At 57.6% G+C, this 451842-nt stretch carries 461 protein-coding genes, 3 tRNA genes, 3 pseudogenes and 1 riboswitch (2 of these 468 running past the window's edge); of the genes and pseudogenes, 203 read left to right on the top strand and 264 right to left on the bottom strand.

Annotation, left to right across the window (positions count from 1 at the left end; genetic code table 11):
• From ACR0JX_RS07090 to ACR0JX_RS07080, 3 genes are all read right to left on the bottom strand, one after another.
• Positions 1-394 carry the 5' portion of a phage holin family protein gene (locus tag ACR0JX_RS07090; protein ID WP_480542612.1) on the bottom strand. Its footprint begins 68 nt before the window's first position, so 394 of the gene's 462 nt are visible here — the first part of the coding sequence; its start codon is at positions 392-394; the stop codon falls past the left edge of the window.
• A gap of 10 nt (positions 395-404) precedes the next feature.
• Complete coding sequence (locus tag ACR0JX_RS07085; protein WP_480542610.1) at positions 405-695, bottom strand: hypothetical protein; 291 nt, start codon at positions 693-695, stop codon at positions 405-407.
• Between the two features lie 80 nt (positions 696-775).
• A complete protein-coding gene (locus ACR0JX_RS07080; RefSeq protein WP_480542999.1) occupies positions 776-1849 on the bottom strand; it encodes an anhydro-N-acetylmuramic acid kinase in 1074 nt (357 codons plus the stop codon).
• Positions 1850-2109: 260 nt separating this feature from the next.
• Here ACR0JX_RS07080 and ACR0JX_RS07075 point away from each other — a divergent pair, with 260 nt between their 5' ends.
• Both ACR0JX_RS07075 and tyrS read left to right on the top strand, forming a co-directional pair.
• Positions 2110-3402, top strand: a complete 1293-nt coding sequence (locus tag ACR0JX_RS07075; protein WP_480542608.1) for an MFS transporter — start codon at positions 2110-2112, stop codon at positions 3400-3402.
• Positions 3403-3489: 87 nt separating this feature from the next.
• Positions 3490-4734 (top strand): tyrosine--tRNA ligase, encoded by a 1245-nt coding sequence (gene tyrS, locus ACR0JX_RS07070; protein ID WP_480542606.1) that lies wholly within the window; start codon positions 3490-3492, stop codon positions 4732-4734.
• Between the two features lie 83 nt (positions 4735-4817).
• On the opposite strand, the gene ACR0JX_RS07065 is transcribed toward tyrS, so the two are convergent.
• Positions 4818-5519: a hypothetical protein gene (locus ACR0JX_RS07065; RefSeq protein WP_480542604.1), complete on the bottom strand. Its 702-nt coding sequence runs from the start codon at positions 5517-5519 to the stop codon at positions 4818-4820.
• A 220-nt stretch (positions 5520-5739) separates the two neighbouring features.
• Here ACR0JX_RS07065 and ACR0JX_RS07060 point away from each other — a divergent pair, with 220 nt between their 5' ends.
• Positions 5740-6495, top strand: coding sequence for a 3-hydroxyacyl-CoA dehydrogenase (locus ACR0JX_RS07060; RefSeq protein WP_480542602.1), 756 nt, complete (start codon positions 5740-5742; stop codon positions 6493-6495).
• Positions 6496-6504: 9 nt separating this feature from the next.
• Positions 6505-7047, top strand: a complete 543-nt coding sequence (locus tag ACR0JX_RS07055) for a sugar O-acetyltransferase (protein ID WP_480542600.1) — start codon at positions 6505-6507, stop codon at positions 7045-7047.
• Between the two features lie 6 nt (positions 7048-7053).
• Here the strand turns inward: ACR0JX_RS07055 and ACR0JX_RS07050 are convergent, their stop codons facing one another.
• Positions 7054-7383, bottom strand: coding sequence for a winged helix-turn-helix transcriptional regulator (locus ACR0JX_RS07050; RefSeq protein WP_480542598.1), 330 nt, complete (start codon positions 7381-7383; stop codon positions 7054-7056).
• Between the two features lie 123 nt (positions 7384-7506).
• Here ACR0JX_RS07050 and ACR0JX_RS07045 point away from each other — a divergent pair, with 123 nt between their 5' ends.
• Positions 7507-7794: a putative quinol monooxygenase gene (locus ACR0JX_RS07045; protein ID WP_480542596.1), complete on the top strand. Its 288-nt coding sequence runs from the start codon at positions 7507-7509 to the stop codon at positions 7792-7794.
• 75 nt (positions 7795-7869) lie between these two features.
• On the opposite strand, the gene ACR0JX_RS07040 is transcribed toward ACR0JX_RS07045, so the two are convergent.
• The 3 genes from ACR0JX_RS07040 to ACR0JX_RS07030 form a co-directional block, all read right to left on the bottom strand.
• Positions 7870-9678 (bottom strand): ABC-F family ATP-binding cassette domain-containing protein, encoded by a 1809-nt coding sequence (locus ACR0JX_RS07040; protein ID WP_480542594.1) that lies wholly within the window; start codon positions 9676-9678, stop codon positions 7870-7872.
• A gap of 67 nt (positions 9679-9745) precedes the next feature.
• On the bottom strand, positions 9746-10486 hold the full coding sequence (locus ACR0JX_RS07035; RefSeq protein WP_480542592.1) for a GNAT family N-acetyltransferase: 741 nt from the start codon (positions 10484-10486) through the stop codon (positions 9746-9748).
• A gap of 100 nt (positions 10487-10586) precedes the next feature.
• The gene (locus ACR0JX_RS07030; RefSeq protein ID WP_480542590.1) at positions 10587-11057 is read right to left on the bottom strand and encodes an outer membrane protein assembly factor BamE; all 471 of its coding nucleotides are present in this window, start codon (positions 11055-11057) and stop codon (positions 10587-10589) included.
• A 92-nt stretch (positions 11058-11149) separates the two neighbouring features.
• Here ACR0JX_RS07030 and ACR0JX_RS07025 point away from each other — a divergent pair, with 92 nt between their 5' ends.
• From ACR0JX_RS07025 to ACR0JX_RS06990, 8 genes are all read left to right on the top strand, one after another.
• Positions 11150-11686: a YceD family protein gene (locus ACR0JX_RS07025; RefSeq protein WP_480542588.1), complete on the top strand. Its 537-nt coding sequence runs from the start codon at positions 11150-11152 to the stop codon at positions 11684-11686.
• 206 nt (positions 11687-11892) lie between these two features.
• Positions 11893-12099: a 50S ribosomal protein L32 gene (gene rpmF / locus ACR0JX_RS07020; RefSeq protein ID WP_480542586.1), complete on the top strand. Its 207-nt coding sequence runs from the start codon at positions 11893-11895 to the stop codon at positions 12097-12099.
• A gap of 24 nt (positions 12100-12123) precedes the next feature.
• Positions 12124-13212, top strand: coding sequence for a phosphate acyltransferase PlsX (plsX, locus tag ACR0JX_RS07015; RefSeq protein ID WP_480542584.1), 1089 nt, complete (start codon positions 12124-12126; stop codon positions 13210-13212).
• Between the two features lie 21 nt (positions 13213-13233).
• Positions 13234-14205, top strand: a complete 972-nt coding sequence (locus ACR0JX_RS07010; protein WP_353006724.1) for a beta-ketoacyl-ACP synthase III — start codon at positions 13234-13236, stop codon at positions 14203-14205.
• A 96-nt stretch (positions 14206-14301) separates the two neighbouring features.
• Positions 14302-14604 carry an integration host factor subunit alpha gene (ihfA, locus tag ACR0JX_RS07005; protein ID WP_008755922.1) on the top strand — a complete coding sequence of 101 codons (303 nt, stop codon included), beginning with the start codon at positions 14302-14304 and terminating at the stop codon, positions 14602-14604.
• A gap of 18 nt (positions 14605-14622) precedes the next feature.
• On the top strand, positions 14623-15207 hold the full coding sequence (locus tag ACR0JX_RS07000) for a MerR family transcriptional regulator (protein ID WP_480542582.1): 585 nt from the start codon (positions 14623-14625) through the stop codon (positions 15205-15207).
• Between the two features lie 60 nt (positions 15208-15267).
• Positions 15268-15344: transfer RNA gene (locus ACR0JX_RS06995), tRNA-Pro, on the top strand.
• A 61-nt stretch (positions 15345-15405) separates the two neighbouring features.
• Positions 15406-16485 (top strand): 2'-deoxycytidine 5'-triphosphate deaminase, encoded by a 1080-nt coding sequence (locus ACR0JX_RS06990; RefSeq protein ID WP_480542580.1) that lies wholly within the window; start codon positions 15406-15408, stop codon positions 16483-16485.
• A gap of 3 nt (positions 16486-16488) precedes the next feature.
• On the opposite strand, the gene ACR0JX_RS06985 is transcribed toward ACR0JX_RS06990, so the two are convergent.
• From ACR0JX_RS06985 to argS, 6 genes are all read right to left on the bottom strand, one after another.
• Complete coding sequence (locus tag ACR0JX_RS06985; RefSeq protein ID WP_480542578.1) at positions 16489-16716, bottom strand: hypothetical protein; 228 nt, start codon at positions 16714-16716, stop codon at positions 16489-16491.
• Positions 16717-16780: 64 nt separating this feature from the next.
• Entirely contained in the window at positions 16781-17431 is a 651-nt protein-coding gene (gene scpB / locus ACR0JX_RS06980; RefSeq protein WP_170530509.1) for an SMC-Scp complex subunit ScpB, read from the bottom strand.
• A complete protein-coding gene (locus ACR0JX_RS06975; RefSeq protein WP_480542576.1) occupies positions 17424-18218 on the bottom strand; it encodes a segregation and condensation protein A in 795 nt (264 codons plus the stop codon). The genes scpB and ACR0JX_RS06975 overlap by 8 nt, the downstream gene beginning before the upstream one ends.
• Positions 18208-19215, bottom strand: a complete 1008-nt coding sequence (gene nagZ, locus ACR0JX_RS06970; protein ID WP_480542574.1) for a beta-N-acetylhexosaminidase — start codon at positions 19213-19215, stop codon at positions 18208-18210. The genes ACR0JX_RS06975 and nagZ overlap by 11 nt, the downstream gene beginning before the upstream one ends.
• Entirely contained in the window at positions 19212-20243 is a 1032-nt protein-coding gene (locus tag ACR0JX_RS06965) for an SPOR domain-containing protein (protein ID WP_480542572.1), read from the bottom strand. Before ACR0JX_RS06965 ends, nagZ begins: the two co-directional genes overlap by 4 nt.
• Positions 20244-20329: 86 nt before the next feature.
• On the bottom strand, positions 20330-22075 hold the full coding sequence (gene argS / locus ACR0JX_RS06960; protein ID WP_480542570.1) for an arginine--tRNA ligase: 1746 nt from the start codon (positions 22073-22075) through the stop codon (positions 20330-20332).
• A 133-nt stretch (positions 22076-22208) separates the two neighbouring features.
• Here argS and ACR0JX_RS06955 point away from each other — a divergent pair, with 133 nt between their 5' ends.
• Positions 22209-22760 (top strand): putative pterin-binding protein, encoded by a 552-nt coding sequence (locus ACR0JX_RS06955; RefSeq protein ID WP_480542568.1) that lies wholly within the window; start codon positions 22209-22211, stop codon positions 22758-22760.
• On the opposite strand, the gene ACR0JX_RS06950 is transcribed toward ACR0JX_RS06955, so the two are convergent.
• Entirely contained in the window at positions 22761-23903 is a 1143-nt protein-coding gene (locus ACR0JX_RS06950; RefSeq protein WP_480542566.1) for a deoxyguanosinetriphosphate triphosphohydrolase, read from the bottom strand. It abuts the gene before it with no gap.
• A gap of 76 nt (positions 23904-23979) precedes the next feature.
• Here ACR0JX_RS06950 and ACR0JX_RS06945 point away from each other — a divergent pair, with 76 nt between their 5' ends.
• Both ACR0JX_RS06945 and xth read left to right on the top strand, forming a co-directional pair.
• Positions 23980-24303: a HesB/IscA family protein gene (locus tag ACR0JX_RS06945; RefSeq protein ID WP_170530516.1), complete on the top strand. Its 324-nt coding sequence runs from the start codon at positions 23980-23982 to the stop codon at positions 24301-24303.
• A 206-nt stretch (positions 24304-24509) separates the two neighbouring features.
• Complete coding sequence (gene xth, locus ACR0JX_RS06940) at positions 24510-25289, top strand: exodeoxyribonuclease III (protein ID WP_480542564.1); 780 nt, start codon at positions 24510-24512, stop codon at positions 25287-25289.
• 4 nt (positions 25290-25293) lie between these two features.
• On the opposite strand, the gene ACR0JX_RS06935 is transcribed toward xth, so the two are convergent.
• The gene (locus ACR0JX_RS06935; RefSeq protein ID WP_480542562.1) at positions 25294-26445 is read right to left on the bottom strand and encodes an FAD-dependent oxidoreductase; all 1152 of its coding nucleotides are present in this window, start codon (positions 26443-26445) and stop codon (positions 25294-25296) included.
• 71 nt (positions 26446-26516) lie between these two features.
• Positions 26517-26939, bottom strand: a complete 423-nt coding sequence (dksA, locus tag ACR0JX_RS06930) for an RNA polymerase-binding protein DksA (RefSeq protein ID WP_170450050.1) — start codon at positions 26937-26939, stop codon at positions 26517-26519.
• 378 nt (positions 26940-27317) lie between these two features.
• Between dksA and ACR0JX_RS06925 the strand changes: the two genes are divergently transcribed.
• From ACR0JX_RS06925 to ACR0JX_RS06905, 5 genes are all read left to right on the top strand, one after another.
• On the top strand, positions 27318-28163 hold the full coding sequence (locus ACR0JX_RS06925) for an AAA family ATPase (protein ID WP_480542560.1): 846 nt from the start codon (positions 27318-27320) through the stop codon (positions 28161-28163).
• Positions 28164-28321: 158 nt separating this feature from the next.
• Positions 28322-28711 carry an N-acetyltransferase family protein gene (locus ACR0JX_RS06920; RefSeq protein WP_480542997.1) on the top strand — a complete coding sequence of 130 codons (390 nt, stop codon included), beginning with the start codon at positions 28322-28324 and terminating at the stop codon, positions 28709-28711.
• Positions 28711-30075, top strand: a complete 1365-nt coding sequence (locus tag ACR0JX_RS06915; protein WP_480542995.1) for a DUF2927 domain-containing protein — start codon at positions 28711-28713, stop codon at positions 30073-30075. Before ACR0JX_RS06920 ends, ACR0JX_RS06915 begins: the two co-directional genes overlap by 1 nt.
• A 7-nt stretch (positions 30076-30082) precedes the next feature.
• Positions 30083-30253 carry a hypothetical protein gene (locus ACR0JX_RS06910; RefSeq protein WP_480497662.1) on the top strand — a complete coding sequence of 57 codons (171 nt, stop codon included), beginning with the start codon at positions 30083-30085 and terminating at the stop codon, positions 30251-30253.
• A gap of 3 nt (positions 30254-30256) precedes the next feature.
• Positions 30257-31441 carry a vWA domain-containing protein gene (locus ACR0JX_RS06905; RefSeq protein ID WP_480542558.1) on the top strand — a complete coding sequence of 395 codons (1185 nt, stop codon included), beginning with the start codon at positions 30257-30259 and terminating at the stop codon, positions 31439-31441.
• 86 nt (positions 31442-31527) lie between these two features.
• Here the strand turns inward: ACR0JX_RS06905 and ACR0JX_RS06900 are convergent, their stop codons facing one another.
• Entirely contained in the window at positions 31528-32658 is a 1131-nt protein-coding gene (locus ACR0JX_RS06900) for a tetratricopeptide repeat protein (protein ID WP_480542556.1), read from the bottom strand.
• A gap of 420 nt (positions 32659-33078) precedes the next feature.
• Between ACR0JX_RS06900 and ACR0JX_RS06895 the strand changes: the two are divergent.
• The 3 genes and pseudogenes from ACR0JX_RS06895 to ACR0JX_RS06885 all read left to right on the top strand — a co-directional run.
• A pseudogene (locus ACR0JX_RS06895) lies at positions 33079-33243 on the top strand (VWA domain-containing protein); the annotation flags it as partial.
• 165 nt (positions 33244-33408) lie between these two features.
• Positions 33409-34122: an FkbM family methyltransferase gene (locus ACR0JX_RS06890; protein ID WP_480542554.1), complete on the top strand. Its 714-nt coding sequence runs from the start codon at positions 33409-33411 to the stop codon at positions 34120-34122.
• 103 nt (positions 34123-34225) lie between these two features.
• Positions 34226-34921: a M48 family metallopeptidase gene (locus ACR0JX_RS06885; protein ID WP_480542552.1), complete on the top strand. Its 696-nt coding sequence runs from the start codon at positions 34226-34228 to the stop codon at positions 34919-34921.
• Positions 34922-34984: 63 nt separating this feature from the next.
• Here the strand turns inward: ACR0JX_RS06885 and ACR0JX_RS06880 are convergent, their stop codons facing one another.
• From ACR0JX_RS06880 to ACR0JX_RS06860, 5 genes are read right to left on the bottom strand one after another with little or no spacing between them, the layout of a single operon-like run.
• The gene (locus ACR0JX_RS06880) at positions 34985-35527 is read right to left on the bottom strand and encodes an RSP_2648 family PIN domain-containing protein (RefSeq protein ID WP_480542550.1); all 543 of its coding nucleotides are present in this window, start codon (positions 35525-35527) and stop codon (positions 34985-34987) included.
• Positions 35524-36726 carry an RSP_2647 family RNA methyltransferase gene (locus ACR0JX_RS06875; RefSeq protein WP_480542548.1) on the bottom strand — a complete coding sequence of 401 codons (1203 nt, stop codon included), beginning with the start codon at positions 36724-36726 and terminating at the stop codon, positions 35524-35526. The genes ACR0JX_RS06880 and ACR0JX_RS06875 overlap by 4 nt, the downstream gene beginning before the upstream one ends.
• A 38-nt stretch (positions 36727-36764) precedes the next feature.
• Positions 36765-37037, bottom strand: coding sequence for a hypothetical protein (locus ACR0JX_RS06870; RefSeq protein ID WP_480542546.1), 273 nt, complete (start codon positions 37035-37037; stop codon positions 36765-36767).
• On the bottom strand, positions 37021-39816 hold the full coding sequence (locus ACR0JX_RS06865) for a [protein-PII] uridylyltransferase family protein (RefSeq protein ID WP_480542544.1): 2796 nt from the start codon (positions 39814-39816) through the stop codon (positions 37021-37023). Before ACR0JX_RS06865 ends, ACR0JX_RS06870 begins: the two co-directional genes overlap by 17 nt.
• Positions 39817-39865: 49 nt before the next feature.
• Positions 39866-40249: a DUF4440 domain-containing protein gene (locus ACR0JX_RS06860; protein ID WP_480542542.1), complete on the bottom strand. Its 384-nt coding sequence runs from the start codon at positions 40247-40249 to the stop codon at positions 39866-39868.
• A gap of 188 nt (positions 40250-40437) precedes the next feature.
• Here ACR0JX_RS06860 and ACR0JX_RS06855 point away from each other — a divergent pair, with 188 nt between their 5' ends.
• The 5 genes from ACR0JX_RS06855 to ACR0JX_RS06835 all read left to right on the top strand — a co-directional run bounded on the left by ACR0JX_RS06855 (position 40438) and on the right by ACR0JX_RS06835 (position 43566).
• Entirely contained in the window at positions 40438-41115 is a 678-nt protein-coding gene (locus ACR0JX_RS06855; RefSeq protein ID WP_480542540.1) for an SOS response-associated peptidase, read from the top strand.
• A gap of 235 nt (positions 41116-41350) precedes the next feature.
• Entirely contained in the window at positions 41351-41773 is a 423-nt protein-coding gene (locus ACR0JX_RS06850) for a DUF2852 domain-containing protein (protein ID WP_170530529.1), read from the top strand.
• 65 nt (positions 41774-41838) lie between these two features.
• A complete protein-coding gene (locus ACR0JX_RS06845) occupies positions 41839-42270 on the top strand; it encodes an RDD family protein (protein ID WP_480542538.1) in 432 nt (143 codons plus the stop codon).
• A gap of 75 nt (positions 42271-42345) precedes the next feature.
• Positions 42346-43170, top strand: coding sequence for an arginyltransferase (locus ACR0JX_RS06840; protein WP_480542536.1), 825 nt, complete (start codon positions 42346-42348; stop codon positions 43168-43170).
• Positions 43171-43176: 6 nt separating this feature from the next.
• Positions 43177-43566 (top strand): VOC family protein, encoded by a 390-nt coding sequence (locus ACR0JX_RS06835; protein WP_480542534.1) that lies wholly within the window; start codon positions 43177-43179, stop codon positions 43564-43566.
• 138 nt (positions 43567-43704) lie between these two features.
• Here the strand turns inward: ACR0JX_RS06835 and ACR0JX_RS06830 are convergent, their stop codons facing one another.
• From ACR0JX_RS06830 to ACR0JX_RS06820, 3 genes are all read right to left on the bottom strand, one after another.
• On the bottom strand, positions 43705-46059 hold the full coding sequence (locus ACR0JX_RS06830) for a TRAP transporter large permease (RefSeq protein ID WP_480542532.1): 2355 nt from the start codon (positions 46057-46059) through the stop codon (positions 43705-43707).
• Positions 46060-46076: 17 nt separating this feature from the next.
• Positions 46077-47003: a TRAP transporter small permease subunit gene (locus ACR0JX_RS06825; protein WP_480542530.1), complete on the bottom strand. Its 927-nt coding sequence runs from the start codon at positions 47001-47003 to the stop codon at positions 46077-46079.
• Between the two features lie 120 nt (positions 47004-47123).
• Entirely contained in the window at positions 47124-48206 is a 1083-nt protein-coding gene (locus ACR0JX_RS06820) for a TRAP transporter substrate-binding protein (RefSeq protein WP_480497632.1), read from the bottom strand.
• A gap of 250 nt (positions 48207-48456) precedes the next feature.
• Between ACR0JX_RS06820 and ACR0JX_RS06815 the strand changes: the two genes are divergently transcribed.
• Positions 48457-49890 carry a cache domain-containing protein gene (locus tag ACR0JX_RS06815; RefSeq protein ID WP_480542528.1) on the top strand — a complete coding sequence of 478 codons (1434 nt, stop codon included), beginning with the start codon at positions 48457-48459 and terminating at the stop codon, positions 49888-49890.
• Entirely contained in the window at positions 49887-50525 is a 639-nt protein-coding gene (locus ACR0JX_RS06810) for a response regulator transcription factor (RefSeq protein ID WP_170530537.1), read from the top strand. Before ACR0JX_RS06815 ends, ACR0JX_RS06810 begins: the two co-directional genes overlap by 4 nt.
• Before the next feature lie 80 nt (positions 50526-50605).
• Here ACR0JX_RS06810 and ACR0JX_RS06805 read toward each other — a convergent pair whose 3' ends face one another.
• Both ACR0JX_RS06805 and ACR0JX_RS06800 read right to left on the bottom strand, forming a co-directional pair.
• Positions 50606-50989, bottom strand: coding sequence for a bleomycin resistance protein (locus ACR0JX_RS06805; protein WP_170530538.1), 384 nt, complete (start codon positions 50987-50989; stop codon positions 50606-50608).
• Between the two features lie 46 nt (positions 50990-51035).
• Positions 51036-51881 (bottom strand): HalD/BesD family halogenase, encoded by an 846-nt coding sequence (locus ACR0JX_RS06800; RefSeq protein WP_480542526.1) that lies wholly within the window; start codon positions 51879-51881, stop codon positions 51036-51038.
• 420 nt (positions 51882-52301) lie between these two features.
• On the opposite strand from ACR0JX_RS06800, the gene ACR0JX_RS06795 reads away from it, so the two are divergent.
• The 4 genes from ACR0JX_RS06795 to ACR0JX_RS06780 all read left to right on the top strand — a co-directional run bounded on the left by ACR0JX_RS06795 (position 52302) and on the right by ACR0JX_RS06780 (position 55699).
• Positions 52302-54053, top strand: a complete 1752-nt coding sequence (locus ACR0JX_RS06795; RefSeq protein ID WP_170530540.1) for an acetolactate synthase 3 large subunit — start codon at positions 52302-52304, stop codon at positions 54051-54053.
• 66 nt (positions 54054-54119) lie between these two features.
• Entirely contained in the window at positions 54120-54680 is a 561-nt protein-coding gene (ilvN, locus tag ACR0JX_RS06790; protein ID WP_170530541.1) for an acetolactate synthase small subunit, read from the top strand.
• 72 nt (positions 54681-54752) lie between these two features.
• Positions 54753-55049, top strand: a complete 297-nt coding sequence (locus ACR0JX_RS06785; RefSeq protein WP_480542524.1) for a hypothetical protein — start codon at positions 54753-54755, stop codon at positions 55047-55049.
• Complete coding sequence (locus ACR0JX_RS06780; protein WP_480542522.1) at positions 54992-55699, top strand: helix-turn-helix domain-containing protein; 708 nt, start codon at positions 54992-54994, stop codon at positions 55697-55699. The genes ACR0JX_RS06785 and ACR0JX_RS06780 overlap by 58 nt, the downstream gene beginning before the upstream one ends.
• A gap of 31 nt (positions 55700-55730) precedes the next feature.
• Here the strand turns inward: ACR0JX_RS06780 and ACR0JX_RS06775 are convergent, their stop codons facing one another.
• From ACR0JX_RS06775 to prfB, 3 genes are all read right to left on the bottom strand, one after another.
• Positions 55731-56507 carry a DUF2189 domain-containing protein gene (locus ACR0JX_RS06775; RefSeq protein ID WP_480542520.1) on the bottom strand — a complete coding sequence of 259 codons (777 nt, stop codon included), beginning with the start codon at positions 56505-56507 and terminating at the stop codon, positions 55731-55733.
• Between the two features lie 25 nt (positions 56508-56532).
• Positions 56533-57933: an amidase gene (locus tag ACR0JX_RS06770; protein WP_480542519.1), complete on the bottom strand. Its 1401-nt coding sequence runs from the start codon at positions 57931-57933 to the stop codon at positions 56533-56535.
• Between the two features lie 187 nt (positions 57934-58120).
• Positions 58121-59245, bottom strand: a complete 1125-nt coding sequence (prfB, locus tag ACR0JX_RS06765) for a peptide chain release factor 2 (RefSeq protein ID WP_480542517.1) — start codon at positions 59243-59245, stop codon at positions 58121-58123.
• Between the two features lie 77 nt (positions 59246-59322).
• Between prfB and ACR0JX_RS06760 the strand changes: the two genes are divergently transcribed.
• Positions 59323-60156 carry an aminoglycoside phosphotransferase family protein gene (locus ACR0JX_RS06760; protein ID WP_480542515.1) on the top strand — a complete coding sequence of 278 codons (834 nt, stop codon included), beginning with the start codon at positions 59323-59325 and terminating at the stop codon, positions 60154-60156.
• On the opposite strand, the gene ACR0JX_RS06755 is transcribed toward ACR0JX_RS06760, so the two are convergent.
• The 3 genes from ACR0JX_RS06755 to ACR0JX_RS06745 form a co-directional block, all read right to left on the bottom strand.
• Positions 60150-62639: a penicillin-binding protein 1A gene (locus ACR0JX_RS06755; protein WP_480542513.1), complete on the bottom strand. Its 2490-nt coding sequence runs from the start codon at positions 62637-62639 to the stop codon at positions 60150-60152. The genes ACR0JX_RS06760 and ACR0JX_RS06755 overlap by 7 nt on opposite strands.
• Before the next feature lie 94 nt (positions 62640-62733).
• Positions 62734-63954: an N-acetylmuramoyl-L-alanine amidase gene (locus ACR0JX_RS06750; protein WP_480542511.1), complete on the bottom strand. Its 1221-nt coding sequence runs from the start codon at positions 63952-63954 to the stop codon at positions 62734-62736.
• 66 nt (positions 63955-64020) lie between these two features.
• Positions 64021-65184, bottom strand: a complete 1164-nt coding sequence (locus ACR0JX_RS06745; protein ID WP_480542509.1) for a pyridoxal phosphate-dependent aminotransferase — start codon at positions 65182-65184, stop codon at positions 64021-64023.
• On the opposite strand from ACR0JX_RS06745, the gene ACR0JX_RS06740 reads away from it, so the two are divergent.
• Both ACR0JX_RS06740 and ACR0JX_RS06735 read left to right on the top strand, forming a co-directional pair.
• Positions 65183-66568, top strand: coding sequence for a M48 family metalloprotease (locus ACR0JX_RS06740; RefSeq protein ID WP_480542507.1), 1386 nt, complete (start codon positions 65183-65185; stop codon positions 66566-66568). The two genes, ACR0JX_RS06745 and ACR0JX_RS06740, sit on opposite strands and share 2 nt — an antisense overlap.
• On the top strand, positions 66565-67323 hold the full coding sequence (locus ACR0JX_RS06735; RefSeq protein WP_480542505.1) for a DsbA family protein: 759 nt from the start codon (positions 66565-66567) through the stop codon (positions 67321-67323). The genes ACR0JX_RS06740 and ACR0JX_RS06735 overlap by 4 nt, the downstream gene beginning before the upstream one ends.
• Positions 67324-67378: 55 nt before the next feature.
• On the opposite strand, the gene ACR0JX_RS06730 is transcribed toward ACR0JX_RS06735, so the two are convergent.
• The 4 genes from ACR0JX_RS06730 to hemA all read right to left on the bottom strand — a co-directional run bounded on the left by ACR0JX_RS06730 (position 67379) and on the right by hemA (position 72010).
• Positions 67379-68224 (bottom strand): SDR family NAD(P)-dependent oxidoreductase, encoded by an 846-nt coding sequence (locus ACR0JX_RS06730; RefSeq protein WP_480542503.1) that lies wholly within the window; start codon positions 68222-68224, stop codon positions 67379-67381.
• Between the two features lie 32 nt (positions 68225-68256).
• A complete protein-coding gene (gene ispG, locus ACR0JX_RS06725) occupies positions 68257-69378 on the bottom strand; it encodes a flavodoxin-dependent (E)-4-hydroxy-3-methylbut-2-enyl-diphosphate synthase (RefSeq protein ID WP_480542501.1) in 1122 nt (373 codons plus the stop codon).
• Positions 69379-69449: 71 nt separating this feature from the next.
• Positions 69450-70655 (bottom strand): helix-turn-helix domain-containing protein, encoded by a 1206-nt coding sequence (locus ACR0JX_RS06720; RefSeq protein WP_480542499.1) that lies wholly within the window; start codon positions 70653-70655, stop codon positions 69450-69452.
• 131 nt (positions 70656-70786) lie between these two features.
• Positions 70787-72010, bottom strand: coding sequence for a 5-aminolevulinate synthase (gene hemA / locus ACR0JX_RS06715; protein WP_170531660.1), 1224 nt, complete (start codon positions 72008-72010; stop codon positions 70787-70789).
• Positions 72011-72341: 331 nt separating this feature from the next.
• Here hemA and ACR0JX_RS06710 point away from each other — a divergent pair, with 331 nt between their 5' ends.
• Entirely contained in the window at positions 72342-73727 is a 1386-nt protein-coding gene (locus ACR0JX_RS06710) for a dipeptidase (protein WP_480542497.1), read from the top strand.
• A gap of 133 nt (positions 73728-73860) precedes the next feature.
• Here the strand turns inward: ACR0JX_RS06710 and lpdA are convergent, their stop codons facing one another.
• A complete protein-coding gene (lpdA, locus tag ACR0JX_RS06705) occupies positions 73861-75255 on the bottom strand; it encodes a dihydrolipoyl dehydrogenase (protein WP_480542495.1) in 1395 nt (464 codons plus the stop codon).
• 215 nt (positions 75256-75470) lie between these two features.
• On the opposite strand from lpdA, the gene ACR0JX_RS06700 reads away from it, so the two are divergent.
• Complete coding sequence (locus ACR0JX_RS06700) at positions 75471-75905, top strand: hypothetical protein (protein ID WP_480542493.1); 435 nt, start codon at positions 75471-75473, stop codon at positions 75903-75905.
• Here ACR0JX_RS06700 and ACR0JX_RS06695 read toward each other — a convergent pair.
• From ACR0JX_RS06695 to ACR0JX_RS06680, 4 genes are all read right to left on the bottom strand, one after another.
• The gene (locus ACR0JX_RS06695) at positions 75902-76477 is read right to left on the bottom strand and encodes a DUF924 family protein (protein ID WP_480542491.1); all 576 of its coding nucleotides are present in this window, start codon (positions 76475-76477) and stop codon (positions 75902-75904) included. The two genes, ACR0JX_RS06700 and ACR0JX_RS06695, sit on opposite strands and share 4 nt — an antisense overlap.
• A 109-nt stretch (positions 76478-76586) precedes the next feature.
• Positions 76587-77858 (bottom strand): MFS transporter, encoded by a 1272-nt coding sequence (locus ACR0JX_RS06690; protein ID WP_480542489.1) that lies wholly within the window; start codon positions 77856-77858, stop codon positions 76587-76589.
• Positions 77859-77971: 113 nt separating this feature from the next.
• Positions 77972-79018, bottom strand: coding sequence for a tRNA preQ1(34) S-adenosylmethionine ribosyltransferase-isomerase QueA (gene queA, locus ACR0JX_RS06685; protein WP_480542487.1), 1047 nt, complete (start codon positions 79016-79018; stop codon positions 77972-77974).
• Between the two features lie 44 nt (positions 79019-79062).
• Positions 79063-82449, bottom strand: coding sequence for a YhdP family protein (locus ACR0JX_RS06680; protein WP_480542485.1), 3387 nt, complete (start codon positions 82447-82449; stop codon positions 79063-79065).
• Between the two features lie 68 nt (positions 82450-82517).
• Between ACR0JX_RS06680 and ACR0JX_RS06675 the strand changes: the two genes are divergently transcribed.
• From ACR0JX_RS06675 to ACR0JX_RS06645, 7 genes are all read left to right on the top strand, one after another.
• A complete protein-coding gene (locus tag ACR0JX_RS06675) occupies positions 82518-82979 on the top strand; it encodes a peroxiredoxin (protein ID WP_353006573.1) in 462 nt (153 codons plus the stop codon).
• An 87-nt stretch (positions 82980-83066) separates the two neighbouring features.
• On the top strand, positions 83067-83885 hold the full coding sequence (locus ACR0JX_RS06670) for a ferritin-like domain-containing protein (RefSeq protein ID WP_480542993.1): 819 nt from the start codon (positions 83067-83069) through the stop codon (positions 83883-83885).
• Between the two features lie 175 nt (positions 83886-84060).
• A complete protein-coding gene (locus ACR0JX_RS06665; RefSeq protein WP_480542483.1) occupies positions 84061-85389 on the top strand; it encodes a DUF5930 domain-containing protein in 1329 nt (442 codons plus the stop codon).
• The gene (locus ACR0JX_RS06660; RefSeq protein WP_170530561.1) at positions 85379-85879 is read left to right on the top strand and encodes a bactofilin family protein; all 501 of its coding nucleotides are present in this window, start codon (positions 85379-85381) and stop codon (positions 85877-85879) included. Before ACR0JX_RS06665 ends, ACR0JX_RS06660 begins: the two co-directional genes overlap by 11 nt.
• Positions 85880-85989: 110 nt before the next feature.
• Positions 85990-86799, top strand: a complete 810-nt coding sequence (locus tag ACR0JX_RS06655; protein ID WP_480542480.1) for a M90 family metallopeptidase — start codon at positions 85990-85992, stop codon at positions 86797-86799.
• Positions 86800-86913: 114 nt separating this feature from the next.
• Positions 86914-87603, top strand: coding sequence for an aquaporin Z (gene aqpZ / locus ACR0JX_RS06650; RefSeq protein WP_170530563.1), 690 nt, complete (start codon positions 86914-86916; stop codon positions 87601-87603).
• A gap of 148 nt (positions 87604-87751) precedes the next feature.
• Positions 87752-89041, top strand: coding sequence for a hypothetical protein (locus ACR0JX_RS06645; protein WP_480542478.1), 1290 nt, complete (start codon positions 87752-87754; stop codon positions 89039-89041).
• Between the two features lie 36 nt (positions 89042-89077).
• Here the strand turns inward: ACR0JX_RS06645 and ACR0JX_RS06640 are convergent, their stop codons facing one another.
• Together ACR0JX_RS06640 and ACR0JX_RS06635 are read right to left on the bottom strand one after the other, a co-directional pair.
• Complete coding sequence (locus tag ACR0JX_RS06640) at positions 89078-89635, bottom strand: peptidylprolyl isomerase (RefSeq protein WP_480542476.1); 558 nt, start codon at positions 89633-89635, stop codon at positions 89078-89080.
• On the bottom strand, positions 89628-90134 hold the full coding sequence (locus ACR0JX_RS06635; protein ID WP_480542474.1) for a peptidylprolyl isomerase: 507 nt from the start codon (positions 90132-90134) through the stop codon (positions 89628-89630). Before ACR0JX_RS06635 ends, ACR0JX_RS06640 begins: the two co-directional genes overlap by 8 nt.
• A 135-nt stretch (positions 90135-90269) precedes the next feature.
• Between ACR0JX_RS06635 and ACR0JX_RS06630 the strand changes: the two genes are divergently transcribed.
• The 6 genes from ACR0JX_RS06630 to ACR0JX_RS06605 all read left to right on the top strand — a co-directional run bounded on the left by ACR0JX_RS06630 (position 90270) and on the right by ACR0JX_RS06605 (position 96269).
• Positions 90270-91460, top strand: coding sequence for a phosphoglycerate kinase (locus tag ACR0JX_RS06630; RefSeq protein WP_480542991.1), 1191 nt, complete (start codon positions 90270-90272; stop codon positions 91458-91460).
• 149 nt (positions 91461-91609) lie between these two features.
• Positions 91610-91909: a septum formation initiator family protein gene (locus ACR0JX_RS06625; protein ID WP_170530568.1), complete on the top strand. Its 300-nt coding sequence runs from the start codon at positions 91610-91612 to the stop codon at positions 91907-91909.
• Between the two features lie 176 nt (positions 91910-92085).
• Entirely contained in the window at positions 92086-93075 is a 990-nt protein-coding gene (gene pdhA / locus ACR0JX_RS06620; protein ID WP_480542472.1) for a pyruvate dehydrogenase (acetyl-transferring) E1 component subunit alpha, read from the top strand.
• A 15-nt stretch (positions 93076-93090) separates the two neighbouring features.
• A complete protein-coding gene (locus ACR0JX_RS06615; RefSeq protein WP_480542470.1) occupies positions 93091-94464 on the top strand; it encodes a pyruvate dehydrogenase complex E1 component subunit beta in 1374 nt (457 codons plus the stop codon).
• Positions 94465-94467: 3 nt separating this feature from the next.
• Positions 94468-94953: a hypothetical protein gene (locus tag ACR0JX_RS06610; RefSeq protein ID WP_480542468.1), complete on the top strand. Its 486-nt coding sequence runs from the start codon at positions 94468-94470 to the stop codon at positions 94951-94953.
• A gap of 14 nt (positions 94954-94967) precedes the next feature.
• On the top strand, positions 94968-96269 hold the full coding sequence (locus tag ACR0JX_RS06605; RefSeq protein ID WP_480542466.1) for a pyruvate dehydrogenase complex dihydrolipoamide acetyltransferase: 1302 nt from the start codon (positions 94968-94970) through the stop codon (positions 96267-96269).
• Between the two features lie 70 nt (positions 96270-96339).
• Here ACR0JX_RS06605 and cysE read toward each other — a convergent pair whose 3' ends face one another.
• The gene (gene cysE, locus ACR0JX_RS06600; protein WP_480542464.1) at positions 96340-97149 is read right to left on the bottom strand and encodes a serine O-acetyltransferase; all 810 of its coding nucleotides are present in this window, start codon (positions 97147-97149) and stop codon (positions 96340-96342) included.
• Positions 97150-97233: 84 nt separating this feature from the next.
• On the opposite strand from cysE, the gene ACR0JX_RS06595 reads away from it, so the two are divergent.
• Positions 97234-97572 (top strand): TraR/DksA family transcriptional regulator, encoded by a 339-nt coding sequence (locus ACR0JX_RS06595; protein ID WP_480542462.1) that lies wholly within the window; start codon positions 97234-97236, stop codon positions 97570-97572.
• Here the strand turns inward: ACR0JX_RS06595 and ACR0JX_RS06590 are convergent.
• The 20 genes from ACR0JX_RS06590 to ACR0JX_RS06495 all read right to left on the bottom strand — a co-directional run bounded on the left by ACR0JX_RS06590 (position 97553) and on the right by ACR0JX_RS06495 (position 113485).
• Positions 97553-97849, bottom strand: coding sequence for a DUF7742 family protein (locus ACR0JX_RS06590; protein WP_480542460.1), 297 nt, complete (start codon positions 97847-97849; stop codon positions 97553-97555). The two genes, ACR0JX_RS06595 and ACR0JX_RS06590, sit on opposite strands and share 20 nt — an antisense overlap.
• 9 nt (positions 97850-97858) lie before the next feature.
• Complete coding sequence (locus ACR0JX_RS06585; protein ID WP_480542458.1) at positions 97859-101803, bottom strand: baseplate multidomain protein megatron; 3945 nt, start codon at positions 101801-101803, stop codon at positions 97859-97861.
• Positions 101803-102246 (bottom strand): NlpC/P60 family protein, encoded by a 444-nt coding sequence (locus ACR0JX_RS06580; RefSeq protein ID WP_480542456.1) that lies wholly within the window; start codon positions 102244-102246, stop codon positions 101803-101805. Before ACR0JX_RS06580 ends, ACR0JX_RS06585 begins: the two co-directional genes overlap by 1 nt.
• The gene (locus tag ACR0JX_RS06575) at positions 102246-103133 is read right to left on the bottom strand and encodes a DUF2163 domain-containing protein (RefSeq protein WP_480542454.1); all 888 of its coding nucleotides are present in this window, start codon (positions 103131-103133) and stop codon (positions 102246-102248) included. Before ACR0JX_RS06575 ends, ACR0JX_RS06580 begins: the two co-directional genes overlap by 1 nt.
• On the bottom strand, positions 103133-103765 hold the full coding sequence (locus tag ACR0JX_RS06570; protein WP_480542452.1) for a phage distal tail protein, Rcc01695 family: 633 nt from the start codon (positions 103763-103765) through the stop codon (positions 103133-103135). Before ACR0JX_RS06570 ends, ACR0JX_RS06575 begins: the two co-directional genes overlap by 1 nt.
• 15 nt (positions 103766-103780) lie before the next feature.
• The gene (locus ACR0JX_RS06565; RefSeq protein WP_480542450.1) at positions 103781-104443 is read right to left on the bottom strand and encodes a phage tail tape measure protein; all 663 of its coding nucleotides are present in this window, start codon (positions 104441-104443) and stop codon (positions 103781-103783) included.
• On the bottom strand, positions 104430-104639 hold the full coding sequence (locus ACR0JX_RS06560) for a rcc01693 family protein (protein WP_480542448.1): 210 nt from the start codon (positions 104637-104639) through the stop codon (positions 104430-104432). The genes ACR0JX_RS06565 and ACR0JX_RS06560 overlap by 14 nt, the downstream gene beginning before the upstream one ends.
• Positions 104636-104956 carry a gene transfer agent family protein gene (locus tag ACR0JX_RS06555; RefSeq protein ID WP_480542446.1) on the bottom strand — a complete coding sequence of 107 codons (321 nt, stop codon included), beginning with the start codon at positions 104954-104956 and terminating at the stop codon, positions 104636-104638. Before ACR0JX_RS06555 ends, ACR0JX_RS06560 begins: the two co-directional genes overlap by 4 nt.
• Positions 104957-104960: 4 nt before the next feature.
• On the bottom strand, positions 104961-105374 hold the full coding sequence (locus tag ACR0JX_RS06550; RefSeq protein WP_170530581.1) for a phage major tail protein, TP901-1 family: 414 nt from the start codon (positions 105372-105374) through the stop codon (positions 104961-104963).
• A 20-nt stretch (positions 105375-105394) separates the two neighbouring features.
• Positions 105395-105808, bottom strand: a complete 414-nt coding sequence (locus ACR0JX_RS06545; RefSeq protein WP_480542444.1) for a DUF3168 domain-containing protein — start codon at positions 105806-105808, stop codon at positions 105395-105397.
• Positions 105805-106143: a phage head closure protein gene (locus ACR0JX_RS06540; RefSeq protein ID WP_480542442.1), complete on the bottom strand. Its 339-nt coding sequence runs from the start codon at positions 106141-106143 to the stop codon at positions 105805-105807. Before ACR0JX_RS06540 ends, ACR0JX_RS06545 begins: the two co-directional genes overlap by 4 nt.
• Complete coding sequence (locus tag ACR0JX_RS06535) at positions 106140-106739, bottom strand: head-tail connector protein (RefSeq protein WP_480542440.1); 600 nt, start codon at positions 106737-106739, stop codon at positions 106140-106142. The genes ACR0JX_RS06540 and ACR0JX_RS06535 overlap by 4 nt, the downstream gene beginning before the upstream one ends.
• Before the next feature lie 175 nt (positions 106740-106914).
• Positions 106915-108093 (bottom strand): phage major capsid protein, encoded by a 1179-nt coding sequence (locus ACR0JX_RS06530; RefSeq protein WP_480542438.1) that lies wholly within the window; start codon positions 108091-108093, stop codon positions 106915-106917.
• A gap of 33 nt (positions 108094-108126) precedes the next feature.
• The gene (locus tag ACR0JX_RS06525; protein ID WP_480542989.1) at positions 108127-108672 is read right to left on the bottom strand and encodes an HK97 family phage prohead protease; all 546 of its coding nucleotides are present in this window, start codon (positions 108670-108672) and stop codon (positions 108127-108129) included.
• Positions 108673-108698: 26 nt separating this feature from the next.
• Positions 108699-108917, bottom strand: a complete 219-nt coding sequence (locus ACR0JX_RS06520) for a GTA head formation protein, RCAP_rcc01685 family (RefSeq protein ID WP_480542436.1) — start codon at positions 108915-108917, stop codon at positions 108699-108701.
• The gene (locus tag ACR0JX_RS06515; RefSeq protein WP_480542434.1) at positions 108910-110070 is read right to left on the bottom strand and encodes a phage portal protein; all 1161 of its coding nucleotides are present in this window, start codon (positions 110068-110070) and stop codon (positions 108910-108912) included. The genes ACR0JX_RS06520 and ACR0JX_RS06515 overlap by 8 nt, the downstream gene beginning before the upstream one ends.
• A 103-nt stretch (positions 110071-110173) precedes the next feature.
• Positions 110174-110524, bottom strand: coding sequence for an immunity protein Imm33 domain-containing protein (locus tag ACR0JX_RS06510; RefSeq protein WP_480542432.1), 351 nt, complete (start codon positions 110522-110524; stop codon positions 110174-110176).
• Positions 110525-110560: 36 nt separating this feature from the next.
• Positions 110561-111103 carry an Imm26 family immunity protein gene (locus ACR0JX_RS06505; protein ID WP_480542430.1) on the bottom strand — a complete coding sequence of 181 codons (543 nt, stop codon included), beginning with the start codon at positions 111101-111103 and terminating at the stop codon, positions 110561-110563.
• 92 nt (positions 111104-111195) lie between these two features.
• On the bottom strand, positions 111196-112482 hold the full coding sequence (locus tag ACR0JX_RS06500) for a DNA-packaging protein (protein ID WP_480542987.1): 1287 nt from the start codon (positions 112480-112482) through the stop codon (positions 111196-111198).
• A 535-nt stretch (positions 112483-113017) separates the two neighbouring features.
• The gene (locus ACR0JX_RS06495) at positions 113018-113485 is read right to left on the bottom strand and encodes an Lrp/AsnC family transcriptional regulator (RefSeq protein ID WP_480542428.1); all 468 of its coding nucleotides are present in this window, start codon (positions 113483-113485) and stop codon (positions 113018-113020) included.
• 109 nt (positions 113486-113594) lie between these two features.
• Between ACR0JX_RS06495 and phhA the strand changes: the two genes are divergently transcribed.
• Together phhA and ACR0JX_RS06485 are read left to right on the top strand one after the other, a co-directional pair.
• Complete coding sequence (phhA, locus tag ACR0JX_RS06490) at positions 113595-114395, top strand: phenylalanine 4-monooxygenase (RefSeq protein WP_480542426.1); 801 nt, start codon at positions 113595-113597, stop codon at positions 114393-114395.
• A 329-nt stretch (positions 114396-114724) separates the two neighbouring features.
• Entirely contained in the window at positions 114725-115987 is a 1263-nt protein-coding gene (locus ACR0JX_RS06485) for a DEAD/DEAH box helicase (RefSeq protein ID WP_480542424.1), read from the top strand.
• Positions 115988-116036: 49 nt separating this feature from the next.
• On the opposite strand, the gene mltG is transcribed toward ACR0JX_RS06485, so the two are convergent.
• From mltG to fabD, 7 genes are all read right to left on the bottom strand, one after another.
• A complete protein-coding gene (gene mltG, locus ACR0JX_RS06480) occupies positions 116037-117194 on the bottom strand; it encodes an endolytic transglycosylase MltG (RefSeq protein WP_480542422.1) in 1158 nt (385 codons plus the stop codon).
• Positions 117195-118460 (bottom strand): beta-ketoacyl-ACP synthase II, encoded by a 1266-nt coding sequence (gene fabF, locus ACR0JX_RS06475; RefSeq protein ID WP_480542420.1) that lies wholly within the window; start codon positions 118458-118460, stop codon positions 117195-117197.
• Positions 118461-118583: 123 nt separating this feature from the next.
• On the bottom strand, positions 118584-119327 hold the full coding sequence (locus ACR0JX_RS06470; RefSeq protein WP_480542418.1) for a 1-(5-phosphoribosyl)-5-[(5-phosphoribosylamino)methylideneamino]imidazole-4-carboxamide isomerase: 744 nt from the start codon (positions 119325-119327) through the stop codon (positions 118584-118586).
• Positions 119328-119448: 121 nt separating this feature from the next.
• Positions 119449-119988, bottom strand: a complete 540-nt coding sequence (locus ACR0JX_RS06465) for a GNAT family N-acetyltransferase (protein ID WP_480542417.1) — start codon at positions 119986-119988, stop codon at positions 119449-119451.
• Between the two features lie 139 nt (positions 119989-120127).
• Entirely contained in the window at positions 120128-120361 is a 234-nt protein-coding gene (locus ACR0JX_RS06460; protein ID WP_008756330.1) for an acyl carrier protein, read from the bottom strand.
• Positions 120362-120571: 210 nt separating this feature from the next.
• On the bottom strand, positions 120572-121309 hold the full coding sequence (gene fabG, locus ACR0JX_RS06455; RefSeq protein WP_480542415.1) for a 3-oxoacyl-[acyl-carrier-protein] reductase: 738 nt from the start codon (positions 121307-121309) through the stop codon (positions 120572-120574).
• Positions 121310-121351: 42 nt separating this feature from the next.
• Positions 121352-122290 (bottom strand): ACP S-malonyltransferase, encoded by a 939-nt coding sequence (fabD, locus tag ACR0JX_RS06450; protein WP_480542413.1) that lies wholly within the window; start codon positions 122288-122290, stop codon positions 121352-121354.
• Positions 122291-122456: 166 nt separating this feature from the next.
• On the opposite strand from fabD, the gene ACR0JX_RS06445 reads away from it, so the two are divergent.
• On the top strand, positions 122457-123683 hold the full coding sequence (locus ACR0JX_RS06445; protein WP_480542411.1) for a cytochrome b/b6 domain-containing protein: 1227 nt from the start codon (positions 122457-122459) through the stop codon (positions 123681-123683).
• A 62-nt stretch (positions 123684-123745) separates the two neighbouring features.
• On the opposite strand, the gene ACR0JX_RS06440 is transcribed toward ACR0JX_RS06445, so the two are convergent.
• Both ACR0JX_RS06440 and ACR0JX_RS06435 read right to left on the bottom strand, forming a co-directional pair.
• Entirely contained in the window at positions 123746-124318 is a 573-nt protein-coding gene (locus ACR0JX_RS06440) for a YceI family protein (RefSeq protein WP_480542409.1), read from the bottom strand.
• A 129-nt stretch (positions 124319-124447) separates the two neighbouring features.
• Positions 124448-124966 (bottom strand): hypothetical protein, encoded by a 519-nt coding sequence (locus tag ACR0JX_RS06435; RefSeq protein ID WP_353006459.1) that lies wholly within the window; start codon positions 124964-124966, stop codon positions 124448-124450.
• A 282-nt stretch (positions 124967-125248) separates the two neighbouring features.
• Here ACR0JX_RS06435 and rpsF point away from each other — a divergent pair, with 282 nt between their 5' ends.
• The 6 genes from rpsF to ACR0JX_RS06405 all read left to right on the top strand — a co-directional run bounded on the left by rpsF (position 125249) and on the right by ACR0JX_RS06405 (position 129030).
• Positions 125249-125602: a 30S ribosomal protein S6 gene (rpsF, locus tag ACR0JX_RS06430; protein ID WP_142633142.1), complete on the top strand. Its 354-nt coding sequence runs from the start codon at positions 125249-125251 to the stop codon at positions 125600-125602.
• Between the two features lie 27 nt (positions 125603-125629).
• Positions 125630-125857 (top strand): 30S ribosomal protein S18, encoded by a 228-nt coding sequence (gene rpsR / locus ACR0JX_RS06425; protein WP_005608650.1) that lies wholly within the window; start codon positions 125630-125632, stop codon positions 125855-125857.
• A 12-nt stretch (positions 125858-125869) separates the two neighbouring features.
• Complete coding sequence (gene rplI, locus ACR0JX_RS06420; protein ID WP_480542406.1) at positions 125870-126493, top strand: 50S ribosomal protein L9; 624 nt, start codon at positions 125870-125872, stop codon at positions 126491-126493.
• A 150-nt stretch (positions 126494-126643) separates the two neighbouring features.
• Positions 126644-127129 carry a transglycosylase SLT domain-containing protein gene (locus tag ACR0JX_RS06415; protein ID WP_480542404.1) on the top strand — a complete coding sequence of 162 codons (486 nt, stop codon included), beginning with the start codon at positions 126644-126646 and terminating at the stop codon, positions 127127-127129.
• A gap of 237 nt (positions 127130-127366) precedes the next feature.
• The gene (locus tag ACR0JX_RS06410; RefSeq protein WP_480542402.1) at positions 127367-128068 is read left to right on the top strand and encodes a LuxR family transcriptional regulator; all 702 of its coding nucleotides are present in this window, start codon (positions 127367-127369) and stop codon (positions 128066-128068) included.
• A gap of 107 nt (positions 128069-128175) precedes the next feature.
• Positions 128176-129030 carry an acyl-homoserine-lactone synthase gene (locus ACR0JX_RS06405; RefSeq protein WP_480542400.1) on the top strand — a complete coding sequence of 285 codons (855 nt, stop codon included), beginning with the start codon at positions 128176-128178 and terminating at the stop codon, positions 129028-129030.
• Between the two features lie 97 nt (positions 129031-129127).
• Here ACR0JX_RS06405 and tig read toward each other — a convergent pair whose 3' ends face one another.
• The 3 genes from tig to ACR0JX_RS06390 form a co-directional block, all read right to left on the bottom strand.
• Positions 129128-130459 carry a trigger factor gene (gene tig, locus ACR0JX_RS06400; RefSeq protein ID WP_480542399.1) on the bottom strand — a complete coding sequence of 444 codons (1332 nt, stop codon included), beginning with the start codon at positions 130457-130459 and terminating at the stop codon, positions 129128-129130.
• A gap of 185 nt (positions 130460-130644) precedes the next feature.
• Entirely contained in the window at positions 130645-131769 is a 1125-nt protein-coding gene (locus tag ACR0JX_RS06395) for a porin (protein ID WP_480542397.1), read from the bottom strand.
• 297 nt (positions 131770-132066) lie between these two features.
• Entirely contained in the window at positions 132067-133719 is a 1653-nt protein-coding gene (locus tag ACR0JX_RS06390) for an NAD(P)H-hydrate dehydratase (protein WP_480542395.1), read from the bottom strand.
• A gap of 169 nt (positions 133720-133888) precedes the next feature.
• Here ACR0JX_RS06390 and ACR0JX_RS06385 point away from each other — a divergent pair, with 169 nt between their 5' ends.
• The 5 genes from ACR0JX_RS06385 to ACR0JX_RS06365 all read left to right on the top strand — a co-directional run bounded on the left by ACR0JX_RS06385 (position 133889) and on the right by ACR0JX_RS06365 (position 138392).
• Positions 133889-134227, top strand: coding sequence for a P-II family nitrogen regulator (locus ACR0JX_RS06385; protein ID WP_050602105.1), 339 nt, complete (start codon positions 133889-133891; stop codon positions 134225-134227).
• A 33-nt stretch (positions 134228-134260) separates the two neighbouring features.
• Positions 134261-135667: a type I glutamate--ammonia ligase gene (glnA, locus tag ACR0JX_RS06380; RefSeq protein WP_170530610.1), complete on the top strand. Its 1407-nt coding sequence runs from the start codon at positions 134261-134263 to the stop codon at positions 135665-135667.
• A gap of 102 nt (positions 135668-135769) precedes the next feature.
• On the top strand, positions 135770-136414 hold the full coding sequence (locus ACR0JX_RS06375; RefSeq protein WP_480542393.1) for an MSMEG_1061 family FMN-dependent PPOX-type flavoprotein: 645 nt from the start codon (positions 135770-135772) through the stop codon (positions 136412-136414).
• A 63-nt stretch (positions 136415-136477) separates the two neighbouring features.
• Entirely contained in the window at positions 136478-137269 is a 792-nt protein-coding gene (locus tag ACR0JX_RS06370) for a lytic murein transglycosylase (RefSeq protein ID WP_480542391.1), read from the top strand.
• Between the two features lie 199 nt (positions 137270-137468).
• Positions 137469-138392, top strand: a complete 924-nt coding sequence (locus ACR0JX_RS06365) for a hypothetical protein (protein WP_480542389.1) — start codon at positions 137469-137471, stop codon at positions 138390-138392.
• Positions 138393-138428: 36 nt separating this feature from the next.
• On the opposite strand, the gene ACR0JX_RS06360 is transcribed toward ACR0JX_RS06365, so the two are convergent.
• The gene (locus ACR0JX_RS06360; RefSeq protein WP_480542387.1) at positions 138429-139172 is read right to left on the bottom strand and encodes a heme-dependent oxidative N-demethylase family protein; all 744 of its coding nucleotides are present in this window, start codon (positions 139170-139172) and stop codon (positions 138429-138431) included.
• Between the two features lie 123 nt (positions 139173-139295).
• On the opposite strand from ACR0JX_RS06360, the gene dddP reads away from it, so the two are divergent.
• On the top strand, positions 139296-140636 hold the full coding sequence (gene dddP, locus ACR0JX_RS06355; RefSeq protein WP_480542385.1) for a dimethylsulfonioproprionate lyase DddP: 1341 nt from the start codon (positions 139296-139298) through the stop codon (positions 140634-140636).
• Between the two features lie 8 nt (positions 140637-140644).
• Here the strand turns inward: dddP and ACR0JX_RS06350 are convergent, their stop codons facing one another.
• Positions 140645-140839, bottom strand: a complete 195-nt coding sequence (locus ACR0JX_RS06350; protein WP_480542383.1) for a hypothetical protein — start codon at positions 140837-140839, stop codon at positions 140645-140647.
• Positions 140840-141089: 250 nt separating this feature from the next.
• On the opposite strand from ACR0JX_RS06350, the gene ACR0JX_RS06345 reads away from it, so the two are divergent.
• Together ACR0JX_RS06345 and ACR0JX_RS06340 are read left to right on the top strand one after the other, a co-directional pair.
• Positions 141090-142307 (top strand): bifunctional alpha/beta hydrolase/OsmC family protein, encoded by a 1218-nt coding sequence (locus ACR0JX_RS06345; protein WP_480542381.1) that lies wholly within the window; start codon positions 141090-141092, stop codon positions 142305-142307.
• A gap of 50 nt (positions 142308-142357) precedes the next feature.
• Positions 142358-143167: a glycosyl transferase gene (locus ACR0JX_RS06340; protein ID WP_480542379.1), complete on the top strand. Its 810-nt coding sequence runs from the start codon at positions 142358-142360 to the stop codon at positions 143165-143167.
• Positions 143168-143268: 101 nt separating this feature from the next.
• Here ACR0JX_RS06340 and ACR0JX_RS06335 read toward each other — a convergent pair whose 3' ends face one another.
• From ACR0JX_RS06335 to ACR0JX_RS06325, 3 genes are all read right to left on the bottom strand, one after another.
• Positions 143269-143856 carry a biotin transporter BioY gene (locus ACR0JX_RS06335; protein WP_480542377.1) on the bottom strand — a complete coding sequence of 196 codons (588 nt, stop codon included), beginning with the start codon at positions 143854-143856 and terminating at the stop codon, positions 143269-143271.
• Positions 143857-143931: 75 nt separating this feature from the next.
• On the bottom strand, positions 143932-144354 hold the full coding sequence (locus tag ACR0JX_RS06330) for a DUF6314 family protein (protein ID WP_480542375.1): 423 nt from the start codon (positions 144352-144354) through the stop codon (positions 143932-143934).
• The gene (locus tag ACR0JX_RS06325) at positions 144351-144683 is read right to left on the bottom strand and encodes a hypothetical protein (protein ID WP_480542373.1); all 333 of its coding nucleotides are present in this window, start codon (positions 144681-144683) and stop codon (positions 144351-144353) included. Before ACR0JX_RS06325 ends, ACR0JX_RS06330 begins: the two co-directional genes overlap by 4 nt.
• 89 nt (positions 144684-144772) lie before the next feature.
• Between ACR0JX_RS06325 and purB the strand changes: the two genes are divergently transcribed.
• The 4 genes from purB to ACR0JX_RS06305 all read left to right on the top strand — a co-directional run bounded on the left by purB (position 144773) and on the right by ACR0JX_RS06305 (position 149288).
• Positions 144773-146077: an adenylosuccinate lyase gene (purB, locus tag ACR0JX_RS06320; RefSeq protein WP_480542371.1), complete on the top strand. Its 1305-nt coding sequence runs from the start codon at positions 144773-144775 to the stop codon at positions 146075-146077.
• A 370-nt stretch (positions 146078-146447) separates the two neighbouring features.
• Positions 146448-146987: a tetratricopeptide repeat protein gene (locus ACR0JX_RS06315; protein ID WP_353006402.1), complete on the top strand. Its 540-nt coding sequence runs from the start codon at positions 146448-146450 to the stop codon at positions 146985-146987.
• 156 nt (positions 146988-147143) lie between these two features.
• Positions 147144-148235 carry a flagellar motor switch protein FliG gene (locus tag ACR0JX_RS06310; RefSeq protein ID WP_480542369.1) on the top strand — a complete coding sequence of 364 codons (1092 nt, stop codon included), beginning with the start codon at positions 147144-147146 and terminating at the stop codon, positions 148233-148235.
• Between the two features lie 129 nt (positions 148236-148364).
• Positions 148365-149288, top strand: a complete 924-nt coding sequence (locus tag ACR0JX_RS06305; RefSeq protein ID WP_480542367.1) for a lysophospholipid acyltransferase family protein — start codon at positions 148365-148367, stop codon at positions 149286-149288.
• On the opposite strand, the gene ACR0JX_RS06300 is transcribed toward ACR0JX_RS06305, so the two are convergent.
• Entirely contained in the window at positions 149289-149990 is a 702-nt protein-coding gene (locus ACR0JX_RS06300) for a DUF1223 domain-containing protein (protein ID WP_480542365.1), read from the bottom strand. It abuts the gene before it with no gap.
• Positions 149991-150216: 226 nt separating this feature from the next.
• Between ACR0JX_RS06300 and acnA the strand changes: the two genes are divergently transcribed.
• On the top strand, positions 150217-152907 hold the full coding sequence (gene acnA / locus ACR0JX_RS06295) for an aconitate hydratase AcnA (protein WP_480542363.1): 2691 nt from the start codon (positions 150217-150219) through the stop codon (positions 152905-152907).
• Between the two features lie 150 nt (positions 152908-153057).
• Positions 153058-153750 carry an SDR family NAD(P)-dependent oxidoreductase gene (locus ACR0JX_RS06290; protein ID WP_480542361.1) on the top strand — a complete coding sequence of 231 codons (693 nt, stop codon included), beginning with the start codon at positions 153058-153060 and terminating at the stop codon, positions 153748-153750.
• Here the strand turns inward: ACR0JX_RS06290 and ACR0JX_RS06285 are convergent.
• The 10 genes from ACR0JX_RS06285 to yajC all read right to left on the bottom strand — a co-directional run bounded on the left by ACR0JX_RS06285 (position 153745) and on the right by yajC (position 160738).
• A complete protein-coding gene (locus ACR0JX_RS06285) occupies positions 153745-154287 on the bottom strand; it encodes a DsbE family thiol:disulfide interchange protein (RefSeq protein ID WP_480542359.1) in 543 nt (180 codons plus the stop codon). The genes ACR0JX_RS06290 and ACR0JX_RS06285 overlap by 6 nt on opposite strands.
• The gene (ccmD, locus tag ACR0JX_RS06280; protein ID WP_480542357.1) at positions 154280-154438 is read right to left on the bottom strand and encodes a heme exporter protein CcmD; all 159 of its coding nucleotides are present in this window, start codon (positions 154436-154438) and stop codon (positions 154280-154282) included. The genes ACR0JX_RS06285 and ccmD overlap by 8 nt, the downstream gene beginning before the upstream one ends.
• Positions 154435-155208 (bottom strand): heme ABC transporter permease, encoded by a 774-nt coding sequence (locus ACR0JX_RS06275; RefSeq protein WP_480542355.1) that lies wholly within the window; start codon positions 155206-155208, stop codon positions 154435-154437. The genes ccmD and ACR0JX_RS06275 overlap by 4 nt, the downstream gene beginning before the upstream one ends.
• Before the next feature lie 61 nt (positions 155209-155269).
• Positions 155270-155926 (bottom strand): heme exporter protein CcmB, encoded by a 657-nt coding sequence (gene ccmB / locus ACR0JX_RS06270; RefSeq protein ID WP_480542353.1) that lies wholly within the window; start codon positions 155924-155926, stop codon positions 155270-155272.
• Positions 155923-156537, bottom strand: a complete 615-nt coding sequence (gene ccmA / locus ACR0JX_RS06265) for a heme ABC exporter ATP-binding protein CcmA (RefSeq protein ID WP_480542985.1) — start codon at positions 156535-156537, stop codon at positions 155923-155925. The genes ccmB and ccmA overlap by 4 nt, the downstream gene beginning before the upstream one ends.
• Positions 156538-156683: 146 nt before the next feature.
• A complete protein-coding gene (locus ACR0JX_RS06260) occupies positions 156684-157037 on the bottom strand; it encodes an Mth938-like domain-containing protein (RefSeq protein ID WP_480542351.1) in 354 nt (117 codons plus the stop codon).
• A 9-nt stretch (positions 157038-157046) separates the two neighbouring features.
• A complete protein-coding gene (locus ACR0JX_RS06255; protein WP_480542349.1) occupies positions 157047-157793 on the bottom strand; it encodes a TSUP family transporter in 747 nt (248 codons plus the stop codon).
• Positions 157786-158754 carry a protein translocase subunit SecF gene (gene secF / locus ACR0JX_RS06250; protein WP_480542348.1) on the bottom strand — a complete coding sequence of 323 codons (969 nt, stop codon included), beginning with the start codon at positions 158752-158754 and terminating at the stop codon, positions 157786-157788. The genes ACR0JX_RS06255 and secF overlap by 8 nt, the downstream gene beginning before the upstream one ends.
• Position 158755: 1 nt before the next feature.
• Positions 158756-160417 (bottom strand): protein translocase subunit SecD, encoded by a 1662-nt coding sequence (gene secD / locus ACR0JX_RS06245; RefSeq protein WP_480542346.1) that lies wholly within the window; start codon positions 160415-160417, stop codon positions 158756-158758.
• Between the two features lie 33 nt (positions 160418-160450).
• Positions 160451-160738, bottom strand: a complete 288-nt coding sequence (yajC, locus tag ACR0JX_RS06240) for a preprotein translocase subunit YajC (RefSeq protein ID WP_170449793.1) — start codon at positions 160736-160738, stop codon at positions 160451-160453.
• A 200-nt stretch (positions 160739-160938) separates the two neighbouring features.
• On the opposite strand from yajC, the gene ACR0JX_RS06235 reads away from it, so the two are divergent.
• Both ACR0JX_RS06235 and serS read left to right on the top strand, forming a co-directional pair.
• Positions 160939-162600 (top strand): mechanosensitive ion channel family protein, encoded by a 1662-nt coding sequence (locus ACR0JX_RS06235; protein ID WP_480542344.1) that lies wholly within the window; start codon positions 160939-160941, stop codon positions 162598-162600.
• A gap of 86 nt (positions 162601-162686) precedes the next feature.
• Positions 162687-163979: a serine--tRNA ligase gene (gene serS / locus ACR0JX_RS06230; protein WP_480542342.1), complete on the top strand. Its 1293-nt coding sequence runs from the start codon at positions 162687-162689 to the stop codon at positions 163977-163979.
• A 51-nt stretch (positions 163980-164030) separates the two neighbouring features.
• On the opposite strand, the gene ACR0JX_RS06225 is transcribed toward serS, so the two are convergent.
• The 5 genes from ACR0JX_RS06225 to ACR0JX_RS06205 all read right to left on the bottom strand — a co-directional run bounded on the left by ACR0JX_RS06225 (position 164031) and on the right by ACR0JX_RS06205 (position 169411).
• On the bottom strand, positions 164031-164630 hold the full coding sequence (locus ACR0JX_RS06225) for a helix-hairpin-helix domain-containing protein (protein WP_480542340.1): 600 nt from the start codon (positions 164628-164630) through the stop codon (positions 164031-164033).
• Between the two features lie 86 nt (positions 164631-164716).
• A complete protein-coding gene (locus ACR0JX_RS06220; RefSeq protein ID WP_480542338.1) occupies positions 164717-165703 on the bottom strand; it encodes a fatty acid desaturase in 987 nt (328 codons plus the stop codon).
• Between the two features lie 162 nt (positions 165704-165865).
• A complete protein-coding gene (der, locus tag ACR0JX_RS06215) occupies positions 165866-167329 on the bottom strand; it encodes a ribosome biogenesis GTPase Der (protein WP_480542336.1) in 1464 nt (487 codons plus the stop codon).
• A gap of 48 nt (positions 167330-167377) precedes the next feature.
• Complete coding sequence (locus ACR0JX_RS06210; RefSeq protein ID WP_480542334.1) at positions 167378-168700, bottom strand: PQQ-like beta-propeller repeat protein; 1323 nt, start codon at positions 168698-168700, stop codon at positions 167378-167380.
• Between the two features lie 39 nt (positions 168701-168739).
• On the bottom strand, positions 168740-169411 hold the full coding sequence (locus ACR0JX_RS06205; protein ID WP_480542332.1) for a hypothetical protein: 672 nt from the start codon (positions 169409-169411) through the stop codon (positions 168740-168742).
• A gap of 226 nt (positions 169412-169637) precedes the next feature.
• Here ACR0JX_RS06205 and ACR0JX_RS06200 point away from each other — a divergent pair, with 226 nt between their 5' ends.
• Together ACR0JX_RS06200 and ACR0JX_RS06195 are read left to right on the top strand one after the other, a co-directional pair.
• Positions 169638-170864: an efflux RND transporter periplasmic adaptor subunit gene (locus ACR0JX_RS06200; RefSeq protein ID WP_480542330.1), complete on the top strand. Its 1227-nt coding sequence runs from the start codon at positions 169638-169640 to the stop codon at positions 170862-170864.
• Entirely contained in the window at positions 170861-174628 is a 3768-nt protein-coding gene (locus tag ACR0JX_RS06195) for an efflux RND transporter permease subunit (RefSeq protein WP_480542328.1), read from the top strand. Before ACR0JX_RS06200 ends, ACR0JX_RS06195 begins: the two co-directional genes overlap by 4 nt.
• A gap of 66 nt (positions 174629-174694) precedes the next feature.
• Here ACR0JX_RS06195 and ACR0JX_RS06190 read toward each other — a convergent pair whose 3' ends face one another.
• Positions 174695-176500 carry an ABCB family ABC transporter ATP-binding protein/permease gene (locus tag ACR0JX_RS06190; protein ID WP_480542326.1) on the bottom strand — a complete coding sequence of 602 codons (1806 nt, stop codon included), beginning with the start codon at positions 176498-176500 and terminating at the stop codon, positions 174695-174697.
• Positions 176501-176574: 74 nt separating this feature from the next.
• Positions 176575-177891: a LysM peptidoglycan-binding domain-containing protein gene (locus tag ACR0JX_RS06185; protein ID WP_480542324.1), complete on the bottom strand. Its 1317-nt coding sequence runs from the start codon at positions 177889-177891 to the stop codon at positions 176575-176577.
• Between the two features lie 127 nt (positions 177892-178018).
• Here ACR0JX_RS06185 and ACR0JX_RS06180 point away from each other — a divergent pair, with 127 nt between their 5' ends.
• Positions 178019-178567: an LOG family protein gene (locus tag ACR0JX_RS06180; protein WP_480542322.1), complete on the top strand. Its 549-nt coding sequence runs from the start codon at positions 178019-178021 to the stop codon at positions 178565-178567.
• 43 nt (positions 178568-178610) lie between these two features.
• On the opposite strand, the gene ACR0JX_RS06175 is transcribed toward ACR0JX_RS06180, so the two are convergent.
• Entirely contained in the window at positions 178611-179072 is a 462-nt protein-coding gene (locus ACR0JX_RS06175) for a baeRF12 domain-containing protein (RefSeq protein ID WP_480542321.1), read from the bottom strand.
• Between the two features lie 269 nt (positions 179073-179341).
• Positions 179342-179941 carry a superoxide dismutase gene (locus ACR0JX_RS06170; RefSeq protein WP_170530688.1) on the bottom strand — a complete coding sequence of 200 codons (600 nt, stop codon included), beginning with the start codon at positions 179939-179941 and terminating at the stop codon, positions 179342-179344.
• A gap of 101 nt (positions 179942-180042) precedes the next feature.
• Here ACR0JX_RS06170 and ACR0JX_RS06165 point away from each other — a divergent pair, with 101 nt between their 5' ends.
• Positions 180043-180804: an FkbM family methyltransferase gene (locus ACR0JX_RS06165; RefSeq protein WP_480542318.1), complete on the top strand. Its 762-nt coding sequence runs from the start codon at positions 180043-180045 to the stop codon at positions 180802-180804.
• A 99-nt stretch (positions 180805-180903) separates the two neighbouring features.
• Complete coding sequence (locus ACR0JX_RS06160; RefSeq protein ID WP_480542316.1) at positions 180904-181296, top strand: hypothetical protein; 393 nt, start codon at positions 180904-180906, stop codon at positions 181294-181296.
• Positions 181297-181338: 42 nt separating this feature from the next.
• Here ACR0JX_RS06160 and ACR0JX_RS06155 read toward each other — a convergent pair whose 3' ends face one another.
• The 4 genes from ACR0JX_RS06155 to ACR0JX_RS06140 all read right to left on the bottom strand — a co-directional run bounded on the left by ACR0JX_RS06155 (position 181339) and on the right by ACR0JX_RS06140 (position 186615).
• Positions 181339-181905 carry a sarcosine oxidase subunit gamma gene (locus ACR0JX_RS06155; RefSeq protein ID WP_480542314.1) on the bottom strand — a complete coding sequence of 189 codons (567 nt, stop codon included), beginning with the start codon at positions 181903-181905 and terminating at the stop codon, positions 181339-181341.
• Positions 181898-184912, bottom strand: coding sequence for a sarcosine oxidase subunit alpha family protein (locus ACR0JX_RS06150; protein WP_480542312.1), 3015 nt, complete (start codon positions 184910-184912; stop codon positions 181898-181900). Before ACR0JX_RS06150 ends, ACR0JX_RS06155 begins: the two co-directional genes overlap by 8 nt.
• Before the next feature lie 67 nt (positions 184913-184979).
• On the bottom strand, positions 184980-185309 hold the full coding sequence (locus ACR0JX_RS06145) for a sarcosine oxidase subunit delta (RefSeq protein ID WP_480542310.1): 330 nt from the start codon (positions 185307-185309) through the stop codon (positions 184980-184982).
• Positions 185310-185370: 61 nt separating this feature from the next.
• Positions 185371-186615: a sarcosine oxidase subunit beta family protein gene (locus ACR0JX_RS06140; protein WP_480542309.1), complete on the bottom strand. Its 1245-nt coding sequence runs from the start codon at positions 186613-186615 to the stop codon at positions 185371-185373.
• A 176-nt stretch (positions 186616-186791) separates the two neighbouring features.
• Between ACR0JX_RS06140 and ccmI the strand changes: the two genes are divergently transcribed.
• Genes ccmI through ACR0JX_RS06125 form a run of 3 tightly spaced genes read left to right on the top strand, consistent with a single transcriptional unit; the run spans position 186792 to position 188733 of the window.
• A complete protein-coding gene (gene ccmI / locus ACR0JX_RS06135) occupies positions 186792-188021 on the top strand; it encodes a c-type cytochrome biogenesis protein CcmI (protein WP_480542307.1) in 1230 nt (409 codons plus the stop codon).
• The gene (gene ruvX, locus ACR0JX_RS06130; protein ID WP_480542305.1) at positions 188018-188482 is read left to right on the top strand and encodes a Holliday junction resolvase RuvX; all 465 of its coding nucleotides are present in this window, start codon (positions 188018-188020) and stop codon (positions 188480-188482) included. The genes ccmI and ruvX overlap by 4 nt, the downstream gene beginning before the upstream one ends.
• Positions 188483-188499: 17 nt before the next feature.
• A complete protein-coding gene (locus tag ACR0JX_RS06125) occupies positions 188500-188733 on the top strand; it encodes a DUF1289 domain-containing protein (RefSeq protein WP_480542303.1) in 234 nt (77 codons plus the stop codon).
• A gap of 4 nt (positions 188734-188737) precedes the next feature.
• Here ACR0JX_RS06125 and ACR0JX_RS06120 read toward each other — a convergent pair whose 3' ends face one another.
• The 6 genes from ACR0JX_RS06120 to ACR0JX_RS06095 form a co-directional block, all read right to left on the bottom strand.
• Positions 188738-188959, bottom strand: a complete 222-nt coding sequence (locus tag ACR0JX_RS06120) for a hypothetical protein (protein ID WP_480542301.1) — start codon at positions 188957-188959, stop codon at positions 188738-188740.
• A 302-nt stretch (positions 188960-189261) separates the two neighbouring features.
• Positions 189262-189990: a SpoIIAA family protein gene (locus tag ACR0JX_RS06115; RefSeq protein WP_480542299.1), complete on the bottom strand. Its 729-nt coding sequence runs from the start codon at positions 189988-189990 to the stop codon at positions 189262-189264.
• 35 nt (positions 189991-190025) lie between these two features.
• Complete coding sequence (locus ACR0JX_RS06110; RefSeq protein ID WP_480542297.1) at positions 190026-190811, bottom strand: hypothetical protein; 786 nt, start codon at positions 190809-190811, stop codon at positions 190026-190028.
• Positions 190805-191629 carry a sulfite exporter TauE/SafE family protein gene (locus ACR0JX_RS06105; protein ID WP_480542295.1) on the bottom strand — a complete coding sequence of 275 codons (825 nt, stop codon included), beginning with the start codon at positions 191627-191629 and terminating at the stop codon, positions 190805-190807. The genes ACR0JX_RS06110 and ACR0JX_RS06105 overlap by 7 nt, the downstream gene beginning before the upstream one ends.
• Positions 191630-191666: 37 nt before the next feature.
• A complete protein-coding gene (gene dusA / locus ACR0JX_RS06100; RefSeq protein ID WP_480542293.1) occupies positions 191667-192764 on the bottom strand; it encodes a tRNA dihydrouridine(20/20a) synthase DusA in 1098 nt (365 codons plus the stop codon).
• A 20-nt stretch (positions 192765-192784) separates the two neighbouring features.
• Positions 192785-193393, bottom strand: a complete 609-nt coding sequence (locus ACR0JX_RS06095; protein WP_480542291.1) for a TetR/AcrR family transcriptional regulator — start codon at positions 193391-193393, stop codon at positions 192785-192787.
• A gap of 136 nt (positions 193394-193529) precedes the next feature.
• Here ACR0JX_RS06095 and ACR0JX_RS06090 point away from each other — a divergent pair, with 136 nt between their 5' ends.
• The 7 genes from ACR0JX_RS06090 (at position 193530) to ACR0JX_RS06060 (ending at position 202408) form a co-directional block, all read left to right on the top strand.
• Positions 193530-193994 (top strand): (2Fe-2S)-binding protein, encoded by a 465-nt coding sequence (locus ACR0JX_RS06090; RefSeq protein ID WP_170530716.1) that lies wholly within the window; start codon positions 193530-193532, stop codon positions 193992-193994.
• Positions 193995-193996: 2 nt separating this feature from the next.
• Positions 193997-196183 carry a xanthine dehydrogenase family protein molybdopterin-binding subunit gene (locus tag ACR0JX_RS06085; RefSeq protein ID WP_480542289.1) on the top strand — a complete coding sequence of 729 codons (2187 nt, stop codon included), beginning with the start codon at positions 193997-193999 and terminating at the stop codon, positions 196181-196183.
• 150 nt (positions 196184-196333) lie between these two features.
• Positions 196334-197653, top strand: a complete 1320-nt coding sequence (locus tag ACR0JX_RS06080) for a glutamine synthetase family protein (protein WP_480542287.1) — start codon at positions 196334-196336, stop codon at positions 197651-197653.
• Between the two features lie 60 nt (positions 197654-197713).
• A complete protein-coding gene (locus tag ACR0JX_RS06075) occupies positions 197714-198394 on the top strand; it encodes a type 1 glutamine amidotransferase (protein WP_480542285.1) in 681 nt (226 codons plus the stop codon).
• Positions 198394-199752 (top strand): glutamine synthetase family protein, encoded by a 1359-nt coding sequence (locus ACR0JX_RS06070; protein WP_480542283.1) that lies wholly within the window; start codon positions 198394-198396, stop codon positions 199750-199752. The genes ACR0JX_RS06075 and ACR0JX_RS06070 overlap by 1 nt, the downstream gene beginning before the upstream one ends.
• A gap of 19 nt (positions 199753-199771) precedes the next feature.
• Positions 199772-201076, top strand: a complete 1305-nt coding sequence (locus tag ACR0JX_RS06065) for an NAD(P)/FAD-dependent oxidoreductase (protein WP_480542281.1) — start codon at positions 199772-199774, stop codon at positions 201074-201076.
• 117 nt (positions 201077-201193) lie between these two features.
• The gene (locus tag ACR0JX_RS06060) at positions 201194-202408 is read left to right on the top strand and encodes a DegT/DnrJ/EryC1/StrS family aminotransferase (RefSeq protein ID WP_480542280.1); all 1215 of its coding nucleotides are present in this window, start codon (positions 201194-201196) and stop codon (positions 202406-202408) included.
• Between the two features lie 48 nt (positions 202409-202456).
• On the opposite strand, the gene phaR is transcribed toward ACR0JX_RS06060, so the two are convergent.
• From phaR to ACR0JX_RS06045, 3 genes are all read right to left on the bottom strand, one after another.
• Positions 202457-203008, bottom strand: a complete 552-nt coding sequence (gene phaR / locus ACR0JX_RS06055; protein WP_170530730.1) for a polyhydroxyalkanoate synthesis repressor PhaR — start codon at positions 203006-203008, stop codon at positions 202457-202459.
• A 136-nt stretch (positions 203009-203144) separates the two neighbouring features.
• On the bottom strand, positions 203145-203591 hold the full coding sequence (locus ACR0JX_RS06050) for a phasin family protein (protein ID WP_170530732.1): 447 nt from the start codon (positions 203589-203591) through the stop codon (positions 203145-203147).
• A gap of 130 nt (positions 203592-203721) precedes the next feature.
• Positions 203722-205524 (bottom strand): PHA/PHB synthase family protein, encoded by a 1803-nt coding sequence (locus ACR0JX_RS06045; RefSeq protein WP_480542277.1) that lies wholly within the window; start codon positions 205522-205524, stop codon positions 203722-203724.
• Between the two features lie 112 nt (positions 205525-205636).
• Between ACR0JX_RS06045 and phaZ the strand changes: the two genes are divergently transcribed.
• On the top strand, positions 205637-206908 hold the full coding sequence (gene phaZ, locus ACR0JX_RS06040) for a polyhydroxyalkanoate depolymerase (protein WP_480542275.1): 1272 nt from the start codon (positions 205637-205639) through the stop codon (positions 206906-206908).
• A complete protein-coding gene (locus tag ACR0JX_RS06035; RefSeq protein WP_480542273.1) occupies positions 206853-207497 on the top strand; it encodes a DUF6151 family protein in 645 nt (214 codons plus the stop codon). The genes phaZ and ACR0JX_RS06035 overlap by 56 nt, the downstream gene beginning before the upstream one ends.
• Here the strand turns inward: ACR0JX_RS06035 and ACR0JX_RS06030 are convergent.
• From ACR0JX_RS06030 to ACR0JX_RS06010, 5 genes are all read right to left on the bottom strand, one after another.
• On the bottom strand, positions 207488-208204 hold the full coding sequence (locus ACR0JX_RS06030; protein WP_480542271.1) for an alpha/beta fold hydrolase: 717 nt from the start codon (positions 208202-208204) through the stop codon (positions 207488-207490). The two genes, ACR0JX_RS06035 and ACR0JX_RS06030, sit on opposite strands and share 10 nt — an antisense overlap.
• An 85-nt stretch (positions 208205-208289) precedes the next feature.
• Positions 208290-208904, bottom strand: coding sequence for a hypothetical protein (locus ACR0JX_RS06025; protein ID WP_480542984.1), 615 nt, complete (start codon positions 208902-208904; stop codon positions 208290-208292).
• Positions 208905-208924: 20 nt separating this feature from the next.
• A complete protein-coding gene (locus tag ACR0JX_RS06020) occupies positions 208925-209350 on the bottom strand; it encodes a VOC family protein (RefSeq protein ID WP_480542269.1) in 426 nt (141 codons plus the stop codon).
• Positions 209350-210342, bottom strand: coding sequence for an alpha/beta hydrolase (locus tag ACR0JX_RS06015; RefSeq protein ID WP_480542267.1), 993 nt, complete (start codon positions 210340-210342; stop codon positions 209350-209352). The genes ACR0JX_RS06020 and ACR0JX_RS06015 overlap by 1 nt, the downstream gene beginning before the upstream one ends.
• Positions 210342-211085 (bottom strand): alpha/beta hydrolase, encoded by a 744-nt coding sequence (locus ACR0JX_RS06010; protein WP_480542265.1) that lies wholly within the window; start codon positions 211083-211085, stop codon positions 210342-210344. Before ACR0JX_RS06010 ends, ACR0JX_RS06015 begins: the two co-directional genes overlap by 1 nt.
• A 125-nt stretch (positions 211086-211210) precedes the next feature.
• Here ACR0JX_RS06010 and ACR0JX_RS06005 point away from each other — a divergent pair, with 125 nt between their 5' ends.
• The 7 genes from ACR0JX_RS06005 to ACR0JX_RS05975 all read left to right on the top strand — a co-directional run bounded on the left by ACR0JX_RS06005 (position 211211) and on the right by ACR0JX_RS05975 (position 217209).
• Positions 211211-211954, top strand: a complete 744-nt coding sequence (locus ACR0JX_RS06005) for an ArsR/SmtB family transcription factor (protein ID WP_480542263.1) — start codon at positions 211211-211213, stop codon at positions 211952-211954.
• Positions 211954-212364, top strand: coding sequence for an MAPEG family protein (locus ACR0JX_RS06000; RefSeq protein WP_480542261.1), 411 nt, complete (start codon positions 211954-211956; stop codon positions 212362-212364). The genes ACR0JX_RS06005 and ACR0JX_RS06000 overlap by 1 nt, the downstream gene beginning before the upstream one ends.
• A 160-nt stretch (positions 212365-212524) precedes the next feature.
• Positions 212525-214483, top strand: coding sequence for a threonine--tRNA ligase (gene thrS / locus ACR0JX_RS05995; protein ID WP_480542260.1), 1959 nt, complete (start codon positions 212525-212527; stop codon positions 214481-214483).
• A gap of 221 nt (positions 214484-214704) precedes the next feature.
• Entirely contained in the window at positions 214705-215007 is a 303-nt protein-coding gene (locus ACR0JX_RS05990; RefSeq protein ID WP_480542258.1) for a BufA1 family periplasmic bufferin-type metallophore, read from the top strand.
• Between the two features lie 71 nt (positions 215008-215078).
• Positions 215079-215936: an MNIO family bufferin maturase gene (bufB, locus tag ACR0JX_RS05985; protein ID WP_480542256.1), complete on the top strand. Its 858-nt coding sequence runs from the start codon at positions 215079-215081 to the stop codon at positions 215934-215936.
• Positions 215933-216694, top strand: coding sequence for an HvfC/BufC family peptide modification chaperone (locus tag ACR0JX_RS05980; RefSeq protein WP_480542254.1), 762 nt, complete (start codon positions 215933-215935; stop codon positions 216692-216694). The genes bufB and ACR0JX_RS05980 overlap by 4 nt, the downstream gene beginning before the upstream one ends.
• Positions 216691-217209: a DoxX family protein gene (locus ACR0JX_RS05975; RefSeq protein WP_480542252.1), complete on the top strand. Its 519-nt coding sequence runs from the start codon at positions 216691-216693 to the stop codon at positions 217207-217209. The genes ACR0JX_RS05980 and ACR0JX_RS05975 overlap by 4 nt, the downstream gene beginning before the upstream one ends.
• A gap of 1 nt (position 217210) precedes the next feature.
• Here the strand turns inward: ACR0JX_RS05975 and ACR0JX_RS05970 are convergent, their stop codons facing one another.
• Together ACR0JX_RS05970 and ACR0JX_RS05965 are read right to left on the bottom strand one after the other, a co-directional pair.
• Positions 217211-217579, bottom strand: a complete 369-nt coding sequence (locus tag ACR0JX_RS05970) for a hypothetical protein (RefSeq protein ID WP_480542250.1) — start codon at positions 217577-217579, stop codon at positions 217211-217213.
• Positions 217580-217620: 41 nt separating this feature from the next.
• On the bottom strand, positions 217621-217938 hold the full coding sequence (locus ACR0JX_RS05965) for an ArsC/Spx/MgsR family protein (protein WP_480542248.1): 318 nt from the start codon (positions 217936-217938) through the stop codon (positions 217621-217623).
• Positions 217939-218152: 214 nt separating this feature from the next.
• Between ACR0JX_RS05965 and ACR0JX_RS05960 the strand changes: the two genes are divergently transcribed.
• Positions 218153-218359, top strand: a complete 207-nt coding sequence (locus tag ACR0JX_RS05960; RefSeq protein ID WP_008758035.1) for a cold-shock protein — start codon at positions 218153-218155, stop codon at positions 218357-218359.
• Positions 218360-218444: 85 nt separating this feature from the next.
• On the opposite strand, the gene ACR0JX_RS05955 is transcribed toward ACR0JX_RS05960, so the two are convergent.
• Positions 218445-218753, bottom strand: coding sequence for a hypothetical protein (locus tag ACR0JX_RS05955; RefSeq protein ID WP_480542246.1), 309 nt, complete (start codon positions 218751-218753; stop codon positions 218445-218447).
• A 56-nt stretch (positions 218754-218809) separates the two neighbouring features.
• Positions 218810-219721 (bottom strand): FAD-dependent thymidylate synthase, encoded by a 912-nt coding sequence (thyX, locus tag ACR0JX_RS05950; protein WP_480542244.1) that lies wholly within the window; start codon positions 219719-219721, stop codon positions 218810-218812.
• A gap of 176 nt (positions 219722-219897) precedes the next feature.
• Here thyX and ACR0JX_RS05945 point away from each other — a divergent pair, with 176 nt between their 5' ends.
• Positions 219898-220326, top strand: a complete 429-nt coding sequence (locus ACR0JX_RS05945; RefSeq protein ID WP_480542242.1) for a VOC family protein — start codon at positions 219898-219900, stop codon at positions 220324-220326.
• Complete coding sequence (locus tag ACR0JX_RS05940) at positions 220323-221126, top strand: DUF1194 domain-containing protein (protein WP_480542241.1); 804 nt, start codon at positions 220323-220325, stop codon at positions 221124-221126. Before ACR0JX_RS05945 ends, ACR0JX_RS05940 begins: the two co-directional genes overlap by 4 nt.
• Here the strand turns inward: ACR0JX_RS05940 and ACR0JX_RS05935 are convergent.
• From ACR0JX_RS05935 to ACR0JX_RS05925, 3 genes are all read right to left on the bottom strand, one after another.
• On the bottom strand, positions 221065-221562 hold the full coding sequence (locus ACR0JX_RS05935; protein WP_480542239.1) for a MarR family winged helix-turn-helix transcriptional regulator: 498 nt from the start codon (positions 221560-221562) through the stop codon (positions 221065-221067). The genes ACR0JX_RS05940 and ACR0JX_RS05935 overlap by 62 nt on opposite strands.
• 78 nt (positions 221563-221640) lie before the next feature.
• Positions 221641-221898: a succinate dehydrogenase assembly factor 2 gene (locus ACR0JX_RS05930; RefSeq protein ID WP_480542237.1), complete on the bottom strand. Its 258-nt coding sequence runs from the start codon at positions 221896-221898 to the stop codon at positions 221641-221643.
• Positions 221895-222287, bottom strand: a complete 393-nt coding sequence (locus tag ACR0JX_RS05925; protein ID WP_480542235.1) for a helix-turn-helix domain-containing protein — start codon at positions 222285-222287, stop codon at positions 221895-221897. Before ACR0JX_RS05925 ends, ACR0JX_RS05930 begins: the two co-directional genes overlap by 4 nt.
• A 90-nt stretch (positions 222288-222377) precedes the next feature.
• Between ACR0JX_RS05925 and ACR0JX_RS05920 the strand changes: the two genes are divergently transcribed.
• On the top strand, positions 222378-223580 hold the full coding sequence (locus ACR0JX_RS05920; protein ID WP_480542982.1) for a pyridoxal phosphate-dependent aminotransferase: 1203 nt from the start codon (positions 222378-222380) through the stop codon (positions 223578-223580).
• A 12-nt stretch (positions 223581-223592) separates the two neighbouring features.
• A complete protein-coding gene (locus ACR0JX_RS05915; RefSeq protein ID WP_480542233.1) occupies positions 223593-223994 on the top strand; it encodes a hypothetical protein in 402 nt (133 codons plus the stop codon).
• A 3-nt stretch (positions 223995-223997) separates the two neighbouring features.
• On the opposite strand, the gene ACR0JX_RS05910 is transcribed toward ACR0JX_RS05915, so the two are convergent.
• The gene (locus tag ACR0JX_RS05910) at positions 223998-225362 is read right to left on the bottom strand and encodes an MATE family efflux transporter (protein WP_480542980.1); all 1365 of its coding nucleotides are present in this window, start codon (positions 225360-225362) and stop codon (positions 223998-224000) included.
• Positions 225363-225484: 122 nt separating this feature from the next.
• Complete coding sequence (ppk2, locus tag ACR0JX_RS05905) at positions 225485-226405, bottom strand: polyphosphate kinase 2 (RefSeq protein WP_480542231.1); 921 nt, start codon at positions 226403-226405, stop codon at positions 225485-225487.
• A 123-nt stretch (positions 226406-226528) separates the two neighbouring features.
• On the opposite strand from ppk2, the gene ACR0JX_RS05900 reads away from it, so the two are divergent.
• On the top strand, positions 226529-227404 hold the full coding sequence (locus tag ACR0JX_RS05900) for an alpha/beta fold hydrolase (RefSeq protein WP_480542229.1): 876 nt from the start codon (positions 226529-226531) through the stop codon (positions 227402-227404).
• Positions 227405-227408: 4 nt separating this feature from the next.
• On the opposite strand, the gene ACR0JX_RS05895 is transcribed toward ACR0JX_RS05900, so the two are convergent.
• Positions 227409-228017, bottom strand: coding sequence for a carboxymuconolactone decarboxylase family protein (locus tag ACR0JX_RS05895; RefSeq protein ID WP_480542227.1), 609 nt, complete (start codon positions 228015-228017; stop codon positions 227409-227411).
• A 168-nt stretch (positions 228018-228185) separates the two neighbouring features.
• On the opposite strand from ACR0JX_RS05895, the gene ACR0JX_RS05890 reads away from it, so the two are divergent.
• The 4 genes from ACR0JX_RS05890 to ACR0JX_RS05875 all read left to right on the top strand — a co-directional run bounded on the left by ACR0JX_RS05890 (position 228186) and on the right by ACR0JX_RS05875 (position 232240).
• The gene (locus ACR0JX_RS05890) at positions 228186-229178 is read left to right on the top strand and encodes a Hint domain-containing protein (RefSeq protein ID WP_480542225.1); all 993 of its coding nucleotides are present in this window, start codon (positions 228186-228188) and stop codon (positions 229176-229178) included.
• A 160-nt stretch (positions 229179-229338) separates the two neighbouring features.
• Entirely contained in the window at positions 229339-231297 is a 1959-nt protein-coding gene (gene parE / locus ACR0JX_RS05885; RefSeq protein WP_480542223.1) for a DNA topoisomerase IV subunit B, read from the top strand.
• An 8-nt stretch (positions 231298-231305) separates the two neighbouring features.
• Positions 231306-231821: a hypothetical protein gene (locus tag ACR0JX_RS05880; protein ID WP_480542221.1), complete on the top strand. Its 516-nt coding sequence runs from the start codon at positions 231306-231308 to the stop codon at positions 231819-231821.
• Entirely contained in the window at positions 231818-232240 is a 423-nt protein-coding gene (locus tag ACR0JX_RS05875) for a hypothetical protein (protein WP_480542219.1), read from the top strand. The genes ACR0JX_RS05880 and ACR0JX_RS05875 overlap by 4 nt, the downstream gene beginning before the upstream one ends.
• A 155-nt stretch (positions 232241-232395) precedes the next feature.
• Here ACR0JX_RS05875 and ACR0JX_RS05870 read toward each other — a convergent pair whose 3' ends face one another.
• Complete coding sequence (locus ACR0JX_RS05870; RefSeq protein ID WP_480542217.1) at positions 232396-233235, bottom strand: EamA family transporter; 840 nt, start codon at positions 233233-233235, stop codon at positions 232396-232398.
• 187 nt (positions 233236-233422) lie between these two features.
• On the opposite strand from ACR0JX_RS05870, the pseudogene ACR0JX_RS05865 reads away from it, so the two are divergent.
• Positions 233423-234169, top strand: a pseudogene (locus tag ACR0JX_RS05865) (hypothetical protein); the annotation flags it as partial.
• Between the two features lie 7 nt (positions 234170-234176).
• Here the strand turns inward: ACR0JX_RS05865 and ACR0JX_RS05860 are convergent.
• A complete protein-coding gene (locus tag ACR0JX_RS05860) occupies positions 234177-234851 on the bottom strand; it encodes a TIGR04283 family arsenosugar biosynthesis glycosyltransferase (protein WP_480542215.1) in 675 nt (224 codons plus the stop codon).
• 73 nt (positions 234852-234924) lie between these two features.
• Between ACR0JX_RS05860 and ygfZ the strand changes: the two genes are divergently transcribed.
• The gene (gene ygfZ, locus ACR0JX_RS05855) at positions 234925-235662 is read left to right on the top strand and encodes a CAF17-like 4Fe-4S cluster assembly/insertion protein YgfZ (RefSeq protein ID WP_480542213.1); all 738 of its coding nucleotides are present in this window, start codon (positions 234925-234927) and stop codon (positions 235660-235662) included.
• A gap of 111 nt (positions 235663-235773) precedes the next feature.
• Positions 235774-236715: an ABC transporter transmembrane domain-containing protein gene (locus tag ACR0JX_RS05850; protein WP_480542211.1), complete on the top strand. Its 942-nt coding sequence runs from the start codon at positions 235774-235776 to the stop codon at positions 236713-236715.
• A gap of 62 nt (positions 236716-236777) precedes the next feature.
• Here the strand turns inward: ACR0JX_RS05850 and efp are convergent, their stop codons facing one another.
• Positions 236778-237341: an elongation factor P gene (gene efp, locus ACR0JX_RS05845; protein ID WP_480542209.1), complete on the bottom strand. Its 564-nt coding sequence runs from the start codon at positions 237339-237341 to the stop codon at positions 236778-236780.
• A 218-nt stretch (positions 237342-237559) separates the two neighbouring features.
• Here efp and ACR0JX_RS05840 point away from each other — a divergent pair, with 218 nt between their 5' ends.
• Positions 237560-237880 carry a DUF6280 family protein gene (locus ACR0JX_RS05840; RefSeq protein WP_008757056.1) on the top strand — a complete coding sequence of 107 codons (321 nt, stop codon included), beginning with the start codon at positions 237560-237562 and terminating at the stop codon, positions 237878-237880.
• A gap of 78 nt (positions 237881-237958) precedes the next feature.
• Here the strand turns inward: ACR0JX_RS05840 and ACR0JX_RS05835 are convergent, their stop codons facing one another.
• A complete protein-coding gene (locus ACR0JX_RS05835) occupies positions 237959-238528 on the bottom strand; it encodes a cobalamin biosynthesis protein CobQ (RefSeq protein WP_480542207.1) in 570 nt (189 codons plus the stop codon).
• A 59-nt stretch (positions 238529-238587) separates the two neighbouring features.
• On the opposite strand from ACR0JX_RS05835, the gene ACR0JX_RS05830 reads away from it, so the two are divergent.
• Complete coding sequence (locus tag ACR0JX_RS05830; RefSeq protein ID WP_480542205.1) at positions 238588-240045, top strand: cobyric acid synthase; 1458 nt, start codon at positions 238588-238590, stop codon at positions 240043-240045.
• Between the two features lie 4 nt (positions 240046-240049).
• Here the strand turns inward: ACR0JX_RS05830 and ACR0JX_RS05825 are convergent, their stop codons facing one another.
• From ACR0JX_RS05825 to ACR0JX_RS05815, 3 genes are all read right to left on the bottom strand, one after another.
• Complete coding sequence (locus tag ACR0JX_RS05825; protein ID WP_480542203.1) at positions 240050-240886, bottom strand: hypothetical protein; 837 nt, start codon at positions 240884-240886, stop codon at positions 240050-240052.
• Between the two features lie 74 nt (positions 240887-240960).
• Positions 240961-242379: a TolC family outer membrane protein gene (locus ACR0JX_RS05820; protein ID WP_480542201.1), complete on the bottom strand. Its 1419-nt coding sequence runs from the start codon at positions 242377-242379 to the stop codon at positions 240961-240963.
• A 95-nt stretch (positions 242380-242474) separates the two neighbouring features.
• Positions 242475-243128, bottom strand: a complete 654-nt coding sequence (locus tag ACR0JX_RS05815) for a protein-L-isoaspartate O-methyltransferase family protein (protein ID WP_480542199.1) — start codon at positions 243126-243128, stop codon at positions 242475-242477.
• A 228-nt stretch (positions 243129-243356) separates the two neighbouring features.
• Here ACR0JX_RS05815 and ACR0JX_RS05810 point away from each other — a divergent pair.
• Positions 243357-243430 (top strand) — tRNA-Cys (locus ACR0JX_RS05810).
• 493 nt (positions 243431-243923) lie between these two features.
• Complete coding sequence (locus ACR0JX_RS05805; RefSeq protein ID WP_480542197.1) at positions 243924-244133, top strand: hypothetical protein; 210 nt, start codon at positions 243924-243926, stop codon at positions 244131-244133.
• Positions 244134-244302: 169 nt separating this feature from the next.
• Here ACR0JX_RS05805 and ACR0JX_RS05800 read toward each other — a convergent pair.
• A tRNA-Thr gene (locus ACR0JX_RS05800) sits at positions 244303-244378 on the bottom strand.
• Positions 244379-244553: 175 nt separating this feature from the next.
• Between ACR0JX_RS05800 and ACR0JX_RS05795 the strand changes: the two genes are divergently transcribed.
• Positions 244554-245432, top strand: coding sequence for a hypothetical protein (locus tag ACR0JX_RS05795; protein WP_480542195.1), 879 nt, complete (start codon positions 244554-244556; stop codon positions 245430-245432).
• A 14-nt stretch (positions 245433-245446) separates the two neighbouring features.
• Here ACR0JX_RS05795 and ACR0JX_RS05790 read toward each other — a convergent pair whose 3' ends face one another.
• Positions 245447-245713, bottom strand: a complete 267-nt coding sequence (locus tag ACR0JX_RS05790) for a DUF2312 domain-containing protein (protein WP_170530827.1) — start codon at positions 245711-245713, stop codon at positions 245447-245449.
• A gap of 173 nt (positions 245714-245886) precedes the next feature.
• Here ACR0JX_RS05790 and ACR0JX_RS05785 point away from each other — a divergent pair, with 173 nt between their 5' ends.
• Entirely contained in the window at positions 245887-246105 is a 219-nt protein-coding gene (locus ACR0JX_RS05785) for a hypothetical protein (RefSeq protein WP_170530829.1), read from the top strand.
• Between the two features lie 10 nt (positions 246106-246115).
• On the opposite strand, the gene ACR0JX_RS05780 is transcribed toward ACR0JX_RS05785, so the two are convergent.
• Positions 246116-246331 (bottom strand): hypothetical protein, encoded by a 216-nt coding sequence (locus ACR0JX_RS05780; RefSeq protein WP_170530831.1) that lies wholly within the window; start codon positions 246329-246331, stop codon positions 246116-246118.
• Between the two features lie 244 nt (positions 246332-246575).
• On the opposite strand from ACR0JX_RS05780, the gene ACR0JX_RS05775 reads away from it, so the two are divergent.
• The 4 genes from ACR0JX_RS05775 to ACR0JX_RS05760 are packed head-to-tail and all read left to right on the top strand — an operon-like array spanning position 246576 to position 248773.
• A complete protein-coding gene (locus ACR0JX_RS05775) occupies positions 246576-247439 on the top strand; it encodes an MBL fold metallo-hydrolase (protein ID WP_480542193.1) in 864 nt (287 codons plus the stop codon).
• Between the two features lie 33 nt (positions 247440-247472).
• The gene (locus ACR0JX_RS05770) at positions 247473-247901 is read left to right on the top strand and encodes a YeeE/YedE family protein (RefSeq protein ID WP_480542191.1); all 429 of its coding nucleotides are present in this window, start codon (positions 247473-247475) and stop codon (positions 247899-247901) included.
• Positions 247901-248332, top strand: coding sequence for a DUF6691 family protein (locus ACR0JX_RS05765; RefSeq protein ID WP_480542189.1), 432 nt, complete (start codon positions 247901-247903; stop codon positions 248330-248332). The genes ACR0JX_RS05770 and ACR0JX_RS05765 overlap by 1 nt, the downstream gene beginning before the upstream one ends.
• A 9-nt stretch (positions 248333-248341) precedes the next feature.
• Positions 248342-248773: a protein tyrosine phosphatase family protein gene (locus ACR0JX_RS05760; protein WP_480542187.1), complete on the top strand. Its 432-nt coding sequence runs from the start codon at positions 248342-248344 to the stop codon at positions 248771-248773.
• A gap of 20 nt (positions 248774-248793) precedes the next feature.
• Here ACR0JX_RS05760 and ACR0JX_RS05755 read toward each other — a convergent pair whose 3' ends face one another.
• The 5 genes from ACR0JX_RS05755 to ACR0JX_RS05735 all read right to left on the bottom strand — a co-directional run bounded on the left by ACR0JX_RS05755 (position 248794) and on the right by ACR0JX_RS05735 (position 254701).
• A complete protein-coding gene (locus ACR0JX_RS05755) occupies positions 248794-249891 on the bottom strand; it encodes a FliM/FliN family flagellar motor C-terminal domain-containing protein (RefSeq protein ID WP_480542185.1) in 1098 nt (365 codons plus the stop codon).
• A gap of 78 nt (positions 249892-249969) precedes the next feature.
• Positions 249970-252648 carry an ATP-binding protein gene (locus ACR0JX_RS05750; RefSeq protein WP_480542184.1) on the bottom strand — a complete coding sequence of 893 codons (2679 nt, stop codon included), beginning with the start codon at positions 252646-252648 and terminating at the stop codon, positions 249970-249972.
• Positions 252648-252956 carry a hypothetical protein gene (locus ACR0JX_RS05745; protein WP_480542182.1) on the bottom strand — a complete coding sequence of 103 codons (309 nt, stop codon included), beginning with the start codon at positions 252954-252956 and terminating at the stop codon, positions 252648-252650. The genes ACR0JX_RS05750 and ACR0JX_RS05745 overlap by 1 nt, the downstream gene beginning before the upstream one ends.
• Positions 252953-253333 carry a response regulator gene (locus tag ACR0JX_RS05740; protein ID WP_170530845.1) on the bottom strand — a complete coding sequence of 127 codons (381 nt, stop codon included), beginning with the start codon at positions 253331-253333 and terminating at the stop codon, positions 252953-252955. Before ACR0JX_RS05740 ends, ACR0JX_RS05745 begins: the two co-directional genes overlap by 4 nt.
• 78 nt (positions 253334-253411) lie before the next feature.
• On the bottom strand, positions 253412-254701 hold the full coding sequence (locus tag ACR0JX_RS05735; RefSeq protein ID WP_480542180.1) for a helix-turn-helix domain-containing protein: 1290 nt from the start codon (positions 254699-254701) through the stop codon (positions 253412-253414).
• 198 nt (positions 254702-254899) lie between these two features.
• On the opposite strand from ACR0JX_RS05735, the gene ACR0JX_RS05730 reads away from it, so the two are divergent.
• From ACR0JX_RS05730 to aat, 4 genes are all read left to right on the top strand, one after another.
• Complete coding sequence (locus tag ACR0JX_RS05730; RefSeq protein ID WP_353006179.1) at positions 254900-255436, top strand: LuxR C-terminal-related transcriptional regulator; 537 nt, start codon at positions 254900-254902, stop codon at positions 255434-255436.
• Between the two features lie 142 nt (positions 255437-255578).
• Positions 255579-256082 (top strand): acetyl-CoA carboxylase biotin carboxyl carrier protein, encoded by a 504-nt coding sequence (gene accB / locus ACR0JX_RS05725; RefSeq protein ID WP_480542178.1) that lies wholly within the window; start codon positions 255579-255581, stop codon positions 256080-256082.
• 9 nt (positions 256083-256091) lie between these two features.
• Positions 256092-257441, top strand: coding sequence for an acetyl-CoA carboxylase biotin carboxylase subunit (gene accC, locus ACR0JX_RS05720; RefSeq protein WP_480542176.1), 1350 nt, complete (start codon positions 256092-256094; stop codon positions 257439-257441).
• Between the two features lie 51 nt (positions 257442-257492).
• On the top strand, positions 257493-258125 hold the full coding sequence (gene aat / locus ACR0JX_RS05715; RefSeq protein WP_353006173.1) for a leucyl/phenylalanyl-tRNA--protein transferase: 633 nt from the start codon (positions 257493-257495) through the stop codon (positions 258123-258125).
• Here aat and ACR0JX_RS05710 read toward each other — a convergent pair.
• The 6 genes from ACR0JX_RS05710 to ACR0JX_RS05685 all read right to left on the bottom strand — a co-directional run bounded on the left by ACR0JX_RS05710 (position 258080) and on the right by ACR0JX_RS05685 (position 261930).
• Positions 258080-258448, bottom strand: coding sequence for a DUF2155 domain-containing protein (locus tag ACR0JX_RS05710; RefSeq protein ID WP_480542174.1), 369 nt, complete (start codon positions 258446-258448; stop codon positions 258080-258082). The two genes, aat and ACR0JX_RS05710, sit on opposite strands and share 46 nt — an antisense overlap.
• On the bottom strand, positions 258445-258897 hold the full coding sequence (gene mlaD / locus ACR0JX_RS05705) for an outer membrane lipid asymmetry maintenance protein MlaD (RefSeq protein WP_480542172.1): 453 nt from the start codon (positions 258895-258897) through the stop codon (positions 258445-258447). The genes ACR0JX_RS05710 and mlaD overlap by 4 nt, the downstream gene beginning before the upstream one ends.
• Before the next feature lie 12 nt (positions 258898-258909).
• Positions 258910-259293, bottom strand: a complete 384-nt coding sequence (locus ACR0JX_RS05700) for an NADH:ubiquinone oxidoreductase subunit NDUFA12 (RefSeq protein WP_170530861.1) — start codon at positions 259291-259293, stop codon at positions 258910-258912.
• Positions 259294-259371: 78 nt separating this feature from the next.
• Positions 259372-259728, bottom strand: a complete 357-nt coding sequence (locus ACR0JX_RS05695; protein WP_480542170.1) for a RidA family protein — start codon at positions 259726-259728, stop codon at positions 259372-259374.
• A gap of 169 nt (positions 259729-259897) precedes the next feature.
• A complete protein-coding gene (gene clpX, locus ACR0JX_RS05690) occupies positions 259898-261163 on the bottom strand; it encodes an ATP-dependent Clp protease ATP-binding subunit ClpX (protein ID WP_480542168.1) in 1266 nt (421 codons plus the stop codon).
• A 134-nt stretch (positions 261164-261297) separates the two neighbouring features.
• Positions 261298-261930, bottom strand: a complete 633-nt coding sequence (locus ACR0JX_RS05685) for an ATP-dependent Clp protease proteolytic subunit (RefSeq protein ID WP_480497281.1) — start codon at positions 261928-261930, stop codon at positions 261298-261300.
• Positions 261931-262184: 254 nt separating this feature from the next.
• Between ACR0JX_RS05685 and ACR0JX_RS05680 the strand changes: the two genes are divergently transcribed.
• Positions 262185-262322: an entericidin A/B family lipoprotein gene (locus ACR0JX_RS05680; RefSeq protein ID WP_353006163.1), complete on the top strand. Its 138-nt coding sequence runs from the start codon at positions 262185-262187 to the stop codon at positions 262320-262322.
• Between the two features lie 908 nt (positions 262323-263230).
• On the opposite strand, the gene ACR0JX_RS05675 is transcribed toward ACR0JX_RS05680, so the two are convergent.
• The 6 genes and pseudogenes from ACR0JX_RS05675 to ACR0JX_RS05650 form a co-directional block, all read right to left on the bottom strand.
• Positions 263231-263683 (bottom strand): hypothetical protein, encoded by a 453-nt coding sequence (locus ACR0JX_RS05675; RefSeq protein WP_353006161.1) that lies wholly within the window; start codon positions 263681-263683, stop codon positions 263231-263233.
• Positions 263684-263813: 130 nt separating this feature from the next.
• The gene (locus ACR0JX_RS05670) at positions 263814-264134 is read right to left on the bottom strand and encodes a hypothetical protein (protein WP_480542166.1); all 321 of its coding nucleotides are present in this window, start codon (positions 264132-264134) and stop codon (positions 263814-263816) included.
• A gap of 189 nt (positions 264135-264323) precedes the next feature.
• Positions 264324-264707 carry a C2 domain-containing protein gene (locus ACR0JX_RS05665; RefSeq protein WP_480542164.1) on the bottom strand — a complete coding sequence of 128 codons (384 nt, stop codon included), beginning with the start codon at positions 264705-264707 and terminating at the stop codon, positions 264324-264326.
• Complete coding sequence (locus ACR0JX_RS05660) at positions 264704-265822, bottom strand: hypothetical protein (RefSeq protein WP_480542162.1); 1119 nt, start codon at positions 265820-265822, stop codon at positions 264704-264706. Before ACR0JX_RS05660 ends, ACR0JX_RS05665 begins: the two co-directional genes overlap by 4 nt.
• Before the next feature lie 5 nt (positions 265823-265827).
• Entirely contained in the window at positions 265828-267627 is a 1800-nt protein-coding gene (gene lepA / locus ACR0JX_RS05655; protein WP_480542160.1) for a translation elongation factor 4, read from the bottom strand.
• An 87-nt stretch (positions 267628-267714) separates the two neighbouring features.
• Positions 267715-268269: pseudogene (locus ACR0JX_RS05650) on the bottom strand (RNA ligase family protein).
• A gap of 245 nt (positions 268270-268514) precedes the next feature.
• Here ACR0JX_RS05650 and ACR0JX_RS05645 point away from each other — a divergent pair.
• Both ACR0JX_RS05645 and ACR0JX_RS05640 read left to right on the top strand, forming a co-directional pair.
• On the top strand, positions 268515-268823 hold the full coding sequence (locus tag ACR0JX_RS05645; protein WP_480542158.1) for a hypothetical protein: 309 nt from the start codon (positions 268515-268517) through the stop codon (positions 268821-268823).
• 65 nt (positions 268824-268888) lie between these two features.
• Positions 268889-269851 carry a LysR family transcriptional regulator gene (locus tag ACR0JX_RS05640; RefSeq protein WP_353013613.1) on the top strand — a complete coding sequence of 321 codons (963 nt, stop codon included), beginning with the start codon at positions 268889-268891 and terminating at the stop codon, positions 269849-269851.
• On the opposite strand, the gene ACR0JX_RS05635 is transcribed toward ACR0JX_RS05640, so the two are convergent.
• Positions 269818-270279 (bottom strand): low molecular weight protein-tyrosine-phosphatase, encoded by a 462-nt coding sequence (locus ACR0JX_RS05635; protein WP_480542156.1) that lies wholly within the window; start codon positions 270277-270279, stop codon positions 269818-269820. The genes ACR0JX_RS05640 and ACR0JX_RS05635 overlap by 34 nt on opposite strands.
• A gap of 28 nt (positions 270280-270307) precedes the next feature.
• Here ACR0JX_RS05635 and ACR0JX_RS05630 point away from each other — a divergent pair, with 28 nt between their 5' ends.
• Together ACR0JX_RS05630 and ACR0JX_RS05625 are read left to right on the top strand one after the other, a co-directional pair.
• Positions 270308-271000 (top strand): NAD-dependent deacylase, encoded by a 693-nt coding sequence (locus ACR0JX_RS05630; RefSeq protein ID WP_480542154.1) that lies wholly within the window; start codon positions 270308-270310, stop codon positions 270998-271000.
• Between the two features lie 60 nt (positions 271001-271060).
• Positions 271061-271669, top strand: a complete 609-nt coding sequence (locus tag ACR0JX_RS05625) for an HdeD family acid-resistance protein (protein WP_480542152.1) — start codon at positions 271061-271063, stop codon at positions 271667-271669.
• 94 nt (positions 271670-271763) lie between these two features.
• Here the strand turns inward: ACR0JX_RS05625 and ACR0JX_RS05620 are convergent, their stop codons facing one another.
• From ACR0JX_RS05620 to meaB, 5 genes are all read right to left on the bottom strand, one after another.
• Positions 271764-272243: a copper chaperone PCu(A)C gene (locus tag ACR0JX_RS05620; RefSeq protein ID WP_480542150.1), complete on the bottom strand. Its 480-nt coding sequence runs from the start codon at positions 272241-272243 to the stop codon at positions 271764-271766.
• Between the two features lie 47 nt (positions 272244-272290).
• The gene (locus ACR0JX_RS05615) at positions 272291-272641 is read right to left on the bottom strand and encodes a hypothetical protein (RefSeq protein WP_480542148.1); all 351 of its coding nucleotides are present in this window, start codon (positions 272639-272641) and stop codon (positions 272291-272293) included.
• Positions 272642-273039: 398 nt separating this feature from the next.
• Positions 273040-273327, bottom strand: a complete 288-nt coding sequence (rpmB, locus tag ACR0JX_RS05610) for a 50S ribosomal protein L28 (protein ID WP_039532366.1) — start codon at positions 273325-273327, stop codon at positions 273040-273042.
• A 119-nt stretch (positions 273328-273446) separates the two neighbouring features.
• Positions 273447-274637 carry a Hint domain-containing protein gene (locus ACR0JX_RS05605; protein ID WP_480542146.1) on the bottom strand — a complete coding sequence of 397 codons (1191 nt, stop codon included), beginning with the start codon at positions 274635-274637 and terminating at the stop codon, positions 273447-273449.
• A 144-nt stretch (positions 274638-274781) separates the two neighbouring features.
• A complete protein-coding gene (gene meaB, locus ACR0JX_RS05600; RefSeq protein ID WP_480542144.1) occupies positions 274782-275759 on the bottom strand; it encodes a methylmalonyl Co-A mutase-associated GTPase MeaB in 978 nt (325 codons plus the stop codon).
• A gap of 122 nt (positions 275760-275881) precedes the next feature.
• Between meaB and hrpB the strand changes: the two genes are divergently transcribed.
• Together hrpB and ACR0JX_RS05590 are read left to right on the top strand one after the other, a co-directional pair.
• Complete coding sequence (hrpB, locus tag ACR0JX_RS05595; RefSeq protein WP_480542142.1) at positions 275882-278332, top strand: ATP-dependent helicase HrpB; 2451 nt, start codon at positions 275882-275884, stop codon at positions 278330-278332.
• Between the two features lie 161 nt (positions 278333-278493).
• Positions 278494-278955 carry an NUDIX hydrolase gene (locus tag ACR0JX_RS05590; RefSeq protein WP_480542140.1) on the top strand — a complete coding sequence of 154 codons (462 nt, stop codon included), beginning with the start codon at positions 278494-278496 and terminating at the stop codon, positions 278953-278955.
• A gap of 281 nt (positions 278956-279236) precedes the next feature.
• On the opposite strand, the gene ACR0JX_RS05585 is transcribed toward ACR0JX_RS05590, so the two are convergent.
• A complete protein-coding gene (locus ACR0JX_RS05585) occupies positions 279237-280235 on the bottom strand; it encodes a 2-dehydropantoate 2-reductase (protein ID WP_480542138.1) in 999 nt (332 codons plus the stop codon).
• Positions 280236-280309: 74 nt separating this feature from the next.
• Positions 280310-281272 carry a pirin family protein gene (locus tag ACR0JX_RS05580; RefSeq protein ID WP_480542136.1) on the bottom strand — a complete coding sequence of 321 codons (963 nt, stop codon included), beginning with the start codon at positions 281270-281272 and terminating at the stop codon, positions 280310-280312.
• Between the two features lie 271 nt (positions 281273-281543).
• Here ACR0JX_RS05580 and ACR0JX_RS05575 point away from each other — a divergent pair, with 271 nt between their 5' ends.
• Complete coding sequence (locus ACR0JX_RS05575) at positions 281544-282020, top strand: twin-arginine translocation pathway signal (protein WP_480542134.1); 477 nt, start codon at positions 281544-281546, stop codon at positions 282018-282020.
• 8 nt (positions 282021-282028) lie between these two features.
• Positions 282029-282625 (top strand): ferric reductase-like transmembrane domain-containing protein, encoded by a 597-nt coding sequence (locus tag ACR0JX_RS05570; protein ID WP_480542978.1) that lies wholly within the window; start codon positions 282029-282031, stop codon positions 282623-282625.
• On the opposite strand, the gene argF is transcribed toward ACR0JX_RS05570, so the two are convergent.
• Together argF and ACR0JX_RS05560 are read right to left on the bottom strand one after the other, a co-directional pair.
• Positions 282622-283548 (bottom strand): ornithine carbamoyltransferase, encoded by a 927-nt coding sequence (argF, locus tag ACR0JX_RS05565; protein WP_480542132.1) that lies wholly within the window; start codon positions 283546-283548, stop codon positions 282622-282624. The two genes, ACR0JX_RS05570 and argF, sit on opposite strands and share 4 nt — an antisense overlap.
• A 76-nt stretch (positions 283549-283624) precedes the next feature.
• Positions 283625-284812 carry an acetylornithine transaminase gene (locus ACR0JX_RS05560; protein WP_480542130.1) on the bottom strand — a complete coding sequence of 396 codons (1188 nt, stop codon included), beginning with the start codon at positions 284810-284812 and terminating at the stop codon, positions 283625-283627.
• A gap of 302 nt (positions 284813-285114) precedes the next feature.
• On the opposite strand from ACR0JX_RS05560, the gene ACR0JX_RS05555 reads away from it, so the two are divergent.
• Complete coding sequence (locus tag ACR0JX_RS05555) at positions 285115-286008, top strand: DMT family transporter (protein ID WP_480542128.1); 894 nt, start codon at positions 285115-285117, stop codon at positions 286006-286008.
• On the opposite strand, the gene ACR0JX_RS05550 is transcribed toward ACR0JX_RS05555, so the two are convergent.
• Positions 285990-286793 (bottom strand): ABC transporter permease, encoded by an 804-nt coding sequence (locus tag ACR0JX_RS05550; protein ID WP_480542126.1) that lies wholly within the window; start codon positions 286791-286793, stop codon positions 285990-285992. The two genes, ACR0JX_RS05555 and ACR0JX_RS05550, sit on opposite strands and share 19 nt — an antisense overlap.
• A gap of 125 nt (positions 286794-286918) precedes the next feature.
• On the opposite strand from ACR0JX_RS05550, the gene ACR0JX_RS05545 reads away from it, so the two are divergent.
• Complete coding sequence (locus tag ACR0JX_RS05545; RefSeq protein WP_170531686.1) at positions 286919-287494, top strand: GcrA family cell cycle regulator; 576 nt, start codon at positions 286919-286921, stop codon at positions 287492-287494.
• Between the two features lie 139 nt (positions 287495-287633).
• Positions 287634-288377, top strand: a complete 744-nt coding sequence (locus ACR0JX_RS05540; protein ID WP_480542124.1) for a hypothetical protein — start codon at positions 287634-287636, stop codon at positions 288375-288377.
• Positions 288378-288381: 4 nt separating this feature from the next.
• Here the strand turns inward: ACR0JX_RS05540 and ACR0JX_RS05535 are convergent, their stop codons facing one another.
• On the bottom strand, positions 288382-289458 hold the full coding sequence (locus ACR0JX_RS05535; RefSeq protein WP_480542122.1) for a DUF2235 domain-containing protein: 1077 nt from the start codon (positions 289456-289458) through the stop codon (positions 288382-288384).
• 156 nt (positions 289459-289614) lie between these two features.
• Between ACR0JX_RS05535 and ACR0JX_RS05530 the strand changes: the two genes are divergently transcribed.
• The 4 genes from ACR0JX_RS05530 (at position 289615) to ACR0JX_RS05515 (ending at position 294832) form a co-directional block, all read left to right on the top strand.
• Complete coding sequence (locus tag ACR0JX_RS05530) at positions 289615-289764, top strand: hypothetical protein (protein ID WP_480542120.1); 150 nt, start codon at positions 289615-289617, stop codon at positions 289762-289764.
• Between the two features lie 290 nt (positions 289765-290054).
• Positions 290055-293156, top strand: a complete 3102-nt coding sequence (locus ACR0JX_RS05525) for a valine--tRNA ligase (RefSeq protein ID WP_480542118.1) — start codon at positions 290055-290057, stop codon at positions 293154-293156.
• A gap of 140 nt (positions 293157-293296) precedes the next feature.
• Positions 293297-294460: a benzoate/H(+) symporter BenE family transporter gene (locus ACR0JX_RS05520; protein ID WP_480542116.1), complete on the top strand. Its 1164-nt coding sequence runs from the start codon at positions 293297-293299 to the stop codon at positions 294458-294460.
• Between the two features lie 39 nt (positions 294461-294499).
• Entirely contained in the window at positions 294500-294832 is a 333-nt protein-coding gene (locus ACR0JX_RS05515) for a DnaJ family domain-containing protein (protein WP_480542114.1), read from the top strand.
• Here ACR0JX_RS05515 and ACR0JX_RS05510 read toward each other — a convergent pair.
• Both ACR0JX_RS05510 and ACR0JX_RS05505 read right to left on the bottom strand, forming a co-directional pair.
• Complete coding sequence (locus ACR0JX_RS05510; protein WP_480542112.1) at positions 294829-295200, bottom strand: VOC family protein; 372 nt, start codon at positions 295198-295200, stop codon at positions 294829-294831. The two genes, ACR0JX_RS05515 and ACR0JX_RS05510, sit on opposite strands and share 4 nt — an antisense overlap.
• Positions 295197-295979 (bottom strand): crotonase/enoyl-CoA hydratase family protein, encoded by a 783-nt coding sequence (locus ACR0JX_RS05505; RefSeq protein ID WP_480542110.1) that lies wholly within the window; start codon positions 295977-295979, stop codon positions 295197-295199. The genes ACR0JX_RS05510 and ACR0JX_RS05505 overlap by 4 nt, the downstream gene beginning before the upstream one ends.
• A 117-nt stretch (positions 295980-296096) precedes the next feature.
• Between ACR0JX_RS05505 and ACR0JX_RS05500 the strand changes: the two genes are divergently transcribed.
• A complete protein-coding gene (locus tag ACR0JX_RS05500) occupies positions 296097-297218 on the top strand; it encodes a pyridoxal phosphate-dependent aminotransferase (protein ID WP_480542108.1) in 1122 nt (373 codons plus the stop codon).
• A 69-nt stretch (positions 297219-297287) separates the two neighbouring features.
• Here the strand turns inward: ACR0JX_RS05500 and ACR0JX_RS05495 are convergent, their stop codons facing one another.
• From ACR0JX_RS05495 to ACR0JX_RS05470, 6 genes are all read right to left on the bottom strand, one after another.
• Positions 297288-298484, bottom strand: a complete 1197-nt coding sequence (locus tag ACR0JX_RS05495) for a pyridoxal-phosphate-dependent aminotransferase family protein (protein WP_480542106.1) — start codon at positions 298482-298484, stop codon at positions 297288-297290.
• A gap of 51 nt (positions 298485-298535) precedes the next feature.
• Positions 298536-299168, bottom strand: coding sequence for a bifunctional 4-hydroxy-2-oxoglutarate aldolase/2-dehydro-3-deoxy-phosphogluconate aldolase (locus ACR0JX_RS05490; RefSeq protein ID WP_480542104.1), 633 nt, complete (start codon positions 299166-299168; stop codon positions 298536-298538).
• 3 nt (positions 299169-299171) lie between these two features.
• The gene (gene edd, locus ACR0JX_RS05485; protein ID WP_480542102.1) at positions 299172-300977 is read right to left on the bottom strand and encodes a phosphogluconate dehydratase; all 1806 of its coding nucleotides are present in this window, start codon (positions 300975-300977) and stop codon (positions 299172-299174) included.
• A 2-nt stretch (positions 300978-300979) separates the two neighbouring features.
• Positions 300980-302425 carry a glucose-6-phosphate dehydrogenase gene (gene zwf, locus ACR0JX_RS05480; RefSeq protein WP_480542100.1) on the bottom strand — a complete coding sequence of 482 codons (1446 nt, stop codon included), beginning with the start codon at positions 302423-302425 and terminating at the stop codon, positions 300980-300982.
• A 164-nt stretch (positions 302426-302589) separates the two neighbouring features.
• Positions 302590-304833 (bottom strand): phosphoenolpyruvate--protein phosphotransferase, encoded by a 2244-nt coding sequence (gene ptsP, locus ACR0JX_RS05475; protein WP_170530932.1) that lies wholly within the window; start codon positions 304831-304833, stop codon positions 302590-302592.
• 46 nt (positions 304834-304879) lie between these two features.
• Positions 304880-306118: an aspartate kinase gene (locus tag ACR0JX_RS05470; protein WP_480542098.1), complete on the bottom strand. Its 1239-nt coding sequence runs from the start codon at positions 306116-306118 to the stop codon at positions 304880-304882.
• A 165-nt stretch (positions 306119-306283) separates the two neighbouring features.
• Between ACR0JX_RS05470 and ACR0JX_RS05465 the strand changes: the two genes are divergently transcribed.
• Positions 306284-306640: a hypothetical protein gene (locus ACR0JX_RS05465; RefSeq protein WP_480542096.1), complete on the top strand. Its 357-nt coding sequence runs from the start codon at positions 306284-306286 to the stop codon at positions 306638-306640.
• Here the strand turns inward: ACR0JX_RS05465 and ACR0JX_RS05460 are convergent.
• From ACR0JX_RS05460 to ACR0JX_RS05440, 5 genes are all read right to left on the bottom strand, one after another.
• On the bottom strand, positions 306634-307272 hold the full coding sequence (locus ACR0JX_RS05460; protein ID WP_480542094.1) for an SDR family NAD(P)-dependent oxidoreductase: 639 nt from the start codon (positions 307270-307272) through the stop codon (positions 306634-306636). The two genes, ACR0JX_RS05465 and ACR0JX_RS05460, sit on opposite strands and share 7 nt — an antisense overlap.
• A gap of 3 nt (positions 307273-307275) precedes the next feature.
• Entirely contained in the window at positions 307276-307734 is a 459-nt protein-coding gene (locus tag ACR0JX_RS05455) for a DUF1178 family protein (RefSeq protein WP_480542092.1), read from the bottom strand.
• Positions 307735-307806: 72 nt separating this feature from the next.
• The gene (locus ACR0JX_RS05450) at positions 307807-308364 is read right to left on the bottom strand and encodes an NUDIX hydrolase (protein WP_480542976.1); all 558 of its coding nucleotides are present in this window, start codon (positions 308362-308364) and stop codon (positions 307807-307809) included.
• A 30-nt stretch (positions 308365-308394) separates the two neighbouring features.
• Positions 308395-309138, bottom strand: coding sequence for an EcsC family protein (locus ACR0JX_RS05445; RefSeq protein ID WP_480542090.1), 744 nt, complete (start codon positions 309136-309138; stop codon positions 308395-308397).
• Between the two features lie 54 nt (positions 309139-309192).
• Positions 309193-309687, bottom strand: a complete 495-nt coding sequence (locus ACR0JX_RS05440; protein WP_480542088.1) for a GNAT family N-acetyltransferase — start codon at positions 309685-309687, stop codon at positions 309193-309195.
• A gap of 72 nt (positions 309688-309759) precedes the next feature.
• Here ACR0JX_RS05440 and ACR0JX_RS05435 point away from each other — a divergent pair, with 72 nt between their 5' ends.
• Both ACR0JX_RS05435 and ACR0JX_RS05430 read left to right on the top strand, forming a co-directional pair.
• Positions 309760-310365 (top strand): flavin reductase family protein, encoded by a 606-nt coding sequence (locus ACR0JX_RS05435; RefSeq protein WP_480542086.1) that lies wholly within the window; start codon positions 309760-309762, stop codon positions 310363-310365.
• Positions 310365-311003, top strand: a complete 639-nt coding sequence (locus ACR0JX_RS05430) for a CatB-related O-acetyltransferase (protein ID WP_480542084.1) — start codon at positions 310365-310367, stop codon at positions 311001-311003. Before ACR0JX_RS05435 ends, ACR0JX_RS05430 begins: the two co-directional genes overlap by 1 nt.
• A gap of 33 nt (positions 311004-311036) precedes the next feature.
• Here ACR0JX_RS05430 and ACR0JX_RS05425 read toward each other — a convergent pair whose 3' ends face one another.
• On the bottom strand, positions 311037-312671 hold the full coding sequence (locus tag ACR0JX_RS05425; RefSeq protein WP_480542082.1) for a SulP family inorganic anion transporter: 1635 nt from the start codon (positions 312669-312671) through the stop codon (positions 311037-311039).
• A 214-nt stretch (positions 312672-312885) separates the two neighbouring features.
• Between ACR0JX_RS05425 and ACR0JX_RS05420 the strand changes: the two genes are divergently transcribed.
• A complete protein-coding gene (locus tag ACR0JX_RS05420; RefSeq protein WP_480542080.1) occupies positions 312886-313758 on the top strand; it encodes an S-methyl-5'-thioadenosine phosphorylase in 873 nt (290 codons plus the stop codon).
• Between the two features lie 34 nt (positions 313759-313792).
• Here ACR0JX_RS05420 and ACR0JX_RS05415 read toward each other — a convergent pair whose 3' ends face one another.
• A complete protein-coding gene (locus tag ACR0JX_RS05415; RefSeq protein ID WP_480542078.1) occupies positions 313793-314479 on the bottom strand; it encodes a hypothetical protein in 687 nt (228 codons plus the stop codon).
• Positions 314480-314764: 285 nt separating this feature from the next.
• Between ACR0JX_RS05415 and ACR0JX_RS05410 the strand changes: the two genes are divergently transcribed.
• Positions 314765-315394 (top strand): LysE family translocator, encoded by a 630-nt coding sequence (locus ACR0JX_RS05410; RefSeq protein WP_480542076.1) that lies wholly within the window; start codon positions 314765-314767, stop codon positions 315392-315394.
• A 1-nt stretch (position 315395) separates the two neighbouring features.
• Here the strand turns inward: ACR0JX_RS05410 and ACR0JX_RS05405 are convergent, their stop codons facing one another.
• Positions 315396-315569: a hypothetical protein gene (locus ACR0JX_RS05405; RefSeq protein WP_170354960.1), complete on the bottom strand. Its 174-nt coding sequence runs from the start codon at positions 315567-315569 to the stop codon at positions 315396-315398.
• 325 nt (positions 315570-315894) lie between these two features.
• Here ACR0JX_RS05405 and ACR0JX_RS05400 point away from each other — a divergent pair, with 325 nt between their 5' ends.
• Together ACR0JX_RS05400 and ACR0JX_RS05395 are read left to right on the top strand one after the other, a co-directional pair.
• Positions 315895-316434 (top strand): adenine phosphoribosyltransferase, encoded by a 540-nt coding sequence (locus ACR0JX_RS05400; RefSeq protein ID WP_480542074.1) that lies wholly within the window; start codon positions 315895-315897, stop codon positions 316432-316434.
• 169 nt (positions 316435-316603) lie between these two features.
• Positions 316604-317086: a fasciclin domain-containing protein gene (locus ACR0JX_RS05395; RefSeq protein ID WP_480542072.1), complete on the top strand. Its 483-nt coding sequence runs from the start codon at positions 316604-316606 to the stop codon at positions 317084-317086.
• Between the two features lie 39 nt (positions 317087-317125).
• Here ACR0JX_RS05395 and ACR0JX_RS05390 read toward each other — a convergent pair whose 3' ends face one another.
• The 11 genes from ACR0JX_RS05390 to coxB form a co-directional block, all read right to left on the bottom strand.
• Entirely contained in the window at positions 317126-318541 is a 1416-nt protein-coding gene (locus tag ACR0JX_RS05390; protein ID WP_480542070.1) for an FAD-binding oxidoreductase, read from the bottom strand.
• A 38-nt stretch (positions 318542-318579) separates the two neighbouring features.
• Complete coding sequence (locus tag ACR0JX_RS05385) at positions 318580-319398, bottom strand: MBL fold metallo-hydrolase (RefSeq protein WP_480542069.1); 819 nt, start codon at positions 319396-319398, stop codon at positions 318580-318582.
• A gap of 157 nt (positions 319399-319555) precedes the next feature.
• Positions 319556-320140, bottom strand: coding sequence for a GNAT family N-acetyltransferase (locus ACR0JX_RS05380; protein WP_353013698.1), 585 nt, complete (start codon positions 320138-320140; stop codon positions 319556-319558).
• The gene (locus ACR0JX_RS05375) at positions 320140-321402 is read right to left on the bottom strand and encodes a M16 family metallopeptidase (RefSeq protein ID WP_480542067.1); all 1263 of its coding nucleotides are present in this window, start codon (positions 321400-321402) and stop codon (positions 320140-320142) included. Before ACR0JX_RS05375 ends, ACR0JX_RS05380 begins: the two co-directional genes overlap by 1 nt.
• On the bottom strand, positions 321399-322787 hold the full coding sequence (thrC, locus tag ACR0JX_RS05370; RefSeq protein WP_480542065.1) for a threonine synthase: 1389 nt from the start codon (positions 322785-322787) through the stop codon (positions 321399-321401). The genes ACR0JX_RS05375 and thrC overlap by 4 nt, the downstream gene beginning before the upstream one ends.
• A complete protein-coding gene (locus ACR0JX_RS05365) occupies positions 322784-323461 on the bottom strand; it encodes an SURF1 family protein (protein WP_480542063.1) in 678 nt (225 codons plus the stop codon). Before ACR0JX_RS05365 ends, thrC begins: the two co-directional genes overlap by 4 nt.
• Positions 323462-323616: 155 nt before the next feature.
• Positions 323617-324432 (bottom strand): cytochrome c oxidase subunit 3, encoded by an 816-nt coding sequence (locus ACR0JX_RS05360; protein ID WP_170530976.1) that lies wholly within the window; start codon positions 324430-324432, stop codon positions 323617-323619.
• 22 nt (positions 324433-324454) lie between these two features.
• Entirely contained in the window at positions 324455-325030 is a 576-nt protein-coding gene (locus ACR0JX_RS05355; RefSeq protein ID WP_480542061.1) for a cytochrome c oxidase assembly protein, read from the bottom strand.
• Complete coding sequence (locus tag ACR0JX_RS05350; RefSeq protein ID WP_170530980.1) at positions 325030-325191, bottom strand: hypothetical protein; 162 nt, start codon at positions 325189-325191, stop codon at positions 325030-325032. Before ACR0JX_RS05350 ends, ACR0JX_RS05355 begins: the two co-directional genes overlap by 1 nt.
• A complete protein-coding gene (cyoE, locus tag ACR0JX_RS05345) occupies positions 325188-326138 on the bottom strand; it encodes a heme o synthase (protein WP_480542059.1) in 951 nt (316 codons plus the stop codon). Before cyoE ends, ACR0JX_RS05350 begins: the two co-directional genes overlap by 4 nt.
• A gap of 86 nt (positions 326139-326224) precedes the next feature.
• On the bottom strand, positions 326225-327136 hold the full coding sequence (coxB, locus tag ACR0JX_RS05340; RefSeq protein WP_353013711.1) for a cytochrome c oxidase subunit II: 912 nt from the start codon (positions 327134-327136) through the stop codon (positions 326225-326227).
• 176 nt (positions 327137-327312) lie between these two features.
• On the opposite strand from coxB, the gene tldD reads away from it, so the two are divergent.
• From tldD to ACR0JX_RS05315, 5 genes are all read left to right on the top strand, one after another.
• The gene (gene tldD / locus ACR0JX_RS05335) at positions 327313-328734 is read left to right on the top strand and encodes a metalloprotease TldD (RefSeq protein WP_480542057.1); all 1422 of its coding nucleotides are present in this window, start codon (positions 327313-327315) and stop codon (positions 328732-328734) included.
• Positions 328735-328970: 236 nt separating this feature from the next.
• The gene (dprA, locus tag ACR0JX_RS05330; protein ID WP_480542055.1) at positions 328971-330104 is read left to right on the top strand and encodes a DNA-processing protein DprA; all 1134 of its coding nucleotides are present in this window, start codon (positions 328971-328973) and stop codon (positions 330102-330104) included.
• Positions 330105-330256: 152 nt separating this feature from the next.
• Positions 330257-332875 (top strand): type I DNA topoisomerase, encoded by a 2619-nt coding sequence (gene topA / locus ACR0JX_RS05325; protein ID WP_480542053.1) that lies wholly within the window; start codon positions 330257-330259, stop codon positions 332873-332875.
• Between the two features lie 91 nt (positions 332876-332966).
• Positions 332967-333671: a CoA transferase subunit A gene (locus ACR0JX_RS05320; protein WP_353013719.1), complete on the top strand. Its 705-nt coding sequence runs from the start codon at positions 332967-332969 to the stop codon at positions 333669-333671.
• Positions 333671-334297, top strand: coding sequence for a 3-oxoacid CoA-transferase subunit B (locus ACR0JX_RS05315; protein ID WP_480542051.1), 627 nt, complete (start codon positions 333671-333673; stop codon positions 334295-334297). The genes ACR0JX_RS05320 and ACR0JX_RS05315 overlap by 1 nt, the downstream gene beginning before the upstream one ends.
• A 44-nt stretch (positions 334298-334341) precedes the next feature.
• Here the strand turns inward: ACR0JX_RS05315 and ACR0JX_RS05310 are convergent, their stop codons facing one another.
• On the bottom strand, positions 334342-335208 hold the full coding sequence (locus ACR0JX_RS05310) for a lytic transglycosylase domain-containing protein (RefSeq protein WP_480542049.1): 867 nt from the start codon (positions 335206-335208) through the stop codon (positions 334342-334344).
• Positions 335209-335561: 353 nt separating this feature from the next.
• Between ACR0JX_RS05310 and ACR0JX_RS05305 the strand changes: the two genes are divergently transcribed.
• The 14 genes from ACR0JX_RS05305 (at position 335562) to pdeM (ending at position 351251) form a co-directional block, all read left to right on the top strand.
• Positions 335562-335789, top strand: coding sequence for a Flp family type IVb pilin (locus ACR0JX_RS05305; protein ID WP_480542047.1), 228 nt, complete (start codon positions 335562-335564; stop codon positions 335787-335789).
• Positions 335790-336696: 907 nt separating this feature from the next.
• Entirely contained in the window at positions 336697-337575 is an 879-nt protein-coding gene (cpaB, locus tag ACR0JX_RS05300; RefSeq protein ID WP_480542045.1) for a Flp pilus assembly protein CpaB, read from the top strand.
• A gap of 192 nt (positions 337576-337767) precedes the next feature.
• Positions 337768-339141, top strand: coding sequence for a type II and III secretion system protein family protein (locus ACR0JX_RS05295; RefSeq protein WP_480542043.1), 1374 nt, complete (start codon positions 337768-337770; stop codon positions 339139-339141).
• A gap of 16 nt (positions 339142-339157) precedes the next feature.
• Complete coding sequence (locus tag ACR0JX_RS05290; RefSeq protein WP_480542041.1) at positions 339158-339781, top strand: OmpA family protein; 624 nt, start codon at positions 339158-339160, stop codon at positions 339779-339781.
• A gap of 202 nt (positions 339782-339983) precedes the next feature.
• On the top strand, positions 339984-341219 hold the full coding sequence (locus ACR0JX_RS05285) for a CpaE/TadZ family protein (RefSeq protein WP_480542039.1): 1236 nt from the start codon (positions 339984-339986) through the stop codon (positions 341217-341219).
• A gap of 24 nt (positions 341220-341243) precedes the next feature.
• Positions 341244-342680 (top strand): TadA family conjugal transfer-associated ATPase, encoded by a 1437-nt coding sequence (locus tag ACR0JX_RS05280; RefSeq protein ID WP_480542037.1) that lies wholly within the window; start codon positions 341244-341246, stop codon positions 342678-342680.
• Positions 342681-342691: 11 nt separating this feature from the next.
• Positions 342692-343660 carry a type II secretion system F family protein gene (locus ACR0JX_RS05275; protein ID WP_170531007.1) on the top strand — a complete coding sequence of 323 codons (969 nt, stop codon included), beginning with the start codon at positions 342692-342694 and terminating at the stop codon, positions 343658-343660.
• A gap of 10 nt (positions 343661-343670) precedes the next feature.
• Positions 343671-344648: a type II secretion system F family protein gene (locus ACR0JX_RS05270; RefSeq protein ID WP_480542035.1), complete on the top strand. Its 978-nt coding sequence runs from the start codon at positions 343671-343673 to the stop codon at positions 344646-344648.
• 7 nt (positions 344649-344655) lie between these two features.
• On the top strand, positions 344656-345237 hold the full coding sequence (locus ACR0JX_RS05265) for a tetratricopeptide repeat protein (RefSeq protein ID WP_480542974.1): 582 nt from the start codon (positions 344656-344658) through the stop codon (positions 345235-345237).
• Positions 345238-345266: 29 nt separating this feature from the next.
• A complete protein-coding gene (locus tag ACR0JX_RS05260; protein WP_170531013.1) occupies positions 345267-346121 on the top strand; it encodes a tetratricopeptide repeat protein in 855 nt (284 codons plus the stop codon).
• Entirely contained in the window at positions 346122-346667 is a 546-nt protein-coding gene (locus tag ACR0JX_RS05255) for a prepilin peptidase (protein ID WP_480542033.1), read from the top strand.
• 116 nt (positions 346668-346783) lie between these two features.
• The gene (locus ACR0JX_RS05250; protein ID WP_170531017.1) at positions 346784-348091 is read left to right on the top strand and encodes an ATPase; all 1308 of its coding nucleotides are present in this window, start codon (positions 346784-346786) and stop codon (positions 348089-348091) included.
• Between the two features lie 40 nt (positions 348092-348131).
• Positions 348132-350543 (top strand): ligase-associated DNA damage response DEXH box helicase, encoded by a 2412-nt coding sequence (locus ACR0JX_RS05245; RefSeq protein ID WP_480542031.1) that lies wholly within the window; start codon positions 348132-348134, stop codon positions 350541-350543.
• Positions 350544-350582: 39 nt separating this feature from the next.
• Positions 350583-351251 (top strand): ligase-associated DNA damage response endonuclease PdeM, encoded by a 669-nt coding sequence (gene pdeM / locus ACR0JX_RS05240; protein WP_480542029.1) that lies wholly within the window; start codon positions 350583-350585, stop codon positions 351249-351251.
• Here the strand turns inward: pdeM and ACR0JX_RS05235 are convergent.
• The 18 genes from ACR0JX_RS05235 to ruvC form a co-directional block, all read right to left on the bottom strand.
• Positions 351248-351994: a LytTR family DNA-binding domain-containing protein gene (locus ACR0JX_RS05235; protein ID WP_480542026.1), complete on the bottom strand. Its 747-nt coding sequence runs from the start codon at positions 351992-351994 to the stop codon at positions 351248-351250. The genes pdeM and ACR0JX_RS05235 overlap by 4 nt on opposite strands.
• A gap of 206 nt (positions 351995-352200) precedes the next feature.
• Positions 352201-353091 (bottom strand): bifunctional methylenetetrahydrofolate dehydrogenase/methenyltetrahydrofolate cyclohydrolase FolD, encoded by an 891-nt coding sequence (gene folD, locus ACR0JX_RS05230; protein ID WP_480542024.1) that lies wholly within the window; start codon positions 353089-353091, stop codon positions 352201-352203.
• A 51-nt stretch (positions 353092-353142) separates the two neighbouring features.
• Positions 353143-353448, bottom strand: coding sequence for a chorismate mutase (locus ACR0JX_RS05225; protein WP_480542022.1), 306 nt, complete (start codon positions 353446-353448; stop codon positions 353143-353145).
• Between the two features lie 58 nt (positions 353449-353506).
• Entirely contained in the window at positions 353507-355183 is a 1677-nt protein-coding gene (locus tag ACR0JX_RS05220; RefSeq protein WP_170531029.1) for a formate--tetrahydrofolate ligase, read from the bottom strand.
• 165 nt (positions 355184-355348) lie between these two features.
• Positions 355349-355924, bottom strand: coding sequence for an MOSC domain-containing protein (locus ACR0JX_RS05215; protein WP_480542020.1), 576 nt, complete (start codon positions 355922-355924; stop codon positions 355349-355351).
• 92 nt (positions 355925-356016) lie between these two features.
• Positions 356017-357933 (bottom strand): ATP-dependent zinc metalloprotease FtsH, encoded by a 1917-nt coding sequence (ftsH, locus tag ACR0JX_RS05210; RefSeq protein ID WP_353012480.1) that lies wholly within the window; start codon positions 357931-357933, stop codon positions 356017-356019.
• Between the two features lie 76 nt (positions 357934-358009).
• On the bottom strand, positions 358010-359263 hold the full coding sequence (gene tilS, locus ACR0JX_RS05205) for a tRNA lysidine(34) synthetase TilS (protein ID WP_480542018.1): 1254 nt from the start codon (positions 359261-359263) through the stop codon (positions 358010-358012).
• Entirely contained in the window at positions 359260-360084 is an 825-nt protein-coding gene (ybgF, locus tag ACR0JX_RS05200; protein ID WP_480542016.1) for a tol-pal system protein YbgF, read from the bottom strand. The genes tilS and ybgF overlap by 4 nt, the downstream gene beginning before the upstream one ends.
• A gap of 4 nt (positions 360085-360088) precedes the next feature.
• A complete protein-coding gene (gene pal, locus ACR0JX_RS05195) occupies positions 360089-360595 on the bottom strand; it encodes a peptidoglycan-associated lipoprotein Pal (RefSeq protein ID WP_170531039.1) in 507 nt (168 codons plus the stop codon).
• Between the two features lie 84 nt (positions 360596-360679).
• Positions 360680-361999: a Tol-Pal system beta propeller repeat protein TolB gene (tolB, locus tag ACR0JX_RS05190; protein WP_480542014.1), complete on the bottom strand. Its 1320-nt coding sequence runs from the start codon at positions 361997-361999 to the stop codon at positions 360680-360682.
• Complete coding sequence (locus ACR0JX_RS05185) at positions 361996-363093, bottom strand: energy transducer TonB (RefSeq protein WP_480542012.1); 1098 nt, start codon at positions 363091-363093, stop codon at positions 361996-361998. The genes tolB and ACR0JX_RS05185 overlap by 4 nt, the downstream gene beginning before the upstream one ends.
• A gap of 15 nt (positions 363094-363108) precedes the next feature.
• On the bottom strand, positions 363109-363579 hold the full coding sequence (gene tolR / locus ACR0JX_RS05180; protein WP_170531045.1) for a protein TolR: 471 nt from the start codon (positions 363577-363579) through the stop codon (positions 363109-363111).
• A 3-nt stretch (positions 363580-363582) separates the two neighbouring features.
• Complete coding sequence (gene tolQ / locus ACR0JX_RS05175; RefSeq protein WP_353012465.1) at positions 363583-364278, bottom strand: protein TolQ; 696 nt, start codon at positions 364276-364278, stop codon at positions 363583-363585.
• A gap of 111 nt (positions 364279-364389) precedes the next feature.
• Entirely contained in the window at positions 364390-364773 is a 384-nt protein-coding gene (ybgC, locus tag ACR0JX_RS05170) for a tol-pal system-associated acyl-CoA thioesterase (RefSeq protein WP_170531048.1), read from the bottom strand.
• Positions 364770-365393 carry a hypothetical protein gene (locus ACR0JX_RS05165; RefSeq protein ID WP_480542010.1) on the bottom strand — a complete coding sequence of 208 codons (624 nt, stop codon included), beginning with the start codon at positions 365391-365393 and terminating at the stop codon, positions 364770-364772. Before ACR0JX_RS05165 ends, ybgC begins: the two co-directional genes overlap by 4 nt.
• A gap of 65 nt (positions 365394-365458) precedes the next feature.
• Positions 365459-366478, bottom strand: coding sequence for a Holliday junction branch migration DNA helicase RuvB (gene ruvB / locus ACR0JX_RS05160; protein ID WP_480542008.1), 1020 nt, complete (start codon positions 366476-366478; stop codon positions 365459-365461).
• 4 nt (positions 366479-366482) lie between these two features.
• Positions 366483-367160, bottom strand: a complete 678-nt coding sequence (gene ruvA, locus ACR0JX_RS05155; protein ID WP_480542006.1) for a Holliday junction branch migration protein RuvA — start codon at positions 367158-367160, stop codon at positions 366483-366485.
• Positions 367157-367654 (bottom strand): crossover junction endodeoxyribonuclease RuvC, encoded by a 498-nt coding sequence (gene ruvC / locus ACR0JX_RS05150; RefSeq protein WP_480542004.1) that lies wholly within the window; start codon positions 367652-367654, stop codon positions 367157-367159. The genes ruvA and ruvC overlap by 4 nt, the downstream gene beginning before the upstream one ends.
• A gap of 343 nt (positions 367655-367997) precedes the next feature.
• Here ruvC and ACR0JX_RS05145 point away from each other — a divergent pair, with 343 nt between their 5' ends.
• Positions 367998-368213: a DUF1127 domain-containing protein gene (locus ACR0JX_RS05145; protein ID WP_480542002.1), complete on the top strand. Its 216-nt coding sequence runs from the start codon at positions 367998-368000 to the stop codon at positions 368211-368213.
• A gap of 111 nt (positions 368214-368324) precedes the next feature.
• Here the strand turns inward: ACR0JX_RS05145 and ACR0JX_RS05140 are convergent, their stop codons facing one another.
• From ACR0JX_RS05140 to ACR0JX_RS05125, 4 genes are all read right to left on the bottom strand, one after another.
• The gene (locus tag ACR0JX_RS05140) at positions 368325-368669 is read right to left on the bottom strand and encodes a hypothetical protein (protein ID WP_170531059.1); all 345 of its coding nucleotides are present in this window, start codon (positions 368667-368669) and stop codon (positions 368325-368327) included.
• 102 nt (positions 368670-368771) lie between these two features.
• Positions 368772-369650 carry a 50S ribosomal protein L11 methyltransferase gene (locus ACR0JX_RS05135; protein WP_480542000.1) on the bottom strand — a complete coding sequence of 293 codons (879 nt, stop codon included), beginning with the start codon at positions 369648-369650 and terminating at the stop codon, positions 368772-368774.
• Positions 369651-369716: 66 nt separating this feature from the next.
• Complete coding sequence (locus ACR0JX_RS05130) at positions 369717-370949, bottom strand: MFS transporter (RefSeq protein ID WP_480541998.1); 1233 nt, start codon at positions 370947-370949, stop codon at positions 369717-369719.
• 80 nt (positions 370950-371029) lie between these two features.
• Positions 371030-373225, bottom strand: coding sequence for a primosomal protein N' (locus ACR0JX_RS05125; protein WP_480541996.1), 2196 nt, complete (start codon positions 373223-373225; stop codon positions 371030-371032).
• Between the two features lie 88 nt (positions 373226-373313).
• On the opposite strand from ACR0JX_RS05125, the gene fsa reads away from it, so the two are divergent.
• From fsa to ACR0JX_RS05105, 4 genes are all read left to right on the top strand, one after another.
• Positions 373314-373967 carry a fructose-6-phosphate aldolase gene (fsa, locus tag ACR0JX_RS05120; RefSeq protein WP_480541994.1) on the top strand — a complete coding sequence of 218 codons (654 nt, stop codon included), beginning with the start codon at positions 373314-373316 and terminating at the stop codon, positions 373965-373967.
• A gap of 199 nt (positions 373968-374166) precedes the next feature.
• Positions 374167-374874, top strand: a complete 708-nt coding sequence (locus ACR0JX_RS05115) for a DUF484 family protein (protein WP_480541992.1) — start codon at positions 374167-374169, stop codon at positions 374872-374874.
• Complete coding sequence (locus tag ACR0JX_RS05110) at positions 374871-375791, top strand: tyrosine recombinase XerC (protein ID WP_480541990.1); 921 nt, start codon at positions 374871-374873, stop codon at positions 375789-375791. The genes ACR0JX_RS05115 and ACR0JX_RS05110 overlap by 4 nt, the downstream gene beginning before the upstream one ends.
• An 87-nt stretch (positions 375792-375878) precedes the next feature.
• The gene (locus tag ACR0JX_RS05105; protein ID WP_480541988.1) at positions 375879-376577 is read left to right on the top strand and encodes a CDP-alcohol phosphatidyltransferase family protein; all 699 of its coding nucleotides are present in this window, start codon (positions 375879-375881) and stop codon (positions 376575-376577) included.
• Here the strand turns inward: ACR0JX_RS05105 and ACR0JX_RS05100 are convergent.
• Positions 376570-377034 carry a hypothetical protein gene (locus ACR0JX_RS05100; protein ID WP_480541986.1) on the bottom strand — a complete coding sequence of 155 codons (465 nt, stop codon included), beginning with the start codon at positions 377032-377034 and terminating at the stop codon, positions 376570-376572. The two genes, ACR0JX_RS05105 and ACR0JX_RS05100, sit on opposite strands and share 8 nt — an antisense overlap.
• A 75-nt stretch (positions 377035-377109) precedes the next feature.
• A complete protein-coding gene (locus ACR0JX_RS05095; protein WP_480541984.1) occupies positions 377110-377565 on the bottom strand; it encodes a methylated-DNA--[protein]-cysteine S-methyltransferase in 456 nt (151 codons plus the stop codon).
• A 118-nt stretch (positions 377566-377683) separates the two neighbouring features.
• On the opposite strand from ACR0JX_RS05095, the gene ACR0JX_RS05090 reads away from it, so the two are divergent.
• Positions 377684-379678, top strand: a complete 1995-nt coding sequence (locus ACR0JX_RS05090) for a hypothetical protein (RefSeq protein WP_480541982.1) — start codon at positions 377684-377686, stop codon at positions 379676-379678.
• Between the two features lie 40 nt (positions 379679-379718).
• Here the strand turns inward: ACR0JX_RS05090 and ileS are convergent, their stop codons facing one another.
• From ileS to ACR0JX_RS05060, 6 genes are all read right to left on the bottom strand, one after another.
• Positions 379719-382679, bottom strand: a complete 2961-nt coding sequence (gene ileS / locus ACR0JX_RS05085; protein WP_480541980.1) for an isoleucine--tRNA ligase — start codon at positions 382677-382679, stop codon at positions 379719-379721.
• A gap of 164 nt (positions 382680-382843) precedes the next feature.
• Positions 382844-385534 (bottom strand): DUF2339 domain-containing protein, encoded by a 2691-nt coding sequence (locus ACR0JX_RS05080; protein ID WP_480541978.1) that lies wholly within the window; start codon positions 385532-385534, stop codon positions 382844-382846.
• A gap of 80 nt (positions 385535-385614) precedes the next feature.
• Entirely contained in the window at positions 385615-386325 is a 711-nt protein-coding gene (locus tag ACR0JX_RS05075) for a VIT1/CCC1 transporter family protein (protein ID WP_480541976.1), read from the bottom strand.
• A 59-nt stretch (positions 386326-386384) separates the two neighbouring features.
• Complete coding sequence (locus ACR0JX_RS05070; protein ID WP_480541974.1) at positions 386385-387374, bottom strand: YcjF family protein; 990 nt, start codon at positions 387372-387374, stop codon at positions 386385-386387.
• Entirely contained in the window at positions 387367-387819 is a 453-nt protein-coding gene (locus ACR0JX_RS05065; protein ID WP_480542972.1) for an N-acetyltransferase family protein, read from the bottom strand. Before ACR0JX_RS05065 ends, ACR0JX_RS05070 begins: the two co-directional genes overlap by 8 nt.
• Positions 387819-389234, bottom strand: coding sequence for a YcjX family GTP-binding protein (locus tag ACR0JX_RS05060; protein WP_480541972.1), 1416 nt, complete (start codon positions 389232-389234; stop codon positions 387819-387821). Before ACR0JX_RS05060 ends, ACR0JX_RS05065 begins: the two co-directional genes overlap by 1 nt.
• A 107-nt stretch (positions 389235-389341) precedes the next feature.
• Between ACR0JX_RS05060 and truA the strand changes: the two genes are divergently transcribed.
• Positions 389342-390106, top strand: a complete 765-nt coding sequence (truA, locus tag ACR0JX_RS05055) for a tRNA pseudouridine(38-40) synthase TruA (protein ID WP_480541970.1) — start codon at positions 389342-389344, stop codon at positions 390104-390106.
• On the opposite strand, the gene ACR0JX_RS05050 is transcribed toward truA, so the two are convergent.
• The 4 genes from ACR0JX_RS05050 to ACR0JX_RS05035 all read right to left on the bottom strand — a co-directional run bounded on the left by ACR0JX_RS05050 (position 390103) and on the right by ACR0JX_RS05035 (position 393817).
• Positions 390103-391062 carry a nickel/cobalt transporter gene (locus tag ACR0JX_RS05050; RefSeq protein ID WP_480541968.1) on the bottom strand — a complete coding sequence of 320 codons (960 nt, stop codon included), beginning with the start codon at positions 391060-391062 and terminating at the stop codon, positions 390103-390105. The two genes, truA and ACR0JX_RS05050, sit on opposite strands and share 4 nt — an antisense overlap.
• Positions 391047-391694: a DUF1007 family protein gene (locus ACR0JX_RS05045; RefSeq protein ID WP_480541966.1), complete on the bottom strand. Its 648-nt coding sequence runs from the start codon at positions 391692-391694 to the stop codon at positions 391047-391049. Before ACR0JX_RS05045 ends, ACR0JX_RS05050 begins: the two co-directional genes overlap by 16 nt.
• A gap of 74 nt (positions 391695-391768) precedes the next feature.
• On the bottom strand, positions 391769-392575 hold the full coding sequence (locus ACR0JX_RS05040; RefSeq protein ID WP_480541964.1) for a thioesterase family protein: 807 nt from the start codon (positions 392573-392575) through the stop codon (positions 391769-391771).
• 6 nt (positions 392576-392581) lie between these two features.
• A complete protein-coding gene (locus ACR0JX_RS05035; protein WP_480541962.1) occupies positions 392582-393817 on the bottom strand; it encodes an acyl-CoA dehydrogenase family protein in 1236 nt (411 codons plus the stop codon).
• 124 nt (positions 393818-393941) lie between these two features.
• On the opposite strand from ACR0JX_RS05035, the gene ACR0JX_RS05030 reads away from it, so the two are divergent.
• Complete coding sequence (locus ACR0JX_RS05030; RefSeq protein ID WP_480541960.1) at positions 393942-394877, top strand: 2-hydroxyacid dehydrogenase; 936 nt, start codon at positions 393942-393944, stop codon at positions 394875-394877.
• Positions 394878-394882: 5 nt separating this feature from the next.
• On the opposite strand, the gene ACR0JX_RS05025 is transcribed toward ACR0JX_RS05030, so the two are convergent.
• On the bottom strand, positions 394883-395239 hold the full coding sequence (locus ACR0JX_RS05025) for a hypothetical protein (RefSeq protein WP_480541958.1): 357 nt from the start codon (positions 395237-395239) through the stop codon (positions 394883-394885).
• Between the two features lie 175 nt (positions 395240-395414).
• Between ACR0JX_RS05025 and ACR0JX_RS05020 the strand changes: the two genes are divergently transcribed.
• The 3 genes from ACR0JX_RS05020 (at position 395415) to ACR0JX_RS05010 (ending at position 397711) form a co-directional block, all read left to right on the top strand.
• Complete coding sequence (locus ACR0JX_RS05020; protein ID WP_480541956.1) at positions 395415-396245, top strand: bifunctional allantoicase/(S)-ureidoglycine aminohydrolase; 831 nt, start codon at positions 395415-395417, stop codon at positions 396243-396245.
• 101 nt (positions 396246-396346) lie between these two features.
• A complete protein-coding gene (locus tag ACR0JX_RS05015) occupies positions 396347-396670 on the top strand; it encodes a hypothetical protein (protein WP_480541954.1) in 324 nt (107 codons plus the stop codon).
• Between the two features lie 54 nt (positions 396671-396724).
• A complete protein-coding gene (locus tag ACR0JX_RS05010) occupies positions 396725-397711 on the top strand; it encodes a type I glyceraldehyde-3-phosphate dehydrogenase (protein ID WP_480541952.1) in 987 nt (328 codons plus the stop codon).
• Positions 397712-397812: 101 nt separating this feature from the next.
• Here ACR0JX_RS05010 and ACR0JX_RS05005 read toward each other — a convergent pair whose 3' ends face one another.
• Both ACR0JX_RS05005 and puuE read right to left on the bottom strand, forming a co-directional pair.
• Positions 397813-398301: an ureidoglycolate lyase gene (locus ACR0JX_RS05005; RefSeq protein ID WP_480541950.1), complete on the bottom strand. Its 489-nt coding sequence runs from the start codon at positions 398299-398301 to the stop codon at positions 397813-397815.
• Positions 398298-399716, bottom strand: a complete 1419-nt coding sequence (puuE, locus tag ACR0JX_RS05000; protein ID WP_480541948.1) for an allantoinase PuuE — start codon at positions 399714-399716, stop codon at positions 398298-398300. Before puuE ends, ACR0JX_RS05005 begins: the two co-directional genes overlap by 4 nt.
• Positions 399717-399881: 165 nt before the next feature.
• Here puuE and uraH point away from each other — a divergent pair, with 165 nt between their 5' ends.
• Positions 399882-400238: a hydroxyisourate hydrolase gene (gene uraH, locus ACR0JX_RS04995; protein ID WP_480541946.1), complete on the top strand. Its 357-nt coding sequence runs from the start codon at positions 399882-399884 to the stop codon at positions 400236-400238.
• A 4-nt stretch (positions 400239-400242) separates the two neighbouring features.
• Here uraH and ACR0JX_RS04990 read toward each other — a convergent pair whose 3' ends face one another.
• The gene (locus ACR0JX_RS04990; protein WP_480541944.1) at positions 400243-401157 is read right to left on the bottom strand and encodes a LysR family transcriptional regulator; all 915 of its coding nucleotides are present in this window, start codon (positions 401155-401157) and stop codon (positions 400243-400245) included.
• A 97-nt stretch (positions 401158-401254) separates the two neighbouring features.
• Here ACR0JX_RS04990 and ACR0JX_RS04985 point away from each other — a divergent pair, with 97 nt between their 5' ends.
• The 3 genes from ACR0JX_RS04985 to ACR0JX_RS04975 all read left to right on the top strand — a co-directional run bounded on the left by ACR0JX_RS04985 (position 401255) and on the right by ACR0JX_RS04975 (position 408504).
• Complete coding sequence (locus ACR0JX_RS04985) at positions 401255-402478, top strand: urate hydroxylase PuuD (protein ID WP_480541943.1); 1224 nt, start codon at positions 401255-401257, stop codon at positions 402476-402478.
• A 135-nt stretch (positions 402479-402613) separates the two neighbouring features.
• Positions 402614-404419 (top strand): autotransporter assembly complex protein TamA, encoded by a 1806-nt coding sequence (locus ACR0JX_RS04980; protein WP_480541941.1) that lies wholly within the window; start codon positions 402614-402616, stop codon positions 404417-404419.
• Entirely contained in the window at positions 404419-408504 is a 4086-nt protein-coding gene (locus ACR0JX_RS04975; RefSeq protein WP_480541939.1) for a translocation/assembly module TamB domain-containing protein, read from the top strand. The genes ACR0JX_RS04980 and ACR0JX_RS04975 overlap by 1 nt, the downstream gene beginning before the upstream one ends.
• Positions 408505-408583: 79 nt before the next feature.
• Here ACR0JX_RS04975 and ACR0JX_RS04970 read toward each other — a convergent pair whose 3' ends face one another.
• The 5 genes from ACR0JX_RS04970 to ACR0JX_RS04950 all read right to left on the bottom strand — a co-directional run bounded on the left by ACR0JX_RS04970 (position 408584) and on the right by ACR0JX_RS04950 (position 417298).
• Positions 408584-409546, bottom strand: a complete 963-nt coding sequence (locus tag ACR0JX_RS04970) for a porin (protein WP_480541937.1) — start codon at positions 409544-409546, stop codon at positions 408584-408586.
• A gap of 1126 nt (positions 409547-410672) precedes the next feature.
• Complete coding sequence (locus ACR0JX_RS04965; protein ID WP_480541935.1) at positions 410673-411569, bottom strand: LytTR family DNA-binding domain-containing protein; 897 nt, start codon at positions 411567-411569, stop codon at positions 410673-410675.
• 260 nt (positions 411570-411829) lie between these two features.
• A complete protein-coding gene (gene fdhF / locus ACR0JX_RS04960; RefSeq protein WP_480541933.1) occupies positions 411830-414613 on the bottom strand; it encodes a formate dehydrogenase subunit alpha in 2784 nt (927 codons plus the stop codon).
• Positions 414614-414627: 14 nt separating this feature from the next.
• A complete protein-coding gene (locus ACR0JX_RS04955; protein WP_480541931.1) occupies positions 414628-416331 on the bottom strand; it encodes an NAD(P)H-dependent oxidoreductase subunit E in 1704 nt (567 codons plus the stop codon).
• 85 nt (positions 416332-416416) lie between these two features.
• Positions 416417-417298, bottom strand: a complete 882-nt coding sequence (locus tag ACR0JX_RS04950) for a LysR family transcriptional regulator (RefSeq protein WP_480541929.1) — start codon at positions 417296-417298, stop codon at positions 416417-416419.
• 195 nt (positions 417299-417493) lie between these two features.
• On the opposite strand from ACR0JX_RS04950, the gene ACR0JX_RS04945 reads away from it, so the two are divergent.
• From ACR0JX_RS04945 to ACR0JX_RS04935, 3 genes are read left to right on the top strand one after another with little or no spacing between them, the layout of a single operon-like run.
• Positions 417494-418312 (top strand): ABC transporter substrate-binding protein, encoded by an 819-nt coding sequence (locus ACR0JX_RS04945; RefSeq protein WP_480541927.1) that lies wholly within the window; start codon positions 417494-417496, stop codon positions 418310-418312.
• Positions 418313-419170 (top strand): amino acid ABC transporter permease, encoded by an 858-nt coding sequence (locus ACR0JX_RS04940; protein WP_480541925.1) that lies wholly within the window; start codon positions 418313-418315, stop codon positions 419168-419170.
• Positions 419167-419898 carry an amino acid ABC transporter ATP-binding protein gene (locus ACR0JX_RS04935; RefSeq protein WP_480541923.1) on the top strand — a complete coding sequence of 244 codons (732 nt, stop codon included), beginning with the start codon at positions 419167-419169 and terminating at the stop codon, positions 419896-419898. Before ACR0JX_RS04940 ends, ACR0JX_RS04935 begins: the two co-directional genes overlap by 4 nt.
• 61 nt (positions 419899-419959) lie before the next feature.
• On the opposite strand, the gene ychF is transcribed toward ACR0JX_RS04935, so the two are convergent.
• Positions 419960-421057 carry a redox-regulated ATPase YchF gene (gene ychF / locus ACR0JX_RS04930; protein ID WP_480541921.1) on the bottom strand — a complete coding sequence of 366 codons (1098 nt, stop codon included), beginning with the start codon at positions 421055-421057 and terminating at the stop codon, positions 419960-419962.
• Between the two features lie 201 nt (positions 421058-421258).
• Here ychF and ACR0JX_RS04925 point away from each other — a divergent pair, with 201 nt between their 5' ends.
• The 7 genes from ACR0JX_RS04925 to ACR0JX_RS04895 all read left to right on the top strand — a co-directional run bounded on the left by ACR0JX_RS04925 (position 421259) and on the right by ACR0JX_RS04895 (position 427276).
• Positions 421259-421747: an acyloxyacyl hydrolase gene (locus tag ACR0JX_RS04925; protein ID WP_480541919.1), complete on the top strand. Its 489-nt coding sequence runs from the start codon at positions 421259-421261 to the stop codon at positions 421745-421747.
• Between the two features lie 79 nt (positions 421748-421826).
• Positions 421827-422618: a tryptophan synthase subunit alpha gene (gene trpA, locus ACR0JX_RS04920; RefSeq protein ID WP_480541917.1), complete on the top strand. Its 792-nt coding sequence runs from the start codon at positions 421827-421829 to the stop codon at positions 422616-422618.
• A 156-nt stretch (positions 422619-422774) separates the two neighbouring features.
• Positions 422775-423941, top strand: a complete 1167-nt coding sequence (locus tag ACR0JX_RS04915) for an alpha-hydroxy acid oxidase (protein ID WP_480541915.1) — start codon at positions 422775-422777, stop codon at positions 423939-423941.
• A 246-nt stretch (positions 423942-424187) separates the two neighbouring features.
• Complete coding sequence (locus ACR0JX_RS04910) at positions 424188-424844, top strand: 50S ribosomal protein L25/general stress protein Ctc (RefSeq protein ID WP_170531146.1); 657 nt, start codon at positions 424188-424190, stop codon at positions 424842-424844.
• 122 nt (positions 424845-424966) lie between these two features.
• Complete coding sequence (gene pth, locus ACR0JX_RS04905; protein WP_480541913.1) at positions 424967-425650, top strand: aminoacyl-tRNA hydrolase; 684 nt, start codon at positions 424967-424969, stop codon at positions 425648-425650.
• A gap of 81 nt (positions 425651-425731) precedes the next feature.
• The gene (locus ACR0JX_RS04900; RefSeq protein ID WP_480541911.1) at positions 425732-426895 is read left to right on the top strand and encodes a serine hydrolase domain-containing protein; all 1164 of its coding nucleotides are present in this window, start codon (positions 425732-425734) and stop codon (positions 426893-426895) included.
• A gap of 9 nt (positions 426896-426904) precedes the next feature.
• Positions 426905-427276 (top strand): DUF2237 family protein, encoded by a 372-nt coding sequence (locus tag ACR0JX_RS04895; protein ID WP_480541909.1) that lies wholly within the window; start codon positions 426905-426907, stop codon positions 427274-427276.
• 5 nt (positions 427277-427281) lie between these two features.
• Here the strand turns inward: ACR0JX_RS04895 and ACR0JX_RS04890 are convergent, their stop codons facing one another.
• From ACR0JX_RS04890 to ACR0JX_RS04845, 10 genes are all read right to left on the bottom strand, one after another.
• Positions 427282-427914: a class I SAM-dependent methyltransferase gene (locus ACR0JX_RS04890; protein WP_480541907.1), complete on the bottom strand. Its 633-nt coding sequence runs from the start codon at positions 427912-427914 to the stop codon at positions 427282-427284.
• A gap of 44 nt (positions 427915-427958) precedes the next feature.
• Positions 427959-429206, bottom strand: a complete 1248-nt coding sequence (gene trpB, locus ACR0JX_RS04885; protein ID WP_480541905.1) for a tryptophan synthase subunit beta — start codon at positions 429204-429206, stop codon at positions 427959-427961.
• Between the two features lie 69 nt (positions 429207-429275).
• Complete coding sequence (locus ACR0JX_RS04880) at positions 429276-429611, bottom strand: hypothetical protein (RefSeq protein ID WP_480541903.1); 336 nt, start codon at positions 429609-429611, stop codon at positions 429276-429278.
• 46 nt (positions 429612-429657) lie between these two features.
• Complete coding sequence (locus ACR0JX_RS04875) at positions 429658-430299, bottom strand: phosphoribosylanthranilate isomerase (protein WP_480541901.1); 642 nt, start codon at positions 430297-430299, stop codon at positions 429658-429660.
• Positions 430300-430308: 9 nt separating this feature from the next.
• Positions 430309-430659 (bottom strand): lipopolysaccharide assembly protein LapA domain-containing protein, encoded by a 351-nt coding sequence (locus tag ACR0JX_RS04870; protein ID WP_480542970.1) that lies wholly within the window; start codon positions 430657-430659, stop codon positions 430309-430311.
• 7 nt (positions 430660-430666) lie between these two features.
• A complete protein-coding gene (gene ihfB, locus ACR0JX_RS04865; RefSeq protein WP_480541899.1) occupies positions 430667-430951 on the bottom strand; it encodes an integration host factor subunit beta in 285 nt (94 codons plus the stop codon).
• Between the two features lie 271 nt (positions 430952-431222).
• The gene (rpsA, locus tag ACR0JX_RS04860; protein WP_170354861.1) at positions 431223-432899 is read right to left on the bottom strand and encodes a 30S ribosomal protein S1; all 1677 of its coding nucleotides are present in this window, start codon (positions 432897-432899) and stop codon (positions 431223-431225) included.
• A gap of 266 nt (positions 432900-433165) precedes the next feature.
• On the bottom strand, positions 433166-433453 hold the full coding sequence (locus ACR0JX_RS04855) for a DUF6525 family protein (RefSeq protein ID WP_480541897.1): 288 nt from the start codon (positions 433451-433453) through the stop codon (positions 433166-433168).
• A 133-nt stretch (positions 433454-433586) separates the two neighbouring features.
• The gene (locus tag ACR0JX_RS04850; RefSeq protein WP_480541895.1) at positions 433587-435269 is read right to left on the bottom strand and encodes a tryptophan halogenase family protein; all 1683 of its coding nucleotides are present in this window, start codon (positions 435267-435269) and stop codon (positions 433587-433589) included.
• A gap of 168 nt (positions 435270-435437) precedes the next feature.
• Positions 435438-435974, bottom strand: a complete 537-nt coding sequence (locus ACR0JX_RS04845; protein WP_170531161.1) for a hypothetical protein — start codon at positions 435972-435974, stop codon at positions 435438-435440.
• A 218-nt stretch (positions 435975-436192) separates the two neighbouring features.
• Between ACR0JX_RS04845 and ACR0JX_RS04840 the strand changes: the two genes are divergently transcribed.
• On the top strand, positions 436193-436669 hold the full coding sequence (locus ACR0JX_RS04840; protein WP_480541894.1) for a YHS domain-containing (seleno)protein: 477 nt from the start codon (positions 436193-436195) through the stop codon (positions 436667-436669).
• A 23-nt stretch (positions 436670-436692) separates the two neighbouring features.
• Here ACR0JX_RS04840 and cmk read toward each other — a convergent pair whose 3' ends face one another.
• Positions 436693-437316, bottom strand: coding sequence for a (d)CMP kinase (gene cmk, locus ACR0JX_RS04835; protein WP_480541892.1), 624 nt, complete (start codon positions 437314-437316; stop codon positions 436693-436695).
• A gap of 8 nt (positions 437317-437324) precedes the next feature.
• A complete protein-coding gene (aroA, locus tag ACR0JX_RS04830) occupies positions 437325-438677 on the bottom strand; it encodes a 3-phosphoshikimate 1-carboxyvinyltransferase (protein ID WP_480541890.1) in 1353 nt (450 codons plus the stop codon).
• A 184-nt stretch (positions 438678-438861) separates the two neighbouring features.
• Between aroA and ACR0JX_RS04825 the strand changes: the two genes are divergently transcribed.
• Entirely contained in the window at positions 438862-439665 is an 804-nt protein-coding gene (locus ACR0JX_RS04825) for a hypothetical protein (protein WP_480541888.1), read from the top strand.
• Here the strand turns inward: ACR0JX_RS04825 and trmB are convergent.
• From trmB to miaB, 8 genes are all read right to left on the bottom strand, one after another.
• Positions 439662-440372, bottom strand: a complete 711-nt coding sequence (trmB, locus tag ACR0JX_RS04820; protein ID WP_480541886.1) for a tRNA (guanine(46)-N(7))-methyltransferase TrmB — start codon at positions 440370-440372, stop codon at positions 439662-439664. The genes ACR0JX_RS04825 and trmB overlap by 4 nt on opposite strands.
• A 138-nt stretch (positions 440373-440510) precedes the next feature.
• On the bottom strand, positions 440511-441692 hold the full coding sequence (gene metK / locus ACR0JX_RS04815) for a methionine adenosyltransferase (protein ID WP_480541884.1): 1182 nt from the start codon (positions 441690-441692) through the stop codon (positions 440511-440513).
• 5 nt (positions 441693-441697) lie between these two features.
• Positions 441698-441746: riboswitch (SAM-SAH riboswitch) on the bottom strand.
• A 21-nt stretch (positions 441747-441767) separates the two neighbouring features.
• Entirely contained in the window at positions 441768-443285 is a 1518-nt protein-coding gene (gene lnt / locus ACR0JX_RS04810) for an apolipoprotein N-acyltransferase (protein ID WP_480541882.1), read from the bottom strand.
• Positions 443282-444169 (bottom strand): hemolysin family protein, encoded by an 888-nt coding sequence (locus ACR0JX_RS04805; RefSeq protein WP_480541880.1) that lies wholly within the window; start codon positions 444167-444169, stop codon positions 443282-443284. Before ACR0JX_RS04805 ends, lnt begins: the two co-directional genes overlap by 4 nt.
• A 36-nt stretch (positions 444170-444205) precedes the next feature.
• Complete coding sequence (gene ybeY / locus ACR0JX_RS04800; RefSeq protein WP_480541878.1) at positions 444206-444700, bottom strand: rRNA maturation RNase YbeY; 495 nt, start codon at positions 444698-444700, stop codon at positions 444206-444208.
• Between the two features lie 35 nt (positions 444701-444735).
• On the bottom strand, positions 444736-445758 hold the full coding sequence (locus ACR0JX_RS04795; protein ID WP_353012261.1) for a PhoH family protein: 1023 nt from the start codon (positions 445756-445758) through the stop codon (positions 444736-444738).
• A gap of 134 nt (positions 445759-445892) precedes the next feature.
• Positions 445893-446657: an outer membrane protein gene (locus ACR0JX_RS04790; protein ID WP_480541876.1), complete on the bottom strand. Its 765-nt coding sequence runs from the start codon at positions 446655-446657 to the stop codon at positions 445893-445895.
• A 172-nt stretch (positions 446658-446829) separates the two neighbouring features.
• Positions 446830-448161, bottom strand: coding sequence for a tRNA (N6-isopentenyl adenosine(37)-C2)-methylthiotransferase MiaB (gene miaB / locus ACR0JX_RS04785; protein WP_480541874.1), 1332 nt, complete (start codon positions 448159-448161; stop codon positions 446830-446832).
• 120 nt (positions 448162-448281) lie between these two features.
• Here miaB and ACR0JX_RS04780 point away from each other — a divergent pair, with 120 nt between their 5' ends.
• Complete coding sequence (locus tag ACR0JX_RS04780) at positions 448282-449145, top strand: glycosyltransferase family protein (RefSeq protein ID WP_480541872.1); 864 nt, start codon at positions 448282-448284, stop codon at positions 449143-449145.
• A gap of 2 nt (positions 449146-449147) precedes the next feature.
• Here ACR0JX_RS04780 and ACR0JX_RS04775 read toward each other — a convergent pair whose 3' ends face one another.
• Entirely contained in the window at positions 449148-449945 is a 798-nt protein-coding gene (locus tag ACR0JX_RS04775; protein ID WP_480541870.1) for a phytanoyl-CoA dioxygenase family protein, read from the bottom strand.
• Positions 449946-450038: 93 nt separating this feature from the next.
• On the opposite strand from ACR0JX_RS04775, the gene ACR0JX_RS04770 reads away from it, so the two are divergent.
• A complete protein-coding gene (locus ACR0JX_RS04770; RefSeq protein WP_480541869.1) occupies positions 450039-450935 on the top strand; it encodes a LysR family transcriptional regulator in 897 nt (298 codons plus the stop codon).
• 1 nt (position 450936) lies between these two features.
• Here ACR0JX_RS04770 and irrA read toward each other — a convergent pair whose 3' ends face one another.
• The gene (irrA, locus tag ACR0JX_RS04765; RefSeq protein ID WP_170531195.1) at positions 450937-451359 is read right to left on the bottom strand and encodes an iron response transcriptional regulator IrrA; all 423 of its coding nucleotides are present in this window, start codon (positions 451357-451359) and stop codon (positions 450937-450939) included.
• A 185-nt stretch (positions 451360-451544) separates the two neighbouring features.
• On the opposite strand from irrA, the gene fabA reads away from it, so the two are divergent.
• Positions 451545-451842, top strand: the 5' portion of a protein-coding gene (gene fabA, locus ACR0JX_RS04760; RefSeq protein WP_170531196.1) for a bifunctional 3-hydroxydecanoyl-ACP dehydratase/trans-2-decenoyl-ACP isomerase. Its footprint extends 212 nt past the window's final position; the window shows 298 of its 510 coding nt (coding positions 1-298); the start codon lies at positions 451545-451547; its stop codon lies off the right edge, out of view.

The raw sequence follows: 451842 nt of genomic DNA, 5'->3' as shown, positions 1-451842 counted from the left end.
GAGGATTCGCACCGATGCCTTTGACCGCACGCGCAACATCGCGCGCCTCGGTCGCCAGTTCCTCCAGTTCATCTTCAATATCTGCTATCGCCATATCCCGAACTTCTACTGCCGGCGCGACCTCGTCTTCGACATTCGATCGCCGCGCAATCAGAACAAGCAATCCAGCCAGAGCAAGATTGCCGAACGACAGTACCGCAGCCGCCCCTGCGGGCGACATCACGTCTTTCAGGGCCAGAAACAGAGCAACATCCAATAAAACGAGGGCAGACAAGGCCGATATTCCCGCCAGCACCATCAAAATGGTCTGTTGACGCATAACAGCCAAACGGCGACGCGCGATCAGATGTTCGGTTCGGTAAATCGTCACCAGATTTCTGCTCAATCTGCTCATCGCGCCCCTCCTAACCCTGTGCCCGTCCGACCACGTAGCCAAGCGAAAAGGCAATCACGAGCGCGGTGAGCGGATAGTCTTTCTGCAAGCGGCCGAACTCCTCGACCACATCCTCGCCCAGCGATTGCGCCTTGCTCAGATCAATCCCGTGATCGGTCAGTAGTTTTCGGATTTCATCCGACGTTTTGACCGGTTCGCTCTGATCTTCGGGTTCTGGGTCTGATCCGGTCTTTGCCTCCAACTCGGCATTGCGTTTTCGCAGCGTATCCAGTTCGGCTTCAAGCTCGGCTTTTGTGGCCATTCTACCTTGCCTCTATTGCATGGGTCCCACCCAACCGTCGCACAATGAGTTGTTTTTTTGAACTGTTTTCCGGTCGCGCTTCAGCCCGTGCTTCGCGCCGAGACCGTGCTGACAACGCCGCCGCCCACCAAAACCGGAACCCCCGTGGTTCCCGGGCATGAGGTCGGCAAACCGCGCGCCACCCGCACAGCGAGATAGGCGAAGGCCTGCGCCTCTAACATATCGCCATCCAGACCCACCGCTTCGACCGGTTCGACCGGGCAATCCAGCGCAACCCGCAACATCTCCATCAAGACCGGATTGTGCCGCCCACCCCCGGTGACCAGCAGCCGTGTCGGTGGCTTGGGGCAATGATCCATCCCCTGCACCACCCCGGCGGCGCACATACCTGTCAGGGTTGCTACTGCGTCAGCGTCGCTGAGTTCCTGAACCAGTCCGATCATCTCGGCAAAGTCATTCCGATCCAGCGATTTCGGCGGCATTTTGCTAAAAAACGGCTCCTCCAGAAACAACTCCAGTGCGCCATTTTCAACAATACCCTCTCGTGCTAGTGCCCCGTCTCGATCCATCGCCAGGCCAAGTCGAGCCTGCATCAGATCATCAACTGGGGCGTTTGCAGGCCCGGTATCAAAGGCCAGCAAAGCGCCCGGCATCTCTGGACCGTCGAAGTTGGGGTCGACATAGGTCAAATTGCCCACACCCCCCAAATTGAGGAAACACAGGGGCGCATCCGCGCCGATCCATTTGGCACAGGCAAAGTGATAGAATGGGGCAAGTGGCGCCCCCTCACCCCCCATCGACACGTCATCACTGCGGAAGTCCCAGACCACCGGAACGCCCAGCGCCTGCGCCAACCCAAGCCCATCGCCCACCTGAAGCGTGCCACGTCCGCGCGGTTCATGCGCTAGGGTCTGACCGTGCACACCGATCAGATCAATCTCATCGAACTCAGACAACGCCTCGGCATGGGCCACTGTTACCAGCTCCGCCGCTGCATCAACCTCGGGGCCATGCCACTTGCCCAGTGCGGCGCGCAACACCGCGCGCTCCGCCTCAGAATAAGCGCGATAGCCGCTTTCACCGAACCCAAAGATTCTGTGCCCATCCGTTTCGACGACCGCCGTATCCACCCCGTCCAGCGAGGTGCCCGACATCGCACCCAGCGCGCGGATCGGTTCGTTTGTTCTTATGGTTCGGCGCACCTGCTGCTCTCCTGCCCAAGGGTTAGATGCTGCCGCGACACTGCCCGCTTTTCGAATCCCAAGGCAAGGCGAATACCCGTGCGGTTTGTGTTTTTTGCCATGCGCGACCCAGGATCAACACCCAAGATTAATGTGGTGGTTGAGCAATTTTCAGTTTCACGTCAGCATAGTATCTTCGCAAAGTACCGACTCTTTCGATCGACACGCAGCATATGGCACAGCAACCAACACCCAAGGACGTCGACGCGGTTGAAAGCCGCAATTACCAACTGATCTTCTGGTCCGGGTCTCTGGCCACGATTGGCGGCCAGTTGGTGAACCCGCGCCTTGTTCTGCCCTTTCTTTACCTGGCTTTGGGTGCGCCAGCCTTTGTTGCAGGGTTGCTGCTGCCGTTCGTCACCGGCGCACGGTTGATCGCTGAAATCTTTGTTTCGCCACTGATTAACCGCATCACCCGTGCAAAGGTTGCGGTCTATATCCCAAACCTGCTAACCGGAGCGATCCTGGCCCTCGTCGCCCTATTTGCGACCAACCTGCCGCAAACGATGGTCATTTTATTGTTCCTGCTGACGGCGATCATCATGGGCCTGTGTCAAGGCATCACCAGCCTTGGGACGAGCCAGATCTATGGCACCTCGGTCCCCGAGGCGAAACGCAACCGAATGGTCTTTGCCCAGGCGACCATATCGGGTGTGCTGGCGATCATCGTGGTGTGGGCGACCAAGGATCTGTTGTCCTCAGACCAGCCGATGCAACGGCATATCGTGGTCATGTGGTGCGGCGTGATTGCCATGTTTGCAGCCGGGATCAGCTTTGCCGGTGTGCAGCTGTTTGAGGATGAAATCGAACACCCGCCAAAACCGGTAAAAAAACCAAAGCCGCTGAAAGAACTGGCAACCGGTTTTGAAACCGGAATGGCCATGCCCTGGTATCGCAAATTCCTGATTGCGCGGCTGCTGTTCGTCTCGGTCGAACTGGCCATGCCATTCTATACGATCCACGCCGCAACCTACCATATCGGCACCAAACACTCGCTCAGCTATTTCGTGATCGGCGCCAGCGCCGGTGTGGTCATCGGCTCGCTTCTATGGGGTTGGCTGAGTGGTCGCGTTTCGGTCAAACATGTGATGTGGCTGGGCTGCCTGACATCGGCAATCTCGGCTATCGCAGCGCTTGGGTTCACGATGATGGGCTATGCGTCCAATGTCTGGATCTACACCTTTGTCATTCTACTTTTATCACTGGGTGGCAACGGCGTGATCTATGGCCGCTACCTGTATCTGATCGAAATGACCGGCGAGAAAGAGCGCCCCTATCTGGTCGCGTTGGGCGATGTGACGGCGGGCCTGTTCGGGATTGCCTTTGCGGCAGGCCTTGGAGCGGTGGCACACCTGCACGACCCGGTAACGCCTATCATCGCATTAGCCATTTTGAACGTCTGCGCAATGCTCTATGCATTTACACTGCCCACCACCCCGGCCAAAGGCATGGCACCGACTCAATAGGCCGCCATTTCTTGCGAATTGGTGCCTTTCCCTTACCCCATCTGCCGCCTATACAGTGCCCCGCAACATAAACCCAAAGGGCAAAGCATGACCTACCACCCCAAATCGGATTTCATCGCCACGATGATCGAGCGCGGCTTTCTGGCTGACTGCACCGATTATCAGGGCCTTGACGACGCGCTGATCTCTGGGGTGCAGACGGCTTATATCGGCTATGACGCTACAGCACAGTCGCTGCATGTTGGTCACCTGATGAACATCATGGTGCTGCGCTGGCTACAAAAGACCGGACACAAGCCCATCACTTTGATGGGTGGCGGCACCACCAAGGTTGGCGACCCCTCGTTCCGGTCGGACGAACGCCCGCTGCTTGGTCCCGAACAGATCGACGCGAATATCGCGGGTATGAAGCAGGTGTTCTCGAAGTACCTGTCCTATGACGACAGCGAGACCGGCGCGCTGATGCTGAACAACGCCGAATGGCTGGACGGCCTGAACTACCTCGATTTCCTGCGCGATATCGGGCGGCATTTTTCGGTCAACCGGATGCTTAGCTTTGAGTCGGTGAAATCGCGGCTGGATCGTGAGCAAAGCCTCAGCTTCCTCGAATTCAATTACATGATCCTGCAGGCCTATGACTTCCTCGAACTGAACCGCCGCTATGACTGCGTTCTGCAGATGGGCGGTTCGGACCAGTGGGGCAACATCGTCAATGGTATCGACCTGACCCGCCGCGTGCTGGATCATGAAATTTATGGTTTGACCACCCCCCTGCTGACCACCAGCGACGGGCGCAAGATGGGCAAATCGCAGGGCGGTGCCGTCTGGCTGAACGGCGATATGCTGTCGGCCTATGAATTCTGGCAGTTCTGGCGCAACACGACCGATGCCGATGTGGGCCGGTTCCTGAAAATCTTCACCGAACTGCCTGTGGACGAATGCGACCGGATGGCCGCGCTGCAAGGGTCCGAGATCAACGAGGCAAAAATCCGTCTCGCCAACGAGGTCACGACGCTGCTGCACGGGTCTGAGGCCGCCGCAACTGCCGAGGCCACCGCGCGCGCGGTGTTCGAAAAAGGCGGCGTTGGTGATGATCTGCCGACCCTGACCCTGTCGAGCGATGATCTGCCGGTTTCGATTGTGCAACTGATCGTCAAATCCGGCCTTGCCAAATCCGGCAAAGAGGCCAAACGCCTGATCGCCGAAAGCGGTGCAAAGTTGGATGACGCGCCGCTGACTGATGCCGGTTTGATGATCGATTCAGTTGCTCTGTCCTCACCCATCAAGCTCAGCGCGGGCAAGAAGCGGCATGCGCTGGTGCAACTGGGATAAAGTGACACCTGCGAGATCGCGAAGACAAACGGCCACCATTTGGTGGCCGTTTTTTTTCTTGTGCCATTGCGAAGCAAGATGGTTTAGCGCTTTCCTTTACCGCCACCTTTGCCACCGCCCTTGCCGGGACCGTCGCCGCCTTTGCCGCCACCCTTACCAGGGCCATCACCCCCTTTGCCGGGGCCTTCACCGCCCCCGTCTCCGGGGTTATCACCACCGCCATCACCGGGGCCGCCGCCACCATCGCCAGGACCGTCACCGCCGCCATCACCGGGATCGCCTCCGCCGTCACCGGGACCATCACCGCCACCGTTGCCGGGATCGCCGCCCCCATCTCCGGGGCCGTCTCCACCGCCATTGCCAGGATCGTCTCCGCCGCCATTACCCGGCCCTTGACCTCCGCCACCGGTATCACCACCATCGCCGTTTTCACCCGCACCCGGTGCGCGTTGTGATGGGCCATCCGAGCTGCGATCTTCGCCGCGATTGCTGTTCGGGTCGGAAATCGACGCCGTTGGCAAATCTGTCAACAAGGCAGCAAGACCCGGGCACATGGCGCCGGTATTCTGCAAGGTCGTCTCAAAATCCGCGCGCCTTTGCAGTTGCTTCAGAAAACTTGGCGTGACCTGCGAACAGGCGCAGAGTGCGGCGTAATCTCCGTTATTCGCCGCCGTGCGGGCGGTTTTCCAGTTACAGACTTCTGTTGCGGCAGCCGCGCTGCCTGCCATCAGAATTCCAACAAATGGCGCAATTGCAAATGCGCCCAGTTTACCTTTGGTACTCATTAACATTTTCAGATCCTCCTGACCTAGAAACACCCGAAGATGTCAGGTTATTCGATCAGCAGATGGTGGTGGTGCGTAAAAACTGGATGAGCGCAAGCTGAAGATTTCTTAACGTTAGGTCACGTGGCACCATAGTTCAGAGAGGCAGAGTCAATTGTCTGGACAGATCCCGCCTCACCCCGTTATTGAACAAATGTTCAGAAAAAATTGGAGGGCCGCCATGAATCTGTCAAACACCGCTGCCATCGTCACCGGGGGCGCCTCGGGGCTGGGAGAAGCGACCGCTCGCCATTTTGCTGATCAAGGCGCACAGGTCACTATTCTGGACCGGGATCAGGATCGCGGCGCACAGGTCGCCCGCGAGATCGGAGGTCATTTTGCACAGACCGATGTGACCGAGGAAAGCTCGGTCTCGGCCGCCATCGCCACCGCAATGGAAAAAATGGGTCGGATAAATGCTGCGGTGAATTGCGCGGGCATCGCCTACGGTATCAAAACAGTGGGCCGGGATGGTCCGCATCCGCTGGGCGCCTTCCAGCGTACCATCGACATCAATCTGGTCGGCACCTTCAACGTCTCGCGTCTTGCCGCTGCTGAAATGGCAAGAAATGAGCCCGAACCGGATGGCGCGCGCGGCGTGATCATCAACACAGCGTCGATTGCGGCCTTTGACGGGCAGAAGGGTCAGGCGGCCTACGCCGCGTCCAAGGGCGGTGTGGTCGGGATGACTCTGCCGATGGCGCGCGATCTGGCCTCAACCGGTATCCGGGTTATGGCCATCGCACCGGGTATCTTCATGACACCGATGCTGGCGGGCCTGCCCGAAGAAGTGCAGCAACAACTGGCCGCTGACGTGCCCAACCCGCCGCGTCTGGGCGATCCGAAGGAATACGCCCGACTGGCCGGTTTCATCGTCGAGATGGGGTATCTGAACGGCGAGGTCATTCGCATCGACGGCGCGCTGCGGATGCGGTAAGTCTGCCCCATGACCGAACGCGAGAAAATGCAGGCTGGTGCGTGGTATTGCTGCCTCGACCCCGAGCTCGACGCCCTACGCGCCACAGCCCGGCGCGCGGTTCACGCACATAACTCGTGCGATCCTGATACGCGCGGCAACATGGACCCGGCGCTGCATGCGCTGCTGGGTGATCCGGGTTCCGATTGCTATGTCGAGGCACCGTTTCACTGCGCCTATGGCCTCAATATCCACCTGGGCAAACGGGTCTATTTCAATGCGGGCTGCGTGGTTCTGGATACGGCACAGGTGCAGATCGGCGATGACACGATGTTCGGGCCTCAGGCGCAAATCTATTGCGCGCAACACGCCAAAGACCCGGCAGAGCGCGCCCGCGGGCTGGAAATCGCGTTGCCGGTGACAATCGGTAGCAACGTCTGGGTCGGCGGCAGCGCCCTTATCCTGCCTGGAGTTACAATCGGCGATAACGCCATCGTCGGCGCGGGTGCTGTGGTCACAAAGGATGTGGCCGCCGGAGAAACCGTAGTCGGAAACCCTGCACGCCCTCTCTGACAATGCTCAGATCAAAACGCGGTTTTGTCCCCAATCGGCGAGTGCCTCAATCACAGGGCCCAATGCTTGCCCCTTGGGTGTAAGGCTGTATTCGACCTTGGGCGGTACCTCCGGATAGACTTCGCGATGCACGATTCCATCAGCCTCCAACTCACGCAGTTGTTTGGTCAGGCTGCGCTGGGTCACCGTTCCCAAAGCGCGTGACAACGCACTAAATCGCATGGTTCCACCCAGCAGATGGTAGATCACCAAGCCCTTCCATTTGCCCGATATTTGTTCCAGACCCGCCTCAACCGGGCAACCACCGCTGCAATCATATCGTTCGAACCGATCCATATTTGGCCTCTTGTTCTTATAGTATACAAATAGTGCCTACCTGCACATACTGTGCGTTCTTGCGCAGATGACGTGTATGTCACATATCCCAGGTCATCGCAAAAATCACCCATAGGATACATCATGGCCTTGACTGTTCTCGCCCAGATCACCGCCCATCCCGGCGAAGAAGACCTTGTGCGCGCCGAGTTGGAAAAGTTGATCCCGATCACGCGCGGTGAAGAGGGTTGCATTCAATACGACCTGCATATCGACACAACCAATCCCGGTTTCTTTGTCTTTTACGAAAACTGGGAATCTCGCGAGCTATGGCAGACCCACATGAATGCTCCGCACCTCTCCGCCTATATGGAGGCGACTGAGGGCAGTGTTGCTGATTTCGTCCTGAACGAGATGACGCGGATTGGTTAACTGCTCAAAAGAAAAAGCCCGAGGTCACAGAACCTCGGGCTGCGCGCGAACAGGGTAGATGCGTTCGCTAAGCGGCTAACCCGCTTCGGCCTTTTCTTCCAGCGTCAGCCACTCTTCCTCAGCCGAGGCGAGCTTTTCCTGCCGTTGCACCAAAGCGTCGGTTGCCTTCTGAAACTTGACCGGCTCGCGGGTGAACAGTTCGGGATCGGACATCAATTCTTCGAGCTTCGAAATCTCGGCCTCAAGCCGTGCAATCTCGGCTGGCAGTTTCTCAAGCCGGTGTTTTTCTGAGAATGACAGGCCTGTTTTCGGGTTTGCCTCTTGCTTTACCTTTGGCTTTGAAGCTTTTGCTTTTTCTTCCTTTTTCCCAGGCACGTCGCCACGCTGCGCGATGTAGTCTGACCATCCCCCGGCATAAACCGTGGCCCGCCCGTCGCCTTCCATGGCAATGGTTGTCGTCGCGATGCGATCCAGAAAATCCCGGTCGTGGCTGACCAGCAGAACAGTGCCGTCATACTCGTCCAGCAGCTCTTGCAGCAAATCCAGTGTTTCCACGTCCAGATCGTTGGTTGGTTCGTCCAACACCAAAAGGTTCGAGGATTTGGCCATTAGTTTGGCCAGCAGCAACCGCGCTTTCTCGCCCCCGGACAGAGATTTAACGGCGGCGCGGGCCTGTTGTTCGTCGAACAGGAAATCCTTCAGGTACCCCACCACATGTTTGGGCTGCCCGCCCACCATCACCTGATCGGCCTTGCCAGAGACCCGCATTTCGGGATCGCCGGTCAGGCTGTCCCACAGGGTCATCTCCGGGTCCAATTGCGCGCGGGCTTGGTCGAATACGGCCACCTCAAGATTTGTGCCCAAGGCGACAGAGCCCTCATCCGTTGGTTCCTGCCCCAATAGCATTTTCAGCAGGGTGGTCTTGCCCACACCGTTGGGGCCCACAAACGCGACGCGGTCGCCGCGTTGCACCAGCAGATCAAAGTTTCGCACAATCTTCTGAGTGCCAAAAGACTTGGCCAACACCTTGGCTTCAACCACCTTTCGGCCGGATTTTGGCCCAGCCTCAAGCGTCATCGCAGCAGAGCCCTGGCGCTTGATCTGCGCTGCCTTTTCGGCCCGCAAGGCCTGCAGTGCCCGCACCCGGCCCTGATTGCGCTTACGCCGAGCGCTGATCCCTTCGACGGCCCATTTGGCCTCGGATTTGATCAAACGGTTCAGCTTGTGGCGCTGCTGATCCTCTTCTTCCCAGATCTTGTCGCGCCAGGCTTCAAACGCCTCAAAACCCTGCTCCTGTCGCCGCACGGCACCGCGATCGATCCACAGTGTCGCCTTGGTCAAAGCGCGCAAAAACGCGCGGTCATGCGAGATCAGCACAAAAGCTGCACGAGTTGACCCCAATTCGCGTTCCAGCCAGGCGATGGCTTCGATATCCAGATGGTTGGTCGGCTCGTCCAATAACATCAAATCCGGTGCTTCGGCCATCAGCTTGGCCAAGGCTGCCCGCCGCCGCTCACCGCCCGAGGCGGTTTCGACGGCGCGGTCGGGATCGAACTTCAGCCCCTCGCCCGCACGTTCCACCTTGTACAGCTCGCCGGGCTCCAACCCGCTGCAGGCATAATCGCCCAGCGTGGCAAACCCCTCCATTCCGGGGTCCTGTTCCATATACCCAACGGATTTTCCGGGCGGCACGGTGATTTCGCCCTGATCCGCCTCAACCAGACCGGCCATCACTTTCATCAATGTGGATTTACCCGACCCATTCCGCCCCACAAGCGCGACGCGGTCGCCGGGCTGAACCACCAGATCAAGCTCGGAAAATACCGGATCACCCCCGAAGGTCAGGGAAATGTCGGACATCTGCAACAAAGGAATTCTCGCCATGACCGCCAGCTAAACCGGCAGGCACAAGGCGTCAACGCCCCGCTTCACCTTTTCGGAAATACGCGACCTACCCGGCCACCGCGCGCAGCAGACGTTTCCGCGCCGGAGGGATCGACCCAATTTCCAGCCCAGTGAACACGTGCAACGTGTTCATATGCCGGTCGACCACCGCATGATCGCTGACCCAGCCGCCCATCATCAGGTAAGTGCGCAACAAGGGCGGCATCCGCAGCATCGCCTTTTTGGCATCAGGCTTACGCCGCAAACGCGAGGCAAAGCGAAAAACATCCGGAGCCTTGACCCGCGGCAACCAGCGTTTCGGGGCCAGATGGCGATGTTTCAGCATCGCAAACGCATCCAGATAATGCGCGGTCTCGGTTCCGGCGAATGAGGAACAGCCAAACAGCATCTCGACCTGATTCTGGTCGACAAAGGTGGTCATGGCCCCCCACGCGACGCGCAGAATATCCGGATCGGTCCAGTCCGGATGGATACAGAACCGCCCCATCTCGACCATGCGGCCATCGAAATCTTCGAGGCTGGAGAGATCATAGAACTGGGCAGAATAGCTGCGCCCGATATCCGCACCATTTGCCATGGTCAGCATCCTAAAACAGCAAACCAACTGCCCATCGGCCCGCAAATCCTCGACCAGAACATGGGCGCAGGCGGCATCAAACGCGTCCGTATCGATCCGATCCGTTTCAAAGGCCAGGGTCCTCAGGCGCTGCGCTGCTTTCAGATCATTGGCACTTTGCGCCAGTCGCGCTTGATAGCGTCCCTTGCTTAACAAGACGGCATTGGTCATCGTCGCTTCCTCCGCGCTTGCGGACCGGATTTCTGAACTACGCTCCCGTTACCACAGAAGATGTGACCGTCATGTGAAGCAGACAAGACGGTCAGCGATATTATTCGGACGCACCCGGAATGTTCGCCGGGTTGAAGTTGCCGATATTGCCAAGCAGCTGACGCAGGAAGCCTGTGTCGCTGACGCTGGATTCGGTCACACGGCGTTCCAGCGGGATCACAAGCCCGTCTTCAAGCCCGAATCTTTCGATATTCCGGACCACGCCGCGCTGATCAAAGCTGATCGCGACCAGCTCTCGCGAAACGACCTCGGGCCGTTTGGGGCCGTAATGGCGCACGCGAGAGCGCACATAATAGAAGCCAGAATCATTCACGACACCGGAAATGCCCGGGGCGCCGATGGCCTCGGTCACGCTATCGCGTGTGTCTGTGCCGACCTTAATTTCGGCCAGTTCATCCGCAGGCGGCACATAACCGTGATTCCTAAAAATCGGCGTACAAGCGGTAATCGCAGTAAGGCAGGCAAGGAACGCACCTGTTCGCATCGCCGTTTTCGACCTGTTTCCAACCATCAACTTGCTCACCCTCTTGCCTTGGCCTCTTGCGGCTTCTATCCGATTACAGAAACCGCAGCCACGGTTCAACACATAGAAAGGCTCAGGACATGGGCAACGTTACATCCCTGCGGGTGGCCGACCTGCCACAAAACACACCAACCTCGTTTGAGCTGCGCCCGGAAAAGGAAACGCTGGAGGCAATCAAACAGGATTTGGGCCTACTTGGGCTGCGCAAACTTAGCTTTGCGGGGCAAGTGCGCGCCGATGGTAAGCGCGACTGGGTCCTGACCGGCACATTGGGTGCAACGGTGATTCAGCCCTGCGTCGTGACGCTGGAACCAGTGACAACCCGGATCGATCTGCCTGTTTCACGCCTGTATGTGGCCGATTGGTCCGATCCGGACGAACCGGAATACGAAATCCCGGAAGGCGACGAGACCGAGCCGCTTGGGGCCGAGATCGACCCCGAGATCGTGATGATCGAAGCACTATCGCTGGCCCTGCCTCAATACCCTCGAAAGGACGGGGCCCAGATGGGTCAGGCTGACTATACAGAACCCGGCAAACAGGCGATGACAGATGAAGATGCCAAACCCTTTGCTGGGTTGGCCGAACTGCGGGATGCACTGAAAAAAGACGAGTGACAGAGCCTTGATTTCCTGTCATAGCAGGCGGTCAGAAAAATCGCTTGATCATGACGAGAATCGCAGTATTTTCGCGCGCTCATCGGATTTTAGGTTGGACAACGTGGGGCATGTACCCTAAACGCGCGTCAAACCACGATAAAACGAAATATGAAACCCGGTCGGCAGCGAATCTGCTGGCCCACAGTCAGACAAAGGTTGAGACCATGGCCGTCCAACAGAACAAAGTTTCCAAGTCGCGTCGCAACAACCGCCGCGCACACGACGCTCTGGTTGCTGCAAACCCGAACGAATGCCCGAACTGTGGCGAACTTCGTCGCCCACACCACGTCTGTGGCGCATGTGGCCATTATGATGACCGTGAGGTGATCGCACAGGCCGACGAAATCGACCTGGACGAAGACGCGGCCTAAGCCTGATTGAACGCTGGCCCGGGAATGACTGAACAGCCCACGCACGCCGAACGGATCACCATCTCGGTTGACGCTATGGGGGGGGACGCAGGTCCCGCAGTTGTTGTTGCAGGCCTTGCGCGATCAGCAAAGAAGAACCCCAATATCGGGTTTCTGCTGCATGGTCCCGAAGACACGCTGCGCAAGCTCGTAGCGAAACGGCGCGTCCTGGATGGGCGCGTCGATTTTCGTGATTGCCCCGACGTGGTCACAATGGAAGATAAGCCCAGCCAGGTTGTGCGCAACGGCAAACAGACGTCGATGTGGTCGACACTGGAAGCCGTGCGCCAGGGTGAAGCACACGGGGCGGTTTCATGCGGCAACACCGGTGCCCTGATGGCGCTGTCGATGATGCGCCTGCGCAAATTGCCGGGCGTAAACCGTCCGGCAATTGCGATCCTTTGGCCTTCGCGCAATCCTCAGGGCTTCAACGTGATGCTGGATGTGGGCGCCGATGTCCGAGCCGATGCCAAGGACCTGCTGCAATATGCGCTGATGGGGGCCTCTTACGCCCGCAACGGGATGGCGCTGAACCGTCCCCGGATCGGCCTGCTGAACGTGGGCACCGAGGAACATAAAGGCCGGGCCGAGTTGAAAGAGGCGCATTCCCTGATCGCCGATTTTGCCGATCCCGCAAACTTCGATTTTGTGGGCTTTGTCGAAGGCAGCGATATCCCCGGTGACAAGGCAGATGTGATCATAACCGACGGGTTTACCGGTAATGTCGCCATCAAGACAGGTGAAGGCACCGCCAGCCTGATCGGTGATCTGCTGCGGCAGGCGTTCAAATATACGCCTCTTTCACGTCTTGCATCGGTTTTGGCAATTACTTCGTTGCGGCGTTTGAAGAAGCGTATCGATCCTCGACAAGTTAACGGCGGGGTGTTCCTTGGCCTGAATGGCACAGTCGTGAAATCGCATGGAGGTGCGGACGCAACCGGTGTTTCGGCAGCAGTCAAACTGGCCTTTACACTAGCCGAGTCGGGATTTGCCGAAAAATTGGCCGCACGGGTTGCATCAACAGCCCAGCTTGCACAAGATGCCGCCCATGCCGCGCCGCAGGCGGAAGAATAACAAAGAAGGCAGTACCCAAGAATGGCAGGCCGTTCAGTCGTTGTAGGTGTGGGGCATTATTTGCCCGAACGTATCGTCCCGAATTCCGAGTTCGAACGAACCTTGGATACGTCGGACGAATGGATCCGAACGCGCTCCGGTATCGAACGCCGCCACTTTGCAGCCGAAGGGGAAACGACCTCGGATATGGCCACCAAAGCTGCCGAGGCCGCCCTGGCCGATGCGGGTCTATCGGTTGATGATATCGATGCCATCGTGCTTGCAACCTCAACCGCTGATCTGACCTTTCCGTCTGCTGCCACGATGGTGCAGTCTCGCTTGGGCATGACGAGAGGATTTGCCTTTGACGTACAGGCGGTCTGTGCCGGATTCGTCTATGCGATGACCAATGCCAATGCGCTGATCCTGTCGGATCAGGCAAAACGGGTTCTGGTGATCGGGGCCGAGACATTCTCTCGAATCATGGACTGGTCGGACCGGTCAACCTGTGTGCTTTTTGGCGATGGCGCAGGTGCGTTGATCCTGGAACGGCAGGACGGCAATGGCACCTCCGACGATCGCGGGATTCTGGCCACCGATCTGAACTCGGACGGGCGCTACAAGGATCTGCTCTATGTCGATGGTGGGGTGTCGACCCAGACCACCGGGTATCTGCGAATGAAGGGCAACCAATTGTTCCGACAAGCGGTTGAGCGTTTGACCTCAACCGCCGAAACCTGTTTGGAAAAAGTTGGGCTGAAACATGAAGATGTGGATTGGATCGTGCCGCATCAGGCCAATATCCGCATCATTCAGGGCACCGCCAAGAAACTGGGTGTGCCAATGGATCACGTTGTTGTCACCCTACAGGATCACGGCAACACTTCGGCGGCCTCGATTCCCTTGGCCATGTCCGTGGCCAAGCAGCGTGGGCAGTTCAAACCGGGCGATTTGCTGGTGACAGAGGCGATCGGTGGCGGTTTGGCCTGGGGATCGGTCCTTTTGCGCTGGTAACAAGCGCATTCCGGCTTACACAGCCGCACGCAATTCATTGATATTGACAGTGAATTTGCCCTGACCCTATGGTTTGGTAGCAACAGGGGAAAAAACATGGGCGACAAAACACTGACCCGAATGGATCTGAGCGAGGCCGTCTTTCGCGAGGTTGGCTTGTCACGCAATGAAAGCGCACAGCTGGTCGAAAGCGTTCTGAACCACATGTCCGATGCGCTTGTGCGTGGCGAACAGGTCAAGATTTCGTCTTTTGGCACCTTCAGCGTTCGGGACAAAACCGCCCGTATCGGTCGCAACCCTAAAACCGGCGAAGAGGTTCCTATTCAACCCCGCCGCGTTCTTACCTTCCGCCCGTCGCATCTGATGAAGGATCGCGTCGCCGCCGGGAATCGCAAATAACGCCGGAGCTCTGCGGACATGAGCAAATCCCCCGACGCATTTCGCACGATCTCTGAAGTTGCGGATTGGCTCGGTGTACAGGCCCATGTTCTGCGATTCTGGGAAAGTCGGTTTACTCAGGTCAAACCCGTCAAACGCGCCGGAGGTCGGCGTTATTATCGCCCGAACGATATGCTATTGCTGGGCGGCATCAAGAAACTGTTGCATGAAGATGGGGTGACGATCAAAGGTGTTCAGCGGATTTTGCGCGAACGCGGCGTTGCCCATGTCATCGGGCTGTCCCATGGGCTGGACGAAACACCCGTGGATGAACCCCAAACTTCTGACGACACTGTCGTCCCCTTCTCAGCTGCGCCTGCATCTGAACAAATCGATATGGACCTTGATGCGCCAGCTGCCCCCCCTGAGGGCGCACCCGCAGAACCGCTGCCCGCTCCCGAGCCGCAAGAACCGGTGCTCGATACGGCACCTCTTACAGGTGGCCTGACGTCATTGGTCTGGAATCGTACCGAATTTGACGCCGATCTTCTGAACAAAATCGCACCCATCGCACGGGACCTGCGCAGCTGGCTGGACCGGGTCGAAGCCAACACGGCGGGATAGGAAAAAGGCATTGTTTTCCTCTTGCCCCTGCCGGGAATTTCTTTATGAACACTCCAACGTCGGGCTATGGCGCAGCCTGGTAGCGCGTCCGTCTGGGGGACGGAAGGTCGCAGGTTCGAGTCCTGCTAGCCCGACCATATCACACCGACGTTTATGGCACATTGGCCAGATCCCGCTCTGGCATCAGGGGGGATCGGAATGACAGGTGTATGCCCAAACCAGCAGATCGAGGCGATGATCGCGCGCGGTGAGATCACTGCCACACCGGATGTCGTCCCTGCTCAGGTGCAGCCGGCCAGCCTTGATCTACGTTTGGGAACAGTGGCTTACCGGGTTCGCGCATCCTTTTTAGCTGGTGAAACCCGATCCGTCGCTGACCGTCTGACCGAGTTCGAGATGCATCGGATCGACATCACCAACGGGGCCGTTCTGGAAAAAGGCTGCGTCTATCTGGTGCCGCTGATGGAATCACTGGACCTGCCCGGCCATACCAGCGCCGTGGCCAATGCCAAAAGCTCGACCGGGCGGCTGGACCTGCTAACCCGCACCATCACCGATGGCGGGACCGAGTTTGACCGTATTCCGGCAGGTTATACCGGGCCACTTTATGCCGAGATTTGCCCTCGTTCCTTCTCGGTCCTGGTCCGGCCAGGCATGCGTCTGAACCAGATCCGATTTCGTCAGGGTCAAGCGGTTCTAACCGACGCCGAACTGAACGATCTGCATGCTGAATCGCCGCTGGTCGATGGCCCTGCTGTCATCCAAGATGGGCTGGGTTTCTCGGTTGATCTGCAACTGCCGGATGCTGATCTGGTCGGCTATCGTGCCAAGCCGCATACGGGCGTTATCGATCTGGACCGGATCGGCGAATACGACCCGCAGGAATACTGGGAAGAGGTGCGCACAAAGGATGGGCGCATCATTCTGGATCCCGGTGCCTTTTACATCCTTGTCAGCCGCGAAGCGGTGCATATCCCACCGATGTACGCCGCCGAGATGGCCCCCTATCTTGCCATGGTCGGAGAGTTCCGTGTGCATTATGCAGGCTTCTTCGATCCCGGTTTCGGCCATGCTGAGGCTGGCGGCGCCGGATCACGCGGTGTGCTTGAGGTTCGCTGCCACGAGGCACCTTTCGTGCTGGAACACGGGCAGGTCGTCGGGCGATTGGTCTATGAGAAAATGGCCGAGATGCCCACGCAACTATACGGCGCTGGCATCGCATCGAATTATCAGGGACAAGGCCTGAAACTGTCCAAGCATTTCAAGGCGATAAGCTAGACTTCAGAACTTCATGAACCGGCGCATCTGGCGCGTTACCCGATGTGCTTGCCTTAGGTTCTTCGCGTGACGCGGCGCACTGGCATTCTTCGGCGCGCCCGTATTCGAGGGTGCCTGATCCGGGTTCCCGCCACGACGACTGGCCATATCGATGCCCTTGTCGATTCCTTTGTTCACTAGGCGCCGCATGACCTGTCGCACGATCATGTCGATGATCCGATTGGCGTTCATTGCTCAACTCCGTTTCCTATGCCTCAAGATAGCGTTCATCTGCGGCAACAAAAGGGCCGCTTGATCACTCTTCCTCGAACAGCTCAGTCTGATCCTCGTCCTCTGCCTCGTCCTGCCCCTCGCCCAGCGGCATGGCTCCTGGTGGCGGGCGGTTTTCAAGCAGCCCGGCAGCGCGCAATTCCTTGAGCCCCGGCAGATCACGGGCGTTTTCGAGACCGAAATGATCCAGAAACTCTGGCGTCACCACAAAGGTCACCGGACGACCTGGTGTCATACGGCGACGGCCCAGTCGAATCCACTCCATTTCCAGCAGCTGGTCAATCGTCCCGCGCGACACGGAAACCCCCCGGATTTCCTCGATCTCGGCCCGGGTGCAGGGCTGGTGATAGGCCACGATGGCCAGCGTCTCAATCGCTGCGCGGCTCAGCTTGCGGGTTTCAACCGTTTCCTTCTGCATCAAAAATCCGAGGTCGGGAGCGGTGCGGATCGCCCAGGCCTCACCCACCTTGACCACGCGCACGCCGCGCCCTTCGTACCGTTTCTGAAGCAGTTCAACCGCCTGCGCCGCATCGCTGCCATGCGGCATCCGCGCCTCAAGATCGGCAACCGTCACTGGCGCAGCGCTGGCGAACAGCACCGCTTCGACCATGCGTTCCTGCTCGGCCAGCGGGGGCGCTTCAAACAGGGTGCCGGTCTCTTCGGGTGTGTCAGTCACGTGTTTCGGTCCTCTTGCGCAATTGGATCGGAGCAAAGGTCTCGCTTTGCTTCATCTCCATATGTCCTTCTTTCACCAACTCCAGAGAGGCCGCAAAGGTTGCGGCTGTGGCCGAGCGTCTGCGAACTGGATCAGCCTCCCACCCCTCCGGCAGGTAGGTCTCCATATCGGTCCAAGCTCCGGCAAATCCGATCAGCGGGCGCATCCGTTCCAAGGCTTGTTCCATGGTAAACACGGCATCACGGTCCATTACAAATGGCCGGAACTCGTCCCGTGTGCGGATCCGGGCATAGCCTTGCATCAGGTCCAGCAGCGTCGCGGAATAGGTCACCGTGCGGATGCGGGTGACATCCTCGCCCTGCCCGCGCTTGAAGAAATCACGCCCCAATTGGTCTCGCGCCATCAGACGTGCAGCAGCATCTCGCATGGCTTGCAAGCGTTCCAACTGGAACGCCAGATGCGCGGCCAGTTCCTCGCCCGAGGGGCCTTCGTCATCCGGGTCCGGTGGCAGCAACAAGCGGGATTTCAGGAAGGCCAACCATGCGGCCATGACCAGATAATCCGCCGCAAGTTCGATCCGCAGCGCGCGGGCCTTTTCCACGAAGGCAAGATATTGCTGCGCCAGTGCCAGAACCGAGATTTTCCGCAGATCCACCTTCTGGGTGCGCGACAAGGTCAACAGCACGTCCAGCGGGCCTTCGAACCCGTCGACATCAACGATCAACGCCTCGGCTGCCAGTCGATCGGCGACCGAGACCGTGTCTTCGCTGAAAAGGTTATCGTTCATATACCTGCCCGCCCATTAGGGCAGATAGTTCCGCTTCGGTGGCCTCGATGTCAAGTTCCTGCGGGGGTTTGCGCATCGCCAATGCCCGATCGGCACGGGCCTGAGCAAGATCGGTCATCTGGCCGGCGGCCTTAAGCACCTCGGCGCGTTCCATCAAGCTGGCATTGCAGTGCAGAACCACGTCGCACCCGGCCTCTATCGCCTGACGCGACAGCTCAGCCGCCGAGCCGCTCAGCGCCTTCATCGAGATATCGTCGGTCATGATCAGACCATCAAAACCAATAACGTCTCGGATCACCGTCATCATTTCGGGCGAGATGGTCGCCGGGAGCGGGTCAATCTGCCCGAAAACCAAATGCGCGGTCATGCCAATCGGCAGATCGTTCAACGCGCGAAACGGTGCGAAATCAGTATCTTTCAGCTCCTCCAAAGGCAGATCGACCAAAGGCAACTCAAAATGAGTATCCAGCGTTGCACGTCCGTGACCGGGCATATGTTTGACCACAGGCAGAACACCGCCATCCAGATGGGCCTGCGCCACGGCACGTCCGATGTTGCCGATGGTGTCCGCATCTTCGCCGTAACACCGGTTGCGCAGAAACGCATGAGTCTCAGCCCGGGCCAGATCCAATGTGGGTGCGCAGTTGCTATCGATCCCGAGCTCGAACAGCTCATGCGCGATCAGGCGATAGCGCAAATACATGGCCCGATCAGCCTGTTCTCCGGCCCGCTCTGCATGATCCAGCGGAGGCATCCACTCGCGGGCCAGAGGCGCGCGCAGGCGCTGAACGCGCCCGCCTTCCTGATCTATGGTGATCGGACAATTACGTCCGACCGCCTCGCGGAAATCATCGCATAAAGCCCGGACCTGATCGGCGCTGTCGATGTTACGGGTAAACAGGATGAACCCAAACGGGTTCATCTCGCGGAACAAGGCCCGTTCGTCGTCGGTTAGCCGCAGTCCCTCAGCATCGGTGATCGCAGCGCCAAATGTCACCGGACGGCGACCGGGATGCAGTCAGCACCTTGTGCAACGAGTGCGGCACAGAACTGACGAGAATCGCTCAGATCCTCGAACCCCAGAACGCGCAGCCGATAGAAGGTGCGTCCTCCGCTTGAGGTTTTCTGGATAACACGCTGTTTTCCATCCATATACTCACCAAATTGGCCGCTCAGACGCCCCCATTCGGCTTTTGCCACATCCGGGCTTTCAAAGGCGCCCAACTGGGCCAGACGGGTTCCTTTGCTCAGCGTATCGGGGTCGATATCCAGACCAACAGCCGCCTTCACAGCCGCATTGATCGAGGCCTCAGAGCTATCGGCAGCAGGCGCACGACGCGCCGGGCGCGTATGCGGACGCAGTGACCGGCGCACGCCGGGCAGTTCCGCAATCGCCGGGTCTGGCAGTGCTGCAGCCAGATCGGCCGGGTCGATGGCGGGTTCTTCCTCGGGCGCGACAAGGGATGCAACCTGCACACCCGGTGCGGCCTCTTGATCGGCTCGCGCCGCCTCGCCTGCCAGTTCTGCCACCAGGGCATCAACCGCGTTTTGCCGCAGCGCCGCGGCTTCCTGGTTCGAGATCGGTTCTTCCACCACATGCAACGCCGGAGTGGGCTGTAATTCGCCTGCTGGCAGGTCTTCGTCGGTCAACGAGACCGGACGCGGTGCAAGGATCAGACGATCCGCAGGGGCCGCAGCCGTACCTTCGGCAGCCACAGCGTTCACCGCCAGCCCCTGATGATCGGCAGGTCGTCCGCCGGGATTTTCAGGCTGGATACGCATCGGACCTTCGGCAGCGCGCACAACTGGTACACCGCTGACATCGCGCATCACCAGCTTGTAGCTCCAGACACCAACACCGGCGACCAATGCCAACGAAGCCACCGCCCCCAGAACATTCACCATCCGCGCGAGCCCAAACGCACCGCGTGGTTCATCCTCGGGATAGACATCCTGAGCCTGTGATTGATTCGTATAATGCATCTGATCGGGGTCGTGATGCCCCGAGTAATCGTAACTCGCCATGTTGCCTCACCGCCCGACTGCGCCTGAAATCAAAGCGCGCGGGTCATTTCTTGTCTGCCTCAGACCGGCGGTTCGGGCGGTATTGGTTACCGCATCTCCTGCGCCGGAGTAACGCCAAGAATACCCAAGCCTGCTGAAATCACAACAGAAACGGCACGCGCCAATGCGATTTTCGACTGGCTTGTGGCAACATCGCCATCCTGAATGAAACGCAGCTGGGTTTCTTCGTTGCCCTTGTTCCACAGAGCATGAAAATCCCCTGCCAATTCATACAGATAGAAGGCAACCCGGTGCGGTTCATTGGTCCGCGCAGCAATCTCGACCAGCCGTGGCCATTCCGCCAATTTCTTGGCAACCGTCAGTTCGGATGCGTGATCGTTTTTGCTAAGATCCGCGTTCGACAGTGCCGCATCATCAGCAGCAATCTCGGCCTCGGCAGCGCGACGCAGCACGCTCATGACGCGGGCATGGGCGTATTGCACGTAGAACACGGGGTTCTCACGGCTCTGCTCCAGCACCTTGTCGAAATCGAAATCCAGAGGCGCGTCGTTCTTGCGGGTCAGCATCACGAACCGGGTCACATCCGGTCCGACCTGATCGACCACATCGCGCAGGGTTACAAAGTTCCCGGCCCGTTTGGACATCTTGAACGGCTCGCCATTTTTCCACAGCTTCACCAGCTGGGTCAGCTTGATATCCAGCGGCACTTTACCGTCAGACAGAGCCGAGACGGCTGCTTTCATCCGCTTGACATAGCCACCGTGGTCCGCACCAAACACGTCGATCAGCGCGTCAAAACCACGGCTGACCTTGTCGTAGTGATAGGCGATATCCGGGGCGAAATAGGTCCAGGCGCCATCCGATTTCTTGACCGGGCGATCGACGTCATCGCCATGCTCGGTCGATTTGAACAGGGTCTGCTCGCGCGGCTCCCAATCCTCGGGCTTCTTGCCTTTGGGCGGCTCCAGCACGCCTTCATAGATCAGACCCTTGTCGGTAAGCGACTGCAGTGCGGCCTCGATCCGGCCTGTGCCATAGAGGGATTTCTCCGAGAAGAACACGTCCATCTCAACGCCCAGCGCCTTCAGGTCCGCGCGGATCAGGTCCATCATCGCGTCGGTCGAAAACTCGCGCAGATCTTCCAGCCATTCGCTCTCGGGCTTGTCGATCAGGCCATCGCCGTATTTCTCTTTCAGCGCTTCGCCGATGGGGATCAGGTAATCACCGGGGTAAAGCCCCTCGGCAATCTCGGGGCTCAGACCATTGGCTTCGCGGTAGCGCTCGTAGGCCGAACGCGCCAGCACATCTACCTGCGCGCCACCATCGTTGATATAGTACTCACGCGTCACGTCATGACCCGAATAGGCCAGCAGGCTCGCCAGAGCATCGCCGAACACCGCCCCCCGCGTGTGGCCCACATGCAGCGGACCGGTCGGGTTGGCCGAAACATACTCGACGTTGACCTTCTGCCCCCGCCCCATGGTCGAGCGGCCATAATCGGTGCCCATCTCCAAAACGCGCGCAAGCACACCCTGCCAGACACTCGCAGCAAGACGCAGGTTTAGGAACCCCGGCCCCGCAACTTCGGCGCTGGTGATCCGGTCATCGGCGGCCAGCTTGACCGCCAAAGCATCCGCAATGTCACGCGGCTTCATCTTGGCGGGCTTCGCCAGCACCATCGCCGCGTTGGTCGCCATATCGCCATGCGCCGCATCGCGCGGCGGCTCGACCGCCACGTTGTCAAAGCTCAGCCCTTCGGGCAGCGCGCCTTCGGACTGCATCTGCGTCAACGCGTCCAATACCAGGGCGCGGATCTCGGAAAACAGGTTCATTACGGATGTCCTTTTGCTTGCCGGGCGGTTTACCACGCAAGACGTGAACGTCAATGGATCGCACAAGTTTGCGCTTGGCTTCAATCCATAGCCCGCTAGTCTCGATAGGGCCTGATCAACCGGAGACTACCTTATGCGCCTTGCCTTGCCCCTTGCCCTGCTGCTGACAACCTCGCTTCCTGTGTTGGCTGAGATGCCCAGCCCCACCGGTCACGTCCTACTGACACTTGGTGGCGCGGTGACCGAAACCAATCTGCCACCCCGTGGCGAGAATGACGGCGGTCTACTGGGCTTTCTAGATGTTCAGCACGATGGCGCCGCCGGGTTCGACGCAGTGGCACTGGACGGCATAAAGCAAGTCGAGATCACAATCCCTTATGGCCCCGAAGGCAATCAGAGAGAGATCGCTTTTTCCGGACCTCTTTTGGCAGATGTTATGACATTGGCAGGCGCTGTCGGCAAAACCGCAAAACCCCTGGCCATGGACGGCTATCAATCGGAGATTTCTTGGGACAGCATCACGTCACATCAACCCATCTTGGCCACGCATGCTGACGGGTCCCCGATGGGGATCGGTGGCTATGGCCCAACGATGATCGTGTTCCCTCCGACAGATGATGAAGAGCTGGCGCAAGAACAAGCCGGGCAACAGGTCTGGGCGCTGGCTTACATCGAGGTTGAATAGTCAACGCCCGGTCAGCCGAGCGTGATCCTGCAGCGCGAACCGATCCGTCATCCCAGCGATATAGTCAGACACGATCCGGGCCAGAGCAGTTTCATCCTGCGCAGCCTCGATATCCCCGTGCCAGCGCACGGGCATCTGTTTGGGATCATTGAGGTAGATCGGAAACAGTTCCTCAACAACCGCGCTGACCTCGGCCCGAACCTGCATCACGCTGGGCGCGCGGTACATGCGTGCAAACAGCAAGGCGCGGATCTCTTTCAGTTGCGCCCAAAGAGCAGCTGAAAACTGGACCACCGGATGGCCGAGATGGCGGATATCCTCGACCGTCTGCGCCCCAGACTTAGCGATCAGGTCCCGCGAGGTATCGATAACATCCGAGACCATCACCCCAAACACCCGCCGCAACGCCTCGTGCCTGCGGCGATATGGGTCCAGACCCGGATACTTGCGATCCACCTCAGCATAGCAATCCCCCACGATGGGCAATTGCTGAATGTCCTCATCCGTGAACAGATCAGCACGTAAGCCATCCAGAAGATCATGATTGTTATAGGCAATGTCGTCTGACAATGCAGCAACCTGCGCCTCGGCGCTCGCATGAGTGTACAGTTCCAGATCGAAACCGGCATTGCACTCTGCCAAGGCCCAAGGAAGCTCTCCGACAACCGGCCCGTTGTGTTTGGCAATGCCTTCCAGACATTCCCAGGTCAGGTTACAGCCGTCAAATTCGGCGTAGTGACGTTCCAGTCGGGTCACGATCCGAATGGCCTGTGCGTTGTGGTCAAAACCGCCATAGGGCTGCATCAATGCGTGCAGGGCGTCTTCACCGGTATGCCCAAACGGGGTATGGCCCAGATCATGCGCCAGCGCCACCGCCTCGGTCAGTTCCGGGTTGAGGCAAAGCGCGCCGGCAATCGTACGCGCCACCTGAGCGACCTCGATGGAATGCGTCAACCGGGTGCGATAGCTGTCACCTTCATGTTCGACAAAGACCTGCGTCTTGTGTTTCAGCCGCCGAAAGGCGCTGGCATGAATGATCCTGTCCCGATCCCGCTGAAAGCATGATCGGAAACTGCTTTCTTCCTCTGGCACCAGCCGCCCCCTGGCGCGGCCTGGATCCGAGGCAAAACCCGCTCTGTCCAAAGGTCTTGTCCTTGTCGCCCGTCCTTTGGTTGCATATATTGCAGCGCGAGAAGGAAATAAACCTTTGGAGTCTGGCATGAATCTGCCCCCAACAGTTACTGAACGCGCCTTTGAGCGCCTCGCCGAAATCGGCGCGGCGGATCAGGGGCAAGCATTGCGCGTTGCAGTGGAAGGCGGCGGATGTTCCGGTTTTCAATACGAAATTGCGCTGGACCAACCCAAAGAGGACGATCTGGTGCTGGAAGGCAAAGGGCAAAAGGTGATCGTAGACTCGATCTCTCTGCCGTTTTTGGAAAACGCTGTCATCGATTTCACCCAGGAACTGATTGGCGCGCGGTTTGTGATCGAAAACCCAAACGCAACCTCCTCTTGCGGATGCGGCACTTCGTTTTCGATGTAACGTAACACCAGGGGGCTCTGCCCCCGCCGCGGCAAGCCGCGCCTCCCCCGAGGTATTTTCAAACAGAAGAAGCACGAGAAACCGCCCACCTTCTTCTGTTCCCAAATACCTCGGAGCGCGAGGCAGAGCCTCGCAACCCTACCCTCCATCTTGCCGTTGGGCCGGTTCTGCGCGATAGGTTGCCCTGAGGCATCGGAGGACCGCGTATGAAAATCGCCACGTTCAACATCAACGGCATCAAAGCGCGGGCCGAAGCCCTGCCCCGTTGGCTAGATGACGCGCAGCCCGATGTGGTTCTGTTGCAGGAAATCAAATCCGTCGATGAAAACTTCCCGCGCGAGATGTTTGAAGACCGAGGGTACAACGTCGAAACCCATGGCCAAAAAAGCTTTAATGGCGTCGCCATTCTGTCCAAACTTCCGCTCGAGGACGTCTCGCGCGGCTTGCCCGGCAATGACGAGGACGAACAGGCGCGCTGGATCGAGGCCACCGTTGTTGGCAAGCAGGCGATCCGGATTTGTGGGCTCTACCTGCCGAATGGAAATCCGGTGCCCGGGCCCAAATACGACTATAAGCTGGCCTGGATGGAGCGTCTCTATGCGCGCGCCAAAGACCTTATGGCAAGCGAGGAGCCCGCATTGATGGCGGGCGACTACAATATCATCCCGCAGGACGAGGACGCCAAACGCCCCGACGCGTGGCGCGAGGATGCGCTGTTTCGTCCAGAAAGCCGCGCGGCGTTTCGCAAAATTCTAAATCTTGGATTTACCGAAGCCTTTCGCGCCCGCACCCAAGGTCCCGGGCATTATTCATTTTGGGACTATCAGGCCGGTGCTTGGAATCGAAATGACGGCATTCGGATTGATCATTTCCTGCTCACCCCGCAAGCGGCTGATCTAATGCGCGATTGCCAGATCGATGCCGATATACGCGGGCAGAAAAAACCATCAGATCATGTTCCAGTTTGGGTGGATCTGGACATCTGACCGCTCAGGTCGTCACGTCGTGGCTGTAAATCCACTCGTATCGGCGCGACAGGTGCGGGCCGATGACCGAAAGAGCAAGCTGCGCCGCGAGCCTCTTGGGACCTTTCAGGTGGAAATTGTGGGCGTTTGCAGCAGCGGTTGCAACGACACGCCCGGCGCGCGACAAACGCGCCGCCTCATAAGCTGCCAGAGCGCTGCTCATCTCTGAGTGATCATCAAAGCAACGGGCCAAAACCCATGCGTCTTCAAGCGCGAGGCACGCCCCTTGCGCCATCAAGGGCAGCGTTGGATGCGCGGCATCGCCCAACAGAGCCATGCGGCCATCCTGCCATGTGCTTGCAACCGGTCGCAGGAAAAGCGCCCAAAGATGCGCCTCTGTCACGTCGGCGAGTATGTCGCGCACCGGCCCTCCAAAATCCGCGAAACGGGCCCGCAGATCATCTGGATCACCTTGCCTGCGCCAACCTTCTTCTTGCCAGTCTGATCGCTCTTCGATGGCAACAATATTCATCAGGCTCTGGTCGCGCAGCGGATACGTCACCACATGGCGGCCTGGGCCCATCGTGAGTGTGGCGCGCGGTTGGGCCTCGGCCCCCTTCCATGGAACTATCGCGCGCCAAGCAATCTGATGAGTGAATACGGGTGTCTCTGGCCCGTTCAAGCTGGGCCGGAGCGTACTGCGCCCGCCATCGGCGGCGATGACGCAATCGGCGCGCAGATGCGCGCCGCTTTCAAATACAAGTTCGACCTCGGTCGGGTTTTTGCGCAACTCAGCGACACATGAGCCCAAACGGATATCGACCCCGGCGGTTTGGACAGCTTGAAGTAGCAGCCCCAAAAGATCGGCGCGATGATAGTAAAAGGTTGGCCCGGCCTTCGGACCCGGCAAACGGCTGATCACTCGACCCTTGCGGTAGTCGCGAAGCACGGTTCCGTAGGACCTTTGGCCCAAGGGCGGAATATCGGACACGACACCCAATGCGCGAAGTACGCACATCCCATTTGGGCTGATCTGCAAACCCGCGCCCACTTCGGTCAGGGCGGCAGCCTGCTCGAGTACGGTCACCCGCGCCCCGCGTTGCTGCAAGGCAAGCGCGGCGGCCAGACCACCTATGCCACCGCCCACAACGCAGAATTTCAGCCCGTCGAGTTTCATCCCTAGGGCTTAACGCAAAAACGCCGAGGCGACAGGCCCCGGCGTTCCGATTTTTTTGCGATTTTCAGCGATCAATCGTCGCGGTGAACTTTTTCACGACGCTCGTGACGCTCTTGCGCTTCCAGTGTCATGGTCGCGATGGGTCGCGCATCCAGACGCTTCAACGAAATCGGATCACCGGTCTTTTCGCAATACCCATACTCACCCTCGTCGATACGGCGCAGGGCCGAGTCTATCTTGGCGACCAGCTTGCGCTGGCGATCCCGTGTGCGCAGTTCCAGCGCGCGGTCGGTTTCTTCGCTTGCGCGATCAGCGACATCGGGAATGTTTCGGGTATTGTCCTGCAGCCCTTCGATCGTGTCGCGGCTGCCTGCAAGTAACTCTGTCTTCCAATCCAGCAGCTTGCGTCGAAAATACTCAAGCTGACGATCATTCATGAAAGGCTCATCTTCGGCCGGGCGGTAATCATCCGGCAGAAAAACTTCCTGCTTCATATCTGCTCCCTCGGTATGGCCAGAAACGTCGGTCGCGGTTGTATCACCTGACATTTGGCACCCCCTTCTGCGCAGCGTTTATCCGACGGGCACGGGATTGTCACTACACAAACTTAGGTCAGGTACGCCCAACGCCTGACTGGTCTAAATGTGATACTTGAAACGGAAAAAACGCGTTTTTTGGTGAACTTCTGTTGGTGATTTTGTGGCAGTTCACAATCAGTGAAGCAGAAAAATCACCGCGAATCGCGTTAGGCGATAGCGTTTGCACAGCAAATTGCGGTTGAGTCGACGCAGCGACCCGGGTTGTCAAAATCACTGGCTCTCTGTAACCGGGATTGCACCACGCGCAGCCGCGCGCAAGAGCTTGAGGGGCCCATGACTGCACGTTTCCAAGGCACAGCCGAATATGTTGCCACCGACGACCTGACCATCGCTGTAAACGCGGCCGTGACGCTGGAACGCCCCTTGCTGGTCAAAGGTGAACCCGGCACCGGCAAGACCGAGCTGGCCAAACAGGTGGCAGGTGCTTTGGGCCTGAAGATGATCGAGTGGAATGTGAAATCCACCACCCGCGCACAGCAGGGCCTGTACGAATATGACGCCGTCAGCCGACTGCGCGACAGTCAGTTGGGCGATGAGCGTGTGCATGATGTGTCGAACTATATCCGCAAGGGCAAGCTTTGGCAGGCCTTTGACGCCGATGAAAAGGTCGTGCTGCTGATCGATGAGATCGACAAGGCCGATATCGAGTTTCCCAACGACCTTTTGCAGGAACTCGATAAGATGGAGTTCCACGTCTACGAAACCGGTGAAACGATCCGGGCCAAGCATCGCCCGATCGTCATCATCACGTCGAACAACGAAAAGGAACTGCCCGACGCCTTCCTGCGCCGCTGTTTCTTTCACTATATCCGCTTCCCGGACGAGGCGACGATGCGCCGGATCGTCGAAGTTCATCATCCCGGGATTAAGGACGCTCTGCTGACCACGGCTCTGACCCAATTCTACGAAATCCGCGAGACCCAAGGCTTGAAAAAGAAGCCCTCGACCTCAGAGGTGTTGGATTGGCTGAAATTGCTATTGGCCGAGGATCTGACACCCGAGGATCTGAAGCGCGACGGGGCAAATGCGTTGCCCAAGCTTCATGGGGCGTTGCTGAAGAACGAGCAGGACGTCCATCTGTTCGAGCGGCTGGCCTTTATGGCGCGCAGCAAACGTTAGCCTGCTGTCGAATAGGTTGTGAACGCGGCTTGCGTTGGGCCGGACCGGATGTCAGCATCGGGCAACCGGGGCTCAGTTTATCAATAGGGACGTATCGCTTGGCCAATGCACCAGAAATTCTCCCCTTGCGGGCCGCGGACAAAGATCAATGGGCCGAAATGTGGCAGGCCTATCTGGCCTTCTATGAAACGACTCTGCCTGATGAGATTTATGAATCGACGTTTGCACGTTTGCTTGGGGACGATCCGCAGGATTTTTCCTGTTTCGTTGCCGAACAGGACGGCGTGTTAGTCGGACTCACGCACTACTTGTTCCACCGCCATGCCTGGAAGGTGGAAAGAGTCTGTTACCTGCAAGACCTCTATGCCCGCCCCGAGGCGCGCGGGACCGGTGTAGGGCGCGCATTGATCCAGGCGGTGTATGACGAGGCCGACCGGCAGGGTGCGCCAACGGTCTATTGGCTGACACAGGAATATAACCAGACAGCACGCCAGCTCTATGACCGGATCGGCACGCTGACGCCTTTTATCAAGTACAACCGCTCATGATGCGATGGGGCGCCCTTGCCGCGGTATGTCTCCTCTCGGCCTGCGCATCGGTTGAGCGGATTGAACTGCCGGGCAATGTGACAACCATAGAACAGGCCCTGCCCCCGGCCAACAGCTTTACGACGTCTCGGCCGACCCCTCCGGCCAGGTCCAACACGAACATAGCAGCAGATTTCCTCGATCTGCACTTTGCCCTGGAAAGTGGCACACAGCTGCCCATTTTCACCCGTTTTGAAACCCCGGTCACGGTGCGGCTGACGGGAAAACCCACTCCCAGCATGCAGAGCGATCTCGCCCGATTGCTGACCCGTTTGCGGCGCGAAGCGGGGATCGATATCCGGCAAGTTTCCGAAGGTCAGGCCAATATCACCATCGAGGCCGTCAGTCAGCGTGATATTCACCGTATCTTGCCGAATGCTGCGTGCTTTGTGGTGCCTAATTCCTCCAGCCTGGAAGAATACCGCCGGGATCGTCGCAAGGCAAAAAGCAGCTGGACCGAACTGCGACAGCGGGAACGCCTGGGCATATTCATCCCCTATGATGTCAGCCCACAAGAAATGCGCGATTGCCTGCACGAGGAACTGGCGCAGGCGCTGGGACCGCTGAACGACCTGTATCACCTGCCCGATTCCGTATTTAACGACGACAATATCCATACCGTCCTGACCGGCTTTGACATGTTGATCCTGCGGACGGCCTATGCGCCCGAGTTAAAAACAGGCATGACGCGCGAACAGGTTGAAGCCGCCCTTCCCGCAGTTCTGAGCCGCCTGAACCCGCGTGGAGACAGGTTGCCAGTTCAACCCTTCACGACAACACCGCGCGCGTGGATTGACGCGATCAACAAAACGCTTGGCCCCGGCCCCGGATCACCCCGACAATTCCGCTTTGCGCAGAAGGCTGCCGAAATTGGCCAGCAACAGGGTTGGACCGACCACCGCCGTGCCTATCCGCACTATCTGATGGGGCGCATGATCCAGTTCCGCGATCCCGCAGCAGCCCTCCAGCAGTATCAGATCGCCCTACAATTCCTGAATGCAACGCCGGGAACCGAGGTACATCGCGCCCATGTCACGGCACAAACCGCCTCATTCGCGCTGGCTCAGGATCAAGGCCCCAACGTGTTGCCTGATCTGGATAAGGCCATAGATGTGATGACGCGAGCCGAAAACGCGTCGCTTCTAGCAACGCTCCTCTTGTTGAAATCCGAAGCACTAATGCAGGCCGGGCAGGTTCAGCAGGCACGCGCCGTCAGACTGGACAGTCTTGGGTGGGCGCGATACGGGTTTGGCGCAGATGTGGTGGTGAAATCCCTGGCAGAAAGCCGCGCGACCAGATCAGCCGGTAACAATATAGGCGGATGACAAATACATGCTGGTAGTCCTGGGAATGGCTGTTTTGGGTGCGATACTAGGCGCTTGGAACGCGCGCAAACGCAACGGGAACGGCGCCGATATCGCTCAGTATGCAGCAGTTTATGGTATTGCTTTTGCCTTGCTGGGACTTGTGATTTCGCTGATCCTGGTTCGACTGGTGATCTGACCGATGTTCCTGCCCTTTTATGAGAACCTCCGCAAGGCTGGCATACCCGTTTCTCTGCGGGAGTATCTGACCTTTCTGGAGGGGATGAAAAAGGGTCTGGCCACCTATGATGTCGAGGCGTTCTATTACCTCGCCCGTGTGTCGATGGTGAAGGATGAGCGCAATATCGACAAGTTCGACCGTGCCTTTGCCGCCAGTTTCGAAGGGTTGGGTGAGATCAGCTTTGAACAGGTTCTGGAAGCGGTCGACATTCCCGCCGACTGGCTTGAGAAAATGGCCGAAAAGCACCTGTCGGCCGAAGAAAAAGCCGAAATCGAAGCGCTTGGCGGGTTTGACAAGTTGATGGAGACTCTGCGCGAGCGTCTGAAGGAACAGCAGGGTCGCCATCAGGGCGGCAATAAATGGATCGGCACGGCCGGAACCTCCCCGTTTGGGGCCTACGGTTACAACCCCGAAGGGGTGCGGATCGGCCAGAAGGAAAGCCGCCATCAGCGCGCTGTGAAAGTCTGGGACAAGCGCGAATTCAAGAACTTAGACGACACTGTTGAACTAGGGACTCGAAACATCAAGGTCGCCCTGAAACGCCTGCGCCGTTGGGCGCGCGAGGGCGCTACCGAAGAACTTGATCTCGACGGCACGATCCGCGCCACGGCGGAACATGGCTATCTGGACGTCAAGACCCGGCCCGAACGTCACAACGCGGTCAAGGTTCTGCTGTTTCTGGACGTTGGCGGGTCAATGGACCCACATATCAAAGTGGTCGAGGAACTGTTTTCCGCCGCGCGGACCGAGTTCAAGCATCTGGAGTACTACTACTTCCACAATTGCCTCTATGAGGGCGTGTGGCGCGACAATCGCCGCCGCTGGGACCAGCAGACGCCCACACATGAAGTGTTGCGCACCTACGGCCCCGACTACAAATGCATCTTCGTCGGCGACGCCTCGATGAGCCCTTACGAGATCGCCTATCCTGGCGGGGCCAATGAGCATTGGAATCAAGAGGCGGGTCAGGTTTGGTTGCAACGCGCACGCGAACAATGGGCGTCAAACCTGTGGATCAACCCGGTGCCCGAGAAATACTGGGAATATACCCATTCCATCGGCATGATCCGCGAGATTTTCGAGGACCGCATGGTGCCGATGACTTTGTCCGGCCTGGAACAGGGCATGCGGGAACTGACTCGGTAGACCGCAAGATTTGCTTAGAGGTAAAAGCCACCGCCATCGGCATGCATTGCGGTAGAACGAGATTTCCTAGCCGGCGTTTTTTGTGTTCAATCCAAACACTCATGGTCTGACGCGCATTTTGACAGCCCATCCAGCAACACATCACTGATTTCACCATCTGGCCCGCCCGCATAGTGACCAGCGGATTGAAGGCGAAGCTGCCAGAGCGAAATGTCTACTGAACTTGCGCTTTCCAAACCTCGGCGCCATGCGGCAAGCGCAGCTTGCGGGTCCCCAAGACGATGGTGAGAAAAGCCGAGTCTCGTGTATTGTCGATCAATCACCTCGTCCGAGATTTCATTGCCCTCTTCCCGTTTCGATGCAACTTCAAAGAAATCATTAAGTGAGCTGATTGCCGCTTCGTCGTTGCCGAGATCATAATAGACATCTGCTTTCCCGGCGTGTGCAAAGGCATTGTCCGGTAGCTTCGCAAGAACCGTGTCGAATTCGGCAAGCGCGCGCTCTGGCTCATCAAGATCTGCAAAGCTTCGAGCCAGCAGTGTACCAAAAGAAGGCCCAGCAATCTCGCGAGCAGCGGGTGTACTCAGCCTTTCGCTCCTTGCTATTGCTTCGTCAGTTTCCCGTACAAACCGCTCTGCAGTACGGAGCGCGAAGTCGTATTCCGGTTTGATTGCCAAAGCACGTTCAATCGCCGTCTCAGATTCTGCGTATCGACCAAGTCGCAGCAGGACATCACCAAGGACGGCCCATGCAACGTGGTCATTTGGGTATAGAGCCAAAACATGATTCAGGTCGACTTCTGCGTGATACGGCAGTTCAAGATGCTGGTAGTATAGCCAGGCGCGATCCAGTCGCACTAGAGCGTAGTTGGTGTCGAGCAAAACGGTTCTGGAGTATGCCTCAAGCGCCGCATCATAATCCTCAAGCTTATCCAGAATTCGCCCTTCGCGATGCTGATTTAACACTGAGTTCGGAACGGACGCGAGAACAAACCTCGTATCTGCCAACGCTTCCGAATACCGCTTCATTTCATAGTATGTGCTCGCCCGACTGCTGTGGCCAAAATCAGATGCCGGGTCAACCTCCAGAAGATGATTGAACAACGACAAGGCTTTATCATACTCATCCCTTTTCAAGTAGATCAGACCCAGATTGTGTAGAGGCGCTGTCCAATCTGGCGTGATTTCAAGAGCTGCAAGATAGTCGACCTCGGCCAAACCGGGATCTTGTTTTGCCAGAAACAGAGCGCGGTGAAACAGGGCCTGCGATCGAGTGTGTTCTGGAATATCGTCATAGGACAGAAGCGATGTGCAACCAGCGATGCGCTGCGCATCGGATTTGCCTTTCGAGAAGCATTTCTTGGCTTGCGCTTCAACGCCAAAAGGCGCGGAAACCACTAGAACAACGGCGGCCAGAGCGATACCGACAGCGGCCTGTCGAATTTTGTTCATGAGAGACTTTCAAAATATCGGATGCGGTAGAATAACCTTTTAGAGTTACATACATTCTCAGTATCGCGCGTCAATCACGAGAGGCAACCTGCGTTACTTCATGCGTCCCTAAACAAGGGACCTTGCAGTGCCTAACAATCAGAGCAGCCGTTTGTTGCCTCCGTAGCCTTCTCTTTTCAGGAGTGCAAAACACACCAACAATGGGCGTCAAACCTGTGGATCAACCCGGTGCCCGAGAAATACTGGGAATACACCCATTCCATCGGCATGATCCGCGAGATTTTCGAGGATCGAATGGTGCCGATGACCTTGTCCGGCCTGGAACAGGGCATGCGGGAACTGACTCGGTAGGAGATGCTCCTTGAGGTCATCGCTCTGATGGTTCGAGGGCAAAAGGCCGTTGATCTTTAAGGTTTTACAACCCGGCCACTCCGACTAATGTGCATCCGGAAAAGTGGAACTTGCGCCTGCGATTGTGGGCGTTCGATGCTCCCATGCCAGATCTGAGGTTGATTGATGTCAGAAGAGTTCTTTGAAGACGATGGCTCGGTGTCTTATCGCGGGGTCAGAATTCAAAAGACGCCCGGATTGTTCACACGTAGAATTTTGAAGTCCATGAGATTGGGGCGGTACGAAACCGCAGAACTGCGCCATGCCGAGCGGTGCATCGAACAAGGCGAGCGTGTTCTGGATATCGGGGCTGGAGTTGGTTTCTTGTCGACCAAGATCGCGCAGATCGAAAAGGTGGATAAAGTTGTATCAGTCGAAGCAAACCCCGCATTGATTGACGTAATACGCACGACGTTTGAAGGAAACGGGGTTTCCCAAAAGGCCGAGTGTCTTCATGGCATTCTGGGGCAATCCTCAGATGGCGACACAGTCGATTTCTATATTAGAAAGAACTTCTGGGCGTCGTCCCTGAATGGCGACGAACGTGCCTACATTGACAAAGTCGAGGTACCGATTTTGGATTTCGACGCGTTAATTGCAAGGTTTGCCCCGACGATGATCATTTGCGACATCGAAGGTGGTGAGTTGGAGCTTTTCCAGAAATGTGACCTCCGCTCTGTACCTCGCCTTGTGATTGAAGTTCATCCGGGAATTTACGGTCAAACCGGACTGGCCAAGGTGTTTCAGGCCGTGATGGATCAAGGGTTTGTTCTGGATATCCGTGCTCCTCGTGCCGGTGATGTACTCACCTTTCTAAATATGGATCACTTGGAGAAGTGAAGCCGAGGGATCCGGGTGATGGGCCTGTGTATCTGTTTCCCAGGCATTCGATCTGCTGAAGAATTATGTTGCCCTGCTGCCGCGGCGCCCCCATATCTGAGCCATGTTGCGTTTCACCCCGATCCTGCTGGCCATTGCGTATGGCCTTGTGATGTACCGGATTTCCGTCTGGCGCACCCATCGTGAGCTGGATCAGAAATCAACCGAACTGGCCGATCCGGTATTGAAGAGGATGACCGACCGGTTGGCCGCCGCTTTGGATATCGCGCGGGTTCCGGTTTATATCTATGAGATCGATCCTGTGAATGGTTTAGCCGCGCCCGATGGGCGCATTTTCATCACCCGCGGGTTTTATCGCAAGTTTCGCAATGGAGAAGTTTCGGCCGAGGAAATGGCCAGCGTGATCGCGCATGAGCTGGGGCATGTGGCATTGGGTCATGCCAAGCGGCGAATGATTGATTTTTCCGGTCAGAACGCCATGCGGACAGCGCTGATTATGGTACTAAACCGGTTCATTCCCTTTATCGGCGCGATGATCGCCAATGCGCTAACCTCATTGCTGGCCTCGCGCCTGTCGCGCCAGGATGAATATGAGGCCGATGAATACGCCGCCGCCTTGCTGACCAAGGCCGGGATCGGGATCGAACCGCAAAAGTCCTTGTTTCACAAGCTGGAGGACCTGACCCAGCAAAGGGCTGGAATGGTGCCAGCCTGGTTGATGAGCCATCCGAAGACACGAGAGCGGATTGCAGCGCTGGAAGCACTAGAGCAGCGTTGGAGTGCGGGCGGCCAGGCTTAGGCAGCGAGGGGCCAGCCCCTCGCGCTCCCCGGGATATTTGTAGCCAGGTGAAGGGGATCGCGCCTATTGGGAAAGGGCTTTGCCCAGGCGTGGGAGGCGCGCCTTTTTCATCAACGCGCGCAGGGTCCATTGGTCGCCAGAGAGGCGGTTGGCTTCATCAAGAACGCGGTTGGCGATGGTGGCCATACCGTTGGGGTCCGAGAGCCAGAAACCGTGCAGCAAGCCATCGGGATCACGGCGGTCGAGCCCCTCTTCTGCCAGGATATTTTTCGGGAAATCCTTTGCGTTGACCGTCACGATAATGTCGGCTGAAGCGGCTATCGCGGTTGCCAGAACGTGGATATCTGCAGCATCAGGCAGCCAAAGGCGGTTTTCGAGCCCTTGCGCGGTCGCGCGTTCGGCTTGTGGCCAGTGCGCCTGCGTCAGCGCGATTTCAGCGCGGGCTTGCGCCTCACCCTCGGGACCCAGCTTGCGGGCGGCGCGGGCCCATTCTTCGAGAATACGGGCGGACCAGATCGGGGTGAAATGACCCAGGCTGGCTGCGCCCAGCAGCATCTCTCGCATCACTGTCGGGTAGATGACGCAGGTATCGAGAACCGCCCTCACAGACGGTAGAACACGGCTTTGAGGTAACCGCTTTCTGCCAGCTGTGGCAGTTGTGGGTGATCGGGACCTGCGAAACCAGTGTGGATCAGCTGTGCCTGCCGGCCAGCGCGGCCAATCCCGCGTGAAGACGCATCGCGAAACCGGCCCAGATCGGCAGCGTGTGAGCAGGAGCAGAGGCCCAGATAACCACCGGGTTTGACCAGCGGGGCCGCCAGACGTGCGATACGTTCATAGGCGCGAAGGCCTGCATCTAATGCTTGTTTTGAGGGTGCAAAGGCGGGCGGGTCGCAGATGACCACATCGAATAGGGCGCCCTCATCGCCCAGTTCGGTCAGCACGTCGAACGCGTCGCCTTGGCGGGTCTGGAAACGATCCGCGCAGCCTGTGGCTTTGGCCCCTTTGCTTGCCAAATCCAAAGCGGCGGCAGAGCCATCGACGCAGGTTGCTTGTGCAGCCCCACCGGCCAACATGGCAAGACCAAAGCCGCCCACATGGCTGAACACATCCAGCACTTGCGCGTCTGGATGGACCAGACGGGCCGCAAAAGCGTGGTTGGGGCGTTGGTCATAGAACAGGCCGGTTTTCTGGCCGCCGGTCAGATCGGCCATATAGCTCGCACCATTCATCGGCACCGGCAGCGGCGCGTCCGGCGCTGTTCCGCGCAGGGTTTGGTTCACGTCATCCAGCCCCTCCAGCCCGCGGGTGCGACCTGAGGCGTTTTTGAGGACAGTCGCTACTCCGGTAACGCTGACCAAAGCGTCGGTGAGCGCGTCCAAATGCGCTTCTGCCCAGGCGGCGTTGGGCTGGATCACGCAGGCATCGCCGAAACGGTCGATGATCACGCCGGGAAAGCCATCGGCCTCGGCATGGATCAGGCGGTAATATGGCGCCTCGAACAGGCGCTCGCGCATCTCAAGCGCGCGTTGCAAACGGGTTTCGAACCAATCGGCGTTCAGATCGGCATCAATGTCGCGATCCAATACGCGACACATGATTTTTGAGTCGGGGTTCACAGCGACCAAAGCGATAGGTGCGCGCTTTTCATCCTCAAGCACGGCCAACGCTCCGGCCGGGATTTTTCGAGTGCGGCGGTCGGTGACGATGTCATTCGCATAGACCCAGGGAAACCCATGTCGCAGGCCGCGCGCATTGGCTTTGGGTTTCAGACGGATACGTGGGTGATCAGTGGTATTGGTCATTGCCCCCTATTAGTGATGCACGCGCCGGGGGAAAAGCCCTAACGCGGGCGCGAGCGCCAACCGCCACGTCGTTTTGGTGCTTCTGAAGCTCGCAGCCCCTCGGCCATGACCTGTGTCATCGGGTGGTCGGCATCCTGCGCAGCATAGGTGGCATGCAGGGTGGTCAACGCCTGCTTCTGATCCTGCCCCTCCGGCAGGCTGAGCGCCCAATCGAGGAAGATGCTGCGGCATTCCGGCAAAGCGATGCCTTCGATGTTATAGGCTTCGCGGATCAGGCCCTTGGGGTCATTGGGATCAGTGCTGCGTGCCATCTTCGCCCTCTTTGATGACGCTGCCGATGATTTCGGCAGCGGTCGTGTAAGTGTCTTGTAGCGCGGATTGCAGTTGCTCCACCTGTTCGAACCCAGTGGCCCTGCACAGGAACGCCGCACCACCCTCACCAATCTTGTCAGCCTCGATTACTTTGCCCGAAAGCAGCCGCGCTGCGCATTGCACGTACCAGCATAGATCGTAGGTGTCTTTCAGAGTTTGTGCCTGCGCGACATCCAGCAACCCGGCAGCGACGGCGCCATCTAGGCCGGAGGGCACATCACGATCCGCGAGACCTGCCATCAACGCGCCGGTTTGCGCCATCAGTTCGATATCCATCAAGCGGCCGGGACCATTTTTGGCATCCCAAACTCCGGCAGGGGCTTTTGCAGCGGCAAGCCGCGTGCGCATTTCGGCCACTTCGTGCAAAACCTTCTTCATTTCGCGCGGACGCGACAGGAAATCAGCCCTGAAAGCTTCGATATCCATGGCCAGCCCCACCTCACCCGCCACCACATGCGCGCGTGTCAGGGCAAGGTGTTCCCAAACCCAGGCTTCGTTCTGCTGGTAATTGGTGAAGCTGGCCCAACTGGTCGCCACCGGCCCCTGATTGCCTGACGGGCGCAAACGCATGTCGACTTCATAGAGCCGCCCCTGAGACATCGGGGCCGAAAGCGCCGTGATCAGTGCTTGCGTGAACCGCGCATAGTAGGTGCGGGTGGCCAGTGGGCGCGGACCTTCGGACATCTCCTGATCCAACGGGTCGTAGATCACGATCATATCCAAATCGGATTGCGAATTGATCTGCCCTGCCCCAAGCGATCCCATACCCAGAATGGCGGCCCCACGCCCCGGAGCAGCGCCATGCTTGCGGGCGAAATTCTCGGTCACATGAGGCAGGATCGAAGCGATAACAGCCTGCGCCAGTTCTGCGTATTGACGACCCGCTTGTGCGCCGTCGATCAGCCCGCGCAAATGATGCACCCCCACCCTGAAATGCCATTCCTTGCACCAGCGCCGCGCCAGATCAAGCTGAGTTTCATAATCCGCCTCTGCCGCCAAAGCCTGTTCCAGCTCGGCCTGCAGATCTTGCTGCCCGGGCCAGTCAGCAAAGAAACTGCCGCCTATGACCGCATCAAAGACCGAGGCATTGCGGGACAGATGCGAGGCCAGCGCGTGGGACGTGCCCACGATATCAATCAACAAATCGATCAGCTGCGGATTGGCCTCGAACAGGGAAAACAGCTGCACCCCGGCGGGCAGCCCGGCCAGAAACCCGTCAAGCGCCACCAAGGCCTCTTCCGGTTGTGCTGTCTTGGCGAGGCGCGACAGGAGTTCAGGTTTGAGCCGGTCAAAGATGCGCCTGCCCCGTTGCGAACGCAGCGCCGGGTAAGAGGCCCAGCGGGCCAGGATGCTTTTGTCGAACGTAACCTCTTGCTCGGGCGTCGGGGTCGCACCAGGACCGGGGGCAAAGAACCCCTCGGTCAAGTCATGCACCTCGGTCAATCGGCGGGTCAGGTCGGTCGTCAGCTCGGTACTACTGATCCCCATCAGGCAGGCCACACGTTCGATACCGTCCTGGGATTGCGGCACTTTGTGGGTCTGAGCATCATGGATCATCTGAATCCGATGTTCGACCTCACGATGCGCGCGATAGTGGTCGGTTAGCTTTTGTGCGACCTCTTTGGGCACCCAGCCTTTTGCAGCCAAAGCAGCCAAACCGGGAACCGTTCCGCGCACGCGTAGGTCCGGGTCGCGCCCCCCTGCGATCAGTTGTCGGGTTTGGGTGAAGAATTCAATCTCACGAATACCGCCCTGTCCCAGTTTCATATCATGGCCAGGAATCGAGAGGCTGCCACCTGTCCCTTTATTCTCGCGAATGCGCAGGCGCATATCATGGGCGTCCTGAATGGCGGCAAAATCCAGATGCCGACGCCAAACAAAGGGACGCAGAGTTTCCAGAAACCGCTCTCCGGCAGCGATATCGCCCGCACAGGCGCGCGCCTTGATATAAGCGGCGCGTTCCCATGTTCGGCCAAGGCTTTCATAGTACCGCTCAGCCGCCTCCATCGCCATGCAAACCGGTGTCACCGCCGGATCAGGGCGCAGGCGCAAATCAGTGCGAAAGACATAGCCGTCAGCGGTTTTGTCGCTGAGCGTGGCGCAGAAGTTGCGTGTGGCGCGGACCATCCCATGCCGCGCATCGTAGAAATCGACCGGGTCATGACGTGTTTCATCGAACAGTACGATCAGGTCGATATCCGAGCTGTAATTCAGCTCATGCGCGCCCATCTTGCCCATCGCCAAAATGACCATCCCAGCAGCGGTTTCGACGTCATCTTCGGTCATTCCGGGCAGTTTCTTGCGCCGGATCAGGGCGGCGATCTCGGCCTTGGCCGCGACATCTGCCGCCAACGCTCCGAAATCAGTCAGCGCAGCGGTCACTTTTTCCAAAGGCCACGCACCCGAGATATCGGCCAGCGCAGTCAGCAGCGCCATCCGGCGCTTGGCAAGCCTCAGACCCGACTTCAGCTGATCTGGGGCCAAAGCCCGCGCCGCATCCATAAGCTCAACCATGGCCTGATCCGGCCCGGACAGCGCTTGCGGCAGCCAGTCTCTCTCGCGCTCAATCAACCCTTTCAGATAGGGGCTGGACCCGGCGGTTCCGGCGATCAACTCCCCTTGTTCAGGTGTCAAATCCGCCAGCAAATCACGTGTTTCATCGCCCAAAGACGGGTCGAACGCGCGTGGCAAACGGGTGATGGCCAGACTGTCACTCATATCGCGACCCTGCGCATTGCCTCACCCTAAGGTCAATGGGTCAAACGCATCACGCGTTCTGAACCGGTGTGTCCTGACTGAAACTGTTGACCCACTTGTCATGCCGACGCTCCCACAACGAGGAAATCAGCATCGCCTCCCACCTGGCTGCACCAGGCCGCACGTAGTCTGCGCGATAGGACAGCAAGACGATGTCCGCAGTTAGAACCCGTAGCTTTTCCTCGCTCAGCCTGAATTCAGCCATCGTCGGCGCATCGGCAAATTGACCAACGTGATCGTCCCGATTGGCAAAGCCTGACGGGTAGACACCCAGAAAGTCGGCGCTCAAAAGCGCGCGATCCGCGCTGGCATCCCCGACAACCAGCGCAGTCCAAACCTGCTTTTCCAGATCCAGTATTTCGGCAATCGAAGGGGCGGTGTTGTTTTCGTCCATAGTCATAATCGTTTGTTACGCTAATCTGCGGCTGCACGAAAGAAGGCGGATGTGCAGCTACGAACAGCGATCAAAGATATTTTTCAGGCAACATGTCAAAGGTCACAAGCCTGAAGAACGAACAACAAAGCCCGATGCGGCATACGCTCAACCTTGCCTCGGTTTTTGAACCAAAATAGGCTCATTCCATGTGTGGTAAGTTTGCAGCCGGTCACCTAACGCAGAAACAGATGCTCGCGACTCTGGAGTACTTTCTTTATGGAAAGGTCTCTCCCGATCTACCCAAGCCGCTGCCCTCTGGGGGCTATAATGTCTCACCGACCGATCAGGTCAATATGATCCGCTGGGATGGCGACACTGCCGAACTCACGTCCGCCCGCTGGCAGCTAAAGGATCCGCGCAGTCAAAAGCCCATGATCAATTCCAAAATCGAGAATGTCGCGTTCTGGCAGGACTATTGGAACAACGGCCGGTGTCTTATCCCGGCGCTTGGATACTATGAATGGCAAAAGGATCAGGGGCATGGCTGTCCGACCTATGTCACAGTCAAACGTAATGAACCGCTTATGTTCTTTGCCGGGTTCTATCGAACGCAAGATGGGCGGCACAGCTGCACCATCATGACACGTAAACCAAGCCCCCAGATAGCGCACATCCATAATCGGATGCCGGTCATTCTGACCCCTTCAGAGATCGAGACTTGGTTAAACGGCATCACAACACCACAAGAGGCGCAAGAGACGCTTGGTACGGGATATGAGGGGCGATTTGAATATCATACTGTGAAGCCGATCAAACGCGCATCCGACGGCGAAGACCTAATCGAACCCTACACGCCCCCGATCCAGAGCAAGTTCGACTTCTGAAAACGATAGAACGCGCACGCTGCTCAGCCCTGTTCTGTCGACGCTGCAAACATCCGTTCAATAAATTGAATAAAACACTGGCGCACTACAATAGCTGCGTTCTGTGAGGGTACAGGTTCTCAGTCATCCGACTCGAAAAAATGTAAATCTTTTTCACATCGCCCCTTGCAACCATCTGTAGGCTTCCCATCTAGACAATGTGAAAGGAATTTACATCAACCCCTGGAGAGACCAAATGACCGCATTGTCCGAACCTACCGTCCCTGCAAACCCGGGATGGCTGCACCGCGCCGAGGCCTGGATGGACGACAAAGGCAAAGGTGCCTGGATCGCCGCCATGGTCCTTGGTTTCATCTTCTTCTGGCCCGTGGGCCTGGCCCTTCTGGCCTATATGATCTGGAGCAAACGCATGTTCAGCAAATCTTGCAGCCGCCGCAAATCCTGGCACAGCCACATGAGCGCAATGAAACCTTCGGGCAACACAGCATTCGACGCCTACAAGGCCGACACGCTGGCGCGCTTGGAACGTGAGCAGCAAGATTTCGAAGCCTTCCTGCATCGCCTGCGCGAAGCCAAAGACAAGGCCGAGTTCGACCAGTTCATGGATGAACGCGCCCGCGACAACCACGAAGAGGACGGTAAAGGCGAACCTGCCTGATCCCCCTTGCCCTGTCCCGGTCTTCGGGACAGGGTAATACGACCTTCATTTTCGGAAATCTGTTTATGACCCACCTGCCCAACCCTGACACACAACCCGAGTTTTATCAGTCCGTCACATCCAAGCGCTTTGTCGCCTGGCTGTTCGATATCGCGCTGATCTCGCTGCTGTGTATTGTTCCCGTCTTTTTGACCTTTGGCGCAGGGCTGTTTTTCCTGCCCCTGATCTATGCGGTCATAAGCTTTGTCTATCGGGTCATCACCATCTCAAACGGCTCGGCCACGCTGGGCATGCGCTTCATGGGGATCGAATTGCGCGATGCATTTGGCGAACGTATGGATATGGGCAAAGCGCTTGCGCATACCGCCGGATATTTCATCAGCATGGCGTTTTTCGTAGTCCAGATCATCTCGATCATCATGATGCTGACCAGCGCGCGCTGTCAGGGTCTGACAGACGCCTTCCTTGGCACCGTCATGATCAATCAACGGGCCTGACCACACATCGCGTGAATCACTTGGCGGCGCCAAAAACCGTTGCTATCATCAGGTCCGAGGCTACATGGGACCTTCATGCGACATACGCTGCCAATTGCGCCACAATTCTATGTGACGGCCCCCCAACCCTGCCCCTATCTCGAGGGCAGGCTGGAGCGTAAGCTGTTCACCGCACTGCAAGGCGAAGGCGCAGACCAGCTGAACAATTCCCTGTCCCAACAAGGGTTTCGCCGGTCTCAAAACGTACTCTATCGCCCGTCCTGCACTGATTGCGCGGCCTGCCTGTCCGCTCGGATCGATGTTGCTGCCTTCCGCCCAACCAAAAGCCAGAAACGCGCCGCAAAACGGAATTCCTACCTGCAGCGGCGTGCCACATCGCCCTGGGCTACGGACGAGCAGTACGAGCTGTTCCGCCGCTACCTCGACACGCGCCACGCCGATGGCGGCATGGCCGATATGGATGTGTTCGAATTTGCCGCGATGATCGAGGAAACCCCCATCCGCAGCCGCGTGGTGGAATATCTGGACCCCGAAACCGGTGACCTGATCGCCGTCAGCCTGACCGATGTGCTCGATGACGGGCTCAGCATGGTCTATTCCTTCTACGACCCGCAGCAACCGCAGAACTCTCTGGGCACCTATATGATCCTGGATCACATCGACATCGCGCGCGAGGCGGGCCTGCCTTATATCTACCTGGGCTACTGGGTGCCCGGCAGCCCGAAGATGGGGTACAAGGCCAAATTCTCAGGCCTCGAAGCCTATGTTCAAGGGCAATGGCAAAAGGTTCAGGACCCTGCAACGTTCTCTGATGAGTCGCATCATCCGCTCTCTGCGGCCCCTATCGCGGAACAGGTTGCCAATATTCAGTTGCCCGACCGCCACCCCACCAAGGGTTGATCTGATATGAAACAAAGCCTGCATGCCGTCACTCTTGTGGTGCCGGATTATGACGCGGCGATCGCCTTCTACACCGAAACGCTCAGCTTCACGCTGGAGCAAGATATCGATCTGGGCGGAGGCAAACGCTGGGTGCGGGTGGTCCCACCCCGCAGCGATGGCGCCTCGCTTCTGTTGGCCAAAGCCGTTGGTCCTGATCAAAACGCCGCCATCGGCAACCAGACCGGAGGCCGCGTCGGCTTCTTCCTGCAAACCGATGACTTCCAGCGCGACCATGCCGCGATGCGCGCAAACGGTGTGCACTTCGAAGAAGAACCTCGCACCGAACCCTATGGAATTGTCGCCGTCTGGCGCGACCCGTTCGGCAATCGATGGGATCTGATCCAGTTCACCTGATCCACTCTTCATCTGGCCAGAAAATATCCCGGGGATGAATTGGCCGCAGGCCAAGAAGGGGCTGGCCCCTTACCCCCCAACATAAAAAGCAAAAGGGGGCCATCAGGCCCCCTTTTTCAATTTGATTACTCAATCCGATCAATTCGGAATCAAATCCGGGACAATGGTTACAATCGCCGGGAAGAACCACAGGATTGCGATCCCAACTACCTGGATGACCACAAAAGGTGCAACCCCTCGGTAGATATGTCCGGTCGTCACCTCTTTTGGCGCGACACCCCGCAGATAGAACAGCGCAAACCCAAAGGGCGGCGTCAGGAACGAGGTCTGAAGGTTCACCGCCACCATGATCGTCACCCATTTCGGATCAAACGACCCGCCATAGATCACCGGGCCCACAATCGGGATCACAATGTAGATGATCTCGAGGAAATCCAGCACAAAGCCCAGAATGAACAGCACCAGCATCACGATCAGGAAGACCGTGAACTCGTTGTCAAAGCTTTTTAGGAATTGCTGGATATAGTGCTCACCCCCGAACGAGATCACCACCAGGTTCAGCAACTGCGATCCGATCAGGATGGTGAACACCATCGAGGTCACCTTGGCCGTTTCCCGCACCACAGGGGTCAAAACTCCGCTCGAAAACAGCACCCAGCAGCCATAAAGTAGACCAAACAGCGCATAGAGATAAGCTGAATAAGCCAGACCAAAGGCGATCCAGGTTTCGGCGTTTGCTCCGCTCTGGTTCACCCGCAGGTCAAAGTTCACACCCAGCAACAGGCAGATGATGACGGCGAAGGTCGACCAGATGATCACACCGCCTGACTGGCCCTGCTCACGCAATTTACGATAAGCAGCCAGCATGATTGCCCCACCTGCACCAAGCGCGGCGGCCGGTGTCGGGTTGGTGATCCCGCCAAGGATCGAGCCAAGAACGGCAATGATCAGAACCAGCGGAGGAAAGACCACGCGGATCAGATCATTGGTCGCGCAACGCGCAGCTGCTTCCTTGCAGCCATAAATCGCAATAGCAAACGGGATGGCCAAGAGCAGGAAAGTGCCGCCGGACGAGGTGATCGGTGAGATCAACAGGATATCAACCAGCAACATCAGCAACAGGCCAATCGCCCCAACGATCAAGGGCTGAGGGGAACGCGATGGTGCAATGCCGCGCCCCAGAACCAGGGTCAGGGCCAGCAGCACAACGATGATCGTGACACCGGTCCCAATCGGCGCAGCATCGGCAATCTTGGTCTCACGCGCCGCGGCGATTTCTTCCTCGCTCAGACGTTCGGCATTGGCAATTCCACCGGCGGCATCAATCTCCTGCTGCTCGACCACGGCCTGATCCCAGGCCGCCTGACCATGCAGATCGATCATCGAGGCTTTGCATTCCTCCGATACATTGGTCCGAAGTGATGCATCCTGCCCCACATCCGAGAAAGCCGAGACCGAGATATTCTGGCTGCCAATGATCCCGGCACTGCCCAGAAGCATTGCGCCAACGATGATTGCAACCGGCGCGCCCAGCAGCCATGTCAGCCCTTCGGATCGTGTGATCGTCTCGCCTGACCCGCCCGACAGTTCGACGGCAGGTGCCTTGTCCGGATTCAACAGCGCATAGCCAAAGGCGTAAAGCGCATAAAGAAGTGCCAACATGATCCCCGGCAGCAGCGCGGCCTGGAACAATGTCCCCACCGAGACCACCGCTGGCTCACCCAGATAGGTCAACGCATCGGTACATCCCGCTGCCACAGCTCGACTTTCTTGCGCCGTGGAATACAGATCTCCTGCCAGTGTCCCCAAAAGGACAATCACAATCGAGGGCGGTATGATCTGCCCCAAAGTACCCGACGCAGCAATCACACCGGTCGCAAGCTCTGGCGAATAGTTGTTTCGCAACATGGTCGGTAGTGCCAACAATCCCATGGTCACCACGGTCGCGCCAACAATCCCGGTGGAGGCCGCCAGGAACGCGCCAACAACCACAATCGAAACCGCCAAACCGCCCGGCAACGGGCCAAAGACACGCGCCATCGTGGTCAGCAGATCATTGGCAATCTTCGAGCGCTCCAGCGTGATGCCCATCAGAACAAACATCAACACGGCCAGCAGTGTCTCGATCGATTGGCCCGCCAGAACACGCTCGTTCATACGATTGACGATAAACGAAACATTGCGGTCCAGTGCAGTTTCCCATCCCGAGGGGAAGACCGGCTCGCCGATCCTTGGCAAATCCGGGTATCGGAACACAGAAACTGAATCGGGTTTCACCCCCGTCGCAACCAGATCCCGGTACATTTGCGAACTGGTATCGATTGCCTGATGGATCAATAGCCCGGCACTGTCCAGCGCGGCAATGATCCCGAAGGATATGACCCCGGCCCCACCAATGGCAAAGGCCACCGGGAAACCAGAGAGGATGCCTCCGAAAAGGCAGAAAAATACGATAATGAGGCCTATCTCGACGCCATCAAGTCCGAATAGCATTGTCTGGGTCTCCGTCCCTAATGTGCGCCTTCATAGGCTTCTTCACCTGCGCCAAGGCTGTCCTTGTCGAGGTATTTTCCGGCGTTCTCGGGCCCTTCCACATATTCCAGATACGATCGGTAAAGGAACGCAATCGCATGCAGGAACACCATGCCTGCAAATAGGACAAGCAGGATTTTAAACAGGAAATATGCGTTGAAACCGTTGGGGCTGAAGCCGATGGTTTCCACATTCCACCGCAGCGCGCGTGATTTGGCAACCAACCGGTCCAGAGTATCACTGGCCGATGGTTTCGGCACGATCAGATGCCGCCACATGAAATACCAGCCATACATCCAAGTCAGCACCGCCATCGGCATCATGAACAATAGCGCACCGCACATGTCGACCACACGCTTGGCGCGGTGGCTTATGCCTGCGTAGATCAGGTCAACCCGCACATGTCCGCCTTGCACAAATGTGTAGGTACAGCATAGGCAGACCACCATGGCGTTATATAGTTTAAGTTCTTCTGCGAACCAACTGATATCCTTTTGAAAAGGAATACCAAACCCGAACGCCATATCCGCGCGCGTAAAGACACGCTGCATGAAAACGATGATGATCTGCTGAAGCACCATCAGCAAACCGGCCCAGGCAAAGAACCGCCCGGTGATGTTTGCGAACCCTTCCAGCCCGCGAACCATGCCCCACATGAAATTCCGGTAGTAGAGGCCAATGGCCGTCAGCACCAGAAACAGGGCAAAAATCACAAAGAAGAACTCGACCGACCCGCCATAGTAGACAAAGCGCATCACAGCTTCATTGTCCGACCAGTTCAGCCACAGTTGCGGATGCGTGATCGCATATCCAAAATTATAGAAGGCTTCGGCAATGCTCTGAATGAACCAGATCAGTCCATTCCACAGGGCGCCGAAGAACGAGATACCGTTTTCGTCCTGCATGTTGTCCCCAGGTCGCGTCGGTTGCACTGCCTATTGGTGCGGCATGATGGGTCCGCGCATGTGCAACAGGAAAGGTTTCCCCGCGCCTGCGGGGAAACCGTTTGGTCTGATGATCAGGGCTTAGCCGCGCACGCGGTCGCGCTGAGCGGTGTAAGCACCAGACGACAGGTTCAGCCAGGCCGAGGACGATGCCATCGACGCCATCGCGCTGTCGTGGATCTTCTTGAACAGCTCGTCGCCCATGTTCTCGTCCAGAACTTCTTGGCTGGCCTGACCGAAGGCATCCCAAACGCTGTCCGGGAATTCCATGACCTTGACGCCACCCGACTGCAGACGCTGCAGGGCTGCACCGTTGTTGGCCAGGAATTGCGCCAGGTTCCACTGGTGCGCTTCGGCAGCTGCGATCTCGATGATCTTCTGCTGGGCAGGTGTCAGCTCTTCGAACACATCGCGGTTGGTCGCCAGCGACAGACCTGCGCCCGGCTCGTGGAAGCCCGCAGTGTAGTAGGTCTTAGTGATTTCCTGGAAACCAGCTTTTTCGTCCGCCCAGGGTCCGATCCACTCGGTGCCGTCAATCGCACCCGAGGACAGCGCCTGATACACTTCCGAACCCGGAATGTTCTGAACCGATGCGCCCAGTTTACCCAGCGCCTGACCACCCAGACCCGGCATACGGAACTTCAGACCCTGGAAATCCTCGGGGCCGTTGATCTCTTTCGAGTACCAGCCACCTGCCTGCGCACCGGTGTTACCGGCCAGGAAGGATTTAAGGCCGAAGATCGAGCCCAGCTCGTCATGCAGCTCCATACCACCGTCGTGGTAGTACCAGTTCACCAGTTCCTGAGCGGTCATGCCGAACGGAACAGCGGTGAAGAAGGCATAGCCTGGGTGCTGACCCACAAAGTAGTAGTCTGCCGCGTGGTACATATCGGCCTGACCCGAAGATACAGCGTCAAACACTTCAAACGCGCCAACCAGCTCGCCTGCGGCCTTGATGTCGACATTCAGGCTGCCATCGGACATCGCGTTGATGCTGTCGGCGCAGCGCTGTGCACTGTCAAACACACCGGCCAGACCACGACCCCACGAGGTCACCATGGTCAGGGTACGCTGACCCTGCGCATAGGCCGGTGCGGCCAGTGCGGTTGCCGCGGCAGCCGAGCCGCCCAGAGCAGATTTCTTTAGAAATGAACGACGATCCATATGAGTGTTCCTCCCCTTACATAGTCGTAACCCGGAAACACTCCGGGCCTGTCGCATTCAGTAGGCCGCAGGGTAATGCCGAAGATGTGAAAAGGAATACCTAGTACTGCGTAGAAACGCAGGTTTCTGACGGGTTTTTATAGGAAAATAACTAGCAAATACGGCTCGAACCCCGGATTTTCGGTCGTTCTGGTCCTTAAGATGTCCATTCTTTTTGCATTTCTGCCGCCTGTTGCGTATCGATTCGACAATGCAGAGATTAAGAAATCTGGTTTCGCTGACCTATGCGCAGAAGCTGTCCCTTGTCGCCGCGATCCCCTTGGTTGTGGCCGTGGCAGCCATTGCCGTGCTGGTAGCCTACGAAGCGCGTGCAACAGCCGAACGCGAAATCGAAGCGTTGGAGCGCAGCCTGATCGAGGCCAAGAAAGAAGAGCTGCGCAACTACGTCACGCAAGCCCGCAACGGGTTTGCTTACATCTATGGTCGGGCGACACCTGATGACGAGGTGGCCAAGAACCTCGTGTCTCAGATCCTGTCGGCTATGATCTACGGGCAGGACGGGTTCTTCTTTGTCTATGACTATGACGGCAACAACCTTGTCAGCCCCCGGCAGACCGAATTCATCAACCGAAACTGGGAGGGCCTGACCGATAGCGATGGCACGCCCGTTGTGAATGAGTTTATCCGCCTCGCCCGTCAAGGCGCAGGGTGGCACAGTTTCATGTGGCAAAAACCGTCTACCGGAGAAGAGGCGCAGATGATCGCCTATGTGGTCGGGCTACAGGATTGGCGCTGGGTGGTCGGTACGGGCGTGTTCATCGACGACATCGTTGCCGCTGTTGCGAATGCACGCGCCGAGGTCGAAGCCCGTGTGCAGCGCACCTTTATGTATATCGGCGCCATTGTTGTGGCGGCTGTCCTGATCGTGTTTGCCTCGGGCATGTTACTGAACATCCGCGAACGGCGGCTGGCTGACGCAAAGCTGAAAGAGCTGACACAGCGTGTATTTGATGCACAGGAAGAAGAACGCGGACGAGTTGCGCGAGAATTACATGATGGGATCAGCCAGATATTGGTCGGCGTCCGCTATGCGCTGGACACCGCTCGGCGGCGGGTATCTCGTGGAGATATCTCAAATGCAGAGGACCCGTTGGACAAAGGGATCGAACACTTGGGCACCGCCATAACCGAAGTGCGCCGTATCAGCCGCGACCTTCGCCCTGGTGTGCTGGATGATCTGGGTTTGGGCCCTGCCCTTAAATCGCTGACGGATGATTTTCGGGACCGCACCGGGATCGAGACCGAGTTCTCGACCGTTGTATTCCGCAACCGGCTGGATCAGGACAGCAAGATCGCGCTCTATCGAATTGCGCAAGAAGCGCTGACCAATATCGAACGTCATGCCGATGCGTCGCATGTTACCATCGATCTGCGTGGCCACAAGAAAGGTGCGACGATGCGGATCACCGACAATGGGCGCGGGTTGCGAAACGAACCGGGCCGAGTGGCCACCGGGATCGGGCTGCGCAACATGCAGGAGCGCATCGAACAGCTTGACGGGGCGCTGCGTATTCTGTCATCACGCGGCCCGCATGGCGGCACGGTGATCGAAGCCAGCTTGCCGCTGAGCCACCTGCTCCCACCGCAGGAAGACGCAACACCAAAGCGAAAGGCCGGGACATGACCATCCGAGTCCTTATTGTCGACGATCACCCGATGGTGGCCGAGGGCATCCAGTCGATCCTTGAAAGCTATGACGAGATCGAGGTGGTCGGTACGCTCAGCAGCGGTCAGTCTGCTGTGGATCAGGCCGCAAGCCTATCCCCCGATGTGATCCTGATGGATCTGAACATGCCGGGCCTGGGGGGCCTGAGCGCAACGGAAATGATCCTTGAACGTTTGCCTCAAACGCGCATCCTGATCCTGTCGATGCATGACAGCCCAGAATACATCTCAACCGCGCTCAGCCATGGGGCCAAAGGGTATCTGCTCAAGGACGTCCCAACAGACGAAATCAAACAGGCCATTGATGCGGTCATGGCAGACGAGCAATATCTGTGCACTGGAGCAAGCGGGTCGCTGAAACCCAAAGGCGACAGTACCCGAGAGGCCCTGACCGGTCGGGAACAGACGATCCTTCTCGAACTGGCGCAGGGAAAATCCAACAAAGAAGTCGCCCTGGCCTTGGATATCTCGGTTCGCACGGTCGAAACCCACCGCAAGAACATCAAGCGTAAACTGGGCATATCCTCCACCGCTGGGCTCACCCGCTATGCGCTGGAACATGGGGTTTTACAGGGCACTGGTGTGGGGTTCTGATCCAGACGCGGCGCGGCACGCGCCGCCCGGCCCAACCAGAGAAGACGCGCCAAAGGCGCGTTGCCGAGGGGCGGGGGGCTTTAATTTCGAGGGCGAATATCTTCCCCGAAAAAGATCAAGGTCCCGTCCTCATCCAGGACGTGAAACTCGCGCTGTAGGTAGGGCTGATCAAAAGGTGGCCGCACGCGTCCCTCGGGCAGGTCGCTCAAACCATCTTTCAAACTGTCATAGAGCGCATCAATACCTTTCACATCGATGTAAAAGGACTGGTTATCACCCAAAGGTTTGCCATCGGTGCGTGGCGGGCATTCCAGCAACCGGACAGCAACTGACCCCCGCGACAGAAAGGCATAGTTATCCTGCTTGAATCCGCACTCAAACCCCAAACGTCGGCAATAGAAATCAATCTGCGCCTCCAGTGACGCGCAGAGAACAAACGGCGTAATCTGTAGCACTTCGGGCATTGGAACCTCCGGCCTGCTTCAGGATCATGCTACATGTTCTGCTGGCTCAATCCAGCAATTGATCCTGCCGTGTGCCTTCACGCTCATAATGATGCGGCAGGACGCGACCGTATAGCTGCCGGGTGCGCTCGACCCCGCCGCACATTCCTTCGGTTTCCACAAAGGAAAAGATGCCGACATATCTTTGGCGGGTCCCAAAAACCGGCGCGACCCGGTGCAGGGAATACCGCCCCTTGAAGATTTGCAGATCGCCTGGCTGCAGTTCCAACCGGCGCACGCGCGACATGTCGCCATCCAGAACGGCAGAGACTGCACCGAAATTCTCATCCTCCGAAGTCCGCAGGTTCGGCGCATATTCGAACGCACCCCCGTCTTCACCATTTTGAATGGCCAGAGTCACCGTGAAGTTGTTTGTGTCGAAATGCCAGGGAAAGCCCTGCCCCGCTTCCACGACATTGATGATCACATCCGCCAGCGGGTCGTCATAGCGAAAGAACCGATCCGCAGGCTCCTCCAGCGCGGTCCGGATGAAGGGCATGAACCCGTCAAACTCATAAATCCGTCGCAAGGGTCCGGATTTAGGGAAATTGTCCGCCGGGACAAAAGCATTCGAACGTTCATAGAAGCGGCGGATGGGATGGCCGATTCCGAACCGCGGGTCATCTTTAGTGAAATAGGCGTTCGTTCGGTTGAAGGAGCGATGGGCTTGCGGCGACACCGCGTCGGCCTCTTTCACCAACAGCTCCAGCCCGCCGGGATGCACAAAACCCGGCAATACCGCACAGCCATCTTCGCTCAGTTCGCGCTGAACATCATCAATCATCCGGTCATAAGCCTGTGAACCTGGCCGGTCGATGGGATAGCGGCCCAAATCCACCAGATCATGCAGCATGACATACCTCCCTCGTAGTCCCGTCTCTGTCAGCGTGACTCAGTTAAACCGCCCGATCATGCCCATTTTGGACATTTGCTTGACGCATTCAGACTGGCGAATATCCATCCCAACCGGCGCCCAAGACATCATTTTTCGCTAAAATTCCCAACCTGCGGCAATCTGCGCAATAAAATGTCGCAAAATAACTTCTTGAAGATAGAAAATTGGTGCAATTGCCTGTTGACGCCCTTGCGCGCCGCTCATAATGTCCCTGCACGCAAAAAGGAGCCTCTGGCGATGAGAACGCTAGTCGTAATCGTGGGAAACAAGCGCATGGGCCGGTAACGGTAAACCATAATCGAACCCATGCGCCTCCGAAAACATCGGGGGCTTTTTTTTGTCAAACGCAAGACACATGTCGCGAACGGAGCAAAGCAGATGACACGTGAGATGACCGGCGCAAAGATGGTGGTTCAGGCCCTCAAGGATCAGGGCGTGGACACGGTATTCGGATACCCCGGCGGCGCCGTGCTACCGATCTATGATGAGATCTTTCTGCAAAACGACATTCGCCACATTCTCGTACGCCACGAACAGGGAGCCGTGCACGCCGCTGAAGGCTATGCGCGGTCGACCGGCAAACCCGGCGTTGCGTTGGTGACATCAGGACCAGGCGCGACAAACGCGGTAACTGGCTTGACCGACGCGTTACTGGATTCGATCCCGATCGTTGTTCTGACCGGCCAGGTTCCGACTTTCATGATCGGCTCCGACGCGTTTCAAGAGGCCGACACGGTTGGCATCACCCGTCCCTGCACGAAACACAACTGGTTGGTGAAAGACACGGACTCATTGGCCGAGACCATGCACGAAGCCTTCCACGTCGCCACCTCGGGCCGCCCCGGCCCCGTATTGATCGACATTCCCAAGGACGTGCAGTTTGCCTCGGGCGAGTACGCTTCGCCCAAATCCTCAACCTCGCACTATCAACCCATCCTGAAAGGCGATCTGGAAGAGATCACCGAATTGGTTGCGGCGATAGAGACGGCGAAAAAACCGGTGTTCTATACGGGTGGTGGCGTCATCAACTCGGGTCCTGCGGCCAGCCAGCTGCTGCGTGAGTTGGTCGATGCGACTGGCTTTCCGATCACCTCGACTCTGATGGGTCTTGGTGCCTATCCGGCTTCGGGCAAAAACTGGCTGGGCATGCTTGGGATGCATGGTCTCTATGAGGCCAATATGGCGATGCATGATTGCGATCTGATGATCAATATCGGCGCGCGGTTTGACGACCGGATCACAGGCCGGATTGATGCGTTTTCGCCCAATTCGAAAAAAGCGCATATCGATATCGACCCATCCTCTATCAACAAGGTGATCCGCGTGGATATCCCGATTGTGGGCGATGTGGCCCATGTGCTTGAGGATATCCTGAAGATCTGGAAAGCGCGGGGCCGCAAGACGGACGCGGCGAATGTCAAGCAATGGCAGGCGCAGATTGCGGATTGGCGCAAGGTGAACTGTTTGGCCTTTACCGCCAGCGAAAAGACCATCAAACCACAGCACGCCCTGCAACGGCTTGAGGAACTGACCAAAAAGCATGACCGCTACATCACCACCGAAGTGGGTCAGCACCAGATGTGGGCGGCACAGTATCTGGGCTTTGAAGACCCCAACCGCTGGATGACATCCGGTGGCCTGGGCACGATGGGCTACGGCTTCCCCGCGTCGATTGGCGTTCAAATGGCCCACCCAGATGCGTTGGTGATCAACGTTGCCGGCGAAGCCTCATGGCTGATGAATATGCAGGAAATGGGCACCGCCGTTCAGTATCGCCTGCCGGTGAAGCAGTTCATCCTGAACAATGAACGCCTCGGCATGGTGCGCCAGTGGCAGGAGCTGCTGCATGGCGAGCGCTATTCGCATTCCTGGTCCGAGGCCCTGCCCGATTTCGTCAAACTCGCCGAGGCCTTCGGGGCCAAGGGTATCCTGTGTTCCGACCCCGCCGATCTGGATGACGCGATCATGGAGATGATCAACTACGACGGCCCGGTGATCTTTGACTGCCTTGTTGAAAAGCACGAGAACTGCTTCCCCATGATCCCGTCGGGCAAAGCCCATAACGAGATGTTGCTGGGCGAGGCCGAAACGCAGGGCGTGATCGATTCCAAAGGTTCGGTTCTGGTTTAACAACATTCGTCGGAATTGATCGGGCGCCCGACGCCCGGTTTTCGCAAGGTGATGAAAGGGACATAAATGTCTGCCCTACATATCAAAAAAGGCTCTACCCGCCATTCGGCCTATAACCTACGGCCCACATTTTCGGACGTGCAGGAACGGCACACAATCGCGGTACTGGTCGAGAACGAGCCGGGCGTACTGGCCCGCGTGATCGGCTTGTTTTCGGGCCGTGGATACAACATCGAAAGCCTGACCGTGGCCGAGGTCGACCACACCGGCCACCTAAGCCGCATCACCATCGTCACCACCGGCACCCCGCAGGTGATCGAACAGATCAAGACACAATTGGGCCGGATCGTGCCGGTTCATGATGTTCATGATCTGACGGTCGAGGGCCCCTCGGTCGAGCGCGAACTCGCGATCATCAAAGTGGTCGGAGAAGGTGACAAACGGGTCGAGGCGCTGCGTCTTGCCGATATCTTCCGCGCCAATGTGGTCGACAGCACGCTGAATTCGTTCATTTTTGAGATCACCGGCGCACCCGACAAGATCGACGCCTTTGCCGATCTGATGCGCCCGCTGGGACTGATTGAAATTGCCCGCACCGGTGTTGCCGCCCTGCTGCGTGGCGATTGATTTTTCTTAAGCCCCGACCCTGCCTCCGAAAACTTCGGGCGGGGTCGATCTGAAATTGGTCGATTTCCACAGATGCTGGCAATCGAGTGGCTTTATGTGCGTTATTTTTACCATAACGCCCCTTCTCCTGAGAAAAACCTCAAACAAATTAAGATAAAGCCTATTGCTTTTGGCTTACGGCGCGTTAGCTTCGGCCCGCAACGCGATTTGGGGATGCGTTGTTTTGGTGATTTTTGTGATTTCTCAGTGCCTGCGGTGATCCGTAAGCCTGAACTTTTAACACGTGAAGCAATAAAGCGCCGGGGAAAAACATGGCCGATGACATTCGCAGCCCTGCTGAGCTTCGGGCTATGTTCGGCTCGAACCTAAGGCACCTTGCGCGCGACTACCCATCTGTCTCGGCCTTGTGCCGGAAGCTCGGCATCAATCGGACGCAGTTCAATCGCTACCTCGCAGGCGAGAGCTTCCCGCGCCCGGATGTTTTGGATCGGATTTGTCGGTTTTTTGATGTTGATGCAAGGATTGTCCTAAGCCCCTTAGGTGAAATTCCCGCTGTGACAGAACATCCTGCGAGTTCAATCCTGACACAGTTTCTGGGGTCCGGGTCTGAAGTTCGAGGACCAAAGACTTTTGCATCCGGTTTCTATGCGGTCGCCGAAAGCCAGCCCTCGGCACCACAAGTGACCTTGCTTTACGCCAAACGGCGACCTCAATGCACCTTGATACGGGGTTATACCCCCCGAGCCCATATGCCCGGCACATCACCACAAGCGCGCGAAATTCAAGGGATTGCAGCGACCACTGGCGATCATGTCTACATTCTGACCTCACAACGCGGTGGCCATAACAGTAAGATATACTTGCTGAATCAGGATGCCGAATTTTGGCGCGGAACGGTTATCAAACCCTCTGAACCGCATCAGCCACAGCCGGTTGTTCTGCGCCATCTCAAACAGAACGCTGAAACCGTGTTCCAAGCCGCGCGACGATCTGCAAAAACCGGTGGACCATCAGTCTAACCCTCGCGAAACGGCGCCTATGGCAGATCGATCAATCTGGTGCGTCGTCACTGCAAATTCCTCGGTACAAATGCCAACTTGCATGACCCAACAAAGGCAGCACGATCAACAGGCCCAAAAACCAGGGAAGCATCGCAACAAAGGTCAAAACCGCGATAAACAGCCCCCAAGCCAGCATCACGACTTTATTTTGTGAGACATATGTAAAGCTGGCGATCATGGCGGTGACAAAATCCAGCTCTCGATCCAGCAGCATCGGGATCGACAGAACCGAAATCATATAAAGCAGCGTTGCAAAAACCGCACCAACAGCCGTGCCGACAGCCAACATCATCACCCCGTTGGGGGTCAGAAAAACCTCCAACGAACTGGATATGTTCGTCATCGTCGAGAGCCCCATGAAAAGTGCAAATATCATGTGGCCCAAAAAGAACCAGAACAAAAACACCACAACGATGATGGCGCAGATCGAGGGCAATTGGCGGCGGCTTTGCTGCAGCACCACGCCAAACACGGCAGGCATATCAAGGGGTTCCCCCTGTTCTAACCGACGAGAGACCTCGTAGAGGCCGACAGCCGCAAACGGCCCGATCAGCGGAAAGCCGATCGCGGCCAGAACCAGCCAGAAACTTGTACCAGTTTGCACGGTGATCCAGGCCATGGCCCAACCGGCCAGAACATAAACCCCCGCGAAGATCAGACCGAACACCGGCGCGCGGCGCAGATCAGCCCAGGCCTGATGCAGTGCCTGCCGTATCATCACGCGGTTCACCGGGCGCAGGTTCGGTACACCAAAGGGTCTATCCATCTCAACTCCTCCTCGCCATGAGGCGTTACTGCAAGGCGGGCCGCCTTTGGGGCCACTCTGTTGCCGCATGATAGGCCGCGCCAATGGACAACAGGCGGGCATCCGACCCACGCGGCCCGAACAGTTGCAGCCCCATCGGCAATCCTTGCGCCCCAAAACCAGCTGGAACCGCCAGGCAGGGCAGACCGATCAGGCTGACGGGCACGGTCACATGCATCCAGCGGTGATACGTATCCATGGCCCGCCCAGAGATTTCGGTCGGATATGGCAGGTTGACATCAAAAGGCCAGACCTGCGCCGCCGGCAGGATCAGGGCATCGTAGTGGTCAAAAACCTCGACTGCCTTTCGGAACCAATCGGACCGTACCACGCTCGCCTGATGCACTTGCAACGCCGACAGTGCCAGACCCCGATCCAGCTCCCACTGCGCGCTGTCTTTTAGGGCATCGCGGTTCTGGGACAACGGCTCCAGACCCGACGCAACAGACCAAGATCGCAACGTGATCCAACTGTCCCACATGGCTTCCGCATCAAAAGGCGGCGGTATACGCTCGATATGGGCCCCCAACTGCCCGAACACACCCAAAGCCGTTTCGCAAAGGTCCAGGACCCCCGCGTCCATCGGAAAGGCGCCTCCCCAATCCGCCAGCCAGCCAATACGCATCCCCGTCAAATCCAGGGGCTCAACCGGCGACACAGACCTATGGGGCGCGTTCAAGGGCAATCGCGGATCAGACCCCGCGATCACATCCAGCAACAGGCCAATATCCTCGGGGCTGCGCGCCATTGGTCCAAGGGTTGACAGTTGGTGCAGAAAGCTATCCCCAACCGGGTCCGACGGCACCAGGCCCCAACTGGGCCGAAACCCGTAGACGTTATTCCAGGCTGCCGGATTGCGCAAACTGCCCATCATGTCCGACCCATCGGCCAGCGTCAGCATCCCGGTCGCCAAGGCCACCGCCGCACCGCCCGAAGATCCACCGCAGGTTCGCGCGGCATTGTAAGGATTGCGCGTCGCCCCGTAGACCGGGTTGAACGTATGTGATCCCAACCCAAACTCGGGCGTGTTGGTCTTGCCAATCAGGATCGCGCCTGCTGCCCGCATCCGCGCTGCGATCAGATCATCTGTTTCGGGCACGAAGCCGTTAAACAGCGGTGATCCCTGCGATGAGGCAACACCCGCCACATTCACCAGATCCTTTACCGCCACGGGCACCCCATGTAGTGCCCCGCGTATTGGCCCGGCATCCATCGCACGGGCCTCCGCCAACAACGCCTCTTCATCCCGTAACGCCACGATGGCGTTCACCGCGCCGTTGACCTGCCCGATCCGCTCCAGCGTTGCGCGCATCACGTCCTCCGCCGACACCCGCCGCTCCGATAAGTCCGCGATCAGCATCTGCGCAGAATATTCTGTGATGTCCATTTAGGCTCCAACGGCAGGGGTCGTGAATGTCACATCCAGCCTAGCCGCGCCACCAGATCATTAAAACCCACTGTTTCAATACATCTTTTCGGCCCGCGGACACGCACACCGTATCCACTTCATCTGGCCAAAAAATATCCCGGGGGAGCCGCGGCCCGCCGCGGCGGGGGCAGAGCCCCCTGCCGACTTACTCGCCTTGCGCTTCGGACCGGCTCTTGCCCGCCACGTTCAACGCCAGCGTCGCCGCCATGAACCCATCCAGATCCCCGTCCAGCACCCCTTTGGTGTCCGAGGTTTCATAGTTTGTCCGCAGGTCTTTCACCATCTGATAGGGCTGCAACACATAAGATCGGATCTGGTTGCCCCAGCCCGCATCACCTTTCGCCTCATGCGCGGCGTTGATGTCAGCGTTCCGGCGATCCAGCTCTTGCTGATAGAGCCGCGATTTCAGCGCCTTCATGGCTATGTCGCGGTTCTGGTGCTGGGATTTCTCGGACGAGGTCACAACAATCCCGGTGGGAATATGCGTGATCCGTACCGCCGAGTCCGTGGTGTTCACGTGCTGACCACCCGCACCGGACGACCTGTAAGTATCGATCCGAATATCCGACGGATTAACCTCAATCTCGATATTGTCATCCACGACCGGATAGACCCAGACCGAACTGAAAGACGTATGCCGTTTTGCCGCCGAATCGAACGGAGAAATTCGCACCAGTCGGTGCACGCCGCTTTCAGATTTCAGCCAACCGTAAGCATTGTGACCGGTGATTTTATATGCTGCAGACTTAATCCCAGCCTCTTCACCGGCCGTCTCCGATTGCAGCTCGACCGTATAGCCCTTTTTCTCTGCCCAGCGCACATACATACGCGCCAGCATCGAGGCCCAGTCGCAGCTTTCCGTGCCACCCGCACCTGAATTGATCTCAAGAAAAGTGTCGTTGCCGTCAGCCTCGCCATCCAACAGCGCTTCAAGCTCTTTCTTGGCAGCCTTCGAGCCCAGCTTGGCGATGGCTTCTTCGGCGTCCTGAACAACCTCGTCATCCTCTTCCATCTCGCCAAGTTCGATCAGCTCAATATTGTCGCTAAGGTCAGTTTTGATGGATTCGTATGTCTCAATGGCGTCGACCAGCATCTGCCGCTCGCGCATCAGTTTCTGCGCGTTTTCAGGGCTGTCCCACAGGTTGGGGTCTTCGACCCGCGCATTGAACTCCTCAAGCCGGTGAGGCGCGGTTTCATAGTCCATGCGCTGCGCCAGCAGCTCCAGCGACTTTTCAATCTCCGCCACGATATTTTGGGTTTCGGCGCGCATGGTGTTGTCCCAACTTGCTCAATCAGGCCTGCGTGATAGCAAGAGGTGGAGGCCACCACAAGACAGGCGCATCGGGAATGCAGAACCCACCACAAGAGATTCTGGATCAATGGCAGCTGACTTTGATCACGCCGGTTGCGGAAACCGGCGCGGCCCGTGTTTGGAAGGTTCTGGATCCTGATGATACAGCGGCTGCGCTCAAACTCTATCACCGCCCGGATCGCGGCAACGAAGCAGCGGGAACCGAAATCCTGAGCGCCTGGCAAGACCGGGGAGCCGTCAGGATTCTCAAAGAGACCGGAACAGCGATCCTGATGGAATGGCTCGAAGGCCCCACGCTTGGGGACATCGCGCGGCGGGGAGAGTATGGTCAGGCCCTAGTCACTTTGGCAGAGACCGCCAAGCGCCTGCACGCCAAGCCCACCCCTCAGATTTCGGGGTTGCGCCCGCTGACCCAGGTGTTCCACCCCCTTTTCGAATGCCAATTCGCCCCCTCCTGTCCCGTCGATCTGGTTCGGGATATGCAACAGGCCATTGGGTTGGCGCGAAGCCTATTGGACAGTCAGACAGCGATGACCCCGCTGCACGGCGATCTGCACCCCGACAATGTCATCCTCAGCAGCGCGGGTCCACGTGTCATCGACGCCAAAGGCTATCTGGGCGATCTTGCCTTTGAATTGGCCAACACAATCCGGCATCCCAAGGGTATGCCAGAGCTCGTGCGCCAACCGGATCACATGAACAAATGTCTTTCGCTCTACGCAGATACTCTTGGCGTTGACCGAAAGCGCCTGGCCCAATGGGCCGCCGCCAAATGCGCGTTGTCGATCTACTGGAGGGCAAAAGGCTCCCTTGCACAAGACAAAGAGGCCGATTTGTTGCGCTTGCTGCTTAACGCAGCAAATCAGTAAAGACCGCCCGTGCTCAAATCGCCTTGCGAGGCTTTTGGGCCGACGGTGACCGTTTCACCTGTTGAAGTTTGCACCTGTACACCTGCGCGCTGAACCTCTTCGAACAGCGGCAAATCTGATCCGATGGCAAAGCCGCCATCATAAATCCGGTCGATAAAGCCATCGACACCATCGCGGAAGTATTCAGCCACGACATAATCGCCAGTCGCCTCTGCGGGCAGACGCGCGCCGCTGAACCGGTCAATCTTGATAAAGTGACCACCGGGCGGCACGTCGAACGGGCCCCCGCCATATTTCTCAACCGCTTTTTCCATGAAGCTCTGGAACACCGGGCCGCACATGGTGCCACCATAGGCCCCCCGGCCCATCGGGCGCGGACGGTCATAGCCGATATAGCAGCCCGCCACGATGTTCGAGGTAAAGCCGATGAACCAGGCGTCTTTCGAGTCGTTGGTCGTTCCGGTCTTACCCGCGGTCGGCACCGGCAGGTTAACGAAACGCGAAGCGGTGCCCCTGTCCACAACGCCCTTCATCATCGAGGTTAGCTGATACGCCGTAATCGCATCCATCACCTGCGAGCGGTTGGTCTCAATCGTGGGCGATTCATCCGGCTCCAGCCAGCTGGAGTTACAATCCAGACATTGCCGATCATCATGGCGATAGATCGTCTTGCCGAACCGGTCCTGAATGCGGTCAACCAGCGTGGGCTCTACCCGTTCACCGCCATTTGCGAACATCGCGTAAGCCGCAACCATCTTGTAGAGCGTCGTCTCTTCGGACCCCAGCGAGCTGGCAAGGAAAGCGCCCATGCGGTCATAGACGCCGAAACGCTCGGCGTAACCGGCAACGACGGGCATCGTCACCTCTTGCGCCAAACGGATGGTCATCAGATTTCGGGATTGTTCGATCCCGGTGCGCAGCGGCGTCGGGCCATAGAACTTGTTGGACGAGTTCTTGGGCCGCCACAGACCCTGCGGCGTGTTCACCTCAATCGGCGCGTCCACAACGATGGTTGCTGGGCTATAGCCGCTGTCCAATGCGGCGGCATAGACGAACGGTTTGAAGCTTGATCCCGGCTGGCGCTGCGCCTGCGTCGCGCGGTTGAACACTGTGTCCTGATACGAGAACCCACCCTGCATCGCCAGAACGCGGCCTGAATTCACGTCCATCGCAACAAAGCCGCCCTGCACTTCTGGCACCTGACGGGCGGACCACTGCCCCTCTTCCCCGGCCATCACAAGGATCACGTCACCGCGTTTGAAATTGTCGAAGAAATTGCCCTGCATCCACTTGATGTCAGAACGCGGGATGATGCCATCGGATGGTCCGTCCTCGATCCCGACGGTCAATTGCTGCTCGGCCACGTCCAGCACCACAGCCGGATACCATTGGGTCGGCAGCACCACATCGCGCGGGATTTCCATCAGAGACAGCGCATCGCGCCATTGTGCCTCATCCGCCAGCGCGTCCTCGGCAATCACCTCACCGGTTCCGCGCCACTTGCCACGAGACAGGTCATATTTCTGCAATGCGGTGCGCAGGGCTTTGGCGGCCTCGACCTGCATTTCCTCATCAACCGAGGCACGGACGGTGAAACCACCGGTAAAGAATTCACCCTCACCAAAATCTTCGCTCAACTGACGGCGGATTTCATCGGTGAAATAGTCGCGCGGTGGCAGCGCGGTGCGAAAGCTTTCGAAATCGCCGTTCTGCACCGACCGCAGCGGCATCTCGACTTCGGTCTCATAAGTCGCCTGATCGATATAGCCGTTCTGGTTCATCTCACGCAGCACGTAGTTGCGGCGGGCAAGCAGGCGTTCCTTTTGCCGAACCGGGTGATAATCGGATGGCGCCTTGGGCATCGAGGCCAATGTCGCGGCTTCGTGCGGGGCCAGTTCCTGCAAGGTCTTGTTAAAGTAGGTCTGGGCGGCAGCGGTTACACCATAAGAGTTCTGACCCAGGAAAATCTCGTTCATATAGAGTTCGAGGATTTGTTCTTTGTCCAAGGTATCCTCAAGCCGGGTGGCGAGAATGATCTCTTTGATCTTTCGCTCGGCCCGGCGGTCGCCCGACAACAGGAAGTTCTTCATCACCTGCTGCGTAATGGTCGAGGCCCCGCGCACGGTTTCACCCTTTGACCGGATTGCCTCAACGCCCGCTGCGATGATCCCACGCGGGTCATAGCCCTGATGGCTGTAGAAATTCTTGTCCTCGGCCGAGATAAAGGCCTGTTTCACCAGATCGGGGATTTCCTCGGACGGGGTGAACAGACGACGTTCCTGTGCGAATTCGTCGATCAGCTGACCCTTGCCCGAATAGATGCGGCTGATCGTTGGCGGTTTGTATTGGGCCAGCGATTCATGGCTGGGCAGATCGCGGCCATACATCCAGAACACGGCACCGATTACCAGCGCCGCCATAAAGATACCCAAAGTCACGAGGCTGAAAATCGCCCCGAAAATCGAAAGAACAAACCGGATCACGTTACTGCCTTTTTCTCGCGCTGCCGCCTATATAGGGGCGCACCGCCCAAGGGTCAAAACCACAGGCGTATTCTAGCCGTTTTGCGGCCTCAGGTCACTGTCCAATCAGGGACCGCCTGATCACATCCTGCTGGTTCCAGTCCTCAAGCCCCTGATAAATCCCAAAGGCCATCTTGGCGCGCCAATCGGGGTTCTTGATGTTTTCCAGGTCTCGGGGGCTGGACAGAAACCCCAATTCAACCAGAACCGACGGTATGTCCGCCGCCTTGAGCACCGAAAAGGACGCGGTACGCAACGGCTTGCGATTCATCGGCCCGCCCTGCTGCGCCATACCATTGACCAAGGCCTGCGCCAGCGCGTCTGTGCGGGGCTCTGTCTCTTGCCGAGCCAGATCCAGCAGGACGTCCGTGACCTCATCATCCGCACCTTTAAGATCGACGCCCGCCAGCAAATCCGCGCGATCGTGACGTTCGGCCAGCTTTGCACTGGCCACGTCCGAAGCCTCATCCGACAGGGTATAAACCGCCGCGCCATGCGCCTGCCCCTCGGACAGCGAATCCGCATGCAGCGAGATGAACACATCTGCGCCCGCCCGATGGGCCAGCGCGATGCGACGTTCCAGCGAAACAAACTGATCGTCAACGCGGGTCATCACCACCTCATACCCGCCTGAACGCAAAAGCATTTCCCGTAGTTCGCGCGCAAAGGTCAGCATCATGTTCTTCTCGGTGATCCCCCCAACCTCGGCCCCCGGATCGATACCGCCATGACCGGGGTCCAGCATCACGCGCAAGGGACCATCGGACTTGCGAGGAGTCGCCTGACCGGTCAGCGAAGGCTCGGGAAGATCCCAACCGGGATTCTTGGGCTCACCTGCCGAGGCGTTGAACACGTCGAAATCAACGCCCTTGAGGTTTAGCGTCAGCAAGGCCGTGCCAGCATTCGGATTGATCTGCATCTCGGCGGTGTCCACAGCCATCGGTGCGCCAAGTTCCAGCACCAATCGAGACCAGCCAGGAACATAAGCGCCAAACCGAACGCCGCTGATCAGCTCGGATTGCAGGAAGTCTGAACTGTTCAGGCCACTCCAGTCGACCTCTTGGAAATCCATCACCATCCGGTAGGGATCGCGCAGGGTGAAGATGCGGTACGGCACCCCCTGGCTAAGGCCAAGATCGACCTGCACACCGGTGCGTCCCGTGTCGACAATGCGGCTTTGATCTGGCTGAATGCGTGCAAGGGCGCTGAAATCCTGCGCGACAGCAGCACAAGACAGCGCCCAGATCAGCGCGATGCAATAGAAAATCCTGCTCATGGCCTCAAGTTATCCCGAGATCGTTTGGCGGGCAGCCTATACCAATCCGCAGCTTTTGTGAACGGGTCAGCCCTGTCGCACCAACGCGCCGCGTTCGGACATGAATGCCTGTAGTCGCGCCAGTCCCTCTTGGATATCAGCAGTGGCGCGCGCGTAAGAGAACCGCAGGGTCGTGTGCCCACGCACTGGGTCGAAATCCAGCCCCGGCGTGACTGCAACGCCCGCTTTATCCAGAATCTCGGCCGCAAAGGCGCGACTGTCATCGGTCAGATCCGAGACATCGGCATAGACGTAAAACGCCCCATCAGGCGGGGCGATATTGGTGAAGCCAGCCCTGGGCAGCCCGTCCAGCATCAACGCGCGGTTCTGGCGATAGACATCCAGATTGGCTTGCAGCTCATCCTCGCATTCCATCGCAGCCAAGGCTGCCACCTGACTGGCATGGGGCGCGCAGATGAACATGTTCTGGGCAATGCGTTCGACCACGCGCACCTGATCTTCGGGCACCACCATCCAACCAACCCGCCAGCCGGTCATCGAGAAATACTTGGAAAATGAGTTGATCACATAGCATTCATCCGTCAGTTCCAATGCGGTGACGGCTTTGGCCTCATATTCCAGCCCGTGGTAGATTTCATCGCTGATGAAGGACGCGCCCTGCCCGCGCGCTGCATCGATCAGCGCGCCCATGGCTGCGCGATTCAACATGGTACCGGTCGGATTGGCGGGTGAAGCCACCATCAGACCCTGCAGGTCCAGCCCTGCGAAATCGGATGGCACAGGCTGCAATCGGTTCTCGGGCGCGGTTGGCAGATCAACGGGAACCAAGCCCAGCGCTTTCAGAATCTGTCGGTAAGACGGATAGCCCGGCGCACCGATACCCACACGATCGCCGCTGTCGAACAGCGCCGTGAAAGCCAGCAGAAACCCGCCCGACGACCCAGGCGTAATCACCACCCGTTCAGGGTTCAGATCGACATTGTACCAATCGCCATACATCTGCGCGATGCGCTGGCGCAGCGCGGGCAGGCCCAAAGCCACCGTATAGCCCAACGGGCCCTGCTGCATCGCGTGAGCCAAAGCCTCGGTCGCGCCTTTCGGAGCGCCGGTTCCGGGCTGGCCGACTTCCATATGAATGATGTGACGTCCGGCCTCTTCCGCCCGACGCGCGGCTTCCATCACGTCCATCACAATAAAAGGATCGACCCCGGATCGGGTTGAGTTTCTCATGCCCATCTCCCATGTTGCAGCCATGGCTTTTGAACGCGTATCCCGGCTGGCGTCAATCCCGGCCCTGATACTGGCGGCTGTCCTGTGGCTGACGGCGGCGGTGCAGAGCCATGCGCAAAGCCTGATCCGCGACCCCGATATCGAATACGGCCTGCGAGAACTGGCCTTTCCCGTGCTCCGCGCAGCCGGGCTGAACACCAACCGGGTTCGAATCCTGGTGGTCAATGACAGCACGTTTAACGCCTTTGTGATCGACTATAACGCGATCTACTTGAACTATGGCCTGATCCTGGGCGTCGACAGCCCCGAAATGCTGCAGGCGGTGATCGCACACGAAGCCGCGCATATCGCCAACGGGCATCTGGCGCGGCGTTCAGAGAATCTGCGTGCGGCGAACCGCAATGCAGGCCTTGGCACCGCATTGGCGCTGATTGCAGCTGCGGCGGGCGGCGGAGAAGCCGCCGCCGGGATTGCCGCGGGTGTACAGGGCTCTGCGCTGCGTAGCTTTCTGGGGCATACGCGGGCCGAAGAGGCCTCCGCCGACCGCAGCGCAGCCAGCTACTTGCGATGGGCCGGTATCTCTCCCAGCGGGATGGTCACGCTTCACCGCAAATTCGCTGGGCAAGAACTGCTGAGCACGGTAAATCAGGACCCCTATATGCGGTCGCATCCGACCAGCCGCGAACGCCTGCGCGCCGCCGAAGCGTTTCTGGAGGAATTCGGCGACAGGGCCCAGCCTAACGCAAATGCCGACTACTGGTTTGCGCGTGTCAAAGGCAAGCTGTCGGCCTTTTTGCGCACCCCGTCCTGGACCCTGCGCCGCGCCAAAGAAGAGACCGATCGCGACATCCGCATGATGCGAGAAGCCTCGGCCCACCACCAAAACCGCAATCTGGCCAGTGCGCGCGCCGCGATTGACGAGGCGCTGGCCATCCGCCCGGACGATCCGTTCTACTATGAGCTCAAAGGTCAAATCCTGTTGGAAAACAGACAACTGGCTGAGGCAGTTCAAGCATATGGTCAAGCGGTTGAAATGGCACCGAATGACTCGTTGATCCTGGCAGGCTATGGGCGTGCCCTTTTGGCGCAAGGCAAAACCAAAGACGCCCTGCACGTGCTTGAGAAGGCACGCGCCCGCGATTTTCGCAATGCCCGCCTGATGCGGGATTTGGGACTGGCCTACGCACAGGTCGGCAACAATGGGATGGCCTCGGCCGTCACCGCTGAACGATATGCCCTACAAGGCCGGCTGGCAGATGCAGGGATCCACGCAAGGCGCGCAGTCGGGCAATTGCCCGAAGGATCTCCGGGTTGGCAAAGGGCACAGGATGTGTTGATTGCGTCGGAACGCGCAAAGAAGAACTCAAAAAGGAAACGGAAATGATCCTCAGACATGCAGCCCCCGCCCTTCTGGGGCTTTCCCTGATTGCAGGCCCAGTACAAGCACTGGACCTGAACGCCATGAGCGATGCGGAACGCGCCGAATTTGGTGCGCAGGTGCGCGAATACCTTCTGGAAAACCCCGAGGTTATTCTGGAAGCGATCAATATTCTGGAACAGCGCAACGCCGCGGCCGAAGCCGCCGCAGACAAGGATCTGGTCGCCGCAAACGTGGATGAGCTGTTCGATGACGGCTACAGCTGGGTCGGCGGCAACCCGGATGGCGATATCACCCTAGTCGAATTCATGGACTATCGCTGTGGCTATTGCCGCCGCGCGGTGCCTGAGGTCGCGCAATTGCTGGAAGCCGACGGAAACATCCGTTTGGTGATCAAGGAATTCCCGATCCTTGGCGATGCCTCGGTACTATCGTCGCGCTTTGCAGTGGCCACCAAACATGTGGCCGGGGATGATGCGTATAAGCAGGTGCATGACGCCCTGCTGGAGTTCACCGGAGAACCCAGCGAAGTCACCCTGCGCCGCATCTCGGACGGTCTGGGCCTTGACAGCGACGCCATCATCGCCGCGATGGAAAGCGAGCAGGTCACCGATGAGATTACCCGCACTCGCGCGCTGGCGCAACGGATGCAGATCTCGGGCACACCGTCTTTTGTTCTGGGCACCGAGATGCTGCGCGGCTTCCTGCCTGCGGATCAGATGCAGCAGATTGCGGACGGGGTACGCGCGGATCGGGGCTAAACCTCGGGCGTGATCATCAGACACGAAAAAGGCCGCATTTGCGGCCTTTTTTGGTCTATTTGCCGGTCTTCTCAAAAATGGCAAACTTCGCTTCATAGTCCGGATGCCAGCGAGAAAGCGGAGGCCGATTTTCTATCAGATCAACTGCATTCCACTCGATCCGTCGGTTGTCGCGCGTGCTATCCACGTCATTGTCAGGACAAAGAATATAGAACTCACCCTTCGACATGCGATCAACGAAATGGTCAACTGTCTGTTCGCTCGTCCAAGCAGCTGCAGGCTTCTCGGGAAAGAACGAAGCAGTCATACCAGTGTAGGTGAAGCCGGGAACGAACAGGTGAACCGAGATTGGAGCCTCCGCCTGCCGCAGTTCATGGGCCAATTGTTCACTGAGTACGCGCACCGCTGCTTTGCTGACGTTGTAACCCGGATTACCAGGCGGTGTAGTGATGCCCTGTTTGGAACCTGTATTGATCACCACAGCAGGGCGATCTGCCTTTATCATGCGTGGTACAAACGCTTGAACGCCGCGGAGAACACCGAGCAAATTGACGTCTAGTATTTTTTGCCAATTCTCCCATTCAGACCAAGTATTGGTCGGCAGGCTGATCCCAGCATTGTTCATAAGAGCGGCGACAGGCCCTGCTGTGAATGCCTTGTCTGCCAACGCATGGATATCTTCCTGTTTAGTGACATCGGTAGGAACGCCAAAGACTTCAGCACCGCCTTTTGCTTGAGCCCGAACCTCTTCAATTGCTTCTTCCAAAGCAATACCGTCAAGATCGGCAAGAACAACGCTCAGTCCCGCCTGTGCAAACCGGTTCGCCGCCACGCGACCTACGCCGCTGGCAGCTCCGGTGACAACGGCGACACCGCCTTGTTCGATTGCCTTGAGATACATGCCGAGCCTCCCCAAGTAGGTTTAGTGTGGTATTACTCCGCTGCCTCAGCCGCGGCGTCCAGTTCCGCCGCTTTCTTTTCGACCTCTTCCACGATGTGATCGATCATCTGGTCGTTCGACATCTTGTGGCTGGCCTTACCAGCCAGATACACCATGCCGGACCCGGCCCCACCGCCGGTAAAGCCCACATCGGTCATCAGCGCCTCACCCGGGCCGTTGACCACGCAACCGATGATCGACAGGGACATCGGTGTCTTGATATGTTCCAGCCGCTGTTCCAGCGCCTCAACCGTCTTGATCACGTCAAAGCCCTGACGCGCACAAGACGGGCACGAGATGATGTTCACGCCGCGATGGCGCAGGCCCAGAGATTTCAGGATCTCGTAGCCCACCTTGACCTCTTCCACCGGATCAGCTGACAGGCTGACGCGGATCGTGTCGCCGATCCCCATCCATAGCAGGTTGCCCAGACCAATGGCGGATTTGATGGTGCCGCTGACCAGCCCTCCGGCCTCGGTGATGCCCAGATGGATCGGCGCGTCGGTGGCCTCGGCAATGCCCTGATAAGCCGCCGCCGACAGGAACACGTCGCTGGCCTTCACACTGATCTTGAAATTGTGAAAGTCATTGTCTTGCAGAATACGGATATGCTCCAACCCGCTTTCGACCATCGCCTCGGGGCAGGGTTCGGCATATTTCTCAAGCAGGTGCTTTTCCAGACTACCCGCATTCACGCCGATCCGGATGGAGCACTCGTGGTCGCGCGCGGCCTGGATCACCTCTTTTACGCGCTCTTCACTACCGATATTGCCCGGGTTGATGCGCAGGCAGGCGGCACCTGCCTCTGCTGCCTCGATCCCGCGACGGTAGTGAAAGTGGATGTCGGCCACGATCGGCACCGGGCTTTCGCGCACGATCTCTTTCAGAGCTTTTGACGATGCCTCATCCGGCACCGACACGCGCACAATATCCGCCCCTGCCTCAGCCGCCGCCTGAACCTGCGCCACCGTCGCCGCCACATCCGTGGTCAACGTGTTGGTCATTGTTTGAACTGCAATAGGGGCATCGCCACCGACCGGTACGTTCCCCACCATGATCTGACGAGACTTACGACGATAGATGTTCCGCCAAGGGCGTACATGATTGAGGGACATAGGGACCCGTCCGCATCTGCCTGAGTTGCGTCTCTAGATAGTCCGCCAACAGGGGTACCGCAATGCCTAGATCACTCAGAGGGCTGTTCTGCCACGTCTGTCTGCAGCTCAGCGACCAACTGCTTAAGGGCGCTGTTCTGTTCCGCCTCAAGATCGGCCACGGCATAGGCTTCTGACACGGCATCCTTGGACAGAACGACCCCCTTGGCGACGGTGCCAGGGGCACCTGCCGGGCCAAAATGCTGACCGTTCATCGAGAAATAGACCGAACCAGACGCCCCTGCCCGCAGCTGCGGCGGTTCTTCAGTCAATGGAACCTCGAACACGTTTCCCTGTTCGACTGTGCCCAGCGTGCCTTCGAAGATCACGCTGCCATCGGCGGCGGTGACGCGCATCCAAGCTGGATCAACCGCCACGATTTTCAGAGTTGTGTCGATCTGTTCAACAACCTGCGGCAAGCTTGGGCGTTCAACGGTATGAATGTCTGCCACAACAACTTCAGGCAACTCCGGTGGACGGAAGGTTCCCACATCACGCGGGTCGAGCGTTGATATAGGCGCATCGCGCGCAACCAGAACAGGGACATCCAAAGCCTGTGGGCGATACAAACGGTCCAGCGCTTCGGTGTTGGCCGCCGCCGTTTCAATCTCGGCTGTATTGGTCCGGGCCGCATCCAGAGGATCCAGATCTGACAGAACGACCGGTGCCTGTTCAACCGGGCTGACCTGGACCTGTTGAATCTTGTTCAAAACAGACCAGCCGCCATAGCCGATGCCGGCAATCACAGCCAACAGCACCAAAGACGAGCCAATCGCGCGCGGTTCAATCTGGCTGACCAGAGATTCCTTGCCCGGAATATAAGGGGTGTTTGGCGAAATGAACGGGTCGCGTCCCATCGGACCGCGCGACAGCACATCACCAGAAGGCTTGCGTACAACTGAGGCCTCAGCCGACATCCCATGCGCGACTTCAAAACCGCTTTCTTCGCAGAAGCTGGCAAAAGTCTCATCCGGGTTCATGCCAAGATAGCGAGCGTAGGAACGCACATACCCGGCGATGAAGCCGGGTGTATCAAACGCGTCAGGATCGGCGTTTTCGATAGCAGCGATGTAATTGGCCTTGATCCGCAGCTCTCGCTGCACATCTAGAAGCGACTTGCCCATGGTGGCGCGCTCACCGCGCATCTGGTCGCCCAGACGCACTTCGTAGTCGTCAAAACCCTTTGGTCTGAACTCCACGCCTTCTTCAGATTCGCGCTGTGATCTGCGCCCAATCATGCCTGCCGCCCCATTCTGCCTGTCACGCGTTTTGCGCTAACGCCGAATCGTCCCCCATAGACGATTCGTCCGCTTCTTTTGTTAGCGTAAGCTTAACACGTGGCAAATAAGTTGCACACTTTAGCGTAAGGTTATCCGGCAAGTTCGGCGCGATTTAGCGCACAATGTGACCAAAGTTCGTCCATCGCCTGAACCAAGCGGTTCATTTCGCCCGGTCCATGCACCGGAGACGGCGTAAACCGCAAACGCTCAGTTCCGCGCGGAACGGTCGGGAAGTTGATCGGTTGCACATAAATGCCATAGTCATCCAGCAACCGGTCGCTCAGAATTTTCGTATGGACCGGGTTGCCCACGATCACGGGCACAATATGGCTGCCATGATCAATCAGCGGCAGCCCCATCCCCTTCAGACGCAGTTTGAGAATCTTGGCCTGGGTCTGATGCTGCTCGCGCAGCTCGGGCGCCGTTTTCAGATAGGCCACCGAGGCAGCGGCCCCCGCGGCAACTGCTGGCGGTAGTGACGTGGTAAAGATGAAGCCCGGCGCATAAGAGCGTACCGCGTCACACATCTTTTCGCTAGCGGCGATATAGCCGCCCATCACGCCATAGGCCTTGGCCAGTGTGCCGTTGATGATGTCGATGCGATGAGCCAGACGATCCCGCTCGGTAACGCCACCGCCACGTGGGCCATACATGCCAACCGCATGCACCTCATCAATGTAAGTGAGCGCGCCAAATTCATCGGCCAGATCGCAAATCTGTTCGATGGGTCCAAAATCTCCATCCATGGAATAGACCGATTCAAACGCGATCAGTTTGGGTGCCTTGGGATCGTCGGCTTCCAACAGCTCACGCAAATGTTCCACATCATTGTGGCGGAAAATGCGCTTAGACCCACCGTTGCGGCGTACGCCTTCGATCATCGAGGCATGGTTCAGCGCGTCGGAATAGATAATGAGGCCCGGGAAAAGCTTTGGCAAAGTGCTGAGCGTTGCGTCATTCGCAATATAGGCACTGGTGAACAGCAGAGCCGCTTCTTTGCCATGCAAATCGGCAAGCTCGGCCTCAAGCCGCTTGTGATACACCGTGGTGCCCGAGATATTGCGGGTGCCACCTGAACCTGCGCCAGCAGCATCGACGGCTTCGTGCATCGCATCCAAAACCACCGCATTCTGCCCCATGCCGAGATAGTCATTGCCACACCACACAGTGATATCCTGCGTTGACCCATCGGGACGCGTCCGCACCGCATGGGGGAAGTGTCCCTTGCGACGTTCGATGTCGATGAAAGTCCGGTAACGTCCTTCGTCATGCAGCCTGGCAATCGCTGTATCGAGCTGAGCAGTATAGTCCAAAGGACCCTCCTTGGCCGCCCGGCAAACGGTCTGGGAACCGGGCTATTCTTTCCAGCGTCACAGCTTTCACTGTTTAAGACGCGTATGCATTCACCTGTCATCCGGCCTATCGCCAACGGGTAAACCCAACTTTGATTTGCATCAAATACAGCCTTGTTCCCGCCCCGACAAGTAAAGTTGCGGATATCTGGCGCGAGGAAACGACGCAGGCGAAAGTCGATGTTTTAAATAAGTTCCAATACAATACTCAGTTTACTAACTCCGCCGACTGGACCTTAGCGATAACGCTGATAGGTTTCGGCCAACACAGTCTACCACAAAGGAATCCTTCATGTCTTTAGACCCTGTCCTCAGTCGGATTGACGATGACCTGAAAAGCGCGATCGACCGTTTGATGGAGCTGCTGCGCATCCCGTCGATCTCAACCGATCCTGCCTACAAGGAACAGGTTGATCAGGCTGCCGATTGGTTGGTCGGGGATTTGCAAAGCATTGGTATTCAGGCCAAAAAACGCGAAACACCGGGCCATCCGATGGTTGTGGGCCATGTGGGCGAAGGCCAAGACGGGCCTCATGTTTTGTTCTATGGCCACTACGATGTGCAGCCTGTCGATCCGCTGAACCTGTGGAATCGTGATCCGTTTGATCCGGCAATCGAGGATACCGAGCATGGGCAGGTCATTCGCGGGCGCGGGTCCTCGGACGACAAGGGCCAGTTGATGACATTTGTAGAGGCCTGCCGCGCCTGGAAAGCGGTTCACGGCACCCTGCCTTGCCGCATCACGTTTTTCTTCGAGGGTGAAGAGGAATCCGGCTCGCCCTCTCTGGTGCCGTTTCTGGAGGCCAACAAAGAGGAATTGCAGGCCGATCTGGCGCTGGTCTGCGATACGTCGATGGTATCGCGGGGGGTACCGTCGATTGCTTCGCAGTTGCGCGGTATGCTCAAGGATGAGTTCACCATCGTCGGGCCGCGCATCGACTTGCATTCAGGCCACTATGGCGGCCCAGGCCTGAACCCTCTGCGTGAGCTTTCGAAAATTGTGGATTCATTCTACGACGATGAAACCGGCCGCGTTGCCGTGGAAGGCTTCTACGAAGGCGTCCACGAAGTGCCTGCCGAGCAGTTGCGCCAATGGCAAAATTGCGGGTTTGACGAAGCCGAGTATCTGAATTCGGTCGGCTACAGCCAGCCGCATGGGGAAAAGGGCTATTCCACACTTGAACAGCAATGGGCCCGGCCAACGCTCGAGGTGAACGGGCTCTGGGGTGGCTACAATGGTGCAGGGTCGAAAACGGTCATCCCATCCGAGGCGCATTGCAAGATAACCTGTCGCCTGGTTGGCGACATGGACCCGGACGCGCTGCGTGACAAAATCCGCAAACATGTGGAAGATCGCCTGTCACCAGATGCCAAAGTCGTATGGGACAACGACCTAGAAGGATCGCCAGCCTCGGTCATGAATCTGAACCGACCTGAATTCGAAGCAGCGCGCGGTGCGCTATCTGACGAATGGGGCCGCGAGGCGGTGTTTACCGGCATGGGCGGCTCTATCCCCGTTGTCGGTTACTTCAACACCGTGCTTGGGCTGGATTCCATGCTGGTGGGTTACGCCAATGACGATGACGCCATCCACTCGCCCAACGAAAAGTATGACGTCAAAAGCTTCCACAAGGGCATCCGTTCTTGGGCCCGCATTCTAGACGCTTTGAATAAGTAAGTCTTTTGCGAGGCTCTGCCTCGCGCTCCGAGGTATTTGGGAACAGAAGAAGTTCGGATGCCCTGCTTCTTCTGTTTGAAAATACCTCGGGGGGGGTCGCGGCTTGCCGCGACGGGGGCAGGGCCCCCTACCCTTACATGTGGATTACGCGCCCATAAGCATCCAGCACGGCTTCGTGCATCATCTCTGACAGGGTCGGATGCGGGAAGACGGTGTTCATCAGGTCCTCTTCGGTGGTCTCCAACTGGCGGCCAACCACATAGCCCTGAATCAGTTCTGTCACTTCCGCACCAATCATGTGCGCACCCAACAGCTCTCCGGTCTTGGCGTCAAAGACGGTTTTGATCAGACCTTCAGGCTCGCCCAGCGCGATGGCCTTGCCATTGCCGATGAAGGGGAAGCGACCGACCTTGATGTCATAGCCAAGTTCCTTTGCCTTGGCTTCGCTGTACCCGACCGAGGCGACCTGCGGTTGGCAATACGTACATCCTGCGATGCTTTCGGGCTTGACCGGGTGCGCGTGTTTCCCGGCAATCAGGTCCGCGACCATAACGCCTTCGTGGCTTGCCTTATGCGCCAGCCAGGGGGCGCCTGCGATATCACCAATGGCATAGAGCCCATCGACGCCGGTACGGCAATATTCATCCGTGACTACATGGGTCCGGTCGATTTTCACGCCCAAAGCCTCAAGCCCCAGGTTTTCGACATTGCCGACGATGCCGACAGCGGAGATCACGGTATCGAAATCGTGTTTTTCGATTTTGCCCTTCACCTCGATATGTGCCGTAACCTTGCCTTTGGCGCGGTCCAGTTGTTTGACCATCGCCTTTTCCATGATGGTCATGCCTTGTTTGGTAAAGGCCTTTTTGGCAAACGCACTGATCTCGGCGTCTTCGACGGGCAGTACGCGGTCCATGACTTCGACAACGGTCGTATCCGCGCCCAGCGTGTTATAGAAACTGGCGAATTCGATCCCGATGGCACCCGAGCCGATGACGAGCAGCTTCTTCGGCATCCGCGGCGGTTGCAGCGCGTGTTTATATGTCCAAACCAGATCGCCGTCAGCTTCCAGCCCCGGCAATTCACGTGCCCGCGCGCCGGTGGCCAGAACGATATTCTTGGCGGTCAGTTCTTCGGTGCCTTTGTCTGTTTTGACCGAAACCTTGCCTTTGGCCGGGATTGTCGCCTCGCCCATCACCACGGTCACTTTGTTCTTCTTCAGCAGGTGTCCGATGCCACCCGAAAGCTGCCCTGCTACACCGCGTGAGCGTTTGACGACCGCGTCCAGATCATATCCGACCTTGTCCGCCTTCAGGCCGAAATCCTTGGCGCGCTCCATCAGGTGGAACACCTCGGAAGAGCGCAGCAGTGCCTTGGTTGGGATACAGCCCCAATTCAGGCAGATCCCGCCCAGATGCTCTCGTTCAACCACACAGGTTTTTAACCCCAATTGCGCGGCGCGGATTGCAGCGACATAGCCCCCCGGACCAGCCCCGATAACGATCAGATCAAAAGATTGTGCAGCCATGTGTCCCTCTCGGCGCAGGTCGAACGAAATTTAGTTTACCATTAAACTACTTTTCAGAGCGCATCAACACAGCACATCCGCGACAAAAGCGACGCGAGGAACCAGCAGCGAAAAGGCGCTGTTTTCAGCCTATACCCGGGACTGCCCAAAGGCTAGAACAGAAGAGCCTTAGGCGATTTCATAGTCTCAACCCCAGTTTATTCGAAAGGCTTACCATGGCCAAAACATTGAAAGATCTTTTGCTTGCGCTGCTCAATGCCACCCTGATCCTGGTGGCCCTTTGCCTATTACTTGGCTGGAAACTAGCGTCGAGTGTGGAGAGTATCTCGGCTAATTTTACGGATGTCATTCAAGTCGTTGCCCCCCTGCGCGACGAAGCCAAGGGCATTCGCGGAGAGCTGACCGCCCTGCGCAGCGAACTGGCAGCGCTGCCAACCGATGGTAGCGCTTTGGATACGGCCACCGTGCAGCGTATTTCCACGACGTTGAAACGTTTGGACGCGATTGAAGACAGTTTGAAATCTGCTCAGACCCGGTTCTCCGACCTGGCAGAAGAACCTGATGTGTTGGTGGAGACGGCCATCACCACCGCTGGCGATGTGATCGCCGAGAAGGTTCTGGCCATTCGCGGATGCGTGCCCGAGGTTTAACCCCCAGCCTGTAATTCCCGCACTGTCGAGCCATAGCCGCCCATGCTGACATACGCCATTTCATGTTCGGTGGAATGGCGTGACAAAGCCTCATTCCGGTAGGGGAACCGGCCGAATTTGCGGATCACCTCACGGTGGGCGCGTGCATGTAGCAGGTTGCTAGGCTCGCTGCTGAGGTTTTGGCAAATCAACCGAACACAGCGTTCCTGATCGCACAGGTTTTCTGAATGCATCATCGGCAGATAGAAGAACTGCCGCGCCGGTTCATCGATCTTAAGGTCCCAGCCTTTGTCGACCGCACATTTAGCTGCGGCCAGCGCAGCCCGGTCAGTTGAGAATGCCCGCGCACTGCCCCGGAACATGTTGCGTGGAAATTGGTCGGTCATAATGATGTATGCCAAGGCACCGCTGGGATATGTCAACCAAAGCGAGAACTTGCCTTCGGTCGATGCTTCCCAAGTTTTCAGAAAACGATCACGGATTTTTGCGTCCAAGGCATCATCCTGCAGATACCAACCGTCTGGACCAACTTCATCCAACCAAAAACTCAGTACGTCTTCAGGCCCTACCATTGCCCTAAACTCCGTCTTGTGCCCTCCCCAGGGACGTAACGTCATTTATTGCCATTTTACAGATTTGTTACAGTAAAATATTGCAACAATATCGACATATTTTCGTGTCTTAAGCCGTTTCCTGCGCATCCTGCTCGGCTTCGGCCGCCTCGATAGCAACTTCCTGCGCCACCTCAAACGCCACAGGCGAGGCTGTGGGGTAAAGCGGCGACATCGTACCGGTCTCGTCAACAGGAACCGTCGGACGCTGCGTGGTCCGATACAGCGCATAAATCGCAGTCATGAACAACAATGCGGCGAGGAACAGGAAAAAGCCCTGCGGGCCAAAGACCTCATCGCCCATTAACCAACCCGTGATCAGTGGACCCGCAATGGCGCCCAAGCCGTTGATGAACACCAATCCGCCTGAAGCTGCAGCCATATCCTCGTGATCAAGAAAGTCGTTCGCATGCGCAATCAGCAATGAATAAAGCGGGTTCGACAGACCTCCGATGACAAAAGCTGATCCCAATAGAACAGGATAGGTCACGCCATAGATCATCCCGACCACGGCACCAACGCCACCTGCGACCGAGACCAGCGTGATCAGCAGGCGGCGGTCCATTCGGTCCGAGAACCAACCCAGCGGATATTGAAAGACAACCGCTCCGATATAAAACGCGGCCACAAAGGTCGAAATCTCGAACAGCGACAACCCGGCCCGGGCGCCGTAAACCGCCGACATGCCGAACTGAGCCGAGAACACACCGCCCAGAAAGAACATACCAACGCAAGCCAAGGGCGATTTATCCAGCAACTCGCGCAAAGTCATCGGCTTGGTTGAATCGAATGCAGGGGTTGGCGAGATGGACAGCAAAATCGGCGCGAATGAGATCGAAACCAAAATTGAGGCTATAACAAAGGTCTGATAGCCAGCCGGGTCCCCGAGCAGAACCAAGCCCTGCGCGCTGATGATGCCGGTCATCTGAACGATCATGTAAAGCGATAGAGCCTGGCCGCGGTTTTCATTGCTGGCTGCGTTATTCAGCCAGCTTTCTGCGGTCACGTACACGCCCGAGAAACAGAACCCAATCACAACACGACCGAGGACCCAGGCTATCGGGTCGGTCAGCATCGGATACATGATCATGACAGCCGAGATGAACGAAGCCAGCGCCGCAAAGACGCGCACATGGCCAACGCGGCGGATCATCTCGGGCGCCAAACGTGATCCGCCCAGAAAACCGACGAAATAGGCAGACATCACAAAGGACATCTCAAGCGTCGAGAACCCTTCGATTTCACCACGCACACCCAGGATAGTGCCCTGCAGGCCGTTGCCGACCATCAACAGCCCCATTCCCAGCAACAACGCCCACGCGCTGGACAGAACCTGAATCATTGGGGCCTCCGGTGAAATGCCGATCAGAATACGGATTCGTTGGTGCGATCAAAAACCGCCTCGGTCGCGCTTGTCTACGACATTCCTGTCGTTCGCCGCCTGAAACGCGGCCCTCACGGGATCAAAAGCGACGAATCTCCATATGAGAAGAAACGATATTTTTGAGCGATTGCATGATCATAGAGCTGCCGCATCCGGTCCTGCCCCATCAGGGCGGACACCAGCATCAACAAGGTGGATTTGGGCAGGTGGAAATTGGTCATCAGCGCATCGGTTACATGGAACTGAAAGCCGGGGTAGATGAAGATATCAGTTTCACCTTCCCAGGCCTCGATCTGCCCCGCGTGCGCAGCGCTTTCGATCAGGCGCAGTGCTGTGGTGCCAACCGGGATGACGCGTCCGCCTGCGGCTTTGGTCGCCCTGATCTCAGCAGCGGCTTCCGCGCTGACCCGGCCCCATTCGGCATGCATCTTGTGGGTGGTCACATCCTCGACCTTCACCGGCAGAAACGTGCCTGCGCCCACATGTAATGTCACATGGCTGAAAGTGATGCCCCGTGTGGCCAAGGCCTGCATCAGCGCGTCGTCAAAATGCAGCGACGCCGTTGGTGCGGCCACAGCACCTGCGTTTTGGGCCCAGATGGTCTGGTAGTCGGTCTTGTCCCGCTCATCCGCCGGGCGTTTGGCGGCGATGTAGGGCGGCAAAGGCATAGCACCCGCCTGTTCCAGCGCCGCGTCAAAATCATCACCCGTCAGGTTGAAGCGCAGAAAAGCCTGACCGTCCTCGACCCGATCCAACACTGCTGACAGATCATCTGAGAAGACAATATCCTCCCCTGGCTTCACCTTTTTCAAAGGTTTGACCAACGCGGTCCAGCAGCCATCTGACTGCGGCTCTAGCAAGGTTGCTTCGATCGCGGCAGAGACTGGGCCCTGCGCGCTGTTACGGTGTCTGCGTCCGCTCAACCGTGCTGGGATCACCCGTGTGTCGTTCAACACAAGGCGGTCACCGGGTCGCAACCAATCGGGTAGATCGAAAACGTTGCTGTCGGTGACCCGATCCCCGTGCGCGACCAGTAAACGCGCCGAGGATCGCGGATTGGCGGGCCGCGTGGCAATCAAGTCTTCGGGCAGATGGAAATCAAAATCGCTGAGTTTCATGGCCGCGCCTTACAAGGCCAAGACAGATTCGGCCATATCCCGGTTCAATTGTCCCGAGGCGGTGATCCAAAGGTCCGCTTTGGCTCATCCGGTTTCTGGCGCTGCGCATTCGGACCGTCCGAGACGGTGGGTGCCGGTGGGCGCAACAGATTGCGCAGGAACAACGGGGCCAATCCGGACAAAGGGTTCACCGACACTTTTGGTGCGCTTAGTGGGCCAGTAAGAGAATAGTTAAAGCCGATGATCCCCTCACCCTTGCGGGTCAGCACGCTGCCGATGGCATTCACCAGGTAGATTGGCGAGATCGCACCACGTAAATTCAGCCTGCCGTTCACCGTATCAATAATGCCGTCGAAAGACAGACCCATCGAAGGGCCAACGGCGCTGCCGCTTAGCACTTTGATTTCGGTCGGTGTGAGCCTCATGCGGCTGTCGATGGATGAGAAAAAGATCCCCTGCCCAGCCATCTCATCCAGTAGACCCACAAGGCTGATGGCATTTAACAACGCCGCCATGGCCGGAGCGTCGGTAATGCGGGTATTTATGATCTTGAGGATCACGTCATAGCTGTCGGGCGCGGTTACTGGCTCAAGTTGCAAATCCAGATCGCCCCCTTTTGCCTGTGTCAGCACCCCGGCAGCGCGCAAAACCGCCCCTGCGTCGCCAGAGGTCAGGCTCACAGCGCTGCGATTGCCACGCGGCGTCACCTGACCCTGAACCGCGGCCTCCCCATTCACGCGCGCCCGAAAACTTCCATTGACCCCACCCGTGGTTTGAAAAACCCCCTGAAATCCCGTTAACGCCACGGTTTCGGTGACCTGCAACCGATCCAGCGTCACGTCCACCTGCGATCCTTGGCCCGAGCCGCCTGCGCCCCCGTCGCCCTCGCCAAATTGCGCGCGGCCCAGGTTCAGAACACCCCCCAACACGCGAATATCGGGCGGTCCCGACTCGCGCCCAATCAATACTGCCGGGACGGCCAGCCAATCGCCCAGATCAAATGAGCTAAAGCTGACGCGATCAAACGCCCCGTCTTCGCGGAAGGAAATCGCACCTTTGGCCCGCAATCCCGCCGCGTTCAACTGCAAGCTATCGACACTGATCTGATCTCCCAATGTGGCTTCGGCACTCAGCGTTCCGGTGCTGCCCGTAGCTTTGCGCCAGCTGAGTTCCGGGATAGCCAGCGCAACCCCCCGCAAATCAGACCTGGTTGACAGTTTCGGCGGTTCCCCCGCTCCGATGCCAAGTGTGATATCGGCTGTGCCTTTCCCCGTCAGCATCCCGCGCGGTAGACCCGCCTTCAGCGTTTCCATCAGCTTGGGGGATAGTTCAATCTGACCGGTCAGCTCGCTGCGCTGCGCCGTTTCGCCATCGATGGGTTGCCGCCAACTGGCCTCGATGGGCACATCACCGAAAAGGCCCCGCCCTGCGATCTGCACGCCGGTTTGATCGCCGCTCAAGCGCAGGGTGTCAGCGGTAACGGAAAATCCGGGAACCAGCCTGTCGCTGCTTAGGTTGTCTAGATCGCCATCGAAATGGAACTGGGTCTCCTGAAACTTCAGCTTTTTCTTTAACGGCAAAGAAAGCGTACCGCTTAGCGAAACGGTACCATCAGCCAGATCAACTGGCAGATTGGCTTTGCTGAGCAAGGATAGCGGTGGTCGATCCAGCAACGACAGCGCGGCTGTCACACTGCCTGATGCCTTGATCCGGGCAATGGCGGGGGCGGATTTCTTGATATCCGTATCCGGGATAATGAAGGACGTCCCCGACGCGTCCACCGGACCGCCAGCATCTGCAACTACAATCCCGTTCTGCGCCGTTGCCGTGAACCTGTTGTTGATCAGGCTGGCCTGACCTTGCGCGTTTTCAATCGGGGGCAGCGTTTTGACAAACCGGATCGTTGCATCTTCGAACCCGAAATCCAGATAAAGATCGGGTTTCGATCCGGGCCGCAGGCGCAATGCGAAATCCATATCCGAGAGCTTGCCTTGGTAGAGGTTCTTAGTGACCCAGTCGCGTGGCTTCGGGGCCAGACGTTCAGGCCAATAGCCAAGCACCTGATCTGAGGTCATGCGATCCAGATGGGCATCCAAATCGACGGACCAACCGTCTTCTAACCCGAGCAACTCACCCGATGCGCGTACGCGATGTTCGCCGTCTTCGACGGTTATCTGCCCAAGGCGCAGCTTGAACGGAGCAAAGGTCATTTTGAAATCAAGATCCGCCTGCCGCAGCTTCAAAGCCTCGGGGAACAACCCCGCCGGATTGGCATCGATACCGGTGAGTCGAAGCTGCGCATCAAGGCTGTCCAGCGTTCCATTTTCGACGCCCTGCAAATAGGCTTTACCTGACGCCTGCACTGACCCCCAAGCCGAGACAACCGATACTTCGTTAAAATCGATCTCCTGACGTGTGGGCTCATAGGTGAAATAGGTCCGAGCCGAATCAAACGGCACCGGGCGCGTCTCGGGCGTCGGCTGCACCACACCGGCCCCCAGATTGAGCGTTGCAAACAGCGGACCGACCGCGCCTTCGCCATCGATGCTGCTCCGCAACGCGCCAGAGATTGGCGTACGCAGAACTTGCAGCCATGCCAACGCAGGGCTTTGGCCGTAGACATCCTCGGCAGGTAAATCCGTGATCGTGACCCCGAACCGCGCCTCGGGCGTGCCCAGAACGCTGGTGTAATTGGCCTCGATCCCGCTGACAAAATCGCGCCCCGAGAGGACCGAGAAGCCGGTTGCCAGTCGCATTTCGTTGTCGTTGCGTGTGATCTGGATATGCCCGCCATCCATGATCCATGACCGACCCAGTCGCAGATCGCGGTAGTCCAGCGTGATCGCGTCCAGCCGGACGGATGTCAGCGCCGAGAGCATCGGAGACAAAAAGATATCATCCGAGGTTTCGATCAGCTGCGCCAGGTTGGGGGCCTGTTGAACCGGCGAACTGTCGGTGCCGACTGTGAGGGTCAGCGCTCCATCCAGGCCTCGGGTCAACGAAATCTGGGCACCGCTAAGCAGGATACGCTTGGGTCGTACATTGCCGCGCAGCAAGGGGCGCATCGCAAGGCTCGCTCGCATGTCCGACACCTGCGCGATTTGCTGGCCCGCAGCATCCGCGATGCTGACATCTGTCAAACGCAAGCGTGGGCGCCAGCCTTCATTGATGATAAAACTGACATCGCCAAACCGAACCTGTAGCCCGCCAAGGCTCTGTTCCAGCCGCGCCTCGACCCGATCCCGCACCCAGGCCGGGGCATGCATGCGCTGGCCGATCAGCATGAAACCCGCAATCAGCGCCAGCACTACCAGCAACACGGCCCCGCGCATGGCCCAGAGCCCTGCAACCCGGCGGCGCGAGCGGCGACGCGGGGCAGGTTCCGGCGGATCGCCCCCTTGCTGTTCCTGCTGCGCCAATTTGCTGTCCACGCCTTTTAACCCGCTGATATCGCCCTATGATGTCGGGCAGCCCTTAAAACCCTATTGCGGAGTATCCAATGCCCGACATTTCAGACATGGCCCCCGATTTCACCCTGCCTCGTGACGGAGGTGGCGAAGTCACCCTATCGGACCTGCGTGGCACAACCGTCGTTTTGTTTTTCTATCCCCGCGATGATACGCCGGGCTGTACCAAGGAATCCATCGGTTTCTCGGAACAACTTCAGGCCTTTGCCGATGCGGGCGCTCAAGTTTTCGGCATCTCGCGCGACAGCGTTGCCAAACATGACAAGTTTGTCGCCAAGCACGGGCTGACCACGCCACTTTTGTCCGACGAAAACTCGACCGTGTGCGAAGACTACGGTGTCTGGGTCGAAAAGAACATGTATGGCCGCAAGTCGATGGGAATCGAACGGTCCACTTTCATCATCGACGGCGAAGGCCGCATCGCGCAGCTTTGGCGCAAGGTCAAGGTGCCAGGCCATGTTGATGCGGTATTGGATGCAGTGAAGGCAATGTAAGCCTCTCGACCCCGGCGGCCATCCGGTTTATGCCGCAGCATTGCATTCAACCGGCGGAGCGTATCTGTGCCCAAAACACTGACCCAGATGGCCACCGAGGTTCTGACAACAGCGGATGGGCGGGAAAAAACCGCCCTTTCGAAACGGCACGCCGCCGCATGGTTTGCCGCCCGCAAAGGTGAGGCCGAGACGATCGAGATCGGCACCGCGACGCCCCCCTTGCAACCCGCGCGCCCGGACAAACCCGAGCTGCTGTCGCCGCGCGAAGTGCCCAAGCGCAAACCGGGAACCGAGGCCGGGCGGATCGCTCTGCTGCACGCCGTTGCCCATATCGAGCTTAATGCGGTCGACCTGCATTGGGACATCATAGCCCGGTTTGGGCATGTCCCCATGCCCATCGGATTCTATGACGACTGGGTGAAATGCGCCGAGGAAGAGTCGCGCCATTTTGAGATGGTCTGCGACTGCCTGGAACAGATGGGCAGCTCTTACGGTGCCCTGCCCGCCCACGCAGGTATGTGGCGTGCGGCCGAAGACACGGCAGAGGACTTGATGGGGCGTCTGGCCGTCGTGCCCATGGTACTGGAAGCCCGCGGGTTGGACGTCACACCCGGCATGATCAACATTTTTCGGAAGGCCAAGGCCGATCAGGCCATTGCGGCGCTGGAAGTCATCTACGCAGAAGAGGTCGGGCACGTGGCCTACGGGTCCAAATGGTTCCATTTCCTGTGCGGACGCGAGAATGCCGATCCCAAGGATGTATTCCACGACTTGGTGCGGCGCTATTTCCATGGCGTCCTGAAACCGCCCTTTAACGAAGAGAAACGCGCCGAGGCCGGATTGCCGCCAGATTTCTACTGGCCCCTCACCGAAGACCTACCACAGCCCGGCACCGTCTCAGATTGATCCAAATAGGTTAATTTAGGCGAATTCCTGCCGATGACACAGGGTAATTTCGCAAGCTTCGCGTCAAATTGGTCAGCAAACTTGCCCGATGTCCCGGTCCGCTTTATGAAATCCCCCCAAGGGACGGAGATTGCACCACGACCGGTCCCGATCTTGGGGATGAGAGGTAAGACGCGTGAGAACACGTCTGGCAATAAAGTTTCACTCATGGCTTGAACGCCGTTTCCCGGAACGCCGGGTTTTTCTTAAATCAGATCAGGACACCCGGTTCATCCGGCTCAGCTCCGAGACGCAAGTGGTCGCTGTTGCCGGTGTCGCGGTGATTGTCGGCTGGACCGCGCTTTCGACCGCGATCCTGCTGATGGACAGCATTGGGTCAGGCAACTTCCGGGAACAGGCGAAACGCGATCAGGCGACCTATCAGGAACGGCTGAACATATTGTCCGCTGAACGGGACGCCCGCGCGCAGGAAGCGCTGGCCGCACAGGATCGGTTCAATGCAGCCCTTGCGCAGATTTCGGCAATGCAGTCGGAACTGCTGGCCTCGGAAAACCGCCGCCGCGAGTTGGAAACCGGGATCGAGGTGATTCAGACGACCTTGCGCACAACCATGAAACAGCGCGAAGAGGTCCGCACCGAACTGACCGAACTGAAGCAGGACAGCGACGGATCAGGGATGTATCTGGCGTCGGTCGGCGACACGGCGCAGATGGAGTTCATGACCGGCGCATTGGCGCGCACCGCCGAAGAACGCGACCAGATCGCCGCCGATGCGCAGACCGCGCTGGATCAGCGCGACGAGTTAGAGCTTGAAATCCGCCTGATGCAGGAACGCAGCGACGAGATCTTTCGCCAATTGGAAGAGGCGATGGTTATCTCGGTCGAGCCATTGGACAAAATGTTCCGTCAGGCAGGTATGCCAACAGATCGTATCATCGAAGAGGTCCGGCGCGGATATAGCGGTATGGGCGGTCCGCTGACCCCTTTATCCTTCAGCAGCCGCGGCGATGAAGAGCTGACGGCTGACGAAATCAGGGCCAACAATCTGCTGCAACAGATGGATCAGTTGAACCTGTACCGTCTGGCTGCCGAAAAAGCACCCTTTGCCAATCCTGTGCATTCCGCCGTGCGTTTTACCAGCGGCTTCGGCTCGCGTCGCGACCCAAAAACCGGCGGCCGCCGGATGCATAACGGCGTCGATTTTGCGGGTCCGCAAGGCACCGATATCTTTGCAACTGCCGATGGTGTGGTCAGCCATGCCGGGTGGCAATCCGGCTTTGGTCGCCTTGTGAAGATCAAACATGCATTCGGGATTGAGACACTTTATGCTCATAACACCAAGATCAACGTAAAGGTCGGCCAAAGGGTCTCGCGCGGGGATCATATTGCTGATATGGGTAGCACCGGACGGTCCACCGGCACGCATTTGCACTATGAGGTACGCGTGAACGGGAAACCTGTAAACCCAATGACTTACATCAAGGCTGCGAGAAATGTTTTCTAAGAGCAAAATGAACGAGCCCGGATCCAAGGAAACTGAAGCGGCGAAACCTGCTGCTCCGGCGACCCCGGCGGCCCCTGCCCCATCCGAGACCAAGGCCAGCACCGCGCCCAAGCCAAAGCCGCCCGCATCGGTTCTGTCTTCGGACTTGCACATCACCGGCAATATCAAGACCACTGGCGATATTCAGGTTGAAGGCACTGTCGAAGGCGACATCCGCGCGCATTTGCTGACCATCGGCGAAACCGCGACGATCAAGGGCGAAGTCACCGCCGATGACGTTGTGGTCAATGGCCGCATCGTGGGTCGTGTGCGTGGCCTGAAGGTGCGCCTGACCTCGACCGCACGTGTCGAAGGCGACATCATTCACAAGACAATCGCCATCGAAAGCGGTGCCCATTTCGAAGGCTCGGTCCAACGTCAGGACGATCCGCTGAACCCAGGTCGCAGCGGTAAATCCGGCGGCAACCCTGCGGCGGACGTCAAGCAGTAAGCCAAACGCGAAGCAGATTTCTGAAACGCCGCAGGGCAATCCTGCGGCGTTTTTCTTTCGACACTCGATTTGCGTTTCCCGCCAGGCAGGAACTGGCATAGGGTCGGATCATGTTGATATTCCTCAGCCTTGTCGCCCCGATCGCCTGTGCCATCGCCTACTACCTGTGGTCGCGCCGTCGGGCCCGCGCTCGGTTGCTGGCCACCACGCTAACAGCTTCGGAACGACAGCTGGTCGAGACTATGGTGCCGATCGTTCGGCGGTTGCCACCCGATTTGCGCAGCAAGTTGGACGGTAAGATGACCCTGTTTCAGGATCAGGTCCGCTTCTTTGGCTGTGATGGGCTTGAGGTCACAGAAGAGATGCGCCTTTCGATCTCGGCTCAGGCCTGCCTTCTGGTTGTGAACACCGACATGTGGTTCGACAATCTGACGACCATTCTGATCTACCCAAATGCGTTCAAATCCCGCCAACAAAGGCGCAGCGGCTACGTCGTTACGGAGAAAGAAATCATCCGCACCGGAGAAAGCTGGAACCGAGGCCCGGTGATCCTATCCTGGGCGCATAGTCGGCAAGGGGCCCTGAACGACCATGACGGGCACAATGTTGTCTTTCATGAGTTTGCGCATCAGATCGATGATCTGTCTGGCGGCACGGATGGCGTACCCGTCCTAAGCCGAGGGCAGAGCTATGCTGATTGGGAGCGCGTTTTTATCGCCGCTTACGATGCCCATGTCCACGCAGTTGAAACTGGTAGACCCACTGTCATCGATCCCTACGGCGCCGAAGGACATGAAGAGTTTTTCGCGGTCTCGGTCGAGGTGTTCTTTGAACGCCCAAACGCGCTTAAAGACAGTGTGCCCGAAGTTTATGAACAGCTCTCACTGCTGTTTCAACTGGACCCGGTCAGCTGGGCTTAGCGCATTACGCGTTGTCTGTGACACGTCCCACGAAAAACTCCCCGTGCCTGCAAATTTAACAAAAGGCATCTTCTGAACTAAACTCAAACCCATTGGTTTATCGGAGGAGTTTTCATGTCATCAAAACTTATGGCCGAGTTTTTCGGCACATTCTGGCTGGTTCTGGGCGGATGCGGCAGTGCGGTTCTGGCCGCTGGTGTGGCAGATGTGGGCATCGGATGGCTGGGTGTATCCTTCGCCTTTGGCCTGACTGTCCTGACCATGGCTTATACGGTTGGCCATATCTCGGGCGGGCATTTCAACCCGGCGGTCAGCCTGGGGCTGATGATCGGCGGGCGGTTTCCAGCCAAAGACCTGTTGCCCTATTGGGTCGCTCAGGTCATCGGCGCCATCGCGGCAGCCGTGGTCCTTTATCTGATCGTCAGCGGAGCGCCCGGCTTTGAGGGCGTCGGTGGATTTGCCTCAAACGGATATGGCGACGCCTCACCTGAGGGATACTCGCTGATGTCCGCTTTGGTGATCGAAATCGTGCTGACCGCGTTCTTCCTGCTGGTCATCCTGGGTGCGACCTCAAGCGGCGCCCCGGCCGGGTTTGCCCCGATTGCGATCGGTCTGTGCCTGACGCTGATCCACCTGATCTCGATCCCGGTGACTAACACATCGGTGAATCCGGCACGGTCGACCGGTGTTGCGCTGTTTGCCGATGGCCCGGCTCTTGCTCAATTGTGGCTGTTTTGGGTGGCGCCTCTTATCGGTGCTGCAATTGGTGCACTGATCTGGAAAGTGATGTCGCCCGACGATTAACCTGAACAATACGGCGCAGCCAAAGGGTTGCGCCGCTTGATCCGATACAAGACACACATTCCGTCGGAATTCCCGCCCTGATAACTGCCAGGTTGAATTCCGCCCGAAAGCCGCGAATATCGCTGCGCATGTGTAAGAGATTTTGTTCATGACCTCGCGAACCGGCTTTAAGCGCCCCGCATCGGCCATCCCGGCCTCAACCGGGCTGGTCGCGATCTTCAGCATCCCGATCCTGCACTACCTGTGGCCCGCGATGCCCGGCGTTTCAGACCGCGATCAAACCGTGCTGTTCGCCCTGACCGTATTTGGTTTGATGGTCGCGTCAGAATTCGCCTTTGCCAAGCTGCACCGCATGCCCGGCAGCGGGCTGGTTTTCAAGGCGCAGAACTTTCGTGATGCCTCCTATATTCAAGATTTTCAGGTCAAGCTGGTTGGGTTGGTCGCAAGTGCAGGTCTACTTGCGCTGTTCTACTGGTCGGCAGACCTCTATCGCGGGGATTGGTATTCACCCTTCTTTTCGCTGCTCGCCGACTACTGGTGGCTGATACTGGCCGTCGTTCTGGCGGTTGTCACTTCGGTGCATTTCATGATGCGGCATCCGCGGGATGGGATGTGGCATCTGGGGCGCGTGGTTCTGACGCTTGGGCAGCACTCCACCCGCGCGCGCGGCCTAAAAGTCTATCTGCTGGGTCTGCTGGTCAAAGGCTACTTTCTGCCCCTGATGTTTTGCTATCTGGTCTATGACTGGACGTTCTTTCAGTCGCGATCTTTGTGGGAGATGACAAGCTTCCCGCAGGTCTATGAATACCTGTTCCGCTTCTCCTTCTTCCTTGATCTGACGGTTGTTGTCATCGGCTACGCAACGGCCACCCGGCTGCTGATGTCCCATATCCGTTGGACAGAAACCACCGTCAGCGGCTGGCTGGTCTGCCTGGCCTGTTACGCGCCGTTCTGGCAGGTGCTGTCGCGGGACTACTTCAACTACACCCAAGAGGGCTTCGCCTGGGGCGCCTGGCTGTGGGATTATCCGGTTCTCTACACGATCTGGGGCTGCACGATCCTGTTTTTCCTTGGGATATACTGCCTAACAGCCGCCCGTATGGGGTTAAGGTTTTCGAACCTCACCTATCGCGGGTTGGCCTGTGATTTCCCCTATAATCTAAGCAAACACCCCTCGTACATCAGCAAGAACATCAGCTGGTGGCTTGTCTCGATCCCGTTCATCGCGGTGGATTTCTGGACCGGTGTGGCCAATTGCATGGCCCTGCTGGGGGTGAACTTCATCTATTTCATGCGCGCCTGGCATGAAGAACGGTGCCTGTCGCAGTCGCCATCCTACAGGGCCTATCAACAGCATATCAGGGAAAATGGGTTGCTGGCCCGGATCAGGCGCGCGATGTTCCCAACAGCGCAGCGGGCGTCAGAAAAGCTGAACTAGGATAGACCCGGCGCTTTGGCGCGCCGGGCGAAACGTTTATTCGGTTACAGTGACGGTTTTCATCACATCCGGTTGGCCGGAAACAGCACCCGATTCAGGATGACCACGCTTGATCGCATCAACCACATCCATGCCTTCGGTGACCTGACCGACAACCGTGTACTGGCCATTTAGAAACGGCCCCGGTTCGAACATGATGAAGAATTGCGAGTTTGCGCTGTTGGGGTCCTGCGACCGTGCCATGCCGACGACACCACGATCAAAGCTGACATCCGAGAACTCTGCCGGTACGTCCGGGCGATCCGACCCGCCACGGCCCGCATAGCGCATGTCAAACGCCTCATCGCTTTGATCGCCATATTGCACATCGCCGGTTTGGGCCATGAATCCATCGATCACGCGGTGAAACACCACACCGTCATATTGGCCTTCGCTGGCCAGAGCGGTGATCTGTTCAACATGTTGCGGTGCGACGTCTTCGAACAGGTCGACAAGAATGGTGCCGTTGGCCCCTTCCCCTTCGACCTCGATCTGCAGGCCTGTTGCCAAGGCCGGGCTGGCCAGCAAAGTGAGAGCGACTGCCAGCTTACGCATCTGCGGCCACTTTCACGCTGATCATGCGATCGGGCTGCATCGGCGGCTCACCCCGCACGATGGCGTCCACATGCTCCATACCTTCGATGACACGGCCATAAACAGTGTACTGGCCGTTCAGGAAGTGGTTGTCCTTGAAGTTGATGAAGAACTGTGAGTTGGCCGAGTCCGGGTTCTGCGACCGCGCCGCACCCAGAGTACCCCGGTCATGCGGCAGCTTCGAAAACTCTGCCGGAACGTTCGGCAGCGACGAACCGCCGGTGCCCGCCATACGCAAGTTGAACCCGTCCTCCATATCACCATGCTGCACATCGCCGGTTTGTGCCATGAAGCCGTCGATCACGCGGTGGAAGGCCACGTTGTCATACTCACCACCACGGGCCAGTTCCTTCATCCGTGCACTGTGTTGCGGGGCGACGTCGGGCAGCAATTCGATGACGACGTCGCCGTCTTTCAGCTCGATGATGATGGTGTTTTCGGGATCCTTGATTTCGGCCATCTGGCCCTCCTGTCGTTTTGTCTTGCGCAAATACCTATGCGCAGGGCGCGTGAAAGCCAAGTGACGCATTGACCTGAGGGCAAAATGAAGGAAAGAACCGCCTAAATCGGTAACAAACGCATGAAGGAATACACGATGGGCTGGAAAACGCTGGACGATATGGACCTGAACGGCAAACGCGTTCTGGTGCGCGTGGACATCAACGTGCCCGTCGTGGACGGTGTCGTGACGGACGCCACCCGCATTGAGCGGATCGTGCCAACCGTGCGCGATATTCTGGCTGCGGGTGGCAAGCCGATCCTGCTGGCGCATTTCGGGCGTCCGGGCGGCGAGCGGCGCGAGAACCTGTCGCTGAAACAACTGGTGCCAACACTGGAAAGCGCCTTTGGGACATCGGTTCTGTTTGCCGCTGATTGCGTCGGCACCGAGGCCGAACTGGCCGCAGAGGCCCTGCAACCGGGTCAGGTTCTTTTGTTGGAAAACACTCGCTTTCACGCAGCAGAGACAAAGAATGACGCCAATCTGGCCGCGGGTATGGCCAAGCTGGGCGACATCTATTGCAACGACGCGTTCTCGGCCGCACACCGCGCCCATAGCTCGACCGAAGCGCTGGCCCGCCTTCTGCCCGCCTGCGCAGGCCGCTTGATGCAAGCTGAACTGCAAGCACTGGAAGGTGCGTTGGGTGCCCCAAAACGCCCTGTGACGGCAGTTGTCGGTGGCGCGAAAGTGTCGACCAAGTTGGAACTGCTGGGCAACCTGATTGACAAGGTCGATTATCTGGTAATCGGTGGCGGCATGGCCAACACCTTCCTCGTCGCGCAAGGGGTCAATGTCGGTAAATCGCTGGCCGAACGCGATATGAAAGACACCGCGGCTGAGATATTGGCAAAGGCCGAAACCTCGGGCTGCACCATCGTGCTGCCCACCGATATCGTCGTTGCCGAGAATTTTGCCGCCCATGCGCCGCATCAGGTGCTGCCCGCCGATCAATGCACCGAAGACGGCATGATCCTGGATGCGGGTCCCGAAAGCGTTGCGGCAATTTCCGAAATCTTCGCCAAAAGCCAAACCTTAATCTGGAACGGCCCCCTTGGTGCGTTTGAACTTGAACCGTTTGATATGGCTACAAACGCAGCGGCACTGAAAGCGGCCGCGCTAACACGCGCAGGGCAGTTGGTGTCGGTTGCAGGCGGGGGCGATACGGTCGCTGCGCTCAACGCCTCGGGCGCTGCCGCAGATTTCTCGTATATCTCGACAGCAGGCGGCGCGTTTCTGGAATGGATGGAAGGCAAAACCCTGCCTGGTGTTGCCGCGCTGGAGCAATAACGCGGTTTGCCGGCAGTCGAATAATCTAGCCCGTCCGCAAGATTTTGCGAATCAGGGGATTCACAAGCCGAATCACCTGTGACATAGTGCTGCCAGAGGTTCGCAAAGGACCCTTTATTGAGGCAAGTTTTCATACGGCGGTAAACAGAGTGTCCCGTTCCAATCGCCCCGGTTTGGGCTCAGTTGCTTTCTTCTCGGTGGCTTTTATGCTGGGTGTCTATTTCACCTTTGCCGCCGTGCAAGGCGACTATGGCCTGTTTCGACGGGTCGAGATTGCAGCGGAACGGGACGCTCTGTCACGCGACCTGGCCAAGCTTGAAACCGAGATCGTCGAGATGGAAAACCTGACGCGTCGCCTGTCAGATACCTATCTGGATCTTGATCTGCTGGATCAACAGGCACGGTCAATCCTGGGCATGATCCGCGCAGATGAGATTGTCATCCGCTAAGGCGGACCAAGCTATCGTCAAATTCCCTGTCTTTCTCCGCAAACAAACCGGTTACGCCCTAGCCGGTCGCTACGCCGTGCGACGCTGCGTCAGATTTCCCCTCGCCAGAAAGCCCGAAATGCTTTATGAGATAGTTTAACGCTAAACTATCTGTCCGAAAGGGAGAGGTCGCCAAGATGGCTGCGCGAAAAACCACAAAGAAACCAAATGTTTCTGCGGAAGAACTCAAGACTTACTACCGCGAGATGCTTCTGATCCGCCGATTCGAAGAAAAGGCTGGTCAGCTTTATGGAATGGGTCTGATCGGTGGGTTCTGCCACCTCTATATCGGACAGGAAGCGGTTGTTGTCGGTCTGGAAGCAGCGGCCAAGGAAGGTGACAAGCGGATCACCTCGTACCGCGATCACGGTCACATGCTGGCCTGTGGCATGGAACCGGGCGGCGTGATGGCCGAACTGACCGGGCGCGAGGGCGGCTTGTCCAAGGGCAAAGGCGGCTCGATGCATATGTTCTCGAAAGAGAAGCATTTCTACGGCGGCCACGGCATCGTCGGCGCGCAGGTGCCGCTGGGTGCGGGTCTAGCTTTCGCAGATAAGTACAAGGAAAACGGCGGCGTCACCTTCACCTATTTCGGAGACGGTGCCGCGAACCAAGGTCAGGTTTACGAAACCTTCAACATGGCGGCCCTTTGGGACTTGCCTGTCGTATTCGTGATCGAAAACAACCAATACGCCATGGGTACCGCGCAGGCGCGCTCGACCTCGTCGGCGGATATCTACCACCGCGGTCAGGCCTTTGGCATCCCCGGTGAGATGGTCAACGGTATGGATGTGCTGGCAGTTAAAGAGGCAGGCGAAAAGGCTGTCGCCCACTGCCGCGCTGGCAAGGGGCCTTACATCCTCGAGGTCAAAACCTACCGCTATCGCGGCCATTCAATGTCTGACCCGGCCAAGTACCGCACCCGCGAAGAAGTTCAGAAGGTCCGCGAACAAAGCGACCCGATCGAACATGTGCGCGAGCTGCTGCTGACCGGCAAACACGCGACCGAGGATGACCTGAAAGCGATCGACAAAGAGATCAAAGAGGTCGTCAACCAAGCCGCTGAATTCTCGAAAGAAAGCCCCGAGCCTTCCGTCGAAGAGCTCTGGACCGACATTTACGCCTGAGAGGACGAATAAGACATGGCAACCGAAATTCTCATGCCCGCCCTTTCGCCCACGATGGAAGAGGGCACGCTGGCCAAGTGGCTGGTCAAAGAAGGCGATACCGTATCCTCGGGCGACATTATGGCCGAGATCGAAACCGATAAGGCGACGATGGAGTTTGAGGCCGTTGACGAAGGTATCGTTGGCAAAATCCTGATCGCGGAAGGCACCGAGGGGGTCAAGGTCAACACCCCCATCGCGGTGCTGGTGGAAGAGGGCGAAGACGCCTCCTCCCTGCCCGCGGCTGCGCCCGCAGCCGCAGCGGTGGCAGAGGCCGCCCCTGCGGCGGTTGAAGCCCCCGTTCCCGCAGCTGCCGCCCCGGCCGCTCCGGTTGTGGACCTGTCGCCCGATTGGCCAGCCGACGCGGAAATGAAAACCGAGACTGTCCGCGAAGCCCTCCGCGATGCGATGGCCGAGGAAATGCGCGGTGACGCAGACGTTTACCTTATGGGCGAAGAAGTCGCCGAATATCAGGGCGCATATAAAATCAGCCAAGGGCTGCTGGATGAGTTTGGCCCAAAACGCGTGATCGACACCCCAATCACTGAACATGGCTTTGCAGGTATCGCGGTTGGTTCAGCCTTTGGCGGCCTGAAGCCCATCGTCGAGTTCATGACCTTCAACTTCGCCATGCAGGCGATTGACCAGATCATCAACTCCGCCGCCAAGACGCTCTATATGTCTGGCGGTCAGATGGGCTGCCCAATCGTGTTCCGTGGCCCCAACGGTGCCGCCGCCCGCGTGGCCGCGCAGCACTCGCAAGACTACGCGGCATGGTACATGCAGATACCGGGCCTCAAGGTCGTCATGCCCTATTCGGCGACCGACGCCAAAGGCCTGCTGAAATCGGCAATCCGAGACCCCAACCCGGTGATCTTCCTGGAAAACGAAATCCTCTACGGCCGGTCCTTCGACATGCCGCAGGTGGATGACCTGACCATCCCACTGGGCAAGGCCCGCATCTGGCGCGAAGGCTCGGATGTGACCATCGTCAGCTTCGGCATCGGCATGCAATATGCACTCGAAGCCGCCGACAAACTGGCGGAAGAGGGCATCAACGCCGAGGTCATCGACCTACGCACCATCCGACCGATGGACACAGGCGCGATCATCAACTCGGTGATGAAGACCAACCGTCTCGTGACCGTCGAAGAAGGCTGGCCACAGGGGTCAGTCGGCAGCTACATCAGCTCGGTCGTGATGCAAGAAGCGTTCGACTATCTCGACGCCCCTGTCATCAACTGCACAGGCAAGGATGTTCCGATGCCCTATGCCGCGAACCTTGAAAAGCTGGCCCTGATCACCACCGATGAGGTGATCGCGGCGGTCAAACAAGTGACCTACCGATAGGCAATGACCCCCGGGAACGTACATAATCCTGCGGGCGTGGACTGGCTTTTCGAAAGCTTGGTCTCTGCGCGCAAGGATAACAACCGCAACCTGCTTTATGTCTGTGCGGCGTTCTTGGTGGTTTCCTTTGTCAGCATCGCGTTCAATCTGGAGGCCTTCGACCAGATCTCGTTCGATCTGTTATCGGTCGAAGGCAGCCTGACAAGTGCCTGGCCCATCCGAGCCATGCTGTGTGTAGCCTGCATCGTCTCATACGCCTCGGTCATTTACATCGTACTCGAGCAGCAACGCCTGCAATTGGGTATGGATTATCTGGCCGCAGTGGAACACAGCGATGCCGCTGCCCTGGGCCAGTTCACCGAGTGGCTTGAAAAGAACCATCCGCGTGTCTCAAAGGCGCGCTCTGTGGTCGTGGGGGTGTTCGTCACCTTTTGCGCGGCCATCCTCCTGATCGATATCGCAACGCTGATTTACTCATTTTCGAAGTAAGAGGACATGAAGACATGCCCACCGAAATCCTGATGCCCGCCCTTTCGCCAACCATGGAGGAAGGCACCCTTGCCAAATGGCTGGTCAAGGAAGGCGACACCGTGTCGTCCGGCGATCTGCTGGCCGAGATCGAAACCGACAAAGCCACGATGGAGTTCGAAGCCGTTGACGAAGGCACCATCGGCAAGATCCTGATCCCCGAAGGCTCCGAAGGGGTCAAGGTCAACACTGCCATCGCCGTTCTGCTGGAAGATGGCGAAAGCGCGGATGATATCGCCGCTGCGCCTGCCAAGGCCCCTGAGGCGGCCCCAGCCGCCGCGGGCAACGAGGCTGCCGCGCCAGCGGCATCCGAGGCGCCCGCCCCTGCCCCGGCAGCACCGATGAAGGCCGACGGCGGTCGTATCTTCGCTTCGCCCTTAGCCCGTCGGATCGCTGCACAAAAAGGTCTGGATCTGGCGCAAATCGCTGGCTCGGGCCCGCATGGCCGCATCGTCAAGGCGGACGTGGAAGGTGCTACCGCGACGGCTCCGGCTGCTGCACCTGCGCCTACGGCCCCTGCAGCCCCAGCTACTGCTGCTCCGACCGGCCCATCCGCCGATATGGTTGCGCGGATGTACGAAGGGCGCGAATACGAAGAAATCAGCCTCGACGGAATGCGCAAAACCATCGCCGCGCGCCTGTCCGAAGCCAAACAGACCATCCCGCATTTCTACCTGCGCCGCGATATCAAACTGGATGCACTCCTCAAGTTCCGCAGCCAGTTGAACAAGCAGTTGGAAGGCCGAGGCGTCAAGCTCAGCGTCAATGACTTCATCATCAAAGCCGTCGCCAACTCACTGCAACAGGTTCCGGCTTGTAATGCGGTCTGGGCAGGTGATCGTGTGCTGCAGTTGAAACCCTCGGATGTGGCCGTTGCGGTTGCCATCGAAGGCGGTCTGTTCACACCCGTCCTGCAGGACGCCGACACCAAGTCGCTGTCAGCGCTGTCGACCGAGATGAAAGACCTCGCCGGTCGCGCTCGAGAACGCAAGCTGGCACCGCATGAATATCAGGGCGGAACTTTCGCGGTTTCTAATCTTGGCATGTTCGGCATCGATAATTTCGACGCCATCGTGAACCCGCCGCATGCTGGTATTCTGGCCGTCGGTTCGGGCGTCAAGAAACCAGTTGTTGGTGAGGACGGAGAGCTAGCGGTTGCCACCGTCATGTCGGTAACCATGTCTGTCGATCACCGGGTCATCGATGGGGCGCTTGGGGCAGAGCTGTTGCAAGCTATCGTCGACAATCTGGAAAATCCGATGGTCATGCTGGCTTAAATACAGCCAACCACAAAAACAAAGGCCGCCTCTGTAACCGAGGCGGCCTTTTGCGTTTATCTATATCCAACTACTGATCTTTGCCGAGCATGTGATCCATCGAGATCGAAGGTTGATCACAACCAGCCTCGCCTACGATCTTGGCAGGTATGCCAGCAACGGTTTTGCAGGATGGAACAGGCTGCAGAACCACAGACCCGGCAGCAATGCGGCTGCAATGTCCGACCTCGATATTACCCAGAACCTTGGCCCCGGCACCGATCAGAACGCCATCACCAATCTTGGGATGGCGCTGCTCCTCTTCCTTGCCGGTCCCGCCCAGCGTCACCGAATGCAGCATCGAGACGTTGTCGCCAACAATCGCAGTCTCACCAATGACGATCGAATGGGCATGATCGATCATGATCCCTTTGCCGATTTTGGCGGCCGGATGAATATCGATCCCGAATATCTCGGATGACCGCATCTGGAAGAAATACGCCAGATCATGCCGCCCTTTCCGCCACAGCCAATGCGCCACGCGATAGGCCTGCATTGCCTGATAGCCTTTGAAATACAAGATCGGCTGCAACAAGCGGTGGCAGGCCGGATCACGTTCATAAACCGCCATCAGGTCGGCCCGCGCGGCCTCAAGCAGAGACGGATCATCGGCATAAGCCTCATCCACGATCTCGCGCAGCACCATCATCGACATCTCGTTCGAACACAGTTTGGCCGAGATACGATAGGACAAAGCCCGCTCAAGACTGCGGTGATGCAACACACAAGCATGGACGAGCCCGCCCATCAGCGGCTCTTTTTCCACGGCCTCGGTCGCCTCTGAGGTGATGCGGGTCCAAACCGGATCGACCGGCGTTACATGGCTGCGCTTTTCAAACATGGCTTTTGATCCTCTGCTGCGCCTAGAATGCCATTTAGTGACAAAAACACCAAACGCAAACCCGTGATCGGGTCATCAACAAAAATGAATGAAACAGAACGAAGCGATTTCGACACCCTGATCCGCGCCCGTTTAGAGGAGCTTACGGCGCTATCTGCCTCCGCTGAGCAGTCGCAGGCTGTGGTCGAATTAGATCAACAGGCCGTGGGACGCCTCAGCCGCATGGATGCCTTGCAAAATCAGGCGATGGCCAAAGCGCAGCAAACGAACCGGAATATCGAAACGCACCGTCTCAAAGCGGCGTTGCAACGTTTAGAAGACGGTGAATACGGGTATTGCGAGGATTGCGGCGACCGAATTCCGGATGGCCGTCTAAAACTGGACCTGGCGGCCAGCAAATGCGTCAGCTGCGCCTCTGGCTAAGGTGAAAGCGGACCAGTTGACGCAGAACCAATTCAAAACACTGGCAATAGCTCACGTCGTCAAAGCCGGGCTCGTCCACCAGCTTTCGGTTCCGCGCGGCCGCAATCAGCGAGCCATTGCCATACAGCGGATGCAAGCGACCGGAGGCTCTGACATGCGCGTCGGCCAGTTCCGCTTCGGCGATCATCTTCAAACACAGGCTCTTTCGCTGAGACTGCGGCACCGCCAACAAGGCGCGTGCCGCAGCGCTAAGGTCCCCATGAAACAAAGATCGCATCGGAACGGCCTACCCGACCATCACACGGGCCGAAGCACCCGGTCCGTAGATGGCGGAAACCTGAGCGACTTCTACGTCAAACGGACCGGATACGCCATCTGCCGCCTGCATCGCCGCTGTGTAGGCCCAGTTAGGTTGGGTCACCACCTCTTCGCGCAGAACCGTTGTGCCAGACAATGCCCGCACCAGATACGCTTCGGTTTCTTCACCTAGCGGTACATCCAGACCGGACCAGTCATCGCCGTCCACACGGGTCCGACGCACCCAGTTGATCGCATGACCATCGGTTACAGCCCTTGCCGTCAGATGCGCCGGCGCATACGGTCGAAGCCCATTGCCCTCAAATGCCTGCACCAGATGCGTATAAGATGGATCGTCATACCCTCGGGTCGCGGGTCCGATGCGATAGTGCTTGTCTATCCGCCGCTCAGTCCGCAGCAGGTTGATCTGCGAGACACTGGCGTTCAGCAGCACAAAAACCGATCCGTCTGGCCAGGCATCGGGCATCAGGGCATCCGTCCCTAACTGCCCGCGCAGTCGCCCTGACAGCGCGTAGACACCGGGGCTTTCCAGCATCGCATTCGAAAACTGAAACACTTCCCAATTGCCGGTTGTTCCATCGCCAATGGCCGCAAGGTTCAACCCGTTCAACAGCGCCTCGCGCGGTTGCGATTCCAGCTGACCCTCAATCAACCTGACCCGAAGGATCGGGCCATCGTCCCAAAGCCCAGTGCTGGCGCGCAGCAGTGGCGTTTCGGTTCGGCCAATGGTCGCAGGTGCGGTGATCACATCGCTGAGCGTATAGCCCTGATCCGTCGTCGAACTATAGACCACCGCGTTGCCCGGCCATGGATCAGCCGAAACAGCCAGATAAGGCGCATGCGGCACCTCCGCCCCTGTGATCAACGGCAAATCCATAAAGACCGGCAGTACCGGAACAGGCGCTAGATAGGGCTTTACCGAGATAGGATCTTCTTCGATATCCGACAGTTTATAGACCCCAGGCTCAACCCGAATTGCGTCTGCAAGTTGCAGTTCTGCCGTCTCCATCCGGTCAATCCGATAGAGCGCACCTTTGGCCTCACCCGACAGGCGCACGACATCCCCGGCCCCCAGATGCAGCATAGACGGGGGCAGCGCAAACCGGGTGCTGTCGCGCGACACGCGCGCCTCGCTGAGCCAGCGTTCTGCTGTTTGCCTTCCCTCACCGCGCGTCATCGACAGGGGCATCTCATTGACCGAAACGGAATGGGTACTGACATCGGGCAACACAGCCTCTTCGGCGACGAAGTCGTGGTCTGCATCGGACTGGACAAAGCGCAGGCGCACGCGCCCGGTCATCTCGGCTTCGGCCTCACGACGGTATTCGACAGTGCCGTCCAGATCGGGGCTGACCGCCAGACGATCCGGGTTCAGATCAACAGCGCCATAGCCATCCCGCATCTGAAACCGCAACACACCGTCACGTTCGATGGCGTCGAACCCGTAGCGCAGCATCAGTGGTTGCAAGGCGGACCGCGCATTGGTGACGTCTTCGATGACATAGCCGCGTACAACGCCATATAGGCCCGATACGTCGATATCAGTCACCCCGGCGCCATAGCAGATTTCAGTCACGACCGAGGCCAGCGTGCGTGCGCCTGATCGCCCGTTCAGCCAGTGACCGCGCGCATAGTTACCTCCATCACTCCATTTAACGCCCTGGTTCGGGAACGCCGGAAACGGCCGCGCATCCCAGGCCCAGACATAGGCGTTGGACATATCCAACATCGGACCGCCGTAGACTGTTGAGGTCGGGTTGATCTGCGGATCACCCCAATAGCTCAGCATCGCCCTAAGATACTGAACCTGAATGAAATCATCACGCATGCCGTTGGAATAGGCAGGCAGCTGGGACTCAGACGATTTGGGATCCAGAAACTTGTTTGGCTGATTGGTGCCCTTGTCGATGGCCGCACAGCCCAGTTCGGTGAACCAGATCGGCTTGGACCCGGGTATCCAATCCGTCGGATTGGCCTGCCGCACGCCGCCTATCCGATCGTGATGGGTGTTCAACCACCAATTCCGCAGGTCTTTGTAGCGCCAGATCCAAGGCTCGTCATAAGCGCCATCTTCTATCGGAGCACGGATCTGCGCCTCTGCTTCCTCAGGTGAGGCGTAATACCAGTCATACCCTTCACCGCCTTCGATGTTGCTGCGCAAATAGTCCAGATCATAGATCGAAGGTGCGCCCGCGGCGGCATCCAGATGATCCTCGCCATCGCGCCAATCGGACAGGGGCATGTAATTGTCGATACCGATAAAATCGATGTTACCATCTGCCCATAGTGGATCGAGGTGGAACAGCCGGTCATTGGTACCGGGCGGTTGATAGCCGAAGTATTCGCTCCAATCCGCTGCATAACCGATTTTGGTATCGGGCCCCAAAATGCTGCGCACCTCAGCCGCCAGCGCCCGCAGACGTGCAACAGCCGGGAAACCGTTCGCACCGCGTATTTGCGTCAACCCGCGCATCTCGGATGCGATACAAAACGAGCTGACCCCACCCGCAGCCTTGCACAAGGCGGCATAATGCAGAATGAACCGGTTCAACCCCCATTCTTGCGGGCCCGTATAGCTGACAGTGCCATTGCCGATCACAAAGTCACTGGCCTTTGCAGTCCCAAAAAACGCAGTAACCTGCGTGTCGGCATCCGCAGTGCCATCGGGGGAACCCGTGCGCCCGGGGGCCTCACTCAACGTGATCCGTCCACGCCAGGGCAGATGCGGCTGATCGGCTGCATCAGACCAAGGGTCAGGCAACCCGTTGCCAGCCAATTGCTCCATCAGGATGAACGGGTAAAACATGACCCGCTTGCCCCATAGCTTCAGATGCCGGATCGCCTCGACTACCGAGGCATCCGTGGGCGTCCCGCCATAGACCGGGCGATCATCCTCTCGCGCTACCAGCTGCGCCTGACTGCGCGACAGCCCGGACACGTTCCAAGGCATCCCCTGTCCATCCGCGTCGCGGCGTTCAACCTTGGGGCGGATATCACAGGACCCGCAGCGCAGATCATCGCCGAACCATGACACGATCAACGAGGTTGCATCGCAGTGCGGCAACTCCCAAGACAACGCGCGGGTCGAGGTCACCAGATCCGTCCAGCCCGAGGCTGAGCTGGCATTGGCCGGAGCGCTTTTGCCATAGCCAAGCGCATAGTTCACCTGTGAGCTGGCCAAGGCGTATTCACCTGATCCCGGCATAATGGCGACGCCCCGCACCAATTCCTGGACCGAAGTTTCGCGATCGGGCAGGTCTTTTTGCGGTGGGCGCACGACTTCGAAGGAAAACTGCGGAACGCGATTTCCGAAGTTCCCAAGCTGGAAGTCTTCGATTACCACGTAGGCCGTACCACGATAGCCTGGCACCTGACCCGCACCTTCGATGGATTCGATCAGAGGGTCCGGCAATTGATCATCCGATCCATGATAGATGCGCATGTTCAGGCTGCTCAGTTCCTGTTCTTCCCCATCGGCCCAGACGCGGCCAACATCCGCGATCTGACCCGAGCCAACGGCAATCGCCAGCGAGATGGAGTAGCTGTAGGTAACAGTCGTCACCTTGGGAGTCTTCGGCTTGCCTTTGCCGCCTCCGCCTTCGGTGGTCTCACTGCGCGTTTCCAGGAAGTCCGAGGCCCAGATCACCTGACCCCCGACCCGCATTCGCCCAAACACCGTTGAAACCGGCGCGCCTTCACCCGTCTCGGTCAGACGGAACCGGTCCATCCGCCCGGTTTCGACAACGTCACTGCCGCCGCCCATCACGGATTGGCTGAGAAGACGCTGGTCAATTACCCGCCCGATGGTCGCACCCACCGCGCGACCGATAATGGCGGTCGACAGGCCAGCAATCGTGCCACCGATTGATCCACCCAGTGCAGCACCGGCTGCAGAAAGAACTATCGTCGCCATCAGCGGTCCTCCATCGGGAATTCAAAACAGGCCACAATCCGGCGGCGCCACGGCTCGCTCAGGGCGTTTTCGACAACGCCGTGCCCGTTATAGGCATGCACAAAACGCGGGACTGCGCCGGTGCTGGTCATAATCCCCAAATGCTTGGCGATGCCGCTGTCGCGCATGCGAAATAAAACGACATCACCCGCCGAAAGCTCTGTGCTTGGCTTTTCGATCAAATGGCGCTGCGCAGCCGCCCACATCCGCTCCTCGCCCTGGGGTTCGGACCAATCCATTGTGTAAATAGGCACCTCTTCAGGCTCATGACCGATTTGCGCGCGCCAAACGCCGCGTAGCAGACCCAGACAATCTGTGCCTGCCCCTTTTGTCGAAGCCTGATGGACGTAAGGGGTGCCAAGCCAACTGCGCGCCTCGTCCACGATATCCTGTCTGCGTGGCATCACCGTCTGCTCCCCCCGTTGTTCGGATTGGTTTTCTTAGGCACCGCCATCATCCAATCTTCACCCGGAAGATCGGGAAAGCCTTGGAAATTCAGAAGATTGTTGAACTTTGACCGGCAGGTCGACATGCGCTTGTCGCAGCCCGCGGTCAGCCGGACCTGGTCGCCAACAGACAACCCTCCGCCAATACCGGACCACAAGGTGACCTCGCGCCCGCTATCGACCCTCTGATCCGCTTTGATCGAAGACCAAAGTCCGCTGGCCGAGCCCGATAGTACATCCAGACGCCCCCGTTCAAACCAAGCAGCAGCCGCGTTTTCACCACCGTTCAAACGGATCAATGTACCACCGTCAAACCCCACGATCTCAGCCTCGACCGAGAACCCTTCGGCATTTGTATCGAACCGGCACACCTTGTCGCCCAGAACCGCAGTACAGGGTTTCTGATAGATACGCCCAAGCGGACGGTTCAGCAGATCGGTCAGCCCGCGCAGCTCGGCGTGAAACGCCCCGCCCGAGCGGCGCAGCTCTCCAATCGATCCCCGAAACTGCAGGATACGCTGATCCAGATCGGCCCAGTTGACCAACCAAGCCCGCACCTTTGCGCCATCGAACCGGCCCGATTCGATATCTTCCTCGCGCACGGCGGCATCAGACAGCGCGCCCATTGCTTCGGTGTTATCAATCGACAGCCCGGTGGCCTGTTCAATCGCCGCAGCGGTCAGGCCGGTACTCGCCTTGAAGGTCACGCCTTCGAATTCCAGTTCCCGGTCGTGATCCGTAAAGCCATATTCCTGCCCATCCGTGCGCGTGATCGCCCAACAACGGCATACAGTGGTCAGACCGGTCTGAAGATGGGCGTGCAGCCCCTGAACATCCCCGGCCATCAGAAACGCACCTCGACCACAGGAACATTTGGCGCGTCACCGGCCTGAAAGCTGGCAACACTGGTCTGAATCTTGTCGGTATCGAACCGCACCGGCACGTCGAACTCGTACCCGGCTGTAATCTCGACACCTTCAGGCGGCGGATCCGCGAACACGACTGCGCCCGTGGTCAGATCAATCTCAAAATCTACGCCTTCTCGGATTTCATCCTGATCTAGCCCCAAGACCACCGTGCCCAACGCTGGCTTGGTAATCGGGCGCACATAGCTGACACCGCCCGATGTGTAGGTCTTGACCAACTGAAATTCAGTGCGCACACCATCGCCCAGCGCTATGACCTGATCCCCACGTTCCACATCGGCCGAAGCCAGACCCGATTTGAAATCAGACCAATCCTTCCAGCGGAAACCGAACATCTGCCCCTGCCGCGCCTCGAAGAATGAAATCAGCGTCTCAATATCGTCCAGCGACCGCATCCCGAGCCCCGCGTCATAGCGACGGCGCGAATGGGCCCAAGGGGTGTTGCGTTCTTCGAACCCGTTGGCCAGCGTCACGATATCTGTGCGCCGCTCGGGGCCGCCGACCGAGCCAAAGCTCAGGCTGGCCGGAAATCTGACCTCGTGAAAATTCATGACCTGCTCCCGGTTTTATCTGTTGCGATTGCCGCGCCCCAGAGCGCGGCTCATCTGTGCTGCGATCTGGCCCTGGCTGCGGCGGAACCCTTGAACATCGGGTGTTGAGATATTCATGACGACGTTGACCGCACCCCCGCCGCCCGAGCTGCGAACCCCCAGTTTGCCATCCGCGCCGCGCGCCAATGGCATGATGGCCTCAGGACCCGCCTCGCCCATCAGGCCGGTGCCACCACGCATCGGAAAGGTTGTGGGGCCGCTGATCACACCGCCATTGGCAAAGGGCATCACCCGCCCCTGGCTGAAACTGCCGCCATCGGCAAACGGCAGAAGACCCTGCACAAGACCACCAACCGTACCGGACAACAGCCCACCAAAGTGATCCGTTACCGGCTTGATCGCAGCCGAATAGGCCGTCTGGATCAGAGAATTCTTAAGCACATCCAGCGCATCAGACAGGCTCTTCCCATCCAGAACCACACCATCAAACGCTTTGCGCAGCCCGCTGGACATCCCCCGCTCCAGCGTCGCGGCATCCTTGCCCGTTTCCTCAAACGCAGCGCCGATCCGCTTCATCTGACTGTCAAAAGCCGCTGCCATGCTGGCCGCATCACTTAACGAGTCGCCCAGCGCCTCGCCCCGCTCCTGCAGGTCGTCAAACCCATCACGATCCGTCATCACGCTCTCCTTGTTCTGTGTCCGGATATGCTGCCAACAGCGCATCCATCCCGGCCCGGTTCATCGCCGGCATTCCGGCACCCTGCCCCAGCAGCAGCCGCAACTCGGCCGGGGTCAGACGCCAGAACTGATCCGGCGTTAGGCGCAGCCCGAGGAACCCGGCCCGCATCAAAGCGGGCCAGTCGAACCCGCTCATGCGCCACCCGGCACCATAAAGGCCCGCGCCAGCAGCTCAGCCGCGGCCCTGGCTCCGGCCAAGGGCCCACCTTCTACCTCGGCATGCATCACGTCAGCACGGGTCACATCTGAACCGCCCCCGCGCAGCCCCGCCACGATCAGCGCCAGCACATCGTTGCTGGAATAAGCGCCGCCTTCGAACCGTTGGACCAGCTCAACCAATGACCCGGTGTCCAGTTCCTGTTCCAACTCCGCCAAAGCACCCAGCGTCAGCTTGAGTACCCGCTGCTCCCCATCGATGGTCAATGCCACCTCGCCCGTCCACGGATTAGCCATAGGATTACAGGCCTGTAAAGGTCAGCGCGCCGGCGCTTGCCAGGCTCATCTCATAAGTCGCCTCGCCGTTATGTGAGCCTGCATATTCAATGCCGGTCACCTGAAACGGCCCTTCGACGATGCCGAAATCGGGGATGATCACCTGAAATCCCGGCGTCTCGCCATCAAAGAACAGCTGACGCGCGCGCTCGTCGGTGCCTTCGTCCTTGAATACGCCCGAGCCCGAGATCGCGGCCGATTTGACTCCTGCCCCTGATAGCAGCTCGCGCCAGCCTCCCTGGCTCTCCAGGGTGGTCACATCCACGCTTTCGGCGTTGAAACTGATCCGCGTGGCGCGCAGGCCCGCGATGGTTTCGAACAGGCCCGTGCCGTTCATATCCACTTTGACCAACAGGTCTTTTCCGTTCTGGGCAGCCATGTGCTCTCTCCGTTGATTGCTTAGTCGTCTTCCACTCGGGCGCGGAATCTCAGGTCGATCTGGCGGATTGCACCGCCGGTTCCGGCGCGCCGGGCGCTGGCGCGTTCGAACCACAGCCCGACAAGGCGGCCCCGATCCAAACTCAGCCCTGCGCCATCCAGCGCGTCACACACGGCACCGGCCAGCGATTTTGCAGCGCCAAATCCTGCGGCCTCGGACACAACCGAGATCGTGAACCGATGCAGCGCACCTGCGCCGGACCTGTCCGACGCTTCGCGTACCTCTTCCGGGCCCAGCGTCACATAGGTGGCTGGGACCGTCCCGGTCGGCACTGCATCAAAGATTGCACCGCCCGATTGCGCGCTGACATCGGTGTCAGCTGAAAGCCGCTGAAACACCGCCGCTTGCAGCGCGGCTGCTACGCCATAGCTCATGCTGCCACCTCTTCATCTGCGAAACAGGTCAGGTACCGGCCGCGCGGATCCCGATCCGCGACAGCGCGGATTACAAAACGCCGTGCGCCTTCGACAAAACGCTGATCCGGTGTTGGCCGCATCGACGATCCCTCGGGCGCCCCGCGCACCACGATGCGATAGCCCACCCGCGATACCGGCACCCCTGCGATGGCCCGCTCGGACCCGCTGCGTGCCGTAACCTCGGCCCAAAGCGTTCCCAGCACCGCCCAGGTTTCAACGAACCCGCCCGCGCCATCGGCGACACGATCCGGCGTTTCCAGCACCAGCTTGCGGTTCAGACGAGGCGCTGTCATTGCGCCATTCCCGAACCAAAACGCACAATGCGGTAGCGCTGAATCAGACTGGTGACCCCAAAGGGCATACACCCATCGCTCAGCGACATCTCATCGCGATATTCGTAGTAATGCGCTGCTAGCAGCAGCACCGCCTGCCCCAGATCGGCAGGCAGGCTATCCCAACCTGCGGCCATACCGGCAGTGAAGGCAATCTTCACCGATCCACCCGTTGGAACATTTGGCAAAGACGTTGCCGCAGGCCGCAATCGGGGGCGCTGACTATCACGCTCCAACCGATAGATGCCGGCATCAAGATCAGTGTCCGTTCCGGTCGCATCTGTTATCGTGACTGCATCAATGGCCGAAACCGGGGCCACGGGCAGCACTTCGCCTGCCGGGTCGCGCCAACAGCTCAGGCTCCAAGAAAAGGCGCGCTCGATCAGCACTTTGCCAGTTCTGGCCTCGATTGCCGCAATGGCCGCACGCAGGAACCCTTTCAGCACCTCGTCCTGCACATCGCGCTCGGCAAACCCCGTGCCCATCCGCAAATGCGCTTTGAACTGATCCACCGGCAGCGTCGCATCCGCGATAGCGGTCTCTTCGATCAACATCATCCATTCACTCCGCAATCTCGGACCCCTCCGGGGCCGTAGTCTTGAAAATGACGGGCACGCGCCGCCCCACGTTGCTCGGACGGAGGGGAGCAGCTAGACAACGCGGGGGATCTCACCCCGGCCCGTACCCGCCGCCCGAAGGACCGGTCGCCCGGCCCCCCGGATCCGTCACCGCTCAGGCGGTGCCGAATTTCAGCAGCTTGATCGCGGCAAAGTCGCTGACATCACCACCCACACGCTTGGTTGCGTAGAACAGGACATGCGGCTTCGCGCTGAACGGATCACGCAGCACGCGCAGATCGGGACGCTCGGCAATGGTGTATCCAGCCTGGAAATCGCCAAACGCGATCGAGAAGCTGTCCGAGGCGGCATCCGGCATGTCCTCGGCGATCAGAACCGGATAGCCCATCAGGCGCGCAGGCTCACCCGCAGCCAGGCCATCCGACCACAGGAAGCGGCCATCGCTGTCTTTCAGCTTGCGGATCAGACCAGCGGTTTTCGAGTTCATCACGAAGGTGCCATTGACGCGGTACTGCGCGCCCAGCGCATAAACCACATCGACAATCGCGTCCGCGTCGATACCGCCATCGATGCCGGTGGCAACATATCCAAGGCTGCCCCATGACCAGCTATCATCCGGCACGGCGCGGTGGATCATCAGGCCCTTGGGTTTGTCGACGCCATCGCCATTGATAAACGCCGCTGCTTCGGCACGCGCGAACTTGTCTGCAATGCGACCGGCCAGCCAGCCTTCGACATCAAACGCGCTGTCATCCAGCAAACGCTGCGAGGCTTTGGGCAATGCGCTCAGCTCATGCAGCGGGATCGAGATCCGGTCAATCGACGGTGTCCCGGTTTCTGCCGTCGCCGAATTCTCATCGGCCCAGCCGGCACCCACATCCGTATGGTCGATCAGCACATCGAACGAGTTCGCCTCGACATTCACAACCGAAGCAATCGAACGGATCGATGCAGTTGAATTCAATACCGATTTGATCGCCTCGGCAGTCTGCGGATCAACCAGATACCCGCCTTCGCTGTTCACAGCGGTCGACAGCGATTTAGCCTCGATCTCCAGCCCGCGCAGCCCATCATCCTCGCCTGAACGCACATAGGCATCAAAAGCTTTCTGATGCGGAGCACCGTCCTCGTTCGAGGCCGCAAGATGCGGGCGTGCCGCGATGGTTGATTTTCGATCCAGCATGGTCAGTCGCTCTTCTGTCTGTTGCAGTTTGGTTTTAACTTCGGCCTTGAGGCCCTTGAATTCATTCACGAAGCCAGCCATCGCCTGCTTCACCTCCTGAACCAGGGGCGCACCCTCTCCGGTCAAGGCCGGGGTTTCGGTCTTGCTCATCAGCACTTCCTTTTTGGGTGGGTTTGAGGCGCGCTAGGTCCGCGCCAGCTCCTGCCGGGCGTGGTCAAACACCTCGGCAATATTGCGCCAGGTGTTTTCAGCTTCGGGGTCGCTCCCCTTCGCCGCCACCCGCGCACTGGGCAGCATCGGGAAGGTCACCAATGACACCTCCCACAGCTCCAGCTCGGTCAGGACCCGCTGGCCCTTGTCATTCTTCACAGCCCGTTTCGTACGATAGCCAATCGACAGGCCGTCCATCGCGCCCGCCCGGATCAACTCGGCTGCCTCACGGCCCTTCTGCGTGCTTTCCAGCAGACGCCCCTTGACCCACAGGCCCTTGTCGTCCTCGCGCACCTCGTCCCAGACACCGATAGGCTGCGCCGGGTCGTGCTGCCACAGCATCTTGACACGCTGTCCAGCTGCCTTGAGTCCTTCAAGCGAGCCGCGATACGCCCCGCGCTGCACCAAATCGCCGCCCTGATCAACTTGCCCAAACAGGCTGGCATAACCTTCGATCACCGCATCCTCGGTCACCGACAAACCATCTCCAAATCGCGCGAATTTATGTTCCAAATCCATGAACTTCTCCATGTAACCTACTGAACTCATGGCGTTACCACCAAGAGGGACTGAAAGGCTTGCGCCAAGATCACCGCCACCACGCCATAGACCGTCAGCCACAACCTTTTTTCCAACCGCTCCATCATCTCTTCGATCTGATCCAGCCGCCGACACAGATGCGCGTGCTGGATCTCGGCCACCCGCTCATGCGCGGCCAAACGCAGGCCCGGCGCGCATTCAAACGAGGGATACCCGTCAGTCATCAGCACGTTCCGGCAACCCCAACAACGCGCGTTTCTCGGCATCTGTCAGGAAATCAGCCCCGTTGACCCGCGCCCATTGCGCGTCACGCTCCACCGAAAGTGCAGGCACCTGATCCAAATCGGGTTTCAGCACCAGCTCCTCGCCGGTAAACCCCGCCAGCCACTCTGACACCGCCGCCGCCACCCGCGTCACCAGGGGCAGCACGGTCAGACGATAGAACGCCCGGTTGGCCTCCTGATAGTTCGAATAGGTCGCGTCCCCCTGGATTCCCAGCAACATCGGCGGGACCCCAAAGGCCAGCGCGATCTCGCGGGCGGCGGCTTCCTTGGTCTTTTGAAACTCCATGTCGGAGGGAGAGAAGCCCATCGGCTTCCAATCCAGCCCCCCTTCCAGAACCATCGGACGGCCCGCATTCCGCGCCCCGCGATAGTTCTGCTCTATCTCATCTGACAGACGCCGGAACTGATCCTCGGCCATTACCCCATGACCATCGCCCTTCCACACCAGCGCCCCCGAAGGTCGCGCCGCATTGTCGAGCAGTGATTTCGACCACCGCGACGCGCTGTTATGCACATCAATCGCCATCGCCGCCGCCTGCATTGGCGAGAACCCGTAATGGTCATCCTGCGGGTGGAACGACTTGATATGGCAGATGTTTTCCGCTGCAAACCGATGCTTTTTACCGCCCACCGCGTAATCATACGCCTTGGGCCATCCATCCGCCCCGGGCACCACGCTCATCCGGTCCGAGCGCAAAACATGCAGCTCAACCGGCAAGCCTTCCCCGGCCTGCACCGCCTCGACATAAGCATTGCCCGACAGCAGCAACTGCCCGAACAACGCCTCCATCAACTCCGCCCGCCCCTGCGCCGCATTCGGACGGCGCATTAGCGACAAAATCGGGTGCACGTCATAGCGCTGCGCCTGATCCTGCAGCACCAAAGGCAAAGCCGCCGCCGCCTCGGCAATCAGCTTGACCGAGCGAAACCCTACCGGGTTCCCCGAAAACCCCGTCCGCGTCAGCGACACCGCATCCCGAGGGCTCCACGCCACGCGCCCACCCGTCTGCCACGCCACCACAGGCCCCGCCGCGCTCGCCTTCGCCTCGGGCGCTGCTTCAGCCGATCCACGACGCAAGAAATCGAATACCATCTGTGCTCCTTTCTGCCGCCGCTCTGCTCGGCTTGTTGAAAGGAGTTATGACGGAAAGAAGTTTAGGGCTTGGGAATGGGGCGTACGGGGGGTGGGCAACAGCTCAGATATTGAGCAGGTTCGCATCAAACCAAATATCTTCGTAAGAACCATCGGTTAAAAACCGCCAGCCAGCTGGCAACAGAAGGTATTTCAAGCTCAGCTTGCAATGCTCTTGTAGGTGACCCACATGAAGAGGCTTAAAAAAGTCGGCTGCGTCAGAAAGTTCTTCCCCTCCCCACAAATACCAACCAGTTGTACCAGAGGTGTAGGGATGTCTAAGCCCGTTGAGTGGTAGCACTCCGTCCAGCGCCGATTGTGATATCCCGACTTTATCGCCGAGGAATGCCTCGTAAGGTTCGACATTAAACTCTTTGCAGACTGCTTTTTGAAGTTTTCTTAAATCTGAACTCATAGTGATGGGCCTTTTGAGGAGATGCAGCATCGAAAATCAGTGAAGATCATTCTGAGAAGCCGGAACTTTGGAAACGTCAATTGCAAGGCTCTCCACCCATTTGCATAACTTCCCATCGCGATTTGCAATGATCCTATCTTCAACATGGCTTGCTTCCCACACTGCCACACGTTCTAATTCGCAGCACTCACTGAGAAGTGCTGGCTTTTCGTACCCCTGCAGCGAAAAGTCCGAATGATAAAGGGATAACGCACCAGTTATCATGTCTTGCTTGAAACGGTAGTCTTCTTGCAGGACGTCCTTGCGAGGCTCGGCCTGGCCAACTTTGGGCCAATAGCCGCGACTGACAACATCCCGGTAGATAAAGCTCTTGAACAGGATTGGTAATTGAATCAGTTTTTCGACTGAAGGCCGCGCAGAAAAGCACCCTTCGAATACGGCGACAAAGTACTCTTCGCCCAATTGCCCATAGGCCCAGCATTCGTTTCCCAAAGGAATCTCGACTATTGCGCCCGCTTTCCATCGCTGACGCTTATCTGGCTTTCCTCTTTGAGCTCGAAGATAACTTTTGTTTTTCATGCATTGTGATTTGCATAGGTATAGCGTTGTTTCAACATGATAATTCTTTCAAGTCATCTACGGTGCTTGCGCTGTTACCGGATGCCCAAAACTCACAAACTCCGCACCCTAGGCCGCCGATACGCCCCCGCAGGTCCCACAACCAACTCATGCAGCGCCCAGACCAGCGCGTCGACCCGGTCGGGCGAGCCCTGCCCCTCGAACCCGCGCGCTGTCATCTGACACATCTGCTCCTCTAGCGCGTCCAAACCGGCGACATGGCTCACCCGCCCCTGCTCGTACAACGCCGCCACCGGCTCGGCCCGCGCGACCTTGCCGCGCGACGCCCGCACCGCCCGATATGGGATCAGAGGGTCCACCTGCCGCACGACCTCTTCCACCAGTTGCCCGCCCTGATTGACCTCGGCCACCAGCCGTTCGGCCCCGAATTCATCCATCGCGTCAATCGCCGCCTGCGCCCAGCCCGCAGGCCCAACGCCCTGTACCGTCCGGTCGGCCAGCACATAGGCGCACCACTCCTCGGGCGGCCCCTGTAGCTGAGCCCCCACGACCACAATCCCGCAGGCATCCGCATCCGCCCCCGCCGTCACCGCCGGGTCCAACGCTACGACAACCCGGTCCAACACAGGCACCTGCGCACAGCGCGCCGCCTCCAGCATCGAACCGGTCCACAGCGCGCCTTCGGCATCCGACAGCAGCACCCCGTCCAACTCCTGCCGCCCCAGCCGCGTACCCGCATAGCGCGCGCGTACCTCGTCCAGAAACGACCTGGCCAGATTGGCCCGGTTCGCCTCGGTCGGCGCGTGCGTTTGTAGGGTGGACGGAGACGCCAGCAAATCCTTCAAAACCTTCACATTGCGCGGCGTGGTGGTCACACAAACGCGCGGTTGATCCCCCAAACGCAACGCAAATTGCAGCATATCCCAAGTCTCACTGGCTTTCTTCCACTTGGCCAGTTCATCCACCCAAGCCGCATCAAACTGCGGGCCGCGCAGCCCCTCGGGATCATGCGCCGAAAACGCCTGCGCTTCGGCCCCGTTGGGCCAGATCAGCTTGCGCTCCGATGCCTTCCACGTGGGCCGCCGATCCGGCGGTGAGCACTGCAATATCCCACTATCACCAAAGATCATCACATCGCGCACCTGATCGTAGGTCTCACCGACCAAAGCCACACGACAAGCTTCTCCCTTGTCCAGAGGCTTTGACCCCTCAACCATCGACCGCACCCATTCGGATCCCGCGCGCGTCTTACCCGCACCGCGCCCGCCCATGATCACCCAGGATCGCCAGTCGCCCTCGGGCGGCAACTGATGCGGCAGCGCCCAGAACTCGAACAGGAAAGGGAGGGCACACAGCCCCCCCTCCCCGATCTCACTCAGAAATCTGTCCTGCACCGCAGCAGGCGCGGAGGCGAGCCAGCCTGCACCCGATCTCAGATCGTGCCCGATCAAGGTCGAGCGCGTAGCCCCCTTGGGCAATTCCGGCTTGTCTGTGATGTTGTTCGACAAAGCTTGTCTCCACTTTCTGGCAACTGCGGATCAGCCCCTCTAACTGCCCGAGTTGCTTGGCTGAACCAGCAAGATCTGCATCCTCCCCGGCCCCAATTTGCTTGCGCAGGTCTTCCGCCGCTTGCCGCAAACTGCGAATGGACGCCTCAAGCGACCGCAACAAATCGGCCGTTTGGGAGATCCGCTCTTCCGGGGTAATTAACGTCATGTTTGCTTGTGACCTCATGCGTGAGTTTTCTCCGCACGACAGAAACGAAAAACGGCCGCCGGGTCGCCCCGGGGCCGTTGCCCACTTCTTCTAGCATGACACAACTAATACGCGATACCGCGCGCAAAGTCAATGTTGCACGCAACGGCCCGCAACACCTAACGCACGGAAATTGTTAATTTTTCTTAAGATTTAGACTTACAAGATCGGTAGAGGCCCACGCGTTTTGGTCTGACGCAAAACAAAGTTGCTGCGCGTGTCGCGTACCAGCCCTGATTTCAAAAGCCGCTGCATGATAAAATGCTCCAGATCTTCGGGCGTCTTCGCGTAAACCTTGAGAATGAAATCATGATCCCCTGTAATCGAAGCGCACTCAACGATCTGCGGCTCTGATTCAACCAGGCGCAGGAACGAGGAGATGCTGTCTTCCTGATGATCCTGCAAGGCAACATGTATATAAGCAATCGCGTTCAGACCCACCGCCTTGGCTGTAACTTGCGCGCGATACCCCGATACGACACCCGCAGCTTCAAGATCACGAACCCGCCGCCAGCATTGCGACGCGGACAGGCTGGTTCGTTCCGCCAATTCCTGCATCGACAGACGGCCACTGACCTGCAGCTCCCGCAGGATTGAAATGTCCGAGGACTGAAGTGTTTCTTTCACTTTTGGCTCTCTTCTGAATTGTTCATCTCAATTCTGGCGAGATTTCCACGAATTTCAAAGATTTTTCTTGGCACGACACCTCTAGACTCGTTGCAGGAGGATGCCCGAGATGCCCAAATCTACCAAGTACACTGCAAAATGCGCCGATGCGCGGGGTCACATTGACTATTCCGCCGAGGAGGACGCTGTTTGGGCCGATCTCTATGCCGCCCAGGAACGGAACATTCGCTACTTCATGGCCCGCGAATATCTGGATGGTTTGGACCGTTTGGGCCTTCCCAAAACCAAAGTCCCTTCATGTGCTGACATCTCGGACCGACTGCTCGACATGACCGGCTGGCGGGTTCAGCCCGTTCCGGCCCTGATCGGTTTCAAAGAGTTCTTCGGAATGCTAGCCAACAAGGTCTTTCCTGCCGCGTCTTTCATCCGCTCTCGCGAAGATTTCGACTACATCGAAGAACCAGATATCTTTCACGAAATCTTCGGACACACTCCCCTTCTCAGCGACCCGCGCTTTGCAGGGTTCAGTCACGCAATCGGAAAGGCCGGAACCCGGGCAGATGCCTCCGACTATACTTGGTTGATCCGCCTCTACTGGTTCTCGATCGAGTTCGGCCTACGCCGCCAGAACGGGCAGATCAAAGCTCTGGGATCTGGTCTTGCATCCTCGCCAACCGAACTGATTTATTCTGTGTCCAGTGATGTTCCCGACCGCGATCCGTTTGATGTTCTGACTATTCTGCGCACACCGTATCGGATTGACATGCATCAGATGGGATATTTCGTTCTGGACGACCCCGAAGAACTCTTCGCGGCTGCCGAACGCGATCTTCTCGCCGACGTGCAGCACGCGCGTTCTCTGGGCCTGTTGCCAAACAAGTTCCCACCAAAGGCCACGGCTGCCGAATGAAGCATCGAAATCGATTTGTTACCTGCGGTCAAACGGCCACTGGCCGGCAGTTCGCATGGTGCATGGCTTGACAATCCTCTCTCGACACCGCATGTGCCCCTCAAACAGCGCTGATGCGTGAGCACAGGCGGGCCTCGCCCGCCCCACAGCGCCCTACAAACACTTCTACAGTTCCCCTTCACGCAGGGTTCTTGATGCGACGGCCAGATAGCACAGGGTGCGCCTGTATATCCCGAGGTCACGCAAAACCCCTGCCGGTTGCGCGGTTGCAGCGCGACCTGTTTCAATTGCGCTCCTGCCAGTGTGGTCCGGGGCGAAAAGGATAAACATTGTTCGAATTCGACATGCTGGGCCTGGCGCCCGCGCTGAACGACGCGCTGAAACGCGCAAACTTTTCTGAACCGACCCCGATCCAGAACCAAGCCATTCCATTGGCCCTGAACGGGCATGACATCCTCGGCCTGGCTCAAACGGGAACCGGCAAAACGCTGGCGTTTGGCCTGCCTTTGATCGATCACCTCTTGGCCCAACCGGGCAAGCCCGACCCCAAAACCGCCAAGGCCCTGATTCTGGCCCCGACGCGCGAGCTGGTAAACCAGATCGCCGACAGCCTGCGCAATCTGACCAGAAAGACAAAGCTGCGCGTCGCCACTGTTGTGGGCGGCCAATCGATCAACAAACAGATCGCCTTTCTGGCTCGCGGCACAGACATTCTGGTGGCGACCCCCGGTCGTCTGATCGACCTGATGGAGCGTGGGGCCGTAGATCTTGGCGCTGTGCGCCATCTGGTGCTGGACGAGGCCGACCAAATGCTGGACTTGGGCTTTATCCACGCACTACGCAAGATCGCCCCTGCTCTGGGAACCCCGCGCCAGACCATGCTGTTCTCGGCCACCATGCCCAAGCAGATGGAAGAGCTTAGCCGAGCCTATCTGACCAACCCGCAGCGTGTGCAGGTGTCGCCTCCGGGCAAGGCCGCAGACAAGATCACCCAATCGGTCCATTTCGTCAGCAAGCCGGAAAAGCCCCGAAAGCTGCGTGAAATCCTGTCGCAAGATACTGATGCGCTGACGCTCGTCTTCTCGCGTACCAAACACGGGGCCGAGAAGCTGATGAAAGGCCTTGTCGCAGACGGCTACAACGCGGCCTCGATCCATGGCAACAAAAGTCAGGGGCAACGAGATCGAGCGATCAAAGCGTTTCGCGCCGGTGAAACTACAGTGCTCGTCGCAACGGATGTGGCTGCACGCGGGATCGACATTCCCGGCGTGGCCTATGTGATCAACTACGACCTGCCCGAGGTGCCCGACAATTATGTCCATCGCATAGGGCGCACCGCGCGGGCCGGGCGCGAGGGCGAGGCCATTGCCTTCTGCTCACCGGAGGAGGTCGACCTGCTGCGTCAGATTCAGAAGCTGATGAAAATCGACATCCCCGTCGCCAGCGGTGAGATGCCCGAGGCCGTCCAAATGGAACGCCCCGGTCGACGACAAGGCAACAGACGCCGCAGCTTCAAGCCGAAACCTGCCAACGGGACGTCAAGGCCCTCGCAATCCAAGCGTCGGCGCCCCCGCCGCAAACCGGCAGCTTGATCGAGACAAAAAAACAGCGCCCTAATCGGCGCTGTTTTTTCTTCTTAGTTTAGTTGCCCGAATTCCGCTCGGCCTCAATCTCGCGCCATTTGGCGACATTGCGGTTATGTTCTTGCAACGTCTCAGCAAAGGCATGACCACCTGTTCCATCGGCAACAAAGAAAATGAAATCCGTGTTGTCCGGGGACACGGCAGCCTCAAGGCTCGCCTGACCGGGGTTCGCAATCGGTGTAGGTGGCAAACCATCGATCTGATAGGTGTTCCAAGGCGTTGGGCGGTTCAATTCGCTGCGACGCAGCCCACGCCCCAACGTCCCCTGCCCCTTGGTGACACCATAGATCACAGTCGGGTCCGTTTGCAGCCGCATGCCCTGATTCAAACGGTTTACAAACACGCTCGCCACCTGCCCGCGTTCACCAGCAACGCCGGTTTCCTTCTCGATGATCGACGCAAGGATCAACATCTCTTCTGGGCTTTGCAGCGGCAGACCGTCCTGTCGGTTCTCCCAAGCTGCATTGATACGCAATTGCTGCTTATCCTGCATCGCCTTCAGGATTTCATTCCGGTCCTGCCCGGCAGCGACATCATAGCTGTCGGGTGCCAACGACCCTTCAGCGGGAATCTCAGTCACCTCACCGCTCAGTGCTTCAAAACCCTTCAACGCCTCCACCACCTGCCACGAGGTCACACCCTCGGCCAGCGACACACGATAGCGAGTATCCGTTTCGCCACGTTTTTCGGTATAAGCCTCAGGCGCTTCTTCTTCCGCAGCATCGAATGACGCGATCTCATCGAAATCCAGCGTCGCCGGATTCAGTTCGCGCACCCGGGTCTGGGCACGGGTCACACCGATCCGGTATTCTATCTCAGACCCACAGGTGCTGGCGCCGCTGCTGGTGATTTCGTCGATAATCTCCTCCATCGACGCACCTTCGCGCACCAGAAAGCTACCAGCCTTCAACTGTTGCGACCGGTCGGTGTAATCCGCCGCCATACGAAAGATCGTGGCACTGCTGATGGCGCCCTGATCCTCTAGCTCACGGCTGACGCGGGTCATGTTCGATCCGCCTGCAACCTGCAAACAGATCGCAGTTTCTAACGGGCCTTCGGCCTTATACTGGCTCTGGCCCCACAGGATCAGACCGCCCATCAGAAACAGGCCGACCACCAGAATGGTCAGCGCGTTTGATGCAATGGCCCGCCACATTTAACTGACTTTCCCGAAGATCACGCTGGCATTGGTGCCGCCAAACCCGAACGAGTTCGACAGGGCTACATTGATCTCACGCTCACTCTTGGCATTCGGTGCCAGATCAATCGCGGTTTCAACCGCAGGGTTGTCCAGGTTGATCGTCGGCGGGGCCACCTGATCCCGGATCGCGAGGATCGAGAAGATCGCCTCAATCGCGCCCGCAGCACCCAGCAAATGCCCAGTGGCCGATTTGGTCGAGGTCATCGTGGCGTTCGTGGCATGGTCACCCAACAGGCGCTCTACCGCGCCCAGTTCGATTGTGTCCGCCATGGTCGAGGTGCCATGCGCGTTGATATAGTCTAGGTCCTTAGGCTCCAGCCCCGCACTACGCAGCGCGGCCTTCATCGAACGCTCGGCCCCGTCTCCATCTTCGGACGGTGCGGTGATGTGATAGGCGTCACCCGACATGCCATAGCCCAGCACTTCGGCATAAATCTTGGCACCGCGCGCCTTGGCATGTTCATAGTCTTCCAGCACCACGATGCCCGAACCTTCGCCCATGACAAATCCGTCGCGGTCGATGTCATAAGGGCGGCTGGCTTTCTTCGGATCGTCGGCATATTTGGTCGACAGCGCTTTGCACGCATTAAAACCCGCAATTCCGATCTCACAGATACAGCCTTCGCCGCCGCCTGCGATCATCACATCCGCATCCCCCGCGCGGATGATCCGGCTGGCGTCGCCAATCGCATGTGCCCCCGTGGAGCAAGCCGTCACGACCGAATGGTTCGGTCCCTTGAACCCAAACCGGATCGACACCTGACCCGAGGCCAGATTGATCAACGCGCCTGGAATAAAGAAGGGCGACACGCGGCGCGGCCCCTTGTCACGGATCAGATTGGCGGTTTCGGCAATCGAGCCTAGACCACCAATTCCGGACCCAATCAGAACCCCCGTCCGCAGGCGATCTTCCTCACCTTCCGGGGTCCAGCCTGCATCCTTGCACGCCATTTCGGCTGCAGCGATGGAATACAGGATAAAATCCTCGATCTTGCGCTGTTCTTTCGGCGGCATCCAATCGTCAGGATTGAATGTGCCGTTTGTTCCGTCGCCACGGGGAACTTCGCATGCATATGTCGTGGTGACACCGCTTGCTTCGGCATCAAACAACGTGATGGGGCCTGCGCCGGACTCACCGTCCAACAGGCGCGACCAGGTTTCTTCGACCCCGCTGGCCAAAGGAGTGACCAATCCCAGACCGGTTACGACGACTCTGCGCATGTAGTGCCTCTTGCCTGCTTGCTGTTATGAGAAACGCTCATACCCCGGCCCGGGGTCCGGGGGCAAGAGCAAGGCGATAATCGGCGCAAGCGACTTACCGCCTTGCTGTCAATCTTTGCGGTACTACTGAAACTGCGCGACGGGTTCCCGCGCCGAGGCGGCAACGTCAAGCACATCGGACAGATCCACGGTCTTGCGGAACAATGCGCGGCCCACCAAGGCCCCCGCGATGTTAGGTATATAGCTAAGGCGCGAGATATCGTCGGCCGTGCGTACAACCCCGCTGGCAATGACCGGTGTCCGAGAATGCTGTGCCAACCCAGAGATTAATCCAAGCTGCGCCTCGACATCTTCCACATCGCTGTCAATATCGGTGACGAGAATGGCGGCAAAAGGTGTGCCATCAAACGCGTCGATGAACGCCTCAGGCGTGAATGCACTTTGGCTGCGCCACCCTTCGGTCATGACGAACCCTTTCCAGACATCCACCGCCAGAACGATCTGGTCCGGATAAAGCTTCGCCAGTTCCTTGACAAGGTTCGGGTCCCGGGCTGCTAGGGTTCCGATAACGATCCGACCGGCCCCTTTGTCGATCCAGTTTTCAACCTGCTCGCGGTTTCGCATGCCACCGGCCAGTTGCACCGGCATCTCTGCGGTACGGATCAATTCTTCGACCAGGTCGAAATTGGTATCGCGCCCTTCGATCGCATCGAAATCCGTCAGATGCATCCACTCAGCACCCGCTGTTGACCAGCCGCGTGCCGTTTCAACCGGATTCACATGCCAGATCATCGCCTCATCCAGACGGCCCTTGTCCAGTGTCACACACCGGCCGTTCTGCAATTCCATAGTGGGGTAAATCCTCATGAGCACGCTCCTTCGCCCAATCGCTCTAAAACACAGTGTAGCATAAAGGCAGGAACCGCGCCCGTTCGACCGGGATCGGCAAAGTTTGGTCGATTTGCGGCATCTGTGGTTTTCGGCGTGTTTACGCCCGCACAGGGGGGCCGTTGCGGCGCAGCAGATGAACATCGGCGCCGTTGAACTGCGCCGCGCGCGTCCGCACATATCCAAGCCTCTTAGCCAGCTTCTGCGAGGACTCATTGGCGGCATTCACCATGGCCACCAACGGGCCCGGCATAATCCTGTCAAACCAGTCATGCGCGGCCAAAGCCGCCTCATATCCCAATCCCTGCCCCTGCGCTTCGGTGGCCAAAACCCAACCCGCTTCAGGACAGGCATCGAAATCCTCACCGAGCCCGCGATTTCCATAGAAAAACCCGGCCTGACCAATCAGCTTACGATTCGATTGCTGCAGAATGCCCCACTGGCCAAAGCCAGCCATCTGCCAATGCCCGGCGTTTCGTAAAAACGAATCCCAGGATTCCCCACGCGACCGCGGCGAGCCGCCGATATGTTCGACCACACAGGGATCACGCCAGATTTCGGCAAAGCGCTCAAAATCCTCGGGCCGCATCGCGCACAATGTCAGCCGCGCTGTATTGATCATTGGAGTGGATCTTATCATAGCCTGCCCACTTGGAATTATGCCTCAATGGAAACAGTGCTCAGCCAAAGGCACTGGCGCAAGACAGAATTGCGGGCAGATAATAAAAAACGGCGCCTCCGTTGCCCGGAAGCGCCGCTTTTGATCAGAAATGAAACGCTTAGGACGCTTCGCTGATGAATTTGACCGCGTCGCCGAATGTCTGAATGGTCTCGGCTGCGTCATCGGGGATCTCGATGCCGAACTCTTCTTCGAAGGCCATGACCAGTTCAACAGTGTCCAGGCTGTCTGCGCCCAGATCGTCGATGAAGGACGCGTTTTCCGCAACTTTGTCCTCTTCAACACCCAGGTGCTCAACAACGATCTTTTTAACGCGATCTGCGACGTCGCTCATGTCTATTCCTCATTCCTATTCAGGGCGGTTTGCCCGGTTCTGCCCTTGCCCGCTCAGGCTGGCCTTAGTTTGCCCATTCCGGGCGGTTTGGGTCCCGGTGCACCGGGAAAGTAGAAGGCCGATCTGAACAACCGGCCTCTGCATAGATGCGCCGCCTATAACATAGTCGGCGCACAAGGCAAACGCTTTCGCGCCTGTCCTGTTATGCGCTCACAACATGGCCATACCGCCATTCACATGCAAGGTGCTTCCCGTGACATAACCTGCTTCGGGGCTGGCTAGGTAAAGAACCGCCGCCGCGATTTCCTCGGGATCGCCCATCCGACCAGCCGGAACCTTGAGCAGCAGCCCCTTTTTCTGCTCCTCGGTCAGCTTCTCGGTCATGGCCGTGGTGATAAACCCCGGCGCCACCGCGTTTACAGTAATACCGCGCGTTGCAACTTCATGCGCCAAGGCCTTGGAAAAGCCGATCATTCCGGCCTTCGACGCTGCATAGTTGGCTTGCCCCGGATTGCCGATCGCAGCCACGACGGACGAGACATTCACGATCCGGCCCCACCGCGCCTTCATCATGCCCCGGATAACGCCTTTGCACAGTTTCATGGTCGAGGTCATGTTCACGTCGATGACGCTCTGCCATTCCTCATCGGACATACGCATAAACAGATTGTCCCGGGTGATCCCAGCGTTGTTGACCAGAATATCCACCGATCCCATGGCCTCGGCTGCCTGTTTCGGCAGGGCCTCTACGGACTCGGGGTCACTCAAGTTGCAAGGCAGAACATGTGCACGCTCGCCCAGCTCATCTGCCAGCGCTTTCAACGGCTCTACCCGTGTGCCGGACAGGCCAACCGTGGCCCCCGCACCATGCAGCGCGCGCGCAATGTAGCCTCCGATCCCGCCTGACGCGCCAGTGATCAGCGCATTCTTACCAGTCAAATCAAACATTCTGTTTCCTTCATGAGGCGCCCTTGCGGGCGCATTCTATGCTTACGATTCGGCGCCAATGGCCTTTTGGACATCGTCAGGTGTGCCAACCGCCTTGCCGACTATGTCGCGGTTGATCTTGCGCACCATGCCTGACAGCGCCTTGCCTGCGCCGATCTCCCAGGTTTCGGTCACCCCTTGCGCTGCCATATACTGCACGCTTTCACGCCAGCGCACGGAACCGGTGACCTGTTCGACCAGCAACTGCCGGATCAGATCAGGGTCCGAGACCGCCTCGGCGCGCACATTGGCGACCAGAGGCACTGCCGGAGCTTTGATCTCAACTGCCGCCAGGGCCTCTGCCATTACATCTGCAGCAGGTTGCATCAGCGCACAGTGAAATGGAGCACTTACAGGCAACAAAATCGCGCGTTTTGCACCCTTTTCTTTGGCAATCTCTGCCGCACGTTCGACGGCGGCCTTTGCGCCGGACACAACAACCTGGGTCGGATCATTGTCATTGGCCGCCTGACAAACGTCACCTTGTGCGGCCTCTTCGGCCACGGCGCGCACGCCCTCTAGGTCAAGGCCAAGGATCGCTGCCATCGCGCCTTCGCCTACGGGAACCGCGCTTTGCATCGCCTGCCCGCGCTTGCGCAAAAGGCGGGCGGTATCGGCGACCGACAATGCACCTGCAGCCGCCAGCGCTGAATATTCCCCCAGCGAATGCCCTGCCACAAAGGCCGCATCGGTGACCGAGACACCCTCAGCCTCCAACGCGCGCATTGCGGCCAGCGAGGTGGCCATCAGTGCGGGTTGAGCGTTCTGCGTCAGAGTGAGATCAGCAATGTCACCTTCCCAGATCAGATGGCTCAGTTTTTCACCCAGTGCGTCGTCGACCTCATCAAAAACGGCTTGGGCGGCCGGATAGGCTTCGGCCAGTGCTTTGCCCATTCCGATGGTCTGGGCACCCTGCCCCGGGAAAACGAACGCGCGTGTCATTGCAACCTCATGGATGACGTTAGGTTGCGGCGGGGTGTAAACTGACAAGGGGCGCGGCACAAGTAGGGTGCACAGCGGCACTGGGTATGTGCGCAAGCTGTTACTTGCACGCCCGGCCGGTGGCTTTAGGTTGGACACAGCCAAACAAATCCGGAGTTCCAATCCGATGCCCGCAATTAACACGTTCTCAAGCTATGGCAGTGTCACCAAAGCCTTTCACTGGCTGACCGCTCTGCTGATTTTTACGGCACTGCCTTTGGGATGGTTCGCAAACCAACTGGCCCACGCGATCTACGACCCCTCTATCCCAACCACAGAAGAGGATATCGCCCGCGCTGCTCAGATGTTCTCAATTCATAAGACCGTTGGGATCGCAGTGTTCTTTGTCGCGCTGGGGCGCATCCTCTGGACCGTCACGCAAACCAAACCCGGGCTGCTGAATGCCGAAAACAAGCCCGAAGCCTTCGCCGCCGAGACGGTGCATTGGATGCTCTATGCCTCTCTGGTTCTTGTCCCGCTGACGGGCTGGATACATCACGCCGCTGCCGAAGGATTTGCTCCGATTTTCTGGCCCTTTGGCCAAAATCTGCCCTTTGTTCCCAAATCGCCCTATGTGGCAGAGGTCACAGCCGGGCTGCATTGGCTGTTCATTTGGGTTCTGGCGGGGTCCTTGGCGCTGCACATCATGGGCGCTTTGAAACACCATGTAGTTGATAAAGACAGCACCTTGCGTCGCATGTTGCCCGGCCACTCTGACGCCCCGGAGCCCCCGGCCCAACACCACTCCATCCTGCCCGCCTTCGCAGCGCTGTGCCTCTGGGGCGCGGTTCTGATCGGCGGCGGAATGATCGGTGTCTTTGCAGATCACTCCAAGACACATACCGACACGACAGAGCTGGCCGAGGTGCAATCGGATTGGCAGGTGCAGGAAGGCAGTTTGTCGATCACGATCACGCAGCTGGGCAGCCCGGTCACCGGTAGTTTCGCGGATTGGACAGCAGCCATCGCTTTCGAGGACCCATCTGAGCCCGGTCTTGCCGGATCAGTTGATGTAAATGTATCTATCGGATCGCTTACCCTTGGAACGGTCACGGATCAGGCGATGGGTGCTGATTTCTTTGACAGCAGCCAGTTTCCAACCGCGCGGTTTGCAGCCGACCTGTATAAAACAGAAACCGGGTACGAGGCCCGCGGCCCCCTGACCATTCGAGACAAGACGCTGGATGTGGTCTTGCCGTTCGACCTGGCACTTCAGGGCAACACCGCAACCGTTGCAGGGCGGCTAGAGCTAAACCGTCTCGATTTCGATATCGGCGCGACAATGCCAGCCGAGGATTCGCTGGCCTTTGCCGTATCGGTTGCGATTGAGCTGACCGCGATCCGGGCCGAATAAACCTATGAAAAACCGCCGAGGCAAAGCCACCGGCGGTTTCTTTTCCAGAATTAGATCGGATCTTAGTCTGCTTTTTGCGCTTCGACCGAGATCTGAACTTCGACTTCATCGCTGACGAACGGGGCGAACTGGCCCAGATCAAATTCGCTGCGGACCAGAGTTGTGGTCGCGTTGAAACCAGCCCAAGGCTTGTTTGCCATCGGGTGCTGATCCACTTTGTTCAGCTTTGCATCCAGAACAACCGATTTGGTGACACCATTCATAGTCAGATCACCTGTGATATTGGCTGTACCTTCGCCGGTGACTTCAATACCGGTCGAGGTAAAAGTGACCATGTCGCCCTCGGAAGCACCAAAGAAGTCTTCGGTCATGAAGTGATCTTCGCGCGCTTCCCAGCCAGTGAACATCGACATCACAGGCATGGATACCGACACAGTCGAGGCTGCAGGGTCTTCCTGATCAAACATGATCTCGCCCTCAAAGCCCGAGAACATGCCATAGGTGGTCGAGAAACCAAGGTGGTCATAGCTGAAGATCACCTGGCTGTGACTTGGGTCCAGAACGTATTTCTCGGCACTGGCGAACGCTGTGGTCGCCGACAGTGCAAGCGCGGCGGCAAGAAGTGTGGATTTCATGACAGTCTCCGGGTTTATGAACACTATGCAAACTAGTGCGTTTGCTCGGAAACAAAAATGTGCCGCCAAACGGCGGCACACAAGTCATTTTGATTCACAAACTCTGTTCCTTTTTGAACAGAATAAAAATCAGGCGAAAATTGTTACTGTTTGGCTCAATTGCGCTTTGAGCGCTCGGCTAACATCCGCCGATTGCAAGGGCAGTTTCATCAAAAGACTGCCATCGACGTCATAGAGTTCCACCTCATCATCCTCGAAACGGGCTCCGCCCAGGGTATCATAACTGCGGCGCAGCACGGTCTGTGGACGACCGTTTTCATTCTTTTGCAGAATGCGCACTTCGCGGCGGATCGGGTCAAAATAGGCGTCTGGACGCGGGTCCATCAACTCGATCGTCAGCAGGCTGACCCCGATAATCAGGAACAACATGGATGCAGCTAGTTTGATCGGCCAGACCTCAGCGCCAATCACCGACCCGGGCATCAGCCACATAGAAAAGGCAGAGACGATCAGAAACGCGCCAACAACCCGCGCTAGAATGATCCGCGCCTGCCAATTCGCCTTGAACGCGATCTTGACCGGCACCGAATGCTCAAAGCTCGCGCTGGGGGTCTGCTTGGTAAGTGTGTTTGTGTTCATCGCGGTCATAACATATTCACCCTGAATAGGTTGCCTTTCTCGGCTAACTGTCCGGCTCATCTCCGGTTTGGTAAACAACCTTGAGCCGAAAAGCGTCAGGAATTGGGCGCAGCAAAGGAAATTGGGCGACTTCACCAAGGCATCTATGGCAGGTCTTGCCCCGCGCGCTGAAACGTGTATATCGGGCCATCCTTCGCACTACGTATGAATCGCGCAGCCTCTCGTGGCAGGGTCGCGAAGGACCAGATGGCCCCGCCTTTGAAATGCGCCTTGATATAAACAGGAGTGAACATGCCACTGTATGAGCATGTAATGATCGCGCGTCAGGATCTGTCCAACGCGCAGGCAGAAAGCCTTGTCGAACACTTCGGCACCGTTCTGGCTGACAATGGCGGCAACGTCATCGACAGCGAGTACTGGGGCGTTAAGACAATGGCCTACAAGATCAACAAGAACCGCAAGGGTCACTACTCTTTCCTGAAGACCGACGCCCCCGCCGGCGCCGTTCAGGAAATGGAGCGCCTGATGCGCCTGCATGATGACGTGATGCGCGTTCTGACCATCAAGGTCGACGAGCATAACGAGGGCCCCTCGGTCCAGATGCAGAAGCGCGACGAGCGCGAAGGCCGCCGCGAGCGCCGCTGATCAACGCCTGACGAAAGGACATAAACCATGGCCGCAAAACCATTTTTCCGCCGCCGCAAGGTCTGCCCGTTCTCGGGTGAGAACGCGCCGAAAATCGACTATAAAGACACCCGTCTTCTGCAGCGCTACATCTCTGAGCGTGGCAAGATCGTACCTTCGCGCATCACCGCCGTTTCGGCGAAAAAGCAGCGTGAACTGGCCCGTGCTATCAAGCGCGCCCGCTTCCTCGCCCTGCTGCCCTACGCCGTGAAGTAAGGAGAGACTGACATGCAAGTTATCCTTCTGGAACGCGTTGCGAAACTGGGTCAGATGGGCGACGTCGTTGACGTCAAGCCCGGCTACGCCCGCAACTTCCTGCTGCCCCAGGGCAAAGCCCTGAGCGCGTCCGATGCGAACATCGCCTCGTTCGAAGCCCGCAAGGCGCAGCTTGAAGCGCACAACCTGGAAACCAAGAAAGAAGCTGAAGCCCTGGCTGAAAAGCTGGATGGTCAGCAGTTCATCGTGATTCGCTCGGCATCGGATTCGGGCGCTCTGTACGGCTCGGTCACCCCGCGTGACGCCGCAGACGCCGCAACCGAAGCAGGCTTTACCGTCGACAAGAAACAGATTGCCTTGATCGCACCGATCAAGGAATTGGGTCTGCACGCGCTCGCCGTGAAGCTGCACCCCGAAGTTGAAGTCGAAATCAAGATGAACGTTGCCCGTTCGGAAGAAGAAGCCGAACTGCAAGCTTCGGGCAAATCGATTCAGGAACTGGCTGCCGAAGAAGAAGCCGCTGCTGAATTCGAAATCGCCGAACTGTTCGACGATATCGGCTCGGCCGCATCGGATGATGACGAACTGGTTGCCGACGCAGCACCCGCTGCTGAAGAAGACGAAGCAAAAGCCTGATCAGGCCTCGCTGAACGCAACAAAGGGCTGCGCCTTCCGCGCGGCCCTTTTTTTGTTTTCCAACCAGCAAAATTCGGCCCAAATTCAGGGATACGGTTGCGACACCCAATGCGATCCATATCATCGCAGTTCTGAGCTTGGAGTACATAAATGGCAGTCTTCTCCCGTCGTGGCCTCATCACCTTGATCGCGATCTCAGCCCTAAGCGCGTGTAGCGCCGCCGAGGTATCGCGGAACGACACCGAAGCATTCGATCCTCCGCTCTACCCCAATGAAACGCCAGAACTACGTGCATCGATCAACAATTGGGCTGATCATTACGACCTGCCCCGCGAACTCGTTCACAAGCTAGCGATCCGTGAAAGTACGCACAGACCGTGGGCTGTGAACCGACCGTATTACGGATTGTTGCAGATTCTGCCGGCCACAGCGCGCTCAATGGGCTATCAGGGCGACGCTCAGGGCCTACTGGACGCAGACACCAATCTGGAGTTCGCAGGGAAGTACCTGCGGGGCGCGTGGCTGCTATCCGATGGTGACCAGCAACGGGCTATTTTCCTGTACGCAAAAGGCTTCTATCCCGAAGCAAAAGCGCGCGGAATGCTGGTTGAAACAGGCCTGAGACCGGCCCCCTGACACCGTGCCAAATCCGGGGCACAGCCTGTGGATTTGAAATTTGGTGATAGTGATATAAATGTTCTAGTCTACGCAAGTTATACTCAAATGTGCAGACAATTGGCACCTCGCCTTGTCATATTCCAAAAAGTATGTTGTCCTTTCTGATGTGAGGTAATTTGGGTTCCGCTCTAAGTTTACTACTGGTCCGAAGACACCATCGGGCTTGTGGGATGGGCCGCAGTTGGTAGACGCCGCATGGAAATTGTTGATCTGAGCACTCTGCCGGATGCAGAAACTCGGTACACCGAGTTTCTGAAACAAGTGTGCGAAAAGCATGATATGGATCATGCCGCTTATGCAGGCATGAACCCTGCGTCTGGTACGGTTGCGGGCTTTGTAACCTATGATGATGCCTGGAACGAACACTACCAGAACCAGGGGCTGATCATGATCGACCCCACCATCCACATGGCCCGCCGCAGTATTGCACCCGTGGATTGGAGCCGGTTGGAACGCGGCCCCGAATTCCAGCGCATGTTCAATGATGCCAGTGAATTTGGTATATCAAGCCAAGGCGTTACGATACCTGTCCGCGGGCCGTTCGGGGATATCGGATTGCTAAGCGCCTCGCGCGACTGCAGCAAGGAAGAGTGGCGCAAGCTCTACACCCATGTGATTGGCGACTTGCAATCCATGGCTGTACATATTCACGACCATGTCGTGTCTTCTGATGAGGTCACAAGTGCGCTCTACCATCCCAACCTTTCGACACGTGAAGTCGAGATCCTGCAATGGGTTGCAGCGGGGAAATCGCAACAGGATATCGGCGATATCCTATCGATTTCACATCGCACGGTTGAGGTTCATCTGCGCTCCAGCCGCGAGAAACTCAGCGCATTGACAACGCCACAAGCGGTTGGTCGCGCTATTGCCATTGGCCTCATTACGCCTAGTTAACCACAAAAAACCCCAAATTCTGCCAAAATACGGGAAACCCCCAATAGAAAACCCCCGACAAAACGGTAACGTCTAGTTTACCGAACAACCACTCGAAGGGGGAAAAAATGATTGTTGTTGTTGATGGGCTGAACAGACACCTGTTCGGCGAAGTTCTCGACGAAATGTTTGAACTGCGCGCACGCGTTTTCGGCGGGCGCCTTGGATGGGACGTAAAGATCGAAGACGGGAAGGAGATTGACGAATTCGATCATCTGGACCCGGCATATGTGATCGGACTCGACGACGGGGGGAATGTCGTCGCAGCCGTGCGTGCCCTACAGACCACCGGACCGCACATGCTGGCTGATGTTTTCTCAGCCATTCTCGACGGAGAAGCTCCGATCCGTAGCGCAAGAATGTGGGAATCCACACGCTTCTGCGTCGACACTCAAAGGCTCGGTCGCGGGAAAGAGAAGAACTCGGTCTCTTACGCAACCTGCGAGTTGATGATTGGCTCGCTTGAGTACGCCAAGAATGCTGGCATGGAAGACATCATCACTGTCATTGATCCGGTCATGGACCGGGTTCTGAAACGCTCGAATTGCGCGCCTTATGACTATGTAGGTAAGACCGTTCCGATGGGCAAAGTGTCGGCTCTGGCCGCGCTGCTGGATTGTACAGATGAACGAATTCAAGGTATTCGCGAATTCGCCGGTATCCACGAGAACGTGTTCCTGGAAGAAGAAGAGGCGCTGGCCCTTTTCAACTCCAAGAAAACCATCGAGAAGCAACCCGCGAACCGCGATCACAAACCGCTCACAGACCTTGAGAAATACTTTGTCGAGCAGATGAGTGCGGCGCGCACCGAAGAGGAACGTGAAGATGTTCTACGGTTGATCGAAACGCTGACCGATACCTTCACGCCAGAGCAGAGACACGCTCTGCTAGATACCCCCCGTGCTTTTGCTCATGAGGCCTGACCCCCTCACCTCATAATACAAAAGCCACCCACGCGGAGCCGTCTTATTCAAAGGCGGCTCCGCTCTATTTCAACCCCCACAAAAGGGGGGAAGAGGATTATTCCTCTTCCAGTGCCTCAACGGCTTTTTGCAGATCGTCCTTGCTGACTTCTTTGTCCGCAACTGTGGCCAGTTCGAACACGTAGTCGACAACCTTGTCTTCGAAGATGGGCGCCCGCAGCTGCTGCTGCATCTGGGCGTTCTGCTGAACGAACTCAAAGAACTGACGTTCCTGACCCGGGTACTGACGCGCCTGGTTCATGATCGCCTGAGTCATCTCCGCATCGGTCACCTCAACCTCGGCTTTCTGGCCCAGCTCGGCCAGCAACAGGCCCAGACGCACGCGGCGTTCGGCCAGCTTGTTGTGCTCGTCGGTCGGCTCAATCTCGCCATGGTCGTGGCCTTCCACATCCGGGTTTTCTTCGTGGAACAGCTGATGCGCGATCTGCTTGGCCTCGGCCTCAACTAGCGACGGGGGCAGGTCAAACGAGACTTTCTCGTCCAGCACATCCAGCAGGCCGCGCTTCATAACAGCGCGCGAGGCGCCCGCATATTCAGCTTCCAGACGTTCAGAAATCTGACCTTTCAGGGCGTCCAGATCTTCAGCACCGAATTTCTTGGCCAGCTCGTCATTCAGCTCCGCAGCAACCGGTTCTTTCACTTCTTTGATTGTGCAGCTGAAAACCGCATCTTTACCGGCCAGGTGTTCCGCACCGTATTCTTCCGGGAAAGTGACGTTCACGTCCTTTTCTTCTTCGGCCTTCACGCCAACCAGCTGCTCTTCAAAGCCGGGGATAAAGCTGTTCGAGCCCAGAACCAGCGGGTAGTCCTCGGCCGAACCACCTTCGAACTCTTCGCCATCGACCTTGCCGACAAAGTCGAACACGATCTGATCGCCATCCTTGGCTTTCGAACCCTTGCGACGTGCTTTGAAGTCCTGCGCGGTTTCCGCCAGGTTGTTCAGCGCTTCTTCAACGGCTGCGTCATCGGCTTTGACAACCAGCTTTTCCAGCTCAACCGATTTCAGATCAACTTCTGGGATTTCCGGCAGCGCCTCGTAGGACATTGCGACCTCGACATCGTCGCCTTCTTTCCAGTCCTCGTTGGTCATCTTGACCTCAGGCTGCAACGCAGGGCGCTCACCGCTGTCTTCAAAGTGCTTGTTCATCGCACCGTCGATGGTTTCCTGCATCGCTTCGCCCAACAGACGCTGGCCAAACTGCTTCTTCAGCAGCGCCATCGGCACCTTGCCTTTGCGGAAACCTTTCATTTCGACCTCGGGCTGCGCTTCGGTCAGTTTTTCGTTGACCTTATCGTCCAGCTCAGCTGCGGTCACAACGATGTTGTAGCCGCGTTTCAGACCTTCGTTCAGCGTCTCGGTAACCTGCATTATGGTAGTCCCCATAGGATTCGGGGCGCGCAACACGGGCGCGCCGGGCAAATTTGACGCCTTCTATTTGCACAGCCGCCCGCGTGCAAGGGGTCAAAGGCCCGATCACCCCGGTTTTAGGGTGTCTGCAACGAAAAAACGCTCAGTATCAAAGCGGGGCCAGTGCATTCCTTCAGAACGTGCTTTTAGAACCGCCAGCGCGCGCCCAAAACCCAAGCCGCATTCTTGTCGAACGAAGTCCCGTCATCAAAATCGTGATTGCGGTATTTCAGGTAGGCATCGGTATTGATGCTGTCGATCCGCTGAACCACAGCGATCCCCCAGGCCTGGGTACTAGAACCGTCAGTCTCGAAGTCCGAGCCGTCATAGTAGTCAATACCGAGACCGGTTTTTCCCCAGGCTATCCAATCGCCTTCATATGACAGCTTTCCATACCAGAAGCTGGGGTCCGAGACGCCAGCCTCATCTTCATCCCGGGTACCAGCCGCGAATGTAACGCCTAACCCGCTGGGCAACAGAACCGAGGCGGATCCGATCGTATCCTTGCGGTCCCCGGAATTGTCATCACGCGACCGCACGGCATAGGCCAGCGCGGCTTTGACTTCAGCGCCGCCAGCAAAGGTGGATTGATATCCAAGGCTGATATCGTAGTAGTCATCATCATCACTGCTGGACAGAATGTTCTGGCCATAGGCGATGGCGGCTGAAAACCCGTTGAAATCTGGCGTGTCATAGCGAATGCGGCCGCGCCGGGACCCATCGAAGTTGCTGCTACTGTCTCCGATTGTGATGTCACTCAGAACGCCATCAGTGCCACGATAAAAGAAGCTGGAATTCTCATCATTGGTAAAGGAATAAAGCGCCGTACCGACATAGGTCAGGTCCACCTCAGCCGCCCCGTCCGAGGCCATGCTGCCCTGTCCGGCCGAGAATTTGCCCCATCCCCCTTTCAGCGCGAAATCCACATGTCGGATATCCTCACGCGACCACCCATCGCTGTTGGTGCCGAACTGATCAGCTGATGCCGATCCGGGCAAACCTAACCCGGTTTCAAACCGGAACGTGAATTCGTTGGTCCCGAAGGGCTGCATCAGACGCAGGCCAACCCGGCTGTTGGACAGATCATTGTCCAGCACGCGGGTTTCGGTTTCCTGCCCATCGTCGACCGAGATCAGCGCCGGGTTGAACTGACCATACAGTTCGACATAACCGCCACTGTTGTTTTCATACTTCAATTCGGCGAACGCCGAGGTCGCAGTGGCTGTGACCAAAATGGCGGTCGCAGATGTTGGTTTGAAATAAGAGTTCATATCAATCACCATCAATGGCTTAGGTTTTGGTACTGCCCAGACAATCACAAAAACATGTGTTTCCTGTGATGCAGGTTCCGGGTCGCCCGCCGTCGATTCAGCTGCCAAATCCCACGGATGTGGGCATAAATATTGTTTTGATCACTAGCTTGGAATTGCGTGGTGTCTCTTTTGATCCACCAAGGCAAGTTTGCACCTTTGGCGTGACTCTTGCAAATCCCAGGCATCGCCCAGCGATCGGCGGCGCTATAAAACCTCTACTTCTTGGCGATCTCGGCCAAAACCCGCTGATTGCCTTCACGTCTCCAGTGTCCGAAACACGGCCGGCAGTTGCTCAGGCAAGTCCTCGGCGATCAAGCCCGGCCCGAACTGTCGGGCACATTCCACATGCAGCCAGGCTGCGCTTTCTGCGGCCTGCATCGGGCCAAAACCGCGCGCAAGCAAACCAGTGATAAACCCGGCCAAGACATCGCCTGACCCAGCTGTTGCCAGCCAAGGGGCTGCACGTTCATAAACCGCAGCATTGATCGAGCATCGCCCGTTCGGGTCGGCGATCACCGTGTCAGGCCCTTTGAACAGCACAACGCACCCTGCCCGTTTGGCAGCCTCTCGCGTCGCATCGACCTTGGAATAGGCCGGACCTGTGGTTGGTACAGCGTTTAGTTTTTCCGAGATATCCGGGAACAGACGCGCGAATTCCCCCCCATGTGGCGTCAGCACGCAGTTCTCGTGCAGTTGCGCGAATAGTGCAGCAGGGTCATCTGCAAAAGCGGTCAAAGCATCCGCGTCCAAAACCGTTGCGCGACCAGCGTCCAAGGCAACCGGAACGAGTTCGCGCGCATGGTCCAAACCCAAACCGGGACCAAGGCACAAGGCATTCAGCCGTTCGTCCTGCAACACCTCGGACAACCCATCAGCACCTTCAACCCGCTGCAACATGATGGCCGTGACTTGCGTCGCAACCTCCATCTGCGCCGATGGAGGTACTCCCAGCGTCACCAGCCCTGCCCCGATCCGCAAAGCCCCCCGCGCCACCAACCGGGCTGCGCCTGTTTTGCCGGGACCGCCGGACAGGATCAGTGCATGGCCGTGGGAGTATTTGTGAGACGACGCAGACTTGGTGAGCTCTCGAGTTTCTGAAGACACATCGCAATCCGAGTCCAGATCGATTTCGATCAACTGCACTGGATCAGAAGCTCTCTCAAACAATCCTTTTCTTTCAAGACCAATGGATTTGACGACGACTTTTCCGCAAACATCAGGCCCCATTCCAAGAACATGGCCATCCTTTAATGCGTGAAACGAAACGGTCAATTCTGCACGATAACTGTGACCAATTTGCTTTCCGCTATCCGAACACAAGCCCGAAGGAACATCGACTGCCACACGTTTGACATTCTCATGAGAGATCAGGTTTTGCATAAGTAAATCAAACTCGAAAGTGCTTTTGGAAAGCGGCTTTGAAAGTCCGGTACCGAACACAGCATCCACGAAAACCGTTGGAACCTCTGCCTTCGAAAAAACATCGATCAGCTTAAGGCAAGTATCAGTTGGCAACTTTGATGGGGGATTTGCCTCTCCGATGCTTATCCACCGCTCATAGTTCATCCGCGCATCCGGTGGCAATTTCTGGGGATCGCCATACAGAAAAACCTCAACCTCCCATCCCTGCTCTCGCAGCAACCGCGCGACAACAAACCCGTCACCGCCATTGTTCCCCGGCCCACACAACACCACCGCACGCAGGGGATCCTCTTCATCTGGCCTCAAATATCCCGGGGAGCTCGAGGGGCTGGCCCCTCGATCCGTCAACTCCGGCCATTCCTCAAAGATCGCCTCAACAACGCCCTGCCCGGCACGCTCCATCAACTCCAGCCCGGTGACTTTACCGGACTCGATGGCCGCCTGTTCAATCGCCCGCATCTGCGCCGCCGTCAGCAATTCCACCATCCCGAACCCTCATGCGATTCAATTTCGTCTATATTTTGTGCAAAGCGCACAAAACTTAACCCGCCTCCAAGATTCCATCCATCCGAAACAGGCCAAATCCGCAATCACATTGCCCCCCTGATTTAGACGTGATCACTGCGGGTCTGACAACTATGCGAGGTGAGCCGGGATGAAAAAGATCGAAGCGATCATCAAGCCGTTCAAACTGGACGAAGTGAAAGAGGCATTGCAGGACGTCGGCGTCCAGGGCCTCAGCGTGATCGAGGTTAAGGGCTTTGGCCGCCAGAAAGGTCACACGGAACTGTACCGTGGTGCTGAATATGTGGTCGACTTCCTGCCCAAAGTGAAGGTCGAGGTGGTGCTGGACGACGATCAGGTCGACGCCGCCATCGAAGCCATCGTTTCGGCCGCAAAAACCGACAAGATCGGCGACGGTAAGATCTTTGTCTCGCCCGTTGAACAAGCCATCCGCATCCGTACCGGCGAGACCGGCTCGGACGCGCTGTAACACACCCATCTTCAAACCAGAGGAATAGATAGTATGAGCAAGGACGCAGTTCTTCAGCTGATCCGCGATGAAGACGCAGAATATGTCGACATCCGCTTCACCGACCCGCGCGGCAAACTTCAGCACGTGACCGTTATGGCCGATCAGGTTGACGAAGACTTCCTCGAAGAAGGCTTCATGTTCGACGGGTCGTCCATCGCGGGCTGGAAATCAATCGAAGCATCTGACATGAAACTGATGCCCGACACCGACAGCGCTTATGTCGATCCTTTCTATGCGGAAAAGACCATCTGCTTGCACTGCTCGGTTGTGGAGCCCGACACTGGTGAAGCGTATGAGCGCGACCCACGTGGCACCGCTGAAAAAGCCGAAGCCTACCTGAAATCTTCGGGCATCGGTGATGTGGCCTATATGGGCCCCGAGGCCGAATTCTTCCTGTTTGACGATGTCCGCTTCTCGAACAGCATCAACAAGGTGTCCTACGAAGTGGATGCGACCGACGCGTCCTGGAACACTGACACCGAGTACGAAATGGGCAACATGGGCCATCGTCCGGGCGTCAAGGGCGGTTACTTCCCGGTCAACCCGATTGATGAAAGCCAGGACCTGCGTTCGGAAATGCTGTCGACCATGAAACGTTTGGGCATGAAGGTCGACAAGCACCACCACGAGGTTGCGTCCTGTCAACACGAGCTGGGCCTGATCTTCGACAGCCTTACCAAGCAAGCCGACGAGCTGCAGAAGTACAAGTACGTCATCCACAACGTGGCACATGCCTACGGCAAATCGGCCACCTTCATGCCGAAGCCGATCGCAGGTGACAACGGCACCGGTATGCATGTGAACATGTCGATCTGGAAAGACGGCAAGCCTCTGTTCGCTGGCGACAAATACGCCGATCTGTCGGACGAAGCGCTGTACTTCATCGGCGGTGTTCTGAAGCACGCCAAGACCCTAAACGCCTTCACCAACCCGTCGACCAACAGCTACAAGCGTCTGATCCCGGGCTTCGAAGCACCAGTTCTGCGCGCCTACTCGGCCCGTAACCGTTCGGGTTGTGTCCGTATTCCGTGGACCGAAAGCCCGAAAGCCAAGCGCGTCGAGGCTCGCTTCCCTGACCCAGCTGCGAACCCCTACTTGGCGTTTGCCGCGCTGCTGATGGCTGGTCTGGACGGCATCAAAAACAAGATCGATCCGGGCGAAGCCATGGACAAAAACTTGTACGATCTGCCTGCCGAAGAACTGGCCGACATCCCAACCGTTTGCGGTTCGCTGCGCGAGGCTCTGGAAGCTCTGGCATCCGATCACGACTTCCTGCTGCAGGGCGACGTGTTCACCAAAGACCAGATCGACGGCTACATCGCACTGAAGATGGAAGAGGTCGAAACCTACGAGCACACACCGCACCCGGTAGAATACGGCATGTACTACAGCTGCTGATCCTGCACTGGGTTACATCTGCAAGGGCGTCCATTCGGGCGCCCTTGTTTCGTTTGTTGTGATCTTTCAAACTGGCCGTCAAAACAAGTTGGGAGAGAGCACATGTCATCCGATGACCCGTTCGCGCAATTCACGGACTATGTGACCTCGGCTGAACAGCTGGAAGGCATCACCGGCGCGCCATTGCCTCAGATCATCGCAAAGGAGTTGTCGGCTCTGGATCAGATGTGCAGGGATTTCATCGACAGGTCCACCTTGTGCCTGATCGCATCAGCCAACCCGGACGGGTATCTTGATATCTCGCCTCGTGGTGACCCCGAAGGGTTCGTGCATGTCATCTCGGACGACTTGCTCGCAATCCCCGATCGCCCTGGCAATAAGCGCGTTGATACCTTTCACAATGTTCTGAAGGACCCACGCGTCAGTGTGATCTTCTTTGTCCCCGGAAAGATCGAGACGCTGCGCATTCGCGGCACGGCGCGTATCTGTGCGGATGAGACGCTTTTAGTCCCCATGGCCGTCAACGGCAAAGCGCCCAAACTGGCGCTGCTGGTGCATGTCGACACCGCCTTTGCCCACTGCCCCAAATGCGTCATCCGCGCCAACCTCTGGCAGCCGGAGAATTGGCCAGACTCCTCGGACCTGCCAAACATGAACGCGATGATGGTCAAACACGCCAAGATCGGCAAAACGCCTGATGAATGGTTAGAAGACCTCAAGCAAGCAGGCGAGTTGGACCTGTATTAAAGCCTTTGCCATGGAACGGTTGGCGTTTAGCCTTGGTGCAGATTGTACAAAGGAATTGACTTGATGTTGCGCATTCTAAGCCTCACGCTCGCCCTTTCTGCACCGACGCTTGGCCATGCGGCCCCTTGCGGAAATACCAGTGCTGGGTTCGAGGTCTGGAAGGCTGATTTCGCCAGAGAGGCCCGCAAGGCAGGAGTGAAAAAGAAGGGCCTTCAAGCGCTGGCCCAGACGCAATATGCCACCAGAACGATCGCCGCAGACCGAAATCAGAAGAGTTTCAGATACTCGCTGGACAAGTTCATGCGTGTGCGCGGCGCAGACACGATTGTCGCCCAAGGACGCAAACGCAAATCGCGGAACCCGCAGTTTTACGCTGCGCTTGAACAGCAATACGGCGTGCCAGCAGGTGTTCTGATTGCCATCCACGGCATGGAAACCGGCTTTGGCAATTTCATGGGCGACAGCCAGGTTGTGTCAGCAATAACCACTCTGGCCTATGATTGTCGCCGATCCGAGTTCTTTGTTCCCCATGCAATTGGGGCACTGAAACTGGTCGATCAGGGCAGTATCACCATGGCGACAAAAGGGGCAAAACATGGCGAGCTGGGCCATACCCAGTTCCTGCCAGGCAATGCTCTGAAATACGGTGTGGATGCCACTGGGGATCGCCGCGTGGATTTTTACAACCTGACGGATGCAATGGCCTCAACCGCCAATTTCCTGCGCAAAAAAGGGTGGAAACCGGGGCGCGGCTATCAGCCGGGGCAACCCAATTTCGCCGTTATCGAACAGTGGAACGCGGCCACGGTTTATCAGCAATCCATCGCCATCATGGCCGCCCGAATCGACCAATAGCCCAGTCATGTGCGCAACACGTGATTTACGCAATTTCGCCACAATGTCGCCACAGCGGTCGCAAAAACCCCTTATTTTATTGGTTTCCAAAGCGTAATCAATCATCCGGTTTTCTGATTTTTTTGCACTTTTCGTCAAATTCTACCCAAAAACGGTTGTTAACCTTTGATTTGCAACGAAAGCGGCAAAGGAAACTCCCGTGGCTCAGAACCGCAGTTATCATGGCGGCCTGCAATTCGATGGCGACGCCGATGGCGCAATCGAACGGTTTAGTTCGATCGTCGCGACAACTCTTGAGGATTACGGTCACCTGATCGAGCGCAAAGCGATGCTGAATCATACAGAGGCCAGCATCGTCTCAAGCCAGTACCTTGTGCGCCTGACGCTTAAGCGCGAGGCCGCGAACGCGGACACCCATCATGACCGCCTGGACCGGGTGGTGGGGCTGAAAACGGCACCGCGTCGCCGCATTGCCACACGCCCGCAGAACAGGATGCAGATCACTGTCTCGCCAGTCTCTCCTGTACTGGACGATCCTGAGATTTCAGAGCTGATGCTGGCGGTCATGCTATATCGCATGGTCGATATCTGCTCGACCCGTCGCGTCGAATGGCTATCGCCGCGTACTGTTTTGACCCTTGAACAATTCATGAGTGCGTTTGACACTCTGGCGCCCGGAAAATCCCGAGACAGAAAACAGATATTCCAATCAATATCCGGCCAATTCGCGGGGGTGGATATACCCGAGCCCGACGAACAGATCGCGGTCTCGAACCCGTCTGCCCGCCCGATCCAGCTGACCGATGACCAGCTACTGAGCATCGCGTTTCGCGCGGATGAGACGCTGGAACCACCATCAAACGAAAACAAACCTTTTGAGCAGATCCAAGACAATACCGAAGACGAAGACCGCCCAAGCGACATCCTGCGTCTTAGCAGTTGGTGTGTAACGGGCGTGATCGCCAGCGTTTCCATGCCCATCGCCTGTTCGATGGCAGCCGTCAATCTGATCCGGGGTGAAGATTTCCGGCTGAACACGCAGGTTTTGGTCTTTTCCTCTGCCATCGTTGCGCTGAACACCAGCAATGCCTTTGCCGACGTGGCCAACGTCCTGGGCATGTAACAGAATTACCGAAGACCCTCCTTGGAGGCCCCGCCGTCAGGCGGGGTTTTCCATTTTTGGAAGGCTGTCTGCGGCCAGAACATAAGTGTGAATCGAAAACACAACTGCCCCGGTGCGTGGCAGACGCAGTAAGGTTTGGCGTTCGCTGCGTAGATACGAGGTTGTCCCCTCCTCGGGCTTTTCACGCGGGGTGCTGGCGCTGCGGGGCTGGTAAAGCTCGGGGTCTTCATACCAAAGCGCATTGAAGCGCCACAGCGGGCGATCAGGCTTTATCCCATCAAACAGACGCTGCACGCGCCGCGCAATGTTGCCATCATAGCTGTCAACGGGGATATGAATATCCACCAAAGGCCGCATGAACTTTTCCGACAGGCGCCAGCTGGCCGGAAAGCACAGAATCGCACCTGTTAGCATATGTTCGTTCCCATGCTTCTGAAGGATGCAGAAATCCTCTTGCACCAGCAGACAAAGCGTATCCAACGGTCGTGCCGTATCAATTTCAATGCGAACCCCATCAGGCCGCACGACGTGATCAGTTGCACCGGGGTAAGCCCTTGCCAGAACCAGCGCCAACAACTCCTGCGCGGCCTCTTCTGCCTGCGGGTCCAGCGCCAGCACATCGTCACGACGTTCACTCAGCAGCGCCGCGCGTCTATTCATCTGCGCTGCAAAGGCATCATCCTGATACAGCCAATCCTGCATCTGTGTCGGCTGGATGCCCGGCAAGGCGCGTAAGTCCGTCGGATCGTAAGGAATTTTCTTTTGCAGGATCACACTCATAAAAACCAGCTATCATTGAATTTCCCGAATGTCGGTCAAAAAACGACAAGCGGGCGGTCGCAATCTTCTGCGACGTCTTTCGAGCGTCTTCACAAGATTGCCTCAATCTGAGGGAGGCGCGTTGTGAATCAACACTATCGGGATACCCGTAAAATCGACCCAACCCGTGGCGAAACGCTGGGCGATGGCACACCGAACGACAACGATAGAATCGAGATCGGGCCCACTCAACTGGCCTTTGACGAATGGTCAGCCGCAGGACTCGCGCTGCCCAATCTGGACCAGATGCGCGCGTTTCGCTGGAAACGCCTAACCCAGGCTATCGTAGATCGCGGTTATGGTGGTTTGCTGATTTTCGATCCGCTGAACATCCGCTACGCGACCGACAGCACCAATATGCAGCTGTGGAATACGCACAACCCATTTCGTGCAGTCTTGCTATGTGCCGATGGCTATATGGTGATCTGGGACTACAAGAACTCCCCCTTCCTCTCCACTTTCAACCCTCTGGTCCGCGAACAGCGGTCGGGCGCGGATTTGTTTTATTTTGACCGTGGCGACAAGGTGGATGTGGCCGCCGATGTGTTCTCGAACGAGGTGCGGGTGCTGATCGAGGAACATGGCGGCGGCAACAAACGTCTAGCCGTCGACAAAATCATGCTGCACGGGCTGCGCGCGCTTGAGGCACAGGGTTTCGAGATCATGGAAGGCGAAGAGCTGACCGAGAAAACCCGCGCCATCAAAGGACCCGATGAAATCCTGGCCATGCGCTGTGCCAGCCATGCCTGTGAAACCGCCGTGGCCGAGATGGAAGCCTTTGCGCGCGCCAATGTGGGCGATGGAAAGACATCCGAAGATGACATCTGGGCCGTTCTGCATGCCGAAAACATCCGCCGCGGTGGTGAGTGGATCGAGACGCGCCTCTTGGCGTCGGGCCAACGCACAAACCCCTGGTTCCAGGAATGCGGCCCCCGGATCACGCAGCAGAATGAAATCATCGCATTTGACACCGATCTGGTCGGTTCCTACGGGATTTGCGTCGATGTTTCACGCACTTGGTGGATCGGGGATCAGAAACCGCGTGCCGACATGATCTATGCGATGCAACATGCCCATGAGCATATCATGACCAATATGGAGATGCTGAAACCCGGCGTCATGATCCCCGAGTTGACAGCGAATTCGCACCGGCTGGATGATAAGTTTCAGGCCCAGAAATATGGCTGCTTGATGCACGGCGTTGGCCTGTGCGATGAATGGCCTCTGGTCGCCTACCCGGACAAGGCGGTTGCAGGCGCTTATGACTATCCGCTGGAACCCGGCATGGTTTTGTGTGTCGAGGCTGCGGTTGGCGAGGTGGGCGGCGATTTCTCGATCAAACTAGAAGATCAGGTTCTCATAACCGAAGACGGCTATGAGAACCTGACGCGATATCCGTTTGATGCCCAGCTTATGGGGCTATAGCAACCCGGTTAGTCAGGCCAGTTCGACCGCCGCACGTTGCCATGCCAGTCTTCGACGGGCGGGCTGATTGTATCAGAGTGCTCATTCTCGCTAAGTGGCAAGGACTGGCCCAGTGCGAACCCCAAGACGACGGCCAGAATAAGTGCGACCAGCCGTTCCATGCCAACCCAGGGTGCATTTGGCTTTGCTGTAATATCTACCATGTTTCCCTCCGGCTATGGTTTCGATAGCGGGAAGATGGGTCTTTATGTGAAATAATTAAAACGAATGTTTGACTGACTATACATCACAAAACGGAATGAATGACTTATCTTCCGGTTTCGATGACGGACCACAAACCCGTCACCAACCTTACGGCAGTCCCTCACCTTACCGTGACGCCTTTGACATATAGGTTGTGGCAGGCCCCGCATGATCGCAATATTGCAAACGCCCCCAATGGAAGGAGCCGAAATGCCTACGGAACGCATCACCTTTGCCGGTCATGATGGCGGCCAACTTGCCGCTCGGCTGGATTTGCCCGATGGTCCGGTTCTGGCGACGGCCCTGTTTGCCCATTGCTTCACCTGTTCCAAAGATATCCCTGCGGCGCGCCGTATCTCAGCCCGATTGGCGGCGATGGGGATCGCTGTGCTTCGGTTCGACTTTACAGGGCTTGGGCATTCCGAGGGCGAGTTTGCCAACACCACTTTCACATCGAATGTCGAAGACCTGATTGCGGCGGCGACGTATCTGGCTGGCCGAAACATGGCCCCGGCCCTGCTTATTGGCCATTCACTAGGGGGAGCCGCTGTGCTGCGCACCCGCGCGGGTATCCCATCGGTCAAAGCGGTGGTCACGCTGGGGGCCCCTGCAGATCCCAGCCATGTTTCGCACCATTTCGAACAGGCCCTGACCGAGATACAGCAAGAAGGCAGTGCCGAGGTCTCGCTGGGTGGTCGACCGTTCCGCATTGGCAAAGCCTTTGTAGACGACATCGCTGAAACGGCCCTGACACCCTCGGTGGCAGAGTTGAAAGCCGCCTTGTTGATCCTTCATGCACCCTTGGATGAAACCGTCAGTATCGACAACGCCAGCACCATCTTTCTGGCCGCCAAGCATCCCAAAAGCTTTGTGACGCTTGATAATGCCGATCATCTGATCACCCGTGCCGCAGATGCGGAGTATGCGGCGGATGTGATCGCTGCGTGGGTATCGCGATACGTGCCCCTACGCCCCCCGGCCCCGCCCCCCGGCGCGCCCGAAGGCGTTATTCGCGTGACCGAAGCAGACCCGGATGGGTTTTTGCAGGACATTCAGGCCGGACCGCGCCATCATGCCGTGGCGGATGAACCTGTCTCATATGGCGGCACAGATCGCGGCATGTCGCCTTATGGGTTCGTTTCGTCCGGGCTTGGGGCCTGCACCTCGATGACCATTCGCATGTATGCGCGTCGCAAACGGTGGCCTCTGACCGGGGTCAGTGTGGACGTGTGTCATGACAAAGTTCATGCACAGGATGCAGGGCTGGCAAACGAAGGTAAAGTGGACCAGTTCAACCGGAAAATCCGATTGCAGGGCCCATTGACCCAGGAACAAAAGGAACGGCTGCTGGAAATTGCCGACAAATGCCCGGTGCACAGAACGCTGGAAGGCTCGGCACTTGTCACGACCATACTGATTGACAACTGATTGGAATAGCTGCCACAAGGCCGCTTTATTGTGCAGTGAGCGGCAGGCGCATGGACAAACAGATCGTTTGCATAAACTGGGGCACGCGCTACGGTGCCCCCTATATCAACCGTCTGTACCGGATGGTCTGCGCCAACACGACGCCGCCCTTCCGTTTTGTCGCCTTTACAGACACACGCGAAGGGGTCGACCCCGGCGTTGAATGTTTTGACCTGCCTGAAATGCCGGGCTTCATGCCCGAACGCACCATCGGCCAATGGCCGAAATCCAGGCTTTGGGCTGCTGAACTGGCCGACCTAAAGGGGCCATTTCTGTTCCTGGATCTGGATGTTGCGATCACAGGTTCTTTGGACCCGTTCTTTGAGTTTGGTGATCCTCAGGATGTCGTCCTGGCGCGCAACGTGGCCAAACCGTTGAACCGGTTGGGTCAAACCTCGATCTACCGCATGCCTGTTGGTGCCCTTGCCTCGCTTCAGGATATCTTTGCAGCTGACCCTCAGGGCGTGGCCGACAAGTACCGGTTCGAGCAGCATTTCGTCACGAAAAATGCACCAAACGGTATAAAGTTCTGGCCAACCGGATGGGTGCGCCATTTCCGGATCGAGTGCATTCCGACTTTCCCACTGAACTACTTCAAGGACACGTGCCCGCCCAAAGGAACTCGCGTGGTCATCTTTGCCGGATCGTTGAACCCGCCGGACGCGATCAAAGGGCAATACAACGACGCGGTTCCGCACCTGCCTCCGAAACAGCATATCCTGAGGGCGCTCAGGTCAAAGCACAAACTCCGCGCGATGCGACAGTACTTTCGACCTGCGAACTGGGTGGCCCGAATCTGGGATCAGGCCGAACGCAACTAGTTTCGACCCGCTTTCGTAACCCAGGCAAAATCTCAAAAACAAAAAAAACCGCGCCGGATCTCTCCGGCGCGGGTCACTCAGATTGAAAATGACAATCGCGGTCAGCCGCGCGCGTTTCCGACCAGTTTCCAAACCGCAGGGATCAGCAGTGCAGCCAAAGCCAGCTTGATCGCATCCCCTGCCAGGAACGGTGTCAGACCCCATTCAAGGATCGGCTTATCCCAACCATACAGTTGGCCCAGCCACAGCAGGCCGGGAACATAGATCAGCACGTTGGCCAAAAGCAGTGCGAATGCCAGTTTGCCGACCGAACGGTCCCAACCGCGGGCAGCCAAAGCGCCCAGCATGACGGTGGCAAGCAGATAGCCAACCAGATAGCCGCCCGTGCCGCCCATCATGTAGGTCAGGCCAAATTTCTCAGCCGACGAACCGGCAAAAACGTCAAAGCCCAAAGCACCGACCAGCAGATAGCCCATCATGGTGACCAGACCCAGACGCGCGCCATAGGCTGTGCCGATGGTCAGAACGGCAAAGGTACCCATTGTCATCGGGACCGGCCACATTGGCACTTTGATCTTTGCGGCGATGGCCAGAGCGGCGGCACCCAAGACAACCAGGGCCACCTGCTTGACGCGCAGCGCCGTCCCTTCGCGCGGGCCAAATGCGTTGGCCAAAACGTTTGCGTTCATCTCATATCTCCACGTTCGGATTTATTTGCACCTGCAGCAATGCCTGTTCCGGGCGTCTGCTGCAAGATGATTACGCTATCGCAGCGTGTATTTGGTCTCCATTTCATAAGATTTTCGCGGCCCAGACACGGTCCAACAGACTGTCCAGATCGGCCATCCCGAGAAATCGTAATCTGCATCATAGCTGTCAGGGGGGCAATCATGATGGTCGATCACCGTGGTTTCGCCAAGTTTCAGCGTATGAAAATACCGCCCATCGTCAAAATAAACGGAAATGCGATCCGCATCTGACCGCCAAAGATAGCGACGGGTGCCTTTCATCGGCGGCTGACCTGGAACACGCACCGTCACCTCTTCGCTATAGGTCAGACCGTTGGCATCTGGCACTAGATCGGCGATGCCATCGGCCTGCACAATCTGCCCGGCCTTGTTGTCGCGGATTTTTCGCGTCAGAAGCCAGGTCCCGGCGAAATCCGTCAAATCGCGTGGCAGAATCATTCCGCAAACACGCCATCTGTTGCATTGCCAGCGTCATCAATAAACCGGATCCTCTGACCATTTTGCTGAACGTCGTAACAGGCCCAGAGGTCCGACGGCGGCCAGAGCGAACAATAACGATCATCCCGAACGGCCCACCTGCCCGCGCTGGGTCCACCCGAAAAATAGTTGGTCAGCATCGAGCCCTCGAAGGTTTGCCAGACACCGCCGCCATAATCCAGCTTTCGCTCGGTCAATGCTGCCAGTATTTCAGGGCCTGACAGCTCTCTGAACTCGCTTGCTGCCAAAACACCCGGCCAGATCGCTAGAATCAGGGCAAACCGTCTCATATTTGCACTCTCACCTTGTTCCCGTGGCTGCTCAGGTTTAAACCCCGCGGCATCACCCACTGCCCAATCACAATAAGGCGATGCTGCCAATGATTCCACGTTATTCCCGCCCTGATATGGTCGCCCTCTGGTCGCCTGAATCCAAATTCCGCATTTGGTACGAGATTGAGGCTCATGCCTGCGACGCCATGGCCGATCTGGGCGTGATCCCGCGTGAGAACGCCGAGGCCGTGTGGAAAGCCAAAGACGTGGAATTCGATGTGGCTCGGATTGACGAGATCGAGGCCGTCACCAAGCATGACGTCATCGCCTTCCTGACCCACCTGGCTGAACATGTCGGCAGCGAAGAGGCACGTTTTGTGCATCAGGGCATGACGTCTTCGGACGTGCTGGACACCTGTCTCAACGTGCAACTAACCCGTGCCGCCGACATTCTGATCGCAGATCTCGAAGGACTGCTGGCGGCCCTGAAACGCCGCGCGATCGAGCACAAACATACCGTTCGCATTGGCCGCAGCCACGGCATCCATGCCGAGCCGACCACGATGGGCCTGACCTTTGCCCGCTTCTACGCCGAGATGGACCGCAACCTGTCCCGTATGCGCGACGCCCGTGCAGAAATCGCCACCGGCGCGATCAGTGGCGCGGTTGGCACTTTTGCCAATATCGATCCGCGTGTCGAAGAACATGTCTGCGACCAGTTGGGGCTTGTGCCAGAGCCGATCAGCACGCAGGTCATCCCGCGCGACCGTCACGCAGCCTTCTTTGCGACACTGGGCGTCATCGCCAGCAGCATCGAAAACATCGCCATCGAAATCCGCCACATGCAGCGGACCGAGGTGCTGGAAGGGGCCGAGTTCTTCTCGATGGGGCAAAAAGGCTCCTCAGCCATGCCGCACAAGAAAAACCCGGTTCTGACCGAAAACCTGACCGGTCTGGCTCGTATGGTGCGCGCGGCTGTGATCCCGGCGATGGAGAATGTGGCGCTTTGGCATGAACGCGACATCTCGCATTCCTCGGTCGAACGTATGATCGGACCCGACGCCACAATAACGCTGGACTTTGCTCTGGCCCGTCTGACCGGCGTGATCGACAAGATGCTGATCTTCCCGGAAAACATGCTGGAAAACATGAACAAATTCCCCGGACTGGTCATGAGCCAGCGCGTTCTGCTGGCCCTGACCCAGGCAGGTGTCAGCCGCGAAGATGCCTATGCCATGGTTCAGCGCAACGCGCTGAAGGTCTGGGAACATCGGACCGACTTCAAAGAAGAACTGCTGGCGGACGCCGATGTCACCGCTGCGCTGAGCGCCGAGGAAATCGAAGAGAAGTTCGACCTCGGCTATCACACCAAACATGTCGACACGATTTTCGAGCGAGTGTTTGGCGAATAAGCGCCTGCGACAACTCAGAAAAAGCCCGGCTAGCCTGATGCTGGCCGGGCTTTTTGGTGAATCCACGGGAATCGGGTAGTCTGGTGAAGATACTTCCGTGAAGAGGACAGATCATGATCAGAACCTTATTTTGCTCAATCGCACTTGTTTGCATGGCCTCAGCCAGCCTGGCATGCAGCGGCCATAGCAAACAAACCCAATCCTGTATCGAAGGGACAACCTGGGACCAGGAAACCCAAAGCTGCCTGAAAATCATCAACAGCTGAAAAATTTCTTTCCTGTTTGTGAATAAACGCGACCGATCCGGTGTTAGCTTTTTGGAAGATCACACTATGATTTCAAAAAGCAGACCTGAGAACGGAGTCGAATAATGCGCCTTGTCCTAGCATCCGCAATCGCGTTTCAAGCCTTTGCCTTTGCCCCTGCCGTCCACGCCGCAGGCGGCGACAGCAATCCGCCCAAACCCACGAACACAACCAAGAAGTGCCTGTTCGGCCGGGTGTATGACGAAGCGGCCGGCAGATGCGTAAAGCCGGACAAGAACAAATTCTCGGATGACCAGCTTTATGACGCGGTTCGTGAGCTGGCCTATGACGGCCAGTACAAAAATGCTCAGGGTATTCTGCGCATCATGGATCAGGCCGATGACCGTGTTCAAACCTATTGGGGCTTTACCTACCGCAAGATGGGTGAGCTTGAGCTGGCCAACCTGTTCTATGAAAAGGCCATTGCGGCCAACCCCGATAACATTCTTGCCCGCAGCTATATGGGTCAGGGGTTCGTAGCCGAAGGCAAAACCGATCTGGCCATTGAGCAGTGGCGCGAGATCAAAGCCCGTGGTGGCGAAGGCACCTGGGCCGAGGCTTCGTTACGCGAAGCCATCCAGACCGGTCTGACATACAGCTACTAAGTCCTTTGAACAGCGGCACATCGCCAGCTTCCCGGAAATGCAAAAAAGCATCAGCCGGGACTGGCGATGCGTTTGTTTTGGTGCATCGGGCTTCAGCCTTTCTTTACCCGACTCTCTTTATGCTGACTGCGGAACTGAATTTGGCTCGGCAGGCACATGCAGGATACAAACGCACTGATAAAAATGGCTCCGGGGGCGACGCCACCCGCGGGCACCGAAAGCAGCGCTGCCAAGATCGTCCCCAGATCGCTGAGCAGTTTGCAAAAAGCTGCCGTTGTTGTGCGGCTTTTGCTAAACGAAGGCGCGGATATCCCGCTAGAGGACCTGCCAGACGATCTGCAGGAACGGCTCACGCATCAGCTTGGCCAGATGGGTTTGGTGGATCGGGTCACACTGGATTCCGTGGCGCAAGAATTTGGGGATGCCCTTGATAACGTCGGATTGTCCTTTCCCCATGGGCTGGCCGGCGCGCTGGATGCCATAAACGGTAAGATTGCCCCTGCGACGGCTGCACGCTTGCGCAAGGTTGCCGGTGTTCGCCAGATTGGGGACCCATGGCAGCGTTTGCAGGAAATCCCAGCCGAAGAACTGGCAGAGTTGGCGCAAGCCGAAAGCACCGAGGTGGCCGCTGTCATGCTGTCAAAGCTTGATACGGGTCGGGCCGCGCAGCTTTTGGGCCACCTGCCCGGCCCGGTCGCGCGGCGCATCACCTACGCGATATCAAAAACTGCCAGCGTCACACCCGAAGCGGTGGAGCGTATCGGCTGGTCGCTGGCCTCACAATTGGATCAACGTCCGGCACAAGCCTTTAGCGATGGCCCGGGGGCGCGTGTCGGGGCAATCCTGAACCAATCCGCTGCTGCAACCCGCGACGGTTTGCTGGATGCTTTGGATGCCGAAGATGCCGATTTCGCCAGCGTTGTTCGCCAATCCATCTTTACCTTTTCGCATATCCAGACCCGTATTCAGGCACGCGATATCCCGGCGGTTCTGCGCGAGGTTGAACAACCGGTTCTGATCACCGCCTTGGCAGGCGCTGCTGCAGATGATGACAAGGCATCGGTTGAGTTTCTGTTGTCGAACATCTCCGCCCGAATGGCCGATAACCTGCGCGAAGAAATGGCCGAGCGCGGGCGCGTCAAACAAGCCGAGGCCGAAGAGGCAATGACTCAAATCATTGGCGCCGTGCGCACTCTGGTTGATGCAGGCACGATCATTCTGGTCGAAACCGAAGAGGACGAAGACTAGATCCTTCGCTCGCTGCTTCTAAGGGTCAAACCAACCTGTCTGGCGTCAAGCGTGCTTGAACGCTTGAGATTGCAGGTCCTGACATATATGTCTGACCCCAAAATGCGCAAAACGCGGTGAGACGCTTTCATGCCCGTCGAAAAGTCAAGGCTCAGCCGAAGTGAGCTTGCAAAATACTATGTCGCCAATCTGTTCCTGAAGGGGTTCATCGGCACGATGCGCTTGCTGCCTTACGAGCGGCGCATCGCCACAATGGGCGCAATCGTCCGCGGCCTTGCCCCCATTGTCGGCTTTCGACGTCGGGTTCTGCGTAACCTGAACCTCACCTGCCCCGATCTTTCAGACGCTGAGGCGAAGAAGATCAGTAGCGATGTCTCTGACAATGCCGGGCGCGCAATTATGGAGCATTTTTCGCCCGAGGGGTTCATCGAACGTCAGAAACACGCAAAAATAAGCGGGCCCGGTATCGAAGCCTTTGACGCAGCGATTGCCGAAGGTCGCCCGGTCATGATGATCACCGCGCATTTCGGGCACTATCTGGCTGCACGCGTTGCACTTCAGCATCTCAGCGACAAACCGATTGGCTGCCTGTATCGCCGCATGGCGAACCCCTATTTTAACGATGCCTATGTCGAAGCCTTCTATAAATCCGGCTCGCCGATGTTCGAACAGGGCCGGCGCGGCATGGTGGAAATGGTCAGGTCCCTCAAGAACGGCGGCATCATCGCCATCGTTTCGGACCTGCATTCACAGGGTGGCGAACAGCTGCAGTTTTTCGGAAAACCGGCGATCACATCGGTCTTGAATGCTGAACTGGCGATAAAATACAAAGCCGTCTTGATCCCGTGCTACGCGGTTCGTCAACCCAACGGGCTGGATTTTGAGATCATCCTGCACGACCCCGTTCCGCACACGACCCCGCAAGAGATGACGCAGTTTACCAATAATGATCTGGAACAGATGGTTCGCCAGCATATGGGCCAGTGGTTCTGGATTCACCGCCGCTGGAAACACTGGAAGGGCCTTGGCGTCAGCCCTGAGGAAATGCCCTAATCATTTCACATTGGCGGCGGCGACAATGGGTCCGTGTCCGACTTGCTGCACCAGAACCACGGCCGGGAATTCGGCGCTCAGAGAGGTCTCGAATCTCTGCGGCGCGGTGCCATCCCATTGACCTGCGATCTGCCAGTTTTCAACAACGTTGGCATAGTCCAGTTCATGCCCGGCCAACTCACCCCGACGGATCGAGGCATGCCGCATCGGAGAATACTGAACCACCCGCACATCATAGACCTGCCCATTGGGCAATGCGACTGGGGTAACATCGACCAATATTGCATCCCCATCACGTCGGGCCTGAACCGAAGCCTGGGGCACGGTCGCCAAGTGCGTCTCGATCAACTGGTTCAACTCGCCTGCTTTGGCGCCGACAACATCCTCTTGTCCGTTGATCACCATCTGAGGCGTATAGATCATAGACCGCCCGTCCTGACGCGCATAGGCGCGCTGTCGCAACGTATGATCAGGATCTGCATATTCATCTTTCCAGCCGATATAGTCCCAATAGTCCACATGCAGCGCCAGACCGATCACATCGTCGCGTTTAGCGAGTTCATGCATGATCCGGTCGGCTGGCGGGCAAGACGAACACCCCTGCGAGGTAAACAGCTCAATGACAACCGGATCTTCTTCGGCCGCAGCATGGGTCGCGAGCAGAAGGGCAAGAACGGTTGTTACAACAGTGGCTTTAAACATCGGTAGGCCTTGGCTGGTTGGGCTGTTCAGAAGGTTTAGCTGCTTTGACGTTCAACCTCCAATCAAGGTTTCTTGAAACGCGGTAAGAATACACTTAGATTGCTGTGTACAGTGGTATACAAATATCAAATCAAAAGCGCTGATCACCCTTGAACCGACAGTGCTGGTGATGCAGATAAAGTGTAGCGACCCCATAATCCAAGTCATTTGAGAGGGAGGCCAACAGATGCCAATCAAAGTCGGACAGGACACCGCCAAGACCCGCCGCAGCCTGAGCGTGAATGGCACATCCATTTCCTATTATTCGATCCCTGCGGCGCAAGAGGCCGGTCTCGGCGATTTCTCGAACCTGCCCGCCGCGTTGAAAGTGGTGCTCGAAAACATGCTGCGGTTCGAGGATGAGGGTTTCTCGGTCTCGGTTGATGACATCAAAGCCTTCGCCGAATGGGGTGCGAATGGGGGCAAAAACCCGCGAGAGATCGCTTATCGCCCTGCCCGCGTTCTGATGCAGGATTTCACCGGTGTTCCGGCGGTCGTCGACCTTGCCGCGATGCGCGACGGGATTAAGGGCTTAGGTGGCGACGCACAAAAGATCAACCCGTTGAACCCGGTCGATCTGGTCATCGACCACTCGGTCATGATCGACGAGTTCGGCAACCCACGCGCCTTTCAGATGAACGTGGACCGCGAATATGAGCGCAACATGGAACGGTACCAGTTCCTGAAATGGGGTCAGACCGCGTTCAACAACTTCCGCGTTGTGCCCCCTGGCACCGGCATCTGCCATCAGGTGAACCTGGAATACCTGGCTCAGACTGTCTGGACCGATACGGATCAGAACGGGGAAGAGGTCGCCTACCCCGACACGCTGGTCGGCACCGACAGCCACACCACCATGGTCAATGGCATGGCCGTGCTGGGCTGGGGCGTTGGCGGAATCGAGGCCGAAGCCGCGATGCTGGGTCAGCCAATCTCGATGCTGATCCCCGAGGTTGTGGGCTTTGAACTGACAGGGTCCATGGTCGAAGGCACCACCGGCACAGACCTGGTTCTGAAAGTAGTCGAGATGCTGCGTGAAAAAGGCGTCGTCGGCAAATTCGTTGAATTCTACGGCGAAGGTCTGGACCATCTGCCGCTGGCGGATCGCGCGACCATCGCCAATATGGCACCTGAATACGGTGCGACCTGTGGCTTCTTCCCCATCGACGGAGAGACCCTGCGCTATATGCGGAATACAGGCCGCGACGAAGACCGCATTGCGCTGGTCGAAGCCTATGCCAAGGAAAACGGGTTCTGGCGCGGTTCGGATTATGCACCGATCTACACCGATACATTGACGCTGGATATGGGCACCATCGTACCTGCGATTTCCGGCCCAAAACGTCCGCAGGACTATGTTGCGCTTACGGATGCCAAAACCGCCTTCACAAAGGAAATGACTGAGACGTTCAAACGCCCGATGGGCAAGGAAGTCGCCGTCAAAGGTGAAGACTACACGATGGAATCGGGCAAGGTTGTGATCGCGTCGATCACCTCCTGCACCAATACGTCGAACCCTTATGTTATGATTGGTGCGGGTCTGGTGGCGCGTAAGGCAGCGGCTCTGGGTCTGGATCGCAAACCTTGGGTCAAGACCTCTCTGGCGCCGGGATCGCAGGTTGTGTCGGCCTATCTTGAGGCTGCTGGCTTGCAGGATGATCTGGACAAGATTGGCTTTAACCTGGTGGGCTATGGCTGCACCACCTGTATCGGCAACTCGGGCCCAATCCAGAAGGAAATCAGCGACGCCATTGCCGAAGGCGATCTGGTCGCCACATCGGTTCTGTCGGGCAACCGCAACTTTGAGGGCCGCATCTCGCCTGATGTACGCGCCAACTATTTGGCCTCGCCGCCGCTGGTTGTGGTCTATGCGTTGGCCGGTACGCTGGATATTGACCTGACTTCGGGCCCCATCGGTCAAGACAAGGATGGCAACGATGTCTACATGAAAGACCTTTGGCCCAGCCAAGCTGAGATTGCGGAACTTGTTCAGGCGACCGTGACCCGCGAAGCGTTCCAGTCTAAATATGCGGACGTCTTCAAGGGCGACGAGAAATGGCAGAGCGTTGAGGTGCCGCAACAAGAAACCTATGACTGGCCGCCAACCTCAACCTATATCCAGAACCCGCCTTATTTCCAAGGTATGGGGGCTGAACCGGGTACCATCTCGAATATCGATGGGGCCAAGGTGCTATTGATCCTGGGGGACATGATCACCACCGATCATATCTCACCCGCCGGATCGTTCGCGACCACCACCCCTGCCGGGAAGTATCTGATCGAACGGCAGGTGCAACCGCGCGAGTTCAACTCGTATGGATCACGCCGCGGCAATCACGAGATCATGATGCGCGGTACCTTTGCCAATATCCGCGTCAAGAACGAGATGCTGGATGGCGTTGAAGGCGGGTACACGAAAGGACCTGATGGCCAACAGACCTCGGTCTATGAGGCGTCGATGGCCTATCAGGAACAGGGCACGCCCTTGGTGGTATTCGGCGGCGAGCAATATGGCGCGGGCTCGTCCCGCGACTGGGCAGCCAAAGGGACCGCCTTGTTGGGTGTGAAGGCCGTGATCGCGGAAAGCTTTGAGCGCATCCACCGGTCAAATCTTGTTGGCATGGGTGTTATTCCGCTGGAATTCACGGGCGGGGACACACGCAAAACACTGGGCCTGAAAGGTGATGAGACAGTGTCGATTCATGGGTTGGATACGGTCGAGCCGTTGCAAGAGGTACCCTGCACGATAACCTATGGCGATGGGTCCGAGAAGACCATCACCCTGAAGTGCCGGATCGATACCGCGCCCGAGATTGAATACATCGAAAATGGCGGTGTGTTGCATTATGTGTTGCGAAATCTCGCCAAGGCTGGCTGAGGCCGCTTTGTTCGTGGCCGTAAAAGGACGCCTACGGGCGTCCTTTTTGCATTTTTTAGCGAGGCTCTGCCTCGCGCTCCGAGGTATTTACGAACAGAAGAAGTTGAATATCGCCCATAATCCGGGTCTGGTCAGCGCAAGGAGGCTGGTATGGATAAAGTGGCATTGATAACAGGCGGCGCGCGCGGAATTGGGCGCGCAATTGTCGACGAATTGCGCGGCGACCACCATGTGGCGTTCACTTGGTTGGCGAGCGAACCCAAGGAGAAAAGCGAGTGTCTGGCCTTGCGTTCTGACCTGACAGCAGAAGGGCAGCCCGAGGCGGTTATACAGCAGGTCATAGAAAAGTTTGGACGTCTCGATCTGATCGTGAACAATGCCGGAGCGGTTACGATGACCCCGAAAGACGTGTTCGATAAGGATGATCACCTCTCAATATTGGACCTGAACCTGCTGGTGCCCGCCGCGTTGCTGACCGCAGCTTTGCCGCATCTGAAGCCGGGCGCCGCGATTGTCAGCATCTCTTCGATGAATGCCGTTCTGCCGCCCAAGGATGCGGTGACCTATGGGGCCAGCAAAGCCGCACTGAACTTGTGGACGCGTGGTATGGCCAAAGAACTGGGGCCCAAGGGTATTCGTGTGAACGCCGTGGCCCCTGGCGCGATCAACATCCCCGAGGCGCCGCGCCCGGATGACCTGACCGCCTTATTCGTCAAGGATACCGCCGTTGGACGCGTAGGCCGGCCAGAAGATATTGCAAAGGCCGTTCGGTTTTTGGCCTCGGATGACGCCAGTTTCATTACGGGTGAAGTTCTGGGCGTTACCGGCGGGTATCGGTTATGAGCCGCCTGCCGCCTGGTCCAGAGCAGGCCGGATCGTGCTTTCGATGACACGCCGCGTGATCGGCCCGGCGAAGCGTAGGATCACGGTACCCTCGCCATCGATCACATAGGTCTCGGGCACGCCGTAGAGGCCCCAATCCAGAGCCATACGCCCCTGCTCGTCTCGGCCTATGCCTGAATAGGGATCGCCTAGTTCTTGCAGAAAGCTTTCGGCATTATCCAGCTGATCTTTGTAGTTGATGCCGTAGACGGGGATGCCTTCGGCAGACAGCGCTTCGAGGTTGGGATGCTCGGCCCGGCAGGGCGCGCACCAGCTGGCCCAATAATTGACCAGCTTAACCTTGCCATCCCTTAGCGTTTCATCGTTGAACAAGGTTTTGCCGGGAAACTCGGTCAGGACGACAGGTGGTGCAGGCTGTCCTTGCCGCGCCGAAGGCAGCGCGTCGGGATCCTCACGGAACATGCCAATCCCGGCAAGAACCGCAAATGCGCCGAAGATCAGGGGTGGCGCGATCATAAGGGGCGAAATCTTAGCCATTGCGCGTCACTCTTTGTTCAACCTTTTCCATCTCGGTCCGTACTTTGCGGCCGCGCATCACGCTGATCGCGACAAGCGCCAGCAGCAAGCCGATTGAAACGGCATAGGACCACAGAACAGTATCTGCATATTTTCCAAGATCGGGGATCATCCGCCCACCCTTTCACGTGCCAGCAGGGCCTTGACGCGCCGCGCGCGGATTTCGGTGCCTGTGCGGTAGAGAACCAGCGCGATGAACAGCAAAACAAAGCCGATGATGCAGATCAGAAGCGGGTAAAAGAAGATGTTACTCACCTTCTCCTCGGTATCTGTGCCTGTGATGGCTCCGGCCCGCATAACGGATGCGCCTTGATGCAGGCCTTGGTTCCAGAAATTCACTGCATAGCGGCTGAGAATGGCGAAGACCGAGCCCACTAGACACAGGACCGATGTCAGGTCGGCCGCCGTATCAGGGTCTTCTATTGCTTCCCAAAGCGCCACATAGCCAAGGTAGAACAGAAACAGGATCAGGAATGAGGTCAAGCGCGGATCCCACGCCCACCAGGTGCCCCACATGGGCTGGCCCCAGATGGCTCCGGTTGCCAATGCAATCAGAGTCATGACAATGCCCACTGGGGCTGCGGCTCGGGCAGCCAGAGCGCTGACATGATGGCGGCGCACCAGCCAGATCAACGAGGTTACCAGCATCATCAGCCAGCAGTTGATGGCCATCAATGCCGCAGGAACATGCAGATAGATGATCTTGACGGTCGATCCCTGTTTGTAGTCGTCGGGCGTGAAGAAAAAGCCCCAGACAAGCCCGACCATCAGACACAATGCTGAGGTGATCCAGAAAAACGGCAAGATGCGTTCGCTGGTGGCAAGAAATTTGCGCGGATTGGCATATTCCCAAAGGGCGTTGGCTCTGGCTGCGATTGTCATGGCTGATATCTAGTCTGAAACCGGCAGTTTCTCAATTGACCTCCGTCAAGAATGTGGCGCTTCACCGCAGATTGATCCGTAGCACAGCCGCGCTGGCAAATGGCAGCAAGGCAATCGTGGCGGCGGTAATCCCGGCCAGCATCAGCAGCGGGGTCTGTGTGTCCATTCCGGTCGCACCGCGACGGGCGACCTCTGCCCCGAAAATCAGAGTCGGAACGTAGAGCGGCAGCACCAAGAGCGAAAGAAGTAACCCCCCACGTTTGAGACCAACGGTCAAGGCCGCGCCGAAGGTGCCGATCACGCTCATGGCCGGGGTGCCCAGCAGCAGTGAGATCACCAGCCCAAAAAAGCCCGGTGCTGGCAGGTTCAGCAAGATGCCTAGAAAAGGCGCAGCCAAGACCAATGGCAAACCCGTGGTGATCCAATGTGCAAGCGCTTTGATCGACACAATGGCTTCGAGCGGCAACGGGGCCGTTGCGAGAAGATCCAGTGATCCATCCTCCCAATCCAACGCGAGGAGACGGTCGAGCGAAAGCAGACAGGCCAGGAGCGCACCGAGCCATAGAATGCCGGGTGCGATGGTGGACAGCAGCGCCGACTGCGGGCCAACTGCAAAGGGCACCAGAACCGTCACGATCAGGAAAAAGGCCAGCCCCAGACCAAAGCCGCCCCCGGCCCGGAAGGCCAGTTTCAGGTCGCGCAGCAGCAGAGCGATCACAGGAACCCTCCGTCCAGGTCATCGGTCAGGTCAAGACGGGCTTTGTAGGGACCGACATCCAGTATTTCAGCTTCAAGACCCAGATCGATATGGGTGGCGATCAGGGCGGAGCCGCCCTGCCCCAGATGTCTTTGTACGGTACACGCGAACATTTGCACCGCGCTTTGGTCCAGGGAAACGGTCGGCTCATCCAAGGCCCAGATGGGTCGGCCCGTCACCAACATGCGCGCCAAGCCCAGCCGCCGTTTTTGGCCTGCTGACAGATTGCCCGCGTGGCGATCTGCAAGCGCGTTCAGCTGAAAGGCATCCAATGCAGGCTGGATGTCATGCGTTCCGAAGACCGCAGCCCAAAAGGTGAGATTCTCGGTCACGGTCAGAGTTGGTTTCAACCCGTCTGAATGGGAGGCGTAGGCAATCTGATCCTCGGCCCCGTCGATACGCCCGGACAGCGGTGGTTGCAGACTGGCCAAAGTGCGCAGCAGCGTTGTCTTGCCGATGCCGTTGGGCCCGCGAAGGATCAGTGCCTGACCGGGGGCAAGCGAGAAGCTCAGCCCTTCGAGCACGGGAATGCCGCCGCGTGCAATCGCCAATTCTGTCACCGTGAGTGTCATGTCCATCGCTTATCTGATTGGAGAGGCGGGCAAAAGGATGGATTTGCCGCAGGGTTCATAGGCCAGTTCATATGGTGAGTGCGGGAGCGAGAGGCCAGCCTCTCGCGCTCTCCGGGATATTTTTGGCCAGATGAAGGGGGATCCGCTTACACGGGGATCAGGGCGAGCGCGATGCGGCGGCCTTCGGAGAGCAGCACGTTATAGGTGCGGCATGCGGCGGGTGAGTTCATGATCTCGACGCCAAGGCCCGCCTCTTCCAAAGCGTTGCGCAGGTCTGCTGGAATATGGGATAGCTCAGCGCCTGTACCGATGAAGAGCACATCGACCGTGTCGGCAAGCGCGAGCAGCTCAGCGACCTCGGAATACCCGCCCCAGGGTGTTGTTCCTGTTGGTCCGGTCAGGACACCGCCGTGATGCACCTGTCCACCAATACGAAAAAAACCGGGGCCATAGCCATCGACAGGCTGGGCATTTGTATAGGTAATCTCATTCAATCGCATGCGTGTCTTTTACCCCCAAAGCGGCAGGCCGGACAAGGCGGCAAAGGCAATCGCCAGATAGGCTGCGTTGCGGTAGATGCGCTCGCGCTCAGGTCGGAATAGCCAGCCGCCCAGCCAATTGCCCAGTAGGTTTGGTATCGCAAGCGCAAGCCCCAGACCTGCGGTTGCATAGGTGACTTGCCCCATTGCCGTCAAAAACCCCAGCAGCAGGAAGTCGAACGCTAGAAGGAACAACAAGATGGTTGCCCGGATCACCTCGACCGGCAGCGGGCGTGACATATAAAAAAGAATGACAGCTGGCCCCGGGAGGCCCGCAACGCCGCCCAGGAAACCCGCTGCGGCACCGATCGCGTTGACCATCATGTGGCTGACGTGACCGTGATAGCGCAGGCCCAGGATCAAGATGGCTAGCATGGCCAGCGCAAGGCCGCTGACCGCGTAGCGGAACACATCCGGGTCGACTTGGGTAAGAAGCCACAGGCCTACGGGCAAGACCAAGGCGCAGCTTATTACCAAGCGCCACAGGTCGGCCTGATTCACAGACACCCAAGCCCTTCGCAGGTTGGGCAAAGGGCCGAAGACATCCATGATGGTTAAACCGATCAGGGCACCAAACGGACCCAAATGCGGCGTTGCAAGGGGAAGGAAGATCAGCGCAGTTCCAAAACCTGAAAACCCGCGCACAACGCCGCTGAGACCTGCGGCAAAGACAATGATGGCCAGCCCCTGAGGGGACTGGCCGAAAAGCTCAGGCATCCACGTTGGCAAACTGGTTGCCCGCGTTGTTTGATGGCTTGGACCAGTCTCGCTTAACCCCCAACCACAACAGGATGGTTGAGGCCACGAAGACCGACGAATAGGTCCCCACGATCACGCCCCAGATCATCGCGAAAACAAAACCGCGGATCACGTCACCGCCCAAAACATAAAGCGAAATCAGCGCCAGAAGGGTGGTAACCGAGGTCATCACCGTCCGGCTAAGCGTTTCGTTTATCGAGATGTTGAGCACCTCTTTGAGGTCTTTCTTTTTGTATTTCCGCAGGTTCTCGCGCACCCGGTCGAACACGACCACGGTATCGTTCAGCGAGTAGCCGACGATGGTCAGCAGTGCAGCGATGATGGCCAGATCAAAGCGGATTTGGAGTTCCGAGAAGATACCGATGGTCAGGATCACATCGTGCACAAGAGCCGCGACCGCGCCCAGTGCGAATTGCCACTCAAAGCGTAGCCAGATGTAGACAAGCACCGCCCCGATGGCCAATGCCACGGCGATGATCGCCGTTTGGATCAATTCGCCAGATACCTTCGGGCCGACCGATTCGACTGAGACAAACTGGATATCCGGGATCACGGTTTTTAACGCCTCTTCGACGGCGGTGATTGTCGCCGCCTCAACCGCTTCGGCATCAGCCTGCGCCTGAATGCGGATCATCGCAACGTTTTCGTCCGGGCCAAAGGTCGGATCAAAAATCTCGGTGATCGTCACATCGCCAAGCCCCAAAGGCGCGATGGCATCGCGATAGGTGCCCACGTCAATTTCAACCGCACTTTGGGTCCGAATGGTCGTGCCACCGCGGAAGTCGATACCAAAGTTCAGCCCCTGCAAAAGGAAAGAGGTGAAGGCGATGACCATCATCAGGCCCGAGATACCCAGCCAGAGCTTCCAGCGGCTGAAGAAATCGAACGAGGTGTTCTGGGGTACGAGTTTCAGTCTCATGTCAAACCTCGATCGTTTTCGGGCGGCGGCGTTCGAACCAGATCACAACCAACAGTCGCGTGACGAAGATCGCCGTAAAGACCGAGGTCAGAATACCCAACCCCAGTGTAATCGCGAATCCGCGTACCGGCCCGCTGCCCATGGCAAACAGGATCACGGCGGTGATGAACGTGGTGACGTTGGCGTCCACAATAGCTGACAGCGCCTTTTCATAACCCAGCTCGATCGCGCGTGCCGGGCCTTTAGCGGATTTCAGTTCTTCTCGGATTCGTTCAAAGATCAGCACGTTGGCGTCAACGGCCATACCAACTGTTAGAACTATGCCCGCGATGCCTGGTAGAGTTAATGTAGCTCCGATGAGGGATAGAAGGCCGAACAGAAGGCCCACGTTGATGATGAGCGCGACATTGGCGAAGAGACCAAACAACCCGTAGCTGAGCGCCATGAAGGCCAGCACTGCCACAAATGCCACAATGGTTGCGACCTTACCTGCATCGATACTGTCTTGGCCCAGCTCTGGTCCGATTGTGCGTTCTTCCAGAAAGACCAACTCTGCCGGCAGGGCACCCGCGCGCAGCAAGATTGCAAGGTTAGTGCTTTCCTCAACGGTGAAATTTCCGGTGATGATCCCAGACCCACCCGGGATATGGCTTTGGATAACAGGGGCCGAGATGACCTCATCATCCAGCACAATCGCGAACGGCGCGCCGATATTGTCGCGAGTGTAGTCACCAAACTTCCGGGCGCCCGAAGTGTTAAAGCGGAAGCTGACAGCCGGGCGGCCATTTTGGTCAAAAGAGGGCTGCGCATCCACCAGTTCCTCACCGGTAACCACCGGGGCGGATTCGATGATGTAGAAGATACCGTTTTCATCAATCGACGGCACCACCTCTTGACCGATGCCAGCGACGGCATCTGGATCGGTGCCGCGATTGATCACGGGGTTAAAGGTCAGCTGCGCCGTGGTTCCTATAATATCCTTCAGCTCTCCAGCGCTGCCGATCCCCGGCACCTGGATCAGGATACGATCCGAACCCTGACGTTGGATGGTTGGTTCACGCGTACCAACCTCATCAATCCGGCGGCGCACGATTTCCAGCGCCTGACGTACCGTTCGGTCATCCGAGGCAAGCTTCTCGGCTTCAGACAGTTGAACGACGATCGTGTCCCCATCGGCGCGGGCTTCAATATCCGTGGCACCAACCCCGGTTAGGGTTTGTACCTGACGGGCAAGCCCTCGAACAACCTCAAGCGCGCGGGGCATGCCTTCGGGCTGACTGATGCGCACACGAATCTCACCGGGTGCTGCGTCCTGCCTGCGGATCGTACCCACTGTGGACCGTTCATCCCGCAACGCGTCGCGGATTTCCGGCCACATCGCCTCCATCCGCGCTTCGTAGACATCTTCTACCTTTACCTCGGCCAGCAGATGCGCGCCGCCCCGAAGATCAAGGCCCAGATTAACTAGCGAAGATGGCAGCCAGTTCGGCCATAACGCGGCCTCGGCCTGATTTTCTGGCGTATCCGCGCCCAGCTCAATCGCAGCTTTGGCGTCGTTCGAAAGCTCGACCCGAGTATAGAAAGCATTCGGCAGGGCCATGAGCAGGCCGATCACGCAGACCAGCCAGATCAGAACCCGCTTCCAGGTATCAATTTGCAGCATTACCCTGCCTTTTCAAGGAATTGTCAGGCGAAGTTACTTCGCAGGTTCGGTCTTGTTCAGAACTTGAGCAATGGTTGACTTGACCACGCGAACCTTGACGCCCTCGGCGATCTCGACCTCGATCTCGTTCTCGCCTTCCTTGACCTTCGACACTTTGCCGATCAGCCCGCCTTGGGTGACAACTTGATCACCACGGCGCACCGCTTCGACCATGGCCTGATGCTCTTTCATCTTTTTTTGCTGCGGACGGATCAGCAGAAAATACATGATCGCGAAGATCAGGATTAGCGGGAGAAACTGGGCGATTGCGCCACCTTCCATGGGATATTCCTTTGCTTTGTGCTGCGGTACCGTTCCGCAAATTTGGCGGGAACCTATGCGCTGATATGCCTGTTTGCAAGCAAAGGCGGCGGTGTGACCTACCTGCACTGCCTCTGGGCCCCCAAAGACGGCGCAGAGCGTTGCAGATATGCCCTAGGAACACGAGGCATCTTGGGTATAGTCGGCCCTAGGGGGGCGTGATGAGATTTCTCTACAAATACTTGCAGCGACTGAAGCTTTTGCTATCCACGCTGCTGCTGATCACCATTCTATCCACCGCAGGACAGGCTCAGGATACACCCGCTGAGCCATCCGAGGCTGACGCGACTGGCTCTGAAGTGTTCAAAGCGCCGGTCATTATCGACGGTGATCCGCTCTTCTTCCTACGTGGTTCCTCTGCTCTGCCTGCCAATGAACGGGCTGAGCGGGTCCAGAACAGGATCATTGAAATCGCTGAATCATCAGAAAGCCTAAATGTCGAGATCACCTATCGGGACAGCGAGCTCGGAACGGAGATTCTTGCAGATGGTGTTGTTGTGTCCGTGGCAACCGAGGCGGATGCCGAACTGGACCAGATGGAGATCGATATTATCAGCGTGTTGCAGGGAGATGCGATCCGCGAAGCCATCGTCACCTACCGTGCCAACCGCAGTGATCAGGCGCGCGTTTCCGGCGCTATCGAGGCCGCTGGCTGGACCTTTGGGTTTGTGGTCTTCATCGTGCTGATCCTTTGGCTGCACCGACGGATCAAGCGGCGCACGCTGGAAATCGTTCAAGGCTATTTGAAAGACGTTGAAACCGTGACGGCCAAAAGCGTCCAGGCCGAAGCGATTGCCGCCCTGATCCGCTATGGGCTGAACTTTATCCTGCTGATCCTCTTCTTTTTGGGTTTCTACTACTACCTGTCCTTCGTGCTGCTGTCGTTTGCCGAAACTCGGTATTTTGCCCAGTTGCTGCTGACCTACCTGACCGAGCCGGTCCTGCTGATCTTCAGAGGCATCATCAGCTACATTCCCAACCTTATCATGCTGGCGCTGATCACATGGATCACGCTGTATATCATCCGGGGAATGCGGGTGTTTTTCGACGCGGTCGAGGCCGGATCTTTTGAGATGCGGGATTTCGAAAGGCACTGGATCAATCCAACCTTCAACATCGCCCGGGTCGTCGTCGTTCTAATCGCCCTTGTATTTGCGGTGCCTTACATTCCGGGCTCGGATTCGGCAGCCTTTCAGGGGCTGACCATTCTTGTGGGGGCCATGCTGTCGTTAGGCGCGAACTCGGTTGTGTCCAACATGCTGGCTGGCTTGTTTGTGATCTATCGCCGATCAACCTCGATTGGGGATCGCATTCAGATCGGTGATCACATCGGTGACGTGGTGCAGATCAAGCTGATGGAAACCCATCTGAAATCCATCAAGAACGAGTTGATCTCAATCCCAAATTCCCAGTTGATGAATTCAGACGTTGTGAATTTCTCGAAGAAAACCGATGGCAGCGGCTTGTTGCTGCACACAACGGTTGGCATCGGTTACGAAGAGCCACCCGAAAAGATCGAGGCGATGCTGATCGAGGCCGCGCATCGCACCAAGAGCATCAAGACCAAACCAGAACCCTTCGTTTTGTGGACTGCGTTGGCTGACTACGCGATCAACTATCAGATCAATGGATATACCACGCGAGGCAGCATCATTCCCAAGATCAAATCTGATCTGCACCGTAACATCGTGGCCGTGTTCAACGAGAACAACGTCCAGATCATGACGCCGTCTTACATCGCCGATCCGCCAGAGCCCAAAATTCCGACTGAAGGTTGGGACGGCCATCTGGCGCATGAAGATGATGGGGATGAAAAGGCCTAGGCGGAAATCGCTTAACCGGTGCTACACCCTTGCTGCCATATGGTGCATAAGCGGCTTTAGTGATTCACGCATTAAGGATCTGAACTATGCACGACATCCGCGCCATACGCGAAAACCCTGCCGCCTTTGACGCCGCCCTTGCGCGCCGTGGGGACGCGCCGGTGTCGTCAGATTTGTTGCGGCTGGATGAAAGCCGCCGCGCCAAGATTCTGGCCGCAGAGACGGCGCAGGCCGAACAGAACAAGGCCAGCAAAGAGGTCGGCGCCGCCAAGGGCCGTGGGGATGAGGCTGAATTCGAACGCCTGCGCGCGCTTGTGGCGCAGAAAAAGGCCGAAATCGCCCAGATGCAGAACGAGGCCAAGGACCTTGATGCGCTGCTGACCGACCAACTGGCGCGCATCGCCAACCTGCCCGCGGACGACGTACCCCAGGGTGCGGATGAAGAGGACAATGTCGAAGTGAACCGCTGGGGAAATCCCCGCAACTTCGATTTTGACCCGAAGGAGCATTACGACATCCCCGCCGTTGCCGCAGCGATGGATTTTGAAACCGCCGCCAAGACCAGCGGCAGCCGGTTTGTGAACCTGTCCAAAGGCGTGGCACGCATACACCGAGCACTGGCCCAGTTTATGCTGGACACCCATATCGACAAGAATGGTCTGACCGAAATGCAAACCCCCGTTCTGGTTCGGGATGAGGCGATGTACGGCACCGACAAGCTGCCGAAATTCGGCGATGACAGCTATCAGACCACCAATGGCTGGTGGCTGATCCCGACCTCTGAGGTCACACTGACCTATTCGGTATCCGGGGATATTCTGGACGAGGCCGCCCTGCCCATCCGCATGACCGCGCACACCGTCTGCTTCCGGTCCGAGGCTGGCAGCGCCGGTAAGGACACTGCCGGTATGCTGCGGCAGCACCAGTTTGAAAAGGTCGAGATGGTCTCGATCACTCATCCGGATAAATCGGACGAGGAACAAAAACGAATGCTGCGCTGCGCCGAGGACCTTTTGGAGCAGCTAGGCATCCCCTACCGCACCGTTGTCCTGTGCACCGGTGATATGGGCTTCGGCGCGCGCCGCACCTTTGACATCGAGGCATGGCTGCCCGGTCAGGATACCTATCGCGAGATCAGCTCGGTCTCGACCACCGGCGATTTTCAGGCGCGTCGCATGAATGCCCGTTTCCGCCCCGAAGCGGGTGGCAAACCGGAATATGTCCACAGCCTGAACGGCTCGGGGCTGGCCGTGGGGCGCTGCCTTATCGCCGTGCTGGAGAACGGGCAGAACTCAGATGGCACTGTGACCCTGCCCGAGGTTCTGGCCCCCTATCTGGGCGGCAAACGGACCCTGCAAACAGACGGCACGCTGGCATAAGAAAACCGGCGCTTCGACTAGCGCCGGTCTTTCCCAAAGGGCGAGGAAGGCTTACTTCTTCGCCTTTTTCTTATCCTTTTTCTTATCCTTTTTCTTATCTTTCTTTTTGCTGTCCTTCTTACCAGCGTCTTTTTTCTTGTCGTCCTTCTTGGACTTCTTGTCCTTCTTCGACTTGGCCTTCACCTTGTCCTTGGCTTTCGAGAACGCGGCCTCCATCTCGGCACGTTTCTTGGCGGCCTTTTCAGCCTTTGCTTTTGCCTTGGCCTTCTTCTTCGCCTTCGCCTCGGCGGCTTCGGCAGCGGCTTTTTCCTCGGCGGCTTTCTTCGCGGCTTCTTCCGCACGTTTTTCAGCTGCGGCGGCAGCAACGGTTTTGCGCGTAGTAGTTTTTTGGGTCGCGGGTTTGCGAGCCGCCGGTTTGCGTGTCGCAGCCCGCCGCGTTGCCGGGGCGCGCTTCGCGGTGGCGGGTTTCGAAGCGATTGCTTCTTTGGCAGCAGCGATCAGAACAGCGGCGCGCGCCAAACCAATTCTAGGGACCTTGACCAGATCTTCGGGCTTGGCCTTTGCCATGGCTTCGGCTGTCTTATAGCCATTGGCGGCCAAAGCTGTGGAGAGCACGTCTCCCACACCTTTTACGTTGGTCACTGCGGTCATTATCGGTCCTTTCTCTCATTCCCTGCATCTACGTATATACACTGGATATACAAACCTTCAAGTCACGACGGCCACTTGCTGCGATCTTAACTGCTATGGGCCAAATTGGCCGTGCGCCCCTTTTTCGGAAAAGGCACCAGACGCTTTGCATCTTCGTCCCAAAGTTTGAGGTTCAGCGCTGCCACAGCCTCGGGGAATTTGATCCGGCGCGGGGTGTATTCAGGCGGCAGGTTATAGTGGCAGGCACGCAGCCTGTAAGACGGGATGCGGGCATTGAAATGGTGGATATCATGCAGGGTGATACAGGCCACCGCATTATCGAACCACCATCCAAAGTCCAAAGCCGAAGATCCCTGCAGCGCTGCGATTTTAGGATCGAGATCAGGCCGCCTGTCCCAATAGGTGTCTTCAAAGTTGTGCTGAAGATAGACAAGGAACACACCCAGCATTCCGCCGATAAACGAAAACACAAGCCAGACCAGAATGCCCGTTGTCCCCGCGATCAGCCAGAGCAGCCCCAGAAACACGATGATCGACAGGTTGTGCAGAAGAACACCGGCAACGCCGAATCGGACCGTGTTCTTGGGCCAGCGATAGCGGATGAAATAGGTGAACAACGCCCCAACGGGCACAAGGATGAACGGATTGCGATACAGGCGATAAAACAGGCGTTTCTTCCAGTCTGCCTCAGACCACTCCCGCAGGGTCATGGTGTGGATTTCACCGGTTTCACGGTGTTCCAGATTGCCGATCCCCGAATGATGCAGATTGTGGTTCTGCTTCATGACCTCGAACGGCGCGAAGGTAAACGGCGACAACCCATGCCCCGCCCATTCATTCTGTTGCCGCGTCTCAAACAGCGAATGGTGCCCGCAGTCATGTTGCAACACATAAAGACGTACGGCTGAGAAAGCAAAAACGATGCCAGCCGGAACCATGATATACCAGCGATCCACGAACGCGATCGCCAGAGCCAGCGATGCAAAATACACCGCAAAAGTTCCGAAATAGCTTAGCGCTGCCAGCCTGTTATCCTGAACTGCGTATTGTCTTGTATATTCCCTAAGATCCATCCAATGCGCTCCCCACGAGGCCTGGTTAATTTGAACCAAAAATAAGCGCGGATTGCCCGCGTACAAGCCGCGCGCATGAAAACATATGCACGCAGACGAATGCTAGCGCGGGGAAAAGGCGCTGTCACGCCCCAAGGCTAAAAACGCTGAAAATTGGCGCAGTTACGCCTTACCCTTGAGATGCTTGGCCAAAGCACCGGCATTTTTCTTGCGCCGTCCCTTATACGGGTTCTTGTCGCCTTGCCCCCGCAGGGTCAGGCGGATCGGCGTGCCGGGCATGTCAAAATCTTCGCGCAAACCATTCACCAGATAGCGAGTGTAGCTGGCGGGCATCTTGTCGGGATGTGAACACATCACCACAAATCCTGGCGGGCGGGTTTTGGCCTGGGTCATATAGCGCAGTTTTATCCGACGCCCTTGGGGTGCTGGTGGCGGGTGCTGCTCCAGCATTGCGGTCAGCCAGCGGTTAAGCGCAGCTGTAGGTACGCGGCGATTCCAGACGTCATGCGCACGCAGGATCGCAGCACGCAAGCGTTCAAGCCCGCGACCCGTCTTCGCCGATACGGTGATCAGCGGCGCACCGCGCAGTTGCGGCAGCAAACGCTCAAATGACTCCTTAAGGTCACGCAGTTTTTCCTGCTTGTCCTCTTCGATATCCCATTTGTTGACGGCAACAACCACGGCGCGCCCTTCGCGCTCAGCCAGGTCAGCGATGCGCAGGTCCTGCTGCTCGAAGGGAATCGCCGCATCCAGAAGGACGACCACAACTTCGGCAAACTTCACAGCGCGCAGGCCATCTGACACCGAGAGTTTTTCAAGCTTTTCCTGAACCTTGGCCTTTTTGCGCATCCCCGCCGTGTCGAAAATCCGCATAGGAGTGCTGTCGCCATCGGGATCGGCCCAGTCGATCCGCAGGCTGATCGCATCACGGGTAATCCCGGCTTCGGGGCCGGTTAGTAGACGATCTTCGCCAACGATTTTATTGATCAGCGTGGATTTACCAGCATTCGGGCGGCCTACGACGGCAACCTGCAAGGGCTTCGCTGCCGTAATCAGAGGAGTTTCGCCCTCGCCATCCTCATCAAGCTCGATATCGACGATGGGCGCGTCATCCTCGGCCTTTTCATCAGCCGCATCTGCCAAGGGCATAAGTTGAGCATAGAGATCCGTCATCCCCTCGCCATGCTCTCCCGACATACGCACAGGTTCGCCCAGACCCAGATTGTAGGCCTCAAGCACACCGGCATCCGCCGCCGAGCCTTCGGCCTTGTTGGCAGCCAAAATCACGTGTTTCGAGCGTTTGCGCAGGATCTCGGCAAACATCTCATCCGTTGGGGTCAGCCCTGTACGCGCGTCTATCATGAACAGGCACACATCGGCCATATCCACCGCACGTTCTGTCAGGCGGCGCATCCTGCCCTGAAGGCTGTCATCGGTTGCGTCTTCGAGACCCGCCGTGTCGATAACCGTGAACCGCAGATCGCCCAGCCGCCCTTCGCCTTCGCGCAGGTCGCGCGTCACGCCGGGCTGGTCGTCGACCAGGGCCAGACGTTTGCCGACAAGGCGGTTGAACAGAGTGGATTTGCCCACATTCGGGCGCCCCACGATGGCGAGGGTCAACGACATGTTCTCAACTTTCAAGACTCAAGATGCGCCCTTTAGCGTATCTTTGGGTCAACGGAAAGCGTGTAGATCACCCTTGGTCGAGACGACGTATAATGTCTGGTTGGCCACAACAGGCGTTGTTGTTGCGCCGCCCGGCACCTCGACCTGATTGATCAGCGATCCGTCAACCGGATTGAAGAAGCGCAGATAGCCATCATTGGACGCCACCACAAGACGCCCACCCGCCAAAATCGGGCCATAATGGGCCACAATCGGCCCGCGCCGTCCTGGGCGGTCTTTCACAAAACCCGGAAGATCCTGCGCCCAGATGACGGACCCGTCAGCAGCACTCAGGCGTACCAGCTGGCTGCGATCACTGATCAGGAAAACGCTGTTACCTGCAGGCCAAACCGTATCGACCGCGCCTTCATCTGCGGTCCAATTTCGCTCACCCGATGCAGCGTCAAACGCAACGGTGCGGCCCGAGTGATTTCCGATGTAGATCGTGTCGCCGACCACCATGGGGGAACCCGTGACATCCACGATCTGGGCGGCGGCCCGCCCCCGACGCCCACCAGCGACCGAGGCGTTCCAACGACGGATGCCACCACGACGGAAGGTGGCAGCGATGTCCCCTGATCCGAACGCAAATACTGAAAGATCCGAGGCAATGACCGGCGCAGGCGCACCCAGAACATTGCCGACGCTCGGGGTACCTTCGATCTGCCAAGCGATGCGCCCATCCTTGGTCGTGATGGCCCAGCCGGTTTCGTCGCCCGCGACCAGATACAAAAGCCCATCTGAAACCAAGGGCGAACCACTGCCTGTTGCGTTCAGGCGATTCTGCCAGCGAACGGCACCACTTTTGGCGTCCAACGCGGTCAGACGGCCAAAACCGGATGACACATAAAGAACCCCATCCGCGTAGGCCATGCCACCACCTGTGGCATCACCGTCTTTGTCCGTGGCAGGGATAAGGTCCGCAGTCCATGCCACCTGCCCCTGAGGCGTCACCGCCGAAACGGTGCTGGCCGCGTCCAGCGTATAGATCAGTCCACCGGCGACAACGGGCTCGGCAGTGATGCGCTGCTTGCGCGAGTCGCCTGCACCGATCGAAGCCGACCACACCCGCTGCGGCGCAGCCCGCAACGCGGCATGGGTTGTTCTGAAGGCAGGCGTACCGGGGCTTTGTGACCAGCTGCTGTTCGCAGTTTGCGCCGGCAGGCTGATGGGCTGCGACCCTTGCGTTTCCACAGTCTCGGTATCGGATGCGGGCCGGATGTCTTCGCGTGCGCCGGGAAGTATAACCTCGGGCTCTTGGCAGGCAGCCAACGTGGTCAGGGCAATCGCCGCAGCGGGCAGCCCCATGCGGGAGAATACATTTGTTACCATATCAATCCGAACTCGCCTGTCCTTTGTCTTCCCGTCAGCTTAGCCTTGTTGTGCCACTAACGGGTCCGGCTCGCCACCCAAAGCGGTGATCAGTTGCGCGGCACGCTGCTGCATATCGATCCCGATCTCGGCATCTTGTCGCAGCGCTTGCAGACGATCCAGGGCCGCATCCACATTGCCTTCGGAAATGTCGATGAGCGCCAATTGTTCTTCCGCCAGCAGGCGCAGCGGTGCACCAGGGCCGGCCAGCGCCTCAAACTGCAAGCGCCGCTCTGCAACTGGCATCGTATCTGTCTGCAGCAAGAGCGCCTTGAAGCGTGCAATCGCGCGATAGATTTCCGGCAGATCCCCTTGCACAGCGATTGCATTCAGGCTGGCTACTGCATCCGGCTCCGAACCGGCTTCGATCTGCGACGCGGACAGCAACATGTTCAAAACCGCCTCGCCACCCGCAGATTGGGTCTCAATCCCTTGCAAACCAGCAGCCCGCGCGGCGGAATCATTCTCGGACAATGCCGCGAGAATCTCGTCACCCAGCGACTGTGCCCGTGCTGTTTCGCGCGCTTTGCGGACCTCATTGAAGGCCGCGCCACCTACGATCAGGATGACCGCAACAACACCAACCCAGCCCCAGCGGCGCAACAGCAGGTACATCCGGTCGCGCCGGACTTCTTCTGTGACCTCATCGATGAAACTGTCGGTATCGCTCATCCCTGCCCCCGGGCTGTTCTGTCTTGCATTCGTGCGCCATGTCATACCCCGCCGCCACGGCCAAGCCAAGAGCCGGATTTCGCACGATCTTGATGCCAGAGTCCGCCCTTGCGAAAAAAAGTGAACCGAACTATTCAGTTCAGCGTAGAAAATCCACATGCCGAACCCCATCTACAGGCATGAATGTCAGATATTTTCTGATACGGAACTCTGGGAGTACCACTTTATGCGGTTGATTTCATTCATCAACGCCCTTCTGGTGATTGTTGCTTTGTATTTTCTGGTTTTTGAGCGCGACTCGCTATTTGCATTTGCCGGGCGCGACGACGCGGATGCGCCTGCCGCCGCTGAGGGTGAAAACCCGGACGCCGCAGCCGAAGACGCGGTGCGCGTGGTGGCTATTCGCTCACAAGCGCGCGAGATCGACAGCGCCGTTCTGTTGCGCGGCGAAACACAAGCGAACCGTCAGGTTGAAGTGCTGGCAGAAACCACATCGACCGTTGTGTCAGAACCCAAGCGGCGCGGCGCCTTTGTCGAAAGCGGCGATCTGCTGTGCGAACTAGATCCCGGCAGCCGTCCCGCCAGCCTGGCCGAGGCAATGGCCGGGAAGCTGGAAGCGGAAAGCCGTGTACCCGAATCCGAGGCACGGCTGGAGGAGGCGCACGCCCTTGTTGCCGAAGCGCAAATCAACCTGACGGCAGCTCAGAAGTTGTCAGAAACCGGGTTCGGATCAGAGACCCGTCGTATTTCCAGCGAAGCTGCGATGAGTACCGCCGAAGCCGGTATCAAATCCGCCGAAGCGGGGTTAGAAGCCACCCGCGCGGGTATCGAGGCAGCCGCGGCAGAGGTCGAAGCCGCTCAGCGTGAGATCAACCGCCTGACCATAAACGCCCCGTTCCGAGGTCTGCTGGAAAGCGACACGGCAGAATTGGGCAGCTTGATGCAGCCTGGCTCTCTTTGTGCCACGGTAATTCAGCTGGACCCGATCAAGTTGGTTGGATTTGTACCCGAGACCGAGGTCAATCGCGTACAAGTCGGTGCTGAAGCATCTGCACAATTGGTCACGGGTCGACAGGTTGAAGGCCGCGTGACATTCCTCAGCCGTTCAGCGGATGAAACCACCCGTACCTTCGAGGTGGAAATCACCGTGCCCAATGCGGACCTGACCATCCGCGATGGACAAACCGCCACGATTCGCATTGCTGCCGAAGGGGCCAAGGCACATTTGCTGCCTCAGTCAGCATTGACGCTGAACAACGAGGGTCAATTGGGCGTTCGGACGGTTGGAGCGGGGAATATTGTCGATTTTGCACCCATCCGCGTGCTGCGCGACACGGCCGAGGGCGTTTGGGTTGGCGGATTGGCAGAAACAGTTGATATTATAGTCGTCGGACAGGAATTCGTGATCCGGGGCGTCACTGTCGCCCCAACCTATCAGGAAGCGTCGCAATGACAGGTGTTGTCGCATGGGCCGCTGATCGGGCCCGAATGGTTCTGGCCTTTATCGCCATTTCGCTGGTCATTGGCGGCTTTGCCTATGTGAATCTGCCGAAAGAAGGCGAGCCGGATATTGAAATCCCGGCCCTGTTTGTGTCGGTCCAGTTTCCGGGCATTTCCGCCGAGGATTCCGAGAACCTTTTGGTCAAGCCAATGGAGACGGAACTCGCTGATCTTGACGGTCTGAAAGAAATGACCGCCACGGCTGCCGAAGACTATGCCGGTATCGCGCTCGAATTTGATTTCGGATGGGACAAGACCGCGATCATGGCAGATGTACGCGATGCCATGAACAGTGCGCAGGCCGAGTTCCCGGAAGGGGCCGAACAATACTCGCTGTTCGAGATAAACTTTTCCGAATTCCCGATCGTGATCGTCAACCTGACCGGCGCTGTGCCGGAACGCACGATGGCGCGCGTCGCCAAAGACCTGCAGGACGAGCTGGAGGCACTGGATTCAGTGCTCGAGGCCGGGATCGCCGGCAATCGGGACGAGCTGCTGGAAGTCATCATCGATCCGTTAAGGCTTGAAGCCTATAACGTCACCGCAGCTGAGTTGATTGATGTTGTTCGCAACAACAACCAACTGATCGCAGCCGGTGAAGTTGATACTGCACAGGGCACATTCTCAGTCAAAATCCCATCATCATTTAAAACCCCAAGCGACGTGTATGGCCTTCCGATCAAGGTCAATGGCGACCGGGTTGTCACCTTGGGCGAGTTGGCCGAGATCAATTATACCTTTGAAGATCGCGAGGGTACGGCCCGTTTCGACAATGTACCAACCGTCGCTTTGCAGGTGGTCAAGCGCAAAGGGTTCAACCTGATCGACACGGTTGAGCAGGTCAAAGCCACAGTGGCCGAAGCGCAAAGTAAATGGCCGCCTGAACTGCAGGCGGCTGTCGATGTGGGCACATCAAACGACCAAAGCCGCATTGTCGGTTCGATGGTCAGCCAGTTGGAAGGCTCGGTTCTGACGGCGATTGCGCTGGTGATGATCGTTGTTCTGGCTTCGCTAGGTTCGCGCGCAGCTTTGCTGGTAGGCTTTGCGATCCCTACGTCGTTCCTGCTGTGTTTCGCATTTCTCGCGGTCATGGGAGTGAGTATCTCGAACATCGTGATGTTCGGTTTGATCCTGGCCGTGGGTATGCTGGTGGACGGCGCAATCGTGGTTGTCGAATTCGCGGACAAGCGCATCAAGGAGGGCGTTGGGCCGATGCATGCCTATGTGCAGGCTGCGCAGCGTATGTTCTGGCCTATCGTCTCGTCAACCGCCACTACACTTTGCGCATTCCTGCCAATGCTGTTCTGGCCCGGTATTCCGGGTGAGTTCATGGGGATGCTTCCGGTTACCCTGATCTTTGTTCTGTCCGCTTCGCTCATCGTTGCGCTGATCTACCTGCCGGTCATGGGCGGCGTGTCCGGACGGCTGAGCCGTGTCTTCGACCGTTCGTCGAACTGGTTGCGCGCACGCACCCCATGGTGGTTGCGTGCCGTATTGGTGGCACCGTCGTTCTACCTTGTTTTCCTGGGTGCGATGCAGGTCCTGAATCCGGGATATTTGCTACCGGTTGGTGGATCATTTGCGGGCGCTGTGCTGATGATCTTCGGCGCATTTGCCGGGTCGGTAACCCTGGGCGCCGCCAAAATCGAACGCGCGCCAGATACCACCGTTCATACAGCGAAAGAGCACACGACTTTCGGATATGCGATCAAGTTTCTGGTCGGCAATCCAATCATGCCAATCGTTTCAATCGTCGCTGTGGGGTTTGCCGTTATTTCGGTTGTTACATATTTCGGGGAAAACAATCGCGGAGTTGAGTTTTTCGTCGAAAGCGAGCCGGAACAGGCCACCGCCTATGTGCGCGCCCGCGGGAACCTGTCGCTTGATGAAAAAGACGCCATGGTGCTGGCAGCAGAACAGGTTATTGCCGCGCATCCAGCGGTTATCAATGTGTTCTCATTTGCGGGCGAAGGCGGTCTGAATCAGAACAATGGAGGGGCCGAAGCCCCGGCAGACACGGTTGGTCGTGTCCAGTTCGAGATCATCCCATGGGAAGATCGCCCCAATGTACACGAACCCATTCTGGGTGGCTTGTTTGATCGCCATTCCGTCGCCCCCGAGTATGACGGCGACTTTGTCCTGGAAGAGCTGGGGGCTCAACTGGCCGAACTGCCGGGGTTTGTTGTCGAAATAGCGGCGCTAGAACAAGGGCCCGCCTCGGCCAAGCCCGTGCATCTGCGGATCAAGGGTGACAATTGGGACAGCTTGACCGCAGCCACTGACGCCGCACGCGCGCAGTTCGATACGACACCCGGCCTGATCAAGGTTGAAGACACCCTGCCCCTGCCCGGCATCGACTGGCAGATTGATGTGGACGTTGCCAAAGCGGGCCGTTTCGGCGCCGATGTGGCGACCGTTGGTGCGATGGTTCAACTGGTCACACGTGGCATTCTGCTGGGAGAGATGCGCCCTGATAGCACGGATGAAGAAATCGAAATTCGCGTTCGCCTGCCCGAGGAAGATCGGGTGCTGTCAACGCTGGATACCTTGAAAGTCCGCACACCTGACGGGTTGGTGCCCTTGTCGAACTTTGTCACACGCCAACCGGTGCCCAAACTGGCCGAGATCAACCGCATTGATCAGGAGCGCTACTACGATGTAAAAGCGGATGTTGAACCGGGCCTGAGCAAGCTGTTTGTGAACGGCAGTGACGGCACCGAAGAGCGTCTGGCCGTGGTCCGCGCGCTTGAGGACGGCACAGAGCCCACCGCATCAACCCTGACCATGCCGGATGGCAAGCAGTTCGATCTGGTGATGCTGACGGGTGCAGCTTCGATTGACGAGCTGCGCACAGCCATCGACGATGGTGATGCGCGGACCAGCCTGATCAACCCGAACGAGCGGATCGCTGTTCTGACCGAATGGCTGGACACCAGCCCGTTCGACCCTGCGATCAGCTGGGAATGGACCGGCGATCAGGAGGATCAGGCCGAATCCGGGGCCTTCCTGATGAATGCCTTTGCCGGTGCGTTGGGCTTGATGTTCGTGATCCTGCTGGCGCAGTTCAACAGCTTTTACAACTCGATCCTGGTTCTATTGGCCGTGGTCCTATCGACCACCGGGGTGTTGATCGGGATGCTGGTGATGGAGCAACCCTTCTCGATCATCATGACCGGCACCGGGATCGTGGCGCTGGCGGGGATTGTGGTGAACAACAACATTGTTCTGATTGATACCTATCAGGAATACAGCCGCTATATGCCGCGTATTGATGCGATTGTTCGCACAGCCGAAGCCCGGATTCGCCCGGTTCTGCTGACCACCCTGACCACCATGGCGGGCCTGACGCCGATGATGTTTGGCCTGTCTCTGGACTTCATCAATGGCGGCTACACAATCGACAGCCCGACAGCCTTGTGGTGGAAGCAGCTGGCAACTGCCGTGGTGTTCGGGTTGGGCATCGCAACGGTTCTGACGTTGATTGTCACGCCCTCAATGCTGGCGCTACGCGTTTGGGTGACAACCTACGCGATCTGGTTCGGCAGGGTGCTGGCACGCGTCACCGCCGGCCGCTCTAGCCAGATCGCGCAGGATATGGCCATCGGGCGCAGCGCGCGCGCCATGCAGGCGACCGAGCTGGTCTGGACAGATCCCCCCGCAGCGGCGGACAAAACGCCCGACGCACCACCCGGTGCACCCTTGAAAGCTGCGGAGTAAATCAAAAGGGCCGGATCACCCGGCCCTTTTTTTGTTGCGTCGAATAGTGGCTGAACAAAGATCAGATCAAGCAACCTGAGTATCTGATTGCTGGCGGCTCCAAAGCTGCGCATAGCGCCCCTCATGCGCCAACAATGCATCATGGGTGCCTTGTTCGATAATCTCGCCGCTTTCCAGAACTACAATCTGATCCGCCTCGGCAATCGTGCTGAGCCTATGGGCAATCGTAATAACTGTGCGCCCCTCACCCGCGCGGGCCAAGGCATCTTTGATCTCTTGCTCGGTGTCGGTATCCAGCGCCGAGGTCGCCTCGTCCAGCAGCAGAATGGGTGGGTTCTTAAGCAGCGTCCGGGCGATGCCAACGCGCTGCTTCTCACCGCCTGACAGTTTCAACCCGCGCTCGCCAACCTTGGTATCGTACCCCTCAGGCAGAGAGGTGATGAACTCGTGTATCTGCGCTGCGCGTGCGGCCTCTTCTACATCCGACTGCGTCGCGCCATCCCGACCATAAGCGATGTTGTAACGGATGGTGTCATTGAACAGGACAGTATCCTGCGGCACCACACCGATAGAGGCATGTAGGCTGTCCTGCGTCACGTCGCGAACATCCTGTCCGTCAATCTTCAGCGATCCGCCAGTGACGTCGTAAAACCGGAACAACAAACGCCCGATGGTCGACTTACCTGATCCGGTCGCGCCAACGATGGCCACTGTCTGTCCGGCGGGGATGGTCAAGGACACACCTTTGAGGATTTCGCGCTCGGCCTCATAGCCGAAACGCACATCCTGCAAGGTAACCTCACCCCCGCTGACCTGAAGGTCGGGCGCCGCGGGCTTGTCTTCAACCTCGGCAGGCTGTTCCAACAGATCAAACATCTGCCCCATATCAACTAAGGACTGTCGGATTTCGCGATACACTGTGCCCAGAAAGTTCAGTGGCACGGTGATCTGGATCATGTAGGCATTCACCATCACAAAATCGCCCACGGTGAGTGAGCCGTTTTGCACACCAATGGCTGCCAGCACCATGACACCGATCAAGCCACAGGTGATCAGAAAGGACTGGCCGAAATTCAGAAACGCCAACGAATAGGCTGTTTTCAACGCCGCCCCGGCATAGGCTTTCATCGACACATCGTACCGTTCAGCCTCACGCGTTTCGGCGTTGAAGTACTTAACGGTTTCAAAGTTCAACAGGCTGTCGATGGCGCGCTGGTTCGCTTCGGTATCCTGGTCGTTCATCTCGCGCCGCAGTTTCACGCGCCATTCGGTGACCGCGAAGGTAAACCAGATGTAAAGGGCGATCGTCACGGCGACGACGACCAGATACCAGACATCAAACAGCCACATCAGGATGATGGCGACCAACAGCAATTCCAGAATCAGCGGCCCGATTGAGAACAGCAAGAACCGCAGTAGAAAATCGACCCCTTTTACGCCACGCTCGATAATCCGGCTAAGCCCGCCGGTACGGCGGGAGACGTGATACCGCATCGAAAGCTGATGGATATGCTGGAAGGTCTCTAGCGCCAGCGCGCGCAGGGCCCTCTGACCCACTGGTGCAAAGGCTGCATCCCGTAGCTGCTGAAAGCCCACAGTCATCATCCGCGCGACACCGTAGGCAACTGTCAACCCGACTGCACCCAGCGCCACGGGCGGCACCCCTTCGCCGGCCAATGCATCGACCGCCCCTTTGTACAGGATCGGCGTATAAACCGCGATCAGCTTGGCCAGCACCAGCATGGCCATCGCAATAACCACCCGGCGTTTCACCCAGGGCTCATCCTCGGGCCACAAATACGGCGTCACTTTGCGGATCGTTCGCCAGCCCGAGCGGCGTTCGTCGATCTCGGCCATTTCGTCAGAAGTCATCGGGGCCGTCCGTCTCATCACGTGCCTTATCTGCGGTCAGAGATATCGTCTGGCCCTCAAAGGGCCAGAAGTTTTTATTCGGGGATCGTGAAAATCTGCCCCGGATAGATCAGATCAGGATCGCGGATCAGATCGCGGTTGGCATCGAACAGGCGCACATAAAGGACGCCATCGCCAAAACGTTCACGCGAAATCGCCCACAAGGTATCCCCTTTTTGCACGGTGACCTGGCGGATGGGCGGCGTTTCGGCGGTGGTTTCTTCGGTCGTCGAGGCCTCAGCCGCTTGCAACACCTCAACAGGTTCGCGCTTGAAGGGCGTCTCCAAGCGGCTGACCACGGTGCCGTCGGTGCCGACCTCATCAACGCGCAGGGTGTAAACACCGGGTTCAATCCCCTGCAACTCACCTCTCCAATTGCCACCTGTCTCAGGCGTAACATCCGCAACCAGACGGTTGTTCAGATAGAGGCGCACAGCCGAACCTTCGGTGACCCGGCCCGTCAATTGAACATCGCCCGTATCCGAATAGCCGATCGTATCCAGTTCCACTTGCTCGGGCTCTGTCGTGTCCGTCGATGGAGATTGAACCAGTTCGACCCCTTCTTCGCCCGAGCGCAGCACCGCCACTTGCTGATCATCTGATGTGGCTTCAGCCGGTGATGCGCTTTCGGCCGGAGCCTCAGCAACCTCAGTATCCGCAGGCTGTTGGGGCTGTTCCCCAGCGTCTGTGGTGCCAGAGGCGTCAGACGGGGCAGCAGTGTCAGACTCGTTATCCTCGGGTGTTACGGAAGGATCGGCGCTGGCGACCTGCTCTTCTTCAACAGGTTTCGGCAGGGCCGCAATCAGGTAGTCATCGGATTGGGCAGTCACCGCACCATCAGACGTTTCCAACACCAATCCCCGCGCAACCTCACTGAACGGGATCGAAACAAACTCGGCAAACTGTCCGGTATTGTCGACCGTAAAGCTGTGCACAGCTTCGCCATCCAGCAAAACCCGAATCTCACTCCCGGGCGCAGCTTCACCCGACAGCAACGCATTGCCATCTTTTTCGACGAAGATCTGATCCAAAACCGGAGCGGTGATCTGAGGTGCTTCCGTCACCTCCTGAGCGGGTTCATCCGCGTCGGCATCCGCATCGACCTCTGCCACAGTGTCTGGTTCCGCGTCGGCTGGAGCGTCGGTCTCGGTGTCCGCCGCCTGTGCGCTCGGCTCTGATGCTTCGGGCGCAGGCGCAGCTGCAGTTTGTTCCTGAGGCGCATCCGCTTGGTCCGGCGCGCTGTCAAATGCACCAGACAGGTATGCCCCGCCCAAGCCCAACAGAGCGACTATTGCGGCAACGACTCCCCATACGAAGTTGCTCGAACTTCCGTTTCCCGACTTGGCGTCCATTGTTTTCCTTTCACCCCGCAGCACAAACACATGGTTTCTGAATGTGTTCAGGCGGACAGTTGAGCCAATTTATCAATCCCGCTATCACGGGTCAAAACCTCTGACACAACCCCGGAGCGTCAAATTCATGTCTCAGAAGTCTGTCTGTGTGTATTGCGGGTCACGCGATGGCGCTAACAAAGCCTATGCCAGCGCGGCCCAATCGCTTGGGACTCTGCTGGCGCGCGAGGGCTGGCGGCTGGTCTATGGCGCGGGCGATGTCGGTCTGATGGGAGAGGTTGCGCGCGCCGCTCAAAACGCGGGCGGAGAGACGTTTGGAGTCATACCCGTGCATCTGGTTCAACGCGAGGTCGGCAAGACCGACCTGACCCATTTCGTGATCACCGAAACAATGCACGAGCGCAAGAAAGTCATGATCATGAATGCTGACGCGGTGGTTGTTCTACCCGGTGGCCCCGGATCGCTGGACGAGCTTTTCGAAGCACTCACATGGCGGCAGCTGGGCTTGCACTACAAGCCTATTGTCGTGGTGAATGTTGACGGTTATTGGGACGCTTTAAAAACATTGCTGGATCAGGTCGTTGATCAGGGTTTTGCCGAACAGTCGCTTGCTGCGTTTGTCACCTGGGTCGACAGCGCCGATGCAGCAATAGCAGCCTTGCGCACAAATATCTAACCGCGCGCGGTACGGCTGGGCGGCATGTGCCGCCCAAACAGGGTTAAGCTAAACGGTGTGTGGGCTTAAGACGCTGCCTTAAAACCTGTTCGACCTTGTGGAGCGGGTGGTTCGTTAGCGTCTTATCGACCTCAGCCACAACTTTGGCCAGCACCTCACTGTGCAAACGCCGGCGCAGCAATCCCAGAACATGCGGGCTTGCGACCAGAACAAGGCGCTTATAGGCACCCTTCAGCCCCTTGCGGTTCAGCAAAGTTGCCAATTCCTGCACAAACAGAGACTTGGCATGGGCCTTCCAAGACGGATCATTCAAGGCTGACTTCTGGTTCGGTCCGCCATCATTGCGCCGCCCCGCCCGGTCAGAAGGTTGTGCAGCTGGCATGTCTGTTTCTTCGACTGAAACAACAACCAGATTGGGGTCTTCGGCATCAGTTATGTTTTCCATGAACAATGCCTTCTCTCCATCTGCGACAATGACCCAAGTTCCCTGTGAAAGTGCGACCATCGAGATCTCCTGTTATGACGTTTTTAGACGCATCCCTCGTCAATCAGGCGGGGTTGGTTCCCACGTTGCCGGACGCATCCGACGCTTTGCCTGTCTGTTGGTATGTGGTTTGCGGCTCTCCCGGTCCGCTTCACATTAGGTAAGCACTGCAGGGCCGCATTCAATCCCGTCTCAGCATGAAACTTCGCTTATGAACGGTTGTTCGCAGCAAAAAGGCCTGCCAGCGTCTCCGCCGGCAGGCCCTTAAAGACCCGTAATCGGATCAGACATTACATGCGCGATGCAACGTTTTCCCAGTTCACCAGATTGTCGAGGAAGTTCGACAGATAAACCGGACGCTTGTTGCGGAAGTCGATGTAGTAGCTGTGCTCCCATACGTCACAGCCCAAAAGCGCAGTCTGACCAAAGCACAGAGGGTTCACGCCGTTTTCCGTCTTGGTCACGGCCAGCGAACCGTCAGCGTTCTTGACCAACCACGCCCAGCCCGAGCCGAACTGACCAGCACCCGCCGCGCTGAACTGCGACTTGAACTCGTCGACCGAGCCAAAGCTCTCGGTCAGCGCTTTTTCCAGCTCACCGGGCATGGCGTTGCCATCTGGGCCCATCATCTCCCAGAACTGGTTGTGGTTCCACAGCTGGCTGATGTTGTTGAAGATACCGTTCTGCGCCACGGCATTGGCATCATAGGTGCCGACGATGATCTCTTCCAGCGACTTGCCGTCCCACTCAGTGCCCGCGATCAGCTTGTTGCCGTTATCGACATAGGCCTTGTGGTGCAGGTCGTGGTGAAATTCCAGTGTTTCAGCGGACATACCCTTGGCTGCCAGCGCGTCATGTGCATAAGGAAGATCAGGAAGTTCAAAAGCCATGTCGGCCCCCTGTTGAAATGAATGTTGCGGTTCCCAAAGGTTAAATGCTTTGGCAAGCGCCGCAGGTCAAGGGCCGCGACAATAAAACCGAAAGGTCCGCGATGCGAACAAAGGCACGCAAGATGTTCTACCGCGCGCGCGGATACTATGCGGGCAATCTGAATGGTGAGGCTTTTCGCCTCGATCCGTACCATTCAAAATTCTGGCGCGAAGCAGGCGATGGAACGTGGGAGCCCGAAACGTTCAAGGTTCTCGACAGATTTCTGACGCCCGATAGCGACTACCTTGATATCGGGGCCTGGATCGGCCCGACGGTTCTGTATGGGTCCCGCAAAGCCCGGCACGTCTTTTGCTTTGAACCTGATCCAGCGGCCTATCGGTTTCTGGCGTGGAATCTGGACCTGAACCAGATCAGAAATGTCTCTGCCTTCGGTGTCGCCTTGTCCGACACGTTTGGTGTGGCCAGAATGGCCTCGGTCTGGGGCGAGCCCGGGGATTCAACCACATCCCTACTACATGACGAAGCCCATGGGAATGACGCGCTGACGATCACATGGGAGCAGTTCCAATCGACCTGTGATCTGTCGAAGGTTTCACTGGTCAAAATGGATATTGAAGGGGCCGAGTTTTTTGTTCTGCCGACGTTGATTGCTTGGCTAGAACGACAAAAACCAGCGCTGTATTTGTCACTTCACGCACCACTATTGGCCGAAGATGAAAGGCTTGAAGCTACACAGAGCCTGCTGAACTCATTGAGTTTTTACTCCAATCTCAGCGACGAGAACTTTGATCCAGTTACGATCGAGCAACTGCTGAAGCCCGAGGCACTTTCTAGGTTTCAAACGGTTCTGTTGCACGCATAGACGCGTCAATTGAGTTTCTTGTTAATCGAGCAATTTAATTTGCCTTTTCGCGCTTAAGGTGCTGCCTTGGCGACACCAAATCAATCACGACAGGCATTCATGAAACATCTTACTATCGCATTGTTCACACTAATTGGCACACAAGTCGCAGCCACAGAATCCGTTAACTATGTCTGCAAAATGACCAAGCAGGATAGCCATGGCTGGATCGCGTCAGAATATTCGTTCCGCATCGATCCGGCCGCGACGTCCGCAATGGCAGCAAGCTCTTATCAGGACTGGGCAGAAGCCAAATTCAAAAATCGTGGTTCCAAGGGTTATCGCCTTGTATGGAACATCGACGAAACAATGGCCGCCGGCGGAAATGTCCGCGTTCGATACCAGGCTAACCTGAATCCGTCAGATAACTCAGTCAAAGTTCGTATGGCATTTTTGCAGGGCAACTTTGCGAACAAACCCTATGGCGTAGGGACTTGTTCGTTGAACAAATGATACAACAAGGCCCCGTCTAAGTCGGGGCCTTATTAATGCAAATCAGTAAACCCCAACCTCACTGCCGGGCTGCGCCGCCAGCTTGAGCAGTTTGAACACGTAATCCGCCGCCGAGCGGAAGCAGACCACACGGAAACTTTCGACGTCATCCATCCAGAATGCACCTGCCACCTGGGCAAGACGCGAGCGGCGGATTTGGCCGGGTTGGAACGCGTCGCCCGAGAAATCGACCGGGGCAACCTTGCCCATCACCTCGCGTGCGGTTGCGCCGGACACGCGAAACACCGCGCGGGCATCCGAGACGTTGACAGCTAAGGCATGCGTTCCGCCCAGCGCATTGGTCATGGCGGCCAGTTTGGCTTCGACCTCAGCATATGGGACCAGCACCAGCAACTCGTCCGGGGACATCCAGCAGACGCCAGTATCGCCACTCACCAATGCCTCGTGCTGACCGGGCACTTTTTGCCCGGTGGCATCTTTGATCGCTTTGGCCAGCACCTTGTCGGATTGGTTGCCGCGCAGGGTGATCATGCCCTGCAGTCCGCATTCCTCGATCTTAGCGATGCCGTCATAGCTTGCATGATTCAGGGCGCTGATGGGTTCAGACATTCTGCTTCTCCCCGTCTTTGTCATAGAAGATCGTATCTACGATCTTGGCTTTGTAGGTTTTGCCATCCGTTCCAGGGAACTCGACAATCTCTCCCATCCGATCGGGCCCATGCTTGATCAGACCCATGGCGATGCCTTTGCCCAGATTGGCCGAGTAGTAGGTCGAGGTGACACGCCCGATCATATTGCGCTGACCGTTGGCGTTGACGCCCTCGCCCACCGCATAAGCGCCATCTGGGATGACGGAACCATCCACAGTCTCCAGCCCGACCAGTTTCCAGCGGTCCGGGTCGGCCATGTGGCTGCGCGAATGGGCGCGTTTACCCAGATAGTCCTCTTTCTTCTTGGACAGCGCCCAGTGCAGCCCCAGATCCTGCGGGATCACGGTGCCGTCGGTCTCGTCCCCGATCATGATAAAGCCCTTCTCGGCCCGCAGAATGTGCAGACATTCGGTGCCGTAAGGCATCACGCCGAACTCTTTACCTGCCTCCATCAACGCGTCCCAGAACGCCTGACCCTGGCTGGCAAGAACGGCGATCTCATAGGACAGCTCACCCGAGAACGAGATGCGGTAGGCGCGGCAATCGAAGTCACCGATCTTGCCATCGCGCCATTCCATGAAGGGCAGCGCCTCTTTCGACACATCCATCCCGCCCAGTTTCTCAAGCACCCTGCGGGCGTTGGGGCCAACCACGGCAACCTGAGCGTATTGCTCGGTCACATTGGCGACATAGACTTTCCAGTCCCACCATTCGGTCTGCAACCACTCTTCCATATGACCATGGATACGCTCGGCCCCGCCGGTGGTGGTGTGGCACAGCCATGTATCCTCATCGACCCGCGCGACAACGCCGTCGTCGATCAGGAAGCCGTTTTCCGAACACATCAGGCCATAGCGGCATTTACCGATCTTCAACGTGGACATCATGTTGGTATACATCATGTCCAGGAACTTGCCTGCATCCGGGCCTTTGACGATCAGCTTGCCCAGCGTCGAGGCGTCCAGCAGGCCGAGGTTCTCGCGGGTGTTCTTCACCTCACGGTTCACTGCGTCATGTACGGATTCACCGGGGCGCACATAGGCATAGGTCCGGCGCCAGTGGCCGACAGGCTCCCAATCGGCACCGTTCTTGTCGTGCCAATTGTGCATCGGCGTTTGACGGATCGGCTGGAAAATCTCTCCACGCGCTTCACCACCAATCGAGGCCAGCGAGATAGGCGTGTAAGGCGGGCGGAAAGTGGTGGTGCCGACCTTCGGAATCTCCGAATCCAGCGCATCAGCAAGGATCGCCAGACCGTTGATATTGCTCAGCTTACCCTGATCGGTCGCCATGCCCAGCGTGGTGTAGCGCTTGGTGTGTTCGACGCTTTCATAGCCTTCGCGCGCGGCCAATTGAACGTCCGAGACTTTGACATCGTTCTGGAAATCCAGCCATGACTTGGCGCGCAGTTGGATTTCTGCATTGGCTGGCATCAGCCAGACCGGTTCCAATGGCGCCTCGGCGGTGGTTTCACCTGCCGGAGCCTTGGTGCGTTTGGGTTTGTGCCCGGCCGCTTTCGCCGCCGCTTTGCCCGCTGCATCCGCGTCGGTCAGAACATCGCCCAGTGCAAGCGGCCCGTTCGAGCTACCTGCGGCCAAAACGAAACCTTCACCATCGGCTCCGCGCGGAGGGCGCGCGGGATCGGGGCGGAAATGGGCATTTGCCTCATCCCAGATCAGCTTGCCGCCGCAATGCGACCACATGTGCACAACCGGGGACCAGCCACCGGACATGGCGACCGCATCGGCCTCGACCTCTTCGCGAGCGCCACCGATGCCTTCTTGATTGCAGATGGCAACCTTCTTGACGCGCTTGCCACCTTTGACTTTGGCGATGGCTTTGCCCGGATCGACACGGATGCCCAGCTGACGCGCCTCTTCGGCCAGCGGGCCGGCAGCTGCGCGGGCATCGACCACGCGCAACACGTCAACACCGGCCTGTTTCAGGATAATCGCGGTGCGATACGCATCATCATTGTTGGTGGCCACGATCACCCGCTGGCCCGGGGTCACGCCCCAGTTCACAACGTAGTCACGCATGGCAGAGGCCAGCATCACACCCGGCACGTCGTTGCCCGCAAAGGACAAGGGGCGTTCAATCGCACCCGCCGCAGTCACAACCTGCTTGGCGCGGATGCGCCACAGGCGATGGCGCGGGCCCTGGGTGCCAGGTTTGTGGTCAGTCAGACGTTCATAGCCCAGCACATAACCATGGTCGTAAACCCCCGCGCCCATACAGCGGGTGCGCATGGTGACATTGTCCATCGTTTCGAGTTCGGAAACCAATTGTTCCACGAACTTATCCACAGACTCACCATTGATCGAACCGCCATCAACCGGAGCACGACCACCCCAATGGGCTGTCTGCTCGATCAGCATGACTTTGGCGCCAGACGCAGCCGCCACTTTGGCCGCTTGCAGGCCTGCGACACCACCGCCGATCACCAACACATCGGTGAAGGCGTAGAAATGCTCATAAGTATCCGCATCGCGGCTGTCCTTGTCGGGCGCTTTGCCCAGACCTGCAGATTGGCGAATGAACGGCTCGTAGACGTGTTTCCAGAACGGTTTCGGATGGATGAACGTCTTGTAGTAGAACCCGGCAGGCAGGAACCGTGCCAGAGCGGTGTTGACCGCACCAATGTCGAATTCCAGGTTCGGCCAGTGGTTCTGCGAGGTTGCGGTCAACCCGTTGAACAGCTCGGTCGTGGTGGCGCGCTGGTTCGGCTCGAACCGGTTGCCCTGCCCCAGACCGACCAATGCGTTCGGTTCTTCCGCGCCGCTGGCGACCATACCGCGCGGGCGGTGGTACTTGAATGACCGGCCCACCATCATCTGGTCATTGGCCAGCAGGGCCGAGGCCAGCGTATCGCCCTCAAAGCCCTGCATTGAGGTGCCGTTGAAGGAAAAGGTAACCTTTTTCGACCGGTCAATCAGCCGGCCTTGTTTTGCGAGACGGGTGCTCATTGTGCGGACCTTTCGCAGGTGGAAGCGTCAGGGCTTCCGGCGGGAGTATTTTTGAACAGGTGATGCATCAGGAGAACTCTCTCCACGACCAGCCGGGGCGTTTGGCCGTGATGGCGTCTTTGATCTCTTGCGGCGGTTCAGTGGTCTGGGCCGGATATGTTCCGTAGACCTCAAGCGTGTCGGTATCGCGGGCTGCGATGAACCATTTCCCGATTCCATAGGCGTGTAGCCAAAGCTCGAAATGCACACCGCGCGCGTTTTCGCGGGTGAACATGTAGCTTTCAAACTCCTCATCCGAGGAGCCCGGGCCAAAGCGTTTACGATGCGCTTCACCGCCACAATGGAGTTCGGTTTCATCCAGCATGGCGCCGGTGAATGGGCATTTGAGTGTCAGCATGATGCAGTCTCCTTGAAGACGCCGAGTTGAGACAACAGGGTTTCCGAGAACTGCGGATGCATCAGTGCGCCACCCCGGCGGCGACGCTTTCGTCGATAAAGCGGCCCTCTTTAAAGCGGTCCATCGTGAAGGCTTCGGTCAGCGGCGAGTGGCCCGTGGCCATCAACTGTGCCATGCCCCAGCCCGAGCCTGGAATGGCCTTGAAGCCACCGGTGCCCCATCCGCAGTTGATGAAGCAATTGCCCATCGGCGTGGTTGACAGAATGGGCGAACGGTCGCCGGTCATGTCCACGATCCCGCCCCACTGGCGCAGCATTTTCAGACGTGAGATCATCGGGAAGGTTTCGATCAGCGCGCGCACGGTTTCTTCGATATGGTGGAAACTGCCGCGTTGGGTGTAGTTGTTGAACCCGTCGGTGCCGCCGCCAATGACCATCTCACCTTTGTCGGACTGGCTCATATAGCCATGCACTGTGTTGGCCATCACGACCACGTCCATGCAGGGTTTGATCGGCTCGGAAACCAGCGCCTGCAGCGCCACCGCTTCCAACGGCAGACGGAAACCCGCCATCTCGGCCAGCTGACCGGAATGCCCGGCAACCACGATGCCCAGCTTGTCACAGTCGATGGCACCCTTGGTGGTGTCGACACCAACGACGCGGCCATTTTCCGACCGAACCCCGGTGACTTCGCATTTCTGGATGATGTCCATGCCCATGGCTGAACACGCACGCGCATAGCCCCAAGCCACCGCATCATGTCGCGCGGTTCCGCCGCGTTCCTGCCACAGCGCCCCCAGAACCGGATAGCGCGGGCCATCGATATTGATGATCGGCACCAGCTGTTTGACGCGCTCGGGGCCGATCCATTCGGTCTTCACCCCTTGCAGGGCGTTCGCATGCGCCGTGCGTTGATAGCCGCGAATTTCATGCTGGGTCTGCGCCAGCATCATCACGCCGCGCGGGCTGAACATGACATTGTAGTTCAGGTCCTGACTCAGATCCTCGTACAGGCTGCGCGCTTTCTCATACAAAGCAGCCGACGGATCCTGCAGGTAGTTCGACCGGATGATGGTCGTGTTCCGACCGGTGTTACCACCGCCCAGCCAACCCTTTTCGATGATCGCGATATTCTGGATGCCGTAGTTCTTGCCCAGATAGTAGGCCGTCGCCAGACCATGCCCCCCCGCACCAACGATAATCACGTCATAACGTTTCTTGGGTTCAGGGGATCGCCACGCGCGTTCCCATCCTGTGTGATAGCGCAACGCTTCGCGCGCAACAGCAAAGGCTGAATAGTGTTTCATATGCGAATCCATCCGGTTCGGTGATTGGGCGCAGATATGCCTTGAAGCCGCAGAATATCTCTGCCGCACAACGCCGCAATATCGCACTATTGCGACATGTCGTCCATTCGCGGCCATTTGTCCCTTTTGTCAAACGACTGGCAGGTCTAAGTCAGATCAGCTACTTCGGAGGAGCCATGACGTTCTGGGTTCTGATACTGTCCATCGCGCTGCTGATTGCAGCCTTTCTAAGCTACAGCTTGCTCCGTGGTCGCCGCGATGCAGAGCCCGCCGCAGCCTATGACCTTCGTGTCTACCGGGAACAACTGGTGGGCGTTGACCGCGATCTGGCCCGCGGCGTGATCGGCGAGGCAGACGCCGAGAGGGTGCGCACCGAAATCTCTCGCCGTATTCTGGCGGCAGATGCCCAGATGAACAAAAAGACTTCCGAGGTCGGTCCTTCGCGGGTCATGTCCTTGATTGTGATTGGCGGACTAGCACTGATACTCGTCGGCGGTGCGGCGTTTATATATCAACGTCTAGGTGCCGTAGGTTTACCGGATATGCCGCTTCAGGCGCGGATCGAATTGGCGGAAGACGTCCGCCAGAACCGGCCCTCGCAAGCCATCGTCGAAGAAATGACGCCTGCGCCTGTACCCAGGCAGTTGGATGAAAGTTATGCCAGCCTTCTCGGTCAGTTACGTGAAACAGTTGCAGCGCGCCCGGACGATCTGCAAGGGCAGATGCTGCTGGCGCAACATGAAACAAATGCCGGGAACTTTCGCGCTGGGTATGCAGCGCAGCAGCGGGTGATTGAACTTTCAGCCGACGCGGCAACAGCTGACGCTTATGCGGATCTTGCTGAAATGATGATTTTGGCAGCGAATGGCTATGTCTCACCCGAGGCCGAACAGGCCCTTTCGCAAGCCTTGGATCGCGATCCGAACCACGGCCCCGCGCGATACTACTCTGGTCAGATGCTGGCACAGATCGGTCGCCCGGACATCGCGTATCGCGTCTGGGTTGACACCTTGCGCGATGCCCCTGCGGGGGCGCCATGGGCCGAGGCGATCCGGACCCAATTGGATGACCTTGCCTGGCGCGCAGGTGTCTTCAATGCCCCCGAAACTGCCCCTGTACCGGGACAATCTGGTCCCAGCCAGGAGGATGTGGCTGCTGCTGCCGATATGACGCCAGAAGAACGGCAAGAAATGATTCAAGGCATGGTGAACCAACTGTCGGATCGTTTGGCGACCGAGGGCGGAACCCCCGAAGAATGGGCGCGCCTGATCGCAGCACTCGGCGTTCTGGGACAAGCCCAACGCGCCATCGATATCCGCGACGAAGCCGTGGACGTATTTGCTGGCAACACCGCCGCCTTGCAACTGATCGACGCCGCGGCGCTGCAGGCGGGTATTGCCCAATGATCCATGATACGTTCGAAGAATTTGCTGCCACTCTGGCGCCGATGACGGCGCTGATGGGTCTGGATCTTGGCGAAAAGACGATCGGTGTTGCCGTGTCAGACCGGACGCGCGGCGTGGCCAGCCCGCTTGAAACCGTGCGCCGCAAAAAGTTCACCCTCGATTCCGCCCGATTGCTTGAGTTGATCGCCGACCGTGAGATCGGTGGCATCATTCTGGGCCTGCCCAAAAACATGGACGGAACCGAAGGGCCCAGGTGCCAGTCGACCCGCGCCTTTGCCCGCAACCTGTCGCGTCTGACCGCATGCCCCATCGGGTTCTGGGATGAACGCCTCAGCACAGTTGCGGCAGAAAAGGCACTGTTAGAGGCGGATACGACACGAAAACGTCGCGGACAGGTTATTGATCATGTCGCAGCGGGTTATATCCTTCAAGGAGCGCTCGACAGGTTGCGCTTTTTGTAACGGGTCGGAGACCGCACATGACAAACATGGTTTGGAAACGGAACGAGGTGGAAAGCCCCTGTATCCAGATCTGTGTCGTACACCCGACTGAGCGTATTTGCACCGGCTGCTACCGCACGATTGATGAGATCACCCGCTGGTCCAAGATGGACAGCTCAGAGCGCGCGGAAGTCATGGAAGACCTGCCCAACCGCAAGCCGCGTCTTGCGAAACGTCGGGGCGGTCGGGCCGCGCGTTTGAACGGGTTGTAACTCATCAGTTCGCTGTGTCGTGATGCTCTGGCAGTTTTGTACGTGCTGCATCGTGAATTGGATGGCGGCCACGCAATTCCTCGGCAAATAGACCTGCGATCTCGGATTGGCTGGTTTTGAGTTGATCTGGGGTCGTGAGCTCATGAACCTCAGCCAGATCACCGGGCAAAGTCTGAACAACGCCGCGGGCGGAAAAGATTTTATTTAAGACAGTCCTGAACGTCATTTCGAGCATCCTTTAGTGAATTAAATAATCAGTGCCGCCGCGGGCAGCGTTCGAGCTGAGAGGGGTCGTGCTCAAGAACGTTTCCGGCGTGAGTGGCAACCCGCGGCGACAGCGCCGAGGTAGCCAGTTCGATCCTCAATTTTACGGGGAAAACTCTCAAATTTTGATCGTTTTTGAGTACAAAACTGGAATTTCCAACAAATACCCACAAATTCCCTTACGTCACAAACGACGCCTATCGGCACTAAACGCGCCAATAAGCGCACTCCAATGTCGGTGTTCGAATCGAATTTGAGCAGATTTCAGCCAGCAGCCAGCCAGGATTTGGCGTTTTCCGCTTCGACCGAGGGGAAAAACTGTGTGCGAACACCCAGGATATGACGGGCCACGCGCTGTGCGATATGCTGCCATGCTGCGTCACCAACGATGGCCGCGCGATCCAGCAGGCGGATGTGATTTCGAGCCAGGCGGAAATGTGCAGCCAGTGCCGACAGCCCTTGCCAGCCGTCAAACTCGCGCAGGTCAATCAGCAGCCGAAAGCTCTCGCGCCCTTGCAGAGCAACGTCCAGTGCTTCCTCGGCTTTGCTGTATTCGTCTGGGTCCAGCTTGCCCAACAGGCTGATCTGAACACAGGGTCCGCCCAAATCGGTGACATGGATCGATCCCAGAGACTCACGCATCCATCGGCGTGCAGCTTCCAGTTCTGCCATCTCGAACACCTGCGTCGGACAGGGTAGGATCGGGGCGGCCAGTCGGATACTGGTTTGCACCCAACCCTGATCGGCAACAACCGCGATCCGGTCAAACCCACGCCAGTGGCTGAGCCCCAGCTTGGTATCGGACCAGGCGGCCCCCAGATCATAGCCTTTGAACTCGGGCTGAACGATGACCAGCAATCTAATCGCTTCATGCTCGACCAAGGCAGCTTCGATCGCGGGAACCAGTGTTTCGGAATAGTCTGCGCTGGTGACTTCACCTGACAGTTCGACTTCTATCAACGCACCGTCTGAATTCGTGTGAACCGTAATCATGGTTCAAAACCTCCACTCAAAACAATGATCGAAGGTTATGGGGATTCGATCCATTCGGCCACTCCCCCCGGATATTCGGGGCGGAAATAGGCGATCATCCGTCCATCTGGCCCGGCCGAGGCCCCATCACCCCATGGGGCAACCCCATGCAGGCAGTGGCGGTGCAACAAATAGGCCTCACCCGGTTTGGCAGGCAGAGTGATCCGGGTGCAGGTTTCAAATACAGTGCGGCGTGTGGCCTGATAGATATCGGTGATATCAACCGTGTGCAAAACATCGCCCGCGTGGTCCGCCAGCGCGTCGCGAAAGGCTGCGCCCATTGCCTTGTGACTTTGGTCCCAAACAACCAATGGTGCGGCCTCATCGCTGACCTCGGTCAACGGGATGCCCAATATCCACGCATGAGGTTCGTCAATCCGGCGTCGGCGATCCGGCCCCATGGGACGCAATCCATCCACATGGGCGGCATCCCGATTGCACCTATACCGCGCGGCAGCCTCGCTTTCGCCCCGTCGGGCGCGCGGGTATCCGGGATGGATGACCGAGACCTGACCTCGGTGTAATGGCAACTGGCCAAAGTGATCCTGCAAGAAAGTGGCGGCCTTGCCCGCGAGTGGCGCTGAGTTCCCAACGCGACCCTCAGTATCATTCGGTAGCGCATCAACACCAACAAACCATGTGCCTTCGCAATCCAGCCATTCTGCAAAAGCGGGATCGCGCACCGACTGCTGCGCGGCCGGTAGGGCGTGTTCGACCCAATCCGCCAGCACCGGGTCATAGGGGAATTTCACCCATCCACGCGACCAGAAATCACCTACCATCCCAGCGCCTTGCGCAACATGTTCAGCGCCACCAGCGTCAGAAACACTGCAAATACACGCTTAAGCGGCTTCGGGTCCATCGCGTGGGCCAGCTTTACCCCCCAGGGCGCGGTGATCATAGTCATCGCCACGACGACGCCGAAGGCGACAAGGTTCACTGCGCCGATGGTCAAGGGCGGGCGATGTTCCGGCGCAATGCCCAGGAACAAAAACCCAAGAACGGAAGGTACAGCAATGATCACGCCAAACCCGGCTGCTGTCGCAACGGCGCGATGGATGGGCGTGTTGTAAAGGCTCATAAGCGGCACACCGAAACTGCCCCCGCCGATCCCCATCAGGACGGACAGAAACCCAACCGAGGGAGAAAGTGCCGCACGTTTGATTCCCTTTGGCATCGCATCGCCCAACCGCCAATCGGATTTTCCCAGACCCAGATAGGCACCAATCACCATGCCCAGCACCCCAAAAAGCGCCTGCAGTGCTTCGGTGCGCAAGGCCGACGCGACCAGAACGCCGAAAACCGCCCCCACGGCGATCCCCGGCCCCCAGCCGCGCAGGATATCCCAATCCACCGCGCCTTTTTTGTTATGGGCCAGGACCGAACGGACAGAAGTGACGATTATCGTCGCCAAAGACGTAGCAAGGCACAGCTGCATCAACTGTGGTCCGCCATATCCCAATGTTTTGAAGGCATAGAAGAACGCCGGTACCAACACGATGCCGCCACCTACCCCCAAAAGCCCGGCCAGAACGCCCGCAAACGCTCCGATCACAAGCAAAAGACCCAGCATCTGCGCCAGCAACATGGTATCGGGCATATTTCCCCCAAGAACCGGCAGCGCCGGTGTTTTCCTTCTAAACCTCGGCCAAGGGCGCAACGTGCTCCAAAGCCCGCAGCATCACCTCGGGCCCAGCGCTTTCATGCACCGCCCCTTCGGACAAGGCCCGTCGCCATGCCCGAGCCCCCGGGCGGCCAGCGAACAGGCCAAGCATATGCCGGGTGATCTGGTGCAAACGCCCCCCATTGGCAAGGTGGCGTTCGACATATGGCACCATGTCCTGAACAACTGCAATTGGATCCACAGCTGCGCCGGTCTGGTAAATCCTCATATCCGCCTGAGCCAGAATATCGGTTGGCTGGTGGTAGACTGCGCGCCCGATCATGACGCCATCTAGACCAGCCTCAAGATGCGCCTGCGCCTGATCCAGCGATGTGATCCCACCATTGATCGAGATATGCATATCCGGGAAGTCCGCCTTAATCCGATGCACCAGATCATAATCAAGCGGAGGGATATCCCGGTTCTCTTTCGGGCTTAACCCCTGCAACCAAGCTTTTCGGGCGTGGATCGTCACCCGCATACATCCTGCCCTGCGGATTTGGGTCAGGAAATCTGGCAGAACCTCTTGAGGCTGTTGATCATCGACCCCGATCCGGCACTTGACCGTCACGTCAACATCGACCGATGCCCGCATCGCCGAAACGCATTCGGCCACACGGCCCGGTTCTTTCATCAAGACCGCACCAAAGGTTCCGGATTGCACTCGGTCTGAGGGGCAGCCGCAGTTCAGATTGATCTCATCATAGCCCGCATCTGCCCCAAGCCGCGCCGCCTGTGTCAGCTCCTCGGGGTCAGAACCGCCAAGTTGCAGGGCCACCGGATGCTCTTCGGGGTTATGGTCGAGCAGATGCAACGCCCCACCCCGTACCAGAGCAGGCGCAGTCACCATTTCTGTGTACAACAAGGTCTCACGACTGAGCAGCCGATGAAAATACCGGCAGTGACGATCGGTCCAATCCATCATCGGCGCAACAGACAATCGCGCTGCACTTGTTGCCTTGCCTGTCACAGCAAAACTCCCGTCTAACTCTGTAGGCCTGGCATTGGAAATACGAGCATGCGCACGGCCCGCCGGGTCTAACCTGTATTTATCCGGATTGCCATCGGACATCTAACCGCCTCAGAAGGCCCTTAGCTAGGAAGCCCATATCGGCTGATCATCATCTCGACGCTGTTCTCAATTGTCTCCGCCATCTCGGCCTCGCTTAGCACCGAACCACTGAACAGCAAGGGCCAGAACGCACGCGCCTTGATCAGGCCGATGAACTCCTTGCCCGCCTGTTCAGGGTCATCAATGTTCAGTTTGCCATCCTGCGCCGCGCCTTTCAGCATGTCGACAAAGGCAGCTGTCTTGTCCAGCTTGCCCTGCGCCTCGGCCGCAAGTGCCGGATTGCGCAATGTTTCGCTTATCACCATACGCGACATGGCAATGACCTCCGGGAGCATAAGAATACGCCCCTCGGCCCAGGCGAGCTCGGTCATCTGTTCGCGTATATCCCGGTCCGAATCGTACTTGATCTCAACCACTTCTGCGAACCTGCTCGACAGCTCCACAACGATGGACCGAAAGAGATTTTCCTTGCTTTCGAAATACTTATAAAGCGTCCGCTTGGAAACTTCAGCCCGGGCCGAGATGCGATCCATACTGGACGCGGCAAATCCCTTTTCAAGGAATTCGGCTACGGCTGCGTCGATGATCTGCGCGTATTTTGACGCATTCGGCGCGCTGCATTCGTTCATGGCAGAGCTATAGACCCATTGACCTGCGCAGGTCAAACACTACGTAAACTTATCAGTTTACAGGGCGCATTTCCTGTGCCACATGTAAACGCGCCAGTTTACCGATTCAGGTAACAGCCAACAGGAGACGACCCCCATGGCCCTTTCACTAAAACTGAACGGCGAGACCCACACGGTTGACGCCGAACCCGGCACCCCCCTGCTGTGGGTGATCCGGGATGAGCTCAAGCTGACCGGAACCAAATTCGGTTGCGGCGTTGCCTCATGCGGCGCTTGCACTGTTCACGTCAACGGCGAGCCTGTCCGGTCGTGCCAGACCTATGTCGAAGATCTGGAGGATGCCGAGATCACCACCATCGAAGCGATCGGCGACGACAAAATCGGCGCGGCCGTGCAACAAGCCTGGGTCGAGCTGGATGTGGTGCAATGCGGATACTGCCAATCTGGTCAAGTGATGTCAGCTGTGGGTCTTTTGTCTGAAAACCCAAAACCCAGTGCTGAAGAAATCGACGAATACATGTGGGGCAATGCCTGCCGCTGCGCCACCTATCAACGCATCCGCGCTGGTGTTCAGCGCGCATCTGAAATTCTGGAGGCCTGATCATGACCATCAACACCTCCCGCCGTGGATTTTTGAAAGGCGCAGCAGCAGCCAGCGCCGTTTTGATTGTCGGTGCCCGCCCCGATGGCGCACTTGCTGCGGCATCCTCGGACAGCGCCCAGCTTAATCCGTTTGTGAAAATAGATGCGGATGGCACCGTGACCGCAATCGTCAAGCATTTTGAGATGGGTCAGGGCCCAGCAACCGGTCTGCCAACCATCATCGCCGAAGAGCTTGGCGTGACGATGGATCAGATCGAATACGAATTCGCCCCATCTGATCCGCAGGTTTATAATAACCTTCTGTTCGGTCCGTTCCAGGGAACTGGCGGTTCGACTGCGATTGCAAATTCGTGGATGCAATACCGTCAGGCAGGTGCCGCCGCGCGCGATATGCTAACCAATGCTGCCGCCCAAAGCTGGGGCGTCGACCCAAGTGGTGTCACCATCGAGGATGGGATCATCACTGCTGGTGACAATACCGCACCGATTGCAGAATTTGTGGCCGCCGCATCTGCACTGGAGGTGCCTGCAGAGCCCCGCCTGAAAGACCCGTCAGAGTTCCGATTGATCGGCAACGAGAGCGTGCGCCGCAAGGATTCGGCGATCAAGGGCAACGGCCAGGCGAAATTTGCGATGGATGTGCATCTGCCCAACCAGATGGTGGCCATGATCAAGCGGCCAGAGTCGCGCGGTGGCATCGCTTTGGGCTTTGACGACAGCGCATCGAAAGAGATCAAAGGCTATATCAACGCGGCTATTCTACCCAATCAGGCCGGTGTTGCGGTTTATGCCGAAAATACATGGGCCGCGATTCAAGCAAGAGACATGCTTGAGGTCGAATGGGACATGTCAGCGGCAGAAACCCGTGACTCGGACCAAATCAAAGCCGAGATCATGGCCGCGCTGGACGCAGAGCCAGAGTTCAACGTGAACCAGGCCGACGTCGCAGCGGTCACCGCAGCCATTGATGGCGCGGATACTGTGATCGAACAGTCGTTCTATTTCCCCCTGCTGGCCCATGCACCGATGGAGCCGCTGAACTGCACCATCGAACAGACCGCCGAAGGTGACATCATTCTGCATGATGGCGCGCAGATGCCGACCGGTCCGCACATGGCCTACCAGCAGATCTTCCAACTGCCACCAGAGAAAATCCAGATCAAGACAATGCTGGCTGGCGGGTCCTTTGGACGCCGCGCAACGCCGGATGCAGACTATCAGGTCGAAGCTGCGCTGGCCTTTGTGGTCACAGACCGGTCGCGCCCTGTGAAGCTGGTTTGGACGCGTGAGGATGACATCCGCAGCGGATACTATCGCCCGGCCTTTGGTCACAAAGCGCGGGTTGGTCTGGACGCGGATGGCAATATCGTCGGATGGCAGCATCAGGTGGCCGGTCAGTCGATCATGAAGGGAACGCCGTTCGAATCCTTCTCGGTTCATGACGGCGTCGACCACAGCTCGATCGAGGGTATTGCAGACAGCCCCTACAATATTCCCGGTATGGCGCTTGGTCTGACGGATACGCCCAAGGCAACTTCGGTTCTGTGGTGGCGGTCGGTGGGGCACACTCACACCGGTTACGTCATGGAGGTCATGATGGACCTGGCGGCTAAGGCAGCGGGTCGTGACCCGGTTGAATTCCGTCTCTCTTACCTGGCTGATGGTGATGATCCAGATCAGTCGCGCAAAGCAGGCGTATTGAAACTGGCGGCTGAGAAGGCCAATTGGGGCAATCCTGCTGAAGGACGGGCTCAGGGTATCGCTGTGCACAAATCCTTTGGATCCTATGCCGCTCAGGTCGTCGAAGTCTCTGGCGACCCTGAATCGGGCATCAAGATCGAAAGGGTGACCTGTGCAGTGGATTGTGGGATTGCGGTTAACCCTGATGTTGTCCGTGCCCAGATGGAAGGTGGCATCGGTTATGGCATCGGTCACGTGATGCGCGGTCAGATCACGCTGACCGGTGGCGCTGTAGATCAATCGAACTTCCCCGACTATGAGCCGCTGAGGATCGGTGATATTGCCGCCATTGATGTCCATATCGTGCCATCGGCCGAAGCGCCCACCGGGGTGGGTGAGCCAGGAACGCCCCCAGCGGCGCCTGCTTTGGCCAATGCGATCAACACTCTGTCCGGCGTGCAGATTGCGGCGCACCCGATGACAGAGGATGGCATCAGCTTCGTCTGATCTAGTGGATCCCATAACGCAAATTGCGCCGCCCCTTTGGGCGGCGTTTTTCTTTGCAGAAGGCTCCTTATGAATAATTTGATCAAATTTCGTGACTTCGAGGGCCTGCTTCGATACATCTCAGTTAATCGGAAGAACGGAACCTGAAAAATGGACCTGAGTACTTTGCATAATTTTCGCGTCGCAGCCTGCGATCTGAACGGTCAACTGCGCGGCAAACGGGTTCCACCAAGTTATGCGGACAAACTGTCAAAGGGTGCGGTACGTATGCCGTTCTCGGCCCTGAATGTGGACCTTTGGGGTGCGGATATCGACGGCAGCCCCTTGGTGTTTGAAAGCGGCGATGCAGATGGCGTTCTGCTGCCAACGGAACGTGGTCCTGTCCCGATCCCATGGCTGGGCGCGGAGACAGCATTGGTTCCCATGTGCCTTTACAACGATGCCGGTACGCCGTTCGCGGGCGACCCACGGCATGCCCTGTCGGCCACATTGTCCCGTTACGGCCAGCGCGGCTGGTCGGTGGTTGCCGCGACTGAACTAGAGTTCACCCTGCTGGACGCTTCCGGCCCTCACCCCCAGCCCCCTCTGAACCCAGTGACCGGTCGTCACCTGACGGACGAAGCGGTGTTGTCGGTCGCGGAAATGGATGCGTTCGAGGCGTTCTTCACCGATCTCTACGATGGTTGCGCTGCAATGGGCATCCCGGCACAAACCGCCATATCCGAGAGCGGTATCGGCCAGTTCGAGATCAACCTGAACCATCAGGATGCGATGCGCTGTGCAGACGATACATGGCTTTTCAAGGCATTGACGCGCGGTCTGGCCCGCAAACACGGGTTTGCTGCTACATTCATGGCGAAACCTTATGCCGACGATGCGGGAAACGGGATGCATGTGCATTTCTCGGTCATTGATGCCAATGGGCGAAACATCTTTGATGATGGTGGTCTCGAAGGCACCGACCTGTTGCGATCTGCCGTTGCGGGCTGTCTGGCGGCCATGCCAGCCAGTAGCCTGATCTTTGCACCAAACGGCAATTCCTATGCACGACTGGTGCCCGGTGCACATGCACCCATTGGCGCAAGCTGGGCCTATGAAAACCGAACAGCGGCCATCCGTATTCCAGGGGGCGCACCGGCCGCCCGGCGTATCGAACATCGTGTTGCCGGCGGTGATATCAACCCTTACCTTATGCTGACCGCCGTACTGGGTGCGGCACTGATCGGGATCGAAGATGATATGAAGCCGCCCGCCCCGATCACCGGGAATGCCTATGAGGTAGACGGGCTGCCGCAGCTTGCGAGCAATTGGTCCGAAGCGATTGACCAATTCGAGGCCGACCCAATCATGACCCGCCTGTTCCCAGCTGAGTTGATCCGCAACATGGCCCTGACAAAACGGCAAGAGATCGCGCGCTTTGCAGATCGTCCTGAAGACCAGCATTGGCTGAGTTATTTAGAAGCTGTTTGACCCCCCTTGCCCGGCGTTCGCGACTAGGGTATTTCTGAATTTGATCAAATTCGGTGACTTATGAAAATCGGTATTCTACAAACCGGCCACACACCCGACGTGCTTAAAGACGAATTCGGAGATTACGACTCGTTATTTCCCGCCCTCCTGAAAGGCCACGGGCTAGAGTTCGAAACCTTTGCCGTTGTGGACGAGGTTTTTCCAATCAGTGCGGACGAGGCTGACGGGTGGTTGATTACAGGTTCCAAATATGGCGCCTATGAGGACCTGCCGTGGATCCCGCGACTCGAAGAGTTGATCCGCCAAATCCACCACAGCGGCAAACCCATAGTTGGCGTCTGTTTCGGCCATCAGATCATCGCGCAAGCCCTTGGCGGCAAGGTCGAAAAATTTGATGGCGGGTGGTCAGTTGGACGCACCGAGTATGACTTTGAGGGCGAAAAGGTCTGGTTGAACGCCTGGCATCAGGATCAGGTGGTTGGCCTGCCCGAAGGGGCCAAGGTCACAGGCCACAGCGACTTCTGCCAGAATGCGATGCTGCAATATGGCGATCAGATATGGACCGTTCAGGCACATCCCGAGTTTTCCAATGACTTTGTAACCGGGCTGATGCGCACGCGCGGCAAGGGTGTGGTACCCGACGATCTGATGCAGGCCGCTGCGAACCGGCAATCGGCACCAGATCACAATGATCAGATCGCGCATCTTATGGCGAATTTCCTGAAGAAAGCGAGGGCCTGATGGCCGATTGGACAGATGCACTGCCTCCGGCAGCACAAGCTTACATCGAAGGGCACCGGCTGGATGAGGTTGAGTGCATCATCTCCGATTTGCCCGGCATCGCTCGCGGCAAGGCTGTTCCCGCGTCGAAATTTGCACGGCAATCCTATTTCCACCTGCCCGACAGTATCTTTTATCAGACAATCACCGGGGATTGGGGAGAAGCTGCGGGCGAAGACGGGTTTATCGAACGGGACATGATCCTGAAACCTGATTTCTCGACTGCTTCTGCTGCGCCCTGGACCGGGGATTGGACGTTGCAGGTGATCCACGACGCCTATGATCGCGATGGCGAGCCGATCCCGTTCAGCCCGCGCAACGTGTTGAAGCGTGTCGTACAGCTCTACCATGACAAAGGGTGGAAACCCGTCGTTGCCCCCGAGATGGAGTTTTTTCTGGTCGCCCCAAACGTAGACCCGGCGCAAGGGATCAAGCCTATGATGGGCCGCTCGGGCCGCCCGGCAGCAGCACGTCAGGCCTATTCCATGACCGCCGTCGATGAATTCGGCCCGGTGATTGATGACATCTACGACTTTGCCGAACATCAGGGGTTCGAGATTGACGGTATCACCCAAGAGGGTGGCGCCGGGCAGCTCGAGATCAACCTGCGCCACGGCGATCCCGTCAAGCTGGCGGATGAGGTGTTCTATTTCAAACGCCTGATCCGCGAGGCAGCGCTGCGACACAATTGTTTCGCCACGTTCATGGCCAAACCGATCGAGGATGAGCCCGGTTCGGCCATGCATATCCACCATTCGATCATTGAGATGGAGACAGGGCAAAACATCTTCTCGGGTCCGCAAGGCGGCGAGACGGATGCGTTTTATCACTATATCGCAGGACTGCAGAACCATCTGCCCGCAGGTCTTGCCGTGATGGCGCCTTACGTGAATTCCTATCGGCGCTATGTCAAAGACCATGCCGCGCCGATCAATCTGGAATGGGCGCGCGACAATCGAACAACGGGAATCCGGGTACCCTTGTCCGGCCCCGAAGCACGGCGGGTTGAAAACCGCATCGCCGGAATGGATTGCAACCCCTATCTGGGCATCGCGCTGTCGCTGGCCTGTGGCTATCTGGGCCTGACCCAACAGGAACGCCCCCGCCGTCAGTTCTATGGCGATGCGTATGAAGGCGATGGCGATATCCCTCAGGTCATGGGCAACGCGCTAGATCTGTTTGATGAGGCCACTGCCCTGCATGAGGTTCTCGGCCCCGAATTCGCGCGTGTCTATGGCATCGTGAAGCGGGCTGAATACGAGGAATTCCTGCAGGTCATCTCCCCCTGGGAACGCGAGCATCTGTTGCTGAACGTCTAAACCAGCGGAGCCGGTCGCTATGAACCTTCTGTATTCCAACGACCGCAAGGCTGAGTATCCGGCAAGCTGGTATGCCGCAACGGCCAACACCATGGCGCCGTTCGCGGCGTTCGAAGGCGAAACCCGCGCAGACGTCTGTATCGTCGGCGGCGGCTACACCGGGTTGTCAGCAGCGCTGCACTTGGCCGAGGCCGGGCTGGATGTTGTGCTGCTCGAAGCACACCGCGTCGGGTTCGGGGCTTCGGGTCGCAATGGCGGGCAGTTGGGCAGCGCCCAGCGCATGGATCAGGAAAGTCTGGAGCGATTGGTCGGGCAGGATGATGCCACCAAGCTGTGGGATCTGGCCGAAGACGCAAAGGATTTGGTCAAATCCCTGATCGCCAAGCACCAGATCGATTGCGATTTGAAACCCGGTGTGGCTGATCTTGGGCTGTCGATCTCGGACCAGAAAGAGCTGCACGCCCATGCCGAGCATCTGTCGAACTCATATGGCTACGATCAGATAGAGCTTCTGGATGAGGCCGCGGGGCATGCGCTGTGCCCTTCGCCCACTTACAAAGGTGGATATCTGGACAAGGGCGCCGCGCATTTGCATCCGTTGAACTATGCGCTTGGGTTAGCACAGGCGGCGCATAACGCAGGTGCGCGCATTCACGAAAGAAGCGAGGTTCTGGAGATCCAAGAGGACGATCCAGTGGTCGTGCGCACTGAAAACGGGACGGTGCGCGCGAAACATCTTATTCTGGCCTGCAATGGCTATCTTGGCGCGCTGAACCGGCAGGTGGCATCGCGGGTCATGCCGATCAACAACTTCATTGCAGCGACAGAACCGCTTGGCGATGACACCGCCCGCGTCTTGACCCGTGATGTCGCCGTAGCGGATACGAAATTCGTTGTGAACTACTTCCGCCTGAGCGCTGATCGGCGGCTTTTATTTGGCGGCGGTGAAAGCTATGGCTATCGCTTCCCATTCGACATCGCCGCCAAAGTGCGCAAGCCGATGGTTGAGATTTTCCCGCATCTGAAAGACGTGCAAATCGACTATGCATGGGGCGGCACTCTGGCGATTACAATGCGTCGAATGCCATATCTTGCGCGACTTGCCACCAACATTCTTTCGGCATCGGGATATTCCGGCCACGGCGTTGGCACCGCAACCCATGCGGGGCAACTTATGGCTATGGCCGTTCAAGGGCAGGCCGAAGGGTTTGATACCATGTCCCGCGTCCCGGCCCTGCCCTTTCCTGGCGGCCCGGCCCTGCGTAGCCCGCTGCTGGTGCTGGCGATGACATGGTTTGCGATGCGGGATCGCCTGGGCCTCTGACACCCGTTTTTGATTGCGACAGTTTGGTGAAATTTTGCCGATCCATCGATTGGGGGCTTGGCACGACCTGCCCGCTTGATTTAAATAAACGAAAGTTAGAATTCGGGAAATCCAAATATGACGCTGCCCCCCAACGTCCATGACGCCGAACCCATCCCCGCCGCTGCCCGAGACGCCATCGACGCCCTGATGCAGTCGGGTGATCTATTTCGGTACACCGCACCGCAAGACGCGCCAGTTGCCCTGTTGGAGGCTGAGTTCGCGGCCCTGCTGGGTACCAAATACGCGCTTGCAGTCTCCTCTTGCTCGGCTGCGTTGTTCCTGTCGTTGAAGGCGCTGGACCTGCCGCGGGATGCGCGGGTGCTGATCCCGGGCTTTACATTTGCCGCTGTTCCATCCTCGGTCGTGCATGCAGACTGTATTCCGGTTCTGTGTGAGGTGGGCGAGAACTACCGTGTCGATATGGATGATTTCGCGGCCAAACTGGACGATGCACAAGCGGTTATCATCAGCCATATGCGCGGCCACACCTCGGATATGGACGCGATCATGGAGCTTTGTGATGCGCGCGACATCCCGGTGATCGAAGACGCGGCGCATTCGCTGGGGACCACCTGGCATGGCCGGAACATTGGCACCATTGGCAAGGTTGGCTGCTTTTCGTTCCAGTCTTACAAAATGATCAACGCCGGCGAAGGCGGTATTTTGATCACAGATGACGCCGATCTGGTCGCACGCGCTGTGATCATGTCGGGCGCATATGAACACAACTGGAAAAAGCACAAAACCCCACGGGGCGACAACTCACCCGAGCTTGAGCAAGCCTTCGCCCGCTGGCAGAACCAACTGCCGCTTTATAATCTGCGGATGAGCAACCTGAGCGCCGCCGTCATCCGACCGCAAATCCCTGAACTAGCGCGCCGGGTTCAGGACGGATTGGCAAACCATGACTATGTGGCGGAACGTCTGAACAACTCACCCTATATCGACGTCCCTGCTCCACTGTCGCCGGAACGTCGTGCGCCAGATTCGATCCAGTTCAATCTGGTCGGCATGGATGAGGCTGAAATCCGGGCCTTCGCGGCTGCGTCAGAGGCACGTGGTGTCAAGGTTCAGGTCTTTGGCCTGAGCGAAGACAACGCCCGCGCGTTCTGGAACTGGCAGTTCCTGCCCGAAAAGTTCGACCTGCCGCAGACACGCGACATGCTGATGAAAGCCTGTGATGTGCGACTGCCCGTACGCCTGACGCGCGATGAGTTGGACGTGATCGCCGATATCCTGCTGGCTTCAGTTGGTGAAGTGACAGGTCCGGTTCCGGTATACGGAACCTGACATGAAAAAGGCCCGCGCAAAGCGGGCCATCTTTTCTATGGTCCAAGATCAGTTCAGTTTGGAAAGCTTGTTCTGTAACTCGGCCAGTTGCTTTTTGATGTCGTCCAGATCTTCGTTTGCTTCGGGCTTTTTCTCTTCCTGATCCGGCCCGGACCAGCCGCCGGATAAGCCACCTGTCATGGCCTTCAAAAACGCCTGTTGCTGCGCCTGCAATGCGTCGAACCCCGGTATCTGCGACATCGGGTTCATCGCGTTCATGTTCTCCATCATTTTGCTTTGGCTTTCGCGCAGCATCTCGAACGAGCTTTGCAGGAACTGAGGCATCATGCCCCCGCCTGGCACCATATAACTGCGCACAAGGTCATTCAGCACATTCACCGGCAGAACATTCTCACCCCGGCTTTCGTGTTCAGCAATGATCTGTAGAAGATACTGCCGCGTCAGGTCGTCGCCGGTTTTCAGGTCAATGATCTGAACTTCGCGCCCGTCCCGGATAAAACCTGCTATGTCTTCTAGCGTCACGTAGTCGCTGGTCTCGGTGTTATACAGCCTGCGGCTGGCGTAGCGCTTTATCAGCAGCGGTTTTTCGTTGTCCGACACCTAGTACCCTCCCCAAGGATGATGCGTTGCAGCACAGGTTATGCGAGTGCAGCACAAAAAGAAAGGGCAGGTCAATGGACCTGCCCAACGCGAAAGCACCTTTTGGGAGGAATAAGGTGCGTGTATCGCGAAGCTCTTACTTGGCGGCTGCGGCTTTCTTGGCGGCAGTCGTCACGTCGTTGGTTGCTTTCTTGACAGCAGCAGTTGCTTCTTCAGCAGCGTCTTTGCCAGCAGCCATCAGCAGCTCAACAGTTTCGGTCTGAACTTTTTTCGCGATTTCAGCGAAAGCGGCCAGGTTTTCAGCTGCAACTTCAGCCGACGCGCTTGCGAAATCGGTTGCCGCTTTGGCGTAATCAGCAGGCTCTGCCTTGGCTTTAGACATCTCGGTCATCTTGGCCAGGGTGTCCTTGGTCCATTTGTTCGAGATCTCAGCCGATTTTTCAGCCGCTTCCAAAGCAACGCCCGACAGCTTTTCGTTCAGCGAAGCGGTCGATTTGAATGCGCCTTCCAGCGCGGTGGTGTCCACAGGGAACGCGCCCATCATGTCTTTCATGATCGCGGAAAAGTCTTGAGTCTTTGCCATCGTTCTAATCCTTTTGCTGAGCCGGGCCCACCCCGGCTTTCGTCAGCTTGAGGACAATATGGTTTCTGCAATGCAGCATTGCAAGCTTTTTCTTGCTGCAACGCAGAAAATCTGTAGTTTCAAAATGAAATCAGACGTTTGGATTGGCGACTACATAGGTCCCGGGGGCCGGTGCAAGGCTTGGATGGGTCGAATCGCCTGTCTTCCGCGCTGGTATCTGTTTGCCCGATCGCCTCTTCAGCCAGGCCTCCCACATGGGCCACCAGGATCCTTCGTGGAAATCCGCCTCTTTCAACCAGATGTCTGCATCTGATTTCAGATCGGGGTTTGTGTAATGGCCATACTTCTTCTTGCTGGGCGGGTTCACGATCCCTGCTATATGACCGGACTCCGAGACAACAAAGGTCTTTGAGCGTGACCCCATCTTTTGCACACCGCGATAGCAGTCTTTCCAGGCGGCGATATGATCAGTTTCGCAGGTGATCGCCATCAAAGGGACATCCACATCGGCCAGCGTCAGCTTGTGCCCCAAAAGTTCGATCCCGTCCGAGGCAAATTCGTTGCGTTGGCAGAGGCCCCGCAAATAATCGACCGACATCTTCGCAGGCAAATTCGCGCCATCACCATTCCAAAACAACAAATCGAAGGCCGGAGGCACCTCACCCATCATATAGCTGCGGATGGCCGGGCCGTAGACCAGATCACGTGAGCGTAGGAATGACATCGTGCGCCCCATGATCCATGAGCGCAGAACACCCTCTTTTGTTACCTCTTCTTCGATCCCGTCGATGAAGTCATTTTGCAGAAACGGTGTGAACTCTCCCTGTTCCGAGAAATCCGTCAGCGCGGTGAAAAGCGTTGCCGATTTTATCGACTTATCGCCCCGTTGTTTCATCAAGGCTAATGTCAGGCTGAGCGTCGTGCCCGCAATGCAATAGCCAATCGCGTTGACCTGTTTGACCTTGCAGATATTCTTTGCGACCTCGATGGCAGCCAGGAAACCGTCCTGAATGTAATCCTCCATCCCAGTTTCGGCGTAGCTTGGATCCGGGTTGACCCAGCTGACAACAAATAGCGTATAACCCTGTTCCGTGATCCATTTGATCAGGCTGTTCTGGGCCTTCAGGTCAAGAATATAAAACTTGTTGATCCAGGGTGGGAACAACACAATCGGTGTTTCATGCACCGTTTCGGTCGCTGGCTTGTACTGGATCAACTCCATCATGCGATTGCGAAAGATCACGTCACCCGGGGTAGTCGCCAGATTACCGCCAACCTCAAACGCATTTTCATCGGCCAACTTGACCACCAGCTCACCATCGTTTGCTTCAAGGTCTGACACCAGGTTTTCCAACCCGTCGATGAGCGACTGGCCCTCGGTTTCCACCGCCTTTTGCAAGGCATCCGGGTTTGTAGCCAGAAAATTGGTCGGCGCCATCATGTCAATGATCTGTTGCGAAAAATAGCTAAGGCGCCGCTTGTCCTTGGCGTCCAGATCATCAACCGAAGCCACGGCCTGAGTGATGGCCTGTGCGTTGGTCTGGTACTGCTGGCGGATGAGGCGGAAATAGGGGTTGGTGTCCCACATCGGGTTGGAAAAGCGTTTGTCGGCGGGCACGTCATGTTCGTCATCCACCTCACCGGTGGTCAACGCTTGCTGCGCTTCGGCAAAGTTCAGAACCGATTTGCCCCAATACTCAATCTGCTGCTCCAGCAGCTTGGCGGGGTTTTGCCAAGCCTCTGCGAAATAGACAGTTGCTGCTCGTGCGAAAAGCTCTTGATTCGGACCGTCCAGCGCAGAGGTATGAGGCTTTTTCGACGCCATAACTTCGACAAGCCGCTTGGATAGGGTTTCGACCTTTTCCATATTTTCTTTAATTCGTTCAATATGTTCTTCTGTCACTTCGGGCATTTGGTCTTCACTTGTTGTCATTTTAACAATTCCCCCCTAACCTCGCTGCTATGCAGAATAACGTCGTGGGTGTCGGGGGACAAAGCGGCGAATGGTCCGAACCGAACAGCCTTAGACTCTGGAGGCCGCTTCCATGCGCTACATGATGACCTACGACTTGATGGAGACCATGCGCAACACGAACCAATGGCTTGGTTCGACTGCCAGCGCGATGGCGTCCTACCCGTTGTTTTCGATGGTTCCAAACCCGGCCTTCAGTTGGATGGCCGCCTGGGGTGAGGTGACCGAGCGCACCTTCCAGCGCATGGTTGTTAAACCCGACTGGGGCATTCGTACGTTTACCTGCGAAGACGGCAAAGATCATCTGGTTGATATTACCACGGTTCTGGAACGTCCTTTTGGCGATCTCATCCATTTCAAGGTAAATGGACGAGAAAAGCAACCGCGCAAGGTTTTGCTGGTTGCGCCGATGTCGGGGCACTATGCGACATTGCTGCGCTCGACCGTCAAAAGCCTGCTTGTTAATTGCGAAGTTTATATCACTGACTGGCATAACGCGCGCGATATTCCTGTGTCTGCAGGCAAGTTCGATGTCGAGGATTACACGCTTTATCTTGTCGATTTCATGAAAGAGCTGGGGCCAGACACCCATGTTGTTGCTGTTTGTCAGCCCGCACCGCTGACTCTGGCCGCAACCGCTTATCTGGCTGAGCTCGAACCTAAGGCGCAGCCCAGCACCCTGACACTGATCGGTGGCCCGGTTGACCCAGATGCGACACCGACTGATGTCACGGATTTCGGTCGCCGCGTGACAATGGGCCAGCTGGAAGAAACCATGATCCAACGGGTTGGTTTCAAATACAAAGGTGTAGGCCGCATGGTCTATCCCGGCCTACTGCAACTGGCCTCTTTCATGTCGATGAATGCCGAGCGGCACTCCAAGGCGTTTTCAGACCAGATCCAGCGCGTGATCCGGGATGAGGCGTCCGATCATGATGCACATAATCGCTTCTACGATGAATACCTGGCCGTCATGGACATGACCGCCGAGTTCTACCTATCCACAGTGGAACGTATCTTCAAAGGGCGTGAGATTGCGCGCAACGAATTTGTTGTAGCAGGTCACAAAGTCGACATTAGCAAGATCACCGATGTCGCGGTCAAAACCGTCGAAGGCGCGAATGATGATATCTCGGCCCCGGGCCAATGCATTGCCGCGCTTGATCTGTGCACCGGCCTGTCAGACAGCAAAAAGGCCAGCCATGTTGAGCCGAATGCAGGCCATTACGGCATTTTCGCCGGCCGCAGCTGGCGCGACAATATTCGTCCGCTTGTGATTGATTTCATGAATGAAAACAGCCGCAAGCCGCTGCGCCGGGCAGCGAACCGAAACAAAGTGGCCTGAGACGATGGGCGAGAGCGATCAATCCGGTCTCGCGTTCTCTTGCACCTGCGGTCAGACTACAGGGCGCATCAAGCCACAGGGTCTCAAACATGGCTCGCATGCCGTGTGCTTTTGCGCCGATTGCCGCGCAGGACAATTGTATTTTAAACAACCCGACCCAGCGCCCGGCCCTGTTGAAGTGTTTCAGATTGCCCCGCACGAGCTCATTTTTGAAACAGGTAGTGAGAATCTGGCCGCGATAAAGTTGAGCCCAAATGGCATGCTGCGTTGGTATGCGACATGCTGCAACGCGCCGCTTGCGGCAACGCCAAACACGCCGAAATTCCCATTTGTCGGTTTCATTGCGGCCCGTTTCAGCGACACTACGGCCCTGGGCCCCATCACAACACGGGCCTACATCCCCACATCGGGTGGCAAACACAAGCACGCAGGCATTCGCGCGGCAATTGTCGCAATGCTCAAGCGTGTTGCCAAATCGCGCCTGTCCGGCAAGTGGAAGCAAACACCATTCTTTGACGTCGCAACCGGTGAGCCGGTGGTCAGCCCCAAGCTGATCGACAAATCCGAACGCGATGCTCTTTACCCGTAGCTGGGTCTTGGGTTGAAGTTCAACCAGCCCTGCAAGGCTGCATTCAGCACATCCGGGTTTTCCAACGTCGGAAGGTGACCTGCACGTTCAATCATCTCCAATCGGGCTTCGGGGATCATCTCGGCCATAAACTCATGCTTACGCGCCGGGATAAGTGTATCATGTGTTCCGCCAAGGATCAGACCCGGAACTTTGACCCGGCAAAGGATGCTTTGTTGATCCGGTCGTCGTTGCAAGGCCCGCATTTGACGCACAAATACATCGGGGCCCAGATCGATAGCCATGGCAAAGAGTTGATTCAAAATCGGGATACGTTGTGGCCCTGGGGCCAGCGCATCCGACCCGATCACCTTGCGCATCACTTCTTCCAATCGCCCGGCTTGCGCACCAATGATCAACTCCTCGCGTGCGGCGGCCATCTGCGGCGTGTCGGCCTGCGCATCGGTCGAAATCAGGCAGAGGCGTGACACCCGATCCGCCGCGCGCCTTACGATCTCAAGCGCGACAACACCGCCCAGACCTACCCCCGCCAGGGCAAAACGATGCGGCAGCTGATCGAGCAGGCCAGATGCGATCTCTTCGATCCGTTCGCCTGATGAAATCGGCGCAAACATCACAGCCCGATCGCGCGACAGCGCGTCGATCTGAGGATGAAACAATCGGGCGTCACACATAAAACCGGGTAGCAATACCAGCGGCTCGATCACGCGGGGCCTCCATCAGTTCGGGCTTCCGAACCCCTTCTTTTTCTTCGCAGGATGAGAGTTTTGTCCGGCCCCGGCAAGCAGAAACTTACGGATAGCGGATACCGCGAAAAGCTGGGAAATCGGCGTATCGGGCCTGTCTGGCCGTTTGGCTTTCGCCCGGCTCGGCCCCGGGGCGTAACAAACACCCCCGAGGTGCGATGTAACTATCGATCCGGCCTACCGGTTCGGGCCGCCAAACTAGATTGAAGGCGCTGAGCTTGGGAAAGAACCAGATTTCGGAATAGTCCAGATGATCATGCATCCACCACGCAAGATCGCGCCAATCCCGGCCTTGCTCATATTGATCCGCGAACCACGGGATCACAATCGACGCCCCAGCGATGCGCGCGTCTCCAACGCCTCGATCCCAGATGTGACATTCCAATGGGTTATCGTTGCGCGCGCAATTCAGCCGGTTTTCGTTACCGAACTGGTTCAACGACGGCGAGCGATAGCCCGAGCGGACAGCAACGCGCCCAAATGTCTCCTCAAGCGGGTCCAGCAAAGTCTGGCAAAAGGCACGACCGGTCTCAATCGCAAGATCAGGGTTTTCAGGGATGTTCTGGTGTTGGTGGAAATTCCCGATCTCGGAATACAGAAAATCCCGCATGAAAAAGTGCCGTGACAGGCGCACGCGGCCAAGCGTTTCAAGGCTCCACATGCTGCCCGGTTTGCGCATCCTCAGTATCCTGTCCAGCGAAAGGCCCCGTCCGAGCGAAGCGTGGAAAAGGGGTTGAAAGCAACCTCCCAGATCGTTCCGTCCGGAGTGCGGAAATAGCCGTGATGCCCGCCCCAAAATACATCCGATGCGGGTTTCAGGACCGTAGCGCCTGCCGCCTCGGCATCGCGCAGAACCTGCGCCACCTCTTCTTTCTGTCGGCAATTATAGCTCAGCGTGATCGCACCGCGGTTCAAACTATCTTTGGCGACGCCGATCTCATCGGCTAATGCGGACAAAGGGTATAGACCAAGCGTTTGACTGATCAGATCAAAGGCGATCACACCATCCGGGCTGTCGACACGGTTCCAGCCCATCGCCTCATAAAATGTTGCCGCAGCTTCAGGGTCTTCGACCCCGACAGTGATTAGGCTGACTCGCTGTTCCATCACTCCACGCCCTGGGTTTTCAACCAGTCCAAAATGCCAGAAACTGCCGCGTCAGTCTGCCCGGGCGACATCAAACGCCCAGCGACCACATGAGACATCGGATCATCCCCCTCACCCATTGTGACCAGCTGCACCGTTGCATCAGCCCCCCAGCTCTGCGCCACTTTGTGTGTCCGATCCGGGCGGACGACTTGATCGTCATCTGAAAACCAGAACAAGGCCGGCACCTGTGCGCCTTCGAAATCCAGCGCGTAGATCGTATCCACCAGTACTGTCATGGGCACGACAGCGACCCACGGGTAAACCGAGGACCAGTATTTGTTTTTCTCGGGGTCCGGGCCCGACACGTCCCGTTCCTCTCCCATCAGCAGAGGCAACCAGGACCGGGCCCATGGCAGGCCAGGAATAAAGGCGACCGGTGTATTCACGCCAAAGTTTGGCGAGACGAAGACCATGCCAACCACGTCTGTGCTAAGGTCAGGGTCAAGGGCGGCTGCTGTGACCAGTGTCCCACCGGTTGAGGTAGACATGACCACAACCTTGTCGCCCACGGCCCGTGCGGCAGCCAACCCTTCGGCCAGATCCTGCATCCAACCCGAGGCTGTTGCCTCGCCCATCGCGGCACCATTGCGCCCGTGACCTTGCAGACGGGTATAAACCAGATTGGCGCTCAGCGCGTCCGCGACCCTATCGGGGACTGGTCTGATTTCTTCGGAACTGGCCGAAAAGCCATGCACATACAGAACCGAATAAGGCGTGCGTTGCTCTTTGTAGCCGTCCTGCCAGATCACACGCTTTTCAACACCGGGCACGATGTCATCAAAGGCGGATTCGGTGCTTTCGAAGTAATCCTGCACCCCTTCTCCGAATCTGGCGTTGTCGAAGCGCGGATGAAGATCGACCTCTTCACGCGGACCGAACCAATAGACCAGAGCACCAACTACGATCAGCGCCAGCAGAAAACGCCCGAGGTACAATCCAAACTTCCGCATCAGCCTTCTCCCATCACGTCCAGAATTGCACGCTCGATCAATGACAGGCACAGTTCATCGGAGAATCTGTGGTCGGCATCTTTCACCAACAACAGTCGCATATCAGGCCCTGAGGCATGATCCAGCAAGCGCACCGCCGTTTCAGTCGATACAGCGGTATCCGCAGTGCCCTGCAGAAAACGTGTTGGGAAAGGTAGATCCAGCGCTTCTCTCAGCACAAGATTCTGACGCCCATCGTCAATCAGGCGCTTTGTGATGATGTAAGGCTCCATATAGTCCGACGGCAACTCAACCTGGCCAACTGTTTCCAGCGCTGCCTTCTGCGCATCTGTAAACGACGCCCAATACCCATCTTCCGTAAAGTCCGGAGCGGCGGCGATTGTGACCATCCCCACGATGCGATCTGCGAGGGTTTTGGCGAGCAACAAGGCCTGCCAGCCCCCCATGGAAGAACCCACGATGATCAAAGGCCCCTGCGTCAGCGCGGACACTGCGGCAACTGTGTCTTCGTGCCAATCTCCGATGCTGCCTTCGGTAAACGCACCCGAACTTTCACCATGGCCGGAATAGTCAAACCGCAAGAATGCTTGCCCGCGCGTTTTGGCCCAAGCCTCTAGATGAATGGCTTTTGTGCCTTCTTTGTCTGATTTTAGACCTGACAAAAACACGATGGTCGGGCCTTGGCCTTCGCTCAGATCATAAGCGATCCGCCGCCCCTGATCGGTTGTCAAAAAAGCGCTCATCTTGCCGCCCTTCATATTTTGATTTGTGACACCCTAGCCCGCGCGGGCTGGGAGTTTAAACCTGATTTCAGATTTTTTATGTTACCATATTGTCACGTGACTATCGAATCACGTATAAGATATTTATGGACATGCTATTCAAAGCTCTGAATGACCCCGCTCGCCGCGAGATTCTGGACCTGCTGCGACAGGAAGATGGTCAATCTCTGTCGCAGTTAGAGGCACATTTCGACATGACCCGCTTTGGCGTCATGAAGCATCTGAAACTACTGGAAGATGCCGGCCTGGTCCTGACCCGCAAACATGGACGGTTCAAATATCACTATTTGAACCCCTTGCCCCTGCAAGAGATGCTGGACCGTTGGGTCGCCCCTTTTCTTCAACCGCAAGCCAGCGCGGTCAATGCGCTGAAACTCAAATTGGAAACGGAGACTCGTATGGGAAAACCAGATTTTATGATGCAGACCTTTATCCGCTGCACACAGGACGCGCTATGGGATGCATTAACCAAACCAGATCAGATGGCAGCCTATCACTTCCTGTGCAACGAAGTACGCGGAGAGGTCTCGCTTGGTGCAACAGTGCATTTCATTACCCCTGACGGCAATGAGATGCTGCGGCAGGTGACGCAAAAGCTGGACCCCAAAACCCGGATCGAGATGGGGTTCGAGCCTCTGTTCATGGGTCCTGACGCCCCGCAATCATCAATGGTTTATCTGATCGAACCACAAGGTGATGTCTGCAAGTTAACCATCGAACACTATGACCTTGCCGCTGGTCAGGAAGGCTTTGCCGAAGGTTGGGCGCGCCTGGCAGCCTCACTCAAGAGCTGGCTGGAGACCGGTGACGCTCTGAAGGAGAGCGCATAATGGCTGAGTTTCCAACTGAACTGGGCGTACTGACATGCCTAATGCTGCTCGCTGTTTCCATGTGGATTCCATACGTGGTTGGCGTTTCGACCGACCCCTCGGGCGAGGAAGCCTTTGCCCGACCTGCACAGATTCCAAACCTGCGCCCTTGGGTGCAAAGGGCACATCGCGCGCAGTTGAATCTACTCGAACAGGGTATGCCGTTTGCCGTTTTGGTTCTGATCGTCAACACGTTGGACGGCTTTACGGCGCTGACCTATTGGGCTGCCATTGTGTTTTTCTGGGTGCGCGTTCTGCACGCCATCGGCATGATCACGGGCATTGCGCGCATGCCTGTGCGGCCCATTCTGTTCACAGTCGGATGGGTGTGCTGCCTGATCATGGGCTACGCGGTTTTTGCCGCTGCCTGAACGCCCGACTCCGTGCCACGCGATCCTCTGGTTGCGTGGTGCTTTTCGCATTTGCCTTCAAAGCGGTTGACTTCACGCCGCGCCAGTAGCACATAGCCAAAACACCATAACCCGCAACCGGGCGTTCAGTGGGCGCCAAACCGACGAGGAGAGCCAGACCATGGCCCTGGATTCAAAATCCGTCTCACTCACCTTCCCTGATGGCAATGCACGTTCCTATGACGCTGGTGTCACGCCTGCGCAGGTGGCTGCCGATATCTCGACTTCTTTGGCTAAGAAAGCGATCTCGGCCACCGTCAATGATCAGCACTGGGACCTGCAATGGCCCATCGAAACCGACGCGCAGATCGCCATCCACACCATGAAGGATGAGGCGCAAGCCAATGAGCTGATCCGTCACGATCTGGCCCATATCATGGCGCGCGCGGTGCAGGAGATCTGGCCCGACACCAAGGTCACTATCGGCCCGGTGATCGATAACGGTTGGTATTACGACTTTGACCGATCCGAGCCGTTTACGCCCGAAGACCTCGGCCTGATCGAGAAAAAGATGAAGGAAATCATCAACAAGCGCGACCCCGTGACCACCGAGGTCTGGGACCGTCAGCGCGCGATCGATTTCTATACCGCCAACGATGAACCCTATAAGGTCGAGCTTATCGATGCCATTCCAGGTGATGAGCCGCTGCGCATGTACTGGCACGGCGACTGGCAGGATCTGTGCCGCGGCCCGCACCTGCAGCACACCGGCCAAGTGCCGGGCGACGCGTTCAAGCTGATGTCCATTGCGGGTGCCTATTGGCGCGGCGACAGCGACCGGGCAATGCTGCAGCGTATCTATGGCGTTGCGTTTACGGGCAAGGAAAAGCTGAAGGCTCACCTGCACATGCTGGAAGAGGCAGCCAAGCGCGACCACCGCAAACTGGGCCGCGAGATGGACCTGTTCCACATGCAGGAAGAAGCCCCCGGTCAGATTTTCTGGCACCCCAACGGCTGGACCATTTACACACAGCTGCAGGACTACATGCGCCGTCAGCAACGCAGCGGTGGCTATGTTGAGGTGAACACGCCTCAGGTCGTTGACCGCAAGCTGTGGGAAGCATCCGGCCATTGGGACAAGTATCAGGAGAATATGTTCATCGTCGAAGTGGACGAGGAACACGCGCGTGAAAAGGCGATCAACGCCCTGAAACCGATGAACTGCCCGTGCCACGTGCAAATCTTCAATCAGGGTTTGAAGTCTTATCGCGACCTGCCCCTTCGCATGGCAGAATTCGGTTCGTGCAACCGTTATGAGCCGTCGGGTGCGCTGCACGGCATCATGCGTGTGCGCGGTTTCACTCAGGATGATGGACACATCTTCTGCACCGAAGACCAGATCGAATCTGAAACCGCCGAGTTCATCCGGTTCCTTTCCCGAATCTACAAGGATCTGGGATTTGAGAACTTCTCGGTCAAATTCTCGGATCGTCCCGAGAAACGGTCGGGGTCTGACGAAGTTTGGGACAAGGCTGAGGCCGCACTGCTAAGTGCGACACGTGCTGCAGGGATCGAACCCAAGCTCAACCCGGGTGAGGGCGCGTTCTACGGCCCGAAGCTGGAGTTTGTTCTGACCGACGCGATCGGTCGTGACTGGCAATGCGGCACACACCAGGTTGACTTTGTTCTGCCAGAACGTCTGGACGCCACGTATGTTGGGGCTGACGGCGGCAAGCACCGCCCCGTTATGTTGCATCGCGCCACGCTGGGATCGTTCGAACGGTTCATCGGAATCCTGATCGAAGAACACGCCGGCAAACTGCCCTTCTGGCTGGCCCCACGTCAGGCCGTCGTCGCCTCGATCACGTCCGAGGCGGATGACTATGTGATGGAAGTAGTGGAAACACTCAAAGCCGCCGGTGTGCGGGCCGAGGCGGATATCCGCAACGAAAAGATCAACTACAAGGTCCGCGAACATTCTGTCGGCAAGGTGCCGGTGATCCTGGCCGTTGGTCATCGTGAGGTCGAAGACCGCACCGTCAGTGTTCGACGCCTTGGCGAAAAACAAACGCAGGTTCAGCCGCTTGAGGCTGTAACAAATGAGTTGTCGCAGGCCGCGACCCCACCCGACCTGTTGTAACATTCGGCACCATCTCGCCGGAAATCCGACCCCGGAACAGGGGTCGGATTGAAACACACTATCCTTTTCCCTTCAAAAACAGTAGATTACCTTACAAGGGCGCGCCCCGCGCCCTGACGCGCTTGTGAGACACGGGCTCGTGAATTTAACAATAGCCAACTTGCCCTTACCTTTGTCATTGTCACAAGCAGACATACCCAGTCATCAAGAGGATTTCCGAGATGTCGAACACAGCAAAGTCCCTGGTTATCGCAACCGCAGTCGCAGCCGCCGTATCGGGTGCAGCAACCACCGCAAGCGCTCAAGCCAAAGAAAAGTGCTATGGCGTTTCGCTGGCCGGTCAGAATGACTGCGCAGCAGGCCCCGGCACCACATGCGCGGGCACCTCAACCGTTGATTATCAGGGCAACGCCTGGACCCTGGTTGACGCAGGCACCTGCGGCGATATCGAACTGCCTGCAGAGGCAGACGGCACACCGCGCAAAGGTTCGCTGGAAGAGCTGAAGCGCGACCTGCCAGCATAAGCGTCGAGCAAACGACTTTAGGGGGCGGGCACCTTCGCCCGCCCTTTTCTTCGATCAGAAGGAGCGTGCAAATGCTGGATGATGCCCTCAGATCCAATCGTCTGCCCGCAGCGCCAGGTGTTGGTTACAAACCACAGCATTTTTCGCAAATACTGGAGCACGCCCAACCTGTCGCCTGGCTAGAAGTTCATGCCGAAAACTACATGGGAGACGGCGGCCGCCCATTGGCTCAACTGCGCCATCTTGCAGAACAATTTCCGATCTCCGTTCACGGCGTCGGCTTGTCCATCGGTGGCGAAGGCCCGCTAGACCCCGATCATCTGGCCCGGCTCAAACATCTTGTCGGCTGGCTGAGCCCAGCCAGCTTCTCAGAACATCTGGCCTGGTCGACCCATGACAGCCATTTCTTCAACGATCTGCTGCCCCTGCCCTACACCGATGCCACTTTGGCGCGGGTTTGTGCACATATTGATCAGGTGCAAGAAACGGTGGGCCGTCAGATGCTGCTGGAGAATCCCTCCAGCTATCTGGCGTTCGAAGAAAGCACATGGTCGGAACCCGATTTCCTGCACGAGATCGCCAAGCGTACAGGCTGTGGCTTGTTGCTGGATGTGAACAACGTCTTTGTCTCGGCCACCAATCTGGATTTCTCACCCCAAGGTTACATCGATGCATATCCGCTGAATCAGGTGGGCGAAATTCACCTGGGTGGTCATGATGAGGACGAAGATGATCATGGCCACCCCCTGCTTATCGACAGCCATGGGCGCGAGGTTGTGGACCCGGTTTGGGCGCTGCTGGACTATGTGCTGGAACGGTCAGGCCCCAAACCTGTGTTGGTTGAGTGGGATACAGATGTCCCCGATTGGCCGGTGCTGCGCGCCGAAGCGGAACGCGCACAATCCGCATTGGAACGGGTTCCTGCATGAGCGTTTCGCAAACCGAATTTCACGCGGCCTTGCTGGATGCGAAAGCACCAGTTCCCGAGGGTTTGAAGGACGCAGACGATCAACCAGCGGGTCGCCGGTTCAGCGTCTATCGTAACAATGTCGCGGTATCGCTGACCGAGGCGATGCATCAGGCATTTCCTGTTATCACCAAGCTGCTGGGCACTCAGAATATGGACGGGTTGTCCGGCATTTTTCTGCGCCAGCACCCTCCGACCTCGCCGTTGATGATGTTTTATGGTGAGGCGTTTCCCGACTTTCTGGCCAACATGCCACAACTGTCTCATCTGGCCTACCTGCCCGATGTGGCCCGGTTGGAACTGGCCCTGCGCCAGTCCTACCACGCCGCAGACAGCCGACCTGCGCCCGCGGATGCACTGGCTGTCTCACCCGAAGAGATCATGCGCGCCCGGTTGGTATTCGCGCCTTCGATGCAGGTCATCCGGTCGGATTGGCCTATTCATGCGATCTGGCGCTTCAACACTGAGGCTGACGCGCCCAAGCCCTCAACCGGGGCCGAGGATGTGCTGATCACCCGCCCTGAATACGATCCTACCCCTCACTTGCTGCCACCGGGCGGCGCGGATTGGATTGCCTACATACAATCAGGGGACACCATCGGCGAAGCATTCGAAAAAGCCGCCGCTGAAACTCTGGGCTTTGATCTTGGACCCACGCTGGCATTGCTGTTGCAAGGCGGTGCCATAACTTCTGTGACTATCGAAAGGCTGGAAACATGACTGCCCTGATCTCAATCCACAACAACGTTCTGGGCAAGGCGGACCATGCGTCCGGCTGGCTGACACCCACGCTTGCGCGGCTGGTCTTTATCGCCGTGCTGCTGGTCTACTATTGGAACTCGGCCATGCTGAAGATCGATGGGTCGATCTTTTCACCATCTAGCGGAGCATTTGGACAGATATTCCCCAAAGCGGCCGAGGCTGTTTTGTGGGACGTCACGCAGATGACCTTGTACCAGCGCCTCGTGGTTTTCCTTGGCACCGTGGCCGAGTTTGTACTACCCGCCCTATTGCTGGTTGGCTTGTTCACACGTCTGGCTGCACTGGGCATGATTGGCTTTGTCTGGGTTCAGACGCTGGTTGATGTGACCGGCCATGGCGTGAAACTGGGCAGCCTTTTTAATGCAGCTCCGGACATTCTGGACCAGCGAGTTTTGTGGACCTTCCTGTTCCTCGTGATCGTGCTCAACGGCGCGGGCCCTCTGTCGCTGGATCGCCTGTTGAAGCTGAAATGAGCTAGAAATGCGCCTTGGGTTCGTCTGGTTTTCCAGCGGCGAGCCCAAGCACCCCGGCAACGCCGGCAAACGCAATCGGGAACATGGTGAAGACACCAAACCCAAACGCATAATACATCCCGGCCGACGATACTAACAGCAAGACGCCCGCGATCAGAGCACGCGCATGGGCCATCGCGCCCCCTGCGATCGCCAGCAAAGGCGCAACGATCGAGGCCGTTTGGATCAAGCCGGGGTTATCGACCTGCTCGGCAATGCCTTCAATATCCCCGAAATGCTTGATCGCCTCGACATACCCGTATCCAAAAAAACCAACAATCATCCCGATCAAACCGGCGATGACACCCAAAATCATTGCGGCGTTTCGCATAAACTATCCTCGCAGTTGCGTCAGATCAGATAAGCATCCGATCACGCGACGCCAAGCATTGACCGCGTTTCGGCAGTCCAACCCAACGTCAACGAACCATCTTTTTCAATCAGTGGACGTTTCATCAGGGTCGGATGTTCTTTCAGCAACTCCATTGCGGGGCGGGAACGCTGCGCATCCTCCAAACCACGCCAGGTTGTCGAACGGGTGTTGAGCAAAGCCTCGCCGAACGTGGCAAGAGCCTGCGACAGCAGATTTTCCGGAACGCCATCTGCGCGCACATCCACAAACTCAGCATTAGGAAGTGATTTCAAGGCCTTGCGGCACATGTCACAATTTTTTAGCCCATAAAGACGCATGTTTGTCCTGCTTCGGTATTTGTTTCAATTTTAGGCGAACCAACCGGTTTCCAGCGGTTATTCTTGATTTTTTACTTCACCGTGCAATGTTGAAAAAGGTGAAACATGCAAAATCAGCTGTCGTCAGCATTGGAAACAGCCTGCTTTTGCGGTTCTGCCAACCACCGCCCCACCTATTTGTGGGACAATGCGAAAGTAGAAGGAGACACGGGAGATGCCAACTGGCACCGTGAAATGGTTCAATACCACCAAAGGCTATGGGTTTATTGCCCCCGACGAAGGGGGCAAAGATGTGTTTGTGCATATCTCGGCCGTAGAACGGTCCGGACTGACCGGGCTCGCAGACAATCAGAAAGTCTCGTACGAGTTGCAGGACGGACGTGACGGCCGCCAGATGGCAGCTGATTTGAAACCGTTGTAACGACGCCCCCGCCCCGCGCAGGGTTTTCCAATTAAGGTTGGCGGCCAATTTCCGGCCGTCACCCGCCCCCTATCCGGCAAATGCCCTATCCTCGTGCTGGCTTATCCTCAGTATGCGAATACCAGTCTTGTCCCATCGCAACGATGCAGGATGTACCGGTGGCATAGGTCACAACCATGGTCCAGTCGCCCCGATCACTGCTCCAGACCTCCATGATCTGTTCAGGCCCGCGCATGCCCGTTGCTATACGGGCAGAGCGAAACTGAGCCTGCAACTTGTCATGCAATCTTTGTGTCGGTTCACACAGAACTTCGGCAATTGGGTTTTTGGCAATGGCCGGTCCGGCCAGCGCCGACACCAGACCAAGTACGGAAAAAAACGAAACATAGGTCATGGAACCAAAGTAACAGTTTCATGACGGTTTGTATAGACAAATGCTATGCTTTTGAATCAGTTTTCCTTGATAATGGTCTCGAACTCACGCCATTCCCGTGCTGTCATGCCCGAGCTTTCCTGAGTGACGCTTTCGCCAGCCAGCATCCGGCGCAGGCTGTCCACCATCTGAGCTGACAGGTTCACGGCACCTAGGCGGTAATCTTCGAAGGCCCGATAGGCAAAGGGCACCCAATCGGCCACGATCTTGCACATAGTATCGGCATAGACCCGGATCTCGTATTGCGCATGTGGATCAGCGCGCAGGCGCAGGAAATGGAACAGGTTGTGCAGATCAACTTTCCAATACCATTGCGTGTAGATATTGGCTGGCAAGTTCATCCGTGCCAGTTCACGCGCCAGCCCTTGCTGGCCGTCCTGGCTGATCATCGCCTCATAATTGTCATAGCAGCGGGTGCTGTCGGCCTTGAGCATTTCCAGAACCCGAGCAGCCTCTTCCCCTTCCAAAGCCGATCCGCGGCCTTGATTGTTCACCTCGGATTGCGCGGCGACATGCTCGGGTGCGGGAATGTAAAACTCACGATCCAGAATAGAATAGCGCGCCGAGTATTCGTTCACATTGGCGGTCCGGTGGCGAATCCACTGGCGCGCGACAAAAACCGGAAGTTTAACGTGCAGCTTGACCTCGCACATCTCGAACGGGGTCGAATGCCAGTGCCGCATCAGATAGCGGATCAGCCCTTCGTCATTCTGAACCGACTTCGTGCCCTTGCCATAAGACACGCGTGCCGCCTGACAGATGGCCGCATCATCGCCCATATAGTCGATGACGCGGACAAAGCCATGGTCCAGCACCCGGTGCGCAGTATACAGGTGATCTTCCATCCCCGTTGCAACGACACGGCGTGTTTGATGCGACTGCGCGCGCTGCGCTTCGATCTCGGCCTGTTGGTCGGCAGACAGGGGCATGAAAACTTCCTTTCGATACTGAGTCGCCAGCCACTATATATCGTCAGATCATCCGCTGGAACCGCAGGATATGGCCTGATGCTCGGTTTTTCGGAATTGTGTTCCCTGCCCCCTCGACACGTCCCGGCAGCGCGCTAAGCTGAGGGCGAACTCATTCCAATAGAAGGATTGCCGAGATGGGGCTGACATATCTTCACACCATGGTACGCGTGAAGGATCTTGAGAAATCCATGGCGTTCTATGAACTGCTTGGCCTGAAAGAAACCCGCCGGTACGAAAGCGAACAGGGCCGCTTCACCCTCATTTTCATGGCACCGCCGGGGCAAGAAGATCGACCGATTGAGCTGACTTACAATTGGGATGGTGACGACGCATTGCCAAGTGACAGCCGCCACTTTGGCCACCTGGCTTACGGCGTCGACGATATCTATGCGACCTGCCAGCACCTTCAGGACAATGGGGTGGCCATCAACCGTCCACCGCGTGACGGGCGCATGGCTTTTGTCCGCTCGCCCGACAATATCTCGGTTGAGTTGCTGCAAAACGGCGACGCGCTGGAACCAGCAGAGCCCTGGGCCAGCATGGAAAGTACCGGGCACTGGTGATCCGCTCCCTTATAGCACTAGGTCTGGCCGTCCTGGCCAGCCCCGTTCAGGCAGAGCCCTGCCGTCTGGCGCTGGCATTGGCGCTGGATATCTCTGTTTCGGTGGACGAGGCAGAAGACGCTCTGCAACGGCAAGGCTTGGCGGCCGCCCTGCTCGCCCCCGAGGTTCATGACGCCTTCTTTTCGTCGCCAATGCCCGTCGCGCTTGCAGTCTATGAATGGAGCGGACGGTCCGTCCAACATATCATCATGGATTGGCGGATGATCAAAAACAGTGGCGATGTTCTGGCCGCCGCAACACAAATCAGCCAGTCCAAGCGGTCGGACACCCAATCCGCCACTGCGATGGGATACGCATTGGCCTTTGGCGCCGCCTTGTTGGAACGCGCCCCCCCTTGCCTATTCAAGACCATTGATCTGTCAGGGGACGGATCGAACAATGACGGCTATGGCCCACAAAACGCCTATCGGCACTTCCCGTTCAGTGATGTCGTGGTCAACGGACTGGTCATCAACGCAGCCGATTTCGAAGGCGAGCTGTTCCTGATCCCGTTCTTCGAAAGCAATGTTTTGCACGGGCCGGGCGCGTTTCTGGAAGTAGCGCAGGGTTTCGAGGATTTTGAGCGCGCTATGCGCCGAAAGCTGGAACGCGAGCTCAGCGGTTTACAACTCGGAGGTCTTCCTTCGACTAACCCAGCACATGGTCTGACGCACCCGCCAGAAAACAAATCGTCGCGTATCAGTAGATATAGCGTATCTGGTCCGTCCAATACCGCTCAACCCGGCGCAGTGATCCAGTAATATCTTCGATCCCCTCTTGCGCCAGCACACCACGGTTTTGCAACCCGTCCGCATGGCGCGCAAAAAGCTCAGATACGATATCGCGGATATCCCGACCGCGTGGCGTCAGCCGCACCCGGACAGAGCGACGGTCGATTTCGCACCTCTGGTGGTGCATATACCCCATTTCAACCAGTTTCTTCAGATTGTAGCTGACATTGCTGCCCTGATAGTATCCACGGCTTTTCAACTCACCCGCCGTCACTTCATGATCGCCGATATTGAACAATAGCAGCGCCTGAACGGCGTTGATTTCCAGCACGCCGACCCGCTCGAACTCATCTTTGATCACGTCCAAAAGCAGCCGGTGCAGCCGTTCGACAAGCGCCAACGCCTCAAGGTAGCTATTCATGAACCCTTTGGCGCCCGATGCCGAGACCTGCAATTCCATACTCATCCGACCCTCCGATTCAGTCGCGTTCTTTCCGCCACGATGAACCGAAATCCCGAAAAATCAGTTAAGCTGGAATTATCCTTACTTTTGAAAGGTCTGAGCGATGTCAGAGATCAAGTCGGACAGCGCGTCTGGAGGAGAGACCTGCCCGGTCACCCATTGATACAAGTCCTGATCGTTTTCGTTCAGTAAGGCATCATACTGATCCAGACCCGCCACATCCATCGTGTCCAGATTACGATCAGCATAGGCTGACAGGATCAGGTCCATCTCTTTGATACCCCGCCGCATCGACCGCATTTTCATGCGTTTGATGCGAATATCGCGCGCCTCGGTCATTGGCCTGCTTCCAGCATCAGCCGCAGCTTTTTTTCCAGCCGCGCGGCGCGTTCCGAACAGCCGCGCATTTCGCCGCGGATTGCGCGCAGCTCGGCGACGGCTCCGGCAATATCCAGATTATTGCTATCTGCATCTACGGGCGCGTCCATGCCTTCGCCTTCGCCAGTCAGCAACCATCTGATCGACACGTTCACCATGCCCGCCATCATCGACAGACGGTTTGCGCGCGGCTCGGACAGGTCATTTTCCCAATCAACAATCGTCGATTTCTTGACACCCAGCCTCCGGGCCAGTTCCGCCTGGTTCATCCCAGCAGCCTCTCGCGCGCCGGCCAACCGATCCCCAAATGTCGCCGCGTCTGGTCCAAACCAATCGTATTCGTCGCTCATTCAGGTCTCCGCTTTCCGATTTCATATCGCTTGATCGTCCTTCGGGCGCACCCTATGACAGTCAGGCTGAACATACAAACCGAGGCCGCCATGAGTTTCCTGTCTGCGACATTGTCCCGCGTCAAACCTTCCCCAACGATTGCGATGACAGCCAAGGCGGCCGAGCTGAAAGCCGCCGGGCGTGACATCATCGGCCTGAGCGCAGGTGAGCCGGATTTCGACACACCCCAAAACATCAAGGACGCCGCTGTTGCGGCCATAGCGGCGGGCAAAACGAAATACACCGCACCTGACGGCATCCCCGAGTTGAAACAGGCCGTCTGCGCCAAGATGAAACGTGATCACGGGCTCGACTACACTCCCGCACAGGTTTCGGTGGGTACGGGTGGCAAACAGACGTTGTATAACGCGCTGATGGCAACCCTGAACGAGGGGGATGAGGTCGTCATTCCTGCCCCCTACTGGGTCAGCTATCCAGATATGGTTCTGCTGGCGGGCGGAACTCCGGTGATTGCAGAAACTTCGCTTCAGACAAATTTCAAGCTGACTGCCGATCAACTTGAGGCGGCGATTACACCCAATACAAAATGGCTGATCTTCAACTCTCCGTCGAACCCGACTGGTGCGGGTTACAGCCACGCGGAGTTGAAAGAGCTTACCGATGTTTTGTTGCGCCACCCTCATGTCTGGGTGATGACCGATGATATGTACGAACATTTGGCCTATGACGGGTTTGAATTCTGCACTCCTGCACAAGTCGAGCCCAAGCTTTATGACCGCACGCTTACCTGCAATGGCGTATCCAAGGCCTATGCCATGACAGGGTGGCGGATCGGCTATGCCGCCGGGCCTGAGGCCCTAATCGCGGCGATGCGCAAGGTACAGTCGCAATCCACCTCGAATCCCTGTTCGATCAGCCAATGGGCCGCAGTCGAAGCGTTGAACGGTACACAGGATTTCCTGGCCCCCAATAACGTGACCTTCAAACGCCGCCGCGATCTGGTTGTCGATATGCTGAACGCCATCGACGGCATTAGTTGCCCCACCCCGGAAGGTGCCTTTTATGTTTACCCGTCCATCGCGGGACTGATCGGCAAGACAACCCCTGCCGGGACGGTGATTGAAAACGACGAAGCCTTTGCAACAGCTCTGCTGGAAGACGCCGACGTCGCGGTGGTGTTTGGCGCGGCATTTGGCCTGTCACCCAATTTCCGGGTCAGCTACGCGACCTCAGATGAGGCCTTGAAAGAGGCCTGCACCCGCATTCAGCGCTTTTGCGCGGCTCTGACCTGAACGGAGACCTTCATGACGGCCGAACTGCCCGAATACTACTTTCGTGTCCGCGAGAATGGTGCGGCTGTGTTCAAGGTCGACACCGAAAACCGCCAGCGGCGGATCGAGATGGACCAGATTGCGGTGATCAACATCCGCAACGGCGAGGTCAAGCCACATGGTCAGCGTAGCCTGACAGATGCGGACAAGGCTGAGATTGCGCGATGGATGGATGATCGCAAGGCCTTGCTGGCGCAGCGCGATATAGATGACATTCACCGGGCCGTTGACTATTTGAACCTGACAACGCAATGGGCGCAGTCCAAAGCCACCGATGATCAACTGGAAGACGTCACTGACCGGCTTTTGATGGCGATGCACGATCTGCGATCTGTGCTGGTTCGGAAAAAGGCAGATCGACTGGAAAAGGGCTAACAGTTACTCAGCCGGAACACCCACTTCACGCACGGATCGCATCCAGAACCGCGCCATCAGCAGTATAGCTGCACATGCGAGCCCCAGAACCAAACCCATCCAAACGCCAATTCCATCCATGCCTCGGACAAAACCAAAGTAGTAGGAAGACGGCAGGCCAACGACCCAGTAGCTCAGCCCGGCCATGACCATAGGAATCTTGGCATCCTGCAAGCCACGCAGCAGGCCAAGCGCAATGACCTGAGCGCCATCGACCAGTTGAAACAGCGCTGCCATGGCGAGCAACCCAGTTCCGATGGCCAGGATCTGGCCACGCTGTGGGTCATCAGATTCCATAAACAGGGAAATCAAAGGCTCGGCACAGGTGAGGAACAGGATCACCGTCAAAACGGACATAACCAGTGACATGATGGTCACTGCGATGGCGCCTTTTTCAAGATGTGCACGATCTCGACGGCCCAAAGCATTTCCAGCCCGAATGGTCGCCGCGTTCGATAGACCCAAATGCACCATGAAAGTGGCCGATGCGAGGTTCAACGCAATCCCATGCGCCGCCAGAGGCACCTGACCTAGCCATCCCATCATGACCGCCGAAGTGGCGAACAGTGTGACCTCGGCCAGCGTTGTCAATCCGATCGGTACACCAAGGCGCAGAACGCTTCCAAACATCTCCCAATCCGGGCGCCAGAAGCGCTGGAACAGGTTGTATTGAGGCAATACGTAAACCGCATAGGCAACAACCGCGACCAGCGACACAATCTGAGTGACCACTGATGCAATGGCCGCGCCCATCACCCCAAGCTCTGGCGCGGCCCAGTTCCCGAAAATCAAGGCATAGTTGGTCACGCCATTCACAAGGGCAGCAACAACGGTGATCCACAGGACAATCTGGGTGCGTTCCAGCGCCGCAAGGTAGGATTTGAGCACCATGACCAACAGCGCCGGGAACAGCCCCCATCCCGCCACGCGCAGGTATTGCGCGGCAGTTTCAGCCACTTGTGGCTCCTGCCTCAAGGCAATCAAGATCGGATAGGACCACCACAGCAATGGCATAACAAGCGCTGCATAAAGCAGTGATAGCCACAGCCCCATGCGTGTCGAGCGACGGATACTGGTTTCATCCTCTTCCGCTGCGGCCGTTGCAACCATTGGCATCACGGCCCAGCCAAACCCGGCCCCAAACAGGAACAGAACAAAGAAATAGCTGCTGGCCAGTGTCACCGCCGCTAGGGCCTCGACCCCGTACCAGCCCAGCATGACAGTATCGGTCAAACCGATCGCAAACTGTGCCAGATGCCCGCCGATCAACGGCAAGCCCAGCACAGCGATGGCCTTGAAATGGGCCGGATATGTCATCACCTTGTTCATCCGACCAGCCATATGCGCGGCCCGAAGTCGGGGCAAGAGCGGATCAGATAAATATCGTCATGAGACTTATGCGCTGACGCATGGTTGTGGGCTTCACAACCTCAAAACTTAATTCTGTAAGGTCACGTGTTGGGATGCAGCGAGGCGCCCAGAATATGTTCGGACTGGTGAATCACGTGATGGGCCTGCCCGACGATTAGCGGGTCAGGCTCACCAACGATCGCTTCGTTTTTCTCGGGGTAGTCAAGCGACGCCAGAAAGTGGCGCATGCAATTCAATCGCGCGCGTTTCTTGTCGTTCGATTTGACAATGGTCCAGGGCGCATCGGCAGTATCGGTATAGAAGAACATCGCTTCTTTCGCCTCGGTATAGTCGTCCCATTTGTTCAAGCTGGCCTTGTCGATGGGCGACAACTTCCACTGTTTCAACGGATCGGTTTCGCGGCTTTTGAACCGGCGTTGTTGTTCATCCTGCGTGACCGAGAACCAGTATTTGTACAGCTGAATACCTGACCGGACCAGCATCCGCTCCAGATCCGGTGTCTGGCGCATGAATTCCAGATATTCATTCGGCGAGCAAAACCCCATCACACGCTCAACCCCAGCCCGGTTGTACCAAGACCGATCATAGAACACCATTTCCCCGACCGTCGGCAACTCCTGGACATAGCGTTGATAGTACCACTGACCTTTTTCTTCCCAGGTGGGTTTGTTCAAAGCCACAACGCGCGCCTGCCGCGGGTTCAAATGCTCCATGAACCGCTTGATCGTGCCGCCTTTGCCAGCCGCATCGCGCCCTTCGAATAGCAGCACGAACCGCTGCCCGGCTTCCTGGGCCCAAAGTTGGACTTTCAGAAGCTCCGCCTGCAACAAAGCCTTCTGCGCCTCGTAGTCCTTGCGCGCCATCTTGTGTGTGTAAGGATATCTGCCGCTTTCGAACGCCAGACGGATTTTATCGTGACAGGGCCGAGCAGCCTCCTGCTCCGGCTTTGGGACAATTTTAACAGATGATTGCTTTTCTTTGCGTGCTGCTACGGCGTCCATGCAGTGTTTCCTTTCCCTCGTTGATCCTGCACGGCTAGCAGAAAGTGTCGAATTGCGCTTTGATCGGCATCAAATAGATGTGAGGAAAACCCATCTTATCGCTGTTCAACAATTGGGGTAGAAATGGATACGGAATTCGCGGACCTGAACGGCCACCCCTTCCTATTGCGTCACTGGGGTGAAAGCGACAAACCTCCATTGCTGATGTTGCATGGGTTTCCGGAATTCGGCGGGGCTTGGAGCGATCTGGCCCCGCACCTGATCCACCACTTTCATTGCATCGCCCCAGATCAGCGCGGTTACGGGCAAAGCTGGTGCCCCGAAGGTGTTGGCAACTACACCTTGTCCCAGTTGGTGTCAGATATGGTGGCTTTGATCGAACAACTTGGCGGTCCTATATGTGTCATAGGCCACGATTGGGGCGCATCGGTTGCCTATGGGCTGGCAATGTTCCGCCCCGATCTGGTCAGCCGGCTGATTATCGCAAACGGCGTCCACCCCGTGCCGTTCCAACGCGCCATGGCGGCAGGTGGCGCGCAATCCAAAGCCTCAGCCTATATCAACGACCTACGTGCGCCCGACGCAACGCAGCGATTTTCCGCAAATCATTTCGCGCGTCTGGAACGTTTCTTTCGGTTCGGCATGGGGTTGGACTGGTTGTCTGATGCGCAGATGCAAGTTTATCGCACCGAATGGGCCCGCCCCGGTCGGCTTGAGGCGATGCTGAACTGGTATCGCGCCTCACCGCTTGTGGTCGCTAACCCAGGAGAACCGCGCACTGACCTGCCCGAACTGCCCCTGGATCGCTTGCAGGTTCAATGTCCACATCTGTTGCTTTGGGGATCGGATGACAAAGCGCTGTTACCCGAATCCACGGCTGGGCTTGAGACCTTTGCCCATGACCTGACCCGCATCGATATCTCCGGCACCGATCACTGGCTGCATCACCAGCGGCCCAAGGTTGTCGCCCAAGCCATACTAGATTGGATCGCAGACTAAGCCCCTAAGTATGGCCCCAATCTTCGGGGTCATCCGAATTGTTTGGCGACAGCCCTAGAACATCCCCTTGGGTCGAGCAGCCCAGCCCCAAAACCGTCCGGTTGGCGTAAGAGAAGTAAGCGCAAACCTGATTGATTTCTAGGATTTCACCATCCTTCCACCCGGCATCGCGCAGGGCAATCACATCCGCTTCGACTATGTCCCCCGGCGCTTCGGTCAGCTTTCTGGCATAGTGCATCGCAGCAATCTGAGCCGGGTCCAAAGGCGCATCTTCGGGACGCCGCGCCTCAATCGCTGCACGGAAGGCATCGCCGCGCGGCGTATCGCGCAACAGCCGCTGCAAACCGCTGAAATGATGTTCAACGCAATAACCACAGCGATTGAGAGAACTGACCCAAACGCCCAAAACCTCAAGAAACCACTTTGGAACCGTGTTTCCGGAATGATGCAACACGGTCTTGTAGATCGCCATATGGCCTTCCATCGAATGCGGGCGCAGGGAATGCACCATCATGATGTTATCCACGTTGTTGTTCGGTCCGATCACCCGGTCATAGAGTTTTCGCAGCCGCCCTGTAGCCCGCTCAAACGGTACGGTTTTGATCCAGCTCATATTCGTCCTGCCTAGTTGATCCCGCCTGCAGGTTACTCGTAAATCTCTGAGCTATCGAGAGAAACCGGAATTCGCTGCGCTTGTATTGAACATCATTATGCTTCTGCACCTATTTCGTGTATGATGAATTTATACTTTCATTAAAGTTGTTTATCGCGAGTAAATCAGATGAAGTTTGTCACGATACTCGAAATTAATGTCGACCCGCTGAGCTCGACCAACGTTACCGTCCTGAACGCGTTTCAAGTGGCAGTCATCGACAATGACGACACCTTGGAAGATCCCGATGCCGATGGTGGCCCTCAGCTGGATGTTTCAGGCGTCCCCGGCTTTATAGGCAACTCGACCAACTTTCAGACCTTCGAGACCTATAGTGGCACCGTCGGCGGTTCACCCGTCACGTTCACGCTGCTTCAGTTTTCGAATCCGCAATACATCATCGTCACCTCTGGTACGGCAAATGTTGGCGATACAATCGCAAACACCAACAACACCATCGTCACCGCTCCGCCCGTTGACTACGACACACTGCCCTCCTTTGTCTGCTTTACCGCCGGATCTTTGATCCTGACCCCATACGGCGAACGGCGCATTGAAACCCTCAGGCCCGGAGACCCCGTCATCGTCGCAGATGGCAGCAGCCGTCCTGTGCGCTGGATCGGTCGGCGGCGTCTCTCCTCGGCTGAGTTGAGGCAATCCCCAAGATTCTGCCCGATCCGCATAGGTAAAGACAGTTTATCGCCGGGATGCCCTGCGCGCGACCTGCTGGTTTCCCCGCAGCATCGGATCGTAGTGTCCTCACACCAGATGCAACTGTATTTTGGAGATAGGGTGATGCTTGCGCCGGCCAAAGGGCTTGTTGACGGGCAATCTGTTACGCAGGACCCGCCAGATCAAGACATCGAGTATATCCATATCCTGTTTGACCAACATGAGCTGGTGCAGGTCGAAGGCCTTTGGTCTGAAACCTTTTTCCCCGGGGACACCAGCCTGGATGCGATGGCCCGCGAAACCAAGCGAGAGCTCTTTGAACTGTTTCCCGAACTGATGTCCCGCGATGGGCCATTCGGCGAAACGGTCCTTCCGGTTTTGAAACCGCGGGAAGTGCAGATGTTGCACACCACACTTCGTGCCCCGACCGGAATTCCCATCGCCTTTTAGCGGTTTAACTTGCTCGGTCCGCGAACGCGGCCCTGTTGCTGCAAAACGGCATGACAGGGCAATTGAAGCGCGCAAATTGCACACAACACCTCGTGGCCCTCTTCCCCCGAACCACATCCCCTGCCATAATGGGGGAAACCCAAGAACAAGAGCAGCACCCATGCCCGACGATCTGTTGACGCCCGAAGCAACCACCACCTATGACGCCTCCTCGATCGAGGTGCTGGAAGGGCTGGAACCTGTTCGCAAACGCCCCGGCATGTATATCGGCGGCACCGATGAGCGTGCTTTGCACCATATGGTGGCCGAAATCCTGGACAACTCGATGGATGAGGCGGTCGCAGGCCACGCGAACCGAATTGAGGTTGAGCTGCACGCCGATTACGCCCTGACCGTGCGCGACAACGGGCGCGGCATTCCGATCGATCCGCACCCCAAATTCCCCGACAAATCGGCGTTGGAGGTCATCCTGTGTACCCTGCATGCGGGCGGTAAGTTTTCGGGCAAGGCCTACCAGACTTCGGGCGGTCTGCACGGCGTGGGGGCTTCGGTGGTCAACGCGCTGTCGGATTCCATGGTCGTTCAGGTGGCCCGCGACAAGACGCTGTTTGAACAACGCTTTTCACGCGGCATTCCCCTTGGCCCCGTCGAAAAGGTCGGCGCGGCCCCCAACCGACGCGGCACAACTGTCACCTTCCACGCCGATGCCGAGATCTTCGGCCATCACAAGTTCAAACCGGCCCGGCTGTTCAAATCCATCCGCTCCAAGGCCTATCTGTTCTCGGGCGTGGAAATCCGCTGGAAATCTGCCATTGATGACGGCGAAACGCCGACCGAAGCCACGTTCCACTTCCCCGGCGGCCTGTCCGATTACCTCAAGGAAACGATGAACGGCTCGTCCACCTATGCGGAGCAGCCCTTTGCGGGCACCGTGGACTTTCAGGAAAAATTCGGCACCCCCGGCAAGGTCGAATGGGCGATCAACTGGACACCCTCGCGCGATGGGTTCATCCAGTCCTACTGTAACACCGTGCCAACGCCCGAGGGTGGAACACATGTTGCGGGGTTCTGGGCGGCGGTCCTCAAGGGGATCAAGGCTTACGGTGAGCTGATCAACAACAAGAAGGCCGGCCAGATCACGCGCGACGATCTGATCACCGGCGGCTGCGCGCTGGTGTCCTGTTTTATCTCAGAACCAGAATTTGTGGGCCAGACCAAGGATCGCCTTGCCACGGTCGAGGCACAACGGCTGGTCGAGAATTCTGTCCGCGACCATTTCGATAACTGGTTGGCCGCGGACACGAAATCCGCCGGCGCGATCCTGGATTTCCTCATCCTGAGGGCTGAGGAACGCCTGCGCCGACGGGCCGAGAAGGAAACACAACGCAAGTCCGCCACTAAGAAACTTCGTCTCCCCGGCAAGTTGGTGGACTGTAGTAGTTCAACACGCGACGGAACGGAATTATTCATCGTCGAAGGCGATTCTGCGGGCGGATCTGCCAAAATGGGCCGAGACCGCAAAACGCAGGCCCTGCTGCCCCTGCGCGGCAAGATCCTGAACGTGCTGGGCGCGGCCAGTTCGAAACTGGGCACCAATGCCGAGATCAACGACCTGACGCAGGCACTGGGTGTGGGTCTTGGCACCAAGTTCAACGTCGACGATCTGCGCTATGACAAGATCATCATCATGACCGACGCGGACGTGGACGGGGCGCATATCGCCTCGCTGCTGATGACGTTCTTCTTCACCCAGATGCGGCCCATGATCGACGCGGGCCACCTGTATCTGGCCTGCCCGCCCCTCTACCGCCTAACGCAAGGCGCCAAACGCGTCTACTGTCTGGACGAGGCCGAGCGCGACGAATGGCTGGAAAAAGGTCTGGGCGGCAAAGGCAAAATCGACGTCTCGCGCTTCAAGGGTCTGGGCGAAATGGACGCCAAGGACCTGAAAGAGACCACGATGGATCCCGCCTCACGCAAACTGATCCGCGTCACCATTGATGAGGACGAACCCGGCGAGACCGGCGACCTGGTCGAGCGCCTGATGGGCAAAAAACCCGAACTGCGGTTCCAGTATATTCAGGAGAACGCGCGGTTTGTGGAGGAGTTGGATGTTTGAGGAATTTAATGTCGAACAAGCAGCCACCGAAGATTAGCCCTACCGAAGGCGGCGTCGAACCAAACCGACAGAGTAACGACGCCCAAACGCATCTTCCTGTAACCGAAGCTTCCTTTAGACAGGGCCCATTTGGGGAACAACTAAATGCGCTTTCTGCGGACGGGTCAAACACCTTTGGTGGAAAAATAGGAACTCAACTCACAGTTGCGGCTTACCGTCAATTGGAACACAATAACTTAGAACTAAAAAACGAACTTACTCAAAGGTGTAGTCAGCTGGATGAAGCTCGCGATGAGATAGCTGATCTAAAAACTAAGAACGCGACCTCTAGGCTTCAAACTAGACAGCTTAGCAGGGCATCTTGGCTTATGGCTGGGATTTATGCCATTGCAACGGTGCTCATAAGCCTTGGCATAGACAACATTGAGCAAACACATGGCAAGATCACATTTGGACTCGGCTGCGTGTGTTTCTTGATCGGGTTTTTCTCACCGCTAATTCTACTTCCGGAGACCGATCGATGATTGAGCCTCTTAAAATCATTGATGTATTTGACCGCGGAGTAGGTGGCAAGGAAGGTGTTTCAATTCGTGTTCAAGACTATTGCGACTTAGGTCACTACTGGTTGGGATTGGGCGTTCGCCAATCATCAAATGAGATATTTCCGATAAATGACAATTTGTTCTGGCTGGGTCGCGGTTTTGTTAAACCTGGAGACTGGGTGTTTATTTACACTGGTTGGGGCGAACCAAGAACAGTTGATTTGCCCAGCAGCGAAGCAAAGATTTTCTCGTTACATTGGAAGCGCGACACTGTTCTATTTAGGTCTCCCGAGATATTTCCGTACCTAATCAACGCTCCATTTGTCGGCCTTCCTGAGAAAATGGAGGCGACGCAAAGCGGCCTGATCGGGCAGTCCCAAAGTTTGATGCAAACCGATTAGCGTGAATTGAAAGCATCCGCCCGACCTCAATACGATCTTCGCGCCCGGCCATGGGGGCGGGTCGGGCGCGTGCTTGATGCTCCGCATCAAGCATTGGATGGATAGCTTGGGACGCCTCCGCAATCCCTAGGCCGGACTTCAGCCCGGCATTCCCCTCACACCGCCAGCCCGATCAGGGCCACTCCGCCCGCCATCAGCACCGCCGCGCCCAATCGGCGCATCCAGTTGCCCTCGTGCAAAAACACAAACCCAATCAACGCCGCGAAGATCACCGAGGTTTCGCGCAAGGCCGACACGGCCCCCAAAGGCGCAAAGTTCTTGGCATACAGCACCAGACCATAGGCCGTCATCGACACAAACCCTCCAAGGATGCCGATCATCCAGACCTTGGCGGGCAGCGCCGCCAGCGTGTCTCGCTTGCGCACCCCCACAAACCCCGCGATGAACAGGTGCAGGAACGCGCCCCAGGCCCAGTAGCTGAGCGTATTGCCCGACAAACGCACGCCTATCCCATCGACCACCGAATAGATCGAGATGCAGAACCCCGTGCCCAGCGCAAAACCCAGCGCGCTGCGCCCGACCCCGGATCGCAGGGCGCTCCAACTGCTCAGTTGAATGCCCAGCGCGATCAGGGCGATCCCACCCCAGGCTTGCAGGGGCAGAACCTCACCCACCAGCACCATGGCCCAGAGCGAAACCAGCGCGGGCACGATGCCCCGTGCGATGGGGTAAACGACGCTGAGGTCGCCGTGCTGATAGGCTTTGCCCAGCATGAAGTAATAGCCGAAATGAACAACGGTCGAGAGCGCGATGTAGATGAAGCTCTCAGCGCTCGGAAGCGGCAACAACAGGATCATCACTGAGGCCGGGATGACATGCCCAAACGCCACAAGGCCCAGCGTCGTCGTCCGGTCTGCGGCCGTTTTGACTATGGCGTTCCAGACCGCATGCAGCAAAGCCGCAGTAAGAATGATGAGGATGACAAACAGGGTCACGCTTGTGCCTTCCGCGCTGTGTCTTGGCCCTGATTGGGTCAATTAAGCAGGTTGCACAGGAGGCGTTCAATCTCAATCCGGAATTCGATCCCGTGTGGTTTCGCACATGCATTTGCGTTTCGCATCTTCGAAACAACTGCGCGTGATCCCGGTTGCATGGACCATCGCAGCGCCTAAACTTGGGGTCATGAACTTCGTGGCCGAGAACCAATTACCACTTCTGATCCTGTTCTTTGTGTTGGGACTGGTCGGAACCGGCTTTCTGTTCCGCAAACCCGCAGGTCACCGGGCGTGGAAACTGGCTGATCTGGTCTGGGTCGTGCTGGGCGGTATCGGTGCTTTGGTCGCTGTTCTGGCGGGTCTTTATACGGCCGATAGCTCTCGTCTGGATCGGCAGATTGATGTGGCCTATGCGGCCTCATCGGCCTTTGATCGCGATGCAGCGCGCTTCAGGTTGCGGTTCTGCGATCCGGCCTATGACCCCGACACGGGCGTTCTGTGCGAAAAGGTCGAGTTTCTGTCGGCCTCCACCGCCAGCAATGCCGACCTGCCGCTGTTCATTGAGGTCACAAATGAGGTCGCCCCGCTGCAAGGGCTGCATTTCCTGTTTGGCCGGCAAGAGAAGGATGAGATGGAGCAGATGTCAGCCAAGGCAGATGCGTTCAACATCGATCAGTTCCTGGTTTTCACATCATTGGACGACGACACACAGACCGCGATTGACAACATGCGCCGCAAAGTGCCCGCGATTGCAGGGGACTACCTGATTTTGGCCCAAAGCTATGACGAATTGATCGAGCAGGTCGGCAAGTTGAAGGACGAATGGGAATATCTGCAGTCCAACGCGCATATTCTGGTGCTCCAGATCGTTGCGTTATGTCTGGTCAGCTTTGCCGCGCCCTTCAGGCTGGGCAAATCGATTGTCGAACTGCGCACTTCCTTTAGCGCCGATACATTTGAGCAAGATGTTCCGGATCAGCCCCAAGAAGATAGCGCGCCAGGGTCCACAGATTCCGAGCCCCCCGCCGCAGCCAGCCCGCCTGCACATAACGCTCCGCACTCGTGACGGCGCGCGCCTCCAGCAGCGTGATCCGAGGCAGTGTGCGCGCAAGGGCCACATCCTCCATCAATGGCTGGTCCTTATAGCCTCCGGCACGCAGATAGACATCGCGCGGAACCAACAAACCCTGATCGCCATAAGGCAAGCTGAACAAGCCGCTGCGCAGGTTGGCCCAACCGGCGACCCAGCGCGGGGCCAATCCCTTGGCGCGAAATGACAGCCGAAACGCCGCAGGGGATTGTAAAGCCAGATGGTCCACCACGGGTTTCGTCCAACCTGGTTCCAGCACAGTATCGGCGTGCAAAATCAACACCCAATCACCCCTGGCCAGGGCACAGCCACGCCGTAACTGTCCCCCGCGCGAGGCGGGTCCGTCGACCAGCTCTGCCCCGGCTTCTTCAGCGATCTCCGGTGTTAGATCGGTCGAGCCACCATCGCTTATGATCAACTCGCGGATCAGGCCCGCATGCAGCCCCTCCATCAGGGCCTGCAAACAAGCGGGCAGCGTTGGTTCTGCATTCAATGTTGGGATCACGATGCTGATCGGCGCGGGCACAGCTGATAACCTCTGGTCTTGGCAGTAGAACTTCCTATATCACGAGGCCAGAGCAAATGACGAGGACCCTGCCATGCCCAATCGCCGCATCCTGCGCCTGACCGGCTCGGATACCGAGAGTTTTTTGCAGGATCTGATCACCAACGATATTGGTGGACTGGAGGCCGGGCTGGTCTATGCGGCGCTGCTGAACCCTCAGGGCAAGTATCTGGCTGATTTCTTTCTCAAGCGAGACGGTGACGCCGTACTGCTGGACGTTGCGGAAGAATTGGGCGACGGGCTGGCAAAACGGCTGGGCATGTACAAGCTGCGGGCAGATGTGGCGATTGAGCCCGCGGGCTTGAACCTCCAGCGTGGCACGGGGCCTGCGCCCGAAGGCGCCCTGCCCGATCCGCGCGATGCGGACATGGGCTGGCGCGTTTACACCGATGGGCCCGAAGGTGATGACGGGACCGATTGGGATGCCATCCGTGTGCGACATTGTATTCCCGAAAGCGGGATAGAACTGCATCCGGACAGCTACATCCTTGAGTCGCGTTTCGAAGACCTGAACGGCGTGGATTTCAAAAAAGGCTGCTATGTCGGGCAAGAGGTTACCGCCCGGATGAAACACAAGACCGAGCTACGCAAAGGACTGTGCCGGGTTCGGGTTGAAGGTAGCGCGCCGGCAGGAACCGAGATCAAAGCTGACGGGAAACCGGCGGGGACTCTGTTCACTCAATCCGGGGCGCATGGGATCGCACATCTGCGCTTCGATCGTGCCAAAGGCGAAATGCGTGCCGAGGGTGCAGTGATCACACGCGCCGACTAGACCCGCGCTGTTGCCGATGCGTTACGCTTGAACGCGGCTCAGCCGCGGACAGGTTTGATCTGCTGTCCCGCACTGCCAAACTGAGGGCGTCGAAACCATCCGGGTGCCGTCATGCTAAAGCTCTACACCGCAATCTGGCGCGCAAGCGCCGGACGGCAGATTATTCTAATCGTACTGTCACTGGCTGTTGCTGCACTGGCCGCGGTTCCGCTTGAGTTTCAGCGTGACATCATAAACCACCTGACCTCGACCGATGTGGGGATCGAACGACTGGTTCTCTTGGGCCTTGGGATGATGGGCGTCATCCTTATGAGCCTCGCTCTGAAATGGGTCTTGGGGTATCGTGCCGGAACCCTGGGTGAGGACCTGATCCGCCTGATCCGCCAGCGCCTTCTGTGGCGTTCGACTGATTTGAATTCATCAGGTGAAACCCTCCGCAAGGGTGCAATGAGCACCGCGATATCGGCCGAGGCCGAGGAGCTCGGGAAATTTGCAGGTGGTGCGTTCTCGGATCCTGTGGTGCAGATCGGCACCCTGATCAGCGTGATCGGCTATATCTCCTCTACCCAACCGGGGCTTGGAATGATTGCGTTTTCGATGATCGTGCCACAAATCGTTATCGTCTTGATGTCGCAACGAAAAGTGAACATCTTTGTCGCTGAACGTGTCCGTGTTCTGCGACAGGCCACTGACACTCTGACCACTGATGATTTGAAAGCGGCCGAACACGATATCAACGCGATGTTTGACGACATATATGAAACGCGGCGGCGAATGTTTCTGTGGAAACTATCAGCCAAATTTCTCCTGAGCGTCATCAACGGTGCAGGTACTGTCGGCGTTCTGATGCTGGGCGGCTGGTTGGTGCTTCAGGGCCGAACCGATGTGGGCACCGTGGTGGCCGCCACCAGTGGCCTCAGCCGAATTCAGGGGCCAACGTCGTTCCTGATCGCCTTCTACCGGCAAGTTAGTGCGAACCGTATCAAGTATGAGCTGATGCTTGAGTTGTTCGGCCCTGACCCGTCGCACTATCGTCGGATACACAAACCATAAGAAAAGACCGCGCAGCGGGTGCTTGCGCAGTCTTTTGGGTCCATGGAACGCTTGATGCAGTGTTACGCGCGTTCGGAGTATTCCATGGTCTCGGTGTTTACGATGATCATCTCATCCTGCCCGACAAAGGGCGGCACCATGACCTTGACACCATTGTCTAAAATCGCCGGTTTGAACGAGTTCGCTGCGGTCTGACCTTTGACCACCGGCTCGGTCTCGACAATCTTGCAAGTCACCTTTTGCGGCAGCGTCGCGTTCAACGCCTCGCTTTCATAAAATTCTACAACGATTGTCATGCCGTCCTGCAGAAACGGGCGCCGTTCGCCCAGCAGGTCAGCTGGCAGTTCGATCTGTTCATAGGTCTCGGCATCCATGAACACCAGCATGCCATCGGACTCGTACAGGAACTGCTGATCCTTCTGCTCAAGGCGCACGCGTTCGACCTTATCCGCAGAACGGAACCGTTCGTTCAGCTTGGACCCATTGCGCAAGTTGCGCAGCTCGACCTGCGCAAAAGCGCCGCCTTTACCGGGCTTTACGTGATCCACCTTTACAGCTGCCCACAGCCCGTCGTTATGCTCAAGCACATTGCCGGGGCGAATTTCGTTCCCATTTATCTTGGGCATTACATATTTCCTTCACAAACGGTTGATGCGTCAGTTGCCGTCCCTATATCTGGCAGGACCAACCCTGACAAGACAACGACACTTAGTGCTGCACCCGCAGCAAGCTATGCACATGACGCAACGCAACTATGCATTTTAGGTGTATCCGAATCGCACCTAATAGGTCATAAGGACCGTCACGCCGAAAATGCAAGAGCAAGAACAACAAGGAAGACGAGATGAGAGATTTCGTTGACGGCACTGCCTTTAACAATGAGCAAGGCAATCGTGCTCGCAAACTTTTTGCAGCCGTTGTGTTGGCTGCGCTTGATGATGCTATCGCCGATGACAAGAAATACGGCAATGGCCCCGAACAGATCGCCCGCTGGGCCCGTTCGCGTGATGGGCGCGAAGTTTTATCCTGTGCCGGTATCGACCCCAACGAGCGGGTTGTCGGTGGCTTGATGGAGTTCGTCGGTCGCGGTGTGCGCACCTCTGTAGCGCTGTCCCGCGAAGAAAGTGAGCGTCGCAACGCCGCTCAGCAGGCCGAAGCAGCCTGAGCCTGCTAACAGCAGGTTTGAAAAAACGCGCCCCTGTCACCGGGGCGCGTTTTTCTTTGTGTGGTCAGAAGATTGTGGTCAGAAAAACCGCAACCATTGCCAAGCGGTCCAGAATTCAGCGCCCAGCAACACAGTAAAAAATATCTTGGCCGTGATCGAAAGGCCCCGGCGCCACAAAACCGCATAGGCGGCTGCGCAAATCAGAGTCGAGATCGGCACAACCCAGAATGCGTGATGCGTACTGTCCCAATAACTGACTGGGCTGTGAAAGACCCAATCGCTGAGCGGCCAGAACTGGGGACGCCCATCGCCTGCATGCAACAGGAAGTCGGTTGCCAGATGCAGTAATCCTGCAGAGGCGACCACGGTGAGGAACTGCCATCCTCGCCACATCCCAAGCGCCAAAGCCAACCCCCACAGAAGGAATGAGTTATCGATGGCAAAGATCGCCTGCCATGCAGGCGAGAAATAAAGCTCATCGAAGACAACGTTCGGCGGAATACCCAGAACATAGAGTGATGTACCCGCCATCAGATAAAGCGACAGGTCTGGCAACAGCGACCCCAGCAGCGCGGCCCCCAGGATACGCCCGTGCGCAGGCCGTGCAAAAACGGCGGCGCCGATCAAAAGATGCGCGGGCGTATTCATCCAGGGCTTTCCCTTCGGCGTCAAATCAGGTCATCTGCACGCCAGCATAGGAGACGACTATGGTTCGTGCCATCATGATTCAGGGTACCGGCAGCAATGTCGGGAAATCGGTGCTCGTGGCCGGGCTGGCGCGCGCTTATACGCGGCGTGGGTTGAGAGTTGCTCCGTTCAAACCGCAGAACATGTCGAACAATGCTGCAGTGACCGAAAACGGGGGTGAGATCGGACGGGCCCAGGCGTTGCAAGCGCGGGCTGCAAAACGTGCCACGCATACGGATATGAACCCGATCCTGCTGAAACCCGAAACCGACACCGGTGCTCAGATCATCGTGCAGGGGCAGCGCGCTGGGACCATGAAGGCAGGAGACTATCGCAAGGACAAATCCAAGTTGCTGGGCGCCGCGTTGGAGAGTTTTGACCGGCTGTGCGGGGATGCCGATCTGGTCCTGATCGAAGGGGCCGGCAGCCCAGCCGAGACCAACCTGCGCACGGGCGACATCGCCAATATGGGCTTTGCCTGTGCAGCGGGTGTTCCTGTGGTTCTGGTCGGTGACATCCACCGGGGTGGCGTGATCGCGCAGATCGTTGGTACCCAAGCCGTACTGGATGACGGCGATCTGGCGATGATCAAGGGATTTGCCGTGAACCGGTTCAAGGGCGATGTGTCCCTTTTCGATGAAGGGCGCGATGACATTGCGGAACGCACCGGTTGGCCATGCTTGGGCGTTGTTCCCTGGTTTCACGATGCGTGGAAACTGCCCGCCGAAGACATGATGGACATTCGATCCCATACCGGCGGCGCCTGTAAGGTTGTGGTTCCTCAACTTGAGAGGATGGCCAATTTCGACGATCTGGACCCGTTATCCGCAGAATCCGGCGTGAGCGTCGAGATCATACCCGCAGGCCGCCCCTTGCCCGGCGATGCCGACCTTGTGTTACTGCCCGGCAGCAAATCCACCATCGGCGACCTGACCTATTTCAGGGCTCAGGGATGGGATATCGACCTGCTGGCGCATGTCCGTCGTGGCGGACATGTTCTGGGCCTGTGTGGCGGCTATCAGATGCTGGGCAAAACCATCGCTGATCCGGATGGCGTGGATGGTCGTCCAGGCACGATTGACGGGCTCGGCCTCCTAGATGTCGACACAGTCATGGCAGGCAAGAAACATGTGACGCTGACCGAAGCCATTGCCCTGCCCAACCGCGCGCCTGTCAGCGGGTATGAAATTCATATGGGCCGGACCGAAGGCCCGGATTGCGCACGTGCTTGGCTGGAGGTCGATGGTCGCCCCGAAGGGGCTGCAAGCGCAAACAACCGTATTCTGGGCAGCTACCTGCACGGCATATTCTCATCCGATGTGTTCCGCGCCCAATATCTGGCAACATTGGGTGTGAAATCTGAGAATGCGTATGAAGACGGGGTTGAGCAAACGCTTGATGCGCTGGCCGATCACCTGGAACAGACCATGGATTTAGACCTGTTGCTGGAACTGGCGCAGGCACCCAAGCGCGCCTGAGCGGCTATTCCAATTCCTGCGCAGCCAATGCGCGATAAATCTCGCGCCGCACCATTTTGCGGACATTGCGCGTGATCCGTTCGCCCAACGCGCCTTTCAGCTCTTCCCGGACGACCTCGGCGATCATTGAACGCAGCGCTTCTTCGTCGACTGACAATTCCCGAAGCTGCGCAGCCTCCTGTTCCGCAGCCTCGGTCACGGGCACAGCCTCGGCAGAGCGGATAAATGTGGCGGGCTGCGCCTCATCACTTTCTAACTCTTCTTGTTGAGGCGTTTCGATGACTGGTTCTTCGACGTCGGAAGCAACCTGATCGCTCTGGGGCAGTTCATCTTCTGGCTGTTCATCCAGAGAGGTTTGCCCATCACCTTCAGCAAATGCCGTACCCGTATCCCAGGACAGGCTTTGATTCGGTGTACCTGAATAGGCATCATCGCTGTCACCGTCAGGCTCCCACTGATCTTCAGTACGGGCAATGGCAGCTTCCAGCGCTTCAATCTTTGCGCTCAGGCTGAGTGTCGGGTCGTCCGAATGCTCATCCATCGCCACTTCGCTGGGGGTTTCCTGATCGGCGCCCGCATCATCTCGCACGATATCGCAGGCGCGCAGCAGCATTGGTTTTGCCGAAACTTCGGCACTGTATTCAGGTTCCAGTTTCAACAGGGCAGTTTCAGCCGCAGCGGGTTTTGAGATGCGCAGCGCATCCGTTAGCACCAAACGACCGGGTTTGCGCGCTTTGGCGCTTTGATCAGCCCCCTTGCCCGTTTTACCTTCTTCACTGACAAGACGTTTGACCGAAGACAAAACGTCTTCGATCCCGGCTTTTACGACATTATCCGCCATTTTTCTCTACCGCTCTATCCTCAGGGTAGAGTGTAGCCAATCCTGTCAAAGCGAACAACAGGTAGTATTGCCCGTCAGTCCCGGCGCAACGCTTTTAGCACGCGATCCAGATCCTTGCTCTGTTTGCTGACCTGCGCTGGTGCATTTTTGACCAGATTGTAGTACAGCGTCGGGTCGTAAATCTGCACAGCCAGTCCCAAACGTTCGGCCGTCAGAAGGCCCTGAGCCTGAAGCAGCTGATACGCGGCCAGCGAACGCTCGGTCCGCGATGCGATCTCAGCCAGTTGCGCATCCAGCAAATCCTGCTGGGCCGTCAACACATCCAATGTGGTACGTGCACCAAGTGTGGCCTCTTCGCGGATACCGTCGAACGCCACCTGCGACGCGCGAACGCGCTCGGTCGATGCCGTCAGACTAGCTGTTGCAGTTTCAAACCGGACATAGGCATCGGTCACGCCCTGCGTGATATCTTTTTGCACATTCAACAGGTTCGCCCGCGACGCATCTCGGGTGGCCATGGCACGGCGGACAACCGCTGCCAATCGGCCACCAGCATAGATCGGCTGGCGGAAGATCAGCGAGACAGATGCGTTTTCGTTGTTGTCGTCATTGTCGTAGCTCTCAGTCAGACCGGCATCTGCACTCAAACTGACATTTGGACCAAGTCCGGCACGCTGCTGCTGAACGGTCAAATCCAAAGCGCGCACCTGATGCTGGGCCGACAAGATCGACGGATGATTGCGAAGCGCCAGATTGATCGCCTCGGACTGCGAGCGCGGTAAGTTTGGCAGGCTGGGCTGCCCCGTTGTGCGGCCCGGCAGTTTGCCGACGGCATTGACATACTCCGCTTGTGCCGTGCTCAGATCACCACGCGCATCGGCAAGATCCGCGCGCGAGCTTGCCAGCTGTGACTGCGACAAGGCCACGTCAGTCCGGGTCACTTCACCCACTTCGAAACGGTCATTCGATGCCCGCAGTTCTTCACTGGACAGATCGACGTTGTTTTGACGAATTTGAACTGTCTCTTCCTGCAAAAGCACATTCAGATAGGCGGTCGCCGCGCGGAATAGAACCTGTTGCTCGATATTGATCAGCGATTGACGTGTCGCCAGAACAGTTTCCTGCGCGGATTGCTTGCCAAGAACGGATGCGCCACCGTCATAGACCAACTGGCTCAGCGTCAGACCCGTGAAAAAATCTGTGGGCTCATTGCTTGATACAACGCCGCTGGTTCTGCTTCGGTTGTAAGTTTGCGTGACACGCACGGTCCAGTCGATGATGGGGCGCAGAGCAGCCAGCGCAATCGCCACGTCTTCATCTGCAGCCCGCAGCAGCGCGCGATTTTGCTCCAACAACCCGCTGGTGTTGTAGGCCCCGATAAACGCATCTGTAAGGTTATCAGCCCATGCCTGACGCAGCGGCATAACGCTTAAGGCCAGTCCTGCGGTCAATGCACACGCTCTGACCAGTTTGCCAGTCGCCGTCCTACGCATCACCAAATCCTCTCAACTCAAAAAATTTCTGCCCTGTCGGCAATTTGCGCCGTCATTTTCAACTAATCAAGGTGGCAGAACAAACTACCTCTGGACTATAGCGAAAATGCACTCTGATGGGAAAAGCTATCCAGCACTGGCGCGCTGGCATTGAAAACGTCACGCCAGCTGACACGCCCACCCGTCTTGCGCCCGATACGAACAACACCCAAGCCGTCCTCGACAAACAAGCAGGCGATGCGGCCATTGTCTTTCAATTGATCCAACAGAGCGCCCGGCACTTGTTGCACCCCTCCCTGGATCATGATCGCATCGTAGGGCCCATGCTCTTCCGCACCCTGTTCTAAAGGACCAACGTGCACCACGGCATTGTCAGCAGCAACTTCGGTGAGCGCATTTTGCGCCTCCGATGCCAATGCTTCGTCGCTTTCCACTGCAACAACCAATTCTGCCATACGCGCGGCTACCGCGGTCGAATACCCCAGAGCCGGCGCGATATCGAGCACGACCTCGTCATTGCAAATATTCAACGCATCCAACATCTTGGCCAGGGTTCGCGGCTCCAACAAACTACGCCCATTCCCCAGATCGATTACATCTTCGACATAGGCGGCTTCGCGCTGCGAATCCGGCACAAAGTCTTCGCGCGGCACCGAGAGCATGGCATCAATGATCGGGAACTTCGTCACATCCGAAGGTCGCACCTGAGTATCAACCATTATGCGGCGTCGCGTTGCGAAATCTGTCATGTGATCTCTCGTCTGAAGTCTCAAGCCTGTTCGGCTTTTGCCACATCCCTTGGTCACCGGCAACGCCTCTATTGCCGCAATCATTCATCATCAATGATTGGGCTGAGTATGAAATCGCGGTATTTCGCACTTTGGTCCGGAAATTTCATGGCTGTCCTCTGGACGCCCTGCCGCAAAGCTGCTAAAACGCCAACCACACCATGGCAAGTATTTGATTTTACTTGAAAAGGCGAGTTGGCGGAGTGGTGACGCAGCGGATTGCAAATCCGTGTACACCGGTTCGATTCCGGTACTCGCCTCCAATTATTTCCAAATCATTGATTTAGCCCTGTGGTGCTCGGGTGGGACACACCTACAATGATACAATCATCCTGCCTAAGCCTTTAAAGACACGGTGTTTATTGCTCCCGTTGGCTTATCACTCCTTCTATTAAGGGAAGACGAGCATCTGTAAGAATATCGCTGCGTACGCACTGCCCGCATCGAGCTGGTGATCTGGACCGCTGTACACGACTGGAGCGCGCACTTGAATAAACACTAAAGTCCAGTGTCTCATGGGTGCGCAGGTTACCCGTGAAAGCGGATCTGGCGTTGGTATTTTGGGGGAGGCTTCTAACATGACGCACTCATTCTCACCCCAACGAAACGGTTCATTTTTCGCAACGATCGAACGGGTACCGAGTATTTTGTTCATGCATACTGGCTAACCAGTAAGTTCCGTGGGGGCGGTGCATGCCAACCCCCGGTAAATAGTGACGATCTACACCCCCGGAAATCGAGCAGGAGAATAACCGAATGAAACTGTTTTTCGCTGAAAAAGTTGACGGCACCGCGCGCGTTTTCAACACTCGCTATCTGGTCGGCATCAGTGGCTATTCTGTCGGTGGCGTAAAGCAAAAAGGAAAGTGTTGTTTTCACACTGACCCGAGTTCTGATGGCGTCGGACGGCACTATATCAAGGGCAGCCTCAAGAGCTGGATCAAGCGCTTGGGCGTGATGGAATGAACGTCCAAATCAGTTTTTTGCGGTGCATTGATCACTTGATCGGTGAGATCAATGAACTCAAAGACCACCCAATCGCACTGCACCAAGGCCAACAAACACGGCTAGATTCGGACGGTCGGACCGACGGGGAATCTAGAACGAGGTAACTGTTTGTTTTGCTCTTATTTAGTGGTGCCCCCACACGGACTCGAACCGCGGACCTACTGATTACAAATCAGTTGCTCTACCAGCTGAGCTATAGGGGCGCTGACCGTCGATTACTTTCTCCAGAGAAAGACTGCAAGCCGGAAATTTAGCATAGAGTTAGGGATTGTCGATTTTCCTTAGAAAGTGTGAAATCACTCGCAACGAAATGCCCAGTCTTGATAACAGTGAAGCAAAGCTGAAAACGGCTCTGCAGGACAGTCGGGCGCAAGGAACATGATGCATGTAGTCATTCACGCCGGGGTCCCCTACACGGATGCGGGACAATTGCTGGCAAATCTCGCAGCCCACAAAGGCGCGTTGTACAAAGCTGGGACCTTACCACTAGGACCACGCCGGTGCAGGCAATTCGTCAAGGTCATGTCCGACGCCATGGCGAGCGGTCTGCCTCTTGCAGAGGCACGCGAGCAGATGAATGCCGTGCTGCCTGATGCTGGGGATATTCAGCGTGTCGTTGTTTCCAGCGAAAAGTTCTTTGGGCCGATGCGCGCAGCCTTGCAACATGGGCAGATCTATCCCTTTGCGGGGAAGCGGGCTGCGTATACGCAGGACCTGCTGAATGGCGCGCAGATCGAAATTTTTGCCGGGCTGATGAACCCCGGCCTTTTCATCCCAAGGGTTTTGACGGCACTGGACCCGGCGCGCACCAGATCAATACTGGACACGACAGACCTGAGTTGTCTCAGCTGGGTCACCATGATCGAAGACCTGGGCGATCTGGTTCCAGATGTCAAAATCACCCTTTGGGAGAACGAGGACTCACCACTGATCTGGGGAGACATCCTGCGCGCTATGGCCGGTTTGCCCGACAGCATTGCCATCCCTGGGGAACATACCTTGCTCGCTTCTTTACTGACCGAACAGGGTAAACATCAGCTTTTGCCGTTGATCCAGCAGGAACAATCCGGCGCACGGCTTGCATCAGGCGCTGAACTGGCTGGGCTACTTGAGGCCCATGCTCAACCCGATCGGGTTGAGGAGGAGTTAGACCTGCCCGGCTGGAGCACTGAAATCGTCAGTGCGTTTTCCGAGCTTTATGCACAAGACATGGCAAAAATCCGAACGATGCCGAATGTACGAATATTAGAGGTCTGAACCAGTCAGACGCTCTACATTCCCAATGCTTCTTTGTACATTTCCAGCACCGCTTCTTCTTCGGCGATGTCGTCCTTGTCGCGCTTACGCAAGGCAATCACCTTCCGCATGACCTTGGTGTCGTAGCCACGGGCCTTGGCCTCGGCCATTACTTCTTTTTGCTGTTCAGCCAGATCCTTTTTCTCAGCATCCAGCCGTTCAAACCGTTCGATGAACTGACGCAGCTCTCCCGCTGTGACGCGGTAGTTGGCGGTGGCCTGATCTTCGGTCATGTCTTCCATAGGCGTCTCTCCCCAAGGCTAGAATCTGATGCTGTGTCATCGGCAAGATGCCGGATACAGTGCGACCGCCCCGGTCGCAAGCACGCAATCCTGAACCGGGCCCAAAGCACGCTTGTGCGAATTGCCCCGATCCTTTATGCGCGGGTGCGGATCAGGCAGCTTTGCGGGGAACCATGTTTGAATTCATCACTTGGGGCGGGGCCGCGCTGTCCGTTGCCGGGCTTGCCGGGTTGGTCTGGTGCATTCTGCGCGTGATGAAAGCGCGCAAGGCCGGACTGTCTGATGATGAACTGCGTGCGGTTGTTCAGGGCGTTCTGCCCTGGAACCTCGGATCACTTTTCCTGTCGGTGATTGGCTTGATGCTGGTTATCCTCGGGATTTCCTTCGGATGACCTTGCGGATTTAGACAGGCATATTGTCAAACTGCGCTTCCATCGCATCTTCGCACAACGCCGAGTCCAGTCGACGCAAACGAGATGGGACATGCATGCCCTGACGGCGCATGCGATCAACGATCTTGCTCACACTCGGTTGCAGGGCCAGGCGCGTATCGAGACAGGCATTCTCGAGCTTTTGTTCAATCTCTGTGAATTCGGAAAACAGGGTGTTCTGTTTCATATCGCTCCTCCCAAGTGGCGCCAGTATCTCCGATATAGGTAACGGGATTAAGACCAGAACAATCTAACCTCAGGTTGTGCGGAATCTTGCCGGGTAATTCGGTAGATTCGGCAGTCTTTCCCGCTTCGACTAAAGTTTAATCCAATATTGGTGTGGCTGCCTTGACAGACATCAATTGCCAAATCGGCAGTTGAAACACATTCCACATCCAATACATGTTATATAGACCGGGACGGAGGATGATATGACCCCTAAAGTGCAGGCTTTTTTTGATGATCAAACCTTCACGGTTTCCTATGTCGTGCACGAACCCGAAGGCCGGGCCTGCGCTATCGTCGACAGCGTTCTGGATTTCGATCATGCATCAGGACGCACCGGGACGAAGGCCGCGGACGTCATCGTTAACTATATCCAGTCAAACGATCTGAAGGTCGAGTGGATCCTCGAAAGCCATGTCCACGCCGATCACCTGTCGGCCGCGCCTTATCTTCAGGAAAAGCTGGGTGGCAAAATCGGGATCGGCGATCAGATCGTGACCGTGCAGGACACCTTTGGCAAAGTATTCAACGAAGGCACTGAATTCCAGCGCGATGGCAGTCAATTCGATGCCCTGTTCAAGCAAGGCGACAGCTTTCATATCGGTCAGATGCGTGGGGATGTGTTGCACACGCCCGGTCATACCCCAGCCTGCCTGACCTATGTGATCGGCGACGCGGCCTTTGTTGGCGATACATTGTTCATGCCTGATTTTGGCACCGCCCGTTGCGACTTTCCGGGCGGGTCGTCGTCTACGCTGTATGAATCGATCCAGAAAATCCTCGCCCTGCCTGATGAAACGCGGGTCTATGTGGGACATGACTACAAGGCCCCAGGCCGGGATCAATACGCCTGGGAAACCACTGTGGGTGAGCAAAAAGCGCTCAACATTCATATCGGACAGGGGCGCAGCGTCGAAGAGTTCGTGGAAATGCGCGATGCACGGGATGCAACGCTGGCAATGCCACGCCTGATCCTGCCGTCTCTGCAGGTCAATATGCGTGCGGGTCAGATGCCCCCGGCGGATGAGCAGGGCGATGTGATGCTCAAGCTGCCGATCAACAAGCTCTGACTCTGCGACAACAACATTAAGGACGAACCGGATATGGACGCATCTTGGGTGATGGGCCTTTTGGGCGGATTGCTGATTGGTCTTGGCGGTGCGGTGTATCTGCTCGGCAATGGCCGCGTCATGGGGGCCAGCGGTATACTGGGCGGACTGGTCGACGGCAGCGCGCGCAACGAGATCGCCGAGCGTCTGGCATTTATTGTCGGCTTAATCGGAATGCCCCTGCTGTTACGCCCATTGATCGCGCCACATTCTGAAACACATCTGACCGGAAATCTGCTGCTGGTCGTGATCGCCGGGCTGCTGGTGGGTGTCGGGACCCGCATCGCAAATGGTTGCACCTCTGGCCACGGTGTGTGCGGCATCTCTCGGTTCTCACCGCGCGGGATTGTGGCAACACTGATTTACATCGCAGCTGGTGCGCTGACTGTTTTGGCCCTGCGGCACATGCTGGAGGTCATTTGATGCGCATCCTGATCGCTTTGATCGCAGGGGCCTTGTTTGGCACCGGCCTCTTGGTTTCGGGCATGACCGACACGACCAAGGTTCAAGGTTGGCTGGACCTGTTCGGCGCCTGGGACCCGACGCTTGCCTTTGTCATGGGTGGGGCCATCCTGCCTATGCTGATCGCCTGGCGGATGACCAACGGACGGCAACCCATCGCAGGCGGCCAGTTTCCGGCACCTCCACGCCCCGAACTGGACCGTCGCTTGATCATCGGCTCTGCGCTGTTTGGCATGGGCTGGGGGCTTGTTGGGCTGTGCCCCGGGCCTGCAATGGCTTCGCTAAGTTATGGGGGCCTCGGCGGATTGCTGTTTATGCTGGCGATGATCACAGGAATGTTCATCGCACCTGGCCTTGGCGCACAGCTAGACAGAGCTGCAAACCCAACCTAAGGATTTGGCATGGAGATTCGCCCAATTACCCCCCGCTACGCCGTCTCACCGCAGATCACGGTTGAGGATGTGCCCGCCATCGCCCAAGCCGGGTTCGTCAAGGTAATTTGCAACAGACCCAACGCCGAGGTTCCCTCAGACATGCAATCCGACGCCATCGGCGAGGCCGTGCGCGCAGCCGGGTTGGAGTATGAGGTTCTGGAACTGACCCATCAGACCATGACGCCCGAAAATGTGGCACGGCAAAGGGATATGGCCGAAGCTTGTGGTGGACCGGTATTGGCCTATTGCGCATCTGGCACGCGGTGTTCGGTCGTATGGGCCTTGGGCCAATGCGACCGAATGAGCACCGACGACATTCTAAATGCCACAACACGCGCAGGCTACCAGTTGGAAAACCTGCGTCCGGCATTGGATCATATGCGCAAGGCTGTGGACTAAGGTTCGGGTATATCCAACTGCTAACTCACATCATCGGGGCCGCTTAGCCCCGCCAGCTGCGAAATCTCAGCCACCATTTGTTCCGAGTTCTCAAAACTCAGATCACCCTCGTGGGCTTCCAGAGTGTCCGGACCAGCGCGATAGTCTGTGACGTCGACGGCTTGGGCGCCCAATGGCATATCAGGTGCGTTTTGACTGGCCGAAGCTGCCCGGCTTTCGATAAATTCCTGCGTTTCAATATCGGATACCGCAGCCAAAGGAGCCTGTTCGTTAATCCGCACCGCACGCAAGCCACCACATTGACCAAGCCGTCCAACCGCAGTCCGCGACCGATCGATGGCCAGAATTTCTGTCCGGTCGATGCGCGCATGTTGCAGCGGCAGAATATCCCCAGCGCTAAGCCCCGAAAGCTCAGACAGTGGCACATTCATGCGACACAAAACGGCGTTCAATTCGGCCCGGATAACGCCCGAAGATTGCTCCAGGCTGGGCCCCTCATCCGCTTCAGGGATCAGGCAATCCTCTACCGGGGATGACTGTTGTGGCAACAAAACACAGATATGACCTTGCCGTATGCCACCTGCCAGGTCGACCGTCAGTTCAAAACCGCAATACATATCTTCAACCAGTGTCAGGCAGACAGATCGCAAATCTTGCGCACGAGACATGTATTCATAGCCGATCAAGCCCACATCATCCGATGCATTTTCGGCCAGCTCAGCCGCCTTGGACAGCGCAGCTTCCAGCAGCGGAGCGGTCATTGCCGCATCCGTATTTGTGAACCCGCGCGCCTCAGGCGCAGTTTCGGTGACCTGACCAATGGTCTGGGTCTGCAAAATGGCCGACACTGAATTTGGATCAAGGCAGGCGGCTGCAACTCCATCTGGCCCTTTCAGGAACAACAGCAGCCAATCATCGCCAACCGCGTCGACCAGATCATTGGCAGGCTGCAGCGATTGCTTTGCGCCAATAACAGCAAGGGGCAGGTTCAGCCGATCTGCTGCAGCCCGCGCGAATCCCAGACGCAGTGCGCGCAGCACTGAACGCGGCCGGTTCTTCAAATCCTCGCGCCCCACTGACAGCTTGCGCAACAGCGCGGTGTTCCCTGCCTCTGACATGACCAAAACTCACCAATTGTTCGAGCCTCTGACCCTTGATGTAACCCGGTGAGTGTTACGAAGTTCTTTACCCGCCCTTTATTGCGCCGCTTGTTGATAGGCCAACGGCAGGCTGACTCGGAACGCAGCCCCGCCCTGCCCCGGCAGATAGCTGATCTCGCCCCCTAGCCGCTGCATGATCTCACGACAGATCGCAAGCCCCAGACCCGCGCCGCCGGCCTTGTCGATCCCGATCCGCGCAAATTTCTCGAACACCAACGATTGGGCCTCGACCGGAATGCCGTTGCCGTTGTCAACGAAATCGATCACCACGCGTCCCCCGATATCATGCGCCGAAATCGTCAGAACGGGCTCATCCGCATCGCAGTATTTCTGTGCATTGGAAATCAAGTTGATGACAACCTGCCCGAAACGGTCGAGGTCGGTGTGTAGTGGAATTCGTTCCGACGCGCGTGTTCGGCGGATTGTCAGAGGTTTCGATGCTCCGGCTAGCGCGGTTGAAACCGCACGATCCAGCACCGAACGCAGGCTACCATCGCTCATGTTCAGGCTGACCTGACCATTTTCAAGTACGCTCAGATCCAACAGATCATCCAGCAAACGGGTTAGGCGTAAGGCTTCATCATGAATGGTTGCAGCAAATTTAGTCTGTTCCTCGTCGCTCAGCCCTTCGGTGTCGCGCAGGATTTCGGAAAACGCGCGGATCGAGGTCATCGGGGTGCGCAGCTCATGGCTAACTTGGCTCAGGAAGCTGTCTTTTTGTTCCGACATTAGGGTCAGTTTGGTATTGGCTTCGCGCAGCTGCCGCGCGGTCCGGCTTAGTTCTGCCGACTTGACCTCAAGCTGGCTGGAGTATTCCAACAACTGAGCAGATTCGTCCGCCACAGCCAACAAATCCTCGACCGAGATTGAGGCGCCTCCAACGATCTGACCAATCATGGCATGGGCCGTGGCCGCACCAACCGAACCGCTGAGTTCACGTTCAAGCCGGTTCAGGAAGCCCGGCGTGGGCTCGGGCAGGTGTGACCTCCCACCCTGATGCTCGGCTTCGGCCTGAAAGAATGCCTGCGCGGGGCCGGTGCCCAAAATGCGCTGGGTCATGATCATCAAATCTTCGCTTTGCGCCACCGACCCCGACCAGCCGCGCGGCGCAACGGAATGGTCAAAGACATTCACAAACTGCGCCCCCTGCAAACGTTCCAACGGGCTGGGGAAGCTAAGGAGCGACGCGACGCAAAAGGCGATTGTGTTCAAAGAGATCGACCACATCACAGTGTGGACCATCGGATCCATCCCCTCGATCCCAAACAAGGCCTGAGGGCGCAACCACCCTATCCCAAACGGGCCCTGTTCGATCACCGTTTGAGACATCCAAAGCCCACCCATACCCGGCAAGAGCAACGTGTAGCACCAGAGCGTAAATCCCACCGTCAGCCCGGCCAAAGCGCCGATGCGCGTCGCCCCCCGCCAGAACAATCCACCCACAAGGGCGGGCAGGATTTGCGAGACCCCAGCAAAGGCAATCAAACCGATCGAAGCCAGCGCCGCGCCATCGCCGATCAAGCTATAGTAGAAATATCCCAGCGCCATGACCGCAGCGATCGAAACCCGACGCGCCATCAAAACGATGGTCCGTACATCACCAGGGACAGATCCCACCCGTTCATGGGTATTCAGCCAGATCGGCATGACAATCTGGTTCGATACCATGGTGGACAGCGCCATCGCCGTGATGATCACCATCGAAGTGGCCGACGAAAAACCACCGATAAAGGACAGCATGGCAAGCCAATCATTGCCCTGTGACAGCGGCACCGTCAGAACAAAAAGATCAGGGTTGGAACCAGGTGGCAAAAGGTCCAACCCGACGACCGCAATGGGAACAACAAACAGGCTCATCAGCAGCAGGTACAAGGGAAACGCCCAAGCTGCTGTCCTCAGATGGCCTTCATCGTCATTTTCAACGACCATTACCTGAAACATGCGCGGCAGACAGACAAAGGCAGCGGCAGACAGGAAGATGAACGCCGTCCAGCGACCTGCGTCGATGTTCCATTGGCCAATTTCCGAGGCATCAATCCGATCCATCATTGGGCCAATCCCACCGGCAATACCCCAGACGACAAACACACCAACGGCGATCAGGGCGAATAGTTTGACCACTGATTCCACTGCAATCGCTGTGACAACGCCATGATGACGCTCGTTCACGTCCAGATTCCGTGTGCCGAATAGAATAGCGAAGACAGCCAAACCGGCCGCAACCCAGAATACATTAGATCCGCTTGGGTAGAGGCCAGATGGATCAGCCTCGACAAAAATCGAAAACGACAGGGTGATCGACTGAAGTTGCAGGGCAATATAGGGCGTTCCGGCAAGAACCGCCAAAATGGTAACGCATACGGCCAGCGTGTTGGATTTACCATAACGAGACGACAATAGGTCCGCGATCGAGGTCACCCTTTGGCTGCGCGCAACCCGAACCAGTTTGCGCAAGCCCCACCACCAGCTGACCATCACCAACGTCGGCCCCAGATAGATCGTCACGTATTCCAGCCCGGACCGCGCGGCATTGCCAACCGCACCATAAAAGGTCCAGGCGGTACAATAGATCGACAAGGACAGCGTGTAGATTAGGGGCGAGCGTAGCCATTTCCCGCGCCCTGCCTCGGCCATTCTTTCAGCTGCGAAGGCCACACCAAATAGTAGTACCACGTAGCCCAGGCTTACCAATATCAGAATATTCGGCGTCGCCATCACTCAGTGTCCGCGCCGATATCGTCGCGAACGCCCAGACTTCTGGCAGTCAGGCCAAAGATCAGGCCAATCGCAATCAGCACGCCCCAGCATACAAAGATGTACAGCATAGCCGATGAAAGCGGTACAGCGTCGTCGCCCGCGCTCTGATCCGGCCAAAGCAGCGGTAGTGCGAGAAGTGCCGCGCCTAAAAATGGCAATAGCCGGGCAGCATCGGCCAGTCTGCGACGGCGATAGCTTTGCCGCCCAAGGAATAGCGAGGACCGTTTGCCAGTAGGCATCTGGTCTATGTCACTATCAGAGGTCATGCCCGTGAGGCCTGCGCATGTAGATCACGCACCGCAGTCAGCACCTCGGCATTTGAAAACGGTTTGGTCATGAAGCGGCTAACCCCTGCATTTTCGGCCATTTCCCGATCGCGGGATTGCCCGCGTGCCGTCAGCATCAAGACCGGCAAGCGTTGCATATCATCCAGCTCGCGTAGGTCGCGCAGAATATCCATGCCGTTTTTTCCCGGAAGCATGACATCGAGGATGACAAGATCCGGGGCTGCAGACTGAATCACCTGAACCGCATCAGACCCTTCCGCATGCGTTTCAACCTGCCAGCCTTCGCGTGTCAGCAAAAAGCGGATGGCCTCAGCGATGTTCGGCTCATCCTCGATCAACAGAACCTTACGGCTCATATTTTCAATTCCTCCCCATGGCAGATCGCGCACTTGGCACGCTGCCACCGCCAGATTAAGCGGTCAGTCATCGACCTGTCAAAAACCTTCGCTCAGAATCGAAGGCTCACGCCGCGATGTGCAATCCCGGCTGGGGCACACCCGGCAATTGGCCCCGACATGGGTCAAAACCGATGCCCCCTCTTCCCCGACCGGTCGCACCAGCATGACCGACCGATAAGCCGGTTCTTGATCATAGCCGGATACTGCATGAGGCCAGGCGTAAGCATGGCACTCGAACTCAGCCGCACTGCGCCCCAGCTGAGCGATTTGTTTGCGAACCGGCACCAGAGGACGACTTAGCGCGGTGAACAAGGGCCACAACGGACAAGCCTCGCCATGGCGCGGCATGACGAAACCGGGAAGCGGTTTGAGGAACAGGACGCTGCCCGATGCATCGCACAAGGCCAGCCCTGCAGGGCGCGTCAAATACTCCTCTGGCACAAAGGCCAAACGTCGCAAAATTGTAGGGATATCGACCGCGAAACGTTGCGCCAACGTGATAGGGTCCGGTTCGCCCTTAGCGAGAAGTTGCTTCAAATCGGCAAGCGGTATCGCAACCGCGTCCTCTGCGCACCAGCGTAGGATCTCTTGGGCAACAGAACGGGCGGTGGCGGTGTTCAGCCCGTCTAGGGCAATACTCTCAGCCCCTCCCTCCGCTTCGAGTTCGGGAAAAATATAGTTTCGGGCGGCAAAAAAGCTCTCAACCTCTTCCAGAGGGACACTACGGGGTGTCTTGGCCGCATCGCTTTCGTCCAGATAAGACACCAGCGCCTTAGAGCTTTCGGCCAGCCGTTCGGCATCCTGATGCAGGTTCTTGTGAAACCGGTCCTGCCATTCGGTTTCGATATCCTGCGTGTCCGCCAGAATGGATGCAGTGGATCGAATGGCGGCAGCGGTTGTCAGAACCTCATGCATCGACGCGGCCAGATGCGGGTCATGTGTCAATCGGTCCGATAGCGTTTCGACCGTGCGTTCCAGTGACACGACGCGCTGATGCAATTGCGCCAGAACGCCGGCCCAGCCAGCAAAGCGGCTGGCAAATTCCTCCACCCCGTCAACCTCAGCCTGCTGTCCAACTGCATCTGCCGCCGCCTCTCGCAGTGCAGAAATCAGCGCCGCCTCGATCCCCTGGGTAAGTAGCGAGGGCTCTACATCCAAGGCTTCGGCAATATCGACTAAAAGCTTTCCACCGATTCTGCGGCGGTTATGTTCAATCAAGTTCAGATATGACGGCGAAATTCCAACGCGCTTTGCAAGCTCGGATTGCCTGAGCCCTGAGATCTGACGGCGTTCGCGGATCCGGCTACCCGTAAGCGTATCGCGCATCAAAGGCTCCTCCCTTGCCAAGCTTTCAATCACAGTCGTGGATTTTCAAGATATCTTATTTAACTAATGTAGTTAAGGCAGAGTTTTCAGATAGGATTTACAAGATTAACAAAGGCAACGGTAAATCACCCACTTCAAATCCACAGCAAATTCTCATGACCTCTTCAATTTCCGACCAATTCCCGGCACGATATGACGATGAGTGACCCCGCCTTCGAATATGCCCCAATTGGGCTGGTTGAACTGGAAAACCGGATCATCCGGCGCTGCAATCTACAGTTTGCGCGGACCTTCGGAGGGGGTGAGAGTGACTATCGCAACATGCCTTTGCTTCACCTTTACCCCTCCGTCGCGGATTGGGAAAGGATCGGCGCGCGCAGCTTACAGGTGATGCGGGACACCGGGTATTACACCGATGAAAGGGTGATGCGGCGACGCAATGGCGATTTATTCTGGTGTCGCGCTCGCGGCAGGTCGCTGACACCGGATGATCCATTCCGTCACGGGATCTGGAGCTTTTCAGACATCTCGGAAGAACGCCCCCTGGTCGAACTGACCGTGCGGGAACGCGAGGTGGCAATCCTATCCTGTCGCGGCCTCTCGGCCAAAGAAATCGGTGTCGAACTCGGCCTCAGCTATCGCACGATCGAAGCCTACCGCGCGCGCCTATTGGAAAAGTTCGGCGCGCGTAAATTATCAGAGCTCGTGGCGAAACTTTCAGGGATGCCGCTCTGACCGCTCAGAGCGCGCACAAATTCCTTGAATCCTCGCTTCAGACTGCGCTTTTCATGGCCCCAAGCTTAGCTTATAACGCTGCGTAATTAGACCAAAGCCCGCAGGTTTAGATGGGCCACTAGGGGAACCGTCGAGGACACTCATGACAGATACCAAACACGACGCAGATGTAGCATTCATCAAGGCACTGGCCGAGTTGCTGCGCGAAAACGACCTGACTGAATTGCAGGTGAAACGCGAGTATGGCGAAGAAGACAGCCTGAATGTGCGCGTCAGCCGCATGACACAGGCAGTCGCTGCGCCGGTTCAGGTCGCCGTACCTGCCGTCGCCCCGGCAGCCCCAGCCGCCGCACCCGCCCCTGCTGCAGCTGCCGCCGAAGCCCCTGCTGCACAGGAAGACCCGGCCAGCCACCCCGGCGCTGTCACCTCTCCCATGGTGGGCACGGTTTACATGCAGGCCGAACCCGGCGCGCCGTCGTTCATTTCCGTCGGCGGAGCGGTGTCCGAAGGTGACACGCTGCTGATCGTCGAAGCGATGAAGACCATGAACCACATCCACGCGCCCAAATCGGGTACCGTCAAACGCATCTTGGTTGGCGACGGCGACGCTGTGGAATTCGGTACTCCTCTGGTCATCATCGAGTAAGGCGGGCCCATGTTCGACAAGATCCTGATTGCCAACCGAGGCGAGATCGCCCTGCGCGTCATCCGCGCCGCGCGCGAGATGGGGATTAAGACGGTCGCCGTCCACTCCACCGCCGACAGCGACGCGATGCATGTGCGCATGGCAGACGAATCTGTCTGTATCGGCCCTCCGCCAAGCCCGCAAAGTTACCTATCTATGCCAGCGATCATCTCGGCCTGTGAGATCACCGGCGCACAAGCGATTCACCCCGGCTATGGCTTCCTGTCGGAGAATGCCGAGTTCGTGCAGATCGTCGAAGATCATGACATCACATTTATCGGTCCGAACGCCGAGCACATTCGTGTCATGGGCGACAAGATCACCGCCAAGGATACAATGAAAGAACTGGGCGTCCCTTGTGTACCCGGTTCCGATGGCGGCGTTCCCACGCTGGATGACGCAAAGCGCATCGGTGAGGAGTTCGGCTATCCCGTCATTATCAAAGCCACCGCCGGCGGCGGCGGGCGCGGGATGAAAGTCGCCCAAAACGCCGATGAGATGGAAAGCGCCTTCATGACCGCGCGCGCCGAGGGCAAGGCCGCCTTTGGCAATGACGAGGTTTATATCGAGAAATACCTTACCACGCCGCGCCATATCGAGATTCAGGTCTTTGGCGACGGCAAGGGCAACGCGGTCCATCTGGGCGAGCGCGATTGCTCGTTGCAGCGCCGCCATCAGAAAGTGTTTGAGGAGGCCCCCGGCCCCAGCATCACCCCTGAAGAACGCGCCAGGATCGGTAAGATCTGCGCCGATGCTGTGGCGAAGATCAACTATATCGGTGCAGGCACCATCGAGTTCCTGTACGAAAACGGTGAGTTCTATTTCATCGAGATGAACACCCGCTTGCAGGTGGAACACCCGGTAACCGAAGGCATTTTCGGCGTCGATCTTGTGCGCGAGCAGATCCGCGTCGCCTCAGGCCTACCGATGTCGTTCACTCAGGACGACCTGGAAATCGAAGGCCACGCCATCGAGGTTCGGATCAATGCAGAGAAACTACCCAATTTCTCACCCTGCCCCGGTAAGATAACGGCGTATCATGCGCCGGGCGGTCTGGGCGTGCGGATGGATTCGGCGTTGTATGACGGGTATTCGATCCCGCCCTACTACGACTCGCTAATCGCAAAGCTGATCGTACAGGGGCGCGACCGGGCCGAGGCGCTGGCGCGCCTTGAACGCGCATTGGGAGAGTTGATCGTCGACGGTATCGACACCACCGTACCGCTGTTCCACGCGCTGCTGCAGGAACCTGATCTACATAGCGGCGAATACAACATCCACTGGCTGGAGCACTGGCTTGCGGAGAATATGGCAGACTAACCTGTCTGGAAGGCCGGATGGAACCAATCCTCCGGCCTTCGGGTTTTTCTAATGAGCCTGACTGCGGAACTTTTGCTGCATGGCTACTCCATCGGCATTTTTCCCATGGCAGAACATCGGGATGACCCTGAGCTGTTCTGGGTCGACCCAAAATACAGGGGCGTGTTCCCTTTGGACGGGTTTCATATCTCGCGCAGTCTGGCCCGGAGCCTGCGCAGATCCGGCTTTGACATCTCAATCGATCAGGATTTCAACGGCGTCGTCGATGGCTGCGCAGACCGGGTGGATACCTGGATCAACGGCGAGTTGCGACACCTTTATGATCAACTACACATGACAGGTCACGCCCATTCACTTGAGGTATGGGATAACGACAAGCTGGTTGGCGGCGTCTATGGCGTCGTGTTGGGGGCGGCTTTCTTTGGCGAAAGCATGTTTTCGAGGCGTACTGATGCCTCAAAAATCGCCCTGGCCTATCTGGTCGACCGGCTTAGACAAACGGGTTTCAAACTGTTTGATACGCAGTTCTTGACAACTCACCTTGCCTCGCTTGGCGCCATCGAAATTCCACGCGGTACATATCGTGAAGCACTTGAGGAAGCGATCAACGCAAGCGCTGATTTTTCCGCTGATATTCCTCAATCAGCAGATGGTGTGATACAGCGGATTACCCAGACGTCATAGCGCGCATGATCCAAAGCATTCAGCGCTGGTGATGTCGCTATCATCCAACCGTCAAACAGCTGATCTGCTTTGCCTTTTTCCCAGATCGTCAAATAGGCAAACGCATCGCCTGTGGGATTGTCCGCCGGGTACCGACAATCCCCCAAGGCCACATCCAATCCAAACACGGGCTGGGTGTCGCCGTTTTGCATTTCGATATCGATGGTCTGGCCGTTTACTTTGTCCAAGCCGCGCAACATGGCGCCAGGGCCCGATTCGACCTTCTGCTGCGCAGATGCAGCCGTTGCGCAGAACGCGATTGCCATCAGCACCGAATGCTTCATTCGCCGCCGTCTCCGGCCACGAATTTGACGAGCAGTGAAATCAGGCTGACCGCGCCTTGAGTATCTTCGATCTCGTCCCCCGGCTCGAAAAAGAAAGGTGAGCCGCCCGGCATCACCTCGACAAAATTTCCACCCAGAAGACCTTCGGACGAGATCACAATCGCGCTGTCATCCGGAACAAGGATCCCATCCGCAATCGTAAAGGTCGTATCGGCGCGATAGGTGTCCGGGTTCAGATCGACGTCGGTTACGGTGCCGATCTTGACCCCGGCCAAACGCACATCAGTCCCCACGCCGACCCCTTCAAGCGACCGGAAGGAAGCCCCCAGCTCATAACCCGCGCTGCTTTGCGACAGGCCCGTCGACTGGCTGGCGTAAACGCCAAATGACACGGCAACCGCCAGAACGGCACCACCGACGATGACTTCGGTCCAATTGTGGGTCGACATTGCTCGCCTCTGTTATTCGGGGCTCCAGGCCTCATAGTCTTTGCGCTCGACCGGATCGGGTCTGCGCAGCGATCCTGCCGGGGTGTAAGCCAGAGCGGTGCCCGTCAGGTTTTCCTGATGCGGTTTCTCCCAAGATTTATGAGGCAGCGGCTTATCGGTCGGCGGTTCATCCCAGGTACGATGCAACCAGCCATGCCAATCTGGATCAACGCGGCTGGCTTCGGCTTCGCCATTGAAAATCACCCAGCGTTTGCTGTCATCCGCATTGCGATAGAAGACGTTGCCTTCGTTGTCTTCGCCAACTTTCACACCTTTTCGCGCGGTATAAATCTGGGTGTTCAGGGTTGCCCCGTTCCACCAGGTCACGGCCCGCAGAAGAGTGTTCAGAATGCCCATCAGGTGCCTCCGGCAAAGTGCTCGGGAATGGTATGGACCAAAGGCGCGCCAAGGTCCAGTGCTGCCCGTACGATCTGCTTAGTCAGGCAAGAATGCCGTCACTTCAATTTCGATCCGGTACTTCGGATCAATCAAGCCACATTCGATCATCGTAGCCGCGGGTGGATTGTCGCCAAATGTTTCGGCCAGTGTGGGCCAGCAAGCTTCGAACTCATGACGATCGGGCAGAATGTACGTTACACGCACCACGTCCGAGAATCCTGCGTCCGCCTCTGACAGCGCTTTTTCGATGATCGACAAAGCGGACTTGCATTGAGCGACAACGTCCTCGCCCTGTCCAACAGTTCCGGCGACATGCACCCATCCTCCAGCGACAACAGCGCGGCAATAGCCAACTTTGGCTTCGAATTCGCCACCAGAAGAAATTCGTTTCATTGCAATTCAACCTTTTCGCGGGAATGGAGCGCACGGCTTATATATCGAAAGGGTGAGCGATACTCTGCCGCGTGCTCCGAGATATTGTTAGCCAGATTCAGAAGGAACCGCGTCAATCAGGCGACGATGTCACCCCACGACGACAAAACCCCCTCAGCAGCTCTACCGTTTAGCCAGCTGACGCAGATTCTGCCGCTTCGGCATAGATGATCAAAGGTTGTGCGACAGAGGTCACGGCTTCTTCGTTCACGACCACCTCGGTCACGTTCTTCATGCCCGGCAGCTCGAACATCGTGTCCAGCAAGATATCTTCGAGGATCGATCGCAACCCGCGCGCGCCGGTCTTGCGTTCGATGGCCTTTTTGGCAATCGCTTTCAACGCATCATCCGTAAAGGCCAACTCGGCGTCTTCGAGTTCGAAGAGGCGTTGGTATTGCTTGACCAACGCGTTTTTGGGCTTGGTCAGAATGGTGACAAGTGCGTCTTCGTCCAAGTCTTCCAAAGTCGCCAGAACCGGCAAGCGACCAACAAATTCCGGGATCAGACCGAATTTCAGCAGGTCTTCGGGTTCCAGATCCTTGAATATCTCACCCACGCCGCGATCATCATTGTCGCGCACATCGGCGCCGAAGCCCATGGCCGAGCCCTTGCCACGCTGTGCGATAATCTTGTCTAGCCCTGCAAAAGCGCCGCCGCAGATAAACAGGATGTTGGTCGTGTCCACCTGCAGGAATTCCTGCTGCGGGTGCTTGCGACCGCCCTGAGGCGGTACGCTGGCCACAGTGCCTTCCATCAGCTTCAGCAGAGCCTGCTGCACCCCTTCGCCCGAGACGTCGCGCGTGATCGATGGGTTTTCTGATTTGCGCGTGATCTTGTCGACCTCGTCAATATAGACGATACCGCGTTGTGCGCGTTCAACATTATACTCACTGGCCTGCAGCAGTTTGAGGATGATGTTCTCGACATCTTCACCCACATAGCCCGCCTCGGTCAGAGTGGTTGCATCTGCCATCGTGAACGGGACATCTAGAATGCGCGCCAGCGTCTGGGCCAGCAATGTCTTGCCGCAACCCGTTGGGCCGATCAAAAGAATGTTGGACTTCGCCAGTTCAATATCACCGCCGGCCTTTTGCGCGTGGTTCAGACGTTTGTAGTGATTGTGGACCGCCACCGAGAGAACACGCTTTGCCGTGGCCTGACCGATGACGTAGTCGTCCAGCACCTCACAAATGTCCTTGGGCGTTGGCACCCCATCAGAAGATTTCAGCCCGCTGGCTTTGGTCTCTTCCCGAATGATGTCCATGCAAAGCTCGACACATTCATCGCAGATGAAAACGGTTGGACCCGCGATCAGCTTGCGCACTTCATGCTGGCTTTTTCCACAAAAGCTACAGTAGAGCGTGTTTTTGCTGTCACCGCCTGAATTCGTCGCCATGATCTACCTTTCGGGCTTCGTCCACTGCCCCTCATTCGGGGCCGCGCTTGCGCATGTTCATGCAGCTTAGGCCAGCACTGTGGCGGCTACAATCTCAAAAATGCGCCCGACGCCGATGGCGCCAGGCATGTTTCTTAGGCTTCTTCCGTGTCCATCTTGGCGCGGTTCTCGACAATCTCGTCGATATGGCCCCAGTCCTTGGCCTCTTCCGGGCTCATGAAATTGTCACGATCCAGCGCTTTTTCAACCGCCTTTTTTGTCTGCCCTGTATGGCGCACATAGATGTCATACAGGCGATCTTTCAGTTTCTGCGTTTCGGCCGCGTGGATCATGATGTCGCTCGCCTGACCTTGATAGCCACCGCTGGGCTGGTGCACCATGATGCGGCTGTTGGGCAGCGAAAAGCGCATCCCCTTCTCGCCACCGGCCAGCAAAACCGACCCCATCGAGGCCGCCTGACCGATCACCAATGTGGAACATTTCGGCTTGATGTACTGCATTGTGTCGTAAATCGACAGACCGCTAGTCACCACGCCGCCTGGCGAATTGATGTAAATCGAGATTTCTTTGTTCGGGTTTTCCGCCTCAAGATGCAGCAGCTGCGCCACCACAAGATGGCTCATCCCATCATGGATCGGCCCGTTGATGAAGATGATCCGCTCTTTCAGCAGACGCGAGAAAATGTCATAGGCGCGCTCACCCCGGCTGGTCTGCTCGACAACCATGGGGACAAGCGTATTCATGTAGGTTTCTACGGGATCGAACATTCTTAACCTGCCTGCTTTGCTATGGATCGGGAGAGTATCCCAACAAGTGTTACCCGAGTCTTAGTGTTGCCTTTGGGGGGCTGCAAGGGGTGCACCTCACTTCGCAGGCCGATTGTGAGATTGTTGATCGCTGGCGATGCGTCAGGCCATATTCAACCGGGCCTGCCGCTTTTGTCACGAACAGCGCCGCTGATGCTGGTCCCGCTTGGGAAAAGGTGCTACCGAAATCAAGATCGACCACCAAGGAGACGAGTATGATCCGAGCAATCCTGATTGGCCTGAGCCTGTTTGCCCTGACCGCCTGCGAAACCGCCAAAGGCGCGGGCAAAGATATCGAAAACGCAGGGGATGCAATCCAGAATGCGGCCACTGAGGTTCAAGAGAACATCTGATAGGCCCAGTATATTGCGGAGCCGCGCCAAAATTCATCAACATATTGTTGATCTTCTGATCTAGAACCACTAGTCTTGGCGCTACAGGTGCATAGACGCGGCACTGCATTATCTGACGCAAAGACGGGGTTCTTTCGTTCACACGAAGGAACCCCGTTTCCATTCGAAGGGGTCTTGGATGATGGCCTGTATGGAACCAGAATAGGAAAAGGCGTCAGGTGCGCAGACGCGGTCTTTGCATGTATCCTTGCGGACACTCCTGACGCCTTACCGGTTCAGCGTAACCCAAGGGGCACCCTGATCCAGTTGCCTCAGCCCCTTTCGAAGCTGCGACTGCTGCTTCGACCCGAAGGCCGTTACAGCGCCCAAGACCCATTTTGAGAAGCTGATCTATCGACCCGGGATCTGACACCCAATTCGACCGCTCAGCAACCGGTAAGCCCCTGCAAACCCGAGCAAATCCTAAAACTCACCCGATCCTGCGTTGGCCCCCTGGCCCTTGCGCCCCGCTGCCTGTTCCGAGGAAGTGCTGCGGTGGTCTCACTGTTACATTGCGGCCAGAAACCGGCAAGAAAATAGCACTGCAGCATGAAAAATAGACGGGGATAACCTGTTGATATCCGCCGGGAGGGCGATGTGGATAAATCGAGAAGTTTTGCAACTTGGCCTGCTTGCGCGTGGAAAAGTCCGAACCGAAGAAAAACGCTCGAAACCCAGTCGATGCTGCAGGTGCGAAGACCACCTGCAGCCGAAACTTGACTGATCCCGCCTTGGTTGAGCCCGAATCGATGGGCGACGACCAAAGCGGGTTGGTTCTGAGAAGCGTCCCGACCTGATCATAAATACCTACTAAACGCCGCCCGCTTGGGCAGCTGGTACCCCCTACAATAGATCAGGCCGGAGACGCTTCAGTTCACCTGTCGTTCCAGAACAGTGCTGTAGGTCGTTCCAGTCCGCAGGCTACGGAAATCTGCGTAGATCTTGCCGTCCTCATATCGCGCATCGATCAGCGCGTTGATCCCGGTAGTAGGTTCGGCAGAACTCTCGATGATGCCGATCTTGCCCGAGCCATCCTGACTGATCGAACCCGTCGCTTCGTACATCGTCCAATCATCCATGGCGCTGCGGCGCCACATGCTGGGCCCCCAGAACGCATTGTCATGTTGCACCTTGATGTCGAGCACCCATTCCGACTTGTTGAAACGCGGTGCAGCACCGGTGGCCGAATTCGAGGGCGACACGGTGGTTTGGCTGGCTGTCCAAGTTCCACGCAGATCGGGTGTGGTGTCGGCGGCGGCAGCGGTGCCGAGGGCGAGGCTCGTGGCCAGAGCGGCTGCTCCGGCAGTCATAAATCTGGTCATGGGCTTTCCTCCCTGAGGTTGAGGCCATCAGCGGCCCGTGTTCCACAGATTGGGAGGGTGAGGACGGGTTGCAACTTACCTAAAGGAAACTTCATGAAGGGCTTAGATTGGCGTTAAGTACCGGGCGCGCTCAGGCCCAGGCCAGCGCGGTGCCTAGGATGACCAGCGCGATCCCCGCGACTTCGCGATACGAGAAGTTCTCGCCGAACAGAAAGAATGAGGCGATGGCGATCAGAACCACCTCGGCCCCCAGAATGCCGGTATAGATGATGCCCAGTCGTTCCTCGCGCAGTGCGGCGAGTTCCAGCGTCGCCCCGGCCAGCAGGGTCGCGACGATCAGCAGGCCAAGACCCACACCGGGGAGTTTCCACCAGAACTTCATCGCGATCATGGCCACGGAATAGAGACCCGCCGACCCGAGGGCGATGATGGGGATCATGGATGTGGACAATTGGGCCTCCTGCCGAGGGTTCCGTTGGGTCAAGTCTAGCAGGAGGATGGGGTTGGGGCTGTGAGGTGGGTCACAGTGTGGGTGATGGAACTGAGGGCAGCGCCGGCCCGAGGGTTGGCGCAAACGCGCCGCCCCATGGGGGCGGGTCGGCGCGGCCCGGCGGTGCCGCCGGGCGGGTGGGTTGGCGAACTATGGCTGGAAATCTAACCCATAAGATCCTGCTTTTTTGGCCAGCCTTTTTGCCTTTTTCTTTCGTTGACTCACACCATGCGGGCTATAATCCGCCAACGCATGGGCAGGGTTATCGTCAACTTCGTCCGGGAAACAAATAATCTCTTCGCCAGAAAAATCAGCGCACATAACGCCGCAAACCCCGACAGACTTGTTTCCTCGTGAAGTAAATATCGAAAAACTCCGCTCGGCGTCATGGATCGAAGACCGATCGACGCTCAACTTAAATTCATGGTTCTCCGAAGGGTTAAACGCTGAGCTATTGACCCTGCCGTTGTCATAATCCGTCGGATGCAAATTGTGGAACAAACGCTCCTCAGCTGGGATACTTTCTTCACTCATGAAACGAATCCATCAATATCAGAAAGTGCAGAAAGTAACTTAGGCGATAACCCGAAAAAGACTTGGCTATTCAACGTATCCATCTCGTCATCAAAAACTTCAATTTCTATGTATTTTTCGCGGCAGTTGACTTCAATGTCCCAGTCGTCCTTTGAAAACTCCAAAGTGATACTGCCATCCACCTGAGGAAATATTGAAATCTGTTGATAAATCCCGCAAATAAAGCCGCCAACATCGGACGCGAAAGTTAGCGCAGCATCTGAAAGGCTTTGACCCGAACCATTTTTCCATCCCTCTGGAAAAGATCGGAAATCCTCAATCTTTCCGCGTATCCGATCATATTCCACGCCGGGGTCCAATACCCTAATGCTGTGCTGGGATTCGACCGATTTTATCAGCCCGTTGGCTTGCAAGACTGCCTTGATCGAGAATTCGCAAAAACCAGCAATTGGGTACTTGTTTGCTCTTAACTCTTGCCTACCGACGAAATACTTAAACTTACCAACTTCTGAGAGAACTTCGATTTCCTCGGAACCGTCAAGGATAGACCGGACAATCCCGATACTATCGATGTTCTTAACTCGATTATCTACGGCACTATCGAGAATGCGGTCCCTCGTCTTCTCGCTAAATCTGACCCGAGGATGGTTTGTATCCCTACCCGTTTTCGAAACGAACTCTAAACGTTCATCTGATCGTAGATCAGCAAGCAGAGCTTTCAGAGAATTTCGAGCTTTCGCGGGGACACCTTCTATTCTACGGTTTTCGTTAGCTGCCCTTGCAGTCTCCAGAAACCTAGTTTGCGCCAAGGCCATGTAATTTAAAGAAAATTCATCCGGAAGCAGACCAGGAGAGATGGACTCGTCCCTCTTCAAAACTGCTACCGCGCTACCATCTTCCACGTGGGAGAATGACAGTGAGAGGTTCTTTCGAAAGTTGCTTGGAAGCCTTTGGCGTTCTGGGTTCTTTTCCCGCCAAATTTCTTCGGCGAGATCGAGCAACAATTCTTGGTAAGCCTTGATATTATCGAGCATCGATACGGGCAAATTTGCCCGTTCGAACCTTGCACCTCGAAAATCTATGGAACCAAAAAACTCTTCTATATCTTCAGACAAATAGATTACCCATCCATTTTCAACGCAGAGATGAATGCCTCCTGAGGTATATCAACTTTACCAAACTGACGCATCTTCTTTTTCCCCGCCTTCTGCTTGTCCAGCAGTTTGCGTTTCCGCGTGGCGTCGCCTCCGTAGCATTTTGCGGTCACGTCCTTGCGCAGCGCCGAGAGGGTCTCGCGGGCGATGACCTTGCCTCCGATGGCGGCCTGGATCGGGATTTTGAACATGTGGCGCGGGATCAGGTCCTTGAGCTTTTCACACATCGCCCGGCCCCGCATCTCGGCCCGGTCGCGGTGAACCATGGTCGACAGCGCGTCAACGGGTTCGTCATTCACCAGCACCGACATCTTGACCAGATTATCCTCGGTATAGCCGGTCATCTGGTAGTCGAACGAGGCATAGCCCTTGGTCACCGATTTCAGACGGTCGTAGAAGTCAAAGACGACCTCGTTCAGCGGCAGGTCATAGACGACCATGGCGCGGCTGCCCGCATAGGTCAGATCCAGCTGAATGCCGCGGCGGTCCTGACACAGTTTCAGCACGTCGCCCAGGAATTCGTCCGGCACAAGGATGGTCGCCTTGATGCGCGGTTCCTCGATATGGTCGACCTTGGAGGGGTCGGGCATGTCGGCGGGGTTGTGCAGCTCGATCATCTCGCCGTCTTTCATGTAGACGTGATAGATCACCGACGGCGCGGTGGTGATGAGCTCGATATCATATTCGCGTTCGATGCGGTCGCGGATGACTTCAAGGTGCAACAGCCCGAGGAAGCCACAGCGGAAGCCAAAGCCAAGTGCTGCTGAGGTCTCCATTTCAAAGCTGAACGAGGCGTCGTTCAGCGCCAGTTTATCAATCGCATCGCGCAGGTCTTCGAATTCGGAACTGTCAACGGGGAAGAGGCCACAGAACACCACCGGCTGCGCGGGCTTGAAGCCGTCCAGAGCGTCTTCGGTCCCGTTGCGGTCATTGGTGATCGTGTCCCCGACGCGGGTGTCGCGGACCTGTTTGATCGAGGCCGTCAGGAAGCCGATCTCACCGGGGCCCAGCGAGTCCACCATCTCCATCTCAGGGCGGAAGACACCGACGCGATCCACATGGTGCAGGGTGTTGTTCGACATGAACTTGACCCGCATGCCCTTTTTCAGCGTGCCGTCCATGATGCGGACCAGAACGATGACGCCGAGATAGGCGTCGTACCACGAATCCACCAGCATCGCTTTGAGCGGCGCGTCCAGATTACCCTGCGGTGCGGGCAGTTGCTGCACGATGGCCTCGAGCGTCTCATGGATGCCCTGCCCCGTCTTGGCCGAGACCTGAATGGCATCGGTCGCATCGATGCCGATCACATCTTCGATCTGTTCGGCCACGCGGTCACAGTCGGAGGCAGGCAGGTCGATCTTGTTCAGCACCGGCACGATCTCATGATCGGCGTCAATGGCTTGGTACACATTCGCCAGCGTCTGCGCCTCGACCCCTTGGGTCGAGTCAACGACCAGCAGCGAGCCCTCGACCGCACGCATGGACCGGCTGACCTCATAGGCAAAGTCCACGTGGCCGGGCGTGTCGATCAGGTTCAGCACATATGCCTCGCCATTGTCGGCGGTATAGTCGATGCGAACCGTGTTGGCCTTGATGGTGATGCCGCGTTCACGCTCGATATCCATGCTGTCGAGCAGCTGTTCCTTCATGTCGCGATCCTTGACCGTTCCGGTCTCTTGAATGAGCCGGTCAGCAAGGGTGGATTTGCCATGGTCGATATGCGCGACGATGGAAAAATTGCGGATATGAGCGAGGTCTGTCATGGGTTGGGGATATGCGTCGGAAATGGGCTGTGGTCAAGGTGGGACGAGTCCCCAGCGAAACCCTTTGATTGCGAGGCCTCAGACCGTTCAGAGCAACCTGTTTTTGACCAACTCCGCGTTCATCCAATGCGTCTCGCTTTGAACGTGGCCCTCGCGCACATATTTCGCGAGGTGAGTGGGCATGTCTTCCTCGTTAAACGCAGCCGTTGTGCGAACGACAAACCCCTCCTGCGTATCCAGATTCAAGTCTGCTATCACATCCGCCACGACCTTAGCAGAGAACCGCCCGCGATAGAGTTCGGGCACAGCGGTGATCCCAAGCTCGACGAAGCGTGAACGCGTCGCGTCCCAAGACTGTACCATGTCCCGCTTCACCCACGCGAACCCAAGGAAATAGGTCGGCAATGCCGAATACGCTATGGAGTGGCACGCAAACAGTTATTCACCAACAATGCGCTCGTCTTCGGCAAGCTGCGGCGAAATTCCGGCTGCGAAGGCCTTCATCCAATCTCGAGACGGGTGGTATCGTGCGTCAATACTGCGGGGGTGACAGCCGTGGCTGTGAATAGTCGTGTTCTCGCCATCCATCTTTTCAGTAAAAACCACCTCGTCAGCCGACACCAACGCGTCAACGCTGGACATGATCTTGTCATCGCTGGTGGCACCGGGAGATTGCGGCAAATGAAATGTACGCCCGTATTTCTTAAGCATATTCGTCTCGCGAATGAATTCTAAGCAAACTCGGGCCAGAAAACGCGACATCAACCATGTGTGCAATCACTTTTTCGAAGCACCCGATTGATCCCGAATCCACTTTGATTCATACTCCGCCGCAGACTGAGAGGGGCACAAGACCCCTCCGGGCAGGCAAAGAACGAGGCTCTAGCATGAAACAGTTCCTCCTCATCGCATTTTGTACGGCATCGCTGACGGCGGTTGCTCCGGTTGCAGACGCGTCTCAGATCAAGCGGGCGTGTCTGGCATCAGATCGTCAGGCGGCGACGCGGGCGCGGTGCTCTTGTATTCAACGCGTGGCGGATCAGGCGTTGACGCGTAGCGATCAGAAGACCGTGTCGAAATGGTTCGAGGACCCCCATCAAGCGCAGCAGTTGAAGATGTCGCAGACCGCGCGTGATGATGCGCTTTGGGATCGGTATCAGAACTTTGGTCAGATGGCGCAGGCGATCTGCAGCTAACCCCTGTCAGTCCTTGACCTGACCCGCCCTGCGCCCCAGAAAAGGCGCAGCGAAAGGTGTGTGCGATGGTGATGAAAGGGCTGACCCTGCGGGGCCTTGAGGTGTTCGAGGCGCTGGCGCGGACGGGATCGGTGGCGCAGGCGGCCGAGATCACCGGGCTCAGCCAGCCCTCGGTTTCCCAGCAATTGCGCAATCTGGAAAAGGCTCTGGGCACAGATTTGGTCGATCACGGACGGCGGCCGATGCGGCTGACGCAGGCCGGGCGCAGTTTTTTGACCCGCGCCCAGGCGGTTTTGGCCGAGCTGCAAATGGCCCAAAGCGAATTGACCGTGATGGATCTGGGGCATCTCACCACTTTGTCCATCGGCCTGATCGACGATTTCGACAATGACCTGACACCTCGGCTAGCCACACTGCTGGCTGACAGCCTGACCCGATCCAAATTCAAGCTCATCACCCTGCCCAGCCTGGACCTGTTTGCCGAGCTAGAAGCCCAGCGCCTGCATCTGGCCGTTTCCGCCCATAGCGGCGAAGTGCTGGAAGGTGTCATTGAATACCCACTGGTACAGGACCCGTTCATACTGGTCGCTCCGGCTGGCGCGGGTGATGCGCAAACCGTCGTGCAGGACCTGCCTTTTCTGCGCTACGCGCGTGAGCAGCTGATCAGCCGCCAAATCGAAGGCCATCTGGCCCGTCAGCAGATTGACTATGAAGAACGGTTCGAGATCGGCTCGCACCTGGCGCTGATGGCCATGGTTGCACGCGGTCTGGGTTGGGCCATTACAACGCCGCTGGGCTATATGCGTGCGGCGCGGTTTCACGACGACATGCAGGCCCATCCCTGCCCGTTTGGCGCATTTGCCCGCACCATTTCATTGTTCACCCGAACGGACTGGTCCGATCAGGTGCCGCAAGAGGTGGCAGGCATGATGCGGCGCTTGATGCAAAGCCAGATCATTGACCCAGCGACGGCAAAACTGCCCTGGCTCAGTGATCAATTGAAGGTGCTAGACGACCCATCCAAGTGATCGACCAACCCGGCGACGGCGATCTCGATCAAATCCAACGCCCCGTCAAAATCCCGCGTATAGTAAGGATCGGGTACATGATCGGCACCGGCTTGGGGCGCGAACTCTGTCAACAGCCGAACGGGCGTGTCGTTTCCATCTGGCCTCAGGGCCTCGACATTCGCGATGTTGTCCGCATCCATTCCTATGATCAGGTCGAACTGATCAAAATCCTCAGCCACAAACTGCCTGGCGCGCAGACTGCCCAGTTCGACGTCACGGGCACGCGCAGAAGATTGCATAGGGCCATAAGGCGGGTTGCCAATATGCCAACCCGCAGTTCCAGCACTGTCGGCTGTGTGATGCGGGGCTTGGGCGCGAAACACACCCTCTGCCGCAGGTGACCGACAGATATTGCCCAAACACACAAAGAGGATACGCTGTGTCATATGCAATCTTCTATCGCGCAGAGGACAAATGGAAAAGATCGTCATTCTCACCGGAGCAGGCATTTCCGCCGAAAGCGGGCTTAGCACCTTTCGGGATGAAGGCGGGCTATGGGCGCAACACAAGATCGAAGACGTCGCAACCCCCGAGGCGTTTGCTCAGAATCCGGCTTTGGTTCAGGGATTTTACAACACCCGCAGGGCTCAGGCCGCTCAGGTCCACCCCAATGCTGCGCATCGGGCCCTTGCGCGGTTGCAACAGGATTGGCCCGGAGATGTGGTCATAGTGACGCAAAACGTGGATGGCTTGCACGAGGCTGGTGGTGCCACAGCGGTGATCCATATGCATGGTATCCTGTCTGGTGCATTATGTGCGGCTTGTGGTCATCGATGGACGGCACCGCCAGAAATGGCCCCTGACGAGCCCTGCCCGGCCTGCGCCGCCCCTTCCGGGCGGCCTGATATCGTCTGGTTCGGCGAGATGCCCTATCATATGGACAAGATTTTCGATCATCTCGCCACCGCTTCGATCTTTGCCGCAATCGGCACGTCTGGTCAGGTCTACCCCGCCGCTGCCTTTGTGCACGAAGCGCAGGCAACAGGGGCGCACACCATTGAAATCAATCTGGAGCCGACAGGTGGTGGTTTCGATGATCGCCTTCTGGGCAAAGCAACCGAAACTGTACCAAGATGGGTTGATCGGTTGCTGATGGCAAAGACTTAAGACAACATGGGCGGCAAATTGCACGATCAAATGCATCACCTCTTTCAGGGGAGCCGCACCATGACAGATCAAGACCCAAAAACCGGTGAAATTCTCGAAGACGGCAGCATGGCCGACCGCGACCAGCTTAGCGCTCAGCTGTCCAGTCTTTGGTGGACCTTCTTGGTTCGCGGTGTTTTGGCCGGTGCTGTTGGCATTGCCGCGCTCTTCTGGCCCTCTGGCAGCATTGCATTGCTACTGCGCTTGGTCGGGGCCCTGCTGATCATTGATGGCGGGCTAACGCTGCTTGGGGTCGGACGCCGGGGCCTGTTAGGTGGCGCAGCCATCGGTGCAGTACTGATCGGACTGATCTTGCTGATCTGGCCTGAGGGCACCGTGAAATTGGCCTTCTTCCTGTTGGGGGCCTGGGCGCTGATTATTGGTATCGGCTCGCTGGCTGCGTCGCAGCAGATGAATGAGCGTGATCCGCAACGCGGTTCGATGCGCGGTTCGGGGATTGCGGCACTGATCGTGGGTCTGGTGTTGATGATCTGGCCCGCCATTGCGCTGGTCGCGCTGGGATGGGCGATTGCATTCTCGGCGCTTGCCATTGCGGTTGTCATGTTCTGGCTGGCAAACCGTCTGCGCAGCGCCAACGAACGGATCGGCATGAAGACCATACATCGCTAGGAAAGAACACGAGCCAACTTGCAAACAGGCCGGGCAATGCCCGGCCTGACGCATGGATGACGGCCGCAAACCGGCCCGAAGACAGGCGTTGTTGCTAGTTCGAATGGGATCCGTGATCGTGACCATGCGTGTCCTGGCGCTCCAGATCCACTGGGATGTCCAGAACAACCTCTCCGGCCTGCTCAAACACCAGTGTGACGGGAACCGTGGCACCGTGCTCAAATGGGGCTTTCAAACCCATCAACATCACATGCGCACCACCGCGTTTGAGCATATAGGTCCCGCCTGCAGGGATGGTAAAGCCTTCCTCGACATGGACCATCTGAGCCACGCCATCATCGTTGATCTTATGCGTGTGCAACTCTACCCGGGCTGCGGCATCTGATGTTGCACTGATCAAGCGGTCATCCGTCTCGCCCTGGTTCTGGATCATCATGAACGCGGCCCCTGCCTTGGCGGCTTTGCCGGATGAACGGGCGTAGGCGTCGTCAACAATGATCTGGCTGTCAGCAAAGGCCGGAACGGCCAGAAGGACGGTTGAAAAAGTAGCGAACAGGGTTGTTTTGAGGGACATTGTGCCTCTCCTTATGTGTCTAGCGGTCTGAAAATCTGTAGGTCGGGTCAGACCAAGACAGGAGGTGCACGCGCAGGTGTATCCGGGATGGGCGATGCGACAAGGCTGCCTTTATCGCGCAATGGCGTGGGAAGTCGATGCGCCGGGGCCTCAGGCTGCGCGGGTTGCACATCCGCAACCGCCCCCAACAGGGTCAGCGCATAGTCGGGGCAGTAATGTGGTGGGGCTGTAGGCTGTCCATTTGCGTCAAAATAGACCACAACAGGGCCGTTTCCGGTACATAGGACCATCTGGCCCGTCGCCATATCCACGCCACGCGAAACCGCAATACTCTGCCCGGTCAGAACCAGCAGCAGAGATAAAATTACCGGCAAAAACTTATGAAACGCAGATCTCATCCTGACCTGCATATAGGCCAGACAGATGAAACGCTTCAAGCGCCAAACAGTCGCGCTTGAAGCGTCTCTTAGTAATCCAGCCCAGGCCGTTTAACGACCCCTTTAGTCAGGCTGGTATGGGAGCGATTCACCTGACGCTGAATACGCGTGCAGGCTAAAATTGCTTTTTTGATAACGGTCGAAAGCAACAGAAAAATATAGAAACTCTTTAACGACATCACTCGGCCCCCAACCCAAAGAATGTAGTCAACATACGCCCTACATCTGCGCTCGTATGTGAACTGTTTCACGGTCGTTACAATTTTTTTGAACTTTTTTGGGGCCCGAGCTGAATCGCAAAACGAAAAAACCCCGCACAAATCGGGTACGGGGTCATTCAAACGGAATGTCAAAGAGGGTTACGCCGACGCTTGTGCCTTGGCGATTTCCTTTTTCACTTTCAATGCGTTCGCAGACAGCTCTTCATCCTTGGCTTTCGCCAGGAACGCGTCCAGACCACCGCGGTGGTCGACAGAACGCAGCGCAGCCGCCGAGATACGCAGCTTAACGCCACGGCCCAGGGTTTCGGACTGCAGGGTGACATCATTCAGATTCGGCAGAAAACGACGACGAGTTCTGTTTTTGGCGTGGCTGACATTGTTGCCAGTCATCGGGCCTTTTCCGGTCAGTTCGCAACGGCGCGACATGGTTTCTTCCTTTGTTTCTGGAGGCCGGGCAAAACGCCTGCGGCCAAATCACAAGGGGCGCAACCCGAAGTCGCGCCCGAAAACTGGTTGGATGCGTGTAGTGGGAATCGCAGGAAGGGTCAAGACGGGTTACGCGGAATATTTGCGCCCTCTGTACCTTCCCTGAATGCCGGCGCGACCGGCGCATGCAACAGGGGTTTATTGTTTTTTAAATGACGCGAAACCAGCCGGGTCTGTAACTTGCCCCGCGGGATCAGCCGCGCCGGGTCGGGGCTGTGATCGTGATCCGCCAGCTCCGGGAATATCTTGAATATCTCACGCCGCGCAGAGATGCTGAGCGATTTCAACGCCTCGGGCCCGGAATACAAGCTCTCAGTTGGGGCGCCTTCAGCATAGATCACCTCATGCCGGTCAAACAGCAAGTGGAAATACTCGACCGATTGCACCTCTTGATCCACATAGATACCCGGCACTGAGGTCAGCTTGATCGCCGGGATAAGAACTTCAGCTGCTCCAAACATGCGCTGCGCGATTTTGGATTGAACCAGCATCCTGTGCTGGCGCGAGACCAGCAAATCGCGGTTAGGCATCCCTTGCCCCAAGGCGCCTGCCACGATGCGTACCGGGCGCAGTTTGGGGTCCTGTTCAAGGTCACGGGTTGTGAACGCCCGCCGTCCCGTCCAACGCACTGTTTGGGGTCCCAAGCCAACCGTCTGGACCCTGTCCCCGGCCATGATGTTCTGGATCGGGCGAAACCCACAATTCGTCGCGATCAGAGTATCGCGGGTAAAGCACGGAAACCCGGCACCATTTTCGAAACCTGTATACGTAACAGTTGTTCCCGACGGCAGGGTAAACGACCCGCTGGAAAGCGAATAGCTCGTGCCTGCCACGACTGTGATTGTGCCGAACGTACTGTCAGTGATCACGGTACCTTCGGGTAGGTTCAGCGTATCGGTACCACCGCCGCCTTCGACCGTACCTGACACACTGGTGCTTTGGAAATCCAGCGTATCGTTGCCATTCCCCAATGCAATGCTGCTTATGTCGGACCCACGGACAACGACGGTATCCGCGCCCCCTCCGGCATTCAGCGTTCCAACTGTGCTGCCGGTGATGGTAATATCGTCACCACCCCCGTTGCCTCGTACAACTCCGATAACCGTGCTGTTCGTAACCGTGATCTGGTCGCTGCCACCACGGCCGCGAATATTGTCAATCGGAGTACCCTGAGACGTACCATTCAACGTACCGTTGTCATCGGTAACGTCGATTATGTCGTTGCCATTGGTACCCCTTATATTGGGCATGGTCCTCTATTCCCAAGCAACAGGCAGGTCTAAGATAGCAACCATTTATACGACCAGATCGGCATGATCCGATAAACTACGCAACCATAGTGCGATGAGACGCCGCGCGCATCAAGGCCCGGGCCAAAACACCCGAAGACTGAATCAGGTGGCAGAGAGTTTTGACAACATATGCCGCGCAGCGGTCGTGGGGCTGATCGTACCTTGACCCACCTCAGTGCTCAGCTCATCCATTTCCCGGCGCGCCTCGGGTGTGTCGAGACGGGCCAGCAGAGCATGCCGAACCTCTTGATCGAACCAGTAGCGGGCCTGTGCAGCTCGGTTTGTTGTCCAAAACCCGTTGTCCCGCCGCCATTGGCTGAGCGACTGTATTTCTGTCCAGGCTTGGTCGAGGCCATGTTCTTCAATGGCTGAGACTGTCATCGCTTTGGGAAACCCCTCCGGGTCCTGCGGGCGTTTGCGTAACAGGCGCAGGGCACCGGCATAATCCGCGCAGGTGCGTGTCGCCGTCGCCTTCAGGTCGCCATCGGACTTATTGATCAGGATGATATCTGCCATCTCCATTATACCGCGTTTAACGCCCTGCAACTCATCCCCGCCCGCAGGAGCAAGCAGCAGCAGGAACAGATCCGAGAGCTCAGACACCACGGTTTCCGACTGGCCGACCCCCACGGTTTCGATCAGCACGACATCATTTCCTGCCGCCTCGCACAGCGCGATGGCTTCGCGCGTGCGACGGGCAACACCCCCAAGCTGGCTTTGGCTGGGTGAAGGTCGGATAAAGGCGTTTGGATCACGGCTCAGACGTTCCATCCGGGTCTTGTCACCCAGGATCGATCCGCCCGACCGGGCCGAGCTTGGATCAACGGCAAGAACAGCAACGCGCAGGCCTTGCCCAGTCAACATCATGCCAAAGCTTTCTATGAAGGTGGATTTACCCACGCCCGGTGTGCCCGACAGGCCAATCCGCAGAGATTGCCTGCCAGATTGCGCCAGATAACTCAGAAGTTCCGAGGCCTGCTCCCGATGATCTGCACGGATGCTTTCGACCAGCGTGATTGCGCGCGCCAGGGCCCGGCGCTCACCTTGCATGATCCTTTCACCCAATTCAGCAATGTCCATCCGCCCGGCCTTTTTTGGTGATTTGCCCTAAATGACGGTGCCGCGTCGCAATTGTCCAGAGCGCATCCAGTGTTTTGGCGGGGCCTTCTGGACGTTGACCAGCGCTTTGGCGATAAGGCGGTATGACACGATTGCCAATAGACGACGCGCTGCCCGAACTGATTTCTGCCCTGAGGGACCATGGGCGCGCCGTTCTGCAAGCCCCGCCGGGCGCGGGTAAGACAACCCGCGTTCCTCTGGCAATGCTAAAGGCCGGTCTTTGTACCGGTAAGATCGTGATGCTGGAGCCGCGCCGTCTGGCCGCACGCGCCGCGGCTGAACGCATGGCGGATACGCTGGGTGAGCGCGCGGGTCAAACCGTCGGCTACAGGGTCCGTGGTGAGGCCAAAACCTCGAACTCCACACGGATTGAGGTCGTGACCGAAGGTATCCTGACCCGAATGCTGCAATATGACCCTGATCTTCCTGGTGTCGGGGCTGTGATCTTTGATGAGTTTCACGAACGATCCCTGAACGCGGATCTAGGTCTGGCGCTGTGCCTTGAGGTCGCCGGGGCGTTGCGCGATGACCTTATCCTCGTGGCGATGTCGGCCACGCTGGACGCTGAGCCGGTCGGTCGGTTAATGGAAGCCCCTCTCGTGACCTCGGAAGGGCGCAGCTATCCGGTTGAAACCCGCTGGCTGGACCGTCCGCTGGGTCCACAGGCCAGACGGTTGGATGCGCTGACTGATCTGGTTGAAACGGCAGTGTCCGATACTAAGTCGATTGGCGGCGGCATTCTTGTTTTCCTGCCCGGCGAAGGTGAAATCCGGCGGGCAGAGGCAGCGCTCAGCCAGCGCCTGCCAAAGACCTGCACATTGCGCCCCTTGTTTGGCGCCCTGCCCTTTGCCGCCCAGCGCGCGGCCATCGCACCGGTTGAGGCCGGACGCAAAATCGTGCTGGCAACGTCAATCGCGGAAACCTCGCTGACCATTCCCGACATCCGCGTGGTCGTGGATATGGGTCAGGCGCGACGGGCGCGGTTCGATCCGGGCTCGGGCATGTCGCGGCTGGTGACCGAACGCGTCACACGAGCCGAAGCCACCCAGCGAACTGGCCGCGCGGGCCGTGTGGCCGAAGGGGTCTGTTATCGGTTGTGGTCAAAGGGCGAGGAAGGTGCGTTGCATGCCTATCCGCCCGCAGAAATTGAGGCCGCTGACCTGACCGGGCTGGCGTTAGAGCTTGCCTTATGGGGTGCGGAAGCTGGTGATCTTGCGTTTCTGACCCCTCCACCTGATGGCACTTTGGCCGAGGCGCGATCCCTGTTGCGAATGCTTGGCGCGCTCGATGACAAAGGGCGGATCACAGATCACGGGCGGCGTTTGGCATCCCTGCCTCTACACCCGCGTTTGGGCCATATGCTGGTTCGCGCCGGAACACAGGCAGCCCCGCTGGCCGCGTTACTGGCTGAACGAGATCCCCTTAAGGGCGCTCCGGTCGATCTGACCCTCAGGATGGCTGCGATACGCGATACACGCGCTTTTCAAAGGGAAAAGCCCTGGCAGGTCAATCCAAGCGTCGTGGATCGGATCAAGGGCGAAACGAAACGTCTGCGCGCGATGATCAAACCTCAGGACGAAACCTTCAGCGCCGCAGCAATAGCAGCACTGGCCTATCCCGATCGGATCGGGCAACGGCGCAGAGGGGATGCGCCGCGCTATGTCCTGTCGGGCGGTAAAGGCGTGGTACTGGAAAACGAGGATACCCTGGCCAATGCGCACTATCTTGTCGTGCTCGACACCGATGGGAACCCGCGCGAAGCCCGCGTACGGATGGCGGTGCAGATTTCCGAACGCGATATCCGCGATCAGTTCGCTGACCAACTGTGTTGGGTCGATACCTGCACCTGGTCCAAGCGCGAACGGCGCGTAATCGCGCGACAGCAGGAACGGCTTGGCGCAATCACCCTGAGCGACCGCCTGTGGAAAGACGCTCCCGATGACACCGTGGTACAAGCTATGCTGGACGGTGTGCGCGATCTGGGGCTGCGCCTGGAAGGCGCCGCCGCGCGTTTTGCCGCGCGGGTCGAACTGGTACGCGCCGATGGGATTGATCTGCCGGATTTTTCAATCGAAGGGCTGATGTCTTCAATCGAAGATTGGCTATTGCCCATGCTGTCTGGCGTGCGCAGCGCCGAAGACTGGAAACGCTTTGACCTACTACCCGCGCTCCGGGCGCGGCTGGATTGGGAACAGATGCAAGAGTTGGACAAGCGTGCGCCGGGGTCTTTCAGCACGCCATTGGGGCGCAAAGTGCCGATTGACTATGGAGGCGACGTACCTGAAATCGCAGTTCGCCTACAGGAGCTTTTCGGGGTTGCGCAACATCCCGTTGTCGCAGGCGCGCCGCTTAAGATCACCCTGCTGTCCCCTGCGCAGCGCCCTATTCAGATCACGCGGGATTTGCCCGGGTTCTGGTCCGGGTCCTATGCGGATGTCCGCAAAGATATGCGAGCGCAGTATCCCAAACACCCGTGGCCCGAAGATCCGACGCAAGCAGACCCTACCCTGCGCGCCAAACGCCGCAGAAGCTGAGGTAAATCGGGGGGATCAACCGCCAAAGCCCACAAAAAGACACATATTTCCTTAAAAATGGGTAAAACATTAATCTTTTGGTCACGGATTTGTTGAAATATCATGACTCAATGGTTACCTGATCGGCCGAAGAATCGAGAAAAGCACCTGATATTTTGACTATGTCACATTGGTTTCGCAACATATGGGAAGAGGTCGCAAAACCCCTGTTTCTGCGCCCGCGTCGGGTGCAATTTGCAGCCCTGTGCACGCGACAAACCGATGCTGGCCCCGAAGTTCTGCTGATTACCAGCCGCGATACCGGACGTTGGATAATTCCAAAAGGTTGGCCGATTGACGGACTGGATGGCGCAGAAACCGCCGCGCAAGAAGCTTGGGAAGAGGCCGGCGTTGAAGCTGACATGGTTGAAAAGAACCCGTTCGGCCACTTCACCTACGACAAAATACTAAAAGACGGTTCAGCACAGCCGGTTCTGACAAGCGTTTATCGTGTTGCGGTACGCGCGCTGGCCGATGAATTCCCCGAAATTGGCCAACGTAAGCGCAACTGGGTGACCCCCAAAACGGCGGCCACTTTGGTCAGAGAGCCAGAATTGCAGGCCTTGCTACTTAAGGTCGAGTAGCACGTGTCGAAGCCAGCCAGAACTCGCTGCCCCGTTACTGGGAAACCACTGGCACTTTAACACCGCGAGCTCTCGTGTCGCCCGGCCGCACATGGTGCTCATTTGAAGGTCTTGATGGGGCTGATTGAAATAGTCGGTTCGGCAATCCATAGGGAGCATCGATCGTTCATGCTGCCGCGGAGATGGTCTAGCAACATAGATCGACGTTGGAAAACACCCGCTGTCAGCGCCCCGGGCAAATCCGCCAGGAACATCAAAGGCACGGTCTTATCCAGACTGATCTACCTGCTTCCGACCGCCTTTGCCCCGGGCCGTATCTCCTGTGGGCGCATGGGTGGCGTGGGTCGCTGTTGGATCAAATCAGAAACTCGAGTACAAATTGGTGCCTTCATGCCCATTTGTTCTGCCAGACGCATAACCTCACCTTGAAGGCTATCGATTTCCGTTTTGCGACCCTGCATCAAATCATAGGCCATCGAAGTGCGTGCGGTTGGGTCAATCGTCAGCATCTTCGACGCAACACGCATAAAGATCGGCGTTGGCAGACGCAGAATGAAAGGTGTCAGGCCGGCGGGTAACGGCGTAGTCGACGCGACCGGCTTGCTCGCAGCTTTCAGCACATTCAATGCCTCAGCCATTTGATCGGCCATCAAGCGGCGCCACTGGCGATCCATCAACTGATCGACAAGTGTTAGTCCGGACAAGGCGTTCAGCGCGTTGTTCAGATTGATGACCAGTTTGCCCCACTGGACCGCTTCGATTTGATCGCTTGCCGAAATTGGCAGATTAGGGCTGTTCAGGCGTTCAGCCAAGTTTCCGGGGCCGGTCTGAACTACGATGTCACCGGATGTGGCACAGTGGTAGGTTGCGGGTTCAGTCGGGACCACATTAAACGGTACCATGCCCGCGCGCACGTCGTAGCCAGGCAATGCGTCGCGCAGGGTTTGGACATTCTGAATCCCATTTTGCCAAGATAGAACGGGCACCCCTTGTGTCGCATGAATAGCAATCAGACCCGCCATTTCAGACGTGGCCCCAGATTTTACCGTCACGATGATCGCATCGGCACCACCGAGGCATTTGGGATCATCGCTTAGAGTCAGCTTCTGCGCGGGCAGATGGCGATGCAGCCCCGCATAGTTGGTAACCGTCAAGCCCTGCTCTCGGATCGGTTCCAATACCCGGGACCGCCCAAGCAATGTGACCTCGTGACCGGCATCAGCCAGCAGCGCGCCGCAATAGCATCCGATACTGCCGGCCCCAGCAATGACAATCTTCATGGCGATCCCTCCGCTTTGCAAAGGATCACCGGGTTCTCAGCCCGGGACAAGCCCATGGCTCAATGACGTCGCGTTCACCGTGCCAGGCGGGGTTTGGTGCGCTCCAATTCCTCTGAAATCGGAATGAACTCCTGATCATCCCCGGGCGGCAGATGGAATGCGCCATTGGCCCAATCTGCGGTTTTCCACTCGCGGGTTGCGGTTTCGATCTTTTCTTTCGACGAGGATACAAAGTTCCACCAAATATACCGATCCTCGTTCAAAGTCGCCCCGCCCAACAGCATGAGCCGCGCGCCAAGAGGCCCTGCTGTAACCGAAAGTTTGTCGCCTGGGCGGAAAACCATCATGCGCCCCGCGTCGAACCTGTCTCCGGCGATCTCAACCTGACCTTCGGTGACATAAACGCCCCGATCTTCATGATCGTCGGGCAGCGGGAAGGATGCACCAGGGTCGAGCTGCACATCCAGATAGAAGGTTTCAGACAGCATGGTCACTGGGCTTGTTTCGCCATAGGCTGAACCCAAGATCAGCCGCGCGCTGACACCCGCATCCTGAATATGCGGCAACGCGCCCTGTTTGTGATGCTCGAAATCAGGGGCCATGTCTTCATGTTGTTCTGGCAGTGCGATCCAGGTCTGGATACCGAACAGACTGTTTCGCTTGCCTCGGGTCTCATCGCTCGTACGTTCTGAATGGGTTACGCCGCGTCCGGCAACCATCCAGTTGACCTCACCCGGATAGATCATCTGGTGGGTTCCCAGGCTGTCGCGGTGCTCGAACTCACCCTGATAAAGATAAGTCACGGTACCCAGCCCGATATGGGGGTGAGGGCGCACGTCGATTCCGCCTTCGGTGATGAATTCCGCCGGGCCCATCTGGTCGAAAAAAATGAAAGGTCCCACAAGCTGCCGCTGAACCGAAGGCAGTGCTCGGCGCACCTCGAACCCGCCAAGGTCACGCGCGCGCGGGATGATCAAAGTGTCCAATGCCGGGTTTTCGGATAGGCATTCGGGGTTGTGGGTCGGATTCCAACTCATTCCTGCTCTCCCAGTCGGGCGGCCCGAGGGGCCATATTGCGTTCACAAATGTGAATATAGGGCGAAACGTGTGCGGTAAAAGCGCATCAACGCACAGTTTGCGTGCAGGGAGATATCAGTGTTGGCAACAGGCACCAAACCTCACAGAGGCGTGAGGGCGAAACCTTGCGATTCCATTCGACGCGACCTCGGAATCGTCCGCGCATGTGCTATCTTTGGATATAGAGGCCATTGAACGAAGGGCTGCATTAGGTTCGACAGGAGAGTATCCATGACCCGCCTACTAATCACGCGCCGGAACCTGATCGCTACCGGAACAGCCGCACTAGCAGGCGGATTTACACCGGCACTGGCGGCTGGCGTTGCTCCTACTCCATCGATGCGAGGTGGGTCGAACAATTATCGCCCGGGCGCTCCGATCGTTGAACGGATCGGTGGCGGCGGCTTTTGGATGACAGGCTCGGTGCGCCGCGCGGGCGATGGGGCTCCCTTGCCGGGTCAACGCATCCAGATCTGGGCCCATACCACCGAAGGGCACGAGCGCGATCCGCAAAGCCATGGCGCGACACTAACGGATGCAAATGGTGAATTCCGGCTGGAAATGCCACAAATCGTTCCAGCCTTTGGTCAACCACATGGTCACCTGGCCTATGACAGTGGCACATATGAGACTGTGTTTCTGCGCCCCGTGATGTCCAGCTCTAAGGATAAAACGCTGGCTGCGCATTTCGTGTTGCAACCGACCTGACCCGCGTGATCCACAAAATCGTACTCTGGGCGAGCCTGTTGGCCGCACTGGCCATTCCTTTGATGGTCGCAGGCTTCAGCCCGTTGCTGGCATGGCGCGACCCTGTCTACATTGCGGCCGGTTTTTCGGGGATCATCGGCCTAGGTCTTCTTTTGGTTCAGCCCCTGCTCGCGGCCAGAGACCTGCCTGGCCTGACACCAATGACCAGCAGAAACCTGCATCGCTTGTTGGGCGTCACGCTGATCATCTCCATTTTATTGCATGTCGGAGGTTTGTGGATCACCAGCCCGCCTGACGTTGTTGATGCGCTGCTATTTGTATCACCGACACCATTTTCCGCCTGGGGTGTTGTTGCGATGTGGGCCGCCTTTAGCGCCGCTGTGCTGGCCCTTTACCGAACGCGCCTACGCCTTCGGTTTCGCATCTGGCGGCTGGGTCATGCGGGGCTCGCAACTATCACCATTCTGGGCAGCGTGATCCATGCGATGCTGATCGAAGGCACGATGGAAGTCATAAGCAAGACTGCACTCTGTGTGCTGGTTGTTTTGGCGACCGTGCAGGCGCTCGCCAAATTGCGGGTATGGGATGTGAAGCGAAGGGCTTAGACGCCCAGACACCAGCGCATTACCGCCTTTTGCGCATGCAGGCGGTTTTCGGCCTCATCAAAAATGACCGAGTTCGGGCCGTCCATAACCTCGGATGTTGCTTCCTCTTCACGGTGTGCGGGCAGGCAATGCATGAACAGCGCATCCTGTTTCGCATGGGACATCAGTTCGGCATTGACCTGATAAGGGCGAAGTAGGTTATGGCGACGCTCTTTCGCGGACTGAGAATCATGCATGGACACCCAGGTATCCGCAACAATTAGGTCAGCCCCTTCAACTGCTCTATGTGGGTCGCGTTCGACGACGACCTTTGAGCCCCGCTGACGCGCAAAGCCCATAAACTCTTCCTCGGGATCGAACTGCGCCGGGCCGGTGAAGGTGAAGTCAAACTCGAACTGCCCGGCAGCATGCAGGAACGAGGCGCAAACATTGTTGCCGTCCCCTGTCCAGACGACCTTTTTGCCTTTGATCGGTCCGCGATGTTCTTCGAAGGTCAGGACATCGGCCATAATCTGGCAAGGATGGGTTCGGTCGGTAAGTCCGTTGATCACCGGCACGTCCGAATACTCAGCCATTTCGGTCAGAATGGTTTCGTCAAAGGTCCGGATCATGATCATATCGACATAGCGCGACAGAACGCGGGCGGTGTCAGCGATGGTTTCGCCATGGCCCAGCTGCATGTCCTTCCCTGACAGAACCATAGTCTGCCCCCCCATCTGGCGAACGCCCACATCAAAGGAAACACGCGTCCGGGTTGATGGTTTTTCAAAGATCAGCGCAACCATGCAGCCCTTGAGGGGCTGTTCATCATCCGGCGCGGCTTTGCGGCGACCCAAACGGGCCTGTTTCATTGCGCTGGCCTGATCGATCATCGCTCTAAGGGACGCGGTATCGGCTTTGTGGATATCAAGGAAATGGTTCATGGCGTATCGCTTTTGGTTGTCGACGGACGGGGGCTCTGCCCCCGAACCCCCGAGGTATTTTTGAACAGAAGAATGGTCAGGCGGTGGCAAGTTGGCCTTCAACCTGTGCAGCAGCCTTGTCGAGGCGGATCAGAGCTTCGGCGATGTCATCCTCGCTGAGGGTCAGGGGCGGCAGCAAGCGGATCACGTTGTCGGCGGCAGGCACAGTAATGAGCTGGTTGTCATAACCTGCGTTGACGACGTCGATATTGGTCACCTTGCATTTCAGGCCCAACATCAGGCCGGATCCGCGCACCTCTTCGAAGACATCCGGATGTGCGACAACCAGACCTTCGAGTTTCTGACGCATCAAGCCCGCTTTTCGGTTGACGCCCTCAAGGAATGCGGGTGTGGCAACCTGATCAATCACGGCGCAGCCAACAGCGCAACCCAGCGGGTTCCCCCCATAGGTCGAACCATGGGTGCCTGCTGTCATGCCGCTGGCGGCCTCTTCTGTGGCCAGCACTGCGCCCAAAGGGAAGCCCCCGCCGATGCCTTTGGCGACCATCATGATATCCGGGGTGATGCCCGCCCATTCATGCGCGAAGAGTTTGCCAGTGCGACCCACACCGCATTGCACCTCATCCAGGATCAGAAGCAGGCCATGGTCGTCGCTAATCTGGCGCAAAGCTTTAAGTTCGGCATCGGGAACAGGCCGAATACCTCCTTCACCCTGCACTGGCTCGATCATGATCGCCGCTGTTTTTTCGGTGATGGCGTTGGTGACGCCGTCGAGATCTCCGAAGGTGAGATGCACAAAGCCGGGCAACAGAGGGCCGAAGCCCTTGGTCATCTTCTCGGACCCGGCGGCGGCGATACCAGCCGAGGAGCGGCCGTGGAACGAGCCGTCGAAGGTGATGATCTCGACCTTCTCGGGCTGACCTTTGTCATAGAAATACTTGCGGGCCATTTTGACGGCCAGTTCACAGGCCTCGGTGCCCGAGTTGGTGAAGAACACGGTATCCGCAAAGGTGTGTTCGACAAGCTTATCGGCCAGCGCCTGCTGCTGCGGAATGTGGTAGAGGTTCGAGACATGCCACAGCGCATGCGCCTGTTCCGTCAGCGCATTGACTAACGCCGGATGCGCGTGGCCAAGCGCGTTCACCGCGATCCCGGCACCGAGGTCCAGAAAACGTCGGCCATCCGCCTCAGTCAGCCAGGCGCCTTCGCCCTTCACAAAAGTCAGGGGCGCACGGTTATAGGTCGGCAGAACGGACGGGATCATCGGATCATCCTTTTAAGATAGCTTAAGCCCTGTGAGTGATACACCGGGGCCATGGTCGTCAACTGATTTGGTGAGATTTGCGGCGCTTTACACGGCGCAATGAGATCAAACGAAGCGGTTACGCAGAAAAGCGTCGGCGTCGGAGGCGCAGGATATGTGCGGTTTTGATCATGCGGGCCGTATAGCGACCCGTAGCGGTTCTGGAAACCCATAATTTGCGTCGTGCAAGAAATATTGCTCAGCATCGCTGCGCCTTGCAGTTACGTCTTGCCATTCTGGACGCGCTGCCCCACCGGTAGACCATGTTCGAACCCAAGGATCAGAATCCGCCACTGGCCGCCCTGCTGATTTTCTTCGCCAGTGCCTTTATTGCTGCAACGACCTTGTTGGCCAAGGCGTTGGGAACAGAAACGCTCGGCCCGCCGCTTCACCCAATGCAAATCAGCCATGGGCGGTTTTTGTTTGCGTTTGTGGTGATTGTCAGCGCAGTTGGCATTCTGCGCCCGCAGTTGCGGCGCCCCCATTGGAAGCTGCATATTGGTCGAACAAGCTTTGGCTGGCTTGGCATCACACTGATGTTTGCCTCGGTCGCGTTCATTCCAATCGCGGATGCAACAGCGATTTCCTTCTTGAACCCGGTCTTCGCAATGGTGCTTGCAATACCTTTGCTGAAAGAAGGTGTTGGGCCGTGGCGCTGGCTGGCTGCTGCTGTATCGCTGGCAGGTGCGTTGATCCTGCTACGCCCAACCCCAGAAAGCTTTCAGCCCGCAGCATTGTTAGCCTTGTCGGCTGCCGCTGTAATAGGAATGGAACTGATTTTCATCAAAAAACTCTCAGGCAAGGAAATTCCTATCCAAATCCTACTGGTTAACAACTCGATGGGATTGGCCATCGCATCCGTTGCTGTCGTCTTCGTCTGGCAAATGCCCAACCCAGCACAATGGGCTGCGCTAATTGGGATCGGTTTCTTGATGGCCTGTGCCCAAGCCTGTTTCGTGAATGGTATGGCCCGTGCGGATGCCTCATTCGTGGCACCGATCAGCTATGCAACACTGATCTTTGCAGCGATCTATGATTTTGCCGTGTTTCGCGTCGTGCCGGATCCGGTCAGCATCATCGGCTCGTCGATTATTGTCACCGGAGCGTTGATCCTGGTCTGGCGTGAAGCGCGGCAGCGTCAGGCCTTGAGCCGGTAACCCTTGCGCAACATCCACCATGTCATCGTACAGACCAGCAGAATTGCCAGACTGCACACAATGGCCCCCAAAACGGGAGAGCTGTCCGACACACCGATCATGCCATATCGCAACCCGTCGATCAGATAGAAAACCGGGTTTACATGGCTGATCGCCTTCAGAACCGGAGGCAGAGCGTCGACGGAATAGAATGTGCCCGACAAAAACGCCAAAGGTGTAACGATGAAATTGGTGATCGCAGCCATCTGATCAAACTTGTTGGCAAAGATACCGGCAAACAAGCCCAACGCGCCCATGAAAGCGCCTCCGAGAAGCACAAAGACCAGTGTGACCAAGGGATTGTGCGGAGCGATAGACAAGAACACCCAAAAGGCCAGGGCCACAACGCAGGCGATCAACGCGCCCCGGGCGATCCCACCTGCCAGATAACCCAGCAAAATCTCAAGCGGTGACAGGGGCGGCATCAACGTATCAACGATATTGCCTTGCACTTTGGCGATCACCATCGAGGACGAGGTATTGGCAAAGGCGTTTTGAATCACCGTCATCATCATGATGCCCGGCGCAAGGAAGGTCAGGAATGGCACACCCATCACATCCGGCCTACTGGGGCCGATAGCGATTGTAAAAATTAGCAGAAACAAACCAGCCGTCACCAAAGGGGCCAGCAGAGTTTGTGTCCAGACCGCCAGAAAGCGCAGAGTTTCGCGTTGCGCCAGCGTATAAAGCCCCATCCAATTCACCGCGCCGAACCGGCGCGTGCCCTGATCCACAAGATTCTGCATGTCTGCCCCATAACTGATTCGAAGACCGCTTGTAACTCGGCCCGCAGTGATTAGAATAGGGCGCTGAAACGAATTCCCAAGGCGGCCCGAATCCGGGGCCGCTTTCCGCTTTTGAAAGGCAAATGATGTCCTGGACTGACGAGCGTGTAGAGCTGCTGAAGAAGATGTGGGGCGAGGGCCAGTCGGCCAGCCAGATCGCAAAAGAACTAGGCGGCGTGACCCGCAACGCCGTGATCGGCAAGGTACACCGTCTGGGCCTATCAAACCGCGCAACTGGTGCGACTCCGGCGAAATCCGAGCCTAAGGAAAAGCCTGCCCCCTCACCAAAGGTCGAGGCCAAGCCCAAAGCTGCACCCAAGACTGAACCCGCTCGCCCCGCGCCAGCGCCTGCGGCCGAGTCAAAACCTGCGGTTCCTGCCCGCCGGCAGATCATCCCGGCCGGTCAGCCGTTGCCGCCGCAGCCTTCAGCCAATGAAATCAGCCCCGAGGCATTGGCCAAGGTCAACGAGGTTGAGAAGAAGGCCAAGAAGCTGACGCTGATGGAACTGACCGAAAAAACCTGCAAATGGCCCGTGGGTGACCCGGCAACCGATGATTTCTGGTTCTGCGGTCTGCCGGTTGAGCCCGGAAAACCCTATTGCGAGGCCCATGTAGGTGTGGCGTTCCAGCCCATGAGCTCACGCCGCGACCGGCGGCGGTAACGGCACATCGGGTGCAATTCAATTGTCTTGGTTTTGCACCTTTCGAACAAACACTGTCTTTGGCAAGCCGTTACCTTGAAAGAGGTTGGCTTGTCCTAAATATTTCAGTCTTCGCCGGGTATTTCGCTTTGAGGCCAGTTTGAAACACAAAGTTTTATTCTTTGCCTATGCCGCACTAATTTTTCTGGCTTACCTACAACCATTCAACAACACGGTGTTCACCCCTTCCGCGTCTGGCAAAGGCCAACCCTTTTGGGTGCAAACTTTATACCTTTCAACTTGGATAGCCCCAATCCTACCTCTGGCAATCGCAGGATTTGTATCAATGGGGGTGCACTACATACCAGCCACTCTTGCCAAGCTTTGTGCTGCAATATCGGCTGTTGCAGGTATCTTTCTGACGCTGGCATCAGGAGTTTTTTCTCTGTTTTCAGAAACCCAGGTAGTTCATGGAATCAGTCTGACGATTGCCGTCTCATCCAGCTTTCTTGTTTGGTCGGGGAGTGACGGAAATCCAAAACCCTCATGGTTAGCCAAAATCGGGGTTTCGATTGGAACAGTGGCAGCGCTTTGGTCTCTTGTGACAGTTCCTATGATCCAAGTTCAAGCTCACATCATCGCTAAAGGGTCACCTTTCTGCATTGCGCATCACTCACCGCGATCCAAAGTCGACAAACTTTATGAACTACGCGGGTTTTCTTTTTACACCGAAGCGACGGGCTACAAATCCACTTCCGATTGGTTCTTTCACGGCCTGATGATCGTGGATCATCCAGACGCACAACGCATTTACAACTGGTCCCCACGGCGATGGCGGTTCGATCTGGTTGAGCGCTCAGACGCATTTGTCGCGACTGTAAGGAATGTTTGCATTCCAACCTGAACCCTCATCGCGCCGGATAGGACGCTTCGTCTGACATCGGCACCCAACCCGGCAGATCCTGAGGCGAAACCGAGACGTGCAGTTGCTCGGACCGATCCTGTCCGACCCTGCGATGCTTGCGTAGCAAGAAAATCTTGCCCCACCCCCGCCACGTGCCCACCGAAGGCGCGCCGGCATCTGTCGGGAACCGGTCCCTCCACCCGTCTGGCAAAGGCAGCCCATGTCGCTCGGCCTTATCCAGCATCCAGATCATCGAGATATTGCTAAGCGGTCGGGCCTGTTCGAACCCGTTCAACTGACCACCTACATCTCCATGGCTGCCGCGGAACCAGACCTGTTCAACATGGCCTTTAAAGTCGGGTTTGCACTGCCAGAGAACGGGCTCATAGACTTCACGCGTCTCATCCAGGGCCATGGCGTGATAGCCATGGCGCGTTGCTTGCCCCAGATGATGGTTGTGAAAAGCGTGCCTGTCTTCTGCCCAGCGCCACAACAATGGCAGACGCAGCCCAAGCGCCTTTACGGTATCCCAGACGCCAATCATCTCGATGGCAAGTTCGTCATGGCAGAACTTGCCCCGGAAATCCCGCGCCGCCGCGCCCGAAGGGTTGCACTCATAGTGGCGGTAGGCCTGTTTGATATTGCGCTCGGTTGCGTGCTCGGCCTTAAGCAGGCCGATCATATCGATCACCCCGGCCAGGCTGCGCACGCCATATGCACCGCGTGAGTAACCCATGAAATAAATACGATCCCCCGGTTTGTACCGCGATGCCAGATATCCATAAGCGCGCCTGATTTGCCGGTTGATCCCACGCCCCATCATCACATCCAGCGAGGATTTCCAGCTGTCCCACTGTACGCCAGCTTCATAGAAAACGGATACTTGGCTGCCCATCTCCTTGCACAGTCGGTAAGTCTGACCCGCGTGGGTTTCGAATCCCGGTTCGAGCGTCGACATGGTCCCGTCCAGAATGATGACATGGCTGATCGGCTCGCGATGCCGCACTTCGGCAGAATGCTCGGACCGCAATGGCCGCCCAAGCCATCCCAGTACCTTTCTGCTTAGCCGCGACAAAACCATATCTCAGCCACTCCTGTACTCTGCAAAGTTGCGCGCGCGTCTCAGCATCGCACCTCCTCTGACCCTGGTCGCATGCACACCAATAGCCTCTGCATCCGCATCTCACCCCCGCAACACCAACGAGCGTCCAGCTTAAGGCGCGCTGATAAACGCGGCATGGAGATAAACTTAAGGATGGGCATCCTGCCCCTGCCGGACAAGGCACCCAACGAAACCGTGAGCCTCTGCACCATCATCTCGATCCTAGTCAGCCATTTGGGCAGCATCATGGCCAAGTCCGTCACCTGCTTCAGCGTCTTCAATTGAACCATCATATGTCTGAATATATTACGAAAGTTCAAAACCAGTGCAAATCTCCAGAAAGCGTCTGTCGCCGGGTCACGAAACTGACAGCAAAGCTGCATCTTGTCCCGCCGCGCGGCCCTGTGACCACACCGTAAGAGTGTGATCGACCCGATCATCCATTGTCTGTGGCGTGGTTCACGGTAGCGATGAACTTCGCCGCTGAGGGGAATTGGCGGCAAAGCCTTCCCCTTTCGCAAACCTTTCGCTATTGCAGGCGCTGACCCTCAATTCGATGACGCAGGACGCATCCCATGGCGATGGAAAAGACATTCAACGCGGCCGAGGCCGAGGCCCGTATTTATGAGGCCTGGGAACAGGCCGGAGCCTTCAAGGCAGGCGCGAACAAAACGCGTGACGAAAGCTTTACCATCATGATCCCGCCGCCCAACGTGACGGGTGCTTTGCATGTGGGCCATGCGTTCAACAACACGCTACAGGACATCCTGATCCGCTGGCACCGCATGCGTGGGTTCGACACGCTGTGGCAACCCGGTCAGGACCATGCGGGCATCGCGACCCAAATGCAGGTCGAGAAGATGCTGGCCAACACCCAGCAGCCCGGTCGGCGAGAGTTGGGTCGCGAGAAGTTCCTTGAGAAAGTCTGGGAGTGGAAGGGCGAATACGGCGGCACGATCATCGAGCAGCTTAAGCGCCTCGGCTCCTCCTGTGACTGGTCGCGCAACGCCTTCACTATGGCAGGTGCGGCGGGCGATCCGCGTACAGGCCATGAGAACTCGGCCAATTTCCACGATGCCGTGATCAAGGTTTTCGTCGACATGTACGAAAAGGGCCTGATCTATCGCGGCAAGCGTCTGGTCAACTGGGACCCGCATTTCGAAACTGCGATCTCGGACCTCGAAGTCGAGAATATCGAAGTCGCAGGCCACATGTGGCACTTCAAATACCCGTTGGCCGGGGGCGAGACCTACACCTATGTCGAGAAAGACGAGGACGGGAATATCGTGCTTGAGGAAGAGCGCGATTACATCTCGATCGCCACAACCCGCCCCGAAACCATGCTGGGCGACGGCGCGGTTGCGGTTCACCCCTCGGATGAGCGGTACGCACCCATCGTTGGCAAACTCTGCGAAATCCCGGTGGGCCCGAAAGAGCATCGCCGTCAGATTCCAATCATCACCGATGACTATCCCGACCCGGATTTCGGCTCGGGTGCGGTGAAGATCACCGGCGCGCATGACTTCAACGACAATATGGTCGCCAAGCGCGGCGGCATCCCGATGTACCGCCTGATGGACACCAAAGGCGCGATGCGGGCCGATGGTGCGCCATACGCGGAAGAAGCGGACAAGGCGCAGGAATACGCACGTGGCAAAGACTTCACCGAGAACGAAATCGACGCGATCAACCTGATCCCCGATCACCTGCGCGGCCTCGATCGGTTCGAAGCGCGCGCGAAGGTGGTTGAAGAGATCACTGCTGACGGTCTGGCCGTGATGACCCGCGCGGACGATCCGCGTCTGGGTTCAACCGCTCTGAAGCCCGATCATGAAGGCGCGGACAAGCTGGTCCCGCTGGTCGAGAGCAAACCGATCATGCAGCCCGTCGGAGACCGCTCGAAAGTGGTGATCGAGCCGATGTTCACCGACCAATGGTTCGTCGACGCTGCCAAAGTCGTTGGCCCGGCACTGGACGCGGTCAAGGACGGCACGGTCAAGATCATCCCCGAGTCGGGCGAGAAGACCTATTACCACTGGCTGGAAAACATCGAGCCCTGGTGCATTTCGCGCCAGCTGTGGTGGGGGCATCAAATCCCGGTTTGGTATGGGCCGGGGGTTGTCGACGCTACTCCTGACTATGTCGAATACACGACTGCCAAGTTTTCCGAACTCTCCTACGAACCGGACGCCGTTGTTGCCTTCTGCGCCCCCTCCTTTGAGGAAGCTGAGAAAGCCGCGATGGAGTATTACCGCTCCAATGGGATAGGTGGCGACGAACTCGATAATGGCGTTGAGGTTGAAAATAGAGCAGCCTCGGAAGACCTTGATGATGTCACACTTGTTGGTCTTTGGCGCGACCCCGACGTCCTCGACACATGGTTCTCGTCCGGCCTCTGGCCCATCGGCACGCTGGGATGGCCCGAGCAGACCGAGGAACTGGAGCGCTATTTCCCCACGGATGTTCTGATCACCGGCTTCGACATCCTGTTCTTCTGGGTCGCCCGGATGATGATGATGCAGCTGGCCGTGGTCGATCAGATCCCGTTCCACACCGTCTACCTGCACCAGCTCGTCCGCGACGAGAAGGGCAAGAAGATGTCAAAGACCACCGGCAACGTGATCGACCCGCTGGAAATTGTAGACGAGTTCGGTGCCGACGCGCTGCGCTTTACCAACGCCTCAATGGCGGCGATTGGCGGTGTGCTGAAATTGTCCAAGGAACGCATCACCGGCTATCGCAACTTCGGCACCAAGCTGTGGAACGCCGTCCGCTTTGCCGAGATGAATGAGGTCTTCACCGACGCCGTTCCGCAACTGGACGTCGCCGACCTGAAACCCAAGGCCGCCGTGAACCGCTGGATCATCGGCGAAACCGCCCGCGTGCGGGAAGAGGTCGATGCTGCGCTGGAAAGCTATCGTTTTAACGATGCCGCGAATGGGCTTTATGCCTTTGTCTGGGGCAAAGTCTGCGATTGGTATGTGGAGCTGTCAAAACCATTGCTGCAAGGCGACGACACCGAGGCACAGGCCGAGACCCGCGCCACCATGCGCTGGGTTCTGGATCAGTGCATGGTCCTGCTACACCCGATCATGCCCTTCATCACCGAAGAACTGTGGGGCCTGACCGGCGCGCGCGCCAAGATGGTCGTCCACGCCGACTGGCCGACCTATGCGGCCGCCGACCTGATCGACGCCGATGCGGATCGTGAGATGAACTGGGTGATCTCGGTGATCGAAAACACTCGCTCAGCCCGTGCGCAGATGCGCGTCCCGGCGGGCCTCTACGTACCGATGCTGGTGACAGAGATTGACGATCACGGCCAAGCCGCATGGGACCGCAACCAAGCGCTGATCAAACGCCTCGCGCGGATCGACAGCCTGACCAAGACGGATGAGCTACCCAAAGGCACCATCTCGATCGCCGCCCCCGGCGCGTCCTTCGGCCTGCCGCTGGCCGATATCATCGACATCGGCGCGGAAAAGGAACGGTTGGAAAAGGCCAAGGGCAAGCTGGCCAAAGAACTCGGCGGTTTGCGTGGGCGTTTGAACAACCCCAAATTCGTGGCCTCGGCCCCGGAAGAGGTGGTTGAAGAAGCCAAAGCCAACCTTGCCGCCCGCGAGGAAGAAGAGGCGAAACTGAACGAGGCGCTTGCGCGTCTGGCCGAACTCGCCTGATCTTCATCTTTCGACAATCGCAAAACTCGAAAACCCCGTCACACGTTATGGCGGGGTTTTCCTTTTCTCTGACGCTTTTGATCTTGTTCCCGGCAGGCTGCGGTTGTTAGCAAATGCAAGTGGCAACCCCTGAGGACGCAATGACACAGCGCTTTCCCCCGATGCAGACCGTTTCAACCGGGTTGGTGGTTGCAATCGTTGGGTTCTTTAGCTCATTCCCGATTGTCTTGCAGGGGTTGGCCGCCATGGGTGCCTCGCCCGCTCAGGCCGCGTCCGGCCTGATGTGCGCGGCCATCGCAATGGGATTGGCCGCCATCATTCTCAGCACAGTCTACAAGCAGCCAATCAGCGTCGCGTGGTCCACGCCGGGGGCTGCGCTGCTGGCTGTTTCGGCCACGCCGGTGGAGGGCTACTCCGGCGCTATCGGAGCGTTCTTATGCGCCGGCGCTCTGACGGTTCTGGCCGGGCTCTGGAAACCGCTGGGACGCCTGGCGGCGGCGATCCCGACTACGCTGGCTCAGGCGATGCTCGCTGGCGTGCTTTTGCCACTTTGTCTGGTGCCTTTCAAAGCAGCGGTAGAGATACCTTGGCAGGCCCTGCCGGTAATCCTGACCTGGTTCATCGCAGGTCGTTTCAATCGACTATTCGCCGTCCCCGCCGCTGTGATCGCGGCGGCCATTGTGGTGACGTTGAATGCCGGGGACGTCCAGTTGCGGCCCGATCAACTGGTAGCCGCCCCGGTCTGGATCATGCCTACGTTTTCAGTCGCGTCCGCAATAGGGATAGGCGTGCCGCTTTTCATCGTGACAATGGCAACGCAGAACATCCCCGGCGTCGCAGTGATGCGCAGCTTTGGCTACAAGCCAGACGCAGGTCGGTTGTTCTCGGCCGTTGGGGGCGCAAGTCTGCTGTCGGCACCTTTTGGCGCACCCGCAACCTGCCTGGCCGCGATCACCGCCGCGATGTGCTCGAACGAAGACAGCCATCCCGACCCTGCTCTGCGCTATTGGTCCGCGATCATGGGCGGCGTGTTCTACTGCCTGTTCGGCGTCTTTGCGGTGGCGATCACCAGTTTCGCCACACATGCAGATCCGTTGCTTATGGGTACTCTGGCCGGTGTAGCTCTGATAGGTGTAATGGCCAACTCAATGCACGCAGCATTGGACGTGCCTGCCGAGCGAGAGGCCGCCATTCTAACCCTGGCTATCACTGCCTCGGGCATCACCGTGTACGGGTTGGGGGCTGCGGTCTGGGGGCTGCTGGCAGGTGGAATCGCGTATCTTGTGTCAATCCGCATGCGCTAGCGACTTTTACCAGCGCTTTATCGCATGTAGACTGCAAACATGTTTGGATCATTGGCAAAACTGGTAGAACACCAGATCAAGAAGGCGCAGACTGAAGGCCAGATGCAAGACCTGGAAGGCGAAGGGGCGCCTTTGCCAGATCGGTCAGGCGAGGCCCAAGGCGATCCCGCCATTGCAATCGGGCATCGGATCATGGCACAGGCCAGGGTACTGCCAGAAGAGTTCAACATCAAGAAGGAACTGGACGCGGCACGCAAATCCTATGCTGATCTCATGGATCCGTTTGAGCGCAAATCTGCAATGGCAAAAATTGCCGACCTCGAGATGCGTTACCACATGGCACGTGACGCACGACGCGCCTTTATGCGCTAGATTTGGTCAGAAAACGCCCGACTAGATACAGAAATCGAATTTTTTGAAGGGTCTTTTGCGTTGGCAAAATCATACCCGTCCGCATGATGTATAGCGCCGAATTCCAAACCATTCTGTTTGGCACGTGCACAGAAGGCCGCGACGTCATCCACATCGAACACCAATTTGATCGCGACCTGTCCTTCGCGCGCAGATTTTGCCGCAGCGTGCAAGAGAAGGCGCAACCCGGTGTTTGGAGGAACCAACTCCACAATGCGATCCCCAGCGGCTTGTTGAGCCGAGTACCCAAAATACGTTTCATAAAATCGGATCATCTCATCCATGCGTTTGGTATAGATAATGATCCGAGCTATCGTGGCGGTAGTCATTTGAATTCCGGCTTTCGACCCTGCATCTGAGCCATGACAACTTCCATCTGGTCGGGCTTTCCGATCAGGTCTACTTGCTCTGAGGATTCGGCCAACAAAACATCCTGGCGGCCCCGGGTTTCGGCCACCTCGATCAGCCGTTTGGCGGCCCGGATTGCAGAGGGGCTTTGACCAGCGATGTTTTCGGCGATTGCCAGGGCTTCGGTCAGCGGATCATCAGACAGCTTTGTCACTAACCCCCAGTCCGCCGCCTGAGATGCGCCGATGGGACGGGCAGTATAGGTCAACAGCCGCAGAACATCCGAGCGAACCAGCCGAGGCAGCAGAACCATGCCGCCCATGTCCGGTATGATGCCCCATTTCATTTCCATCACCGCCAGTTTGGCCTCAGGATGCGCGATGCGGATATCTGCGCCCAACGCGATCTGCAGCCCGCCACCATAGGCCACGCCCTGAATGGCGCAGATCACTGGAACCGGAACGCGGCGCCAGATCAGGGCAAGCTCCTGCATCTCATTGGCGTCTTCGTGGCTGCGGGTCATCAGCCATTCGGTCGGATCCTTATGCGCCATGCTTGCAAAACTGGCCATGTCGAGCCCGGCGCAGAAACTTTTGCCCTCGCCCGACAGGACAACAGCGCGTGCATCGGATGCGGCGACCTCTTGCCCGGCACCCAACAAGGCCTTGATCATCGCGTCGTCCAGCGCGTTCATTTTGTCGCCCCGCGTCAGGGTGACATGGGCAATGTGATTGCGGTATTCGACGGATACGCGTGCCATGATGGCCTCCCAACTCTGTTTGGCCCAACATGACCCAAAATGGGGGTTCAGTTCCACCGCGACGTCAGGGCAATGCACATGCTTGCCCCAACTGTGCGCATACGTTTATCTGCGCCTATGACTGGACCACGCTATACATCGCTTACCCAAACCCTTCCCGCCACCGTGCCGTTTGTTGGCCCTGAAACGCAGGAACGTCAGCGCGGTGCACCGTTTTCGGCGCGTCTGGGCGCAAATGAGAACGTGTTCGGCCCCTCGCCCCGCGCGATTGAGGCCATGCGTGGGGCAAGTGCCGAGATTTGGATGTATGGCGATCCCGAAAACCACGATCTGCGTAACGCCCTGGCGGATCATCATGGGATCGCCCCCGAGAACATCGTTGTTGGCGAAGGGATCGACGGGTTGCTGGGATACCTGGCGCGGCTGATTGTCGAGCCAGGAGATGCGGTTGTGACCTCGGATGGAGCCTACCCGACCTTTAACTACCATGTCGCGGGTTATGGCGGGGTTTTGCACAAGGTGCCCTATGCCGGGGATCACGAAGACCCACAGGCCCTGTTTGCAAAAGCGGCCGAGGTTGGTGCCAAACTGGTCTATCTGGCCAATCCTGACAACCCAATGGGCAGTTGGCACAGTGGCGCAGATATCGTTGCCGCGATGGACGCTCTTCCCGAGGGATGTTTGCTGGTGTTGGACGAGGCCTATGTGGAATGCGCCCCGGAAGGCACCGCAGCCCCTGTGCGAGCCGATGATCCACGCGTGATCCGAATGCGCACATTTTCAAAGGCCTACGGCATGGCGGGTGCACGGGTTGGGTATGCGATTGGTGCACCCGAGTTGATCCTGTCCTTCAACAAGATACGCAACCACTTTGGAATGAACCGTGCAGCCCAACCGGGGGCGCTGGCGGCGTTGGCAGATCAGGCTTGGCTAGGAATGGTGCAACATCGCGTTGAAACCGCGCGCAGTCGTATTGGCGAGATCGCGCGAGAGAATGGGCTGATCGCTTTGCCTTCGGCCACAAATTTCGTCGCAATTGATTGCGGTGAAGATGGCGAGTTTGCCAGGGCGGTGTTGGCGTCCCTCGTGGCGCAAGGCATCTTTGTTCGTATGCCATTTGTTGCACCACAGAACCGGTGTATCCGCGTCAGCTGTGGTACCGAAGATGATCTAACGGCTTTTTCCAGGGCTCTGCCGATCGCGCTGCAGGCTGCACGGTCGAGCGAGGCATCCGGTTGAGGCAGGGGGCTCTGCCCCCGCCGCGCGGCGCGCGCCTCCCCCGGGATACTTATGGCCAGATGAAGCGGATCAGGCCTGGTTCGCCAGGATTGTCGCAGCAGCCTCGAGCGCGCCGTTACCGCGTGGTATGTTCAAGGCCGCCATTGCGGTTTCCACGCCGCCTAGCATCGCCATAACCATCTGGGCGTTTACATAGCCCATATGGCCGAGGCGGAAACAGCCGTCCCAGTCCTCCATCCCCAAGCCGATGCCGAGCGTCAGGCCGAGGTGGTTTTCGGTAAAGTTGCGCAGCGGTGTGCCGCGCCCTTCGGTCAGGCGTAGGGCGGTGACCGCATGGCTGCGATAGGCCGGATCGGCGACATTGAAATGGAGAGCACCGCCCTGCGCCCAGACCTCGCAGGCGGCCCAGATCGCTTTGGCAAGGTGCCGATGACGGGCCCAGACGTTTTCGATACCCTCCGCATGAACCATGTCGAGCGCTGCACGTAGACCGTAAAGGTGATGTGTCGGCGCGGTGCCGTCAAAATATTGGTAGAATAATTCAGGATTCGCGCGCGGCTGCCAGTCCCAATAGAGCGAGACACGAGGAATTGCGGCCCGTTTTGCCTGGGCTTTGTCGTTAAAGAAGACAAAGCCTATGCCGGGCGGTGTCATCAGCCCTTTTTGGCAGGCGGTGACTGTCACATCGACGCCCCAAGCGTCCATTTCGAACCGATCACACCCGAGTGAGGCGATGCAATCCGCCATGAGCAGCGCCGGATGGTTCAACTCGTCCAGAAGCGTGCGCAAGGCTGGGATATCATTGCGGATCGAGCTGGATGTATCCACATGGACGGCAAGAACTGCCTTGATTTCATGCGCTTGGTCGGCCCGCAGAACATCTGCAATTTGGTCGAAATCCCATGGAGAAGATGTGCCGAAATCAATCGTTTTGACCTTGGCACCAACTCCTTCGGCCATCTCAGCCCAGCCATAGGTGAACCTACCAGAGGCCGGAGCCAGAACGGTTTCGCCGGGCGCGATCACGTTCGAAAGCGCAGCCTCCCACGTTCCGTGGCCGTTGGCGATATAGATGGCGACGTTGTGTTCGGTGCAGGCGACGCGCTTTAGATCGCGCGTAAGGGCAGGCATCATATCAACCAACTCGCCGTCATAGATATTGGGCGACGGGCGGTGCATGGCCTGCAGCACCGCGTCAGGCATAACAGAAGGGCCGGGAATGGCCAGATACTCGCGCCCATGCGCGAGGGAGGGTCGGTTTGTCATGAGGGCAACCTGTTTGAATTGAGGCCTACCCTAGCGTTTCGCCCTGCGACGTCAATCCATCAGACCAGCGGCCTCGCGCGCAAGGGATTCGATCCCGGACCAATCGCCGTTTTGGACCATCTGCTGGGGCACAACCCAGCTGCCGCCTGCGCAGATCACGTTGGAGAGAGACAGATAATCACGCGCGTTTGAGGGCGAGACACCGCCCGTGGGGCAGAAAGTGATCTGAGGCAGAGGCGCCCCAATGGCTTTCAGGGCCGGTGCACCGCCCGACGCCTCGGCAGGGAAGAATTTCAGCATGTCATAGCCCTTTTCCAGCAGGGCCATCGCCTCACTCGCGGTGGCAGCGCCGGGCAGAAGGGGCAGGCCTTCGGCTTCGCAGGCGGCGATGAGGGCGTCGGTCGCGCCGGGCGAGACGCCGAACTGCGCACCCGCCTCTTTGGCGGCGCGGACGTCTTCGGGGGTGACCAGCGTGCCTGCGCCCACGACGCCTCCGGGCACAGCGGCCATGGCACGGATCACGTCCAGCGCGGCAGGGGTGCGCAGGGTGACCTCAAGCGCAGGAAGCCCACCTGCGACCAGCGCCTCGGCCAAGGGGCGGGCGTGGGCGGCGTCATCCACGACCAACACTGGTACGATTGGAGCCAGCGCGCAGATCTCGCGGGTGCGTTGGGTTTTAGACATAGGTTAAACTCCAAAAATGCCGGCACCCGTGTCGGCGGAGCCGACATTCTGGCGGAACGCGCCGAAGAGGTCGCGGCCGACGCCGTGCTGGTTGGCAGACAGATCAGCAGTGGCTGGGGTACGGTCGAGGACGCCGGGGTTGAGGATCTCAAGCTCACCCTTGACTGCATCGACGCGCAGCAGATCACCGTCTTGCAGATAGCCGATGGCACCACCGTCCAGCGCCTCAGGGCAGACATGGATGGCGGCGGGAACCTTGCCCGACGCCCCAGACATGCGGCCATCGGTGACCAGAGCGACCTTTTGGCCTCTGCCCTGAAGGATCGACAGTATCGGCGTCAGCGAGTGCAGCTCGGGCATACCATTGGCCTTCGGGCCCTGGAATCGAACAACGACGATGACGTCATCAGTGAACTCTCCGGCCTTGAAGGCGGCTTTGACGTCGTTTTGGTCGTGAAACACACGGACGGGCGCTTCGACCACTTGGTGTTCGGGTGCCACGGCTGAGACCTTCATGACGCCGGTGCCCAGATTTCCGGTCAGGCGCGACAGGCCACCGGTGGACTGGAACGGGTCCTTTGCCGGGCGCACGATCTTTTCATTCAGGCTGTGGCCCGCGCCGTCCTCCCAGACCAACTCGCCGTCTTTCAGCTTTGGTTCCTTGGTGTAGTTGTGAAGGCCCTGCCCCGCGACGGTCAGTGTGTCAGGGTGCAGCAGCCCATCGTCCAGTAGCGTACTGATCGTAAAGCCCAAGCCCCCCGCGGCGTGGAAGTGGTTCACATCGGCCAGACCGTTGGGATAGACCCGCGCGACCAGTGGGACCACTGCGGAGATGTCGGAAAAATCCTCCCAATCCAGCACGATACCACCCGCGCGCGCCATGGCGATCAGGTGGATCAGCAGGTTGGTCGAACCTCCCGTGGCCATCAAGCCAACGATACCATTGACGAAGGCGCGTTCATCGAGGATCTGGCAGACCGGTGTGTAGTGATTGCCCAACGCGCTGAGAGACAGGGCGCGGCGCGCGCCTTCCTCGGTCAGAGCATCGCGCAGAGGCGTGTTGGGGTTGACGAAGCTGGAGCCCGGCAGGTGCAGGCCCATGAACTCCATCAGCATCTGGTTGGTGTTGGCGGTGCCATAAAAAGTGCAGGTGCCGGGGCCATGGTAAGCTGCCATTTCAGCCTGCATCAGGGCGTCGCGACCAACCTCTCCGGCAGCGAATTGCTGGCGCACCTTTGCTTTTTCGTCGTTGGGCAGACCGCTGGTCATCGGACCAGCCGGTAGGAAGACGGCCGGCAGATGGCCAAAGGCCTGCGCGCCGATGATCAGGCCGGGCACGATCTTGTCGCAGACGCCCAGAAACACAGCCGCGTCATAGGTGTTGTGGCTGAGGGAAACTCCTGTCGCCAGCGCGATCACATCGCGCGAGAACAGCGACAGCTCCATCCCCGCCTCGCCTTGGGTCACGCCGTCGCACATGGCGGGAACCCCGCCTGCGACCTGCGCTGTGCCACCTGCTGTTCGGATCGCCTGACGGATCAGTTCGGGATAACGCTCAAACGGCTGGTGAGCCGAGAGCATGTCGTTATAGGCGGTGACGATACCAAGGTTCCCAGCCGTACCGGTCGCCATCGAGTTCTGATCCTCACCGGCACCGGCATAAGCATGCGCCTGACCACTGCAGGACAGATGCGCACGGGCGGGGCCTTTGGATTTGGCCTGTTCCATCCGCTCAAGATGCGGGCCGCGCAAGTCGGTGCTGCGGTCGATGATACGTTTAGTGACGTCCGAAATAACTGTATTGACCATGATTACCCTCCGATCTGACGCCAGCGGCGTCCATCGCGATGCATCAGCATCAATGCTTCTTCGGGCCCTGAACTGCCCTGATCGTATTTTGCGGGCTTGTCGCCACGCTCTTCCCAGCCGTGAATGATGGGATCGACCCAGGCCCAGGCGGCCTCGGCTTCGTCCCCGCGCATGAACAAGGTCTGATCGCCGCGGATAACGTCCATAATCAGGCGTTCATAAGCGTCCGGGGATTGACCATCATCGCCCAACGCGTCGGCAAAGCTCATGTCCAGCGCCACGTCAGACAGGCGAAACCCGCCCTGCCCCGGTTCCTTGATAGTGGTGCGCAAGGTGATGCCCTCATCCGGTTGCAAGCGGATCACCAGCACGTTGCCGTGCAAAGGGCCAACATTCGGGAAAATCGTATGCGGAGGATCGCGGAAGAACACGGCGATCTCAGATTCACGGGCCCTCAGGCGCTTGCCGGTGCGCAGGTAGAACGGCACCCCCGCCCAGCGCCAATTGCCGATATGCGCCTTGAGCGCGATATAGCTTTCGGTGCGGCTAGCCGGGTCACCAACATGATCCAGATAGCCATCGCTGCCCTTGCCCGTGCGATACTGACCGCGCGCGATATCCTTGGGCTCAACGGGTTCCAGTGCTTCGATCACTTTGACCTTTTCATCGCGCACCGCGTTAGGCGCGAATTTCGAAGGCGGCTCCATCGCGGTCAGGCAGAGCAATTGCACCAGGTGGTTCTGGATCATATCCCGCATCGCGCCGGATTGGTCGTAGTAAGCACCACGTCCTTCGACCCCGACGGTCTCAGCCACCGTGATCTGCACGTGATCAACATGCGTGGCATTCCACAGCGGTTCGAACAAGGAATTGGCAAAGCGCAGCGCCATCAGGTTCTGCACGGTTTCCTTGCCCAGATAGTGGTCGATCCGGTAGATTTGATGCTCTTCGAAACAGGCGCGCAACCCTTCGTTCAACGCCTTGGCCGAGGCCAGATCATGGCCAAAGGGTTTTTCCACCACGATCCTGCTGTCGGGCGTGGCCAACCCATGATCGTGCAGCCGTTGCGCGATACCCGAAAACAGGCTGGGCCCCACGGACAGATAGAAAGCGCGCACCACATCAGGTCGCAGCGATTTCGCCAGATCAGGCCATCCTGAATCGCCCAGCGCATCCACCGGGAAATAGTCGACGCGTGACAGGAACCGGTCCAAAATGCCCTTGTCATATTTCGGGGCAAACTCATCCATCGACGCGCGCAGTTGTTTGCGAAACCCTTCACTGTCCATGTCCGAACGCGCCGTACCAATAATACGCGCATCTTCGGGCATCTGACCGACCTCAAAACGGTGATACAGCCCGGGCAAGATCTTGCGTTGCGCCAGATCGCCCGTCGCGCCAAACAGCACGAGGTCAAACGGGTCTACAGGAATTACACGTGAGACCATGGCCTGGTTCCTTTTGCATCCACCTGTGCCAGCCCATCATGCCCCATGATTTGAGAAGGTGACACTGCCGTCATAAGAATGTTATCGCTAACATTTGTGGTTGTAATAAGTAGATAGACCCAAGAAATCAAGCATGGATTTGCGCAAAGCCGCAGGTTTTCCGGTTAGCTCTGGCTGCGCAACCACTCCATCACCGAAGGTCGCACAGATTGCTCGCCCCGGTGGCGTGCATCGGCGATGATCTTGCGCACTTCCTGAAGGTTCGAACGCAACAACAGGCTTTTCACAGGACCAATCGAGGCCGGACGCATCGACAAAGTCCGAATTCCCATCGCCGCCAAGCACAGGGCCTCGACGGGCCGGCCCGCATCCTCACCGCAGAAACTGAGCGGCGTATCCGAGATATCGCAGCGTTCAACCACGCGTTCGATAAAGCTGAGGAAGCTGACATTAAGGGTGTCATACCGCCTGCGCACCAATTCGTTTTCGCGATCGGCCGCAAAGAAGAACTGTTTCAGGTCGTTGCCACCGATTGAAATGAAATCGACCTCGTCAAAGAACTTCTGCGGTGCGAACCCCAAAGACGGCGTCTCGAGCATCGCACCGACTTCCAGCGTTTCGGGCAGCACATGACCCAGTCGCTTTTCCCGCTCGATGGTCTTGTTGACCTCCCATCGGGCTTCACGAAACTCATCGGCCTGCGCGACAAAGGGGAACATAACCGTTAAGGGCCGCCCATTCGCCGCGCGGATCAGCGCCTGCAGCTGCATCCGCATGACGCCACGCTTATCCAGACCCACGCGGATCGCGCGCCAGCCAAGGGCCGGGTTTGGCTCGGCCACATGTTTCATATAGGGCAGCACTTTGTCTGACCCGATATCCAGCGTGCGAAATACCACGCGTTTCTCACCTGCTGCGTCCAGCACGCGTTGGTATTGCGTAACAAGTTCAGACCGTTTCGGCATCTGATTACGGACCAGGAATTGAAGCTCGGTCCGGAACAATCCAACCCCTTCGGCCCCCGAATTATTCAGCGACGGCAGGTCTGCCATCAGACCCGCGTTCATCACCAGATTCATCCGTGCGCCGTCCTGTGTCACGCATGGTGTTTCACGGATCGAGGCATAGCGTTCCTGCGCTTTGGCCTGCATTGCGATCTTGTCGCGGAAGGCGCTGACCACCGTATCCTCGGGGCGCAGGTGCACAACACCTTGGTCGCCATCGACTAGGATATGATCCCCATTGAGCGCCTCGGTCGTGATGCGCCCCACATGGACAACCAATGGGATCGCCAAGGCACGTGCCACGATGGTCGCATGGCTGCCGACAGACCCTTCTTCCAGCACGATGCCTTTCAGCGAGCGGCCATATTCCAGCAGATCGCCTGGGCCAATGTTGCGCGCAATTAGAATCGGATCCGGTGGCAGGTCCGAACTATCAGTTTTACCCTGCCCCGTCAGGATCCGCAGCAGACGGTTGGACAAATCATCCAGATCGGCCAGACGCTCTCGTAGATAAGGATCTGTAACCTGCCCCATACGGGCCCGCGCCTGCGACTGCTCTTTCTCAACCGCCGCCTCGGCGCTGAGGCCCAGCGCAATGTCTTCCTCCATCCGGCGCATCCAGCCTTTGGAATTCGCGAACATCCGGTAGGCTTCCAACACTTTCAGCTGGTCAGAATCCCCGCCCTGAGAAATCTCCAACATCTTGTCGACGCCAACGCGCAACTCTTCGACCGCCTCGACCAGCCGCTCACGCTCTCGATGTGGATCATCGGCAATCGGATTGGTGATTACAACGCGCGGCTCGTGCAGCCAGACATGCCCCTCGGCTGACCCTTCCTGCGCCGGTCCGCCCCGCAGCAGTACGGATTGCTGGTGCAATGGAGACAGCGCCGCACCTTCACCGACGAACGCGCCCAGCTCGGCCATTTCGGCCAACACCATGGCGACAACTTCCAGAGCGTAGACCTCATCAGCAGAATACTCGCGCGCCTCGCGCGACTGAACGACCAGTACGCCTAGGTTTTCGCCCAATCGCTGTATCGGAACACCCAGAAAAGACGAGAACCGTTCTTCACCGGTTTCCGGCATGTAGCGAAAACCTTTGGCCGATGGCGCGTCGGCGGTGTTCACGATCTTGCCAGACTTGGCTACACGACCGACCAGCCCTTCGCCCATCCGCATCCGCGTTTTATGAACCGCCTCGGGCGATAGGCCTTCGGTTGCGCAAAGTTCCAGCGTTTCCTCGTCTCGGAATAGATAGACCGAACACACCTCGGCCCGGATGCTATCGGCGATCAGATGAGTGATCCGGTCAAGCCGTTCCTGTCCGGCGGCCTCGCTCGCCATTTCTTCGCGCAGCCGTCCCAGCAGCTTGCGGGATTCAGTTTCGGTGCCGTCCGCCATGGCCCACCCAAATTAGTGCGTCAGGCAAGACCTTTGGCTGAAATGCTCAGGCCGCCTTGTCCAGTTCAAAGGCATCATGCAGTGCCTGAACAGCAAGTTCCATGTATTTCCGATCCACCAGAACGGAAATTTTTATCTCAGAGGTTGTAATGACCTTAATATTGATCCCCTCATCCGAGAGAACCTTGAACATCTTGGCCGCAACACCGGATTGCGAGCGCATACCGATTCCAACCACCGAGACCTTGCAAACGTCATTATCGGCAACCAGCTCGGCATAGTTCAGCTCGCCCGCATCCTTGATCGCCAGCAGCGCTTTTTCAGCGCGCGCGACCTGATCGGTCGGGCACGAGAAGGTCATGTCCGTGCGACCTTCGTCCGAGATATTCTGTACGATCATGTCGACATTGACGCCCTCATCGCTGAGCGCGGTAAAGATGATCGAGGCGATCCCGGGGCGGTCGGCCACCGAGACCACAGTCATCTTGGCTTCGTCGCGGGAATAGGCCACACCGGCCACAACATTGGATTCCATGATATCCTCCTCATCGCAGACCAGCGTGCCTGCATTGTCGGATTGTTCTTCGAAACTGGACAGCACCCGCAGGCGCACCTTATAGCGCATCGCCAACTCGACCGAGCGGGTCTGTAGAACCTTTGCGCCCAGTGAGGCCAGTTCCAGCATTTCCTCGAACGAGATTTTCTCAAGCTTGCGCGCCTTCTCGCAGATGCGCGGGTCGGTCGTGTAAACGCCATCCACATCCGTGTATATGTCACAGCGCTCGGCCTCGAAAGCGGCAGCAAAGGCCACAGCCGTCGTGTCTGAGCCACCCCGGCCCAGCGTTGTGATACGCCCTTCGGGGCTCAGGCCCTGAAACCCGGCGACAACCGCGACTTTCATGCCTTCCCCGAACTTCTGGTTCAGGTTGTCGGTCGGGATTTCTTCGATCCGCGCCGAAGAATGAGCACCATTGGTCAACAACGGAACCTGCCAACCCTGCCAACTGCGTGCCGGGATATCCATTTCCTGTAGAGTCAACGCCATCAGACCTGCGGTCACATTCTCGCCCGAGGAAACCACAGCGTCATATTCACGCGCATCGAACAGCGGTGAGGTTTCATTCACCCAGCCCACCAGTTCGTTGGTCTTGCCGGACATGGCCGAGACGATGACGATCACGTCATATCCCTTGGCCACCTCAACGCCCACACGCTTTGCCGCGCGGCGGATACGGTCAAGATTGGCAACCGATGTGCCTCCGAATTTCATCACGAGTACGGGCATGAGGCCAACTGTCTCCGTGCCTTGGGCTGTTAGTTCCGTGCCTCATATGCGAGGGGGGGATCAAGGGCAAGGGCGCAATCAGGCTTTGCCTGCGACCCAGGGCTGCTTTACAATCAGCGGGCACAGTGTCAGCCTGTCCTTCGCAATCATTCCAAGAGGTTATTTATGCTCCGCCTTGCCGCCGCCTTCGTCCTTCTGTCCTCTCCCGCCATTGCTCAGGTCGCAAGCGTGGCAGGAACCGATGGTCAGAACGCTTTGGGTACCGTCCCTTGCGCGGTCAATGCCGGTGACCCGCTGCAAAGCTGCAATGCGGAACTGCGCCGTCGCGATGATGGCAGCGCCACCCTGGCGGTGGCCTTGGGCAATGGCGAGGTGCGCAACATCTATTTCACCGATGGCGTGCCGGATTCCAGTAGTTCTCCTTCGAAACTCAGCTACGAAACACGCGGTGATCTGCTGATCATATTCATCGAACCCGGAGAGGTTTATGAACTGCCAAAGGCAGCGCTGAACGCTCAGTAAGCATGCGGCTGGCCATCATAGGTCTCAAAGCAACCGGTATTGTCCAATGAGAGCGCGTCAAAGCGTTTGATGAGGCCTGAAACGGCCTCATCCACGTGAATATCGGCTGACGATCCGCCCATATCCGTCTGCACCCAGCCCGGATGGTAAATCCCGACTGCAATGCCATCTGCCCTTAGATCGGTCGCCAGATTACGTCCCAGATTCAACGCTGCCGCCTTCGAAGCACGGTAGATATAACTGCCACCTGGCGCCCGCGAGTGTGATGCCATTTGTGATGAGAGAATTGCGATTTTGCCGCCAGCAGCCTTTAAATTTGGTAGCAAAGCCTGAATGGTTAGAAAAACACCGGTGACATTCGTCGCAAAGCTCTGTGCCCACATGTCTGCCGGATAGCCATCGAGGCCCTGACCCTTGTCAAGATAAACGCCTGCATTGCAGATCAGCAGATCCAGCGGTTGACCTTCTAGCTGCCGCGCCATCGCCTGATGATGCGCGCTATCTGAGACATCCAACTGTATTTCAGCACTATTGTCGCGGGCCGTGCCGGTGACATTATGACCCTCAGCGCGATATTGATCCGCCAGAGCCTTTCCGATTCCGCGATTGGCTCCGGTAATCAGTAGATGCATGGATCAATTCGTCTTTCTGCTGGGCACAAAGGGCAACGGGGCGACGGGCACGCCATCTTCGATCAGCGCTTTCGCCTCATCTGGCTTAGCCTCGCCATAGATCGATCGTTCGGGCGCGTCGCCCAAATGCATCTTCCGGGCTTCGCTGGCAAAATCTTTACCAACATAGTCCGAGTTCTCCTCGACCTTGCGGCGCAGCTCGGCCAGCGCTTTCTCTATTTCAGGCGCGGGTGTCGCCACACTGATCTCATCGGATCCTGAAGGCGCTGTTGCGTCGGGTTTGGGCGCGGCCTTACGTGCGGGGCGTACCCGTGGTGTCATGATTGCTTTTTCCACTTGCGAACATCCGCAGACCGCACAAGTCACAAGGCCTGCGGCTGCCAGCTTGTCAAACGCTTCGGCTGACTGGAACCAACTGTCGAATGTGTGGCCTTCGACGCATTTCAACGCGTATTGAATCATTTTTCACCCAAAGAAGCGATGGCCGAATAGATACCGACCGGCAAGACAATATCAAGCCCTACAAAAGGATGATCAATGCAGGCCGGACTTAAAGCTACGCAAAATGACGGCAAGTTCGGGTGAAGCCACCTTGGACGCTGCTTTTTTCAGCGAGCACCATTGCCGCTTGCGCTGCCCTTTTTCCGGAAACTCCTGTGCCAGGGATTTCACGTGCAGCGGATACACGTCGACCATACACAAAACCGGCCCTTTTCTGGGTCGCATCTTCACAAAAGGGAACTGTCCCAGCGATTGGTCACTACATTTTCCGACAACACCCGCCTCTTCCCAGGCTTCCTGCGTAGCGGTTTCGGCCGCCGTCAATCCGGGCATCAGCCAGCCTTTGGGGATGATCCATCGCCGGGTTTGCCGTGTCGTGATCAACAGAACCTCCGGCCGGCCCAGCTCAACCCGATAACATAAGGCAGCTGCTTGCGGTAAAATCGCAAGATTTTCCACACCATGCCATAGCTCGGATGAAAGCCGGGCGTTCATCGCGACAATCCCTTTCACAAGAGGTTCAAGCCTGTCTGTCAGGTCGCTGATTTTTGTCCTATTTTGCGAACCTGATAGTTTTTGATACCACATCATGCGGTTCAAGCCAAGGTTGCTGGTCTCAGGCTACATCCTGGACGACAGCATCCGAACCAGTTGATCGTGCGGAATATCGGCATCAATCGCCAATCGGCGCAGACCAAAATGAACATGCGCGATCTGCTGATAGTAGCGGGTGTAGATATAGTTTGTTCCGCCACCTGCGAGTGCCCCCAGCACCGGCACAGACTGCGCTGCAAGTTTTTGCCCCAGAACGATCGATAGCCGCGGCGCAACGGCTGCGATCAGGCGCTGCATAGCTGGTCCGGTCAGCGTCAGGCGCACGGAAAAGAACCCCAGATCAGCCCCATCATCATATGACAATGGGCCTGCAGCCGACAAAACGCGAACGCAATCGAATTTGACGTTTTCCTCAGCCGGGTCAAAGCCTTCGCGCGCGGCCGCACCCTGAATTGAGCGCAACAGCATCGCAGTGGTTGCCGGCAGTTCAACCAATGACGTCGATAGGCCGCCAATACCACCTGCCGCGCCCATCGCGGTTGTGACAGCCGTGTTCACCCATGGCTCCTGATCCGGTACAGCGCGCCTTGAGCCTTGCGCTGCCTGAATGGCTAGCCATAGAGCGCTCTCGGTCGCTCCGGTCAGGCCTTGACGTACGGGTTGAGGCAATTGGTCAATCAGGGATTCAGCCGATCCACCCAATGCATTCAGTAGTCGAACCCCGGCACCGCCCGCAGTTCTATAGTGTTGCGCCAAGCGGTCCAGCTCTGCCTCGGCATCTATGTCTTCGACAAGAACCACGTCCTGCATCTGATCCCTCCGTTCTTTGAACAGATCGGAGTTTGTAGTCAGAGTTTCAATAGGTCAGCGTGTCCATCTTGTGACAGGACCGGTCACATCGGCCCATCCATCGGGTGTCAAATCCAGCCCCAGAATACGATCCGGATTCGTTGGAGGTGGCATCTCGACACCTCTCAACCGGGCGAAGCCGAAGCGAGAGTAATAAGGCTCGTCACCTACCAGCATGACGCGCTGCCATCCCAGATCGCGCCCGGCCTCGAGACCGGCGTGGATTAGATACCCGCCCAAACCTTCACCTTGGCGCGTGGGGTGTACCGCGACTGGCCCCAATAGCAGCGCATCTTCTGTGCCGACATGGACCGGCCAGAACCGGATCGCACCCGCTAGAATGCCTTGCCCATCGCGCGCGACCATAGAGAGCCCGGAAACAGGCGGGACATCGTCGCGCAAGCGATAGGAAGACAGCGCTTCGCGCCCCGGTGCAAAGCACAGGTCATAAAGGGCTTCAACCTCCCACCAATCGTCCGGCTCTTCCGGCCTGATCCCGAATTGCTGCACGCCTGCCCTCTTTTCCTTGCTGGCATTCGCCCTAGCACTTCGATACGCCTTGGGCAAACGCTTGGAGACCATATGTTCTATCGCCCCGAAGACGGCCACGGACTGCCGCATAATCCATTTAACGCCATCGTCACCCCTCGCCCGATCGGGTGGATATCAACGCGCAGTGCTGATGGGATCAACAATCTGGCCCCTTACTCCTTCTTCAACGCTGTCGCCTATAACCCGCCGCAGGTCATGTTCGCCTCGACGGCGTCTAAGCCGGATCAGGATGGAACCAAAGACAGCGTTGCTAATATCGAAGCAACCGGTGTGTTCTGCGTGAACATTGTGGCTCAGGCCCATCAGGATGCCATGAACGCAAGCTCAGCCGCACTGCCGAAGGACACGGATGAGTTTCACCATGCAGGCCTGACGCCCGTTGAATGCCAGACCATTCCCTGCGCGCGAGTCGCCAATGCTCCGGCTGCGCTCGAGTGCAATCTGACCCAGATCGTCACCCTACCAGGCGAAGCAAACCGAGTTGTTTTCGGCGAGGTTATCGGCGTGCATTTACGCGATGACTGTATGAAGGATGGCAAGTTCGACGTGACCTCGTTTCAACCCCTGGCACGACTTGGATACCGCGACTATTCCGTGGTGTCCGAAGTGTTCAGCCTATCTAGGCCCGATGAATAATGCCCCTGCCCCACGCCTTACGCCGATACCCGGTGACCCTGCCCAATGGAACCGAGCATCCGGGTACTGTGTTCCTGAACCAGGCTATCGATCATCCTTGCATTGAAGCAGGTGACTACAGCTATGCCTCGGATTTCGACACGCCAACGGATTGGGCCGCTCGCCTGGCTCCGTTTCTGTTTCCATTTTCCCGCGAACGCCTCGTGATTGGTAAGTTCTGTCAGTTCGCCCACGGTGTTCGATTCATAACGTCATCTGCCAACCATGCGATGGATGGGGTGACGTGCTATCCCTTCCCGGTTTTTGATCCCGAGAAGCTGTTGGAGTATCAGCCAGACACGCGAGACACCGTAATCGGCAATGATGTCTGGATCGGTTACGGTGCCCTGATCCTGCCGGGCGCGAGGATAGGGGACGGGGCGATCATTGGTGCCGGATCGGTGGTGCGCGGCACGATCCCGCCATATGGCATCGCAACGGGTAACCCTGCCGAGGTTCGGAAGTTTAGGTTTCCGTCCGACATCATCGAGCGGTTGCTTGCCTTGGAGTGGTGGAATTGGCCCGCCGAACAGATCAAGCGCGCCGAAGATGCGCTGATTTCAGGCGATGTTGATGCCTTGGAACGTATCGTTCGTTAAGAAAAAGGCGGCCATTGTGGCCGCCTTTTAGGATCAGTGTCCGCCCAGAATTCCGGTGCGGACAGAGTAATCCACGGCCAGACCATAATCCGGGTCATCGTCGCTATCGACCATCAGGTGACCGGCCTTATTGAGCAGCCTGTGGCAGTCACGGCTGAGATGGCGCAGCATGACGCATTTGCCTGCAGCCTCGTACTTGCCAGCGATGTTTTCGATGGCTTGCAAAGCCGATTGATCCACAACCCGGCTCTCGGCGAAATCCACAATCACGGTGTCTGGGTCGTTTGACACATCGAACAGTTCTACAAAACCGTCAGACGATCCGAAAAACAGCGGGCCTTGGATTTCATAAACCTTGGCCCCTTTTTCAGTCTCCGAGTCGCGAGTGACAGCATGGATGCGCTTGGCGTTGTTCCACGCATAGGCCAGTGCCGAGACGATTACACCGACAACCACTGCTACGGCGAGGTCTTCCATCACTGTCACAACCGTCACCAGCACGATGACGAAGGCATCCGTCAACGGCACCTTCCGCATGATCTTGAACGAGTTCCAGGCGAAGGTGCCAATCACCACCATGAACATCACGCCAACCAGTGCGGCCAGCGGGATTTGTTCGATCAAAGGCGAGGCAAATAGGATAAAGATCAGCAGGAACAAAGCCGCAGCGATCCCTGCAATCCGCGTGCGACCACCGGATTTTACGTTGATCATCGACTGCCCGATCATCGCGCAGCCGCCCATGCCGCCAAAAAAACCAGTTACGATATTCGACGCGCCTTGTGCGATGCATTCCTGCGAGGCTCCACCGCGTTTGCCGGTGATCTCGCCAACGAGGTTCAGGGTCAGCAGGGATTCGATCAAGCCGATGGCTGCCAGAATAACAGCGTAGGGTAGAATGATCTCAAAGGTGTCCCAGTTCAGCGGAACCATCGGAATGTGGAAAGCGGGCAGGCCACCCTCGATTGACGCTAAATCGCCAACGCGCGGAACATCCAGACCCAAACCGATCACAAGCGCCGCAACGACCAGAATACCGGCCAGAGGCGCAGGAATGATGCGCGTGATGCGCGGCATCACCCAGATCACCGCCATGGTCAGCGCCACAAGACCCAGCATGGTGTAGAGCTGAAGCCCCGAAAGCCATTCACCGCCACTCATACCGTGGCCGGTGTTTTCCATGGTGCCGGGTACTTTGAACTGACCCATCTGGGCCAAAAAGATCACGATGGCCAGACCGTTCACAAAGCCCAACATCACCGGGTGGGGCACAAGGCGAATGAAGCGGCCCCAGTGCATCGCACCTGCGATGACCTGTAAGATGCCCATCAGAACAACGGTCGCGAACAGATATTCCACCCCATGCTGCGCCACCAAGGCCACCATGACCACGGCCAAAGCGCCCGTTGCACCCGAAATCATACCGGGGCGGCCACCGATCAGGGCGGTGATCAGACCGACTAGGAAGGCCGCGTAGAGGCCCACAAGCGGATGAACGCCTGCAACAAACGCAAAAGCTACGGCTTCCGGAACCAACGCCAGCGCAACGGTCAGACCTGACAACAGCTCGATCCGCAGGCGCGAGACGGTCAACCCCTCATCCGGTACCCAACGCAGATCGGGTTTGGCTATACGGTTGGCAAAGCTTGCCAGCATGGCTCGGGGCATGGGACGGTCCTGTGGGTCGTTATGTTCGCGCGAAAGGGGCCTTCTACCGGGTAAGCCCCGGCTGAGATACCGCATTATCGGGAACCCGCTATGCGCTAGATGCATGGCTTGGTAAGGTTTGCCCGGTGTTGCACACAAACAGTTGACTGCACTTGCCAATTCGCGCGCCGCCCCGCAGAAATCGGGTATCAGAAATTCGCATCGGAGGCCGAACGTGACCCAAACCAAAATCGCCGTCATCGGAGGATCGGGCATTTATGACATCGATGGGCTGGAAAATGCAGAATGGGTCACGGTTGATACCCCTTGGGGTGCCGCCTCGGATCAGATCCTTACCGGATCGCTGAACGGCGTCGAGATGGCCTTTCTGCCTCGTCACGGACGTGGGCACGTGCATTCGCCAACCGAGGTGCCCTATCGTGCGAATATCGACGCGCTGAAGCGTCTAAAGGTGACTGATGTCATCTCGGTCTCGGCCTGCGGCTCTTTTCGGGAACACATGGCACCTGGAGATTTCGTGATCGTCGATCAGTTCATCGACCGGACCTTTGCGCGTGATAAAAGTTTTTTTGGCACAGGCTGCGTTGCCCATGTCAGCGTTGCCCATCCGACCTGCCCACGGCTAAGCGATGCGTGTGAGACAGCTGGCAAGGCCGCAGGCATCACCATCCATCGCGGCGGTACTTATTTAGCTATGGAGGGGCCCCAGTTCTCAACCCTTGCCGAATCCAAGATGTATCGCGAGCAATGGGGTTGTGATGTGATTGGAATGACCAATATGCCCGAGGCGAAACTCGCCCGTGAGGCCGAGCTTTGTTATGCCTCGATTGCGATGGTGACGGACTATGATAGCTGGCATCCGGACCACGGCGAGGTGGATGTCACCTCGATCATCGAAACCCTGACCGGCAATGCCGAGAAAGGCCGGGCGCTGGTCAAAGGCTTGCCCACTTTGCTAGGGGCTGAGCGCGCGCCCTGCCCGCATGGCTGCGACAGGGCGCTGGAATATGCGATCCTGACGGCCCCAGAGAAGCGTGATCCTGCCTTGCTGTCCAAGTTGGATGCGGTGGCAGGCCGGGTTCTTTAGGCTATCAATAACCGTTTCGATCACGCCAGCCTGGCTATTCGATGCGCACCAATTCCCAATCGGCTTTCTTTCGCGTCAACCAGCTGATTCTAAGCACCTGATGTTTGGGCGCAGTCTTAACACACAGCGCACCGCAATCCTTTGGGATAATGCTGGAGCGTGACAATTGCACAAGTGCGGGCTGATCCGGAGTGTCCCGATCAAAATAGACCATATCTACGATGAACACAGACTGATCCGGCATCCGCACATGCTCGATCACGCGGGCCAGACAACTGCGTTCCAGCTTTGAATTCAACTCATCGCTGCGATAGATCTTGTTGAACTCCCAGACGACATCTGCGTCCTCCAGGTTCATGCCAGCCAGAATCTTCTCGCCAACAAACTGTCCAACTTGCGAAATCGCATCATTCAGGCCTTTTCCCCATTCGTTGATGCCAGCAAAACTGACCGGTGCGATCGGGTAGTCATCCGCCATATGCAACGTGCACAGCTTGATCGACGCAAATTCTCCTGTCGAGTGATCAAACGCATATGCATCACCCGGTTTTGGGCTGCCCAGCCAATTGGCCGGGATACTGTTCCGATCATAGCGCAAGTCAGCCTCATCCGCGTCAAGGATCAAGGGTGCGCAGAACGAAAACACCGCGATTATTCCCGCCATAACCACCAAGTAGACCGCGCGCTTGCGTAGGGTTTCAAGTATAGTTGACAGTTTCATGGCTGCACCGTGGGGCAGCATAAATTACCGCCGCAGTCCGAGTATCCCTCGGGACAGCCATCGGCAGCAACATGTTCTGGAACAAACAAAGTCAGGAGCAAAAGCCCCACTGCAAAACGTTTCATACTAAAATCTCCACCTTAAAATAGGAGGCTATTTTAGCATATGTGTAGACAATAGGCGAATCTTGCCCAAACCTGGCTTGGTTTGGCGGGGTTCTTCAGGTTGACTTTGGGGCTAGTAGAGCCCTAGCTGATGCCATTGCTTTCAGAAATAGGTTGATACATGTCCCTAGACCTCTGGCTGGCTTTCGTTGCCGCATCCACCGCCCTGCTTCTTATTCCAGGACCGACCGTGCTGCTTGTGCTCAGCTACGCTCTGTCCAAAGGGCGCAGCGTGGCGGTGGCTTCGGCGACCGGGGTCGCTTTGGGCGATTTGATTGCCATGACAGCATCGCTGTTGGGCTTGGGCGCTTTGGTACTGGCGTCGGCCACGCTCTTTTCCATTCTGAAGTGGATCGGCGCAGCCTATCTGGTTTGGCTTGGTATCAAGCTGCTGCGCAGCGCGCCGTCCAGCGGGTTGGCCCCGATGGAAACGGGCCGCGATGTCACTGCGCGCAGCGTTTTTGGACATGCCGCTGCGGTAACGGCCCTGAACCCGAAATCCATCGCCTTCTTCATCGCTTTTGTCCCACAATTCATACGCCCCACAGACCCGCTGGGTCCTCAGTTTGTCATCCTGATCGCCACATTCGTCAGTCTCGCCGCGCTGAATGCACTGGCCTATGCCTTGCTGGCAGATCGGTTGCGGATGATGGTCGGACGCGCAGGTGTGATCACCGCTCTGACACGATTCGGAGGGGTCGCGTTGATCGGAATGGGGCTGGCGACCGCTGTCTTGCGCCGCCCAGCCTAGGCTAGTCTTCGGCGTTTTCTTTCATGAAACCGCGAATGAAGCGGCGAATTTCGCGTGCGGCCGAGGTGTCTAGCTCTTTGCACAGTTCAACAAACGCATCGCGTTCATCCTTATCCAGACGCAACACTAACTGACTGTTTTTCTTAGTAGAACCTTTACCGTCTTTCTTCGCCACGCGTCTTATTCCCGTCAAAACCTTGATTCTCTACGCGATGCAATGTATATACACAGCATAGAGGTTGTAGATATCGTGCACCTAACAATAAAAAAAGGATTATGGCAATGAACCTTCATACCGCCCAAGCATTTCTTTTGCGAGATCAGCGCAATTGGCGCAAACCACACCTGTCGTGGCTGCCGGCTGCTTTGTACCGCTACTACAGCCTGCCAAACGCCGTTCCTAAAAGCCGCAAATAGGCACAATCGCGCAGTCTTTTCTTGCATGGTTAGCCCTGATAGGCCAAACACCGCCGGGTGTTTTGTCGCCAAAGAGTTGCCTCATGTCCAGAACCAAAACGGTCAAAGATTACATCCGGACCATCGTCGATTTCCCGCATGAAGGGATCATGTTCCGCGATGTGACGACCCTGTTTGCCGACCCACGTGGCTTTCGCATGGCCATCGACCAAATGCTGCACCCTTACGCAGGTGAGCGCATTGATAAAGTCGTCGGGCTTGAAGCGCGAGGGTTCATTTTGGGCGGCGCAATTGCGCATCAGCTGAGCGTTGGATTTGTGCCCATTCGCAAAAAGGGCAAGCTGCCTGGCACCACAATCAGTCAGGACTACAAGCTGGAATACGGCGAGGCCATCGTCGAAATTCACGATGATGCCATCCAACCGGGTGAGAAAATCCTAGTCGTCGACGATCTGCTGGCTACCGGCGGCACCGCTGCTGCCGGAATCAAGTTGGTCGAACGGTTGGGGGGCGAGATCGTCTCGTGCTCTTTCATTATCGACCTGCCCGAACTTGGCGGTCGGAAAGTGCTGGAAGAGATGGGAATGGATGTGCATGTTCTGTGTGAGTTCGAAGGGCTCTGACCCGAAAGAAATCACTTATTTTTGAGTGGAAATTTGAAATGGCGCGGGCTTAGCCCGGGTAAGGCAGTTTTCAAGCCAATTCTTTGCACGTTTGCTGTGATCTTTTTCCTTAGCTGACCGTATCCCGTGTGATGCTACTGAGAGCATCCCAATTTAGGGAGACTACGTTATGTTCCGCAAATTCGCCGCCGCAAGTGTTGCAACAATCCTTTTCAGCACCTCGGCCATGGCCGATGGCCACGGCAAAGACATCGTGGACACCGCTGTCGCCGCTGGCAGCTTTGAAACACTCGTTGCTGCTGTGCAAGCCGCCGAACTGGTTGAAACGCTGAAAGGCGAAGGCCCGTTCACCGTGTTTGCCCCTACAGACGAGGCCTTTGCGGCCCTGCCCGAGGGCACGGTTGCCGACCTGCTGAAGCCGGAAAACAAAGACCAACTGGTGGCAGTTCTAACCTATCACGTTGTACCGGGCAAAGTGATGTCCGGCGATCTGTCTGACGACATGACCGCAGCCACCGTTCAAGGCGGCGATATCACCATCGATCTGGATTCGGGCGTGATGGTCAATGACGCAAATGTGGTTCAGGCCGACATTGAAACGTCAAACGGCGTCATCCACGTCATCGACAAGGTGATCCTGCCGGCGTCGTAAGCGACTTTGGATCACGGCCCGTTCATACCTGGGCCGTGATCATGCCTTGAGAACCGCGCCCGGGTTCATGATCCCTTTAGGGTCCATGGCTGCCTTGATCGTACGCATTGCAGACAATTTGGCTGGATCGGAAAATCGTTCCAGATCATCCGTCTTCAACCGCCCGACGCCATGTTCTGCACTCACCGAGCCCTCAAACGCTTGGACGAGCTCGTGAACGGCCTGTTTGATCACCATGCGATCTTCTGCAAAGTCCGAACGGTTTTGTCCCTTGGGAGGAAACACGTTGTAATGTAGATTGCCATCCCCCAGATGACCAAAACAATTGATGCGGAATGGGCCCAATGCGTTGATGATCTCGGCTCCGTGCTGGATGAACTCAGGGATTGCCGAGATCGGCACAGAAATGTCATGGCTGGACACTGACCCAATCAGGCGATTGGCTTCGGGAATACGTTCACGAACAGCCCAAAGCTCCTGGCGCTGAGTTTCGCTTTGCGCCACCACCCCGTCATCGACCAAACCCCTTGCGTTTGCGGTACTGAACAAGGCTTCCAGCGCCTCAATGGGATCCTGCCCCTTCGGCAGCCCCAATTCGATCAAAACCGACCAATCCGGCGCGGTTTCAAAGGGCTGGCGTACATCCGGCAAAACCTCTGCCAGAAAGTCAAACCCCTGCCGATGGACCAGTTCGAATGTGCTGACCACCTCGCCCACCTGATCCCGCGCTACGGCGAGCAAGTCAATCGCAGCCGCGGGAGAGGCCACCTGAAACATCGCCGTCCCAGTTGCCGCGGGTTGCGGATACAGCTTCAGTGACGCCGCCGTAATGATCCCCAACGTTCCTTCGGACCCGATCAGAAGGTTGCGCAGATCATAACCGGTATTGTCCTTCCGCAATCGGCTAAGACCATGCCAGATCTCCCCACTTGGCAATACGGCTTCAAGACCAAGACACAGATCGCGGGCGTTCCCATAGCGCAGCACATTGACACCACCGGCGTTGGTCGCAAGATTGCCACCAATCCGGCAAGAGCCCTGCGCGGCCAGCGATAAGGGAAACAACCGTTCCACCGCCTCAGCCTCGGCCTGAACATCCGACAAAATGGCACCTGCTTCGACGATCATGACATTTTCCTTAGGATAGACCTCTCGGATCGCGGTCATGCGCTCCAACGATATCAACAGCGGCGCTGGACCATCGCTCATCACCTGCCCGCCAACCAAACCTGTGCCGCCACCATAAGGCAGAACGGCAACTGCCTCGTCAAACGCCAAGCGGACAAGCGCCGATACCTCCTCAACCGTGCGCGGTAACGCCAGCAGCCCCGCCTGCCCGGCAAATCGACCGCGCGGTTCTTCCAGATACCGCTCTTCGATCGGGCGCAGCACATCAATGCCTACAGAGGCCCGGATCAGGTCGGCAATTCGGTCATCGGCGGAGTTCAGGGTCATAGGTTCTACTTGCCCAAGGTGCGCAGCACCCACAAGCCTTATTCCAGATCAATCAGATATTCCGGTTCAAGCACCACAACGGTTGGCCGATCCGGCAACGTGCGCAGCGAGACGGTGATCTCCGATACGCCCTCGCGCACAACCGGGAAATCATCCCGGATATCCACCAGGAACCGATCCAGTGAAAAACCGGAAAACCAATGCATAGGAATGATGACCGAGCTTTCCAGCCGCTTCAGAACCGCAATCATATCCGGCAAAGGCATGGTCGTGCCCCCATCCACGGCAGCCATGACCACATCCAGCCGCCCAAGGGCCGCAAATTGCGCGTCTGATGGTACATGGTGCAGATGCCCCAAATGGCCGATGCAAAGGCCCTCGACTTCGAATACAAAGATAGAATTCCCCCGCTCTTCAACCCCGCCATAGGCAGACCGAATATCGGTAGAAACATTCCGCACAAGCAATTCACCCAGATCAAGGTGATGATCAATGCCCTGACCAAATTCCCCCCATCCCGGCAGGACATGCGGGATTGCAGGATCAGGGTTTGCCGTCCAATGCGTGCTATGCGCATGGTTCATTGTGACGACGTCCGGGATCAGATCGGCGCCACCGATGAAACCAGTGAAGTCGGTGACAGCGTTCAAGCCGCCTCGCGTTTGGATCAAAAACGACGCATGCGCCACATAGCTGATCCGCACCGAATACTCCGGCACAGGGTCCTGCCAGGCGGCCTTGTAAATATATTCAATTCCAGGTGCCGCATCAGCGATGGCGATGCAATGGCTTGGCCGCCGTTCCTGCGCAACCGCCCCGCCTGAAATTACCATCAATGCCGCAACAAACCAGCGCATGTTCCAACTGTAGCGCAGAACGCCACCAAGTCATGCCTTTTTGCAGCGCGGTCCCACCCTCACGAAACACCACCGGCTCCGCGCCATCGATCCCCTGCTTCATCTGGCCAAAAATATCCCGGGGGAGGCGCGGCTTGCCGCGACGGGGGCAGAGCCCCTACCCCGCGTCGGTCTTGCCGCGCCGGTCTGATCGTAAGCTGGCATACAACACATGCGTCCGCCACCGGCCATTGATCTGCAAATACGATTGCGCAACGCCTTCATATTTGAACCCGGAACTTTCCAACAATCCCCGAGAGGCTGCATTCTCGGGCAGGCAAGCCGCTTCAATCCGGCTCAGATCCAGCCGCGTGAAAGCGTGGTGCACCATCGCGCCAATCGCTTCGCGCATATACCCGTTGCGCGCAAAGGCCTGACCTGTCCAATAGCCCAACGTGCCAGCCTGCGCAGGGCCGCGCCGAATATTGTCCAGCGTGATCGCACCCACCAGCACATCATCTTCGCGTCGAAACAAAAACAGCGGGATTGCAGTGCCACTGGCCACAGACCGCTGGGCCCAATAGACCCGGTTAGTAAAGGACTTCCGGCTCAGGTGGTCCTTAGCCCAAATCGGCTCCCACGGCGTGAGATAATCTTTCGACGCCCGGCGCAACGCAGTCCAGGTGCCGAAATCGGAATGCACGGGCGGTCGCAAGCTCAGCCGCTCGGTTTCGAGTTTCAGCTTGCGTCTGCCCAAAAGCATCACGCCGCACGCCTCTCCTGCAGATCAGACAGTGAAGGCGCACCAGAGACAGGACCATACAACGCCAAAGCGGCTGGCGCGCGTGCTGCCATCTGTTCGGCAAAGGCCCGCACGTCCTCGGTGCTGACCGCGTCGATCTTGGCAACAGTATCCTCAAGCGAGGGCACCCGCCCCCAGATCTGCACCAGACGCGCAAGACGCTCAGCCCGGTTCGAGGGGCTTTCCAGCCCCATCAGCATCCCGGCTTTCATCTGCGCACGGGCGCGGGCGACCTCTTCTTCGCTCATATCATCGGCCGCGCGCTTCATCTCGTCTATTGTGATCGTTGCCAGCTCTGCGACCTGATCTGCCGACGTACCCGCGTAAATCGTGGTCGTGCCGGTATCCGCATAGGCCCCGGTCTGCGCAAAGATCGTGTAGCAAAGCCCGCGCGACTCGCGCACTTCCTGGAACAGGCGCGAAGACATACCGCCGCCCAACGCCGTCGAATAGATCTGAGCGGTATAGATCCCGTCATCGCGATAGCCTGGGCTTTCCAGCGCCAACGCAAAATGCGCCTGCTCTAGCTCTTTCTCCTGCCGTGCCTCACCGCCGGTGAACCGAGCGGCTTCGGGGATCAGACCTTTGCGCGGTTGCAGATGACCGAACATCTCTTCAGCCATTTTCATCAGCGCGTCATGGTCGACGGCGCCTGCCGCAGACAGGATCATTTGTTCGGGACCATAGTGCTCGGCCACGAAGCCTGAAAGGTCCTCTCGCGAGAAGGAACTCACCCGTTCCGACGGACCGAGGATGGTACGGCCCAGTGGCTGATCGTGATAGCTTTGTTCCTGCAGCCAGTCGAAAATCACATCGTCGGGCGTGTCATAGGCCTGTCCGATTTCCTGCAGGATCACGCCACGTTCAACCTCGATCTCACGCGGGTCGAAAACCGGGTTCAGGACAATGTCACCGATCACATCCATCGCCAGCGCCACATCGTCCTTCAGAACGCGCGCATAATAGGCCGTCACCTCGCGCGAGGTATAGGCGTTGATGTACCCACCTACATCTTCGATCGCCTCGGCGATTTGCAGTGAAGAACGCCGCTCGGTTCCCTTAAACGCCATATGCTCAAGGAAATGCGCGATCCCGTTCTGTTCGATCCGCTCATGCCGCCCGCCGGCGGTTACCCAGATGCCGATGGCCGCCGATTGCAGCCCCGGCATATGTTCACTGACGATACGAAAGCCGTTCTTCAGCTGGTCCTGTCTGACTGTCACTCAGCGATATGCCTTCTGATATGATCCTCGAGGGCACCCAGATCATTGGCAATCCGCGTCACCCGTTCCGGACGTTCATACAGATCAGACATGCGGGATGGAAGAGGCGGATGTTCCCCGCTCGCCTTCTCGACCGCCGCCGGAAATTTCGCGGGGTGCGCGGTGGCCAAAGTGATCATCGGCACATCCGCTGCGCGGTGATCCTCGGCCACTTTGATGCCGATGGCCGAATGCGGGCAGACCAGCTCGGCACTATGGGCCAGAGTGTGTTTGATCGTCCCAAGCGTCTCATCTTCGGACACGCGCCCCGAATCAAAGCTCTCACGCAGCGCCTCCATCGCGCCTTGGCTGACGTTGAAGCCACCGGCTTTCAGCTCATCCATCAACTGAGCGACCGCGCTACCATCCTCGCCATAGGCGTGGTAGAGCGCGCGTTCGAAGTTTGAGCTGACCTGGATGTCCATCGACGGGCTGATCGATGGGATGGTCTCACCCTTGAAATATCCCTCACCCGACAGACAGCGGTGCAGAATGTCGTTCTGGTTGGTCGCCACGACCAAACGGTCGATCGGCAAACCCATGCGTTTGGCCAGATAGCCTGCAAAGATGTCCCCGAAATTGCCGGTTGGCACGGTGAAGCTGACCTTGCGATGCGGCGCGCCAAGGCTGACAGCGGCCGAGAAGTAGTAGACGATCTGTGCCAGAACGCGGGCAAAGTTGATCGAGTTCACTCCGGCCAGTTTGACCTCATCCCGGAAATCAAAATCATTGAACATGTCCTTCAATGCGGCCTGACAATCGTCAAAATCGCCATCCACGGCGAGCGCGTGGACATTGCTGTCCGCTGGCGTCGTCATCTGGCGGCGCTGCACCTCAGACACCCGTCCATGCGGATAGAGGATGAAAACATCCACCGCATCCAGCCCCCGGAATGCCTCAATCGCGGCCGAGCCGGTATCGCCACTGGTCGCGCCAACGATGGTCACACGGTCGTTGCGGCGTTTCAGGGCCACCTGGAACAGCTGACCGATCAGCTGCATGGCGAAGTCCTTGAAGGCCAGAGTGGGTCCGTGGAACAGCTCCAACAGGAAGTGGTTTTCGTTCAACTGCTTTAGCGGCGCGCGGGCGTCGTGGCCGAAGCCTTCGTAGGCGCGGGCGATGATCTGTTTGAACTCATCCTCTGCGAAGGAGCCGCTGACATAGGGCCACATCACGCGGAACGCGATCTCCTCGTAGGACAGACCGGCCATGGCGGCGATCTCGTCATGGCTGAGCGTCGGGATTTCAGCGGGCAGGTACAGGCCACCATCACGGGCCAGCCCGGTCAGCATCGCCTCTTCAAAGCTCAGTTCCGGCGCTTGGCCACGGGTCGAGATGTATTTCATTGCGGGTCACTCTCAGAAGGTGCGCGATTGCGCCACAGGAAGTATCCGGTCATCGCGGCCCAGACGAGGGCCAGTCCAAACCATGTGATTGCATATTGCAGGTGATCATTAGGAATCCCGGCCGTGTCGACCTGCAGCGGCGTCACGCCCGGATCGGTCTGAGACCGGGCGATCAGCAAGATCGGCTCGGCCCCCAGAGCGACAGCCAGATTGGGCACGTCGCGAGCGAACCAGATGTTGCTGTCGATATCGGCATCGGGCGTATAGCTGTCGATCTCATCGGGCCAATGCAGGTTGCCTGTCACTTCCATAGGGCCGGTCAAACGGTCGGTCTGTTTGGCCGTCGTGGGTACAAACCCTCGGTCCACCAGAATGGTCCGATCCTCGGTGCTGAATGACTGGATGATGCGATACCCGGCCCCGACCTGCTTGACCGAGACCAGAACGTGGATCTCGCCGGGCTGCATTTCCCCAGAAACCGAAACTGGCAGATACTTGTGTTCGCTTTCGGAAATCTGCGACGGCAAGCCAATCGGAGCTGCGGAAATGCGCGCTTCGATTTCAGCCAGCACCTCCTGTTTCCAGGCCAAGCGCTGCACCTGCCAGATGCCCAGCGACAACAGCACGCCCAAACCAGCGAAACCGAAGATCAGCAGAAACAAAGTACGGCGCATATTGGATGATCGCTCATTGCAGGAACCGGCGTCTTGTTAAGGGGCGCGTGCACCGAAATGCAACCACGCAATTGTATGGGGCGCAATCTTGCGCCCCGGATAGAGAAAAAGCCGCCCCAAAGGGCGGCTTTTGCAATTGGATCACCTGGCCGGCGTCACATCAGCGGAGCTTGGCCCCAGATGTAGACGGCGAAGAACAGGAACAGCCAGACAACGTCAACAAAGTGCCAGTACCAGGCGGCAGCCTCGAAACCCACGTGTTTTTCGGGGGTAAAGTCGCCCTTGAGTGCGCGGATCAGGCAGACCGATAGGAAGATTGTGCCGATGATCACGTGCGCGCCGTGGAAACCGGTCGCCATGAAGAAGTTCGAGTAGAACTGATCGCCGCCGAAGACCCAGTCTTCGTGGGCCAGCAACTCGTAATATTCAAACGCCTGCAACGCGGTAAAGGCGATGCCCAGAACGATACCGATGGCCAGACCGTTGATCAGTGCCTTGCGGTCATTGTCATGCACTAGCGCATGGTGGGCCCAGGTGATCGCACACCCGGACAGCAGCAGGACCAGAGTGTTGATCAGCGGCAGATGGAACGGGTCAACCGCATGGATATCCGGTTGGATGTATTCGGTGCCCGCATAGTCATACATCGGATACATCCGATGCTTGAAGAACGACCAGAACCAGGCAAAGAAGAACATCACCTCGGACATCACAAACAGGATGAAGCCATAGCGCAGGCCGATGCGCACGACCGGCGTGTGATCGCCTTGACGGCTTTCGACCACGACTTCGGACCACCAGGCAAACATGGTGTACAGAACAGCCACCAAACCGGCCCAGAACATCCATGGCGTGATGCCATGCATCCACAGGACGGCTCCGAACAGCATCACAAAGCCCCCAATCGCGCCGACAAGCGGCCAGATTGAGGGGTTCAGAATGTGGTAATCATGGTCTTTTGCGTGTGCCATCAGTGTCCCTCACCTAAAGGCGTTAGTTCGTATTTGTATCTGCCTGCGCGTCCAGGGCTGCATAGCCCTCGGGCAGGTCAATTTCGTAGAATGTATACGACAGAGTGATCGTATGCACATACTTTGCTTCCAGATCCTCGACCATTTCAGGGTCGACGAAGAAGGTTACCGGCATCTCAACCCGTTCGCCGGGCTGCAGCACCTGTTCCTCAAAGCAGAAACAAGCGATCTTCTGGAAATACCCGCCTGCTGAATAGGGCGCGACATTGTAGGATGCCTGCCCGGCAATCGGGCGATCGGTCGGATTGTAGGCCTCGTAGAAGGCCAGCCCTGTCTCGCCGATGCGCACTTCCATCTCACGTTCGATGGGCTTGAACTCCCAAGCCATACCCTTGGCTTTGGAGGCGTCAAAGCGCACAGTGATCGTGCGGTCCAGAATGTCATCAGGGGCGGCCTCAGCCACACCCGTTGTACCACCAAAACCGGTTACGCGGCAGAACCAATCGTAGAACGGCACCGCCGCCCATGCTAGGCTGCCCATCAGGATAACGACCCCGACGGTTTGCAAAACCGTTTTCCGTGGACCAGACATCGCCATCAGTTCTGCACCTCCTGCGTGGCCATACCGAAATCAGTACCGGATACTTTCACAACCGTCAGGCCGAAGATGATCACGATAAACGCTGCCAGCGTCAGGCCGACGCCAAGATTGCGGCCAAAACGGCGCTGATGCAATTCGTGGCTTTTGCGCAGACTCATGACCATCCTCCTAAACCGTAAGGCTTCAGAAGCGCCTCAACCAGAATGGCGCCGAAGTGAAGGAACAGATAGAGCAGCGACAGCTTGAAGAAAGAGCGTTCAACCTTGAAGTTGTCCGCCTCGGCATCATCTTCGGTGCGCCGCGAAATCTGCCAGGCACCGCGCAGGAACAACGCGTTGAGGATGATGGCGACCGTCAGGTAAATCGGCCCGCCGATGCCCGAAAACGCGGTGCCGACAGCCAGCAGGGCCAGCAGAACGGTATAGGCCAGGATATGCCAACGGGTCGATTTACGGCCATGGGTCACGGTTAGCATCGGCACGCCCGCATCGTCATAGTCCGAACGCATGAACAGCGCCAGCGCCCAGAAATGCGGAGGCGTCCACATGAAGGTCAGGGCGAACATCAGCCAGGGCTCAATCGACATCGTACCTGTCGCCGCAACCCAGCCAATCACTGGCGGGAACGCGCCCGCAGCGCCGCCGATGACGATATTCTGCGGCGTCGTGCGTTTCAGCCACATCGTGTAAACGACGACATAGAAGAAGATGGTGAAGGCCAGAAACGCGCCTGCAAACCAATTGGTTGCAAGCCCCAGCATGATCACCGACAGGCCCGACAACGTCAGGCCCAGCGCCAGCGCCTCACCCGCATCCACCTTTCCTGACGGGATCGGGCGGCCCTTGGTGCGCTTCATAACGCGGTCGATATCTGCGTCCCACCACATGTTCAGCGCACCAGAGGCACCGCCACCGATGGCGATGAACAGAATCGCACAAAAGCCCACAAAGGGATGTACGGGGGTTGGCGCTGCCAGCAGACCAACCAGAGCCGTGAAGACAACCAACGACATGACACGCGGCTTCAGCAAGGCGAAGTAGTCGCCAAAGCTGGCCTCGTCCGCCTTTGCGGCCGCAATGCTGGCATTGATGCTTGCGTCGGTCATTTCAGGTCCTTTAGGGCGACGGCAGCACGATGGTCCGCGCAGCCTGATCGTTCATGGCGGATGGGCTTACCCCACCCAGATGGCTATCAGTTCGAGGCCACCTGATAAGCTTGCGGCAGCCCCGCATACTCATCAATGGCACCCTTAAGCCACTCTTCATATGCCTCTTCGCTGACCACCTTTACGGTGATCGGCATATAGGCGTGGTCCTTGCCGCAGAGCTCCGAGCACTGGCCAAAGTAGACGCCTTCTTTTTCGGCTTCGAACCACAGTTCAGCCAAACGTCCGGGCACACCGTCCTGCTTCACGCCGAAAGAGGGGATCGTCCAGGAATGGATCACGTCAGATGCGGTCACCTGCATGACAACGATCTTACCTACCGGAACGACCACGGCAGTGTCGGTTGCCAGCAACCATTCGTCATCGCTATATCCGGAATCGGCCAGCTTCGCGCGCATTGCATCATCCAGAACAAACGGCGTGACATCCGCATCTGCGGGGCGAGCACCTTCGTCCAGGGTCGCCGGGTGACCCAGCAGGTAGCTGTCAAAGGCAAAGTCGTGGTCGACATATTCGTAGGTCCAGTACCACTGATTGCCCACAACCTTGATCACAACATCGCCTTCGGGAATTTCCTGCTGTTTGAAGAGAACCGGCAGCGAAAACGCACCGATAAAGACCAGTATAATGATGGGGCCCAAGGTCCATGCAATCTCGACCGGGGTATAGTGCGAAAAGCGCGCCGGGGTCGGGTTGACGCGCGAATTGTAGCGCACGATGCAATAGACAAGCAGAGCCGCCACAAAGATACAGATTGCGGTGATGATCACCAGAATCATGTTGTCCAACCTGTGAATGCCTTCCGCAAGGCTGGTCGCCGCGGGCTGGAACCCAAGGCCGCCATCGACCGGCTTACCAATGATCTCAAGGTCCTGAGCCATGGCGGGAAGGCTGGAGAGGGCTGTCATCAACCCCGAAAGCATCAAAGCATTCTTCATGTTCTGTCCTGATCGTTTGATCTTTGCGTCTCTCGCGAAAAGGTGTGAATCGGTCGCACCTCTCCCGTTGTCTTTGGCCGCGTTAAAAACCATATTCCGTCGGGTAGATAAAGCAAAATGCTTGCGTCAAACAGACGCTATTTTTGATCTGGATCAAACCCGAAAGGTTCCAACCCATGACTCAAGCCCCGTTTCGCCCCTTTGAAAGCGCACTTCCGCAGGACGAAGCGCTGGCAGTTTTGCAATCGGCAACCGCCGGGGCCGAGGACGGAGAGCTATTTGTTGAGCGCCGAAAATCGGAATCGCTTGTTTTTGATGACGGGCGGTTGCGCACCGCATCTTATGATGCATCTGAGGGGTTTGGTTTGCGCGCGGTCCAAGGCGAAGTGGCCGGCTACGCGCATTCTACGGATGTTTCGATCCCTGCTCTGAAGCGTGCAGCCGAGACCGCGCGCCTTGCTGTCGGCGATGGTGGCGGGGCGCTGGCCGAGGCCCCGCGCGCCACAAACACTCGGCTTTACACGGACGAGGATCCGATCGAATCCGCCACCTTTCCTGTAAAGATCGACACGCTGCGCGAGATTGATGCCTTTGCCCGGGGGTTGGACCCGCGCGTTGTACAAGTCAGCGCCACAATCGCGGCAACCGTGCAAGAGGTCGAAATTCTGCGCCCCGACGGCATACAGGTGCGCGACGTGCGTCCGATGACTCGGGTGAACATCTCGGTCATCGTCGAGCAAAACGGTCGCCGCGAAAGCGGCTCAGCTGGCGGCGGCGGACGCGTTGGCCTAAGCGGGCTGATCGATCCCGCCGACTGGCAGAACAAGGCACGCGAGGCTTTGCGGATTGCGCTGGTCAATCTGGAAGCGATACCCGCCCCCGCTGGTGTCATGGACGTCGCTCTAGGACCCGGCTGGCCGGGTATCTTGCTGCACGAAGCCATTGGTCATGGGCTCGAAGGTGATTTTAATCGAAAGGGCAGCTCGGCTTTTGCGGGGCTGATGGGACAGCAGATTGCGTCAAAGGGTGTGACTGTTGTGGACGATGGCACTATCGCAGATCGACGCGGCTCAATCAGCGTGGATGATGAAGGCACACCAAGTTCACGCACGTTGCTGATCGAAGACGGTATCCTTACGGGTTACATGCAGGATCGCCAGAACGCACGCCTTATGGGAGTCGCGCCAACCGGCAATGGACGTCGCCAAAGCTATGCCCATAAACCGATGCCACGAATGACAAACACCATCATGCTCGGGGGCCAGGACGATCCGGCTGCTTTGGTCGCGGATATCAAAGATGGTATATGGGCCGTCGGCTTTGGCGGTGGTCAGGTGGACATAACCAATGGCAAATTCGTTTTTTCGTGCACCGAGGCCTACCGCGTCGAAAACGGCAAAATCGGCGCTCCGGTAAAAGGCGCCACCCTGATCGGAGACGGCCCTTCGGCCCTGAAACGCATCCGAGGATTGGGTAATGACATGGCGCTGGATCCGGGCATGGGCACCTGTGGCAAAGATGGTCAATGGGTTCCTGTGGGGGTCGGACAGCCGACCGTTTTGATGGATGGGCTGACCATTGGCGGCTCTGCCACCTGAGTCGGAATCGTCATTTCCGGCTATTCGAGGTTAATGCAGCCTTCCCGCGTGGCTGCGTATTTTGGGTGGTCAGCTAAATGCGCACTGAATACTCGCATGAATTTGTGGTTTATTATCAAATGAGTAGCGGCGAATTGCGCTAGTAGTTGCGATCGAAACGCAGCAAATTTTCATCGATTTACAGGCTGTTAACCCGTCCTGACGTAAACCAGTTTTGCAATCAGGCGGAGCATCGGATGACCGAAGAGCAGCTTTCTTCCAATCACCCCCCACTCCCACCCACCACGGAAGAGGACCGGTTTTCCTGGCTTCGTCTGTTGCGCTCACGCAAGGTTGGCCCCGCAACATTTCGTCGGCTGCTGCGTGAACATGGCTCGGCGCAGAATGCGCTGGCCGCGCTGCCGGAAATGGCACGCGCTGCCGGAATAGACGGGTATGAAATCTGCCCCCCCGGCGTGATTGAGGCGGAGCTCAAGGCCGCAAAGGCCGCCAAAGCGCGGCTTTTGTGCCTTGGGGCCGCTGATTTTCCAGAGGCATTGAACGATCTGAACGATGCCCCGCCGGTGCTATGGGCAATTGGCGATGTTTCACTTTTGCATAAACCCGCAATTGCGATGGTTGGGGCCCGCAACTGTTCATCACTTGGCGCGCGGATGGCGCGCGGATTGGCGAAAGAGCTTGGGCAAAAAGACCATATTATCGTGTCGGGCTTGGCGCGCGGCATCGATACCGCAGCGCATATAGCAGCGCTTGAAACAGGGACAATCGCTGTCATGGCCGGGGGTGTCGATGTCGTCTACCCGGCAGAAAACACGGAACTTGCCCAAAACATTGCGGCCAAGGGTCTACGACTGTCCGAGCAACCCGTCGGCGTCACACCACAGGCGCGGCACTTCCCGCGCCGCAACCGGATCATATCAGGGCTGGCTCAGGCTGTTGTTGTGGTCGAAGCTGCTGCAAAATCCGGCAGCCTGATCACGGCCCGGGACGCGTTAGACCAAGGCCGTGAGGTTCTTGCAGTGCCCGGGCACCCGTTCGATGCACGTGCCGCCGGATGCAATCTGTTGATCCGAGACGGGGCGACGCTGGTCAGATCCGCCGAAGATGTGATCGACGCGCTGCCGCCACAGCAACCCAAACTGTTCCCCAAAGACGAAACAAGGGGCGAAACAATCCCCACTGCCCCCGCCAATTCAGCTGCCCTGCATGATGAGGTATTGCTGCGCCTGGGCCCGTCCCCCATAGCCGAAGACCAGCTGATCCGCGACATCGCCGCAAGCGCGGGCGAGATTGGCCCGGTCCTTGTTGATCTGGAGCTGGAAGGGCGGATTCAACGCCAGCCCGGCGGGCTGTTGTCATTGGCCAGTTAACCGACGAACCTGCTGGCTCAGACCGTGTGGGGCGATGAGAAACCGCGCATCAGCCTAGACGCCAAAGGAACGCATTGACAATTCGATATTGTCGCACACATCTTGCACGGCCATAAAACGCGCAAAGTCTGTCGAGCAAGGATTCATCTTAAATGCCCGTAGTTGTTGTAGAATCTCCGGCCAAAGCCAAAACCATCAATAAGTATCTTGGTCCGGACTACACGGTTTTGGCCTCGTACGGGCACGTTCGCGACCTGCCACCAAAGGATGGATCGGTCGATCCGGACCATGAGTTTTCTATGACATGGGAAGTCGGCAATGACAGCCGCAAACATGTCAAAGCCATCGCCGACGCCTTGAAAGAAGATAATGCGCTGATCCTTGCCACTGACCCGGATCGTGAGGGCGAGGCGATCAGCTGGCACCTGCAAGAAGCACTGACCAAGCGCCGCTCGATCAAGAAAGACACGCCTGTCAGCCGGGTAACCTTCAACGCCATCACCAAAGAGGCCGTGACCGAGGCAATGCAGAACCCACGCCAGGTCGACATGCCGCTGGTCGAGGCCTATCTGGCGCGCCGCGCGCTGGACTATCTTGTGGGGTTCAACCTATCTCCGGTTCTGTGGCGCAAACTGCCGGGTGCCCGGTCGGCAGGCCGCGTGCAATCTGTCTGTCTGCGCCTGATCGTCGAACGCGAGATGGAGATCGAAGCGTTCAAGCCAGTCGAATACTGGTCGGTCCGGGCGCTGTTCGAAACCCCACGGGGCCAGACCTACGAGGCGCGTCTGGTCACCTTAGCGGGTAAAAAGCTCGACAAACACGATCTGGCCAATGCCACGCAGGCGGAACTGGCGGTTCAGGCGATCACCAGCCGTGCACTCAGTGTGACCTCGGTCGAGGCGAAACCGGCAGCCCGCAACCCCAGCGCGCCCTTCATGACCTCGACCCTGCAACAAGAGGCCAGCCGCAAATTCGGCATGGGTGCGCGTCACGCGATGCAAGTGGCGCAGCGGCTGTATGAGGCGGGCTACATTACCTATATGCGGACCGACGGCATCGATATGGCCCCCGAAGCCGTGGCTGCCACGCGCGACACCATAGCCGAAAGGTATGGCAGCGAATACGTGCCGGACAGCCCACGTATGTATAAAAACAAGGCCAAAAACGCACAGGAAGCGCATGAATGTATCCGACCAACGGATATGACGCGCGATGCCAAGGCTCTGAAAGTCACCGACGAGGATCAGCGCAAACTGTATGATCTGATCTGGAAACGCACGATCGCCTGCCAAATGGCGGCGGCACGCCTTGAACGAACCACGGTTGAGATCGGCAGCGACGATGGACAGGTGGGCCTGCGCGCCACCGGTCAGGTTGTTCTGTTTGACGGCTTCATGCGTGTTTATGAGGAAGGTCGCGACGACGTTGCCGATGATGACGAAAAGCGCCTGCCACAGATCATGCAGGGCGATCCGGCGCCATTTGCCAAAACCTCGCTAAAAGGTCAGGCTTCAAAGGCAGAAGACAAGGCTGCCATCCTGTCCGATAACGAATCCGTTCTGGCGCTGCAGCACCACACCCAACCTCCGCCACGTTATACCGAGGCCACATTGGTCAAGCGCATGGAAGAGTTGGGGATCGGGCGACCCTCGACTTATGCCTCGATCGTGACCACGATTCAGGACCGCGAATATGTGCGCAAAGACAAGAACCGGCTGATCCCCGAAGAAAAGGGCCGGATCGTCACAATCTTCCTGCTGAACTTCTTCCGCCAATATGTGGGTTATGAGTTCACGGCCAATCTGGAAGAGGAACTGGACGACGTCAGCGCAGGAGACCGCGACTACAAGGACCTTCTGGGCAAGTTCTGGCGTGATTTCTCGGCTGCGATTGGCGAGACGTCAGAGTTGCGGATTTCCGAAGTGCTGGACAAGCTGGACGAAGCGCTTGCGCCTCAGCTGTATCCACCGCGCGAAGACGGGTCAGATCCGCGTATCTGCCCAAAATGCGGGACTGGGCAATTGCATCTGAAAACCTCTCGCACGGGCGGGTTCGTTGGATGTGGCAACTATCCCGAATGCACCTACACACGACCCATCGCTGGTGAAGGCGCAGAAGGTGATGAACGTTTACTGGGTGAAGACGCAGGTGATGAGATCTGGCTGAAATCCGGACGGTTCGGCCCTTATGTTCAACGCGGCGAACCGACGCCTGAGAATAAGAAGCCCCCGCGCGCCTCTCTGCCGCGTGGATGGAGCAAGGACGACATGGACCTTGAGAAGGCCCTGACGTTGTTGTCCCTGCCCCGCCAGATCGGCGAGCACCCCGAGGGTGGCATGATCAGTTCAAACTTCGGTCGCTTCGGACCATATCTGATGCATCAATTGGCCGATGAGGCCAAGCCGGTCTATGCCAATCTCAAAGACCCAAATGATGTGTTCGAAATCGGCATGAACCGTGCCGTCGAACTGTTGGCCGAAAAGCGCGCCAATCCGGGTCGCGGGCGCCGCGCCGCTGCAAAACCGCTGAAAGAGCTGGGCGAGCACCCCGATGGCGGTGTGATGCAGGTGCTGGACGGGCGCTATGGTCCATATGTGAAGTGGGAAAAGGTCAATGCGACAATCCCCAAAGACATCAAGCCCGAAGATGTGACGCAAGAAATGGCCGTTGAACTGGTCAACGAGCGCGCAGCCAAGAAAGGCACCAAGAAAAAGGCGGCACCCAAAAAGAAGGCCGCCACCAAGAAGACCACCAAAAAGGCGGCCGGGTAGGTAGAAATACCACCACCCCCTTGGTTTCATTGACTTCCCAATGACGTGGCGGCACAACCTGCCCATCACCATGTCATTGGGGGAGTTTTCCATGAAGAAAGTCTATGCCAATGCCTCTGAAGCGCTCGACGGAGTGCTGTCGGATGGCATGCTGATTGCGGCGGGCGGATTCGGCCTGTGCGGCATTCCAGAGTTGTTGCTTGAGGCGATCAAGGATTCGGGTGTCAAAGACCTGAGCTTTGCTTCGAATAATGCCGGTGTGGATGATTTCGGAATCGGCATCCTGCTGCAGACCAAGCAGGTCAAAAAAATGATCAGCTCGTATGTCGGCGAGAACGCCGAATTCATGCGCCAATATCTGAGCGGAGAGCTGGAGCTGGAGTTCAACCCCCAAGGCACGCTAGCCGAAAGAATGCGCGCGGGTGGTGCTGGCATCCCCGGTTTCTACACTAAAACCGGCGTGGGCACCGTGATCGCCGACGGGAAAGAGCACAAGGACTTCAACGGTGAGACATATATCCTTGAAGAAGGCATCTTTGCCGATCTGGCCATTGTGAAGGCCTGGAAGGCAGATGACACTGGCAATCTGGTGTTCCGCAAGACCGCTCGCAACTTTAATGTTCCCGCCGCAACCTGCGGCAAGATTTGTGTGGCCGAAGTGGAAGAGATTGTTCCGCGCGGCTCACTGGACCCGGATTCTATCCATCTGCCCGGCATCTATGTGCATCGCATCATTCAGGGCAGCCACGAAAAGCGCATTGAACAGCGCACCACCCGCAAGAAGGAGGACGCATAATGCCCTGGGACCGCAATCAGATGGCCGCGCGCGCAGCGGAAGAGCTGGAAGACGGCATGTATGTGAACCTCGGCATCGGCATTCCGACGCTGGTGGCGAACTATGTGGGGGATAAGGACATCACCCTGCAATCCGAAAACGGCATGCTGGGCATGGGGCCCTTCCCATTTGAGGGTGAAGAAGACCCAGACCTGATCAACGCAGGCAAGCAGACGATCACCGAACTGTCCCGCACATCCTACTTCGACAGCGCCACATCCTTTGCCATGATCCGAGGCGGAAAAATTGCCGCGGCGATCCTGGGCGCGATGGAGGTGGACGAGAAAGGCGATCTGGCCAACTGGATGATCCCTGGCAAGCTGGTCAAGGGCATGGGCGGCGCGATGGACCTCGTGGCCGGTGTTGGACGTGTCATCGTTGTGATGGATCACACCAACAAACACGGTGACTCGAAAGTTCTGAAAGAATGCACCCTTCCGCTGACCGGGAAAGGCGTGGTTGATCTCATCATCACCAACCTGGGCGTTCTGGACGTTGTCGAGGATGGTTTGAAGATCGTCGAACTCGCGGATGGTGTGAGCGAAGACGACATGCGCGCTGCGACTCAGGCTAAAATCGTCGATTAAACAATCGTGTTCAGCCAAGGGCCCGCTCGGAGTGGCGGGCCTTTTTAGTTGGTGGTCTGAAACACGCAACCGTCAGAGATCAGATCAGGTGGTGTCGAACAAAGCGCACGCGCGATCTGAAACGCTGCCAGAACTTTAGGCACATAGTCCCGTGTTTCAGCATAGGGCGGCACACCGCTGTGTTTTCTAACGGCACCCTCGCCCGCATTGTATCCAGCAAGAACCAGAATCGGATCATTGCCGAACTCTTCCATCAGCCAATTCAGATACTTCACACCACCAGAGATGTTTTGATCCGGCTGGAAACTGTCATTCACGCCGAAACGCGCTGCAGTTGCGGGCATCAGCTGCATCAATCCCTGCGCCCCAGCGGAACTGACAGCATCCGCACGACCCGCTGATTCAACTGCAATCACAGCTAGCACCAAGGCTGGCGAGACATTTGTGCCAACTGTCGAGCGCAGGATATCCACGCCCTGTTGTTGTGCAATGTTCTGCAAAGTCTGAAGCCTGGGGGATTTGATACTCGTTGCTGACAGGGCCTGGATAGCGTCCTCCAATCGGCCAGCCCGAGCCTGCGCCAATTCCGGCGATATCCGATCCCAGAATGCTTTGTATGAACCTTTGGGGTTACTTTTGACACCTGCATCCGGCGTGATCGCTGGCGGAACTTTGGCTTTCTTGATGACTTCGGGCACGATCAGTTCGGCCCCTGTACTTGGCGCGGATGGTCTGGCGGCATGCTCTTGTGGAGATATCTGCACGGTCACGCGCGGGCGTTCACCGGGTTTCGGCGCCTTGATCCGTTTATATACACCGCGTGGTTCGCGTTCAGTTGCCCCTAAAGGCGCAACACTAACGGTTAAGAACACCAACACACCGGCGCATTGAAGTGCGTCCCGGAGATTCATTTGCCTGCCTCATGCTCTCTTTTTTCGGAAGTTGAACCGCAAAACGTCTCGCAAGGCCAGAAAAACAAAGCGAATTGGGGCAATTTCGCCTCATTTGGCGTTTTTTTGCACCGCCCGCCACGGTGAAAAGGGTGCCAATAAATATTTTTTTCATTTATTATCTGATAGTTACGTAATTCGTATCAAAAAAGTTAAATCAAACGGAAAAAAATATCGGTTTGGCCCAATTCCTGCCATGCGTACCCGTCAAACATAAGCCCATACCGAGACGGACTGGAGCGGACTGAGAGAGAAAGCTCTGAAAGACGCCAAGGTTCAACAGACTTTATTAGATCCTTTAGGAGGGACGTAACATGATCAAGTTCATCAAGAACTTCCGCAAAGACGAAGACGGCGCAGTAACAGTTGACTGGGTTGTTCTGACCGCAGCAGTCATCGGCCTGGCAGCCGTTGCATACCAGCAGATTTCGGCTGGCGCGACCGGCCTGGCGACTGACGTCAACACCGCCCTGAACGGCGCAACCATCTCGACCGGCAGCAACACTGCCGCAGGTGGTGTGACCACAGCAGGCAGCAACTAAGCGAACGCTTAACATTTGATTTAGAACCGCGCCTGTCCAGGCGCGGTTCTTTTTTGTTTTTGAGGTTCTTCCAGTGGATTCCGGTCGCGTAGCAAAAAGCCAGATGCTGATTGCCAGTAAATTGCATTCGCAGCTTGCCAGAACAACCATCCCCCAATTATAGCCTGCAGTGTTACTTTGGGCGGCAATCCACAAACTATGGCGCTATGCGCAATCTTTGGCCCTATTTCCGCCATTGATGTCACGCAAAAATGATCTCAGAACTGCAGCATATGCGGCCTGCACCCATGCTTAGGCTGCGCTAGACCACGGACTCGGAGAGGTGAGATGTACAAGTTCATCAGACGGTTTTCACGTGACGAAAACGGCGCCGTCACAGTTGACTGGGTGGTATTGACGGCCCTGATAATTGGAATCGGCTCGGCCTTGTACTTGGCGATCGCCTCAGCGACGAACAGTTATGGCGGAAACGTGAATACTGCGCTTACTTCCTCAACCGTCAGCACCGGTGACAACAACAACGCTGGCGGCCTCACGGTTGCTGGTACGGCTGGCGGCTCCTCTTCAGGTGGATCATCGTCCGGTGGGAGTTCGAGTGGCGGTTCGTCTTCCGGCGGTGGTTCCTCATCAGGCGGAAGCTCGGGCGGCGGTTGAACCTAATAGACGGTATTCATTAATACAAAAAAGACAAACGCCGTCGCATACTGCGCGCGGCGTTTTCGTTTCAAAGAGAGACTGAATTTCTACGGCAGGTCTCAGAACACTTCCAATGCAACAGTGTTAAGATTCCCGAGCGATTGGCCAATTTGTCCCATATTTCGACACAATTGCTCTGTAGGGATTATGCTGTTTAAAATTAGTGATACTGTCGCCAACCAGTCGACCGGCAAAAAAGTGAGGTACAAATATGCGAGCGGTATTCGGACTTGTTCTGATTGTCGGGGTGGCTCTGGCAGGGGGTGCCGTCTACATGGCGCGCAACTATATTGCCGAGTACCAGAACGAGCTTGCCCGTCAGAAGCTGGCGGCAGCCGAGGCGCTGGCCAATGCTCAGGTTGATGTCATCCCCACTGTAACTGTTTACGTGTCGAATCGGCCGCTGAAGTACGGCGAAGCTCTGACACCAGAGGACGTTCGCGCCGTCGATTGGCCCGAAAACGCGATTCCCGAAGGCACCTTCACCGAGATGGCGGTCCTGTTTCCGGAGATCGGACCGCAGGAGCGTTTTGTCCTTCGCACCATGGAAAAAGACGAGGCGATTCTGGCAGTTAAAGTTACTGAGCCGGGCGAAAAGGCTGGCCTGACATCGCGTTTGGAAAAAGGCATGCGCGCTTTCGCCATTAGCGTTGACGTGGCATCAGGCGTATCCGGGTTCCTGCGCCCGGGCGATAACGTTGATATCTACTGGACAGGTTCAAGCGGCACTGCCGAGGGGTCAGCCGGTGGTATTACACGTCTGATTCAATCAAACATCCAATTGATTGCTGTCGACCAAACTGCGGGTTCAGACGTGTCGCAAACGACAATCGCGCGAACCGTGACGGTTGCTGCCACACCCGAGCAAGTCGCGGCGCTTGCCCAAGCTCAGAACACGGGTCGTCTATCATTGGCACTTGTTGGCGTGCAGGATGAATCAGTCGCATCTGCAATCGAAGTTGACCAAAGAAAGCTATTGGGCATCGAAGAAATCGCGCCTGCCCCGGAAAAAGCGAAAGAGCAGGTCTGCACCACGCGCATTCGACGCGGTGGCGACACGTTTGAAACCCAGATTCCCTGCACAAACTAACGTCAATTCAGAACGTTACCGGTTCAGGCCGCGCATAAAGCGCGGCCTGAATTTTTCCATTGTTGCCTATTGTCCACATAAACAAAATTCCAGAAACCATTGATTATTGCAATAAATTCGGTTTTCGCGCACTGTCTTAGCCATAGGGCATCAGACCCAAAAAAACGAGGCGTGATCGGAGAGGCAGGTCACATGACAATACGTTCCTGGATCAGCGCAACCCTGCTGGGGTTATCGCTTGTTATGGGCCCGGTCGGCGATGCCGCCTGGGCCGAAACCCTTCGCGTGGTGAAAAAAGGCACAGTGGAAACACTGGATGTTCCGATGAACCGCGCAATCGTTGTGGAAAGCGAACAGCCGTTCGCCGAACTCAGCATTGCCAATGCGGGCATTGCGGATATCTCGTCGCTTTCAGACCGGACCATCTATGTTCTGGGTAAGACACCGGGCATGACAACTCTGACGCTGTTTGACGGCGCCGGCATGCTGTTGGCGAATGTGCGCGTTCGCGTTGCACCCGATGTGACGGAATTTAAAGAGCGTCTGCGTCAGATCCTGCCGTCAGAACCGATTGAGGTTCGCACAGCCAATGACGGCATTGTATTGTCGGGCACAGTTTCAAGCTCAGCTAAACTGGCACGCGCCCTTGAACTGGCAGAGCGCTACGCACCTGAACGCGTTTCCAACCTGATGTCGGTTGGCGGCGTTCAACAGGTTATGCTGAAAGTCCGTTTTGCCGAAATGAACCGCTCGGTTGCGAAACAACTTTCCTCATCGCTTTCCTTCGCGAGCGGAGACGTTTCAGGTGGTTTCAACCCTCAGAACCTTGTTCCTCCTGTTGCGGTGCAAGACGGTACGTTGCTGTTCGGCTTCGGTGTGGGTTCGGCACAGGTCAATGTTTTGCTTCAAGCGCTAGAAACAAAAGGCCTGGTGCGAAATCTGGCTGAACCCAACCTGTCGGCACTATCCGGGCAGGAAGCATCCTTCCTTGCGGGTGGAGAGGTTCCAATTCCGGTACCCCAAGACGATGGGGTCGTTGCAATTGAATTCAAACAGTTCGGCGTTGAGATGAAGTTCACTCCGCGCGTTGTGGACGGTGACCTGATCAACCTGGAAATGGGTACGGCTGTTTCGGCGATTGATACAAGTTCGAACTTCACGATCAATGGTGACATTGTGCCCAGCTTTATCACGCGTCTGGCGAAGACAACCATTGAGCTGCGCGATGGCGAAAGCTTTGCAATCGCAGGTTTGCTTCAGGACAACTTCACCGATCAAAACAACCAGATCCCGTGGTTGGGTGATGTTCCGATCTTGGGCGCGCTTTTCCGCAGTGCTGATTATCAGCGCGAACAAAGCGAGCTTGTCATCATCGTGACTGCGCATCTGGTCAGCCCGACACGCGGCGAAGCCCTTGCGTTGCCAACTGATCGCGTCAAACCACCCAGCGACTTTGACCTGTTCGTCACGGGCCGTGTTGCGCGTACGGAACGCCAAGGTACAGGTGCTGCATCCGAGGTTGCCAAACAGGATTTTGGCAGCTCTTACGGCTACGTTCTGGATTGATGAGGAGGATAGACCAATGAACAAGTGGATTATCACCCTGGGTCTCACAGTCGCCATCTCGGCCTGTACACGCGAGGCGGGATATGAGCTCGACCAGGGCGCATACGGCAACGCAACGCTCAACAATATCCAGGTCATGAATGGCGAGTTGACCTTTGCACAGATCCTGAGCCGCCGATTCGCCTCAGACGTTCCGGTTCAGATCAACTTTGCCTTCAACAGCGCACAACTGGACGCGTCGGCACAGAGTGTTCTGCAGCGTCAGGCCGATTGGATCAAACAGTTCCCCGAGGCGCGTTTCCGCGTCTATGGCCACACCGACGCCGTGGGATCGACCAGTTATAACCAAAGCCTTGGCCTGCGCCGTGCGCAAGCTGCTGTTAACTATCTGGTGCAACAAGGAATTTCGCGCTCACGGCTTGAAGCTGTGGTATCGTTTGGGAAAACGCGACCCCTGATTGACACGCCGAATCGTGATCGGCGAAACCGCCGTACAGTGACCGAAGTTTCTGGCTTTGCAGATGGCAGATCACAGCTGCTGGATGGCAAATATGCCGAGGTCATCTATCGCGAATATGTCGAAAGCGCGACGCGGCCGAGCTACATTGAAGAGACGTCCAGCACCTCAGCCGACGGTTGATAATACACCCGAAATAGGCGACATCGTCGCCTATTTCCCTACAATTGGTTCTTTTGCGCCAAATTCTTGCCCAACTTCACAGCGACATTGTCAACAATTGGGTGACCTGCGGCCTGAATTGACCGCTTAGGGGCGACAGCAAATCAATCGGCGTGATCTCGTCCGCAAGAGATGCTGGCCTCTCTCAACGAGGGTAGTTTGTATGACCAGCGCGACGCCGCAAGACAACAACACCGGTATCCTGGCCTGCACGATCAGCCGGGACGTCCAAAACTTCGATCTGCTGATCGAAGATATGGAAGCCGCTTTGGGTGAGCGTTGGGGCGATCTTGGTTTTGCCGAAGCCTTGGCGTTTTTCGGTCAGCCCGAAGCAGATTCCATGCAATTCGTGGCTTTGGCCATCGACGGCGAAGACGAAGACAACCTTTCTCTGATGGGTGAAATCATCACCCAGGCGAAGGAGAAGAAGATCAAAGTGGTGCTGATCGCCGAGGATGTGACACCCGCATCGCTCCATCAGCTTTTGCGCAAAGGCGCGGATGAGTTTGTGCCATACCCTCTGCCCGAGGGTGAATTGCAAGAAGCAATTGAGCGTATGAACCAGCCAGATCCGGTTGCTGCTGCACAAGCAGCGGCAGTTCCATTGGCGGGGGGCGACGCCAAAGAAGGCGCGATGTTCGTTGTCCATGGTCTGGCCGGGGGTGTCGGCTCAACAACCATGGCCGTGAATCTGGCCTGGGAACTTGCTAACGTATCTGACAAGGACGCACCGACGGTTTGCCTGATCGATCTGGATCTGCAATTCGGTACAGTTTCAACTTATCTTGACCTGCCGCGCCGCGAAACTGTGTTCGAGATGCTGTCCGATACAGCCGCTATGGATGATGAAGTCTTCTCGCAAGCACTTCAGACATATGAAGAAAAGCTTCAGGTTCTGACCGCACCGGCAGACATGGTTCCACTGGATTTGATCACACCGGAAGACATTCAGCGCGTCATCGACATGGCACGCAAGCATTTCGACTATGTCATCGTGGACATGCCGAAAACCTTGGTTCACTGGTCGGAAACTGTATTGCAGGCGTCCCATGTCTATTTTGCCATGATCGAGTTGGACATGCGGTCCGCTCAGAACGCGCTGCGCCTGAAACGGGCCTTGCAAGCCGAAGAACTGCCATTCAACAAGCTGCGATTTGCATTGAACCGGGCCCCGAAATTCACCGATCTGAATGGTAAAGGTCGCGTAAAACGCATGGGCGAAAGCCTTGGAATTTCCATCGATTTGCAACTGCCGGATGGCGGGAAACCCGTGATGCAAAGTGGCGACCACGGTCTGCCACTTGCCAACGCTGCGGCCAAGAACCCGTTGCGCCGCGAAATCGCGAAGCTGGCAAAATCACTCCACAGCCTGGGCAGCAGCGACGCTGAGGCCGCATAAATCATCCCAAAGGGGGGATCAGCCGTGTTTTCAAGATACAAGAAATCGTCCGAAGCGCAGCCGGTGCAGACACCGGCTAAGGCGCCCGCACCGGCAGCACCTGTAGATACCCCCGCACAAAATGCCATCGCAAGAAAACCGGTTCAGAAAAAAGCGGCAGAGGCGAACGGTGTTGATCGCGATCGCAAGCGCAAGGAACGCCTGGGCGAAATCAAGATCGAGCTGCACCGTGAATTGCTTGAGAACCTGAACCTTGCTGCACTGGAAAACGCTGATGAATCTGAACTGCGCTCAGAGATCAGCGCGATTGCCAGCGAAGTTCTTGAAGCGCGTAGTATTGTTCTGAACCGCGAAGACCGGACCCAACTGAACAAAGAACTTTATGACGAAGTCACAGGCCTTGGCCCATTAGAAACGCTGCTTCAGGACGACACTGTCAACGATATTCTGGTGAACGGCCCGCAACAGATATTTGTGGAACGCGCCGGCAAGCTGGAAATCAGCGACATTACCTTCAAGGACGAAAAGCACCTGATGCGGATCATCGACAAGATCGTATCCGCCGTGGGTCGTCGAGTTGATGAATCCAACCCCTATGTTGACGCCCGTCTGGCCGATGGATCGCGCTTCAATGCTATGGTGCCACCAATTGCGGTGGACGGTTCGCTGGTTTCCATCCGTAAGTTCAAAAAGGACAAGCTGGGCATTGACGATCTGGTCAATTTCGGCGCGTTTACCGAAGAGATGGCCGCCTATTTGCAGGCCGCAGTGTCGACCCGACTGAATGTGATCGTATCGGGCGGTACGGGTTCTGGTAAAACGACCACTCTGAACGCGCTATCCAGCTTTATCGACGATGCCGAACGCATCCTTACCATCGAGGATACGGCGGAACTTCAGCTGCAGCAGACCCATGTGGGCCGGATGGAAAGCCGCCCACCCAACGTGGAAGGTAAGGGTGAGGTCAGCCCGCGCGACTGTCTAAAAAACGCCCTGCGTATGCGCCCTGACCGCATCATCGTTGGCGAGACGCGTGGCGCCGAGGTGATCGACATGCTGCAGGCCATGAACACCGGTCATGATGGGTCAATGACGACGATTCACGCCAACTCGGCACGGGACGGCATCTCGCGTCTAGAAAACATGATCGCAATGGCCGGCATTGAGATGCCGATCAAAGCGGTCCGCAGCCAGATCTCATCCGCTGTGAACCTGATCGTGCAGGCCAGCCGCCTGCAGGACGGCTCGCGTCGCATGACATCAATCACCGAGATCACCGGTATGGAAGGTGATGTTATTTCGATGCAGGAAATCTTTAGATTTCAACGCGTTGGATTGACACCTGACAACAAGATTATCGGTCACTTCACTGCAACGGGTGTACGCAGCCACTATTCGGAACGGTTCCGTTTGTGGGGCTTTGACCTGCCTGCGTCCATCTACGACCCAACCACAGTGTAGGAGAGCTTAGTATGAATGTGCCTATGGAGGCGATCATCTATGTCGCCATATTTGTGGGGGTCCTTGCCCTAGTTGAAGGCATCTATCTTGTCGCGTTCGGCAAATCCATCAGCCTGAACAGCCGGGTCAACCGTCGACTGGATATGCTGGAAAAAGGCGCCGGGCGCGAACAGGTACTTGAACAGCTGCGCAAGGAAATGCAGCAGCATATGAAATCGCAGAGCATCCCTCTGTATTCATTGCTTGCAGACAAAGCGCAAAAGGCGGCGATTGCGTTCTCGCCACGGCAGTTGATCATGATCATGTGCTTGGTCTCTGTTGTCGCGTTTATGGGGCTGAGCATTGGTACCGCTACAGAGATCACCCTGCGCATCGCGATTTCAATCGCGATCGGTATTGGCGGTGTCTACGCTTGGGTGAACCACAAAGCCAAGAAGCGGATGAGCCTGATTGAAGAGCAGCTGCCAGATGCCGTCGAACTGATGGTCCGATCCCTGCGTGTGGGCAACCCGTTTGTTTCGACAATTCAGGTGGTTTCTAACGAAGTACAGGACCCGCTGGGAACTGAATTCGGTGTAATCGCAGATGAATGCGCCTATGGCCGCGATGTGGGCGAGGCGCTGAAAGACATGGCAGAACGATTGGATATGCAGGATTTGCGCTTCCTCGCCGTTGCTGTCGGCATTCAACAGCAATCGGGCGGTAACCTCGCAGAAATTCTGGCCGGTCTCGCACAGGTTATCCGCGCACGTTTCCGCCTGTTCCGCCGGGTCAAAGCCATCACGGCCGAGGCGCAATGGTCTGGTAAGTTCCTGTCTGGTTTCCCAATCGCCTGTCTGGTGTTTATCCTGGTGAAAGACCCCGGCTATTACGACGAGGTTCTGGATCACCCCTGGTTCATTCCGGCCTGTTTCGTCGTTGGCATCCTGCTGACGCTGAATCTGATCGTCATGAAGATCATCACCAACATTAAGGTCTGAGGGCGGTATCATGGAATTTCTGACCAGTATCAACGATATGCTCACCGCGAACCTTGGTGAGTTTGGCCCACTGATCGTTGTGGGCATTCTGGGCCTTGTGCTGATCGGCGTCGCCGTTTCGCTGATGTTGAGCCAGCCCGAAGACCCGTTGAAAAAGCTTCAGCGCTCGACCGCCGCCCCCAAGGCTGCGAAGAAGGGTAAAAAAGACAAGCTGCGGCATGGCAGCCAGAACGAACAACTTGAAAAGTTTGCCACTTTTCTGGAACCCAAGGACCAGGAAGAATATTCCGCAGTTCAGCTGAAACTGCGGCAAGCCGGTTATCAATCAAAAGATGCTGTTCGCTTCTTTCACTTTGCGCAGTTCGCACTTGGAATCACTGGTATCGTTCTGGGCGTCCTGCTGATCACGGTGTTGGCAGGGGATCAGGAATACACCAGCCAACAACAGATCATCCGCGTACTTTTGCCTGGTGGCATTGGCTACATGATCCCAAAGTACTGGATCACGCGACGGGTCGCCGAACGGCAAGAGGCGATAACATCGGGTTTCCCCGATACGCTTGACCTTATGCTGGTCTGCGTCGAGGCCGGGCAATCACTGGATCAGGCGATTGTGCGTGTCGCAGCTGAGATGAAATCCTCTTACCCGGACATTGCGCAAGAATTCGAAGTCGTTGCGTATGAGATGAAAGCCGGTAAGGACAAGGATACGGTCCTGCGTGATTTTGGTACACGCTGCGGAGTTCAGGATGTCAGCTCTTTTGTTACCGTTATGATCCAATCGGCAACATTTGGTACTTCAATCGCCGAAGCCCTGCGGGTTTATGCCGGCGAGATGCGCGATAAACGGGTAATGCGCGCTGAAGAGGCTGCAAACAAGTTGCCTACGAAAATGACTCTGGTCACAATGATGTTGACGGTGCCACCGCTGCTGATCATTTTGGTTGGCCCCTCTGCAAATGTCATTTCGAGCTTTGGCCGCGGATAAAGCGCTAATGAATACAAAACCCAGGTGCGTCCGATCTGGACTTCGCCGACTGCTTCAAGCCACGGTGGTGATAGCCACCGTGGCTTCTTGTGATCAACTTGGTAAACCCAACGGATTGGACGCGCCGGGCATCGACCCCGATGGTCAAACAAGCGACAACATCGCGACGGGCAACAGGTTGATGGCCGCAGGGGAATATGAACTTGCCCTGCAAAGTTTCAGCCGCGCCGCGCTTGAACAGGGGATGACGCCGCAAGTCCTGACATCGATGGGAACCGCCAATCTTGGATTGCGGCGTTTGGGTCAGGCAGAACCTTTGCTACGACGCGCGGTTAAAGATGATACCGAATGGCCTGTGGCCTGGAATAATCTGGGCGTATTGCTGATGGAGCAGCAGAAATACCCCGAAGCCGCGCAGGTCTTCCAACGTGCCTTCGCCCTGGACAATGGCGAAAGTGACGCAATTCGGGACAATCTGCGCTTAGCACTCGCAAAAATGGAAAATCCTGTTAATACTACTCCACAAGAACAAGAATATACGCTGGAACAGCGCGGCGACGGGCAATTTACGCTGCGCAAAATCCAGTAACCGAGGCAAGAGCAGTAAAGGACGCAAAAATGCGCCAACAATTCTTGATTCCGTCACTCATTCTGAGCGGGCTTATTCTATCCGCATGCGAAAAAGAATCTGCCGAAGAGCGGGTTGAACGCACGTTTCAGGAAGTGAACGTCATTGACGAAACCAACCTGAACGACGTTCTTCTGAACGCCTCAGATCCCAACGAAGCGGTGACCTATTTTCAGGGTGCCGCCGCCAAGAACCCCAACCGGATCGATCTGCAGCGTGGACTGGCCGTTTCACTGGGTCGGGCAAAACGTACCACCGAAGCAAGCGCTGCCTGGAAACGGGTAACGACCATGAAGGGAACCAACAGCTCAGACAAAGTCGAATATGCGGACGCTTTGGTTCGAAATGGCGATTGGGCGCAGGCCAAATCTGTGTTGGATTCAGTTCCCCCGACCTATGAAACCTTCAAGCGCTATCGTCTTGAGGCTGTTGTGGCCGATTCCAGAAAAGAATGGAAACGCGCTGATCATTTCTATGAAACAGCCATGGGTCTGACGACTCGTCCTGGCAGCGTCATGAACAACTGGGGCTATTCTAAACTGACCCGCGGCCAGTATGCGGAAGCAGAGCGCCTGTTTTCCGATGCCGTTCGGCAGGATAGTTCGTTGTTTACAGCAAAGAATAATCTGGTTCTTGCCCGCTCGGCACAGGGGAACTACAGCCTGCCTGTTGTGCCCATGTCGCAGATCGAACGCGCACAATTGTTGAACACGATGGGCATTTCAGCTGTCAAACAGGGCGACATCAATACCGCGAAGAACCTGTTCCGCGAGGCGATCTCGACTCATCCACAGCATTTTGACGAAGCGGTCAGATCTCTGCGCGCGCTTGAGAGTTCCACCTAAATGGAAATTCCTGTTCGCGCGGCGATCTGGTTCTTGCCGTTCATCCTACCGATCTGCCTGTATGTCGCCTTTACCGACATGCGCGATATGAAAATCAAGAACCATGCGGTTGTGGCTCTGGCTTTTGTCTATGTGGTTGTTGGGTTGATTGCCCTGCCCCCTTGGTCTACCGGCACAATCAGTGGCTCGCTAGGCCCCTTCCCGGTCGCCCTCTCTCCATATATCTGGCAGTTGCTGCATCTGCCCATTGTGCTGGTTGCGGGCATTCTTTTGAATGCCATCGGTGCCTTCGGCGCGGGTGATGCTAAGTTTCTGGCCGCGGCAGCACCCTTCGTCTGGATACAAGACCTGGGCGTTCTGATCGCGATTTTGCTGGCAACAGTGCTGGGCGCCGTTGCCACTCACCGGTTGGCCCGCCACACCAGACTGCGCACCATCGCCCCTCATTGGGAAAGCTGGGATCGCGGTAAGAAGTTCCCGATGGGCCTCGCTCTGGCAGGGGCTTTGGTCATGTATCTGATTTTGGGCACTGTTTACGGTTCGTAAACTATCATCTGTGCGCCATGTCGCTGCCTTGGTCCCGCCACAAAGCTGAGCCAGATTTCCCACAAGTGGCCCCTATGGGGGCATGTGTGTGATTTCAGGATAGACGAGCGCCGCGCATGAATATGCAAACCTCCGCCGTGATGGCCCCTCCTGCGCCTAAGGGATTGGGCGAAATGCAGCTTCCGCTGGTGATGATGCGGGACATCCTGCTGAAAACAGTCTTTCGCAAGAATGCCAGCACCGTGTCGGAAGTAGCCGAGGCAATCTGCCTGCCCGGCGCTGTCACACAGGAACTAATCGACATCGCGCGCGAGCAGAAACTGCTGGAAGCCACGGGCACCCTGAACGCGAACAGCGGCAACGAGATGGGGTACCAGCTGACCGACGCAGGAAAGGCCCGTGCGCTGGATGCGCTGAGCCAGTCGGAGTATTTCGGCGCGATGCCCGTGCCGCTTGATGTGTACCGCGAGCAGGTCAAACGCCAGTCGATCCGCAACATTCAGGTCACGCGTGAGCAATTGGTCGGCGCGATGGGCCATCTGGTCCTGCCTGACAGCCTGTTGGACCATCTTGGCCCTGCGGTCAGCGCAGGCCGCTCGATCCTGATGTATGGCCCTCCGGGCAATGGTAAATCCTCGATCTCGAACGGTATCCGCGATGCATTGGGCGACAATGTCTATGTGCCCTATGCCATCGAATATGCTGGTCAGGTAATCACCGTCTATGACCCGATCGTGCACACCGCGATCGAGCAGGAAGCCGACGATCCCAACAGCTTGCGCCGCCGCAAGCGGTTTGACTCGCGCTATGTACAATGCGAACGCCCCACCGTTGTGACGGGTGGTGAACTGTCGCTGTCCATGCTGGATCTGGTCTACAACCCCACCGCACGGACCTATCAGGCCCCGTTGCAGTTGAAATCGACCGGCGGCATCTTCATCGTGGACGACCTTGGCCGTCAGGCGGAACCGCCGCAGGCTCTGGTCAATCGCTGGATTGTTCCTCTGGAAGAGAACAAGGATATTCTGGGCCTGCAATCGGGTGAGAAATTCGAGGTTCCGTTTGACACGCTGGTCATCTTCTCGACCAACTTCCACCCGAACGAGATTTTCGACCAAGCGGCCCTGCGCCGGATCTTCTTCAAGATCAAAATTGATGGCCCGAACCAAGAGAACTTCCTGAAAATCTTCGCCATGGTGGCCCGCAAACGCGGCATGCCACTGGATGAGGCCGCTCTGGTTCACCTGTTGAAGGTCAAATACCCGACCATCGACAATATCTATGCGAACTATCAGCCGATCTTCCTGATCGATCAGATGATTTCGATCTGCGAATTCGAGGGCATCCCCTATCAGATGAGCCCCGACCTGATTGACCGCGCCTGGGCCAACATGTTCGTCAAGGACGAGAAAATCGTCAAATAACGCCGTGCCATTCCGGCACGAGGGCGGTTAATCTGCACCTATGACGCAGATTCCCGCCCGGATCGCCGATTGGTTTTCGGCCAAAGGCTGGTCCATCCACCCCCATCAGCAAGACATGTTCGACCGGGCGCGTGATCCGGCGACGCTGCTGATCGCCCCTACCGGGGGCGGCAAGACAATGGCCGGGTTTTTGCCGTCTCTGGCTGAGCTGGCCGTAGGCGCACATAGCGGGTTGCACACGATCTATGTCTCACCGCTGAAAGCCTTGGCGGCGGACATAAAACGCAACCTGCGTTCCCCGGTCGACGAGATCGGCCTGCCTATCCGTATCGAAGATCGCACCGGCGACACCTCGGCCACGCAGAAGAAACGCCAGCGTGCGGACCCACCGCATATTCTGCTAACGACGCCGGAAAGCCTAGCCTTGCTAACCTCATATGAGGATGCGCCGCGCATGTTTGATGGGGTGCAACGTGTGATCGTCGATGAAATCCACGCCCTCGCCGAAAGCAAGCGCGGAGATCAGTTGATGCTGGCACTGGCGCGGTTGCAAACCCTGTGCCCGGACCTACGTCGCGTGGGCCTATCTGCAACGGTTGAGGACCCTCAGGCTATTGCCCGCTTTCTGGCGCGTCATCCCGGCCCGTGTCGGATCATTCAGGCCGATCCCGGCCCGGATCCCGACATCGCGATGCTGGAAACAGACGAAATGCCCCCCTGGTCCGGCGGTGGGGCAGCCTATGCGATCCCGGCTGTTCTGGATCAAATCCGCCAACACAAAACAACTTTGATCTTTCACAACACCCGCGCGCAGGCGGAAATCTTCTTTCACAATCTCTGGCTTGCCAACGCAGACAGCCTGCCCATCGGCATCCATCACGGTAGTCTGGACCGCCAACAGCGCGAACGTGTTGAGGCTGCCATGGTACGCGGTGATTTGCGCGCCATTGTCTGCACCGGCTCTCTGGATCTGGGGATCGATTGGGGCGATGTTGATCTGGTCATCCAGATCGGCGCACCCAAGAATGTCAAACGGTTGGTGCAGCGGATCGGACGGGCAAATCATCGCTACAATGCACCGTCCAAGGCGCTTCTGGTGCCCGCCAACCGGTTCGAAGTGGTGGAATGCATCGCCGCGCTAGAGGCTGCGAAGGCGCATGAACTGGACGGCGACCCGCGCGGCGCAGGGCCCCGCGATGTGCTGTGCCAACACATCCTGATTGCGGCCGCCGCGGGCCCATTCGATGCGGATACGCTGTTCACGGAAATGACGTCCGCCGGGCCGTTTTCCGATCTGAGCCGCCCGGAATTCGACGCCTGTCTGGATTTCTGCGCCACCGGGGGCTACGCCCTGCGCGCCTATGACCGCTGGCAGAGACTACAACAGCGCTCTGATGGGCGGTGGCAGTTGCGCGACCCCCGCGCCGCTGCACGTATCCGCATGAACCTTGGCACCATTCAGGATACCGATACGCTCAAGGTTCGGCTGAGGCGTAACAGGGGCGGCAAACCTCTGGGCGAGGTTGAAGAGGCGTTCGCAGCTTCTCTCACCCCCGGCGATACTTTTCTGATTGGCGGTCAGATCGTGCGTTATGAGGGGCTGCGTGAGATGGTGGTCGAGGTCAGCCGTCGTGCTGATAAGAAACCCAAAATTGCCACCTTCGCAGGGACGAAATTTGCTACCTCCACCCAACTGAGCGACCGCATCCTGCGCATGTTCGCACAACCCGATTGGCCTCAGTTGCCTCGTCACACTGCAGACTGGTTGGCCTTGCAGAGGGACATATCCCGATTGCCCCAACGTGATCGCCTGTTGATTGAGAGCTTTCCAAGCGACGGACGAGAGCACCTATGCGTTTACGGCTTCGCTGGACGCAATGCCCAGCAGACTTTGGGCTTACTGCTCACCAAACGCATGGAAGAAACCGGGTTCGCGCCCTTGGGTTTTGTTGCAACGGATTACGCAACTTTGATCTGGGGCTTGGATGCGGTGACCGATCCCAGCCCTCTTTTCCAACTCGACGCTTTGCGACAGGGATTGGACACATGGTTGGCTGGCAATGCCGTTATGAAACGCACCTTTCGTGCCTCGGCCACAATCGCCGGCCTGATCGAACGCAACACCGGCGGGCAACGCAAAAGCGGACGGCAGGCCACGTTTTCGTCAGATATCCTCTACGACACGCTATTGAAATATGACCCCGACCATCTGCTGATGCAGATCACCCGAGAGGAGGCTATGCGCGGGCTGGTTGATTTTGGACGTATCGAGGCAATGGTCGCACGGATCGGAGATCGGATTGATCTGCTGCGGCTTGACCGTATCACACCGTTGGCTGCGCCTCTGTTTCTGGAGGTTGGAAAGATCCCGGTCAAAGGCGCGGCCGAGGAACGGTTGCTTGCAGAAGAAAGCGCACGGCTGCTGGAAGCTGCCGGGCTGAACCAGCTGTAACCCCTTGCGCATTGAACAGAAACAGGCAAAGAACGTATCATGAACGGCTTGGATTTTCTGTTTTGCGGTCAGGCGCTGCGTGCCCTTCCCTCTGGCGCACTTTGGTGGGCCGATCAGCGGATGCTGTGTGTCTCGGACCTGCATCTGGGCAAGTCCGAGCGGCTGGCACGGCGCAGCGGATTGACCCTGCCCCCCTATGACGGCCGCGAAACGCTGGATCGGCTTTCGGCTGATCTGGATGCGTCAGGTGCTGAAACAGTTTTGTGCCTGGGCGACAGCTTCGATGACCTTGATGCCTCAAACGCCTTGGCAGCGTCCGAGAAACTGCAGATCACCAGGCTGCAGGCCGGTCGGAAATGGATCTGGATAGAAGGCAACCACGATCCCGGCCCTATCGAACTGGGCGGCACGCATCTGGCGGAATGGGTCAAAGGCCCTCTGGTGTTTCGCCATATCGCCGAGGCAAATGCCAAGGGCGAAGTCTCTGGGCATTTTCACCCAAAGGCGCGCCTATCGATCCGGGGTAGATCAATCTCTCGCCCGGCGTTCTTGGTGGATCAAAATCGGCTTATTCTGCCAGCCTATGGCACCTACACAGGCGGATTACGCAGTTCCGAGCACGTTCTGTCGGACCTGATGCAGAGCGACGCTATGGCCATATTGACCGGGCCAAACCCGCAGATGATCCCGATGCCGCGCACGGCCTAGATCAGCCCGTCTTCTTCCAGCATCGGCTTATATTTGCGGCTGACCGGTACCAGATCACCATTGACCAAGCGTAGGAAGGTTTTGCTGCCGGTCTTTTCAACGCCCGCAATGGATGCATCTGTGACCCAATGTGAGCGGTGAGAGCAGTGGCCCGGAACAGGCTCCATCTCGGCAATAGCGTCTGTAAAACGTGATCTGATCGAAAACACGCCTTCTGAGGTAACAACATCCACGTTGTGATCCCGGACTGTCAGCCGGTAGATCTGACCCTCAAACCCCTCAGGCAAGCGTTTTGACAAGCGCGGCAATTCCGGCGGCTTAGGCCCCACGCTATCAGCATGAAGATCACCGCGACGCACAAGCACAAGGCCTGTGGCAAACAGCACGCCATACGCTGCTACCGATTTAACCTCGGGCACCATCTTTCCGGTATACGTAAACAGACCCCAAGCCAGCAGCCACAACAGCGGTGTTAGAAACACCAGGATCACCGCCGCGAAAGCCAAATCGCGCAGCGGCAGTTTCAGTAGTATCAGCTTGTCTCGCAAAAGCATCCGGGTTGCCCAGATCGCGCCCAACGCGATCGTCATAACTCCGACCCAAAACAACAGGCGCAATCCATAGGGAACATCAGCATCCATGAAGGGGGGGAAGGCATATGACAGCAACGGAAGAAAAATGAACGCGGCGCACATGCGCTGAGGGGTAAGTGCCGTTTTGAGTTCACTGACTTCGGTATTCATACTTATCTTCAGATGCACCCCGCCAAATCAACATCAGACATATTGGCAAAGATGCAGACTAACTTAGTAACCATCTGGAAAATAATAGTTATCACGATTTACTTCACAAGGAAAGCTTTTCAAAAAAATACCGCGCCCGTGGTCATGCGGGCGCGGTAAATCGTATCTTAAGCTAGCTGATTCTGGTTCAGTTCCAGAACGCAGAATTATGCGGTCAGACCTTCTGGTTCTGCCAATTTGTTCGCGCGGCATGCGGCTGTGAGGGTGTTTGCCAGCAGGCAAGCGATGGTCATGGGGCCGACCCCACCGGGAACCGGGGTGATCGCACCGGCACGCTCGGCTGCGCTGTCATAATCCACGTCGCCCACAAGCTTGTTCTTGCCATCGCGTTCGATCCTGTTGATGCCCACGTCGATCACGGTGGCACCTTCCTTGATCCAGTCGCCCGGCACCATTTCAGGGCGGCCAACGGCGGCCACAACGATGTCGGCGCGTCGCACGACATCGGGTAGATCCTTGGTGCGGCTGTGCGCGATGGTCACGGTACAGCTGTCGCCCAGCAGCAGCTGTGCCATCGGCTTGCCAACGATGTTCGACCGCCCGATCACAACCGCATCCATACCGGACAGCGAGCCATGGTGGTCGCGCAGCATCATCAGGCATCCCAGCGGGGTGCACGGCACCATCGACTTCTGGCCGGTGCCCAGCAGACCCACATTCGAGATATGGAACCCATCCACATCCTTGGCCGGATCAATCGAATTGATCACGAGGTCTTCGTTCAGATGCTTGGGCAGCGGCAACTGCACCAGAATGCCATGCACAGCCGGATCGGTGTTCAGCTTGTCGATCAGCGCCAGCAGGTCGTCTTCGGATGTGTCGGCGTCCAGCTTGTGCTCGTACGAGTTCATGCCGACCTCAACGGTCTGCTTTCCTTTCGAACGCACATAGACCTGACTCGCCGGGTCTTCGCCCACCAACACCACGGCCAGACCGGGTGTGATGCCGTTTTCTTCCTTCAGCTTTGCAACTTGATCAGCCACCTGCGCGCGTACTTTTGCTGCAAAGGCTTTACCGTCGATAACCTGGGCTACCATTCTTCAATCCCCTCTTCCAAAACGGATCAGGCGCACAAGGCGCCTGTTTGGTCAGTCAGCGCCGATCACGCGTTCTTCGCGGGCAATCGACCAATCAATCAAAATGCGCCAAAGCTTTTCAGCAAGATCGGGGTCCATGCCCAATTCATCCGAGCTCTTGCGCACACGCTGCACCACCTCTTCGACGCGATCCGGGATACGGGCGGGCAGCCCCTCGCCGGGTTTCAGCTGAGACGCACGGTCAATATAGCCTGCGCGCGTTACCAACAATTCGATCAATTGGCGGTCCAGCTTGTCGATCTGAGGCCGCAATTCCTGCATCGAGCGACAGTCTTGCGGCGGTATCAGAGTGGGCATGTTTCTCTCCTCATGGCCCGGGGGTATCCCCAGACCACGAGATGTATCATTCAGGCGCTTAGAACAAGCCCTCGATCTCACCTGCGTCGTTAAGGCAGATGGTCTCGGCCGCAGGTTTGCGCGGCAGGCCAGGCATGGTCATGATCTCGCCGCAGACTACCACAATGAAACCTGCACCAGCCGACAGACGAACCTCGCGCACCGGAACCGAATGGCCGGTGGGCGCGCCGCGCAGGGTTGGGTCGGTCGAGAAGGAATACTGAGTCTTGGCCATGCAGACCGGCAGGTTGCCATAACCTGCGGCTTCCCATTCCTTCAGCTGGTTGCGGATCTTGTTGTCAGCCAGCACCTCGTCTGCGCGATAGATGCGCTTGGCGATGGTTTCGACTTTCTCGAACAGAGGCATATCGTCGGGGTAGATCGGCGCGAAATTCGCGCTGCCACCTTCAACGATTTCGACAACTTTCTCAGCCAGAGGCGCCGAGCCTTCCGAGCCCAGTTCCCAGTGACGCGACAGAACCGCCTCAACGCCATGCTCGGCGCAGTAGCTCTTGACCGCTTCAACTTCGGCGTCGGTGTCGGTGACAAAATGGTTGATGGCGACAACAACCGGTACGCCAAAGGACTTCACGTTCTCGATGTGACGGCCGAGGTTGGCACAGCCAGACTGAACCGCATCCACGTTCTCGGCGCCCAGATCGGCTTTGGCAACGCCGCCGTTCATCTTCATCGCGCGCACGGTGGCAACCAGAACCACAGCCGACGGAGCGATGCCCGCCTTGCGGCACTTGATGTTCATGAACTTTTCGGCACCCAGATCGGCACCAAAGCCCGCTTCGGTCACGACATAGTCAGCAACTTTCAGAGCAGTTTTGGTCGCGATGACCGAGTTACAGCCGTGTGCAATGTTTGCAAACGGGCCGCCATGCACAAAGGCCGGGTTGTTTTCCAGCGTCTGCACCAGGTTCGGCTGCATTGCGTCTTTCAGCAGAACGGTCATTGCGCCTTCGGCCTTGATGTCGCGGCAGTAGACCGGGGTTTTATCGCGGCGGTAAGCCACGATGATGTCGCCCAGACGCTTTTCCAGGTCTTTCAGGTCGTTCGCCAGGCAAAGGATCGCCATAACTTCGGACGCAACGGTGATGTCAAAGCCTGCTTCACGCGGGAAGCCGTTCGACACGCCACCCAGCGAAGCAGTGATCTGACGCAGCGCACGGTCGTTCATGTCGACCACGCGACGCCATGCAACGCGACGGATGTCGATATCGCACTCGTTGCCCCAATAGATATGGTTGTCAATCATCGCCGACAGCAGCGAATGGGCCGAGGTGATGGCGTGGAAGTCACCCGTAAAGTGCAGGTTCATCTCTTCCATCGGAACGACCTGAGCGTAGCCGCCACCTGCAGCGCCGCCCTTCATCCCAAAGTTCGGGCCAAGCGAGGCTTCGCGGATACAGATCATCGCGTTCTTGCCAATGCGGTTCAGACCGTCACCCAGACCGACCGTGGTGGTGGTCTTGCCCTCACCCGCCGGGGTCGGGTTGATCGCAGTGACCAGGATCAGCTTGCCGTCTTCACGGCCCTGCACCGAGTTGATGAAGTCTTGGCTGACTTTGGCTTTGTCGTGGCCGTAAGGCAGAAGATCCGCAGAGTCGATGCCTATCTTGGCACCGATTTCCTGGATCGGCTTCTTGTTCGCTTCGCGCGCGATTTCGATGTCGGATTTGTAGCTCATTGGGCAGGGTCCCTGATTGAATGCCGTGCAAATACGGCGCGGCGCGCCGATGCTGAGCAACCCATACCGTTGTGTACAAATCCAGTGGCTATGGATTCCGACATATTCATGCCGCGAAACGGCGTTAGATCGACTTCACCGTTTCTAATCGGAAACCCTGGCCACCTATGGCGCCCAAATCGGTTGATCGGGAACAAACAGTTTCATCCTGTCGCCAATGCGTAACTCACCGGGCCGCTCGACCCAGGCAGTCACCCCGCGACGCCCTTTCGCAGCAGGCTTGAACCCTGCCCCGTGGCCGGCGTGCTCCGCTTCAATCTCACGCCCCGGCAAGATGCAGGGGGCGTTCTCCATATCGACTGTGAGCGTTACATCACCGTCGCCCTTTAGCCGGGACGAAGGTGGAATATGCGAAAAGTCAGGGATTCCCTTGAGGACAATCGAAGCGCCGAGATAAGACGGATCCAACTGATCAAGCCTCATCTCGGCGGCGATCTCGTCCAGTTCTTCAACAGACAAAATCGAGAGCTGACGCACATTTCGGATTTCAGTCCCCTTTGGGTAAAGGTTCCCAACCCGGACACAGGATGCGCGATTGAGCCCTTCATGGCGCTCACCCTGAACACCCTCAAATTCAAGCCTCAGCGCTTCGACCGCCTGTGCACGCAATGATGCCCCTGCAGGGACATACCCCAACCAGATCACCTCGGCTGAATACTCTGTTTCGCGCAAAAACGGCATGGGCTATCCTTCTCTATCGTGCCACGCGCGCATAATGCGCATGCGTGCAGCGATGGAAAGAAAAACCCGGAGGCGGGCTCCGGGTTTTCTGATTATGCGGTTGGTTCAGGCTCCATACCACCTTCGGGTGGGGATTTCTTGGCCTTGGTCTTGGGGATCGCCGTGACACTTGGGGCGCTGCCCTCATCCGGCTTATCGCCCTCGTCGTCACTTTCGCTGGGCGGCTCGCCATTCATGACGCGCTTGATCTCGTCCCCGGTTAGGGTTTCGTATTCCAGCAGACCCTGGGCCAGACGCTCCCACGCCTCATTCTTGTCGGTCAGGATTTTGTAAGCGTGCTCATATCCCTGCTGGATCAGACGCTTCACTTCTTCCTCGATCAGCTCTTTGGTATGCGCGGACACCGAGAATCCGGCTGTATTGCCCGAGTACCCTTCATGCGCTTCGGCATAGTCAATGTTGCCGACCTTGTCCGACATACCCCAGCGCATCACCATCGCGCGCGCCAATTGGCTGGCCTGCATGATATCGCCCGCGGGGCCGTTCGAGACATGATCCTCACCGTATTTGATAACCTCGGCAGCTTTACCTGCCATAGTCATCGCCAGCTTTTGTTCACACTCATCCCGGTGATAGTTCAGACGGTCCATTTCCGGCAGCGAAACAACCATACCGAGCGCTCCACCGCGTGGAATGATCGTCGCCTTGTAGACCGGATCGCACAAGGGCAGTTCCAGGCCAACAACCGCGTGACCGGCCTCGTGATACGCGGTCTTTTCCTTCTGGTCCTGAGTCAGCACCATAGAGCGGCGCTCGGCCCCCATCATCACCTTGTCTTTGGCGTTCTCGAAATCTTCCATCGTGACAAAGCGACGACCCACGCGAGCGGCCATCAAAGCGGCCTCGTTCACAAGGTTTGCCAGATCGGCACCTGAGAAGCCCGGAGTACCCCGCGCGATGATCCGCAGATCGACGTCGGGGCCCAAAGGTGTCTTGCGCGCATGCACGCCCAAGATCTTCTCGCGGCCTTTGATGTCGGGGTTCCCAACAGTCACGTTCCGGTCGAAACGGCCCGGACGCAGCAGAGCCGGGTCCAACACGTCCTTGCGGTTCGTCGCGGCCAGAATGATCACGCCTTCATTGGCCTCGAACCCGTCCATCTCGACCAGCAACTGGTTGAGTGTCTGTTCGCGTTCGTCGTTACCACCGCCATAACCGGCACCACGATGGCGGCCCACAGCGTCGATCTCGTCAATGAACACAATACAGGGCGCGTTCTTCTTCGCCTGTTCGAACATGTCACGGACACGAGATGCACCGACACCCACGAACATCTCAACAAAGTCAGAGCCCGAGATAGTGAAGAACGGCACGCCCGCCTCACCCGCAATCGCACGGGCTAGCAGCGTTTTACCAGTACCCGGAGGACCAACCAGCAGAGCGCCCTTCGGGATCTTACCGCCGAGGCGCGAGAACTTCTGCGGGTTGCGCAGGAATTCAACGATCTCTTCCAGCTCTTCCTTGGCCTCGTCAATGCCTGCGACGTCGTCAAACGTCACGCGGCCATGCTTTTCGGTCAGCATCTTGGCCTTGGACTTGCCAAAGCCCATCGCGCCGCCTTTGCCACCGCCTTGCATTCGATTCATGAAATAGACCCAGACACCGATCAGCAGAAGGAAGGGCAGCAGCGTGATCAGGAACGATTGAAAGCCCGACTGCTGTTGTTTCTCAGCGCGCACCGGGATGTTCTCGTCAATCAGCAGCTTGGTGACCTCGGCATCGCCGGGTTTGATCGTCACGTAGGTTCCGCCGGTTTCGGTGGTGTAGCGGATCTGCTCACCATCCAGTGTTACGTTCTTGACTTCACCGTTCTGTACGGCGCTGACAAAGTCGGAATAGGTGCGTTCATTGCTCTGAAGTGTTCCGCCCGGTCCGCTGAACAAATTGAACAGTGCAAGGATCAGCAAGAACAGAACGACCCAGAAGGCGATATTGCGAGCGTTGCCCAAGGAAATTCTCCCAAAAGATTTCGGCAAACGGGTATTTGCCGGGTTGCTTCTTAAAATAGAGAGGATTGGCGCAGGTTCAATGCGATAAAAACGACGCGTAAAACTCGGGCCATTCCGGTGCGAGTTCTGCGCTCCAGCCATTGGGAAAGCCTGCCAAAGGCGCCGCCTGCAATTCATCACCGTGCCAGATCGCTGGTGAGGATTGTAATGCAAGGCGCGGACGCCCCGTTGCACGCCAATCGGGAACCGAGGCAAGCCCGGCCTCACCCAGCGCACGGATTTCAAATCCGTTGGTCCCCGGCCCGGACAGAACCCAGCGCCCATCCCAGCGCGCGTCGGGGGGCGCTTTCAGGTTGGCAACGGCCTGAAACTCTCTGCAAATCCAAGTGTTCGCGGCTTGAGGCGCCAGCAAACACCCGCTTAGCGATCCCGCTTCCCCATTGTCCAGCGCTTCTACGGCTTGGTCCACAGCGGACTGACGCGGGGGATATCCTGGCCCTGAAATCCAGCCGAGGATACCGACAAGCAGTCGACGCTTGATCTCGGCTGGCAAGGTTTGGAACGCGGCCCGATCCACACGAACATCCCCATCGATAGCAACCGCGACCTTGCGGGCGGATTCCTGCGTAAACAGGTCCAGCGCCTCACGCGCTTGGGCAAGGTTGCTGGCGACGCGCGACAAGGTTTCGGGCGTGATCCCCAGCGGAGACAGGTCAGCAAGTGCTTTTCGGGCTTTGATCCGGTCAAATCTTTTGTCCTGATTCGATGGATCCTCGATCCAGTTCAGCCCCTTATCCGATAGATAGTCACGCAAGCTATGGCGGGTGATCCCAAGCATCGGGCGCAGAATGGTGATACCCGCCCGGGCATGCGAATTTGGCATCGCTGCAAGGCCTGTCACCCCTGCGGAGCGGGCCAGCCGCATCAGCACGGTTTCTGCCTGATCATCCGCAGTATGACCCAACGCAATCGCAGGGATACTATTGGCATGCGCCCATTGGGCCAGCAATGCATACCGCGCCTGCCGCGCTTGATCCTGCAGATTACCTGAGCCGTCCCAGCCTTGCCACTTCAGGATATCGTGTTTTAGCCCCAAATCAGCCGCCTGCCGCGCTACAATTTGGGCCTCTTCGGCCGCTTCTGGTCGCAACCCATGGTCGACCGTGGCTGCACATAGCTCAGTCCCTTCATCTGCGGCGATTTCAGCGAGGAGGTGCATCAATGCCACCGAGTCGCCACCGCCCGAAACAGCAATACCCAAACGTGGCGGCAGCCGTTCAGGCAGCCGGGCGCGAATATCGGATGTGAGGCTGTTCGGGGTCCGGTTCAAGAACACCCCAGTGAGGCCATTTCCTGCGTGGCATTTGACGCAGGGCCAGAAGATGGGAACCGAACACCGACTTCACCGAGGGTGATACAGGCCTGATCGGTTTGACCCAGACGGCCCAGCGCCGCGCCGAGCTCATACAACGCCTCGGGCGCAACCGCCCCTTCGGAATCGCCGGTGAAGCTGGCAAGAAAGGCGCGTGCCGCTTCGCGCGTGTCACCCAAACCTTCTAGCGCTTGCCCGCGTTTCAAATGCGCCTCGGGCGCCAAAGGGCTGCCGGGATAGGATGTATCGAACTGCGCAAACTTGGTCGCGGCGGTCTGGAAATCACCATCGGCCAGCGCTTGCGACGCATCGTTGAAATCCGCCTGCTCACCAATGGCGAGTTCTACCTGCTCGGTCGCAGGAGGTGTGGCAGGTGTTATCACCGCCGTGCCCGAACCGGTGTCTTCGCCACCCAGTGTACTAGTTGGTTCGCCAGAGATTTCACAATTGGCCTCCAACTCACAAAGGCGGAATTCAAGATCCCCGATCCGGTTGGTGCCATCGGTCACAATGTTTTGCACCCGCTGGTTCAATTGCTCAGTCTGACGCGTCAGGCGTTGTAGCTCGGCCTCAATCGCGTCGACGCGTTCAAGGACAGAACTGCCGGAAAGGTTCGGCGCCGGAGAGCCGGTGGTGGAAAACTCGCGCTTCAAGCGCTGTATCTCCACATGCAGCACAGTCAGCTCCTGCCGGATATCCGCCAGCGTCTGCTGATCCTGCGCTTGCGCCACGCCCGCTGTTGCAACAACTGCGGCCAAAACCCATCCTGCAAGTCTCATCGTCTTACCCCAAGGTTGAACCGGTCAGCACTGTTACCGCACGGCGGTTCTTGGAATAGCATTCCTCGGTGCTACAAATTTCAATCGGGCGCTCTTTGCCATAGCTGACAGTGGTCAGTCGGTTGCCCGCCACCCCACGCGAAATCAGGAACTCACGCGCTGCATTGGCGCGGCGTGCACCCAGTGCGAGGTTATATTCGCGCGTGCCCTGCTCATCCGCATGGCCTTCGATCGTGGCCACATAGTCAGGGTTCGCCATCAACCACTCGGCCTGCCCTTGTAGAACCGTCTGAGCCTGCGGCGATAGGGTCGACTGATCCACTGCAAACAAGACGCGATCGCCAACCGTTTGCTGGAAATACGCAGGCGAGCGCGGATCACTGGGTGACCCCGCGACAATCGAACCGCTGCCACCGGGACCGCCACCGCCCAAAGCCGAAGGATCATTGTTTGCGCAAGCTGCAACCACGCTCAGCGCGCCCAGCGCCAGGATTTTGCCCAATATGTTCATCTCAAGTGCCTCGTTGTTTTGTTCGTTGCCGCCTGTCTACCACAGGGGCGGTTTCTTGTGAACGTTCCCGCACATCTGCAGCGATCAATTCTGTAAAGGACCCCATGACGGGTCGCTGCCACCGTCCGGTGTTCGTACCGGCCTTAGGTTCCGCCCCGAAATATCCACTGAGTAGAGCGTCGCCCGACCGCTAGCACCCTGTGTCTCCCGGGTGAACATGATAACCCTCCCGTTCGGGGACCATGTTGGCCCTTCATCCAGAAAGGACGATGTGAGCAGGCGTTCTTCGTCCCCGTTGGTGCGCATCACACCGATATGGAACCGGCCTTTGTTTTGCTTGGTGAACGCGATCAAATCTCCGCGCGGCGACCAGACGGGCGTGCCATAGCGGCCCTGACCAAAGCTGATCCGCGTTGCCTCGCCCCCATTTGCGGGCATGACATACAGTTGTGGTGTACCCGAACGGTCGCTTTCAAACACGATCTGGCTGCCGTCTGGCGAATAGCTGGGCGCGGTTTCAATCGCTGGCGTATTGGTAAGCCGTGTACTTTGTCCCGAGGCCAGATCCATCTTCCAAAGGTCGGTGTTACCGCCCTGGATCAGCGAATAGACAATTGACCTTCCATCCGGTGAGAAGCGGGGCGAGAAACTCATGGTGCCACCCTGCGTATTCAACTCCTGTCGCCGCACGCTTCCCACATCCAGCACGTAGATACGCGGGCTGCCCGTTTCGTAGCTGGTGTATAGCAACCGATCCCCGGTGGGCGAAAAGCGCGGGGCCAAAACGATCGCGGAACTGTCGGTCAGGTACTGAACATTTGCCCCATCATAATCCATGATCGCCAGACGTTTCAGACGCTGGTTTTTAGGGCCGCTTTCCGAGACAAACGCCACGCGACTGTCGAAATATCCACCTTCGCCCGTAATCCGGCTATAGACCTGATCCGCAACCTTATGCGCCATGCGCCGCCACCCATCGGTGGTTCCGGCCAGCTGCAGCCCGTTGCCCAGTTCTTGACCTGAGAACACATCCCAGACCCGGAACCGTACCGTTAGCCGCTTGCCCGAGACATTGACCGCCCCGGTTATCAGTGCCTGCGCATTGATCGCTTTCCAATCGGCAAACTGCACTGGTGCATCAAAGCTGCTGACGCGGCTGATGAATGCGTCCGAGGAGATTTCGCGGAACAGCCCCGTTCCAGTCAGGTCCGCCGCGACAACGCGGGAAAGATCGGCGGCGTATTGCGTCGCGGACGGTCCATCAGGCACAAAATTCGGAACCGCAAAGGGCATCGGCTCAATGATCCCCTCGTCGATTTCCAGACGCAGGGGGCCGCTCTGTGCGTAAACCGGGGCCGACATCACGGTCAGACCAAGGACGAGGCTGGTCAGAAGTTTCATCATTTGATCCGCATCCTCTCGGGATTGAAGGTAATCTCAATATCCTGCCACTGATCGAATTTGTCAGCAGGCAGATCGTATCCGCGTGCGCCACAGCGTAATATTGCCCGTCGGGCGGCCTGATAAGCCTGATTTTCAGCCCCCGCCGACCCGCCAGAGCTGTCCAGCAAGCGAACACTTCCGCCTACAACCGTTCCATCACGATTGAGTGAAAACCCAACCACAACAACGACGTTCAACGCATCCGTCGACAACGAGCCGACATTCCAGCATTGCGATACGGCCACACGCATCGCATCCTTTTCACCGCTGGTCAGCGGCGGGCCGGATGGTGCGGCGGGTTCGGACAAAGCCTCGGCCAGCGCGTCGTTGATTGCATCATCATTGTTCTGCGCTGGCGCCTCAGGGGTCGGTTCCGGAGTTTCCGCCACCTCTGGTTCCGGAGCAGGCGCAGGGCGATTTGGGCGCACACGTGGACGTGGCGACGTCAGCGGTGCTTGCTCCTCGGTCTCTTCGGCCTCGGTCACAATTTCAGGCGCAGCCTCTTCCGGAGCGGTTTGATCCTGCTGTTCCTGTTGGGTCTCTGCACCTTCATCCAACGAAACGGGGGGCGTTTCCACCTCATCCGGCTTCGCCTCGGGCGGTGGTGGCGCGACGGGTTCGGGTGCGATCCGCTCAGACGGGCTGGGCTGTGCCTCGGGGCCCGGATGCGCAACCAAAGCGGTCGTTTCCGGTTCCGTCAGTGTCGGGGGCTCTTCGGGCAGTTCCGGTTCGGGTGGAACTTCAACCGTTTCTGGTTGAACCTCGGGCTCGGGCTCAGATGGCATTACGGGCTCGGGGCGCGGTTGTTCTTCCGGTGTCACCTCGGGCGCGTTGGCTTCGGTCTCGGGCTCTGGCGGCTGTTCCAATGTACCCGGTGAGGTCGGCACTTCGGGCGCGTTGGTCTGCGCGGTCATCGCCACAAAGTCCTCAGCCGAAATCACGGACACATCCTGCACAGCCATCGGCAACGGTTCGGACCGGAAGGTGCCGCCGAACAGCGCCCAGCTGATTAGCCCGACATGCGCAATCGCCGAGATTTTGGTGCCGGTATCCACCGCGCGACCCCACCTTTACCCATCGTCCAGCGTCGGCCCGCCGGTATCCGTCACTAGACCCACATTCGAAAATCCACCCGCATTCAGCGCACCCATCACCTGCATCACCTGCGCGTAGGGAATGGCGCCGTCAGCGCGCAGAAAGACCCGATCGCTGCTGCGCTCGGCTGCGATGGCACGTAGCCTTCCGATCAATTCCTCGCGCTGAATATCGGTGGTCTGAATTTGAATACGGCCATCGGCAGTCAGCGTGACAGTCAGCGGTTCTTCACTGTCGCCGGGCAAAGCACTTGCGGCAGTCTTAGGCAGATCGACAGGCACCCCAACCGTCAAAAGGGGCGCTGCCACCATGAAGATGATCAGCAACACTAGCATGACATCGACAAAAGGCGTGACGTTGATCTCGGCCATCGGTTGCGCGCGACCACGCCGCCGTCCGCGTCTGCGACCATTGCTGCCAGAGTTCTGCTGAACCGCCGCGCCCATCGCTCAGCCGTCCAACTGACGCGACAGGATAGTGGCGAATTCATCTGCAAAGGCCTCGTAACCGCCAACGATCCGATCGCTATCGGCACTGAGCTTGTTGTAAAAAATCACCGCCGGGATCGCGGCCAACAGGCCTAGACCGGTCGCCAACAACGCCTCGGCAATGCCGGGAGCGACAACGGCAAGGTTGGTGTTCTGCTGCTCGGCAATCTCGATAAAGGCGTTCATGATGCCCCAGACCGTACCGAACAGACCTATGAACGGCGCGGTCGAGCCGACGGTCGCCAGAATAGGCAGCCCTTTCTGCAAGGTCTCCGCCTCCTTTGCGATGGCGACATCCATCGATCGATCAATCCGGGCCGTTGCGCCTGCGATCAACCCGCCATCGGTGCGATGCGATCTGCGCCATTCGATCATTCCGGCGGCGAATATCTTCTCGGAACTGCCGTCAGGCTGCGAGCCGATCTGCTCGAACAGCTCATCCAACGGGTTGCCAGACCAGAAATGTTCATCAAACACCTGCGCTTCGCGCCGAGCCGCGCGATAGTTGATGAGTTTTTGGATGATAATGCCCCAGGACCAGATCGATGCCGCGATCAGCATCAACATCACCAGTTTGACGATAAAGGTCGCGCGGGCATACAGCCCCCACATGGAGAAATCGATCTCCTGCGCCAGCGCCAGCGTTTCAGCTTCCATGAACCTGCTCTTTGTTTTTGCCTGAATGGCCGTTGATTTGGCCTTGTTTTGCCAAACGCTATCGCAGTTGGGGCTGAAAAGCCAACAGAACCACCCCAGGTCCACAAATTGTTACATCAATGCGCGAATCTCTGCCGGAAGGCGCACGGGCTTGCCCTGCGCATTCATGCACACCGCGGTAACCTCAGCCCGGAAAATCTCGGTCTCACCCCGTTTCACCAGCTGCGACATGGTCAGCCGTGCGCCAGAGAGCGAAACCATCTCGGTTTCCACAACCAGCTCATCCTCGAACCGCGCTGCGGCCAGATAGTCCGCCTCGACGCGCCGTACGACCCAAACAATGCCCTGTTCCCGCATCGCATTCTGGTCATTGCCCAGTTTTCGCACCCAATCGGAGCGGGCGCGCTCGATATATCGTAGGTAGTTTGCGTGATAGACGACACCGCCCATATCGGTGTCTTCATAATACACGCGAACCGGGTAGGTGTGTTTCATTGCAATGTCTCCAACCGGGCAAACAGACGTAAAGCATGCGAGGCATCCTGCGCCGACCCCGGCAAAATCGGGTCATACGCGGCGCGGATCAGTGCAGCAATATCCGGCCGCAGGATCGTGGCCCCTGCCGTAATTGCCAGCGGCGATTGCGCCCGAAACGCGGTATCCGACCACAACAGGATCGTCTGCACCACCTGACTAAGCGCAAGGGTTTCCGCAGGCACCTTGGACAATTCCTTATCCATGCGAAGGAAAACAAACGCGGCGCGGATCGCGCCATCCTCTTCGAACCGGAATATCCGGTATTGATTGGCCTCAGCGGCCAACAACCGGTCGACCAATGGCCCGAGGCCGGGGATCAGACGATCCAGATCCGGCACCTCAAGCAGTTCCTGCCAGTCGCGGAAAAAGAATACCATGCAATTGGCACCCAGTTCTGGGTCAGTTTCAGCCATCTTGTGACCGGCCAATGTCACAACCGCCTCAAACGCGCCTTTGACGGTGGACAGGGTTTCATCCTCAACCCCAAACACGATGGGCACGATGGGTCGCCCCCAACGCGCAAACAGAAACTCGCCGCTTTCACGGGTAAACAGCGCTTCGATCTCGTCCGGAGTCACGCTCAGCCCTTTTGTCTTTCTGAAAATACTCTCACTGAGAGGCATAAAATCTTAAGTGCGTCGCTTCAACAAAACAGATCGCTCTGGCCGCGAGGCGGGGCAATTCCCAGATGTGTCCACGCTTTTTGCGCCAACATCCGCCCACGCGGGGTGCGTTGGATCAAACCTTGCTGCAACAGATAGGGCTCGATCACCTCTTCGAGCGAATCCCGGCTCTCTGACAGCGCAGCCGAGAGCGTTTCGATACCGACCGGACCACCCGCATAGTTCTCGGCGATTAGCTTCAGATACCGCCGGTCGGCCCCATCCAGCCCCAGATTATCGACCCCCAAACGCGTCAACGCTCCATCGGCCAATTCCCGCGTGATCCGGCCATCGCCTTCGACGATGGCAAAATCGACCACCCGGCGCAGTAACCGCCCAGCGATCCGGGGTGTCCCGCGTGACCGGCGTGCAATCTCACGTGCGCCGTCCTCATCCGCCGGAGCGCCCAGTTTGCGGGCGTTGCGGGTGACGATCTCGTGCAATTCATCCACCGTATAAAACTGCAAGCGTGTCGGAATGCCGAACCGGTCCCTAAGCGGTGTCGTCAGCAAACCCATCCGTGTAGTCGCCCCGACAAGCGTGAACGGCTGCAACTCGATCCGAACCGTCCGCGCAGCGGGGCCTTCGCCAATGACCAGATCCAGCTCAAAATCCTCCATCGCGGGATAGAGCACTTCTTCAACCGCCGGGTTCAGACGGTGTATCTCGTCGATGAACAGCACATCGCGCGATTCCAGATTGGTCAAGATCGCCGCCAGGTCACCTGCTTTGGCCAGAACCGGGCCGGATGTCATGCGAAAGTTTACGCCCAACTCACGCGCCATGATCTGAGCCAGCGTGGTTTTCCCTAAGCCCGGAGGGCCATGGAACAACGTATGATCCATCGCCTCACCCCGCTGCTTGGCCGATTGGATGAAGATGCGCAGGTTAGCGCGTGCCTCGGCTTGCCCGATGAACTCGTCCAAACCCTGCGGGCGCAATGCGCGGTCATTATCCTCGGGCAGAGGGTCGGGGCGCAGGGTGGGATCAGCGTCTACCATTCACTCAGCCCTTTGGTGCCAGCAATTTCAGTGCTGCGCGGATCAATTCAGCCTCACTCGCTTCCGGCAGGCTCGCCGCCGCTTCGGCCACGGCCGAGGCGGCCTCGGACGGGCCATAGCCCAGATTTGACAGCGCAGACAGCGCGCCCGCAGATGCCGCTGCTGACCCCGAGGCCGGTTTCGCCACGCGTTTCGGCGCAGGGGCGGGTTCAGTCAGTTCAACCACCTCAAGCGCGGGGCCATCCATCGCCTCGGTTACCGTGCCGCCCATGGCCATGACGCCCGGGGCCTTGTCTTTGAGATCTAATACAATTCGCTGCGCAGTCTTCGGTCCAACGCCCTTGGCTGCTTTCACTGCCGCCCAATCGCCCAGGGCAATCGCGCGGCTGACCCCATCGGGACCAAGCGCCGACAGAATAGCCAAGGATACCTTCGCCCCAACGCCCTGAACCGAGCAGAGCAACCGGTGCCACTCCTTTTCGACCATAGATAGGAACCCATAGAGCTGCATCAGGTCCTCGCGCACGACCATATCGGTGTAGATCGAGACCGCCTCACCCACCCCCGGTAGGGCTGCCATGGTCCGGTCAGAGCAATAGACGATGTAACCGACCCCACGCACATCGATCAGGACATGATCCGCTGCGCGATAGTCCAGACGCCCTGTCAGCTTGCCGATCATGCGCCCACCTCTTTCAATCGCGATTGCTGCGTTTTGCCGTAATACGCATGACAAATCGCAATCGCCAGCGCATCCGCCGCATCTGCGCCTTTTGGTGAACAGCCGGGCAGTTGCAGTTTGACCATGTGCAAAACCTGCTCTTTCTCGGCATGGCCGACACCGACCACCGTCTTCTTGACCCGGTTGGGCGCGTATTCCCCTACCGGCAAACCGGCCTGCGCCAAGGTCAGCAGCGCGACCCCCCGCGCCTGGCCCAGCTTAAGCGTCCCGGCCCCGTCCTTGTTCACAAAAGTCTGTTCGATGGCCGCCTGATCCGGCTGATGCGCGGCGATGACTTCGACAATCTGGTTGTGCAGCGATAGCAGTCGTTCGCCCAGATCGTCACCATCCGACTTGCACAAACCGTTCGCAACATGGCTCAGGCGGCTGCCATGCGATTCGATGACGCCCCATCCCAAGGTTCTCAACCCCGGATCAATGCCCAAAATTCGCATGTTGTGCCTCGGCCTGCTCGGGTTATGTGATCTTTTTTCAACGCCTAGCACGAAGCGTGAACATTTTCCAAGCGAATTGGTCCATGGACAAAAACCGACAGCTTTGTCCTGCCAACGACACCACACGTCGATTGCGACTTCGCATAGTCTGTTTTCGACCAATTTATGAACGCGAATTAACCAATAATTTAAGCGAATTACGGCTTAAACATGTTGAAGATGAGGCTTGCAGTTATTGCATAGGAAATATGCAAAAAACGATCTTGTGCGGGCGATTTGGCAGCACTAAATGCCCGGCAGATCGCAAGATCGAAATGAAACACAAACCAGAAGGAAACAGGATATGGCTGCACTGGACACCACCCGCATCGCCACCACTGGCTCGTTCGGCCTCGTTGGCCGTATCGGCGCGCTTTTTGCATCGGCATTCAATGTCGTTGCTGAATGGAACGACGCCCGCGCAACACGCAAAGCGCTGACTGGCCTGACGGACCGCGAGCTGGAAGATATCGGCCTGTGCCGTGGCGACATCGATATGATCGCCGAAGGCCGCCGTTAAGACGACGACAACATAACTGCCCCTTCTCCTCCCTATGGGGCAAAAAGAAAACACCGCGTGCTGATCAGCGCGCGGTGTTTTTCTATTCTGGACGTCTAAAGCAGGGCTGTATCAGTAGAGAACCTTGTTCAACTGAACCGCCAGCGCTTCGGACAAGGGATCGATCTGCATGACCCAGGCACCAGCCTGTTCAACCGATGTGCCCTGATTCAGGCTATCGATCCGAAACTGATAGCCTGTCGGCCCGAGGCTGGAGAGCAGGAACGCTTTGAATCCGAAAAAGCCAAGCAAGCAAAAGACTAACACTTTAGCCGGAACAGCTGATCGAACACGCTGTGGTTTCATAACAACCAAGCCATCCTTGCGCATCGTCGCGCGATAGCCTCGGCTCATCTTGTGATGCTTCTTGTTCAGGCGATGTACGCGCTGACTAAATTCCAGTTGTTTTGTCGTCATGGCAGCCTCCACAAAACCGCCCCCCATCGAGTTGATCAAAAAACGGTAAGTAGAGAATGCGACAAAACCGTGGCAAAAATCCACAAAACTCCTGCAAATGGTCTAAATTGGGCCCTGTTTGCTTAAGATTAGCGTCGTCCATTCACCAATCTCACTTCTGTCAGCCAGATTAAATCCATTCTGGGAATAAACGGACACGACATCATCAGCCTGTTCATTGAGGATTCCCGACAGAATTGCGTACCCTCCCGTACAGAGATTCGCGGCAATTTCCGGTGACAAGGCCACCAGCGGGCCCTTGAGGATATTTGCAAATATCAGGTCATAAGGCGCGGCAGATTTGAGCTCAGGATGGTCAAACCCCGCTGCCTCGACACAGCGAACGGCTCCGGCCATGCCATTGGCCTTTAGGTTGGCCTCGGCCACATCAACCGCCACCTGATCAATGTCGCTGGCCAGAATCTCGCCATCCCACACACGTGCTGCGGCCATGGCCAGAACGGCGGTGCCACATCCGATATCGGCAACTTTCATCGCGCTGAACCCGTCATCCAGCAAACGATCCAGCGCTTTCAAACACCCAAGCGTGGTGCCGTGATGGCCTGTGCCAAACGCCATTGCGGCCTCGATAAGCAAGGGAATCCGATCCTCGGGCAGCTTGTCGGCATCGTGGCTGCCGTAGACAAAGAAGCGGCCCGCTTCAACCGGGGCCAACTCACGGCGCACATGGGCGACCCAATCGGTTTCGGGAAGCTCCGAGACAACAAAGGGCTTGGCCTCAAAGGCAGCCGCCAGCACCGCCAAGGCGGTTTCATCGGGTGCTTCGGTAAAATAGCCCCCGACTTCCCATAGGCCCGAACCGTCTTCGACCTCAAACACACCAACACCGGTGGGTTCCGGGTCCAAACGCTCCATCGCCTCACCCAGACCTTCGGCGGCAGTTTTGCCTGTCAGCGTCGTTAACGCGGTGAATGTGGGCATGGGGACCTCCTGTCTTGGTTGAGACAGCGCCTATGGCTTGGGCCCGCCAAGGTCAAGCATAGGCGCTCATTCAGCAGGGGCCGCGGCGTATTTGGACAGGATGGTTTCGTTCCCTGGCTCAGGATGGCGCGGGATGAGCAGTGATAGCAGCAGCGAGATCATCGCCATCGCAGCCGCCAGACCAAAGACGGCTCCGGGCGACACGACCCAAAGCAGGCCCAGCAGCGCGGGCAAGAACACCGCCGCGATATGGTTGATGGTGAAGGCCACTGCAGCTGTTGGAGCGATATCCGCCGGGTCCGCGATCTTTTGGAAATAGGTTTTCAGCGCCAGCGCCAAAGCAAATAGAACATGGTCGATCACGTACAGGATCGCCGCCAGCAAAACGCCCCAGCCAAACCAATAGATGCCGCCATATGCTGCGAAAACAATCGCCAGACCGCTATATTCGAAGATCAACGTGCGGCGCTCGCCAAATGTGGCCACTGCTTTGCCCAGCATCGGAGCGGCGGCCATGTTGATGACGAGATTGATCAGGTAGAGGCTAGTCAGTTCGTGCACCTCGAACCCGAATTTCTCGACCATCATGAAGCCCGCAAAGACGACAAAGATCTGGCGCCGGGCCCCGGCCATGAATTGCAGCGCATAATACAGCCAGTACCGTTTGCGCAGGATCAGCTTTTTGGTCTGAGGAGTCGGCGCGTCGAACTGCGGATACGCAAGCAAGCAGAACAGGGCCAACAAGGCGGTTACACCCCCGGCGGCCAAAAACACGGTATTGTAGGACAGATCGAACCGATCCCATGTCAACACAATCAGCCCATAGACCACCGCCGTTGCAGCCGACCCCATGGCCACCAGCCAGCCCAAAACCTGAGGGGCCCTGTCTTTGGGCAACCATTGCAGCTGAAGCGACTGGTTTACCGTTTCGTAGTAATGAAAGCCGATTGAGCTAAACAAAGTCACGAATAGCAACCCGCCCAGGCTGGGGAACCATGCCGTCACCGCGGTCGCCACACCCAGCATCATCAGCGAGATCATGGCCAGCACTTGCTCGCGGACGAAAATGATCACCGCAATCACGCCAACCGCCAGAAAGCCCGGGATTTCGCGTACCGTGTGCAATAGACCGATATCTGCGCCATCAAAATTGGCCACTTCGATGACGAAATTGTTCAGCAAGGCACTCCAGCCATTGAACGCGATCGGCATCGTCATCGCCATCACAAACAAAAGCGTGATGGGGCGACGCCAGAATGGCAGGCTTTGCGCCTCGGCAAGGGGCATGGGTTTCAGCATGAGAGTCCCTCTACGCCCATTTATCAGGTTTGGCGAGAGGAAAGCACTGAGCGCACAATGGGTCTGCGCAGGTGCAGAGATCAGTAGAAACTTTGCGGGTCGATATCGACCGTCAGGCGAATATCACCTTTCAGCCTCAGCGGCGCGATCCAGCGCACGATACCGTCTTGTATCGGAGCGCCTTTCGGGGCCTTAACCAACAGACGCACTCGGTGACGTCCGCGAATACGCGCTATTGGAGCCGGAGCCGGGCCATAGACCTGCGCCCCGATCTCGCGTAGTGGCCCATCATTGCGGGCCATGGCATTGCCGATATCGAACACCGGACCAACCTCGGGTCCGGACAAGACGATACCCGCCATGCGCCCATAGGGCGGTACACCTGCGGCTTGGCGCGCGGCGGCTTCGGTTTTCCAGAACCCTTCCTCGTCCCCCGACAAGATCGCCCGGATCACCGGATGTTCGGGTTGAAAGGTTTGCAACAAGGCTTGACCCGGTTTATCCGCACGCCCTGCTCGGCCCGCCACCTGTCGCATCAATTGAAAGGTGCGCTCGGCGGCGCGCAGGTCGGCCCCATGCAGGCTAAGGTCTGCATCAATGACACCGACCAATGTCAGCTTGGGGAAGTTATGCCCCTTGGCCACCAGTTGGGTGCCGATGATGATATCCGCCTCCCCTGCGGCAATCTCCTCGATCTTTGCCTTCAACGCCCGGGCCGATCCGAAAAGATCCGAACTCAGCATGGTGATGTTGGCGTCAGGAAAGGTGGCTTCGGCCTCCTCCGCCAGCCGTTCGATCCCCGGCCCCACCGGCGCCAGTTTGCCCTCGACCCCGCACGATGGACAAACGTAGGGCATCGGTTTGGTCTCACCACACTGATGGCACATTAGGCGTTTGAGAAAACGATGTTCCACCATCCGTGCATCGCAATGATCGCATGCAATTTGGCTGCCGCAAGCTCGGCACAAGGTGACCGGCGCATAGCCGCGGCGGTTTATGAACAGCAGGGACTGTTCACCATTCTCGATCCGTTGTTGCACGGCCTGCCGCAAGGACGGTGAGATCCAGCTGTTGGGTTGCAGCGGTTCGGCCCGCATATCAATTGACCTCATTTCGGGCAGCATCGCCGCGCCAAAGCGGGACGTCAGGTCCAACCTTTCATACTTGCCCGCCTCGGCATTTGCCCAGCTTTCTAGCGAGGGCGTCGCGCTGGCCAAAACCACGCGCGCGCCGCAAATGGCGGACCGCAAAACCGCCATATCGCGGGCGCTATAGTGCACCCCGTCTTCCTGTTTATAGGATGTGTCGTGCTCTTCATCGACCACAACAAGCCCCAGATCGCGGAAGGGCAGAAACAAAGCTGATCGCGCGCCCACGACCAGTTGCGCATCACCCTGACCAACCATGCGCCAGACCCGGCGTCGTTCAGTCATGGTTGCACCCGAATGCCATTCGGCGGGGTGGGCGCCGAACCGGGCCTCGACGCGGGTAAGGAATTCGGCGGTCAGCGCAATCTCAGGCAGCAGCACCAGAGCCTGCCGCCCCATGCGCAATGTTTCTGCGACGGCCTCCAGATACACCTCCGTCTTGCCCGAACCCGTCACGCCTTTCAGCAAAGTAGTGCCGTAATCACCTGTGCGCTGACCATCTTTCAACGAGGCGACCGCCGCGGCTTGGTCGTCCGTAAGCTGTTTGCTCGGCAAATCCGGGTTCAGATGCGGATAGGGCAGGTCACGCGGGCTGTCCTCTTCTCGAACAGCGCCCAGTTTGACCAACCCTTTGACGACAGAGGTCGTTACGCCGGCCTGCTCGGCCAGTTCTTTCAACGTGAAGGCCAGCCCGCCGTATTCTTTCAACACCTCAAGCACCCGGCCCCGAGCGTCGGTCATCCGATCCGGCTCGGCAACACCCAGGCGATAGACCTTCCGCATCGACGGCGGATCACCCAGCCCCGGTGCGCGAGTCGCCAAGCGTAACATCGCAGGCATCGGTGTCAGAGTGTAGTCCGCCACTTTCCCTAGAAACACCCGCATCTCTTCGCGCATGGGTGCAACCTCTAGCACCCGGATCACCGATCTGGCTTTGCTCAGATCGAAACCGCCCTGCCCCGGCCCCCAGACCACGCCCAGCACCTTGCGCGGCCCCAAGGGCACCTCGACAAACGCCCCCAGAAAACACCCGCCCTCGGGCGCTTTGTAGTCGAGCGTCCGGTCCAGCGGTTGCGTGGTCAGCACCGCAACCAACTCTCCTTGGTCGAAAAATCCGTTAGCGCTCACGGCGTATCCTTCGAAAGGGGTTCCAGCATGGGTCTCTTTGAGGTAAAGCCATCCGCGACCAAGGCCAACCCATCAAAGGACTGCCCGCATGAAATTCTTCGTAGACACCGCCGAGATCGACGCCATCGCTGAACTGAACGACCTGGGCATGGTGGACGGCGTAACCACCAACCCCTCGCTGATCCTGAAATCAGGCCGCGACATTCTGGAAGTGACCAAAGAGATCTGCGATCTGGTCGACGGCCCGGTCTCGGCCGAAGTTGTCGCGACTGAGGCCGATGATATGATCGCCGAAGGCCGCAAGCTGGCCAAAATCGCGCCGAACATCGCCGTGAAAGTACCCCTGACATGGGCCGGCCTGAAAACCTGCAAAACCCTCAGCGACGAAGGCCAGATGGTCAACGTGACGCTTTGTTTCTCGACCAACCAGGCTATTCTGGCGGCCAAGGCGGGTGCCACCTTCATCTCGCCCTTCATTGGCCGCCTCGATGACATCAACCTCGACGGAATGGACCTGATCGCCGACATTCGTCAGGTCTATGACAACTATGGGTTCGAGACCGAAATCCTTGCCGCATCGATCCGCACCGTCAACCACGTGACCGACAGCGCCCGCGTCGGGGCCGATGTGATCACGGCACCGCCTGCCGTGATCAAGAAACTGGCCGACCATCCGTTGACGGACAAAGGTCTGGAAACCTTCCTCGCGGACTGGGCCAAAACCGGTCAGCAAATCCTCTGATCCTTTTGCACAACCGCGCGGTGCCGACAGGCACCGCGCCCGGCCCAACTGTGCGGGGCTGATCTCTGATCAGCGCCAAACAGGCGGGAGCGCTCGCCACACGGGCCAATTATTCCACCAAAAGATGTATTTTTCCCAAGGCAAAACCGGTTCGTCATGCTATAACCCGCCAAAACAAAAAATACCGACCGGACGGGACATGAGCAGCAACCCAAAACTTGAAGACAGCCTTCGCGCTGCGATTCTGGCCAAACCAGACGCCTTGCTGGATGACAAAGACCTAATGCAGGCATTGGTCAGCGCCAATGAACAGGCACGCGGCGAAAACGTGATCGACCTGCGTGGCATTGCCATGCAGCGGCTCGAAGCGCGGTTGGACCGGCTGGAAGACACGCATCGTTCGGTAATTGCGGCAGCGTATGAAAACCTGGCCGGCACCAATCAGATCCATCGCGCCATTCTGCGGCTCCTAGAACCCGTCGAGTTCGAGGATTTTCTGCGCATCCTGGGTAACGAAGTTCCCGAAATTCTGCGCGTCGATCGGATCACTCTGGTTTTGGAAACCGCCATCCTGCAAGACGACCCCGCGATCGACACGCTGGGCGGTGTTCTGACGGTCGTTGAACCCGGTTATGTCAACAGATACCTCTCACACGATCGCGGCAGCACCGTGCGCGATGTCACCTTGCGCGAAATCCGTCAACCCAACCCGCGCATCTTTGGCAGCGACGCCGACCATCTTCGGTCCGAGGCATGCCTCAAGCTGGATCTGGGTGCAGGCCGCCTGCCAGGCATGATCGTGATGGGTGCTACAGATCCGCGCCATTTCACGCCTCAGCTTGGCACTGATCTTCTGGCCTTCTTCGCAGGCGTATTCGAACGCTCGATGCGCCACTGGTTGTCGTGAGCCTGATTTCACCGGCGTGCGCGGATGCCCTGCAGCATTGGTTGGAAAGCCTTGGCGCGCTAGCCGGACGATCAAACAACACCCAATCCGCCTATCGTGGCGATGTCACTGATTTTCTGTCCTTCATGACACTCCATCAAGGGGATCGTCAGGGGCTTGCCGCACTTGAGCGCATCTCGATCTCGGATATGCGAGCCTGGATGGCACAACTGCGCGCGGATGGGGTTGGTGCGCGGTCGCTTGCGCGCAAACTCTCGGCTGTCAAAAGTTTCTACCGATGGCTAGCTGAACGGGAAGGGTTTGAACCCACGGCCGTCCTGACCACCCGCGCGCCCAAGTTCACCAAGAAGCTGCCGCGTCCCTTGGCCGAAGACGCAGCCCGGGCCATGATCGACACGGTCGAATTGCAAGCAACATCGGATTGGGTCTCCGCGCGGGATGTGGCCGTCGTCACCTTGCTTTACGGCTGTGGGCTGCGAATATCCGAAGCCCTTACTCTGACCGGGTCAGATGCCCCATTGCCGCAAACCTTACGCATCATCGGTAAGGGTGGCAAAGAACGCATCGTCCCCGTAATCCCTGCGGCGCGTGAGGCTGTTGACCGGTATCTCCGCCTCTGCCCACATCCTCAATCGTCGGAGGCACCGCTGTTCCGCGGTGTTCGCGGTGGCGCATTGAACCCGCGCGCCATTCAGGGGGTGATGGCCAAAGCCCGGATGCAATTGGGTCTGCCGTCAACGGCAACACCTCATGCCATGCGGCATAGCTTCGCCACGCATCTGCTGTCTGCCGGCGGCGATCTTCGGGCCATTCAGGAACTCTTGGGGCACGCATCGCTTTCGACGACCCAAGCCTATACAGCCGTTGATACCGCGCGCTTGATGGAGGTCTACAATCGCGCTCATCCCAAGGCCTAACACTGACGAAACAGGTTTCTTGGGCAGTAGGTCATGCAACTGGGCTTTTGGTTTGCATCTTGGACACGCATCGTACATGACACTCGCATGACACTCAGATTCAAAGCCTTAGCCGTCCATCTTTTCACTGCAACGGGCGCCGTTTTTGCCATGTTGGCCATGCTGGCCGCCGTCGAAGGGAAATGGAGCCTGATGTATCTTTGGCTGGTGGTTTCGTTCATCGTCGATGGGATCGACGGGCCGCTGGCGCGGCACTATCACGTTAAGAAGAACGCACCTGAGTTTGATGGCGTGCTTCTGGATCTGATCATCGACTATCTGACCTATGTCTTCATCCCGGCATACGCCCTGTTCAAATCGGGTCTGATGGACGGATGGACAGGCTGGTTTGCGATCATCGTGATCACCTTTGCAAGCGCGATGTATTTTGCCGATACCCGAATGAAGACAAAAGACAATTCGTTCTCGGGTTTTCCGGGATGCTGGAACATGGTTGTGATCGTGATCTTCGCGCTTGAACCCAACTTCTGGTTCAGCCTTGTCCTTGTCACACTGCTGTCGATCGCGATGTTCCTACCGCTCAAATTCGTACACCCTGTACGGACCGAGCGTTGGCGCAGTCTGACCCTGCCCATGGCTTTTGCCTGGACCTTCTTTGCTGGCTGGGCGGCCTGGGTTGATTTCCACCCCGAAAGCTGGGCGCATTGGGGCCTGGTGATAACCAGCCTCTATCTGGTTTTTGCCGGGATCGGACAGCAGATCATACCGCAGCGCAGGGCTACATGACGTCCTGCACCTCGAACTCAGCTCCGTTATGCGTGAAGACATCACCCGCTTGAAGCCCTAGCATGGCGAGGTAGATGGGGCTTTGCGTTGAAATACCCATATAAGTCTTTCCATCCACATCGAAACGGGTTGTCGAGACGCAAACAACGAAACGGCGATTGTTGAACTTGATGACAGCCCCCGGCTGAACCGTATCGGTCAAACCAAAATCAGTGTTTTCGATCACATCAATCTTGGCGTGATGGGCGTGGACAGGAGCGTCAAAAGCAGCGGCCAAATCCGCATTCTCGCGCGAGGCCGCGATATCATCTTTGTCATGCGCTTCGCGGTCGTCCAGCTGAGCATCTTTCAGAAAGGCGTCATAGTGCGCCTGTGCCGTAGCAAGCTCCTGTGCTTCCAGCGACATCAGCTTATCAACAATTGATTTCTTGCGAGCGGCGCGGTCGGCCTCGGTCATCATAAAATCCCTTCAACTGCGGTATCTTGTATAAGTTGTGCGCCTGATCACAGGATTGCAACTGAAATCCGGTTGTCAGATCAGCAGGCCAGCCGCCTTTTCGTGGCGCAAGAGGGCCACCTTTGTTTCGACCCCACCATCGCCCGAGAACCCGCCCAGACCCGTTGCCGATAGAACCCGGTGGCACGGGATAATCACCGGGATCGGGTTGGCGCCACAGGCTTGTCCGACCGGTTGGGCCGGGTGTCCAAGCTGTTTTGCGATCTCGCCATAGGTCATGGTTTCACCCATTGGTATCGCGTACATCAGATCGCAGACCTGCCGCTGAAACTCTGACCCTTCGATGTGATAGGGCAGATCAAAGCGTGTCAGCGCTCCGGCATCATAGGCACGCAACTGAGCGGCCGCCTCGCGCAGCAAAGGCGTAGCTTCGCCCTCATCCTGCCCATTCCAGACCAGCCGCGTGATCGCCCCGTCCGCCTCAACAACGCCCAACCTTCCGAATTGTGTTTCAACTGCGATCATGGCCATGGATCAAGGCTTTCAGATCAAGGCAACCAGCGCAAGAGCGTCCGTTAGCGCCTGCTTTGGGGTTTTGGCGATTTCGTGCTAAGCTTGCCCCATTGTTAAAGGAATTGGAGTTATTGGTATGGGACGGCATTTGGTCCTGACAGTCCATGGCATCGGCGAACAAAAACCCGGTGAAACCGTGGATCAGGTGGTTGGTGCGGCGACCACATGGTTGGACGGGAAATCCCAACCCCCCATCGAAGTCGAGCGTGAGATGATCGAGTTGGCCGAAAGAAATTTCGATGACTCACACCGCAATGCCAAGCTGTTCAAGGTCAATCTGCGCAAAGTGTCCAAACCCAATGACACAAGGGATCAGGCCTTGTTTGCCGAGGTGTTCTGGGCAGATCGCTCGCCTGCCCCCAAGGGAGCCATCAAAACGGCAATCGACCTGATCTGGGTGGTTCTGGCACTGGGCTACCTGGCGATGGACAATGTGGAACAAACCCATAGGCGCAAAGGAGTAAACCCGGGTGAAGAGCATGGCCGGAACACCTATGCGGCCAAAATCGTTCACCTGTTCACTTGGGTTTTCTTCGGCGCGGTTGCGACATTGAATTCATATCTGCTGATCGGCGCTGGCGCGGTGATGATCCGATCGCTGAAAACAGAGCTGGCCCAAGGCTGGGGTGTGTTGTTCACGCTGTTGCTCCTGATCTATTTGGGCGGAACGCTGGCCGGGTATCTACGGTTCAAGACCGCCCCGACCTACCTGCGACGCGTGTTCTGGTGCGGCATCGGATGGGTCGGCCTTATACTGACGGCCACTCTGATATCGGGGCCTTATGGCCTCGAGCTTTGGGCGTTGCCGTGCGACGAATACGGCAAGGGGCCGGGATGCGGCTCTGCGCTGGAGCAACTTGTCGTCTTTCAACTAATGATCCTGGGCGGCATCTGGGCGCTGCTGATCCTGTTGACGGTCATCCTGTATCTGATGTCCCTGCTGAAGCTTGAGGTCCCGGATGGCCTGGACGGACATCGGCGGCTCTATCCCAGCATCTGCGCCGGGATGCTGGTTTTCTGGATGTTTTTCATATCCGGGCTTTGGCTTGCATTTGAAAAATTGCTCGAAACGGTGCCCAGTCTTTCAAATCCGACGCTTGAGGGGCTGTTCGCCGGTAACCTGAGAAACTCTCTCGACACGCTCAGCATCGCATTTGGCGCTATTGCCCTTTTGGTCGCGCTGGGGATTGGCCTATTTATCGGGCGCAAGCTGGGCAAGAACGGGCTCCACGAGAAGCATCATTTTCTAAGCCGGGCCATTCTGAACCAGTTGGCACAGGCGGTGTTCTTCATTGCGGCCATAAGCCTGGCCGTGGTTGCGGTTAGTGAGTTGTCCCTCGTGATCTTTGACTACGACCTCCATTGCACCACTACGACGAACGCCGAAGGGGCGGCGCAAGCAGGCAAAGATAGTAAAGCCTGCAATGCCATCGGCAACGGCCTGAGCAAGCTCACCGTAGCGCAAGGCTGGATTGGTGTGATCGTGCTGGGCGCCACCGCCACCCTTTATCGTTTCTCGAACGTCGTCGCCGCGGGTCTGGGCGTGGCCCGCGATATCGTGACTTACGCGATCCGTGACAAATGCGCGTTGCGGTGGAAGTTGGAGGATCGACGCAGCAACTACCCGGACCGCCACGCCATTGATGAGCGGTTCTACAGAACGCTCTACTATGCGCTGGATATCTTCCCGGCCGACCACATCACGGTGATCTCACATTCTCAGGGCACCGTGATCGCTACGCAGATGCTGGCGGATGAACGGGTGCAAAAGCGCATCAAAGGCCGCCCTGTCACTCTGATCACGATGGGTGCGCCGGTGACGCATATCTATCAGCGCTATTTCCCTGAAATGTTCACTGTCGACCCACAAAAGCTGGGGGCGACATGGTTCAATATCTTCCGCCAGGATGATTTCGTCGGCACCCGGATTGACGGAAACCTCATTCCCAATGACAGGAATATCGACGTTCCACCCGGCGGGCATACGGGATACTTCACCGACTATAAGGTCTGGACAAAACTGACCGGAGATAAGATCGGGTTCCACCTGTTCAATCCCAAAAGACATTGAATAGGCGTGCCCCCTCTGTGTCCAGAGGGGGCAAGAGGATTTATCCAAGTGCCTCGTTGCAGCGGCCGCAAACGCCGGGATGGGCATGCAGCCCAACGTCTGGCAGGATTTTCCAGCAGCGTTGGCATTTTATTCCTTCGGCTTTTTCAAAAACCACCGAGACACCTTCGATCTCGGGCACCCGGAAAGCCTCGGCCGGGGATGGGTCTCCGGTGACGGTCAACCCCGAGGTGATGCACATGTCGTCAACATCAAAGGTTGCCAGCAAGTCACGGGTTTCGCTGTCTTCCACATGCACGACCGGCGCGGCCTCAAGGCTTGAGCCGATTACTTTGTCCTGACGTTGCACCTCCAACGCGGCAGTCACGGCGCGGCGGACGCGACGAACTTTGGCCATGTTGGCTTCCAGCTCTTCATGGCGCCAGTCGGCTGGCGTTTCCGGGAAATCCACCAGATGGACCGAGCTGTCGTCGCCGGGGAACCGCTCCAACCAGACCTCTTCCATGGTGAACACCAGAACAGGGGCCAGCCATGTGGTCAGGCGGTGGAACAGGATGTCCAGAACCGTACGGGCCGAGCGGCGGCGCAGGGTATCACCGTCGCAGTAGAGCGCATCCTTACGGACGTCGAAATAGAAGGACGACAGATCGACCGTGGCAAAGGTAAACACCGCGCTGAACACGCCCTGGAAGTCGAAGGATGCATAGCCCATGCGTACCTGTTCATCCAGTTCCGCCAGTCGGCTGAGCACCCAGCGTTCCAGACGCGGCATGTCCTGCGGATCGACCCGGTCGGCTTCGGTGAAGTCGGCCAGCGAACCCAGCATGAACCGCATCGTGTTGCGCAAACGGCGGTAGCTGTCAGCGGTGCCCTTCAGGATTTCCGGCCCGATCCGCTGATCGGTTGTGTAGTCGGTCTGAGCCACCCACAGGCGCAGGATATCCGCGCCGTACTGTTTGATCACTTCCTCCGGCACGATGGTATTGCCAATGGACTTCGACATTTTCATGCCCTTTTCGTCCAGCGTCATGCCATGCGTGATCACATTGCGGTAAGGCGCGCGTCCCTTGGTGCCGCAGGCTTGCAGCATGGACGAATGGAACCAACCACGATGCTGGTCGGTGCCTTCCATATAGACGTCGGCGATACCGTCTTCGGTGCCGTCCTCTCGGTCACGCAGAACGAAGGCGTGGGTGGACCCTGAGTCAAACCACACGTCCAACACGTCAAACACCTGATCGTAGTCGTCCGGGTTGGCGATGCCGTCGAGGATCTTCTCTTTGAACCCGTTGGTGTACCAGATATCCGCCCCATCTTTCTCGAACGCGGCCTTGATACGCGCGTTGAGGTCTGCGTTGCGCAGAAGATAATCCGCATCGGTGGGCAGCGCGCCCTTCTTGGTGAAGCAGGTCAGCGGTACACCCCAGGCGCGCTGGCGCGACAGAACCCAGTCCGGGCGCGTCTCGATCATGGAATACAGACGGTTACGACCGGTTTGCGGCGTCCATTTCACTAGTTCGTCGATCGAACGCAGGGCGCGTTCGCGGATGGTATCCCCCATCTCGCCCATGCCGTCATCCAGCTTGCGGTCCACGGACGCAAACCACTGCGGCGTGTTGCGATAGATGATCGGAGCCTTCGAGCGCCACGAATGCGGATAGCTGTGCTTGATCTTGCCACGCGCCAGCAACCCGCCGACCTCGGCCAGCTTGTCGATGACAGCTTTGTTCGCGTCACCTTCGCCGCCCTTGCGGGACAGGATGTATTTGCCACCAAAGAACGGCAGATCAGCGCGGAACGAGCCGTCGTCCATCACGTTGTAGGTGATGACCTGCTCGAGCATGCCCAGATCGCGATAGAGTTCGAATTCTTCCATCCCGTGCGACGGCGCACAATGGACAAAGCCGGTGCCTTCGGTATCGGTCACGAACTCAGCGGCGCGGAAGTCGCGGATGTCGTCCCATTCCCCATTGCCGCCCTCGGCCCCGGCCAGCGGGTGGGTCAGTTGCACGCCCGTCAGCTCATCGCTGGTCACGTCGCGGACACGGGTCCACTGGTCGTCGTTCAGACGCGCGCGGCCCAGCACATCGGCTGCAAGATTGTCGGCTAGCAGGAATTTGTCACCAACTGCGGCCCAGCACTCATCAGGCGCACCGGTGACTTCATAGAGGCCGTACGAGATGTCCGATCCATAAACCACGGCTTTGTTAGACGGCATGGTCCACGGCGTCGTCGTCCAGATTACAACGTAAGATCCGTCAAGATCGCTAAGTGGTTGCACCCGCCCCACTTCGCCGGTGACCGCAGGCGTGGTTTCATTGATCAAGACCTTGAATTTCACCCAGATGGTGAAGCTTTCCTTGTCGTGATACTCAACCTCGGCCTCGGCCAGCGCGGTTTTCTCAACCGGCGACCACATCACGGGCTTGGACCCCTGATAGAGCGTGCCGTTCATCAGGAATTTCATGAACTCCTCGGCGATCACCGCCTCGGCGTGGTAGTCCATGGTGATATAGGGATCGGGCCAGTTGCCGGTGATGCCAAGGCGCTTGAACTCTTCACGCTGGATGTCGATCCAGCCCTCGGCAAACTTGCGGCATTCCTGCCGGAAGTCGACGATGTTCACCTCATCCTTGTTCTTGCCCTTCTTGCGATACTGCTCTTCGATCTTCCATTCGATCGGCAGGCCGTGGCAGTCCCAGCCGGGCACATAGCGCGAGTCAAAGCCCATCATCTGATGGGACCGTACGATCATGTCCTTGATGGTCTTGTTCAGCGCGTGGCCGATATGCAAATGGCCGTTTGCATAAGGCGGGCCATCATGCAGGGTAAAGGGCTTGCGGCCCTGTTTCTCGCGCAGGCGGTCATAGACGCCGATCTTCTCCCAGCGTTCCAACCATGCAGGCTCGCGCTTGGGCAGGCCAGCGCGCATTGGGAAGTCAGTTTTGGGCAGGTTCAACGTGTCTTTGTAGTCAGGTGTTTGGGTCGTGTCGGCGCACATTTGGGGCGTCCTCAGGATGGTCTGGTCGTGTGTAGATCGAAGCGGTCAGTGCGATAGCTCAAGCACCTTTGCCCGGCGTCTCGCGATATCAGAGCGCCGGGGATATAATTCGAATAATGATGGCCAAACGGTCAAACATGGCCGCGCTTATAGGACGCCTACGCCTAATGGTCCAGAGGGTCCTGCCCTTGCATCCCGTGGCGCAGTTTTGCCCAGCGGTTGAGCCATGCCAGACCGGACAACGCCAGGCCCAGTGCGAGCAGTGAGAACACCCGGATCAGCCCCCCCAGGCCCGCGATGTCGATCAGGAAAACCTTGGCCACAGCCAGCCCGATCACTGCCAACCCCGCCTTGCGCATCAAGTCGGACCGACGCGCCAGAGATTGGTAGAACAGCGCAGCGCCTATCAACAATAAGGCCATGGTATAGGTATATAGCTCTGGCTGGGTGACCCCGTTGCCCTCAAACATGCCATCAGCCCCTTGCCAAACATGGCGGATCATCAGGCCTAGCCAAACAGCGGCCAACGCGATGCTCAGGCCATAGCAGGAGCGTTGCAACCAGAGCGGCATCGCAGGAATTCGCCATGCCGAGAACCCAATCGCCAGCGCAGGCAACAGATAGGCAACGGCCAGCGTATTCAGCACGGGCGGGCCGAGAACCGGTTCGGCGAAAGGGTTCAGCAGCGGGTTGCTGATCTCCAACGCTTCGAACAAGCGCATCAGGCCATGCCCGGCAAAAAACACCGCCAGCGCATAACGCAGATAGGTCAGTTTGCCGCCCAGTTCGAACCGTTGCACCTGCGCAAAAGCCAGCAGCAACCAGATGACCGACAGCAGACCTAGCCCCCAATGGCTGTTCTGCGCGCCGCCTTCGCCAAAGGTCTCCAGCCAGCGCAGCAAAAGCAGTGACAGCAGGATACCCCCGGTCGCCCAAGCGGCGCTTTCCAGCAGCATCTTGGCAATCGGGCGGTCCAGCGGTTTGATCAGAATCCAGCCCGCGACGAAACCAGCCGTTGCAGCGCCATAGACCAATGTCATCTCCAACAATGGCGCGGTATCTGCCCAACGCAAACCGGGGTTCAACACCAATCGCACGGTTACCGTGAACACTCCGGCCCAAATGAACCAGCTCATCTGCGGCAGGGTGAATCGGCGATCCAGCGTGGCCGCCACAACAATCGTTGCGACCAACGCGATGGTCAAAGCGGCCGAGCTGAGGACAATGACACAGGCAAAGGCCAGGCAGGACAGCGCGGATAATGTGGCCAATGCTGGCCGCAATCGGTTATCCGCATCAACCCGCGCGAACCGTTCTGCCAGCCCAACCATCAACGCACACAAAACGATAGCGTGCAATGCCCAAGGGTATGGGCCGATCACGGTGGCGGGTTTCCAGCCTATTTCCAATGCTATGGCCATTGCTGGGGCAAACAGCACCGCTGCCCCGGCCCAGAAAGCGGCATATCGCCCAGCGCCAAAGGAGCGCCGGGCGGCAAGGATGGAAATCAACGCGGCGAGCGCCATCAAACCAGTGGCCACCATCGGGGCGTCTGCTTCAATGGTTTCGGCATAGGTGGCCGCGAAGGTCTGCGCCACAATCCCTCCGTCCAGCCCGTGCATCAACACATAAGCGATCAAACCAATCGCAGGAAACACGGTCACGTCTTGCAAAGCAGGCGCATCTTTGGCCCACAGGATCAGGCCCAGCAGCAGCCCTGTTAGTAGGATGATGCCCAGCCAGAATTCCCCAGACGAATCCGCCCAGTGCAGTGACAGGATTGCCGAACTGACCGCGACTGCAGCAAAGGCCACACGCGTCGGAAACTCAGGCCAGGGCTCCCCTTTTTTGCGTCGTATCAGTTCGGCCACCATCGGGCCGGAGTGATCAGGCCAAAGGCGCCGTGCGGGGACCGCAATCGCCAGCACCGCCAGCGCAGTAGCACAGGTCAGATATCCGGGTTCCGTCAACGGCGCAGACAATACCAGCAGCAAGCTGGACGCATAGGCCGCGAACAGGGTCAAAACCGTGATCCATGCCCAGCGGCGCACAGTATCGATACCCAGCCCCAGAAGGGTCAGAATGAAGAAATACCCATACAGCCAAGTTGGATCATCCGAAGATCCGCCGACCATAAACGGCGCTGAAAAACCGCCCAGCAAGCCAACGGCGGCCAGCAAGGGACCATGAAACCAGCCAAGAACCAATCCCAGAAGCGCGATTAACACCATGCCGGCCAGTGCGGCTTCGGGTGAGATCAGGTCGTACAGCTGCCGGGCAGCCAGAACACCTCCGAATAAAGTCACCAGCCCTGCACCAGAGAAGACCGATGGCAGATAGGCGGTGCTGGCGTCTTCATCATCGCCAAACTTGCGACGGACAAGCTCACCCGCGGCGATCAGGGCCGCGCCAAAGGCAAATGCGGCGGCAACACGTGCTGATGGTGGTAGCAGACCGTTCTCAACCCCGTATTGAACCAAAAAAATCCCGGCCAGCGCCAAGGACAGGGCTGAGACGGCATAGAACCAGTTTTCACGCAACCAGCCCCAAAGCGCGGCAAACCGATCCTGCCGAAAGACAACAGCGCCTTGCGTGTCCTCTACTTCGCTTGTCTCAGGTTCGATCTTGGCAGCGGGCCAGGGCGATTGAGCGGGCTCTGCGGCAGGTGCAGGTTCCTCTGACTCAATCTCAGGTTCTGGCGGCAGAGCCTCTTTCGGTGTTGGTGACACGGACTGAAGCTGCTTTTCCAACTGCTCGACCCTGCGACGCAATCGTGTTTGCCCAACCAACAGCACAATGATCGTGACAGGTATCGCTAAAACAATCAGGCCAAGAAGAACAAGCAGCGATTCCAATTGAAGCTCCGTAGCTGTTATCGGCGCAAGCTACACCGCCTGAGCCCCAGAGCAACAGTCAGGAATTCCGGCCACAACGGTCAGGGATGAAACAGCGAGCCCACCAGATAGGCAATCGCTGCCGCTGCGCCGCCGATCAGCAGCGTCTCAAACCCGGATTTCCACCAACGCACCAACGACCATCGGCTTTTTAACGCACCAATGGCAAAGAACACACCCATCGTCATCCATGCCGAGATTGCAAAGGCATTCTCCAGTGCGATTAAAAAGGGCAACAACGGGATCAACCCAGCTACCAGAAAAGCAAAAAACGTAGCCAGCGCTGCCTTGATGGGATGCGGGTCGACGCTGCCCAGTCCGTATTCACCCTCGATCATAAGATTGATCCAGCTTTCGTGGTTCGAGGTGATGGCAGCTGTTGCATCGTCCAGCACTGGCCCTGACAGACCTTTCTGCGCCAGAATTTCACGCACTTCGTCCTGTTCCCCTTGGGGATAGAGCGCGATGTGGCGTTCCTCGATCGCACGGATGCGTTCAATGTTGTCCAGTTCAGCCTTGGTGCCCGAGTAATTCCCTGCCGCCATAGAGAACCCATCGGCCAGAACATTCGCCAGCCCAAGCGCCACGATGACAAACGATGACAGCCCAGCCCCAGCGACACCTGCAACGATGGCAAATGTGGTTACCGAACCGTCGATACCCCCATAAACCACATCGCGCAGAACGCCGCGGCCCGGTGGTGCGTTGATCCGCTGTGCGATCTCCTGCTGGCTGTGACCGTGATCTGTCATGGCTGGCCCTCCCTCCCGTTCAGTGTGACGAAGGGCTGTCAGATGCGCTTTGCGTCAGATCAACCCTTGGAAAACAGCCCCTTCAGGGCGCGCTTGATCACGGCCCTGGTCGACGGTTTGTGACGTTCCGAGAAGGGCAAGGGTCTGCACACCTCCATCGCGGCAACGCCAACCCGGGCGCTAAGCGCGCCGTTCACCAACCCCTCGCCAAACCGGCGGGACAGTTTGCTGAGGACCGAGCCACCGAGCACCGGTTCCAAAAGGTCATCACCCACCGCAACCGCACCAGTTGCGACCAGATGCACAAACACCGCACGGGTCAGACGCCAACTGCCCAGAAATCCAGCTCGTCCCCCATATATCTCGGCAATCCGCCGGATCATCCGCAATGAGGCTGCAAGCGCCGTCGCCACATCCGCCAGGGCCAGGGGCACCAAGGCTGTCACCGTCGCCACCTGACGAGCTGCGGCCTCAACCTCGCGGCTGGCTGCGGCGTCCAAAGGGGCCAGCAATTCATCTTCAGCCAAAGCCAACAGGCCGGACGCATCCAAGTGCTCGGGCATCCGCTCAGACAATCGGTCGCGACCCCATTGGGTTTCATCACGACCCTTGTAAAAGGCAATCAGGCGGGTCGTGACAGCGCGGGCTTTGGCTAAATCGGCGTCGGCCAGCGCCTCATCGGCAGCGCGGCGCAAACCATCGACGCGGGCCAAGCGACCAATCGCTGCCAGTTCCCGGATAGCGATGATCAGTACGACGAAAACCAGCGCCGCGATCAACCCGGTGACAATCCACCCCAGAACAGGGGCACGGGCCATCAGTGAAGTGGCGAAATCCCAAGCGGCAACCGAGATTGCAGCACCAACAACCGCCAGCGCCAGCCCCCAGAACCATCGCGCCAAGGCCGAGGGTTTGCGGGCGGCAAATCGCGCCGCGCTTTGCATGGCCTGCCCTTGCGGCGGCACCAGATCGGGCACCGGAGGGGCTTTGGCCACGTCAGCGGTGGGTTCGTCTGTTTCGAGATCGATCAGAACAGGGCCTTTAGCCATTCTCTGCCCCTTCACTGCGCCAGACATATTTGATGTCAGGCAGGTTTTCATCGTTGTCCGCCCCGTCGCTTCGGGCGACCTCGGCAAAGCCGTTGCGTTCATAGAACCTGCACGCGCCAGTGTTTGCATGAAAGGCAAACAAGGAAAGGTGCGGGTGCTGCGCCTTCGCATGATCGAGCAACCGCTTGCCGATCCCTTGCCCGCGCACTGCAGGCGCCAAATACAGTGAATGCACATCCGATCCGTTCAGGGCCAGAAATCCAACCACTGTGTCCGAGACCTCAGCGACTGTAACCCAGCCTTGATCAATCATACGGCCACAAAAGGCGATGGTTTCGGCGCTACTGTGCAATTCCGGCATCCAGTCATTCTCACATGAAAACCCGTGCAGGATTTCCCCGGTCGCACCGGCATCGGTGCTGCGGGCGGGGCGCAAAGTGACCATCACAGCCGGTCTCCAATCAGGAATTGTGCGGCCCGATCCAGCCGGATATGCGGCGGTCCGTCGCCCGGGCGCAGCGTCAACTGGGCCGGAGCGAAGGCCATGAAACCATAGTCGTCGCCAAGCCACGTCTCGGCTCCGTTCCGGGCAGGGCCAAGCAGATGGGATGGATCATCCGGAAGCTCTCCGGGGTAGAACGCGGCTTTTTTGCCGCTGTCCAGCAAGGTGCCCCGGACGCAGGGAAGCTCAGTTCCGTTATGGCTGCGCATCTCTTCAGTCGTGGCACGCAACGAGGCCAGCGACAGGGCCGCCGTTTCAGCACCAGCGAAGCTCGCCCGGTCCCGCGCCTCACGGGTCAGTGCCTCCATGATCGCGGTCAGGCGCGGGTGTTGCGTGTGGTGCAGATGGTCGGCCTTGGTGGCCGCAAACAGAATGCGTTCAACCCGTTTGCCCAGCAACAACTGGCTGAGCCACGCGTTGCGCCCCGGACGGAAGGCCGAGAGGATATCGCCCATGGCGCGGCGCATATCCTCGACCGCTTGCGGGCCTTTGTGGATTGCGCCCAACGCATCGACCAGCACAACCTGACGGTCGATGCGTGAGAAATGATCGCGGAAAAACGGCTTCACCACTTGGGACTTATAAGCCTCGTAGCGCCGCTCCATCTCGCGGTGCAGGGTGCGACGGCGCGAGGGATCGGACACCGGCAAAGGCGCAAAGGTTAGAACCGGAGAGCCTGCCAGATCGCCAGGCAAGAGAAAACGACCCGGCGTGCAATCGTAGAAACCAGCGTCCCGCGCCTTATTCAGATAGGTCGTGAACGCAGCGGCCAGAGCCTGCGCGGTAGGCTCGTCATGCGTTGCCGTCAGATCGGTGCCACGGGCCTGCGCCAGAAACTCGACCGCCTCGGGGCGGTTTTCGATGCGCGACAGCGTCTCCTTTGACCAGCCGGCGTAGGATTTGTCTAGCAGCGCGAGGTCCAAAAGCCACTCGCCGGGATAGTCAACGATGTCCAGATGTACGGTGCGCGGTCCCTGAAGCCCTGCCAGCAATCCGGCCGGTCGCGCCTTGAACGACAGGCGCAGCTCGGACACGGCGCGGGTGCTTTCGGGCCAGTGCGGCTGCGGGCCTGCGAGGTCGGAAAGATGGGATTCGTAGTCGAACCGCGGGACCGTGTCGTCTGGCTGCGGTTGCAGGTAGGCCGCGTTGATCCGCCCCTCTTGCTGCGCGACAAGGCCGCTCATGCGGCCCCGGTCCAGCAGGTTTGCCACCAGCGACGTGATGAAAACCGTCTTGCCGGAGCGCGCCAGACCGGTGACGCCCAGACGGATGACCGGCTCGAAAAACGTCTCGGACACGCTGTCGCCAATGGTTTCGACGCCGCGCACAAGACTGTCTGCCAGGGATGAGATGACCAAACTGTCGCCCCGCAATTATCGTTTTGCCCAAGATAGGTAGCCGCTGCCGGACATGCCAGCGCTTTCGCCCCCTTGCCCGTTCGCGCGCCGCGCGCTACCAGCGGCCCATGCCCAGATATGCGTTGAAAGTTGAATACCAAGGGGAACCGTTTGCCGGATGGCAGCGCCAGAAAGAGCTGCCCTCAGTTCAGGGGGCCATCGAGCACGCCTTGTCCCGCATTCAACCGGGCGCGCATACCATTGCCGCAGCGGGGCGCACCGATGCGGGTGTGCATGCGCTGGGGCAAGTGGCGCATTGCGATCTGGTCAAAGACTGGGACCCCTTCCGCCTGTCCGAGGCGTTAAACTATCACCTCAAGCCGCAGCCGGTGGCGATTGTTCAGGCTGCTCGGGTCGATGATGACTGGCATGCGCGCTTCACGGCGGTTGAACGGCAATACCTGTTTCGTATCCTGATGCGCCGCGCGCCTGCGACACATGACAAAGGGCAGGTCTGGCAGATCAATCACCAACTGGATGTCGCAGCCATGCAGGCCGGTGCGGATATGCTGATCGGAAGGCATGACTTCACCACGTTCCGATCCTCGATCTGCCAAGCAGCCAGCCCGGTCAAAACGCTGGATGAGTTGCGGGTTGAACAGGTGCAGGGATTCTCGGGCCCCGAGGTGCATTTCCACGTCCGCGCGCGATCCTTTCTACACAATCAAGTGCGCAGCTTTGTTGGTACTTTAGAACGTGTTGGCGCAAGGTCGTGGTCGCCCGAGGATGTGCTTAGCGCGCTGAAGGCTGAAGATCGCGCTGCCTGTGGGCCAGTTTGCCCGCCGCAGGGGCTGTATCTGGCGCGGGTTGGGTATCCCGATCCAGTCTTCTAGATCGCCCGCAACAGCAGGCCGCTGGCAATCGCGACAATCACCAGCCCAGCCACCAGTTCAATGGTCGGGGCCAGTACAGATGCAAAGCGCGTTGCCGATGCTGAAGCCAGCAACCCTCCTCGCAATCCAAAAGACGTCCAGCCTACCAAGGTGGTGACCAGTGCGGTGCCCAGTGCCATAGCAAAGGCCCCGGCGATTCCGACCCAGGCGATACCCATCTGCCAAGTCAGAATCAGGACAAACAGCGCTCCGGTACAAGGTCTTGCAGCGATGCCTGCGATTAGGAACATCGCCTCGCGAACACTACCAACATTGGCAACCTCCTCCGCGCTGGGGCCGTGGCGATGGCCACAATCCGAGCAGACCTCACCCTTGTGGTGATGGTGGTCGTGGTGGTGGTTATGGTCGTGGGCATGACCATGCGTGTGATCATGAGCCTGCGCTGGCTCGGCCGCAATACGTGATCGCCTTGCAAAACTGCGAACGCCCCTGAAAACAAGCCAAAGCCCGATTGCGGCAATTGCTGCGTAGCTGATTGGGGCCATAACCTGTTCGGTCGTACCTACAAGCGCCTCGCGCGACGTCTGAAAAACAAGGACCCCAGCGTAAACCAGAACCACCGCTGTCACCGCTTGCCCAAGGCTCGACAGCACACTGATGGCTGACAGGCGCCAGAATGCAACGCGCCGGCCCAAGCCGTATCCGCCGATCAGAACCTTGCCATGCCCTGGTCCAATCGCGTGAAAAAACCCATAGGCAAAGCATACTGTCAGAAGCGTTGCGACGGCCTCGGGCTCTCCGGCCCGGGTGGCGCGCAGCGCGCGGGCGATCTGGTTCTGGAATTCGCGCTGCTCTCCGGCGGCCCAGGCCGCGAGGCTGTCAAATCCACCGCTGCCCCAGAACCACAGCAATAGACCACATGCAAGCGCAACAGGTACAATCAGGTATTTGGACATGAAATCAGGATTTCGGTTGCAAAGCTTTCCCCGACCAACGGGATATCATTCTCTTCCAGATCGTATTCTGCATCCAAGGTCAGCAAGAACGCCTGCATCTGAGCCAACTGCCCATCAATATCCGGGTCGATCCGTTCCATCACACATGATGCAGGCCCGGTAACGGTCACCGGTCGGTTCACCTCGTAAGCGGTATAGTAGGTCTCATCAAACGGTTTGGCCGATAGGGCGGCCGCCGAAACAGCGCCCCCTTCGACCGCGCGCAAATGTGAGGTGATAATCCGCCCGTTCTCCGCCGTGGCGTGAGGTTCCAGCGGGCCGGACAAGGTAACCGGAGCACCGCCGGCAGTCACTACAAGATCTCCGTTATACCCTTCGATCCATTCCGCATCAAAACCTGTCAGTGTGGCTTCTTCGCGTTTCGTCAGCGCACCATCGCCATCCTGATCCAGCTTCATATCCTCAAGCTGCAGCAGCGAGAAAAATTCGTCATAGGCCCAGGTCACGCGGATATGAGTTAAATGGCCAGTCTCATCCACGATAAATTCCAATCCGGTGTCGATGAAGACATGCGGATGGGCCAAGGCCGGTAATGGCAGGCAACAGGTCAGGAACGGGATCAGACAACGCATGCGCGCAAGATAGGGTGCCGACCTCATAGCGGCAACGCGTTTCGCACGCATCATGCAAAAACCAGCCGATGTGATTAGGTTGGTGGGAACAATATGAGTGTCTGCAAGGCCGTTCCAACTGGGCCTTCGGCATCAAACAGAACAGATTGCGACATGCCAACACCCGACGGCTGCCAATGTGACAGCGACTCGGACGCCAACCAATCCGACGCAGGCTCTCGATGGATGTTCACAGTCAGGTCCGTGTTCATGAATCCCATTTCAGATGTCGGCGCATTCCAAGAAATGCCATTACCACAATCCGCAAGCGCGCAGATCGATTGAATGGGCGATTGAGCTTCACCTTCAAGCAATTGAGGCGTACGCATCCAGACGGTTTTCGGGCCGGGCCCATGCTGCGTACACGCAGGGTATTTCACATCGCTGAAATGTGCGAAACCGGGTTTTTCATGACGAATTTCACCAATCGGAAATGGGCCATCAACCGCCGAGTCATAAATTGGCCCGGTGATATCGACATTGGGCACAGCTCCGAGATCACGCCGCACCAGATGCATGGTCGAGGCAGTTGCACAGAGCGTGTCATCCAAATCGTGAACCGTGACCCGCGTTGTTGCCAACGTCTTGGTGTGGCGTGTCGTCTCTGCCGCCACACGCAACCCGGCCAAGGGTAGTGGACGCAGCAGATCGACCGTCAACCGGGTCAACATCTTCTCGGGGCCGACCTCGGTTTCGGCGGCGCGCACGATCAGTCCCGCGACCGGCCCGGCATGGCAGTGATCAGGGGACCAAGGCCCACGGGCCGGATCATTGCCGACAAAGGCTCCATCTTCGACCTGACGAAAATAGGCCAAACCTTCGAAATCCAGCGCTGCGGCCATCAGGGATCAGACCCTTTCCTGCGTATGTTTTTTCAGTTCCGCACGTGCGACCTGACGACGGTGTACCGCATCCGGCCCATCGGCCAGCCGCAAAGTCCGCACATGGGTCCAGGCGGTTGCCAGCGGCGTATCCTGACTGACCCCTTGACCGCCAAACATCTGTACAGCCTCATCGATTACCTTGAGTGCCACACGCGGAGCAACAACCTTGATCTGGCTGATCCAAGGGGCCGCCGCACGCGCATCGCCCTGATCCATATACCAAGCCGCTTTGAGACACAGCAGGCGGGCCATCTCGATCTCCATCCGGCATTCAGCGATGATGTCGTAGTTGGCCCCCAGCTGCGCCAGTTTCTTGCCAAACGCCTCGCGCTGCATGGAGCGTTTGCACATCTGTTCCAGCGCGCTTTCCGCCTGACCGATGGCGCGCATGCAGTGGTGAATGCGCCCCGGCCCCAAGCGACCTTGCGCAATCTCAAATCCCCGGCCTTCGCCAAGAAGAATATTCTCTGCAGGCACACGCACATTGGCAAACCGGATATGCATATGGCCATGCGGGGCGTCGTCGTGACCATACACTTGCATGGGCCGCAAAATTTCGATCCCCTCTGCATCTGCTGGCACCACGATCATCGACTGGCGCTGATGCTTTGGCTGATCCTCCCCGGCCGTCTTGACCATCACTATATATACTTTGCAGCGCGGATCGCCTGCGCCTGATGACCACCATTTCTCGCCATTCAGGACATAGTCATCACCGTCCCGCACGCAGGACATCGAGACATTGGTCGCATCGGATGAAGCGACATCCGGTTCGGTCATCAAATAGGCCGAACGGATCTGACCATCGAGCAGTGGCTTCAGCCATTGCTCTTTCATCTTCTCGGTCCCGTAGCGTTCGAAAACCTCCATATTGCCTGTATCCGGCGCGGAACAGTTGAACACCTCAGCCCCCAGCGGGGTTTTACCCATCTCTTCGGCGAAATAGGCATACTCAACGGTCGTTAGCCCAAACCCCTTGTCGCTGTCGGTCAGCCAGAAATTCCACAGCCCGGCCACCTTGGCCTTAGCCTTCAGCCCTTCAAGGATTTCAGCCTGACGTTCGGTGTACTGCCAGCGGTCGCCTTTGTTGATCTCGGCCTGGTATTCCTCTTCCAGTGGCATGATCTCATCGCGGACCATATCGGCGACACGTTGCAAAAGGGCGCGGTTCTCTTCGCGCAGACCAAAAGACATATTCATGAGAATCCCTCCTGCCCCGTGAAATCCGGGCTGTACCTTGTGCCCCGAGGATGGCTTAACTGTCGGGACTCTGTCCAGTTGGGTGACGGGACGTCATCCGTCATTTTCAAACGAAGGAAACACAATGGCGCTGTTGATAGATACCGGGCTGACCAACTGGATCAGTGATGCCGAGATCGCCAATGAGATTCGATCCGCGATACCCGGTGCCGATATTCGCACACCCGACGCGATCGGCAACGCTGATGAGATTACGATGGTCGCTGTTGTTGGCATGCAAGATGACCACCTGCGCCTATTGCCGAACCTGGAACTGGTGCAAAAGCTTGGGGCCGGTGTGGAAACAATCGTTGGCAATCCAAACCTACCCAACCATATGCGGGTCGCACGTCTGAAACCCGATGCACCAGCCCAGGGCATCGCTGAGTGGTTTCTTGCCTACATCCTGCGTGCCCAGCGCCATATGGCGTTTCACGAGGCCGCACAGGCGCGTGGCGAGTGGCTGCCGAAAGAGCCGACCTTTACACCCCATACGACCGTAGGCGTTCTGGGTCTGGGCCATATCGGGGATCGTACGGCGCGAATGCTGCGCGCCGTCGGGTTTCAGGTCTTGGGTTGGAGCCGCTCACCCAAACAGATTGAAGGCGTCACCTGCCTGCATGGTGATGATGCCCTGCCCCAATTGCTGGGTCGGTGCGATTTCGTCTGCGCCATTTTACCCTCGACCCCGCAAACGGTGGGTCTGTTCGATGCGCAAATGCTGACTGCGATGAAGCCTGGTAGTCAGTTGCTGAACGCAGGTCGGGGCGATCTGATCGACGAAGACGCGCTGATCACCGCACTGGATCGGGGCACGCCAGGCCATGCGGTTCTCGACGTCACTTGCCAAGAACCCCTGCCTACCAGCAGCCCGTTGTGGCACCACCCACATGTCACGATCACACCTCATGTATCGGGCTGGCACCTGGGCGATGCGCTGTCGGATGTGGCCGAGAATTTCAAAAGACTTAGCTCAGGCGCGCCCTTGTTGAATGAGGTCGACCGCGCACGCGGCTATTAACGGGATCAGGGGGCCATCACCCAATTGCCTCCGGCATCTTTGCACTGGCGCGTTCTAACCCCGCGCGAGGCTTCCTCGCCTTGTGGCTGAATATCGTGTTCCAAACGAACACAATTGCCTTCGACCGCAATGATGCGGATTGTTCCCTGTGATCCGGTTTGGCCATTCGCCCAACCCATCTCTTTGCCGACACTCGGCGTGCCATCAGTCAGCAAGGCGCGCGAGGTTTTGCTCGCCACCTCGAAGTCCGACGGCGACAGCCCCATCTCGGCAATGATTCGGGACAGCGGTTTAGCCGATGCGGTCATGCCGAACCCCATCGTGCTGAGAATTGACAAAACGAATATGATCCGGGCTTTCATGAGTGCCTCGCTGAACTGAGATAAATGCCGCTCAAGGATATACCTGCGCTGAAACGGGGCCAACCCCCGCTTGGCCGGACCTTCAAATTATCACGAACAAACCTATCGTCAGCCCAGCGCTAGAGGCTGCTCAATCTTCCCCTCATAGTACCAAAAAGACAGCCCGAGGCATTCCATGACCCAACCGACCTATTTTGCACCCACTGGCGGACATCCCGGCCAGGATCAGTTGTTGACCGACCGCGCCATGTTCACCGATGCCTATGCGGTGATCCCCAAGGGAACGATGCGTGACATCGTCACCAGCTATCTGCCGTTCTGGGAAGGTACGCGCCTGTGGGTTCTGTCGCGTCCGCTCAGCGGATTTGCCGAGACATTCTCGCAATACATCATGGAGGTTCAGCCGGGTGGCGGCAGCGACCAGCCCGAGACCGATGCTCGGGCTCAGGCGGTTCTGTTTGTCGTCGAAGGCTCCCTGCAAATTACCCTGCATGGTCAGGAATATGATTTGGAAACAGGGGGGTATGCCTATATCCCACCGGGTGCGGATTGGACCTTGCACAATCGGTCTGACGACGTGGCGCGATTCCATTGGGTGCGTAAAGCCTATGAGGCCGTACCTGGATTGCCCGCGCCCGATCCGATTATCACGAACGAGCGCGACGTTGCGCCGGTTGAGATGCCCGGAACCGAGGGTCGCTGGTCCACAACCCGCTTTGCCGACTCGCAAGACCTGCGCCACGACATGCATGTCAACATCGTCAATTTCGAACCCGGCGGCGTGATCCCTTTTGCCGAAACCCATGTAATGGAGCACGGGCTTTACGTTCTGGAAGGCAAGGCCGTCTATCGCCTCAATCAGGACTGGGTCGAGGTCGAGGCAGGCGACTACATGTGGCTGCGCGCCTTCTGCCCTCAGGCTTGTTACGCGGGTGGGCCGGGGCGATTCCGCTATCTGCTGTACAAAGACGTAAACCGGCATATGCCGCTCTCCGTGGCGCGCTAAAGCGGGTTTAATCGCATTTTATCCCGGCAGGGGTTCACACTCGCCCCGGAATTTGCTGAAATCCCTTCATATTCCACTGTTTTAGTACTGGAGACTGGCCGATGAACCTGCGCACCCCCCTGATGGCACTGGCCACAATCGCCATGGTGGCCGCTTCGGTTTCCACGCCAGTCGCAGCAAAAGACGAAACCAAATCGGTCTTTGTCATGAGCCGCACCTGGGCCGTGACCAAAGTATCTGATGAGCCAGTCATCTACCGTGCCACGCGCGACAACAACAACCTCAACCCCTTTGGTCCGCCACCGCGCCTGCGTACCCTGCAGGCCATTGCAGCAATCCAGCAGGCAACGGGCTGCAAACCGATCGTGACCAGCATGTATCAGAACATCTCGGGGCAGTTTTTCTCGCAGGTCAGTTGCGGCTGAAATTGGTACAATACTTTCATTGAGATCGCCTGATCTGCCTGCCATAGCTTGCGCATGAAACTCGCGATTAACGGATTCGGCCGCATCGGCCGCACGATCCTGCGGCAGGTTCTGGCCCAGCCGCAAGGATCAGATATCGAACTGGTGCTGATCAACGATATCGCGCCGCTCGATACCTGCGCCTATCTGTTCAAATACGACAGCACCTTTGGCCCCTATGCCGGTGACGTCGCCGCACACGACAATGCTCTTGTCATCGACGGACGCAAAGTGCCTATGACGCACAGCTCCGATCTGACGAACGTCGATCTGACCGGCGTTGATGTTTTGCTCGATTGCACCGGGATCGCGCGCACATCTGATGTGGCCCGCCGGGGTCTGGCTTCCGGGGCGCGCAAAGTTCTGATCTCGGGACCCTCGCCCGCTGCCGAGTTGACGGTGGTTCTGGGCGCGAATGACGATCAACTCGGTGATGCCAGCGTCGTCTCGAACGCGTCCTGCACCACAAATGGCCTTGCGCCGTTGATCCGGGTTTTGGATCAGATCGGTGGCATCGTGTCGGGGCACATGACCACCATTCATTGCTATACCAACAGCCAGCCGATGGTCGACGCACCCCGCGGCGACCTTGCCCGGTCGCGTGCGGGGGCACTGTCGATGGTACCGACGACCTCCAGCGCGACGCATCTGATCGATGTTGTTCTGCCGCATTTGGCCGGGCGCATTTCAGGCGCGGCGGTGCGGGTTCCGACAGCCAGCGTATCTGCCGTAGATCTTGTTGTGACGCTCGAACGCGGGATGAGCGCGCAAGCCTTCGATACAACATTCCGCGATGCGGTAGAGGCCTCGGACGTGCTCGGCTGGACCGATCTGCCGCTGGTCTCTTCCGACCTTAGAGCGCGCCCTGAATCGCTGGTCATTGCGGGCCCTGAAACCCGTATGGTGGGCGAAAATCAGGTCCGCGTTTTCGGCTGGTATGACAACGAATGGGGCTTCTCAGCTCGTATGCTCGACGTCGCCCGATTGATGGCGACGGGCTGATACAGACCAGCCGCAGTGGGCGGGCCTGCCCGCGCGCTGCCCGGCCCAACGGGTCATGGTGCATCTTTGATGCGCCCTGACCGGGCGGGAGCGTGCCGGGCTCAGCCAGCGATCACCTCATAAGGAGTGTCGAACCAATGCTCCTCAAGATTTGTACCCTCACCGATACGGTCAACCACAGCAAACAAACCGGGGTCATGTAGCGGGGTCAGCACGCCGTGCCAGGTGCCCCGATGGTAGTTCACCGCTTGCCCCGGCTCTGTTAGGAAAGCCCGAGGAATACCGGGCAAACCATCGCGATCGGGTGCGACGATCACTAGAAAGGGTTGATGGGTCATCGGGATGAAGGCCTGGCTGCCATCGGGATGACGCTCAACCATATCCAGCGCGTAGGGCAGTTTGCGCGGATTGGCGTTGAACAGGCTGATTCCGGCGCGCCCGTCGGTGAACTCCAGAAAGGCACGGTCATGATACCGTCCGCATTGCCCTTGATTGATGATCTTGTCCGGATCACCGGACAGCTCAATCACATCCCCAAACGGCGCGAAAGCTGTGGCGGTTAGCGGCGTGGCGACGATCTGGCGGCTCATGAGGGCAATATGTCCCGCAATCGAAACTCGGCGATACGTTCCACCTGGCGGCAGGCTTCGGCAAACTCCGCGTCTCGCTCCTGTTCGATCCGCCGCTGAAACGCGGCAAGAATCGACGCCTTGTCATGATCCCGCACCGCAATGATGAAGGGAAAACCGAAATTCTCGGTGTACCGCTTGTTCAAATCTGTGAAGGCTGCGCGCTCCTCATCCGTCAGCGCGTCCAACCCAGCAGAGGCTTGCTCGGACGTGCTTTCAACGGTCAGCCGCTTGGCCTGCGCCAGCTTGCCCGCCAGATCGGGATGCGCAGTCAAAACCCCCAACCGTTCAGCCTCAGAGGCAGAACGAAACATACGCGTCAGCGCATTGTGCAATCCGCCTGCAGTGTCGTGCGCGGGCCCAAGCTCCAAATCATAGGCCCGGTCCGCGATCCAGGCCGAGTGTTCAAAAATGCCCCCGTAAGTTTCGACAAACGCGTCCCGCTCCATCTGCGATGGCTTCGGATTGGATTGCGGCGGGTGGGTCTGCGCCCAGAGTTCAGCGATCTGCAACCGTGTGGCAAACCACACATCCGCATGACCGCGCGCATAGTCCAAAAACCGTTTCAGCGCCATGACACGCCCTGGTCGCCCGATCAGACGGCAATGCAGGCCAATTGACAGCATCTTGGGGGCGCCGGCCTCACCTTCGGCATAGAGCGCATCGAAACTGTCCTTCAAATACGCATAGAACTGATCACCTGAATTGAATCCCTGCGGCGTTGCAAACCGCATATCGTTGCAATCCAGCGTGTAGGGCACGATCAGCTGATCCCGGCCGCCGATCTGCATCCAGTATGGCAGGTCGTCATCATAGGTGTCGGCGACATAGGCGAACCCACCTTCTTCGCTGACCAGACGCACGGTGTTGTCGGAACATCGCCCGGTGTACCAACCGCGCGGGCGTTCGCCGACAACCTCGGTATGCAGGCGAATTGCCTCAGCAATCTGGGCGCGTTCCTGCGCCTCGGGCATGTCCTTGTGTTCGACCCATTTGAAACCATGGCTGGCAATCTCCCAACCGGCATCCTTCATGGCGGCAACCTGATCCGGGGATCGTGCCAGGGCAGTAGCCACACCATACACCGTGATTGGCAGCTCCTTCATCAGCCGGTGCAACCGCCAGAACCCGGCGCGCGCGCCGTATTCGTAGATCGATTCCATGTTCCAATGGCGCTGAGCCGGCCATTGGGCAGCACCTACGATTTCGGACAAAAATGCCTCGGACGCTGCATCCCCATGCAATACACAGTTCTCGCCACCTTCTTCGTAGTTCAGGACAATCTGAACCGCGATTTTCGCCCCGCCCGGCCATTTGGCATTCGGCGGGTTGGCACCGTATCCGATCATATTGCGAGGGTATCGAGGAGGTTGCATGAGGTCTTCCGGGCTTTGAACTGTTTCGACAGGCTTATCCTAGAAACTCGCCGATGATTATCAAATCAAACCGAACGCTGTTTCGGGTTCTTTCGGCATTTCCCCTGTTTCGATGTTTGCGCCACACTGTCACAAAGCGAAGTTACGCACCTGAAGGAGGCTCACGTGGCAGGCTATCTGACTACCCATGTTCTGGACACCGCCCGGGGTTGCCCCGCCGCTGGTTTGAAAATCGCACTCTACCGGGTATCCGGCAACTCGCATCGAAAGCTGGTCGAGATGGAAACCAACGCGGATGGGCGAACCGACAGCCCCATCCTGCCGCCCGAAAAATTCAAGACCGGCACCTATGAGTTGATCTTCTTCGCCGGGGACTACCTGCGTGCAACCGGCCAGGATGGGGACGATCCTTTGTTCCTGGACCAGATTCCAATCCGGTTTGGCATGTCAGACGCCGCGGCACACTATCACGTGCCGCTGCTTTTGTCGCCTTACGGCTATTCGACCTATCGCGGCAGTTGATCTGTCAGGTTTCGGCGCTGCGCACAAAGCCACTGATCCGCTCGATCATAAAATCCATGAACAACCGGGCCTTGGGGTCCTGATGACGCCGATGGGTGTAAAGGCAGGCCATCTGAACCGGTACAGGTGGCGTATCCTGCGCGACCGAGACGAGACGCCCCGCAGCCAAGTGCTCTGCCACTTCAAAAATAGGCTTCATCGCAATGCCCTGGCCTGACAACGCCCAATCGGTCAGCACATCCCCATCATCACATTCAAACCGACCAGACACGGCAAACCGTTTCGGGCCTTCTGGGGTTTCCAGCATCCACTGAAACTCGGTCGCACCTGGAAAGCGAAGGTTCAGGCATTCGTGTTGGCCTTTGATCAGGTCCTCGCCGGATTGCGGCATGCCCCGCCTCGCGACATAGTCGGGTGCGGCACACAACACCCTTTGACAATCCGCGATCTTACGAATGCGTAGGGTGCTGTCTTCTGGTTGCCCGATGAAGAAGGCCAGATCCAGCCCTTCGGTCGTCAGATCAACAGACCTATCCGTTAGGCGCAAACGAACATCAATCTCGGGGTAGTCCGACAGGAATTCAGGTACATGCGGTGCCAACAACCGCCGCCCCACCCCCAGCGGAGCCGCCACAAATAAGGACCCGCGCGGCGCTTCGGTCAGATGCGTTACCTGCGCCTCGGCTTCATCCACCGCATCCAGCACCGCCACCGCACCGGGATAAAACGCTTTGCCCTGCTCAGTCGGCGACAGGTTGCGCGTTGTACGCTGAAACAAGCGCACGCCCAGATGATCCTCAAGCTGCGAGATTCGCGCCGATGTCACCGCAGGTGAAATGCGCAAATCGCGCCCGGCGGCGGACATACTGCCCAAATCATAGACACGAACAAAGGTGCGGATATTGTCGAGATAGGACATCTTATCGTTTTTTTTGATACAGTTTGACAATATACGGGAATACCGAAGAAAACCCCGTTTGCCTAGTGTGGCGGCACCTTATCGGAGACTTCTGAAAATGTACGACTTCGCCGTGTTCTGGGATTGGATGGCCTTTGCCGTGCGCTGGCTGCACGTGATCACGGCCATGGCCTGGATCGGATCGTCCTTTTACTTCATCGCGCTGGATCTGGGCCTGAACCGCAATATCCCCGGCCCGGCAGATGGCGAGGAATGGCAAGTGCACGGCGGCGGGTTCTATCACATCCAGAAATATCTGGTCGCGCCCGAGCGGATGCCTGACCACCTGACCTGGTTCAAGTGGGAAAGCTACTCGACCTGGCTGAGTGGTGCTGCGCTGTTGATGATCGTCTACTGGGTCGGCGGAGAGCTTTATCTGATCGACGCGGAAAAGGCTGATCTGGCGCTGTGGCAGGGCATTCTGATCTCGGCAGCCTCGCTGACTGTTGGATGGCTGGTCTATGATTTCCTGTGCAAATCCGGGCTGGGTGAACGCCCGACCCTGTTGATGGTGCTGCTGTTCGTACTGCTTGTGGTCATGGGCTGGGGGTACAATCAGATTTTCACCGGTCGCGCGATGATGCTGCATCTGGGGGCCTTCACCGCTACGATCATGACGGCGAATGTGTTTTTCATCATCATGCCGAACCAGCGCATCGTTGTGGATGACCTGAAGAACGGGCGTACACCGGACCCGAAATACGGCAAGATTGCCAAGCTGCGGTCGACGCATAACAACTATCTGACTTTGCCGGTTCTGTTTCTGATGCTGTCGAACCACTATCCCCTGGCGTTTGCGACCGAGTACAATTGGATCATTGCGGCATTGGTGTTCTTGATGGGCGTCACGATCCGGCATTACTTCAACACCCTCCATGCGCGCACTGGAAACCCCACCTGGACCTGGCTTGCCACGGCACTGTTGTTCATCGCCATCATGTGGCTGTCGACAGCGCCAATGTACAAGCCCCTGGAAGAGGCCGAAGCCAAACCGCTGACACCGTATGAACAGCGCTTTGCTGCCGCAGACGGGTTTGCCGAAGCGCATGATATCGTTCTGGGTCGCTGCTCCATGTGCCACGCCCGCGAACCGGTTTGGGAGGGTATCCTTTGGGCCCCCAAAGGTGTGCTGCTTGAAACCGAAGCTGATGTCGCGCGGAATGCGAAACAGATCTACCTTCAAGCCGGTATCACCCATGCGATGCCCCCGGCCAATATCACCTACATGGAGCCCGATGACCGCAGCGCGATCATCCGTTGGGTCCGCAACGCCGGGCTTTGACGCGCGCGGGAGTTCGCGCTGGCGAATGTTTCCCCCTTCCCCCGGGGCGCTCCAAATGTTCTAACTTAAACTTAATCAGCCGCGTCATTTAGGCGGTATAAGTGATTTCGAGTTTGGGGGCAGTTGGAGCATCTGATGCAGGGATACAAGCCGCGGCGCGGTCTTACATGCTGGCTATTTGGTGCGCTGATGGTTTTTGCGCCTGCGATTGCCGAAGCATTGGAGACCACGCTGACCGTGCCCGGCGCCCCGAAAGAGGTGGTCGAGCGGCTAAAAGAAACCTCCTCAATCACTACGGCTGAAGAACGGGGTCTGGACACGCCGCTCGAAATTCTATCTGCCGCGCTTTCTGATTATCGAACACTGGTTCAAATTCTTTATGACGAGGGGTATTTCAGCCCTGTCGTCAGCATCAAGCTGGATGGGCAGGAAGCGGCCGAGATGAGCTCGCTCACCGTGCCGTCCCAAATCAAGCGCGCGGTGATCACGATTGAGCCTGGACCAACCTTTACCTTTGGCACCGCAATCGTGCAGCCGCAGGCGCCGGATACCGAACTGCCCGAAGGCTTTGCCACCGGCAAACTGGCAACAACTGGCGCTATTCAACAAGCGGCCTCAGCCGGCGTGCGCGCTTGGAAAGATGCAGGCCATGCAAAGGCCGATGTCGCAGATCAGCGCGTCATCGCGCGCCATGCTCAGGCGAGGCTGGACGCGGAAATCGACCTTGATCCGGGGCGGCGGCTGACCTTTGGCAAGATGTTTATCAAGGGCGATACAGACGTACGCCAACGGTCGATCGAAAAGATCGCCGGGTTTCCCACGGGTCAGGTCTATTCGCCTGCACAGGTGCAGAAGGTTGGAACTCGCCTGCGCCGCACAGGCACTTTCAGCACGGTCTCACTGCAAGAACGTGAAACCCCAAACCCGGACGGAACGCTAGATTTTGATGCTACCTTTGAAGACCTGCCCAAACGCCGCCTGACCCTGGGTTTTGAGCTGGCATCGCGAGACGGCGTCGACCTGAGTGCAACCTGGACCCATCGTAACGTCTTTCGCCGCGCTGAACGGCTGCGGTTCGAGGCCACCCTACGAAACATCGGAGGGTCGGAAGATCTGGATGGCCGGATTGGCCTGAGGCTGGATCAGCCCGACCGGCTGGGCCCCGATGACAATACGTTCTGGAGTGCGCTCTTGGAACGTCGCAATACCGATAATTACAACGTCTCGGTCGCGTCACTGGCATATGGTGCTCGGCGCACGTTCTCGGATCAGCTCTACGCAGAAGCCTCGGCGGGCTTTCAATGGTCTGACGCGGATGACGCCTATGGCGACGGGCGCAAATTTCGCTATTTCATTTTGCCCCTCCGGTCAGAATGGGACCAGCGCGACAGTAAAGTCAGCGCAACGAAAGGCTTCTATCTCGACGCACAGGCTATGCCGTTCATCGGTCTGTCCGGCAGCGATACCGGGCTGCGGCTATTCTTTGACAGCCGAGCTTATACAAGCCTTGGAACCGGGGGCAGGCTGGTGCTGGCAGGCCGGATTCAACTGGGCTCGGTCATCGGGCCGCCCGCCGATGGGGTAACGCCAGACTTCCTTTTCTTCTCTGGCGGCGCTGGCACTGTACGCGGCCAACCTTATGAGAGCCTTGGGATTCCGGTTGGCACCGGTGTCGCAGGTGGCAAATCCTTCCTTGGTTTCTCCGGAGAGGTGCGGGGCAAGATCACTGACACCATCTCTCTGGTTGGGTTTTACGATTACGGTATCGTCGATACATCATCCTTCGTAGGCTCAGGCGCCGAAGACCATGCCGGCGCCGGGCTTGGTGTTCGGTACGATCTGGGTGGGTTCGGGCCGCTGCGCGTTGATCTGGCGGTACCGGTACAAGGCGACACCGGCGATGGCCTGCAATTCTATATTGGGATCGGACAGGCCTTTTGATGCGACGTCTCTCATATCCACTTCTGGTCGGCACCCTGATCGCCGTTCCGTTGGCCACTGGTGCCCAAGAAGACGACGGCGGAAGTATGATCGAACGCTTTCTTCAGGACACTTTGTCCGGAGACAACCAGAACGTCACTGTCAAAGGCCTAGAGGGCGCGCTGAGCTCGCGTGCGACGATTCAGGAAATCTCGGTCGCCGATGATGAAGGAGTGTGGCTTACCATCAAAGGGGCAGAGCTGGACTGGAATCGCCTCGCCCTGATCCGAGGACGGTTTTCAGTCGATGCCCTGACCGCGCAGGCGATCGATGTCGCGCGTGCGCCTGGCACCACAACAACCGAAGACCCTCCGCCTTCGGCTGAAACGCAACCCTTTCAATTGCCTGAGCTGCCCGTTTCGATTGAAATCGGTGAAATCCGTGTTGACGAATTGGCGTTGGGGCAACCGCTGATCGGGGTCGCAGCAGAGCTGAAAGTGACCGGGAACCTGTCTTTGGCAGATGGGACGCTGGATACTGATCTGGATATCACGCGGCTCGATCGCGCAGGGGATGAGATCACGCTTTCAGCCGGATTCCAGAATTCAAACAGCCAGATCGATCTGGATTTGAACGTGACCGAAGCCTCGGGCGGTCTGATCTCCACCGCTTTACGCATTCCCGATAGCCCGCCTATCGGGTTGAGCGCCAAGGGCTCGGGCCCAGTTACGGATTTCACCGCCGATATTGGTTTGAGCAGCGACGGCCAGCAACGTGTTGGCGGACAGGTCAGGCTGCGCGCCGCCCCTGATGTGGATGATACCGCCGCGGACGGTATCGCCTTTACCGCAGATATCAGTGGCGACATGACCCCGTTTGTTGCCGATGACATGGATGTTTTCTTTGGTCAGGACACACGCTTGTTGGTCGATGGCCAAACGCAGCCCGAAGGCGCGTTGATCGTCAACGATCTGGCCTTTATCTCACAAGCGCTGAAACTGGAGGGTAAGCTGGAACTGGCAACCGGTGGGGCACTACAGCTGGCCGCGCTGCAAGGACGGATTACACCGCCAAATGGCGAAACCGTTGTCTTACCTGCCTCGGGTGGAGAAACCTCAATCGAAGCGGCCCAGATTTCGGCGCTGTTTGATCAGGCAAATGGAAACCTTTGGGACCTAAGTTTGACGGCGGATGCGTTCAAATCCCCCCAGATTGCCCTGGAGCGCGCGCAGATTACCGCGCAAGGTTCGTTGGAACAAGGGAATGTGACCAAGGTTGAGGGTGATGTTCAGGCTGCGCTTGACGGTATTGATCTGGAAGACCCTGCGCTGAACAGCGCATTGGGGGATCGGGTCACGCTGGACGGGCTTTTCGATTACAGCACCGATGAATCTTTGAACCTTTCGGGGTTTGAGCTGGTCGGGACCGACTACACACTGGGTGTTGACGCATTGATCAGCGGCTTGACCAGCGGTTTGAACATTGACGGCACTGCCACGCTGGATGCAACCGATCTGTCCCGATTTTCCGACCTTGCCAAACTGGACCTTGGGGGTCAGGTGTCGGCGCGGCTGACGGGCAGCGGGTCCCCGTTGGAGGGGAGCTTTGACGGCAAGTTGGACCTTCAAGGCAATGATCTATCCACCGGGCGTGATGACATAGACCCGCTTATTCAGGGCGAAACAACGATAACCGTGGACGCCAAGCGCGGAACAGATGGCATCACGCTGCGCGATTTCACCCTGATCGCGGATGCTGCACGGGCACAGTCCGACGGGACCGTCACAACACCTGATGGCAACCTCTCGATCGATGGTCAGGTCAAACTATCCGCCCGTGATCTGTCCGTTTTCTCAGGGCTGGCGCAGCGGGACCTAGGCGGGTCGCTACAGGCCAGTTTGGATGGCAAGGGAACGGTACAGACCCTTGAATTCGATGGCACCGCAAGCGTCACAGGTCGAGACATCAAAACCGGGATGGACGAGATTGATCCGCTGCTGAGCGGCGAAACCTCGGTCGTGTTTGACGGGGCGCTGTCGCAAGATCAGATCACGATCCGGCAGGCTACGGTGAATGGCCAAGCTGTCTCTGGTCAAGTTGCCGCCACAATCGACGATCCGACCGGAGAGATAGCGGTCGCCGGAGAGGCTAGCTTGAACATCCCGGACCTGTCTCTCTTTTCAGGGCTGGCCAAGCGAGAATTGGGCGGCTCCGTTGATGCAAATGTGCAAGGGAATGGGGCTGTCGGCAGCAAGGCTTTCGACGTGAAGGGCACAGTTGCAGCGGACGATATCCGCACCGGAATCGACCAGTTGGATGGGCTGGTTCAAGGTCGAACAACCCTGAACGTAGACGCGTTGAACGGTGATGAAGGATTGAACATTCGCACCTTACGCCTGCAGGGCACGGCCCTATCTGCGAATGCATCGGGCCAACTGAGCCGCGATGCGGGTGGGCTCAGCTTTACTGCCGCGCTGGACAATCTCGGACGGCTTTCAAACACACTATCCGGCCCGCTAAGCCTGGATGGCAACGTTGCCCCTACTGGTTCGGGGTTGGAGGGAAAGCTCAACCTAAATGGACCAGACAGCTCGTATGCAAGTCTGACAGGCACGGTCGACACAGATGGCGCAGCCGATCTTGATTTTGATGCCAAGTTAAACCGGATCGAACGCTTTGCCCCCGATTTCCCCGGGACAGTTGCCGCGACCGGCAATGCAAAACGGGCCAAGGGCGTTTGGACCATCGATGCCAAAGCCGAAGGGCCTGCGGGGATCAACAGCACCGTGGCAGGGACGTTTGACGAGACCGCAGGCACTGCTGATCTGAGGGCTCAGGGCGGGCTCAACCTGGGGATCGCCAACGTCTTCCTCACACCCAACAAAATCGAAGGTTCGGCTCGGTTCGACCTTGCATTGCAAGGAAAGCCAGCGCTGGAGTCGCTGCGGGGGTCGATCACCACATCCGGGACATCCTTCGCCATTCCCACCGCAGGTCAAACCGTGACCGGGATCAGCGGATCGGTCGATCTAGCGCAAAGCCGCGCCACGATCTCGCTAAATGGTGGCATGCGTGCCGGTGGTGGATTCTCCGTCACAGGGCCGGTCGATCTGAAACCACCCTTCAATGCACAAATCACCACCCGGTTGGACAACCTCGTATTGACGGATCAATTGCTGTACGAGACCAAGCTAAACGGCCAGATCGCCATGACCGGGGCCTTGGCTGGAAATAGCAGCCTGGCCGGGCAGATCACCTTTGAAGAAACCAATATCAATCTTGCGGCAGCCTCTGGCGCGGTGGGTGCAGCACCGATCCCCGAGATCACGCATATCGGCGAAAGCCGTGCGCAATACATCACCCGAGAGCGCGCGCAGCTGGTCACAAAAGACCGACCCGGCCAAAGCGCCTCCAGAATTGCGCTGGACATCATCTTATCTGCCCCCAAAGCCGTGTTCGTGCGCGGGCGCGGCGTTAATGCTGAACTGGGCGGGCGCATCGCTATTGGCGGCACCACGCGATCTGTAGTACCATCGGGTCAAATCGAACTGATCCGGGGGAATTTCGACATATTGGGGCGCCGCCTTGCACTGACCAAAGGGATCGTAACCCTGCAAGGCGATCTGACCCCGTATATCGAATTCGCCTCCTCAGCCAGCACACCCGATGGAACCGCAACGATCGAGATCGCAGGTCCGCTGGATGCGCCAGAGGTTGATGTCTTTTCCGACCCCGAGCGGCCAGCCGAAGAAGCCCTGGCCATGCTTCTGTTTGGAAATCGCTTTTCGGAACTGTCCCCCTTTGTCATCGCGCAGATGGCAGCATCGCTGGCACAGCTAAGCGGTGCCGGGGGGAATGCCACCAAAGGGTTGCGTGAATCCACCGGTGTGGATTCAGTCGATATCGGGGCGACCGAAGGCGGCGCAGGCCGTCTGGGCGCCGGTGCTTATCTGGGGGACAATCTGTACACGGATTTCACCGTCAACACCGAAGGAGATACCGAGGTGAACCTGAACTTGGACATCAACGACAACTTCACCGTCCGGGGGACTGTAGACGGACGCGGTGAAACCGGGATTGGTCTATTCTTCGAGCGTGACTACTGAAGGTTCACTTGAAGCAAAGTTGCCAATAGGACAAAGGCCGATCCAAAAACCGGCCTTTGTCCTGTAATCTGGGGTTCGATCAGAAGTTGAACTGAACACCAAAGTCAGCGATGGTCTGAGCTTCGCCCGCACGACCGACCTTTTCTCGACCAACTGCACCGCGCAGCGTTGCGCCGTTGCCTAGATCATAGATCGCGCCAACACCATATTGCTGCGTGTCACCTTCGGCCGAACCATCACCGTAAGCCGCTGTAATGGTGGTGGCGGCACCAAGGTTATAGGCAAGCGACGCACCATAAACAGTGCCGTCGGTATCTTCTCCAAAATCATTGACCGGCGTGTCACCATCACGTCCAACGAACAGTGTTCCGCTAAAGTCTCCGAGCTCAGCACCCAGAGCCAGAACAATCAGATCCTGTTTGTCGCCGCCAGCAACGGCTTCGGTCTGACCGTAGATCACTGTGGCAGAATAATTGTCGAAGATGTATGTCGCACTGACGTCCCAGCGATCTGCGCCATTGATGGCATCGGTGTCATAGGACGCACCAAAGGCCAAGTCTCCAACCGCATATTGGAAGAACACCGCATTCGAACCTGCACCGGTCGATGAATACTCCAGGAAATCATAATCGACACCGGAATATTGACCCAGAAACTCTTCTAGGCCCGGTTCGTTACCAAAGTACAGGTCCGAGTTGTCAAACGCGCCAGAGACGTTGCCCGCATCGACACGCAGACCGCCAAAGATGACCGAGAAGCGGGCACCGTTCAAACCGGCTGTGTTTGCCTCGCCGGTATCGCTGTCTTCATCGGCCTGCAATCGAACCCGCGCCGAGAATCTGACCCCGGTATCCGTTTCCACATCCCCGTCGATGTTTAGACGAAAGCGGGAAACCAGAATTGTGTCGCTCACATTCGTGTCGGTTGATCGATCTTCCTGATAGCCGATACCAAAACGGCCATAACCGCTGAATTTCACCTCTGCTGCCGCGACACTAGCAGTCGCGATTAGCGCTGTTGTTGCGAAGAGAACATGTTTCATGTCGTTTTCCGTAAATGTGTGAATAGGCGAGCTAAGAAATTTCGCTCGAGCCCTAATCGAACAGATCAGTTCAGTTCACAAGATGCTCGGAGCAGTTTTCACCCAGCGCTTTCTTTGACCCGCCTTCTTTCAGGCTGCTTTGGCGGCAAAACACCTCATCAAAGGGGCGCTTTTGAGTTTACCAGGCGGTACACGAACATGGTGTGTGAACTTGGTAACCTATTGTTAGAAATAAGCATATACTCCATGTGCCTGTCTCTAGACCTTCGCAGTGCCGTAGCGGAACAGCGTAGTGAGCCTTTTGTGCGGATCAGGGGCACACGTCCCAAAAGCCACAGTTTCAAAACTCAAATATTTGTGATCCAGCGCAGCCCTTGTAAAGTTTCTTTCTGATACCTAATGCGCCCAAGGCGAGTGGCATGTGATGCCTGCACCGAAGTTGGCACCACGTTATTCTGGGCAAATACACCGCCAACTTGGACGAGTATCGATCAGGCCTGAAATTCAAGCGGAACGGGGTGTCCAGTTGAACATTCCTAATCCCGAAAAGACCAACAACCATGATGGGGACTTAGAGACTGATCTGGAGCAGTCTATTGACCTCAATTTCATACGTGATTCAGGACGACAAACGAATTGAGGCCGAACCGTTCACGCCCAAACCCTCAGGAAACGAGAACAGGGTATCTCGTTCATCGTGATGAATTCCTAGCGGCCAGAAACAAATTAAAGACTTGGAATCAATATATTAAAGAACATGTCGCGAAATTCACTGCGCCCGCAACTCGTGCGACATGAACTGCAGGCCCCATTCGTTACGAATTTTCGACGTTTCGTACCAAGCTCGTTGCCTGTTTCAGGCATTTGTTCGAAAAGGTAGCGTGCTGCGGTTGTTGCAGCGCATTTAACCAGTGTGTTTGGTGACGAGTAATGCCTGATGAAGGAGGGGGTTAAATCCGAAATCGGGGGAAACGAAAGTGGTACTAACAAACCGTTTCAGCATTCAAGCATTTGATACGTTCACCTTCCTGCGTGCCGCTATCCAAGTCAGCGAGAAACGCGGGGAGGTGTTCTTTTTTCGCTAACGTCAGCGAAAACCTGTCCCTAATAAATAGCCTTGGCGTGATCAGGCTTCGACACTCTGCAGCCCTTCGGAGCAGGCGAGGCTTGCCAACCAATCGCGTACCGCACCGGTGCGGCTGCGGGCAACGGTCAATTTCTCACCGTTGCACAGAACGACATGTCCGATCTCATTCAAACTACGTGCGATGTCGACGCAGGAGTTGGCAACCCAACACGAACGATGCACCTGCAACCCTGCCCCTGTGGGCAGCTGGGTCAGAATCCCCTTGAACGTAGAGCGCACCAACACTTCACGATCATCAAGCTGCACTGTCACATAGTGCTGGTTTGCCTGAACAAACTTGATGTCCTTGATCAGGAAGCTCTGACCATTTGCCGTCACCACCCCGGTCGCATTGTTTTCGGGCGTATCCTCGATTGGGCCCTCGCTTTCCCCTAGCCGGTCCAGATAAGGTGGTAAAACCCAAACGATAACAATGCTCTCAATCCCGACAATCAGAAGGTACTGCGGCAGGAGCATAGGCATATACATGAAATCTGATGTCTGAAATAGATTGAGCACCCAGTTCGTCGCAAGCTCGGCGAACGTCATCGCGCCAAGCGCCACGGGGATACATGTGACAGGCGAGAAGAATCTTTTGATGCCCAAAAAACTGCTGCCGCTGGCTTGAACCAGGATCATGACAAAGGCGGATCCCATGTATCCGATCAACATCGACAACCAATAAACCGCACGACCAAACCCGCTTAACCGGTCAGCAAACAAAGACGATGTCGCGCCGATCAGCAACAGCATCAAAGGCACCAGAAATAAGATAAAATTCCTGGAAAGAAAGAAACTGAGCAGGGTGTTCAAAGTTGCACGAACCGTCACCCGCGGTAGCACGACATATGTAATGTCGGCCTGTTTCAGTCTGAGATACACATCGTTGAGTGTCATATCGCCCTGCTACTCTGGTCGCGCCCAAGTCCTTCCCTTTGGGCAATCCCCTTAGATTTGATGCCTTTGCTTCTCCTTGCCCTGCGGCGAATGGAGGCGTTCTTATGACGTTTTCGCATTCGGGGATGTGTAGAAACAGACAATTGTGGCGCAAATGGTGCAAAGAAAGTCCAAAATGATGCAGCAGGGAGTGACGTAGCGGCACTTAGGAAAAGGGCGGCCCCATCGGACCGCCCTTTCAGATTCATCGCTGCCTAAGATCACTCTGCCGCGATGGCGTCTTCAATCTTTTCGACACGGATCGCCGAGAACTTGAATTCGGGGATTTTGCCATAGGGATCGATGGCCGAGTTGGTCAGGATGTTCGCGGCAGCCTCGACATAGGCAAACGGGATGAACACCATATCCTCCGCAATCGCCCGGTCGGCGCGCACCATGATCTCGATCGAGCCGCGACGCGTCGTCAGACGGATCGTCTCACCCGGTTCGATGCCCATCAGTTTCAGGGTACGCGGGTTCATCGAGCAATTCGCCTCAGGCTCCACCGCGTCCAGAACAGTGGCGCGGCGGGTCATGGACCCGGTGTGCCAATGCTCCAACTGACGGCCAGTTGTGGCGATCATCGGATAATCCTCATCCGGGGCCTCATCGGGTGGGATGATGCTGGCTGGCGTGAACTTGGCCTTGCCATCCGCACGCGGGAAGCCGTCCCCAAACACGATGGATTGGCCCGGATCAGTTTCGCTGAGCGACGGGTAGGTGATCGTCTCGGTCTCAAGCCGTTCCCAGGTGATGTTGTCGAGAGACTCCATCGTCAGCTTCATCTCGTTGAAGACCTGAGAGACATCCGTGTAGTCCCAGTTCAGCCCGATGCGCTGCGCCAGATCGACGGTGATCGCCCAATCCTCACGCGCTTCCCCCGGAGGGGCCACAGCCGGACGCACTCGCTGCACCTGACGGTTGGTGTTCGACACGGTGCCGTTCTTCTCATACAGCGCCGAGGCCGGCAGGATGATGTCGGCATAGTTCGCCGTTTCGGTCAGGAAGATATCCTGAACGATCATCAGATCCAACTTGGCCAAGGCCTCGCGCGCGTGGTTCACATCCGGGTCGGACATGGCCGGGTTTTCACCCAGAATGTACATACCCTTGATGTTGCGCGCATAGATCTGATCGATGATCTCGGTGACAGTCAGGCCCTTTTCATTCGAGAAGTCATCCGAGCCCCAGACATCCATAAACTGCGCCCGAATGCTGTCATCCGTAACCGTCTTATAGTCCGGTAGGAACATCGGGATCAGACCGGCATCGGATGCCCCCTGCACGTTGTTCTGACCGCGCAGCGGGTGCAGACCCGCACCGGGCTTGCCGACATTGCCCGTCATCAGCGCCAGGCTGATCAGGCAGCGCGAGTTGTCGGTGCCGTGGATATGCTGGCTGACGCCCATACCCCAGAAGATCAAGCCAGCTTTGGCCTGCGCAAAGGTGCGGGCCACACGGCGCAACTGATCGGGTTCGATGCCACAGATCGGTGCCATCGCCTCGGGCGTAAACTGGCGCAGGTGCTCTTTCTCGGCCTCCCAATTCTCGGTCCAGCGGTGGATGTACTGGCTGTCGTAGAGTTCCTCTTCGACGATCACATTCATGATCGCGTTGAGCATCGAGACATCCGCACCGGGGCGGAACTGCAGCATCTCATCGGCAAACTTGCGCATGCCAACACCGCGCGGGTCCATCACGATCAGCTTGCCGCCGCGCTTGGTGAACTGCTTGAAGTAGGTCGCGGCCACAGGGTGGTTTTCGATCGGGTTGGCTCCGATGATAATCGCCACATCCGCGTTTTCGATCTCGTTGAAGGTCGCAGTCACGGCGCCCGATCCCACGTTTTCAATCAAGGCCGCAACGGACGACGCGTGGCACAGACGGGTGCAATGGTCGACATTGTTGTGCTTAAAGCCCTGACGGATGAACTTCTGGAACAGATAGGCTTCTTCGTTGGTGCATTTGGCCGAGCCAAAGCCTGCAACGCTGCGCGGGTCTTCCTGACGCAGAGTTCTCAACTTGGAGGCCGCCAGATCCATCGCTTCTTCCCATGTCGCTTCGCGGAAATGGGTGTCCAGATTGCCGGGATCGACGTTCAGCCCCTTTTCAGGCGCATCCTCGCGCCGGATCAGCGGCTTGGTTAGGCGGTGGGGGTGGTGGATGTAGTCAAAGCCAAAGCGGCCCTTGACGCACAGACGACCTTCGTTAGCGGGGCCATTGATGCCCTCGACATATTTCACCTTGCCGTCTTTGACCTTCAGCGAGACCTTACAGCCCACGCCGCAGAACGGGCAGACGCTTTCGGTTTCGCTGTCATAGTCCTTGCTGTCACCCTTCTGCTGGTCGTCCAGCACGGTAGCAGGCATCAGCGCGCCGGTCGGGCAGGCTTGAACACATTCGCCACATGCCACGCAAGTTGATGCGCCCATTGGGTCGTTCTGGTCAAACACCACCTGCGCGGTGTGGCCGCGACCGGCCATGCCGATCACGTCATTCACCTGCACGTCACGGCAAGCGCGAACGCAGAGGTTGCAGTTGATACAGGCATCCAGATTGACCCGCATCGCAACGTGGCTGTCATCCAGCAGAGGGATTTTCTCGGCCTCTTTCGCCGGGAAACGGCTGTCGCTGACATCGTTCAGCTTGGCCATGTCCCAGAAGTGGCTGGAGGCGTCATGTGCCTCTTCCGGCTGATCGGCGACCAGCAGTTCCATGACCATGGCGCGCGATTTCTCGGCCCGATCGCTGTCGGTCTTAACGACCATACCGTCTGCGGCGGGGCGGATGCACGAGGCGACCAGCGTGCGCTCGCCTTCCACCTCAACCATACAGGCGCGGCAGTTGCCGTCCGGGCGATAACCCGGCTGCGGCTTGTGGCACAGGTGCGGGATGGTGAACCCCTGGCCCTTGGCGGCTTCCCAGATGGTCCAGCCCTCAGGCACGGTGACATCTTCGCCGTTCAGGTTGAAGGTGACGGTCTTGGTTGGGCTTGCGTCTAGCATGGCTCTGTCTCCCCTCAGATTTCGTCAGCGAAATGTTTCATGACAAGGCGGATCGGGTTCGGGGCCGCCTGCCCCAGACCGCAGATCGAGGCATCGCCCATGACCTGACACAAGTCCTCAAGCAGGTCCTGATCCCACTTGTCTGCCTGCATCAGTTTGACCGCCTTTTCGCAGCCTGCCCGGCAAGGCGTACACTGGCCGCAGCTTTCGTCTTCGAAGAAGCGCAGCATGTTCAGCGCCGCATCGCGGGCGGTGTCCTGATCGGATAGAACCACCACAGCGGCCGAGCCGATGAAGGTGCCATGCGGTTGCAGCGTGTCGAAATCCAGAGGAATGTCATCCATCGACGCGGGCAACACGCCCGAAGACGGGCCGCCCGGCTGGTACGCCTTTAAGGTCTGGCCCTCGGCCATGCCACCGGCAGCTTCGATCACGTCCAGAATGGTCGAACCGGCGGGCAACAGGTAAACACCCGGCTTCGCCACACGGCCAGAGACCGAATAGCTACGCAGTCCTTTGCGACCATTCTTTTCGGTGCTGTTGAGGCATTCAGGTCCTTCACGGCACACTTTGGTGACCCAATACAGTGTCTCGACATTGTGCACGAGTGTCGGGCGGTTAAAGACCCCAACCTGCGCCACGAACGGAGGACGATGACGCGGCAGGCCCTTCTTGCCTTCGATCGACTCGATCATCGCGGATTCTTCGCCGCAGATATAGGCACCGGCACCCCGGCGCAGGTCGATGTAGCCTTCTTCGACGATCCCTGCCTGCTCCAACGCGGCGATTTCGCGACGCAGGATTTCCAGCACGGCCGGGTATTCGTCGCGCATGTAGATAAAGCAGGTTTCCGCTTCGACCGCCCATGCGGCGATCAGCATGCCTTCGAGGAAGACATGCGGCGTGCGCTCCAGATAGTAGCGGTCTTTGAAGGTGCCGGGCTCGCCCTCGTCCCCATTCACGGCCAGATAACGCGGGCCTTCGTTCATGCGAACAAAGCCCCATTTCTTGCCCGACGGGAAACCAGCACCGCCCAGACCGCGCAGGCCCGAGGACAGGACGTCTTCCTGCACCTTCTCCCAATCGCCGCCCTTGCGCAGCTCTTTCAGCTTGGCGTAGCCGCCTTCGGCCTCATAGGTCGCGTAGGTTTCGTAGTCAGGCAGATGTGCATGGGTGTCATCGGCAGCAATTGCAGCCTGCACCTTTTCGGGGGTCGCATGGTCAATGTGGTTGTGGCCGATCTCAAGCACCGGAGCGGTGTCACAGCGGCCCATGCAAGGGGCGCGGACAACACGAACCTCGGACGGGTCCAGTCCGTCTTGCAGCGCTTTTTGCAGCTGTTGGGCACCGGCCATCTCGCAGGAAAGGGAATCACAAACGCGGATCGTCAGCGCGGGCGGAGGTGTCTCGTCTTCTTTCACTACGTCGAAATGAGCATAAAAGGTCGCGGTCTCATAGATTTCAGCCTGTCCAATCCGCATCTCGACCGCCAGCGCAGCGATGTGGTCGGCGCTGATATGGCCATGTTCGTCCTGAATCAAATGCAGAAATTCGATCAGCAGGTCGCGGCGACGCGGGCGGTCGCCCAACAGGCGCGCGATTTCGGCCTGCGCCTCGTCCGAGAATTGACGGCCTTTGGGCGTGTGCCGCCCTTTGCCTTTACCTGACTTCCAGACGCCCTTTGGTGCGCCTGATGGCTTGGTATCTAATGGTGCCATGATGCCCTCCGATTAAGGCCCCGTGTCTCATCAGACCAGCATATCGTCAAATCGCATTTGGCTATCGCACGATAACGACACCTTATCACCGCAAAGAGGTCACCACAGAGCGCAGCGCTTGTATGGTTGGCAATTCGGGATCTCGGCTCAGGGTCGCCAGACAAATCGGCTTACTGACCACCGGATCGACCAAGGGCAGCACTTTTGTACCCTTCAGTTCGCCCAGCGCACGCACCAGAACCCGTGGCACAACGGTCGCCGCTAACCCTTCACGAGCCATCACCATCGAGGCCGTGAAGCCGCTCGTTTCAGCCACGACATCCGGATGCAAACCTTGGTCCGCGAAAATTCGATCCAGAATACGACGGTTCTGCATTTGTGGCTCCAACAGGCTGAGCGGGAACTCGGCCACGCGCGCCCATGGTATCGGGTCGGTTTCAGCGGTCATATACGACGGCACCAACAGCACATAGGTTTCTTCGTATAATGACTGCACCTGCCGCAGATCGGTACCGATACTGTCGCCATAGGTGATGCCCGCGTCCAGACTGCCCTCATCCAGCCGGTGTTGAATGGCGGTGGCTGACATGGTTTCGATACGTGTAATGATGCGGGGATGCGCGTCGCGCAGCCGCTTGATCAGGCGGCCCGTAAAGGCAATGGCGGTCGGGATCACGCCCAGGATCAGCGTCCCGGTAATCTCGCCCTTTGCGGCCAGCACCTGTTGCTCCAAAGCTTTGGTATCGTCGAGAATGCGCCGGGCCCGCAGGACGATCATCTCACCCTCTTCGGTCAGACCCTGAAACCGGTTCGCGCGACGTACAATCGAGACGCCAAGCCGATCCTCAAGATTTCGGATTCGCATCGAGAATGCAGGCTGCGAGATCCCGCATTCCTCGGCCGCTTTGGCAAAGTGACGATGCCGCGCAAGGGCGCTGAGCAATTGCAGGTCGCGGATTTCAATCATGTAGTGCAGTCTCGGATCATGGCTTGCCCCTTACACTAGCGGGCTCTGCGCCCGAGCGGAATGCATGATGCGTTCAAGCCATAAGCAAGCAATTCCATCAGACCGATGTTACGGGCATTCCATATCGTGACACACTAGACAAATACGTGCGTCCGTAAGAACCTGTGCGCAAACAATATCCAGGGAGATGCTTCAATGAAACTGATTGCGGGCACGGCACTAGCCGTCATTCTGTCCTCGCCCCATGCGTTTGCAGCAGGGGAATGCGCGACAGGTAAGACCTTGACGGATGGCACCTTGACAATCGCCACCGGAAACCCGGCTTACTACCCTTGGGTGATGAATGACGCGCCCGAAAGTGGTGAGGGGTTTGAAGCTGCCGTTGCCTATGCCATCGCCGAGAAGATGGGCTTTGAGGCCGACAGTGTCACTTGGGTGCGCACCAGCTTTGACGAGGCCATTCAGCCCGGGGCAAAGAACTTTGATTTTAACATGCAGCAATATTCGATCACGCCCGAGCGCGAGGAGATGGTCGATTTCAGCCTGCCTTATTACACGTCCGCAATGGCGGTTCTGACCACGCAAGGTGTGGTGGATGCAGGAGCCGAGGCGACGCTGGACAGCTTGAAAGGCCTGAAATGGGGCGCAGTCGCTACGACCACTGCGATACCGATGTTGAATGACGTGATTCAGCCCACAAGCGATCCCCTGCTTTACAATGACAATGCAGATGTGAATGCCGCGATCATGGCCGGCCAGATTGATGCTGCCCTCTACGATCTGCCCACGGCCTTGTATCTATCAGCGGTCGTGGTTGAAAACGGGGCATTGCTGGGGCAGTTTTCGCCCGATCAATCAAAAAGCCCTGATCAATTCGGCCTTTTGATGGAGGACGGCAATCCACTCAAAGAATGCGTCGACGCTGCCATCTCGGAATTGGTTGATAGCGGAGAGCTTGCCGCCATCGAAACCCAATGGCTGTCCGAAGCCACCGGAGTTCCGGTTATCCAGTAAATGAACGACGCGTCACTACAAAATCCACCCGAACCCCAAGGTTCGGGCCCAACACGCCGCGAGCTCTATGAGGCTGGGGTCAGGCGACGCTCCAACCGTATCGCCCTGATCTCAACGATCAGTGTGGTCCTTGCGCTGATCATCCTGATCCCGCTTGCCCCCGGTTGGGAGGCTGTTCAGCGCGCCTTTTTCAACGGCAGGGTCTTTGCAGCGACCTTTCCCGGCTTGCTGGAAGCCTTTGTGCTGAACGTGATGATCTTTGCCTGGTCCGCACCGTTGATCGCAGTGACGGGTTTGATGATCGCACTTTGCCGGGATACGCGCGCACCCGCGCTGTTTCCTTTGCGCCTTTTCGGGATCGCCTATACCGACATTTTCCGCGGCTTGCCTGTGGTTCTGGTGATCTACATTATCGGCTTCGGCGTCCCTGGGCTGGGCCTACCGCGGCCATGGAATAGCCCTTATATCTGGGGCACCCTGGCGCTGGTTCTGGTGTATTCGGCTTATGTGGCCGAGGTGATCCGGTCAGGTATCGATTCGATCCACCAGTCGCAACGCTCTGCCGCAGCCTCGCTGGGGCTAAGCGCGCAAGACACCATGCGCTTTGTGGTGCTGCCACAGGCCATCCGCAACGTTGTGCCTGCCAATATGAACCTGTTCATCGCGCTGCAAAAAGACGTGGCGCTGTTGTCTTTCATTGGACCGGTCGAGGTGTTTCGTCAGGCTGGGGTCTACAAATCGCTCTATGCGAACTTCACACCCTATGTAGGGGCCGCGCTGATCTTCCTTGCGCTGACCATCCCCGCAACACGCTATGCCGATTACCTCATGAACAAACAGAACCGGGCGCGAACATGACGGCGAAGCTGAGTTTACGAGGTGTGCGCAAACGGTTCGGTGATCATGAGGTTTGCAAAGGCATCGATCTTGATGTGGCCGAAGGGGAAATGGTCTGCCTGATCGGGGCGTCCGGGTCTGGCAAATCCACGCTGCTACGCTGCATGAACCTGCTTGAGCCTGTCGACGACGGCACGATCTGGCTGGACGGCAAGGATATATCGGAACCCGGGCTGGATCCTCAGCCCGTGCGCCAGCAGATTGGCATCGTGTTTCAAAGCTACAACCTGTTTCCCCATATGACGGCGGTTGAGAACGTGATGCTTGCGCCACGCCGCGTGCACGGCCTCAGCCGGGACAAGCTGCGCCCAGAGGTCACGCAGCTTTTTGCCCGCTTCGGGCTAGAAGACCGGATGCAGCACTATCCCGATCAGCTTTCAGGCGGACAGCAGCAGCGCGTAGCAATCATCCGGGCGTTGGCAATGCAGCCGCAGATCATGCTGTTTGACGAAATCACAAGCGCCTTAGACCCCGAACTTGTCGGCGAAGTGCTGGACGTACTGCGGGACCTGCATCAGCAGGGTATGACCATGGTGCTTGCCACCCATGAGATGGGATTTGCCCGAGAACTGGCAGACAAGGTCTGTTTTCTGGACGCAGGTCGCATTCTGGAACAAGGCACACCCGAACAGCTGTTTTCCCAACCACGCGAGCCGCGCACCAAGGCCTTTCTGTCGCGCGTCCTATGACCCTATGCATCATGATGCGCTGGGTGATCTCAGCACCAATCGCAATGCCCGTTGCGAGACTTTAGGTGTTGAACAGAAAGTGCATCACATCACCATCTTTGACGATGTAGCCTTTGCCCTCAGCCCGCATCTTGCCCGCCTCTTTCGCACCCTGTTCGCCATTCGCGGCAATGTAGTCGTCATAAGCAATGGTCTCGGCCCGGATAAAACCCTTTTCGAAATCGCCGTGGATCACACCCGCGGCCTGCGGTGCGGCAGTGCCGGTGCGGATGGTCCAGGCGCGAGCCTCTTTCGGGCCAACGGTGAAATAGGTTTCCAGTTTCAGCAGGTCGTAGCCCGCGCGGATCAGACGGTCGAGGCCGGGCTCTTCCAGACCCATTTCCTCAAGGAACATCTGCGCCTCGTCGTCTTCCAGCAGGCTGATTTCTTCCTCGATCTTGGCGCTGATAATGACATGCGAATTGCCCTGCGCGGCGGCCATTTCGGCAACCTTGGCCGAATATTCATTCCCTTCGGCCGCTTCTTCTTCGGACACGTTACAAACATAGAGCACAGGCTTGGTGGTCAGCAGTTGCAGCATCTTCCAGGCCTTGGCGTCCTCGGCAGATACCGCGACCAAACGCGCAGGTTTGCCGTTTTCCAACATCTCTTGCGCCTCTGCCAGCAAACGGTCTTGCTGCTGCGCCTCTTTGTCATTGCCCTTCAGCTTGCGCACCAGATTGGCGCGGCGCTTTTCGATGCTTTCCAGATCGGCCAGCATTAACTCGGTCTCGATGGTGTCCGCGTCGGCCACCGGATCGACGCGGCCATCCACGTGAGTCACATCGCCATCTTCGAAACAGCGCAACACATGGGCGATGGCGTCCGTCTCACGGATATTGGCTAGAAACTGGTTGCCCAGCCCTTCCCCCTTGGAGGCACCCTTCACCAAACCAGCAATATCCACAAAGGTCATGCGCGTTGGGATGATCTGTTTCGACGAGGCAATCGCTGCCAGCTTATCCAGACGATCATCCGGCACGGCCACATCACCAACATTGGGCTCAATCGTGCAAAACGGGAAGTTCGCAGCTTGCGCCGCAGCTGTTTTGGTCAGCGCGTTGAACAAGGTCGACTTACCCACATTCGGCAGACCCACGATTCCCATTTTAAAGCCCATGATGGCCTCCTGAAGCGATGTGACGGCGTCTTCTATGCACCTGAGTTGGAATGCGCAAGCAATAGCTCGGACCCACGAGACATGGGGCCGATAGGTCACATCACAAAACTGTTCCCCAATCGTGTTCTTGTACCAATTGAAAAATACGATTTAGGGTAGCCACTTAGCGCATGTAGACATAACAACTGAAGAACTTCGGCTATGAAGACTTTCCTTTTCGCGTCCTTGATTGCACTTGCCAGCCCGGTAGTTGCGCAGGCTCAGACTGTGATCTTTGGGGCCGGCTATGCAGATTATTCTGACAGTGCGTCGGTGGATCAGGGCATTGTATCCCTTGAATATCAGCATCGCCCCTTCCATCAGGCGACCCGGTTCAGTGCGACCTGGGGTGCAGCCCTTTCGGTCGACGAAGACGGCGATACCCATATCGGCGCAGGCCTGGTAGGCATCTACAATCTAAATGAACGCTGGTTCGTCGAGGGCAGCGTGATGCCCGGCTATTACAGCGAAGGCAACGATCTGAACGATCTGGGCGGTAATTTTCAGATCCGAAGCTTGCTGGGGCTGGGCTATACCTTAAATGGCGGGAACAAAGTGTCGGTGGCGATCACTCACAAGTCCAATGCCAGCACAGAGGAATTCAACCCCGGCGTAAACGCGGTGCTCGTGCGGTATCATCTGGGCTTCTGAGCCGATCAGACCCGGGCGGGATTGATTTTCGGGTAAAGTTTCTGCACATCAGGTTCAAACCTGACTGCTAGGACACCCGATGACCCGTATCGACACGAAGTTCGCCGCCCTGAAAGCCGAAGGCAAGAAAGCATTTGTTGCCTATATCATGGCGGGCGATCCCGACTATGACACCTCGCTAGAGGTGGTCAAAGGCCTGCCTGCGGCAGGCGTCGACGTGATCGAACTGGGCCTGCCCTTTACCGACCCGATGGCGGATGGGCCCACCATTCAGGCCGCGGGTCAACGGGCGCTGGATCAGGGCATGACGCTGAAGCGCACCCTCGACCTGGCCCGCAGCTTCCGCGAAACAGATGACACCACACCGATTGTTTTGATGGGCTACTACAATCCGATCTACAGCCACGGTGTTGATGCCTTTCTGGGCGACGCTAAAGCTGCAGGCATTGATGGGTTGATCGTCGTGGACCTACCGCCGGAAGAAGATGACGAGCTCTGCCTGCCGGCGCAGGCTGCGGGCCTGAATTTCATCAGGCTCGCCACACCCACAACCGATGATAAACGCCTGCCTCGCGTTCTGCAAAACACCTCTGGCTTTGTCTATTATGTGTCGATTACCGGAATCACTGGCGCGGCTGAGGCTGAGGCTACTAATGTCGGCCCCGAGGTCGCGCGGATCAAATCCGCAAGTGACCTGCCCGTGATCGTGGGTTTTGGGATCAACACACCCGAAAAATCGCGCGCCATAGCTTCGGTTGCAGATGGGGCTGTCGTGGGCTCAGCGATTGTAAGCCAGATCGGTGCGGGAAAACCCGTGCCTGAAGTGCTGGAATTTGTAAAAACGCTGGCGGATGGTGCGCATTCCGTCTGACTTTAATCACCAAGAACAAAACCGAAGCCGCAGTCAGCCCCTACTGACTGCGGTTTTTCGTTGTACGGGCATGTCCATCAACCGCAATTATCCAGCGTTGCGATCTTTGATGCGAATTGGTAAAGAAAACGAACCAATCCTTCAGGGGCCGGACAAATGCCAGTCATCACCACCATCGACGACCTAAAACGTATCTACGAACGGCGCGTGCCGCGCATGTTCTATGACTACGCCGAAAGCGGCAGCTGGACCGAACAGACCTTTCGCGAAAACAGCTCGGATTTCGAACAAATTCGCCTGCGCCAGCGGGTCGCTGTGGATATGGTCGGGCGTTCAACCGCGTCTCAGATGATCGGGCAAGATGTCGCGATGCCCGTAGCGCTTGCGCCGGTAGGTCTGACCGGAATGCAGCATGCCGATGGCGAGATGAAAGCGGCCAAGGCAGCCGAGGAATTCGGTGTCCCGTTTACGCTATCGACGATGTCCATCAATTCGATTGAAGATGTGGCAGAATACACCAGCAAACCCTTTTGGTTTCAGCTCTACACCATGAAGGACACCGACTACGTCAATCGGCTGATCCAGCGTGCAAAAGACGCCAAATGTTCGGCGCTGGTGATCACGCTGGATCTGCAAATCCTGGGTCAGCGGCACAAGGATCTGAAGAACGGATTGTCCGCCCCGCCAAAACTAACCGCAAAAACCATTGCAAACCTGATGACCAAATGGTCCTGGGGCATCGAGATGCTGCGCGCCCAAAGGCGTGAGTTCGGAAACATCGTCGGCCATGTCGAAGGCATCTCGGACGCCTCCTCACTGGGCGCTTGGACCGCTGAACAATTTGACCCCAGCCTGGATTGGTCAAAGGTTGAAAAGCTGATGGAACAATGGGGCGGCAAGGTGATCCTCAAAGGCATTCTGGATGCCGAAGATGCAAAAATGGCCGCCAAGCTGGGGGCGGATGCTATCGTTGTCTCGAATCACGGCGGTCGCCAACTGGACGGCGCGCTCAGTTCAATCCGGATGCTGCCCGAGATCATGGACGCCGTCGGTAGCGATATCGAGGTGCATCTGGACAGCGGCATCCGATCTGGGCAGGACGTCCTGAAGGCGTTGGCCCTGGGCGCAAAAGGCACCTATATCGGGCGCGCCTTTGTCTACGGACTGGGCGCAATGGGTCAAAAGGGTGTGACAACAGCGCTCGATGTCATTCAGAAAGAACTTGATACAACCATGGCCTTGTGCGGAGAGCGCAACGTTTCGGATTTGGGTCGGCACAATCTGCTGGTGCCTCAAGACTTTGGTGGCCGCTGGCAAAACTGACGAGTGAGAGGAGGCTCTGCCCCCGTCGCCCTTACTGGGCGCCTCCCCCGGGGATATTTATAGCCAGATGAAGTCTGGATTCTTCATTCACCTGGCTAAAAAATATCCCGGAGCGCGAGGCAAAGCCTCGCAAGAAAACAGACGCTGCAAAAACCCCTTTCCAAACCCAATGAATCAAGCTAAGGACGCGGCTTCACGCGGGCATACAGCCTTGGAGGATGCCCGCCCTAACATTGGAGAATTATCATGGCTGGAGAGATTCCTGATCTCGTAGCTCTGGAACGGACGGGGACAGGCAAGGGCGCCGCTCGTCAGGCGCGCCGCGATGGCATGGTTCCGGGCATTGTGTTTGGTGGCGATAAAGAGCCGCTGCCAATTCAGATCCCGTTCAACGAACTGTTCAAACGCCTGAAGGCTGGCCGGTTTAAGTCGACCCTTTGGAACCTGAAGGTTGACGGCCACGAAGACGTTCGCGTGATCTGCCGTGACGTTCAGCGTGACGTCGTCAAAGACCTGCCAACCCATCTGGACCTGATGCGCCTGCGCCGGACCACTAAGATCGCACTGTTCATCCCCGTTGAGTTTATCAACGAAGAAGCAGCCCCTGGAATCAAGAAGGGCGGCGTTCTGACCGTTGTGCGCCCGGAAGTCGAACTGATGTGTACCGCTGGCGAGATCCCCGAGAAGATCACCGTTGATCTTACTGGCATGGAGATCAACGACGTTGCCACCATCTCGTCGGTTGACCTGCCCGCAGGCACCAAGCCGACAATCGACCGGGACTTCGTGATCGCCAATGTGTCAGCGCCGACCGGACTGTCGACCAGCGACGATGAGGAAGAAGGCGAAGAAGTGGCCGCGGACGAAGTAGAAGTCGTCGGCCAGGAAGAAGCTGAAGAGTAAACCCGGGCCCAAGAGTTCGGACTTGAAACGGGGCCCTTTGCGGGCCCCGTTTTCTTTTGGTCGGGCTGGAAACACGTGCAATTCCGTGCCATCAACCCACTGCGCTGTACAAGGACGAGAAAATGAAACTGTTTGTCGGACTGGGGAACCCGGGCTCGAAATACGCCCGCAACCGACACAATATAGGTTTCATGGCTTTGGATCGAATTGCCGAAGATCATGGCTTTGGTCCTTGGAAATCAAAGTTCCAGGGTGAGATCGCCGAAGGACGTTTGGGCACAGAGAAAGTACTGCTGCTAAAGCCGCAGACGTTCATGAACCGTTCAGGCCAATCGGTTGGCGAAGCAATGCGCTTCTACAAACTTGAATCCACGGATGTGACCGTCTTTCACGATGAGCTGGATCTGGCCCCGGGCAAAGTCCGGGTCAAGGCGGGCGGCGGTCACGCTGGTCACAACGGATTGCGGTCGATCCACGATCACATTGGGGCGGCCTATGACCGCGTGCGCCTGGGCATCGGCCATCCTGGTCGCAAAGAGATTGTATCGCCTTACGTACTATCAGATTTTGCCAAAGCTGAGGCCGAATGGCTGGACAATGTACTGCGCGGTGTCTCAGACGGGGCTGAACATCTGACAAAGGACGAGGGTGGCAAATTCATGAACGCCGTTGCGCTGCGTACTGCACCGGCACGATCCTCCAAGTCGCCTCCGGCCGACGACCCCACATCTAAGCCCGTTGAAAAACCCGAACCAGTTGCAGATGACCGGACGGCCATGCAAAAGCTGCTGGATAAATTCAAATAGTCCTGATCGCGCTTTCCGTTACGTCTTGATTGCGCAATGCGCCCTGCAACGCTCCTATGTAACCGAAACAGGGAGGGTTGCATGAGAACTGTGATCAAATGGCTGCTGCGCATCACTTTGGCCTTGGTGCTGGCTGCAATTGCGGTTGGGGTCTGGAAGCGTGAAGAGATTCAACGCTTGATGGCAGTGAACTCTTTGTTTTCCGAAGAAAAAATTGTTCACAACTTCTCGCACATGGATGAGGCGTTTCTGACCGCCCCCCTGCCCCGTGGAAACGGACCAACCTGGGAATTGCCCTATGGGGCTGGCTTTGACCTTCCCGATGGCACAGATGAATGGGTCGACGAACGCGCCGTGACCTCTCTGCTGGTCATGCAAAACGGTGAGGTTCGCTTTGAAGAGTACTATCTGGGCACCGGCGCAGATGACCGGCGGATATCTTGGTCGGTTGCAAAAAGCTATCTGTCGGCCTTGTTCGGCATCTTGCTGAGCGAAGGCGCGATCACCTCGCTGGACGATCCTGTCGTGCAATACGCCCCGCAGCTGAAGGGCAGCGCCTATGACGGCGCAACGATCCGGAATGTGCTGAACATGGCCAGCGGTGTAACCTTTGACGAAGACTATCTGGACCCCAATTCAGATATCAACCGCATGGGCCGCATCGTTGCGCTTGGCGGGGAACTGGATGATTTTGCCGCGTCGCTCAATGAGAGTTTCGCCCCTCCGGGGGAAACCTATCAATATGTTTCGATCGATACCCATGTGTTGGGCATGGTGATCCGCGGGGCCACTGGGCGCAGTGTTACCGACCTGCTGACCAAAAAGATCATTCAGCCCTTGGGCCTAGAGCATGACGGCTACTACGTGACTGACGGCGCTGGCGTGGCCTTTGTCCTGGGTGGGTTGAACTTCACCACACGTGACTTCGCCCGTTTTGGACAGATGATCTTGCAAAACGGCGTACACAATGGGCAACAGCTGGTTCCGGCGGACTGGATCGCCGTATCAACAGCGGCATCATCGCCAACCAAACCGGGCAAAATCGGCTATGGCTACCAATGGTGGATCCCTGTCGGTGCCGAAGACGGTGAATTCATGGCGCGCGGCGTTTACGGGCAATACATCTATTTTGACCAGGCCCGCGACGTTCTGATCGTCACGACCGGCGCAGATCGGCGATTCCGCGATCCCGGCGTCAGCGAAGAAAATATTGAAATGTTTCGCAGCATCGCCCGAAGCCTGTAAGGTGGCCCTATGCAGAAACAAGACAGCATCAATGTTCTGGGGGGCGTTCTGGCCCCCTGCTCACGCGATCCTCTGACCGGGTTTTTTCGGGACGGGGCTTGCAACACATGCCCCGAGGATCAGGGCAGCCACACGGTCTGCGCCGTCATGACGGCTGAATTCCTGGCCTATTCCAAGTATGTAGGCAACGATCTCAGCACGCCGCGCCCCGAGTTTGATTTCCCGGGCCTTAAACCTGGTGACGGCTGGTGCCTTTGTGCAAGTCGTTTCCTGCAGGCCTATGACGAAGGCTGTGCCCCGATGGTGCATCTTGAAGCAACACATCAGCGAGCTTTGGAGATCGTTCCGCTCAAGGTATTGGAAGCCAAGCGCGCTGACTAAGATAGTTATATCGCCACTGCGCGATATCCACGGGATGTGCGCGAAGGCGGGCCGGTTGGAAAACCGTGCTCTGCCTCCAAACCCCACCCTGATTGTGCCAGCAATTTTGCCACCACATCCGGACGATAGGTCCGGTGGCGCCACTGCAGCCATATGATCGCATTGCACCAATGCGGTTTGCTTACGACCAGCCACAGCGTCGCTCCCGGTGCAGCCAACTCGCGCATTTGACGCAGTGCATCGACCGGATCAGTACAGTGTTCCAGAACATGCGCCGCTAGGATACAATCATAGGGCTGAACGGCCTTGAACTCTGACAGCCAGTTTCTCGCGACCGCTGCATCAATTCCGCGCCGAGCGAGGGCACCCTTTGCCCGAAACAACATGTTCTCTGATGGCTCAAGCAACGTGACGGAACCGTGCGGTTGTTCAACGGCACGCGCCTCGGCAAAGGCACCGGTTCCGCACCCAACGTCCAACGCATTGTCGCCTAGATTCGCCGCCGGGTCCGCCGATAGAAACCCGAGATAGGCGTCGAAATAGCCAAGCAACCGCATCTTGTCCGCCCATCCGGGCGCTGCGGCATCATACTTCTGACCAAGCTGTTCGGACTTGATGGATTGAGACGGGTCGCGCATGGGCGCAACCTGACACAATTCAATCGAGTCTCATAGCTCCAAGGCTAGTCCGCCGTGCGGCCTTCGGTATCCGACATATCAAAGTTCAGATACTTGGCCACGGTCTGTACGTCCTTGTCTCCTCGCCCACACATGTTCATGCAGATCAGGTGATCTTTGGGCAGGTCGGGCGCGATCTTCATGACATGGGCCAGTGCATGGCTAGGCTCCAGCGCAGGAATGATGCCTTCGGTCGCGCAGCACAGCTGGAACGCCTCTAGCGCTTCTTTGTCTGTGATAGCGACATAGTTTGCACGACCGATATCGTTCAGCCATGAATGCTCAGGTCCGATGCCCGGATAGTCGAGACCAGCCGAGATCGAATAGCCTTCGAGAATCTGACCATCGTCATCCTGCAACAGATAGGTGCGGTTGCCGTGCAGCACGCCCGGACGTCCACCAGTGAGTGAGGCGCAATGTTCCATCTTTTCGTTCACGCCTTTGCCGCCAGCTTCGACGCCAATGATGTTGACGTCCTTGTCGTCGAGGAACGGGTAGAACAGGCCCATCGCGTTCGAGCCACCGCCAATGGCGGCGATGATCGTGTCGGGTAGGCGGCCCTCAGCCTTCATCATCTGCTCTTTCGCTTCCTTGCCAATGATCGACTGGAAATCGCGCACCATCGCCGGATACGGGTGCGGACCGGCCACCGTGCCAATGCAGTAGAACGTGTCGCGCACATTAGTCACCCAGTCGCGCAGTGCGTCGTTCATCGCGTCTTTCAACGTGCCACGACCTGAAGTCACTGGGATCACTTCGGCGCCCAACAGACGCATCCGAAACACGTTCGGGGCCTGACGCTGCACATCATGCGCACCCATGTAGACGATGCATTTCAGGCCGAACTTGGCGCAGACGGTGGCGGTAGCCACACCGTGCTGCCCGGCCCCTGTTTCCGCGATGATCCGGGTCTTGCCCATGCGCCGCGCCAGAATGATCTGGCCCAACACGTTGTTGATCTTGTGCGCGCCGGTGTGGTTCAGCTCATCACGTTTCAGGTAGATCTTCGCGCCGCCCAAATGCTCGGTCAGGCGTTCCGCGTAATACAGCGGCGAGGGGCGGCCTACATAATTGGCCCACAGATCATCCATCTCGGCCCAGAAGGTCGGATCATCCTTGGCCTTGTTGTATTCCTCTTCCAGCGACAGGATCAGGGGCATCAGCGTTTCACTGACGAACCGTCCGCCGAAGATACCGAAACGCCCCTGTTCATCGGGGCCGGACATGAAAGAGTTGAAAAGATCGTTGGCCATAGGTGTCTCCACTCGTCGTACCCGTTGTTCATAGGAGGTGGTGGCAGGATTTGCCATGGGCAAAACGCATCATTCGGCTGCTTGAACCTGTTGTCGCCAGTGTTGAAGCGCTTGTTCGGCTGTTGGAACCCCTACGCACGAGAAATGGCAGAATCGGTTCACGTTGGCGAGGCGATCAGCTGCCAGCATGACACGGCGATGCGGGCCAGTGCGCGCAAACGCCATCATCGCCTCGATATCCTGCCAGACGCTTAGCGAGAAATAGAGGTCGTCCAGTGGGAACACCTCGGCGTGCAGGCACAAAGGATCCCGGCGTGCTTGCCGCAACGCCTGACCTGCGCGCCAGAAAAACTCTGGCGTATGGTACCAATGCCGTAGGGAAACGCCGCCAATCGATGCAAACATAATCGAACCCTCCTCTTTGGAGGTACGGCGCGCATGCCTTTTCAGATCACTGTGCCGAGTCGATAAATGCCTGAATCAACGCCGCATCCTTGACGCCGGGTGTGCTTTCAACCCCTGATGCAACATCAACCTGACGCGCACCCGTCATACGAATAGCTTCGGCCACGTTGGCGGGATTAAGCCCACCGGCTAGCATCCAAGGCCTACGCCAGTATTTGCGCCCAGCTAGCAGGCGCCAGTCAAACGCCAAACCATTGCCGCCCGGTAAGACAGCGTTTTTCGGGGCCTTCGCGTCGATCAGCAGTTGATCGGCTACACCACTGTAGGTGTCGATTGCCGAGAGATCTTTCGCATCAGCAACACCTATAACCTTCATCACGGGCAGGCCATACCGATCCTTGACCTCTTGCACCCGCTCGACCGTCTCGGCTCCGTGCAATTGCAGCATGTCGAACGGTGCAGTTTGCGTGATGCTGTCGAGCAATTCATTCCTGGCGTTCACAACCAGCGCGACCTTAGCGACACCAGCGGGGACACCTGTCACCAACCCGGCGGCCTGTTCTGGGGAAACATATCGTGGTGATTTTGGGAAAAAGTTAAACCCTAAGTACCGCGCACCCGCATCTACCGATGCGCGCACGTGATCAGGGGCGGTGAGACCGCAGATTTTGACGGATACCTCGGCCATGGCGTCGGCTCAGCTCGCCTCGTCCAGAATGGCCAGAACTTCGTCTTTGTCTTCGTTCTGCTTTTTCTTGAGCTTCTTGACCTCGCGCTCGAGCTTGCGCACTTCGCTTTTCTTGACCGAGGCGTCTTTGCGATGCTTGTGCTCTCGCAGCCATTCCCACAGAAACCCGATGACCAGCCCCGCCACGACGCCGCCCAAAACGACGATGAACAGCGGCAATGAGGTGGACAGGTTAAAGCCCAGCAGTTCTGCCAAGGTGTCAGGCATCAGCTTCAGCTCGACCGAGCTGACATTGGCCAGTGAAATCGAGATCAGAATGATCCCCAAACTCGCCAGAAAAGCATATCGAAGGTAGCGCATCATGGGATCAGGCTTTACCGTTCAATCGATCCCTTAGCAACTTGCCGGTTTTGAAAAACGGAACTGATTTTTCTTCGACCTGAACCGTCTCGCCGGTTCTTGGGTTACGGCCCACGCGAGCGTCACGCTTTTTCACCGAAAACGCACCAAAGCCGCGCAGTTCGACACGGTCGCCGCGCGACATCGCATCGGTGACTTCTTCAAATAGGGTATTCACGATCCGCTCGACATCACGCTGGTAGAGATGTGGGTTTTCATCGGCAATCTTCTGAATCAATTCTGAACGGATCATTCGCGTTACCCTCCCAGGCGGCCAATATGTCAGGTCTATTGTTCTGACAGTATAGGGAAAAAGCCGGATCAGGGGAAAGCAAACTATGGGCGCGGGTGCCTGAATTTGGCACAGACTCACGCGATTTTTTGCCAGTTCACCCGCTTTACACACCTAATGCGCGAGCAATCAGCCGGATAGATCGAAGAATCGGAACATATTGATTCGCAACAAAAACGGCCCCGCGCGGATGCACGGGGCCGATTGTCATGTTCAAGCTTGCGCCCTGAGTTTAGTCGCCGGATTTCAGCGCTGCACCCAGGATATCGCCCAGCGATGCGCCCGAGTCGGAGGAACCGTACTGTTCCACGGCCTCTTTCTCTTCGGCGATCTCGCGTGCTTTGATCGACAGGCCCAGACGGCGGGTCTTGCTGTCGACATTGGTGACGCGGACGTCGACCTTGTCGCCGGTGTTGAAGCGCTCAGGGCGCTGCTCGGCGCGGTCACGGCTCAGGTCCGAACGACGGATGAACGACTTCATGCCTTCGTACTCGACCTCGATGCCGCCATCTTCGATCGCGGTAACTTCGACAGTGATGACCGAACCACGCTTCACGCCGCCCACGGCTTCGGCGAACTTGTCACCGCCCAGGGCTTTGATCGACAGCGAGATACGCTCTTTCTCAACGTCCACTTCCGAGACAACGGCCGAAACCATGTCGCCTTTGCGGTAGTTCTGGATCGCATCCTCGCCACGCTCGTCCCAGGACAAGTCGGACAGGTGAACCATGCCGTCGATGTCGCCTTCGAGGCCGATGAACAGACCGAATTCGGTGATGTTCTTGACTTCGCCTTCGACCTCGGTGCCCTCGGGGTGTGTTTCTGCAAACACTTCCCACGGGTTGCGCTGAGTCTGCTTCAGGCCCAGAGACACGCGACGCTTGGCGCCGTCGATTTCCAGAACCATGACGTCGACTTCCTGGCTGGTCGAAACGATCTTGCCGGGGTGGACGTTTTTCTTGGTCCAGGACATTTCGGACACGTGCACCAGACCTTCGACACCGGCTTCCAGCTCGACGAACGCGCCGTAGTCGGTAATGTTGGTGACGCGACCCTGATGGACCGAGCCCAGCGGGTATTTCGCAGCAACCAGATCCCATGGATCTTCCTGCAGCTGCTTCATGCCCAGGCTGATGCGGTGGGTCTCTTTGTTGATCTTGATGACCTGAACCTTGATGGTTTCGCCGATCGTCAGGATTTCGGACGGGTGGTTCACACGACGCCATGCCATGTCGGTGACGTGCAGCAGACCGTCAACGCCGCCCAGGTCAACAAATGCACCGTATTCGGTGATGTTTTTGACAACACCTTCGACGGTCTGACCTTCGGACAGGTTGCCGATAACTTCGGCACGCTGTTCGGCACGCGATTCTTCCAGGATGGCGCGACGCGACACAACGATGTTGCCACGGCGGCGGTCCATTTTCAGAATCTGGAATGGCTGCTTCAGACCCATCAGCGGGCCAGCGTCGCGCACGGGGCGAACGTCAACCTGCGAGCCGGGCAGGAACGCAACTGCGCCACCCAGATCGACGGTGAAGCCACCTTTGACGCGACCAAAGATTGCACCTTCGACGCGCTGGTCGTCGGCATATGCTTTTTCCAGACGGTCCCATGCCTCTTCACGGCGGGCCATCTCGCGCGAGATGACGGCTTCGCCACGGGCGTTTTCTGCGGCGCGCAGGTAAACTTCGACCTCGTCACCTACAGCGATTTCAGGGGCTTCGCCGGGATTTGCGAATTCTTTCAGATCAACGCGGCCTTCCATTTTGTAGCCTACGTCGATGATGGCTTGGCCGGCTTCAATCGCCAGAACCTTACCTTTGACGACAGAACCCTCTTCGGGTGTGTCCATTTCGAAGCTTTCGTTCAGGAGGGCTTCGAATTCCTCCATAGATGTATCAGCCATGTGGCGTCGTTTTCCTTTACAGTACGTTTTTGCTGGCCGAGCGGTTGTCTCCGCCGGTCTTGTTTCATGATGTCGTCGGGCGTGATCCGGTGCGCCCCTGAGCAAACAAACACAAAGGGCCGAGGTAACCCGGCCCTGCTCAGAAACGTCATCCGGGCGTTGACCGCCCATGTATCGACAGCGCGCGTATAGGCGGATTTCAGTGCGGACGCAAGGGCAAAGCCCATATTTTCATGGCCCAGGGGAATCCGGGCGCCCTTGTGCAATCAGACAGACTGGGTCCAGACTTTCGAATCCTTTTGCAGCATCGCCTGCTCGACCGCGTTCAACCGTCCAATCGCAGCTAAGGGGTCTTTGGCACCGTCAATTCGGTTCCAGATTTTCAGGGCCGAGCTTGGGCTCCACGGCAGACAGGCCTGTGCCAGCCAGCGCCGTAACGGTTGCGGCAAGTTATCATAGGTCTGCATAGGCGACGCCTGTCGGCGACGCCGTTTCAAATCACTCCGCAGATTGCGGCCTGCGCCGGGTCGGTATTGGGGTCTCGGTTGCCTCATGACGTAATGATATTACATTTCTCATCACAGGCTGCAACACGGATTGATCACCTTACCAAGTCATAGAGTGGGGCACTTGGCGCTCAGAGCACCAGTGCTTGACAAATGCCCCCTGTCACCCGCCGCAAACACCCTAGAAAAGCTGCAAATCCTTGCTGCCACTTTGAATTTCGGCAAGATTCGGCATGTTCTGGATCGCCACAGGCGCAGGCACCTGCCCGGGCATTGCCACCGTCGCCGCAGCAACGGCCTTGTCAAAGGCGGGTTTATCCAGTTCTCCCCGAATATCGCGCAACAGAGTTTTGTGGTCTGGCATGGTGCGCAGAATCTGCGCAAGGTCCACCTTGGCCCCCTTCCACCATTGGAACCAGATCGGCTTTTTCAGCGGGCGTATCCGGTCGCGTATCCCCGCGCCATAGCCTGTATCGTAGACCTGCTTGCCTAGCAGAACCGTCTGATAGACGCGGAAATTGAACAGGGTTGCGAACTCGATATCATGTTCCATTGGCAGGCGGTGTTGCCACAGCTCAAGGTTCTCGGCCAAACGGTCCGGTATCTTCATCTCGGTGCGCGCATCAATCCAATATTGGTCATCTGTGCGATTGCCCAATCGGTAATGCAGGCAGATGAAGTCCAGAACCTCATCATACAGCTTGTTCATCTGGCGATTATATCGCGCCCGCAAAAACGGCTCGATATCGCGCGTGGGCAGATGCTCGGCGAACCAGCGGATGGCATGGTCGATCATATGGATCGCGGTGCTTTCAAGCGGTTCGATAAACCCACCGGACAGACCAATCGCCAAACAGTTCTTAACCCAGGCATTGCGCACCCGCCCGATGCGCATCGGGATAACACGTGGTGTCAGACCCTTGCCGCTGTCGCCCAGCCATTCCAGATACTCATCCGCCGCCTGATCATCAGTCCGATGCGCCGATGAGAACACATAGCCCGTCCCAACCCGATTGTAGAGCGGCACGCGCCAAGTCCAGCCCGCGCCCAGTGCGGTCGACCGCGTGACGCTTTCGATCTTTTCCGGATCGGGATGTTCGATCTGTAACGCCATGGCGCGGTCATTCGGCAAATAGTCCGAATAGTCCATGAACGGCTCGCCCAGAGCCTGGTTGATGATCAATCCCCGGAATCCGGTACAGTCTATGACCATCTCAATGTCGTGCCGCCCTTTGCGCTCCAGCATCAGATGGCTGACATTGCCCTGCTCGTCCAGCTCGACCGACTGCACCTCATCCTGAATGTGCTCCACACCACGCTTGGTGCAGACCCGCGTGAGCATGCCCGCAAACTTTACCGCGTCCAGATGATAGGCATAGCCAAAGCGCTGTTCGAACTCAGGCGCACCCAAAGGCCGCGCACCTTTGCACAGGCGGGCCAGATCATCATGAGGCGCGATTGACTGCGTAAAATCACGATCCCCATTGCCGAACCGCAGAAAGTATTCCGCGGCCTCGAGCCCTTCCAGCAACTGCCCATGGGCAAAGGGGTTCACGTAGTCGATACGGTTTCCCTTGGCATCCTTATTCCAGTTGCAAAACTTCACGCCCAGCTTGAACGAAGCGTTGGTTTCACGAAAGAAATCCCGCTCGGAGATCCCCGCCTGGCGCAATGTGACCGGCATGCGCGGCACCGTCGCCTCGCCCACACCGACGGTCGAAATATTCGGGCTTTCGATCAGGCAGATACGCGGACGATCCTTGGTTGCGGAGGTGCGTGAAAACACCATGTCCAGGATCAGCGCAGTCATCCAACCCGCCGTACCACCACCGACGATGGTGATCTTACTCAAACGATTATTCATATTTTCTGTCCCTGTTGGCTTTTGGGATTCTGTAACCGCCTCCCCATTTATTGAGGTTGTTTGGCGGCTTTCCCATTTAGCTTGCAGGAGACTATAGCAGCTTTCCTGCATCCAGCTAGGGTCTTTGGGATGGGGCCATCAAAGAGGATGGGGGATCGCCAATTGCGTTCAGATTTCTTCGCCCTTCTTCAACAGCTCTTCGAGCAACTCGCGCTGCAAGTCATGACTGTCGCCGCCACCGAACTCGGCCGCACCACCTGTGTACAGAGTGCCATAGGTGATTGCGATGTTCACAGTCTGGGCCAGACCCGAAATCAACTGATCCTTGTCCAACCGGGACAAGGGATGGATGAACGCCGCCCAGAGTGTGCCATTGGCAATGGCGTAGCGGGCATCCAACGTGCTGTCAAAATTTGCCTGCATCATGCGCTGCAGGTCTGCGTGCGACAAATCTTCGGCGCTGCCAATCGCAACCAAAGCCCGCATCCGATCCAATGTCGTATCGGTGACAACCAGCACTGTCTGTTCTGATATCGTCAGCTGAAACCCCGGTCCAAACGGCTGTGCCTCGGGGTCGAGCGCAAAGAGGATCTTGCCCAGACGCTCATATGTCATGGCAGGTTCGACATCTGGCTGCTCGGGCTGAGCCTCCTGCGCCATCAGGCTTCCGGCGGCGAGGAACAAAATCAGGGCTAGTCGGATCATGGCGTCTCTCCTGCTGGCATAGGGTGAACATATGGCCAGATGTTTCGCATGACCAAACAAAGCTTGGTGAACAGCACAAGCCTGCAATCCGACAAGTTGTACGATCTGCAAGTAATCGCGACCTATCTGCGATTAAACGTCCGACCACCCTTGCCTAGCTATGTTTCATCGGTCGCCACAGTGATCGACTTGAACCCAAAGCAACAAGGAAACGCACAATGAAAACTCGATTTTTGACCGCCCTCGCAGCTGCCATTGCCCTCACCACACCGGCCTTTGCGGCGGATGAAATCAATGTCTCGAACGGCATCTCAGCCGCAGGTGCGCCGCTGGCTGCCCACGGCGTTGATCTGGTCGCACTGGTCAATAACGGCAACCCGGTCGAAGGCTTCGCGACCCATACAGCAACTTATGATGGCGCATCATACTATTTTACCACCGCCACAAACCTCGAAGCATTCGAGGCGAACCCGACGGCGTATCTGCCGCAACACGGCGGTTTCTGTTCGTTTGGCGTATCGGTCGGCAAGAAGTTCGATGGCGATCCGGATCAATACCTGATTGCCGATGGCAAGCTGTACCTGTTCTTGAATGCTGATACCCGCACCGCCTTTTTGAAGGATGTTGCTGGCACCGCAAAAACGGCGGACGATCAGTGGGCAAACATTCAAAGCATCGCAGTTGGCGATCTGTAAACCGCGCCTTGCTGCCCGCGGCTTTAGTCAGCCGCGGGCAGTTTCGCGTTGATCGCGGCCAAGGCTTGGTTCAAAGCGGCCTCGATGCTCAGATCTGTGGTATCCAGCATCACGGCATCTTCGGCCGGTTTCATCGGCGCTGTACTACGCTCGGCATCGCGCGCATCGCGTTCTTTCACATCCGCCAGAACCTGATCACGGGTCACGTTAGCGCCTTTGGCTTGTAGTTCAAGAAACCGACGCTCGGCCCGAACCTCAGCACTTGCGGTGACAAACAACTTCACCTCGGCACGCGGGCAAATCACAGTCCCAATGTCCCGCCCATCCAGGACCGCCCCGCCTGCCCGCCGGGCAAAGGCGCGTTGAAAATCGACAAGTGCAGCGCGCACTTCAGGGATCACAGCGACTTTAGACGCTGCCTGCGCTATCTCAGCCGTGCGCAGGTCGCCTTGATCTAAATCCTCGGCCGTCAATGTCTGTGCGGCTTCCACCGGATCCACACCCAGCAAAGTCCGCCGCCCGACCGCGCGGTAGAGCAGACCCGTATCCAAATGCGCAAACCCAAAATGCGCCGCAACCGCCTTTGAGATCGTGCCCTTTCCTGCTGCTGCCGGGCCATCAATCGCGACAGTGAAGCTGTAGGTCATCGCCCGGCTCACTGGTTGTTTCTGACAAGCCGCGCCCCAAGGCCCGCCATCAGTGGCTCGAATATCGGGAAAGAGGTTGCGATTGGGCCAGCGTCATCAACTGTCACAGAGGTCTTAGCACCCATACCGAGGATCATAAACGACATGGCGATGCGGTGATCCAGAAAGCTCTCGCAGGTTTTGCCGCCGGGCACGTTACCGATGCCCAACCCTTCAACCGACCACCAATCATCGCCGTCTTCCACAGTGACGCCATTCGCGCGCAAGCCGCGGGCCATTGCGTCGATCCGGTCGCTTTCCTTCACGCGCAGCTCTTTCACGCCGCCCATCATCGTGGTTCCAGTGGCATTGGCCGCAACCACAGACAGAACCGGATATTCATCGATCATCGAGGCAGCGCGTTCCGGCGGCACCTCGATCCCCTTCATATTTGGCGAATACTTGGCGCGCAGATCGGCAACGGGCTCGCCCCCTTCTTCACGTTCGTTCTCATAAGTCAGATCAGCCCCCATCTCGCGCAGCGTGGTGAACAGACCCGCACGGGTTGGGTTCAAACCAATACCAGGCACCAGCACGTCTGAGCCGGGCGTGATAAGCGCCGCACAAACTGGGAAAGCCGCGCTGGACGGGTCGCGTGGCACGGCAATGACCTGAGGTTTCAGCTCGGGTCGACCGGTCAGAGTGATCACGCGCCCCTCATCGGTATCCTCAACTGTGATTTCGGCCCCGAAACCCGCCAGCATCCGTTCGGAATGATCGCGGGTGGCTTCTTTCTCGATCACCACGGTCTTGCCGGGCGCATTCAGCCCCGCCAGCAGCACCGCCGATTTGACCTGCGCAGACGGCATCGGCACTTTATAGCGCACCGGAACTGGCTCGGCCGCGCCCACGATTGTCATCGGCAAGCGCCCACCGGAACGGCCCACAGATTGCGTGCCAAACAAGGCAAGCGGATCAGTAACCCGTGCCATTGGGCGTTTGTTCAGGCTCGCGTCTCCTGTGAACGTGGCCGAGATCGGACAGGTGGCCATGGCCCCCATGATCAGCCGCACCCCGGTGCCCGAATTGCCGCAATCGATCACCTGTTCGGGTTCAGCAAAGCCACCAACGCCGACGCCGTGAACCGACCATTCGCCACCGCCGTGATCTGTCACCTCGGCCCCAAAGGCGCGCATCGCCTTAGCGGTGTCCAGAACATCCTCACCTTCCAGCAGACCGGTGATCCGCGTCTCGCCCACAGCCATCGCACCCAGGATCAAAGACCGATGCGAAATCGACTTGTCGCCGGGAACCTCGGCCGTGCCTTGCAGCGGGCCGCAGGGATGCGAGGTCATCGGGATGGGCGTGCCGTGTCCGGACATGGGAGCTCCTGTTTTCGCTATCAATCCTCAGGCCGATTAGCGAATTGGGCGTGCAGGGTCCAGCGCCAAAGCCCCGGGTTGCAAGCTTGTTTCTTCGATTCTGTGCTAAACACCTGATTTGTGGTATACTGAAGCCATTCATATTCAGTGATTTATTTTATCTATGAAAGCTCAGGATTTTACCATGAACAGAGCACCAAACATGTTGGAGCGCGGGCCAACTCAGCTTTTCCACCCCGCCGATCCCACGCGCACAGAAAGCAAACTGGAACAAAGGCTGGCGTTTCTGGTCGGACTGGTCGCCTTTGGCCTGCCGATCATTCTGGCAGTCGGGGCCAACTTCGGCGGAAGCTGTTTCCGTGACAGCATCAGCCATTTCTACTATGCCCAGTTTCTTGGCACAATCTTCGTTGGCCTGCTGTATTTCATTGGCGGCTTTCTGATCGCCTATACTGGAGATACGTTTTTCGAAGACACCCTCAGCAGCGTTGCAGGTGTCGGCGCATTCATCGTCGCCTCAATCCCAACACTGGGCACCGGGTGCGAGGATCGGACAACTTTTCTGTCCCGCGTCTTTGTCGAAGTGACCAGCGGCCCGCCGATCATAGTTGCAGAGGCACCGCATCAAGGGTTTTTCAACCTGTTCAGCAGCGCCAGCAACTGGCACCTGATCGCGGCTGGTATCCTGTTTGTTTATCTTGGCCTATACTGCCTGATCGTGCTCAAGCGCGTGGTCCCCGAACGGCATGAAAAAGACGGCGTGCTGATCGAAAGCAAGCGCAAGCGGAACCGGCTGTATACCATATGCGGGATCACTATTCTGGCCTGCGTCGCAGCGCTTTATGTTAAAGACAAGTTCGGAACAGATTTCGTCGACTGGTGGAACAGCCTGAACTTGACCTTCTATGTCGAAGCCCTCGCCCTGTGGGCCTTTGGGATCGCATGGTTCGCCAAGGGACGTACCTTCCCGAAGCTGAACGACACCTAGCCCAACCGCCGGAAGGTCAGATAGTGCGGGGTCCTGCCTTCGCGCAGGGCCTTTTGCTCATATCGGGTTGAAATCCAATCCCCCCAAGGCTCGCGCCAATCCGCGGGTCGTTCCGCCAGCCATTCGAAGCCCGCGCGCGGAACCTCTTCCAGCGCTTGGCGCACATAGTCGGGGATATCCGTCGCAACACGGAAAATCGACCCTGGCTTGAGCGCGCGCGCCAGTGGTTCCAGATGCTCGGGTGTGACAAAGCGGCGGCGGTGATGTCGTGTTTTGGGCCATGGGTCAGGATAAAGCAGGAAAGCGCGCGAGATGCTGGCCTCAGGCAACACATCAAACAGGTCGCGTGCATCGCCGGGGTAAACGGCAAGGTTCTGAACCCGCGCCTGTCGGATTTTGCCAAGCAACATCGCAACGCCGTTGATGTAAGGTTCAGCTCCGATGATCCCGATATCCGGGTTGGATGCGGCCTGATGCACCAGATGTTCACCACCGCCAAAACCAACCTCAAGCCAGACATCCTTGCCACCGAACAGGGCATCCAAGTCTAACGGATGGCGTTCCGGGTTTACATCCCAATCCACTTCCCCCGGCGACAAAGCATCGAGGTCTTCGTCCAGATACGTCTTCTGGCTTTGCTTTAGGGTCTTACCCTTGAAGCGACCATAAAAGTTTCTGCGGGGGCGTTGCGGTGTCTGGGTGCTCATGGCCGTGCCCATACTGCGCTCATGATATTGTTGCAATAGATGGCAAGGGCGGAAGCGGGGGCCAACCCCAGCACCCCCGGGGTATTTTCAAACAGAAGAAGAGCGCGCCCGTCAGGGCGCACCTTCGGATTAGGGTCGTTAGACGGCCTTTTTTAGATCGTCAGTCAGATCGGTGCGTTCCCAGCTAAAGCCGCCATCCGCATCCGGTTCACGACCAAAATGGCCGTAAGCGGCCGTGCGCTGGTAAATCGGCTTGTTCAACTGCAGATGTTCGCGGATGCCACGCGGGGTCAAATCCATAACCTGCCCAACCGCCTTTTCGATTTGCGCATCCTCAATCTGGCCGGTTCCGTGGGTGTCTGCATAGATCGACAGAGGTTTGGATACGCCAATCGCATAGCTCAGCTGGATGGTGCAGCGTTCGGCCATGCCGGCGGCGACCACGTTCTTGGCCAGATAGCGCGCAGCATAGGCGGCTGAACGGTCCACCTTGGTTGGATCTTTGCCCGAGAATGCACCACCACCATGGGGCGCAGCACCGCCATAGGTATCCACGATGATCTTACGACCAGTGAGACCAGCATCCCCATCCGGGCCACCAATGACGAATTTGCCGGTCGGGTTCACATGCCACTCGGTCTCGGTCGACAACCAGCCATCGGGCAAGGTTTCGGTGATATAGGGCTCGACAATCGCACGGATGTCATCCGAACTCAGCGCTTCGTCGAGATGCTGGGTCGATAAAACGATCGAGCTGACGCCAACTGGTTTACCATCGCGATAGACAACCGACAGCTGCGATTTTGCGTCCGGGCCCAATGCAGCCTCAGCTCCGCTCTTGCGCACCTCGGCCAGACGCCGCAGGATCGCGTGCGAATACTGGATCGGCGCAGGCATCAGCGCAGGGGTTTCGGTCGTGGCATAACCGAACATGATGCCCTGATCGCCCGCGCCCTCATCCTTGTCGCCCGAGGCATCCACGCCCTGAGCAATATGGGCGGATTGTTCGTGCAGCAGGTTCGTCACCTCGACTGTTTCATGATGAAACTTGTCCTGCTCGTAGCCGATATCCTTGATACAGTCGCGCGCAATCTGATCGATGCGCCCCATGTAATCGTGAAGCTTTTCCTGATCAGACAGACCTACTTCGCCACCGATGACGACACGATCGGTGGTCGCAAAGGTTTCGCACGCCACGCGTGCTTCGGGTTCTTCATTCAGAAATGCATCAAGGACGGCATCCGAGATCCGGTCGCAAACCTTATCCGGGTGCCCTTCGGAAACCGATTCCGAAGTGAAAGTATAGTTCTGTCTGGACATAAAATTGCTCCATTAAGATTTCTCTGCCACGCCAGGAAGCCGTTGTGACAGGCTTTTGCGGGGATACGCGCGTTGTTACACGGGGTCAATCGGTATTTCTGAACGACCCCGGTAGGCCGTGAAGCAACACCCGGCAAACAGGAACAATAAAAAGATCAGAACCGGGTTGTCCCCAAATCGCGAATAGACCGTCGGTGCGTGCGGCGCAGGCAGTATGGCATCCACGAATCCCGCTTCTCCCAAAGGCAATGAATCTGTGATCTGACCCAGCGGGTCGATCATTGCAGAGATTCCGGTATTGGCGGATCGCATCAGCGGCAAACCCTGCTCAATGGCCCGCATGCGGGCCTGCGCCAGATGCTGATAGGGGCCCGAGCGGGTGCCAAACCACGCATCATTTGTGATCTGCAGAATGAAATCTGCCCGATCCGGTGCGCCGTTGACATCTTGTGGAAACACGGCCTCGTAACAAATCAACGGTAAAGCGCGGCCGAGCTTTCCAGCCTCCAACAGCGATGGACCGGGCCCCGCACTGAACCCGTGGCCGGTCGTGGCAGCCAGGCCATGAATGCCAAAACGCCCGAGCAAATCGCCAAACGGGACGTATTCCCCAAACGGGGCAAGGTGGTGTTTGTCGTACAATCCCCGTTGGGCACCGGTTTCATCCAGAAAGATCAGCGAGTTGAAAATCTTCAACCCATCCGCGCGCTGGATGCCGAACACAACAGGCGTGCCCTGCGCTGCACTGGCAATCGTTTCCAACCAAGGGCCAGCACGGCTCAACCATGCTGGCACTGCGGTTTCGGGCCAGACAATGAGATCAGGCCGTGGCGCGGCGGCGGTAAATTCAATCTGCCGCGCGAAGAACAGCGATGCGTAGTCCGGGTCCCATTTCTGGTGCTGCGGCGCATTGGGTTGCACCAGCCTTACGACACTATCGGTCTGCTCCACGGCGGGCCTGAGGCCTGCATAGACGAACGCGAAAGCCACGCTGGCGATGGCAAATATACCCGGAGCAACCAAGCCCTCCCCGCGTATCAGCGCCGCCCCTAAGGGGATGGCCACCAACAGGGTCAGCGCACCCAGACCATACGGCCCGATTAGAGACAAAAGCTGCGCCACAGGTGTATCGACCCAGACCTGCGCAAAGCCCGCCCATGGGAACCCGGTCAACACATATCCGCGCGCAAACTCAGCAAGCGACAAAGTCAAAGCCAGCAGAACGGCCTGCTGCATGGCCGTGCCGCGCATACGATGAGCGGCCCAAAACGCCGCAACCCAGAACAACGCAAGCCCGCCTGCCATAAATACCAAAGCAAAGGGCGCCATCCAGGCGTGGCGTTCGGGATCCACCTGAAACGGTTCAATAATCCAGCCCAGCGCATGGGCGAAATAGCCGGTTGCAAAGGCCCAGCCCAGAAATCCAGCACGCCAAGCAGTCTCGGAAGCCAGAAAAAGCGGCGCGATCAGAACCAGAGCGACAAGCGTCGCGCCCCAATACCCAAATGGAGCTAGACCAAATGCGCCCAATGCGCCCAATGCTGCCGCGAATATGATCCTCAGGCTGAATGGCCAGCCCCGGACAAGTGTCATGCAGTCAGTTCCGGCAACATGACACGCAAGCGCTTGATGCGGCGCGGATCGGCATCGATCACTTCAAACTCGGGACCTTCTGGATGCAGCACAACCTCACCCCGCGCGGGAACACGACCCGACAGCATGAAGACCAGACCTCCCAAGGTGTCGATCTCTTCTTCATCCACATCCTCGTGACTGGTCAGAGAACATCCGATTTCAGCCTCAAAGTCTTCCAACGGCACACGGGCCTGCACCACGTAACAGCCGGGTTTTTCCTGGAACCAGAGCTGATCTTCGTCAGCGTCATGTTCATCAGCGATTTCACCAACGACCTGTTCGATCAGGTCCTCGATGGTCAGCAAGCCGTCAACGCCACCATACTCATCGATCACCAATGCCATATGCCGACGTTCGGTCTGCATCTTTGTCATGAGAACACCGATCGGCATCGAAGGCGGCACAAACAGTAGCGTGCGCAGCATCGAAACCAGATCGAATTCGGCCGCACCGCCATTGAACCCGTGGGTAAGTGCGAAATCCTTGAGGTGAACGAAACCGAGAGGCGTATCCAGAGTGCCTTCGTAGACCGGGATACGCGACAATCCACTGTCACGGAACACCTGCGCCAGTTCATCCTTTGAGATGGTTGAAGGAACCGAAATGATCTCGGCCGTTGGGATCGCTACATCTTCGACCCGCATCCGGCGCAGATTGATCATTCCACGGGGTTGAGCGGCCATAGTCTCTTGTCCGTTCACCACCTCTTTCTGATCATCGTTCTGACCAGAAAATGCGTCAAATATCCTTGAAAAGAAGCTGCCCTTCTCTTCGATTTCAATGCTGCTGTCCTGTGGTTGCGCGCCCTGCGCCGCCCTAGAACTGCCGTCCGTGTCGCCCATTGTCCTGTTCCAATAGTCCGGGTGAATGTACCCGCTTCATCCATTATATGGGTTATTGATACCCATTTTGCCAAGTATCTTGACCTCAACAGCCTCCATAAGGGTGGCATCAGGGTCACGAATGTGATCATAGCCCAACAAATGCAACGTGCCGTGAACGATCAAATGCGTCACATGATCCGCCATAAGTTTGCCCGCATCGGCTGCTTCGCGGGCGCAGGTATCGTACGAAATCGCAATGTCACCCAGGGCAATTTCACCCGTGAAATCCGGTTGTGGAAGATCGGGCGTAGCGCCTGCCGTTTCCGGGGACAGGTCCTCGGCAGGCCAACTCAGTACATTGGTCGGGGCAGGTTTGCCGCGAAACTCAGCGTTCAGTTCTGTGATGCGGGTATCATCGCAGCCTAATAGGCTAACTTCGCATATGTCGGGATCGAGGCTCCGAAAGCGCAGCACCTCAGCAATGGCTTTGGTGGCAAGAGGTTCCAGATCTTGCCAGCGCGAGTCTTCAATCGTTAGTTCCAGGTTCATTTCACCAGTCCAAAGCCCGTTTCGGGGCCCTGGTTCTAACCGGTCTCACGGCCCGCATCAGCCTCATATGCTTCGATGATCGCGGCGACAAGCGGATGGCGTACAACATCCTTGGACGTAAAGTAGTTGAAGCTGATATTCGGGATCGTCTTCAGCAAACGTTCGGCATCTGCAAGCCCCGACTGGACCCCGCGCGGCAGGTCAACCTGCGACCGGTCGCCAGTGATGACCATGCGGCTGCCTTCGCCCAGACGGGTCAGGAACATCTTCATCTGCATGGTCGTGGCATTCTGCGCCTCATCCAACACAACAAAGGCATTTGCCAGTGTCCGCCCCCGCATAAAGGCCAGCGGCGCGATTTCGATTCGCTTTTCCTCGATCAGTTTCGCCAGTTGTTTGCCCGGCAGAAAATCATTCAGCGCATCATACAGCGGCTGCATATAAGGATCGACCTTGTCCTTCATATCACCCGGCAGGTAACCCAGTTTTTCGCCCGCCTCGACGGCTGGTCGGCTGAGGATGATCCGGTCCACATGGCCGCCAATAAACATCGACACGCCAACGGCTACGGCCAGATAGGTCTTACCTGTGCCCGCTGGGCCGATTCCAAAGGCCAGTTCATTGTTGAACAGTGACTGCACGTAAGCCTTCTGCGCATCGGTGCGTGGTTCAACCAGCTTTTTGCGAGTTTTGATCTCGACAGAACCGCCCTTGAACATCTCAAGCTGATCACCGTCGCGACTGCCGGTATCCTGCTCAGCATTGCCCATGCGCAGCTCTCGATCCACATCCGCAGCTTCGACGTCGCGCCCCCCTTCCAGACGCGTATAGAGTGCCTGAAGCACCTCAATCGCGTTTTTTTGGGAATCTTCGTCGCCCATGACAACCAGTTGATTGCCGCGGCGCACAATCTGCACGGACAGCTTTTGTTCAATCTCTGTTAGGTTACGGTCATATTCGCCGCAAAGATCGATCAGCAATCGGTTGTCTGGAAATTCTACAAACGCCTCGCGCGCGGGCATTTCATTTGGCGGTGGGGTTAGGGCACCGGTGGCCAATCCGTTCTCCTGTCTTGGCGTTACACCCCGAGCGTAGACAAGATGTCTTGGTAGGTGCAAGCCACAGTTTTAAAATTTCCACTGACGTCGACAAAACCGCCAGCAAACCTGCTTTCAATCGCCAGAAACTGTGCTCAGAACGTGTAGTTCAAACCAAATCTGAGGCCGCGATATCCTGGCGTCGACTTGGTCGAAAAGCCTGAACCAAATTCGACGGTCTTGGATTCGAACTGAACATATTGATACTCGCCCGTGATCGACCAGTTTTCGTTCAATTTATGCTCAGCCCCAATGCTGGCCGTGTACCCACCACGCCGATCCGATTCTTCGAACAGCTGGCTGGAGAAGGTCGAGGAGATGCTGCTGGTCGTATCAACCTGACCCCAGATATATCCAACGCTGACAAAGTACAGCACCCGACCGCTGCGGTTTGTCAGGCCGTTGCGCAGTTGCACATAGAACATGTCGGAAATTTCGGTTCTGCCCGTCACCGTGTCACCACCGATCTGGGTCGAGACCGTATCGCTTAGGTTTCCGACGTCATATCCCAGTTCGATCCCATAGACATAGTCGCGGCCAAGGCTGGTGGGAACGACACCACGCCAGCCCCCCCGCATGCTGAAATAGCCACCGCGGACATCCTGATCCCCGATATCGAACACACCGGTGGGAGTTCTAAGACCAAAGCGATCGCTGCCGTTTGCGCCATAACCGGCACCGAACCCAAGATAAAAGGCGCTGACATCGCGGCTGAAACGCTCTGCGCTAATCACATCGGGCTCTGTCACCTCACCTTTCAACTCAGCTGCCAGCGTAGTGCCGGCAAAAAGTGCTGAGACACAGACAACCCACGCTGCGCGCCAAAGGTTCGACCGTTTCAATCCCCGAATAACTTCCACTCGTACCCTCCATCACACGCCGACCACGTTTTCAGGGTAGCGCAATATACGGCTTTTCAGATGCTCAGATATACGCCGAACACATGGTTAGCATTGGTCCGAGCATAGTTCGAGGCCATAAATCAAGGGTAAATTTTGGAAACAAAATCCAGAACCGGTACCGTATCTGCGATCAATCACCAAACGAGAGTAGTTCTCCTGCCAGAGAATTTGCACCCGAATCAGTGATGCGAACCTCTCGCAGATCGCCAACTTCAATCCCGGGGGCCTTAACGTGGACCGAATGCAGATATTCGGATTTACCAACCATTTGCCCTTCGAGACGGCCGGTTTTTTCGAACAGTACGCGTACCGTGCGGCCCACCATCGAATCCTGTATCTCGCGCTGATGCCGGGTGATCAGGGCTTGCAGTCGCTGCAAGCGGTCATCTGCAGCATCCGGATCAACCTGCGCTCGTTCAGCTGCCGGTGTGCCCGGACGGGTCGAATATTTGAACGAATACGCATATCCGTATTTGACCTGCTCGACCAAATCCATCGTCGCCTGAAAATCCTCTTCGGTTTCTTCCGGGAAACCGACGATGAAATCCCCGGACATCACGATGTCCGGGCGCGCCGCGCGAATACGCTCGATCAGTCGAAGGTAGCTTTCAGCCGTGTGGCTGCGGTTCATCCGCTTGAGAATCCGGTCCGATCCGGATTGTACGGGCAAATGCAGATACGGCATCAGTTTCTCGCAGGTGCCATGCGCCTCGATCAGGTCATCAGCCATGTCATTGGGATGAGATGTGGTGAAACGGATGCGTTCCAGCCCGTCAACCTTGTTTAATTCCCAGATCAGAGAGGCCAGCGTCATATCCCCGTTCGGACCCGCGCCGTGATAGGCGTTGACGTTCTGACCCAACAGGGTGATTTCACGCACACCACGTTCGACCAAATCTTGCGCTTCGCGAATGATCCGATCCGCCGGGCGGCTGACCTCGGCCCCGCGGGTATAGGGCACGACGCAGAAGGCGCAGAACTTGTCGCAGCCTTCCTGCACGGTCAGAAACGCCGTCGGGCCACGCTTGGCCTTAGGCCGGTTCTTCAACTTCTCGAACTTGTCTTCCTCGGGAAAATCCGTGTCCAGCGCCTTGGCCCCGGTACGAGTCTTCGCCTCCATCTCAGGCAAGCGGTGATAGCTTTGCGGGCCAACCACCAGATCGACCAACGGCTGGCGGCGCATGATTTCTTCGCCTTCAGCCTGCGCCACACATCCTGCAACGCCGATCTTTAGATCGGGTTTTTCGGCCTTCAGCCCCTTGAACCGACCCAGTTCGGAATAGACCTTCTCGGCCGCCTTCTCCCGGATGTGGCAGGTGTTCAGCAGGATCATATCCGCGTCATCGGCTGACTTGGTTTCGACATACCCCTGCCCGCCCAGTGCTTCGGCCATACGTTCACTGTCATAGACATTCATCTGACAGCCATAGGTCTTGATAAACAGCTTCTTGGATTCTGACATGGGGCGGGCCTTTGCATTCGCTGGATCGGCGTCGTCTATACGCTTCGAACGCCGCTTGCAATGTGGGCGCATTTACCTGAATTTGGCAGGACTTTCCAGCAGGACACAAATGAACGCGCGATGACCTACGATTCCTTGGACAGCTTCCTGAAATCCGGCCAAACCGCCTTGTCCAAGGGACCGGTTGCTCTGATCTTTGCCGAAGATGATGCCGAAATTGAAAGCACGCTGCACCATCACCTATCACTTGGATTTCAATCCGTCGTTGCGTTCATGCCGGCCGAGTTCGACCTGAGTGAGGAGCTCAGCGTGCGGGTTCATCGGATTACGTTCAATTCCGCGCCCAGATCAGTCGTATTCGATGCGTTGAATCTCATCATCAAAGCCGCTCCGAGCGTCTGGATGTATTACTGTTACAACGCCGAATACTTGTTCTATCCGTTCTGCGAAACGCGAAGCATCGGTGAGGTGCTGGCCTTTCACACCGAGGAACGCCGCAGCGCGATGCTATGCCATGTGGTCGACATCTACGCCGATGATCTGGCCAAGTTCCCAACCGGTGTCGCACCGGACCATGCCATGCTGGACAGCACCGGATATTATGCGCAGGCGCGCCACGATGCCTCGGGGCGGCCGCTGGAACGCCAGCTGGATATGTCAGGTGGCCTGCGGTGGCGGTTCGAGGATCATATTCCGTACGAACGTCGCCGGATCGACAGGATCGCCCTGTTCAAAACGCAGGCCGATTTGCTTATTCAGCCGGATCACACGTTCAACCAGCCGGAATACAACACCTATTCCTGCCCGTGGCATCACAACCTGACGGCTGCCATCTGTTCGTTCCGCGCTGCCAAGGCACTGAAAAGCAACGCCGGGTCGACCTTTGACATCCCCAGTTTCCGCTGGAGCCATTCTGTGTCTTTCGAATGGAACTCGCATCAATTGCTGGATCTGGGCCTGATCGAGCCTGGCCAGTGGTTCTGACACTACCGTCGCAGCAGAATAGGGAACCAATCCTCGCGCAGGCGCTGACCCGGCACCATCTCATGCCCTGGAAACGGGGGTGAGGTCGGGCCGGGGCGTTCCACATACCGCGCATCATCACCGACCAACCGTAGCGAGAATGCCCGACGTCGGCTGTCCGACTGATTGCCCCGCGCGCCGTGCAAAGTGCGATAGTTAAACGCCACCGCGTCCCCCGGTTCCATCTCGAACTCAACCACTTTCATACCCTCGGCATCGGGGTCTGGCACGGGGATGTATTGACCTTCATCCGCAAAGAACCCCTCTTCAGAGACCCAGCGGGTCGGCAGTACCTCTTTTTCCCAGCGATGCGATCCGGCAACGCAACGCAGCGTGGCCTGTTTCACCGCATCCAGCGGCGACCAGAAGCTGATCGTTTGCTGCCCTTCGACAAAGTAGTACGGCCCGTCCTGATGCCACGGCGTCGCCATCGAAGTTCCGGGTTCTTTGACCAGAACATGATCATGAAACATCTGCACAGTTTGCGACTGCATCAAATCAGCAGCCACGGCAGCAGCCGGAGAGGTCTTGATCACCTCCCGAAACTGGGGGATTCGCGTCCAGTTGCAATAGTCATCGAAGAATAGGCCGGTTTGACCCTCTTTTTTGTTTTCTGACGCATAAGGCCCCGGCGCGTCCATATTGGCCGCAACACCTTCGCGCAGTTGTTCGACATGATCGGCAAACAGCCCTTTGACCAAGACAACACCCTCACTCTGATACGTGTCGATCATCTGCTGCGAAACAAGAGGGTGCGGCATGTCAATCTCCGTTCGGTTACCTTTGAATGCGTCCGTTAGAGACCACCTGGGTATTCTGTTCAAATCATATCTTTCGAAGTTATAATTAGCTTCATGTTATATATTTCACTGCGTCAGTACGAATACATATGTGCGATCGCGCGGCAGGGCAGCCTATCTGCGGCGGCCCAGGCGCTAAATGTCTCGCAACCCGCGCTGTCCAACGCGCTGACCCGGGTCGAATCAAATATTGGATACCCACTGTTCGTCCGCAGGCGCGGGGCTGCTATGGTTTCAACCCCGCAGGGGCGCCGGTTTGTCGAACAGGCCGAAGGGTTGTTGAGTGCTGCTGCTCAGATTGAAAACCCTGGGTTCGTTCCGCAAGGTCTGGATCATCTAACTGTCGGCTGCTTCGTCGATTTGGCCCCGTTCCACCTTGCCCCCGCCCTGCGCTGTTTGCACGCGACGCTGCCAGATGTTTCGGTGTCTTATTCGGTCGAAGATTTTCAGGGATTGCTGGACAGCTTGGTCGATGGTCGGATCGACCTCGCCATTACTTATGATCTTGGTATGGATGCCAGTTTTGTACGGCAAAAACTGTTCGATAGCGTCCCGCAGGCATTGCTGTCGCCAGAACACCCACTGGCTGGGGCACGTCAGGTTACGCTAACCGAACTAGCGAACGAACCCTTGATCCTGTCAACCGAAGGGCTGTCTGCACAACACATACTTGGCCTCTTCAGACGCCATGGGTTAAACCCAACAGTCAGACACCGGGCCGCCACGCTTGAGATTCAGCGCAGCCTCGCCGCACATGGCGAAGGGGTAGCGATCAGCTATGTCAGCCCAAAGAACGAACTGAGCTACGACAACAAAAGCCTTGCAAGCCTGCCCATCGCCGACAAGGACGTAGCCGAGGCCGTCGTGCTGGCGCGTCACGGCACCGGGCCTGTCGACGCAACAACGAAGGCCGCAGAGCGTGCTCTGCTTGATCTAATGAAGGATCTGTAAATCAGGTGGTTTTCTTGCGCAGACGGATCACCACATCAACCGATGCGATCTCGACCCCTTTGGGGGCCTCTGGCAGGCGCTGGATCACCAATTCCTCGGACGGAGCATCGCTGAGCCGCCCTTCATCTTCCCAAAAGAAATGAGGGTGATCATGCGTATTGGTATCGAAATAGCTTTTTGATCCGTCCACCGTAATCTCTTGCAGCACTCCGGCGTCGCAAAAGGCACGCAAGGTGTTGTAGACTGTTGCCAGTGACACGGCGTCGCCTTTTGTCTTGGCGGACTCAAATAGGCTTTCTGCTGTGACGTGGCGATGGCGACCATCACCGATCAGAAGCTCAGCCAGCGCCACGCGCTGACGCGTCGGGCGCAGCCCTGCGCCTTCCAGCCAATTTGTCGCTATCTTTCGGCTCTGAGGTGTCATGAATCCGATACCCGTTCTTGCTGCCTTATATATAGGGGCGCTCTTACCCAGATTTCAAATGAAATTCATTCGCAAACAGCCATATGCTGCAACATCTTACGGCCCGCGCTCTTGCAGGACCTTGCATACGGGTGCTAGGTGAGGCCAGATATAACGAACGGACCCAAGGCAGGAGAGGCGGCAGAATGGCCCAGTTCCCGAGCAGTTTTGACAAAGACGATCTGCTAAAATGTGCTCGTGGCGAATTATTTGGCCCTGGCAATGCACAACTGCCTGCGCCGCCCATGCTAATGATGGATCGCATCACCGAAGTGTCGGCGGATGGCGGGGCCCATGGCAAAGGCCACATTCTAGCTGAATTCGATATCACGCCAGACCTTTGGTTTTTTGACTGCCACTTTCCCGGGAACCCGATTATGCCCGGATGCCTCGGGCTAGATGGCTTGTGGCAATTGACAGGCTTCAATCTGGGCTGGCGTGGTT

It is taken from the genome of Ruegeria sp. AH7, from assembly GCF_056541325.1.
This window is presented reverse-complemented; position numbering and strand designations above follow the sequence as displayed.

Coding starts and splice junctions, on each gene's coding strand:
- ACR0JX_RS07085 (WP_480542610.1), bottom strand. CDS start 695: ATGGCCACAAAAGCCGAGCTTGAAGCCGAACTGGATACGCTGCGAAAA.
- ACR0JX_RS07080 (WP_480542999.1), bottom strand. CDS start 1,849: ATGTCGGGCACCTCGCTGGACGGGGTGGATACGGCGGTCGTCGAAACG.
- ACR0JX_RS07075 (WP_480542608.1), top strand. CDS start 2,110: ATGGCACAGCAACCAACACCCAAGGACGTCGACGCGGTTGAAAGCCGC.
- tyrS (WP_480542606.1), top strand. CDS start 3,490: ATGACCTACCACCCCAAATCGGATTTCATCGCCACGATGATCGAGCGC.
- ACR0JX_RS07065 (WP_480542604.1), bottom strand. CDS start 5,519: ATGAGTACCAAAGGTAAACTGGGCGCATTTGCAATTGCGCCATTTGTT.
- ACR0JX_RS07060 (WP_480542602.1), top strand. CDS start 5,740: ATGAATCTGTCAAACACCGCTGCCATCGTCACCGGGGGCGCCTCGGGG.
- ACR0JX_RS07055 (WP_480542600.1), top strand. CDS start 6,505: ATGACCGAACGCGAGAAAATGCAGGCTGGTGCGTGGTATTGCTGCCTC.
- ACR0JX_RS07050 (WP_480542598.1), bottom strand. CDS start 7,383: ATGGATCGGTTCGAACGATATGATTGCAGCGGTGGTTGCCCGGTTGAG.
- ACR0JX_RS07045 (WP_480542596.1), top strand. CDS start 7,507: ATGGCCTTGACTGTTCTCGCCCAGATCACCGCCCATCCCGGCGAAGAA.
- ACR0JX_RS07040 (WP_480542594.1), bottom strand. CDS start 9,678: ATGGCGAGAATTCCTTTGTTGCAGATGTCCGACATTTCCCTGACCTTC.
- ACR0JX_RS07035 (WP_480542592.1), bottom strand. CDS start 10,486: ATGACCAATGCCGTCTTGTTAAGCAAGGGACGCTATCAAGCGCGACTG.
- ACR0JX_RS07030 (WP_480542590.1), bottom strand. CDS start 11,057: ATGGTTGGAAACAGGTCGAAAACGGCGATGCGAACAGGTGCGTTCCTT.
- ACR0JX_RS07025 (WP_480542588.1), top strand. CDS start 11,150: ATGGGCAACGTTACATCCCTGCGGGTGGCCGACCTGCCACAAAACACA.
- rpmF (WP_480542586.1), top strand. CDS start 11,893: ATGGCCGTCCAACAGAACAAAGTTTCCAAGTCGCGTCGCAACAACCGC.
- plsX (WP_480542584.1), top strand. CDS start 12,124: ATGACTGAACAGCCCACGCACGCCGAACGGATCACCATCTCGGTTGAC.
- ACR0JX_RS07010 (WP_353006724.1), top strand. CDS start 13,234: ATGGCAGGCCGTTCAGTCGTTGTAGGTGTGGGGCATTATTTGCCCGAA.
- ihfA (WP_008755922.1), top strand. CDS start 14,302: ATGGGCGACAAAACACTGACCCGAATGGATCTGAGCGAGGCCGTCTTT.
- ACR0JX_RS07000 (WP_480542582.1), top strand. CDS start 14,623: ATGAGCAAATCCCCCGACGCATTTCGCACGATCTCTGAAGTTGCGGAT.
- ACR0JX_RS06990 (WP_480542580.1), top strand. CDS start 15,406: ATGACAGGTGTATGCCCAAACCAGCAGATCGAGGCGATGATCGCGCGC.
- ACR0JX_RS06985 (WP_480542578.1), bottom strand. CDS start 16,716: ATGAACGCCAATCGGATCATCGACATGATCGTGCGACAGGTCATGCGG.
- ACR0JX_RS06975 (WP_480542576.1), bottom strand. CDS start 18,218: ATGAACGATAACCTTTTCAGCGAAGACACGGTCTCGGTCGCCGATCGA.
- ACR0JX_RS06965 (WP_480542572.1), bottom strand. CDS start 20,243: ATGGCGAGTTACGATTACTCGGGGCATCACGACCCCGATCAGATGCAT.
- argS (WP_480542570.1), bottom strand. CDS start 22,075: ATGAACCTGTTTTCCGAGATCCGCGCCCTGGTATTGGACGCGTTGACG.
- ACR0JX_RS06955 (WP_480542568.1), top strand. CDS start 22,209: ATGCGCCTTGCCTTGCCCCTTGCCCTGCTGCTGACAACCTCGCTTCCT.
- ACR0JX_RS06945 (WP_170530516.1), top strand. CDS start 23,980: ATGAATCTGCCCCCAACAGTTACTGAACGCGCCTTTGAGCGCCTCGCC.
- xth (WP_480542564.1), top strand. CDS start 24,510: ATGAAAATCGCCACGTTCAACATCAACGGCATCAAAGCGCGGGCCGAA.
- ACR0JX_RS06935 (WP_480542562.1), bottom strand. CDS start 26,445: ATGAAACTCGACGGGCTGAAATTCTGCGTTGTGGGCGGTGGCATAGGT.
- dksA (WP_170450050.1), bottom strand. CDS start 26,939: ATGAAGCAGGAAGTTTTTCTGCCGGATGATTACCGCCCGGCCGAAGAT.
- ACR0JX_RS06925 (WP_480542560.1), top strand. CDS start 27,318: ATGACTGCACGTTTCCAAGGCACAGCCGAATATGTTGCCACCGACGAC.
- ACR0JX_RS06920 (WP_480542997.1), top strand. CDS start 28,322: ATGTGGCAGGCCTATCTGGCCTTCTATGAAACGACTCTGCCTGATGAG.
- ACR0JX_RS06915 (WP_480542995.1), top strand. CDS start 28,711: ATGCGATGGGGCGCCCTTGCCGCGGTATGTCTCCTCTCGGCCTGCGCA.
- ACR0JX_RS06910 (WP_480497662.1), top strand. CDS start 30,083: ATGCTGGTAGTCCTGGGAATGGCTGTTTTGGGTGCGATACTAGGCGCT.
- ACR0JX_RS06905 (WP_480542558.1), top strand. CDS start 30,257: ATGTTCCTGCCCTTTTATGAGAACCTCCGCAAGGCTGGCATACCCGTT.
- ACR0JX_RS06890 (WP_480542554.1), top strand. CDS start 33,409: ATGTCAGAAGAGTTCTTTGAAGACGATGGCTCGGTGTCTTATCGCGGG.
- ACR0JX_RS06885 (WP_480542552.1), top strand. CDS start 34,226: ATGTTGCGTTTCACCCCGATCCTGCTGGCCATTGCGTATGGCCTTGTG.
- ACR0JX_RS06875 (WP_480542548.1), bottom strand. CDS start 36,726: ATGACCAATACCACTGATCACCCACGTATCCGTCTGAAACCCAAAGCC.
- ACR0JX_RS06870 (WP_480542546.1), bottom strand. CDS start 37,037: ATGGCACGCAGCACTGATCCCAATGACCCCAAGGGCCTGATCCGCGAA.
- ACR0JX_RS06865 (WP_480542544.1), bottom strand. CDS start 39,816: ATGAGTGACAGTCTGGCCATCACCCGTTTGCCACGCGCGTTCGACCCG.
- ACR0JX_RS06860 (WP_480542542.1), bottom strand. CDS start 40,249: ATGGACGAAAACAACACCGCCCCTTCGATTGCCGAAATACTGGATCTG.
- ACR0JX_RS06855 (WP_480542540.1), top strand. CDS start 40,438: ATGTGTGGTAAGTTTGCAGCCGGTCACCTAACGCAGAAACAGATGCTC.
- ACR0JX_RS06850 (WP_170530529.1), top strand. CDS start 41,351: ATGACCGCATTGTCCGAACCTACCGTCCCTGCAAACCCGGGATGGCTG.
- ACR0JX_RS06845 (WP_480542538.1), top strand. CDS start 41,839: ATGACCCACCTGCCCAACCCTGACACACAACCCGAGTTTTATCAGTCC.
- ACR0JX_RS06840 (WP_480542536.1), top strand. CDS start 42,346: ATGCGACATACGCTGCCAATTGCGCCACAATTCTATGTGACGGCCCCC.
- ACR0JX_RS06835 (WP_480542534.1), top strand. CDS start 43,177: ATGAAACAAAGCCTGCATGCCGTCACTCTTGTGGTGCCGGATTATGAC.
- ACR0JX_RS06830 (WP_480542532.1), bottom strand. CDS start 46,059: ATGCTATTCGGACTTGATGGCGTCGAGATAGGCCTCATTATCGTATTT.
- ACR0JX_RS06825 (WP_480542530.1), bottom strand. CDS start 47,003: ATGCAGGACGAAAACGGTATCTCGTTCTTCGGCGCCCTGTGGAATGGA.
- ACR0JX_RS06820 (WP_480497632.1), bottom strand. CDS start 48,206: ATGGATCGTCGTTCATTTCTAAAGAAATCTGCTCTGGGCGGCTCGGCT.
- ACR0JX_RS06815 (WP_480542528.1), top strand. CDS start 48,457: ATGCAGAGATTAAGAAATCTGGTTTCGCTGACCTATGCGCAGAAGCTG.
- ACR0JX_RS06810 (WP_170530537.1), top strand. CDS start 49,887: ATGACCATCCGAGTCCTTATTGTCGACGATCACCCGATGGTGGCCGAG.
- ACR0JX_RS06805 (WP_170530538.1), bottom strand. CDS start 50,989: ATGCCCGAAGTGCTACAGATTACGCCGTTTGTTCTCTGCGCGTCACTG.
- ACR0JX_RS06800 (WP_480542526.1), bottom strand. CDS start 51,881: ATGCTGCATGATCTGGTGGATTTGGGCCGCTATCCCATCGACCGGCCA.
- ACR0JX_RS06795 (WP_170530540.1), top strand. CDS start 52,302: ATGACACGTGAGATGACCGGCGCAAAGATGGTGGTTCAGGCCCTCAAG.
- ilvN (WP_170530541.1), top strand. CDS start 54,120: ATGTCTGCCCTACATATCAAAAAAGGCTCTACCCGCCATTCGGCCTAT.
- ACR0JX_RS06785 (WP_480542524.1), top strand. CDS start 54,753: ATGCTGGCAATCGAGTGGCTTTATGTGCGTTATTTTTACCATAACGCC.
- ACR0JX_RS06780 (WP_480542522.1), top strand. CDS start 54,992: ATGGCCGATGACATTCGCAGCCCTGCTGAGCTTCGGGCTATGTTCGGC.
- ACR0JX_RS06775 (WP_480542520.1), bottom strand. CDS start 56,507: ATGGATAGACCCTTTGGTGTACCGAACCTGCGCCCGGTGAACCGCGTG.
- ACR0JX_RS06770 (WP_480542519.1), bottom strand. CDS start 57,933: ATGGACATCACAGAATATTCTGCGCAGATGCTGATCGCGGACTTATCG.
- prfB (WP_480542517.1), bottom strand. CDS start 59,245: ATGCGCGCCGAAACCCAAAATATCGTGGCGGAGATTGAAAAGTCGCTG.
- ACR0JX_RS06760 (WP_480542515.1), top strand. CDS start 59,323: ATGCAGAACCCACCACAAGAGATTCTGGATCAATGGCAGCTGACTTTG.
- ACR0JX_RS06750 (WP_480542511.1), bottom strand. CDS start 63,954: ATGAGCAGGATTTTCTATTGCATCGCGCTGATCTGGGCGCTGTCTTGT.
- ACR0JX_RS06740 (WP_480542507.1), top strand. CDS start 65,183: ATGCCCATCTCCCATGTTGCAGCCATGGCTTTTGAACGCGTATCCCGG.
- ACR0JX_RS06745 (WP_480542509.1), bottom strand. CDS start 65,184: ATGAGAAACTCAACCCGATCCGGGGTCGATCCTTTTATTGTGATGGAC.
- ACR0JX_RS06735 (WP_480542505.1), top strand. CDS start 66,565: ATGATCCTCAGACATGCAGCCCCCGCCCTTCTGGGGCTTTCCCTGATT.
- ACR0JX_RS06730 (WP_480542503.1), bottom strand. CDS start 68,224: ATGTATCTCAAGGCAATCGAACAAGGCGGTGTCGCCGTTGTCACCGGA.
- ispG (WP_480542501.1), bottom strand. CDS start 69,378: ATGTCCCTCAATCATGTACGCCCTTGGCGGAACATCTATCGTCGTAAG.
- ACR0JX_RS06720 (WP_480542499.1), bottom strand. CDS start 70,655: ATGATTGGGCGCAGATCACAGCGCGAATCTGAAGAAGGCGTGGAGTTC.
- ACR0JX_RS06710 (WP_480542497.1), top strand. CDS start 72,342: ATGTCTTTAGACCCTGTCCTCAGTCGGATTGACGATGACCTGAAAAGC.
- lpdA (WP_480542495.1), bottom strand. CDS start 75,255: ATGGCTGCACAATCTTTTGATCTGATCGTTATCGGGGCTGGTCCGGGG.
- ACR0JX_RS06700 (WP_480542493.1), top strand. CDS start 75,471: ATGGCCAAAACATTGAAAGATCTTTTGCTTGCGCTGCTCAATGCCACC.
- ACR0JX_RS06695 (WP_480542491.1), bottom strand. CDS start 76,477: ATGGTAGGGCCTGAAGACGTACTGAGTTTTTGGTTGGATGAAGTTGGT.
- ACR0JX_RS06690 (WP_480542489.1), bottom strand. CDS start 77,858: ATGATTCAGGTTCTGTCCAGCGCGTGGGCGTTGTTGCTGGGAATGGGG.
- queA (WP_480542487.1), bottom strand. CDS start 79,018: ATGAAACTCAGCGATTTTGATTTCCATCTGCCCGAAGACTTGATTGCC.
- ACR0JX_RS06675 (WP_353006573.1), top strand. CDS start 82,518: ATGCCCGACATTTCAGACATGGCCCCCGATTTCACCCTGCCTCGTGAC.
- ACR0JX_RS06670 (WP_480542993.1), top strand. CDS start 83,067: ATGGCCACCGAGGTTCTGACAACAGCGGATGGGCGGGAAAAAACCGCC.
- ACR0JX_RS06660 (WP_170530561.1), top strand. CDS start 85,379: ATGTTTTCTAAGAGCAAAATGAACGAGCCCGGATCCAAGGAAACTGAA.
- ACR0JX_RS06655 (WP_480542480.1), top strand. CDS start 85,990: ATGTTGATATTCCTCAGCCTTGTCGCCCCGATCGCCTGTGCCATCGCC.
- aqpZ (WP_170530563.1), top strand. CDS start 86,914: ATGTCATCAAAACTTATGGCCGAGTTTTTCGGCACATTCTGGCTGGTT.
- ACR0JX_RS06645 (WP_480542478.1), top strand. CDS start 87,752: ATGACCTCGCGAACCGGCTTTAAGCGCCCCGCATCGGCCATCCCGGCC.
- ACR0JX_RS06640 (WP_480542476.1), bottom strand. CDS start 89,635: ATGCGTAAGCTGGCAGTCGCTCTCACTTTGCTGGCCAGCCCGGCCTTG.
- ACR0JX_RS06635 (WP_480542474.1), bottom strand. CDS start 90,134: ATGGCCGAAATCAAGGATCCCGAAAACACCATCATCATCGAGCTGAAA.
- ACR0JX_RS06630 (WP_480542991.1), top strand. CDS start 90,270: ATGGGCTGGAAAACGCTGGACGATATGGACCTGAACGGCAAACGCGTT.
- pdhA (WP_480542472.1), top strand. CDS start 92,086: ATGGCTGCGCGAAAAACCACAAAGAAACCAAATGTTTCTGCGGAAGAA.
- ACR0JX_RS06615 (WP_480542470.1), top strand. CDS start 93,091: ATGGCAACCGAAATTCTCATGCCCGCCCTTTCGCCCACGATGGAAGAG.
- ACR0JX_RS06610 (WP_480542468.1), top strand. CDS start 94,468: ATGACCCCCGGGAACGTACATAATCCTGCGGGCGTGGACTGGCTTTTC.
- ACR0JX_RS06605 (WP_480542466.1), top strand. CDS start 94,968: ATGCCCACCGAAATCCTGATGCCCGCCCTTTCGCCAACCATGGAGGAA.
- cysE (WP_480542464.1), bottom strand. CDS start 97,149: ATGTTTGAAAAGCGCAGCCATGTAACGCCGGTCGATCCGGTTTGGACC.
- ACR0JX_RS06595 (WP_480542462.1), top strand. CDS start 97,234: ATGAATGAAACAGAACGAAGCGATTTCGACACCCTGATCCGCGCCCGT.
- ACR0JX_RS06590 (WP_480542460.1), bottom strand. CDS start 97,849: ATGCGATCTTTGTTTCATGGGGACCTTAGCGCTGCGGCACGCGCCTTG.
- ACR0JX_RS06585 (WP_480542458.1), bottom strand. CDS start 101,803: ATGGCGACGATAGTTCTTTCTGCAGCCGGTGCTGCACTGGGTGGATCA.
- ACR0JX_RS06580 (WP_480542456.1), bottom strand. CDS start 102,246: ATGCCACGCAGACAGGATATCGTGGACGAGGCGCGCAGTTGGCTTGGC.
- ACR0JX_RS06575 (WP_480542454.1), bottom strand. CDS start 103,133: ATGGCCGGGGATGTTCAGGGGCTGCACGCCCATCTTCAGACCGGTCTG.
- ACR0JX_RS06570 (WP_480542452.1), bottom strand. CDS start 103,765: ATGAATTTTCACGAGGTCAGATTTCCGGCCAGCCTGAGCTTTGGCTCG.
- ACR0JX_RS06565 (WP_480542450.1), bottom strand. CDS start 104,443: ATGACGGATCGTGATGGGTTTGACGACCTGCAGGAGCGGGGCGAGGCG.
- ACR0JX_RS06560 (WP_480542448.1), bottom strand. CDS start 104,639: ATGAGCGGGTTCGACTGGCCCGCTTTGATGCGGGCCGGGTTCCTCGGG.
- ACR0JX_RS06555 (WP_480542446.1), bottom strand. CDS start 104,956: ATGGCTAATCCGTGGACGGGCGAGGTGGCATTGACCATCGATGGGGAG.
- ACR0JX_RS06550 (WP_170530581.1), bottom strand. CDS start 105,374: ATGGCTGCCCAGAACGGAAAAGACCTGTTGGTCAAAGTGGATATGAAC.
- ACR0JX_RS06545 (WP_480542444.1), bottom strand. CDS start 105,808: ATGAGCTATGGCGTAGCAGCCGCGCTGCAAGCGGCGGTGTTTCAGCGG.
- ACR0JX_RS06540 (WP_480542442.1), bottom strand. CDS start 106,143: ATGACAGCGCCTCGTCTGAACCGCAAGCTGGTGCTGGAAACGCCGGAT.
- ACR0JX_RS06535 (WP_480542440.1), bottom strand. CDS start 106,739: ATGATGTTGATCGAAGAGACCGCTATCGCGGATGCGACGCTGCCGGTG.
- ACR0JX_RS06530 (WP_480542438.1), bottom strand. CDS start 108,093: ATGAGCAAGACCGAAACCCCGGCCTTGACCGGAGAGGGTGCGCCCCTG.
- ACR0JX_RS06525 (WP_480542989.1), bottom strand. CDS start 108,672: ATGGATTTGGAACATAAATTCGCGCGATTTGGAGATGGTTTGTCGGTG.
- ACR0JX_RS06520 (WP_480542436.1), bottom strand. CDS start 108,917: ATGACTGACGGGTATCCCTCGTTTGAATGCGCGCCGGGCCTGCGTTTG.
- ACR0JX_RS06515 (WP_480542434.1), bottom strand. CDS start 110,070: ATGGTATTCGATTTCTTGCGTCGTGGATCGGCTGAAGCAGCGCCCGAG.
- ACR0JX_RS06510 (WP_480542432.1), bottom strand. CDS start 110,524: ATGAGTTCAGATTTAAGAAAACTTCAAAAAGCAGTCTGCAAAGAGTTT.
- ACR0JX_RS06505 (WP_480542430.1), bottom strand. CDS start 111,103: ATGAAAAACAAAAGTTATCTTCGAGCTCAAAGAGGAAAGCCAGATAAG.
- phhA (WP_480542426.1), top strand. CDS start 113,595: ATGCCCAAATCTACCAAGTACACTGCAAAATGCGCCGATGCGCGGGGT.
- mltG (WP_480542422.1), bottom strand. CDS start 117,194: ATGTGGCGGGCCATTGCATCAAACGCGCTGACCATTCTGGTGGTCGGC.
- fabF (WP_480542420.1), bottom strand. CDS start 118,460: ATGCGCAGAGTCGTCGTAACCGGTCTGGGATTGGTCACTCCTTTGGCC.
- ACR0JX_RS06470 (WP_480542418.1), bottom strand. CDS start 119,327: ATGAGGATTTACCCCACTATGGAATTGCAGAACGGCCGGTGTGTGACA.
- ACR0JX_RS06465 (WP_480542417.1), bottom strand. CDS start 119,988: ATGATAAGATCCACTCCAATGATCAATACAGCGCGGCTGACATTGTGC.
- ACR0JX_RS06460 (WP_008756330.1), bottom strand. CDS start 120,361: ATGAGCGACGTCGCAGATCGCGTTAAAAAGATCGTTGTTGAGCACCTG.
- fabG (WP_480542415.1), bottom strand. CDS start 121,309: ATGTTTGATTTGACTGGTAAGAATGCGCTGATCACTGGCGCGTCAGGC.
- fabD (WP_480542413.1), bottom strand. CDS start 122,290: ATGACACGCGCGTTCGTTTTCCCGGGGCAGGGTGCCCAGACCATCGGA.
- ACR0JX_RS06445 (WP_480542411.1), top strand. CDS start 122,457: ATGCCCGCAATTAACACGTTCTCAAGCTATGGCAGTGTCACCAAAGCC.
- ACR0JX_RS06440 (WP_480542409.1), bottom strand. CDS start 124,318: ATGAAATCCACACTTCTTGCCGCCGCGCTTGCACTGTCGGCGACCACA.
- ACR0JX_RS06435 (WP_353006459.1), bottom strand. CDS start 124,966: ATGACCGCGATGAACACAAACACACTTACCAAGCAGACCCCCAGCGCG.
- rpsF (WP_142633142.1), top strand. CDS start 125,249: ATGCCACTGTATGAGCATGTAATGATCGCGCGTCAGGATCTGTCCAAC.
- rpsR (WP_005608650.1), top strand. CDS start 125,630: ATGGCCGCAAAACCATTTTTCCGCCGCCGCAAGGTCTGCCCGTTCTCG.
- rplI (WP_480542406.1), top strand. CDS start 125,870: ATGCAAGTTATCCTTCTGGAACGCGTTGCGAAACTGGGTCAGATGGGC.
- ACR0JX_RS06415 (WP_480542404.1), top strand. CDS start 126,644: ATGGCAGTCTTCTCCCGTCGTGGCCTCATCACCTTGATCGCGATCTCA.
- ACR0JX_RS06410 (WP_480542402.1), top strand. CDS start 127,367: ATGGAAATTGTTGATCTGAGCACTCTGCCGGATGCAGAAACTCGGTAC.
- ACR0JX_RS06405 (WP_480542400.1), top strand. CDS start 128,176: ATGATTGTTGTTGTTGATGGGCTGAACAGACACCTGTTCGGCGAAGTT.
- tig (WP_480542399.1), bottom strand. CDS start 130,459: ATGCAGGTTACCGAGACGCTGAACGAAGGTCTGAAACGCGGCTACAAC.
- ACR0JX_RS06395 (WP_480542397.1), bottom strand. CDS start 131,769: ATGAACTCTTATTTCAAACCAACATCTGCGACCGCCATTTTGGTCACA.
- ACR0JX_RS06390 (WP_480542395.1), bottom strand. CDS start 133,719: ATGGTGGAATTGCTGACGGCGGCGCAGATGCGGGCGATTGAACAGGCG.
- ACR0JX_RS06385 (WP_050602105.1), top strand. CDS start 133,889: ATGAAAAAGATCGAAGCGATCATCAAGCCGTTCAAACTGGACGAAGTG.
- glnA (WP_170530610.1), top strand. CDS start 134,261: ATGAGCAAGGACGCAGTTCTTCAGCTGATCCGCGATGAAGACGCAGAA.
- ACR0JX_RS06375 (WP_480542393.1), top strand. CDS start 135,770: ATGTCATCCGATGACCCGTTCGCGCAATTCACGGACTATGTGACCTCG.
- ACR0JX_RS06370 (WP_480542391.1), top strand. CDS start 136,478: ATGTTGCGCATTCTAAGCCTCACGCTCGCCCTTTCTGCACCGACGCTT.
- ACR0JX_RS06360 (WP_480542387.1), bottom strand. CDS start 139,172: ATGAGTGTGATCCTGCAAAAGAAAATTCCTTACGATCCGACGGACTTA.
- ACR0JX_RS06350 (WP_480542383.1), bottom strand. CDS start 140,839: ATGGTAGATATTACAGCAAAGCCAAATGCACCCTGGGTTGGCATGGAA.
- ACR0JX_RS06345 (WP_480542381.1), top strand. CDS start 141,090: ATGCCTACGGAACGCATCACCTTTGCCGGTCATGATGGCGGCCAACTT.
- ACR0JX_RS06340 (WP_480542379.1), top strand. CDS start 142,358: ATGGACAAACAGATCGTTTGCATAAACTGGGGCACGCGCTACGGTGCC.
- ACR0JX_RS06335 (WP_480542377.1), bottom strand. CDS start 143,856: ATGAACGCAAACGTTTTGGCCAACGCATTTGGCCCGCGCGAAGGGACG.
- ACR0JX_RS06330 (WP_480542375.1), bottom strand. CDS start 144,354: ATGATTCTGCCACGCGATTTGACGGATTTCGCCGGGACCTGGCTTCTG.
- ACR0JX_RS06325 (WP_480542373.1), bottom strand. CDS start 144,683: ATGAGACGGTTTGCCCTGATTCTAGCGATCTGGCCGGGTGTTTTGGCA.
- purB (WP_480542371.1), top strand. CDS start 144,773: ATGATTCCACGTTATTCCCGCCCTGATATGGTCGCCCTCTGGTCGCCT.
- ACR0JX_RS06315 (WP_353006402.1), top strand. CDS start 146,448: ATGCGCCTTGTCCTAGCATCCGCAATCGCGTTTCAAGCCTTTGCCTTT.
- ACR0JX_RS06310 (WP_480542369.1), top strand. CDS start 147,144: ATGCAGGATACAAACGCACTGATAAAAATGGCTCCGGGGGCGACGCCA.
- ACR0JX_RS06305 (WP_480542367.1), top strand. CDS start 148,365: ATGCCCGTCGAAAAGTCAAGGCTCAGCCGAAGTGAGCTTGCAAAATAC.
- ACR0JX_RS06300 (WP_480542365.1), bottom strand. CDS start 149,990: ATGTTTAAAGCCACTGTTGTAACAACCGTTCTTGCCCTTCTGCTCGCG.
- acnA (WP_480542363.1), top strand. CDS start 150,217: ATGCCAATCAAAGTCGGACAGGACACCGCCAAGACCCGCCGCAGCCTG.
- ACR0JX_RS06290 (WP_480542361.1), top strand. CDS start 153,058: ATGGATAAAGTGGCATTGATAACAGGCGGCGCGCGCGGAATTGGGCGC.
- ACR0JX_RS06285 (WP_480542359.1), bottom strand. CDS start 154,287: ATGGCTAAGATTTCGCCCCTTATGATCGCGCCACCCCTGATCTTCGGC.
- ccmD (WP_480542357.1), bottom strand. CDS start 154,438: ATGATCCCCGATCTTGGAAAATATGCAGATACTGTTCTGTGGTCCTAT.
- ACR0JX_RS06275 (WP_480542355.1), bottom strand. CDS start 155,208: ATGACAATCGCAGCCAGAGCCAACGCCCTTTGGGAATATGCCAATCCG.
- ccmA (WP_480542985.1), bottom strand. CDS start 156,537: ATGACACTCACGGTGACAGAATTGGCGATTGCACGCGGCGGCATTCCC.
- ACR0JX_RS06260 (WP_480542351.1), bottom strand. CDS start 157,037: ATGCGATTGAATGAGATTACCTATACAAATGCCCAGCCTGTCGATGGC.
- ACR0JX_RS06255 (WP_480542349.1), bottom strand. CDS start 157,793: ATGCCTGAGCTTTTCGGCCAGTCCCCTCAGGGGCTGGCCATCATTGTC.
- secF (WP_480542348.1), bottom strand. CDS start 158,754: ATGAGACTGAAACTCGTACCCCAGAACACCTCGTTCGATTTCTTCAGC.
- secD (WP_480542346.1), bottom strand. CDS start 160,417: ATGCTGCAAATTGATACCTGGAAGCGGGTTCTGATCTGGCTGGTCTGC.
- yajC (WP_170449793.1), bottom strand. CDS start 160,738: ATGGAAGGTGGCGCAATCGCCCAGTTTCTCCCGCTAATCCTGATCTTC.
- ACR0JX_RS06235 (WP_480542344.1), top strand. CDS start 160,939: ATGAGATTTCTCTACAAATACTTGCAGCGACTGAAGCTTTTGCTATCC.
- serS (WP_480542342.1), top strand. CDS start 162,687: ATGCACGACATCCGCGCCATACGCGAAAACCCTGCCGCCTTTGACGCC.
- ACR0JX_RS06225 (WP_480542340.1), bottom strand. CDS start 164,630: ATGACCGCAGTGACCAACGTAAAAGGTGTGGGAGACGTGCTCTCCACA.
- ACR0JX_RS06220 (WP_480542338.1), bottom strand. CDS start 165,703: ATGGATCTTAGGGAATATACAAGACAATACGCAGTTCAGGATAACAGG.
- der (WP_480542336.1), bottom strand. CDS start 167,329: ATGTCGTTGACCCTCGCCATCGTGGGGCGCCCGAATGTGGGCAAATCC.
- ACR0JX_RS06210 (WP_480542334.1), bottom strand. CDS start 168,700: ATGGTAACAAATGTATTCTCCCGCATGGGGCTGCCCGCTGCGGCGATT.
- ACR0JX_RS06205 (WP_480542332.1), bottom strand. CDS start 169,411: ATGAGCGATACCGACAGTTTCATCGATGAGGTCACAGAAGAAGTCCGG.
- ACR0JX_RS06200 (WP_480542330.1), top strand. CDS start 169,638: ATGCGGTTGATTTCATTCATCAACGCCCTTCTGGTGATTGTTGCTTTG.
- ACR0JX_RS06195 (WP_480542328.1), top strand. CDS start 170,861: ATGACAGGTGTTGTCGCATGGGCCGCTGATCGGGCCCGAATGGTTCTG.
- ACR0JX_RS06190 (WP_480542326.1), bottom strand. CDS start 176,500: ATGACTTCTGACGAAATGGCCGAGATCGACGAACGCCGCTCGGGCTGG.
- ACR0JX_RS06185 (WP_480542324.1), bottom strand. CDS start 177,891: ATGGACGCCAAGTCGGGAAACGGAAGTTCGAGCAACTTCGTATGGGGA.
- ACR0JX_RS06180 (WP_480542322.1), top strand. CDS start 178,019: ATGTCTCAGAAGTCTGTCTGTGTGTATTGCGGGTCACGCGATGGCGCT.
- ACR0JX_RS06175 (WP_480542321.1), bottom strand. CDS start 179,072: ATGGTCGCACTTTCACAGGGAACTTGGGTCATTGTCGCAGATGGAGAG.
- ACR0JX_RS06170 (WP_170530688.1), bottom strand. CDS start 179,941: ATGGCTTTTGAACTTCCTGATCTTCCTTATGCACATGACGCGCTGGCA.
- ACR0JX_RS06165 (WP_480542318.1), top strand. CDS start 180,043: ATGCGAACAAAGGCACGCAAGATGTTCTACCGCGCGCGCGGATACTAT.
- ACR0JX_RS06160 (WP_480542316.1), top strand. CDS start 180,904: ATGAAACATCTTACTATCGCATTGTTCACACTAATTGGCACACAAGTC.
- ACR0JX_RS06155 (WP_480542314.1), bottom strand. CDS start 181,905: ATGTCTGAACCCATCAGCGCCCTGAATCATGCAAGCTATGACGGCATC.
- ACR0JX_RS06150 (WP_480542312.1), bottom strand. CDS start 184,912: ATGAGCACCCGTCTCGCAAAACAAGGCCGGCTGATTGACCGGTCGAAA.
- ACR0JX_RS06145 (WP_480542310.1), bottom strand. CDS start 185,309: ATGCTGACACTCAAATGCCCATTCACCGGCGCCATGCTGGATGAAACC.
- ACR0JX_RS06140 (WP_480542309.1), bottom strand. CDS start 186,615: ATGAAACACTATTCAGCCTTTGCTGTTGCGCGCGAAGCGTTGCGCTAT.
- ccmI (WP_480542307.1), top strand. CDS start 186,792: ATGACGTTCTGGGTTCTGATACTGTCCATCGCGCTGCTGATTGCAGCC.
- ruvX (WP_480542305.1), top strand. CDS start 188,018: ATGATCCATGATACGTTCGAAGAATTTGCTGCCACTCTGGCGCCGATG.
- ACR0JX_RS06125 (WP_480542303.1), top strand. CDS start 188,500: ATGACAAACATGGTTTGGAAACGGAACGAGGTGGAAAGCCCCTGTATC.
- ACR0JX_RS06120 (WP_480542301.1), bottom strand. CDS start 188,959: ATGACGTTCAGGACTGTCTTAAATAAAATCTTTTCCGCCCGCGGCGTT.
- ACR0JX_RS06115 (WP_480542299.1), bottom strand. CDS start 189,990: ATGATTACGGTTCACACGAATTCAGACGGTGCGTTGATAGAAGTCGAA.
- ACR0JX_RS06110 (WP_480542297.1), bottom strand. CDS start 190,811: ATGGTAGGTGATTTCTGGTCGCGTGGATGGGTGAAATTCCCCTATGAC.
- ACR0JX_RS06105 (WP_480542295.1), bottom strand. CDS start 191,629: ATGCCCGATACCATGTTGCTGGCGCAGATGCTGGGTCTTTTGCTTGTG.
- dusA (WP_480542293.1), bottom strand. CDS start 192,764: ATGTCCGATGGCAATCCGGATAAATACAGGTTAGACCCGGCGGGCCGT.
- ACR0JX_RS06095 (WP_480542291.1), bottom strand. CDS start 193,393: ATGAACGAATGCAGCGCGCCGAATGCGTCAAAATACGCGCAGATCATC.
- ACR0JX_RS06090 (WP_170530716.1), top strand. CDS start 193,530: ATGGCCCTTTCACTAAAACTGAACGGCGAGACCCACACGGTTGACGCC.
- ACR0JX_RS06085 (WP_480542289.1), top strand. CDS start 193,997: ATGACCATCAACACCTCCCGCCGTGGATTTTTGAAAGGCGCAGCAGCA.
- ACR0JX_RS06080 (WP_480542287.1), top strand. CDS start 196,334: ATGGACCTGAGTACTTTGCATAATTTTCGCGTCGCAGCCTGCGATCTG.
- ACR0JX_RS06075 (WP_480542285.1), top strand. CDS start 197,714: ATGAAAATCGGTATTCTACAAACCGGCCACACACCCGACGTGCTTAAA.
- ACR0JX_RS06070 (WP_480542283.1), top strand. CDS start 198,394: ATGGCCGATTGGACAGATGCACTGCCTCCGGCAGCACAAGCTTACATC.
- ACR0JX_RS06065 (WP_480542281.1), top strand. CDS start 199,772: ATGAACCTTCTGTATTCCAACGACCGCAAGGCTGAGTATCCGGCAAGC.
- ACR0JX_RS06060 (WP_480542280.1), top strand. CDS start 201,194: ATGACGCTGCCCCCCAACGTCCATGACGCCGAACCCATCCCCGCCGCT.
- ACR0JX_RS06050 (WP_170530732.1), bottom strand. CDS start 203,591: ATGGCAAAGACTCAAGACTTTTCCGCGATCATGAAAGACATGATGGGC.
- ACR0JX_RS06045 (WP_480542277.1), bottom strand. CDS start 205,524: ATGACAACAAGTGAAGACCAAATGCCCGAAGTGACAGAAGAACATATT.
- phaZ (WP_480542275.1), top strand. CDS start 205,637: ATGCGCTACATGATGACCTACGACTTGATGGAGACCATGCGCAACACG.
- ACR0JX_RS06035 (WP_480542273.1), top strand. CDS start 206,853: ATGAAAACAGCCGCAAGCCGCTGCGCCGGGCAGCGAACCGAAACAAAG.
- ACR0JX_RS06025 (WP_480542984.1), bottom strand. CDS start 208,904: ATGTGGAGCCTTGAAACGCTTGGCCGCGTGCGCCTGTCACGGCACTTT.
- ACR0JX_RS06020 (WP_480542269.1), bottom strand. CDS start 209,350: ATGGAACAGCGAGTCAGCCTAATCACTGTCGGGGTCGAAGACCCTGAA.
- ACR0JX_RS06015 (WP_480542267.1), bottom strand. CDS start 210,342: ATGCGGAAGTTTGGATTGTACCTCGGGCGTTTTCTGCTGGCGCTGATC.
- ACR0JX_RS06010 (WP_480542265.1), bottom strand. CDS start 211,085: ATGAGCGCTTTTTTGACAACCGATCAGGGGCGGCGGATCGCTTATGAT.
- ACR0JX_RS06005 (WP_480542263.1), top strand. CDS start 211,211: ATGGACATGCTATTCAAAGCTCTGAATGACCCCGCTCGCCGCGAGATT.
- ACR0JX_RS06000 (WP_480542261.1), top strand. CDS start 211,954: ATGGCTGAGTTTCCAACTGAACTGGGCGTACTGACATGCCTAATGCTG.
- thrS (WP_480542260.1), top strand. CDS start 212,525: ATGGCCCTGGATTCAAAATCCGTCTCACTCACCTTCCCTGATGGCAAT.
- ACR0JX_RS05990 (WP_480542258.1), top strand. CDS start 214,705: ATGTCGAACACAGCAAAGTCCCTGGTTATCGCAACCGCAGTCGCAGCC.
- bufB (WP_480542256.1), top strand. CDS start 215,079: ATGCTGGATGATGCCCTCAGATCCAATCGTCTGCCCGCAGCGCCAGGT.
- ACR0JX_RS05980 (WP_480542254.1), top strand. CDS start 215,933: ATGAGCGTTTCGCAAACCGAATTTCACGCGGCCTTGCTGGATGCGAAA.
- ACR0JX_RS05975 (WP_480542252.1), top strand. CDS start 216,691: ATGACTGCCCTGATCTCAATCCACAACAACGTTCTGGGCAAGGCGGAC.
- ACR0JX_RS05970 (WP_480542250.1), bottom strand. CDS start 217,579: ATGCGAAACGCCGCAATGATTTTGGGTGTCATCGCCGGTTTGATCGGG.
- ACR0JX_RS05965 (WP_480542248.1), bottom strand. CDS start 217,938: ATGCGTCTTTATGGGCTAAAAAATTGTGACATGTGCCGCAAGGCCTTG.
- ACR0JX_RS05960 (WP_008758035.1), top strand. CDS start 218,153: ATGCCAACTGGCACCGTGAAATGGTTCAATACCACCAAAGGCTATGGG.
- ACR0JX_RS05955 (WP_480542246.1), bottom strand. CDS start 218,753: ATGACCTATGTTTCGTTTTTTTCCGTACTTGGTCTGGTGTCGGCGCTG.
- thyX (WP_480542244.1), bottom strand. CDS start 219,721: ATGCCCCTGTCTGCCGACCAACAGGCCGAGATCGAAGCGCAGCGCGCG.
- ACR0JX_RS05945 (WP_480542242.1), top strand. CDS start 219,898: ATGGGGCTGACATATCTTCACACCATGGTACGCGTGAAGGATCTTGAG.
- ACR0JX_RS05935 (WP_480542239.1), bottom strand. CDS start 221,562: ATGAGTATGGAATTGCAGGTCTCGGCATCGGGCGCCAAAGGGTTCATG.
- ACR0JX_RS05930 (WP_480542237.1), bottom strand. CDS start 221,898: ATGACCGAGGCGCGCGATATTCGCATCAAACGCATGAAAATGCGGTCG.
- ACR0JX_RS05925 (WP_480542235.1), bottom strand. CDS start 222,287: ATGAGCGACGAATACGATTGGTTTGGACCAGACGCGGCGACATTTGGG.
- ACR0JX_RS05920 (WP_480542982.1), top strand. CDS start 222,378: ATGAGTTTCCTGTCTGCGACATTGTCCCGCGTCAAACCTTCCCCAACG.
- ACR0JX_RS05915 (WP_480542233.1), top strand. CDS start 223,593: ATGACGGCCGAACTGCCCGAATACTACTTTCGTGTCCGCGAGAATGGT.
- ACR0JX_RS05910 (WP_480542980.1), bottom strand. CDS start 225,362: ATGAACAAGGTGATGACATATCCGGCCCATTTCAAGGCCATCGCTGTG.
- ppk2 (WP_480542231.1), bottom strand. CDS start 226,405: ATGGACGCCGTAGCAGCACGCAAAGAAAAGCAATCATCTGTTAAAATT.
- ACR0JX_RS05900 (WP_480542229.1), top strand. CDS start 226,529: ATGGATACGGAATTCGCGGACCTGAACGGCCACCCCTTCCTATTGCGT.
- ACR0JX_RS05895 (WP_480542227.1), bottom strand. CDS start 228,017: ATGAGCTGGATCAAAACCGTACCGTTTGAGCGGGCTACAGGGCGGCTG.
- ACR0JX_RS05890 (WP_480542225.1), top strand. CDS start 228,186: ATGAAGTTTGTCACGATACTCGAAATTAATGTCGACCCGCTGAGCTCG.
- parE (WP_480542223.1), top strand. CDS start 229,339: ATGCCCGACGATCTGTTGACGCCCGAAGCAACCACCACCTATGACGCC.
- ACR0JX_RS05880 (WP_480542221.1), top strand. CDS start 231,306: ATGTCGAACAAGCAGCCACCGAAGATTAGCCCTACCGAAGGCGGCGTC.
- ACR0JX_RS05875 (WP_480542219.1), top strand. CDS start 231,818: ATGATTGAGCCTCTTAAAATCATTGATGTATTTGACCGCGGAGTAGGT.
- ygfZ (WP_480542213.1), top strand. CDS start 234,925: ATGCCCAATCGCCGCATCCTGCGCCTGACCGGCTCGGATACCGAGAGT.
- ACR0JX_RS05850 (WP_480542211.1), top strand. CDS start 235,774: ATGCTAAAGCTCTACACCGCAATCTGGCGCGCAAGCGCCGGACGGCAG.
- efp (WP_480542209.1), bottom strand. CDS start 237,341: ATGCCCAAGATAAATGGGAACGAAATTCGCCCCGGCAATGTGCTTGAG.
- ACR0JX_RS05840 (WP_008757056.1), top strand. CDS start 237,560: ATGAGAGATTTCGTTGACGGCACTGCCTTTAACAATGAGCAAGGCAAT.
- ACR0JX_RS05835 (WP_480542207.1), bottom strand. CDS start 238,528: ATGAATACGCCCGCGCATCTTTTGATCGGCGCCGCCGTTTTTGCACGG.
- ACR0JX_RS05830 (WP_480542205.1), top strand. CDS start 238,588: ATGGTTCGTGCCATCATGATTCAGGGTACCGGCAGCAATGTCGGGAAA.
- ACR0JX_RS05825 (WP_480542203.1), bottom strand. CDS start 240,886: ATGGCGGATAATGTCGTAAAAGCCGGGATCGAAGACGTTTTGTCTTCG.
- ACR0JX_RS05820 (WP_480542201.1), bottom strand. CDS start 242,379: ATGCGTAGGACGGCGACTGGCAAACTGGTCAGAGCGTGTGCATTGACC.
- ACR0JX_RS05815 (WP_480542199.1), bottom strand. CDS start 243,128: ATGACAGATTTCGCAACGCGACGCCGCATAATGGTTGATACTCAGGTG.
- ACR0JX_RS05805 (WP_480542197.1), top strand. CDS start 243,924: ATGAAACTGTTTTTCGCTGAAAAAGTTGACGGCACCGCGCGCGTTTTC.
- ACR0JX_RS05795 (WP_480542195.1), top strand. CDS start 244,554: ATGATGCATGTAGTCATTCACGCCGGGGTCCCCTACACGGATGCGGGA.
- ACR0JX_RS05790 (WP_170530827.1), bottom strand. CDS start 245,713: ATGGAAGACATGACCGAAGATCAGGCCACCGCCAACTACCGCGTCACA.
- ACR0JX_RS05785 (WP_170530829.1), top strand. CDS start 245,887: ATGTTTGAATTCATCACTTGGGGCGGGGCCGCGCTGTCCGTTGCCGGG.
- ACR0JX_RS05780 (WP_170530831.1), bottom strand. CDS start 246,331: ATGAAACAGAACACCCTGTTTTCCGAATTCACAGAGATTGAACAAAAG.
- ACR0JX_RS05775 (WP_480542193.1), top strand. CDS start 246,576: ATGACCCCTAAAGTGCAGGCTTTTTTTGATGATCAAACCTTCACGGTT.
- ACR0JX_RS05770 (WP_480542191.1), top strand. CDS start 247,473: ATGGACGCATCTTGGGTGATGGGCCTTTTGGGCGGATTGCTGATTGGT.
- ACR0JX_RS05765 (WP_480542189.1), top strand. CDS start 247,901: ATGCGCATCCTGATCGCTTTGATCGCAGGGGCCTTGTTTGGCACCGGC.
- ACR0JX_RS05760 (WP_480542187.1), top strand. CDS start 248,342: ATGGAGATTCGCCCAATTACCCCCCGCTACGCCGTCTCACCGCAGATC.
- ACR0JX_RS05755 (WP_480542185.1), bottom strand. CDS start 249,891: ATGTCAGAGGCAGGGAACACCGCGCTGTTGCGCAAGCTGTCAGTGGGG.
- ACR0JX_RS05750 (WP_480542184.1), bottom strand. CDS start 252,648: ATGGCGACGCCGAATATTCTGATATTGGTAAGCCTGGGCTACGTGGTA.
- ACR0JX_RS05745 (WP_480542182.1), bottom strand. CDS start 252,956: ATGACCTCTGATAGTGACATAGACCAGATGCCTACTGGCAAACGGTCC.
- ACR0JX_RS05740 (WP_170530845.1), bottom strand. CDS start 253,333: ATGAGCCGTAAGGTTCTGTTGATCGAGGATGAGCCGAACATCGCTGAG.
- ACR0JX_RS05735 (WP_480542180.1), bottom strand. CDS start 254,701: ATGCGCGATACGCTTACGGGTAGCCGGATCCGCGAACGCCGTCAGATC.
- ACR0JX_RS05730 (WP_353006179.1), top strand. CDS start 254,900: ATGAGTGACCCCGCCTTCGAATATGCCCCAATTGGGCTGGTTGAACTG.
- accB (WP_480542178.1), top strand. CDS start 255,579: ATGACAGATACCAAACACGACGCAGATGTAGCATTCATCAAGGCACTG.
- accC (WP_480542176.1), top strand. CDS start 256,092: ATGTTCGACAAGATCCTGATTGCCAACCGAGGCGAGATCGCCCTGCGC.
- aat (WP_353006173.1), top strand. CDS start 257,493: ATGAGCCTGACTGCGGAACTTTTGCTGCATGGCTACTCCATCGGCATT.
- ACR0JX_RS05710 (WP_480542174.1), bottom strand. CDS start 258,448: ATGAAGCATTCGGTGCTGATGGCAATCGCGTTCTGCGCAACGGCTGCA.
- mlaD (WP_480542172.1), bottom strand. CDS start 258,897: ATGTCGACCCACAATTGGACCGAAGTCATCGTCGGTGGTGCCGTTCTG.
- ACR0JX_RS05700 (WP_170530861.1), bottom strand. CDS start 259,293: ATGGGCATTCTGAACACTCTTCTGCGGGCCGTGACCTGGTGGAACGGG.
- ACR0JX_RS05695 (WP_480542170.1), bottom strand. CDS start 259,728: ATGAAACGAATTTCTTCTGGTGGCGAATTCGAAGCCAAAGTTGGCTAT.
- clpX (WP_480542168.1), bottom strand. CDS start 261,163: ATGGCGACGAATTCAGGCGGTGACAGCAAAAACACGCTCTACTGTAGC.
- ACR0JX_RS05685 (WP_480497281.1), bottom strand. CDS start 261,930: ATGTTCGATCCCGTAGAAACCTACATGAATACGCTTGTCCCCATGGTT.
- ACR0JX_RS05680 (WP_353006163.1), top strand. CDS start 262,185: ATGATCCGAGCAATCCTGATTGGCCTGAGCCTGTTTGCCCTGACCGCC.
- ACR0JX_RS05675 (WP_353006161.1), bottom strand. CDS start 263,683: ATGACCAGATTTATGACTGCCGGAGCAGCCGCTCTGGCCACGAGCCTC.
- ACR0JX_RS05665 (WP_480542164.1), bottom strand. CDS start 264,707: ATGAGTGAAGAAAGTATCCCAGCTGAGGAGCGTTTGTTCCACAATTTG.
- lepA (WP_480542160.1), bottom strand. CDS start 267,627: ATGACAGACCTCGCTCATATCCGCAATTTTTCCATCGTCGCGCATATC.
- ACR0JX_RS05645 (WP_480542158.1), top strand. CDS start 268,515: ATGAAACAGTTCCTCCTCATCGCATTTTGTACGGCATCGCTGACGGCG.
- ACR0JX_RS05640 (WP_353013613.1), top strand. CDS start 268,889: ATGGTGATGAAAGGGCTGACCCTGCGGGGCCTTGAGGTGTTCGAGGCG.
- ACR0JX_RS05635 (WP_480542156.1), bottom strand. CDS start 270,279: ATGACACAGCGTATCCTCTTTGTGTGTTTGGGCAATATCTGTCGGTCA.
- ACR0JX_RS05630 (WP_480542154.1), top strand. CDS start 270,308: ATGGAAAAGATCGTCATTCTCACCGGAGCAGGCATTTCCGCCGAAAGC.
- ACR0JX_RS05625 (WP_480542152.1), top strand. CDS start 271,061: ATGACAGATCAAGACCCAAAAACCGGTGAAATTCTCGAAGACGGCAGC.
- ACR0JX_RS05620 (WP_480542150.1), bottom strand. CDS start 272,243: ATGTCCCTCAAAACAACCCTGTTCGCTACTTTTTCAACCGTCCTTCTG.
- ACR0JX_RS05615 (WP_480542148.1), bottom strand. CDS start 272,641: ATGAGATCTGCGTTTCATAAGTTTTTGCCGGTAATTTTATCTCTGCTG.
- rpmB (WP_039532366.1), bottom strand. CDS start 273,327: ATGTCGCGCCGTTGCGAACTGACCGGAAAAGGCCCGATGACTGGCAAC.
- ACR0JX_RS05605 (WP_480542146.1), bottom strand. CDS start 274,637: ATGCCCAATATAAGGGGTACCAATGGCAACGACATAATCGACGTTACC.
- meaB (WP_480542144.1), bottom strand. CDS start 275,759: ATGGACATTGCTGAATTGGGTGAAAGGATCATGCAAGGTGAGCGCCGG.
- hrpB (WP_480542142.1), top strand. CDS start 275,882: ATGACACGATTGCCAATAGACGACGCGCTGCCCGAACTGATTTCTGCC.
- ACR0JX_RS05590 (WP_480542140.1), top strand. CDS start 278,494: ATGTCACATTGGTTTCGCAACATATGGGAAGAGGTCGCAAAACCCCTG.
- ACR0JX_RS05585 (WP_480542138.1), bottom strand. CDS start 280,235: ATGAAGATTGTCATTGCTGGGGCCGGCAGTATCGGATGCTATTGCGGC.
- ACR0JX_RS05580 (WP_480542136.1), bottom strand. CDS start 281,272: ATGAGTTGGAATCCGACCCACAACCCCGAATGCCTATCCGAAAACCCG.
- ACR0JX_RS05575 (WP_480542134.1), top strand. CDS start 281,544: ATGACCCGCCTACTAATCACGCGCCGGAACCTGATCGCTACCGGAACA.
- argF (WP_480542132.1), bottom strand. CDS start 283,548: ATGAACCATTTCCTTGATATCCACAAAGCCGATACCGCGTCCCTTAGA.
- ACR0JX_RS05560 (WP_480542130.1), bottom strand. CDS start 284,812: ATGATCCCGTCCGTTCTGCCGACCTATAACCGTGCGCCCCTGACTTTT.
- ACR0JX_RS05555 (WP_480542128.1), top strand. CDS start 285,115: ATGTTCGAACCCAAGGATCAGAATCCGCCACTGGCCGCCCTGCTGATT.
- ACR0JX_RS05550 (WP_480542126.1), bottom strand. CDS start 286,793: ATGCAGAATCTTGTGGATCAGGGCACGCGCCGGTTCGGCGCGGTGAAT.
- ACR0JX_RS05545 (WP_170531686.1), top strand. CDS start 286,919: ATGTCCTGGACTGACGAGCGTGTAGAGCTGCTGAAGAAGATGTGGGGC.
- ACR0JX_RS05535 (WP_480542122.1), bottom strand. CDS start 289,458: ATGGTTTTGTCGCGGCTAAGCAGAAAGGTACTGGGATGGCTTGGGCGG.
- ACR0JX_RS05530 (WP_480542120.1), top strand. CDS start 289,615: ATGGAGATAAACTTAAGGATGGGCATCCTGCCCCTGCCGGACAAGGCA.
- ACR0JX_RS05525 (WP_480542118.1), top strand. CDS start 290,055: ATGGCGATGGAAAAGACATTCAACGCGGCCGAGGCCGAGGCCCGTATT.
- ACR0JX_RS05520 (WP_480542116.1), top strand. CDS start 293,297: ATGACACAGCGCTTTCCCCCGATGCAGACCGTTTCAACCGGGTTGGTG.
- ACR0JX_RS05515 (WP_480542114.1), top strand. CDS start 294,500: ATGTTTGGATCATTGGCAAAACTGGTAGAACACCAGATCAAGAAGGCG.
- ACR0JX_RS05510 (WP_480542112.1), bottom strand. CDS start 295,200: ATGACTACCGCCACGATAGCTCGGATCATTATCTATACCAAACGCATG.
- ACR0JX_RS05505 (WP_480542110.1), bottom strand. CDS start 295,979: ATGGCACGCGTATCCGTCGAATACCGCAATCACATTGCCCATGTCACC.
- ACR0JX_RS05500 (WP_480542108.1), top strand. CDS start 296,097: ATGACTGGACCACGCTATACATCGCTTACCCAAACCCTTCCCGCCACC.
- ACR0JX_RS05495 (WP_480542106.1), bottom strand. CDS start 298,484: ATGACAAACCGACCCTCCCTCGCGCATGGGCGCGAGTATCTGGCCATT.
- ACR0JX_RS05490 (WP_480542104.1), bottom strand. CDS start 299,168: ATGTCTAAAACCCAACGCACCCGCGAGATCTGCGCGCTGGCTCCAATC.
- edd (WP_480542102.1), bottom strand. CDS start 300,977: ATGGTCAATACAGTTATTTCGGACGTCACTAAACGTATCATCGACCGC.
- zwf (WP_480542100.1), bottom strand. CDS start 302,425: ATGGTCTCACGTGTAATTCCTGTAGACCCGTTTGACCTCGTGCTGTTT.
- ptsP (WP_170530932.1), bottom strand. CDS start 304,833: ATGGCGGACGGCACCGAAACTGAATCCCGCAAGCTGCTGGGACGGCTG.
- ACR0JX_RS05470 (WP_480542098.1), bottom strand. CDS start 306,118: ATGCCCGTACTCGTGATGAAATTCGGAGGCACATCGGTTGCCAATCTT.
- ACR0JX_RS05465 (WP_480542096.1), top strand. CDS start 306,284: ATGCTCCGCCTTGCCGCCGCCTTCGTCCTTCTGTCCTCTCCCGCCATT.
- ACR0JX_RS05460 (WP_480542094.1), bottom strand. CDS start 307,272: ATGCATCTACTGATTACCGGAGCCAATCGCGGAATCGGAAAGGCTCTG.
- ACR0JX_RS05455 (WP_480542092.1), bottom strand. CDS start 307,734: ATGATTCAATACGCGTTGAAATGCGTCGAAGGCCACACATTCGACAGT.
- ACR0JX_RS05450 (WP_480542976.1), bottom strand. CDS start 308,364: ATGATGTGGTATCAAAAACTATCAGGTTCGCAAAATAGGACAAAAATC.
- ACR0JX_RS05445 (WP_480542090.1), bottom strand. CDS start 309,138: ATGCAGGACGTGGTTCTTGTCGAAGACATAGATGCCGAGGCAGAGCTG.
- ACR0JX_RS05435 (WP_480542086.1), top strand. CDS start 309,760: ATGTTCTATCGCCCCGAAGACGGCCACGGACTGCCGCATAATCCATTT.
- ACR0JX_RS05430 (WP_480542084.1), top strand. CDS start 310,365: ATGCCCCTGCCCCACGCCTTACGCCGATACCCGGTGACCCTGCCCAAT.
- ACR0JX_RS05425 (WP_480542082.1), bottom strand. CDS start 312,671: ATGCCCCGAGCCATGCTGGCAAGCTTTGCCAACCGTATAGCCAAACCC.
- ACR0JX_RS05415 (WP_480542078.1), bottom strand. CDS start 314,479: ATGAAACTGTCAACTATACTTGAAACCCTACGCAAGCGCGCGGTCTAC.
- ACR0JX_RS05410 (WP_480542076.1), top strand. CDS start 314,765: ATGTCCCTAGACCTCTGGCTGGCTTTCGTTGCCGCATCCACCGCCCTG.
- ACR0JX_RS05400 (WP_480542074.1), top strand. CDS start 315,895: ATGTCCAGAACCAAAACGGTCAAAGATTACATCCGGACCATCGTCGAT.
- ACR0JX_RS05395 (WP_480542072.1), top strand. CDS start 316,604: ATGTTCCGCAAATTCGCCGCCGCAAGTGTTGCAACAATCCTTTTCAGC.
- ACR0JX_RS05390 (WP_480542070.1), bottom strand. CDS start 318,541: ATGACCCTGAACTCCGCCGATGACCGAATTGCCGACCTGATCCGGGCC.
- ACR0JX_RS05385 (WP_480542069.1), bottom strand. CDS start 319,398: ATGCGCTGGTTTGTTGCGGCATTGATGGTAATTTCAGGCGGGGCGGTT.
- ACR0JX_RS05380 (WP_353013698.1), bottom strand. CDS start 320,140: ATGCTTTTGGGCAGACGCAAGCTGAAACTCGAAACCGAGCGGCTGAGC.
- thrC (WP_480542065.1), bottom strand. CDS start 322,787: ATGAAATACATCTCGACCCGTGGCCAAGCGCCGGAACTGAGCTTTGAA.
- ACR0JX_RS05365 (WP_480542063.1), bottom strand. CDS start 323,461: ATGCGCCGTACTTTGTTTCTGCTGATCTTCGGTTTCGCTGGTTTGGGC.
- ACR0JX_RS05360 (WP_170530976.1), bottom strand. CDS start 324,432: ATGGCACACGCAAAAGACCATGATTACCACATTCTGAACCCCTCAATC.
- ACR0JX_RS05355 (WP_480542061.1), bottom strand. CDS start 325,030: ATGGCGATGTCTGGTCCACGGAAAACGGTTTTGCAAACCGTCGGGGTC.
- ACR0JX_RS05350 (WP_170530980.1), bottom strand. CDS start 325,191: ATGAGTCTGCGCAAAAGCCACGAATTGCATCAGCGCCGTTTTGGCCGC.
- cyoE (WP_480542059.1), bottom strand. CDS start 326,138: ATGACCGACGCAAGCATCAATGCCAGCATTGCGGCCGCAAAGGCGGAC.
- coxB (WP_353013711.1), bottom strand. CDS start 327,136: ATGAAGAATGCTTTGATGCTTTCGGGGTTGATGACAGCCCTCTCCAGC.
- tldD (WP_480542057.1), top strand. CDS start 327,313: ATGACTCAAGCCCCGTTTCGCCCCTTTGAAAGCGCACTTCCGCAGGAC.
- dprA (WP_480542055.1), top strand. CDS start 328,971: ATGACCGAAGAGCAGCTTTCTTCCAATCACCCCCCACTCCCACCCACC.
- topA (WP_480542053.1), top strand. CDS start 330,257: ATGCCCGTAGTTGTTGTAGAATCTCCGGCCAAAGCCAAAACCATCAAT.
- ACR0JX_RS05320 (WP_353013719.1), top strand. CDS start 332,967: ATGAAGAAAGTCTATGCCAATGCCTCTGAAGCGCTCGACGGAGTGCTG.
- ACR0JX_RS05315 (WP_480542051.1), top strand. CDS start 333,671: ATGCCCTGGGACCGCAATCAGATGGCCGCGCGCGCAGCGGAAGAGCTG.
- ACR0JX_RS05310 (WP_480542049.1), bottom strand. CDS start 335,208: ATGAATCTCCGGGACGCACTTCAATGCGCCGGTGTGTTGGTGTTCTTA.
- ACR0JX_RS05305 (WP_480542047.1), top strand. CDS start 335,562: ATGATCAAGTTCATCAAGAACTTCCGCAAAGACGAAGACGGCGCAGTA.
- cpaB (WP_480542045.1), top strand. CDS start 336,697: ATGCGAGCGGTATTCGGACTTGTTCTGATTGTCGGGGTGGCTCTGGCA.
- ACR0JX_RS05295 (WP_480542043.1), top strand. CDS start 337,768: ATGACAATACGTTCCTGGATCAGCGCAACCCTGCTGGGGTTATCGCTT.
- ACR0JX_RS05290 (WP_480542041.1), top strand. CDS start 339,158: ATGAACAAGTGGATTATCACCCTGGGTCTCACAGTCGCCATCTCGGCC.
- ACR0JX_RS05285 (WP_480542039.1), top strand. CDS start 339,984: ATGACCAGCGCGACGCCGCAAGACAACAACACCGGTATCCTGGCCTGC.
- ACR0JX_RS05275 (WP_170531007.1), top strand. CDS start 342,692: ATGAATGTGCCTATGGAGGCGATCATCTATGTCGCCATATTTGTGGGG.
- ACR0JX_RS05270 (WP_480542035.1), top strand. CDS start 343,671: ATGGAATTTCTGACCAGTATCAACGATATGCTCACCGCGAACCTTGGT.
- ACR0JX_RS05265 (WP_480542974.1), top strand. CDS start 344,656: ATGAATACAAAACCCAGGTGCGTCCGATCTGGACTTCGCCGACTGCTT.
- ACR0JX_RS05260 (WP_170531013.1), top strand. CDS start 345,267: ATGCGCCAACAATTCTTGATTCCGTCACTCATTCTGAGCGGGCTTATT.
- ACR0JX_RS05255 (WP_480542033.1), top strand. CDS start 346,122: ATGGAAATTCCTGTTCGCGCGGCGATCTGGTTCTTGCCGTTCATCCTA.
- ACR0JX_RS05250 (WP_170531017.1), top strand. CDS start 346,784: ATGAATATGCAAACCTCCGCCGTGATGGCCCCTCCTGCGCCTAAGGGA.
- ACR0JX_RS05245 (WP_480542031.1), top strand. CDS start 348,132: ATGACGCAGATTCCCGCCCGGATCGCCGATTGGTTTTCGGCCAAAGGC.
- pdeM (WP_480542029.1), top strand. CDS start 350,583: ATGAACGGCTTGGATTTTCTGTTTTGCGGTCAGGCGCTGCGTGCCCTT.
- ACR0JX_RS05235 (WP_480542026.1), bottom strand. CDS start 351,994: ATGAATACCGAAGTCAGTGAACTCAAAACGGCACTTACCCCTCAGCGC.
- folD (WP_480542024.1), bottom strand. CDS start 353,091: ATGGTAGCCCAGGTTATCGACGGTAAAGCCTTTGCAGCAAAAGTACGC.
- ACR0JX_RS05225 (WP_480542022.1), bottom strand. CDS start 353,448: ATGCCCACTCTGATACCGCCGCAAGACTGTCGCTCGATGCAGGAATTG.
- ACR0JX_RS05220 (WP_170531029.1), bottom strand. CDS start 355,183: ATGAGCTACAAATCCGACATCGAAATCGCGCGCGAAGCGAACAAGAAG.
- ACR0JX_RS05215 (WP_480542020.1), bottom strand. CDS start 355,924: ATGCCGTTTTTGCGCGAAACAGAGTATTCAGCCGAGGTGATCTGGTTG.
- ybgF (WP_480542016.1), bottom strand. CDS start 360,084: ATGAGACTTGCAGGATGGGTTTTGGCCGCAGTTGTTGCAACAGCGGGC.
- pal (WP_170531039.1), bottom strand. CDS start 360,595: ATGAACATATTGGGCAAAATCCTGGCGCTGGGCGCGCTGAGCGTGGTT.
- tolB (WP_480542014.1), bottom strand. CDS start 361,999: ATGATGAAACTTCTGACCAGCCTCGTCCTTGGTCTGACCGTGATGTCG.
- tolR (WP_170531045.1), bottom strand. CDS start 363,579: ATGGGCGCGGCGGTTCAGCAGAACTCTGGCAGCAATGGTCGCAGACGC.
- tolQ (WP_353012465.1), bottom strand. CDS start 364,278: ATGGAAGCTGAAACGCTGGCGCTGGCGCAGGAGATCGATTTCTCCATG.
- ybgC (WP_170531048.1), bottom strand. CDS start 364,773: ATGAAACACACCTACCCGGTTCGCGTGTATTATGAAGACACCGATATG.
- ruvB (WP_480542008.1), bottom strand. CDS start 366,478: ATGGTAGACGCTGATCCCACCCTGCGCCCCGACCCTCTGCCCGAGGAT.
- ruvA (WP_480542006.1), bottom strand. CDS start 367,160: ATGATCGGCAAGCTGACAGGGCGTCTGGACTATCGCGCAGCGGATCAT.
- ruvC (WP_480542004.1), bottom strand. CDS start 367,654: ATGCGAATTTTGGGCATTGATCCGGGGTTGAGAACCTTGGGATGGGGC.
- ACR0JX_RS05145 (WP_480542002.1), top strand. CDS start 367,998: ATGGCTGCACTGGACACCACCCGCATCGCCACCACTGGCTCGTTCGGC.
- ACR0JX_RS05140 (WP_170531059.1), bottom strand. CDS start 368,669: ATGACGACAAAACAACTGGAATTTAGTCAGCGCGTACATCGCCTGAAC.
- ACR0JX_RS05135 (WP_480542000.1), bottom strand. CDS start 369,650: ATGCCCACATTCACCGCGTTAACGACGCTGACAGGCAAAACTGCCGCC.
- ACR0JX_RS05130 (WP_480541998.1), bottom strand. CDS start 370,949: ATGCTGAAACCCATGCCCCTTGCCGAGGCGCAAAGCCTGCCATTCTGG.
- fsa (WP_480541994.1), top strand. CDS start 373,314: ATGAAATTCTTCGTAGACACCGCCGAGATCGACGCCATCGCTGAACTG.
- ACR0JX_RS05115 (WP_480541992.1), top strand. CDS start 374,167: ATGAGCAGCAACCCAAAACTTGAAGACAGCCTTCGCGCTGCGATTCTG.
- ACR0JX_RS05105 (WP_480541988.1), top strand. CDS start 375,879: ATGACACTCAGATTCAAAGCCTTAGCCGTCCATCTTTTCACTGCAACG.
- ACR0JX_RS05100 (WP_480541986.1), bottom strand. CDS start 377,034: ATGACCGAGGCCGACCGCGCCGCTCGCAAGAAATCAATTGTTGATAAG.
- ACR0JX_RS05095 (WP_480541984.1), bottom strand. CDS start 377,565: ATGGCCATGATCGCAGTTGAAACACAATTCGGAAGGTTGGGCGTTGTT.
- ACR0JX_RS05090 (WP_480541982.1), top strand. CDS start 377,684: ATGGGACGGCATTTGGTCCTGACAGTCCATGGCATCGGCGAACAAAAA.
- ileS (WP_480541980.1), bottom strand. CDS start 382,679: ATGTGCGCCGACACGACCCAAACACCTGACTACAAAGACACGTTGAAC.
- ACR0JX_RS05075 (WP_480541976.1), bottom strand. CDS start 386,325: ATGACAGATCACGGTCACAGCCAGCAGGAGATCGCACAGCGGATCAAC.
- ACR0JX_RS05070 (WP_480541974.1), bottom strand. CDS start 387,374: ATGGCTAAAGGCCCTGTTCTGATCGATCTCGAAACAGACGAACCCACC.
- ACR0JX_RS05065 (WP_480542972.1), bottom strand. CDS start 387,819: ATGGTCACTTTGCGCCCCGCCCGCAGCACCGATGCCGGTGCGACCGGG.
- truA (WP_480541970.1), top strand. CDS start 389,342: ATGCCCAGATATGCGTTGAAAGTTGAATACCAAGGGGAACCGTTTGCC.
- ACR0JX_RS05050 (WP_480541968.1), bottom strand. CDS start 391,062: ATGTCCAAATACCTGATTGTACCTGTTGCGCTTGCATGTGGTCTATTG.
- ACR0JX_RS05045 (WP_480541966.1), bottom strand. CDS start 391,694: ATGCGTTGTCTGATCCCGTTCCTGACCTGTTGCCTGCCATTACCGGCC.
- ACR0JX_RS05040 (WP_480541964.1), bottom strand. CDS start 392,575: ATGGCCGCAGCGCTGGATTTCGAAGGTTTGGCCTATTTTCGTCAGGTC.
- ACR0JX_RS05035 (WP_480541962.1), bottom strand. CDS start 393,817: ATGAATATGTCTTTTGGTCTGCGCGAAGAGAACCGCGCCCTTTTGCAA.
- ACR0JX_RS05030 (WP_480541960.1), top strand. CDS start 393,942: ATGGCGCTGTTGATAGATACCGGGCTGACCAACTGGATCAGTGATGCC.
- ACR0JX_RS05025 (WP_480541958.1), bottom strand. CDS start 395,239: ATGAAAGCCCGGATCATATTCGTTTTGTCAATTCTCAGCACGATGGGG.
- ACR0JX_RS05020 (WP_480541956.1), top strand. CDS start 395,415: ATGACCCAACCGACCTATTTTGCACCCACTGGCGGACATCCCGGCCAG.
- ACR0JX_RS05015 (WP_480541954.1), top strand. CDS start 396,347: ATGAACCTGCGCACCCCCCTGATGGCACTGGCCACAATCGCCATGGTG.
- ACR0JX_RS05010 (WP_480541952.1), top strand. CDS start 396,725: ATGAAACTCGCGATTAACGGATTCGGCCGCATCGGCCGCACGATCCTG.
- ACR0JX_RS05005 (WP_480541950.1), bottom strand. CDS start 398,301: ATGAGCCGCCAGATCGTCGCCACGCCGCTAACCGCCACAGCTTTCGCG.
- puuE (WP_480541948.1), bottom strand. CDS start 399,716: ATGCAACCTCCTCGATACCCTCGCAATATGATCGGATACGGTGCCAAC.
- ACR0JX_RS04990 (WP_480541944.1), bottom strand. CDS start 401,157: ATGTCCTATCTCGACAATATCCGCACCTTTGTTCGTGTCTATGATTTG.
- ACR0JX_RS04985 (WP_480541943.1), top strand. CDS start 401,255: ATGTACGACTTCGCCGTGTTCTGGGATTGGATGGCCTTTGCCGTGCGC.
- ACR0JX_RS04980 (WP_480541941.1), top strand. CDS start 402,614: ATGCAGGGATACAAGCCGCGGCGCGGTCTTACATGCTGGCTATTTGGT.
- ACR0JX_RS04975 (WP_480541939.1), top strand. CDS start 404,419: ATGCGACGTCTCTCATATCCACTTCTGGTCGGCACCCTGATCGCCGTT.
- ACR0JX_RS04970 (WP_480541937.1), bottom strand. CDS start 409,546: ATGAAACATGTTCTCTTCGCAACAACAGCGCTAATCGCGACTGCTAGT.
- ACR0JX_RS04965 (WP_480541935.1), bottom strand. CDS start 411,569: ATGACACTCAACGATGTGTATCTCAGACTGAAACAGGCCGACATTACA.
- fdhF (WP_480541933.1), bottom strand. CDS start 414,613: ATGCTAGACGCAAGCCCAACCAAGACCGTCACCTTCAACCTGAACGGC.
- ACR0JX_RS04955 (WP_480541931.1), bottom strand. CDS start 416,331: ATGGCACCATTAGATACCAAGCCATCAGGCGCACCAAAGGGCGTCTGG.
- ACR0JX_RS04950 (WP_480541929.1), bottom strand. CDS start 417,298: ATGATTGAAATCCGCGACCTGCAATTGCTCAGCGCCCTTGCGCGGCAT.
- ACR0JX_RS04945 (WP_480541927.1), top strand. CDS start 417,494: ATGAAACTGATTGCGGGCACGGCACTAGCCGTCATTCTGTCCTCGCCC.
- ACR0JX_RS04940 (WP_480541925.1), top strand. CDS start 418,313: ATGAACGACGCGTCACTACAAAATCCACCCGAACCCCAAGGTTCGGGC.
- ACR0JX_RS04935 (WP_480541923.1), top strand. CDS start 419,167: ATGACGGCGAAGCTGAGTTTACGAGGTGTGCGCAAACGGTTCGGTGAT.
- ychF (WP_480541921.1), bottom strand. CDS start 421,057: ATGGGCTTTAAAATGGGAATCGTGGGTCTGCCGAATGTGGGTAAGTCG.
- ACR0JX_RS04925 (WP_480541919.1), top strand. CDS start 421,259: ATGAAGACTTTCCTTTTCGCGTCCTTGATTGCACTTGCCAGCCCGGTA.
- trpA (WP_480541917.1), top strand. CDS start 421,827: ATGACCCGTATCGACACGAAGTTCGCCGCCCTGAAAGCCGAAGGCAAG.
- ACR0JX_RS04915 (WP_480541915.1), top strand. CDS start 422,775: ATGCCAGTCATCACCACCATCGACGACCTAAAACGTATCTACGAACGG.
- ACR0JX_RS04910 (WP_170531146.1), top strand. CDS start 424,188: ATGGCTGGAGAGATTCCTGATCTCGTAGCTCTGGAACGGACGGGGACA.
- pth (WP_480541913.1), top strand. CDS start 424,967: ATGAAACTGTTTGTCGGACTGGGGAACCCGGGCTCGAAATACGCCCGC.
- ACR0JX_RS04900 (WP_480541911.1), top strand. CDS start 425,732: ATGAGAACTGTGATCAAATGGCTGCTGCGCATCACTTTGGCCTTGGTG.
- ACR0JX_RS04895 (WP_480541909.1), top strand. CDS start 426,905: ATGCAGAAACAAGACAGCATCAATGTTCTGGGGGGCGTTCTGGCCCCC.
- ACR0JX_RS04890 (WP_480541907.1), bottom strand. CDS start 427,914: ATGCGCGACCCGTCTCAATCCATCAAGTCCGAACAGCTTGGTCAGAAG.
- trpB (WP_480541905.1), bottom strand. CDS start 429,206: ATGGCCAACGATCTTTTCAACTCTTTCATGTCCGGCCCCGATGAACAG.
- ACR0JX_RS04880 (WP_480541903.1), bottom strand. CDS start 429,611: ATGTTTGCATCGATTGGCGGCGTTTCCCTACGGCATTGGTACCATACG.
- ACR0JX_RS04875 (WP_480541901.1), bottom strand. CDS start 430,299: ATGGCCGAGGTATCCGTCAAAATCTGCGGTCTCACCGCCCCTGATCAC.
- ACR0JX_RS04870 (WP_480542970.1), bottom strand. CDS start 430,659: ATGCGCTACCTTCGATATGCTTTTCTGGCGAGTTTGGGGATCATTCTG.
- ihfB (WP_480541899.1), bottom strand. CDS start 430,951: ATGATCCGTTCAGAATTGATTCAGAAGATTGCCGATGAAAACCCACAT.
- rpsA (WP_170354861.1), bottom strand. CDS start 432,899: ATGGCTGATACATCTATGGAGGAATTCGAAGCCCTCCTGAACGAAAGC.
- ACR0JX_RS04855 (WP_480541897.1), bottom strand. CDS start 433,453: ATGAGGCAACCGAGACCCCAATACCGACCCGGCGCAGGCCGCAATCTG.
- ACR0JX_RS04850 (WP_480541895.1), bottom strand. CDS start 435,269: ATGAATAATCGTTTGAGTAAGATCACCATCGTCGGTGGTGGTACGGCG.
- ACR0JX_RS04845 (WP_170531161.1), bottom strand. CDS start 435,974: ATGATCCGACTAGCCCTGATTTTGTTCCTCGCCGCCGGAAGCCTGATG.
- ACR0JX_RS04840 (WP_480541894.1), top strand. CDS start 436,193: ATGAAAACTCGATTTTTGACCGCCCTCGCAGCTGCCATTGCCCTCACC.
- cmk (WP_480541892.1), bottom strand. CDS start 437,316: ATGACCTACAGCTTCACTGTCGCGATTGATGGCCCGGCAGCAGCAGGA.
- aroA (WP_480541890.1), bottom strand. CDS start 438,677: ATGTCCGGACACGGCACGCCCATCCCGATGACCTCGCATCCCTGCGGC.
- ACR0JX_RS04825 (WP_480541888.1), top strand. CDS start 438,862: ATGAACAGAGCACCAAACATGTTGGAGCGCGGGCCAACTCAGCTTTTC.
- trmB (WP_480541886.1), bottom strand. CDS start 440,372: ATGAGCACCCAGACACCGCAACGCCCCCGCAGAAACTTTTATGGTCGC.
- metK (WP_480541884.1), bottom strand. CDS start 441,692: ATGTCCAGACAGAACTATACTTTCACTTCGGAATCGGTTTCCGAAGGG.
- lnt (WP_480541882.1), bottom strand. CDS start 443,285: ATGACACTTGTCCGGGGCTGGCCATTCAGCCTGAGGATCATATTCGCG.
- ACR0JX_RS04805 (WP_480541880.1), bottom strand. CDS start 444,169: ATGGGCGACACGGACGGCAGTTCTAGGGCGGCGCAGGGCGCGCAACCA.
- ybeY (WP_480541878.1), bottom strand. CDS start 444,700: ATGAACCTGGAACTAACGATTGAAGACTCGCGCTGGCAAGATCTGGAA.
- miaB (WP_480541874.1), bottom strand. CDS start 448,161: ATGTCAGAATCCAAGAAGCTGTTTATCAAGACCTATGGCTGTCAGATG.
- ACR0JX_RS04780 (WP_480541872.1), top strand. CDS start 448,282: ATGACCTACGATTCCTTGGACAGCTTCCTGAAATCCGGCCAAACCGCC.
- ACR0JX_RS04775 (WP_480541870.1), bottom strand. CDS start 449,945: ATGCCGCACCCTCTTGTTTCGCAGCAGATGATCGACACGTATCAGAGT.
- ACR0JX_RS04770 (WP_480541869.1), top strand. CDS start 450,039: ATGTTATATATTTCACTGCGTCAGTACGAATACATATGTGCGATCGCG.
- irrA (WP_170531195.1), bottom strand. CDS start 451,359: ATGACACCTCAGAGCCGAAAGATAGCGACAAATTGGCTGGAAGGCGCA.